Below are 461373 nucleotides of genomic sequence, written 5' to 3'. Positions count from 1 at the left end.
GCAGTCCGCCCGGACCGCTGCCCTCCTGCAATGGAACACCCCCGTAGAGACCACGCTGCCCGAATTCACCCCGTCGCCTCTGCCGCTGGCCTCCTCGGCAGAGTAAACCTTCCTTTTTGGCAGCTGGTGCGGCGTGCTGACGGGGATTGCCGTGCTGAAATGCACCATAGCACAGGATAGCACAGGGCAGTGCCTCCGCCTTGCGGACTCCGTTTTCGGTGTTCGCTTTGCGTTCCTGCAAGGTCTGTCCTGTGCTGTTTTCTGTTGTATACATCCAGCGTGTCGCTCAGATTAGGCCCCAGCGGATCTCCCGTCTCGGAGCGCATCGTAGCCGCGACCGCCTACGACCCGCTCGGGCGCTTTGTGGAGGGGTCCTCTAATGAGCGCCGCTACGACCACACCGACCACTTAGGCTCCACCCGTGCGGTGACCGACCAGAGCGGAACCGTCGTCGAGCGCCGCGACCATTACCCCTTTGGATTACAAATGCCCGGCCGCACCCCAAGAGTACTCATTCACTGCACCCCTACATGTCCACACTCGGGAGGTGGGGTGTTGAACTGGAGATTCGCGATGTTGAGAGTTGTGGGAAGTGAAAATAGGTAAACGTCTCCTTACAACCCAATCCCAAAACATGTAGGGACACGGCGCGCCGTCTCCAGACCCAGGGGTGTGCACCGGACCTCCATGCAGAACGACTTGCCCGGACTGGGGCACCCACAATGATGTCTAAAAACCCGCTTCGTCTCCTCAATTCCGACGGACATGCACAGCTATCAAGCGCGGTTGCAAGAAACTCCGGTTTACGTCACCATATATGGGCCTCAGTGACCGAAAACGAGTAACGCGGCCATCCTACTGCCGAGGGCATGGGCCAACTTCTCGTGCAGGGCGGAAGCGGAGAGTCGCTCGCAGTGTTTTTGGACGTGCCCGGAAGAGTAATGAGTTTGGGCGGTCAAGCAACGGAAGCAATCGGGTATGCCGTGGCTGCGAAATCGGGCGGCACGGCGACAACGCTTGCTGTAGGCCTGCTGTCCTTAGGCGAAGCGCTGGACACAGGCGGTGTAGCGATGCAGCACGCAGGGCATGCGGTCAGGGGAGATTTCGATTGGAAGAACTTCCTTATCGATATGGGCTCATCCAGATTGGGTAAATCGTTGGATAGAGGAATTCGACACGACACTGATACCCAACAGCAGAGAGTAATACTTCGGTCCCTGCACTCTATTTGGTGGTCTGGAATGGAAGCGGCATTCAAAGAAGTGAATAACCGAACGAACAACGATGAGGAGCCGCGATGATCAATCTGCTATATGCTATCGTTGTTCTTATTGTGTCCTTGCAAGCAGTACATGCAAGCTGGAAAGACATGAACACGCCACCAGATAGAAGAGATAGTCACCATGTCGACATAACTCAACATACCGCAAAAGTGTACTTTGTTTTTTTTCGTTATCACCGCGATTGGTTCAGCTTTCTACATCATAGCCTACATTTACAGTCAAATACGAGGTCTATAAATGATTGCGAGACCTATTTTAATCTTGATGCTCTTCGTGGGTAGTGGCAGTCGTTTACTCACATTAAAACGACATAGCCATGGGTGCACTGACCATTCGACTTCCCGATCTCCATATCTTTTTGAGCTACCTAATAAATAAACGGGCACAATATACGGTAGAAACGCCAAATAAGCAGCTCCCGAGTATACCTAAAACGTGGCGGTAAGCTCAACCTGAAACGTGTGGATCACGTCAGCATCGGCGGGGGCGCGTCCGTTGTAGCGGAGCGAGCTCTGCAGCAGATCCGAGAACACGTAGCGCCCGCGCAGCCCCCACAGGAACGAGGTGCCAGCTCCCCGGCCCTCCGTCAGCTCAAAGAGCGCGAGCCCCTGCGCCTCGCCGGTAAGCGCAACATGCGCGGCCTCCACATCACCGGTAAGCTGCGCCCGCCGCGCCTGCCGCCAGGTTACTTCAGCGGGGAGGCGCCACACCACAGCCTCCCGCTCGCCACGGCGGTCGTTCTTGTGGGCCCAGGTCGGCCGCACGCTCACCTGCAGGGCATCGGTGACGTCAAGCTGCGACTCCGGGCGTAGCGTCCACGACCGGATGTCGTAGCTACGCGACCCAAAGGCGCTGCTCGTTGAGCGATCTGTTCCCGTCGACAGGCGCAGGCGGAGCGTCCACGGGCGCACCGGACGCCAGCGGGCCTGTGTGCTCCACGCCTGCCGAAAGCGCGTCTCGCTGCCGGCCGAACGCTCATCCAGCTCGCGCTCCTGCGTCCACGACAGCTCGCCACCCGCCCGGGCCCGCCCAGGAAATAGCTCCAGCGTTTGCCGCCAGTCGATGCGTCCGTTCAGCGTCTGTCCGGGCTGGCGGTACGTACTGGGGTTGAGCAGATAGACCCGCACAAGGTTGGGCGACTCTGTGGTCTCTTGAATGCGCACCTCGCCCCGATGCTGCACCGCCGACAGCGCCCGCTTTAGCACCGACCGACCGTCACCCCACACCCGGCTCGGGTCCAGACGCAGCTGCAGCCGGGCCTCTACGTTGGCAACCGGCACGAGCGAGTCCGACGGCACAAACGAGCGAATGTATTCGCCTTCGCCCGGTGTGGTTTCGGGGATGAACTCATCCACCTGCGCAATGCCATCGTCGTTCGCATCCACCCAGACAAACTGTCCCAGCTCCGGCCCCACACGGATAAACGTTTCCTGCAGCGTGGGGGTGCGCTCGGTGCGTCCCTCGTAGAACGCCTGCACGTCCACCGCCCGCTGCCAGCCGGTGGTCGACGCCTCGGCCTGAGCCAGAATCGTTTCGCTGTCGGCGGCCTGTCGATTCACGCGAAAGAACTCGCGCACGCTGCGCGATCGGTACGCCCCCCGCAGGTTCAGGCGCGTGGTGCCAGGCCCGTCGTAGGTCGCAGCTGTCTCCACCTGCCAGGCTTGCGCTGCCGGATCGATCGTCCCCTCGGCGCCCTCGCGCTCGACCCGCAGCCCGCCGCCCAGGCTGAGCGTCCAATACGTTGGGGCATAGCGGATGCGAGGCGTAATCTCCCATAGCTGGAACGACGCATCGGTGAGGGCCTCCTCGCCAATGGGGCGCTGGGTACGCCGCTCGAAGCGTCCCTCCACTTCGGGCGTCCAGATGCGCGCTGAGGGGCCGGCCAGCCGCACGGTCTGGCGCACCCAGCGTCCGCGCTCGCCTGCGGTGCGGGTGCTGCGGATCCACTCGCCGGTGTACCGGGCCTGCCCCCCGGACTCCCGCTGGTAGCGGGCCGTGCCCTGCCAGCGGGTGCTCTCAAACAGATCGCCGATGGCATAGCGGCCCCACTCGCCCGACAGGCGGGTGGCATCAGAGGGGGCCCAGGTGCCGTTCACCGCATCGATCGACTCGCGTCCGCGGTTGCGCAGATCAGCAGGCAGCTCTGCACCGGTGCGATCCAGATTCCAGCGCCGGTTGAACTCGACCGACCGTCCGCGCTCGAATGGCTCAAACCGGGCAGCTCGTGCCTCGCGCTCGTACGACGCTTGCACCGTGCCCAGCTCCTGCCCGCCGACCGATAGCGCCGTCGGGTCGGTGCGAATCCGCATGCGGTAGGCATCTCCCTGCGTGCGTGCGTCTGGATCGGACGAGAACCGGTTCACATCCACCTGCGACCGCGCCCAGTGGCCCAACACATGCACGCCGGGCAGGGGTTCGGCGCGGGCGCGCAGATCGACGACCTGCCGCTCTTGCGGACGGGGCAGGGGGCGCTCGGGTACGTAGCGTCCCTCGCCCGGCCCCACATATGTGTAGGCAATTCCGTTCTGTTGCGGGCTTCCTCGCACGTAGCTGCCCCGGGCCGGACCCACGCGTGTAAACTGCACCCGAAAGACTAGCTCGCCTTCATCGGGGCGTTCGGTGAGCGCTACAAAGATCGTATCGGAAGAGCCGTCGGGCGTGGCGGCAACGTCTTGCCGGTACTGCACGAACGGTGCTTCGGGGTCGAACTCGACGCGGGTGGCGCCGCTGCGTGTTACGTCGTTGGGGCCCGCCTCGGCGAGGGCGAGCGAGTCAGCGGGAGAGAGGCCCAGTGCAGCCGCAAAGTCGCCGCCGTCGGCCTCTCGCAGTACCGTAGCACCCACTTCAAGACGCGGGGGGCCGTCGGAGCGGTGCCACAGTCCCGCCTCGGCCTCGGCGCCGAGGAGCGAGCGCGTGAACGGCGTAGCGGTGTACTGAAACTCAATCGTGATGCGCCGGTCGGCGGTGATGATCCGGTTCGTGGTGAAGGTGATCTGGCTACGCGCGTAGTCGATGATGTAGTCGTTGGTTGCGCCGCGTTCGAGGCGCTCGCCATCCAGAAAGACCCGCTCCGACCCTGCCGTGATTACGATAAACGGCTCCCCGTCGCGTCCACGCAGGCGGTACGGCCCCTGCACGCCGTCCTCAGCGGGGATGTCCTGCTGCTGAAAGATGCCCCGCGACACCGCGCCGACGGTCTGCCCCTCTACACGCACCGGTCCGGCTGCGACCGGACGGCTGGTGAGCCGGGCGCCCTGCAGGAGGCGCTCGTACGAGGCGAACGGGCTGGCCTGGAACGAGGCTTCGATGTCGCCCAGCTGGGCGGTGCCCGGCGGGGCATCGATCTCGATGAAAACCCGGTCGAAATCGCTCAGGCGCTGCGTGGTGCCATCGGGCTGGATGGGGGTATCCTGATCGGTGAGGGTTGCGCGCACGAACACGTCGTCGGTGAGGGGGCCTTCGAGATCGAGGCGGAGGCCCGATTCGAGGCGGGCATCGCGCTGAGACCCGCCAACGATGCCCCGCGAGATAGAGCCGCTACGACTGAGGCGCACGCCTTCAAACGGGTCGTAGGCTGGTGGAGGGGCATCCGAATTCCGGGGTTCGAGGAGAGCATCCGGGGCCGGCGGGGCGTCTGCATCCTCCTGCTGTAGCGCTGAAGTGGAACTTACGGGCCAGCGGCGGTAGGTGAGCACCAGCTCACTGTCTGGAGAGAGGGGCGGGTCGAAGCGGAGCGTAGCTGCGTCGAGGTCGAGGGTGTAGCGGCTGGATTCGGCCTGCTCGCCGTTGACCCACACGGTTACGGTGCCGGGCTGAATGTAGGGGGGGATTGGGTAGGGGAGGGGCTGAAACGTATCGATGGTGTCGCGCTCCAGCGTTAGGTGCTCGAAGACGAGGGTAGAGTCGCGCTCCTGCGCCTGGGCAGCGTCGGGCATGCCCCATGCTGCTACGATAGCTGCAAGCAGAAGCGCCAGGCATTGAGTGGCAGAAGGGCGTTGCATGAACGAGGGACCATGAAAAGGAGGCGTAGGAGCAGCGGGCTACACATGCGCCATATACGTACCTTGCTGCGCTGGGATGGATTCGCGGGGCAGGCGTCTCTGTCCGAATGTATGCGCGAATGTATGCAGATCGCTGTAACTGTGTATAAAGGAGATGCGACACAGAAACAACCTGTAAGGGGGTACGTTGCTACCTTCCACTGGGACAAAGAACCCGTCGCGCTTGTTAGTGCGGTGCCCTGGGGTGGCTTGTGTAGCCGCCCTTTTTTGTTGTGGGGTTCTGGTTTCAGCGGGGTTGTGACGCCGGGCCTGCGCGGGCATGTCGCTGTTTTGCCCAGGAAGGTGCCCGCGTTGCACGACCAGACACACACGATTACCTAATACCTGATGACGACGAAGCCGTCATAGATCCGGCTTCTCCTACACGGACATGGAAACGAAACCAACATCGCTACAGGGACAAGTGCGCGCAGTGGTGCAGTCGGTGCTACGCCCGACCGAGTACTTCCTGGTTGACCTCAATATACGGGGGCACCGGGGCACGCGTGTCATCGAGATCTTTGTGGATGGCGATGATGGCATTGGGCACGACGATCTGGCTGCAATCAGCCGCGACGTTGGGTTTGAACTGGAAGTGGACGACGTAGTACAGGGCGCATACACGCTCGACGTGTCATCGCCCGGCATCAAGCGGCCGCTTACGGCGCCGCGTCAGTACCGGAAGAACGTTGGCCGCTCGTTACGCATTAAGTATGAAGATCCGGGCGACGGATCTACACAGTATGAGGTCGTTTCGTTAACGGCCGCCGACGATGAACAGATTACCGTAGAGCTGCCCTCGGGCGATTCTATAACTTTGCCATACGACGCGATCGAGCGTGCCAAGATCGAGTTGCCCTGGTAACCCACACCCTCTTCATGCAACCACAGCCTACCGATTATGCGAAGTGCTGATCTCGTTTCTTCATTTGGAGAGATTGCCCGCGTCAAGGACATTGACCGGGCAACGCTGCAGATCATTGTTGAGGATGTGATTAAGGCGATGATCGAAAAGCGGTTCGGCGCTGACGAGGCGTTTGAAATCATCTTTAACCCGAACCAGGGCGACATCCAGGTCCTGCATATTCAGGAGGTGGTTGACGACTGGGATCTGGTCGACCCAGTCACCGAAATCGAGCTGAGCGACGCACAGAAGGTCGACCCAGATGCTGAAGTGGGCGACGACCTGGCCAGCGAGATGGATATCGAAGAGTTCGGGCGACGTGCCGTCATGACGGCACGCCAGACCTTCCAGCAGCGCATTCGCGACCTTGAGAAAGAGCAGATCTATAACGAATACTCCGAGATGATTGGAGAGATCGTTGTAGGTGAGGTGCGCCAGATCCGCCGTCGAGAGACGCTGTTGGTGCACGAGGAAAGTGTTGAGATGTCTCTGCCTGCGCGCGAGCAGATCCCCGATGATAAGTACCGCAAGGGCGATATGCTGCGCGCCGTTGTGAAAGAGGTGCGCCGCGATTCGGGGAGCGACCCCCAGGTTATAGTGAGCCGGGCCGACGAGACGTTCATGGAGCGGCTCTTCGAAATTGAAGTCCCCGAGGTCTACGAAGGAATTGTTGAGATCAAAAAAGTGGCCCGCATTCCTGGCGATCGCGCAAAGGTGGCCGTTACGAGTCACGACGAGCGAGTCGACCCGGTTGGTGCCTGTGTCGGTGTGAAAGGCGTTCGCATCCACGCTGTGGTGCGTGAGCTGGCCGACGAAAATATCGATGTGATGGAATGGTCAGACGATCCGCAGACACTCATTAAGCGCGCCCTTTCGCCGGCAGAGCCTGTGCGGGTAAAGATCAACACCGAGGTCGATCCGCCCCGAGCCCGGGCCGAGGTAGTGGCCGACGAGGTCAGCCAAGCTATTGGTCGCAAAGGCGTTAACATCAAGCTGGCTGTGCAGCTTACGGGGTATGAGATTGACGTCTACCGCGAGATCCCGGCTGATGAGGAAGATATCGAAATCGAAGAGTTTGCCGATGAGCTCGACGGTGAAGTAATTAAGCAGCTTAAGGCAATTGGCTGCGACACCGGGAAGGCGGTGCTCGAACTGTCTTCCGGTGCCATTGCACGCCGTACGCCGCTCGACCGCGACACGGCGCAGCGCGTGCTCGACGTGGTACGGGCGGAGTTTCAGCGTGGACCTACCGTGCCGGACTTCCTGGCTGAGGGGGCCTTCCGGGTCGAAGCCATGGAGGATATGACCCAAGACGATGTGGCCGCCGGCGCGCTTTCGGGCGACGTTGAAGACGACGCGGGCACCGTTGAAACGGAACCGGCAGATGAAGCGTCTGATGCCTCAGTGGATACCGAATCGGGTGACACGCTCGATGAGGACCCGGATGAGGACCACGACGCTACCACGCCCGTTGCACCTACTCAATCATCTTCTGAATCAACCTGACAGACCTGCCTCCCATGCAAACTGCGTAATTACCAGCGTTCGGCCCCGGGCGAAGGGGCATTGAGTAACATAACACCACTTTATGGCGACGACTGAAAAGAAAGCATTCAAAAAGAAGAAACTGTTCCGCGTAGCGCAGGAGCTCAATATCTCGACCGACCGGGTTGAGGAGTTCCTCACGGAAGAGGGATATGAAGATGCTCTGTCGGGATCGGGCCTTACGGCCAAGATCACCGACGAGGAGGCATATCTTGTGCTCCGTGAAAAATACGCCGATGATGCCGAAGCAGCCGAGCGGATCCGTGAACTGCGGGCTCGTGACGCCGACGACGGGGTTGATCGTGACGAGGTAGTTTCTATCGAAGAAGAAAAAGACGCTGAGGCAGCTGCAGTGCCTGAAGAGGCGGAGGCAGATCCTGGAGTAGATACGGAAGAGATGTCTTCTGAGGCTTCCTCTGCGGAAGCCCCCCCTGTGGAGTCAGATACAGCGGAAGCCCCGATGGCAGAAGCGCCAGCGACGGGGGCTGAGGCATCGCCTAAGCCTGAGGAGCCTGTCGCAGAGGAAGAGCCCGACGACGGGGTCATCCGTGCGAAAGATGCTACCAAGGGCAAAGGGCTGCGCGTTGTTTCTGGTGATGCCGACGGTGATGCCGCGAAAGAGTCCGGAAAAGAAGCGGAGGCATCTGACACAGGCATGCCCGAAGCTGAGACTCCGGAAGCTGAGGCACAGGAAGACGTGCCAGTAGCAGAAGCAACCCCGGAAGACACCTCCGAAGACATTTCTGAAGACGTCTCTGAAAGCGAGGCAGTCGCGGAGGCCCCTGAGGCTGATGAAGCGACCGCAGAGCAGGAAGAGCCCGAAGAAACAGCTGGAGACGTGGTGGCTGACGAATCGGACGAAGTTCCTACCGCGTCCGATGCAGTGGCTGATGAAGCAGAGTCTGTCGACGAAGCCACGGCGCAAGATGCGTCTGGCGAAGATGAAGCTGCCAAGGCAGAAACAACAGCCGAAGCGGCGGCCGACACGGAAGAGTCAGAGGAGACAGCAGACGCTGTAGCCGATGCCGAGGCAGCCGCGTCTGGAGAAGATCAAGACGAAGCTGCAGACAAAGAAGAGGGGGATGGGACCCTCAAAGCAAACCGGTACCGCCTTACGGGTACGCAGGTTGTGGGAAAGGTCGACCTCTCGAAAATGCGTCGCCGCAAGCGCAAGCGGAAGCGCAAGAAGAAAGAGAAAAAGGAGAAGAAGCAGCGCGAGAAAAAGAAGAAGCAGCAACAAAAGAAGAAAAAACAGCAACGAAGCAGACGCAAAAAGAGCCGGAAGCCGAAAGAAGAGGACGTCGAGAAGACGATCCAAGAAACGCTTCAGGAGCTCGAACAGGGCGCAAGCCGTGCGCGCCAGCGTCGCCGTCGCCGTCGCCGCCAGCGTCACGAAGAAGAGCGCAAGCGCGAGCGGGAGCGAAAAGCGGAGCAGGAGAGTGTGCTTCGGGTGACGGAGTACGTCTCCACAGGTGAACTCGCAAACCTGATGGGCGAGCCGGTCAAAGAGGTCATCGCGACGCTCTTCGACGCCGGCATGATGGTGTCCATCAACCAGCGCCTGGACCGCGACACCATTGAGTTTATCGCGGCTGAGTACGACATGGAGGTCGAGTTCATCGCCGAGTTCAGTACCGATGCAATCGAGGTCCGCGAAGACGATCCAGAAGATCTGGAGCCGCGCGCGCCGGTTGTGACGGTGATGGGGCACGTCGATCACGGTAAGACATCGCTTCTTGACTATATCCGTAGCGCTAACGTGGTTGCTGGGGAGGAAGGAGGCATCACGCAGCACATCGGCGCCCACCAGGTCGATCTGGCTGATCAGGAAGGGTCGATTACCTTTCTGGATACGCCGGGGCACGAGGCCTTCACGGCGATGCGTGCTCGCGGTGCGAAGGCAACCGACATTGTGATTCTGGTTGTCGCCGCCGATGATGCGGTCATGCCGCAGACGATTGAGGCGATTAACCACTCGCAGGCTGCGAACGTGCCGATTGTGGTGGCCATCAACAAGATGGACAAACCCGAAGCCGACGCGCAACGCGTGAAAGCCGAACTTGCCGAGCACAACGTGCTCGTTGAGGAATATGGCGGAAACGTCCAGTCGGCCGAGGTATCCGCCGAGACCGGGCAGGGCATTGACGACCTGCTTGAGAAGGTTATCTTGCAGTCTGAATTGCTCGAACTGAAAGCGAACGCCGAACGGGAAGCCGACGGTGTGATCATCGAAAGCCGCCTTGAGAAAGGGCGTGGAAACGTAGTCACGGTGCTCGTGCAGAACGGGACGCTCGAAGTGGGCGATCCGTTTGTCGCGGGCATGTACAGCGGACGCGTGCGTGCAATGTTTGACGAACGCGACAACCGTGTTGAAGAAGTAGGTCCGTCGCAGCCGGCCTTGGTGCTGGGCTGTAACGGATCGCCGGAGGTGGGCGACCAGTTTGTGGTGCTCGACGACGAAAGCGAAGCACGCGACATTGCGCAGAACCGCCAGCGGATCCATCGCGAACAGGAGCTGCGCCGCAAGAGTCAGCTGTCGCTCGACGAAATCGGGCGTCGCCTTTCGACTGGAGAGTACAACGAGCTCAATCTCATCGTCAAAGCAGATGTGGGTGGCTCGGTTGAAGCGCTGGCTGATGCGCTCCTCAAACTCAAGACGGACGAAGTGGCTGTGCGTATCATTCACAGCGGCGTGGGCGCGATCAACGAAAGCGACGTTATGCTTGCCCGTGCCTCTGAAGCGGTCATCATTGGCTTCCAGGTGCGTCCTACATCGGGAGCCCGCGAAGCCGCCAAGCGCGAGGAGGTCGACATCCGAACCTACTCGATTATTTATGCAGCCATCGAAGACGTGCACGACGCGCTCGAAGGAATGCTCAGCCCCGAGAAGCGCGAAGAAGTCAAAGGCCGCGCCGACGTCCGGGAGATCTTCAAGGTGCCTGGTGTTGGAACGGTAGCGGGCTCATACGTTACCGACGGCGTTATCAGCCGCGATCACCGCGTGCGCGTACTCCGCGAAGGCGTCGTTGTCTACGAAGGCGAACTCGAGTCACTCAAACGCTTCCAAGATGACGTGAAAGAAGTCAAGACCGGATACGAGTGTGGTATCTCGGTTGAGAACTTCGACGACATCAAGGTCGGCGATGAGTTCGAAACATACGTTGTCGTTGAAGAGCGTCGTACGCTCGAAGTCTAACGGCTCTGTATCCAATACTGCTCTGTAGCATTCTGTGCCTGTCTGTGGCTCCGCTTATGATTTGCGGTACGCAGGCAGGCACAGACCCGTCAGGGCAGCCACGCGGGAGAGCACCCTGCCTTCTTCGCACTCTTGAAGCTTGCTTCTTTTCCTATGAGTATACGAACCGAACGCGTCGCTGAGCTAATCCAGCAAGAGGTGGCGCAGATCTTACAGCAAGACTACGCAGAACGTCTCACGCCGATGGTTACGATCACCGACGCACGCGTCACGAAAGATCTTTCCATCGCTTACGTGTACGCAAGCGTAATGGGCGATACCGAGGCCGAGCGAAAAGCTACGTTCAAGCAGCTTGAGGCGTTGAGCGACGAGGTGCGTAGCACATTGGCTTCTCGTATCCGCCACCAGTTGCGTACCATACCAGAGGTGCGCTTCTTCCTGGACGAGTCGCTCCAGCGGGCCAAGCGCATGGAAAACCTGTTCGACCGCATCCGGGCGGAGCGCGAGCGACGCCTGTCGGATTCCGATGCTGCCGATGCGGCGTAGCATAACGCCAAGCAGCCCACCGCTGCGCATCCCCCACCCATTCAACTCGGTCTTTCTTCCGTTCTACGTTAAGCGCGCTACCAGACGTGTATGGCCACCGCTGCTTCTCAACGTTCTATTCCGCCTGACATCGTCGTGCGCGATGGAACGTGCCCGGATCCTAAAGGAGCAGCAGTGCTTGTGGATAAGCCGAACGGTCCGACCTCGCACGACGTGGTGACACAGATTCGGCGCCACTTTGGTGGGTGCAAGACCGGCCATGCAGGCACGCTCGACCCGCTGGCTACCGGACTGCTTATCATTCTGATGGGCCGCCCGGCTACCCGTCTTCAGGATGCTTTTATGCACCAGGGAAAAACCTACCAGGGTACGTTGCGCCTGGGCGCCACGACGCCGACCTACGACCGCGAGATGGAAGTCGACGCGACACATCCGTGGCAGCATATCTCAGACGCCGACCTTGTAGCAGCTATGGAGGCATTTACGGGTACGATTATACAGCGCCCTCCGCTCTATTCTGCCGTGCGGGTACGAGGTGAGCGCCTATACAAGAAAGCACGCCGCGGTGAAACGGCGGTACGCCCACCCCGCCAGGTAAGCGTGTCGGCGTTTGACCTGATAGCACGCTCGGGGCCCGACGTAACGTTTAAAGTCGACTGTTCAAAGGGGACCTACATCCGCTCGTTGGCCCACGACCTGGGCCAGGCGCTTGAATCCGGGGCCTATCTGACATCGCTGCGTCGCACGCGCATCGGGGCATACACTGTGGACGATGCCTGGGCTGTCGACGAACTGCTTCGTACTTGCTCTGTCTCAATCCCATCACCTTCATGAAACGCGAGATCGGCTGGGAGGCCATTCAGCGCGAGCCCGAATCAGTCGTCACAGTCGGGACGTTCGACGGCGTGCATCGTGGTCATCAAGCGATTCTTTCGTTCCTGTGTGACCGGGCAGACGCCCTGCGGGGTGTACCCACCGTGCTGACATTCGACCCACATCCACGCTCTGTAGTGCGAAGCATCAACGTACCCTTGCTTACCACGATCGACGAGCGTGCTCGTGCGCTCGAATCGTTTGGTATTGAACGGATGGTGGTACTGCCCTTTACGCGAGACCTGGCACAGTATGATCCACGCGCCTACGTTCAGGACATTCTCTGGGACACAATCGGGATGCAGGCCATCGCTGTAGGTTATGATCACCGATTCGGGCGTAATCGAAGTGGCGATGTGGAACTGCTGCGTACCATGGGCGGCGAGTATGGATTTAGCGTCGAAGAAATCCCGCCGCAATCCGATGACGACGAGGTTATATCCTCGTCGCGCATCCGCACGCTGCTGGCCGAAGAAGGAGCAGTACGCAACGCGGCGCAGCTTCTTGGGCGTCCGTACACGCTCAGCGGTACGGTTGTGAAAGGAGAGCAGCGGGGTCGTACCATTGGCTTTCCGACCGCAAATATACGCCTGGCCGATGCGCGGTCGTGTCTGCCCCGCCGAGGCGTGTACGCTACACGGGTATACGGCGCATCTCTTTCAGAACCCGAGGTTGGGATGTGTAATATCGGCGTGCGCCCTACGTTCAACGACGGACCGAACCCTACGATCGAGGTACACTTGCTTGACTTTACCGGCGACCTCTACGGAGAAACGCTATGTGTAGAGTTTGTGCAAAGACTGCGCGACGAACGTAAATTCGACTCGGTGGATGCGCTTCGTGCGCAACTTTCCGAAGACCGATCTCATTGCATACGTGTTATAGAAGCAGCACGTTCGCCCGCCTCATCGAAAGGTTGTGGACGTCTGTAAGTGCCGGGCCTACAGGAAGCGTTACCTGCTTCAAACCCGGTATCTTCTTTAGCATGGTATAATCTAAAGAGGAGCTCATTACCCAAACCCCCTATGATTACAAAGGAACGCAAAAGCGAGCTGGTCGAGAAGTATGGAGACGGGCCCAACGACACGGGTACGGCTGAAGTACAGATCGCCATTTTCAGTGAACGCATCAGTCGCCTTACCGAACATCTGAAAGAGCACCCCAAAGACCACGCCACCCGGCACGGGCTGCTCAAGCTGGTTGGGAAGCGCAGACGGCTGCTCAACTACCTCAAAGATCGAGACATTGAGCGGTACCGCGCACTGATTCAAGACTTGGGGCTTCGCAAATAATGCGACCGGCGGCATCCTGTTCTTTCAGGATGCCGCTTTGCGTTGCAGCACGCCCCACGCAGGCTGCCTACTCGCAACTGCGCTGTGCTGCACCACCGATATTGTTAGGTGTACGTTGTTGCTGCGTCGACATGCGGCGACAGCGCACCCCATCACCAGTTGTTGATTGAACGAGATCCTATACATGCCAGACGCAACCATCCAATCCATTGAATTCGCGCCGGGACGATCGCTCTCGATTGAGACCGGACGCATCGCCCGCCAGGCTAACGGTTCTACCGTTGTACGCCTTGGCGACACCATGGTGCTCTCTACGGCCACGCTATCTGATTCGATACGCGAAGGCACTAACTTCTTCCCGCTGACGGTTGACTACCGCGAAAAGTTTGCCGCCGGCGGCAAGGTGCCCGGAGGATTCATCAAGCGAGAAGGGCGCCCTACCGATAAAGAAACACTCACCGCACGCCTCGTCGACCGCGCGATCCGTCCGCTTTTTCCTGACGGGTTCTACCACAGCGTACACCTCGTTAACTTCGTGATTTCAGCGGGCGACGACTACGACGCCGATATCCTTGCTGGCGTCGGGTCATCCGCTGCGCTCCTGCTGGCCGGCGCTCCCTTTCAGGGACCGATTGCTGAAGTGCGCGTGGGACGCGTAGATGGCGAGTTCGTCATTAATCCTACGATTCAGCAGACCGCTGAAAGCGACATGAACCTCATTGTTGCGGGCAAGCAGGACGCGCTCGTAATGGTGGAAGGGGAGGCCGACGAGATCAGCGAAGACGTAATGATCGATGCGCTCGACGAAGCGCACGTTGCCATCCGCAAGCTGTGCAACGGACAGGAGCAACTGGCTCGCGCCTTCGGTACTGCCGACGACTTTAAGTGGGAGCAGCATGTTACGCCCGAAGCCGCTATCGAGAAGGTCCGCCAACAGTTCGGGCAGCGCGTGGCTGACCATGTGCGTTCGCCTTACCAGAAAGAGACCTTCTATGCAGGTATCGACGCGATCAAAGACGAGGCCGTTGAAGCGCTTGCCTCCGACGATGAGAGCGGATTTGACTCCGGCACTATCCGTGACGCGGTGAGTGCGGTCGAGAAAGATTCGATGCGCGAGATGATCCTTTCTGACGGCAAGCGCGTTGACGGACGCGACCTCACTACGGTGCGTGACCTGTCGATGGAGACAGGGTACCTGCCCCGCGTTCACGGCTCGGCGATCTTTACCCGCGGCGAAACGCAGGTTCTGGGGTCACTCACGCTGGGCACTTCGAAAGACGTGCAGCCGGTCGATGAGGTGTTCGACGACACCGACAAGTCGTTCTACCTGCACTACCGCTTCCCGCCGTTCTCTGTCGGCGAAGCGAGCTTCCTGCGCGGACCGAAACGCCGCGAGATCGGACACGGCATGCTCGCTGAGCGGGCCCTGCGGCCGGTTATCCCCGGGCAAGACGAATTCCCATATGTTATCCGCATTAACGCGGATGTAATGGAGTCGAACGGATCCTCGTCGATGGCGAGCGTCTGCGCGGGCTCCCTCGCGCTGATGGATGCCGGCGTTCCCATCAAGAAGCCGGTATCAGGCATTGCGATGGGCCTCGTAACCGATGGTGAGCGGACGCAGGTGCTTACCGACATCCTCGGGCTTGAAGATCACCTTGGCGACATGGACTTCAAGATCACGGGAACGCGCGACGGCATCACGGCCTGCCAGATGGACATCAAGGTGGCTGGCCTCTCGCGCGATGTGCTTGCAAAGGCACTCAAGCAGTCTAATGCTGCACGCATGGAGATTCTGGACGCGATGGAAGCGTCGCTGCCTGCGCCGCGTACCGAGCTGTCTGAGTACGCACCACGTCTTACCAAGCTGACGATCGACCCCGAGCATATTGGTGCCGTTATCGGCCCGGGAGGCAAGGTCGTGAAGAGCATCCAGAAAGAAACCAATACCGACGTAACCATCGAAGAACAGGATGGAGTCGGCCTGGTGACCATTGCAGCTAAGAACCAGCAAGACGCTGAAGCTGCGATTGAGCGCGTGAAGCAGATCGTAGCTGTGCCCGAAGAGGGCGAAGACTATATCGGTACGGTGAAGACCATCCGTGACTTCGGAGCGTTCATTGAGATTATGCCCGAGAAAACGGGGCTGCTGCACGTCTCCGAAATCGCCCACGACTACGTAGAAAACGTAGAGGATTACATGAAGGTGGGAGACAAGGTAAAAGTGCACCTCCTTGAAGTGCGCGACGATGGCAAGATGCGCCTGACCCGCAAGCCGTTCCTCGACAAGGAGAACGGAGCTGAGAACTAAGCATCGTACGGACGCCCGCTGGTCCGACCGATCAGCGTAAGACCCATACACCATGTAGGGGCAATAGGGGTTGTTATCCCGATTGCCCCTACGTGCGTATTGGGGAGGTATGCACCATAGCTCGACTCTATTATTGCTGTTATTGCAAATGAAACTACTTTGTACTGGAGGAGCTGGGTTTATCGGCTCCCATGTGTCTGAAGCCTTTCTGGAAGACGGACACGACGTTCACATTATCGACGATCTGTCTGCTGGAAAGCGAGCCAACGTACCTGCAGAAGCGACTTTCCATCACCTCGACATTCGCAGCACAGAGGCTGCTGCACTCGTTAAGGCCGAGGAGTATGAGATGATCGTGCACCACGCTGCACAGATGAATGTGCGAGAATCGGTTAAACATCCGCGTGAGGACGCCTCGGTGAACATCGATGGTATGCTCAATCTGATGGAAGCCGGACGCAATCACGGACTGAGGCGCGTGCTCTTCGCATCCACCGGAGGGGCGATCTATGGGGATCCAGCATATACGCCTCAAGACGAAGATCATCCGCTGTGCCCGGTATCTCCGTACGGCGTCAGCAAACTGGCCTGTGAGAAGTATCTCGACTTCTACCGGGAGGAGTATGGCATCCCGTATGTGTCGCTTCGATATGCCAACGTGTACGGGCCTCGGCAGAATCCAGCTGGGGAGGCAGGCGTAATTGCTATCTTCATTGAGAAGATGCTTAACGGCGAAGTGCCTGTTATTTACGGCGATGGTACCCAGACACGAGACTACATCTATATCGACGACGTAGTGGCGATCAATCGGGCTGTTATGGACATTGAGGAGACGCGTATCTTTAATGTCGGAACAGGCAAAGAGACCAGCTTGAACGAACTCTTCCGCCAGATTCAAGCACATACCGCCCCGAGCATCGACAACGAATACGGTCCGGCCCAACCGGGTGAGCAGATGCGCAGCGTACTTGACATCAGCCGGGCAAAGCGTGAGCTCGGATGGAGCCCGAAAACAGAGATGTCCTATGGAATAGGGGAGACGGTGCAATGGTTTGAGAAGTTGCACTCAGGTGCACGCACATAGTAATCCGTTATTGCAAAGTACGCTTTTGTTTTTTAGTGGCTTCGTATGTACCAAGTAGAACTCCAGCAATTTGAAGGACCGTTAGACCTCCTGCTCTTCTTTATCAAACGGGATGAGATTGACGTATATAACATCCCGATTGCAAAAATAACGGATGAGTACCTGGCCTATGTACGCGTCCTTGAAGAGATCGACCTTGATGGCGTAGCAGACTTCATCTACATGGCAGCGCTTCTGATCAACATCAAGGCGCAGATGCTGCTTCCAAGCGCCTCAGAAGACGAGGAAGGGGAAGAGGTCGACCCGCGTCGGGAGCTCGTTGAGCGGCTTCTTGAGTACGTTCGTTTCAAGGAGGGGGCCGACCAGCTTGCGATTCGTAAAGAGGCACGCGAGCGCCATGCTACCCGCGGCGACGCGTCTCCGGTGCGCGAGCAGTACGAGCAGCAGCCGGCGAAAGCGGTTGACCACACCGTTTACGACCTGATGAAGGCACTCGCTCACATGCTGCATGAGCCGCCCGAAACAGATGACCCTATCCACGAAGTGGAGCCGCTGGAGTACTCGGTTGACGAACAACAGGTCTACGTGATGGAACGGCTTCAGCATGCTGAAGAGCTCTCGTTTCGGTCGATCATACGGCGCCGCAGTAAGCCGTTTGTCATTGCTACGTTTCTCGCTGTGTTAGAACTGGCCCGTCAACATCACCTGCGCATCCACGTAAACGAATCCCGCACCAACTTCTCGCTCCGCTGGCAGTCTAACGCTTCCACCAACGGCGTAGACTCAACCCTGAACGGAGACGTGCAATAGCGAAAACAGCACACCTACGCTGTAGACTGACTGAACTCTCAGCTGAACAATATGTCAACATCGTCCCCCTCGCTCGGATTTGGCGTAAGCCCCCGGTTGCTAAAAGCAACAGAGGCACTTCTTTTTGCTGCTGACGACCCGATCGGCGCTGAACGCATCGCCGAGATCGTGAAAGACGTAACGGGCGAGGCCGAAGTGGATGCAGAGCGCGTAGAGACGGTCATTGAGGCGCTTCGTGAAACGTACAAGGCGCACGAGCGCGCATTTGAAATCGTGGCATGGGCCGGAGGGTATCGTCTCGTGACGCGCGAAGAGGTCGCGCCGTTCGTAAAAGCTATGGTCCAAGATGAGCAGCGCTCATCGCTTTCACGCTCCCTGCTCGAAACGATTGCTGTCGTGGCGTACAAACAGCCCGTTACGCGTCCGGAGGTGGACTTCGTTCGAGGCGTGAACTCGGACTACGCACTGCGCAAGCTGATGGAGCTGGAGCTGGTCGATGTGAAGGGACGTAGCGAGTCGCTGGGGCGCCCGCTGCTTTATGGCACGACGCCTGCTTTTCTGGAGCAGTTTGGGCTGAACTCGCTCGATGATCTCCCGACCATCCGCGAGGTTGAGGACCTGCTTGACGATCCCAACTTTGACGATGAACGCGCCCAGCTGCTGCAGCTCAAGACCGAAGAGGCTGCCCGTGCACTGAACGGAGACGATGGCGCCTCAGACCCCTCTGAAATAGCGAAAGAACAGGGGGGCGACTCGGAAGGGGCGGGTGATAGCCCGGACGCACAGAACGCGTCCGAGAGCACAGAGGTGGCGACTGACCATCGAGACCACCCCGATGCGTCCGCATCCAACTAACCACGTTTTCTGATTCTCTCGTAACCTGACTCACTGAGTAATGGCAGCACCGCCGACTGTGCCCGACGACGGGATGCGCATCAACAAGTATTTGAGCCGGGCGGGCGTATGCTCGCGTCGCAATGCCGATACGCTGGTGGAAGCGCGGCGGGTGTCCATCAACGGAGAACCGGTTACGAGCCATGGCACGCGGGTCTACCCAGGCGACAGGGTCGCGGTAGATGGAGATGCGGTGGCGCTTCAAGAGAAGGAATACTTCGTGTTGAACAAGCCTGCTGGGTGCATTACAACGGTCCACGACGATCGCGGACGGCAGACAGTCATGGACGTGATTGGGCGCGGAACGCATAACTCGGCTGGCATTGCGCCGGTAGGGCGTCTGGATCGCAGCACGACCGGAATCCTGCTCCTTACCAACGACGGCGACCTTGCGCACCGGCTGATGCATCCGCGCTACGAGGTCGACAAGGTCTATTTTGTGCAGACTGCGCAGCCCGTAAAACCGCACGAGCTCGACCGGCTGCGTCGGGGCGTTGATATCGGCGATAAGCGTTCGGCACAAGCTGCCGATGCGGCCTACATACAGCCGCCTCAGAAGGACTGGATCGCGCTCAAACTGCATGAGGGCCGCAACAGGCAGATTCGGCGCATGTGCAAGGCGCTCGGACACACCGTGAAAACCCTGGATCGCGTGCAATTCGCAGGGATTACCCTGGAAGGATTGGAACGTGGAGCCGTTCGACCGCTTACCGAACAAGAAATAACTGACCTTCGGAACCGTGTATCTTGACTCTAATGATGAATAACACTGCGACCCAGGTTTCCTCGTTGAATGATGCCCTTGCGCGCAAGATACGGGCCGAAGGGCTGACATACGACGATGTGCTGCTGGTGCCACGCCGCTCAGCCGTGATGCCGCGCACGGTGTCTACAGGTTCGCGTCTCACGCGAGAGATCGACCTGAACGTGCCAATTCTGTCCTCTGCGATGGATACGGTAACCGAAGCCGATATGGCCATTGCGCTGGCCCGCGAAGGTGGCGTCGGCATCCTCCATAAGAACATGTCGATCGAAGATCAGGCTGCAGAGGTACGCCGGGTAAAGCGTTCGGAAAGCGGCATGATTCTCGACCCGATTACGATCTCACCGCACGACACCGTAGGCGATGCGCGCCGCATGATGGCGCACTACTCCATCGGTGGCATTCCAGTGATCGATAGCGACCGTCGGCTGGTGGGTATTGTGACGAACCGCGATGTGCGGTTTGAGCTGGAGAACGAGAAGCCCATCCACGAAATGATGACCTCGGAGAAGCTTGTGACCGCTTCGGTGGGCACGACGCTCGATGAGGCCGTACAGATCTTGCAGACCCATAAGATTGAGAAGCTGCCGGTAGTCGACGATGAGGGCTACCTGAAGGGCCTCATCACGTTCAAAGACATCCGTAAGCGACGTAAGCATCCCGATGCCTGCAAAGATGAGCACGGGCGACTCCGTGTAGGAGCCGCCGTTGGCGTAACGCCTGATGTGCTCGACCGTGTGGGGGCCCTCGTAGACGTGGGAGTCGACCTCGTTACGATAGACACCGCCCACGGGCATTCGGAAGGCGTGCTCGAAACCGTTGCTGAAGTCAACGATGTGTTCGGCGACCAGGTGCAGATCATGGCGGGCAACGTGGCTACTGCCGACGCCACGCACGATCTCATTGAGGCCGGCGCCGACGCGGTGAAGGTTGGTATTGGTCCCGGATCCATCTGTACCACGCGTGTTGTTGCAGGGGTCGGGGTACCACAGCTGACCGCCGTACTTGAGTGTGCCGAAGCTGCCTCTAAGCATGACGTACCGGTCGTGGCTGATGGAGGCATCAAGCAGACCGGCGATATCGCTAAAGCGCTCGCCGCCGGTGCCGGCACTGTCATGATCGGCAGTCTGTTCGCCAGCGTAGAAGAGAGTCCGGGCGAAACCATTATCTTCAACGGACGCAAGTACAAGAGTTATCGCGGCATGGGCTCTGTTGGAGCCATGCAGGCGGGCAGCAAAGACCGCTACTTCCAGGATGCAGAGGACAATCTTAAGAAACTGGTACCCGAAGGCATTGAAGGGCGCGTACCGTACAGCGGCACCCTCGCAGAGGTTATTCATCAGATGGTTGGCGGACTGCGCGCAGCCATGGGCTATTGTGGATGCCAGACGGTTGCGGAGCTGTACGAACATGCTGAGTTTACGCGAATCACCGCAGCCGGAATGCGCGAGAGTCACCCGCACGATGTGGAGATCACGCAGGAGTCGCCGAACTACTACTCGGGGCGCCACACGTCGGCTTGACCCGGCTGACCGCTGCTCTGTTTTCCATTAAACGCATCTTGTCTATGTCTACCCCTGCTGTGGCCCAAAAGCCCGCTATCCACGACCTATTGATTGGCATTGCGGAGAATCACAACGCAGACGCACTGGTGCTCTCTTCGCTGCCCGACATCCGGTGGGCAACCGGGTTCTCCGGGTCCAATGGCCTGCTGATCGTGCATCCCGACCGGCTCATTTTCCTCTCGGACGGGCGCTATACCGAGCAAGCGCAGCGCGAAGTCACCAACGCCGAGATCCATACCCCAGGGTACGCCCTGTGGGAGTATGTGGAAGAGAAGAGCCTGTTCGGTGACGTGAGTTCCGTGCTTGTGCAGGCGGATAAGGTAACCGTTAAAACGCTCCATAGCTGGCGCGAGCGGTTCCCGAAGATTCACTGGAAGGAGGGAAGCGGACTCCTTACCCCGCACCGTGGGGCAAAGTCAGAACGCGAGGTGGAGAAGCTGCGTGCCGCACAGGCAATTACCGACACGGTGTTTAGTGAGCTTTGCGAATGGGTTGAACCGGGCATGACAGAGCGTGAGGTCGGAGCAAAAATCGTCTACCGACACCTACTGCACGGAGCAGATAAGATGTCGTTTGATCCGATCGTTGCGTCGGGACCCAATGGCGCGCTCCCGCATGCACGGCCGTCCGACCGCGTGCTTCGCGAGGGCGAGCTTGTGGTCATCGACATGGGGTGCTTTCTGGAGGGGTACGCCTCAGACATGACGCGCACAATCGCCCTGGGCGAGCCTTCCGATGAGGCGCGGGCCGTGTACAATGTCGTGCTGGAGGCGCAGGAAGCCTCGCTGCAGGCAGCGCGCAGTGGGATTACCGGAACCGACATCGATAGTGTAGCGCGTACCATCATTGAAGAGGCGGGCTACGGCGATTATTTCGGACACGGGCTCGGACACGGCGTAGGGCTCGAAATCCATGAGTGGCCCCGGCTTTCGTACCACGTCAGTCACGACCTTCCGGCCAACGCGGCCGTCACGGTAGAACCTGGGATCTATCTGCCTGACAGGTTTGGCGTTCGCATCGAAGATCTTATCATCCTACACCCAGACGGCCACGAGAACCTCACGCAGAGCCCCAAAGCACTGCAGATCCTGTAGGCAGAAGCCTGATTAGACAAGTCCCCCTGCTTTTCCGCCTGGTTCGACCTCACTTTCATGGCACGTCTGCTCACGTTCTGGGTTGTCCTTAGCCTTCTAACCGTGGGGGGAGGTATGGGAGGATGCGAGGCGCAGGCGCAAGAACGAGAGCAAACAGCGCGTTATGAGCTTATCATTCGCCTGGCGGATGAGGCCCCGCAGGCGTTACGCCAGTCGCTTCAAGAAGCGTCTACAACGGATCAAGCGGCAGCGCTCGGTCCGCTCTACGCAGGCGTTGTGCGTTCGCGTCCCGCTTTTCCAGAAATAGAAAGCACAACTCCTGCCGGCCCGGCTACGTGGCCCGTCTTCGTGCTCGAACTCGAAGACCAGGAAGCGCTCAACGCTGCCAAAGCATCATGGACAGATCAGCCGGGCGTGCTCTACGTTGAGGAGAACGACTTTTTTGAGCTGTACGTGCGAGAGGGCCACGAGACGCTTCCTGAGGGATTTCCCATTTCCACCGATCCGGACAGCATCAATGCGAAGCTCAACCACCTCGACGTGATTCGTGCACGTGAGGCACATCGAATTACCCGAGGTACCCGCGATGTCACCATCGGCGTAATCGACTCGGGCGTGTTCTACCGGCATCCTGACCTTGAAAGCCAGGTATGGGTCAACGAGCCCGAAGACGTTGCGAATGCGGGCACCTTCGTACCCGGTAACCGCCAGGGTACGGACGAGGATGGCAATGGCTGGGTTGACGATGTGATCGGCTATAGCTTCGTAGATCGCCCGCTCATGCCCGAGCCGGGTCGCTACGGACCGCGCGACCCCGACCCGCGTCCCGACGAGCTGGGATCGTTTAGTGGGCATGGTACGGCGGTCAGTGGGGTAGTAGCTGCCCAAGAAGACAACGGCTCCGGAATGAAGGGGGTGGCGCCCGGAGCGCGCATTGCACTGCTGCGTGCGTTTGGGGGCGATGGGCGAGGACGTACGCGCGACATTGCGGCAGCAGTCATCTATGGTGCTGAGATGGGCTTTGACGTGCTGAACATGTCGTTCGGGCGAGACCGCTCATCTCTGTTATTGCATGATGCCATAAAATATGCACAAGACGCCGGTACAATTAGTGTAGCATCCGCCGGCAACGTAGCTGGGGACGACCCGCACTACCCCTCCGATTATCCAGAGGTTATCTCCACGGTATGGCTTGCCGAGGATGGGAGAGGACTCCCCGCATTCAGTACCAGTTCATACGGAATAGGGGCCGACCTTGGAGCCCCCGGCTCGAATGTGTTCACGACCCGGTATCCACGTACCGTTCCCGATGAGGAAATCACCCCCAGTGATCTCTACGGGGCAGCCAGCGGGTCGTCGTTTGCAGCCCCTCAGGTGAGCGGGGCCGTTGCACTGCTCCGCTCGCTCGACGCCTCGCTGAGCCCCGACGACATACGCTCAATCCTGACAAGCTCTACTACCGATGTCGGTATTCCAGGGTGGGACCATCGTACCGGGGCAGGCCTCCTGGACGTGTATGAGGCGTTAAAGCGCGCTCTTCCTGGAAACACGGTTATTGCACACCCCGACCACGATAGCGGGTGGAGTGCTCCGGAAATTCCCGTCATTGGGAGCTCGATCCACCCCAAACGTCAATCCTATCAGGTAAGCTACACGTCAGGTACCCACGACCTGAACGACGCGGACTGGACTCCGCTTCACGAACCCATTGCGCGGCGCGTCTTAGACGATACCCTTGTGGTGTGGCCGGTCGATGGGCTCGACGAAGGGGCCTACACGCTACGCCTCACCACGCAGCTCACCGACGGGCGCACAGTCGAAGACCGACGGCGCGTACGCATCCAGCGCACGCCGCCTACCATAACGGTACATGCGATCGAAGCGGGCATCGTACAGAGCGACTTTGGGCTCATCGCCGACGTTTCCACAGACCAACGCACATCGCTTACGCTTCGGTTGGCTCGTGCAAACGAGACAGAAACCATTGATAGCGAATTCCGCCGTCAGCGACATGGACTCTACTGGTCTGATACAGCCGGGCAGGGGGGGGAGGTCGCTGCTCGGGTCGTTGCTACGAACGATGCTGGACTTTCGGTATCATTCGATACGACCCTGACGCTTCCCGAACGCCGTTTCCGCTCGCAACTGCTGAAGCGTCACGATACATCCGTGCCTCGGGGGTATCTATTGCCTACACTCACCGACTTCGACGGCGACTCGCTTCCCGAACTCATCCTGAACCCGCTCTCCAGTCAGGGTGGGATTAGCGACTCACTGTACCTGTACGAGTGGACCGGGCAGGACTTCGTTCGTGGCGACTCGCTGCAAGCTAATGTCATTCCTCGTGACGTAGGCGATACCAACGCATCCGGCACCTCAGAACTGCTTACGCAGGTAGGGGCGGCCACGCTGCTTCTGGAGCAAGAGGAGAGCGCGTGGCTGCCTAAGTCGCAGGCTTTCATTGATACCACGGGCGTTCGAGGCTCAGAGGCACCGTTTCTCGGATCGGTGCTCGCCGATCTGCTGAACAGCGGTAGCGCTCAGATTCTCGGGCACACGCGCGAGGTGTGGAAGGGACGTGCATGGGATGGATCTCACTACACAGAGGCATTTACCCTTGATCCGCGCGACGTTCTTTCGATCGAAGACACGCTCAGCATTGGCGGTCTCATTGGTCCTGCCCGCGCCGCAACGGGTGACTTCACGGGCAACGGGCGCACCAATCTGCTGGTCGGCGATCGATACGGTCACTCGATCGTCTATGAAACACCAGTCGGTGAAACCGTACCGGTGCCGATCTGGACCCATGCCTCAAACCGCTTCGATGCCGGGCTCCGCTTTGGCGTAGGTGATCTAACCGGCGACGGTACCGATAACTTTGTGACGTTTACCAAGCACTATCCTCTCTCGCTGCCCGATGATACGCGCATGCCCGCGCGCAGCACCTACACGGTCTGGACGCATACGGGCAACGGGTTTGAAGCGGTGTACCGTCTCCCGATCGCGGGCGACGCGGGGCCGTCTGGAGCCGTAACGACCGCAAACCTGACAGGTGATGATCGCGACGAGGTAATCATCGCTCACGCTCCCTACCTGATTGTGCTTCGCAACGACCCTGCACACGGGTGGCAGGTCGCGTACCTTGACGATCGGGCTGGCATTGAGTCTACCTTCAGTCCGGCACTCGTAGTAGGCGATGTTACGGGAAGCGGCCGACCGGATGTGTTTGTGACGACCCGAGACGACCATGTCGTTCGGTTCGCCGTGCAGGAGCAGGCGCTCGCCGTGCCGCCCCCGCAGTGGCGCCGGGCAGAAGCGCGCTCTGATAGCGCGGTGATGCTGCAATGGGAGGCAGCCGGCGCAGATTCTGTTAGCGTCTTCCAACGCACCAATGGGTCTCCCTTCGAGCAGATTGCTGTCCGGGAGGACTCCAGTCTCGCCGTATCCACAACCACAACCCACCACTACGCCTTACGAGCATGGATCGGGGGAGAGGGGTCTCCGCTGAGCGAAACGCGTAAGGTGCGTCCCCGCTCGCCTGCTACGGTGATCGACGTATCGTATCCGGCCTCGAACGAAGTCCGGCTGACATTCAGCGAGGCGATCAGCGATGCAACGCGGGCGGAGCAGTTCGCTTACGAGGGAAATATGGTGCGCCGCCTTGTATCAGGCAGCAACGGACAGGTACTTGTCCTGACGCTTCCCCATGGCGTGCCACGTACGGGCACTCTGACGTGGCGCGACGTGCGCGACCGAGATGGCACACCTGTCGGGCAGAGCCAGCAGACGCTGGCATTGCCGGCTGTACCGGAGGCGCCGTTCTTCGTAGCAGACTGGACCCGCCTCTCTGCACAACGGGTAGCGCTTGAGTTTAACACCGCTGTTGACCGCGACGTGGCCGCTGATCCGGAACGCTACCGGGTAACGCCTCCTGGCACCGTAGCACGGGCTGTCGTTAGCAACGAAACGGACCACCGGATCGTCCTCGACATCGATGGCCTCGTTGTAGGGGCCACCGGGCGCATCATCACGCTCCGGCTTGATGACCTTTTTAGTGCAGATGGACGCGCCCTCGCTTCCGAGAGCCGCGCGATCCAGCTTACAGGCCCTGCTAACAATCTCGATGATGTGTTCGTGTATCCAAATCCGATGCGCGGTGCCGAACATGCTCATTCGGTTACCATTGCCGGCGTGCCTACCGAAGCTACCGTGCGCGTAGTGAGCGTTGACGGGCGCATGGTGCGCACGCTGACCACCGATCAGGCGTTCGAGGGAGGGATCGAGTGGGACCTGGAGGACGAGACCGGGCGTCGCGTGCCTACTGGGGTCTACTACGTACGGGTTGAAGCACCAGGCGAGTCGCCTGTCATGAAAAAAGCGGCAGTGATCTGGTAAATGATCCGTCTATCGGTACGCAGCACCTACGGATACGGGGCCATCGCTCTTCTCGGGGCGGCGGTACTGCCATGGGCAGCAGCCGACCCGGCATACTGGCCCCTTATGGTTGCAAGCTGCATGGTCGTGTCGGCAAGCCTGGTTCTGCTCTGGCGGGCAGATGCAGTGTCGATGCCGCTTGTCCTGGGCGGGGCCCTCGTACTCCGGCTGTTCTACCTGCCCCTTGAGCCGGTGCTTAGCGATGACGTCTATCGCTACCTGTGGGATGCACGCCTGCTCGTCGAGGGCGGAATCAATCCGTACACTCATCCGCCAGAAGCAGACGTGCTACGTAGCTGGCGGGATGAGTGGCTCTATCCAGCTCTTAACTCACAGGCCTATCACAGCGTCTATCCCCCGTTTTCTCAGGCCATCTTTGCGGCATCTTACCTGGTTGGGGGGGAGGGGTGGGCCAGCTACTACATGATGAAGGTCATGTTTGTAGCTGCGGAGCTAAGTGGCGTCTGGGCGCTGGGGCGGTATGTGGAGGCGCGCGACCTCATGCTCTATGCCTGGCACCCGCTGGCTTTACTGGAGATTGCCGGACAGGGACACACCGAAGCACTTGCTGTAGGAGGCGTGGGTATTGCGCTCTGGGCAGTGTGGAGCCAGCGTAAGTACCTGGCTGCCGTTGCGATCGCACTTGCTGGACTGGCTAAGCTGTACCCGTGGGTCGCTTTCGCGTGGCTCTTCCGCCGATATGGATTTCGACCCGTCTTTGCTGGAGGAGCCGTTATTGCTATTTTGTTTGTTCCGTTTTGGTACAGAGCACTGTTTGTAGACCTGGGACAGTCCCTTCGCTTATACGTACAGCTGTTCGAATTTAACGCAGGGCCGTACTATGTCGTTAAAGGGGTACTTGGGGGACTCACCGGACAGGACTGGAGCAAGGTTATCGGACCGGTGTTCGGAGGGCTTACTCTACTGGGGCTGGCAGTGTGGATCCTTCGTGACTGGCTGAAGCCAGTGTCACTCGCTACCTTCATCGTAGGTGCTCTCGGTATCTACCTAGCACTGGCGACAACCGTGCACCCGTGGTACTGGCTTGTGGTCGGGCTCGTAGCCGTTCTACATCCAGTAACACGCTGGGCCTGGATGTGGATTGCTACGTTGAGTATCGGTACGTACCTGTTCTACATTGATGGCCCGTACCTGGTCTGGGTCGTACTCGGGTGGGGGGGAGCTGCGTTGTTACTCGTCGTAGGGTGGATCCAGCAGGGCGGGCTCGCCGGCCCCCGCGCCCGACAAAAGATACGTGCGTTTTCTAATGACCTGACCACCCTTAACAGTACAGAAAACGAGTCACCTACGTTACTCGACATTGGATGTGGAGAGGGAGCAGTGGGTGCGTACATCCATGAGCATTACAGCATGGATGTGACGCTCACTGACTTGCACAACGACATCCAGGCTGATCTTCCGTTTGTACAGTGTACAGCTGACCGGCTTCCTTTCAGCGACCACAGATTTGATGCGGCGTTGCTCAGCTTCGTGCTACACCACGCCGAAAACCCTGAGCAGGTCATGCAAGAGGCGTTGCGTGTAAGTCGCCACGTGCTTGTGCTGGAGTCTGTAGCCTATCACCCGCTTCAGCGTTGCCTTTTAGGATGGACAGATGCTGCTATAAACGCCATACGCTCAGGCGGAACGATGGCGCCTCCGCATCCGGAAACCTACCGCAGTCTTGACAACTGGACGCGCTGGATGGAGAAGCAAGGTGGCCAGGTTGTACGCAAAGAGCTAATCCCCGGACGGCTTCATCCGTGGGCGGTGCTCGTTGTACGCCCTACCCAGCGTGCAAGCGCCTCTTCCGATACCTCGTTGGGATGACGCCATACGTAGTCGTCGTAACGCCGAAACCACGTAAGCTGGCGTTTCGCATATCGCCGCGTATTGCGCTTGACAAGGCGCACCATCTCGTCGTAATCATACGCACCTTGCAGGTGCTGAATCGGCTCGCGATAGCCAATCGTGCTAAGTGGCGGCTCGTCCAGGTTCACCGGCCCGTCCATGACCCGCCGCACCTCATCCAAAAGCCCGGCATTGAGCATCCGGTCAACCCGCTCATTAATGCGATCGTAGAGCCGCTGCCGGTCGCGATGTAATACCACGGTTCGGTAGGTGAACGGCGGCTCCGGCTGGTTTTCGTAGAAGGAGGTGAGCGTATGCCCCGTGCCGTGGTAGACCTCCAGTGCTCGCATGACCCGATGCGTCTTCGTCGGATCTGCCTTAGCAGCCTGTTCCGGGTCCACTTCGAGAAGCTCATTGTAGAGCGCCTGTGCGCCCTCCTCGTCAAGGCGTATCTCTAAGCGCTCCCGAACGGACGAGTCCACATCTGGAATGTCCGCAAGGCCCTCTTGTAGCGCGTGGATGTAGAGCGTTGATCCTCCAACGATGATCGGGACTCGGCCTCGTTGCACGATCTGGCGGATGCGTGCGTTAGCGTCATCGGCAAACGCACCTGCCGAGTAGGGGGGATCGTGCAACGAACGCTCATCGATAAAGTGGTGCGGAATACCTTCACGTTCATCCGGTGCAGGCTTCGCCGTTCCGATTGTGAGCTCGCGGTAGATCTGCCGGCTATCAGCGGATATAATCTCAGCATCCCATTGATGGGCAAGTGATAAGCTGAGTGCGGTCTTTCCAACAGCCGTGGGGCCTACAATACAGAGAAACGGGCCCGGGGGGGACGAGAACATGATAGCATGTCGTTAAAGCGCGGTAACAAACACGCTATGACGACACGCGTGGCTTGTCCGGTTGTTCGTCGGGTCGATGAACTGTGATACCCGGAACGGGACCAACCGGAACAGAATCGCCACCGGGAGGCAATCCACCATCTCCCGAGTCGTCGTCGGATGGATCAATTCCTTTCGGATACTGCTGATGGATGTATATCATGACGACGAGCCCCAGCAGGCATGAAAGGACAAACAGTGCCTCGATAAGCAAGAGCATAGAGCAATGCGATAAGATGCAACGGCGTGTTAGTGTTCACATTACCCTCATATCCGTAGGCGCCGGTTCCGTTTCATGTGTAGCAAAAAAGAAAAGGCCCTCATATGTGCTGGCTGGGTGAGAGCAACTGAGGGCTACTTTCTGCCGTCAAGAAGAAATGTGCGAGCAAGAAGAGAGAAGTCCGCCGGACTTGAATCGGGCATGAAACGGTTCACCCGAGGCGGGTCATCCAGCAGGGCTCTTCTGCGTCGAGGGCTCCGGATTGGAGGCAAGGAGCTCGGGGGCATCATCCAGAAACAACAGAATCCCCTGTACGACCATAATGTTTGTTACCAGAAAGAAAGTTGCCTCCTCAATAGGTAACCCAACCAGTTCGATGCCGATGGTATAGTCGGGAGAGATTGTCCAGATACCGTTATTGATCGCGATCGCATCAGCAATCCAGAGATAAACAGTGGGGATTCCGATTGTCCAGGCCATGGTGCGGCGGTACTGCCAAAGTTGGGGGCCATCATAGAACCACTTGAATGCAATGATAGGCCCGGCCCATCCGACAATGAGGCCCATGTACAGGAACGAGTCGTTTCCGGACAGAATCATCCACCACCCGACAGCCGATATAACCGTCCAGATCCCCCCACCAATCCAGCGAGCTGCGCTTATACGCGGTCGCCTTTCGGTAGTCCGCGCCAGATAGTGATACAGAAAGAGACCAGTCAAGATAGGCTGTAGAATGAAAAACGCATACTCCTCTATGGGTACATAACCAATGGTAAGTAGCACGCGGTCGGGGCCGTACCACCATACTTCGTTAGCAACAAGGTAGTTATCCCAGGGCGTCGTGTACAGGAATGCAATGAGACATAGCAGAGGAATAGCCACGCGCCCACGTCGCCCGCCTACCCCGCCAAGCGGACGGGGCACGGTAGCCAGCATCAGTAAGGTAGGCGGAATCGTAAATATGAGGTGGAAAGCGAGGTAAGAGAGCGTCATAAGACTGGGGGGCAGGCGAAGGAGTGGGTGAGCCGGGGTAAGGACTATACGCGATGGCGGTCGAGATCGCGCAGGAGTACACGGGCAGCGTTACGCCCCGAGGCGCCCATAATGCCACCACCAGGGTGTGTGCTGGCTCCTGTAAGATAGAGGCCAGACAGAGGCGCTTTGTATTGAGACCAACCCATAGCGGGACGGTTGCTGAACATCTGATCAATGCTCATTTCAACGTGCATAACATTGCCTCGGAAGAGTCCAAGGTGCTTCTCAAGCCATGCAGGATGCTGAAATAGATCCCCGACGATATGTTCACGCATGCCCGGAGCGAAAGTCTCGAAGGTGTCGATGAGACGGTTTGCAACATCGTCTGCAATCACATCCCAAGACTGCCCGTCTGCAAGCTCGTATGGGAAATACTGTCCCCATAGCCATAGCACCTCATGTCCCTCGGGTGCAAGGGTCGGATCGGCCGCGCTAAACGTCATCGCAACCAGCGGCGGATCAGAGGAGGGATGTCCTCCCAGGTATTCACCATAAGCCCGGCTGAGCTGCTCAGGCGAGCGGCACAGGAGCTGCAGCCCTGTACGGGCCTTTACGCCAGGGGCTGCTGTGTACTCGACCGGGGCATCGAGCGCCAGACGCAGCATCGCGCCAAACCCGTTTCCCACGCGTATTTTCTTGGCAAAGTTGTCGGGACGGTGCTCGTCGGGTAGGAGCCGTGTCGTCGTCTCCAGAATATGCGCCCCCGATAGTACAGCGCGGGCCGTAGCATCGCCTTGCTCGCTGCGGATGCCGACCGCTTTCCCGTTACGTACCATAATCTCGTTTACCGCTGCGTTGGTATGCACGGCACCACCGTGGGCTTCGATGTGTGCACGCAGGGCCTGGGTGAGCATACCCGACCCGCCTTTTGGACGGGCTACCCCCCCTTCGTGGTAGAGCGGATGCCAGAGCACGAAAGGCCCAGTCATTGGCTCGGTGGGAGGCGGACCCGACTGGGCGGCCATCCACATAAGCATTGCGCGCAGCTCAGGACTGTCAAAGTACTCGCTGACGACATGTCCGTATGGCCGCATAATGGTCCGAAGTTCGTCTTGCCAGTCGAGCTTCGACGACTCGCCCAGTACAAGACTTTTGCCTAACTGAAAAGGACTTGGCGACCGTAAGAACATATCGCGCATGGTCCGTGCAAACCCAGACCAGTCGTCAATAAAGCGACGGTAGTTGTCGCCCTCACCCGGAAAGGTCTGGTTCAACTCGTGGACGGTCCGGTCTATATCACGGTAGATGTATACCGGGGTGTCTCCGAAGGGAGCAAAGAAGAGCGGGTCAAGGTCGATATACTCTAATCCAAATCGTTCGAGCTCAAGCTCGTCAATGATGGGTGTTAGACGGATTAGAATGTGCGCGCTTCCACCAAGATCAAACTGGTAGCCCGGTACAATCTCTTTTGTGGATACAGCGCCGCCTACAATATCACGACGTTCAAACACACCGACTTTGTATCCGGCCTGAGCGAGATAGGCACTACAGATAAGCGAGTTATGCCCAGCTCCAACAACTACAACATCAAAATCCACGATACAGACAGGGCCCATGTATTATAAGGATTGCGGACGACAGAGCGAGGCCGAAAACACATACGACGGCTCTGCCTTTCAAAATATGCAAACCATACACGTGGAATAGAAGCTCAAGATGTTCGTATTTTGACAAACAACGAAACCGGGGCCCGCTAATTTGCGTGGACTCTACATAAGACTGTAAAAGAGTGGTGAACAAGCGAGCCACTTTACGCAACGTGTATCCCAATTCTGCGTGCTGCTATGAACTGGATTTCGCAAGTACTTGGATTCTTTGTCGCGTTCGGTCCGATCTTGATGCTCTTTGCGCTCTGGCATCTGATCTGGAACGATGATTCGGGCTCCGACGGAGGAGGAGGGGGCCGGCCGTCATGGGATCCGGGCCCTCCCCCGCCAACAAACGGACGCGACCGTGTGCCGGTTGAGGAGCGTCCAGTAAGCGAGCCCGTTTCCGATACGTGGAACGTCAATTGAGCGCAAGAAGGCCTCTCTAATCTTACATGCCGTCCTCACGCAACAGCCCTTGTATGAGCAAATGGATTGACATATCGCAGCTATTGGATGCTGACATTGCAGCCTGGCCCGGCGATGTCCCTTTCTCACGTCGCTCCACCTTGCAGATTTCCAACGGGGATAGCGTGAACTGCTCGGCCATAGATCAAAGCGTGCATGCCGGCACGCATGCCGACGCTCCGTACCATGTCGATGCAGGCGGGCCAACCACGGACTCCTGGACGCTGGGCACGTTCATCGGTCCCGCCGAGGTCGTTTCTATTCCAGTAGGTGTCCCCGCCGTTCAGCCTGGCCACCTTATGGGATGCGAGACGCCCCGCATCCTTCTAAAAACTGCATGCAGCCATCGATCCGATACGTTCTGGAATGACGCATTCCCGTCAATCTCATTAGCCGCGGTACAGTGGATGGCCGAGCAAGATATTCAGTTGGTTGGAACCGATGCCCCCTCGGTCGATCCCGCAGATAGCACCGACCTTGATGCACACCATGCATTAAATGGAGCGAATATCGTGAATATCGAGAACCTGCGCCTGGGACATGTCGAGGCCGGTACGTATTCGCTGGTTGCGCTACCAATGCCCGTTGCGGGAAGCGATGCGGCTCCTGTACGTGCTGTTTTGCATGCCGATGCTACGCTCTTCACGGGATAGAAAGTTTTATTCAACGCTCTTGCACCATAGACACTCTTTTAGTTATTTTAGCACTCCCAAGTAAGAGCTGATAACAACCTTGAATGGTAAACACCCGTAACACAAAGAACCACCAAGGTACCGCTGCACGCCTATTGCTGCGTGCGCCCTGTTCGCCGATTTGTAGACTTATCTCCCAAAGCGACTATGGATACATTCGATCGTGCTAATCTTCGCGCACTTGCAGAGCATGAGGGCGAGGTGTGCGTTAGCCTGTATATGGAAACGATGCGCAACGAATCCGACTGGTCGCAGAACACCATTCGGTACAAGAATTTGCTTACCGAGGCACGCGACATTCTCCGTGAGCAGGGGCATCGTGAAAACGAAATTGATACGCTCCTTGAACCGGCACGCGTACTGGCTGATGATACGACCTTCTGGCGCCAGGTTAGCAATGGCGTGGCGTTGTTTCTGACGGCTGATGGATTACAGACGTACCGGCTTCCGCTCCAGTTCGATGAGTTTGTGACGGCGGGCGATCACTTTCACTTGAAGCCACTCTTCCCACTGATCGCGTCGAATAACCGTTTCTTCGTGCTCGCCCTTAGCCAGAACGACGTAAAGCTCTTTCAGGGTACCCATCAATCGATTGGCGAGGTGGATACGCGAGAAATCCCGGGTAGCCTGCAAGAATCATCGCCGGGTGTTGAGGACGATGCCGAGCGCCAGGTGCAGCATCGCACCGCGAATCGTACTCCGAGCGGACGAACCGACCAGGCCTATCATGGCCATCCGCATGACAAAGACGATAACAGTCGTACTGTAAAGCCGGAGATCAAACAGTTCTTTCGGTCGATTGACGAGGGCGTCATGAAGTATCTTGCGGATGAGGACGCCCCGCTTCTTATCGCCGGTGTTTCCGAATACCTTCCGATGTACCGGGAAGTGAACAGCTATGCTCACCTCGTTGAGAACGATGTTGTGGCGGGCAACCCGGAAGACCTGCGTCCAACAGAGTTGCACGAGAAGGCGTGGTCGATTGTAGAGCCAATCTTTGAAGCAACACAACAAGAAGCCCTCGAAGCCTTCGACCAGCATTACCACCAGAACGGCGACCTGGCTTCGGGCAACTTCCACGAGATCGTACCGGCTTGCGCCTACGGGCGGGTGGATACGCTCTTCGTTCCGATTGACGAACACCGATGGGGACGCTTCGACCCATCAAGCAATACGGTTGAGCTGCACGGCAGTCATGAAGCGGGGGACTATGACCTACTCAACTATGCTGCGGTCCACGCGCACCTGAACGGAGCTACGGTATATGCGCTCCGTCCAGAGAATATGCCGAGTGGTCAGTTCGTTGCAGCTGTCTTCCGCTATCCGGCTGACGTATCGGCAACCGAAGAAGGATAGCACGGTCTCGGACAAGTCACAACGCGCCACGAAGCGCAACTGTCCACATATGGGCAGTTGCGCTTTTGCGTTTAAGAGCGAAAGGATAAGGCAAACTGGTGGATTCATGGCAGAAACCTGCAGAGAAGCGCTGCAGGTCACACTTGACATTTTGATTCCTGATAATTAGCATTATCAGGAATCAAGAATTAAGGCACGAAATCCGGATTTCCTTCACGTACACCACATAATGGCATGGACCCCGACAGATCAGATTCTGAAAGCCCCCCGTCAGAGACGCCCGAAGTGTACCAAGGTACGGATGCGGGGCAACAAAACGCGCCTACGAGCACCTCACATGCAGACGAATCTGCGGATGGGTCGTCTGATGATACCGTTCATCCGCCAGATGCCCTCATATCTGTCGGTACTACCGAGTCCGGGCCATCTGCGGACGCCCCTCTTGTACATACCTCGGTTGATGCGTCAACTAATCTCCTTGATGTGTATCTCACGCGCTATGAGCGCGCTGAGACGCGCCGGGCGTATGAAAACGACCTCGTGCAATTTTTCGGGACCGACGATGTGCAGCTTCCGCTCGCCCGAAAAGCAACCTTCATGCACGTAAATCGTCATCTTCGCGAACTTGAGCAGGATGACCGCAAAGCCTCAACGATCCAGCGGCGTGTTTCCGCCATCCGCGGCTTCTTTGACTGGCTGGTGGCTCTGGAGATCATCTCACGCAATCCAGCCGATGCAGCGCTCATTCGCAAAGTCCGCCGTACCAATGCGAAAGATCGCTCCATCACGTTCCTGTCGCGCGATCAAGCTCAGCAGCTCATCCGCGCTGCCGACGATGCCGGCGAAGCAGCAAAGAGAGATCGTGCATTATTAATGGTCTTATTGCACTGTGTATTGCGTCGCTCTGAAGCCGCTGCTATGGATGTTGAGCACGTGCGGCCACTCGGACACTACTGGGTACTTGACCTTCCTGACACTAAGGGCGGCACCGATCAATATGTTAAGATTCCTGCGCATGTTGTAGAAGCAATCGATGACATGAAGGCGCACTATGGAATTGAGAGTGGTGCGCTCTGGCGGTCATGCAGCAACCGGAACCGAGGCGATCGCATCACGGGCGACGCGATCTACCGGATGGTGCGCCGCACATCCAAGCGAGCTGGACTTGAAGAGATCGGGGCACATGCCCTCCGCCATACCGGATGTACACTCGCTCTTGAAGGCGGTGCTTCTATCGAGCAGGTGAAGAACCACGCCCGTCACAAGGATATCGACACCACGATGGCCTATATTCACCAACGGGATAAGCTGCGTGACAGCGCCGCAGACCGCATCAACCTGTAGGCAGCCTTCTAACCCGAGCGCTATGCCGTCTACTGCAAACAAGTCCCTGCTCCCTTTTCCTATCATCGCAGACAGGATTCGGGACGAGATGGACGTTCCTCACTTAGCGATAGGCAAGTATGTCGAACTGGTTTGCCGTGTAGATGAGTCTATTTTCGCGTAGCATCTCATACCGGGCAGACCACCACCTGTCGAGTGCCCCATCAGCTACAACACCACTTTCTTTGGCCTCATCGTACACAAATGCCAGAATAGATTGCAAGGCGTATGCCTCATCGCCTGAGTATACTTGTTTAGAAGGCCCTATCCCCCAGTCGGATGCACGAAACATGACAGATAAACCGAGTTCGTTTGCCCATCTCACAACTTCGTGTGATGGATATTGACCTGTATTTAAATTTGTTTTTTCTTGTATTGACTGATGATAGTTTTTAATTATAGATTTTTCTATTGACTCAATATCTCCGGGAGCTCTCGGGGCAAATCGGGTTGCCATTGCAAAAGTTAGAGGAGCATATATAGTTACCTTTTCTTTTGCTATATTCTTTACCTTTTCAAGCATTTTATCAACTGGCATGAGGTCTATCACAGAACGTGCGAGCACAACATCATATTTGATTAATTCTCTTTCTTGACTCACATTTTTGCAGTGATCAAAAAACTCACTTGGTAATATTTTTACGCTTAAATCAGAGTGCTCTTCTATTTGATATACTTTTTTTTCAATGACGGCTCGATTTGCCGGGTTGGGCTCCAGTGCATCATAATGCAGAGCAATGGGCTGCCTACTGAGTGCCTCAATCAACCACTTCATTTGGTCGCCTCGTCCGGCCCCGATTTCAAGAATGCGAATCGGCCGGTCAAGTCTGGAGGCTCGATCGCGAAGCTTATCCAGAAAGACGCGGCGGAGCGTTGGATGCTGTGCCCGCGCACTCACAGGCTGTAGCGCCTTCAGATAGCGCGGGTACTCGAATGTGTGGTCTTTGCGGCGAAATGTACTCATGCGTCGGCAGAAAGAGTAGTGGTATACTGGGCGGCAGCTTCCTGATCTTCCCAGATGCGCACATGCATAGTATGGCACCGAACAAGCGTCTCCTTATCCAAGGAACCCCGAATACCCTCAGCGGCAATCCGTGCGAAGTGCTCCACACTGGGATTGAGTCCGGCAAAAGCCTCTATCTCGTTTAAGGTCTTATCAGAAAAACGATCTTTAATACTATCTATTGCATTCTTAACATCATCGATATCGCAGACATATCCCCATTTATTCAGGTCTTTTGACTCTAATATAACTTCCATCTCAAAGTGATGAGAGTGCCATTTATTCTCCGGACCACAGTTTGGAACAGTTAGATAGTGCTGTGCAATAAAGTTGTCTTTAACAGTAAGTGTATACATATTTATTTATTATAAGTAAGTATAGTTGGGTTAGCGAATGAAGAAGATTGTAGTTGTGCATAGACAGATGGGGCCTCTCGGAATGAGACGCGATCTACGCTGTCGTTTGATGGAGCAAGCGTTTCGCTCAACTGAATAGCGGTTTGAAGCTGGCGCGGCTTTGACCACCGCGTCCTGCGTCGCGCAGGAATCGTGCTAACTGGCGTAGCAGCTATCGTGAGCCGCTTTCGGTGAAACGTTGCTCCGAGGTCGAGCGTTACGGACTTCGTGCCGTACCATGACCCGAGTACAACCCGGGTCTCTTGGCCGGATGCGTCGAGTGCCCGCTGCAGCATGTCTGGCACACCGCTCAACTCGATGATCACGTCTGGGCCGTTGGTCCATGCGTCTGGAAGCACGTCGCTGCTGAAAGCATCCGATGTGCACCGGCGGACCGTATCCCCCAGATGTGGATGACTATCGAGGGGGGCAGGATGATCTACCGCCAGCAGGTCGAGGGCGGGAATCTGCTGCAGCATGCGAGCAACGAGTGTGCCCACCAGCCCCACACCGATGAGAATGACGCGCGCCCCCGGGCCTATCCGCGCGTCCCACACAATGCTAAGCGCTGTCTCTACATTTGGTATAAACGTAGCATCGTGTGTCTCTGTTGAGTCTGGCAACTCGTACAAGGCATCAGCGCTTACGGTATGGTGCGTAGCGTGGGGCAAAAACCCAAAAACACGTTTGCCGACGGTCGCGGCGGGTACACCTGGCCCGCGGCCGGTTACGCGTCCTACACAGCAATATCCGTATGTACGGGGGTAGGAAAACGACGAGCCGCCGGCGGTCGTGTCAGTAAGCGACGCATCGATGTTGCCGTTCAACACGAGGCGCTCGGTGCCTGCACTAATAAGAGATGCAAGGGTCGTTACCCGTACTTCCCCTTTCTTCGGCTCTTCAAGTGGCTCTTCGGCCAGGCGCGTCGTGCCATCGCCATTAAAAAGAAGAACTGTTCTACGCATCTTCCCACACCGGATCTGCGAACAGCACAATGTCTTCGCCCGCCCATTGGTACGTTACGTTTGTTAGGTTGGCTGCATGCAACGACTGATCCAGTGCCGACGCGCTGCCAGAGTTGCTCGTGCTGCCATTGGTGCGTCTGTCGAACGGACCAATACCTGCCAGATACATCGGTGCGAGCGTCACAATGAGCTTCTGGGCATGCTGTCCTTGAAGCACATGTTGAATTACGGTAGCGCCTCCTTCGACCATAATTGAAGCGATGCCTCGCTCCCAGGCGTTTCGTCGCACCGCTTGCAACGACACCCCTCCCGGCCCGGGAGGAACAGGTTCCACGACTGCGCCAGCATTTTCAAGCGTCTGAATGCGCTCCTCATCAGAGGAAGTCGTATAGATGAGTGGCTTAGGATCGGACTGCAGCAGCTGCGCATCTACAGGGCAACGCAAGTTCGTATCCAATATGATAGGCCTCGGGTCACGGCCGGGCACGCGCCGCACGGTGAGACGTGGATCGTCAGAAAGCACGGTTCCGATGCCCACAAGAATACCGTCGTGGACAGATCGCACCTTGTGGGTCAGGTCCATCGAAGCGGCGTCGCTAATGCGAACGGGCTCACAGGCGGCCCCCGCAATGGCCCCGTTGAGGCTCTGTGCGTAGCTGAGCGTGATAAACGCCTGTTGATGTGCTTCCGCATAGTGACGGGCTTGCTGCCTGAGGCTCTGCAGGTCTGCGCTGTGCGGATTCGCGTAGCCATCGCCGCCTGATGGATGGGTATCCATCTGCAGCATGTGGCGCATCCGCTCCACTTTGGTTTCGAGGTATGAAGAGTTGTGCCGGTTTAGATGCGGTTCAATCGGCACCCGTTCGGTAACGTCCACGTCATACTCACGCAGGCTCTCGATCTTGGCAGGGTTGTTCGTAATGAGGCGGACTGATTCGATGTCAAGATCTTGAATCATGAGTGCACCCACAGTGTAGTCGCGCTCGTCAGGCTCATGACCAAGCATCAGATTCGCCTCGACCGTGTCGTACCCCTCGTCTTGAAGGTTGTATGCGCGCAGCTTGTCATGCAGCCCAATGCCCCGCCCCTCCTGGCGCAGGTAGAGGATAACCCCCTGCCCCGCCTCAGCAATCATGCGCATCGATGTATTGAGCTGCTCGCCACAGTCGCACCGTAGCGACCCGAGCACGTCACCCGTAAAGCACTCAGAGTGGATCCGAACGAGCACATCTTCGGCTCCCTCCACATCTCCATAGACCACCGCAAGGTGGTCCTTGTCATCAAGGTCGTTCTCATAGAGCACCAGAGAGAACGTGCCATCAACCGTGGGGATGCGAGCCGTTGTCAGGCGCTGAACCGAAGCAGCATTCATACAGCGTGTAATACGTGAATCGTTAAGGGTGATACGTGTAACCGTTGTGTGTAAAGCGTGCAGTGGCACTTTAATGAGCATATGAATGAGCATATGCGTATAGCTCAACGTGTGAGAAACACACTGCGCGAACCAAAGCCAAAGCGTATGACTATGAGTATCCGTACGACATAGCAACCCACCTGTGCCCGGGGATGTTACGTGCCGTCTTCGAAGCGCTCCCAACTATGTTGTAACGCGCGACCCTGTTTGCTCATTCTCCATCACTGGTCTCTACTTCTGTTTGTGGACTCTGTAACACGCTCAGACGCCTTCACCCCTCTTCTCATGAATGCCCTGTATACCGGGTACGCACGTGGTCTGAATGCCGACATTCGAGCTGCGCAGGCGGTTGGTGGCACCCCGCTCTCCCTGTGCACGGCTCATATCGTGGCAAGTCACAACACCGTGACCGACGTACTCAACGTACCTTCAGATACGGTGCATGCCCAGTTGGAGCACCTCCTTTCTTCGGACACCCCCGATACGGTGACCCCAAACGCAGCCAAAATTGGTATCGTTGGATCGACACCTTCGGTGCGTGCTGTTGCCCGCTTGCTCGAGAACGACACGTTCAGTGGCCCCACGGTGTTAGACGTAACGCTGAGCGGACCCAGTGGCGAAGACATCGCGGAGCCCAGCACAATCGAGTCGCTCACCAACATCATGAACCGTGTATCGCTCGTGACCGTGCGCTTGCGGGATGCTGAGCTCCTTGCCAGCATGGAAATTCCAACACTCGACGATGCCCAGGTAGCCGTGCAGCGCATTAGTCAGCAGGGGGCTGCTGCCGTGCTGCTTCGGTGTGGGCGTCTACCCACCCACTTCTTTGAACGCGAGGGCGAGCCGCCAAACTTTGCGCTCGACCTCTTGTGGTACGAAGACGAGATGGCGCTCTTTGAAGCTCCTTTCGTAGAGACAAACGCAACGATCAGCGGACGATCGAGTGCCTATCTTGTTGACCTGCTCGCCCGCCTGCATCGAGGCATACCGCTGACAGATGCCATTCAAGCATCGAAGCGCCGTATGGCTGATACCTTGAACGCCATTAAAAGCGTATCTGAAGAGCACGCCTCTGTGAGATTTTTCGACGTGTTTAGTCAGCACGAAAGTGCCTCCGTCTCCTCATGATAGATGGGTCACGAACGGGTTGTGCAAGCGGTTCCGAACGCTTACCTTCCTGATACGTCTTATAACGTGTTTCGATTTCTTATAGAGACTTGCGTTTGCTTTCGATACGCTTGCAAACCAGATCGCTGTATGAGTACTTGTCAAGTACTTATGCCGTAAAATATCGTATTCCATAGAGGCCAGGCTGTTATATGTTGTTTCGAACCTGTACCCTATGGGCACACGGCCAACCTTTTCCTCGGTGATGTCCTAACAGCTTTATGACTCCTCCCTCAGAATCTGACAAAACGACAATCTACGACGTGGCCGACGCCGCCGGCGTAGCTATCTCAACCGTGTCGCGGGTGCTCAACAACTCGCGCGACGTATCGGATGCCACCCGCGAACGAGTACTCCGCGCAATAGAAGAGCTTCAGTTCCGGCCCAACCGTACGGCAAAGTCGCTCGCCCAACGGGCTACACGTACCATTGCCGTGGCCGTGCCTACCTTCACGACGCCGTTTCACAACGAACTCCTCAAGGGGGTTCGCAGTCGTCTCGATATTGGCGAGGTAGACCTTCTGCTGTGCGACCTGGCCTGGTCCGACCCTGAAGCAACGCTCCGTAACTTCTTGGCCCGTGGGGCAATGGACGCCCTTCTTCTTACCGGACTCCGCTACAATCCGCAGGTGGCCAGCGAACTTCGCGCCCTTGGTGCCCCGGTTGTTATGATCGGGAGCAAATGGGAGAAGATGGACTCGTACTACTGGGAAGATGAGGTCGGCGTTGAGCTTGCCATTCGTCACTTGATTGAGCAGGGCCACCGCAAAATCGGAATGATCACAACACCTCATGATACGCATGTGCGAAACGCACGTGTTCGCGGCTATCGTGATGTGCTCGAAGACACCGGTATTGCCTTCGATAAGTCCCGCGTTGCATGGGGAGAAACCGAAAAGCACGACGGGTTCAGTGAGGAGTCGGGCTACGAAGCGATGCAGAAACTGCTCGATAAGCATCCGGACCTGACCGCTGTCTTTGCCAGTAGCGACGTGCAAGCTGTAGGCGCCTGGCAGGCAATTCGCCATGCTGGGCTCTCGGTTCCTGAAGACTTTGCGCTTGTCGGCTACGACGACATCAAGATCAGCCGGTTTATTGGTCTCTCCAGCGTTGCCCAGAACATGCACGATGTGGGCGAAAAAGCCGCGGAAACGCTTCTGCGCCGCCTGAACCGGGAGGACTTCCCAACGGTGAACGAACAGGTACAGCATGAGCTGCACGTACGCAAGTCCAGCGACCACACCATTTCAGCCTGACTCTCACGCATCCACCCTGTTTCGACATGGACCGTTCTCGTATTGCCAAGCAGCTCCCCCACTGCATTACCGAAACTGACTTTTCGGAGTGGGGCACGCGTTACGAAGGTAAAGTGCGCGACACGTATCGCGACGGCGATGTGCTTACCCTGGTTACTACTGACCGGATTTCGGCCTTCGACCATATCCTGCCCCAGGCTATTCCCTTTAAGGGGCAGGTGTTGAATCAGTTGGCTGCGTTCTTCTTTGAAGAGACAGCAGACGTCTTTCCCAACCATGTACAGGCCGTGCCTGACCCCAATGTGACGATTGGTACTGCCTGTACGCCCATCCCCATTGAGTTTGTCGTACGTGGATACCTGGCTGGCCACGCCTGGCGCGTCTACCGTGACGGACAGCGCACGCTCTGCGGACAGTCGCTCCCGGACGGGCTCAATGAGGGACAGCAGCTGCCCGCCCCGATCGTGACGCCGGCTACAAAAGCCAAAACCGGACACGACGAGGACATCACGCCTGACGAAGCAGTGTCGCGTGGTCTCGTTGATGCAAGAACATATGACGCGCTTGAAGAGGCAGCCCTCAACGTGTTTGAGCGGGGAACCGAGATCGCAGCCGAGCGCGGCCTTATTCTTGTCGATACGAAATATGAGTTTGGGAGCGCACCAGACGGTACGCTGCGGCTTATCGACGAGGTGCACACCCCGGATAGCTCCCGCTACTACGAAGCGGATGGCTATGAAGCCCGTCTCGAAAAAGACGAACCACAGAAGCAACTCTCGAAAGAGTTCGTGCGGGAGTGGCTTATGGACCAGGGCTTTCAGGGACGAGATGGCGACACCATGCCAGACTTACCCGACTCATTTCGGATAGATATTGCAGCCCGGTACATCGATCTGTACGAGCGGCTTACAGGCCACACATTTGAGGCTGAGGTGCATCGCGCTCCTGAGCAACGGATTGCCGAGAGTGTGCAGGCCTTCCGCCAAGCGGTGTAGTATTCAAGGCCCAACGATCATACGGCAGCGATGTCCTCAGCCCCGTGTGTAGCCATGCAACTCTGGGGCCCTCCAGCCACACCAGAGTTGCGAAACAGAAATTAGTTACATGATAGATGCGATCCACCCGCATCGAAGAGAGTATGCTGACTTCGCACGTGTTCAGGATACGTGTTCAGGATACGTGTTCAGGATACGTGTTCAGGATACGTGTTCAGGATACGTGTTCAGGATACGTGTTCAGGGGGGCTCTGTCTTACTATGAACGTACAACGTTAAGTAACGGACAGCTTAACCAAACATGCAACCGTTTATAGTAACGAATGCAAAAATATGCGGTCGTGTGGGGCTACCAGTCCATCCCGAGCGCCTTTCCGCTCTCTCCTATCTTCCCTCCCATCCTTAAAGAGACATCAACGTCTCTTTGATTGCATCGAAATCGGGCTGCTTACCTGCATTATCGAGCACCTCGGCGTACCGTATAATGCCGTCAGCATCCACGATAAACGCGGAGCGCTTTGCGATGCGATCCAGCTTCATTGGAGTGAAGTCGTTGTCGTACTTTGCACTGTATGAGGCTGCAATGTCTGCGTCGTGATCGCTGAGCAGGTCGAACTGAAGGTTGTTCACCTTGCGGTACTCATCCAGTACGAAAGGGGAATCGGTTGAAATGCCGACCACCGTTACCCCATCGTCTACGCCATAGGCGCTAAGGTCGTTGTTCACCGCGTTCATCTCGTTGGTGCAGACGCTCGTGAATGCGCCGGGAAAGAACAGCAGTACAACAGGACCGTCCTGGTCCGAAAGCGTAAAGGGCTCGATGTCTTGCGTGAAAGCCGTAAAGTCGGGAGCCGGATCTCCTACTGAGGGTGTTGTCATAATCGTCGGATGCGGGGATTAAAGTCTACGTAAAACGAATAACCCGTACGGGGTCGATGCGCGAGGCGACGCGCGCCGGAATGTAAGCCGCTACGAGGCAAAGAACAAATGCTATTCCTGTTACAAGTAGCACATCGGTCATACTGAGCGCCATAGGAGCTGTGTCCATGTAGTATGCTTCCGCAGGCAACGGAATAACCCCGTACGTCTGCTGTATCCACCCGGTGCCGACGGCAACTGTTGTGCCCAGCACACTGCCTACGAATCCAATAACAGCACCCAGCACCAGGAAAACACGTTGAACACCCCGTGCTGAAAGCCCCATACTCATCAAAACGCCGATCTCACGGGTCTTTTCAAGCATCATCATAAGCAGTGTGCCTACGATGTTAAAGGCCGCAACGATGACAATAATGCTAATGACCAGCGGTACAATATTCTGCTGCAGATTAATCCATGCGAAAAGGCCAGCGTACTGCTGGTAGACAGTCCGCACTGCAGCCGGGAACGACAGCTCTTCGCTTAGGGCGCGAGCAGTGGGCTCGATATCTTCGACGCGGTGTAGCATCACCTCAAACCGCGACACCTGGTTATCCGGGTACTCCAGGAAGCGACGTGCCTCCTCAAGCGGCAGGAAGAGAAACGTATCGTCGATGAAGTCAAGCGAGGTTGCGTACGTGGCTGCGACGGGGTACTGCTGCACGCGGGGCTGCAGGTGCGCTGCTGAGGTACTGTTGCGTTCAAGTGCAAACAGCGTAAGGCGATCCTCCGGGGCCATCTCGAAACGCGACGCGATGGAGCGGCTCACAAGTATCCCATTGCCACTTAGGAAACCGCCTGGGTCGTCGCCACGCTGTCCCACAGCGCTTGCTTGGTGTGCGGTCGTGCGCACCAGTTCGGGCAAAGCATCGGTGCCAATGAGCACCAGGCCTTCGATCGAGCGCGGGCCGGCGCGTGCGATCACAACCTCCTCTATGACGGCACGAACCTCGCGGACGGCCTCCTGAGCGCGAATCTGGCTACGAATGGTTTCTGCGTCTTCGAGGGGCGCATCCATGTAGCTTACAACGCTAAGATGAGCTCCCGTGTCCATCAACTTGCCCTCAATCTCCTGGCTGAAGCCCCGCACAATGCCGAGCGCCAGAATGAGTGCAGCTACGCCCACCGTTACGCCTCCCACGGCTACATACGTGATGAACCGAACAAACGCCCGCCCCTCACGCTGTCCTTCAGCACGGCGGAAGTACCGCAGAGCCAGAAACCATTCCAGTCGCATACAGGCAGCGTTGATAAGTAAAATTAATTAATGCAGTTCTCCGTACCCGCTCCCTCCCACGCTGTTCACAGCATCTGCCGAACTTGCCGTCAAACCAATAGGTTGAGATTTATGCGGAAGTCTATTCTGCAGGTTGTGCCTATGGGAGCGCTTTCATAGCTTACATTGAGGCGTCGAACTCGCCCACCGAGAGGCGCTCGGGCTCCCGCCTGCTTTGCTTGCTACATCACCCTATATCCTGAACAGAACCCGATCCCGTTACATGCAAAACGCCATCAGCACGCCCCCGCAGCCAAGCAATGAACCCACGCTTTCATACGGCCCGGGTACGCCCGAGCGCGCCTCCATTCGCGCCGAACTGGAGCGCCTGCGTAGCCGCACCGTTGAGATCCCCGCGTATATCGGTGGCGAAGCCGTAAAAACGGGACGTACAAGCCGCGTAACCGTCCCCCACGATCATCAGCACGAGCTCGGTGCCGTACACCAGTGCGGGGCCGACGAGGTGAGTCGTGCTATTGCTGCCGCTGCCGAGGCAAAAGCCGAGTGGGCTGCGATGGACTGGAGCGACCGTGCGGCGATCTTTCTTCGCGCTGCCGATCTCATTGCGGGGCCGTGGCGCGACACGCTGAACGCTGCTACCATGCTCGGGCAGGGAAAGAACGTCTACCAGGCCGAGATCGACGCTGCCTGCGAGCTCATCGACTTCCTCCGCTTCAACGTCCACTATGCCGACCAGATCTACCGGGAGCAGCCCGACAACAGCCCCGGCGTGTGGAACCAGATGCAATATCGCCCGCTTGAGGGCTTCGTGCTGGCTATTACGCCATTCAACTTTACCGCTATTCAAGGCAACCTGCCCACGGCCCCGGCGCTGATGGGGAACACCGTGCTCTGGAAGCCGGCCTCCCGCTCTATCTATTCGGCCTACTTCCTCTACCAGATTCTCGAAGAAGCCGGCATGCCTGCAGGTGTAATCAACATGCTGCCGGCTGACGATGGAGCCGATGTTGGCACTCCCGCCATGGCATCGCCCGACTTCGCCGGGCTCCACTTTACCGGGTCGAAGGCAACGTTCGATCATCTGTGGAAAACCGTGGGCCAGAACCTGGATACGTACCGGTCGTACCCGGTCATCGTAGGCGAAACCGGCGGCAAAGACTTTATCGTGGCGCATCCCTCGGCCAACCCGACTCAGACCGCCACAGCAATCGTGCGGGGCAGCTTCGAGTACCAGGGACAGAAATGCTCAGCATCGTCGCGCATCTACCTCCCCACTTCTCTCTGGCCTGCTATTAAGGACGAGCTGGCCGAGCAGATTGAAAGTCTGCAGGTAGGTTCACCCGAGGACCTCACCAACTTCGTGAACGCGGTGATCGACCAGCGCGCCTTTGACGAGATTACCGGCTACATCGACCGTGCCACCGCATCCGACAACGCAGAGATTCTGTTTGGCGGCACCTACGACGACCGCACCGGCTACTTCATTGACCCGACCGTAATCAAGGTAACCGACCCGCACTACGAGTCGATGGAGGAGGAAATCTTCGGCCCCGTCACCACTATCTATGTCTATGACGATAAGGCCTATGAGGAAACCCTCGACCTGATCGACACGACCTCGCCCTACGCCCTTACCGGTGCCGTTTTCGCACGCGACCGCGCCGCTATTCGTCTCACGATGGACCGCCTGGAGCAGTCCGCCGGCAACTTCTACATCAACGACAAACCTACGGGGGCTGTTGTGGGGCAGCAGCCCTTTGGCGGCGCGCGCAAGTCGGGCACGAACGACAAAGCCGGCTCCGCGCTCAACCTGCAGCGCTGGATCTCGCCGCGGGCTATCAAGGAAAACTTCAATCCGCCCGCGCACTATGCCTACCCCTTCCACCAGCCCGATGCATAGATGCATAGTCCGCAAAGAATAGTCTTAAAGTATAAAGGGATGTGTCAGGCAAGCGCCGGGCACATCCTTTTTTGTTTTTGCGTCGCACTTTTTGTGTCGTATCCGTTGCTGCTGCATCTTTTTACGGGATGCCGATGCCTTTCGCTTTGTGACGAAATAATCGCTATGCCCTCAGCACAGGCTACACAGAGTTCGTAACAGACCTCTCTCCGGTTACGCATCGCGAAAACGTAAGATGGTCACGAATCCAACAGCCGTGTTTTTCGTGCAAGGACAGCCCGTTATCCACTAAAACTCGGTCGTTCTCTTATGCCGCGTACTGCTTCGATCGATGCCCTTGTTACTCTGCTTGATGACCCTGACGCTACCGTACAGGCTGCCGTGCGAAAAGAGCTCGCCACGTGTGGCCCCGACGACCTGGCCGCGCTACGCAGGCACATCCGCTCGCTTGGTGAGGCCGAGCAAGAGGCGTTAATGGACCGTATCCAACCGCTGCATTTCGACATGGTACAGCGCGCCTGGCATGCCGTCCTCGACAGCGACACACCCGACCTTGAACGGGGGGCGTTACTCCTTGCCTGGTATCGCTACCCCGACGCCGACCTACATGGATGCCAGGAGCAGTTGGATGCCATGGCCGTGTCCTTTCAGGAGGCACATCCCGACCTTTCCGGGCATCGTGCCGCTATGGAGCTGGCCGACTACATGGCGCACGAGTTGCACTTTACCGGCAACAAAGACGACTACGAAGACCCTGATAACTCATTCTTGAACCGCGTGCTGAAACGACGTACGGGCATCCCGATTAGTCTGTCGGTTGTTTACCTCCTGCTGGCTGAGCGGGCAGGCATCAAAGCCTACGGGGTAAACCTCCCGCGGCACTTTATCGTAAAGTACCAAGATGACCAGCACGAGATTTTCTTAGATCCGTTTAATAATGGGCAGCCCATGGACCGGGGCGATTGCGTGCGCTTTCTGCTGAAAGCCAACGTGCAGCCGCATCCGCAGCACTTTGCCCCCGCTCCCCCGCGCTCTATCCTGCTTCGCATGGCCCGTAACCTTTTGATGTGGGCCAAGCAGCACGACAACACTCAGATGCAAAATGAACTCGTGCAGCTCATGGCTCCGTATGATCCTTCCATAGAAGCCAGTGAATAGCCTACCGTGACGGCTCCAGCTATCTTTCAGAGCGTAGACCATCCTGGTCGTGCTTCCCCTGCTGGTCTCTACAGCCGGGCTGTGGCACGTCCTACAGGATACCTGATGCTTCCAGTCATGGTTGTAGCACTCATGCAGGCCCTACAGAGCGCTCCGCTCTTTCCAGAGCTGTATGCGGCCGCCGGAGCTGTGCTCATCGTTGCCAGTAGCTGGACCCACTTTCAGCTCGGGCGCACCGTAGTTGAGATTCGGATACGGGGGCATCGGATTGCGATGCGCTCAGCGCTCGACGTGGTCCACGAGCATCCAATTACGTGGCATCCGCTCCTGCGAGCAAAGCAGCAGCGCGACGGCCTGCACATTTACGCCGGCGACCACACATTTCGCATCCACCGCGTAGACTGGCCCGACTATCCTCGCATTCAAACTGCCTTACAGCCCGATGACGCGCCCGAGCAAGCCCGATCGTGCCCGTATTGAGTCGGAGTCCGGATCTTCCTCCCTGTCATCAGAGGACTCATCTTCCCCTGGCAACTACTGGGATTATTGTCCCAACTGCGGATCGCAGCTTCATAACGAACGCTGCAAACGGCACTGCCCCAACTGCTTCTACTTTATGTCGTGCTCAGACTTTGACTAAGAGCCTGTTTGGGTTTTGGTTTGCAGTCCAGCGCCGCCGCTCGGAGCCCAAATTAAGAAATCAAAACAGGTTCTAAGACCCTCTGAGGCTCTCGTCGCACTATTTGATTGCGGGACCGTACGCGCACGCCGTCTTTCCAGCTCATTTCGAGGGTGAACAATGACGCTCCCGTCGAGCTCCAGTCCCGCCTTTGCAGCGGCCAGCCGGGCGCTTGCTTTCTGTGCGCATCCGGCTATCGCGGATTGGCGCAGCCAGAGCGCTGAGCAGGGCCAGTGTGTTGCGAGCGGCTACGGCATCGCCTGCCGTCCATCGTGCCCGGTGCAGCGTACCGGCCGTTGGGGCCATCACTATGTAAAGGAAGCTCTCGGGCCGGAAGGCGACCGCGAGGTAGCAGGCGACTGGTGCTGTGCACAGCAAAACCCTGTGTATTTTGCTTGTATGCGGACCTGTGGGGTTTACGCGGCTCCGCGTAGTGCATACATTAGACCTTGTTGTTCTTGTGCTCACGAATCCCTCATCTGCATGAAGCGTTCTGTACGTCTTCCGGGGTTACACCCTGCCCCCGACTTTTCTTTTCGCGATGGCCAACTCTCATTTCTTCGTAAGCTGGCTGCTGCCTACGAACGGGGCGAGCGTCACCATCTGGGCGTGTTTGTGCCGGGCTACGGGAAGACGCTGATTGCGCTGGCTTCTTTCTGTGTGGCCCGTGCCATGGGCGTGTGCGATCAGCTGGTGGTGTTCGTGCCGCGCGGCAACCTGCGCGACCAGTACGCCGACCCGCAGGAGCTGGCGAAGATGCTGCAGTGGATTGGCGGGCCTCGCCTCCCCTTCTCGGTGGCTGACTCGGATGCAGTGTTTCTCAAGAACCGTGACATTCCGATTGTGATTGCCACATACCAGTATGCGTGCGGATCGAGTGGCAATCAGGCCCTGCAGAAGTACTGCAATCGAGGCGATACGCTCTTTGTGCTCGACGAAATCCACCATCTGCCGCAGGAAAGCGCATGGTCGGATGCGGTGGATAACCTGTCGCACGAAGCGCTGATTGGCCTTTCGGGAACGCCCATCCGCAGCGATGGGGAACCGCTCTTTGGCGTGCCGCACGACACCATTTCGCACGACGACGGCACCGAATCGACGTTCTACCGCGCGCTGCACGAAGTTTCGCTGCGCGACGCCCATGCTGAAGGTGAGATTCTGAAGCGGGTGGAGGCGCACGTGGTCGACTATGCTATTACGATGCAAGAAGAGCACTCTGGCGAAACCGTTGAATGCACGCTCGCTGAGCTCAAGAACGATGTTTCGTCTGACACCGCGACGCTTGATCGCTACTTTGCGCGTCGTAACCTGCGCTTTCACGATGTTTACCTCGACACCTTGATTGGCCCGGCCGTGGGACGGTTGCAGTCGAAGCGAGCACAGCATCGGGGCAAACACGGCGCTGCCGTCCGTAACCACCAGATGCTCGTCATCTGTATGAGTAACCGGCATGCTGCTGATGTGCTCGACTTTATGCGGCGGCGCTACGGCTGGCTATCGGTGACACGTATCGGGCAGGACGTGCCGCCACAGGAGCGTGAAGAGCGGCTGGATGCGTACCGCAATGGGGACGTCGACGTGATGGTACAGGTGGACATGATCGGTGAGGGCACTGATATCAAGTCAATCAGCGTGATTGCGAAGCTTGACCTGGTGAGTGCGCGCTCGAAGTGTCTGCAGCAGATCTTTCGAGGGATGCGCTACTTTGCACCCTGGTCGGAGAAAGCGAACGTATGCGATGTATTTACTTCAGGCGACTTGGGGCTGTCGGATACGCTCAACTGGATGACGCGTGAGGTGCAGGAAGGGATACGTACACGCAAGGAAACTGGCAACCGCACTGCCCCTGAGAAGACGACGGAGGACAGCGACCGCAGCGGCTGGTCGATGCAGCGCGTGAGCGAGGGTTCGTTTGAGACGCACCGCGTCGAGATGGAGGGGTCGGGGCGCCTGCGTGTGCGCAGTGAGTCATTCAACGGAAGCCGCTCGGCGCGTCCGAATGGGGCTGGTATGGACATCAAAGCCCGTGAGGAAGAGCTCCGCAAGGAGTGCAGTGAACTGGCCTCCTCTCTCGCTTACCTGCTACAGGATCGGGGCAAATCGATTCATATCCGAGACGTACATCAGAAGGCCAAGGAGCGCTTTCGGGTGAAGCAGGCAGATATGAGCATTCAGCAGCTCGAGAAGAAAAAGAAGTGGCTAAAGCGCTGCACACAGATGAAGCGGCTATTTTAGCTGCCGGGTGTTCGTAGATGGCCCTGAGACCTCACATCCGGTACCAATTTTCTGAATCAGTAACTTCAAAGGTAAGAGATTCTAGTAAGGCGCTTTGTTCTCCCCTTTCATGAGCATCTCCATTGAAGGGACAATGGGAGATTTGTCTGCTTAAGCTATTATATTTGTGATTCAGATTATTGTGACCCTTACTGCTAATTCTGGTTTGTGTATCTTACTCTCTGAAATGTACAAACCAGGATACTATCTTGACTATTTGTTTTTTTGCAATAACGGATTTTTATATTGAAGATAGAGGATACCGGGGTGCGTTATGGTAATAGTTCGCTTCTACCCTGGTGCGGAGTATCTTGACTTTTGCGGTAGCAGACATCTTTTTTAAGAGCCGCATTGCTGATCGGTAGATGTGTCTCCTGTAGCCTGCTCCTTCTCCAAATATGAAAGACCTACAAGGTGCTCTCATGAGCTCTCAGAAGAGTGCACCTCTGATAGACTGATAGCTGATTTGTGTATCTCAATTGTGTGGGTGATGCACGAATCAGCTCTCGGAAAAACATAAATTACATTGCAATAACGGATATCAAGCAGCCGCTGCTTCAACCCACTCAATTGACTCGTCAGGGGCCGTTCCCAGCAGCGTGGACTCAATCTGCTTGCGAGCTGGCCACAAGCACGCTTTCTCCTCTTTCCCCCACCGTATAAAGTGCGCACGGCATTCGCAGTCGGAGCTTCCCAGCCCTTTCTCAGGAACAGACGCACTGTCGGTGGCCAGCAATGCACGCGCCCACTGGCACTCGCGCTTCGTATCCGTATAGCTCACCCATACGCCCTGCAGACAACAGGCTTTGCGTATGTAGTCAATATGCCAGTGAAGCCCATGGTCGGTGCGGGCATGGCGTCGTACCCGGGCTGCCACTCCCCCCGGTCCAAAGGCACTGCCTACATAGAGATAAGACCCTCGGTGAAGCAGCACATCGCCCTTCGCTCCCACCTGAACCCGCTTTTTGTGCTCGATCGTAAGACAGAGAACGTACGTCCCCTGCTCGTCCCGAAGCGATGACGCAGCGTCCCGCGAGGTTACATCGTGTGAATCAGCGTTGTCTCGCAAGCTGGTCTCTGGCATGGAACACAAGGTGGGCTTTCTGCAGGCGGCGCGCTTACTTTTTGGACATTACTTCCAGTTCCTTTTCAGAGATCATCTCACGTGTACGCGCCACACCATCTTTCTGCGCGGCCTCGTACACGGCTGTAGCTACACGGTCAACCACGGTGCTGTCAAACACACTCGGAACGATATAGTCGGCTGTAAGGCTCTCTTCCTTGATCGTGTTCGCTATAGCATAGGCCGCTGCCAACTTCATATTATCGGTGATGTCGGTTGCCCGGCACTCCAGCGCACCCTTAAACATCCCCGGAAAACACAGCACATTGTTGATCTGGTTCGGGTAGTCGCTTCGCCCGGTTGCCATCACCGCCACATGCGGGTAAGCCTTCTCGGGGCGAATCTCCGGCTCCGGGTTTGCCATCGCAAACACAATTGGGTCGTCGGCCATCCGGTGCAGGTCGTCTACGTCGATCACGTTGGGACCAGATAGTCCAATGAAGACATCCGCGTCTTTCATTACCTCTTCCAGCGGCCCTGAAATATTGTGGGGATTCGTCTGGGCAGCGTATGCACGCTTCGCCGGATTCAGGTCGGTACGGTCACGCGTGACCGCGCCCTGGCGATCGACACCGATGATGTTCTCGATGCCCATGTTCTGCAGCATATGCGTGACCGCCGTGCCGGCTGCGCCGGTACCGACAAGCACCACTTTCAGCGACTCAGGCGTTTTGTCGACGATCTTGAGTGCGTTGATCAGTGCAGCCACCGCTACAACCGCTGTTCCATGCTGATCGTCGTGAAATACGGGAATGTCAAGCCGCTCTCGGAGGCGATCTTCAATCTCGAAGCAGCGGGGAGCGCCAATGTCTTCCAAGTTAATCGCCCCGAAGACTGGTGCCATGCGTACCACTGTTTCAACGATCTCGTCGACGTCGATCGTATCGAGGCAGATGGGAAAGCCGTTAACACCTGCGAACTCCTTCAAAAGCTGCGCCTTCCCTTCCATGACGGGGATAGCCGCCTCTGGACCGATATTCCCCAATCCCAACACAGCCGTGCCGTCCGACACAACAGCAACTGTGTTGCTCTTGATCGTAAGGCGGTGCGCATCGTCGGGTTTGTCGTGGATCGCGCTGCATACGCGAGCAACGCCCGGCGTGTATGCCATCGAGAGCTGGTCGCGTGTGCGCAGCGGCACTTTGCTGCTTACTTCAATCTTCCCCCCGAGATGCAAAAGGAAAGTCCGGTCGGATACGTCAACGACACGCACGCCTTTGATCGACTCAAGATGGACGATGATCTGGCGTGCATGGTCGTCGCTTCGCGTGTTGATCGTGATGTCACGCACGAGCACGGTTTCACGGGCGCGCACAATATCGATCGCCCCGATGTTGCCTCCGTTGGCTCCGATTGCTGAGGTCACCTCAGCCAACATACCCGGCTTATTCTCAAGGGCAATCCGTGCCGTAATCGAGTTACTGGCGGTCGGCGTATGTTCTTCTGCGTGCATAAAATAAAAAAGTTATAAGGTGGGATAGCGGATGTACCGCATTATAACAGGACAAGAAGTATCTTCTTCAGCAGGACACAACAGAAAGGGGCAGCTCCCACAGGAAGCTGCCCCCTACTGTTTGGTGTTCTACGTAATGCGCTATGCGTTGTCGATCTCGTCGAGCGCATCTTCGAGGTCTTCGGCGTACGCGGGACCGATGCCATCGATTTCTTCGAAGTCATCGTAGTCACGCAGCTCAGCCAGCGAGTTTACGCCAGACGACTTCAGACGCTCCGCATGCGGGAAGTCAGCCGGAAATCCAGCTTCTTCGTCGAATGCTTCTTCGTCTTCGTGCGCTTCTTCAGGGGCCTCTTCGGGCGCTTCGGCGGCGTCTTCATCTTCCGAAGCAGCCTCCACTTCTTCTGCGATCTCAGCTTCGCGAGCCGCAGCCTGTTCGGCAGCCTGCATCTCGCGCTTCAGATCGCCCAGGCCACTGAGTTCGCCCAACGTAGTCGGTCCGGATGTCGGATCGTCGCTTCCGCCCGACGAGGACGTCTCGGTCTTCTCGGTGTACTGGTCGACAGCTTGACGGCGCTCTTGCTTCTCGCGGCGCTCTTCTTGGCGCTCGCGACGCTTCTCGGCCTGGCGCTCTTGGCGCTCCTTGGCCGTTTCGCTGAGCACGATGTCTTTGCGGCTCTTGTCGAACCGGATGACGCGCAGCTCAAGCTCGTCGCCTTCAAAGTAATGGTTCTGGAAGTCGCGCGGGCCGTTCTTGAGCTCGCTGCCTGGCACGAACGCTTCCACGTCGAGCGGCAGTTCGACCACGAGGCCTTTGTCTTCCACGCGAACGACTTCGCCCTCCGTGTCGGTGCCTTCATCGTAGGCGCTTTCAAACTGATCCCACGGATTCGTCTTCACCTGCTTGTGTCCAAGCGAGATGCGGCGGCGGTCTTCGTCAATGTTTAGGATCTGCACATCCATGTCCTGGCCCTTCTTGACCATATCGCCCGGATGGCGGACCTTCTTCGTCCACGACAGGTCGCTGATGTGGACCAGCCCGTCGATGCCCGGCTCAATTTCGACGAAAACGCCGAAGTTGGTGATGTTGCGTACGGTACCGGTGAGCACCGTTCCGGCCGGGTAGCGATCGCTGATGCCGTCCCATGGGTCGGGCTCCAGCTGCTTCATACCGAGGGAGATTTTCTTATCCTCCTCGTCAATGTTGAGGATCTTAACCTCAACAAGCTGCCCGAGCGAGACCATCTGGCTGGGATGGTTGATGTGGCGTGTCCACGACATTTCGCTAATGTGGACCAGCCCCTCAATGCCTTTCTCCAGCTCTACAAAGGCGCCGTAGTTAGTGATCGAGACGACCTTGCCTTCGACCGTTTCGCCTTCGTCGTACTTCTCGCCAATGTTGTCCCACGGATGTGGCTGAAGCTGCTTCAGACCCAGCGAGATGCGCTGGCGCTCTTCTTCGTAGTCGAGGACAACAACCTGAATTTCCTGATCAAGCTCAACTACCTCACTTGGGTGCGACACGCGCCCCCATGAGAGATCGGTGATGTGGAGGAGTCCGTCAACGCCGCCAAGGTCGATGAAGACCCCGAAGTCGACGATGTTCTTCACGGTACCCTGCAGGACCTGTCCCACTTCGAGCTGCGACAAAATCTGCTGGCGCTGCTCTTCGAGCTCTTCCTGAATCAGTTCGCGGTGCGAGACCACGATGTTCTCGTTCGACGGATTGAGCTTCACAATCTTGAACTCCATCCGCTTCTCCAGATACGCATCGAAGTCGCGTACCGGACGCACATCGATCTGCGAACCAGGAAGGAACGCTTCGAGTCCATCGAAGAGCTCCACGATCATACCGCCCTTAATGCGGCTGATGATCGTACCCTCGATGATCTCTTCGTTCTCATAGATCTCCTCAATGCGCTGCCAGCGGCGTACCTTGTCGGCTTTCTCTTTCGAGAGCACCAGCTGACCTTCGCGGTCTTCTTTGTGGTCGAGGTAGACCTCAACGGTGTCGCCGCGCTGAATCGACTTGCCAAACTCGTCGCGCGACACGATACCGTCGCTCTTGTAGCCGATATCGATCACGACATGATCTTCCGTGACCTTCAGCACACGCCCCTGCACGATGTCTTGCTCACGCACATCAATACTGGTGCGATCAACCAGCTCTCGGAACTGGTCATACACCGGGTCGGCCGTTTGCGAACGCTCGTACTCTTCAAGTTCGTCGAGCGATATCGTGCGCCCAACAACCTGTCCGGTAAAGCCCTGGTTTTCCTCGGTCCGCTCCAACTCGTCGAGCGACATGGTCAGCCCGGGGGCATCGACCTGTGTCGCATCAAAGTCAAAATCGTCGCTGGTCGGCATGCCGATCTCATCTCCGGCTGACTTTACCGCTTCCGCCAACAGGCGGTCAACGTGTTCCGGAGGAGGATCCCGTTCTTCAACTTCTTCGGCAACGGCTTCTTCGTCCGCACCTTCGTCATCATCTTCTGCTTCAGCGGTATCCGCTTCGGCAGAAGATACGGGTTCATCGGCAGCATCGGGAAGGGCGTCAGCCGATGTCGGATCGGCAGCAGCCGTTTCGGCTACCGCTTTTTCCTCTTCGGCTTCAACGGCTTCCTCAACAGCTTCTTGGGACTCGGGGGCTTCTTGGGATGGTGCTTGCTTTTCTTGTTCGGCCATATAGGTTGGGAAACGAGGAGTAATTGCTTTACGATACTGCAGCCCGTACTTATTCGGGGGCACTTCGGCACATAAAGCGGGTGTGAGCTGGGTCAGCGGGCCAACACGGTGAAAAATTACGAATAAGGGTGTGCCGGCCGCAGGCGAATCGCTGACATCTCCCAAACACCCTATAATATCGTCAAAACACATTATAGAGGTGCTTCGCAGGGCATTTCGCCATGTGCGTCCGGAAAACGGTCTAATGGGATGCGGAGACGTCCGTTCCCGCTTTTGTGCGCTCAATCAGCGCTTCAATCGCTTCCACCTGTTCTTCGAATGAAAGTGACGTCGTATCCAGCACGACAGCGTCGTCGGGGCGTCGTAGCGGAGCCAGGTCGCGCGTGCGGTCTTTCTCGTCGCGGGCGCGGATCTCTTCACGCACGTCTTCGAACGAAGCTGACGTCTGCTGTTCCTCATATTCTTGCATCCGGCGCCGCGCTCGTTCTTCGAGACTTGCATGCATGTAGATTTTGAGGTCGGCTCCCGGAAACACCACCGTACCCGTGTCTCGGCCATCCGCCACAACTCCGCCTCGGCTGCGGCTCCACCGCGTCGCGATATCGCGCTGCAGCGGAAGGAGCGCCGCGCGCACCGCCGCAAGCGCCGCCACCTGGCTGGCCATGTCTCCCACGCGCGAGGTGCGGATAGCATCGCTTACGTCGCGGTCGCCAATCAGCACGCGCAGGGTGTCCGACGCACTAAAACGCAGGTCGATAGAGCAGTCGCTCAGCAGCGCGTCCGCGTTCTCGTTGGTAGGAGACGCCCCGGCCTCTACAAAAACAAGCGCAACAGCCCGGTACAACGCCCCGGTATCCAAGTAGCGAAAATCAAGACGCTCGGCAACTTCCTTGGCTGTGCTGCTCTTTCCGGCGCCAGCAGGCCCATCAATAGTGACAATCATATACAGTTTTTTGCAATAACGGATTACAGTGTGCTTATCGGGCCGTGCGTCCCACATCGCTGTGCACGATGGTGATCGGCTCGCCGTAGCGCATCGGTCCCAACGGAGTGCGAATCGTGGGGTCGGCGGTAAACCGCACGTTCGTAGGCGGCCCCTCACCCGCCACCGACAGCGCCAGCCCCACAAGGTCGCTAACGCCCCCATCGAAGAAGTCGATCAGGTTCAGTTCTACCGGAAACCGGATATCGGTTGGCACGCCAGGCTGAAGCACCGTCTCTTCCTGAAACGCCCCGGCGATGGTCTCCCGATCGTTCAGGAAAAGCGTCCAGTCGAGCTCGGTAAGACGCGCACTTACAGAGTTATCATCCGGGTTCGTACCCTCGATCACGACTGCAAAGGAGAGCGGCAGTTCGCCCCGGCGCACCGCGTTCCCCAGGTTTAGCAGCTGCACGGGACCCAGGTCGTCAACGCTCTGCACCCGGTTCAGGTCGATGCCCGCCAGGCGCGCGTCGGTCACGCGGTCGAGCCGAAAGTCAACGTTGCGCAACTGGGCCACCTCGCGCAGGGTCTGGCACGCCGTAAGCGTCGTGGCCATTATTACCAGCAACAGCGCACCCACAAGGGCACGGAGCCGCGTATCCACAAATAACGAACGCATGGTCAAGAACAATCTGAAGAAAAAGAATACGAAACGGACGAATCAGGGCCTGCGTAGGTGGATGTACAGTATGTGCATAACGTATATATGCACAATGGCAATGTGACACTGTGCCCCATGCTGTGCCATATGCTACTTTCACTACACGCTGTTTTGCCACGCTGTTTTACGGAGCCCGCTGGTATAGTCTTGGTGTAGTCGTTGTCACACCACCTATGCTACTGTACCACCTTCTATGCTATACCAGCTATACTATACCGACCATCGGGCGTACAGTGTCCGCCAGCGTACCCACACCGGTCACGGGTTCGTCCTCTCCTGCCTCAATGTGTAAGATTTCGACGATATGCGCAAACTTGCTTGGGATGAAATCGACCGCCCGGCCCCGGGCGAACTCGAATCCCTGCCCCGCCATCCGGTCGTCGTGATCGCACACAACCTGCGCTCTATCTACAACGTCGGCTCTATCTTCCGTACCAGCGATGCCGCTCGCATCGAGCACCTGTACCTGACGGGCTACACGGGCACCCCGGCCCACAAAGACATGCAGAAAACGGCACTCGGCGCGCAGGATCTGGTGCCGTGGTCGCACCACGACGACGGAAACGCCCTCGTCCGGCGCTTGCAGTCCGACGGGTATACCCTCGCTGCGCTGGAGCTGACCGATGCCTCGCAGCCCCCTGCTTCGATGGGCGCACCCGATTTCCCGCTCGCGCTTGTTCTTGGCAACGAAGTGCACGGCGTAGACCCCGACCTGCTCGCCTGCTGCGACCTGGCGCTGGAGCTGCCGCAGTACGGAGCCAAGCAGTCGCTCAACGTGGCGGTCGCCTACGGCATCGCCATCTACGACCTCGTCCGCCGCTACCGCTCACTCGCCTCCCCTACCCCGGCATGACCGACGCTTCCCCACTCACGTTCGACTTCCCGCCTACCCCCGACGCCGCGTGGCTCGACCAGCTGCGTAGCGATCTTGGGAATGACTTTGAGGATCAGCTTACCTGGCAGCCTCTCGAAGGCATCGACCTGCGCGCGTTCTACCGACGCGCTTCCACGGAACCGCTTCCGCACGTGGACCGGTCTGCTCACAGCGACCGGCTTCGCACTGCTTCCAACGACTGGACCATCGCTCAGCGGCTTCCGCTGGATGCGCCCAACCTGCTCGAACGCATCGAGAAGGCGTTGGACGGCGGCGCAGAGCGTATCGTCGCGCACGCTTCGCCGCAGGCTGTTCAGGGGGCGATTCAGGGGGATGCGCACGCCCCCCTCCTGTCGTCCCTTCGCGACGGCCTTGCTGCGGCAGACGCTAACGGTGCCGCGCTGTATCTCGATGGCGGCCCCTCGGCGCTGGCCCTGGCAGCCCAACTCCGCGCCGAAGGCCTTGCGCCCCTTCTCTACGTAGATCCACCCATGCAGAAGGCCTTTGCGAGCTGGTCGCCCGCTGCCGCCTCTGCCTACACCGACTATCACGCACCGGGCCCGGGGCCCGGCCCGCTCGTCGTGGATGCCCGCCTGCCCCACCGGGCCGGCCTTCCCCTCGTCGATGAGCTGGCACTGGCGCTTGCCAGTGCGTCGGAAGCGCTCGCCCAGCGGGGCGCAGCCGCACTCGACCAGACGCCGCGCGTGCTTGTGCAAGTCGACACCTCCTACTTCCTGGAGATCGCCAAGCTGCGGGCGCTCCGCCTGCTCCTCCCTCAGGTTTTCGCCGCCTACGCCGACCTCCACGATGCCGACGCGTCGCTCGCTCCCGCCCAGGTGCAGCTGTACGCCGAAACCTCGTCACGCTCGCACACCCTCTTCGACCCGCATGCGAACCTGCTTCGCGCTGCCACACAGGGCGCTGCAGCCGTCATCGGCGGTGCCAACCAGCTCGTTGTAGCGCCTTTCCGGCGCGACGACCACAACGAGACCGCGAATGCCGATCGGCTGGCGCGCAACACGCAGCTTATCCTGAAGCACGAAGCGCACCTGCACCGTGTCGCCGATCCGGCTGCCGGCGCATACTACCTCGAACACGCCACCGACCGCCTTGCCCACGCTGCCTGGTCTCGCTTCCAGTCGATCGAGGAGCAGGGGGGACTCACCCAGTGGGCCGCCACCGGAGCCCTCGCCGACGCCGCTCGTCAGGCGCGAAACACGCGGCGCGAGCGCATCGCCCACCGCCGCGACGTACTTGTGGGCACAAACCACTACCCGGACCCGGATGCCCCGGTTGCGCCTCCCGAAGACAGCTCCTCTGCCGATGCCAGCCGGGTCTTTGGCATCGACCCGCCCGAGTGGGCCTGCCTGCTGCGCCGCTCCGACCCGTACGACGCACTGCGCCTGCGCATCCAACAGCTCGACGAACGCCCACGCGTGCTGGTCTGCCCCGTTGGAACGCCCTCCATGCGGAGCGCGCGCGCCACCTTCGCCCGCAACATCGTCGGCTGTCTCGGCGTGGCGCTTATCGAGCCGCTTGGCTACGACACGGTCGGCGAGGCCCTCGCAGCGGTCGAGGAGCATGCGCCCGATGCCGTGGTCTGGTGCGCCGACGACGACACCCTCGCCGATCTCTTGCAGCAGGCTCCCACCGGCCGCCTCGACGCCGTTATGCTGGCCGCCGCCCCGCCACACGCACTCCCCGACGACGGAGCCGTTGACCTCCTGCTTCACCGCCGGGCCCCAACGCTGCAGCGTCTCACGTCGCTCACCGATGCGCTGGTGAAACGGGCCCGCTAAGAGCCTGTTTGGGTTTTGGTTTGCAGGCGAGAGCGAGCGCCGCTCGGAGCCCAAATTAAGAAATCAAAACAGGTTCTAAGACCTGCAAGCGAATACCTACACCCTGCCCGTACTCTACGCGGGATTGGCGAAAGATGTAGCGGTAGCAGCTTAATGGAAGGTGGTATTCACGTGAGCACCACCACCGCAGGCGCTCCCGCACAGCACAAGGCACGTTTGGGCCTGCTGTCGGTATAGCCCCCGTCTGGGATGGCGACTATGCCCTTTCATCTTGCTCTTTCATCTTGCCCTTTCATGCTGCTCGGCCTCCTGCTCGACCACGCCCCGCCGCCCAAGCTAACCGGCAGGCGTACCTACCGAGCACTCTGCTTGCACCAATCAACGGCTCAACCGACGGCCTGACCAACTGCCTATGTCTGACTCCGACTCTGCGCTCTCTGAGCACCGGGCATCCGGTCCGGTATCATCGCTCAACCCAAACCTGAAGCGCCAGACGCAGCGCACCAAACGGTTTTCAACCCGCGACTACCTGCAGGGCATTCGCAACGGCGACCGCGTGATGCTGGGACGCGCCATCACGCTCATCGAGAGCACCCGCCCGGCCGACCGCGAACAGGCCCATGCCGTGCTCGACGCCTGTACACCCGCCACCGCCAACACCGTGCGGGTGGGCGTAACCGGCATCCCCGGCGTAGGCAAGAGCACCTTCATCGAAGCGCTCGGACTCCACCTCGTTGACCAGGGCCACCGGCTTGCGGTGCTCACCGTAGACCCGAGCAGCGAGCGCAGCCGCGGAAGCATTCTCGGCGATAAGACGCGCATGCCTAATCTTGCTACGCACGACCAGGCGTTCATCCGCCCCTCGCCTACCGGCGGCTCCCTGGGCGGCGTGGCGCGCACCACCCGCGAAACCATCCTCCTCTGCGAGGCCGCCGGCTACACCCACGTCATCGTAGAAACCGTGGGCGTCGGGCAGTCCGAAACCGCCGTGCGGTCGATGGTCGACGTCTTCCTGCTACTCGCTCTGGCCAACACCGGCGACGAGCTCCAGGGCATCAAGCGCGGCATCATGGAGATGGCCGATGTCATCGTCATCAACAAAGCCGACACCAGTCCCGAGGCCGCCCTCAACGAAACCCGCCGCACCCTGCGTCAGGCGCTGCAGCTGCTTCCCGAACGCGCTACAAACTGGACGCCCCCCGTAGCTACCTGCTCCGCACTCCGCCAGCAGGGCATCGACGCCGTGTGGCAGGCCATCACCGAGTACGTTGACCATCTACGCGACGCCGGCGCCTTCGAAAAGCAGCGCGCCCGGCAGACGCGCCACTGGCTCCGCGAAACCATCGACCACGCCCTTCGGCAGGACTTCTACGCCGACCCAAAGGTGCAGTCGGCCCTCGACAACTTGGAGTCGGATGTGGCTTCCGGCGCACAAAGTGCTTATGCGGCTGCACAGATGCTGATTGATGCCTACCGGTCTACGTCATAACATCGGTCTACGTCATACCATCTCCCCAGCCGGTTCTACTTCTTAAGCAGCGACTTATGCTCGGGGTGCTCGTTGATGTAATGCGCCACATACGAGCAGTACGGCACCACCGTAAGGTCGTTTGAGCGCGCGTGCTGCAGCGCACGCTCTACCATGCGCCCAGCGATACCCTGACGTCGATAGCGCGGCGGCACCCCCGTATGCGTAATGCCCATCTTGCCGTCCATCAAGCGGTAGGTCACCACCGCCTCGCGGCCCTCCTCGTCCAGCACCGACACGAACCGTTGCTGATTCGCGTTGTGCTCTATTGACATCGCACCGAGATCGATCGAGTTCGATGTTGAATCAGCCATGGCAGTCTGTATCTATCGTGCGTATCAAAAAAAGGAAGTACAGTGATGCGAATATGCCCTACTCCGTCTGCAAGAGGGAGGTTCAGCCGTGCCGTGTATTTCTGTCGTTTAGCAGATGGCCGCTTTCCTTCGCATAATGCGCCCGTACAATACCACGCCCAGCCATCTTTTCCCGTTGCCTTCTATGCGTCTCTCACTTACGCGCCTGCTCGCTACGCTCGCTGCCATCCTGCCGCTGCTTTTCGTTGCGCTTCCCCACATGCTTCCTGCCCCGCCGTCTCCCGCGCCCGTCCATGGGCTGCCAGCTGACTCGGCCTATGCCTCGCTCGTTCTGGATCGCGACACCTTTGCCCTTGATATAACGGCTTGCGACCTGTCGGGTGAGGTCGACGACACCACCGCTACGCTGCACGCCACCCAGCAGGCCCCCGGCGCAACGCTCGATGTCGAGGTCACCCGCTCCCGCCTGCGTGGTAGCCTCATTCAGCGGATTCGCGTGGCCCTGCGCGATGGCGATACCGAACGCATGGCCCACGTCGCTGAGCATGTTTACGGACTTGGTGGCTGGAATGCCCTGTACGGTGGCCCTGAGGCGCCGCTGCTTTCCATCCACGGCGATACGCTACGCGCTACCGGGCGCTTCGCCCCCGCCGGTCCCGACGCAGCCTATCCCGACACGCTGAGCGGTGAACTATACGCGATATGCCCGTAGCCTCTCTGTATTTCAGAATTTCAGATGGCGGTTCAGGGGGATGCGTAGATCTGCTTTCAGGCGGTACGTTTCTGCCTTGCGTCTGAGGCCCTATACCTCCGAAAGCAAAAACACCTCTTTTTGCAATAACGGATTTAACCGAGCGTGCCTCTCGCGCTGTTTGTGAGAAGCGCCCCGATGAGCAACCGGGCCATCCCGTAGATGCCTGGCGCCTCGCTGGCACGGGGCCCCGCCACGTTGAGCGTCCGAATGTGGCGTGTCGTGATCCAGCTCGCTACAGCGGCACGCCCGTTCGCATTCCCCAGCTGTACCACCCGACAGGGCTTCCGCTGCTGCTCGGCTACCTGCTGCGTGAGAGCGGTGCCCCCCTCCACCGCCCCTCTGTGCACGATGAGCGTGCCGTCGCTGTCGCGCACGTTCCATGCCGTGCGCTGGGCATACTCGTGCGAGGGCGTTTCGGTGAGTGGATAGCGTGCGGGAATCGGGCCGTCCTCGGCGCGGCGCCCCCGCGGGCACCAGCCCCCTACCGGAACGCCCGCCTCCAGCGCAGCATCCAGCGCCGCCCGGTCTACGCCCGTCTGTCCGCCCGACACGATTTTCTTGATCGTCATGGGTTCACCACCTGCAGATAGAGTGTTGGGCACTGAAACAGAGCCAATCGAGTGCGTGATTCGCTCATGCGTTCTTGCATACGCTCCGCATCCGCGCAATAAACACGTTACACGGCGGATGGTGCCTCAGGGGGAACGCACCTGACGGGTATGACGTGACGTTGTACGGAAGACGCTCCACGAGCGCATGTCCTGTCTCGTGAATGGATTGTATATCTTCGTATATCTACCCGTCAAACACCGCATCCGCCTATGAGGTTGTTTGTTGCCCTCAACGTACCGACCGACCACTGGCGCCTGGATCTGCCCGAGAGCATCCCCGATGTCGACGCGCGCTGGGTCGTCTCCGACCAGTGGCACGTTACGCTACAGTTCATCGGCGCGGTAGACCGGAGCGATCTTTCGCGCTACAAGGACGCCCTCGCCTCGATTGAGGCTCCCCCGGCTGTGCTGCACCCGTACGGACTCGACGTGCTCCCGCGTCGGCATGCGCCCCGTGTGCTCACGATCGGCGTAGACCGTACCGACTCGCTGATGACGTGCCACAGCGCCGTTCGGCGTGCGCTCTCGGCCGTTGGCGTACCGACCGAGCACCAGAAGTTTCGTCCGCACGTCACGCTTGCCCGCCTGCGCGACGCCGACGCCGAGGCCGTCCACCGATACCGCACGAAGCACACGCGCCAGGCCGCCGCGCTACCGTCGCACACCGCCCCCGCAGTGCATCTCTACGAAAGCATCCAGACCGAAGACGGAACCACCTACAACGAACAGCTCACCGTCCCGCTCATGCACTCGTGACCGGGAGCCCAGCCCGACGCCCAATCAAACGACCTGGCCGGTCTCGGCGGCCTGTCAGGTCTACGTCGCTATCTATTGTCGCGGGCTATCACGCCAGTTCAAGCAAGATCTCTGGACGCTGCTCGGCGATCTGGAGGAGTTTCATAGCGGCCCCGTTTGGCTCACGCCGCCCCTGCTCCCAGTTCTGCAGTGTCTTTACGCTCACGCCAAGCACATACGCAAAGTCTTTCTGCGACAGCCCCATCCGGTCGCGAATTACACGCGGATCGGGCTCATCTACAAACGAGACGCGCATCTCGGTGTCGTCGCCTTGCATGTGCGCTTTCATTTCATTCACGCTGGCGAGGAGGTTCTCAAATCGGTCCGTATCCATGATGAATCACTCGGTTAGACGGGTCTTGATGCGTTTCAACTGTTCCGGCGACAAACTCGCTTGGTCACTCTTGGCGTACAGATCAAGCAGATAGATCCGCTCATCGGAAACAGCATGGTAGTAAATGATACGAAACCCTCCACTCTTTCCTGTTCCTGGTCTTGCCAGCCGTATTTTCCGAAGCCCCCCGCTGCCTCGGATCAGCGCTCCCTGACTCGGGCGCTCAAGTATCTGGTTCTGAAGTTCTCTGTATTGTGCATCGGAAAGATGCTTCTTGCGCTGTCGCTGGAATACAGAGGACTCGACAAATACCATAGCGTAAAGTGCGGAGACATCAGCAACAAATCATTGAACCCCTACGCCATTGGCGTACCTCCGTTCCACGTTTACTTCACATGTCTACTGCTTTGCCACAGGTCAATGGTTGGGTAGATCACGCGAATGATTGGCATGGAAGGCCACAAAAGATCCCGGATCAGCGGCGCCAGGGGCGCCTTGTCCGGGATGACTAAAATATGGAGTCCATGCGTTACCCTATGAATCATCTGTGACGCAGCACTACCTTTCTCCTACCAGATCCGGTTGCAGCATGGTGGTATTGCTTCTCTACGAGGCACCTGATGTACGTCGTCAGTCGGCCTTCGGCATCGTGTCGGTGTGGACGGACATTATGGATCGAAGGATGAACGTTGGACTCCTCCAACCGTCCACACGTCTATACCTCCGTACACCAACGAAGCGTTCGGAGTTGGTATCACCCCTCCACCACCGCCCGAATCGGCTCGTAGTCATTGTCGCGGGCGATAACGAACAGGCAGTCGCCGCCGGAGCGTTCGGCCCAGACCTGGCCGACGTTCTCTTTTTCGGTGGTGTCAGGGTGCTCTTTACGATCTTTGCCTTTGTACTCGACAACCAGTGTGCGACCGTCGCGAAGTTCACACACAAAGTCCGGATAGAACTTGTCGGTAGAGGTCTGGAGCCAGAATGAATGACGAGGATTCTGCACGGGGTTGCGAACCCAGTGCTTCATCGCGATATGACTATCTAAAAACGAAGCACATTGTGCCTCCTCGCCGTTCATGTCGCCCACCGTGTCGGGGCCATAGTAATGCTTGTGGAACGTGTACGGCCCGTCGTAGAGCGCGCGATAGACGTATTCGTCCTGGTACTGAAAGACAATCTCTGGCGACACCGTCACTTTGGGCGCACTGCCGTTGCCGTAAAGAAGTGTCTGAAAGGATTGCTTGTGGGCGTCGTTGCGGTGCGTGTGGATCCGACTCTCTACAGCGCGTTTCAAGCGGTATTTGTCGCGGATCAGTGCATTGAGTTCGTAGCCCTGCTCTTCGATAAGGTGACGCTGAATGAGCCGCTCAAGGTACGTCGTAGCGTCTTGGGGCGTGATGTCCTGGTGCGGAATCGAGCGGTCGAGCCAGGCCACGAGGTTCGCTACCGTCCAGTCGCTGTTGTCATCAAGGAGCGCCAACTGTCGCTGGATCGGCCCCATCGAGGCGATACGGATTTTTCCTTCGTCGTCGGTGTCGATGGTGCCGCGCTGGCCTTCGGGACGCGTCGGTTCGTAGTTGGGCAGCTTCGGTGTGAAGTCGGAGAGCGACCACGGACGGTCCAGGATATGCGTTTTCTCGAACACGTCGAGCGTGCCGTTATCCTCAATCGCGAGTTGGGGCACGGTGAAGGGCTCTGCCTCCCGCTCCACGGGCGGCACCGGGCGCTGGCCTTGCTCTTCTTGTACAGCGACATACGCTTTATCCACCTGATCCTGCGCCTCGGCATCGCCCTCAAAGCAGGTGTTCAGCATCTGGCGATCGGTTTCGTTGAGCGGCCCCTGATACGTGAGCGTCTGCGCATCTGCATCCACGTCAACCGCGCCCTCGGGCTCGTCCGGGAGGGCGTTCAGGTCGGGCGCTTTGTTGTAGGTGATGGTGACGTTTGCAGTTGGCGCAGCGCGCCCGGCATCCTGCTGGTCGTCGAAAAGCGGCCCGTAGCCGCGGTCGGGGTCCTGCTGCCGACGTAGACTTTTCCGGACGAGCGTGTCGGCTTCCTGACGCTCAAATCCATTCTGCACAAGCACATCGCGCACGCTGGTCAGCGCCTCTGAAAACTCGTCGTTTGCGCCGAACGCGTATGCTTTGTTGAGCGCCTCGTGCTGTTTGCGCGTTACGTTGGGCATCCGGAGCACGCGGCCCACGATCTGTTCGATAGCCTGATTCGACCGCATGGCCGCCACCGAACAAAGCACATAGGCAAACGGGCAGTCCCACCCCTCGCCCAGCTTCTGCACAGTGATGGCGTATCGGATGGGGCATGAGGGATCCGAAAGGTCGACGCCTTCCAGATCGTTGTGGCTCTTGTACTCGATGGCGATCTGCTCATCGGGAATCTGGAAGTCTTCGCGCAGCGCATTGGCCACCACGTCGGGCGTCAGTGGATCGCTACCTCGGGCCGATTCGGCTTTGATGAGCATGATGGGCCGGATGTACTCGCCGGTGGCGTTGCGTTCTTCCTCGGCGACGGACTCCAGGTGATCGCGCTGCTCAATGGCGATGCCCAGCAGTTCCTTCCACGGCTGCTTCACTGTAAGCTCAATGGGCAGCTTGATCATATCCTCGGCCTTGAGTTCGGCTGCCGACACGCTCGTAAGCACGTTGCTGGGGCGTTCGTCCAGGTCGGGCGTGGCGGTGAACTCGATGATGCACGACGGCGCAAAGCGGCGCAACGTCTCAAATGAAAGCGGTGTGCGCGCATTGTGGGCTTCGTCCACAATCACAATCGGATGCCGCAGCCGAAGCACGTTGGCCAGCGAGCGCTTCGGCGTGCCGTCGTCGAACGCCTCCAGATGATGCGTTTGCTCGGGCGCAAGATCGCTAAAGTGATCCATGAGCGCGCCTGCATCCTCATACACTTTGCGCCCTTCAGTTTCCGTGATCCGAAAGGATTGCATCGTCGCCACGATGACGGTGGTGGCCGTGTCGAGGGTGGCGCGGTTGACTTCCAGCGCATCCGATACGCTCATTACGCGCACCGACGGAGCGTGCTGCTCCAGCGCACGGCGGTACGGATGCCCTGGCGTCTGTAAGGCCTCGATGGTCTGCTCCAGAATCGTGCTCGTAGGGACGAGCCAGAGCACCACCGACCGGTCGGCCCCGAGCAGATCGTTGGTGGCGGTGCCCACAGCGTGCGCGGCCACGTACGTTTTGCCACCGCCTGTTGGAATGCGGATGCACACGTACGGCATCCCCTCAAAACCGGGCACCGGCTGGTACGGCACGCGCTTGTTCAGCGTACGCCCGGTGATCTTGTAGTACGCACCGTCAGCGTCATCGAGATCGTTGACGAGGCGAAAGTAGTCGCGCAGATCGGTAAGGGCTTGCTGCTGGTAGTCTTTAAGCTGAAACATGGGCTGGGGGGATGCGGAGGTGGGGCGGCGAGGTGCAGGCTATGCGGCACGGACGTCATACGGGATCTGCCGAAAGATGACGCCGTGTTGGTTGCAGGCGGTTTCGCTGACCCGACAGGCCACGCCGTACACGATTTTGGGGCCGGATGTGCCGTTTGTGGGCAGGTCGTTCAGCACGCTGCGGGTGAGCACGTTGCCGCCTTCGGGACGCGCATCGCCCAGTACGCCGTTGTACAGCAGGTAGATGGCCATGCCGTCGTGCTGGCTTACAAGCGGTGGATTCATGTCAGCATCAGAAGGAAGCGGGGCACCGGTTTCGGCGTAGTGGATATGCCGCGCCAGATCGTCGTACGCTACGTCGCGGCGGACCGTGCCGTTGGCGTCCATCAGAACCGGACCCAGCGTGGCGTAGCGCATCCCGCTGCCGGGGCCCTCTTTGCGGTCGGTGACGTTCGTTTCGCCGGTAAGCGTGAACACGCCGTCATCCATCGAGCAGCGGATTTTATCGAAGTCGTCGTCATGCTTCTGTTTGATGGCTTCGCTTTCTTCGTAGATCTCGGCCCTTTTTTCAGATCGCGTACGCCAATCGAGCGCTCCATGAGCGTGGTCTTTTCGGTGCCTTCGTAGGCGTAGCCCTCGGTGGCTCGCTTGAGGCGCTGCAGGGTGACGTTCTCGGCGACGTCTTCTTCCAGTTCCACCAGAATGAACCGGCGGTCGTAGCCATCGGCGGCGTTTTTCTTGAGGACGGCGTGCCCGGTCGTGCCGGATCCTGCAAAGCTATCCAGCACCAGATCGCCCGGATCGGTCGCAATTTCCAGAATGCGTTCAATGAGACGGGTGGGCTTGGGTGTGGTATCAAATTCGTCGGGGTTATCGATTATAGCATTCAGCTCTTTCTTCGCTGACTGATTATGCCCCGCTGACTCATGCGGCCACCAAGTCCACGCTGTCATTCCGTCCGCTTCTGAAAGGTATTTTTTAAAGCGAGGGCGGTTACTTCCATCTTCTCCAAACCATACGCGCCCTTCTTCTATCAATTTCTTAAACGTTTCTTCAGCATAAGCCCAACAGCGACCTTCAGGTGGAGCATATACTTCTCCACTAGGAGTCTCGATCTCATAGAACTGATTCTCAGTTGCGTGTCCTGTTTGGCCGGTCATGTCTACCGATGCCCATCTCCCCCTGGGGTCGTTATCAGGATTTGTATATGCACTTGCTCTCTCACCACTAAGGCTAAGACGATTTAAGTTCAAACTCTTAGCATCTTTTGCGTAAACCAATAAATAGTCGTGAGCCGGACCAAGATTCAATCTTGAATCTGGAGATGTTCTCTTTTGCCAGACAACACTAGTGTAGTGTCAGCCGTCAATGTGTGGGTAAAGTCGTCGTAGTTTGATGCGTGCATCTTCGGTCCGGAAGTGCCAGTTTGCCATCGTGCCGTTTTCGTTGCGTCGCTTTGACCAAGCCAATGCTTCTTCCTTCATGGCTTTCTTTTCCGGAATGCGGCGCGAGAGGCACTGTCGGGCCATTGCGCTGTTTTCGATCTCCGCCATGTTCAGCCAACTTCCGTGCTCCGGCGTGTAGTGAATTTCGAGTTGCTAGGCTAACGAGCGAGCCTCTTCTGGAGGAAACGCCTCATAGAAGCTCGATAAGCCATGCGTGTTCAAATTGTCCATGACCAAGACAACTCGGTCGACATCAGGGTAGTGCTGTTCGAGGAGGCGTTTCATGCAGTGGGCCCAGTCTATTTTGGTCCGCCGTTCTCGAATCATCACCGTGCGCCACCCTGCCAGCGGTTCAAAGAACATAAACAGGTTCACCACTCCATTTCGCTCGTAGTGGTAGTCGTGGCGCTTCGGCTTGCCGGATTCCATCGGGAGCGGCTTCCGGACCTCTTTGATCAACTGGCGCGGCATCTCGTCCATGCAGACCACCGGCCTTTCCGGGTCGTAGGGGCGCTTGTAGACGGAAAGCACGTCTTCCATCTTCGCCACGAAGTTTGCGTTTTGCTCCGGTGGGATCACCCATTGCTGGTTCTGGTGAGGCTTGAGCTGGTTTTTTTTAGCGTTTGTCGGACCGTTTCGTGGGACAGGTCTTCCACGACGTTCAGTTCAACCATCCGGTCCGCCAGAAGGCGCAGGCTCCACTGGCTGCGGCCGTCGGGAGCTTCAGAACAGGCCAGACGGATCAGCTCTGCTTCCTGCTCCCCGTCGAGCTTGCGGTCGTATTCGCGGTCTGGGGACTTTCGCTCAACGCAGCCGGTAAGGCCGCGCTCGCTGAAGCGTTGCCGGATCCCCGCAACCGTGCTGGAGGCCAATTCCAGCGCTTCGGCCGTGCGACCGTCTGTCCAAGCCGGCCCGTCTGGACCTTCGTCCACCTTCAGTAGAACACGAACGCGCGCCTGCTCAGCTGCTGGACGCTCCCCGCGCCCGAGGCGTTCGAGGAGATGGGACCGCTGCTCTTCAGTGAGTTCGACTCGGTATTTCTTGGTGGGCATGGCATTGGGCGACAAGCGTTCAAAGAGCGACTCTCAACAATATACTAAACAGAGATCACAGATTCACGCCTGACAGTACACTAGCTTTGAAATTTCTGCTGCCAAAGATCTCATCCAGCAGAGCGCGGGCGTGGTGCACCTCATTGTCGTCGATGCTCATCCAAAACGAGCCGTCGGTGGCCAGCAGTTCATGCAGGAGCATGACGCGTGGATACATCATGCAGAGCCACTTGTCATGGCGCGAGAGGTCTTCGGCCTCCTTGCCCACGGTTTCGCCAAGCCAGCGGCGCATCTGCGGGCTGTTTACGTTGTCGTTGTAGGCCCAGCCCTCGTTGCCCGTGTTGTACGGCGGATCGATGTAGACGCACTTCACCTGTCCGGCATAGTACGGCAGGAGCGCCTTCAGCGCAATCAGGTTATCGCCCTGCACGAGCAGGTTATCGGCATCGGGGTCGCCCACCGCGCGGGCGGGGTCCTCGCGCAGCAGCCGAAACGGCACCTCCTGATGATGACTGCGAACGGCGTCTTTGCCAATCCAATTGAGCGCGGGCATAGCGGGTGGATGTGCGGGGTATTTGTATGTGTGGAGATACGTAACATAGCGAGTGCCTGTGCCTGTATCAACCCCGTTGGGGAGCCCATGCATGATTTTCGAAACGAAAGACCTGACAGGTTTCCAAAACCTGTCAGGTCTAATCTGCGAATTCGGCCTTGCTTGGATCTGAACGCTGCCGGGCGGGGTAATTGTCGTGGCAACACATCACATTACCCAGGATCGCTCTTTCGTCATGTCCACGCAGGTGCCACTACAGCCCGGGCGGTTCTACCATGTCTACAACCGGGGCATTAACGGAGCCAACATCTTTCGAGAAGCGCGCAACTACCGCTACTTTCTGGAGCGGTACGCCCACCATGTTATGCCTGTCGCCAAAACGTACGCCTACTGCCTGATGCCCACCCATTTTCATCTGTTGTTTGCTATGCGATCGGCGAGTCTGCAGGGGGCCCACGCGTCCGAGCCCCTTCCCTCTTATCGCTACTCGCGGGCCTTTGCCAACCTCTTCAATGGATACGCCAAGGCCATCAACAAGGCCTACGGGCGCACCGGCAGCCGCTTCGAACGGGCGTTTCACCGCATCGCCGTTGACAGCGACCGCTATTTCCAGCAGCTTGTCTGCTACATCCATCAAAACCCAGCGCGCCACGGCTTCGTGGCCGACTTTCGCACATGGCCGCACTCCTCGTATGCTGCCCTTCAAAGCGATGCCCCCACGCACCTTGAGCGCGAATTCGTGCTGGAGCACTTCGGTGGACGCAACGCCGTTCGCCAGGTGCATCGTGTAAATCCCGACATGCCCGATGCGCTTACCGACCTTTCGTTCGAGGCGAAGGTGGATAAAGACAGTTTATAACCAAAAAAACCTGACAGGTCTCCGAGACCTGTCAGGTTTAATCCTCGCGGAGCTGGGATAGGGCTCCGTAGATCAGCCTGTAGCTGCGTAACGACGAGCCCATCCTCATTTCTTTGACATCCACGTCCAACAGCTTTGGTTGTCCTCGTCGACAACGACATCGTCCTCAAGTTGGCTGCCTGGGACCTGTGGAGTTGGTATCAGGTCTTGCTAACAAAGAGGAACCATACCAGTGTAAGCACCGTGGTGGCGCACCCGGCACGCACTTCCTTGTCAAGTGGCTGACACAATTATGTCGCGCACTCCGCTCCCTTCAGCCGCAGAACAGGCTACGGCTCCCGATGCCTCCCCGATGGAGACGATCGCGCTCATTCGTGAGGGCGTGCCGACGGCGATTCTCACGCACATCAAGAAGGCGCTTGACCTTACGGATGCCGAGCTTGCGCGCGTGGTGCGGATTCCAAAGCGCACGCTGACGCGCCGCAAGAAGGACGGGGGGCGGCGCCCCGATGAGTCGGAGCGGGCGTTGCGGCTGCTTCGGTTGGTGCGTCATGCCGAGGCGGTGTTTGGCACGACTGAAGATGCCCGCACGTGGATGCACATACCTAATATGGCCCTGGGCGATGAACCGCCGCTTCAGTTTGCGGATACCGAGCCCGGTGCCCGTCGCGTGGATCAGCTGCTGGGCCAGATCGAGCATGGCGTGGCGCTGTAGCCCATTGCTTGCTCTCTTGCGTCTCTCTATTTACTCCGTGCATTCGTTCCACACCCGACCCGGATGTTACTGCTCATTTAGAGCAGATCTCTCCTCTCAGATCCACCCCTCAGTCGCTACGCGACAGCTCTCCTCTCCAGGGGAGCGATTGGGGACGGGGCGCCTCCGCTCGTCTCCCCCTTCCCTGAAGAGAGATTCAGGGGGATGAGTTTGAGTTGCGGTGCCAATGTCGCCAGCCTTCACATCCATCCCTCAGTCGCTGCGCGACAGCGCTCCTCTCCAGGGGAGCGATTGGGCGCAGCGTGCTTTCGTCTTTTCCGCTGTCCTCCTGTATCGTTAGCGGGTGGGCGCGTGGGTGCATGTGCTCGGCCGGCAGATGCGCGGGCTGTACGCGGCGGACGGTCTGGCAGGCGATGGGAGCGGGCGCCTGGGCGATGTCTGCTGGGGCAGGGCGTGGGCAGTTCGGGTAGCGAGCTGCTGCCGCACCGGAACGCCAGCGGTCCGCTTCCCTCCTGCCCTGTATCGCGTACCGGTGTTGTACGCTGATAGTCACGGCATAGCTGCGGAACCGGATTGCGACGAAAGAAACTTGACAGTACAAGACCAATTTCGTAGAATCTTATGTGCGAATCTTCACGATATCGCATAATGAAAGCGGTTCCAGCAAAGAGGTGCACCGGATTCCACTCCATCTCAACCAATGCAAGAGGCAGGCTATGGCCAATACGTACGAGGACGTCTACCGGCAGTCAATCGACGACCCTGAGGGATTCTGGAGCGAGGTCGCAGAGGATGTGCACTGGTACAAAAAGTGGGATCAGGTGCTCGACACCTCCGATGCGCCGTTCTACCGCTGGTTTGTGGGCGGTGAGCTGAACACGTGCTACAACGCACTGGACCTGCACGTAGACCAGGGGCGTGGCGACAAGGTGGCGCTGATCTACGACAGCCCCGTCACCGACACCATCAAAAAGTACACGTATGCGGAGCTGCGCGATGAGGTCGCCCGGTTTGCGGGCGTGCTTGCCGAGCAAGGCGTGGTTAAGGGCGACCGGGTGGTCATCTACATGCCGATGATTCCCGAGGCGGCCATTGCTATGCTGGCCTGTGCACGTATCGGAGCCGTTCACTCGGTGGTGTTTGGCGGATTCGCGGCCAAGGAGCTGGCCACGCGCATCGACGACGCCGATCCGAAGGCCGTTGTGTCTGCGTCATGCGGAATTGAGGGCTCGCGCATCATCAAGTACAAGCCACTCCTCGACAAGGCCATTGAGCTGTCTGAGGCCGATCCGGAGACGTGCGTCATCTTTCAGCGTCCGCAGGAAACGGCCTCGCTCGTTGAGGGACGCGACAGGGAATGGCGTGCACTGATGGCGGAGGCCGCCCCCGTAGACTGCGTCCCGGTAGCGGCAACCGACCCGCTCTACATTCTCTACACCTCGGGCACAACCGGAAAGCCGAAGGGCGTGGTTCGCGACAACGGCGGGCATGCGGTGGCGCTGAAGTGGACCATGAAGGCGATCTACGACATCGACGAGGACGACGTATGGTGGGCCGCCTCGGACGTGGGCTGGGTGGTCGGCCACTCGTATATCGTGTATGCGCCGCTGTTCAAGGGATGCACGACCGTCCTGTTTGAAGGGAAGCCCGTGGGCACTCCCGATGCGGGCGTGTTCTGGCGCGTAATCGCTGAGCACGACGTAAAGTGCATGTTCACCGCCCCCACCGCCTATCGCGCCATCAAACGGGAGGATCCGGAGGCGAAGCTGATCAGCGACTACGACATCTCTAATTTCGAGATTCTCTTTCTGGCGGGCGAGCGCTCCGATCCGGATACCATTCAGTGGTCTGAGAGAAATCTGGACGTGCCCGTTATCGACCACTGGTGGCAGACCGAAACCGGCTGGGCTATTGCTGCCAACTGTATGGGACTGCACCGCTTCCCGGTCAAGTACGGGTCGACGACCAAGGCCGCGCCGGGGTGGGATGTGCAGGTCGTGGGTCCCGACGGCACGCCGCGGGGTCCTGGTGAAATTGGCGACCTCGTGGCCAAGCTTCCACTTCCTCCCGGCACGCTGAGCACGCTGTACAACGCCGACGCACGCTACAAGGAGGCGTACCTGCAGGAGTTTCCGGGCTACTACAAAACGGCCGACGCCGGCTACATCGATACGGATGACTACATCTATGTTATGGCGCGGACGGACGACATCATCAACGTGGCCGGACATCGCCTGTCTACGGGCGCGATGGAAGAGGTGCTGGCCGACCATCCGGACGTAGCTGAGTGTGCGGTGCTGGGTGTTGTGGATAAGCTGAAGGGCGAGGTGCCGGTGGGCTTTCTTGTGCTCAACTCGGGGGTCGACCGCGCCCCGCAGGAGGTAGTCGACGAGGTGATTCAGATGGTCCGCGACCGTATTGGTCCGATTGCCTCGTTTAAGAAGGCGACCGTCGTTAAACGGCTACCGAAGACGCGGTCGGGCAAGACGCTGCGCGGCACCATTCGGAAGATCGCGAACAACCAGCCGTTCAACGTTCCAGCAACCATCGACGACCCGCGCATCCTGGACGAGATGGCCAGCGCGCTCGAAGAGATCGGCCTGGCCGAAGGCCGCGACAAGGAGGCTTCCTGATTTAGGAGCGCCGTTCGCGGAATCATCTGCTGCGAGACCACCGGACGCGGGTGAGGACGAAGTGCCTTCAACGAAGCCGTCGTGCTGAGCGCAGGCTGTACGCGGCGGGATGTTCGGTAGGCGATGGGAGCGGACACCTGGGCGATCTCTGCGATGGCAAGGCGCGGGCCGCGCGGATAGCGAGATGTCTCTTCACCGAAGCCCCTCAGAACCTGTTTGGGTTTTGGTTTGCGGGCGAGAGCGAGGGCCGCTGCGGCGAAAATTGGACCACGATAGAGGTTCGTAGCCGGGGTTACGGGCCGATATCGGGGACAATTTGCACCAGGGGCATGACCTTCGGCCCCAGTCCAGCGGAGCCGCTCGCAGCCCAAATTAAGAAATCAAAACAGGTTCTCAGCGGTCCGCTTCCCTCCTGCCCTGTGCCATCGTGCTGTATCGTCTGTGTCTCAGCGCAGCACGACCGAGAGGGGCAGTCCGCCGGTGCCGTCGAGGCGGGCGCAGTGGGCCAGAAAGAGCTCGGCGGTGGCCACGGCGTCGGTGAGAGCGTCGTGGGCCGGGTACGGCGGCAGGTGGAAGCGGCGGCGCTGCGCTTCGAGTCCGAGGTCGGTGTCGGAGGCCGACCGTGTACCCCGCTCGATGAGGCGACGTCCGAGCGGGACGGTGTCGATAACCGGGACGAGCAAGGGCGCGCCGAAGAGCGATCGGCAGGCGACGTTCAGAAAGCCGGTTTCGACCGGGGCATGGTGCGCAAGAAGAACGCCTCCTGACATGTCTTGCAATAACAGACCTATCGCGTCGCGAAGCGGAACGGCCTCTCGGAGCGAGGCATCGACGATGCCATGCACGGTGGCGCTGTGGTCGACCGAACCGTCGATCTGCACGAAGACACGCTCGGCCCGGGCCAGCCGTACGCGTCCGTTCTCGATCGGCACCCACCCGATCGACACGATCTGGTCGGTGCGCGGATCGAGTCCGGTCAGCTCCAGATCGACGGCGATGATGCGCGTCTTGTGGACGGGCGTACTTCGGCCCGGGTGGGATGCAGCAAGCACGGTGCAGAGCGGCTCCTCCACAGCGCCACGCCGCCACCACCATCGCTGCATGTCAAGCCAGAGCGAAGAAAGCATAGAAGGATGCCGGGTGTCTATCGGATGAAGTGCGTCTGGTAGCGCTGGTCGAGGGCCGACTGCATGCGACGGGCGATCTTGAACGCGTCTTTCAGGTGGCGCTGTTCAAAGTCAGAGAGCGCGTCGGGGGCAACGTAACTGTCGGGAGGCGTGCCTTTGCGAAGCTGCTGGGCCTGGTGCCGCATGCGTACCGAAGCGATGAACGACCAGGCGTCGGTGAGGTCGTTGGCGTCGGACGACGCGAACGACCCGGTTGCGCCGAGGGCTTGCAGGCGCTCCAGCGTGTTTACGGGCGTAAGCCCCCGGTCGAGCGCATGGATGCGGGCCAGGTCGACGATGGGAACGAGTCCGTTCAGCTTCAGGTCAAGTGTTTTGGTTTCGCCGCCGTGGCGCTCCAGCACGAACTGCCGGAAGAAGCCGAGCGGCGGGGTGTGCTCAAGAGCGTTAACAGTGAGGCTGGCGAGGAAGATAGACTGGTCGGGCGTTCGGTTGAGCACGAAACGGTGCAGGTTGTGCCCGAGCTGCACCGCTCCGGCTACGGGGCGCCAGTCGAAGAAGATGCTGGCATGCATCAGCGATTTGGGATGCGGCTCCTCCATCCAGTCACGGAAGTAGCGCCGCCACGTCGACACCGGCTGCCGCCACCGGTCGGTCGTCGCCATCACGTCACCCGGACAGTAGACAAACCCGCAGGCGTTGAGTCCGTCGCAGACGAATGCGGCGAGGCGCTCAAAGTAGAGCCCATGCTGAATGCGGTCGTAGTCATCCGACAGCACGAGGGCGTTGTCCTGGTCGGAGTGAATCGACATTTCGTGACGGGCCTGCGAGCCGAGGGCCATCCACGCAAACGGGATGGGCGGCTGCCCGAGCTCGTCGTACGCCAGCTCGATAAGCCGCTTCGTGATAGCGTCGGCCACGGTTGTGATAGCGCGCCCCACGTCGGCAGGCTGCGCGGAGGCCTCGACCAGGTGCTGCATGAGTTGCGGCAGCCGGTTGGCTACAGACTGCAGGCCCTCGACCGAGGTCTGCTTCCACACGTCGCCCACCAGGTAGACCGGGTGATCAGCCTCCAGGCGCATCAGATCGGTGGTCGTCACCATCCCCACCACCTGCTCGCCGTCGACTACCGGCAGGTGATGCACGTTGTGGCGGCTCATGGCAAGAAGCGCCTCAAAAACGTAGGCGCTGGCCTGAATCGTGATCGGGTCGCGGGTCATGATGGTGTGGCAGGGCGCCCCGGGGTCGTGCCCTTCGGCCACAACGCGGTTGCGCAGATCGCGATCGGTGATGATGCCAAGCGTTTCGCCGTTCACGACGATGATTGAGGAGACGCGGGCCTTGGACATCCGGCGCGCGGCGTCTCGAATGGGTGCATTGGCATCGACGGTGACCGGCTCGCGCGTAATGAGGCGCTGGATGGGCGTCGTGAACGCCTGCTGGGTCTGCTGCTCGCGAATGGCGTCGCGCAGGCGGTCGGCATAAGCGCGGTTGAAGAAGCGGTCGACCACAGGGTGGTCGCTGCGCATCGCGTCGAATACGTCTGCCGGAAACTGGTAGAGCAGCGTGTCTTCGATGGTGGTGGCGCGGCGCTGCGCAGGGGTATCGGTGAGAAGCGCCGGGTAGCCAAAGAAATCGTGCGTATCGAGGCGCGCCACGAGACGGTCGGTGTCGTCGTGCAGCTCCACAGCGCCCGAACGAATGAGGTAGAGGGTCTCGGGGTCGGCCTCCAGCGGCAGTACCACGGTGCCTTCGGGCGCATAGGTGATCTCGATCTGCTGTGCAATGCGGCGCTGGGCCGCGTCGGGCAGCGTGTCGAACGGCGGCGTGTCGCGCACGAAGCGCAGCACCTCGGTAACTTCAACGGGCGGCGTAGACATAGTCGTCAGGAAGTCGTGCAGGAAGTCGTGCAGGGGAACCCTGCGAGCAGGATACCGGACACTGAACGGTGTGTTGTGGAGCGTGGCTGTCGGGTTGCGCTTCGGGGCGGTATGCGCAATGCGTTCAACGATTGCCTCACAAACATACAACGTAAATATATAACGCAAGATACAGCATACCTACGACTATTGCACCCGGATTGACGCGCACGGAGCGCTATGCTATACTGTGAAGCACTTGCAGGAAAAGCGCTTCCGAAACTGCGTATGCTCATGCTCTGGCCGTGCTGGATGCGCGCTTGCTGGATGCGCGATTGCTCTTTGTGCCGGAACCAGACGCCCCACCTCCTTCTGCTATGATTGCACTCCCCACGTTACACAGCGACCTTGCTCATCGGATGTCCGACCTGCGCGATGGGGCTCCCGATGTAGCTGCATCGCGCGCCCGGGTAGACGATGCCCTGCGCGACGATATGCCCCACTACGGCATCAACACCGGATTCGGGGCGCTGGCGCAGAAGCAGATCGCCCCCGACCAGCTCGAACAATTACAGCGCAACCTGTTGCTGAGCCATGCCGTGGGGGTGGGCGACCTGATCCCGAAGTCCATCACCCGGCTGATGCTTCAGCTCAAGGTTCATGCGCTGGGCCTGGGGTACTCTGGCATCTCTCCCACTACGTTTGAACGGCTGCTGGACTTCGTAGAGCTTGACTTAATTCCGGCGGTGCCCAGCCGGGGAAGCGTGGGTGCCTCGGGCGATTTGGCCCCGCTGGCTCACCTTTCACTTCCACTACTTGGCTACGGCGCATTCTGGACCCACGACGGCACCGATACGCGTCCGGCGCGCGACGTGCTCAACGCTCATGATCTTGCTCCGATCTCGCTGCGCCCGAAAGACGGGCTCGCGCTTATTAACGGGACCCAGCAGATGAGCGCGTATGCGTCTCACGTGCTGTATGAGGCGCACCAGTTCGTTAAGCTGAGCGACCTGGTGGCGGCCATGAGCCTTGAGGCGCTGCAGGGAAGCATTAAGCCGTTCGACGCTCGCGTGCAGCACGTACGTCCGCATCCCGGACAGGCAGCCGTTGCTGCAAATGTACGGCGGCTTCTGGAAGAGAGCGAGATTCTGGCGTCGCACCGCACCTGCGGCAAGGTGCAAGACCCCTACTGTCTGCGCTGCGTGCCGCAGGTGCACGGCGCCAGTCGCGACGCGCTCCGCCACGCCACCGAAGTTGTTGAGCGGGAGATCAATAGCGTGACAGACAACCCTCTTGTCTTTGAGAATGGCGATATCGTGAGCGCAGGCAACTTTCATGGCCAGCCGCTTGCTCTTGCACTTGACTACACAGCTATTGCACTGGCTGAGATCGCCAGCATTTCGGAGCGGCGCACCTACCTGCTTCTTGAGGGACACGACGGCCTCCCTGAGCTGCTGATGAATAACACCGGTATCAACTCCGGCTTCATGATTCCGCAGTACACTGCCGCTGCGCTGGTCTCTGAGAACAAAAGCCTGTGCCACCCTGCCGCCGTCGATTCGATTCCCACCAGCCTGGGCCAGGAAGACCATGTAAGCATGGGTAGCGTAGGAGCGGTGCAGGCACTACAGGTGCTTGAGAACGTCGAACAAGTGCTCGCAATCGAGCTGCTCACCGCCGCACAGGCGCTTGACTTCCGCATACCTCTGCGTCCGGGGCGCGGGGTAGAGGCGGCACACCAGCAGATCCGCTCGGCCATTCCTCATCGCACGGAAGACCACATGTTCGAGCCCGACATGAAGCGTGCACGGTCGTTTATCCGATCCTCTACCCTTCTCGACACCGTTGCTTCTACGTGTGCTCCGCTTACCTGATGGCGCACCATGGCGTCTCCGTAACGTTGTATCCCTTACTTCGCCTGATGGCGCTCTTGCGTCTGCTCTGCCTCAGCTCCCCCCTGCCACAGCCTTGACATTGACTTTCCTCTCCGATATACTCCTTTCATCGGTGTAATCTGATATCCTGCAACGAACAGCTGCATGTATTGCAGCACGTTTCTTTTTGAACATCCTGTTGAGACCGGCTGCGTCCCCCCGCTTGCCTGATAGGTCGCTTTAACAGATGCTACGTAGCGTTTCGTTGCGTCGTATAGACCTATCACAACAACATAGCATGACTATGTACTGGCAAACATGGGACCATCCAGAACTTCTTTTCTCTACGCTTGCATTCTTTCTCTTTTCGGGCCTCTTCGGCACAGCGGCAGTTGCCCAAGACAATGCCGTGACCAGCGAGGACCTCACGCAGCTCTTCCCTGAGACACTTGGCACCGCCACCCTGCAATCGGTTACCCCACAGTCTGGCATACTTGCTGCCGGACTGTACACTGACTTAAGCGATCTGCCTACAGAGCTCACAGCCGTAACGGTAGATCGCATGGAGGTTGCACCCGGTGAACCCGTTCTTATCGCAGGCGGAACTGTTGTAGTCAATTCTGACGGCTCCTTTACGCTGACCGACCCCTCTGAGGCCGGACGTTTCACTATTCAATACCCGGTTGACGAAGACAGCCGTACCACTGCGTCTGTTGCAGTAGCCGTGCAGGGCGGCGGTCCCACTGCCGTCGGCGTTGACTTCGAAACGTCTGTCGGCGAATCGCTCTCGGTTGAGGCCCCCGGCTTGCTCGCGCCTGCCCTTCTGGAGGATCACACCACGCAATTCAGGCTCGCCATTGGTCTGGGCGCGGCCGTTGAGTCGGCTGTCCAGGAACTGAGCTCTATGCAGATGATGGGCGCCACCGCAGCCAGCGATTGGGAGACCGAGACTTGGCCAATTCAGGGACAAGCCATGCACTACATGCACCTGCAGGGCAATAGCATCGCCTTTGCCCTGGTTGATCAGTTTATGATCAGTATGATGGCTGAAGATTTTGAGGACGCCGATGCGATGCGCGGTTTGCTTGAAGAGCTCGACTTCCACCAGTTCGAAGAGTGGGAGGCCCCCGGTACATACGCTGCGCATAGCCTGAGCCCTGATATCTGTCTCACCATCGACTGCTTCGCCGACCGCGTTGCCACCTGCGAGTCCGGGCAGATGGGTGGGCAACTGGGGCGTCGCCTTGGGGGGCTCTACACCGTTGAGGAGGCGACCGACGACGGCGCGTGCTTGATGTCGTTCATGTTTACCGCCAACCCAAACGACGATCTCGTCGACGCAAAAGTTTTCTTCGCTGTTGAAAAGGATGCCGATGTGCACGGCAACTTTCAGGAAGACATTATGGGCCCCATGCAAACCTGCATGGAAGACGAAAGCAGCTCCAGCCACTGCGGCGGGCCACTGCTCGACATGATGCAGTAGCATCTCGCCAGACCTGCATTGAACGTCTCCCCTCCCGCTGCCTCAGCAAAACCGGGGCAGTGTCTTCAACCTATCAACGACCTATTCACAACCTGATATAGCTATGCCTTATCGTAGTCCCGTTTCTTTGACGCTCGTTTTCGTTCTCATCTGCAGCCTCCTCAGCACCACGGTAGTTGCACAGGAACAGGCGGTATCGAGTGAAGACCTGACGCCGCTCTTCCCTGAGACATTGGGCGATGCTACATTGCAAGAGGTTAAGCCTGCCCCAGAAGGAGAAGGGCTTGTCGCCGTCGGCGAATATACGGAGGAAAGGACCGGTGCCGACTTCAGCGTGGTGCTCTCCTTTGGCAAGGATGTCAATCAAGCAGCTTTTCTCTCCGAGCCGCAGATCTTCAGACCGGCCCAGGCCGATGACTGGCACGCCGAGCACTGGTCTATGCAAGATCATGCCGTAAGCTACATGCATGCGGACGGAGAAAGTGGCGCCTTTGCTCTCATTGACCAGTTCATGGTTGTTCTGTTAGCGCGTGACGGGGCTGATGTAGATACTGTGCAAGCAATGATGCAAGACGTTGACTTCAATCAGTTGCACGACTGGGATGCCCCCGGTGCATACACCGCGCATGATTTAGGCGCTGACATTTGCCTCACCATCGACTGCTTCGCCGATCGCGTTGCCGCGTGCGAAGCCGGTCAAGTCGGCATTGAAAGTGTGCAAGGATTGTTCACCGTGCAAGGACCTACAGACGATGGTAGCTGCCTACTCTCGTTTGCGTACACGGCACACGCTCAAGCGCCAGAATCGATACTTGGCCAGGAGCTTTTCTTTCCTGTGCGTGCAAGTGCTGATGTGTTTGGCAGCTTCAGGGAAGCCATCTTCATGCCCATGATGGCCTGCATGAGTGGCGAGAGCGACTCCGCACACTGCGGCGGGCCCCTGCTTGAGCTGCGGCCGGAATAACCTCCTTGCAAGAAATTACAGAGCGTCTCCTTACCTCATACCGTCCCAATACGACCGGGGCGGTGTCTTTTTTCGATTTGTCTCACCCGTCATTCCACCCAATCATGCATTGGTACCCCCCTTTCTTATCAACACTCGCTCTTTTTCTCATGGTTAGCCTGAGTGTTCAGGTAGCCGTTGCCCAGGAAAACGAACTCGAAGAGGTTGAAGCGCTTTTTCTGGATGACATCCAGACTGAGTTCACGCAGGTAGCATCGGCTGCAGCCAGCGATATGCTGCAGCACAACCTATATCAGCTTGCTTATACCCCGTTTTCGTCACGTGCCGACGAGAGTGGCCGATCACTTGGCCGTGAGCGGATTCTCTACGCCCATGAAGGAGAACTGTACCCCTTTTGGAGACCAACCACCAACATGAGCATGCCGTTCTTCGATAACCTTATCGACGCGGACTTCCGCCTCGACACGGACTCGGCACGCGCGTTTCGAAATCTGCTGGTCACGCTGTCTGGAGACGACTTCTTCGACCCCGTAGAGACGGACGCAATCCAACAGCACGACGGCGAATGGGTCTTCCTGACTGGCACCTTTTTCAGCGATTACAAAGGCTATGTGGTTCGTGTAAATGAAGCAGGCCATGTTGAGGGCGTATCGTACGACCTGAAGTACATGCCGAGGTAGCCCCTTTCGGTCGTGCGCAAACCATAAAGGTTGACTTGGCGGCGAGAGCGCCCCGTCCGTCGCACGCATTCTCCTCGCGGCGACAAGGAATAAACGGGTAGTGGATAGACGTTAAGTGATGAAGCGATTTGACACCGTAGCTTCATTTTGGTTGCCCCCCCTCTCCCTTATTCCGCTTCGCTCCATCAGTCGCCCTACGGGCTCGTGTCGGGTTTCTCCCTTTTTCCAAGGGGGAGATGTCGGCAGGCAGCAGGGGTTTCAGCGGACTGTGATGAAGTAGCCTACGTGACAATCACTTACCATTGCGCCGCTACCGATAAACGCATTTTCGCCGACCTACTTAACTATTCCCTTTCAGGGTCACCGCGTCGTTGCCGAAGAGCTTCTTCACGCCGCGCATAAAGCCTGAAGTGGGCTCAATCACAAACTTACGGCTCCGCAGGCGCTCCGGACGGCGCAGTTCGGATGCATGCACGTCGAAGTAGAGCGTGCAGTTGCCCCGATGCTCCGTGCACAGGTCGCGCAGCCGGTTCAGTTTCGGCCGGTCCAGCGCGGCCGCGTCAACGTCCAGGACCACTTCGTTAACCATGCGCTCACGTACCTTCCACATGGGCATCACGTCTTGCACGATGACGGATACGGACGTGCCCCGCACCTCGGCGTTGCCCTTCACCAGCACCACGTCGTCTACGTTCAGGTACGGCTGGATGCGGTCGAGCACGCTGGCAAAGCACACCAGTTCGCCCTGCCCCGTGAAGTCTTCGACCTTGGCAAATGCAATGGGCTTGCCGTTTTTGGTGGTGCGCCGGTTTACTTCGGTGATGATGCCGCAGAACGTACGTACCGGACCGCGGTTGCGCCCGTCGCCGCCACTGGCGTTTGCAATCGCCTGCTCCAGCGCCTCGGTATTACCGAAGTGCGCACTTGCGAAGGCCTCGGCTTCTGCCGTGTACTCGTCGAGCGGATGGCCCGACACATAGACGCCGATCACCTCATACTCAGCCTTAAGCCGTTTTCCTTTGGGCCACGGCTCCACGTCGGGCAGCGACGGCTCCATCTCATCGGCCCCGACCCCGCCGTCTCCAAAGAGCGAGTTCTGCCCGGCCGCTCGGTCAGCCTGCACTTTTTGTCCGTAGCGTACGGCCATGTCGACTGCGTCGAGAAGCTGCGCGCGGTGCCCTTCGAGTTCGTCGAGCGTTCCCGCCTTCACAAGAGCCTCCAGCGTCCGCTTGCCTGCGGTGCGCAGATCCAGATGCTTGGTCAGATCCCAGATCGTATTGAAGGGCCCGTGCTCCTTGCGCGTCTCGATAATAGCTTCGACGGCGCCCGTGCCGGCGCCCTTGACCGCCCCCATCCCAAACAGGATGGCGCCGTCGTCGACCGTGAACTGTACGTCGCTGCGGTTGATCGAAGGCGGCAGGATCTCAATCCCCAGGCTGCGCGCCTCCTCCAGCACTACCGTGAGCTTATCGTTGTTGCCGATTTCGTTCGTCATGGCCGCCGCCATGAACTCGGCCGGATAGTGCGCCTTCAGAAAGGCCGTCTGATACGCCACAATCGAGTAGGCCGCCGCATGCGAGCGGTTAAACCCGTATCCCGCAAACTTCGCCATGAGCTCCCACACCTCCTCGATGGTCGCATCATCGACGTCTTGCGCACGAGCCCCCTGCACAAACTCGCCCTTCATCTCGTTCATGATCTTCTCCTTCTTCTTCCCCATCGAATTGTGGATCACCACATCCGAGGCGACGAAGTTAGCGTGCGGAGGCACGGCCAGGTCATAGACCCGGCGCGTTCCTACGGGTTCAATAGATACAATGGGATCCCACAGCACCTCTCCACGGGCAATATGCTGCAATTCCGAGCTATCAAATGCCTCGCCGAGTGCTTGCAAACGATGGCGGCTGAGCTTCCGCGATGGTGACGAGAAGTTAAGTCTCGACGACAAATTACCCCCTGGAAGCCCAACCTGCTCGCCTCCCTCTCGCCAAGAGCGCCCACTGGCATACTTTGCCCGTTTCACCTCATGTGTAACCGCTGCAGGCACATTGTAAATTGAGTGGCTACGCTGTCGCCCTGACGCCTGGTTCGCCAATCGGCGCAGCGCTTCTTTCTTTGCCCCCACAATGTACGACCCTACCGCCGATACAAACTGAAGAACATCGCGTTGGTCGGTTATGAGCAGTTCATAGTTATCTCGGTGCGTCGTTTCGCGCGCACGCCGTACAGTTGGAATTCCAAGACGAAGCAGCAGATGGGCAAGGTCATCGCGCAGCGTAGCGCTGGACGTGCTGTACGAGATTCTGGTCTTCTCAATCGAGCCATCAGTGCTGAACAGACAGCCTACAAAACAGGCCAGCCGTTCAGGTGTGTACCGGAAGACCTCCTCAGGAATACGCTTTGACTCGGCGCGTCCGATGATGCCGGTTTCACGAACCAGAGCCGTGATGGGATTTTTGGCCCCTTCCTTCCCACGGGCTGTCACGGTTTTGACGCCGGTCTTTGCATGCTCATAGGTCTTTGTTTCGGCGCCAAGCTGTGCTACAGCATTTTTGTACGCTGTAAGAACCGCAGGATCGCTGTTGTAGAATCGTGCTGTGGCATAGCCCTGCTGCTGTACCGTCTGTCCATCCCCGATTAGGAAAGCAATTGTCTCCACGCGTGCCCGCTCGGGCGCTTCACGTCCCGCTACCGGTAGCACGGAGGGCACGGCAATGGCATCCCCCTCCGACAGGTCAGATAGGCGTGCCCATCCGCGCACGGTGCGGAGCGGATGGTTTTCAGTGAGTGTGATTTCGCGCCCACTGCGTGTGGTAACGCGATAGACGGGTTTGCGTCCGTTGTCGAAGCGCTCTGTGACGCGGGTATGTGTGAGCTTGTACTCATCATCAAGTGTAAGAATAGACATCCCCGGTTCGACCTCATCGACACGGACCCGGTCTCCGGTGTCTGCATCGACGACAAGTGTATCACCCGTCACACAGCGGCGCAGAATATCCGCTTTGCCCAGCGTAAAGCCCCCCATCTCTTGGGCCATCTGCATCACCTGCTCCTGATAGACCGGGATGCCATACGTGGGCTCCAGAATCTCTTCGAGCATCGGATGCGGATACTCCACCGTCTCCTGGCCGTGCTTCCGGGCGATGTACGTGGGGATGTTCTCCATCGGCCCTGGACGGTAGAGGGAGTTCATCGCGATCAGATCGTTAAGCTCTGTCGGCTCCAGCTTGCGCAGCCATTCGCGCATCCCGGTTGACTCAAACTGGAAGATGGAGACGGTTTCGCCGCGCTGAAAGAGCTTGTAGGTCTCTTCATCATCAAGCGGAATCTCGTCGATGTCGATGTCGACGCCATGTTTCTTTTTGATCAAATCGAGCGTGTCGTTGATGACCGTCAGTGTTTTGAGCCCGAGGAAGTCCATTTTCAGCAGACCGAACTCCTCGACCCAGTCGCCATCGTACTGGGTGGTCATGACTTTTTCGCCCTTGCTCTTCGACACGCTCACGGGCACGTAGTCGCTCACCTTGCCCGGTGCAATGATCACGCCCGCCGCGTGCACCCCGGTATGGCGCGCCGAGCCTTCGAGCACGTCGGCATACTGCATCATCTTGCGAATCTTGGGGTCATCGGCCTGCTTAAGCTGCCGAAACTCGGGCACCTCTGCATAGGCGTCATCGAGATCTACCCCGACGCCGTCAGGAATCATCTTCGCGATGCGATCGGCTTCGCTTAGGGGGATGTCGAGCACGCGTGCCACGTCACGGATGACGGTCTTCGCCCCCATCGTTCCAAACGTGATGATCTGGCACACATTCTCACGCCCGTACTCCTCGACCACATAGTCGATGACCTTTGAGCGACCGCGGTCGTCAAAGTCAATGTCGATATCCGGCATCGACACGCGCTCCGGGTTCAGGAAACGCTCAAACAACAGGTCGTACTTGAGCGGGTCCACGTTTGTGATTCCCAGACAATAACTCACGCAGCTCCCCGCCGCCGACCCGCGTCCGGGCCCCACACGCACGTCAAGGTCGCGCGCGGCCTCGGTGAAGTCCTGCACGATCAAGAAGTAGCCTGCGTATCCCATCTGTTTGATGATACCGAGCTCATGATTGAGCCGGTCGACCACGCGCTGCGACAGCGGTTCGCCATAGCGCTCCTTCGCACGCTGAAACGACACGTGGCGCAGATAGGCGTCCATGTCGTCGTCGAACTGATCGGGAATTGGGTAGTGCGGCATGAGCAGGTCGCCCATGGGCAGCTCAAAGTCGCACTTGGCGGCCACCTCTGCCGTGTTTGTCAGCGCGTTCTGCTGAATCGGATTGGGCAGATCCGAGAGGGCGTCCATCATCTCGTGGGCACCCTTCATGTAGAACTGATCGTTCTCGAAGCGCATCCGGTTCGGGTCGTTGTACTGCTTGCCCGTCTGCAGGCAGAGCATCACATCCTGCGCCTCGGCGTCTTCCTGATCTACGTAGTGAACGTCGTTGGTGCCGACCACCGGCACGTCGTACTCGCGTGCCCAGCGCACCAGCACCTCGTTGCACGTCTTCTGATCGCCGATGCTGTGATCTTGCAGCTCAATGTAGTAGTCATCGCCAAAGATGTCGAGGTACATCTCGAACACCTGCCGGGCCTGCTCCTCCCCTTTCTTCAGAATTGCCTGCGGCACTTCTCCCTGCAGGCAACAGGTGGTCGCGACCAACCCCTTGTGATGCTCGCGCAGCAAGTTATGGTCGATACGCGGCTTGTAGTAGAAGCCATCGGTATACGACTTTGACGAGAGCTTGATCAGGTTCTGATAGCCCTCTTCGTTCTTCGCCAGCAGCACCTGGTGGTAGCGCGTCTTATCGGTCTTATCGTGGATCCCGCTGGGCGTCAGGTAGAACTCGCATCCGATAATCGGCTGCACGCCCTTCTTGCGGGCCGTCGTGTAAAACTCCGGCACGCCGTACAGATTGCCATGGTCGGTAATTGCTACAGCCGGAATCTGCTTTTGCTTGGCCCGGTCGAGCATCGTGTCGATTCCGGCGGCTCCATCAAGCAGTGAGTACTGCGTATGGCAGTGCAGATGGCAAAATTCGTCGTGCATAGCGCGGGGGCGATTCGAGGGTCAGGAATGGTCGGCGCGAGGGGCCTACCAATGAAGCACATAGCAGGCGCAGGGTCAATACACACGGTATGAAATACTGGATACGGCGGCGCGGCTGCGCGCTGGGCCGCCATGCGTGCTTCACGGCCCCCCTCTGGTGCGAACCTGCGCCTTGGTGTTCTCGTTGAGCATGCGCGCTCGCATCCTCAACCACCAGCCCCCTACCTTGCCCCCGTGCTACACATTCTGTACCTCGATACCGAGCACGTCAGCGATCCTCTCTTCTTAGACACGCTTGCGCAGCAGTTCCACAAGCACCCGGTCGGCCACCGACGCACCCTCATCGTGCACGGTAGCAGCGAGAAAGTGGAACGCACGTTTGAATCCGACGGCGTCTTTATTGAACGCGAAGACGGGCTCCTGCCTGTTGAGACCGAGAAGCAGCGCCGCCTGGTTGAACGCGACCTGCGCGAGACGAATCAGTCGATCGTGGCGGCACTTACCGATCAGGTGGTGCCAACGGTGGGTGTGCAGGGCACCGACCGGCAGCTTCTGCATCGCACCGAGAGCGGTGCCATAGAAGCCGCCCCTAACCTGGGCTGGCTAGATGCCCTGCTCAAGCAGCACGTTGTGGCGGTCGTCTCGTCTATGATCGATGCGCCCGACAGCCCCATCGCCGAAGAGGTGCCACTATATGAGGCCGCAGCAGCCCTCGGAAAGTACTTCATGCGCAACGATGTTACCGATGCGCCGGTACAGGTCGTCTTCTTCCACCCGAACGACACGCCCGGCATACGTGGCGAGAACGGCACGATACGCGACCGTCATGCGCCGCCCTCTCGGTCAGACGACGTTCCCCATGCCGCGGCCCTGAGTCACCTTGCCCAGGCGGGTCTACTGGCCTTGCTTACCAATGTGCAGGCATTTTTCAGCGGTTCTCGCCCAGAAGGGACCGCGATCGTGGACCCTGGTTGAACGTTTGGGTAAATTGGCGTCAAAGATGCACGCAAAAGCAATTGGCCCGAAATATGGCTTGAATGCCGTTGAAAGGGGTTTTATGTTTGTGCGCTTGAAATCAACGACCTTTCGTACCTTATCAAACGCTTAGTTCAGTTATGAGCACTTTTGAAGAACGCTACAGCCAGCTCACCGACCTCATCGCCGACGCCGAAGAGGACCTCATGAAGTTCTATGAGAAGGAAAACAAGGCCGCTGGCACCCGTGCTCGCAAGAGCATGATGGAGCTGAAGAAACTGGCCCACGAAATCCGCCAGGAGATTCAGGATATCAAGAACGAAGAGCTGTAGTCGCATCCGGCGGGCCGGTCTTGCGCACGCAACCGTTGCGTGTAGCAGCCCCACGCGCGGCCTATGGGCCCGTGTGCGTACCGCCTGAGTGATAAAGGGCCTGTTTTGATTTCTTAATCTGGGCTCCGTGCGACTCCGCTGGACCGGGGCCAAAAGTCATACCCCTGGTGCAAATTGTCCCCGATGTGGGCCTGTAGTCCCACTACGAACCTCCATCGAGGCCCAATTTTCGCCGCAGCGGCGCTTGCTATCGCCTACAACCTAACCCCTAAACAGGCTCTACGACAAGCGTAATAAGGAGGTACGCCGTTATCACTTGGCGTACCTCCTTATTATTTTGTATTGTACGTGTGCATTGCGTACTGTATGCGCAACTATACGCCTACGTCCTCCCCTACGATATTCTTGCGCAGCATCCTGCGCTACCTGCCTGTGTCGGGCGTTCCTCGTCGGGCGTTCCTCCCTGTACTATCTTCCCCCATCCTATTCGCGCACGCCCTGGATATGCCAAACCGCTGTTCGTTGCCTTTCGGGCCTTCCTCGCTGAGCCCCTTCCTCGTTGCACTCGTCGTGCTTGCAACATGTCTTTCCTTGCCTGCCATTCCGGTGAGTGCCCAGAACATGCCCTCTCCGCCTAGCGAACCCGACCCACCCAGTGAGGAAGAGCCCCATCCGTGGACTTATGAGCTGGGCACGCGCCTCTCCGGATCGCAGGCCGCTTACAGCAACTGGCAAGAAGGCGGCGTGAGCGCAATCTCTGTATCGGCGCTGCTGGATGGCGAAGCCAAACGAACCACCCACTCGCTGACCCAGCTCTACCAGGCACGCTTCCGGGTCGGGTTCATCAATCAAGAAGACGAGCCCTTCCGCAAGTCCGAAGACGTCATCCGCCTGCAGATGGCACTGCGCTACCTGGGCGACGACTTCTTCGAACGCTTCAACCCCACGTTCGCCTCCGTACTGCGCACCCAGTTTGCCAAGGGCTTCAACTTCAGCAGCGATCCGTTTCCCGATAGCGATCGTGAGCCCCCCATCCTCGTTTCTGATTTTCTTGCCCCTGCGTTCTTTACGCAGTCGCTCGGTCTCACCTACGACCCAGCCTCCTGGTACACGCTCCGCTTTGGTGGGGCAACCAAGCAGACCATCGTTCGCAGCGAGGGTCTGCGCGTGCTCTACGACGTCCCCGAAGACAACCTGCTTCGCTTTGAAGCCGGGGCAGAGGTAAACAACATTCTTGACGTGCGCATCATGGAGAACGTGCGCTGGCGCTCCACGCTCAACATTTTTCTCTCGTTTAACGAGGTCGAAACGCCCCCAGACGTAACCTGGGAAAACACCGTGTCGATGCGCATCAATGACTGGCTGAGCACCGAACTCGAGCTTGTAGCGCTCTATAACGAAAACGTGGTCGATGCCATCCAGATCAAAGAGGTGCTGTCGGTAGGCATCACGTTCAACCTGATATAGCATATAGCCCCACGACTGTCCCGTAGCCTATGATCGTGCTGTAAGCCTATGACGCGCCCCTGGCTCGCTGCACTCTATGCTGTCGTCGTTGCGCTGTGCTGGACGGTGCCTCCCCTCGCTACCCTGCACTATCCAGCAGGGGTTGTATGGGCCACGACCGCGTTTTTTGGATCGGGATGGTTCGCCTGCTGCCTGTTCTCACAGCAGCGCACCCCCGATCTGCTTCAGACGCTAAAGGCCCATCTGCCACTGCTCCTGATCCCGCTGGTCGGACTCCTCCTCCCCGGGCTCTGGCGCACGCACTGCGACCTGGTTGCCGGGTTCGGCTATTTCCTGCTGTTCCCGCTCAGCTCGGCGCTCTTTGCGACTGCCCTCGCCTACTGGATAACCAGCCGCACCGACCGGTACGCCGGCTGGCGCCTTACCGGCGTGGGCCTGCTCGTCATCGCCGGCGGCACGCTCTACGACCTGGGCCTGCACCCGCAGTTCTATACCTATAGCCACGTGTTTGGCGGCGTGCTCGCCCCCATCTACGACCGCTTTCTACCGTTTCATCCCGGACTCATCGCGTTCCGGGGCGTTACGCTGCTCTGGGTTGCGCTGCTCTGGGCGCGTGGGCACGCGGTGCGCTACGGCTGGTCGCTGCCCAGCGCCGGGGTCGCAGGGCCGGTTGCGCTCGCCCTCGCTGCCGCCTACCTATTCAGCGGCGAGCTCCGTATCAACACCACCGCGCAGACGCTCCAGCAGTCGCTGCAGGGCCACCACCCCACCGCCCACTTCGACGTCTACTACGACCCGGCTGACCTCGACTCAACCGAGGTAACCACCATCGGCGATGAGCTTGAGTTTGAGCGCGACCGCCTCATCCACGACCTCGGCGCCGGATCGGAAGCGCCCGCCGGCATCCGGGTCTACCTCTACCCCGACGCCGACACCCGGGCGCGCCTCACCGGAGCCCATACCACCAGCGTAGCCCCTGTCTGGCTCGCGCAGCCGCAGATGCACCTGCTCACCGCGCGCTACTCGTCTATGCCCCACGAGCTCGCGCACATCATGACGCGCCCGTACGGCCTGCCGCTCGTTAACGCCTCGTGGTCGGTCGGCCTTGTAGAAGGCTGGGCTGTGGCCCTCGAAGCGCCCACGCGGCGCCCGCATCCACACGACCAGGTGCTCGCCGTAACCCCCTCCGACGCCCTCCCCGATCGCGCCACGCAGGTCAAGCGCCAGTGGTCGCCCTTTGGCTTCTGGACGGCCCGCGGCGGCGCCTCGTATACTGTGTTTGGGTCCTTCATCCAGTCCGTCGCCGATCGGCACGGGCACCCCGCCATCGCCGACGCTTATGCCTCCGGACGCCTCGCCTCTGCGACCGGAGCCCCCTTCGAGGCGCTCACCGGCAACTGGCTCCGCACCCTGCGCACGCAGTCCCATGTGAACGTCGACGCCCGCCCGGTCGCGCAGCGGCGCTTCCGCCTCCCCAGCTTCTTTGAGCTCGACTGCCCTTACGAACCAGTACCCGCCCAGACCCGCTACGACGAGGCCCAGGACGCACTCGCTACCGGCGACACCACCGCGGCCCTTGGCGCCCTGCATGCCGCCCTCGACCAGGCCCCCGGCTTCGCCCGGTCCCGACACCAGCTCGCCCGCATCCATCTCGACCAGCAGCGCCCCGATTCTGCGTATCAGGTACTGGGGGATGCAGACACCCGTGGACCCACCGAATGGATGCTCGCTGCCACGGCGCGCATGCAGCTCAACCGGTGGGCCGCGGCGGCCCGTGCGTACCGCGCCGCTGAAGCAGCACTCCCTCGCGCGTCGGTGGAGGCCCGTACCCGCATCATCGCCCGCGCCCTCGACGCCGATGCCGCCGCCGCTGTCGAAGCCCCCACACCCGACTCCACTTGGCAGCGGCGCCTGCGCACCACCGAACAGACCCTGCACACCGATAGCCTGAACTTACGCGCCGGGCGCGATGCAGCCGTCGCCGAAATCCAGACATCCGACTTGCCCCGAGGCTGGCGCGACATCTGGATGCTGCACCTCCATATAACCGCGGTAGCGTCCGCTCGCGACCGGGGCGACTGGCCGCTCGCACAGCGCGTCGCCTGCGAGGCCCGGGCAGCGGCACAGCGACAGAACGCTCCTGCCCTGGAACGCACGCTCGCCTACGCCGCTCGGCGGGCCCACTGGCACCAGACCGGCACCATCGGGGCTGCCTGCCCGGGCGAACCGGGTAGGTGACACATCGTTCAGCATCATATCGTTCAGCATGGTCCACTACCATCGCATGGAATGGCGCTCACGATCGCGCTACTGATTCCCTCGTTCAATAGCCGCCTTGCATGTTTGGTTGTTCATCGTGTCCCCCACCCGAGCCAGAGAGCTGCTCGTCCTCTTCTGCTGGCACGCTCCTTGGCTCAATTGGCCTCTCTTCATGCAGCCTGATTCACATGCTGGGCCTCGGGTTGCTGCTGCTGGTGCTGCTTGCGGGTTGCGCGTCGACCGATGAGATGCACGACGAACGTACCGGCGAGACCGAAGCCCCATCCCTACGCCCCACGCTCGCCCCGACCGACACCACCGTACACACCATCCAGCTTTACCAGGGTAACGACGAGCGGGCCCTGCCGATTATTTCGGTGAACGCAAGCAACCAGCTCACCCTCGCGTTCGACATCCTGACCGAGGACGGACGCCCCCTGAGCGTCTATTTCTTCCATGCCGATCGGAGTTGGCAGCGCGACCTGAGCCCGTCGCAATACATGGAAGGCTTCATCGACGATGCTGTGCTCGACTATCGCCCTTCGCGGGGCACCGACGTGCCCTATGTGCACTACCGGTACCAATTCCCGAACGACACAATCGGCTTCACCGTGAGCGGCAACTACATCGTGCGCGTCACTGAACAGGGCCGTCGCAACGACGTGCTGTTCGAGCGCGCGTTCTACGTAACCGAGCAACGCGCCTCAGGACAGATCGATATCGAGGGGCTCCGCCGTCCCGGACAGCCCCTGCCTCTGCAACAGCCCTCGCTCCTCTTCACCCCACCAGCCGACCTGCGTGGGAATCCGTTTGGGTACACGGTCTGCTTTGCACGCAACGGACTGCGCGAAGCGCCGCGCTGTAGCGAGCGTCCGCTCTTGAGCGAGCAGCCCGCACTGGCGTTTGAACTCGACCGCGAAGATGCCTATGCTCCTACCACCGCCCCGAACGTGGTCGACCTGAGCAGCCTGCGCACAAGCCGAAGCATCGCGCACGTAGACCGTACCCGTCGTCCGCCTCGCATTGAGATTGAGCCCGACGACGCCCGCTTTCTTGGCGAGGACCGCTTCGAACCGCTCGACGGGCAGACCCTTGTGCGTGCCGCGCTGCGCCAGCTCTCCGACCCCGAAGTCTCTGGACAGTACGTAGACGTGCAGTTTACGCTGCGTCCGCCTGAGCCGGCTGCTTCACGCCGCGATATCTTCTTAACGGGCCCGTTCCTGCACAGCGACGAGGGCCTCCGCATGTCGTGGGATGCCACTACGGCAAGTTATGTCGCCACCGCCCGTATGAAGCAGGGCATGCACGAGTACAGCTACCGCTCTACCGACCCCGGCCTGCAGTCCGTGCTACAGGAACAGCTAATGCGCCGCGAGAACCGGTATATCACGTTTGTCTACTACCGCGATGCCTCGCTCGGTACCGACCGGCTGCTACACGTTCAGACGGCACGCTCCCGGTTTTAACGCGCCCCCCTCTCGGTGTCTTTTTTCTCGCTGGTAGCCTTCCTGCATCATGAGCCTGTACGTTCTCCTTGCCAGCCTGCTGATTATCGCAGCTATTGTGAGCACAGGCGTGGCCCAGCGGGCGGGCGTGCCGGCGCTCGTGCTGTTTGTGGGGATTGGCGTAGTCGCCGGCAGCTCTGGCGTAACGTTTACCAACTACGAGCTGGGCGTCAACATCGGGATGCTCGCGCTGGCCGTCATCCTTCTGAGCGGCGGCCTCGACATGGAGGCGAAGCTCTTTCGCGCCTCCCTCGTGCCTGCCGGTCTTCTTGCCACCGTCGGGGTGCTCCTTAAAACCGGCGTGATGGGCCTGATTGCCTGGTGGCTGACGCCCCTCGACCTGCTGGGCGGACTCCTGCTCGGAGCCATTTTGGCGCCTACCGATGCGGCTGCCGTGTTTAGCGTGCTGAAGGGGTGCGGACTTCCCAAGCGCCTGCAGGGCATCCTCGAAACCGAGTCGGGCACCAACGACCCCATTAGCATCTATCTCACGATCCTCCTGGCCTCGGCGCTCACGACCGGGACGGCCTCTATTGGCACTATGGCCGGAGGCGTCGTGCTGCAGCTGGCCGCTGGTGCCGTGCTGGGCTACGGCATGGGGCGTGGACTCGTGCTGCTGATTAACCACGTGGAGATCGACAGTCCGGGACTCTACCCCGTGTTGGCCCTGGCCGGTGGACTCCTCACGTACGCAGCAACCGATCTTGTAGGCGGCAACGGTTTCCTGGCGATCTATGTGGTGGGCGTGGTACTGGGCAATGCGCCCCTCGTGCATCGCCACAACATCCAGAACTTCATGGATGGCGTAGCCTGGGGCGCTCAGATCTCCATGTTTCTGCTGCTCGGGCTGCTTGTCGTCCCCGCCGACCTGATCCCGCATATTCCCGTAGCCCTGCTCCTGACCGTTGGACTCGTGCTGGTGGCGCGTCCGGTGTCGGTTGTGCTTACGCTGGCTCCACTTCGACTGGTGGGCGAGCGCTTTCGCTTCTCGCTCCGCGAGCAAGCGCTGCTTTCGTGGGCCGGGCTCAAGGGCGCCGTTCCGATTATCCTCGCGATGGTGCCGCTCGTGAACGAACTGCCCGGAAGCACCTTCATCTTCAACGTCACCTTTGTCTGCGTAGTTGTAGGCACAGCCCTGCAGGGCCTCACGATCGTGCCGCTGGGCCGGTGGCTGGGCCTGGCCACGACCGCTCCGCCGCCTCCCTTACGCACCGAGCTGGCCGGCGCCGCCCCACCCGGTAGTGCCGTCCTCGATGTGCTCCTCGAAGCCGAGGCACCCGCTGTTGGCGAATGTCTTGCCGATATCACCATTCCCCCGCACATGGTCGTTGCTGCCCTGGTCCGCGACGGCACCCTCATAGCGCCGCGCGGACACATCCGCTTCCAGCCGGGCGACCATGTCTACGTGCTGACCGAGAACGCCGACACCGAACGTCCGCCCGATGCATTCGTAGCGCCTCCTGAAACGCCCGAAGCCACTCCCTGACCTGACACGCTTAGCTCATGGCTGCTGACAATGACACGCTTACCGCTGCTGCCCGGTGGGGCGACGCCTTCACGGCCCCAATCACTTCCGACACGGTTGCATTCCAGACGCAAGACGCGGCCTACCCCCGCCACCACGAGGCTTGCGCCGGGAGCGATGACGTCACGTTTCATGACCTCGGCGTCAGCGAAGAAGAGCGGCCCATCTATGGCGTTACCGCAGGCGACGGTCCGCTGCACATAAGCTGTATTGCGGGCAACCATGCCGATGAGCCCGTAGGTCCCGAAACGCTGCGCTACCTCGTCGACCAGCTGCTTTCTACGACACCCGACGCCTCCTGGCGCACGGGCATTCGATGGACGATCGTACCGCACACCAATCCTGACGGCGAGGCGCGCAACCAGCCATGGATCGAGAAGTGGCCCAGCGCCGAAGCCTATCTGCGTCACCGCGTGCGCGAACTTCCTGGACGCGACATGGAGTTCGGATTTCCAGATATGCGTAAGGAAAACGAGGTTGTAAGCGACTTTCTGCGCGCACAGGGGCCGTTCGACGCGCACCTGAGTGCGCACGGCATGGGTGTTGCCGCCGGCGCGCTGCTGCTGATCCATCCACACTGGGGCTACCGCACTGAGGCGCTGCAGACGCGCTACCAGACCGTTGTGGCTGAAGCGGGGCTCGGCATGCATGATCATAACCGCCAGGGTGAGAAGGGCTTCTTCTGGCTTGGTCCCGGGTTTGCTACCACGCCAAGTGGCAGCGGAATGCGCGCCTACTTCCATGCCCAGAACGACGACGCGATGGCCAACCGTTTCCTGGACAGCTCCATGGAGTTTGTTGCTTCGCTCGGCGGCACCCCGCTTTCGGTTGTCACCGAGCTGCCGCTGTTTGTGCTTGACTCGGCTACTCCCGTTGGCGGCCCGCCGCCGCGCTACACCGACTTTAAAGAGGCGCTCCCCCGCATCCAACAGGAACTCAAAAAGCACGATACGTCAGACACGCTCGACACGTTTGGCCTGCGCCTGCTCCCGCTGCACACCGCAATGCAGATACAGGGACATGTCATCGGAGGCATAGTGGCTACCTGCCGTGCTGCATAAGCTGCTGCATAAGGAAACGCAATGCAGAGGGCAATGCATAAGAAAATGCACGTAGCGTCCCTTGGGCCGCTATGGCACACGCTATGGTACCCAGGCATTCGGGACTCCTGCAGGCAGCTGTCTGCACTTCCTTATTCGTTAGCCCCATCTTATTCGTTAGCCCCATCCTGAATAGGAGCTACGCTATACTGGCGCTACACTATACTGGAACTGCTCCATACTCCTTAAACGCCATACCCTGTCGCGTATCATGACAATCCCATGAAAGGAAGCGCTTTTCAGCAGCCTCCTGTTTGAACATAGCGGCCCGCGCAGTATAGTAGCGGCATAGCGCTACTATTCCCTTTACTGAAGTACATCACGATGATAAAGAAACGCGAGTACAAGACGGTCGTCCGGGTCACGTTTGAGCTTCCTGGTGACATGGTCGATGACCATGCCGCTGTGGCTGGGAGCTTCAACGACTGGGATCCCAGCGAACTGCCCATGACGTACGTAAAGTCGCGCGACGTGTGGAAAGCTGCGGTTTCCCTGGAGCCCGACACCCAGCACGAGTTTCGCTACCGGGTTGACAGCGAAGCCTGGGTTAACGATCCCGATGCCGACGCTTACGCCTCGAACCCCTTCTTTGAAGAAAATAGCGTAGTGCACACATAGAAGCCTGCGAAAGCCCGCATGTTGGAATACCGCGGGTCTCTCACGGGCCTCTTAGAATGGCCTATACGTATGGCTTACGTGACGTATGGCTTACGTGCGGGCCATTCCGAGCGTGCACAGGAAGACCTGGCTGGCTCCCGCATGAAGCAACGCATGAGCTGCCGCCGCGGCGGTCGACCCCGTTGTGAGTACATCGTCGACTACAACCCATGCCCGCCCGGCGACACGGTCGGGCTGCGAAGCGGCAAACGCACCGGCTACGTTTCGCCATCGTTGGGTTCGGGCCAGCCCGGTCTGTGAGGCCGTGGGCCGTACGCGAGCCAGGATGTCGGGGCACGATGGCACACCGGTCGCCTCCGCGAGTCCCTTGGTAAGGGTTTCGCTCTGGTTGTATCCGCGCTCCAACCAGCGCTGTCGATGCAGCGGCACCGGCACAAACCCATCCGGCGTCCACGCCTCCGTCGGCACTACATCGGCCATCCACCGCCCGAGCGTGTGCCCGATATGTGGCTGGTTCTGGTACTTAAGCGCATGCTGCACCGACTGCAGAGCGCCCTGTGCGTCGAAAACCCACAGGCTCCGGGCATCTGCAATGACGTCGGCAGCCGCAAGACGCTGCAGGCGCTCCCCCACCGCCTGCGGGGTAGCCCGCTCAATACCGGCCGCGCAGCGCGGACACAGCGGCACGTCGGGCGCAGCCGTTCGCACTCCGCACTCCACGCACTGTGGCGGGTAGAGCACACCCAGTGCCCCATGCAGGCATGCGCGAAGCCATCCCGTTCGCACGGGCGCGGTTTCGTCGAACTGATTTTCTTGAGCACGCATCACAGTTCCCTCTTGATCCTCTGTAGTCCGCTGCAAACGCCCTCAGCTCAATTACGCAATTATTCGTCGTTTGCATGTGCATTGGGCGTTCCTGTATGATATACTATAGATCCGTAAAAGTCTACGGATCTACCTCGTATCCTCCCTTGAAACGCTTGCCTTCATCCTTATGGCTGATCGTGACCGCCGTGGTATGCTCATTAAGAACACCGGATCTGTCAATGAACAGGTTGCTATGGCATCGCGCGTAATCAAGCTCGGGCCGGGTGAAGAGGAGTTCATTACCCCTGAGGAAGTGCGCGACCCTAAACTTCGCGAAGCGCTACAGGTGCGGGCCATTGCTATCGTCCGCCCGGCAACAAAGGAAGAAGACGAAGCGCTCGCCAACCGGCTCGCAACGTCTTAGCTCCCTTCAGTACGTCTCTTTCTATCTCTCTTCTGGGCTCTCTTACCGGTCTGCATCCATGCATATCCTCGTCGTGGAACCGTGGTACGGAGGGTCGCACCGCCGCTTCCTGGACGGGCTCCGTGCGCACTCGGCCCACGAGTACACGTTCTGCACCCTACCCGGACGCCACTGGCGCTGGCGCATGGATGCCGCCGCGGTGTCTCTCGCAGAGCACGCCCGGCACGTCGTGTCTGAACGAGGCACCCCCGACCTGGTGTTCGCCTCTGACATGCTCGACCTGCCTTCTTTTCTCGCACTCATGCGGCCAGACTTCGCCAACGTACCGGTCGTGCTCTACTTCCACGAAAACCAGCTCACTTACCCGCGCCCGCCCGGGGCTGCAGCGCCGCGCACCTACGCGCTGATGAACTACCGATCGGCGCTCGCAGCCGACGCCTGCTGGTTTAACTCAGACTTCCACCGCACAGACTTTCTGGAGGCGCTGCCGGACTTCCTGAACCGCTTCCCGGATCCCCCCTCTGCCGCACTGGTCGACACCATCGAAGCGCGTAGTCAGGTGATGCATCTCGGCATGGACCTGGAACGCCTTGGCCCGCCCCATCCTCGTCCGCAGAACGCCCCGCCCGTTTTGCTCTGGAATCAGCGCTGGGCCTTCGACAAAAACCCGGAGGGGCTGCTCCACCTCGTCGAAGGGCTCAACGACGACGCAGTGCCCTTCCATCTCATTATTACCGGACGCGCGGTGGGCCAGACGCCCGAACCCCTCGACGCACTACGCACCCGCTTTGCCGACCGTCTGCTGCACATGGGCTTCGTGGAAGACCCCGATGTCTACACCGAGCTCCTGCACCGCGCCGATGTCGTTGTGTCGACGGCTCACCATGAGTTCTTCGGCCTCTCGGTCATGGAGGCCATTCGCTGTGGGTGCCACCCGGTCTTGCCCCATCGGCTCAGCTATCCCGAGCTTGTGCCCGACCGCCTGCACGATCCGCTCCTTCATGCCCCTACCCTCTACGACACGCCAGAAGACGCCCTTGCTCTACTCAAAGGCCTGCTGTCGGATACCCTTCGTCCGCTTCCCAAACGCACGCTGTACGACATCCCAGCCCAATTCGACTGGCCGCGCCGCGCTTCCGCCTTCGACCGCGCCTTCACTGCTCTGGAATAGCTGACCCACGATAACTGATCCGTGATAACTAATACGCAGTATCGGCCCGTGGTAGCCGGCGTTCACCTCTAACCATCCATCCTCAGAACCCTCCCCCCCCAACATGCGCTTCCTTCACACCGCCGACTGGCATCTCGGACGACTCCTGCACAGCCAGCATCTGACCGAAGACCAGGCTGCCGTCCTCAACCAGTTTGTCGACGCCGCACAGACTTATGAGCCCGACGCTATCATCGTAGCGGGTGACATTTACGACCGCGCAGTGCCTCCTTCAAAGGCCGTAGAGGTGCTCGACCAGGTCCTCTCTCGCCTCGTGGTCGATGCCGGGTTGCCCGTCTTTATGATTGCAGGCAACCACGACAGTCCCGACCGCCTCGACTTTGGCTCTACCATCCTCGAGCGCCAGGGCCTGCACGTGCTATGCCACCCCCGCACCGATCCTGTTGTGTTACGGGATGCGCACGGACCGGTCTACATCGCGGGGCTTCCCTATGCCCAACCGGCCTATGCGCGCCAGGCGTTTGACTCAGACACGTCTATTCGATCGCATGAAGACGTCGTATCTGCTCAGCTCAGCCACCTGCGCCCGCAGATTCCCGACAACGCGCGCTCCATAGCGGTTGCCCATATCTTCGCGCATCGCGGCACGATTGGCGACTCTGAGCGCACGCTTGTGGGCGGGGCTGAACAGGTGCCCACCGAACTGTTCGATGGGTTCAACTACGTGGCGCTCGGTCACCTGCATCAGCGGCAGCGCGTAAGCGAGAATCATATTCGCTATGCCGGCTCGCCGATGAAGTACTCCTTTAGCGAACACACGCATACCAAGTCGTTCTATGTAGTCGACATGAATGCCGAAGGCGCCTGTACGGTCGAACCGGTCCCGTTTACGCCGCCCCATGATCTGCGCTGCATCGAAGGCGACTTTCATGAGATACTTGACCAGGGCACCCGCGACCCCGACGCCGACGACTACCTGAAGATCACGCTCACCAACCGGGGGCCGGTTACCGATGCAATGGCGCGCCTGCGCGAGGTCTACCCGAACTGTCTCCAGATCGCGTTTCCGCGTGTAGAGATCGACGCCGACGACGATCTCGTGCCACCCGCCGACGACGACAGCCCAACCGAGATCTTTCGCGAGTTCTACCGCTACGCTACCGGAACGCACCTCAACGACGAAGACCACCCGATTCTCGACTCCGCCCTCGAACGCATCGATGCCAATCGCCGCAACGCGTAGGAGTCCGTTGCAGTGCGTTGCATCTCTCCCCCCGCTTCCCAACTTCTTGCCCTGCTATGACGCTCGAACGCCTCCGCTTCAAACAGTTTGGTCCATACGCCAAACCTCAGGACGTCGACTTCTCCAACTTTGCCGGCCACCAGCTTTTTCTGATTCATGGCGCGACCGGTGCCGGGAAGTCGTTTGTGCTGGATGCGATCTGCTACGCCCTCTACAGCGAATCGTCGGGAGCGGAGCGCGACGCCACGGACCTGCGCAGCCACTACGCCACGCCCGACGACCCCACCGAGGTCACGCTCGACTTCCGCCTTGGCGACAAACGCTACCGCGTGTGGCGGCGTCCGCGTATGGAGCTGGCGAAGAAGCGTGGGGAAGGCACCACCACCCGCGGCCCCGATGCCGAGCTCTACGACCGCACCGACGCCGAACGTGATGCCTCCGGTACGCTCATCGCCGAGGGCAAGCGCGACGTCACCAACCGCATCGAGTCGCTGCTGGGTCTGCAGGTCGACCAGTTTCGGCAGGTGGTGGTGCTGCCTCAGGGCCAGTTTCGTGCGTTCCTTGCTGCCGACTCCAGTAAGCGCGAAGACATCCTGAAGGTGCTGTTTGATACGGAGCAGTTTGCCGACCTGGAAGACGAGCTCAAAGCGATGCATGCCGAGGCCAAGCAGGATACAAAGGCGCTGTTGGACCAGCGTAGCGCTCTGCTGACGCAACACGACGTGGAAACGCCCGCTGCGCTGCGGTCGAAGCAGGAAGCGTGCGCCGAAACCCTCAGCGATGCCCGCGACACCCATGCAGACGTAGCTGCCCGGCTGAGCGATGCGGAAGAGGCGCTGCAGACGGCCCGCGATCAGCAGCAGCTGTTGGATGCGGTCGAGAAGGCGCAGGAACGCGTTGAGGCGCTTCGCGACGAACAGGAGGCGCAGCACGCGCGGAAGGCGCGGGCCCGAGCAGCCGAACGTGCGCAGCGAATCGAGAGCGCAGCGGTGCGCATGCGCGACCAGAAGGCGGCCCGCGATCGTGCGAAAGCAGCACTGAATGAGGCACAAGAGGCATACGAGAAAGCCGAGAAGGCACGCGACAAAGCCCAATCCGAGCTGGAGCGCGAGCAGGCGAAAAGCGAGGAACGGGACGCCTTAGAGACCCAGATTAACGCGCTCGACTCCATCCGTTCGGATGTGGCGACGCTGTCCGACGCCAGAGAAGCGCGCGCATCCGCCCAAACGACTTACAACAAAGCCGTCGCAGAAAAAGAGGCGCTTCTGGATGATATCGAAGCGCTGGAGAAAGAGATCAGCGAAGCAGCGTCGGTTATTGAAGCGCACAAAAAAGAGGCCGAGGCGGTGCCTGAGCGCATGTCGGCGGTGAACACGTGGAAGCAGCGGCTGGAAAATGCGCGTCAGCTGGCCCAAACGACCCAGGCGCTGCAGGAGGCCGAAGAGACGCTTTCAGCCGCGCAGGAGCGGGTTGCGCAGCACGCAAGCGTGCGCGATGCGAAGAAAGAGCAGGTCCGCGAGCTGGAGCGGGCCCGCGACGAGGGCTTTGCCAGCGTGCTCGCCGCGCAGCTGGAGTCCGGCGCTCCGTGTCCGGTCTGCGGGTCGACCGCCCACCCGGCCCCTGCTGATGCAACGCGCGACGTGCCCGATGCGAAGACGCTCAAACGGGCCCGAGCGGCACTCGACGACGCAGCGTCTACGCTGCAGGAGGCCCGCAAAAAGGAGACAACGGCCCAGCGAGCCGTGGATAAGCACACCAGCAGGATTGAGGCACTTCAGGATACGGATGCTGTCCTCACCGAGCACACGGTAGCTGAAATTGAGGCGAAGCACCGGGAAACCCAAGAGGCCCTCGCGTCTGCAGAACAGGCCCAGTCAACGGTGGAGGACGCGACGGAACACCGCGATGCCATTAGCGAAGCGCTAAAGACCAAGCGCGAGGCGCTGGATGCGAAGAAGGATGCGGTGCGCGAGGCCAAGAGCAAGCACGAAAAGGCAGCCAGCGACGTCGAACGCCTGGCGGATAGCGTGCCTGAGGGGATCGAATCCACGAAGGACCTGGAGGAGCGTATCGCTGCGCTACAGGACGAACTCGCCGCCTACACCGAAGCGCTGGAGGCGGCTGAGGCGCAGGTAGCATCAGCCAAGACCGAGCACACCCGGACCGAGGCGAATCTGGAAAATGCACGCGCGCAGTCTGCGTCTGCCCACGCGGCATACCAGGAGGCTGAGACGGCGTTTCGGGAGGCGTTGCATGAGCAGGGATTTGAAGACCGTACGGCGTACGAGGATGCCCAGATGGAAGCCGGCGCGCTGGAGGCCCTGCGCGACGAGATTCAGGCGGTGGATAAGCAGTGGTCTACCGCGCAGTCGGAGCTACAGACGGCCAAGGCGCGCGCTGAGGGCATCGAGCCGCCGGATGTGGAGGAAGCCCAGGAGCACGTAAGTAAACTCAAAGCCCGGCTCAGCGATCTCGACCAGCAGATCGGGGGGCTGGAGAGCACAAACAACAGCCTGTTGCGGGCGCTAAAGCGTCTCAAGAAGATTGAAAACCAGGCAGCCGAAGCCGAGCGCCGAGTCGAGCGTATCGGTCACTTGAGTCAGGTAGCAAGAGGCAAAGGGCTCAACGAACGCAACATCAGCCTGCAGCGCTACGTATTGGCCGCGCGGCTAAAAGACGTGCTGAAGGTCGCGAATACGCACCTGCAGCGGATGTCGCAGAACCAGTATCATCTAAAGCGTGCTACGACGCTCAACGATGCCCGCCGCAGTGGCGGGCTCGACCTACGCGTGCACGATGCCTACACCAACGAGGAGCGTCCGGTGAGTACGCTTTCGGGCGGCGAGGGCTTCAACGCCGCGCTCTCGCTGGCCCTCGGGCTGAGCGACGTGGTCCAGCGCCGCACGGGCGGTCGTCGCCTAAACACGCTCTTCATCGACGAAGGCTTTGGAACACTCGATCAAGACACGCTCGAACGCGCACTCGATGTGCTAAGCGATGTGCAGAAACGCCAGCAGGGCCGCCTCTTGGGTATTATCTCGCACGTAACCGAGCTAAAGCGTCGCCTGCCGGCCCGTCTTACCGTACGGGATGCGCAGGACGGCAGCCAACTGCGGGTAGAGGTATAGCTGAGAACGAATTGGGCCGCCCGCCCGCTCTGCCAGTCTACGTAAACCCTCAGTTCAACGTGGCGGCTCAGCTTCTCAGTTCAGCTGGGCGCGTGCCTGATGCAGAGCGTTGGGCGGGGAGGGCTGGGCGCTTACCGCATAGGCACGGATCACGTCTTCGCTCTCCACAAAAAGTGCCAGCACCGATTCATTCGGATCGTACGACTGCAGCTGGGTATCCATCCATTCAGTGGGCAGATGGGCGGCCCGGTTCTTGATCCACATGCCATCGGCCTGCGCATAGCCGATGGTATGCGCCTCCATCTGAACCGCTTCGTCGACTGAAGGACGTTCCTGCACGACAACCAGCCCAATACCCAGGCGCTGAAACCCCATGTACGACGCGGCAGCCAGGTCAACCCAGTGATCGGCGATAAAGTCATGATGACTGGATTCGATAGCGGCTTCGGGGATGTGCGCAGGGGCGCGTACCGTGAACATCTGCGCTTCGTCGTCAATGAACGTGGTAGTACGAGAAGCCATAAGCGACAAGAAAAGTTAACTCAAGTAGAGGGATCGCGGCGTGCACCGTAATCTGCACCGTAGGTGGCACCGAAGTCGGCTCCGCAAACAGCGAGGGGTGTCCGTAAGCAGTAGCTTGCACGGATGAGCCTCCACGGGCCGGCTGTAGACGGCTCATGCTGACTGGCAGAATGTTTACTTCTGCGTGCAGAAGCATACAAAAAGGCGGACGAATCGGTACTTCGCCCGCCTTCCTGCCGTTGCTATACGCACGAAACCCGTCGACATGTTCGCCTACGGGCTCCGGACCGATCGTATTTATGCCATGTTTTCTACGACGGCCTCGCCGAACTCGCTGCACTTCAGGAGCGTGGCGTTCTCCATGTTACGCTCAAAGTCGTACGTCACGCGTTTCTGCTTGATCGTAGTTTCGAGGCCCTCGATAATCAGATCTGCGGCTTCGTCCCAACCCATGTAGCGGAACATCATCTCTCCCGAAAGGATGACCGAGCTTGGGTTTACTTTGTCCATGCCCGCATACTTGGGTGCGGTGCCGTGGGTCGCCTCAAAGAGCGCAAGGCCCGTGTTGTAATTGATGTTCGCTCCCGGTGCAATGCCGATTCCGCCCACCTGTGCTGCCAGCGCGTCGGAGATGTAGTCGCCGTTCAGGTTCATCGTGGCGATGATATCGTACTCGTCCGGACGCGTGAGAATCTGCTGGAGCATCGCGTCGGCGATGACATCCTTTACGATGATTTCGCGGCCGTCGTTGAGCGTGATGACCTGCCAGGGCCCCCCGTCGAGGTCTTCGGCGCCGTAGTCTTCTTTCGCAACCTCGTACCCCCAGTCGCGGAAGGCGCCCTCGGTGAACTTCATGATGTTGCCCTTGTGCACGAGCGTCACGTTGTCGTGCCCGCGCTCAATAGCGTAATCGATGGCCGAGCGCACCAGGCGCTTCGTGCCTTCTTCTGAAATCGGCTTCACGCCAATCGCAGTAGAATCAGGGAAGCGGATGGTATCCGCGCCCATCTCATCAATCAGGAACCGCTTGATCTTCTCGTTTTCGGGCGATCCCTCGCGGTACTCAATGCCCGCGTAGATGTCTTCCGAGTTCTCGCGGAAGATCGTCATATCAACCAGCTCGGGCTCCCGAACCGGCGAGGGCACGCCTTCGAAGTGACGAACCGGACGCACACAGGCAAACAGGTCGAGCTGCTGGCGCAGGGCAACGTTCAGCGATCGAATGCCTCCCCCCACGGGTGTGGTGAGCGGGCCTTTGATCGCAACGAGGTATTCTTCAATCGCCTTGAGCGTGTCTTCAGGCAGCCACTCGTTGTACTCGTCTTGCGCCTTGCCACCGGCAAATACCTCCATCCAGACGATCTCGCGATCGTCACCATAGGCGTGCTGCACGGCGCTATCGAATACGTTCTTGGCAGCCGTCCAGATATCCGGGCCGATGCCATCACCCTCGATGAACGGTATGATCGGACGATCGGGCACGTGGAGCGCGTCACCGTCTTTGCGGATGACGTTGCCATCTGTCGGTGGTGTAAGCTGGTCGAACGAGGGTGTCGTAGGCATAAGCGTCTCTATACAATCAGTCGGTATAAGCGAGTTTGCCAGGGCGCCACATCGCGCGCTGGCCAGGCATCGGTGTGTATTTCTTTGCGATGCATTATTACAGTGTAGGAAAGCAACCTGACCAATATGATTAGGATTCCAAAAATCTTAGATCAAAAGGCCGTCCTCTTCCCCCACGTGTCATCTTCGACGATAGGCATCCATCGACGTTCGTCTGTCGTGCCGCTTACCATGCTGCTTTCATACTGGCTCTGTCGCAGTCCTCTATCGTCATACCGGTTTTCATGGTCATACTGGTTTATAAAGTGATCATTCGCCTCCTATACAGGAAATGTTGGGTAGTGGATAAACGCTAAATGATAAAGCGATTGAGTGCCACAGCTCTTTCTTTTTCGCCCCTCTCTCCCTTATTCCGCTTCGCTCCATCAGTCGCCCTATGGGCTCGTGTCGGGGTTCTCCCCCTTGGCCAAGGGGGAAATGTCCACAGGATCACGGCCTGCAGCGAAGCTCGGCAGACAGAGGGGGGTTGAGCAGGTTGCGATGATGTAAACCACAGGCAACCATTAAATATTGAACCGCTACCAAATGTTGTTTTATGATCAATGCGCGGAAACCCTGCCTCCCTGTTATCTTTTGGAGACTGTACAACGCATCTATTTAAGACAGCATCTGCTAACAGTATCTACTACTCGTATGGCGTTCGTCGGCATTGACCTTGGCACCACCACCTCCGAAATCGCCATCTTTGACGCAAAAGAGGGTCCCCGACTTCTTAAAGATGCGCGGGGCCATGCGATTGTTGACTCCTACTTCGGGTTTGACCGCAAGACCAACAAGCCCGTCGTCGGCGAAAGCGTAAAGTCGATTGCTCAGTCAGACCCCGATCTTGTCGTTGAACAGGTGAAGCGCTACATGCGCGAAGACGTTGAGTTTACGCTGGGCGAGCACCGTTTCACGCCTGCTGAGATTTCGGCGCAGATCCTGACGCACTTGAAGGAAAGCGCTGAACAGCAGCTCGGAGAGCCGGTCACCCGATGCGTCATCACTGTGCCCGCCAACTTTCCAGATCCGGCGCGCCGGGCTACCCAACAGGCCGGTGAGATTGCGGGCATGACGGTCGAGCGGATCATCAACGAACCGACCGCCGCTGCCCTTGCATACGGATACAACGAAGATCTCGACGGCGAAACGATCCTGGTCTATGACTTTGGCGGAGGCACCTTCGACGTATCCATCGTCGAATATAGAGGCACAATGGTCGACGTGAAGGCCTCATCGGGCGACACGGATCTTGGCGGAAAAGACTTTGACCGGGCTCTGGTGCAGCACGTCACGGAGAAGTTCGAAGCCGAGCATGGCGTTCAGGTTATCAGAGACTCGGGCAACTACTACCGGCTGCTCTTCGCATGCGAGGCGGTGAAGAAAGACCTGAGCGTGAGCACACACGCAACCGTCAATATACCTTACTTTATGGTGCGCGATGGCACGCCAATTAACCTACAGGTGGATGTGCGGCGTAACACGTTCGAGTCGCTGATCCACCCTCTGGTTGAGCAGACGGAGGCCGCAATCGAAAAGGCCCTTGCCGATGCCAACCTCAACCGCTCGGATATTGACCGGGTGCTTATGGTGGGCGGTACCAGCCGCATCCCATATGTTCAGCAGTTCGTGGAGCGCCTTATGGGCGTCGCCCCGCACAAGCAGATCGACCCCGACAAGGTCATCGCAATGGGGGCCGCCGTACAGACCGCCATCATCGATGGCCTTACCGACCGTACCATCCAGGACGTGTGCCCCCTGTCGCTTGGCACCGTCGTAGTACGCAACCACTACGGACAGATGGTAGACGGGCAGTATTCAGAGATCATTCCGACCAACAGCAAGGTCTCGAAGGAGCACACACGCGAGTACACCACGGCAGCGCAGGGGCAGTCTTCCGTCACGTTGCACGTGTACCAGCGCGACTCCCAATCGGAGTCTGTACAGGCCGAGATCAATGAAGAACCGAACACCAAAGAAGGATTCACGCAGCTGGCTGAGCGCACCATCGACATTCCCGAGGCGGCTGATGCCAACGATATTGAAGTCACCTATGTCTACAATCCCAACGGCATGCTCGATATCTCCGTGACCTTTCCGGGAACCGATACCGAGCACACCTTTCAAGCGCATGCCGGACTGGATGACGAGGCCATTGCCCGCTCGCGCCGCAAGGTGCAAGCCAGTCGCGGGGCTGCACCGCCGTCAGAGTCCAGCGAGGCCTCTTCGAGCGAGGACTCGTTCAGTTGGCCTGTCCCCGACAGCGCGGCATCCGCGCAGGCCAGTGAGGGGGCCAACGCTGCCCGTTCCAGCACAAACAGCTCTCCTACGGCCCGGTCGCAGACAGAACGCTCCGAACCAGATTCGCAGCGTGCGCCCTCCCGTGATGGGGGCCCCACAACCAAGAGCTTTTCTACCTCTTCCAGCGACATGACGTGGGATAACGTCGACTGGCTGGAAGATGTCGATGAACCGTCCTCAGGCAACGCCCAGGAGGCTTCCAGACCGGCTTCCCCTTCTTCCCAGCAAGGCGCACCGCCCGAGGCATCGTGGAAGAACGCCCCGCACTTCTCGGACGTAAAATCGCTTATCGGTATTGCCGAGTCCGCTTTAGATCAGGGCCGGATGTCTCCGCAAGAAAGCAGCCAACTCCGCGAACGCCTGAATCAGCTTAAGCACGCTCTGGCCGACAACGATTCGGAACGGGTCTACCAGCTGGAAGCAGAGATTATGGATATCGTGCTGGATGTATAACAGCGGCGCACAGCAACGATATATGGGATATATGGGCTGCGCATCTGTACTCACCGTTTCCTATACTGATGGTGCCAGTGCTAAGAACCTGTTTGGGTTTTGGTTTGCAGGCGAGAGCGAGCGCCGCTGCAGCGAAAATTGGACCTCGATGGAGGTTCGTGGTGAGACTACGGGCCAACATCGGGAACAATTTGCACCAGGGGCATGACCTTCGGCCCCAGCCCAGCGGAGCCGATCGCAGCCCAAAGTAAGAAATCAAAACAGGTTCTTAAGCCGGATCGTACTCATGCTGCGTCTAACCCACTTCACCTATACCTCCCTTGCTTATGGCCACTACACGTTATTCCTCACTCTCAACACTTTTTGCCGCCGCGGTACTGGCGTTCATGCTTGCAGGAGGATGCGAAGCCCCCGACGCTCCACCGCCGTCTGAGGCTTCTACTACCATTTCCCCTGCTGCTTCCGATGTCAGCGATGCCGTCATCTATGAAATGTTCATCCCTGACTTCTCTCCTGAAGGTACATTCCAGGGTGCTATCGAGCGTTTCGACCACCTTGAGCAGCTTGGCGTGAACACCATCTGGCTGATGCCTATCCACCCCATTGGCGGGGAGCGCGCCAAGACCGATATCGGAGAACTGGGGTCGCCGTACTCGATTCGTGACTTCTACGGGGTGAACCCAGATTACGGCACCAAAGACGATCTGCAGGACTTCGTATCGGCCGCCCACGAGCGCGACATGCGCGTGATTCTGGATCTGGTTGCCAACCACACAGCCTGGGATCATCCGTGGACAGAGGAGCACCCCGAGTGGTATGCCGACGGCCCCGAAGACGGCTTCTCAATCCCCGTTATGGATGGCGACACAACTGACTGGACCGATGTCGTACAGCTCAACCATGACAGTGAAGCGCTCCACGACGAGATGATCGCGGTGATGCAGTACTGGGTCCGCGAGCACGACATCGACGGCTATCGTGCCGACGTAGCCGGACTCGTCCCGTTTGACTTCTGGGAGCGTGCGATCGATTCGCTACGCACAGTCAAAGATCCGGTCTTTATGCTTGCTGAGGATGCCCAACCGGAAATGCACGATGTTGGCTTCGACCTCACTTACGCGTGGCCCTTCTACGGCAGCCTCGTCGATACATGGGCCGGCGAGCAGTCGCTCCCCGAACTGATTGATGTCATCGCGTCCGTTGAGAGCGAACTACCCGCGGGGGCGCTTCGCATGCGCTTCACCACCAACCACGACGAAACCGCCTGGGATGCCCCCCCACCTGCTCTCTTCGGTGGACACGAGGGCTCCAAAGCGGCATTCGTTTTTGCAACCACACTGCCCGGCGTACCGCTCATCTACAACGGACAGGAGCTCGGCGTAGAAGAGCCCGTGCCGTTCTTTGATGCTACGCCTTACGACTGGAACCGCAATGACACACTGATCCCTTTTTACACCGAGTACATGCGCATCTATACCAGCAGTTCTGCACTGCGCAGTGGCACACTCGACATCCTTACCCCTGATTCTGAAGATGCGGTGCTCTATCGCCGCGTGCACGACAACGAGGAGCTCTTGGTTGCCGTGAACATCCGCGACACGAGTACAACCGTTTCTCTTCCTGCAGTGCACCAGGGGCGCACCTGGGAAGACGTCTTCTCAGGCGATACGACAACGGTCAACGCATCGCTCGAACTGGATGCCTACGAATACCAGATCATGCGAGCCGTCGAGTAATGGTCTGTCACACGTCGATCTTTGAGTAACAACGCCCCTCTCAGCCGCTGTCATCTTGAGCGAGGCGTAGCCGAGTCGAAAGATCTGCTTCACGAGCGGCATGAGTCAAAGCGACATGGTAGATCGCGAAATCCGTAACCTGACAGATCCGTGGTTTCGTTTCTTTGTGCGGCACGACCCGGCCTCCGACCTGCAGCAGCTTACGCAGCCGGTGCTTGCGCTCTTTGGCGAGCGCGACCAGCAGGTGCGTCCCAACTTGAATGCCGAGCCGCTCGAAGCAGCCCTTCGCACGGCCCCTACCTCTACCTCCGACGTGGTAGTGCTCAGCGAACTGAATCACCTCTTCCAAACCGCTGAGACGGGCGCGCCCAGTGAATATACGCAGATTGAGGAGACCATCGCGCCCGAGGTGCTCGACCGCACGGCCACGTGGATTCTGGAGCGTTCTTCTGACGAGTAGCACGGCCTCCCATGTCTACCATTCATCTGAACGCCTCGGCTGACACCTGGTGGAGGCAGGCGCAGTGCGACTTGCGGGCGGCCGAGCATCTGCTTCAGGGCGGCTTCGCGCGGCATGCGGCGGTACTGGCGCACCTCGCCGTTGAGAAAGCACTCAAAGCAGTGTATCGCCATCAGCACGAAGCGCCGCCGCCCGCCAGCCACGACGTAGCCTATCTGGCGGGGCAGATCGACTGGCCCGAGGAGAACGCCTCACACGACCGCGCCCGAGGTGCTCGACGCGCTGGGTGACCATGGGGTGGTGGCGCTGTACACTGACCAGGCGTTCGAGCCGGGCGTCACCAATGACGCCACCGCCCGCGCCCGCCTGGCGGATGCCCACGTGCTCATACAAGAACTGGCCCCCGCGCTCGCATAGCGTCCCGCCGATCCTGAGACGTGCTCTGCACACGCTGTGTAAACTTTCGGTGGATGCGGGGCGTATTCGTATTCCGCAATGCATGCAAAAAGCCCGTGCTGCCATGACGATCTCAAAGCGCATTGTAACCGACGAAAACATGAATCCGGTGGCCGTCCAGATCGATTACGACGACTGGCTTGCTATCGAGGAGCAGTTGAAGGTGGAGGATACTACGCCGAGTCCGCGTTGTGCTGAGCTCAAACGTCTTCTAAAAGATTCCCGTGGCATTTGGAAAGAGGGCGACGGACTCGAATATCAGCGGCGTGTTCGCGCCGAGTGGCGTGATCCGTGGGAGGAGTGGGGGGCAGATGAAGGGGAAGACACATGAGCGTGCTACTTGACTCGGTAATCCTGATAGATCATTTCAACGACCAAGGCGATGCCACAGCGTACCTCCAATCTGTACACGGAGACGCGTTCATATCGGTGGTTACGCGTGCAGAGGTTCTGGTGGGATTTGTAGATAGTGGAAGATGGGAGCGCGCTCAGGCCCTGATAGATGCATTTCAAGCCGCGCTGGCTATGCAACACGACTTACACCTGGCCACACGCAACACCCGTGACTTCAACCCCGGTGTGCACCCGTTTGTGATTGTGCCGTACCGACTGTAAAGGAGGAGCTACGCACTTGATCTGGACCTTCGCTATTTCTTGCGGGGACTCGGGGCAGAGGGGCCCGAAGGGTCATGCCGGTTGTGCCCCTAAACGACTGCGTCACGAGACAGAGCTTCGCGACGAGATACCCATGTGAGCGTTGCAACTGCGTAGGTCCTCAAGGAGCAGGTCTAACTTTTTTGCTTTACCCAAGCGCAAGCGTCTCGGTATAGGTACGCCCAAAGCGGTCGGTGGCCTCTACGGTGACTTCGGAGGCTGTGGGCGAGGGCGTGGCGGCGTAGAGATGCGCCGTAGGCACCGGCGACACCCACGGATGGCGCTCGGGCCGATCGTCGCCGCGGTACAGCGCCTCCGCCTGCGGATCGGTGCCCACGTACGCCTCCATCGGGCCTTGCTCGACGCCGTCCTCGTACCAGATGATGCGCCATGCGTCGTCGGCATCCCACACGTTGGCGATGAGCGCGTTGGGACGCTCGGGATCGGTACCCGGTGCGTACAGATGCATCTGATGGTCGGCGTCGTAGCCAGTCGACTGGTAGCGCCACGAAAGGGCGGCGCCTTCGACCTCGTAGACACCAAAGCCGGGCGGGGTGCCATCGCGGCCAATGGGACCGGTCTATCACGCGCCCGAGGCCGCGCCCATCACATGTTCGTGCACATTTGCGGGATAGCGATGCTCGGTTTCGTGGGTATGCCCGGTGATGATGTGGGCTTCTGCAAACGGTTCCAGCATCCGATGGAGCGCCGCCCGGTTCACGGTCATGTTGCGCGGGGACGGGCGGTCGGTGCCGCGCCGTTCGTAGAGCGTGCTCAGCATCGGGATGTGAGTGAACACCACAACGGGCTGGTCGGGTGAGACGGTGGCCAGGTCGTTCGCGAGCCAGAATAGCTGCCGGTCGGGCACATGGCCCAGATACGAATCGGTATCGCGCCCGAATCCGTCTTGACCGGGCCAGTAGACGTTGTTGAGCACCACGTAATGCACATCCCCACGGTCGAAGGCGTAGTAGCCGGGGCCAAAGTGGTCACGAAAGGTCCGGTACGAATTCCGGTGGGCCGGACTGTCAAAGTCAAGGTCGTGGTTGCCCACCACCTGGAAGAAGGGCACTTCCATGCGCTCTACGGCGCGCTCATATTCGGGAAAGAGCGCGAGGTCGTCGAACATGAGGTCGCCGTTGCCTACGCCGAAAACCGGGGTATCCCCCAGCGCTGCTACGGTGGATTGCACAGCCGGTACGGTTTCGTCGTGGAAGCGCCCCATCTCGTACGCGTTTTCCGTTTGCGGATCGGCCAGCACCACAAAGGCATGGCGCGTGTCGTTGGCGGGGAGCGGCTCCAGCTCAAACGCGGCTGTCTGCTCGGGAGCGTCGGTGAGCGGCTGGAAGAAGCGCGCCGTGCCGGTGTCGTGCTGGGGGATGCGGTATCCGGCAGGCACCGCCATGTACACGAACGGCTGCCGCGCATCCGCAGGAAGGGTGAACGCGCCGTCGGCATCGGTCTGCACCACCGAGAGGCCGTCGGTGATGCGCACGTTGGGCACACCGCCGTCGGGACCGGTAACGCGCCCGGTGACGGTGCGCGCTCCAGCGGGCGGGGCGCTTGCGTTGGCACACCCTGGCGTGAAGGCAGCCCACCCGGCGGCTCCACCGAGCAGCCCAGCACGCTTCAGAAACGAACGGCGGTTGAGATCGGATGGGGGCATGGCACAGCGTACGTATCCAACAGAAACAGGACCGGTGGCGGGCCTATGCCGACAGCCGCTCGATGATCGCTTCGGAGACGGTGCGCGGTTTATACTGGTGGCCGCTGGTGATGACCACGGTGCCGTCGACGTTGGCGCCGATCTCTTCGGGGATGGACCCAAAGAGCGCCTGCGTAACGGCGGTGCTGCGCGTGGACCCGATGCAGATGGTGTCGTACTCGGATGCCAGGTCGAGGAGCGCGTTGCGCACGTCGTCGGAGGTGACGACTTTGGCGTCGTACTCTTCGATGCCTGCATTCGTGGCAACCCGGTCGATGATGGCCGCGCCGGTGGCTTCGGCATCGTCATCGGGCGGCTGTACGTTAGCGAGGGTGAGCGACGTGCCATCGGCGTACTGCACGAACTCGTAGGCGCGCCGGGCCCCAAGCGAGGCGTTGGGCCCCTCGCCAACAAGGGCGACCGCATTGCCAACCTCGTTGGGACCGGTTTTGATGAGGGTGACCTCGCACTCCGCGTTGCGCACAATCTGGTCGATGTTCGAGCCCAAGACCGCCCCGAGGCGCTTACGCTCGCCCGTCCATCCGAGAATGACCTCCTGCGCATGCTCTTCTTCGGTGACGTTGAGTACCACGCGCCACACGTCGCGCCCCACGATGGCGCGGGTGCGCACGCCCACGCCCAGTTCGTTGGCATAGTCGCGCACATTTGCCAGAAGCTCTTGCTGACGGTTCAGGCGCTCCTCTTCGTACTGTACGCCTTGGGTGAGCGCCGTCTGCTGCGGCACCTCGATCACATTTACCACGACGAGTTCAGCGTCGTCATGGCTGGCAGCGGTGGCGGCGGCCAGGCGGAGCAGGTGGCGCTGCGTTTTTGGGTTAGCCACGGGTACCACCACGCGGTAGCGTCCGTCAGAGGCCACGGTTTTGGGAGCGCCTGCAATGGCCTCGCCCACCAGATTCTTGTCGGGCGCATGGGAGCGCGCGTAGACCAGGTACCACAGAATGCCCACGCCAATGACGCCGGTACCGATGAGGAGCACCAGCGGACGCATAAACGTGACCACGGCCAGGCACGACACCGCTCCAATAAGCGGTACAGCGGGATACGCCCAGTTCGGCAGCTTGAAGTCGGGGTCGTACTCTTCGGGCCCGGCGCGGCGCATCACGATAACGGCCACGTGCACCAGCGCGTAGGTAATCAGGTACGAGAAGCTGGCAACATCGGCCAGCGTTTCGATGCCCACGCCCACGGCAATCAGGACCAGAATCACTGCACCGGTAACAACGATAGCGCGGCCCGGCGTGCGAAACGAGGGATGGATCACGTTCAGCCAGTCCGACAGAATCTTGTCGCGGCCCATCGCGAAGTTTACGCGCGCGGCAGACAGGATCGACGCGTTGGCACTCGACACCGTGGCCAGCACAGCGCCCAGCACCATCATAATGGCGCCAATGGTGCCCAGGTACTCGCGGGCGACATCGGCCACGGGCACGAACGAGTTGGTCAGCTCATCGACAGGCAGTACGCCGGTGCTTACGAGCATCACCAGCACGTAAAACAGCATGGGCGTGAGCACCGAGGCGATCATGGCCAGGGGCAGGTTGCGTCCTGGATTTTTGATCTCCTCGGCGCTGGTGGCAATCACTTCGAATCCAATATACGTGACGTACACTGTGGCGGCGGTGCTGGCCACAGCGCCCCAGCCTTGGGGATTGAAAGGCCGCAGCACATCCCAGTCTACGTTAAACACGCCGAACGTGACAAACACCAGAATGAACCCGATGAGCACGATTACAATGATGTTCTGGAAGCTGCCGGTTTCTTTGGTGCCCCGGTAGTTGAGCGCGACCAGTAGCGCCGCCATAACGAGCGCGGTTCCTGATACAAAGAGCCTCCCGCCCTCGCCGTAGAAAAACGTGAGGTACTGCCCAAAGCCCAGCATGTAGAAGGCGGTGGCAAACATAAGCCCCGACCACATGGCCCAGCCCACAATAGAGCCAAAGAACGTGCCCATGGCGCGGTTCACGTAGTAGTAGCTGCCGCCGGCCTTGGGCATCCCCGTGGCCAGCTCAGAGAGCGAGAGCGCGGTAAGTAGCGATACCACCCCCGCGATCGCAAACGAAACCATGCTGGCCGGACCGGCGGCCCCGGCTACAATGCCGGGAAGCACAAAAATACCGGCCCCAATCATGGTGCCGACGCCAATGGTGTACGCCTCTAAGAATCCGAGGTCGCGCGCCAGTTCTTGGGAAGAGTTAGCCATAAATCGGGTCGTGCACAGAGTAAATAGGTGAAAACATATCAGACACAGCACACGCTATGCCTGCGTGGAAGGCAAGTTCAGGGGGGGGGTGTAACAAACAGGATGATCGGTTGCCGCCTATTTGCTCTCTTTTGCGGTGGCACTTGCCATATCTGCAACGCTCTTAATCGCCTCGTCGGTGCCTGCTACGATAAGCGTATCGGTATGCTCAAGCCTGTCATTGGGGTCGGGAGGCACGATCATTTCGTCGACCGTCGTGTCGTGAATGGCTACGACGGACAGGTTATGCTCCGACCGCACCGATAGCTCGCGGAGCGTGTGGCCCTGCCACTGCTCGGGCACAACCAGCTCCTGTACGCTCAGGTCATGTCCCATGCGCACGTAGTTGACAACGCCTTTTTCCGAGATCCGGCTGGCCAAGTTGAATCCAGACTCTCGTTCTGGAAAGATCACTTCGGTCGCACCGAGCTGTTTCATGATACGGGCGTGGTTGTCCGAAATAATCTTGACGTAGACATCTGCAACGCCCACATCGTGTAGGGCCATCGTAGCCAAGATGCTTGCCGTTAGGTCGTCGCCCGTGCTCACGACGGCGGCATCGGCCTCGTCGGCCCCCAGTTCCTTGAGCACGGCCACCTCGCGCCCGTCGCCGTGGGCAGCGCGCGAGCAATGCGGCGCAATATCGTCTACGGCAGCGGCATCGGTATCCACAGCAATGACCTCGTGGCCGTGCTGGTAGAGCGTCCGCGTCACGCTCGATCCAAAATTACCAAGACCCACGACAACAAAACGGTCCATAAATGGGGGGAAGGCTACATTGAGAAAAAAGAGCGCGTGCAGTCTGCAAGGGTACGCTACCCGATGGACACATCCTCATATGCGTATCGAAAGCCGCCCTTAATGTGTTTGGGGGAGCGCGCCATGGCCGCGACAAAGGTGAGGGTGCCCACGCGTCCGATAAACATAAGCACGACGGTGATGAGACGCCCTGGGTCAGACAATTCACCGGTAGCGCCCATTGAAAGGCCCACCGTGTTAAAGGCGCTCACCACCTCGAACATGTACGTGAGGAATGCTGCATTGGCTCCGTTGCCGGGGACCTCCAGCACGCTGAACAGGAAAATGCCAGCGGTAAGGATGCCAAGGGTAACAACGAGCAAGCTGGTCGACTTCTGGAGAGTCGCTTCGGGGATGGTGCGGGCCGCAATGCTCATGGTAGGGCGTCCCTGCAGCCGCGACCAGGCCAGCAGGCCAAGCAGGGCAAACGTGGTCGTTTTGATGCCGCCTGCCGTAGACCCGGGCGATCCGCCAATCACCATAAAGATGATCGTGAGAAAGTTGGTGCCCGAAGTGGTTTCGGCGTAGTCGATGGTGTTGAATCCCGCTGTGCGCGGGGTGATGCTCGCAAAGAGCCCATTCACGAGCCGCTCGCTGAGCGACATGCCTGCCAGTGTGTTGTGCCACTCAAACGCAGTAAAGGCCACCCAGCCGCCCACGATCAGTACAGCGGTTGTGCCGAGCACAATCTGCGAGTGAACCGACAGCCGAAAGCGTCCCCTCTTCTGGCGCCTGTTCCGCCACAGGTTAAGCTCCTCCAACGTCAGGAAGCCCAGTCCACCCAGCACAATCAGCATCATAACGACGCCCAAGAGCGGAAGGTTGGTCTGGAAGCCCATCAGCGACGTGGTGAACGTCGAGAAGCCCGCGTTGCAGAAGGCGCTTATGGTGTGGAAAATGGAGGGCCAGACGGCTCCTGTCCATCCAAATTCGGGCACCCAAAATACATAGAGCAGAACAGCGCCTATGAGTTCAGCACCAAATGTAAACCGCACCACCGCCCAGGTGAGGGCGTGGTAGTCGATTTCATCCACCATGTTGGCGCCGCGGCTCGTCAGGATCTCCTGGCGCAGCGACAGACGACGCCCCAGCGCCGCAATGATCACCGAGGTGAAAGAGACGATGCCGAGTCCGCCCAGTTGAATGAGCAGCAGCACGTACGCCTGCCCCCACGTGGTAAAGTACGTAGCCGTGTCGACCACGATGAGCCCCGTAACGCACACCGCACTTGTCGCCGTAAACAGCGCGTCAACCCACGTTAGCGACGGTCCGGTGTACAGGCCCGGCAGCACCATAAAGCCAACCGTACCCACCAGAATGAGCGCCAAGAAGGATCCGACAAAGAGTTGCGGCGGAGTGATCGATCGCCACCATGACCAGACGGAGTGTTGAGCATGTACGAACAGGCTGGCCACAGAAAATTGAGGCATCAGATGAAGGCGAGCGGTAAAAGAGGTAGCGTTCTACGATAAGAAAGAACGAGGCCGTTTTCAACTACGCGCTTGGGCCGGGGGCTGCGCTCCCAGCCTGCGGAAGGGTGAACGTAAACGTACTGCCCTCTCCGGGCGTCGAATCGACCCAGATACGTCCGCCATGGGCGTGAATGATCTCCTGTGCGATGGCTAACCCCAGTCCAGAGCCGCCTGGCGCCTGGTTGCTGTCAACCTGAACGAACTTGTCAAAAATCTTCGATTGGTACTCGTAGGGGATGCCGGCACCGTGGTCTTCGACCGAAATATGCACCGACCCGCCAATCGGACGCGCCTCTATCTGAATAGGGCTTCCGGGTTCGGAATAGCGGAGTGCATTGGAAAGCAGATTGGTGAGCACCCAGGTTACCTTGTTGAGATCGGCTTTAACATCGGGAAGCTCGTCGGGCACATCCACATCGAAAGAGATGTCCTTTTCGGCAGCTTGCGTCTTGAGGAGCCCAACGGCCTTCTTGGAGATCAGCGGGACAGGAACCGCCGCCCGCTCCATTTCCATCCGTCCCGACTCGATCTTCGAGAGGTCGAGCAGGTCGTTCACAAGGTCGCGAAGCCGATCGACATCTTCGACGGCGGCTTCAAGCAGTTCGCGGTCGCGGCTGTCGAAGTCCTCTTCGTGGCGTTCGCGGAGCAGGCGCACGCTCATGCCAATACTTGTGAGCGGCGTTTTGAGCTCATGAGACGCCGTTGCGACGAAGTCGGACTTCAGGCGGTTCAGCTCTTGGAGCTCCGTGACGTCGCGTAGTAGCAGAATCGTGGCCAGCATCTCTCCCGACGGGCTACACACCGGGTTGACGATGAACTGGAAGTGCCGTGTATCTTCGTTTCGCTCTACCGTGAATATGTCTGTGGGCTGGTTGGGCGTGGCGGGCTCTCCCGACTCAATTGTTTGCTGAATCTGATCGAAGATGCGCTCGTTGCGAAGGGCTTCGAGCACATGTTGGCCTGCTACGTTCTGACGGTTTACGCCAAGTGCCCACTCGGCGGTCGGGTTCAGGTTGATGATGGAGTAGTCGCCGTCGACCACCAGCAGCCCGTCGTCGATGCTCTGCAGAATCGCTTCGTTCTTCTGCTGCTCGGCAAGGATCTTCTCCACGTTGAGATCCCGATAGTGCCGGAGTTCGGCGGCCATCTCGTTAAACTGATCGGCGAGGCTGCCAAGCTCGTCGTTCGCATCCGTATCCACAGACACGTCATAGTCGCCTGCTGCAATCTTCTGCGTTGCAGTCTGTACCTTGCGGATGGGCCGCACGATGCGACCAGCCAGAATCACGCTGATGACAAGCCCGAGCACCGTGGCGCCCACCCCAATGCCTCCAACTGACCAGATGGCCCACGTCGCCACGCTCTCGGCCCGGTCCGATGCCTCGACCATGGTCTGCTGATTCAGGTCGCGCAGATCGCCTGCCGCACTTCGCACCTGCTGAAAAGCGGGGAGCATAGCATCGTCGTAGGGACGGTCGCCGTACACGCCGGGCCGCTGGAGCAGTGAATCGAACTGGGCCGTGTAGCGGTCGAACGTCGAGTCGATTCGGGCAAGCACGCGGTCCTCACCCGCGATTGTGATGTTGTCCTGGGCACGCGCCAGCCACTGGGAGACCTGATTCTGGTTCGTGCGAAACTGACGCAGACCCTGCTCCCGGTCTTGCAGATGCAGGAGCACAGCGCTATCCATCCGCTCCAGGCTGTTGATCATGTTCTCGGCGGCAATGATGCTGCGATAGTTCTCGCTCAGGATCGCCTCGGACGCGCTTCCGAGGTTCTGAATGTTCACGAGTGCCCATCCCAAGACAAGGCCCAGCAGGAGCAGCACGGTGCCATTTGCCAGAAGAATTTTCGCGCGGACTGTCCGCATCATGAGGAGAAAGACATTGGGGGAAGACAGAAGCACATGCCGGCGTGACCAAAGGTCTGCTTTCGGCGCCAATCATCCAATGAGGCGATTCCGAAGGGCCTCCAAGAACGAGGGTGCGGAGGAAGAATGAGCGCCCCGGACAAGAGCAATGGGCACTTCGGTCGATGCGGCCAGGCGTCCGGCGAATGAGTCTGCAGCAGGCTTGGCCCACGACGCCTCCTGTCCGGCCCCGATGCAGATGCGGTCGCAGGCGGAAGCACACCGATGGGCGGTCGCCTGCACATCCTTCGACACAAGGACGCGCCCTTTGTACTGCTCATCAGATAGGCCCGCCCGGTCGGCCACGTCCCACAAGAGACGATGGCCGCGGTGCTCCAGGTCGTCCCGGCTTGTGGTGCCGTCGTCGTGCTGGATGGTGAGCAGCGTCAGGCCCGCAACGCCCTGGCTTTGTGCCCACTCTCGGGCGCGGCGCGCTACAAACGGGGCGTCGGGGCTGTCGGTGATGAAGGCCGTCACGTTTGTTACGTCACCGGATTTGGGGGGCGTTGTGCCGGGACGAAGAAGCGTAGCCTCGCACGACACCGTGCGTAACGCATCGGTCCATTCGGCGTCAGCGTCCGACGTGGATCCATTCGCACCAGGCCATAGGCCTACGAGGTGCTGCACCGATCGCTTGGTGACGGTGTTTTCGACGACGGCAGCCGCTTGGTGGGCAACAACCACAACGGGCCGCACGTGCAGGCGGCTCTCTTCCAGCGTTTCGGCCAATGCCTCCAGTTGCCACGTGGCCTCTTGAATGCGCTTCTGGTGGACCTCCTCGGCTTGTGAAAGAGCAAGTTGCCAGGGGACTTCAACCGTGGTCAGGAGCAGTAACTCGCTACTTGCGTGGGACCGCGCCGAGTCCGCAGCAAGCGTTGCCAGCGCACGATGGGCCGCCGTTACGCCGTCGGCTACAGATTCATCCAGCACAGCACACACGCGGTGAGGCATGTCGTCTTCGCTCTCAGCGCGCGACGGGGCGGCGCGCACGGTCAGAGACGAATCATCGTCCGAAGGTGAATCTGGTGAAGCCAGCAGAGATTCAGGGTGGTTGATCGGAAACGGGGCATCCTCCTGAAGGCGGTCGAGCAGAAGCTGGGCCATTGTGGGGTCTCCATCGCGTGCTACGGCTGCTTCCAGATGCTGGCGAGCAGCTTCGGTGTTGCCTTCCGCTCCCTCCAGCATGCCCAGCAAAGTATGGGCAGCCGGACGGGTCTCGTCTTGGTTGAGCGCCTCGTTCAGGCAGTGGCGGGCGGCTTCGGTGCGCTGATACCGGAGGTGCCAAGTTGCCAGTTGCATCCACTCCTCGTATGGCGTTGCATTGGGCGATGTAGACGGCTCGCGAATCACCTGGTCGACGAGCGTGCGAAGGGCATCGAGGCTGATGGGTTTGAGGAGCACATCCACCGCCCCGCGCCGCATGGCCTGCACGGCGTTTTTGACGGTGCCGTGAGCCGTTACGATAACGACCGGCAGGTCGGGGTGCTGGCGGCGCACATGCTCCAGCGTCTCCATCCCGCTCAGGCCCGGCATGCGAAGGTCGAGCAGCATGAGATCGTAATCGTTTTCACCGAGGTGCTCAAGCGCTTCGTTTCCGTCTATAGCGGTTTCAACAGTTAGGCCGAGGTCCTCCAGAGCCTGGCGCAGAGTAAGGCGAACGTTCTTCTCATCGTCGACGACGAGAACGCGTGCGGAAATGGTGTCCATGGTAAAAAGGGCATGTTAAGGAGAAGGATTCAGCGGTCTTGCTTCGCGCAAGGTGGGGAATCGGGCTATTCGAGGCGAACGTCAGCGGGGTTACGCACAGAAGGCGACCGACTCACATTATCCCGGTTATACACGGCTGGTTGATACCCAGGTTGCAGCGCTAACGCCGATTGGTAGTAGCGCAATGCTTCCTGATATCGGTGATGCAGTTGCATAAGCACCCCCAAGAGGTTGAATGCCTCGGGCCGTGTGGCGTCAACCGAGAACGCCTTCTGAATGTGCTGTCGGGCGCGCTCAAAATCTTTTTCCCTGATCCCTGCGCGCGCATCCTCAATGTGCTGTGCATAGGTGCCGTCTTCGGTTGCGTCCTGAGCAAGCGTCTGGGCGACTGTCATCCGAATCCGATCGGGAGTGAATGGCTTGTGGATAAAGTTCTCGGCCCCCTTACGGATCATCTCCACGGCCTGGTCGACCGTACCGTGAGCAGTGACGATAATGACCGGGAGTTCCGGGCGGCGCTCCTTAATGGCGTTGAGCACCTCCTGGCCATCCATTTCTGGCATGCGAAGGTCGAGTAAGACCAAATCACATGGGTTTGTTTCGAGGTGGTCAAGTGCTACGGGGCCGCTCTCTGCCGTTGCAATACGGTAGCCAGCATCCTCAAGGACTTGCTTTAGCGATAGACGGAGGCTACGCTCGTCGTCTACAATCAGGATACGGCGTACGCTCATAGAAAGACACTGGTATAGGATGGTAGCTGTTTAAGTCGGGCGCGCACTTACGCTCGGATGCGGTCGGGCGCGAAAATAAGGTTCAAATCCAATGCCAGTCTGGCCGAGGACAGGTGCAGACGCGTCAGGGGCCTGATATGCTCGCCCGGGTATCACCTAATCGTGCACTTTGCATGATGGAAGCGTCTCGGCATCGTGCAAAATGCACGACGAGAGAGACGGGGATGTATTGGGCTACAACCTGCAATTGTATCAATTTTGGTTGGTGAGAAGCGCTTATATTCGTCAGAGCCCGGTTGAGGAAGGTGAGTGCTCTGGATTCGGTGTTGAAGGACTATGTGGCAAACCCGTGGTCTGGTATTTGTTATCATCCTTTATGAATCCCAGCGTGCTGTGCTCAGAAGCGCGGTCACTCTGTGGGTGATCCCGTTGCCTTTTTCTATTCATGACGCCCCTTTCTGCATTGCATCAGTCTCGCTTATCCACGATTACAGTTGTTGGGCGCGACGTGAGCGCCCTCCTTCTTATTTTGTCGGCGCTCTTCGTGCTTCCCCTGATAGTCGCCTTGCTGTACGGGGAAACGTACACCGCATTGAGCTTTCTTGGGGCGGCTGGCGTCAGCGCATTTCTTGGGGGCGGGGGGTACCTGGCGTGTCGAGATGCGCCCGAGCCGTCGAGGTGGCAAGGCATGCTAATCGCGGCTGTGGGATGGCTAATGGTAGCAGCGGTAGGGGCCGTGCCTCTGGTCGTTGCGGCCTACGTAACCCCGGCCTCCGTAGCTCAGTCGTTTGTGCCAGCGGGAGAGACGTACACATCCAGCCTCTACAACTTTAAAAATCCGCTGCATGCCTTCTTTGAAAGCATGAGCGCATTCACAACTACGGGGCTTACCATGAGCGTCCATGAGCCGTCGGTAGGCCACGGCGTTCTCTTCTATCGGTCGTTCGCGCAGTGGGTTGGGGGAGCAGGAATGATTGTGCTCGTACTGGCGATTCTGCGCACGCCAAGTGGAACCGCCGGATTCTCGCTGTATGAGGCCGAGGGCCGGAGCACAAAACTGCGTCCCAATATTTTGGAGACTGCCCGCGTGCTGTGGCGCCTGTATCTCGGGATAACGGCAGCCGTGGCCGTCTACTTGGCTATGGGCACCTTCATCATTCTCCCCGATTACGGACTCGAGCCCACCCTATTCGACGCGGTCAACCACGCAATGACGGGGCAATCAACTGGAGGCTTCAGTACGCTCGACGACAGCATTGCCGGGTACAACTCCTACGCGATGGACATGCTGCACATTCCGGTGATGATCCTTGGGGCTGTTGCGCTTCCGGTCTACTACGGCATGCTTAAAAAGCGCTCCTTGCAGCCGTTGTGGAGAGATACGCAGGTCCGCACCCTGGGCGTGCTTCTCTTGGTTGGCACGCCGCTGCTGATTGCGTTCTTGTGGACGCTCCCGGCGGTTGCTGATCCGGTGCGCGAGGGGCTCTTTCAGTTTGCCACGGCTCTTTCAACAACGGGGTGGCAAACCTCGGCAATTGGAGACTGGAGCGATGGCGCTATCCTGTTCATCGTGTTTAGCGCGATGATTGTTGGCGGGTCGGCAGGAGCCACGGTGGGCGGCATCAAGCTCATTCGTATCTACGTGCTGGCACGCGGCATCCGCTGGAACGCGATTCGCTTTTTTCTTCCTCGTCATGCAGCGGTTCGATTTCGAATGGGAGCGTCTAAGCATCTCACCCGCAATGAGATGCACGACGAATTGAGCCAGGCCGCTGTACTCTCGGGGGTGTACCTTGCCTTTATGATGGCGAGTGCTGTTGCCCTCAGTCTGCTCGTAGATCCGTCTTACAGCCTGGCAGACATCATCTTCGAGTCGGCCACAGCACAGGGCACGGTCGGGCTGTCGACCGGTGTGACACGACCGGATATGAACGTCTGGGCCGAGAGCATTCTCATCTTTCAGATGTGGATTGGCCGCCTCGAAATTTTCCCTGTGATCCTCTTCCTGCGCTGGATACTGGTGGGGAGCGTGCCAGCCCGCCCGTAGCCGCCCGTGTCGGCACGCGCAGATTCTTGCGCACACTGAACATTCAGTTTTTTACCCACAACCTGTTGAACGTCTATGTATATCGTTGTTGTAGGAGCCGGTCGCACCGGCCGTCGCATTGTGGAACTGGCCACGGCCAACCAGCACGAAGTGGTCGTTATCGAAGAGCACGAGGAACGGGCTGGACGCCTGAGTGCTGAGTACGACTGTCTTGTTCTTCATGGGAATGCAGCCTCCCGAGAGCTCCTTGAGGAAGCAGGGATCACAGAAGCCGATGCGCTCGTCGCCACGACTGACGACGACGCCACGAATCTGATCGTGATGATGATGGGCCGCGAAATGAACGTAGGCCAACTCATCAGTTCGGTGAGCAATCCCGACCATATGTCGCTGTTTAGCGACCTTGGAGTGCACCGCGTTGAGAGTCCGCACCGGTTGAGCGGAGAGAAGTTTTACCGAGCCGTGGCGCGTCCCCACGTTCGAGACTTTATGCCGCTGGGCAATGGCGCTGAGATTGCAGAAATCGTTTTGGAGGCCGGGGCCCCACTCGCGGGTAAGTCGCTGTCGGAGACCGGGCAGCACCTGCTGCCTGAAGAGGTCATCCTGGTCGCTATCGAGCGCGGTCCCGATCTCCTTGTACCTAAAGGCGAGACCATGCTTCAAGGCGGAGACGTAGTGACGGTCTTCTCTCTTTTAGGGGTTACAGATGACCTCATGAAAAGCTTTAAAGCGGGTTGAGCGTAACACCCGTTGATCATTGGGTAGCGGTTCAACGCTAAGTGATGGAGGAAATATGCCAGTAGCCGGAGACTGGGAGCGCCGCCCGGCGCGGACGTCTCCGGCGGGACTGGCGTAGGCGAACGGGGGACCGTTCGCCTCAGGAAAGATTTTTATCAGGAGAGCTATCACTTAACGTCTATCCACTACCGATCATTGATCATATGTCCTGTGCGCTTGACGTGACCCGTAATGCTGTGCGAGTAACACCGTAATGGATGCGACGTACCAGACCAAAACGAGGAGAGCCGTATCTCTCCAGTGACAATTTCCGGTACAACACGCTGTCTTCTGTTACCCATCGCTTTCGGTGTATGCCTGCTGCTCCCCACGCCCTTGACACTGCGCTCCGCATCCTGGTGGTGGACGATGAGCCGCGCATCCGCACGGCCCTAAAGCACTGCCTGGAGCGCGACGGCCACGCGCTGACGTCTGTGGCCAGCGCCGAGGCTGCACGCAAGGCGATGCACGAAGGGGCCTACCATGTCGTTTTTCTGGATCTGCGGCTGGGTGCGGAATCGGGGTTGGATCTGATCCCGGAACTGCTCGACATGCATGCTGACGTGAGCATTATTGTGATCACAGCGCACGCCTCCATTGGCACCGCTGTAGAGGCCATGCGGCGCGGAGCCTCCGACTATCTGCCCAAGCCGTTTACGCCCGAGCAGGTGCGTCTGGCGCTGCGTAAAGCGGTGGATCTGCAGGCGCTGCATCACCGTGTAGCGCTGCTGGAATCGGACCTGGAGCGCTCGGCCCCGGCACGCCTTACCAGCAGTGAGAGTCCGGCCATGCAGGCTGTGCTCGATGAGGCGCGCCAGATCGCAGACAGCGAGGCTACGGTGCTCATTCAGGGCGAAAGCGGGACTGGCAAAGGTGTGCTGGCCCGCGCAATTCATGCGTGGAGTCCGCGCGCCGACGAGCCGTTTGGCGTGATACACAGCCCCTCGCTCTCGCGGGAGCTGTTTGAGAGCGAACTGTTCGGTCACGTCAAGGGCGCCTTCACCGGAGCCACGCAGTCCAAGCCGGGCCGGATTACGCAATCGGATGGTGGCACGCTGTTTCTTGACGAGATCGCCGAACTCCCGCTGAGCCTGCAGCCGAAGCTGCTCAGGTTTGTGCAGCACCAGGCCTATGAGCGCGTGGGGGATCCAGAGACCCTGCACGCCGACGTACGGCTGGTTACAGCGACCAATGCCAACTTAAAGGCGGAGGTCGAAGCCGGCACCTTCCGCCAGGATCTGTATTACCGCCTCAATGTGGTGCCGCTTACGGTGCCCCCGCTGCGCGAGCGCCCTGCCGACATCATCCCGTTGGCCCAGCGCTTTCTCCGCTTCTACGCAAACAAATACAACCAGTCTATCGAGGCCCTGTCGGAGCCAGTGGAGCACGCTCTGCAGGCGCATGCGTGGCCGGGAAACGTGCGCGAGCTTGAGAATGCCATTGAGCGCGCCGTTATTCTCTGCCGGGGTCACACGCTCAGCATCGCCCACCTTCCATTTGCTGATGAGGAGCCCGCAAGCACCTCCAAGCCGACCGGGCTACGCACGCTTGCCGAGGTCGAGGCCCACCACATTCAGCACGCCATTCAGCACACCGACACGCTGCAAGAAGCCGCGCGTGTGCTCGATATCGACCCCGCGACCCTCTACCGCAAGCGCAAAGCGTATGGGCTGGATGCGTAGCAGCGCCGCACGAAACGTGATACTCAATTCGAAAAAAGAACCTGTACTGTGTCCGACGGTCCCCGTCGGGCGTTGCAAAGGGGATGTTGCGGGGTCTCCACAAAAAGAAGTCCCCATGCATCTCCACAGGGAAGCGCATGAGGGCCGCAGATTAGTTTTGCTGGGAAGCGAAGAGGAATGCCCGTCCGGTTACGCTTCGCAGGCGCGGCATTCGAGCAGTTCGCGCGAGAAGCTCTGCGCAGCGTTTACGCCGTTCTGGTAGTAGAGCGACTTAACGCCCTTGCGCCATGCCTCAATGTACAGCGCGTTGATGTCTTTCACCGCGGTAGATCCCGGATCAATCGCCAGGTTCAGCGACTGCGACTGGTCGATATGCTGCTGCCGACTGGCCGCCTGGTTGATGATCGTCATCTGTCCGATCTCGCTGAACGTCTTGAACACGTCTTTCTCGTGCTCCGACAGGATGTCGAGGTGCTGCACCGAGCCATCGCGCAGGGCAATCTTCTCCCACATATCGTCGGTATCAGCGCCCTTTTTGGCCAGTAACTCCTTCAGGTGCGGATTCTTGTATGTCACCTTCATCTTAGCCCGATCCTGCACAAAGTAGTTGCTCTTGATGGGCTCGATTGAGGGACTGACCTGCCCCAGAATGAAGCTGCTCGATTTCGTGGGCGCCACCGCCATGGTTGTGGTGTTGCGGCGTCCGTAGCCTTCGAGCACCTCCGGCTCGCCAAAGCGGTCGGCCAGCTCGCCCGAGGCGGCATACGAGCGTTCCTTGATGGTCTTGGCCACCTCGGCCCCGGTCATGTTGGCCTCGGTAGATTCGAAGGGAATCATGTTGTCTTGCAGGTACGAGTGCCAGCCCAGCATACCAATGCCAATGGCCCGGTGGCGCTCGGCAAACCGCACGGCGCGCTCCATGTGCTTAATACCGGAAGCGCGGTCGATAAACTCCTGCATCACCGCATCCAGAAAGAAGGTGAGCGTCTCCACCGCATCGGTCTCCTTCCACTCATCGTAGTGCAGCACATTCATCGACGAAAGGCAGCAGACGAAGCTCTCCTTGGCGTTGGAGGGCAACGCGATCTCGCTGCAGAGGTTACTCGCCTTTATCTCATAGCCCTTGTCTTTGTAGACCTGCGGCTTGCCGTTATTTACATTGTCCCGAAACAGGATGTACGGAATGCCCAGGTTCATGCGGGCCTCGATGACCTTGGCCCAGAGCGCGCGTTTCTCGGCATCGCCGTCGATCATCTGCTGCATCCAGTCGTCGCCCACGACCACGCCGTAGTACATGGTCTGGATGGTGTCGCCCTCGGTCTGGATGTTGAGCCACTCTTCAACGTCGGGGTGCTCAATATCGACATAGCCCGCAAAGTGGCCTCGGCGCGTTTCGCCCTGGCTTACCACGTTGATGATCTTGTCGAAGAGCTGTGCAAACGGATACGTACCGTTTGAGGTACCGTTGTTAGTGATTTCAGAGCCACGCGGGCGTACGTCGCCGAAGTAGCCGCTGGTACCACCCCCTACCTTGGTCATCATGCCAACCTCGGCATGCGTGTCAAGAATGGCTTCCATCGAGTCGCCGATGTAGGAGCCGAAGCAGCTGATAGGAAGGCCGCGGTCGAGCCCGAAATTGGCCCACACCGGTGACGCAAGCGAGTAGTACCCGCGGCTCATGTAATCAAAGAAGCGATCGCCAAACCCGTCAATACCAAGGATCTCCTCGGCCCGGTCGGCAATGTCGCGGACGCGCTCTTCAGGACTGGTGCCTTCAAGCAAGTACCCGCGCCGCAAGAACGTGCGCGAGTGATCGTTTAACCAGTCGAAGGAAGCGCGCTTGCGACGAACTTTTGTAGTTGGCATAGGCGGTTGTGATTTATCGGAATGGACAGATGGAAGATACGTAGAGGGATACGCGGCCATTGTGCTTGCTCAGAGCACATCATGCGCATCCTTCTGCCCCTACACGCTGAGGCAATGAAGCCGTAGGGGAGCGGTTCTGGGATGGGCCGCGTCCTAAAACAGATCGTCGCCGCTGACGCTCTGGGTCATTTTGGAATAGGTGGTACCGCGCTTCGAGAAGAAGTCGTTGCCTTTTGTGAGCAAGATTTCTTCGTAGAACCAGCGGGTTTCGGCGAGCAGGTCGCTGTCAACTTCAAACAGCGGGTCGACATCGACATGGTCGAGCGAGGCGTTGAACTTGTCGCGCAGAAAAGCATCGACCACGTTGCGCGGAAGGAAGTCAAGCTCACCCTCTTCAAAAATCCAGTCGAGCACCTTTTGCTCGGCCTGATAGGCGCGGCGGCAGGCCTCGGTGACCTGCGCGTCGAACTCGTTACCAAACCAGGTCGGATACTCTTCACGCATCACGTTGATAAGCTCTACGCCGAAAAGCCCGTGGATCTGCTCCTCTTTCGAGGTAGCTTCGACCGCATTGGCGACGCCTTTGAAGCGTTTCTCGTACTTGTCGAACGAGAGCATGATGAGGAACTGGCTGAACAGGCTCACATGCTCGATAAAGATGCTGAAGAGCAAGATAGAGAGCGCAAAATCGCGCTTGTCGGCGCTGTCGGCCGCCTCCAAGGTATCTTCGAGGTACGCGATGCGGTCGCGAAGGGCCGGAATGGTTTCGACGTCTTCGAAAGCCTCGTTCAGGCCAAGCAGCTCCAGCAGGTGTGAATACGCGTCGAGGTGGCGCACCTCCGACTCAGCGAACGTCATGCCTACCGCTCCCACCTCGGGCACCGGAAGACGCTTGTAGATATCGGCCCAGAAGGTTTTGACAGATACCTCAATCTGCGCGATGGCGAGCATGGTTTTGGTGATAACACTACGCTCCACATCGGTGCAGTTAACGTGGAAGTCTTGAATGTCACCCTCAAAGTTAAATTCGTCGTGCACCCAGTACGACTGACGAATGGCCGTTTTAAACTTGAGCAGGTGCGGGTACTGGTAGGGCTTGAGGTTGACGCGCTTCTGGAAAAGGGGCATATAGGCTCGGGGCAGGCAAGCTTATGAAAGGAACCGTTCAAGCAAGACCCTGCGCGCCAAAGCGTTGCGTAGGCAGCTACGCCCCCCGTGTGTCGCGCAGGCGATCCGCTTTGAGCAGGGTCAATCGGGGCTGAAGCAGTCTGAACTGGAAACCTGACTGACGGAGCGGTTTGCGCGGCATGTAGGATGGTTAGCGTGACCACGAACCCCAGGACGCGTGGGGAGTCGGGTGTTTTGCAGCGTTGGATAACGGCACTACGTGTAAACAGCCGACGTGTTGTTTGGTCGCTCGTGCACGCGGGCATTCGGACTGTAACCGCTGCGCGACAGTGCCGGAGTTGCACCGGCTTCCCCCGTAGGTGCTTTTGCCGAGCATGCAGCGTATCGGCAAATTCCTTCCGCGCCACGACAGCGCGGCCGTGCAGAGCACATATGTGTTTGAGCGTGGCATACTATGTACGAGATGCGCGGGAGAGTGTCAAGCAACAATCTCGTAGGAACGACGCCGGAAGCGCTCCCAATTCAGCCCCACCTACGGCAGGGGCCGTGTAAGCCTACCCGCCCCTCTTTTCTCTTTCAAGCTTGTCACGTTTGCACGAGAATGCACCGGGTACGGGCCGCATGCCGCGCCGTTTGCACGCGTCTCGGTGGACAGGCCGCTACGGGATGAGCTGTATCTGTTCGCTGATGCGGTTTGGCTCAATCTCATCGGGGTCTTGTGGACGGGCCTGCACGTAGTAGGCTTCTTCGAGGTAGGGCTCCACAAAAAGATCGAAGTGCACCGGATCAAAGGGATGCGCGCGCTGCCCGCCGGGATAGACGACATGTGCCTCCGGGCGATCGCCCGAAAAGTCGACGACAGCCCGCTGGCTCGCGGTGTGCGACACGCGCAGTCCGGGCGCCTGCAACAGCGTCGACGCAAAGCCCGGGAACGGATGTGGCCCGCGTCCGAGCGAGGCAAACGGCCCTGCTGGCAAGAGATGGGCAATCTCAAGCTGATGATGGTCGCCCCATCGCCACGCCTCGGGGTCCCACGTGTATCGCGCAGCCAGCGTATCGGCAGTCGCATCGAGGGCCAGGCCCATCAGCTCCAGACCGGTTTCGGTGGTATCGGTGTCAACACGGTTGAACCATGGCGCTTCCGGATCGTGCTCAAGCAGGTCGAGGAGCACTGCGTCTTGCGGACGCCGCGCTTCGCTGAAGACGGGCTCGTCCCACATCATGTCGCGCAGCACCCGTAGGAACGTATGCATCACAAGCGGCTCGTGGCGGTCGGTCGTGGCGTGGCCTTCCCACCTAAGCAGCCAACGGCGCACTGCGGTGCCTCGCTTGGTGAGCCGAGCGGGTTCCACCGCCTCGATAAACGGCGCAAAGGCCTCACGCTCTTGCACGTAGACATCCACCTGGTACGCCTTCATGTCGTTCAGACTGTGTTGCTCGCGTGCATCGAGCAGCGTCTTCAGACGCATAGAGCGGTAGCCGTCGCGCCAGTCGTGTCCTGCGTAGTGCGGGTACGACGGGCCAACCGGCACCTGATTAGCGGATCCCAGTACCCCCCGCTCTGGATTGTGCACATGCGGCATCTCATCGTGCGGCACCCACCCGGTCCACGCGTGGGCATCGGTGCTTCCGTCCAGGATGCTCTTACCGGTGCCGGAGGCTCGCATGGGGAGTGCACCGGACATCCGCATCCCGATATTTCCCTCCGTATCTGCCATCGCAATGTTCTGCATGGGCGCATGCCAGTCCGCAAGCGCGCTGTCGAGCACAGCCACTGACGTGGCGCGGTTCATCTGCCAGAGCGCATGCAGCGTCCGATTGGGATGATGCGCCACCCACTGCAGCGCAACTGCCTGCGTATCGGCCACCGACTGCGGCGTGTCCGGCAGCAGCGGTCCCCACCGGCTGATGCGTAGCGTATCCAGCACAGGCGTGGTGCCCTGCATGTAGAGGGTATCGACCTGCAGCTCAAGGTCGTGCCACGTCCCATCGTAGCGGTACTGCGTGCGGTCGTCGTTCACCGTAAGCGCGTAGTGATCGACGACGTCGGCCCCTGCGTTCGTGAGCGCCCAGCCCACATGATCGTTTACGCCCTGCACGATGACCGGCGCCCCCGGTATCGTAAGTCCCGACACGTCTGTCGTGGGCGTATGCAGATGCACCTCGTACCAGATCGACGGCACCGACACGCCCAGGTGCATGTCATTCGCCAGCAGCGCCCCGCCTGTGCTGCTACGCGCAGGCGCCACGGCCCAATTGTTCGACCCCTTCCCGAAGCGATAGCCTTCCAGCGCCGTGTCTTGCAATTGGTGATGCGCGGCGTAATGGGCCTCCAGAATAGCCTGCACCGGACCCGGTGGCGCTACGCTCGCCGGTTGTAAGGGTTCGTGTTGCAAGGTTTCATGATGCGAGGCCTCGGCAGCGCCCTCCGGAAACATGGATGCGTACAGTCTGGATGGGTGGTCAGGGTAGAGCGTCGCGTAGTCTTCCGGGGAAAGCGCTTGCTGCAGCGCATGATAGACCGGTGCGTCGCTGCGGTACGTGAGGTCGTAGGTCATGAACTGAAGCAGGCGCGGACCGTCAATTGGAGCTCGCAGCGCGGGCTCGGCGTTGAGCAGGCGGTACTCCAGCGGCCACTCGCGCGCAGGCAGTGCCTCGATGTAAGCATTAGCTCCTTCTGTGTACCAGCGCAGCGCATCCCACTCGGTGCCCCCCTCCTCTTCGATCCGCCTGATGTTGGCCTGTGCCCCCCACTCCATCCCGGTAGCTCGCAGAAATCGGTCGCTGTTAGCCATCGACGGGCCAAGCAGTTCGGAAAGGCGCCCCTGCGCCACACGCGAGGTGAAGTCCATCTGGAAGAGGCGATCACGCGCAACGACATACCCCATTGCGATGGTGGCATCGCGGTCGCTCTGCGCGTAGAGATGCGGCACACCGCGTTCGTCGCGCACCATCGTAACGGGCTCGTTGAGCGCATCGAGCTGCAGCGTCTGCGACGTAGCATTCAGTTCAGCCGTTCGGGCCGCATGCCAGAGCCCGTCAGCCGGATCCACGAAACGCTCCAGCGGTGGCAGTCCGCCCCAGCTAAACGTGAGCGCGATGTATAGTCCGGCAAGAGCGGCGAGGGCGCCGCCAGCTCGCAGCGCAGTACGAATCGATCGGCTCATGAAAGCGAGGGGGTCTCCGGGGGCGTCGTTGAAGATACCGAGGCCCCGTTTTGCGGGATCACCTCCGTGTCCTCGTCCTCGTGGGCGCGCACGCGCTGCATCAGATTATCGGTGGCGTTGGCGTAGTCGCGTGCGCCACGCGAGTGGGGATCGGTGTCGAAGACCGTTTCGCCGTCGTCGTACGCCTCGGTGAGTGAGGTGCTTGTTCGTATAACCGTGTCGAGTACCCGGCGAGCATACTTCTTGCGCATATAGCTCCGGTACGCACCGTGTAAGCGCTTGCGGCCGTCGACCTGTGTAAATAGAAACATGGGGGCGTGCAGGTTCGGATTGAGCCGCTTACGCACCATCGACACGGTCTGGAACGTTTGCTCGGCGCCTACGACCGACTGGTACTCCGGAAGCACAGGAATCACCGCATACTGGCTGGCCACAAGGGCATTCAGGCTGTATACGGTAACTGCCGCAGCCGTATCGAAGAGCACCGCATCGTAGGGCGCGCTGTCGACATTGCGTTCAATGGCCTCGCGAATCCACAGCACATCGGTTGGCTTGTTAAGCTCGCGCATCTCACGCGTAAGCCGGTTCGACGACGGTAGCAGGTCGAATCCGCTCATCGAAACGGTTTCGCATTCCCACAGGTTGGCATCAGGATCAAACAGCGAAAGCGCTGTTTCGGGGCTTTCATCGGGATCCGCCCCCATCGTGCGGGTCAGAAATCCCTGAGGGTCCAGGTCAACCACCAGGGTACGCACCCCCGATAGCCCGAGTGCAGCCGCCACGTGGATCGTCGTGGTGGTTTTTCCAGTGCCGCCTTTGTGATTACAAATTGTAAATACGCGCATGAGCGTCGTTTTCTCTCCAAAAGACTGCTCTTAAAGTAGGTGGACGCTCTTCGCCTGTCAAATGATTTTGCGTTTTTGTTGATACAATCTGTCGAAAGCCACATCATTTTCGCTTCGTGATGCCCTCACGTACGCTGTTTTCCACACGCCCTTGCCGGCGCACGCCATCAGCCATTAATCGCCTACCCCCTTTCTGGTTTTCCTTGCCTCTATGCCGTATTCTCCGGTCTCGCCTCTTTCTTCCCCCCGCGCAGAGGCCTCTCCCGGTCAATCCCGCGCAGCACGCTATGGCGCGGCACTGCTTACGGGCGGGCTATGGGCCGTAGCGCTGGGGTATGGGGCCTGGCCGGTCGCGTGGGTTGCGTTTCTGCCGCTGTGGCTGACGTACTTCGTGATGCCTGTGCCTGTGCCGACTGTACTGAGAGACACCGCAGGTCCTGCACTCGTTGCTCACGCTGTCGCCTATTTGATAGCTTACCCGTGGCTCGCTGCGCACGCAACCCCTGCAGGCACGCAGGCAGGCGTTGCGGCCTGGGTGCTGCTGAGCTTGCTGTATAGCCTGCCGCTCGTCGGTGGCGGACTGCACGCGCAGCGCCACCGCTGCTGGCGCGGACTGCTGCTGTGGGGAGGCGGATGGATCCTCGTGGATCTTCTCATGCAGTATGGGCCGTGGGCGTTTCCGTGGGTACTCGGTGCACACGCGCTTGTCGACAGCCCCGGAACGGCATTTCTCATCCGGCTCGGAGGCCCTGTTTTCCTTACTTTTCTTCTTGCAGGTATGCACGTTCTGCTGGCTGCCGTTTTTGTGCATGTCATGCGTTTTCCTCATTTAAGCGCTCGCCTGAGCCATGACGTAGAAGGGCGTAACGACGTGTGGGTTCGTATAGCAGGTGCGGTGACGGGCGGAGCTGCGCTGCTCATTGTTGCGATTATCGCGACGCTTTCGGCTGCTTCTGATACGTCCTCGCCAGTCTCCGCCCCCCGAAGCGCCCCTACCGCGTGGGTGGTACAGCCCGCTATGCCACCAACCACCTGGAGCGATGCACGTGCCTCTTCGCGCCGGGAAGCACTGATGCACCAGACCACGACCGCTCTGGACACTGCGTCGACACGTCCGGACCTGGTCGTGTGGCCCGAAACGGCACTCCACGCCGCCGACACCCTTGGCTTACAACAGAACGTAACGGCCTGGCAAGTGCCCTTGCTTGCCGGTGCCGTGCTGTCTGCAGGTGAGCGCGGACTGCACACCAACGCGGCGCTGCTCCTACGCCCCGAAGGTCCCGCGCAGCGCTATGACAAACGACACCTCGTTCCGCTGGTCGAGTTTGTACCGGGCTCTACCGTGTGGCGCGGGTTGCAACGTTTTCAGCTTGCCGAAGACATGTCGCGCGCCTACCGCCCAGGGACTGGCTTGCACCCCGTAACAGCTGATACCGACACGTTTATACCGCTCATCTGCTTTGAGAGCCTGTTTAGCAACTACGTTGCCACTGCGGGGCCCACTTTGCACGAGGCTACTGGAATGATCACGCTAGCACAGACAGATTGGTGGAGCCGTGCACAGCCCGCCCGGCAGCATGTGCACTACTCACGGCTCCGTGCTATCGAGACCGGCCGTCCCCTGCTTATCGCATCGGTGGGGGGCCCTTCGACCCTGGTGTACCCGTCCGGAGAAGCCGAGGAGCTGATTGCCTACGGCACGTCGGGCGTCGCTACAGTGCAGTGGCCCCACGCGCAGCCCTCCGGGGCGCACATGCGCATGGCACCGTACACCGACATTGCATGGACCGTCGTAGGCATTCTTCTCGTATACGCTATTACACGCCGTATTCCATAGCTTTTGCCCCGTCCTTGTTTGCTCATGCCGCCCCTGTTCACACTGCGCACGCCTCTGATCCTTGCCTCGCAGTCTCCACGCCGGCGTGCGCTCTTGAAGCAGGTTGAACTCCCCTTTGAAGCCACGGTGAGTCCTGCCGAAGAGCAGATCCCCGACGGGACTACCCCGCAGCAGGCTGTGCGCGCCATAGCCCACCAGAAGGCAACGCCCGTAGCCGAGGCCCACCCAGAGGCGCTTACACTCGCTGCCGATACGGTGGTCGTGTTTGAGAGCGAGATTCTCGGCAAGCCCGGCAGTCCCGAAGACGCTCACGCTATGCTGCGCCGCCTGCAGGGGCGCCGCCACCACGTGCTCACGGGCATGGCACTCCACCACCCTCCCACCACACGCCGTGTAGCCACCGTAACACAGACCACGGTGCATATGGCTGCGCTATCTGACGATGAGATCGACGCGTACGTGCGCTCCGGTTCGCCGATGGACAAAGCCGGAAGCTACGGCATCCAGGATGCTATTGCGCCGTTTTTTGTGCACCGCCTGCAGGGCGACTATTACAACGTGATGGGCTTGCCGCTGCGGACGCTGTATGCCACGCTTCGCTCCACTTTTGCTGACCTAATAGACAACGCATGAAAACGACAACCGCTGCCCTCGATTCTGTCCAGGTTCTGCTCTTGCAAGCCCGCACCTCTGCTCAAATGGAGCTGCAGGAGCGCCAGTGCTTCATGGAGCGCACCACGCTACGCCCTGACCAGATGACCTCGGTGAGCGTACTGCGCGATCCGCTTGCGCCCCGATACCTCAACGAGGTCGATGTTGTATTTATCGGCGGAGCCGGGGAGTATTCGGCCAAGGACGATCATCCCTGGATGGAAGACCTGCTGCGCCTGATTCACCAGATGGCGGAGCGTCAGATTCCGCTGTTCGGGTCGTGTTGGGGCCACCAGGTCATTGCCCGCGCGCTGGGCGGACGCGTGGTCCACGATTCGGACCGCTCCGAGCTGGGGTCCGGTATGGTTTCGCTTACCGATCACGGCGCAAACGACCCGCTCTTTGGCACGCTACCCGATACGTTTACGGCAAACATGGGCCATCACGACCGGGTCGCTGAGCTGCCTGAAGATGCCGTAGAGCTTGCACGCAACGACCAGCCGAACCAGGCCTTCCGCATGAAAGACTGGCCCTGCTACGGCACGCAGTTTCACAGCGAGCTTGACGCGCAGCGCGAGCGCGAGCGTCTCATTGAGTACCGCGACTACTACCGCGAGGACCTCCCCAACGAGAAAGATTTTGAGGCGGTGCTTAATAACCTCGTCGAAACGTCTGAAGTAGACGATCTGCTGCATCGGTTCCTGCTTGCGTACGCCGTGTAGTGATATGCCGTGTAATGTACGCCGTATAGCGCTACCCTGCACGACGCACTGAGCGCCCCCCCGTTGCGCATATCGTTTTGGGGATGAGTCGTCATAGCATCCGAAACAGCATCTATTTCTGGGTGCACGCGGCAGCGGTGCGCCTGCACGACCGGGTGCTCCTTGGCGGCCAGCGCTTCTGATGCATGGCTATGGCGCGCCGTGCCAGCATATGCATACGCTTCCCTCTGCCCCGCGCTGCGGCTACGTAACACCCCGATGCGCGTTGCGTACAGTCTACCCGCTAATGCACTTCCAATCCACGTAATTTGCGCAGAGCTGTGGAAACGACGGCTCGCCTCGCGTGTGGATGTCATTACAACCATACTATCTCCAATAGGTACGCGCTCATGATGCTTCGTGTATCACAAGGACTTGCGCTGCTGCTTGCAGCTACACTTCTCGCGACCGGACTCACCGGGTGCAGCGGTGAGGATAACCGCATTGATGACCTATCAGACGCCTCGTTTGAACTGGTTGATCATAACGGCGACACAGTCGTCTTTCCCGATGACTTCGCCGGAAAGGCTATGATGGTGGGCTATGTGTATACGCAATGCCCCGACATCTGCCCGCTCGTTACCGTAAACATGAAGCAGGTGCACGACAAGTTGGATGCGCCTGACGATGTGGCGTTCGTGACGATCACGTTCGACCCGCAGCGCGATACGCCAGAGCGCCTGCGCGACTATCGCGACGCCTACGGGCTCGACACCACCGACTGGTCATTCCTGACTGGCGACCGCGATACCATTCTTGCTCTGATGGATCGCGTAGGAGTGCGCGTAGAGCTTTCGCGCGGCACCTACGACGATGACGACTACCTGATCGACCACACTGACCAGATCTCACTCATCGACGCGGAGGGGCGCGTGCTCTTCCACTACGGTGGCAGCATGACCCCGGTTGAGATCTTCGCAGAAGATCTGGAGACGATTCGTCCCACTTCGTAAATCCACCACCACATATGCTTGCTTACACACGCTTTCTGGGAGCCGCTGTGCTCTGTATTGCGCTGATGCTTGGCGGATGCGGGGCCGAGGCGCCCAACGACACCGCTTCGCCTGCCGAGGACGACGCATCCTCAGCCCCCTTGACCGTGTCGGATGCGTGGGTGCGTCCGGTTGCTGAGGGGGGCGTCACGGCCCTGTATGCTACGCTGCACCACCGCGAGGCGACGCCCGACACGCTCCTGCGCATTGAAGCGCCGTTTTCGGACCGCGCCGAGATCCACGAAACCGTAGAGCGCGACGACGGCACCATGGGCATGGATGAGCTTGAGCAGGGACTTCCCATCTCTCCTTCGTCTGAGACGCAGCTACAGCCTGGGGGACTACACGGTATGCTCTACGCCGCAAACCGCACGCTGTCGGTTGGCGATACGGTTGAGGTGACGCTCCACTTTGCCGAAGGTGCCTCTCAGACCGTGCAGGCCTCGGTGCGCAACACGCCCCCACCCCACCAGGCTCCGTAGTGTTGCGGGGACCCTGTCTCCTCTTTGGTAGTGGATAGACGCTAAATGATAAAGCGATTGAATGCAGCAGCTCTTTCTTCTTTGAACCCCCTCTCCCTACGGGTTTCTCCCCCTTGGCCAAGGGGGAGATGTCGGTAGACAGAGGGGGTTTGAGCAGGTTGCGATGATGTAAACCACAGGCAATCATTTAACATTGAACCGCTACCTCCTCTTTTTGCTCACGCCGTCGTTCTTGTTCACATGGAGTGGCTCGTTACTGGATTGGTCTTTGGCGCGCTGGGGAGCCTGCACTGCGTAGGCATGTGTGGACCGCTTGTGCTGGCCGTGCCCGGTGCGCGTGCGCCCTGGCGCTTCTGGATGGGGCGTGGTATCTACCACACCGGGCGCACCCTTTCGTACATGACTATGGGCGGCCTCATCGGGGCGCTTGGCTGGGCCGTAGCCCTACAGGGCTATCAGGGCTGGCTCTCGCTTATCATTGGCGTGCTGATGCTCAGCGCTGTGTTGATTCGTCCGATACGCGCCCGCCTGAAAGCGTTAGAAGCTACGCCTGCCCGCCTGATGAGCAAGCTTCGGGGTCCGCTGCAGTCGCTCCTGCGCAGTCCCGGCTCGGGCAACATGTTCGCGCTCGGCGTGCTAAACGGACTGCTACCGTGCGGATTCTCGTATGCGGCTATTGCGACGGCGCTGGCGGCTGGTTCGATGATCGATAGCATGCTGTTTATGGCCGCCTTCGGACTGGCTACGTTTCCTGCGCTGCTCGCAGTGCAGTGGATGGGGCGCCGCGCTCCTTCATCGTGGCGGGCTACCCTGCTGAAATTGGCCCCCTACGGCATCGCGATCGTGGGCATCCTCCTCATCCTGCGCGGACTCTCGCTTGGCACGTTCATGAGCCCTGAGCTGCGTGAGGCTGTCTTCTCACCGGAGATGTGCCGTTTCATACCGCTGGTTGAGCCGCCCGAAGTGCAGCCGTAGCGGATTGACGTACAGCAATCTTCTCTCTTTCCTCCTACGCCCTCAACCTGACATGCCCCTCATGAACCATTCGATGCATTCTTTTGGCATCGCATACAGCATTGTGCTTCTGGTTGCGCTCCTGCTTTTTGGCGGAGTTCTCCTTACCGGATGCAGCGGCTCGTCGGACGATGCGCTTCCGGCTCCCGAGGGCGCAGAGGTCTACAGCGACGTGCGCGGCGAATTTCAGGCACCGGCCACCGGCGGGCGCGACATGATCGTGCATCACGACACGATCCCCGACTTCATGGATCCGATGCTCATGACGCTTCCGATTGACCGTCCGGGGTCGCTCGATACGCTCGACACCGGTACGCCCATTGTGTTCGATCTGCACGTAAGCGGGAGCAACTTACAGGCCCGCAACATCCGCGTGCTGCCCGACACCGCAACGCTCGACCTGCCGAATCCGCGCCCGAACGGAGCCAACGAGGCCCCGTGACTTCGCTCTGGTCGTCCTCTGTCGGTTCTTGCGTCGGTTCTTGCACCGGGATTGGATTACAAGATTAAACGTGGATGCTGCCTGTGCTATCAGATCGCCGGGCTGTAAAAATACCATCCGAGGCCAACGGTGAACGCGAGCATCCCCCAGAGCACGTGCTCGATGGTCACAGCCAGCGTCGACTCCGAGTGCGCGTACGTACGCGCAAACCAGAGACCGATGAGTCCTGTTAGCAGCGGCGCTGCCCAGTTAGCAAACACAATGTGGGCAACGCCAAACGCGGTGCCGCTTGCCGCGATCTTTGTACGCACGTTCCGGAAAAGCGGGTCGTACCGGTGAAAGAGAAAGGTACGAAAGATCAGCTCTTGCGGGTACACCGAGAGCAACGGATACGTAAGCATCAAGAGCAGCCAGGTACGGGTGTGCTCGCGCGGAAAGGACCAGAGCAGCTCCGGGTACCACCATGCGAACACGGCGATCATGCCCACTGTGCCCAGCGCAAAAACGGCAAGCATCGACCGCAGATGCTTTGAAAGCGACGATGCGTTCCACATCCGCCTCCGCTCGAACGCCGGGTCGACCCAGAGGGCTACGACACAGCCGGCAGCGAGCACAGCCAGGACCAGCACGATGCGCCCGCTTAGCGCGTAGCGCTGCGTGTAGAGCAACAACGGGAGTCCGGCAAAGAGTACCAGAAACTCGATAGCAAGATAGAGACGGTATGGCCACGAAGCCGACTCAGAAGACGGCTGCCCTCCTGAAGACGCCGTATGTACGTCTGTTGACGTGTGCGTTGGTTGCATTGCTTCATCTCGTTCGGTTGGTGCATGAGAGAGTGATCGGCTCGCACCTTCTACGACGTAGCAAGCATCGCCGAGCAGACTGATTTAGCCTGTGGATTCGTACTCACTACTGTGGTTATGTTACTGCGGTTGTTGCTATTGATGCTGCAGCAGCAATAGACGCAACATTCCTTTCATAGACCCTCAACTTCTGGAGTATTTCTCCCCCAAACACCGGAGCGCTCTACACTTCATGGACTTAACGCAGGCTTAGAACCTGTTTTGATTTCTTAATTTGGGCTCCGAGCGGCGGCGCTGGACTGGGGCCGAAAGTCATGCCCCTGGTGCAAATTGCCCCCGATGTCGGCCCGTAGCCCCGGCTACGAATCTCCATCGTGGTCCAATTTTCGCCTCAGCGGCGCTCGCTCTCGCCTGCAAACCAAAACCCAAACAGGCTCTTACGGGCGTATCGTTGAGGATGTCATTGCGAGGAGCCGAGGAGCGCATCCCCGCAGCGCCTTGCAACCGTTTGTCCGCACACAACGCGAAGCGGCTCCCTGTGCGCAGAAGACACAGGGAGCCGCTTCGGCAGTCTTCATAACGTGGAGCGACGGCGTCTGGCAATGCTCGGAGACGGGTCGCTCAGGCCGTGTTGGGTTTGTGGGTTAAGCCGTGACCGACTCGGGGATGTCAACGAACGTAAGCCAGTCGTGGGGGTCATTTCCTCCCTCCACAATATCAAAGAACGCATCTTGCAGCTCCTTTGTAATCGGACCGCGCGACCCTGAGCCAACAGTGTAGTGATCGACGCTACGAATCGGCGTAACTTCTGCGGCAGTGCCGGTGAAGAAGAGTTCGTCGGCGATGTATAGCGCTTCGCGCGGAATGGTCTTCTCCTCAACCGAGTAGCCCCGCTCGCGTGCCAGTTGGATGATAGCATCGCGGGTAATACCCGGCAGAATCGATAGCCCTACAGGCGCCGTGTAGAGTTTGCCATCCTTAACAATAAACAGGTTCTCGCCGCTGCCTTCGGCAAGATACCCATTCGTACTCAGCATGATGCCTTCCGTCATGCCGTTTTTAACTGCATCCATCTTTACCAGGGAGGCATTCAGGTAGTTGCCCCCCGCCTTGGCCATCGCAGGCAGCGTGTTCGGCGCCATGCGGTTCCAGCTTGCCACTTCTACGTCGACGCCCTTTTCCAGTGCTTCTTCGCCGAGGTACTTGCCCCACTCCCACACAGCGACAATCGTCTCTACGCTGTTCTCAAGCGGGTTGACCCCCATCGGTCCCATGCCCCGAAAGACCACCGGGCGGATGTAGCATTCCGGCAACCCGCTCCGCTCCACCGTATCTATGACCGCCTGGTTCAGCGCATCAAGGTCGTACGGGACCTCCATACGGTGGATCTTCGCCGAGTTCTCCAGCCGTTTCATATGCTCGTCCAGCCGAAATATGGCCGACCCTTGCTCGGTCTCGTAGCAGCGGATGCCTTCAAATACGGACGAACCGTAGTGGACGACGTGCGAAAGCACATGGATTTGTGCCTCTTCGTAAGGCACAAACGATCCATTGAACCAGATATCGTAACTCATGGAAGCAGGGGTATGTAAAGCATGCAAAAGATGATAGGTCTCAGGTTGCAAAACGCTACCTTTTGTCTAACAGCCATCGTTTAACAGCCGTTATTTAACAACAGCGCATCTCTTGAAAGGGCTAGCTGTATGGGCAACTAAGAATAGCGAGCCGAACGCACAGAGCTCAGAGGCACAGAGCCTCCTCATTGCCATGTAGCGGTATGGTCTCGTAGCAGCATGCCCTCAAGGCGCTATACCCTCAAAACAAAACGCCTCTGATTCGGACAGGAGCGTTTGGGACTGTCGGGGGTAGCACCGAAAGAAGCAACTTAAGACAACATAGAAACGGCATAAAGCGCCCGAAAGTTCAGGGAGCTTCAGCGTATTCAGTTTGAATACTGGAAGCGCTTTCGTGCACGTGGGGCACCATGTGGGGCGACCGGACGGCATACCGGGCGATCGTCCACAGAATCTTGGCACTCGCCCGTACCGTCCCCGACACGGTGCCGGTGATTTTCGACACCCCGACGCGGCGCCGGTACGACACCGGCACCTCACGGATACGAAGCCCCGCTTCGGCTGCCTTGATCTGCATCTCGATGGTCCACCCGAACGTACGATCGCGCATGTTCAGGCGCTGCAGCGCGTCGTAGCGAATCGCCCGAAAGGGACCAAGGTCGGTGTAGCGCACGCCCCAGATCCATCGCATAAGCGTACACGCAAGTCGATTCCCAATCTGTGCCTGCGGGAGCAAAGCACCCGGCTCGGACTCGCCCCGCATGCGCGAACCGATCACAAAGTCGGTCTCTCCGCTACAAATGGGATCGACCAGTCGCGGGAGCTCGTCGGGATGATCGCTGTAGTCGCCATCCAGAAATACAACTATGTCCGGGTCCTGGTGGGATGCGTATGCCAGTCCACGCAGGCAGGCGGCACCGTATCCTTGCTCCGACTCGCGCACAACCGTAGCCCCTGCCGCCCGGGCATTGCGCTCGGTTGCATCGGTCGAGGCGTTGTTAACCACTACAACCTCATCTACGCGATGCGCAGGCAGGTCATCAATGACCTGCCCGATCGCTTTCGCCTCGTTGAATGCAGGGATGATGACAAGCGTTTTCATGTACGACACAATAGAATCCTACCAGTGGAAGCGGAAAGCGCAACAGGCACCCACAGGAGTACACCGGTCGCGAAACGCGGGTACGCGCACTCCGAGACGAGGTCTGCAAGCCTACGGGGCAGATCTACGTGTCAGCAAGGCAGTGTGCCGTTACGGTTCATTCGGCAGCGCGTAAAACCACGCCCTCCGAGACCCAACCCCTGTGCTACTGAAAATCGTCCATGTCAAAGTCATCATCGTCGAAGTCGTCCTCATCGAATCCGCCGTTGCCGAACGACGAGAGCATCGACCCCATAATATCGCTGTATGCTTGTCCATCATCGCTCATCTCTTTGCCAATGAGCGAGTTCTGATGCAGCGCCTCAAGCACCATCTCCATCATGACCATGCGCTGCGCTTCAGAGCCGGGCGACGTTTCGTCGTCGACCACCTCCTGCAAGCCCTCAACGGCCTTGAGACGTGACCGATACTCGTTATCCGACAGGTCCTGGTTGAGGCGTACGCTGTTGTTTTTTGTGAACCAGGCCAGCACATCGGCATAGCGCTCACGCTCCCCACCTTTGTCGGCCGGATCCGGGAAGTACTGCGTAAACACAGTGCGGATGGCGCGCCCGATAAGCGTATAGGCAACGTTCTCTGCCCCCTCTTGCTCACCCTCGTAGACAAGCTCAACCTTGCCGGTGATGGCGGGTGCCAGGTGGAGCAGATCGCTCACCCGCACGCTCGTTGTGTCTTCACCGTTGATCAGCGAGCGGCGTTCAGCAGCGGAGATCAACAGCTCCATAGCGGCGCGCGTCACCCGCACAGAGACCCCGGACTTCTGGTCGATGTATTCGCTGTTGCGCGCCTCAAAAGCAATTTGCTCCACGATCTCGCGAAAGACATACGGAATGGAGACGTCGACCGGCATCGCTCGATCGCCGTCGGATCGGTCTTGCCAGGCCTCCTGGTCGGTGATCGCCATGCCCACGTCCACCGTCTTCGGGTAGTGGGTGATAATCTGACTGTCGATGCGGTCTTTAAGCGGCGTAATCAGATTCCCGCGGCTGGTGTAGTCTTCGGGGTTGGCCGAAAACACCAGCATCACGTCGAGCGGGAAGCGTACGTTGAACCCCCGAATCTGAATGTCCTGCTCTTCCATAATGTTGAGCAGTCCCACCTGGATGCGCGGCTGTAGGTCGGGCAGTTCGTTGATCGCGAAGATGCCCCGGTTCGTGCGCGGGATGATGCCAAAGTGAATGATCTCTTCATCCGCATAGGTGAGGCGCAGGTTGGCTGCCTTAATCGGGTCGATATCGCCAATGAGATCAGCGATCGTGGTATCGGGCGTCGCCAGCTTCTCACCGTAGCGCGCCGAGCGCGGCAGCCAGTCGATGGGAGCCTCGTCGCCGTATTCCTCTACCAGTTCTCGCCCCTGCTTCGTGAGCGGATCGTACGGATGCTCGTTCAGCGGCGTGTCTTTCAGGACAGGGGTCCACTCGTTCAGCAGACGGGGCAGCATGCGCACAATACGACTCTTCGCCTGCCCACGCAGTCCGAGCAATATGATGTCGTGCTTGCTCAGAATTGCGTTCTGAAGCTGCGGGATGACGGTGCGGTCGTATCCGATCACACCGGGAAAGATCTTTTCGCCGGTCTGGAGCTTGCGCATCAGGTTCGCACGCATCTCTTCTTTGACGGTGCGCTGCGTGTATCCAGACGCACGAAGTCCGCCAAGTGTACTGATGTCAGGATGAGCCGTGTCAGGGTGTATCATAAAGCGAGAACAAGACAGATAAGCGTGCAGGAGTATGCTGCACACTGGCACGCCCGGTGTTTTGGGCTGTTCCTCTTACGGCAGCCCCCTGGCCTCCCGTGTCGCCGTATATACAGGCCAGCACGCAACTTCGCGATTATGTTACGCAACGTGCGCATCCCCATGCGGTATGTTGATGCTGCAATGCGCCATTCCTCCTTCATCCACTTACAGAATGTTTATGCATACTTCTCCTTTCTACCAGCACCTGTATACGTTCGGGGCTATGCTGCTGCTGAGCGCGCTCGTAGCTGTTGGATCGGCAGACGCCCAGCGCGCCTCCGGCAGTATTGGACTGGGCGGGCAGATCGGGTCGCCCAGTGGGGTCACCGTCAAGCTCTATAATGCAGGCGGCCCTTCGTATGACTTTCTTGCGGCCTGGGACCTGAATGAGTTCTTCTTCCTGAATGCGCATGCTCAGTTCAACCAGGCGATTCAGGCCCAGAATGTATCCGGCCTCGAGTGGTTCTTTGGGCCCGGCGCTTACATCGGGGTCCGCGATGAAGACGCTGTTCTTGGCATGAGCGGTCGCATCGGACTGAACTGGATGGCGAACAATCACGTCGAGTTCTTCGGGCATCTTACGCCGCGCATTGATCTGATTCCAAGCACCAGCGGCGATATCGGGGGCGGGCTTGGACTTCGATACTACTTTTAGAGCCTCTCTTTTTAGCGCTCCTTTTCAGCACTGCCCCGGCACTACGACACACGTCCTAACGTTTGTCCGTCTCGGTAGTCGGCTCAAAGACGGTGTTCAGGCGGATGCGTCACGCATCCGCCTGAACGATGTAATGGCGCGACCGCGAGCGCCTCTTTCTGTTCATTTCCCTCCTGGGCGCCGCTCTGCTCTGGCGCGTTCCCTGTGGCGCGTTGCGAGTTATGCTGGACACCCTGCCTTGTATCCATTACTATAGGGGGTGCATTCTTTTTTGCTGTTGATGCTCCCTCCCCTATGGAATCATCGCCTACGACTTCTGCAGAAAGCGCTTCCGAATCTGCGACGCCGCATGGCAGTCCCCGCTGGATCTTTATCGGAGTGGCGCTACTGCTCATCGCCGGTGCGGTGGGGCTCAGCGGACGGGCACCAGAGGTGAACGGCCACTTTGGCATCTGGTCACTGCTTCCGCCCCTGGTCGCCATTGTACTGGCGTTCTACACGCGCGAGGTGGTGAGTGCCCTCTTTCTGGGCGTTGCCGTAGGCGGCGTTGTAGCAGGCGAGCTTAACATCGTACAGGAGTTTCTCATCCCGGCGATCGGCACGCAGGACTTCGCGCTGATTCTGCTTGTCTACCTGTGGGCGCTGGGCGGACTTATCGGACTCTGGACCCGCACCGGCGGCGCTCTGCGCTTTGCACGCTGGGCGAGCGGACTCATCGTGCGCGGCCCTCGCTCGGCGAAGTTCTTTACCTGGATCATGGGACTGGTCTTCCACCAGGGCGGCACGGTAAGCACTGTACTCACCGGCGCTACGGTGCGCCCGATCAGCGACGAGCACAACGTATCTCACGAAGAGCTCTCGTATATGGTGGATTCGACCGCCTCGCCCGCGGCTACGCTCATCCCGTTTAACGTGTGGCCCATCTACGTGGGCGGACTCGTAGCAGGCACGATCCCCCTGCTTGAGACCTCGCAGCAGGGCATCGCGTTTTTCTTCTCGTCGCTCCCCTACAACTTCTACGCGATCTTCGCGGTGATCATCACGCTGCTCTTTGCGTGGGAGAAGCTGCCGTTCGTACCGGGCAAGCAGATGCGCGCCGCGATGGACCGGGCCCGCAGCACGGGCAAACTCGACCGCGAGGGCGCCAATCCCCTCGCCGCCAAAGACCTTACCGAGATGAAAGTACCCGAGACCTATCGTCCGGGACTCACGGACTTCTTCGGTCCCATCGGGGTGCTGCTGAGCGTCGCGATTATTCCGTACATGGTCACCTACTTCTACCTGGGCCGCACCGACGACCCGACGCTGCTCATCGCCGAAGCCTTTGTGCTGGCGGCGCTGGTCGGCATGATCGTCGCGCTCGCGAAGGGCATGGAACTGCAGGACGCGATCGACGGCTTTGTGGATGGCTGCCGGGGCGTTACCATCGGCGCGATTATTCTCGCACTGGCGGTCACACTTAAAGAGGTCGCTGATGCGGTGGGCACCGCCGACTACGTGGTGGCTGCGCTGGGCGATGTGCTCTTACCGGCCACCTTACCCGCGCTGCTGATGGGCCTCTGCCTGCTGATCGCGTTCTCGACGGGCACTTCGTGGGGCACGTACGCGGTGGTTTTCCCGGTTGCAATGCCCTTGGCGTGGGCTGTGGCCCCCGAGCCGTTCTTCATCACGCTCTGCTTCGGTGCCGTGGTCGGCGGAAGCGTCTTTGGCGATCAGTGCTCCCCGATTTCGGATACGACGATCCTCTCCTCGCTTGCCACCGGCACCGACCTGATGGATCACGTCTACACCCAGTTTCCGCTGGCTATCATGGCGGGACTCCTGGCTGCGGCGGCCTACACGGGGCTGGCCTTCTTTGCGGTGTGAGGTGGAAGTGGAGACGTGTTGTCTGCATCGAAAACAGACCACCATCTGCTCGATCTGCAATATGTGGTGGTTTCGGTCTGATGCGTTCAAAAAGTCGCTCCCCGTTAGGTAGGGACACGGCGCGCCGTGTCCCTACTCCGGTTGCAATGAAAAGAGGCGCACAAGGGGTTGCGCCTTGTATCCAGTGAATCTGCATGACGCACAAAAAGAAAAGCCGCCTCCCTGAAGTAGGAGGCGGCTTTTCAAGGATAGCAACACCTGCATTGGCAGGCATCAGTTTGGCTATCTTGTTTACTCTACGATGAGATCAGACTCCAGCGCGAGGTGCAGCTGATACGTGCCTTGGAACTGCGTGACAGCACCTTGAAAGGTAACTTCGCCTCCAGGAATAGGCTCTCCTTCATACTCGGAGCTATTATTTCCTTCAAGACGCAACACACTGGTTGCCGTGCCGTCATCGATGTCGTAGTTTCCAGCAGCACCACCAGCCTGAAACTCGGCATCTCCATCAGGATCAATGGTGAAGTTTTCAACCCGCACCAGCTGATGAATGTAGTCTTCTGGGTTGCTGTTGAGCTCATTTAGCGTGATAGTAGGCACATTAGGCAATTCGTTGCCTGAAGATACCACCTCAATACCGAACGCGTCATCATCAATACGAATCTGACGTTGCTCATTGAAGGTGTCCATACGACCATCTATACGGATTTCGTCACCAATCGCAAGGTCCCCTGCATCAAGCTGGTCGTTGAATCCGTCGAAGTCAAAAAGCAGAAGACCCGCTGTATCATCTTGAATGAACAGGTATCGGCCCTTCGCACGGGTCAGAGTGCCTCCAATGGTAACCTCTGCATCGTCGTCAAGGGCACGCGCCTCCGCGATCGAGATAAGGCCAGCATTGATGCCAATGTTACCCTGCGAAACGACCGCGCTCAGGTTCGCTAGGCTTTCGTGGATGTTGATGTAGCCGTTGAAATCGGTGAGCGTATCGTATGATTCAGGCACGATTTTGCTGCTACGCGAGGCTGGATCAGTCCCGTCAATCGGGCCCAGGTAGAACGCAATGTCGCCGCTCTCTGAAGCGGTGTTGTTGTGAATGTGCGCTGGGTGCGACACGTTGGCTCCTGTTTCACCATCAGTGTCCATGTCGAGCGTAACGAGCGTGAGATCGCTGGTCAGCTCAAGGAACGTGGCAGTAGCTGGAATACCGTCGGGGGCTACGCTTCCGTCGTTGGCATTGGCCGCCAAGTCGTAGTCAGTCGTACGCGGCGACTCGATAAAGTCAAGTCCTTCCCGCGCGGTGCCGAATGCATTCGCACCGATATTACCTTGTGAAACAACGTTACCCAGCTCAGCTACACTCTCGTGGATGTTGATATACCCATCAAAGTTAACCAGCTCGTCGAACGGCACGTCGATCACGCGAGCGCTGGAAGCGCCTTCATCCGAGCCGTCGATCGGCGTCAGGTAGAATGCAATGTCGCCACCATCTTCAGCGCTATTGTTGTGGATGTGCGCAGGATGCGATACGCTCGCACCAGTGGCGCCGTCGGTCAGCTCCAGCGTGACGATCGTCTGCGTGTCGCCATAACGCCAGAACGTAGCGGTACCGTTCACACCGTCAGAGATTGCACCGTTGTTTGACTGGGCAGCGAGGTCGTACGAAATGGCATCCGCGTTATCTCGTACGATGCTCGGCGGCAGCAGTACGCCGTCGATTACGTGAAAAACGTTTGCGAAGTTATCGGTGAACTTGTCGAGTGCATCTTGATCGAGGATGGCTTGACCACCGTTGAAGACGATGTCATCACCATCTCGCACAATCGTCAGGTCTTCTCCCTGTTCTGTCGAGACTGTGATTTCTCCATCACCATCTTCCAGAAGGCTACCGAGCTGATCCGAGTCAATCAGACCGTTTTCTTCGTCGAAGATCACATGGTATTGAAGCGCACTGGCAAGCTCCTCATCGGTCAGATCCAGCTCGGCGTCAGCAATCGCATCCTGAATGTTGCGCGGCGCGAAGAGCGTTGCATTCTCCAACCCACCAATATCTTCGCCAGCTCCGACGGACAGTGCTGCAGCAGCCAGCTGGTTCGTTGCACGAGTCAGTCCAAGCCGTTCAGGCAGCGAACGATTCTCAAGCAACAGCCCGTCAATAATGTGAATCACGCCGTTATCAGCTGTAAGGTCTGTCGTACTGACGGGTGCACCGTTTATACGCACCGACCCGTCGTCATCAATTGAGACGTTAAGCTGGGCATCTGGGTCTGCCGCGGCGCGAAGAGGCGTTATTGTCTGTCCATCGGAAAGATCACCAGCCAGCACCTCGCCATCTGTGACGTGATATGCAACAATGCCTCCGAAGAAATCCTCAACATCATCGACTAAGGGACTATCCCCGACGTCGCTGAGGTCGATGATTTCTTGGAAGGCTGTGTTGCTCGGCGCGAACACAGTGATCGTTACCTCAGGATCGGCTACCTGATTGGTGAGGCCGAAGTCCGCCAGCGCTGCACTGAGACCTGACAGGTCTTCCTCGCTGTCAATGATATCTATCAGCAGCGTAGGCTCCGTCCCCGTTGTCGTCATCGCCATTTCCTGGTGGTTCCGGAGAAACCGGATCGTCGCTGTCGCAAGCGGCAAGCGATAGCACAAGCGCCATCGCAAGCAGGTAAACGGCCATACGTGAGCCGCGTAACATCGTGTTCAACATGGGTCGTTGGTTGATTTATGAAACGGTTGTTCAGAGGTTGTATTGATCTTCCTGCGCATGCGCTCTATCGCGCTGAACGGACACGTAGATGTTTCAAGTTGTCTGTTTATGCGCTACATTGTAGAACATAGGGCATTCGATCCGAGGATGCAATGGAAGCGCTTCAAAACACTTCACGATGATGGAAAGAATGAACCAGGGGTAACGCACTCAAGACTGTAAAATAGACACGCATCCTGCAAAAAAACAGCCTTGCATAACATGAAATGATTATCATTACGAAGGCATCACCATAAAAAGGCATTGCCATAAAGATGCCCACGCAGCCAGAATCTCGTCCGGCACGCAGGCATGCTTGCAGCGGCTCTATCGTTTACTCTCACACGTCAAGGTGAGAAAGGGCAGTGGATAGACGCTACGTGATCAAGCAATTGGCCATCGGAGTCTCCTATCAGTCGAACGAACCCCCTCTCCCTTATTCCGCTTCGCTCCATCAGTCGCCCTGCGGGCTTGTGTCGGGTTTCTCCCCTTGTCCAAGGGGGAGATGTCCACAGGATCACGCCTGCGGCGAAGCTCGGCAGACAGAGGGGGGCAGCGAACTGTGATGAAGTGACCTACATGGCAACCACTTAGAGCCTGTTTTGGATTCACACTTAGCTAACAAAGAGGGGCCCAACGAACCGGGAGCCTGCCTCGTTTTCGGAATGAATCACTACACTCATTCTCCAAACGAACGGCCGGTTGCCCATGCGCCAGAAGCACTACGACTCCGACCTGACAGACTCCCAATGGAAGGCTATTCGGTTCTACTTTCCCCAACGTAAGCGTCGCCACGACCTGCGCCGCGACATCATTGACGCGATGCTCTACGTCCTCAAAACGGGGTGCCAGTGGCGAATGTTGCCTGGGGACTTTGCCCCATGGCAGACGGTGTACTACTACCTCCGCACGTGGCGCGAGAACGGGCGCTTGCAAGCGGTGCTCAGTGCCGTTCGGCGCACCGCGCGGCGGCAGGCCGGTCGGCCTGGGGAGCCAAGCGTGCTCTTGGTGGATTGCCAGTCGGTCTCGACCTCGCGGGCCGGAGGTATTGCCGGGTTTGACGCCTACAAACGGGTCTATGGGCGAAAACGGCACGTTGCCGTAGACACCGAAGGTCTGCTCTGGTCGGTGATCGTGCATGCGGCCAATGACCATGAAACGCAGTGGCTGATGCATGTGCTTCGCCCGGTGGCCTGGCACACCAATCGCGTGGAGACCGTCTACGCCGATAGCGCCTATCAGGGCGATATCCAACAGACGGTGCACGAGCAAACGGGATGGACCCTTGAGGTCGTTGAACCGCCTGAGGACCGGCGCGGCTTTGCGGTCGAACCGAAGCGGTGGATTGTAGAGCGGACGTTCGGTTGGTTCGGCGGATGGCGCCGACTGACGCGGGACTACGAGCACCACACCCAGACCAGCAAAATGATGATTCGGCTTGCGATGCTGAAAATCGCCCTCAATCGGCTCTGCTAAAAATCAAAACAGGCTCTTACCATTGAACCGCTATACGTCCCACGTCAAAATGTCTTCTTCCGACTTCTCTTTCGTCTCCCACTCCTCTGCATCTTCGGGCGGGTCTTTCTTTTCAGTGATGTTGTAGCCCATCTCTCGCCACTGGTTGGCGAGGTACTCATTCCATTGGATATAGTGCACGTACTCCTCGGGAAGCTCGTCGTCGGGGTAGATGGCTTCGGTCGGGCACACGGGCACGCAAGCGTTGCAGTCGATGCACTCCTCCGGCTGAATGGCCAAAAAGTTCGGGCCTTCGTAGAAGCAGTCGACCGGACAGACCTCGACGCAATCGGTGTACTTGCAGTTGATGCAGGGCTCGGTAACGACGTACGGCATGAAACGCGAGATAAAGGGAGATTCGACGGTTGATTCGGATGCGTGTTAGTCAGTATCTTCTATGCAGTTCCAGCCGCCCACCACCCGTTGCGGGTCCATTACGGTTTTGGAGCTCGTGCTTATATTTTTACCCCTACCTGCACCCACCTGGCCCCTCCCAGCTATGTCTACCTCCACACGTACCCTCGCTCTCATTGCGCACGACGGCAAAAAAGCCGATATGATCTCGTTCGCGCATCATCACGCCGAACAGCTCCGTCAGTTTAACATCATTGCCACCGGGACCACGGGCGGCCTTCTTCAAGACGAGCTCGACCTCACCGTCGATCGCAAAGAGTCCGGCCCGCTCGGAGGCGATGTGCAGATTGCAGCCGACGTGGTCGATGGACTGGTCGATGCGGTTATTTTCTTCATCGATCCGCAGGGCAAGCACCCGCACGAGCCCGACATCCAGACGCTGCTGCGAACCTGCGTGGTCAAAAACACGCCGCTGGCCACCAACGAGCCGACCGCTCGTATGCTGCTGACAACGGAGTTCGTGGCTCCCACCACCGAAGCGACGTAGACGCTACGCCTCCCCCTGCCCGGCTCTTCTCCTTCTACTGATCCTTCGCCAACACAAACGCGCTCATATGCCTCCATTCCTCCTCGCGGCACGACGACGCATGCCGCTGTTCATCATGGGCATGCTGCTGGGCATGGGCATTCTGGGGTGCGACCCGCCCGACACGCCCGAGCCCCCCACCGCGTTTGCCGCTACCTTTACGACCTGGAGCGAGCTGCCCGGCTGGAGCGAGGCGAACGCCGCCCCGGCGGCCGAGGCCATGCTCCGTTCCTGCAGCACTTGGGGCAGCCGCGCTCCCGACGAGGCCATGCACCCCGATCGCGCCTGGTATGGCACCGTCGGGGCCTGGCAGCACGCCTGCATGCGCCTGGCCGAACGCCCCGACTCGGTATCGATCGAACAGCGCTTCTGGCAGCTCTTCCAGCCGATCCAGCTGCACGTACGGAACGCCGAACCGCTCCTCACCGGCTACTACGAGCCGATCCTGAACGGGTCGCGCACACCCATCGGACCCTACACCGAACCGCTACGCGCTCCGCCGCCCGACCTGGTGCGCATTGATCTCAGCGCGTTTCGAGACCGGTTCGAGGATGAAACGCTGCTGGGGCGCGTCGATGGCAACCAGGTGCGTCCGTATTACGACCGCGCGGCCATCGAGGCCGGCGCCCTGCGCGAGCACGACCTTGGCTTCCTCTGGGTCGACAGCCGCGTCGACAAGTTTTTCCTTCAGATTCAAGGCTCAGGACGCATCGAGCTGCGCGACGGGTCGCTCACGCGCGTCGGCTATGCCGGACAGAACGGACAGCCCTACCGGGCCATCGGCCGCGATCTGATCGAGATGGGCGAGGTGCCCCGCGAAGAGATGTCCATGCAGCGCATCCGCGACTGGCTTGCCGCACACCCCGAGCAGGCCGATGACCTCATGAATCGCAACGCCTCGTACATCTTCTTTCAGGAGCGAACCGACCTCGACCCCGAAGACGGGCCCATCGGTTCCCAGGGCGTACCACTCATCCCCGAGCACTCCCTCGCCGTAGACCCCGCCTTCGTTCCCCTCGGCACCCCCGTGTGGATCGACGGCACGGCCCCAACGGCCGCTCCCAACGACACCACCGCTGTACCCTTTCAGCGCCTCATGGTAGCTCAGGACACCGGCGGCGCCATCCGCGGACCGCTCCGCGGCGACGTCTTCTGGGGCAACGGCCCCAACGCCGAAACCCGCGCCGGACGCATGCAGCACCCGGCCCGCTGGTACGTGCTTGTGCCCCGTGCCGTGTTTCTGGGGTCGTAGTACCCTGCCTTATCCGCAAGGTGGGTTCGGGGGGATGCGTGCCGCTCTTCTTTTGAACAGGGTTTCTTTCGCGTACAGGGTACGCCGTCTTCCCTGTAAACCCGCGTCCGGATAAGCGGCCTACATCTTTTCTTGCAATAACAGATGCATCCAGTACAAGGCACTCCAACCGCCCCAACGCAACGCGCCCGCTCATCCCAATCAAGGACAAGCGGGCACATGCAGCATGTTAGGTCTGGAGGGGGTGACCTACGATTCAGGGATCACCTGAATGTCGAGGGTCGCGTCTACTTCAGAATGTAGATTGATGTTTGCCTTATATGTACCGATCACGCGAATGTCTTCGTGCAGCTCGATATCGCGCCGGTCGATTTCGAAGCCCCGGTTGGCGAGCTCCACCGCGATCTGCTGCGTAGTAATGGTACCGAAGATGCGGTTCTCTTCCCCGACTTTCGCCGTGAACACCACCTGCATATCTTCGAGCTCCTCGGCCACGCGCTCGGCCTCTTCTTTCTTAGCGGCCACCTTGCGCGCCGCCTGACGCTGTTCTTCTTTTAGCTGGCGCACGGCCCCTTCTGTAGCGAGGCGCGCCATGCCCTGTGGAATCAGGTAGTTGCGTCCGTATCCGTTGGCCACTTCGTGGACTTCGCCTTTCGAGCCCAGGTGGTCAACGTCTTGAAGTAGAATAACGTCCATAGTGTCGTCTGATAGATAGTAAGTTCAACAACAGAGAGCGGAAAAAGCTATCGCACGTTGTCGGATACGTACGGCAGCAATGCGAGCTGGCGGGCGCGCTTGATGGCGCGCGTGAGCTGGCGCTGCACACGGGCAGGCACGTCGCCTACGCGGCGCGGCAGAATCTTGCCCTGGTTGTTGATGAACTGCTCCAAGAACTCGGTGTCCTTGTAGTCAACGTACTCAACGTGTTCGAAGTCTTGGTCGTTACGAGCCATAATAATGTAGAATCAGATTGTATGGGTACAGCAGAGTCGAGGGAAGGAGACGCTTACGCCTCATCTTCAGCAACTTCGGCGGCTACGTCGGCCGCTGCCTGGGTCTGGCGCTTGTAGTGGCGGATCATCTTCGCATCCATGCGCAGCGTCATGTAGCGGAGGATCTGGTCGTTGAGCTGCAGCTGGCGCTCCAGCTTCGGCACCACGGAACCGGGTGCTTTGAAGTAGAGATTCACGTAGTAGCCGCTGCGCTTCTTGTCGATCTCGTACGCAAGGCGCTGGTTGCCCCACTCGTCGACATACTCAAGCGTACCGTTCTCACGGATGAAGCTGTTTACGGAGTTGACAATGTCGTCAACCTGGTTCTGCTGAGCCACCCCACTGATGATGTAGGTAAGCTCGTACATGTTTTCGGAAGCCATAAGAGAAAATATCCCTGTGGAATGAAACGGATAGTTCATGCCCCGGTCTGTGGCTGCAGGCACCGGTAGGCGCCCGAGAAGCCAGTTGGAGCAGGGATCACAAACGCCGCGTCGATCTGCGCCGCATCGTGACAGCATAGGCATACACACTCACGTACTGAATGTGGCCTTGCTGCGTTGAAATAGTCACGAATTGAATGCACATGTACGCCTCACGTGCTTCACGCTGCACGGGCATCCCCCCTCGGCACACGTTCTGCCCGCGAAACAGGGGAACGAGCCACTTCGAACCGGCGCCTACAACTGAGCCAGCCGCTCGGCATGCTCTTCGGCTTTCAGCGCGTCAAGCACCGGATCCAGGTCGCCCTCGATGATATCGCCCAGCGCGTAGTTCTTGTTGTCGCCTTCCATCCGATGGTCGGTAACCCGGTCTTGCGGAAAGTTGTAGGTGCGGATCTTTGCCGAGCGGTCGCCCGAGCCAATCTGTGAGCGGCGCTCCTCGGCCCGCTCTTCACGCTGCTTCTCCAGCTTCATTTCATAGAGACGCGAACGCAATACCCGCATAGCTTTGTCGCGGTTCTTGTGCTGGCTCTTCTCATCCTGACACGTAACAACCAGTTTCGTAGGAAGGTGCGTGATGCGGATGGCTGAGTCGGTCGTGTTCACCGACTGCCCCCCTGGACCGCTGGCACGGTACGTATCTACGTTGAGCTCGTGAGGTTTGATGTCGATGTCGACCTCCTCCGCTTCAGGCAAGACGGCAACTGTGGCCGCCGACGTGTGGATGCGCCCGCTCGACTCGGTTTCAGGCACGCGCTGCACGCGGTGCACACCGCTCTCATACTTCATCGTACCGAACACCTCGGGGCCGCCCAGGCTAAACGTGATCTCCTTGAAGCCGCCATGCGAGCCATACGACGCGTCAATCACCTCGTGCGTCCACCCCTTTTTCTCCGCATACTTGACGTACATGCGGTAGAGGTCGCCCGCAAAGATAGCAGCCTCGTCGCCGCCGGTGCCTGCACGAATTTCGATGATCGCGTTCTTGCGATCCTCCGGGTCTTTCGGAATAAGCTTGTCCTTCAGGTCAGCCTCTACCTCGGGCAGACGGTCGTTCAGCTTTCTGAGTTCGTCCTGTGCCAGATCGGCCATCTCACCCGACTCATCCGACACCATCTCTTTCAGATCGCTACGCTCGCTGAGCAAGTTCTCGTACGTGTTGATCGCTTCAATGACCTCACGCAGCTGGCCATGCTCTTGTCCGAGCTCCGACATCTTCTGCGGGTCCGTAGCAATCTCCGGATCGGCCATCATCTGCTCGATCTCGTCGAATCGGTTTTTAATCTTGTCCAGCTTCTCCAGCTCGATCATACACAGCGCAAAGACTCGTGGCAAAATAACGGGGCAATCCAACGAGAAGCCCCGCACACGGGTTCGTCGCCGTGGCGAGGCTTCGCTTCTTTTACGAATGAAGGGGGGCTTATGGGGCATGCCCAGAGCGAAGGGCATCCGCAGCGGCACCGCGTGAGGTAGCTTTACTCCACCGTCACGCTCTTAGCCAGATTGCGCGGCTGGTCTACGTCACACCCCCGCATCACAGCGATGTGATACGACAGCAGCTGCAGCGGCACCACCGCAAGCAGCGGCGAGAGAAACTCTTGTGTTTTAGGGATGCGAAGCACATACTCACAGAGCTCATCCAGGTCGCCGTTGCCCTCATCGGTAATCGCGATGACGGACCCGTCGCGTGCCGCTACTTCCTCAATGTTTGAGACAACCTTGTCGTAGGTGCTGTCTTTCAGTGCAATGAAGACCACCGGCATGAACCGATCGATCAGCGCGATCGGCCCGTGCTTCATCTCGGCAGCCGGGTAGCCCTCGGCATGGATGTATGAGATCTCTTTCAACTTGAGGGCCCCCTCCAGCGCAACGGGGAAGTTAAACCCGCGCCCGAGGTACAGGAAGTTCGAGGAGTAGCGATAGATGTTCGCCATCTTCTCGATCTGCCCGTCCATTTCAAGCGTGGTACGCACTTTATCCGGGATTGAGGCGAGCGCGTGGACAGCGTCGGCAAACTCGGCGTTGCTAAGCGTACGTCCTTCAGCCATCTTGAGCGCGATCATGGCCAGCACCAGCACCTGAGCGGTAAATGCTTTCGTTGACGCCACACCAATTTCAGGACCGGCATGCAGATACACACCCGCGTCTGTCTCGCGGGCAATCGTGGAGCCAACGACGTTGCAGACGCCGAGACAGAGAATACCCTGCCGTTTGGCTTCGCGTACGGCTGCCAGCGTATCGGCGGTTTCGCCGCTCTGCGAAATAACAAGGACGACATCGCCGTCTCGCAAGATCGGATTCCGATAGCGGAACTCGCTGGCATATTCGACCTCGACGGGCGTACGTGCGAAATGCTCGATGAGATATTCTCCGACGAGAGCCGAGTGCCATGACGTACCGCAGGCGGCAATAATGACGCGGTCGGCATCGCGCAGCTTATCCATCACATCGTGTAGCCCGCCCAGAACAATTTTGTTTTCCTCAGGCAACACGCGTCCACGCATGGCATCTTCGAGCGCGGTCGGCTGCTCCATGATCTCTTTCTGCATGAAGTGTTCGTATCCCCCCTTCTCGATCTCCCCGAGCGTCCACTCCAGTTCATGCACCTCCTTCTCAAGCGGTACGTTTTCAATAGTACGCACCTGGTAGCCCCCCCGACGGATCGTCACGATCTCTCCGTCGCTCAGGTACACGACCTGACGCGTGTGCTCAACGAGCGGAGCAGCATCAGACCCCAGGAAGTACTCCCCATCGCCAATGCCAATAAGTAGCGGACTTCCTTTGCGGGCTGCGATCAGCAGGTCGGGGTCCGACGCAGAAACCACCGCGATGCCGTACGTACCAATGACCTGCGTGAGAGCCTGCCGTACCGCTTCGGGAAGGTCAAGCCCTGTTTCGTCCTGCACCTCTTCAATGAGGTAGACGAGCACTTCAGTGTCGGTGTCGCTCTGGAAGGTGTACCCTTTCTCTTTGAGGCGCCTGCGCAGCACGGTGTAGTTCTCGATGATGCCGTTGTGCACCAAAGCAAAGGTGCCATCGGAGCTTACATGAGGATGTGCATTACGATCGCTGGGGGGGCCGTGGGTCGCCCAACGCGTATGTCCAATACCGAGCGAACCGGTGATTGGCGCGCTTTCAAGTGCTGAGGCAAGCTCATTCACCTTGCCCTCACGCTTTGTGGTGTGGAGCGTGTCTCCATCCACGATAGCTACGCCTGCCGAGTCGTACCCGCGGTACTCAAGACGCTGCAGGCCTGTCATCAAAATTTTTTCGGCCTGCTTTTCACCGATGTATCCAACAATTCCGCACATAGTCGTCGTTTAGTTGTGTAAAAGAAGGAGGGGCGTCCTCATGAGATAGTGTACAACAAGATATAGGCCACATACACCAACCGAGGGAAGTTAGTGCGTACACAGTAACGTAACACAAGACTGCGAATGCAACTGTGGATGCATCCTTATTGGCTCTTTAATAACGGTCGAGAGAGAATTTTTCGCCGAGGTAGCGCTTCCGGACCTCAGGATCTGCAGCAAGTTCTTCTGCCGTACCCTGCTTTAATATGCGGCCTTCATACAAAAGGTAGGCACGGTCGGTGATCGCGAGCGTTTCGTGAACGTTGTGATCGGTAATCAACACGCCAATGCCCCGCTCCTTAAGTCCACCAACGATCTCCTGGATGTCTTCTACGGCAATGGGGTCTACGCCCGCAAACGGTTCGTCGAGTAGGAAGAAGTTTGGTTCTGTGGCCAGTGCCCGAGCGATTTCCGTGCGGCGGCGCTCACCGCCGGAGAGCGAATATCCCTTTGAGTTGCGTACGCGATCAAGCCCAAACTCGTCGAGCAGCGACGCCACTCGGTGGTGCCGCTCCTCTTTACTGATCGACTGAAATTCGAGTACAGCGTGCAGGTTGTTCTCAACAGTGAGCTCCCGAAATACGGAGGTCTCCTGCGCCAAGTAGCCGATGCCGCGCCGTGCCCGTTTGTACATGGGCAGTCGGGTAATATCTTCATCGTTGAGAGAGACTCGCCCCTTGTTCGGGCGAACCAGTCCGACCACCATGTGAAACGTTGTGGTCTTGCCTGCGCCATTCGGCCCGAGGAGCCCAACGACCTCCCCTTGGCGGACCTTCAGATCAACTGATTTTACAACGGTGCGCTTCCCGTATCGTTTGGTGAGCCCTTCAGCATGCAACGTGTACGGGTTTTCAATCGACGCCATAAAGGTAGAAGATTTATTTGACACAGCGTTGGTCAGTCCGGCTTCGTTTGGCACATTCGGGGCGGACTGGCTTCAGAGCCTGTTTGGGTTTTGGTTTGCAGGCGAGAGCGAGCGGCAATGCAGCGAAAATTGAACCACGATGGCGGTTCGTAGCCGGGGCTACGGGCCGACACGAAGGCACAGCTCGACTGACGCAAGTATATTGGGGGCAATTTGCACCAGGGGTATAACCTTCGGCCCCACCCTATTGAAGCCGCTCATAGCCCAAATTAATAAATCAAAACAGGCTCTCAGTCCAGAGCAGTTGAACGCCGCATTGTGCCGTTGGCCCCTTGTCTCGGCCTGGAGTCATCAGGTGGACGGCGCACGATCTGTGTGCGTGGCACGTCGAACGACCACCCCTGTTCGACTCGTGCACGAAACCGCTCATCGCTTAGCAGCACGGGCTTGAGTGGCCGTGCATTGGGCGTCCACCGGAAGCCTTCAAGCTGAAACGGGTCGGGGATGAGATGCGGCTCGTAGAGCATGCCCTGTATCCCCGCAAGCACACGCACTCGCTCAAGTGTCTGTTGGTCATCAAATTCGATAACGATCTCATCCCCTGAGGCTTCAGCGCCACGTGCGAGCCGTCCGTCCTCTTCAATAAATCGGATGGTTTCTGCATTGGGGAAGGCGCGGATGGTGCGCAGGTCCCCCTCTCGAAAGGCCGCTGTCATGTTGCGCCCACGCAGCTGCTGGATGCGTTGAAGCACCGTGTCTTCTTCGGCTGCAAACGCATTGCTAAATACGTACAACGAGTCAATAGTCCGGTTACGCACGACCGTGCGCAGCGTGTCGCCATGCACCTGTGCGTTTTCAAACCACGCGTTTGGATCCCCAAAGAGCCGTGACTCCTCAAACGGGGGCGCGGTAGACGTATCGGGACGTACAGTACGATCGTAGACAAGCGAGTCGGCATCTGCAGCGATTTCACGCTGCCATACGCGCACGTCCTCGATTGCTGTGAGGCGGTTTAGCGTATCGCTGCGCTGGGCCAGCAGGCGGTCGGCATCTACGATAACGGTATCGCTGGGCGCTCCCATGGAGTCGGCACGCACCTGCACCATGAGTGCGTTGCCGCGCACGTCGCTGCGGCGCTCATCCTCGTCGTTGATCGCGGTGTCTCCAAAGAGCCAGGTGCGGGTATCCTCCTCATCATCGTCGACTGGAGCGCCTTCGGGATCGATAGCAGCTGCTCCCGGGTCGCGGTCAATAAATACGCGCCCAAAAGCCTCGGAGCGGCGACGGTCGCGGTAGTACGAGAGGGAGTCTGCTTCGAGCCACGAGGCCGGATCATCGAGCGTAACGTTTCCAGCGAAATCGGCCCGGCGCTCAGGAGACAGGTAGGTGCCCCGGTCGCTGCGTAGCACGGCTGTGCTATCTTCAAGCTCGACGGCCTGCTCGAACACAGCGCGGCGCTCATCGAAGAAGTAGATGGCTTCGCTTGAGCGCACCTCGACGTCGCCGTCGGTGAGTTCTACGTTCCCGAAAGCGAATCCGAGATCGTTGCGCCGTTCGTATCGCACGGTATCGGCCCGCAGGGTATCGGGGCCTTCCACAATCTCTACAGCGCGCAGAAAGAGAAACTCGTCGCGATCCAGATAGCGAAATGCCTTTTCCGAACGCAGTTCGGTGGAGTCCTGCTTCACAAATACATCTCCGATCAGCTCTTGCACACGTTCATCATCGATAACCTGCGCACTGAGCGAATCAGCTTCTACGTAAGCGCGCGAACGGGTTGTGTCGGAGGCTGCAGGGTCTGTCTGCTGAGCGCGTGCTTCACCGAGAAGGAAACTTCCTGTAAGCACCATGATCGCCATACCCAGTACCACGATGCGCATCCCCCATGCCCTACAGCAGACCTGGAGGCATCGCGCGATGCGCGCAATAACAACAATGCGCGCAATGTAAGCAGGGAGGCGAAGTAGCTTCATGAAGCAAGGGCGACTGTTCGTGATTTCATGACAGAAGCCTCAAACAGGCTCTAAAGCTTTTTAACGCAGGGGCAAGCGCTATTCTTCATCATCCAGGTCGACTTCAGCAGCGAAGCGCCCGATCTGGTACGAAGACAGATCCTCGTCGGCAACGATACCACGTCCGTTGAGCGTTTCGTTGGGCGTTACGATACGCACGTAGCGAGACGAGCGCACCCGGCGGTCGCTCTGCCGCCACACCACATGCTCGCTGTACAGCTCGCGATCGGCGGTGCGAATCACGACGTTGCCGTATGCGTCGGCGCGCCCCTCGCGGGCGAAGTAGAGCAAGCTATCGGCCGCGATGGTAGCGGAGGAATCGCCCTCCGGCGAAAAAAGCTGAACGTGAATGCGTGTTGTCATGTCTCCTTCGGGACCGCGCAGTACGGAGTAGGTGCTGTCCGACGTTTCGTATTGAAACATGCGAGGCCCCGAGAGGATCGCGCGCTCGCGACGCCCTTCGTGCAACACAATATGCGGATCGTATGTAATCTGCACAGGTCGTAGCTCGCGGTCGGCTTCCAACGCCTCGGGAGGCATTCCGCTACGGCGCTCGCATCCGGTAAGTCCTGCAATAACGATCGCACCGATACAAATTTTCACAATAACGGCAGCGAAACGGTCAATCAATATGAGATCTTTACTTCTGTGCACTGTTTAAAATAGCTTCAATTTGTATTCTACATGTGTACAGTGGGTTGCATGAAGTTTGCTTCTGACTTATTTCTACTGAACGGCTCTTTGTAACACGCTGCCTGCAGGTCTGCACCCCTTCGCTACTCACCCTCTAATCAAATACGCTAAAATGAGCTTTCACACCCGACCGGTGTCAGACGACACCCTTGTTGTTACTGTGGGCGACACGCTTGATTTTCGCAATGCAGAGGCTTTCAAAGACGCTGTTCATCCTCCGATCGACGATGGCAAGCGCAACTTCATTCTCGACTTTTCGGATACCGACGTCCTCGACTCTTCGGGGCTTGGTGCAGTGTTCTCGTTATATCGTCGCGTAGCCACGCACAACGGTACGGTCGTTTTTGCAGGCAGCTCAGAGCCTGTGCGTGTTGTGGTTGAACTTACACGCACCTACAAGGTGTTTCCTCAGTATGATTCGGTTGCCGATGCGCAGGCCGACCTGACTTAACGATTGCTTCTATGAGCCTGCTTTTCCAACGGACGTATACCGACCCGGACGGAGCGCTTGATGATGTGCGCGCTGTCCTGCGCCAGTCGTGGCCGACCTCTGAATCGGCTTCGGGGAGCCATGTGCCCCCTTCACGTACGCGTCATTACCTGCAGCTTGTTCTGCACGAATGGCTGGCCAACCTCATGCGTCATGCTACATTTTCAGGTGTTCCGCGCATCTCTGTGCGCGTGTCGCTCTCAGAAACGTTGGCTCGCTGCGAGGTTGCCGACAACTCTACGGGGTTCGACCTGGAAGCGTCGCTTTTTGAGATGCAATCCAACACCCTTCCCTTACCTGAATCCCAGATGGGACTTCGCATCATTGACGCATGCGCAACTGATGTATCGTATCGGTCACGTCCTCCTGCGGAATACCAGTTCACGGCTTCAATTCCCTATGATCATGACCCATGGATGAACGTACTATTTTAATCGTTGAAGATGATGCCACGTTACGCGAACTGCTCTCCTACCGTCTTGAGAGTCACTGTGCTGTCGTTACCGCTGTCGACGGCGTTGACGCGCTCGACAAAATTTCGGACCGGCGCCCTGACCTCATCATCTCTGACGTAATGATGCCGCGCATGGATGGGTTTACCCTGCTCGAGGAGCTGCAGACGCAGCCCGACACACGCGCAATCCCGTTCATTTTTCTGACAGCCCGAACCGACGAGGACGCTCACATGACGGGCATGCGTCTGGGTGTAGATGACTTTATTACGAAGCCCTTCGACATGAAACAGCTTGTGTCGCGTGCGAAGCGGCTTCTTGAACGCGTTGAGGTCTTCAGCAACCGGCTGGATACCCAGCTGGGGCACGATTTCTCGCAGCGCCTTATGCCTGATGCGCTCCCTGAGATGCGCGGCCACGAGCTCGTTGTACGATACGAGCCGAGTGAGCAGGGCGGTGGTGACTTGCTCGACTGGAGCCAGTTGGATGACGGGCGGTACTTTTTTGCAATCGGTGATGTGATGGGAAAAGGCCTGCAGGCCAAGTTCTATGCCTACAGTTTCCTGAGCTACGTGCGGGCCAGCCTGCGTGCTCGGTTAGATGACGTTCCAGCCCCAGCCGATATGATGGCCCACATAAACACGCTCCTGCTTGAGGATCAGGTCCTCACCGACACATTCGCGTCCTTTCTTCTCTTTGTGTGGGATCCTAACGCGCACACAGTCACTTTCTCGAATGCCGGGCACTGCCGGCCTCTTCTTGTTGATGAGAATGCAAGCACGCTTGTCGAGGATAGCGACATTCTCCTGGGGCTTACACCTGACACCTCATTTTCGCAACACACCCTCACCCTCGATCCCGGCACGGCGTTCGTCGCATACACCGATGGATTGCTGGAACAGCCGACGCGTGAAGGGTCGACCCTGGGCGAGGAGGGCATTCGGGCGCTCACCCAAGAGGCTTATCGGTCAGATCATCCCGTTGATGCAATCTGGGACGGAGCGCTTAAACGGTCGCCGTGGTCTCACTATAAGGATGATACACTGATTTTCTGGCTCAAGCGCACCGCCGACACCTCCACGTCGGTGGCTCGTGTTTCCGGGTCGATCAACTCATAACGTTGAGCGGAAGCGCACCCGCTCAACGCCGCAAAAAAAACAGCCCGTAAAGAACACCGGTAACTCGGGCTTACTCTTCATGCCTGCTCATGCGTGCACTCATGCACACAACTCCATGTACACACCTGTGCCACTCTGTGTGCATGGCTACATGACTTCCGCAATCTCTTCTTTTTCAGGAGGCTGTACGGGGACCGGCTCAAGCGGCTCGTAGTCTCTTTTCAGGAGTGCGTAGTGATCTTTGTCCCAGAACTGCTCATCTCTGAACAGATACTCACGTGCAGTCCCCTCATGCTTAAACCCTGAGCCGCGCACCAGGCGTGTCCAGGCATCGTTGAACTCAAATGTTTCAGCGCTCACGCGATGCAGCCCCACCTTGTCAAAGCAGAGGCTGAGCAACAAGCTCATGGCCCCTCGTCCATATCCGCTCCCCCAGTATGAGCGGTTTCCAATCGTAATGCTGATGCGGCCATGCGCGTTAGAGGGGCTGATACCGTAGAGCGACGCAACGCCAATCAGTTCCTCTTCTGCAATGCTGTGAATCTCAAACGCGTAGTGCGTCTCTTCCGGGCTGTCGCAGAGCTGCTCAAACCGGCGCTTGAACGTACCGAACGACTCTTTTTGGAAAGGTACTTCGCTGTCGAGCCGGTTAAGTTCAGGGTCGTTGTTCCACCGAAAGTGCGTGTGTATGTGGTCGCGGTGCAGTGCGGTAAGCCGTACATCGGGACCTGCCTGTGGTACCAGGGCTTGCATCTCTGGAAAGTCAATCATGATGGAAGCGCTTCCAAATGAACTAAAAAAAAACGACGAGCGTCTATCTTCTTAAGGTATGACGCTCGTTACACAGTGTACATAGCATGTGGGGCACCTGCAAGCATATTCTTCCTTACCCTATGCAAGGTATGGCGCAGCTCCCCCCTACTTATTGTCTTACTATGCAGGGGATACAGGCTACTTAATTCAATGTATGACAGCTATTGTGCCAGATGAATATGGCAGTCAGATGCAGACATCATGTACACCTATAATAGGAAGGCGCCGCCCCAGCAACTGGATCGGCGCCTTTTGTTCTATATCACAATATTTGCTTTCCTACCGTACGTACTTGGCGGTCCGGACGGGACTCGAACCCGCGACCTCTGCCGTGACAGGGCAGCATTCTAACCAACTGAACTACCGGACCGTCTGTTTTTGTACTATCTGTTTTTGTACAGAAATCGCTTTCCGCGGTGCTCTGTGGTCAGGGGCGGATTCGAACCGCCGACACACGGCTTTTCAGGCCGTTGCTCTACCACCTGAGCTACCTGACCAAATCGGATTCACATGTAAAGAACTACGCTTGTAGCAATCAAGTGCAAACGCATAGTTTCATGTCGAGTTCAACGACCTTCGCTTTTCGTGTCTTACGCGCTGCTCTCGGCTTTCTTCGCGTGGCCGGAGCCGGACGATCGTGCGCCCCACATAAGTTTACGGCGCAGCGTGTCGAACACGTGCGTGCCATCCAGCTTGACAAGGTTGACTGAATGAGCGGCCCGTCGTACCGTAAATACTATATTGGGTTCCTTGAACTCTGTGCTGACTCCATCGACGGCAAACACATAAGGGCGATCCGGATTGCATACCTCTGCGGTAATTGTTGCTGTAGCTGGCAGCACAATGGGCCGCACCGAAAGCGTATGCGGCGCAATCGGTGTGATGATTACGACGCCTGTTTCGGGCATTAAAATAGGCCCCCCGGCAGAGAGCGAGTATGCCGTTGACCCTGTGGGCGTGGAAAAGATAATCCCATCGGCCCAGTAGGTGTTCAGGCACTCACCGTTTACCGTCACGCCTATGCGCAAAAGCCCTGCTGCCCCGCTGCGATTGATCACACACTCATTTAGCGCCCAGTTACGACCGAGCACTTTCTCGCCCGCGTCCACTTCCATTACCATACGGGGACTGATACGGTAGTCCCCGCGCTCCAGTGCGTCAATCGCACGCGCCACCTGGTCGTGCTCCACATCGGCCAGGAAGCCCAGGCGCCCGATGTTAATTCCCACAAGCGGAGTATCTGACGGGCTCACCGCATGGGCGGTACGCAGAAGCGTGCCGTCGCCTCCGAAAGAAAACACGATGTTAGCCTGGCGTCCTACGTCCTTCACGCTCGGGGCCACGCATCCCTCTTTTACCGGTGCTCCCCGTTCGGCGCGGCCCTTCGCAAGATCCGGCGCCAACCGGTACGACAGCTCGCGTTCTTTCAGCAGCCCGAGTACATGGTCGAGGAGCGGCCACACGTCAGGCTTGTTCGGATTGCCGGTAATGCCGTAAATCATAGGGGGTGCGAGGACACGTAGTTGAACGTATGGTTCATTGCAAGCACGGATGTAACGCTTCCTTGCCTGTCGCGTACACATAGCGTGTGCGATCGGTCCCCTTTACCAACGTGTCTGCTCATGCTCTCGCTTCTCCGCCGCTACGCCGACTGGCTGCACATGCAGTGGCCCGACGGCGACGTATCTCGCCTGCCCCGTGTCGACGAACACTACCAGACCAATGTAGACGGGGTGTACGTCGTGGGCGACCTGGCCGGCGTTCCTCTGCTCAAGTTTTCGCTCGACAGCGGCACGAAGGCCGTGCGTCACATCGCCGACGACTCTTCGTTTACCCCCGGCGCTCAAGAGGATGCCTACGACGTTGTTATTCTTGGAGCGGGGGCCTCAGGCATGGCCGCAGCACGTGAAGCAGAAAGTCAGGGCCTTTCGTACGTGGTACTGGAGGCGACCAAGCGGTTTGCCACGATCAAAGACTTCCAGCAGGGCAAGCCCATCTACACGTATCCCAAAAACATGACACCGGAGGGCGCCATTCAGGTGTCGGCTCCCGTCAAAGAAGAACTGGTCGAGGAGCTGGAAGCGCAGACCAGCGATGTCGACGTGCAAACAGGCGAGGCGCATCGCATTGACCGGCGGGGCGGGCGCCTGGAGGTGGTGTGCACCGATGACGCGCGTATCGCGGCGCAGCGCGTGGTCGTGGCTATTGGACGCGGCGGCGCGTTTCGTGAACTGGGGGCCCCCGGCGAAGAGCGCGACCACGTGCAGCATCGCCTGAACGACCCGACGAAGTATGCGGACTATCCTGTTACCGTGGTCGGCGGAGGCGACTCGGCCCTGGAGGCAGCTATTGCCCTCACCGAAGCGGGGGCTGATGTCACCCTCTCCTATCGCCGCGAGTCCTTCTTTCGCCCGAAAGAGGAGAACATCAACCGCGTCTATGAACTCGCCTCGTATAGCCGCACCGGCTCGCTTACGCTCAAGATGAACACGGAGGTGGAGCGCATCGACGAGGAGGCGGTGGTGCTACGCCACAACGAAGACCCCACCGAGCGCGTCTCGGCTCAGCAGGTCTTTGCCATGATCGGACGCGAGGCTCCGCTCGACTTCTTTCGACGCTCCGGTATCACCATTCGTAATGACTGGGGCACGTTTCCTGACTCGCTCTCCGATGCCGTGCGCGACCTGAGCTGGCTTGGCACGCTCCGGTGGAAGCGCATCGGTGCCATGAGTGCCTTTCTCGCGCTGATGGTGGTCGTGTTTAGCTGGAAAGACGGCGGGTGGCTCGGACAGCTGGCCGAATCGGCCAACGCGTTTCCCTTCTGGCTCGATGATGTTTTTGCTGCCACTGAGCCCACAAGCCTCATCGGAGTGCTCTCGATCTCGCTGCAATCGCCTTCGTTCTACTACACGTTCGTGTACTCGGCAGTGGTGGTAATCTATGGATACCGGCGCATTAGGCGGCGAAAAACGCCGTACATCACCGTGCAGACAATCACGCTGGCTGCTATTCAGGTGATGCCGCTGTTTCTGCTGCCGGAGCTGATTCTCCCGTATCTGGGAGCCAACGGACTCCTCCCCGCCGGTTTTTTGGATGCCCTGTTCCCTACCACGGAGTGGTCGGCACACGGACGCGAATACTGGCGCGCCTACGGCTTTATCCTTGCCTGGCCGCTTCTGGTCTACAACGTGTTCACGCAAGACCCGCTCTTCTGGTGGCTTCTCATCTGCTTCGTGCAGACGTTCGTGCTCATTCCCGGTATGATCTACTACTGGGGGAAGGGGGCCTACTGCGGCTGGATCTGCTCCTGTGGCGCCCTTGCTGAGACGGTTGGCGACGAGCACCGCGACAAGATGCCCCACGGCGAGTGGACCAACAAGCTCAACTTTGCCGGGCAGATCATCATGGTTGTTGCGTTTGTGATGCTGTTCTGGCGCATCGGCGGGTGGATCTGGCCCGGTGGGTGGATGGAGGCTACCTTCAACGCGATGCTCTCGGGCGGCCTGTTCGGATTCGGCATCTTGAGCTATGCCTGGTTTGTGGATGTACTGCTCGCAGGCATGCTGGCGCTGGGCGTCTACTTCTGGCTGAGCGGACGCGTATGGTGCCGCTTTTTCTGTCCGCTGGCGGCGCTGATGCATATCTACCACCGCTTCAGCCGCTTTCGCATCCTCGCCGACAAAGACAAGTGCATCTCCTGCAACGTGTGTACGAGCGTGTGCCACCAGGGCATCGACGTAATGAGCTTCGCACAGCAGGGCAAACCGATGGAGGATCCGCAGTGCGTGCGCTGCTCCGCGTGCGTGCAGAGTTGCCCCACCGGCGTGCTCTCATTTGGCCAGGTGGATACGTCCACAGGCCAAGTCATCAGCCGCGATTCGCTGGAAGCGTCGCTTGCGCGCATTCAGGAAGAGGCCGCACAAGAGCAGGCGCAGCAGCAAGAAGCGCAGGGCGTGTAGCGCTGCCGGAGGCTGAACCGACCGGTCTTGCTCCTTTTGCTGGTTGCTCTTGTCCGGTTGCCCCATGCATCTGCGCGTACCCTGATAGGATAATTGCGCTTCCACCAAAAAGCTGATCGCCCATGCATTTCATAGTAGCGGTATTTCTTTCCGTTCTTACGCTCGGGGTGGTTGTCCCAGAGCCCCATTTCCCTGAATCGTTGTCAGAGACTGCGTGCGACGACTTTGAGGTGAAGGCAGTGTCAGAGGTAGCGGCAATCGGTGCGCTTAGCGTAGAGCGGGGGCCGTTCGACGTTAGAGCGACGCGGCTGGTTGGGTGCATCGAAAACCGGGGCAACGATCGGCTGCACCGTCCTCAGTTGATCTATACCGTTACGCCCGAGCCCGAAAGAACAGGCAACCCACTTACCATGATTACAGAGGGAATCGCCCCTGGCGAAACGGGGCGGTTTTACGCTCTTGTGTTTCCGCTGCGGGACCAAACACATAATGGTACAGGCGAAGCATCCATTACAATTCAGAGACTGTATATGAACCAGCCCGTTTACGAAGGTGGGGAAGAGCGGAAGCAGATGTTTGACCTTGCTCCTCCTATCGAAATGGCATATCCGGACCTTCCGCTTCCCAACAATGGGTAGCGGTTCAATATTAAGTGATTGACATGTGGTTTACATCATCGCAACCTGCTCAAACCCCCTCTGTCTGCCGACATCTCCCCCTTGGGAAAGGGGGAGAAACCCGTAGGGAGAGGGGGTTCAAAAAAGACAAAGCCGTGATGGCCAATCGCCTTATCATTTAGCGTCTATCCACTACCCAACAATGAAATGCACGCTACCTGTAGCACGTATCCTACCGATTACGGTAGTGGTGCTGTGGGCCTCCGTGATATGCAACTCGTTGAAGTGTATGACCAAACGCAGATTGCCGGGTGTCTTGTCAACGGGCTTGATGAGTACATTGCAGATGGCCCCAGACCACATGTGAGCGTCAGCTACGGCGGGACGCCTGCCGATCCTGGTCGCCCCCCACGGCGTACTTGGGGAGGCATGAGCCACCTTACGCTTCCTGAAGCGCTTGCTCCCGGACATGCTTCGGTGTTTGTCTCGCAGTTCGATGTACCCGATGACATGGCGCGTATTGAAGTAAGGCTTACCAAGTGGACTGCAAGCGGCGAAATGAATGTGTCGGTCGATGAACTCAGCGACACCGTGGTAATCGAGCGATAACAGTCTCCTTTCTATCGGTCCATTGGTACAAGTTCGGTAACACGGGAAGCAGGTATGCCACTTGATTAAAAAACACTTTGCTTCGTGCTTAGCAGATGCCGTAACCGTAATAGGCACGCCAAAAGAGCAACAGGGTAAGCTCACGCTTACAACTCAGATTACAATAACGGCTCCATATATCCCTGGTGCGATGGGACTGTTCGCCTGCGCGATCCTGGACTTGAATGGGTGCATAATGCCCTGGATCGGTACGTGCCCTCGCTTATAAACGAACGCCCCGCATTTCACCTACATCTAATTTCCTGAACGGACGGTTGCGTGTTACTCCAGGTCGCCGCGGCCGCGGGTGGGCAGAGCGGTGCTGCCGGTGAGGTAGCAGTCGACGGTGCGGGCGCACTCGCGTCCGTCGGCGATGGCCCAGACCACGAGCGAGGCCCCGCGCGTGGCATCGCCCGCCGAGAAGATACCGGGCGTGTTGGTGGTGTAGTCGGCATCGGTGGCAACACGGCCCCGGTCGTCGAGCGCCACATCAAGCGGATCGAGCAGGGCCTCGCGCTCGGGCCCCTCGTAGCCGATGGCAAGCAGCACCAGATCCGCCGGGCGCGTGCGCTCGGTATCGGCGATCCGCTCCTTGCGGCGCTGCCCGTTGTCGCGGTGCCAGCGGACATCGGCGCAGCGGATGCGCTCGACGTGGCTGTCGCCTTCAAACGCGATCACGTCGGTATTCCAGACGCGCTCCACGCCTTCCTCATGCGAGATGCTGACGGTGAGCGTGCCGGGTGCAAACGGCCAGGGATTTTCGTTGGGACGCTCGGTGGGCGGCTGCGGCCCGTGGGTGATATTGGTGATAGACGCGGCGCCCTGCCGGTGTGCGGTGCCGATGCAGTCGCTGGCGGTGTCGCCGCCCCCCAGCACAACGACATGCTTGCCGGTAGCATCGATCTCGGGAAGGTAGTCCAGGTCGGGCGCGTCGCCGTCGGTGGCTACGTGGCTGTGGCGGTGCAGATACGGCCAGGCGAAGTGAATGCCGTCGAGGTCGCGGCCCGGCACCGGCAGGTCGCGCGGACGCAGCGATCCGATGCAGAGCACCACGGCATCGGCGTTGGCGTGTAGCGTGTCGACGGAGCGGTCGACGCCCACCTCCACCCCGCACTCAAACCGGATGCCTTCGGCGCGCAGCAGGTCGATGCGACGGTCGATGATGTGCTGTGGCAGCTTGAAGTTGGGCACGCCCGAGTGCAGAAGTCCACCGGGTCGGTCGTCGCGCTCGTAGACGGTGACAGTGTGACCGGCGCGGTTCAGTTGCTGCGCGCAGGCGAGTCCGGCAGGACCGGATCCCACAACCGCGACCTTGTAGTCCGTGCGCGTGTCGGGCGGATTCGGCTGCACCCATCCTTCGCGGAAGGCGTGCTCAACGATCGCCTGCTCGATCTGCTCTATCGCAACCGGATCCGACACGAGCCCAGCCACACAGGCCGATTCGCACGGGGCCGGACAGATGCGTCCGGTAAACTCCGGGAAGTTATTCGTCGCGGCAAGCTGCTCGTAAGCGGCTTTCCAGTCGCCCTCGCTAACCAGCATGTTCCAATCGGGGATGCGATTGCCCAGCGGACAGCCGGACTGGCAGAACGGCACGCCGCAGTCCATGCAGCGATGCGACTGTGTGCGGGCTTGCTCATCAACGACCGGCAGGTAGACCGGGTCGTTATCCTGCACCCGCTCTTCGACCGAGCGCTTGTGCAGGTCCTCGCGAGGCTGGTGGATGAAGGCTTTGGGATCGGGCATGGGGTAGGGTTGTTGGTTGTGTCCTGGCGAGAGTAAGCCTATTTGAACCGGGGTGTCAACACGTATCCAGTAGAGGGCTGTATCTGGATGCAGACGAGCGCAGCGACTCAGGACCGTAGGGAGCTAAAATCGAACCAGGCGACGCACTCATGTATCAATCTTGGACATCCAGAGGTACCGATGAAAGATCGCAAACTGGTCATTGGGCGTCCGTAGTACTGTGTTGCATGTGATTGTTTGGGCAGTTTGGAAGCACGGAATCCCCCCTCCCCCCTAAATCCCCCTCCTCCGAGGCTACGGTTTATACAGATCTTTTCTTGGTCGTGGTTAAAACGGTTCAAGCATTGTGGTGTCGGGTAGGGGTTGGATGGTACGTGATCGTCTCCGGTCTTGGACACGGGTCCACACGTCATCCTGACGCCGATCGGCGTCAGGATTGCAACGGGGGCTACTCATGCCCTGCATGGTCCTGCGCGTCGTGGCGTTCCCTGTGTGCCTGCAACGCAGCCCCTCCGTAGGCTCGTGTTGAGATGCTTCACTGCGTTCAGCATGACATGGGTGGGAAGGCAGCGCATTCGTCCAGGCGCATCCTCACACCCCGGAGTCATCCTGACGCCTTTAGGCGGAAGGATCTCAACGCCGACTGTCAAGCGTGCATGTTTGCTTCGGTACGTAAACCAGCCACAGTGGGACCTGAAGGCGTTGTGTATAAACCGTAGCTCCTCCGAGGGGGGACTTCATGAGGACGCCCTCTGGTTCTTTCCTCGCCGGGGAGGAAGGGTAGGATGGAGGGGACTCGCGCCGAAGTATCCCCGTCCACATGATCTATCAGGTTGTGCGCCCAGCGCCGCGTCGGTCGCAGGCTCCCTCCTCGCGATGACAGTTTTGGACCATAACTTTTAGGTGTAACACACCACTACGGCATCACAACCGCCTCATCTTCTACGGGCGTGGCGTCGAGATCGTCGAATGGAGTCCCGTTCTTCAGTGCATCCTTAAACGCCTTCGGAAAGACCTTGACGAAGGCTGTTAACGCCTCTGGCCAGTTAGCGAGCGCCTCAGCGGCAATTGGGCTCTCGGTAGCAGCGTGATGAGCCTCAAGCAATGTGCGGATGCGCTCAGCATCATCTGTGTTGGGCGCTACGTCGTGCAGATCCACCATTTTAGTGTTGCAGCGGTGCGGGAAGGTGCCCGCACGGTCCCACACATAGGCAAGGCCCCCACTCATCCCCGCCGCAAAATTGCGTCCGGTGGAGCCAAGCACGACCACGCATCCGCCGGTCATGTATTCGCAGCCGTGATCGCCCACGCCCTCGACCACGGCTTCGGCGCCACTATTGCGCACCGCAAAGCGCTCGCCCGCCTGTCCGCGACAGAGCAGCCGCCCACTCGTGGCCCCGTAAAGCGCCACGTTGCCGGTGACGGTAGCGTCCTCGGGCTGGTAGCCTGCATCTTCAGGCGGACGCAGCACGATGCGGGCCCCGGAGAGCCCCTTGCCCAGGTAGTCGTTGGCAATGCCCCGCACATCGAACGTGATGCCCCGCATCCCAAACGCCGCAAAGCTCTGTCCGGCGGTGCCGGTGCAGCGCAGTGTGATGGAGTCGTCGGGCAGGCCGTCGTCGCCGTGGGACTGCACCACTGCACGGCTTAGCAGCGTGCCCACGGTGCGGTCGCGGTTGGAGATGGTGACATCGAGCGTGACGGGGGTACCGCCATCCAGTGCGGGCGCGGCCTGCTCGATGAGCGCATGGTCGAGGGCCTCCTCCAGCCCGTGGTCTTGCGAGGTGGCGGCGGCATCCTCACGCAAGGCTGCAGGCACATGCACCTGCGTGAGCAGCGACCCCAGCTCCAGGCCGCGCTTGTGCGCCTCTGGGTGAGGAAGCAGCCGGTCGGTGCGTCCCACAAGCTCATCGAAGGTGCGCACTCCGAGCCGCGCCATGTGCGAACGCACTTCCTCAGCAATCAGGTAAAAGTAGTTGATGACCTGCTCAGGGGTGCCGTTAAACTTCTCGCGCAGTTCGGGGTCTTGCGTGGCGATGCCGACCGGGCACGTGTTCAGGTGGCACTTGCGCATCATGATGCAGCCCAGCGAGATGAGCGGCGCGGTGGAGAACCCGAACTCCTCTGCGCCGAGTAGTGCTCCAACGACCACATCGCGACCGGTGCGCAGACCGCCGTCGGTTTCGAGGCTCACGCGGTTGCGCAGCCCCTGCTTCGTGAGCATCTGATGCGCATCCGCTAGCCCCATCTCCCACGGTAGCCCCGCGTGCATGATGGAGGTCTGCGGCGAGGCCCCCGTACCGCCGCTGTGTCCGCTAATGAGAATGTGGTCGGCTTTAGCCTTGGCGACGCCCGCCGCCACGGTGCCCACCCCGGCCTCGCTCACCAGCTTCACGCTGATGCGCGCCTCGGGATTCGCATTCTTGAGGTCGTAGATCAGCTGGGCCAGATCTTCAATCGAATAGATGTCGTGGTGCGGCGGCGGCGAAATCAGCGGCACGCCCGGCGTCGAAAAGCGCACCTCCGCAATCCACGGATAGACCTTCTCGCCCGGCAGCTGGCCGCCCTCGCCCGGCTTGGCCCCCTGCGCCATCTTGATCTGGATCTCGTCGGCGCTCGTCAGATACGGCAGCGTCACGCCGAACCGCCCCGAGGCGACCTGCTTGATGGCACTGCGCGCCGGGTGGTCGTCGGGATACCGCTCGGGGTGCTCGCCCCCCTCACCCGTGTTGCTGCGTCCGTTGATGCGATTCATCGCTTCGGCAAGGGTGCGGTGCGTCTCATCCCCAATCGCTCCATATGACATCGCCCCGGTCTTAAAGCGCTGCACGATGTCCGTCCACGGCTCCACCTCGTCGATGGGACACGCGCTGCCGTTGGCGTCTACGATCTGAAGCAGCCCCCGCAGGTCGCGGGCGTCGCGGCCGGTCTGGTTTACAGAAGCGGCAAATGTCTCGTAGCGCGCTTTGTCGGCATCGCTGCTGCGGGTGGCGTGCTGCAATGCGGCAATGGCCGACGGCGCAAGTGCGTGCTCCTCGCCCGTGCGGCGCCAGCGGTAGCGCCCGCCCACGTCTAAGTCAGAGGCGCTCGCAGGGGCCGATGAACGGGCCGCCGGATAGCCCATGGCATGCCGCTCACGGACGGCGGCTTCGATGGCCTCGAGCCGGGCGCCCCCAATGCGGCTTGGGGTGTTGGTGAAGTAGGCGTCGATCACCTCGTTGTGCAGTCCGAGCGCCTCAAAGATCTGCGCGCCCTGATAGCTCTGCAAGGTCGAAATGCCCATCTTCGACATCACCTTGAGGATGCCCTTGTTGAGCGCCTTCCGGTAGCGGGTGGCCGCCTCGTTGGGCGTGCCCTGCAGGTCCGTGGTGGCCGCCAGGTGCCGCACAGTAGCCAGCGCGCCTCGCGGACACATCGCCTCGGCACCGTATCCCAGCAGGCAGCACACGTGGTGCACCTCGCGCGGCTCCAGACCGTCCACAATGATGCTGGCCTGCGTGCGGGTACCGGCACGTATGAGATGGTGATGCAGCCCGGCCACGGCCAGCAGCATCGGCATCGGGATGCGGTCTTCGGTTACGGACCGATCCGACACGATGAGCAGTTCAGCGCCGTTCTGCAGCGCCCCGTCCGCATCCGCAAAGAGCCGGTTGAGGGCGGCCTGCAGTGTGCTGGTGCGTGCCACGGTGGCATCGAGCGTAGCAGTGTTGAATTGGTCGGATACGTGGCGAAGCCGGGCAGGTGTAAGAATTGGATCGTCCAGGCGCAGCGCCTGTGCGTGCTCAGGGGTCTCTTCGAGCAGGCTTTTTTCGGGACCCAGGTATGTGTACAGGCTGGTTACGAGCTCCTCGCGAATGGCGTCGAGCGGCGGGTTGGTGACCTGCGCAAAGAGCTGCCGAAAGGAGTCATAGAGCAGACGTGGACGCTCGCTGAGCGCGGCGATCGGGGTGTCGTCGCCCATGGAGCCGATCGGGCTGCTGCCCGTTTCGCCCATCGGGCCGATCAGCATGTCGAGGTCTTCTTGCGTGTATCCAAACGTGCGCAGCATGCGGTGCAGCGCGCCGGAATCGCTGTCGCGGCGCGTGGCTTGCCCATTGGACGCGTGGCCGTTGCGTGCGCCTGGGTTGGGTTCAGGGGGATGCGCAGCGTCGTCGAGGGTCTGCAGGTGTGTCTCGACCCAGGTATGATACGGCTTTTTCGCGGCAAGGCGCTCGATGAGCTGGGTATTCGTAATAAGCGCGCCCGCCTCCAGGTCGACCACCGTCATATCGCCTGGACCCAGGCGCTGCTGCTGCACAATCTGCGATTCAGGCACATCGAATGCTCCGGCCTCTGAGGCCATCACCACACGGTCGTCATCGGTGACGAGGTAGCGCGCCGGGCGCAGTCCGCTGCGGTCGAGCACCGTGCCGATGTGCGTACCGTCGGCAAACGAGATGGCAGCAGGGCCGTCCCACGGTTCGGTAAGGCAGGCGTGATACTGGAAGAAGGCGCGCTCCTGGGGCGAAAGCTCGTCGTTGTGCTCCCACGCAGGCGGAATGAGCATGCGCAGAGCGTGGGGCAGCGAGCGTCCGCTGTGCAGGAGCACCTCTGCGGCGCTATCGACGATGCACGAGTCGCTGGCGTTCAGGTCGAGCACCGGGCGGATGCGGTCGAGGTCGTCGCCAAAAGGGTGCGCGCCGAACTGCGCTTCGCGGGCACGCATCCGGTTCACGTTGCCGCGCAGGGTGTTGATCTCGCCGTTGTGACAGATGCGACGAAACGGCTGCGCAAGCGACCAGCGCGGCAGCGTGTTGGTGCTGAAGCGGGCGTGCACCAGCGCAAACGCACTCATCAGCGCCGGAGCCGACAGGTCCGGGAAGTAATCGCGGAGTTGCCCGGCCGTTAGCATCCCCTTGTACACAATGGTCTGCGCCGAGAGGCTGGCCACATGGATGGTGTCAGCAGCCTCGGGCAGACGCGTCCGGATCTGCTGCTCGATACTGCGGCGCGCCACGTACAGCTGGCGCTCGAAGGCACGCTTCGGCGGATGCTCGCCGGGGGGCGCAACCATGCACTGCATGATGGTGGGTTCGTTTTCAGTAGCCACGTTGCCCAGGACATGCGATTCGATGGGCACGGTGCGCCAGCCGAGCACCGACAGGCCATCGGATTGAAAGGTAGACTCGGCGAGTTGGATGCAGGCGGTGCGCAGCGGAGGGTCGTTCGGAAGAAAAAGCGTACCCACGCCGTATGCCCCTGGCTCGGGTAGCTCGATAGCTTCATTCTGCGCCCATTGTCGGAAGAACGCATCCGGAATCTGGATCAGCACCCCTGCCCCATCGCCGGTGGTGCCATCGCATCCACAGGCTCCGCGGTGCTCCAACTGCTCCAGCACCGAAAGCCCTTCATCGATGGCTGCGTGTGATGGATCGGCGTTCATATGGGCGACAAAGCCAAGTCCACAGGCATCCCGTTCACGATCGACAGACAGCGCATCGGTGTAGGTAGACATACGGAGCAGGCGGTGGGTCCGCTGGAAGCGAGGTATAGATGAAGACAAAGGGAAGTGAAGCTACCGTGCAGAGAAGGGGAAGTTTGGGCTTGCACATACCCATAGGCTGATGAAAGCGCTACCAGCGTGATGAAAGCGCTTTTCTTCACAAACAGGCAGTGGGGGCGGGAGTGTGTAGCGCCCTGTGAGACGTGAGAACGGCCTTTACTCACTGCGTTCACCGGTCCCGGACGTGGTTTGGGATCTTGCTTTAAGCACAGCGCCCGACCGTACGATTATTACGTATTCCCTTGAATAGATAAACCTGACAGGTCTCGGAGACCTGTCAGGTTTATCTATATTACCTACTGCAGCGATAGGGCTTGTGCCTCTCAGAACGGGTTTACGCCCATGGCATGCCAGGCAAAGGCATAGCGGTCGGCCCACTCGGCGATGCGCGACTCGGTGGAGCGTCCGGCGCCGTGGCCGGCCCGGGTCTCCACGCGAATCAGAACCGGATTCATCCCCATATGCTTATCCTGCAGCTCCGCTGCAAACTTGAACGAGTGGGCGGGCACGACCCGGTCGTCGTGGTCGGCCGTAGTGATGAGCGTCGACGGGTAGCGCGTGCCGGCCTCTACGTTATGCAGCGGCGAATAGCCAAGCAGATACTCGAACATCTCCTCACTCTCTTCGGCGGTACCGTAATCATAAGCCCATCCGGCTCCGGCGGTAAACGTGTGGTAGCGAAGCATGTCGAGCACACCCACAGCTGGAAAGGCCACCTCAGCCAGATCCGGACGCTGCGTCATGACAGCGCCCACGAGGAGCCCGCCGTTCGACCCGCCGGCAAGAGCCAGGCGCTCGCTCGACGTGTAGCCGTTATCGATCAGGTACTCCCCGGCTGCGATGAAGTCGTCGAACACGTTCTGCTTGTTGGTGCGGATGCCTGCCTCGTGCCACGACTCGCCGTACTCGCCGCCTCCCCGAATGTTGGGCTGTGCGTAGATGCCGCCGTTATCGAGCCACAGCATGCGCTGGATGCCGAAAGACGGACGCAGGCTTACGTTAAAGCCTCCGTATCCATACAGATACGTGGGGTTCGTGCCGTCGAGTTCGGTGCCCTCCTTGTACGTGATGAACATCGGGATCTCGGTGCCATCCTTGCTTTCGTAGAAGACCTGCTCGGTGACATAGGCGTCGGGATCCATCTCGATATCGGGCATCCAGAACTGCTCCGACGTGCCCTGCTCGATGTCGTACGCAAAGATGGTGGAGGGGTACGTAAACGAAGTGAATGTGTAGTAGAGTGTGCCGGCGTCGCGATCGGCAGAGAACCCGCCTGCAGTGCCAATGCCGGGCAGTTCCACGTCGCGAATGAGCGTGCCGTCGTAGTTGTATTGCTGCACCTCAGTCTGCACATCGACCAGATAGCTGGCAAAGAGGGATCCGCCCGCGCTGCTTACACTGAGCACATGCTCCGTTTCGGGGATGACGTCGGTCCACTGCTCGGGAGCCGGATCGTTGACATTAGCTGCCACGAGGCGATAGTTGGGGGCGTTCAAGTTGGTGCGGATGAGCAGCCGATCGCCGTCGGTATCGATGACGCTGTGATCGTTGTCGAAGTTGTCGACGACTGGTTCGAGCGCGCCATTGGGATCCTCCAAATCTTGCACATAGAGCTCGTTTCCGGTGGTGCTCTCCGCAGCACTCACGATCAGAGAGCGTCCGTCTTCGGAGACGCGCCCCGATACGTAGCGTCGAGGGGTCTCTTCGCCGCCAAACACCAGCATGTCCTCGGACTGCGGCGTGCCGATCTCGTGGAAGTAGAGCTTATGCTGGTCGGTCATGGCCGAGAGCTCACTGCCTTCGGGCGCCTCGTAGCTGCTGTAGTAGAACCCGTCGTTGCCGCGCCACGAGAGGCCCGAGAACTTTACGTTGACGAGCGTATCGCCCACCTGCTCCAGCGACTCCGTATCTCGCACGATCACCTTGCGCCAGTCGGAGCCGCCTTCAGAGATCGCATAGGCTGCCAGGCTCCCGTCGTCGGTAAAGCTGGTGGTGGCGAGTGATGTGGTACCGTCTTCAGAGAACGTATTCGGATCCAGAAACACCTCGGCCTCCTCGCGCAGGTCATCGCCGCTCATTCCCTCAATGTTGGCTGTGCGGTAGAGCACGGACTGATCTTGCAGTCCGTCGTTCATCGAGAAGTAGTGGTAGCTGCCCTCAGCACGCGGCGCCGTTACGCGCTCGTAGTTCCAGGCCTCGGTGAGCTCCTCGCGGATCTGATCGCGAAACGGGATTTCTTCGAGCACGCCAAACGTGACTTCGTTCTGTGCCTCCACCCAGGCCGCAGTTTCATTGGAGGTGTCGTCTTCGAGCCAGCGGTACGGGTCGGCGACCTCGGTGCCGAAGTAGGTATCGACGACCTCTCCCTGGCGCGTGTCAGGATATGCGAGTACCTCGATAGCTTCCCATGGGGGATTGGACACTTCGCTGAACGACGCACCGTCCGTGTTAGCGACATTTTCGGGGTGATCATCTGGCGCACCGCATCCCATAAAAAACACAAGGAAGAAAACACTGCAGAGGCTACGTACAAGATTTTGCATGGCGTACGGGCTTGGCCGATTGAGAGCGTGACACATAGGCTTATGACGAACAAATGTATGGTAGGCATCATCGTGGTGAAATGCACATCAAGGTGCGTGCCCGGCCTGCCTTCCGTTATGAGTCTGCTGGCAGCGTGCATAGACTGCATCGCTGCCCATTCTCGGCTAAAGCGTTATTATTGGATGCCGGTTGGCTGTGCGCAAAACATCTGTCCCTGCTACTCGTTGGGGTGACGGTTATTTAATGTTCTCAACTACGCATAACCGTCTTTCTATATGTCTTCAACCGATACGTCATCTGCTGTAGAGGTTCGTAATTTATACAAGGTGTTTGGCTCGTCGACCGAAGAGGCGCTTTCGCTCCTTGACGAAGGCCACTCCAACGAAGAGATCTTGGAGCGAACCGGATGCACTGTGGCGGTTAACGACGCTTCGTTCACTGTACGTCAGGGCGAGATCTTCGTGATCATGGGTCTGTCGGGCAGCGGCAAGTCGACGCTGCTACGCTGCCTGAACCGACTGGTCGAGCCCACCAGCGGTTCGGTGTATGTCGACGGGGATGACATTACGGAGATGAGCGATGCCGAGGTGACTGCCCTGTGCCAGAAAGTGTCGATGGTCTTTCAGCACTTTGGGCTGCTGCCACACCGGACGACCCAGTCGAATGTTGAGTTCGGACTGGAAGTTCGTGGCGTCGATAAAGAGACGCGTCGCAAGCGCGCTCAGGAGGCCATCGAGCTGGTGGGACTCAAGGGCTACGAGGATCACAAGCCTGCAGCCCTCTCTGGAGGGATGCAGCAGCGCGTTGGGCTGGCGCGTGCGCTCGCAAACGACCCCGATATTCTGCTCATGGACGAGCCCTTCAGCGCGCTCGACCCGCTCATACGGAGCGAGATGCAGAACGAGCTGATCGGCCTGCAGCAGGATGTGCAGGGCACAATTCTGTTTGTGACGCATGACCTTGACGAAGCGCTCAAGATCGGCGACCGCGTCGCCATTATGAAGTCGGGCCGCGTGGTGCAGGTTGGCACGCCCGAAGAGATCCTGACGAAGCCTGCCGACGACTACGTGCGCTCGTTCGTCCAGGACGTAGACCGAACGCGTGTCATCCAGGCGTCGACCCTGATGCGCTCGTATCCTACGGTGCACCTGACTGAAGACAAGCCCCACGGCCCGGCCGTCGCAATCCGAAAGATGCGCAAGGACGGCACCTCAATCGTTTACGCCGTAGACGCCGATGGAAAGCTGTTGGGCATTGTGCGTCTCGACGATGCCGTGTCGCTACGCACACAAGATGCCGATGATCTCAGCGAAGTACTTGTACACGAGGTGCCCACGGCCCACCAGAATACCCCCGTGGCGGCGCTGCTTCCCGTTGTCTTCGAAGCCGACCTGCCCGTCGCTATCCTTGACGACAACGATGTGCTTGTTGGTGTCGTTGATCGGGCGTCTATCCTATCGGAGATGACTACCAACATTGAGAACCTGATGGAGTCGGGTGCGCTTGGCAAGGATGCCACGCCCGAAAAGGCCCAGCTTAAGCACGTCGGGTCGACCGAGCTGCGCGAGAAGGTGAACGGCGTGCCCTCTGCAGATGCCAAAAGCGCGACCTAAGAGCTCTCAAGCGTTCTCTGTAAGCAGCATCTGTAGCACCTGCATCTACCTCCTCCCCTTTGTTCTCAAGAAAGAGATCTTCTACCCCCTGTGATCGAGTTTGATATTGGCGCCGAGTTCGAACGACTTATTAACTGGCTAACGACCAACTTCTCGGCGGCCTTTGACGCCATTACCGACTTCATTGCCCTGCTCATCGGCGGACTGGAAGCGATCCTTGTGTATCCTCCCAGCCTGGTCATGATCGCCCTTCTGACCACACTTGCGTGGTGGATATGCTCACGCGGCATGGCCCTCTTCAGCTTTATTGGTCTGCTGCTCATCGACCAGGTTACGATCCCACTTCCATTCACTGAAGCGAGCTTTGTGTTTGGAATGGGATTCTGGACGCTTCTCATGGAAACCGTGGCCCTGACCCTGATTGCAACGCTTCTATGCCTGGTCGTTGGCATTCCTGTGGGCGTCTGGGCCTCCAAAAATGAGGCCGTACACCGCGGCGTGCGTCCCGTGCTCGACTTCATGCAGACGATGCCTGCCTTCGTCTATCTCATTCCGGCTGTGCTTTTGTTCGGACTGGGCGAGGTGCCGGGTGTCATTGCAACCTTTATCTTTGCAACCCCCCCTGTCGTACGCCTCACCAACCTGGGCATCCGCGAGGTGCCTGAGGAGGTGGTTGAAGCGGCGCACTCGTTTGGAGCAACCACCCGTCAGACGCTGCTCAAGGTGGAGCTTCCTGTAGCGCTTCCCACCATTATGGCCGGTGTAAACCAGACCATCATGCTCGCGCTGTCTATGGTCGTCATTGCAGCGCTGATTGGCGCCGAAGGCCTCGGACAGCCGGTCGTTCGTGGGGTAACTCAGCTTCAGATCGCTGATGGATTCAACGGAGGACTCGCAATCGTTATCCTGGCGATCTATCTCGACCGCATCACGCAAGCCATCGGTGAGCGCGCAGCTACGCAACAGTCGCAGACGACCGTGGCGTAACGTTGCTGTGTAGCGTTGCTGTGTAGCGTTGCTGTGTAGCGTTGCTGTGTAGCGTTGCTGTGTAGCGTTGCTGTGTAGCGTTGCTGTGTAGCGTTGCTGTGTAGCGTTGCTGTGTAGCGTTGCTGTGTAGCGTTGCTGTGTAGCGTTGCTGTGTAGCGTTGCTGTGTAGCGTTGCTGTGTAGCACACTGCTGCATGGCACCGCAATACGCGTAGTACCGATAACGTAACATCTAATCACGCAGACTTTACGCGTACTTATAAACTATTGAGCGTGGTGGCGATTGCGTGGCTACTGTAGCGTTGTGTGTGCACATCTGCAGTCGCCCGGTTGCCTCGTGCTGCCTGTCGGCTTGTGGATTCTGCTGCATCGCCCCACGCTGCACTACCCTGCAGAGATGACTCGTTGTTCATTGCATAGTTTTATTTACCTTCTATGGCGCAATCTCAACCGACATCCACTCCACTTTCGAATCCAACCCGATGGCTTTCGGGGGCACTTGCTGCTCTCCTGATCGGCGTGTTTACCCTTACAGGCTGCGGTGGCGATGCCGACCCCGCTGATGAACGCGACGATATCAGCCTGGTCTACGTGAACTGGGTTGAAGGTGTAGCCATGGCCCATGTGATGCATGAGCTACTCGAAGACAGCCTCAACATGAACGTCGACCGCATGAGTGAGGTCACGGGCGGCGGTACGGCCTTCTCGTCCGTTGCTTCAGGCGCTGCCGACGTGTTCGTCGAAGCCTGGCTTCCCATTACACACAGCAGCGCCATGGAAGAACACGAGGGCGAGCTGAAGAAAGTCAGCCAATGGTACGATCGTACAACCGTGGGACTGGCTGTACCTACGTACACCGACATCCAATCGGTAGATGATATCGCCGATCACCGCGACGCCCTCAATGGACGCATCCACGGCATTGAGTCCGGCGCCGCTGTCAACCAGCAGGCACGCGATATCCTTGCCAACAACAACATCGAAGGATTCGAAGTGCTTGCATCGAGCGGGCCCGCTACCTGGTCGCAGCTGCAGCGCTCTGTTGAGAATGAAGACCCCATTATCGTAACCGGCTGGCAGCCGCACTGGAAGTGGGGACGCTACGACCTGCGTTACATTGAAGGGGCCCAGACTGGCCAGACCGATGTGTTTGGCGAGCCCGAGGACATCTTCGCTGTCGCTCGGACCGACTTTGACGAGCAATTCCCCGAGCGCGTAGTTCAGTTCTTCGACAATGTGAAGGTTAACAACGAAGAGCTGAATGCGCTCATGCAGCCCTACCGCCCCGACGCCGACACCGACGATCCGTATGAAGCCGCCCAGCAGTGGATTCAAGACCACCGCGAAACGGTTTCCAACTGGATCCCTGACGGTACAGAGACTGCCGGCGAAGTCACCGCATCTCGCTAACCCTGCATTGCATGGTCCACCACACCGGAGCCTGCCAGGCTCCGGTGTGTGATTGGACATCCACCCGATGCATCGTCGCACAGCATTATCTCTGTGCGGATTCCAACCGCTTTTACTTTCGTTCTTCTGTGAAGAACCTACCCCCCTATGGCTAAACTGACTACAACACTCTGTCTCATCCTTGCGCTTGTCGGAATGCCTTCCGCGTTTGCGCAGTCCGATAGCGTTGAGGGCGCGGATGCCGACGCATCCAACAGCGCAACAGCTACGCAGCAAGACGATGAGCCTACGCTCGACGTGAACGTGGGCGGCTCCATCAGCTTCAACACGCTGTTTCGCAACTACGGCGCCGATACGCCCTTCGAAGAAGGGGCCGACCGTGTGCTTAGCGACGGCGCGTTTACGTTCGATACCTTCCGCATCAACGCCAACGGAAGCTACGGCGACCTCACCTTCTCAACCGAATACGCCATCTATCCCGATGCCTTCGGCGGGCTCTTTATCCACCACGGATGGGTCGGATACAACTTCAGCGATGCCGCTGAGGTACAGGTTGGCGTAAGCCAGTCGCCGTTTGGCATCCAGCCCTTTGCATCGAGCAGCTGGTTCTTCAACAACACCTACTATGTGGGGCTTGAAGACCAATACAACTCAGGCGTGAAAGCTCTCTTCTCGCCGGGCAACTGGGACATCCAGACCGCCTACTACCTGAACCCCGCAGGTACCGACTTCTTCGGCACCACCACAGCCGATCGCTACTCGTACGACGTGGTACCCGACCCCAATGATGCCGCTCGCAACACCGTGCAAGAGCATCAGGGCAACCTGAAGATCGCCCACACATTTGCACATGGCGACGACGCCTCCACGAAAGTGGGCGCATCCGGACAGGTCGGGCAGCTTCTCAATCAGGGCACTGGAGCCACCGACTGGCACGGCGCCTATGCGGTGCATGTACAGCAGCAGTTGGGCGGATTTGAAGCGAAGCTTCAGTTTGCGCAGCAGAACATGAACCCACCCGTTGCCGATGGCGAGAGCACCGACTTCGTAACGATGGGCGCCTACGGTGGTACCTACCGCGTAGCCAGCGACATCGACGTCTACTCGACGAGCCTGTCGTACACCATCCCGGTAGACATCGGACCGATCTCGGCGATCGCGCCGCACTACGACTATAGCCAGGTCGTGAAAGACGTCGACGGATGGAACGACAACGTGTCGCATATTCTCGGCTTCACGACCGCAGCCGGGCCGCTCTTCGCGTACACCGATCTCATCATCAGCAAAGGGCATCCCTTCAACCAGCCCTTCGATGATACGTTTGGCGGCGTTATGGCCCAGCAAGCCGATAATGAGTGGCGCACGGCCTTCAACATCAACATTGGGCTCTACTTCTGACACAGCCCGTGTTGCACGTTACAATGGCGCTGCCTTGCTACATGCAGGGTAGCGCCATCGTTTTGTGCACGTATCTTTACAGCGCTACAGGGTTAAGAGGGATGCGCACGTGGATCTTCTACCGCGTATTCCTTTTCACCGTTGTCCGTCTATCTATTGTACTCGATCTTATTCTATGTCTGATACGCCCTCGCTCACGTCCAAACAACGCGCCTTCTTGCGCGGCGCTTCGCACGACCTTGACCCGGTTGTCCGCATTGGCGACAGCGGACTCACCCCTGGCGTCGTTGCTGCGGTTGAGGAAGCCTTCAACACCCGGGAGTTGCTCAAAGTGAAGACCCTGGGGGGCTCACCCGATGACGTGCGTGCTCTGAGCAACGACCTGCTCGACCGCATCGACACCGGCGAATCGCCCGTTCATGTGGTACAGATCATTGGTAGCATCATGATTCTGTATCGCCCCTTTTCTGAGGAGCCTGAACTGGAGTTGCCATGATGGAAAGATTGGTGTTTAAAGGGATGGACGTGTGAGAGGTCTGAGTAAAGTCTCTATCCTCCCCCCACCTCCATACCCACACTCACACGTTCGTCTCATCCGGGACTTCAGCCCAGCCGTCCTGGTTGATCTCGGCCATGATGGGAAAGAGCTGGTCGAGCCCTTCGTCGACCTTGGTCTTTGCAACGTGGTTAATGTAGTTACTCAGTGTTTTAAGACTGATCAGCGCGTTGATCTCGTAGAGATGCATGCGCGTGATGCCCCGCTTTTCCAGCTGAGTCAGGTCATCGTCGTCCAGCCAGCCTTCTTTATCGAGCATAAGGCGTGTGGCCTGCACGACGGCCTTGAGCCGCTCATCAGCTGGCAAGCGTCCCTGATTAATTGCTTCGATGCTCTCCTTAGACAAACCGGCAGCATAGCCCAGCGCGGCGTGCGTGCGGGCACAGTAATGGCAGTCGTTATAGCGTGAAACGGTTAAAATAACGGCCTCCCGCTCGTCATCCGGAAGCTCCCCCTCTTCCATCAGCTCCATCGCTGCAATGTAGATCTGCGCGACGGCAGGGTTGTGTTTGTTTACGACCTTAATGATCTCAGGCACGAGTCCGTAGTATGCCTGAGCCATCTTAACGGAGCGGTCGAACTGAGTCTTGCTGGGCGTAGCCATTGAAGCGTTAGAACGTTAGGAGCGGGTATCGACACAGGGTGGTGCGGCAAGGGCATGCAGATGGTGCTCGGTCGAGCGCCTTTTGTGATTTGTACCTACTTGTCCGTGCTACCTGCAGGCCGCTACCCCACAAGCTACCCTACAAACAGACGCTGGCGCCGGGTCGTCTTTGGTTTCTGGAAACGATTTCCCAGCTGATCGTCGATTGGTTTAAGCGGGGCCTCGACGGCAAAGTCGCTGATATGGTGCGTAAATGCGGTCATCTTCTTCATCCCCGTAAGCGCAAAGATCTCGTAGAGGTCACCGCGCGTCACCCCCTGGTTTCGGAGCTGTTTTAGATCGTCTGGCGTAAGCCATGCACGCTTCTCACACGAGCGACGCGTAGCTTCAACGAGCGCCTGGAGACGCGTATCGTCAACGGCTTTCCCGTCGAGGAGCTGTCCGACAAGCTTTGGGGAAAGGCCCGCATCCAACGCCATGCGTGCATGCACCGCCGCGTCGTACCGGCTGTCGTGGATGCGTGCAAGCTCAAGCAAAACCGCCTGCTGCTCACGACGCGAGAGGACCCCGTTCATCAGCGCCTCGTCAGCTATCAGATATACCGCAGCGGGCGCCGCTGTATATGCTCCCGTTTCCTTGAAAAAGTTGGGCACAACGCCGTACAGACGGCGCGCCTCCTCATGCATCTGTGCTGCCGACGGCTTATCCATATCCTCGACTCAATTACATAAACGATTACATAAAGCGTATTAGCGACATATACTTGCCAAATGATAGAAGTTATATGCCACGATGTCAATAAAACCTGCCATACAGTCTACAGTACGAAGCAAATCGCAGATCGGATGGTCTTTAGACGCTAATTGAGAGGGAGATATGGTGGACCTTCGCCAGCACCACAAGAAGTTATGGAGCTCTGAGAGCCTGTTTGGGGTTTGGTTTGCAGGCGTGAGCGAGCGCCGCTGAGGCGAAAATTGGACCCCGATGGAGATTCGTAGCCGGGGCTACGGGGCGACATCGGGGGCAATTTGCACCAGGGGCATGCCCTTCGGCCCCAGTCCAGCGCCGCCGCTCGGAGCCCAAATTAAGAAATCAAAACAGGTTCTGAGAGCGCGTCAGCAGATCTGCGCCGTTACCTGTAGCTTGCAATAGACTTTCAAGTGCTGCCCCGAATAGGCAATTAATAGGCATAAGCAATGGCGCTGCTCAATGCTCAATATGAGAGCGTAAAGAAGTCTTCCTCACGATCGGCATGGAGTTCCAGCAGGTCGGCCTGAGTAAGCTGCACAAGGATGGCTGATGCATCATCGGCAGATAGGTCGGCCATGCGCGCAAACTCAGCGACCGTCACGCGGCCGTAGTCCTTGAGATAGCGCAGCAGCAGCGACTCTGCATCGCCAAACGACACGGAGAGACCATTCGAACGCATATCATCTTCCATGAGTCGAACCGACTCTGGACTTGCCTCTACGCTCATATCGTCGACGCGGATGTATGCCACCTCGTTGTTGTTCGCCTTGCGTACCACATGCGGCTTTGCCGGACTCTCTGGTACCTGTACCACGAGCACGTCGCGGCGTGGTGCAATAACGACACGGTTCGTATGGTACGGTACGGGAGGCTCGCACCAGTCGTTGATTGCTTGGCGTAGGATGAAAGCCTCTTCTGCCGCATCGTCGACGCCAACCAGTGTGCCATCGTCGTCGACGCCCAGCAAGATACGTCCGCCTTGCGTGTTGGCCAGTGCAACCACCTCCTTTGCAATACGCTCCGGACGTGGCACACGGTGTTTGAACTCTAACGTTCGGCCTTCTCCAAGCGAAACCAGTTGTTTGAGTTCTTGAAGCGTCATAGACGGTGCAATGCAATCGTACAAACAAACCCCGATGTGACGGGATTCCAAAAGAGCAGTAACGACCAGGAACGAGGAAGTTGTACTCGCGCAGTTGGTCTTTTGCGTTTCGTTGCACTTCAGGATGCACGTTGAGGTATGCTTTCGGTAGCATCTGAAGCGACCATTCCACCGCTATGGCACTGGCACGCAGCAACGGCGAACGTCTATCTGGAAGGGAGACATCTTGCCCAGATGGACGTTTGCATACGCGGCTTACCCCCGTGCTCCTTCAGCGACCGGTCGTACTTCAGGCTTTGGATCGCGCGCCATTAGCCGCTCCATCAGCGCGTGTGGGTCGGCGTCTTCATGCAGAATCGCGTATACAGCAGACGTAATAGGCATATCGACCTCATTTTGATGGGCCAGCCGGTAAATGGCTTTGGTGGTGTAAACGCCCTCTGCAACCATATGCATTGCGTCGAGCGCTTCGCCGAGTGTCTGTCCGCGTCCCAGTTGCTCACCCAGATGACGATTGCGACTGTGCCCGCTCACGCACGTAACTACCAGATCACCAATGCCTGCAAGCCCGGCAAACGTTTCGGGGGCGGCTCCGAGCGCTGTTCCCAGTCGCCGCAGCTCGGCCAGGCCCCGGGTAATGAGTGCGGCTTTTGCATTATCGCCGTAGCCTACACCGTCGCAGATGCCTGCTGCCAGCGCCAGCACGTTCTTCGCCGCACCGGCCATCTCCACACCGAGCCGGTCGGTATTGGTGTACACGCGAAACCGATCTGTCATGAACAGGTCGCGGACTGCCTCAGCCCACTCTTCTGTGGGATGCGCCGCTACGACCGTTGTAGGGGCGTCCAGCGCGACCTCTTCAGCATGGCTTGGCCCCGAAAGCGCCACACAGGGCGGCAGGTCCTGGTGATCGGCCCACACCGTTTCCATCACTTGCGTCATGGTCTCGCCCGTTTCGCTATCGATTCCCTTGGCAAGTGAAACCGCGCATGTTACCTGGCCGATATGCCCCTGCAACATCGTGGCTACGCTGCGCACCGCGTGCGAGGGTACGGCGAGGGCCCACATCGGCGCCGCCTGCGCCGCAACGCGCACATCCGACGTAATATGCACGTCTCGGGGAAGCACCGTGTCTGGCAGATACGTTTCGTTACGGTGCGTGCTACGCATCTCGTTGACCTGCTCGTCTGAGCGGCTCCACAGGCATACGGTTCGGCCGTGCTTGGCCAGGTGCACAGCCAGCGCCGTGCCCCAGCTACCACTTCCCCATATCGTCAGGTCTGCGTTTTTCATGCCTAAGTGTGCGTTGCAAGTAGAAAAGATCGAAGGGTAGATGTCGGCGACAAGCACAATATGCAGGAAACGCGGAACGAGGGGCGCATCTGCAGCAGCCTATATCTCATCACACCCCGTTATATCTCGTCACGCCCAATCATGCCTTTTGCCGGACGGAACGAGGAGAATTGATTTTCCTCTCCGGCGATGAGTCTCCGTATGTTGGAGCGGTGCGCAATAATGATACCCAGCGCCAGCACAATACCGACCACCAGTATGCTTATGTTCAGTCCCGTACCAAAAACAAAGATCTGCACAGCAACGGAAACGGGGAACGCGACCGCGCTAATCATTGAGGCCAACGATACATATCCAGACGGAAGCAGCACCGCGACGAAGATCGCCATAACGACCAGCATCGTGAGCGGCGTAATTGCCAGCAAAGCTCCTGCGGTTGTTGCAACTCCCTTTCCGCCATCAAAACCAAGGTAGAGCGGAAACATGTGGCCTACAATCGCGGCAAGGCCTGCCAGGAGCGCAACGACTGTTGCTACCGTATCTGCTTCCCAGCTTCCCATAGACGGGAGTGCTCCCAATCGCAGCTGCGAAATGACGCCAGCAGCAAACGCTCCTTTGCCCATATCGAATAGCAGCGCACTGGAACCAACTTTCCACCCAAGCACCCGAAATGCATTTGTTGCTCCGGCGTTGCCGCTTCCGTAGTCCCGTACGTCAATCCCATGCACCATCTTTCCCAGCCACACGCTGGACGGCACGGAGCCAATAAGGTAGCTGAAAACAAGAATTACGGCAAGGGTTAACATAACTGCAGCGCTCGAAAGCGCGAATGACCAAAAGAACCAGGCGAAAGAATGTGGGGATGTCGTAACGCGCTTGGTAGCGCTTTTTGTTCCTCTCTGCCCCTTGGTCGCACCGGCGCTGCACTACCTGTTGGCCGCTTTATGCCGCCGGCGGTGCTCCCGAAATCGTTCCGATGTGCACGGGTGGATTGCCTTCCGCCATAAGGGCTTCGGTTGTTGTTTTTACCTGGTGCTCAGGAACAGCAAGTACGAGCCCGATTCCCAGATTGAACGTGCGGCGCATATCCGACTCCGGCACATTCCCGGTCTCCTGAATAAGATCAAAGATTGCAGGACGCGTCCATGCACCGTAGTCCACCTGTGCATCGAGCCCGTCAGGAACGATCCGTGCAAGGTTGCCCGGCAGGCCTCCGCCTGTCACGTGTGCAATACCGTGTACCGGGCCTGCTGCACGCGCTGCGCGGATGGCGCCGAGGTAAGAGCGGTGCACGGATAGCAGCGTCTCGCCTACTGTATCACCGCCGAGCGCATCGACCGGCTCGTCGACCGCGAACGCCTCGAAGAGCACGTGTCGTGCCAGGGAGAATCCGTTGGTATGGAGGCCTGTCGAGGGCAGCCCGAGCAGCACATCGCCGGCCTGCACCTCTGCCCCGTCGATGATCGCTGATTTGTCGACCATGCCCACAATCGTTCCGGCCAGGTCGAAGTCGTCCGCCGCATACACGTCCGGCATTTCTGCAATCTCGCCGCCAATGAGCGCGCAGCCATTCTCCTTGCATGCTGTAGCGAACCCTCCAATCAGCGCCTCAGCCCGATCCGGATGCAGCTCGCCGGTAGCATAATAGTCCAGGAAGAAGAGCGGCTCAGCCCCGCAGGAGGCGATATCGTTGACACAGTGGTTTACGAGATCCTGCCCGACCGTATCAAAACGCCCTGCGCGCCTGGCAACAAGCACTTTCGTGCCCACGCCGTCGATCGAGGAAACGAACACAGGCCGGTCGTACCCAGAAAGGTCGGGCTCAAAGAATGCCCCGAAAGCGCCAATGTCAGCGAGTACGCCGGGGGTGAAGGTCTCGCGCACAGCAGACTTGATGCGATCGACGCTTTCGTCTGCCGCATCGATATCGACGCCGGCGTCTTTGTAGGTAGCCATAGTTCAGCAAGCGGATAAGTTAGGAAATACCCGAAAAGAAACCAGGGGGAGCAATGAGACAGCTATCCGAGTTCGTCGATCACCGCGTCAATACGGCGCAGGGCTGTTTCGCGTCCCATAAGCGCCACCAGGTCAAAGATACCAGGTCCATACGTGCGGCCCGTAATGGCCAGGCGCACCGGGTGAATGACCTTCCCGAGACCTACGTCATGAGCATCGGCCACAGTACGCATGCCCTGTTCTACGGCATCGCGGTCGAACGCTGGGGCCTGCTCGTACGCTTCCGCCAGGTCGCGCAGAAGGGTCGCAGAGTTCTCTGACCACCGTTTCTCTACACATGCTTCGTTGTATGAACCCGGATCTTCAAAGAAGTAGCGATGCTCGGTCATCACCTCGCCGATCTTTGAAACACGATCTTGCACAAGCGCAGCAATGGCGACGATGCGCTCACGCGTAATGGGGAGGCGCTCCTCGGCGATGTGCTCACGCAAGCGATCGGCGAACACCTCAATGTCCATGTCGCGCAGGTACTGCTCGTTGTACCAGTTGAGCTTATCCAGATCGAACTGCACCCCGCTCACTCCCACGCGGTCGAGCGAGAACGCCTCGATGAGCTCTTCCATCGGGAAGATCTCCTGCTCGGTGCCCGGATTCCACCCCAGGAGCGCCAGGAAGTTAAGCAGTGCTTCGGGCTCGTAGCCGACTTCGCGGTAGTCGGTCACGAAAACGGGGATGCCAAGCTCGTTGCTGTCGCGCTTCGAGAGCTTACCGCCCTCAGGGCTCATGATGAGCGGCAGATGCGCAAACGTGGGTGGCGTCCAGCCAAATGCGTTATAGAGCAGCACGTGCTTGGGCGTCGACGGGAGCCACTCTTCGCCCCGAATCACGTGCGAGATGCGCATGTGGTGGTCATCCACCACGTTTGCAAGATGGTACGTCGGGAGTCCGTCGGACTTCAGCAGCACCTGATCGTCGAGTCCGCCTGTCTCAAAGGTAACCGTGCCCCGCACCTCGTCCTCAAAACGCACGGTTTCATTGCCCGGAATCTTCAGCCGCACGACGTGAGGGGCGCCTTCATCAAGCAGCTGCTGCACCTCGTCCTCACTCAGCGAAAGCGAGTTGCGCATCTCCATGCGTGTGCTGGCATTATAGGCCGGCGAGGGATTCTCATCGGAGGCGTGGCGCTCGCGCATCGCTTCGATCTCCTCTTCTGTGTCGAAAGCGTAATACGCGTCACCGCTGTCAATCAGCTTTTGCGCGAAGCGCTGGTAGAGGCCCGAACGCTGCGACTGGTAGTAGGGCTGATGCGGACCGCCCGTACCCGGACCCTCATCGTACTTCAGCCCTGACCATGCCAGCGCACGCATCAGGTCTTGCTCGGCCTCCTCCACGTAGCGCGACTGGTCGGTATCCTCAATACGCAGAATGAAATCGCCGTCGTGTTTGCGAGCGAACAGGTAGTTGTACAACGCTGTGCGCAGCCCGCCGATGTGCAGACGTCCGGTAGGACTTGGAGCGAACCGTACGCGAACCGGGGCAGAAGCAGAATCAGCCATAAAGAAGGAGGAGCTATCTTGAATGGAACAGAAAACGAGGAACAGTCGATAAAGCAAACGCTTCGTTCGAGAGCATCGGTGGTGGTAGGCCTCGGCCAACCGGGCAGTTCCGTATCTCCTGTGCAATTGCCGGGCAATGCAACGGAGCCTCACAAACAGAGCCCGCAGCCCGCCTGTGCAGGCCCCCTGTACCGAACTCCTGCCCGTCCCACCCCGCACGCTGCAGAAGCACGACCTGAAGGTCTTCAGCGTGAGCTGCACGAACACGTCAGCTGCATAAACACAGGTGGCATACTGTTTCTTTCATTCCGTACTCGTTCTATCGCCTCTGATGCGTATTCCCCCGCTTCTACTCGCCGTCCTCCTAACGGGTACGGCCTTGCTCGGCGCATGCCAAACGCTTGCTCCTGCGCCGTCGTCCACCGATCGCCCGGTTGCCACCTATGACGAGGGCACGATCACCTACGACGCCCTACACGCCGCCTGGAATCGCCAGCATACCGGCACAGCCGTCGCCGACACGACGCAGGAGCTGCTTACGTTTCTGGACCAGTATCTTAACTACCGGCTGAAGGTTCATGAAGCGCGTCAGGTGGGATACGATACCCAGCCCGCCGTACAGCAGGAGATTCGCAACTACGTGCAGGAACGGGCTCGCCCGGCGTTTCTGGAGACGCACGTTACCGCTCCGCTACTCGACACGCTCTATCAGCGCCAGCAACAGGAAGTTCGCACGCGCCACATTCTCGTCCGGGTCGACGAGAACGCTCCGCCCGAAGACACCCTGGCGGCGTACAACCAGATCCATGCGCTCCGCGACTCCGTGCAGGCGGGCTACGATTTTGCAGAGCTTGCTCGCACCGTCTCCGATGACCCCTCCGCTCAGCAGCGCGGCCAGCGCGGCTTTGAGGGCGACCTGGGCTACCTGAGCGCTGGCCAGCTAGTAGACTCGTACGAAGACGCCATGTACCGCCATCCGGTCGCTGCACCTCCTGCAGTGGTACGCTCTCCATTCGGATACCACCTTATCGATGTGCTCGATCGGCAGCCCCGCATGCCACGCACGCGCATCGCTCATCTGCACATCCGCCCCGACGATGACACGCCCGCGTCTCGCGAGGCCGCCCGGGCCCGCATCGACTCGCTTGCAGCGGCCCTTCCTCCCGACAGCACGGCCTTTGCTGAGGCCGCCCGCCTCTACTCTGACGATGCCCGCACGGCCGAAAATGGCGGCGAGCTGGGCTGGCTGTCTATTCAGCAGTACGTGCCGGCTCCGTTCCGCAACGCTGTTCGCGCTCTCGAAACCGACGGGGCCATCTCAGATGTCGTTGTACTGGGCCCCGGCTTCTACCTGATTCAGCGCCGGGCCGTCGAGCCGCTTCCGTCGTTTGAAGAGGCTGAGCCCGAACTCCGTACTCAGCTCGACAATATGCCCCGCACCGAGGAGCGCCGCCAGACCCTGGTGGATACGCTGCGCGACGCCCGCTCGGTTATGGTAGACTCTGCGGCGGTGCGTACTGCGCTTGGCGCCGAATGGACCGACCGCGCTTCTGCGATGCTTCAGACCACACCCGACACGACGGTGCTGGCCACCGTGCGGCCCCCTACCTCACCAGGTGCTGACATGCAGGGCCGTGGCTCCCAGAGCCCAGGCATGCAGAGCCCAGATACCCTGCGGCATGAGGGACTACACCGCTACCTGCGTAGCCGCACGGACCTGCGCACAGCCTCCGTGGGCGACGCGATAGATCACTGGATCGATGGTACTGTGCTCAACCAGGCCGCCATCGCCTGGGCCGCCTCGCAGCCCGACTTGCGTCAGGAGATCGAACTGTTTACCGACGGACTGCTTGTGTTTGAACTCATGCAAGACTCGGTCTGGGCTGCACAGGGCGACGTTGCATCGGAGGCGACACCGGCAGGGCTTGCCCCCGACCGATACGAACAGGCGTACGTCCAACGTTTACGCGACCGACATGCGGCTGAATTGTATCCGCAGCGCCTACGCGAGCAACGCGCTTCCACCCCGTAACTCCCGTTTCTGTTAGCTCAACGCGTACCCTATGTTGTACTTGCTGCGCATCTCCCTGACCCTGCTGTGTGCCAGTTTGCTGCTTACCGCATGCGGAAGCGAGCCCTCTGAGAATTCTTATGCGGCTCGCGTGGGCGACGCGTACCTGACCGAGCAGGAGCTCTCGGATGCGCTGCAGTCAGTGGCTGTGGATGGCGACACCGTGGAGGCGCGCCGTCAGATTATCGAGCAGTGGGTCACGCGTACGCTGCTGCTGAACGAGGCCGAGCGGCTCAACCTGGAAAATGAACCGGACGTTCAGGCCCAGCTTGAGGAGCAGCGACGATCGGTACTCATCAACGCGCTTACAAACCGCATCTACGAGAACGCGGAGATGGACCCCAACCGCGACGATATTGCGCGCTACTTCGAGCGCAACCGCGAGCAGATGCGCCTGCGCGAGCCCTATGTACAGCTGCGACACCTGCGACTGGATGATGACGAAACGGCCTCCGAAGCCGTGGCAACACTCCGCGAAACTCCCGACGCCTGGGGAGCTGTCTGTGAGCGCGATGTTCGCAATGCAGAGCAGGCCTGCCGGGTGGGCAACCTGTTCTTTCCGGTACGGCAGCGCATGGCCGAAGCGCCTTTCCTTCGCGAGCGTGTGGCTGCCATGGATGCTGGCGACGTGGATGTAACGCGCAGCGAAGGCACGTACCACGTGTTGCACTTGGTTGATCGTGTAGAGGCCGACCAGGAGCCTGAGTTGGAGTGGGTGGCTCCCGAGATTGAGCGGCGCCTACGCACGCAGTCGCGGAAACAGATGTATGAACGTGAGGTTCAACGCCTGCGCAACGAAGCCGAGGCACGCGACGCACTCGACATACGCTCACGTCCGTCTGATGCGTCTGTCCTCAACGAACGCTCCTTTTCTATCGAAGAATCTGACGAGTCCTCCCCCAACGAGGCTGCTCCTGGTGCAGATCCCCCTGGTGCAACTTCCCCTGGCGCAGATTCTCGTTCGGAGGCTCCCGATGGCAACGCAGTACCCAACGAATAGACCTGTCCGGCACGCGCCGAACGCCTGACACAGATGTTCGTACAGCTTCATCCGTACGTTTTCGATACAGCGCTTTAGCTTGCCCCTTTGGCGCCGCGCTTCGTTCAGCGCTCTCGGCCTGTCGGTGCCTCAATCCTCGTGGCACCGGCTCGGTACACCTTCTGTATTCTTTCTTTCTGGTTTTGACGCCTGCTCATGATGATCCGTTCGCTTTCTGCTTTTTTCCTTCTTGCGTGCGTCACCGCCGCAGGCCTTGTGCATGGATCGCACGCCCAAGCCCCGTCTGACAACCGCGAGATCGTTGATCGCGTGGTCGCTGTTGTCGAGTCAGACGTTATCCTGAAGTCAGACGTCGACCAGATGGTCACGAGCATGATGCAGCAGCAGCGCCAGCAGCGCGGCGAGGCCTCTCCTGAGATGTGGAGCGAGGGGCTGAACCAGCTCATCAACCAGCGCGTGATGGCGGAGATTGCACGGCGGGATACGAATATTACGATTCCCGATGAGCAGGTGGATGCACAGCTTGAGCGCCAGATCCAGCAGATGGCCGCTCAGGCCGGCGGCGAGGATGCGCTTGCCGAGATGTACGGACAGACGCCTGCCGAAATGCGCGAGAGCTTTCGCGACGAGTTTCGCGACCAGATGCTTGCCGACCAGGTGCGCCGTCAGCGCGTAGACCGGGTACGCATCACGCCTTCGGAGATCGAGGAGTGGTTCAGCCAGATTCCTGAAGAGGAGCTTCCCATTTTGCCCGCGTCGGTCCGCATTTCTCACATCGTGCGCTACCCGGAGCCAACTGAAGAAGCACGCCAGGAGGCAGAAGAGATTATAACGGCGATTCGTGACTCTGTTGTTGCGAGCGGGGCCACGTTCGAAGAAATGGCCGAGCAGTTCTCAGAAGACCCCGGTTCTGCCCAGCGGGGCGGGCGGATCGATAACATCAGCTTAGACGGATTTGTGCCTGAGTTTGCGGCGGTCGCGGCACGCATTCCTGAGGGTGAAGTCTCGGAGCCGTTTTACAACCCAACGCACACCGGTTACCATATTTTACGCGTGAATGAACGCCGCGGCAATACCGTCGACCTTAACCATATTCTGATTCGCGTAGACCGCCGCTCGGCCGACGAGTCGCAGACCATCGAGTTTCTGAACACGGTGCGCGACTCGATCTTGCACCACGACCAGCCGTTTGAGCGCATGGCCAGCCGGCACTCCCAAGAAACCCGGAGCGCCGACATGGGCGGACGCGTGGTTGATCCGCGTAGCGGCACGCGCGACCTGGCTATCGAGCAGTTGGGTCCCTCCTGGCAGCGCAGCCTGCGCGGACTTGAAGAGGGTGAGATTAGCGAACCCAATCGCGTGCGCTTGCTCGATGGCGACCGGGCATTCCACATTGTGAAGCTACAGCGCCGCGTGCCCGAGCACCGCGTGAATCTGGAGATGGACTACGAACGCATCCGCCAGTTTGCGCTGCAGGAGAAGCAGGCACGGGTGCTTGAGGAATGGCTGCAGGAGAAACGGGAGGAGTTTTACATCAACATTCTGGTAGACGACCCTGAAGCGCTTATGGCCTCGCAGTAACGGTTTCGGAACAGACATCTGGCTGCTGCTTGCTCACGGTCCGCTTGCTCACAAGCGGGAAGAGGCCGCAGCCAGGTCGGTGTCTTTTTCCTGTCTGCCCCGTGTCCTGTTTGCCTACCTCCAACCCGCCGTATGCCTTCTCCCGAATCCTCCTCGGCCCCCTCAACGCCCTCGTCTTCCAATGTAGATGGCGCTGCCGTTGCTGCTGTAAGCGACGCCTATGACACGTTGCACAGCGAAATCAGCCGTGTTATTGTTGGCCAGGATCGCATCATCACGCAGGTATGCGTCTGCCTCTTTGCACGCGGCCACACCCTGCTCGTCGGTGTACCGGGGCTCGCAAAGACCCTACTTGTGCGCACGCTGTCTCGCGCGCTAAACCTGTCGTTTAGCCGCATCCAGTTCACCCCCGACCTGATGCCGAGCGACATTACCGGCACGGATATCATTCAGGAGACGGCCGACGGGCAGCGCCATTTCGAGTTTGTGGAGGGGCCCATCTTCGCCAATATTGTGCTCGCCGACGAGATCAACCGCACCCCGCCTAAAACGCAAGCTGCGTTGCTCGAAGCGATGCAAGAACGTCACGTAACGGCCGGCGGAAAAACCCGTCCGCTCGAAGCGCCGTTCTTCGTGCTCGCCACCCAGAACCCCATCGAGCAAGAAGGGACCTACCCCCTGCCCGAAGCCCAGCTTGATCGTTTTATGTTCAACCTGTGGCTCGACTACCCTTCGTTCGCTGAAGAGGTGGACGTGGTGCGTGCTACTACAGCGGATGCTCTTCCCGAAGCCCGCGCCGTACTCAGTGCCGAGGAGGTCCTTCGCCATCAGCAAGTCGTGCGGCAACTCCCCGTGACGGACCACCTTATTGAGTACGCTGTCGATCTGGTGGCTCGCACTCGGCCAGACAGCGATCGCGCGCCTTCGTATGTGAGCGACTATCTGCAGTATGGCGCTGGGCCGCGTGCCTCGCAGTACCTGATCCTCGGGGCGAAAACGCTTGCTGCCTTTGACGGACGCGCCACCCCGCTCGAAGAAGACGTGCGCCGCATCGCACTTCCTGTACTCCGGCATCGCATTGTGACAAACTTCAATGCTGAGGCTGATGGCGTATCGACCCAGGACGTCATTCGGCGCTTGCTGGAGGCGTAAAGACGTTGCCCATTTAATCCTCTATGTTATTCAATGTCCACTCTTCCCGACCCCGACCGCTACCTACAGCTCACACTCACCCGCCGCGAGTCCTTCACTGAAGACATCGCGGTACTGCATGTGGAGGCTCCCGAGCCTGTGGAATTCACGCCCGGACAGTACGCAACGGTTGGTCTCACCGTCGACGACCTGCCGCGTCCGCTTCTACGCCCTTACTCGGTAATCGGTACCCCCAACGACACGCACCTTGAGTTCTACCTCGAACGCGTCGACGACGGACGCCTTACCCCTCTCCTCTGGGATCTTGAGCCAGGCGCTTCGCTATGGATGCGTCGCAAGGTAGTAGGCCGGTTCGTTTTGGATACCGACGTCACCCACCATGTGATGGCTGCTACCGTAACGGGGGTTGGTCCCTACATTAGCATCTTGCGCACCTGGCTCAGCAGGCCTGAATCCGAGCGACGCAGCGATCGCTTTCTGGTGATACATGGCGGCAGCTATGCCCGTGAATTAGGACGCTACCAGGAGGAACTCACGGAGTACGCCGCCACCCATCACGCCATTGACTACGTTCCCACCGTGAGCCGTCCGCACGAAAACCCGGACTGGGTTGGCGAGCGGGGGCGGGTTGAAGACGTGCTGCGCAAGCACTGGGACGCCGCCGGGTTTCCGCTCGACGACACCGCGCTGTACACCTGCGGACACCCGCAGATGATCGACAAGGCCCAGGCTATCGGCCAGCGAGCCGCCCTTCCTGACGAGCGCATCCACGAAGAGAAGTATTTTGTAGAGCGCCGCACTACGGCGTAGGTGGTTGTCTTCTTTCTGCATGTGCGGCGAAATACGACCAAACAAATTCAATGCTGCTGCTCCAAGGCAGGAGCGTTCTCCGCCCCATGAGGTCGTCAAGAGCCCATCGGTGCCAGATCCTATGATTAGTTGATTCTCTCCCTTCACACTGCACACACGTTTGCACCTACGCGTCCCCGGCGCTTCGCTCTGCAGCACGCCGGTAGGCAGGCTGTTGCTCTATGTGTGACCGCATCTCAAGATAGAGTGGTGCAGCCACACGGTTTGGAAGCAACGACCACAGGTAACGCGCAACAGCAGCAGTCCATATTCGGGTTGCTGCTTTGTACCGTCCTTTCTCCCACTCACATGCAGCTGCATGAAGCCGAATAGACGTGGGCTTCCGGCACTCTGCAAAGAGCAACGCCTCCTTTAGACGCCTGTTATTCATACGTTTGTTTCGCGCGATTCTCCGCCATCGCCAGAGCAGTTTCTCGTACTGCCGATCCATCTGCCGGATGTCTGAGGTCACCTGGCTCTCGTGCACCCGGTACTGCGATAACGTTTCCTGCAACCGATGAATCGGAGCCTCGAGCGCCATCTGGATGTAGAGGTCGACATCCTTCAGGCCATCTGACAGAAGTGCGGTATCGTTAAATCCATCTGTTCGTGCAAACACCGACCGTCGTATCAGCATGCACGACGGGATCATACCGCAGTGCGTAACAACTGCGTCGAGCGGAGTCTCAGCTGTGTCGTCAGGCAGAACACGCATTCCGAAACGAGTGGGCACGTAGCGACGGTGCCACCCATTTTTGAAATGATCAGGCAGCGGCTGTCCGTTTTTGTCAACGACTTCGAAGCGCCAATGCACCACGCCGACCTGTGGATGGGCATCGAGGTACGCCACCGCGCGTTCGACTGCCTGCGGCATGAGCGTGTCGTCAGCATCCAAAAAGAGCAGGTAGTCAAATGCATCAGCGATCTGTGCCGCGGCGCGGTTGTTTGCTACGGCCTGCCCCTTGTTGGTCTGGTGCACCACATGCCGGCGTGGGTCGCCGCCGGCGCAGGCGTCAAGGATGGCTGCCGTTCGATCGGTGCTTCCGTCGTTTACGAGCACGTGCTGCCAATCTGCGTACGTCTGATCATCGATCGACGCGATGGTCTCCTCGACAAACGCTTCGGCATTGTAGCAAGGCGTTATGATGCCCACAGAAGCAGGACTTATATCTTCCTCAATATTGTTACTCGACGAAACGTTATATTCAGCAGAAGCAGACATCTCATCTTTTTAGATTTGACCTCCAGCAATACTTGCTTACGTGACTTGTTTTAACACCGTCTCACCCTTTTTCATCAAGCACGCCGCGACTGCTTCGTGAGCGCACGCATCCACATGCGGGTTTCGTGTGCCGTTGCACGCAGGTAGCCCGTTGCTTTACGAGCCACTCGCTTTATCCGACCACTGAATAGACCGGTATGATAGTCGTGTGGCGCTGCATCAACAGACTGAAAGGGATGTGTGCCTGGCACGAGCATCTCCATGGTCTCAACGCAAAACACAGGCTTTCCACTCCATTTCGCAATCTGGCGTGCTTGGTGCAGACTGCTTTCTATGAACAACTGGTACCGGTTCTTTGACCGATACACTTCTGCTTTATATGCTCCGTGGCGCCGATCAACGTCGCGTTCGGCTGCATCAGAGTATTGCATCATTGTAAGCTGCTCGTACTCTACGCCGTGATCTGCGAGCCACTGCTCGGTCTCTGCCCGGTATTTCTCCAGTCTACATGTTACAATACGGGCCACCCTTTTTGTGGGCAGCAGGTACGGAGCGGCCTCCTTGAGAAACTGGCGGTACGCCGGTCCGTCATCATCCTGATGCGGGTCGGGATCGCGGCAGAGCACGCCATCCATGTCCAGGCAACCATGCTCTACGCCCCAGGAGTGCATGATATTCCACTCGAAGAGATAAGGCATGTGGAGCTCAGTGCACTGCACGTCGAGCTCAATATCAGCCTTTGGGTCACTGTAGATCGCCCCGACGAGTATATTATGCCGGTCTTGAAGTGGTGCAATTTGTTTGTATACCTCGCGCATTGCACGTCCCGTCGACACGCAATCGTCGAGAACAAGGATTTTACACCTCCCCTGCCGCAACTCTTTTTCAGTGAGGCCCTGTCCTCCACGTGGTCCGGAGGACAGCAACCGTCCTTCCAAGAGCCCCTGCAGATCAGTAAGTGGCAGATTGCGATACAGCGCCACCATATTCGCAGGAAGCATTCCACTTCGGGGCACCCCCACGATTAGATCAAGGTCGCGCGGTAGGGTGGCACTCCATGAGCGCACGTCATTAGAAAGATGAGCAATGCTTCGGTAGTTCATAAATAGCTATGCAATAAGGTGACGTGGGAGAGAAACCGCAGTTTAGTAGTGAGAAACAGTCACAGGCACATTGCTCCTTCATTCTCATCTGTCGGATGTAGTCGGTAGACTTCTATCACGACGAAGCAAACACCGAGCGGACAAGGTGCCCTCCCATTTTTCGCAACTCAAAAAGACTCGGGCGGCTGGTCGCAACGTTTAGTCCGCGCCGGAGCGGAAGGGGTAAGCGTTGCGCCCATGTGCGAGAGGCGGCGATCTGCGGAACGTGTGTAAAGAGCACTTCGCCCCATCGTTTGGCAATGTGCGCTGGCGTAAACGCCTGGGCGCGGCGCTGCCCGTGTTCAACCATTGCACGATAGCGCTCTGGATCTGCACGAAGAGCATCGACAGCCTCCATGGCCTCGGAGAGCGTCCGGACTTCAATGTAGTCAAGCGGGCTCTCATAAAGCTCTTGGAAAGCATATTCCGGTCCGACAATCGCCGGCACGCCGGCATGCCAGGCATTTATAAGCTTAGAGGCCGGCTTTTCGCATCGCTGTCCGCCATCGCCATGAAGCGGCCGGACCGCAAGCATGAGGTCGGCCTGGGCGTAGTCGTGCCAGCGCGGTACAGCGCCCTGCGTGTGCTTGGAGGCAATCTCGAACGTGAGCCCGCGATCTTCCAGAAACGCATGCCACGCATCCGACCGGAATCGTTTGTCGAGACTTCCGAACCCTCCTTTAAAGGTGATATGTTTGATCGTGGCGCCGCGCGCTGCATCGCGCGGAATGATACCCGGCTGTGGCCAGTGGGGAACGAAGAAGCTGCGCTTGTCGTCGGCGAAGCGCCCGTTCTGCACGATTTCAGCATCGGCCCACGACGACCGGAACTCGATAACATCGGCTCGAACCGTCACGAAGGTGAGGGAACGACATGCTTCGTCGTACTGCTCATTCAACGTCCGAAGGCTCTCCTCTTCAGGAATAAAAACTACGATGCCCGTGTCGGGGAGATCTGCGTCAATGCGCACATCGTAACCATGCGCCTGCATATGCAGGTAGGTCTGCAGGATCCAGGCGCGGCGCCGCTCTTGTCCCTCAACGCTCCACGGCTCCGGATCGGTGAGCGACCAGGTGTGGCATCGCGCCAGTTCATCGGGGTAGGGATAGAAAAAAGTGACCGGGGGGTGTGTCATCTGTAAACCACAAAGAGGTATTCAAGGAAACCGCCCCTGCTGTAACAGGCGTGTTCGTAGCAGCGTCATCACGATAGCGACGCATTAACCGCTTCTATGATAGCCTGTCATCTTTTATGCAGCGAATGGCGTCTGGAACATCCCGGTGTCTCTTCTGGCGCATATGAATGAAGCACACTTGGCTCTATACATATGTACCGTTCATCTTCCGGACGAACATGCCAAACAGACATGTCGCAGTCTCTCATCCTCCGTTGGTAGGCGAAGCTTCGGTGCGCGCCTGCGCAAGTGCCTATCCCTCGTCAACCTCCTCATTCCAGATGCGTAGACGATGCACTCACCCTCGTTTGCGCCCAAACAGAACAGCATGGCACTCCCCCCCACATCACACAGCTGGCTCCCGTGGTGGGCAAGCGTCGGCACGCGTCCGGTGCGCCCTTTCTGGCCGCATACTCGGTGGTGTCTTGACGATCCCCCCGCGCATCCTCCTACGCTCTATCTTACCTTCGACGACGGCCCCACCGCTGTTGCTACCGATCCCATTCTCGATCTGCTTGACCGCTACGATGCCCGTGCCACGTTTTTCGTGATCGGACACCACGTAGAGGCCTTTCCCGATCGCATGCGCCGCATCGTAGCATCCGGCCACGCCGTAGGCAACCACACGTTTACCCATGTGGATGCGTGGCGCGCCGCACCGTCAACGCTCATCGGCGAGATTGAGCGCACCGCGCAGGCGATCGAAGCGCACACGGGCTGCGCCGCGCCGCTCATACGCCCGCCCTACGGACATCTGACCCCCACGCTCTGCCGCTGGGCCAAACGCGAAGACGCACACGTTGTGATGTGGGACGTGATGCCGGCTGATTTCCAACGTAGTGCCTCGCCTACGTCAGTTGCTCGCTTTACGGCAGCGCATGCCCGTCCTGGAAGCATTGTCGTCTTGCACGACAACCCGATGACCGAGCCTGTTACGCTTGGTGCGCTCGATGCCATTCTACGCTGGGGGCATGCCCATGGCTGGCGCTTTGCAGCGCTGCCTTCTTCCTTTGTGTAAGCACCGGTGGGGCCAGGGGAGCTCACAGGCAACTTGTTTGGCGTGTTGTTTGGCGTGCTCTCGCTTTCTCTGTGTGTCTTCTACACCTCCCCCAAGAGCAGCATTCGCGAGGCAATATCCAACCTTGCAGCGATCAAATATTCCAGTTCAAGCATTTCTCCACGAAAAGCGCGCAAACCCCGCCTGCGTGCAGAAACTAAACGTTACAGGGACGTTATCAAACTACCGATTACTCATCCGATCCGTTACAATATCAGCTATGCGTCATGCCTGACCCTCGTGCGCTAACCAATGACCCCTTCGACGCCCGTGATACGTTTGACACGGGGTCGGGAGAGGCTTATCTATACCGGCTCAGTGCCCTCGAAGATGAAGGGTACGAGCTCGACCATCTTCCCGTCTCGATCCGTGTCTTGCTGGAGTCGATGCTCCGTGAATGCGACGGCACACTCATCACTCAAGATGACGTGCGCCGCTTTGCCCAGTACGATCCGAGCGCGCCCGCCGAAGAAGAGATTCCGTTCGTTCCCTCACGCGTGCTCTTACAGGACTTTACCGGCGTGCCTGCTGTAGTCGACCTGGCAGCGCTTCGCTCTGCTATGGAACGTCTGGGCGGCGATCCGAACGAAATCAACCCCCAGGTGCCCGTGCACCTGATCATCGACCACTCGGTGCAGGTCGACCACTTCGGCACCACCGAGGCGATTCAGCTAAACTCCGAGATCGAGTTTAAGCGCAACCGCGAGCGCTACGAGTTTCTGCGCTGGGGCAGCGAAGCGTTTGAAAACTTCTCGGTGGTTCCGCCTGCCAGCGGCATCTGTCACCAGGTCAACCTCGAATACGTGGCCCGCGGTGTGTGGACGCGCCCGACCAATACGGGCATCGACCTGGCGTATCCCGACTCGCTCGTAGGTACCGACAGCCACACCACCATGATCAACGGTCTCGGCGTGCTCGGCTGGGGCGTGGGTGGCATTGAAGCCGAGGCGGCCATGCTGGGACAGCCCATCTACATGCTGATGCCCGAGGTGATCGGCGTGAACCTGACCGGCGAGCTGGCCGAAGGCGCTACCGCGACCGACCTCGTGCTCACCGCCACTGAAATGCTGCGCGAATACGGCGTTGTTGGCCGTTTCGTGGAGTTCTTTGGGCCGGGCATGCAGACGCTCACCATCCCCGACCGTGCTACCATCGCCAACATGGCGCCGGAGTACGGAGCAACCATGGGCTTCTTCCCCATAGACGATGCCGCACTCGACTACATGCGCCGCACCAACCGTTCGGAAGAACAGGTGCAGCTGGTCGAGCGCTACACGAAGGAACAGGGCCTCTTCCACACGTCCGACACTCCAGCTCCCGAATGCCTCGACGTCTTGGAGCTTGACCTGAGCACCATCACGCCCAGCGTAGCCGGGCCCAAGCGTCCACAAGACCGTATTACGGTGCCGGAGCTGCCTGAGGAGTTCAACGAGTCGCTCACTCGCGATGCCGGCCCCATCGGGTTTGGTCTTGACGATGACGCGCTCGACAACACCGGCGCGTATAACGACGGCACGTACGAGCTTGACCTCAAGCACGGCGATACCGTTATCGCGGCCATTACCAGCTGCACGAATACCAGTAATCCCTCGGTGATGCTCGGGGCCGGACTCATCGCCAAGAAGGCCGTTGAGAAAGGGCTTACCGTGCCGCCGTACGTGAAAACCAGTCTGGCGCCCGGATCCAAGGTCGTCACCGACTACCTGGTTGAGGGCAACCTGATGCCGTATCTCGACCAGCTCGGGTTTAACACGGTGGGATACGGATGCACCACCTGCATCGGCAACTCGGGGCCGCTCCCCGAACCGGTCGAGAACGCGATTAAAGACGGCGACCTGATTGTAAGCGGTGTGCTCTCTGGCAACCGCAACTTCGAGGGTCGCATCCACTCGCTCGTGCAGGCGAACTACCTCGCCTCGCCGCCACTTGTCGTTGCGTACGCACTGGCTGGCACGGTCGACATCGACCTGACCAGCGATCCGATTGGCACCGACAACGCAGGCGACCCGGTCTACCTCGAAGACATCTGGCCCTCCAGTGACGAGATCAAGGCCATGATCGATGAGGTTGTGAAGCCTGAGTTCTATAAGAACGAGTACGAAGGCATCGAAGAGTCGAACGAAACGTGGAATAACATCTCGATTCCGGAAGGCTCGGTGTACACGTGGGATGACGAGTCCACTTACATCCAGGAGCCGCCGTTCTTCATGGACATCACCCCCGAGGTACCGCCGATTGAGTCGGTCAAGAGCGCACGCGTGCTTGTGAAGGCCGGCGATTCGACCACTACCGACCACATCTCGCCTGCAGGGGCCATCCCTGAAGACTACCCCGCCGGTAAGTACCTGAAGGAGCGGGGCGTAAAACCGTATGCGTTTAACTCGTACGGCGCGCGGCGCGGCAACCACGAGGTTATGATGCGCGGTACGTTTGCTAACATCCGTATCAAGAACGAACTGGTACGCGATGAAGACGGCAACGTGGTCGAGGGCGGCTTTACCCGCAACTTCCTGAAAGATGGTGAGATCACCACGGTGTTCGACGCGGCCATGGACTACATCGATAACGATGTACCACTCGTTGTGCTCGGTGGAAAAGACTACGGTATGGGCTCCAGCCGCGACTGGGCCGCAAAAGGCACCATCTTGCTCGGCGTAGATGCAGTAATCGTGGAAAGCTACGAGCGCATCCATCGCTCGAACCTGATCGGCATGGGCGTGCTGCCGCTGCAGTACAAAGACGGCGACACTGCCGAATCGCTCGGTCTCGATGGCACCGAAACGTTTGACATTCCGCTCGATGACGATCTCGAAGCGGGCCAGGACGTGGAGGTAATCGCCACAAAGGAAGATGGCACAGAAGTCCGCTTCACAGCGGTGAACCGCTGCGATACACCCGTTGAGGTAGAATACTACCGCCACGGCGGTATCCTGCACTACGTGCTGCGCGACTACCTGAGCAATGCGCCCGTCTCTGCGTAATGATCGACGCGACACGTCGCGCGTAGTGCGTCTGTGTGTGCACTTGTATGTATGCACTTGCGTATTCGCGGCCACGTAGACGTAACCACAGAAGCGCCCCGATTCCCGCATAAGGGAACCGGGGCGTTTTTTGTTTGCACCGCACGTTCAAGTTGTTATCTTGTCATATGCGTAGCATGCCGCCTCAGCACGATGCTCATTGACACGATGCTCATTCATTGTAGAACATTATAGGGCATGTTTGCTGCATGACGCGTTGTACCAGGTTCTTACACCAGGCCCGGTCACTGTATTGCACTGTATCGCCTCTATCGCAGTGCATCGCAGTCCTGCCCCGCTCAAAATGGGCTCTTAATTTTAGGTCGTACCCATTGTTATGTAGGATTTGCATGAAGCCTCTCGCACGTTGTTACTTCTGATGGCAACAAAGCGGCTATTTCTGCACATTACCGTCAGGGGTGCTTGATTCGCAGCCCACACGGGGCCCCATCCACTGTTAACGTCCCCCAATTATGGACACTCTCTTCGAAGCTATCCTTTTTTACGACGACCTGTCCGAGGAGAAGCGTGCCGCTGTGCGCGACCAGCTCAACGAGCATCCCGACATGCGGCAAAGCCTCGTCCGGTGGATGCAGGTGCGCACGGCTGTGCGCCAGCAGCTGGAGGCCGACCTCCCCGATCGTCACCTTCTGGTGCTCTACGCCCTCGACCAGGCCGGACTCGGCCATACCCTCGAACCGGACGAGCGCGAAGCGCTCAAGGAAGCTACCCCCCGCATAGAGTCAGCACAGGATGCGCATCCAGCCCTCCAGGATGTCATCCAGCGCATCCAAGATGAACAGGTTGCCTTTGAGGAAACGTGGGCGGAGCACGTAACCGAAGTGCAAGACGCGCAACCGGTGCGTGCCGACCGCAGCGCACGCGCTCCCTCCGGGCGGCACACGGAAGACCGCTCCTGGGCCTGGCGCCTTGCCGCCGGCTTTGCGATGCTCTTCATCGCCGTGTCTGTGATCTTCTTTCTGCCCAGCGCCCCCACGACAACCACCGTCGACGTCGCAGAAGGCGAGATTCGCACCCTCACACTTGCCGACGGCTCTTCGGTGCGTCTGAGTGGCACCACACGATTTACCTACCCGGATGAAGTCCCCGAAGGCGACACTCCCGCATACGTTGTATCCATCCAGACCGGCAAGGCCTTCTTTGAGGTGCCGGAGCACATCGACCGCTCGTTCATCGTTGAAACCCCCACTGCACGTGCCGAGGTAATCGGTACCCAGTTTGGCGTCGACACAGCGCCTCACCATACCGATATCACCCTCGCTGAAGGAGCACTTCAGATCGGCGCTCCCACAACCTCTACCTCCGACATGGTACAGCTCGCCCCCGGCCAGATGTCGCGGGTTGAGCGCGACGAGGCTCCCTCTTCGCCACAATCTATCGAGCTAAATGAGTCGCTGGCATGGACCGGCCTCTTTCTCTTCCGCCAGACCTCAGTCGAAGTTCTTGCAGACCAGCTCAGCCGTGCATACGGTGTGTCGGTCACTACCGATGCAGACCTTGCCTCAGAGCGCGTTACCGGTACGTTTGAGCGCGATCAGCCTATTGGCGACATCCTAAGCGCAGTGGCCGCTACCCTCGGGGGCGCTGTTGAACAGCCGGCGTCCGACACATACCGTCTCACTCAGGGCTCATGACCTCTCATCTCCTGAAAACAGTGCCTTATAACACTTCTATCATCCGGTCGGGTTAGAGGGATGCGGGCCCGCCCCCATGCAGTGCGGGTTGCTTCTCTACCAAGAACAGCAGGTCGCCCAATGGGTACGAGACTACTCGTATGCGTACCGTATCCATTCTATTGGCTGTTTGACTTTGACTCGCTGGCTTGTTTTCTGGGTTCTGGCTGTGCTGGTTGTACTGTGCAGCACTGTAGCACTTCCTGCTCACGGACAGGCTACCCTTACCTTCGACGAAGGAACCCCCCTCTCCGAGGCGCTGAGCACGCTACGCACGCAAACGTCGCTCGACGTTGTCTATGCCGACCGGCTCGTGCAAGACCGCACTACGTCCTGTCGCTATCGAGGAGCGGAGCCGCTTGACGCGCTGCAATGCGTTCTTGACGGAACCGGACTGCAAGCCGAGCGCATCCGCCGCAACCAGTACGTACTCGTTGTGGCTCCCTCTTCCCCGCCTGAAGCGGACGCCTATGACAATCGGCGTGTCTCGCTGAGCGGGCGTGTACGCGACGCAGACACCGGTGAAGCGCTACCAGGCGCTAACGTCGTGATGCGCGACATGCAAGCCGGCACGATAAGCGACCGAAGTGGCTACTTCGTGCTCTCCTCTCTTCCGCCCGGCCCCTACCGCGTGCGGATCTCTTATCTTGGCTATCAGCCGGCCGACACAACGCTCACTGCTGGCGGTGGAACGGCACGCATTGCGCTCGCCCCCCGCTCTATCGAGTCAGAAGGCATTACGGTGCGTGATCGCACAGCCGGTGTGGCCGCGCAAGAACCCATGGCTGGGCATGTGGCTCTCGCACTCGACCAGATCGATGCCCTGCCCTCTCTTGGCGAGTCAGATCTACTTACCTCGCTGCAATGGACCCCCGGCGTGCAGCGGTCTGGCGTTATAAGCGGCGGACTAAGCGTTCGCGGAGCGCCAACCGATCAGAATCTATACCTGCTCGAAGGCGCGCCGATCTATCACCCCTGGCATGCCTTCAGCCTCATCTCGACCTTCCAGACAGAAACGCTAAAGCGGACAACCCTGTATCGGGGCGCTTTTCCCATCGAACACGGAGGGCGCCTGTCTGCGATTGTGGATGCGCAGCTAAAGGACGGAAACCGGACCGAACCCCGAGCACGCGCTGCAATCAGCGCCTTGAGCGGACGCTTTCAGATTGAAAGTCCGCTTTCGTCGAGCACCTCGTTTATGGTAGCTGGGCGGCAGTCCTATATCGACCGTATTGTCGGACGTGAGCATCCCGTTGAGCAAGGCGGCCGACGCGATACCATGCGCACTGGGTACGTGTTCTACGACACCAGTGCCAAACTCACCACGCACTTCAACGACCGGCACCGCCTCTCCGTTAGCTACTACCACGGGCGCGACGACCTGGACCTGCGCCTCCCGTTTGACCTTTCGCTTGACTTTTCCTCGTGGCTGCGTCCAACAAACCTTTTTTTCGAGGTTGATCAGAACTGGTCTAATCGGATGGTCAGTGCCCAGTATCAGGCGATTCCCGATGACGCCGTTGTTGTAAACGTTACCGGCTACTACTCCGGCTACCGTGCGAACGAGGCCTCCTTCGTGCAGCCCACAACGACGGCCTCTTTGCGCTCTGACTATGCTGTGTCGGTTGATGAACTGGGCCTGCGGGGCGCTGTCGACCTGTACTCGTCGATGGCACACCAGTGGAAAGCAGGGGCGCACGTGTCGCATCTTGCTTTTTCGAGTAGCCTGAACAGCGAAGTGCAGCGCACGACCACCTCCTCTGAAGTAGAACTGCAGGAAACCAACCGACGCGCCGTAAAACTGGCCAGTTACGCTCAGCATGCCTGGATGCCGACCCCACGCTGGGAGGTGCAGACGGGGGCGCGCCTCAGCTACTTTTCAATCGGCCAGCACCTGCACCTGCGTCCCCGCATCAACGCCCAGTACATCGCACACCCCGACTGGCTTACGGTGCAAGCCGGATTCAGCGGGCATGTGCAGCCGCTGCACCGCCTGCGCGACCGGTTCTCGCTCGCCTACGACCTTGTGTCTACGCGCTGGGTGCCCTCCGACCGGAACGTGCGCCCGGCGGAAGGCTGGCAGGCAACGCTGGGCGCACGCAGCCGCCCGACGACCAGTCTGCGTCTTGAGGTCAATACATACGCCCGGTGGACCCGCCACACCCTGATTCCTCGCGATGCAAGCCGGACCAAAGACGGCCTCGAAGGGCCGGGCATTGAACTCGGCGCGCTACTGGGTCAGTACACGACCGCTCGCGAGCGTGCCGCCGGCATCGAGGGCGAACTGCACTGGACGTCTGGCCCCTGGCGTCTGCAGCAAAGCCTCTCGCTGAGCCGTACACTTACCCGCGCCCTTTCTTCTTCATCCCCCGGCTACCGCCCTGCCGACCTCGACATTCCGTGGGCCATGCGTAGTGCACTCACCTGGGAGCCCGGGCGCTTCGAAGCTACGTTGGCAGGCACGCTACGCAGCGGATATCCCCTATCGACGCCTGTAGCCAGCTACCGCATAGGCGACGTCGATGGATCTGAGCCCATTCGCTTTCTGCACCGTCCCTATACCAATAACGACCGCCTCCCCGCGTACGGTCGCTTGGACGCCTCGGTCGGGTACCAGTTTGATGCGCTGGGCGGCGCCTGGCAGGCGCGCATCCACATATACAATCTGCTTAACTATCGCAACGTAGTCGGCCGCACGTACGAATCGTCGGACGGCGACGTTTTTGCCAATAACCAACGGGGCGTTCCCCTGCTTCCGCTCTTTGAGCTTCAACTCGCGCTATAGCCAGCCTCCGACCTATGCCTCTTTCACCGCTTCAAAACGCAGATGCCTCCACTGGCCTCTCTTCTGTTCGCCGGTCTGGAGGTGCTACGGTGCTCTTTTTGCCTGTCGTTGGACTGCTCATCGTTGGAATGCTCCTCTCTGGATGCGATATGACCGACCTCGACGGGCCCGCGCCCGTCGTCGTGGAGGCCTTTGTGGAGACCGGCCAGCCCCCGCCTCCCATTCGTGTGCGCGCTGTGCAATCGCTGCGTAGCAATGCGCCCGACGGCATCTCAGATGCGGAGGTACGCCTCACCATTGGCGACCGTGCTGTGGCCTACCGGCCCGACGCGAACGAGGCGGGACGCTACGTGCCTGCCGGTTCTGCAGATACCGTGCGAACCGGCACCCGCTTCAACCTGGAGGTATCTCATGCCGATGGCATTGCGCGTGGACAGGGGCGTACCCCCTCCCGCATCCGTCTCGACAGCGTAGTCACCACCGTTCCCGACACGCCTGTCGAGGCCGTATCGGTAGACTCCCTGCGGCGCGACTCGCTCGATATTCCGGCGACCACCAACTTTATCTATCCCATTGAGGTTGCGGTGTACTGGACCGCCCCCCCTGCAGACTCGCACTGGGTGCGCACAGCACTCCGCCCCGAAAACCAGCCGTTTAGCCCGCGCATCGTTGACTTCTTCATTCAGCCCGAGGCCGTCTTTTTGGAGTCAAGTCGTGCTGTAGGCGATTCCAATGCCGTCGTGCGGCGATGGAGCGGCGTCTACGCCATCCCCGTTGAAACGTCCACCGATGCACTTCCCGCCCATCGCCTGCTCGTACTTGCGGTGCGGAGCAATGCCGACTACGCGTCGTTCATCGCCGAACGCGACGACCCCGACCGTCGCGAGCCCCCTTCGAACGTAACCGGTGCACTGGGTATCGTGACGGGCGTTGCTGTGGACTCGATTACGGTTGCTATCCCTTGAGGCATGCTTTACCTGACACATAACCTTAGAACAGCTACCTTACCTTAGAACAGCTACCTTACCTTAGAACAGCTACCTTACCTTAGAACAGCTACCTTCGCAAACCGGAACGTCTGCCGGGCGGTTTGGAGTACGTACATGCCACAGATCTATATATTTCTGTTGAGCTGTCCTGAATCACCCACATTCCCCTCTCTCTGATGCCCACAAACGCCACGGTTACCGCACTGAGTGTACAGAAGAACAACCCAAACCGGGTCTCTGTTTTTCTCGATGGTGACTTTGCGCTGGGGATCCACCAGGACCTGGTTGTCAAGTATGACTTGCATACCGGGCGCACCCTTACTCCCGATGAGCAGGCGCAGCTCGAAGCCGATCAGCGCTTTATCGACGCCAAGCAGACAGCGCTGGAGTATCTTGCACATAAGCCGCGTACCGAGGGCGAGGTGCGCACACGCCTGCAACGCGACGACTACGCTCCTGCGCTCATCGACGACACCATCGACCGCCTGCACGAACTCGACTACCTCGACGATGAGGCGTATGCCCGCGAGTATGCAACGAACCGCTTTGCCAATAAATCGTACGGCCCCCACCGGATACGGCGTGAGCTCCGAGACCGAGGGGTGGCTGCCCCCTTCATCAATCGCGCGCTGAACCAGCTGGAGGCGAAGGTTGACTTTCACGGTGCAGCCCGGTCGCTCGCCGAGAAGTACTGGCACCGCGTAGCCGACGAAACGCATCCCCTAAAACAGGCCCAGAAACTGCAGGGCTACCTGGTGCGGCGCGGCTATGCCACCTCAACCGCACGCGCTGCCGTCGACGCCGTTCAGGAAGCCCACAGTACACCGTAAGCCGGTTCTTTAGTAGGCAGCCCCCTCTTACGGATCGTGCTCTTGCCGTGCACGTGCTCTTTCGCCCTGACCGACTTTCGGTCGCATCTGCCTTCCCCTACCTATGGAGATCTCGTCGACGTCGAAACGGCCCGCTCCCATGTCTACCCCGGGTGATGGCGCGCCAGAACGCACCAGTGCGTCTCCTCGGGGCGGGCCCCCTCCGGAAGGAGACTCGCGTCTCCCCACCAGCGATCGCGCCTTGCGATGGGCTCTCGGCACGCTCTTTGTCACCGCCGCTGCCGCGACCGTGTGGTACTTTCTGGGGCTTTTTATCTACCTGGCTGTGGGCGGGATTATTGCCTACTTCCTGCATCCGCTCGTTGACCGATTTCAAGGGTTCGGGATGCGGCGCGTACCCAGCATCCTGACTGTGTTTGTCGTGGTGCTGGGTGTGCTTGGCCTGCTGCTTACCTTTATCGTCCCCTTCATTGCTCAGCAGGTGCGCGATCTCTCACAGCTTGTTTCGGTCGAAGCCGCATCGGAGGCTGCGCGCTACCTGGAGATCTGGATCGGCCAGTTCGCTGCCATCGAGCCCGGTAGCATCGAGCAGACCGTGCGTGAAACGCTGCAATCCCTGGCCGAGGGCGACCTGGTTGAGGGCGACCGCGTTGCCGAAACGATCGGTTCGATCGTCTCCGTATTTACCAACATTGTCTACGCGGTTGTTATCATCCCGTTTATCACGTTCTTTCTGCTGAAAGACGGCGTAGAGCTCAAGCGCAGCATGCTGAAGTGGGTGCCCAACCGCTACTTCGAGATCACCCTTGCCGTAATTGCCAAAGCCGAGGCCAGTCTTGGCCGCTATGCCCGCGCACTGCTCGTGCAGTGTACCAGCGTGGCGGTCGTAGCCTCAACCCTGCTTTGGGTCGTAGGCCTGGAAAATGCGCTCGCGATAGGCATCTTCGTCGGCGTTGCCAACACCATCCCGTACTTCGGACCGTTCTTCGGATTTCTGGTGGGCACCGTTGTGGGCATCGCACAAACGGGCGACCTCTCGCTCGTGCCCGGCGTGGCCGTTGCAATGGCACTCACTCAGCTCTCCGATAGCGTCTTCTTTCAGCCGCTGATCTTCTCACGCGCAGCCCAGACGCATCCGCTGGTTATTCTGTTTGTGGTGCTGATCGGCGCTCAGCTGGCCGGACTCATCGGCATGCTCGTGGCCATCCCGCTTACCACCATCGTGCGGGTCATCGGAGCACAGATCTTGTGGAGCATCCGAAACTACCATATTTTTCGCACGACTACGTAGCGCGCATCGGATCGCTCATTCGCTCGTAGCTTACACGCTTAAGCGTCTTCTTGTCTGTGTTTGTTATGCAGCTGCGGGATGCATGCGCCCCGCCCCCTTGTATACTTTTACTCATCCAACTTCACCTGGCCTATGGCATCGTCTGCCCTGCAACGCGAACAAACGACGGCACTAACCGAGGCAGTTGGGGTCGTGCGCGCACGCACCGACCTCGCCCCCGAGATGGTGCTGATTCTTGGCTCGGGGCTCGGCGACCTGGCGAACGAGGCCGACACAGACGCTATTGTACCCGCTGCAGACATCCCGAACTACCCTCAGTCAACCGTAGCCGGACATGACGGACAGCTCGTGTTTGGCACGCTTGAGGGCACACGCGTGGTCTTCGTGCAGGGCCGCGTGCACGCCTACGAAGGATACCCTACGCCCCGACTCACATTTCCGCTGCGGCTCTGCCACGCTCTTGGCGCGCAGCGCCTCCTTGTAACGAACTCAGCCGGGGGCATCAACCGTACATTTGGTCCAGGGCAGCTTATGTTCATCACGGATCATATCAACATGGCGTTTGCCGACCCCGGCCAGGCACAGATGCCCGACCCCCGCCACGCCGCGGCCCGTCCCAAACCCGATGCGGCGGCGCAGCCCATGATGCACACCAGCTACTACGACCTCGCGTGGACCGATGCTGCCCAGAGCGTGGGCATCGAAGCCGGCGTGGGCACCGTGCGTGGCGCGTATGCCTGGACGCGTGGCCCCTCGTACGAGACACGCGCGGAAGTACGTATGTTGAGCCGCCTCGGCGCCGATGCTGTGGGCATGAGCACCGTACCCGAGGTACTCCAGGCCCATGCGCTTGGCATGAACGTCTTGGGCATCTCTACCATTACAAACTTCGCTGCCGGACTCGGCCATGAGGTCCTCGAACACGAAGATGTGCTGGAGGTCGGCAAGCAAGTGCGCGGCGACTTGCGTATGCTGGTACGCGCTATCGTAGAAAAGACGTGAGAATACCGTCACCCGATACTCGCAGACGAACCTTCGCTTCGTATCGAGAATAGAGTACTTCGCACCACACGCGTCCTGCCTCGCTTCACCCTCTCGCCCCCACCATGATTCCTTTGATCGACTACGCCGACCGGGCCGACCGCCTGCAGGCCGTGCTCAGCCGAAGTGCCTCTTTCAGCGACGATGTCGATGCCTCCGTTCGCGACATCCTGCATGCGGTGCGTATTGAGGGGGATGACGCGCTCTATCGCTTTACAGCCCGGTTCGACAACGTAGAACTCGACGCGCTGCGCGTCCCCGAATCGACTCTGCACGAAGCGCTCAATGCACTCGACGATGACCTCCGGCGGGTGATGCACGACGCCACCGAAAACATTCGCCGCTTTCATGCACGCCAGGGGCCCAACTCCTGGTTTGAGGACGATGGCGACGGGGTTATGCTCGGACAGCGCGTGCAGCCGCTGGAACGCGCGGGACTCTACGTGCCGGGGGGTACAGCCGCATATCCCTCAAGCGTGCTCATGAACGCGATCCCTGCTCAGGTTGCTGGCGTGCCGCACATTGCAATGGTATCGCCTCCTCAGGACGACGGCCTGCCGCATCCTCACATTATGGCTGCCGCTGCCCTGTTGGGCCTTGACCAGGTGTATGCTCTTGGCGGTGCGCAGGCGGTTGGAGCTCTCGCGTTCGGCACCGATACGGTGCAAGCCGTCGATAAGATCGTTGGCCCCGGTAATGCGTACGTCGCCGCGGCAAAGAAACAGGTATTTGGGCGTGTCGATATCGATTCGGTGGCCGGGCCCAGCGAAATCGGTGTGCTCGCTGATGCAAGCGCCGATCCGGGGTTCGTAGCCGCCGACCTGCTGTCGCAAGCCGAACACGACCCGCGCGCCTCAGCACTGCTCGTAACGCCGCATCGTCCGCTTGCCGAGGCGGTGCAACACGAAATTGAAAATCGCGTGACCGACCTGCCGCGCGCCGAGATCATCGAGGCGTCGCTCACCGATTACAGCGCCTGCATCGTGACCGACACGATGCCGCAGGCTGTCGACATGATGAACGAACTGGCCGTTGAGCACCTTGAGATTATTGTCGACGAGCCCTGGACCGTGCTCTCTGACATTAAGCATGCCGGCGCAATCTTTCTGGGGCCGTACTCGTCGGAGCCTGTCGGCGACTATTTTGCAGGCCCCAACCACGTACTGCCGACCGGAGGCACCGCTCGCTACGCCTCCGCCCTGCGCGTCTCCGACTTTGTGCGTACGCAGTCTATCATCCAGTACTCGGCGCGCCGCCTGGCTCAGACCGGGCCCGACATTGTGAAGTTTGCCGAAGCCGAATCGCTCCAGGCTCATGCCGACGCGATCCGCGAGCGCCTCGACCACATTAACGCCGCTGCTTAACTCCCCCGCCCTACTATGGATACTGCCTCTGCTCCCTCTGTCGAAACTGTGCTGAACCGGATTCGCTCGGGCGTGCGCAATGAACACCCGTACCTGGTTGGAGCGCCGCCTCAGGCAGACGTCAAGCTCAACCAGAACGAAAGTCCGTACGACCTCCCGGCCGAGCTCAAAGCCGAGCTCGTCGATACGCTGCATGACACCGCGTTCAACCGCTACCCGGCCGAACAGCCGGCTGCCCTCGCGGAAGCGCTTGCCAAGCACAACGATGTTGCACCGGAGCAGGTGCTCGTGGGCAACGGGTCGAACGAACTTACATACCTGTTCGGACTCGCCTTCATCGAGCCGGGCACTCCGGTCGTACTGCCCGCTCCCATGTTCTCACTTTATGAGAAGGTGGCGCGCCTCTACCACGCCGACCTTACAACCATCGAACCCCGTGCCGACCTGCACTTCGATATCGATGCCCTCGTCGAAGCCGTGACCCAGAAGAACGCGGCGATGACGGTCATCACGACCCCGAACAATCCAACCGGACTCGCCGTGCCCCCGGCCGATCTGGAGCGCGTGCTTCAGGCCACTCCAGGCGTGGTCGTGATCGACGAAGCCTATGTCGAATTCAATGACTACCCGCCGGCTACCGAGCTGCTCGATGCATATCCCAACCTCATCATTCTACGCACGCTCTCAAAAGCTTTTGGGCTGGCCGGACTGCGCCTCGGCTACCTGATGGCGCACGAAGACATGGTTACCGAACTGATGAAGGCGCGCCTTCCGTTTATGGTTGATCGCTTCTCCGAAGCCGTCGGGCGTGCCGTGCTCAACCACCCCAACCTGCTCACGCAGCGCGTGCAGCAGATGCAGGAAAGCTGCGCATCGCTCACCCGGGCCCTGCAAGAGCGGGACGCCCTCACCGTCGTGCCCTCACGCGCCAACTTCGTCCTCTTCACCCCCCATACAACCAGCTCCGATGCATTGCAAGATGCCCTCATGGAGCAGGGTGTTCTCATCCGCAACATGGGCGGATATCCATCGCTCCAGGGCTACCTGCGCGTATGTGCAGGCACACCTGGTGAGAACAAGGCATTTCTGGATGCGTTGGATGCGGTGCTGTAACTACAACAGCTCCCTGTCTTGCTCAGCCTCTGTAGTTTCTTCCTTTTTGCACTGACACTCCACGCTATATAATGGATTTCATTCGGGTACGAATTATTGGTTTGTCCACCAGCCCCTCCAGCGGCGGCGCCTATGCCCTTGTGCTCGGAGAGGAAGATGGCAACCGGCGCTTGCCCATCATTATCGGGGCATTTGAAGCACAAGCCATCGCGCTTGAACTGGAGCAGATACAACCCCCTCGCCCCATGACGCACGATCTCCTGCGCGACGCCTTCGACTCGATGCAGGTCGACGTCACGCAGATCGTGATCGACGAACTGCGTGAGGGCACCTTCTTTGCCAAAATTCGCTACGACCACAATGGCAGCGAAGATCAGCTCGATGCTCGCCCAAGCGATGCCGTTGCCCTTGCAGTCCGTGTAGATGCCCCCATCTTCGTAGCACCCAGCGTGCTCGACGAAGCTGGCATTGTTGCTGATGATGAGTCGGGCAGCATGTCGGCTATCGCTTCTGAACAGAGCAGCGAGGAAGAAGATCTGAGCAGCGCAACCCCGCTCGAACGCATGGAGAAGCAGCTCGACAAGGCCATCGAAGAAGAAGACTACGAGCGGGCCGCCGAGCTCCGCGATAAGATTGAACAGCTTAAAAGCGAGCAAAGCCAGAATTAAAGGCTTTCCTTGCACGATATCCCCCTTCTAAGAAGCTTCGCGGAACGCTCTGCGAGGCTTCTTTTTTTGTGGATGCGCTGCGTCTGCTGCATGCTTGCCCCTCACCCCCGAGCCTGCTACGCATCCGCCTGCCCCCGACCACCCTCTTTCTTCGACAGCCCTTACCCCCTATCGCATGCCCGAATCGCCCGACGCCACCGCCGACTGTTTACCCTGGACGGCTCTGCACAGCCTGCCCACCCTCGCCGCGGACTATGCTACTGGCAGCGGCACTGCTGCATCGTACTTCACCTACGACCGCCACAGCACCAGCGACCTGCGGAACGCTGCCGCGGTTGCCGCCGATCGGCCGCGCGACCGCGACGTCCTCGCCGATGTTCTCGCCGAACAGAACCGATCCTGGGGCGCCGATGACGCGGCCAACCAGGCCAACATCGAGGCCCTGCGCGACCCTGACACAATCGCTGTCGTTACCGGTCAGCAGGTCGGGCTCTTTGGCGGACCGCTGTATACGCTCTACAAAACGCTGACTGCGCTTGTGTGGGCCGATCACCTGGCAGAGCAGACCGGGCGTACCGTCGTGCCCGTGTTCTGGATTGAAGGGGAAGACCACGACTTTGAGGAGATCGCCCGTACTCATGTGCTTACGCACAACGAGGTCGTCTCTCTCGACTACGCTCCCACCCCCCCACCCACGGGTCCGGTTGGGCCGTATTTGCTCGGCGAAGCCATTGAACCGCCCCTGCAGCAACTCAACGATGCACTGCCGCCATCAGACTTTAAGCCGGAGGTGTACGGCGCCCTCGCATCGGCCTACGCGCCTGAGCACACTCTCGAAGATGCATTTGCGCGGCTCATTGCCTCTTGGTTTGCCGGCACCGGACTCGTACTTCTCAACCCCGACGACCATCGCCTCAAGCAGCTCGTGCGTCCGCTCATCGAGCACGATATGGACCACAGCCCCGAAGCCGTCGACGCCGTACACCAGGCCGGAAGCGCGCTCGTTGAAGATGGCTACCACATGCAGGTCCAGGCACGTCCGACCAACTTCTTCTGGATGGAGGAAGACGGCCGCTATGCCATTGATGCCAACGACGACGGCACCTTCACGCTCCGGCACGACGGACGCACGTGGAGCCGCGCTGACCTTCAGAAGCGTATTGAGGAGCAGCCCGAGCGGTTCAGTCCAAACGTCGTTACGCGGCCGCTGGTGCAGGACCAGATGCTTCCGACCGCCGCTTACGTCGCAGGCCCCGGCGAAATATCGTACTTTGCGCAGTATCGCGCGGTCTATGAGTGGGCCGGTACCACTATGCCTGTTATCGTGCCCCGAGCCAGCATGACGCTTGTTGAGGGCAAGGTCGAGAAGGTGCTCGACAAGTACGGGCTATCGTTTGCAGATCTGGAGCAGCAGAACGCGGACCAGCTCTTCCAGTCGGTGATTGTTGACACGATGGATGCCGACATCGACGCTGCGTTTGGACAGACTTCGAGCCGCATCCACCAGGCCCTGAATGACATAAAACCGGTCGCCGAGTCGGTAGATCGTACGCTCGGGCGCTCGGTCGAGGCCACCCGTGCCGCGCTTGCAAACGAGCTCAACGACCTGAAGCAGCGCATCGTGCGTGCCGAAAAGCGGCAGCATGAGGAAGTGCAGGCTCAGATCGAAAAGGCCTGTGTGAATCTGATGCCTGAACGCAGCTTGCAAGAACGGACCCTCAACCCGGCTTACTTCTTCAATAAGTATAGCATGGAGCTTCTGGACACGCTCCGTGCCCGCATCGACGTATCTGATGCCTCTCATCAGCTCGTTTCTTTGTAAGACACCCCCCCCCCTCAATAGCATGAATACACCCGCCTCTCCACTTTTCAGTCCGGTTATTGAACACACCATCGAACTGGCTTCAGAGTGGCACAACGAGTGCTACCGCAAAGGCCGGTGGCGCGATGAGCCCTTCAGCCGCCCCGACACCTCGGTTCGCGTGCCCGTAATATCGCACCTTTCCGCGGTAGCCATGGCTGTGGCGCGGGCGGGCTGGCCTGCGAACGTCGTAGCCGCTGCCTATCTGCACGATATCGTTGAGGATCCAAATGCCCACGGCGAGCGCATGACGTTCTCAACCCTGCACGACCTGATTGGCCCCGCTGTAACCAACCTGGTGCGCAACGTTACCGAGCCCAAGCTCGACGAGAGCGGTGAGAAGCTGCCCTGGCAAGTTCGCAAAGAGGCGTACATCGATCATCTGAGCGATGCCCCCGACGAAGCGCTCGCCATCAGCCTCGCGGATAAGCACCACAACGTGTGGACGATGAACCAGAGCCTGGAAGCAGACATCAACATTTTTGAGGATGCCCCCGGGCGTACCGCACTCAGCGCCGGTCCCGAACAGCAACGGTGGTTCCTTGCGTCGGTGCTTCGGCTTTCAGATGAGCGCGACGACGCCCGCCTCGATCCGCTGCACACCGGACTCAAGCGTGAGTACCAGCGCCTGACAGACCTGACTGCTTCTTGAGAGCCTATTTTGATTTCTTAATTGGACTCTACGCTTCCAGTGCATACGCAGCGCTTGTATGTCGCTACTCGCCCTCATTGACCAGCGGTACGAACCGAAAGGCATCAAGCGATTCGCGCTCATACGTGTCCGGACCGGTGCGTACGATCCGCTTCATGGTGTGCGAACCTGCTGCGCCGACAGGGATCACGAGGCGTCCGCCCTCTTCGTGAAGCTGATTCAGCAGCGGCTCGGGCACCTCTTCAGCTCCTGCTGTCACGATAATCCCATGAAAGGGACTCATGCCGCGCCATCCTTCGGTACCATCACCATGGCGGGTGCGCACGTTGTAGTCGAGTGCTCGTAGCTTGCGTTTCGCGCGCTCAAGCAGCGCCTTATGGCGCTCAATTGAGAACACCTGTGCTCCCATCTCGCAGAGCACCGCTGCCTGGTAACCGCTGCCTGTTCCCACTTCCAGGATGCGCTCGCCCGGCTGCGGGTCGAGTAAGCTGGTCTGATAGGCCACCGTAAACGGCTGCGAGATCGTCTGGCTCTGCCCTATAGGCAGGGCCTCGTCTTCATACGCCCGCTCCTTGAATGCCGGCTCCACGAACGCATGCCGGGGCACCTGCTCTATCGCACGAAGCACCCGCTCATTGTCAATGCCTCGCTCGCGCAGATGCGCAACGAGTGCCCTGCGACGTGATCGGTTCAGCCGGTCGTCGTACGTAGATGCCATAACGATATCAGTTGCGATGGGCCTCAAAAGAGGATTAAGAAGCTTGTTTTGCCGTGCGCGTGTTCCCTTTCGAAGCCGGGCTAAGCGCGTTGCCAAGATAGGTCGTCAGTTCGTCCGGGGTAATGTTTGAGATGAGTGCGCCGTCTCGCGAAATTGAGATATTGCCCGTCTCTTCCGAGACAATCACGACAAACGCATCGGTCTGTTCGGTAAGCCCCACACCTGCACGGTGGCGCAGCCCGAGTTGCGGACTTAGCTTCATGCTTGTGGACACCGGCAAGATGCACCGTGCAGCCTCGATACGGCGATCAGCAATGATGACAGCTCCGTCGTGCAGCGGCACATCTTTATTGAAGATAGACAGCAGCAGGTCGCGCTTCACCTCGGCCTGAATGACCTCGCCTGTTTCGATGTAGCTGCGCAGCCCCGTTGTTCGCTGAAACGCAATCAGCGCCCCCGTCTGCGTATCGCTCATATGATCGACAGCCGATACGGTGGCTTTGATGACGGCCTCCTGGCTATCGCTTGCCACAAACTGCCGGATAAGTGGGTTACGCCCCAGCAGCAGGAGCAGACGTCGAATCTCAGGCTGAAAGATGATGATGACCGCAAGCACAAACACCTGATTGAAGTAGCTGAACACCATGTTCAGCACCTTCATGTTCAGTACCCAGACCACTAACTGAATGGCGAAGAGTGCCCCCAGTCCGAGTGAAATCTGAACAGCAATGGTGCCCCGCATCAGCCGGTAAAGCTGATACAGCAGAAAAGCCACCAGCGCAATCTCAAAGATGTCGCCGGGACCGATACGTAGAATTTCGAAAAGCGTCACCAGCAGCGGGAGGACAGGTCGACAGAGAGCGACAGGGAAGAACGAGAACATGACACGGTGGTGTGCCAGATGCGCCTACGGTCCAGGGCGCGATGATCAAGACGCATGACAAGACGCATGATCAGGGCGCGTGATCAGGGCGCGTGAATAGCGTCAACGACGCGCAGGGCCTGTGCGGTTTCGGCCACATCGTGGGTACGCACCAGTCGGGCTCCGTGCTCCATCGCGACGACCGTTGCGGCAATAGAGCCGTGCAGCCGTTCTTCGATCGGAACAGGCGCCTCGGCCGTGCCCAGCGCTGCCCCGATGCTACTTTTGCGCGACACACCCACCAGAATTGGGCGTTTCAGATCAGCAAGGCAGTCCAGTTTGCCAAGCATGCGCAGGTTGTCGGCATGCGACTTCGCGAACCCAAACCCGGGATCGATGACCACGTCACGAACCCCGGCAGAAACCGCCTGGTTGATGGCGCCTTCGAGCGCTTCGCGGAGCGCTTGCATCAGGTTCTCGTAGCTGTGTCCGTGTGGCATCGCTCCGGGACGTCCCAGCGAATGCATCACGATGAGCGGTGCGTTGTACGCCGCCGCAACATCGGCCATCTCCGGGTAGATGCGCAGGCCGGTTATGTCGTTCACGATGTGCGCACCAGCTTCCAGCGCCGCCTCCGCAACACGCGGCTTGTACGTATCTATCGAAAGCAGCAGCGATGGATCGCGCGCATGCAGCGCTTTAACGACCGGCACCACCCGGTCGATTTCCTGTTGCTCCGCTACCTTAGCCGCTCCTTCGCCGTACTCCCGCCCTGAGGGCCGTGTCGACTCGCCGCCGATATCGATCACATCGGCGCCTGCGTCGCGCATGGAGAGCGCGTGCGCAACGGCAGCATCGGTATCCATGTACTGCCCACCGTCAGAGAACGAGTCGGGGGTTACGTTCAGCACCCCCAGTATGCGCGTCGTGCGGCGGCAGTCTAACGTGTGCGACCGGCAATGCAGCACATGGGAAGACGACGAAGCAGCTTCAGACATAAAAACGAGCGCGTGGCAGTTGAAATATTGGCGGTGCGGCGAACCTTTCGAACATGAAAGGATACCAACGAGCGAACAAAAACGCGCCCTGCATGCCGGGTTTGGCAGAAAATTGTTGCGCCTACCCGTAAACGCGTCATACGGCTTTGCCCTGCACCGCTTCAAGATACGGCTTTGCCCTGCACCGCTTCAAGCAGATGCTTCCTGTCGAGTCGCTCTCCCAACTTAGCGAGGCTCCTTCCCACTGGCCCCCTCTTTTATGATTGCTCCTCTTCGCGCTCTGCTGCACCGTGTTGGCCCCCTGAGTCGCGTAAAGATGTTTCGCGACGCGCCGATGCAGACCCAGCGGCACATGCTGCGTACCATGCTAAACCACGCGGCCTCCACCGAATGGGGGCACCGGTACGACTTTGCCGACATTGCACGGCAAGACGATGTAGTTGCTGCCTATCAGGAGCGCGTTCCACTGCATACCTACGACGATATTGCAGAAGACGCACACCGCATCCGAAGGGGCGCCTCTGACGTGCTTTGGCCGGGCACAGCAACGCACTTTGCCGTGTCGAGCGGCACGGTTTCAGATGGAAAAGTGCTCCCCGTATCCACCGAAACCATTGATGCCAACCGGGCCTTCAGCGTTGGCGTTGGGCTCAACTATCTTGTGGAAACAGGCAAGTGGCGCTTTCTGCTGGGGCGCCACCTCACCCTTCCGGGGCGCGTAGCAGAAGACCCCGACCATCCGGGCACATACGCGGGAGAGGTAAGTGGTATTCTGGCCAAGCATGCACCGGGCTTCTTCAAGGCGCTTTACCAGGCGGTCCCGAACGAGGTCTCCTTCATCGAGAACTGGGAGACCAAGCTCAAAACCATTGCAGAGCGTACGCTTGACCAGGATATCCGGCTCGTGGTGATGGTGCCCTCGTGGGCAGTCGTGTTCTTCCAGGATGTTATCGACGCTTACAACCGGCGCTACAATGCCCGGGCAACCACCGTTCATGAGGTATGGCCCAACCTGCAGGTATTCATTTCAGGCGGCGTGGCGCTCCGCTCCTATCGCGAACAGTTGCAAGACATTATCGGCGGACCGATGGACTTCATCGAAACGTATGGGGCTTCAGAGGGCTTCTTTGCGTTTCAAGATGAACCGGACGACCCGTCGTTGCTCCTTCATCTCAACAATGGCGTGTTCTACGAGTTCGTGCCAGTCAGTGAGCATGGCTCCGCCAACCCGACTCGGCACACCATCGATACGGTTGAAACGGGCGTGCGGTACGCACTGCATGCCACGTCGTACAGCGGCCTCTGGTCGTACGATGTCGGCGATGTCGTACGGTTCACCTCGCTCGACCCGTACAAGATAGAGGTAGCCGGACGCACCAGCGAGATGATTGATAAGTTTGGTGAAGCCATCTATGCTGATGAAGTTCGCTCGGCCCTCCGAGAAGCCTGCACAGCTACCGGCGCTGAGTTCGATCACTACCACGTAGCCCCTGCCCCAGTGCGCTCTGGAGAGCCCCCACACCACGAGTGGATCATCGAGTTTGCCACGCACCCCGACGATCTTGATGCCTTTCGCGATGTGATTGACGAGCATCTAAATGAAATTAACCGCCACTACCACATTCGTCGCCAGTCACGCGGTATGGGAGCTCCTGTTATACAAGACGTTCCAGAAGGTACCTTCTATGCATGGCTTAAAGCCAGTAATGACTACATCAGTGGACAGACCAAAGTACCGCGCATGAGCGCGGAGCGCACGGTGGCCGACGCCATCCTGAACGCGCGCCCCTCCGCCGGTACAGCGGTTCGTTCCGGCCAATCGTAGGGCTTCGAAGCGCGCTATGCATCCATCGCGGACTGCGCTCTATTCCCTCGCGTCGCCTCATACAGGCAGAACCTGCATACTTTGGAACAAGCCGTTACGTGGTACGTGGTGAAATGGCACCGTGTAGCCCGTCTCCTTCTGACAGCAACCAACCCGACGCAGTGGTAATTCCCTTGGCCTCTCAGACGGGTCGCACGACGTCTAATCCGCACGTTTCCGTTCGCGTCCGCTCGAACGTCCTCGCTCCACGTAGTCGGAAGAGCATGCTGCCGCCCGATCGTTCAACTACCGATTTGTCTGCGAATGCCTTTTTAGCACGAGCACGCAGCCTACGTAACGATCGTTCTCGTAGACGACATCCGTTTACGCCTTGCCGTATTGCCGTAGCCCGCATGGTAGCTTGTATACCCGAGCCGGGTTGCGTCTTTTTGAAACCTCACCTTAGATCTCTCCCACACTCGACCTTGCATTCGGCGCCCGCCTTGAGCAGCGTCGCGCCCTCATCGTAATCCCCGCACCCACAAACCCATAGGAGCTATATGTACGTTCCGCGCGAGCAACGCATGTTGGACCAGTATCTTCAGGAAATTGGCAAGATTGACTTGCTTGAGCCCGAAGAGGAAGTCAACCTGGCCCGACGCATCAAAGAGGGCGACGAAGAAGCCCTGCACGAGCTCACCCGCGCCAACCTCCGGTTTGTCGTATCTGTTGCCAAGAAGTATCAAGGCCAGGGCCTCTCGCTCTCCGACCTGATCAACGAAGGCAACTACGGACTCATCAAGGCCGCGCAGCGCTTCGATGAAACCCGTGGCTTCAAGTTCATCTCGTATGCGGTCTGGTGGATCCGACAGGCGATCTTGCAAGCCCTCGCCGAGCAGAGCCGCGTGGTGCGTCTCCCGCTGAACCGCATTGGCGTCATCTCGAAGATTCGCAAAGCAAGTGCGCGCTTGCAGCAGGAATACGAGCGCAAACCCAACATCGAAGAGCTGGCCAACGAGCTCGAAATCGAGCCCAAGAAGGTGCGCGAGGCGCTGCAGCATACCAGCCGCCACCTTTCCGTCGATGCGCCCTTTAACGAGGAAGACGAGAACAGCCTGCTCGACGTGCTGCCCGACGAAGAGTCGGATTCTCCAGACGACGAGATGCTCGACGAATCCGTTAAGATCGATATCGAGCGGGCGCTCAACATGCTCCACGACCGCGAAGCGGAGATCACTCGCCTCTATTTTGGCATCGGACGTGAGCATCCGCTGACGCTTGAAGAGATTGGCAAACGCTTTGGACTCACCCGCGAGCGCGTCCGCCAGATCAAGGAGAAGGCCCTACGCAAGCTTCGCAAGCGCCACCGTCGCGAAGATCTCCAGGCTCACGTACGATAAAACCCGCCGTCTCATTTGATAGACCGCTACGACTCCCTAACGTCATTCTGGCGCCACTCCATCGGGCCCGGGCACGTCGTGCTGCTGCACACCCTGCAGCCCCACAACGCCGTAGCCCCTTCCATCGACTGTCGATAGGCCCTGCGCTGCTCTGTAATACGCCTCACAGCTTTCGTGCTGTGAGGCGTGTTGCATTTAGAGCCTGTTTGGGGGTTGGTTTGCAGGCGAGAGCGAGCGCCGCTGAGGCGAAAATTGGACCACGATGGCGATTCGTAGCCGGGGCTACGGGCCGACATCGGGGGCAATTTGCACCAGGGGCATGACCTTCGGCCCCAGTCCAGCGCCGCCGCTCGGAGCCCAAATTAAGAAATCAAAACAGGTTCTTAGTTGCATTTACACGCTGCTCGTGTAAGCCTGCGTGCAGACTACGTAGACCCACAAAAACATCTTCGAGACATTATACATTATTGCGAGGAGCGCTAACGACATAGTGCCCCGACCGCCGGCTCTCTCCTCGTGATGATCGTGATGATAAGGCGTAGAGCGCTGCGCTGAATCGTACCCAGACTGATTTGCAGACTGTTTCAAAGACGCGGGCTTTCTTTCTGGTGGAACTGCCCATTTTGCCCACCGTAGCGTATCGCGTCCGCCTGTCGTGGCGCAGCCTTTTTCTTGCTCCCCATTCACGCATCCCCACCGTACTATGCCCATCACACCCGACGATGTCGATCATGTGGCCAAACTGGCGTATCTTTCGTTTGCCGACCACGAGAAGGAGCAGCTGGCCGATGACATGAGCCGCATCCTCGACCATATCGACACGCTCAACGAGCTCGACACCGCAGGCGTGCCGCCTATGGCCCACGGGCTCGACCACCAGAACATGACGCGTAGCGATGAGCCTACCGAGCGCATCAGTCGCGACGATGCGCTCAAGAACGCCCCCGACACCGACGGCAGCTACGTGCGCGTGCCGCGCGTCATCGACGCCAACGGGTAAACCCGCCGCTCGCATCCCCTGACTTAAACGCCTGGTTTCGTCTGCATGGCCAACTCGTCTGCTGACCTCGGCTCGCCTCGCTGGAAGCAATCTGCGTTACGCCACGGCCTGCCCCTCGTCGGGTTCTTCGTCTTGTCGCTTCTCTACTTTGCACCGGTACACTTCGGCGGTCAAGGACTGCACGGTAACGATATCGTGCAGTGGCGGGGCATGGCCGAGGCCATGATCGAGCACGAAGAGCAGACCGGCGAGGCTGCCCTCTGGGCTCCAAACGTGTTCTCAGGGATGCCCGGCTATCATATCCGCTACGCCCCGGCGGCCCCGCAGCTCGATACAATCATCGATGCCGCCCGCCCCTACCTTTGGCCCACCACCCACTTCTTTCTGCTGCTCGCTGGGCTCTACGCCCTCGTGTTCTACCTGGTGCGCGACCGCTGGGCTGCCCTCCTTGCTGCACTCGCTTTCGGGTTCACATCCTATCTGTTTATCATCTTGGGCGCCGGGCACCAGACCAAGTTCGTAGCGATTGCCTATGCCCCGTACCTGCTCATGGCATTTGCCTACGGGATGCGAAGGCCCGGACTGCTGAGCAGCCTGCTCTTTGCCGTTGCCCTTAGCCTGCACCTGCGCGCAGACCACCCGCAGATCACGTACTACGTGCTGATGCTCGCGCTCATCTGGTGGATCGTGGAGACGGTGCGGGCCGGCCGCTCCGCCGCATGGATGCCCCACCTGAAGACCACCGGCTGGCTCGCCCTGGGCACGGCCATTGGTCTTCTCATGGTCATACACCCCTACTGGGCAACCTTCGAGTACAAAGACTACTCCATTCGCGGCGCTGCCCCCGGCGGAGAGGCCGGTGAGGGGGCGCTTGACTGGGATTATGCCATGCGCTGGAGCCAAGGCCCCAGCGAGTTCCTCACGCTTCTCATCGCCGATGCGCTGGGCGGGGGCGGGCAGACGTACTGGGGGCCGAAGCCCTTTACCGAGGGGCCGCACTACGTGGGTGGCATCGTCGTGGCACTGGCTGGACTTGCGCTCTGGAAGGTACGCACCCGCCTTGTGCTTACGCTCGGACTCGGCGCGCTCTTTACGGGGCTCTTTGCGATGGGCCGCCATGCCGCCTGGCTCAACCGGCCTATGTTCGAGTACTTTCCTTACTTCTCGGCCTTCCGCACCCCCGAAACATGGATGAGCGTTACGGTGCTCTGTGTCGTGCTTCTGGCTGCATTCGGACTCCGAGTCCTTCTGAAGCGCCCCGCATCCCCCAGAGGAAAGCACCAAAAGCGCCGCCACGCCCCTGATGGGCTCTCTACACGCGACAGCCTTATTCCGTTTGGCGCCGTAGCCGGCCTCACGCTCCTTCTCTGGGTCGGGGGCGACGCGTTCCTCTCGTTCGAAAACCCCGACGAGCGCACACGCCTCGAACAGGCTATCCAGCAGCAGCGCCCCGACCTGTCGCTCAACGACCCCCAGGTGCAGCAGTTTATCCGCGGACAGCTCGCCGACCAGCGCGCCGAGCGCCAGGAGATTTTTCAGGCGGATGCGCAGCGTACGCTTCTGTTCGTACTGCTGGCTGCCGGACTCGTATGGGCCTACCGCACGGAGCGGGTCGAGGCACGCTGGGCGGTTGGGATCGGGCTCGCTGCGCTCGTGCTGGTCGATCTCTGGGGTGTAGGTAAGCGCCATCTAAGTAGCGACGACTTCTCGCCCACCCGCAGCGTGGAGCAGCAGATCTCAACCTACGACTTTGACCGTTTCCTCATTGAGCGCCGCGAAGAGGCCGGAGGCGCGGGGCACTTCCGTGTCTATCCCATGGCGCTTAACCCGATGAACAATGCCGAACCCTCGTTCCATCACGAATCCATCGGCGGCTACCACGGCGCCAAACTGCGACGCTACCAGGACTATATCGACTTTATCTTGCAATCGGGGCAGCGCCAAGGTCCAAACAAAGGAGCGCTCGACCTGATGGGCGGGCGCTACATCATCGGGCAGCGCGCGTTGCCCGGCACCGAACCCGTCTACCGCAGCGAGCGCACCGGACTGCAGGTGTTTGAGAATCCTGATGCGCTGCCCCGCGCGTTCTTTGTGGACCGCGTGGAGGTCGAATCGGATGTTGAGGCGATGTGGAGCCGCCTGCGCGATGCGTCGACGAACCTGCGCGCACAGGCGTTCAAGCACCAGCCACTGGAATCCGACCTCGACCCGATCGACGCTGGCGCCCCGCCGTCTGTCACGCTCGAAACGTTTACCCCTCCCGAAATTGAGTGGACCGTCGAAACCAGCGGCCAGCATCTTCTGGTCGTAAACGAGGTCTACTATCCCGCCGGGTGGAACGCCTACCTCAACGGCGAGCCCGTGCCGATTCACCGCGTAAACTACCTGCAGCGCGGCGTTGTTATCCCTGAAGGCGAGCACACGCTCACTATGCGCTTCGAGCCCCGTTCCGACCAAGTGGGTGGCGTCATCGCCCAGATAGCCACAGCCAGCGTCTACGTGAGCATCATTGCGCTGCTCGCACTGCCCTGGTGGCGTCGCCGCAAGAACGGTACCTCGGATCCACAACCTGACGACACAGCCTCTTCTGGCAAGAGTTCTGCTTCAGCGAAGTCTGCTTCAGCGGATGCATAGCGCCTCGCCCTCCTCATCCCCGCAACGCGACGCCTGCATGCCTGCTAAACGCCGTGTTTTACTTGTTGCATATTACATGCCTCCAGCTGGTGGGCCGGCCGTGCAGCGCATTCTGCAGTTCGTAGAGGGCCTGCCCGCTCACAACTGGCAGGTCGACGTGCTCACCGTGCAGGCTGGCTCGTACCCCACGACCGACCCGGAGCTGCAGGCAGCTGTGCCGCCGTCGGTGCGCATTCACCGCACGCCCGCGCTCGATCCGTATGCGCTCTATGCTCGTTTGCAGGGAACCCCCCGCACGCAAGATGCCATTCCCGCCGGATCCTTCGACCCGCGGGCGGCTTCGTGGACCGAGCATCTGGCCCGCTGGATCCGCGCCAACATCTTTCTTCCAGATGCACGCATTGGGTGGTGGCCCTTTGGCGTATGGCGCGGCCTGCAGCTTTTGAGGCAGCACCGCTACGACGCCCTGCTCACCAGTGGCGCCCCGCACTCGGTGCACTGCATCGGGCACACGCTACACCGCATCACCAATACGCCGTGGGTCGCCGACCTGCACGACCCGTGGACGGATATCGGGTTCTACGACGAGCTGCCTCACACGCGGTGGGCGCGCCGCCTGGATGCTGCTCTCGAACGCGCTGTGCTGCAGACGGCCACCCGCGTGACCACCGTGAGTCCGACCTGGCGGGCGCTGTTTCAGGCAAAAGGCGCTACGATGGGTCCGGTCGTCGAAAATGGGTTTGCAGCGAGCGACATGGATGCGCTCGACGTGCCCGTGCGTCGCGACCGGTTTGCGCTCTCGCATGTCGGATCGCTCTACGCCAATCGCAACCCGGTAGCCCTCTGGGATGCGCTCGCTGGCCTCCGCGATCAGGACCTGCTTCCACATCTGGAGCTGCAGCTTGTCGGACGCGTGGCACCGGTTGTTGAGGACGCGCTCCGTGCTCGCGAGCTTCTCGACTGCACCACCGTGGTCTCGTTCGTTCCACACGAGAAGGCCCTGCGGTATATGGCTGAAAGTGCTTTGCTTGTGCTCTGCATCGAGCCGTTTGGCGTGGATACGGGCATGATTACCAGCAAGCTCTATGAGTACCTGGCTACCGGGCGTCCGGTGCTGGGCATTGGGCCGCCCGATGGCGATGCTGCCGGGCTGCTCCGCAAGTACGATGCCGGTGCGATGGCTGCCCGCGACGACATCGCGCTCGTTAAAGAAATGCTTATGTCGCACTATGAGGCCTGGTCCGCCGGGGCTCCGTTGTCGGGGGCGGTGCGCTCTGACCTTGCGCCTCACACCCGTACCGCTCAGGCACGCCGCATGGCGCACGCGCTTACTGACGCGCATCAGTCTGCCTAATTGCGCATCCTTCTTGCACCCTGGTGGCGGCTCCTCGTGCATGGAACGGGCGGTCGGGGTTCGCTTTCGTATGTCTGATGTATTTCCTAACGCTCCGTATCCTCCTATGCCTATTGGTGCCCATGTCTCTGTTGCCGGCGGTGTCGAGCATGCCGTAGACCGCCAGTGTGCTATCGGCGGCACGTGCGGACAGATCTTTACGCACGCCCCGCAGATCTGGGCGCACACGCCGATTAGCGACGAACAGGTCGAGGCCTTTCAGCAGGGCACGCAGGAACGCCTTGCTGGGCCGTGGATGATTCATGCGTCGTATCTGGTGAATCTGAGTACGCCCAAGCCCGACCTGCGCCGCAAGTCCGTTCATTCGCTGCAACAGGAGCTCGACACCGCTGCGGTGCTCGGCATTCCGTATGTGAACGTGCACGCAGGGGCGCACACCGGATCTGGAGCCGACACCGGGTTGCAGAACGCTGCCTCGGCCCTGGACGCGCTTGAGGTGCCAGACGGGGTTACGCTACTCATTGAGACCGATGCCGGTAGCGGTACGAAGCTGGGCGCTCGGTTCGAGGAGCTTGCATTCCTTCTCGATGCCTCTGCTCATGCGCTTGGCATCTGCCTCGACACCGCGCACGTGCTCGTAGCCGGGTACGACCTGACCACGCCTGCAGCGGTGGATGCTACGGTAGACGCCTTCGACGACGTGGTGGGCCTGGACTACCTGAAGGCGATTCACTTGAACGACTCCAAGCACGCCTGTGGCACGCATCGCGACGAGCATGCGCATATTGGCGAGGGATACATTGGCACGGACGGCATGCAGCGCATCGTTACGCATCCGGCACTGCGCGATCTGCCGTTTATCCTGGAGACGCCCAACACGGACGCCCGAGGCCATGCCGACAACATTGAGCGTGTGCGCTCGCTTCGCAGTGAGGCGGGCATCTCATCGTAGGACTCTGTACCCGGTCTTGGGCAGCGACCGGCTCTACCGCTACCACCGGTCGTTGTGGTGGTCGGGGCGGAGGTGGCGGAAGGTTGGGATGAAGCGGAGGCGTACGCCCGTTATGCCGTCAGGGCCCAGCCCCAGAGCAAGGTCGAAGAACGTGGTGTCGCGAAAGAACGGAGCGACTCGCATGCCCACGTGGCCACTCACGCGCAGGGGCACGCCGGGCGTGGGGGGGGGCGTGCGCTCTATCGTTGCGTCGAAAGCAAACTGCTCAAATACGTCGTTGTAGACGGCCCCGGCATGCCCCCCCACGTACGGCTCCAGCACAAGCAGATTTCCGATGTTGCGGGCTACGACGCGATAGCGCGCCCCGAACAGCACCCGGTCGCGCGCCAGGAAACGTCCGCGGGCCCCCCCTGGCATGCGAAAGGCATCGAGGTCCGACAGGTACGAGGGTGGCACGGGGCGATCGTCTATGCCGCGCGCCACGCGAGCGTTTGCCGTCAGGTCGAGCGTTTGGCGCTCTGTAAGCGGGACGTGCCCGGCCAGATCGGCCTCGTAGCTCCAGAAGTTGACCCCTCCCGACAGATCCAGGTAGCGGCCCACCTGCAGATGCGCAAGCACGCCGTGGTTGGGCCCGTGCTCACGGTCGCGCGTGTCGAGGGCCAGTCCCAACTGTGGACGCACACCCGTCATCGTTCTCGTGTTGATTGAGCCGTCGCGGCTGCGTCCAAACGAGAGCAGGTATGCCTGCGAAGCTACGTCCAGGCGGTTGAATGCGTTGTCGTCGTCATCGCGCTGGTCGTAGATGCGGTCGTGCACGACATGCAGCTGCGCATGCACCCGCAGCGCAGACGTCCCGAACGGCAGGTAGCGGCCCCGCATCCCGCCGCGCAGCTGCGTGCGGTGCAGCGAAAGGCGGGTGTCATCTTGCGGGAACGGTCCTACGCCGTAGAACCAGCCGCGGCGCGTATGAAAGACCCGCCCCTCGACCACCGTAAAGCCCAGAATGCGATGACGCCACTGCGGCGACCACGCCACTGTGCCCACCTGCTGATGCTGCCCAACCAGCGCCGTAACGAGTCCGCGGCTTCCGCGCCCGCCCAGGTTGTGCACCGAGAGCCCGGCGCCTATCCCGAAGCCCGTACGCGGCCCCCAGATGTTGGCCAGATACGGGCGCGGATTCACCCAGACAGAGGCTTCCGGCTCCGAATCGTCCTGCGCAGAGTTGTCCTGTACAGCCACAGACTGCCCGAAGGCCGCCGGCCCCCACAGCCCAGCACACAAAACGAGAACGAATGCGACGGCTCGGATACGCACAGATTGGATACGCACAGGATTTCGGGTACATATTCGGAGAAGTTCGGACGCACCCGGGCAGCCGTTCCTGCACAAGTGCATGAGCTCTTCTATATTACGGGATAGAAGACACCCGATTGTGTTACTTTCCATCAAAAGCCCCCTCCCATGCGCGTTCTTGTCATCGGAAGCGGCGGGCGCGAACACGCGCTCTGCCGGGCCCTCGCCGACAGTCCTTCGTGCACCCACGTCTTTGCCGCACCCGGCAACCCCGGCACCGCAGCGGTAGGCACCAACCTTTCGCTCAATCCCGCCGATCACAGCGCTGTGATCCGTTCTGTGCGAGAGCACGACATCGATTATACGATCATCGGTCCTGAGAAGCCACTCGTTGACGGACTTGCCGACCACCTGCGGGCTCATGACCATCCGGTTGTGGGGCCGAGCGCCGACGCTGCCCGGCTGGAAGGCAGCAAGGCCTTTGCAAAATCATTCATGCAGGAGCACGGCATTCCCACTGCCTCGTTCCGCACCTTCGAAGCCGACGAGGCCGAGGCCGCCCACGACTACCTCCGCACGCAGCCGGTACCTGTTGTGGTAAAGGCGAGCGGACTGGCCGGCGGCAAGGGCGCGCTCGTCTGCACCACCCGCGAGGAGGCCCACGAAGCGCTCGACCGCATCGTCGATGGGCGCGACTTCGGCGCAGCAGGCGACCGGGTCGTCATCGAGGCCTTCATGGAGGGCGACGAAGCCAGCGTGTTCGTCCTTACCGACGGTGATCGCTACGTAGTGTGTCCGCCGTCGCAAGACCACAAAGCCATCGGCGAAGGCGGAACCGGTCCCAACACCGGCGGCATGGGCGCCTATGCTCCCACCCCGCTGGTTGACGGTGCAACCCTTACCGCTGTCTGCCGCACCGTCGTGGAGCCTACGCTCAAGGGGCTCTCCGATGCCGGCACGCCCTACCGGGGCATCCTGTACGTCGGGCTCATGCTCACCGACGATGGCCCCAAGGTCGTTGAGTACAACTGCCGATGGGGCGATCCCGAAGCACAGGTGGTGCTCCCCCTCCTCGAAAACGACCATGCTGCTCTCTTCGACGCCGTCGCCCGCAACGCCCTGACCGGCGTGCAGGTGCGCGCCAGTGCCGAAGCGTGCGTGGGCGTTGTTCTCGCCTCACAGGGCTACCCGCACGCCTACGACACCGGCGTTCCCATCGAAGGCGTCGACCTTGCCGAGCAGATGCGTGGCGTACACGTTATCCATGCCGGCACCCGCCTCACCGAAAACGGCGCCCTCGTCACCGACGGCGGGCGCGTGCTCTGCGTTGTGGCTACCGCACCCGACCTCAAAACCGCTATCGAACGCGCGTACAAGGGCGCCGACGCCATTCAGTTCGACGGCAAAACCCTTCGACGCGACATCGCCCGTAGCGGCCTGATGGCGACATAATGGCGGCCTGATAGCATCCTAATTTCCCACAGCACATGTTCTACCTGGGTGGCATCTGGTGTAATTGGTATAGAGGGATGCGCACGCAGCGACCTGTCGGACATGGCATCGCGGTTTACGTCGCCCTGGTGCTCATCGGGACGTTCGGTCTCGCAGGCGCACCGTCTGCCGCCCCCTCGGAGGCCGATCGCGTTTCCCTGGCTCCCGCCGGTACCCATGCCGGTGCCCGTGGTGATGCCGGTGTCGACACCGTGCGCATAAACGCCGTGCAGGTCGATACCCTGGCCACCTTCGACGCTGCGACCGCCCTGCACCGCGATCCACGAGGGCGCCTGTACGTGCTCGAACCCGAGCGCCACCGCTTGCACGTGCTCAACGCCGCAGGCACCCGGCAGCGCACCATAGGCGGAAGCGGGTCGCGCGCCGGACAGTTTAGCCGGCCTGCGGGGATCGACCCGACAAACGGACAGACCCTTCTCATCGCCGACACCGGCAACGGGCGGGTTCAGCGCCTCGACGCCGATGGGCGTCCGCTGGAGCTGCTGCCGGTGTCGCATCGTGAGGAAGCTCTCGACCCGGTTTACCGCCCGGCTCGCGACGAGCGGGCCCCGACCGGTACCGGACGCCCCATTGCGGTGCACAGCACTGCCGGCGACGGCCTGGCGCTCATTGAGTCTGATGCCCGGGCCGTGTGGTACCTCGACCGGCAGCGCACCCTCGCGCGGCGCCTCACGCCGCCCGACGTGCCACTTGCCCGCTGGCAGCCTCACGCACTTGCCCGCAGCACACCCGGCGACCTCTGGATCGTCGATGCCGAACGGGCCCAGGTCCTCATCACCGATAGCTTCGGGAGCATCGTGTCCACCCATATTGGCCCTACGGATGCAGATCCGTTTGTGAGCGTGTTTGCAACCGGGAGCGCAGTCGGACTTGTGCGCGCCGATGGCATCACGCTGCATGATGCCAGCACGTACCTGGCGCGCCAGCATGTCGAGTGGCCTGCCAATGCCGCGCCCCTGCGAAGCGTGGCGGCCAGCCGTGATACGCTCTACCTGCTTGCCGGCACTCACCTCCTTTCGGTGCACCGGTAGTCCCGACCGCTCGCTCCAGGCCGAATGACGCCGGGAGCGCAGAAACCTGCAGCTCCCTCTTTTTGTACTGTTTTCCTACCCGACAGTACTGTATTCCCTGTTAGATCGAAACAGTCATGCAGATAGATATCACTGAGCGCGCTCAGCATCAGCTTCGCACCGTTGCCAGAGAAGAATCGGTTGTTGTAGATGACACGTACTTGCGTATTGCCGTAGTCCCTGGCGGCTGCTCGGGACTCACGTACGACCTTGGCTGGGACACCACCCTGCAAGACGCTGACGAAGCCCACCAAGTCAATGACATCACTGTCATTGCCGACCAGCGCAGTGCGCTCTACCTTGACGGGTCTGAGCTTGACTTTACCGACGGCCTCGATGGCGAAGGCTTTCACTTTGCCAATCCCCAGGCCGCGCGCACCTGTGCCTGTGGCGAATCGTTTGGCGTGTAGCGCGATCATAATGATCACAATGCAGGTCTTGCGATTCTACAGCGGAATGTCCCGTAAAAAGCAGCGTACGGTAGTGGGTAGACGCTAAGTGATGAGGCTATTGGACCCTGTAGTTTCGTCTTGTTCGAACCCCCTCTCCCTTTATTCCGCTTCGCCCCATGAGTCGTCCTACGGACTCGTTTGGGTTTCTCCGCCTCGTCCAAGGGAGAGATGTCCACAGGATCACGCCTCCGGCGAAGCTCGGTAGACAGAGGGGATTGAAGGGGGGATGTGATGATGTCATCCAAGTGACAATCACTCACACGTGACAATCACTTAACAGTAAACCGCTACCCAGCGTACAAAGCTATACTGCCACGCTCTATTACGGTGTCCCCTACCGAGCGTCGACAGCGCTAACGGGGGTGTATAGCATCAGATAGGGCGGGGGAGGTATACCTGTGCTTCGATGCGCCCTGCTCCCCTGTGGGGTCTGATCGCCCTCCGCTGCACACATCTTTTGTGGTGCCGGCTACGCTTCGCCTCCCCCTGCAGCTCCTATCGCTTGCCCGGGAAACGACGGAGCGGCTTGCATCGCCCATGCACCCTCTTACCTAACGTTGGACGCCGATGAACGGCATTGCTGTTAACACCCTCCTGACATCGCTTGGGCTGGTTGCGGCTGGATTCACAGGCGCTTTTCTACTGTACCGGCTCTTTCGGTGGCTCGCTACGCTGGCCGATCGCAGCCGCTTTCAGATCGACGGCCTTGTGCTCCGCATCATTGGGCGTCCAATTAGCGTGCTGGTGGCGCTGGGGTCGGTAAACTACGCGCTCTTCCGGATTCCTGAGGTGCAGGCCCAGTTTGGAGCATGGAGCGGCGCCCAGAACGCGCTGCTGGTCATTACGGGGACGTGGATTCTTGCCAGCCTGGTGAAAGCCATTGTGCGCGAGTACGGCCTGCCGATGGCTCAGCGCACCGACACCGATGTAGACGAGCGCGTGATTCGCCTGCTCGACCTTACGGCCGTCTACCTGATCTGGACCGGTGGTATTCTTATCGCGTTTCGCGAGATTGGCATTGAGATCACGGCGTTCATCGCCTCGCTCGGTATCGTGGGGCTGGCCGTGGCGCTGGCGGCTCGCACGGTGCTCTCAAACGTGCTAGCGGGCGTTACGCTCACCGCCGACCGCAACTTTCGCGTGGGCGATCGCATCCAGGTGGGCGACTACATTGGGGATGTGCTGGAGATTAACCTGCACAAGACGGTCATCCGCACGCGCGACAACGAGATTGTGCTGATCCCGAATGATGTGCTCGGCAAGGAGGTGATCATCAACCATATGCTGCCCGAGCAGACAACGCGTATTGAGATGACGATCGGCATTGCCTACGATGCCGACCTGGACCAGGCTACTGCTATTCTACAGGAGATTCTTCACGACTCCGATCGCATTCACGACGATCCACCGCCCGAGGTGAACGTGGCTGCACTGGGTGACAACGCGATCGTGCTGCAGATTCTGGTTTGGATCGACCGTCCGCGCGGCAAGCGCTCGGTGCGCAACGCGGTCTACCGCAAGGCGCTGGCGCGGTTTGCAGAGGCCGGCATCACCATTCCATTTCCTCAGCGCACACTTCATCTTGCCCCTTCTGCGCAGAATGTGTCTCTTCTTTCTGACGGATCTGCAGTATCACAGCCATAGGCGCTGTGACCGGCATAGCTCAGAGCAGGGGCTGCTGGCATGAAGCACACAAAGATAACAACTGCTCTTCTTTGGCCGCTTGTCTTTGAGGAATATTGTCCTGTATCATACGTATATGTGCAGATACATAGCAGTCCCTTGCTCCCACTCTACCTGCGGATCAACTGTAGGTCAACTGTGCGTTAACACTCCTGCACGTATCTCCCACCCTGAACTTCTACGCTGGACTTTTACTTGCCTGATAGTACTATGCTTATCAACTTGCCCGCTAAGCTTCGTGATTTTGGTCTGCTCTTGCTTCGGCTGGGCGCCGGGCTCTTCATGTTTATCGGCCATGGCTGGGGCAAGATCGTAGCGGGTCCAGAGCAGTGGGAAGGGCTTGGAGGCACTATGGAGCTCATCGGCATCACCTTTCTTCCGGTGGTCTGGGGCTTTATGGCCGCTCTCGCCGAGTCAGTCGCTGCGGTGCTGCTTGCTGTCGGGTTCCTAACTCGTACTGCTGCGCTCCTCTTGATCGGCACGATGGGCATGGCTGCTTTTATGCACCTATCTCGCGGCGACGGGCTGTTTGGGCAGGGAAGCGCCGAGATGGCCCTGCTGTACGGATTTATCTTCCTGACGTTCTTTATCACCGGCCCTGGCAAATACAGCGTCGATGCGCTCATGCGTAACGAGCGCCGGTAGTGCTCTTAACAACCCGCCAGCGCGATTGCGCTGCATGGCGCATGCACACCACGTAGCATCCCCCCCTCGCATCTACTCCTCATCGTCATTCGCCTCATGGCGCGTCCACACCAGACGCTGTCCTTCGATGATTCCCACCCGGTCGGCGTAGCCTGCGGGCACCTCCAGTACGTGCTGTGCCGGCACGCCAGACTGCACCTGCTCTTGCGAGTACGGACGCGTGTACTTGGTCATGGATACGATCTCGCCTTCACGGTCGGCAAAGATAATGTCGAGTGCCAGCGGCGTGTTTGCCATCCAGAAGCTCTGGGGCTGTTCCTGCTCAAAAATGAACAGCATGCCGCCATCTTCCGGTAGCGACGTGCGCTCCATCAGTCCCCGTGCGCGTGCCGAATCGGTGTCGGCAATCTCGATGTTGAGCGTGCGCAGCGTATCGTTATCCTGTAAGATATGCAGGGTGCCATCCGATCGAAAGGGAATTGGGTCCTCAATCTCTTCTTGCGGATCGGCAGGGGCTCCAGCCTCTTCTTCGGCACATCCCACCAGCACAGCGCCGCACAGCGCAAGCAGGCAGATTGGTATGATGCGAGCAGACCAGTACAAAAACGACATAAACGGAGTAAAATTAGCGAAGTAGTATAAGAAAGATCGTGTGCGATGATCGTGTCGGGGAGAGCACGTTACTCATCGATGCGAGTCCACCGAATTCGCGCATCGGTCCCGATGTTGTGGCGATCCACGAATCCAGCCCGCACCTCGACCACGTACCGGCGAGGCGCCTCCGGCGACACCTCTGCATCCGAGAAGGGACGCGTACGCTCCACAATATTTATGACCTCCTCGTCATCGTCTACGAAAATCATATCGAGTGGGAGCGGCGTGTTGCGCATCCACATGGAGCCCGTACCGACTTCGTCAAACACGAAGAGCATGCCCTTGTCATAGCCCATCGAGCGGCGATGCATGAGTCCCTGGGCGCGTGCTTGATCGGTATCGGCAATCTCGATGTCGATGACGGCCAGCGTGTCGCCCTCTGCTGACTCAAACGCGAGCGTGCCATCATGCCGGAACGTAGCGGGGTCTGTGGCCGTGCCGCGGCGCTCCTCCTCGGCACATCCGGTGGAAAGGAGAACGGTGCTCAGAAGCAAAGCGGCCACGAGGAGCAATGACCCAGTATGATACCCGGCAGACAACTTCATGATGGTGTTGATGATGAGGAAGATAGCGTTTTCTGCATGTAGATGACGTTTGGCAGCGGGTTCTCGTAGTAGGCGTCAATCTCTTTAAAGCCAAAGCGTCTGTATAGGCGAAGCGCTGCGCGAAGCGTATCGAGCGTGTCAAGACGCATTGTGGAATAGCCACGGCGGCGGGCCGCGTTAAGGATCGCGTCTACAAGGGCGTTCCCCCACCCTGCGTCTCGCGCTTCGGGGCGTACGTATAGCCGCTTCATCTCGCACACGTCGGGCCGATCAAGCGGCTTCAGGGCTACGCATCCAACTGCCTGTATGGGCAATGTTTCAGGGGGATGCGCAAGCAAGATCACTCCTTGCGGCGCAGCATACGGCCCCGGAAGCGCCTGCAGTTCCTGCTCGAAGTCCTGAAAGCAGAGGTCTACGTCCAGTTCGCGCGCGTACTCGCGGAAGAGCTGCCTTGCCGTGTCGAGTTCGGCAGATGTTTGCACTGGACGAATTGGCATGGGAGTATCGTGAGGTTGTTATGCAGTTGTTATGCGGCGGGTGAGGACCTGTTTGGTTTTTTCTGGACGGTACGCTGCTGGACGGCACGCTCCCGGCTGGCGTACCTACCACGTATCACTACGTACCCGCTTAGAACCTGTTTTCAGGCGTCGCTTAGTTTGAAGGGCTTATTTTGCAAGCAAGCGCTGCACGATAGAGTTGTAAACGAGCCATCCGGCGTTTGTCAGGCGCAGCGTGTCGTCGGTGATTGGGTAGATAAGCGCGTTTTCTTGTAGCCGGTCGAGCAGCGAGGCGCGTTGCGCACGCAGGTCAACGCCGTAGACGTCGCGGTAGCGAGCCAGGTTGAGCCCGTCGCGGGTGCGCAGCCGCAGGGTGAGGTACTCGCCAGCCAGCGCCTCAGGATCGACTTCCTCGCGCGTAGCAACCGGTGCACGTCCATCGTTCAAGCGCTGCATGTATACAGCAAGGTCGGATACATTGACCCAGCGGTGCGGCTTCTCGTTACGGCCGGGCCACCAGAAGCTGTGCGCAGCTGGCCCGGTCCCGAGGAAACTGCCGTGTGCCCAGTAGTTCTCGTTGTGTTGCGACCGGTGCCCCGGCCGGGACAGGTGCGAAATCTCGTACGCTTCAAAGCCCTCTTCCTCTAAGTCAAGCAGTGCATGGCGGTATTGCTTAGCGCGCGTCATTTCGGTTTCGTTGTCGCGCGGCACAGTTGGCCACTCGATGAGCGTAATGTGCGGTACCTCAAGCGCGACGGCTTCGCGCAACGTCTCTTGCCACATTTCAAGGGTCGACTCAGCCCACCCAAAAGCAACGTCTACCGATATATTGTCGATGCCGGCTGCACGGATATGCGCCACTGCCGGCTCGATATGGTGGGCTCGATGCGGCGCACCGATCGTGCTCAGTTCCTCATCAAAGAACGAAAGCGCAGCAAGGCTAACCCGGTTGAATCCCATTGCTGCTACCTTTTGCATGTACGCGTCAGAGGCATCCCGGGGATTCACTTCGATGGTGACCTCTGCTGCCCCCTCCACATCGAATACGCGCACTTTTTCGGCTACCGTCTTCAGATTGGAGATCGGAACCAAGGAGGGGCGTCCACCGCCCACGTAGATCGACGATATTTCGGCCGTACTGTGCGCTGCCTCGTACTGATCCAGTTCGTTGACCAGTGCACGCGCAAACGCGTCGTAATCGGGCTGATGCGATGCCACTACAACGGAGTCGTCATAAGCGCGATCGCTCTCCCGGAATGGGACGTGTATATATAGACCAGCCATAGCAAAGATTGGTTGTGTTACGGAATAAAGAATTGGCGTTGTCTGTTCATCTTGAATGTAGATCCCACGCTCCACGTTGCAGATATGCTCGCCTTGTGTCTACGACGGATTGGAGGCTGGTTTTTCAGCAACGAAAGGCGGTCTTTCCTCGATATGTCTTTGTTCGGAGGCTGCCCGTGGGTCCCATTCATACACCTCGATCTGATCCTTAACGACCTCCAGCGCATCAATGAGCAACGACCGCACCATCGTATTCAGCTCTTGCTCATAGTTAGAGGAAAACGCCGCATCTGCCGATATTGACGTGATCTCTGCGATGACACGGTTATTCTCTTGCGAGCCGATATCGTCCATAATTTGGTTCAGAACATTGTATACGATATCGCTGATCGCCTCTTTCAGCAGATGCGCGATTGTTGACCCTACCCCCGGAATCATCCCGATGGTACTAATCTCTCTGTTATTGTTGACAGCCTGCGTGATGACCGCATCAATATACCTCTGAAACGCGGGGCGATACGAGCTATAGGCATCTGCGGTCGCAGCCTGTAAGCGGTGCGTCAGTGCATTCACCAGGTCGTCGCGGCGTGGGCCGATAACCTCTTTCGTAATGCGGTCTACGACGACGTCGTTCGTCGACACCTCGTGTTGAATGCCCGATACGATGCGCACTACGACCCGGTCGGTAATCTCTTGCACGAACCGGTCGCGGTAGTACACGAACGCCTCATAGATGGCTGTCTGCGTCAGGTCGATGAGTCCGAGGCGCTGCATCTTGCGAATCATAACGACCAGCCGCAGTACGCGAAGCGACCGGAACGTGCCAACGGGGATGCATCCGAGAACGTCGTACCAGTGAACCAACGGGTAGAAGTACCAGCGGCGGTAGGTGCCACGGTAGATCGCCAGGCCCCACCGCACCAAAATCTCCGCCACAAAAACAGCGACGAAGATAAGATCGTAGAACAGAAAGTTCGGGTGGACTTCCGTCGCATAGAAGTCGTGAAAGGCCGGAACCGTTACTTCCAAAAGCTCCTGGAAGTGGCGATACGTAAACGTCCAGTCGAAGACGATGAACACAAGATTCGCCGCGATCAGCACGAGCATGATCACGTCTACGACCAGCTCTCGGAGCGTCCGTTTTCCGTTATCAGGATCTGCGGGGGCAGTAGCATCAGACATGGGCAAAGCCAGGTGGTAGCAAGGGCATGCGTATCCCGCAGAGCCTAATTTTTTCGTGCGGGGCGTTCATGAGATACAATACAGCCGCCCTATATGCAATCTCGCCCTTTACCGCTCCCCTTGAAGAACCCACTCACTATTTGCCTGCCTGCTACCAGGCCATCAGCTTCATGCAGAACACCGAGCCCCCTGCTTTCAGAAACTCGCTGGTATCGAGCGGCACCGGGGTGAACCCGGCGTCACGCAGGCGCGATTCGGTGACGGTGCAGCCCTCCTGGATGAGCACGTGTTCGGCATCGGGGCAGTGTGCGTTGCATGCAAAGAGCGATCGCGCCTCATCTTCGGGGGCTTCAACCAGCGTATCAAAACCCGCATTCAGCAGCGCGAGGCCGTCTCCGTCGAATGCACCCGGATAGTAGAGCGCAGTGTCGGCATCCAGCACGCTGAGACAGGTATCGAGGTGGTAGAAGTCGGGATCGTCAAGATGGAGTGCATAGATGGGTACGTCGAGCAGGCTATGGATGGCCTCGTAGACGCCAAGGTCGGTGCGAAAGCCGTATCCGCCCCAGAGCGCCGCGTGGCCGGGATGCCAGATGGCATCGCCCATGCCCTCAAAGGAGCCCTGCACGTCGTCGGGCAGGGTGTGCACCGCGTACCCCTGCTTCTCGAAGAAGTCCCGATAATGCGGGACCTCGTCGAGACGTTCGGGCGCATGCATGCGGCTGAGCACAACCCCGGTTTCATGGGTTTTGGGATCGCGGTACGGAAGCGTCTGGTTGGCACAGAACACCATATCGGGCAGATCTGGTGCTCCGTCTACGATGTGGACATCGCAGCTGAGCGCCGTGTACGCGGCTCGTAGCGCTTTCCATTGCTGCCAGGCTACCTCGGTGTTGACCGTGCCCACATTGTCGGCCATATGCGGATTGATGACGTATGTAACGTCGAAGTGCGCAGGCGTTGTGAGCACCGCTTTCTGGGGGCGCGACAGGGCTGGCGTGCTGGTGGGATGCGGAAGCGCTTCGCTTGGCGTGGTGTAGACCATGAAGTACGTCTTTTCTATCGTGAGGAAAGTATCATTTCGGCCAGGGCGCGCTGGGTGGTGTTTATGTCGATATGGACAAATCGTCCCTGGTCGTCGATAGCTATATCCTCGAAGATGGCTCGCTGATCCGCTGACAGTCCGTCGTAGGACTGCGCGCCCGAAGCGACCCCCTGCAGCAGGCGGCGCACGTCGCGTGCGTTATCATCGGCGACGAGCGTTATGCGCGATTGCACCGTTTCTTCGCTAAGCGTAACGCCCATGCCCGCCTGACGCGTTACTGTCGCAACGCGGGCTAAGCGGCGCTGCCACTCCTGCGCATTGTTCTGCTCCTGCACGGTTTCAAGAGTATTGTCCATTTCTTCGGGCAAGGTAAGCAGCACCGACCAGGCTGATCCGGACTGCGAGGCATACCCGATGAGTTCGCGGTCGTCGGCAGACGGCACGAACCCGGGTGCATCCCTGTCTATGCGTTCAAGGAGCGCCTCAATATCGCGGGCGTCTCCAACGGCGACTCGGTGGTTATCGAGCAGGGCCAGGCGGCGATCGGAGGCGCCGTCTTCGCCATTGCGTGGCGCAAAAGCGAACACGGGGATGTCGTGCACTTCGTCAACCGGCACGATCAGATCGCTGGCTTCGCGGAGCGAGGACGCAAGACGTGCGCGCGTGAAGTCGGCACGCAGTACAAGCAGGGGCGCCTGCAACACGCCTTCGTCCCCAACCGGAGCTGCGCCTACGTACGCGGCGTGCAGATCGGTATCCGGGTTGAAGCCGGATGCTTCAATAAAGGCGTTGAGGTCGTTGCGCTGCTCACGGGTGAGCGGGTCAAAGACTACATCGCTGTCGAGCAGTGTGAGTCGAATCCCGCGCTCGCTAAAAAACGAGATTCCTGCTTCGTCCTTGAGATGCTGCAGGTTGACCATGGAGAGGCTCTGCGTACCCTCGGGGAAGACCGCAATGGCGTCGAGCGTATCATCAGCTACGGGCGGCGGGTCGGGCTGGCACCCTGTGAGCGTAAGGAGAGCGATCGCGAACGCCGCGATGGGTGTCCAGAGAGATCGGCGCTGGAGTGAAGCAAGCGAGCATGCCATATCGAAATGGGGATGCATGTATGTGCAGTGTAGAACGCAGCGTCTACAAGACGCAGACTGGCGAGGGGTTGTTACAGGAACGGAGCTGCCCGGGTTGTGCTGCAGGGGCAGATGCGTTCGTATCCCTCTTGCCTTACCCGCCTATGTACAGACCGTACGGGCCGACTTTTCTGTGCCAGCAGGGGTGTTAAAAGTCGCGGCGGTTGAAGATCCAGAGCGCAAGCCCGTAGGCTACGGCCCCAAAAGCCACCGCCGAAAACAGCGGATACCAGTCCGTGGCGGATTCGGCCTGGGCCAGGCTGGCAGCCAGGCCCGACACCTCGGCGAAGTTGGGCATGATGTGGTAAAGCGCGATAAATGCGGTTGAGCCGACCATTCCGAGCGTATCGAGTATAGCGTCGGAGGCTGCTAAAACGATCGATGCGAAGATGAGTCCGTAGCTCACGATAAGCGCGAGAGCGGTGCTTTCGGTCCACACGCCCATGAGCGCGACCACGCCGTACATAACGCCGAACATGAGCACGACGAGTCCGATGCTGAGCAGAAAAGGCAGGTGCCATACGCCGGTTTTGATGGAGAGGATGAGCCAGACCCCGCCCATGAGGTAGAGCGCGAGGACGGAGACGGCGATCCACACGCCGGCGATGTGGCTAAGCAGGAGTGGGGTGCGCCCTATGGGTTTGGAGAGGAGCAAATCGATGTGTCCGCGTTCGAGGAGCGAGACGGAGAGCGGCGCGGTAGCGAAGAGGGCAAGCAGAATGCCAATCCAGTACGTGGCGCCAGCTACGGCTGATTCGATGCCAAAGACCAGCTGTTCGAGCGAGAGGCCATCGACAGACCCATTGGGCGTTTGCCCGAAGAGGCGGAGTCCGGCAAGTGAACCGTCGACCACATCAAGGTTGAGCGCGAAGGCCACCATCATCAGAATGAGCGAACTGATGACAAACAGGCCCAGCACAATCTTCTTGGTCCAGAGCTCGCGAAACGTAAGGTAGATAAGGCCGAGCGTAGGCTGCATGTAGGCGCAGGGGGTTAGGCAAGAGCGATGTGCGGTAAGGCGGCCTCAGGCCGACGGGGGCGCCACCACGTCGATGAAGTAGTCTTCCAGGGAGCGCCGCACGGGCTCGACGGCTTCGAGCTCCACGTTGTGGCTGCGCAGCGTGTCGAGCAGTGCGTTCAGGTCGGAGCGGGTTTCGGCGGCTACGCGCCACTGCTCCAGTTCAGGCGCAGACGCCTCTTCAATCCGCATCATCTGGCTGACGGCTGCGCCGGGCAGGCTGTCGGGAAGCGGGGTGCAGGTGATCCGGTATTCGCGATCAACGCTTGTAAGCTGGCTAATTCCCCCCTGCCGCACCAGCTCGCCCTCGTTCATGATGGCCACTTCGCCACATACTTTTTCGACCTCAGAGAGCAAGTGCGAGTTGATGAAGATGGTCGTGCCTTCATCGCGCAGCCATACGAGCAGGTCGCGGATATCGCGTCGGCCCACTGGATCTACCCCATCGGTAGGTTCGTCGAGGAACAGAAGATCGGGATTGTTGAGCAGAGCCTGTGCGATACCGACCCGCTGAAGCATTCCTTTTGAGAAGGTGTTGATCTTGCGATCGGCCTGAGCAGAGAGGCCCACTTTTTCGAGCAGTTCGGGGATGCGTGTCGCACGCTCTGCAGTGGACACCCGCCCCATCCGCCCGTACAGATCGAGCATCTGTGTGGCGGTGAGGAGCCCGGGAAAGGTATGTTTCTCGGGCAGGTAGCCCACACGCGTTCGCGCTTCGGCCCGCGTGGCGGGCACGTCAAAGAGGCGTGCATCGCCTGCTGTGGGGTGCACAATACCAAGAAGTATTTTGACGAGGGTTGTTTTGCCCGCGCCGTTTGGCCCCAACAGCCCAAATACGTGGCCGCGCCCTACCGTAAGGTCAATGCCTTGGAGCGCCTCCACGGTCTTGTTGCGAAAGAGTCCACTGCGGTAGGTTTTGCAGAGTCCGTCAACAGCAATAGCAGCAGACATAGCAGGCAAAAGCGGGCGTGTAAGGATAGAGCAGGGGTATCAGGAAGGTTTTGCGGGGCTCCCCAAAACCTTCTCTGCCCCACAAGACGAATGTAAGAAGGACATTGTTACGTACAGCGTCGCGCACAGTGTGGCGCACAGCGTTGCGTGTAGCACCAGCTACAGTGTCAGCTTTCAGCGTGGCTACACGTCGGCATCGGTGAGCGCTTCGAGGCCTGGGAGCGGCTTCCCTTCAAGCAGTTGCAGCATGGCTCCGCCGCCGGTAGACACATGGCTGATGCGATCGGTTTTGCCGGCTACATTCAGTGCAGATACGGAGTCGCCCCCACCAACGACGGAAAAGGCGCCGTTATCGGTGGCTTCGGCAACGGCTTCGGCAATTGCGATTGTGCCCTGTGCAAACGCCTCTGTTTCGAAGACCCCCATGGGACCGTTCCAGATGATGGTTTTGGCTTCACCGATATAATCGATATAGGCTTTTACGGTAGCCGGGCCAATGTCGAGTCCCATTTTTCCGTCAGGGATGCCGCCCTCGGAGACCCCTGCAGGCGCTTCGTCCTCAATCGAGTTGGCATAGACATGATCTTGTGGCAGATGCAACACATCGCCGGCTTCATCGGCGAGTGATTCAGCTTGCTCCAGCCGGTCTTCCTCGACCAGCGAGTTTCCGACCTCTTCGCCCTGTGCTTTCAGAAAGGTGTACGTCATGGCTCCGCCCACGAGCAGGTGTGCCGCATTTTGAGAAAGGCGCCGCACAGTGCCCATTTTGTCGGACACCTTGGCTCCGCCAAGAATCGCGACCATGGGCGGCTCTGGTTCGTCGCGCACCTTGGTGAGCACCTCCACCTCTTTTTCCATAAGGCGTCCCATGACAGCAGGCTGCACACGTTCGGCCACACCTGCTGTGGAGGCATGGGCGCGGTGTGCCGCCCCAAAGGCATCGTTTACGTAGATGTCGGCGAGTGCGGCGAGTCCATCGGCAAAGTCATCGCTATTGGCTTTTTCCCCTGGATCGAAGCGTGTATTTTCAAGAAGAATGACGCATCCGTTCCCCATGCCGTCGATTGCTTCCTGCACGGCATCGCCAATGGTGTTGCTGGAGAAGCGAACGCGCTCTTCCAGCAGCGTGTCGAGATGATCGGCGACCGCTGCGAGGCTCAGGTCCGGGTCGGGAGCTCCGTTGGGGCGCCCCAGGTGGCTAATGAGAATTGCCTTTCCACCTTTGTCGAGCACGTGTCGTATGGTAGGCAGTGCAGACCGAATCCGTGTATCGTCGGCGACGGTAGGGCGGTTGTCATCTTTGTTCTGCTTGAGCGGCACGTTGAAGTCGACCCGGATGAGTACGCGCTTGCCTTTTACATTTACCGCGTCGAGGGTGAGTTTTTTCATGGCAGGCTGTGTAGAGCATCTATTAAGGAGAGAAAATGCAGGACCGGAACGAGAGCATATCTCTCGCCCCGGTCTGCGGCGACTGTGTCCTTGTACGTTTAGGACATCGACGAAATTTTCTGAGCCAGATCAACGATGCGGCTGGCATAGCCCCATTCGTTGTCGTACCAGCCCGTAACCTTAATCATCTCGCCCGTTACCATGGTCGACGGCGCGTCGTAGATGCAGGAGTGCGGGTTGTGAATGATATCGGCCGAAACGATCGGAGCCTCGTTGTACTCAAGCACCCCCTTCATAGGCCCTTCAGCAGCGGCCTTAAAAGCGGCGTCTACGGCTTCAACGGAGGCCTCTTTCTCGACGTGTACCGTCAGGTCGGTGATTGATCCGTTTGGAATGGGCACACGCATGGCCATGCCGTCGAGCTTACCATCAAGCTCGGGCAGCACCAGTCCGACCGCTTTTGCTGCACCGGTCGAAGTTGGAATGATGGAAGCAGCGGCGGTGCGTGCACGGCGCAGGTCGCTGTGCGGACCGTCTACGATGTTCTGCGACGACGTGTAGGCATGGATGGTTGTCATAAGACCATGCTTGAGCCCGAAGGTCTCGTCGAGCACTTTGACGAGCGGCGCCAGGCAGTTTGTTGTGCAACTGGCGTTGGATACGATCTTCTCGTCGCCTGTCAGGATCTCATCGTTTACACCGAGCACGACCGTAGCGTCGACCTCGCTTTTCGCAGGCGCACTAATCACGACCTGCTTGGCCCCGGCTTCGAGGTGTTTGCCTGCGGCTTCGCGTGTACGGAAGAGTCCAGTCGACTCCACCACGATGTCGCATCCCACATCGCCCCACGGAAGGTTGGCAGGATCTTTTTCGTTGAATACGGGAAACGTGATGTCACCTACGGTGATGGAATCGTCGGTATGCGAGACCTCCGCATCCAACGTGCCGTGTACCGAGTCGTACTTGAGCAGATGAGCCAGCGTAGCAGCGGGCGTAAGATCGTTAATACCGGCAATCTCAAAATCGGTATCGCCACGCTCGACGATGGAGCGCAGTACCAGGCGGCCGATGCGGCCGAATCCATTGATACCAAGTGTAGTAGCCATGGGTGAAATGGTCTTGAGTGAGAAATCATCGAATACAAAAACGCCGCGAGCCGGCCTGATCGTTGCTATTCAACCGGCCTCAGGCTTCTCGTGGCAGATGCAGTACATCCGCCACAACATGCACCCGCACCGGTACGCAATGTTCAGCACACCTTCCCGGTTGTGGGCCGTTGCCTCCCTTTTCATTTCCTATACCAATAAACGCTGGTTAAATAGCGTATTGGCGGACAAAAAACATATCCAAATGTTGTTTGATGGTGGATGCAGGGATACGCTGCTGTATTTCTTTGTCATGGTCTAAGGTGCAAATTATTCAGGAGGGGTGCAACTGTTTTATGGATTTGTAGCGCGCTTCTCCCCCTGAACGCCTGGATCATGACGCAAACCGTCTCTCTCGAACTCCTTTTGTCACCCGGTACCCGGTTTACCTCTTGGAAACTGCCCCTTGGGGCGCTATCTGAGACGGCGCTAATCGAATCGTGCGTGAAGCTTTGGAACGGATGGTCGTAAGCTGGCCCATGAAGCCGGCCCATGTGTGCGGGCCTCCCTAAAAACAGCTTCTTTCGCCTGTATACGCTCAGGGCGAATCGTATGGGCAGGGTAGTGGCCATCCCCCACAACTTCATCCGCGTAGAAACATTCTTTCGTGCTATGTCTTGCTTATAAGGTACCCATTACGTTATATCTCGCGTGTTGTACGCGAGCCTGAGTCTCCTTTTGTCGAACTGTTTTTACCGTATGTCTTCGCTTAAAACGCCTGAAAAGTCGTCGCGCCGTAAAGAGCTGCGCTCCAACTCTATCGTTGACCTGTATGCACGGAGCGTGCTGTTCTTTGAAGAGAACAAAAACGCCATTTATGCTGCAGGCGTTGGACTTGTTGTACTGATTGCTGCTGTCGGTGTCTATTTCTGGAACGTGCAGCAGACCGAAGCGGAAGCGCAACGGCATCTCGGACAGATCGAACGCCTGTACGCCATGGGCGATTACGAACGCGCTCTGCAGGGCACCGGTGACCTTATGGGACTGCTTGAGATTGCGGATACGTACAGTGGTACAAACGCTGGTAACCTGGCGGTCTTCTATGTTGCCAATGGGTATCTACGTAACGACCTGCCCGATGAAGCGATGACCTACCTGGAACGCTTCAACAAAGATCGTGACTTGATCGGAGCGAGCGCGCTGGCTGCTGAGGCATCTATTTTCGAAGATCGGGGCGACTACGATACTGCAGGAGCCCGCTATGAGCGCGCCGCCGAATTCGCTTCGAGTGCTCACGTATCGCCTCAGTACCTCATGAATGCTGGACGCGCTTACGAGGCTGCTGGCAATCTGGAGCAAGCACGCCGGGTCTATAGCCAAATCCAAACCGAGTACGCAGACTCGCCCGAAGCAGAGCGCGTTCAGCGCTTCCTGGCCCGAGTAGAAGCGCGCCAGGCACGAACGGCCTCGTAAAAAAAGCGAAGCGTTTCGCCCTCTGCCCGCTCTGCCTTCTGCTTCCCCCTGCTGCCTATGGCTACGATCCTTGTTGTTGACGACGAGGCAAGCATTCGACGTACCCTCGAAGAAATTCTAGAGTACGAAGAATACAGCGTAGAGTGTGCCTCTGATGGCGAAGAAGCCCTCGACATGGCCCGGTCAGACACCTACGACCTGGTCTTGCTCGACGTGAAAATGCCCAAACGTGATGGCATGGATGTGCTGGAGGTACTCAGCGAGGAGCTTCCCGAGCTTCCCGTAGTCATGATCAGTGGACACGGTACGGTCGAAACAGCAGTTGAAGCGACAAAGCTGGGTGCTTACGACTTCATCGAGAAGCCACCGGATCTGAACCGCCTGCTTCTCACTGTACGTAATGCGCTGGACCGTGGCGAACTGAAGACGGAGAACCGCCGCATGCGGCAGACGATCACGGAGAAGCACTCCGATGACCTCACGCCCATCATTGGTGAGAGCACGGCGATTGCCGAGATCAAGGACACGATAGAGCGCGTGGCGCCTACCGAAGCGCGCGTACTCGTAACAGGCGAAAACGGCACCGGCAAAGAACTTGTCGCACGCTGGCTGCACCGCAAGTCAGGACGCAGCGATGCCCCTATGGTTGAGGTCAACTGTGCCGCCATTCCCAGCGAACTGATTGAGAGCGAGCTTTTTGGTCACGAGAAAGGAGCTTTCACAGGTGCTACGCAGCAGCGCATCGGCAAATTCGAACAGGCGCACGGCGGCACGCTTTTTCTCGATGAGATTGGCGATATGAGCTTGTCGGCTCAAGCGAAAGTGCTACGCGTGCTTCAAGAGCACAAGGTCCAGCGCGTCGGGGGCGACCGCACGGTAGAAGTCGACGTGCGCGTCATCGCCGCTACCAATAAGAATTTACAGGAGGAGATCGAGGAGAATCAGTTCCGAGAAGACCTCTACCATCGTATTGGGGTTATTCTTATCGATGTGCCGCCGCTTCGCGAGCGTCGTGGCGATATCCCGCTTATCACCAAACATATGGCCGGCCGCCTGGCGCAGCGCAACGGCATTTCCCCTAAGACTTTTTCGGATGCAGCCCTCAACGCCTTACAGCGCTATGAGTGGCGCGGCAACGTGCGTGAGCTTCACAACGTGCTGGAACGCATTCTCATTCTGACCGATGGAGAAACGGTCGATGACGACGATGTGCAACGCTGCATGGGACCTCAAACGTCAAGCAGTGGCCCTGCCTATGACCTAATCCACTCCTATGATACGTTCAGCGATGCCCGCGACCAGTTTGAGAAGCTGTTCATTGAGCACAAGCTCGATGAGCACGATTGGAACGTAAGTCAAACCGCCGAAACAATCGGGATTCAGCGCTCGCATCTGTACAACAAGCTCAACAAGTATAACATAGAGCGCGACGAGTAAGCCGCTCGGCTCCTGTTTAAAGCTTCTGCTTGCTTACCCCTTATCCTTGTGCCCCGTACCGATGGCTGAATCGCCAATTGTTGACGTTTCGGGACTTACCAAAACGTTTGAGGAAGACACGCCTCAGGCGCTTACCGTGCTTCGGGATCTCAACCTTCAGGTACAGCCAGGCGAAATTGTCGCTGTAATGGGTGAAAGTGGGTCTGGGAAAAGCACTCTCCTGCACATCCTTGGTGGACTGGACCACCCGACCAGCGGTCAGGTACGTGTTACTGGACGCGACATCTTTGCACTGGATGACGAAGCGCTTGCCTCGTTTCGAAACCAGTGCATCGGCTTTGTCTTCCAGTTTCACCATCTACTCCCCGAGTTTTCGGCCCTCGAAAACGTAGCCATGCCCGCTCGCATCAACGGACAAGGAGCCGACGCTGCCGAACGCCGCGCTCGCAGCTTGCTTGACCTGATGGGACTTGCCGATCGCGCCGACCAGCGACCGGCTACGCTTTCGGGGGGAGAAAAGCAGCGCGTTGCCGTAGCGCGTGCGCTGATGAATGAGCCTGCGCTTGTACTGCTCGACGAGCCCACTGGCAACCTGGACGCCGATACGGCTGAACCGCTGCACCGGGAGATTGAAACGCTGCGCCATGAAACCGGACAGACATTCGTGCTTGTAACGCATACCCCGGCACTTGCCTCAATTGCCGACCGCGTGCTTCACCTTGAGCACGGGCAACTGCATGACGCTTCTCCAACGGATCGCTCGGTGCCCTTGTCGTAGGTGCATGCAAGCACGTTCGCGTTTCCCTCAGTACCTTCGTTTAGCTTCTTCCCTACCATGTCTACTGCCACCCTCGACCGCAGTCTCGGATTTGTGGATGCGCCTGTCGATGCCAGCCTCGACCTGTATGCTGAAATTGAGCGCCTGAAAACTGAGAAAAATGCTATTTTGCTGGCTCACTATTATCAGGAAGCTGCCATTCAGGAGCTGGCCGACTTCGTTGGCGACTCGCTCGGCCTGGCCCGTGAGGCGGCCAGTACCGACGCGGAGATCATCGTGTTTGCCGGTGTACACTTTATGGCAGAGACCGCCAAGATCCTGAATCCCGAAAAAACGGTCCTGCTCCCGGACTTGAATGCCGGATGCTCACTTGCGGACACGTGTCCGCCCGATGCCTTTGAGGCGTTCTGCAATCAATACCCTGATCATACAGTCATTACGTATGTGAACAGTTCGGCTGCCCTGAAAGCGCTTAGCGACATCATCTGTACCTCGTCGAGCGCTGCACACATTATCAACCAGCTTCCGGAAGACGAGAAGATTCTGTTTGCTCCTGACCGCAACCTCGGGGCCTACCTGATCCGCGAAACAGGGCGCGACATGGTGCTGTGGGATGGCGTCTGTATCGTGCACGAGACCTTCAGCGAACGCAAACTGCTGCGCCTGGCAGCCGAGCACCCTGACGCCGAAGTACTGGCGCATCCCGAATGCCGCGATGCAGTCCTTCAGCATGCGGACTTTATCGGTTCCACAAGCCAGATCCGGCGCTACGCCCGCGATAACGGTCCAGCCAAGTTTATCGTGGCAACCGAAGAGGGCATCTTGCACCAGATGGAGAAGGACAATCCCGCCAATACACTTATTCCGGCACTGCCGGAAAGCGGGTGCAACTGCAGCCAGTGTCCTCATATGCGGCTCAATACCATCGAGAAGCTCTACCTGTGCCTGGAGCACGAAAGCCCGGAGATCACAATGGAAGAGTCGCTCCGTAAAGACGCTCTACGCCCGATTGAGCGCATGATGGATATGAGTGCGGGCATCAAATAGCGGCTGTCTGGCTGCTTCCACGCCCTGCATAACACTTGCCTACGTTCATCCTGAACGATAACTACTTGCGAGCGTTAGAAAGCATACGCATCATATACAACGCATTGTCTCGCGCCCTTTCGCACGTTACAATGCACCTCAAACCCAACGTTGTTCACCTGTTTCTTCGACGCCTATGAACGTTGATCTGTTGGAAACCGTCCGGCGCACTATCGTCTACCGCCCCGAGCGCTGCTGTCTGGCGCAATGGGCCTTTGCCCGCAATGAACAGGAGGTAATCTCTAAAGCGGCCGTCCCACGTGGCTTCAAATGCTGCATTGCCGGGCACGTGCTTCTCGAATCAGAGACCTACACCGAGCGTGAGCTGCTCCTGCACGGGGGGTTTCACACCGGGGGCGAACTCTGGCATGAGGCTGGTGCGGTGCTTGGGCTTACAAAGCCCCAGTATCGCACGCTCTTCTTTCCCAGTCAGTGGGAGAAGCCCTACAAACAAGAGTACTACCTTTGCACAGCGGATGAGGAAGCCGAGGTCGCTGCAGCGTATATCGACCACTACGTGACGAAGCACGCTCGGCCCGAATATGCACGCTCTCGCGAAGGCGAGCCGTCAGAACGCGCACAGGCAATCATGGCGACTGTGTAGCAGGAAAACGCCTCAGGGAGCACCTGAAGAGGAATTTCCTCTGAGGGTGCACTTCGGGCGTTGTGTACCTGTGTGGCCCAGACACTGCTTAGAACCTGTTTTGATTTCTTAATTTGGGCTCCGAGCGGCGGCGCTGGACTGGGGCCGAAGGGCATGCCCCTGGTGCAAATTGCCCTCAATGTCGGCCCGTAGCCCCGGCTACGAACCGCCATCGGGGTCCAATTTTCGCTGCAGCGGCGCTCGCTCTCGCCTACAAACCAAAACCCAAACAGGCTCTTAGAAGATCACGCCAAATCGGAGCGAGAACAGTCCGCTCGCAGAGTCCTCTCCGATCACAAGTGAGGGGTTGAACTCAGCGTAGAGCGATGTGTCTTGCAGCAGCCACACGCGTCCGGCTCCCAGGTGAATCGTAGGGGCGGAAGTGCTTTCTTCTGTCTGGATAGGCAGGTACGCTCCGAATCCCCCCATGAAATATGTGCCTTGCGTGGGCGTGTCGGTACGGGTCACGATGAGCGAGATCTGTGGATCGAGCGCGTAGGAGGCTTCGTCGCGACCGCCCAGTATGTATCCGGTGAAGGCCGATCCAAGCGCGATAGAAAGATCGCGGTTGATGGGCGATGACACGCGAAAGCGCACGCCTGGCCCAAACCCGTCTTCGGTGCTGATAAGCGTGTTAAACCCCACCCCAAGCCGCGGCTGGTTCTGCGCTGTCGCGTCGGTTGGCGCTGTGCTGAACATCAGCACGATAGCCAGCAGAATGCCTGTGTACGTCCATCTTTTTGTATACATAGTAGCGGTCGCAAACTTCGTGATGCAGTGAGGGTTGAGCATAAGAAACGTAGGTGTTATCCTGTCAAGGGTCAACTACCGCCGCGTATATGCCGATCTGTACCCGGTGATTCACCAGCGCTTTCCAGTATTGTTCACTAACCGTCTATTTTATGTCTGCTTCTGCATCGACCCTCTCCCCGCCCCCGTCTCCCGACGTAACCTCCAGCAGCACATACGCCGCCGCAGATTTTGCTCCAGTCGACTTTTTCGATGTCGATGGGTTACTGTCTGATGAAGAGCGTGCCCAGCGCGATGCGGTGCGGGCGTTTATCACGGAAGAGGTAGAGCCGATCATCGAGTCGCACGCCCACAAGCGTACTTTCCCCGACCACCTGATTTCGGAGTTTGCTCGGCTTGGCCTCATTGGCCCGCACCTGCCTACCGAGTACGGTGGAGGTGGGCACAACAACATTGTGTATGGTTTGATGATGCAGGAGGTGGAACGGTGCGACTCAGGACTGCGCTCGTTCTGCTCCGTGATGGGCTCTCTCGTTATGTATCCTATCTGGCGATACGGAAGCGAGGAGCAGAAGCGCACATGGCTCCCGGCTCTGGCCGAAGCCGAAAAGATTGGATGCTTCGGACTCACCGAGCCCAATCATGGCTCCAATCCTGGCGGTATGGAAACACGTGCAGTGAAGCAAGGCGATGAGTATGTGCTTAACGGACACAAACGCTGGTCTACAAACGCCTCAATTGGCGATGTAGCGGTGATCTGGGCGAAAGACGAAGATGACGTTGTGCGCGGCTTTCTGGTGGAATTGGACCGCCCCGGCGTAGAAACCCCTCCGATTGAGGACACCTGGTCGCTGCGGGCCGCGGTAACGTCTGAGGTGATCCTGAACGATGTACACATCCCGGCAAGCAACCGCCTGCCTGAAGCGAAGGGCTTACGGGCTCCGCTATCGTGCCTTACCCAGGCGCGCTTCGGAATTGCGTGGGGCGTTGTCGGAGCCGCGCAAGCGTGCTACGATGCTGCGCGGCAGCACGCTATCAACCGCGAACAGTTTGACCGGCCGATCGGGCAGTTCCAACTGGTACAGGAACGCCTCGTCGAAATGGCACAGTCCATCACGGCGGCCCAACTCATGAACTGGCGCCTCGCCACGCTCAAAGACGCAGGTACGATGCGTCCGCAGCAAGTATCGATGGCAAAGCGCCACAACTGCGAGATGGCGCTGGAGGTAGCCCGCTCTGCCCGACAGGTGCTGGGTGGAGACGGCGTTACCAGCCGTTACCCGGTGATGCGCCACATGGCCAATCTCGAATCGGTCATCACGTACGAAGGAACCCATGAGGTACATACGCTGGTGGTCGGGCAAGACCTCACAGGGCTGAATGCCTTTGTGTAGCGTACATCTTGTGTAAGGCATGCTTGTGTAAGGCATGCTTGTGTAAGGCATGCTTGTGTAAGGCATGTAGGCCCCGCCGTAACGTCATCGACCGGGCCGGCTGGGGCTGTCTTTGGACTTCCCCCTTGTCTCTACAAGCACTTAAAAAGCCAGGATGCTTTTTCAGAAGCATCCTGGCTTTATTGCTGTCCAGGGAAGGACCACCAGAGGTAATAGGTATGTTCTGAGTGACTGCTTTCCTGTTAAAGCTTTCCCGATAGAGACGTTTTCTGAAGCAGACGGCTTCGAGCTCGTGTCGACCCGTAGCCCGCGACAAACCTTGATTGGGGTCCAATTTTCGCCGCGGCGGCGCTCGTGCTCACCTTCAAACCAAAACCCAAACAGATTCTTAAAATGCCCCCTCCTTCAGGACATGCTATGCCTTTTTCTCGACGGGCGACTCTTCAACAGCATTCTCTTCATCGCCTTCCGCTATCAGCTCATCAGAGACGGCCTCGGCAGGTGCGGGCATCGCTTTTGGGGCGGAGGATGGAGCCAGAATTCGATACGTTGTTGCCCCGCTTACAGCGGCAGCAGCACCTATCAGGGCCATCCCTTCAGGCATTGATCCGCCTACCGACTTTCCGAGCGTGGACAGGGCTTTCGTGTAACCGGGCGCACCAGTCGTTGAGCCCCGGGCTACATCTGTGAGGTAGTACGCTGTGGCAGCGCCTGCAGCACCCGCGGCGCTAAGAGCAAGTGTTGACTGAACCAGACGAAATAGCATATGTGGCGTGTTAAGATAATCCAACAGAATAGCAGATGATAGGTCGAATGTACGACACAACTGGTCGAATTGCGACTTCAGATCGCTGCACAACGCGTATTTATGCAGATCTCTGCGTATCGCGTTGGATGCGTGTTACGATATAGCAAAGCGGTATTACGATCCTCTAACCCAAGGGTCCTAACACCCTGTTTGATCATACATACAGAGCATGAAGTCAGGTATACACTCTCTGCAGCGTAACACATGTTTACGTTTCGCGAGATGACTTCTGCTGGTGTCCTGTTCGTTTTACAATTTGGAAGTGTGCGCACAGCCCTCTAAGGGTCTGCCCCCTCCGCAGGTTTGCACTAAAGCGAACTCTCTTGAACAAACACACCGTTAATGCTATGACTGGATCTACACCTGTAACGCCTGAAGATCGCCAAAACGAGTACGGCGAGCCGTGGCGTCCGCAACAGATGATCGAAGAAAACCCTGTCGACATCTCAGATGAAGCGGTAGAAGCACTGCTTCCTAAGCTTGATGAGATTCTGGGAACGATGTGGACCATGTACCACCAGTACCACAAGCATCACTGGCTGGTCGAAGGCCCGCAGTTTCGTGACCTGCATCTCTTCTTTGAAGAGCACTACACAGAGCTTCACAAGTACATCGATCGCATCGCGGAGCGGATTACGGCCCTGGGCGGCATCCCGACATGCGCCCCGACCAATCAGTCCGCGCTGTCGCATGTGACACACGAGCCCGAAGGCACGTACCGGCTACGTGATATGCTGAAGCATGACTTGAAGGCCGAAAGCACGCTTGCCTCGCTCGTGCGTGGGAGCATTGACATCGCTCTTGAGCATGGCGACCACGGCACCAAGCGCCAGCTTGAGAAGGTGCTCACGAAGGCCGAAGACCGCGCCCATCACATCGACCACTTCCTCGGTGAAGACTCGCTTGAACTGAGCATCGCCGATGCAGAAGTCGCTGCCGAAGGGCAAGATGAGGTGCATGCTTAATTCACAATGTGAGCAGTTAGATTCCTCCGAGGTCTGACTACGCGTAGCGTATCCCCTGTTCACGCCTGTCGTGAGCAGGGGATTTTTATGCCCGGCTCGCTCACCAAACAAGAGGTTAACGTATGTATTCGGAACGCTCGAAGTTGGATTGGCGTGTTTAGGAAGCCAAATAATCTGTGCCTATCTTGTACGCATCCGCCGCTGCCCCATGAAGCGATTAGTTGTTGTAGAGTCGCCCACCAAAGCTCGTACCATCCGCAAGTTCTTGCCCAAGCAGGGCTATCAGATCGAAGCCAGCATGGGCCACATCCGAGATCTGCCCGCCTCGGCGTCTGAGATCCCGGCGAAGTATAAAGACGAGGAGTGGTCGCGGCTTGGCGTACGCATCGACAACGGGTTTGAACCGCTCTATGTCGTCTCGCGCAAAAAGCGTGATGTCGTCAAACAGCTTCAGAGCGCGCTGCAGGATGCAGACGAGCTCTACATTGCAACAGACGAAGACCGCGAGGGCGAGTCAATCGGCTGGCACCTTCTGGAGGTCCTCAACCCGGACGTGCCGGTGCGGCGCATGGTCTTTCACGAGATCACGCAAGAAGCCATCGAGGCGGCCCTCGAAAACACGCGCAGCATCGACGAGAACCTCGTTGAGGCGCAACAGACGCGTCGCATCCTCGACCGCCTCGTGGGCTACACCATCTCGCCCCTCCTCTGGCGCAAGATCAAGCCGAAGCTCTCGGCCGGACGCGTGCAGAGCGTGGCGGTGCGTATTCTGGTGATGCGGGAGCGCGAGCGCATCACGTTTGTACCCGCCACCTACTGGGACCTGAAGGCAGAGCTTGCTAAAGCCAGGATTCCGTTCGGTGCCGATATGACGCATCTGAACGATGTACGACTGGCTCAGGGCCGCGACTTCGATCAGGATACGGGCCGCCTGAAAGACGATCTCGAAGAGGGCAAAGACGTGCTCCTGCTTTCGGAAGAACAGGCCACCACACTGGCCGAAACGCTTCCTACCGAGCCATGGCGCGTGGCAGACGTCAAGACCCGCACTCGCACGAAAACCCCCCCCCCTCCGTTTATCACGTCGACCCTGCAGCAAGAGGCCAGCCGCAAGCTCGGGTTCACGGCCAACCGCACCATGCGCGTGGCTCAGAAGCTGTACGAGAACGGGCACATTACGTACATGCGTACCGACTCGAAAAACCTCTCGAAAGAAGCCATTGCTGCCAGCCGCACGTCTATTGAGGAACGGTACGGCTCCGACTACCTGAGCGACAGCGTTCGCACGTACACCTCCTCAGACAGCGCTCAGGAGGCGCACGAAGCCATTCGCCCGGCTGGCACGGCCATGAAGACAAGCGCAGAAATCGGGCTCTCGGGCCAACAGAAGAAGCTCTACGACCTGATCTGGGAGCGCACTGTGTCCACACAGATGGCAAACGCCCAGATTCAGTACACGAATGTGTACATCGACGCAGGCACAGACGACGTGGCACGCTTTCGCGCATCCGGCAAGACGATCCTCTTTCCCGGCTTCCTGCGCGCCTACGTCGAAGGCAGCGACGACCCCGAAGCCGATCTCGAAGATCGCGAACGCCCACTCCCCGATCTTTCCGTTGGCGACGAGTCAATTCCTGAAGAGGCTGGCACCGACGGACTCAATGTCCGCTCGCTTGAGCCGGTGGGTCATGAAACCAAGCCGCCTTCTCGCTACACCGAGGCCTCTCTCGTGAAGATGCTCGAAGAAGAGGGCATCGGGCGACCGTCGACGTACGCATCCATTATAAGCACCATTCAGCGGCGCGGCTATGTACGCAAGGAAGGCAGCGCGCTCGTACCCACATTTACCGCCTTTGCCACCAATAACCTGATGGAGGCCCAGTTTAACCCGCTGGTCGATGTGCACTTCACCGCTGAGATGGAAGAGATTCTCGATCACATCGCGACGGGGAAGAAAGACCCCGAGCCCTATCTGCGCGACTTCTTCCTCGGTGAGGGCGGCGTGCAGCCGCGCGTGGAGGATGGTCAGGAAGAGCTTGACCCGCGAGCGATCTCAACCATCGACTTTGCCGACCAGTGGGCTCCCTACGTCGTACGTGTGGGCAAGTACGGTCCTTACGTCGAAGGGCCGCTCGAAGACAGCGACGACCCCGAAGAGACCGTAACCGCCTCACTGCCCGATGACCTTGCTCCCGGCGATACCACCCGTCAGAAATTGAAAGACATTCTCGAAGAAGCCAATAAAGGCGACCAGGTACTCGGCATTCATCCTGAAGCCGATATGCCGCTGCTGCTCAAGTCCGGTCCATACGGGCCCTACATGCAGCTCGGTGAGGACGACCAGCCGGGCAAACCCAAACGTGTGTCGCTCCCTCCAGGCGTGGATCCAGCAGAGGTTGACTTTGATCTCGGGCTGAAGATCATCAATCTGCCGCGCGAGCTCGGGGAGCACCCGGAGACCAGCAATCCGGTTGAGGCCGGCATCGGACGATATGGCCCGTTTGTGCGCCACCGCAAGAGCGGCGCCAAAGACACCTACGCCTCACTCAAGAAAGCCGACGATGTGCTCACGGTCGACCTGGACCGTGCCATGGAGCTCATCCTCAAGAAAGAGGCAAAAAATAAACCACAGCGGGTGCTCGGCGAACACCCCGAAACCGGCAAGACGATTGAGCTCTGGGATGGGCGATACGGTCCGTACATCAAGCACGGCGGCAAAAACATCTCGCTGGGCGATGACCAGACCATCGAAGACCTCACCATGCAGGAAGCCGTGGAGCTTATCGCCAGCAAGTCGAAGAAGAAGTAGGCCAGTAGGCCAGTAGGCCACGGCATTGCATGCGGCCCCTCCGAACACAGGCGCGTGCTCTGCCCCCTCGTGCGATCCCCCCTTGTACCCACCACACCGCAAAGCGGGCAGCCCCGACACATTCGGAGCTGCCCGCTTTCGTGTTGCTGTAAGATCAGTGCCCGTGCAGCTATTTAGTGCTGTTTCAACCCTGAATGTTACCGTCCGAAATTGTCATCGCAAGAAGGAAGCGCAAGCGACGGACGTGGCGACCTTGTGCGTTCCCACCACAGCAGCTCCGTTCTTTAACAACAACGCATGCGATTGCATCGCTGCGCCCGAAATGACAAGGTTGGGGGCTTTGATGGCTTAGATCAGTTGGTTGTTTAGATCAACCGGGTACGCCCCCTAAGAGCCTGTTTGGGTTTTGGTTTGTAGGCGAGAGCGAGCGCCGCTGCAGCGAAAATTGGACCCCGATGGCGGTTCGTAGCCGGGGCTACGGGCCGACATTGGGGGCAATTTGCACCAGGGGCATGCCCTTCGGCCCCAGTCCAGCGCCGCCGATCGCAGCCCAAATTAAGAAATCAAAACAGGTTCTAAGATTAACCTGGAACAGAGCACTTAAGTACGTTCAATAACGCTTTTGTGTTGGGAATGTCGGCAGGTTTTAGCCCCCTCTGCTATTGGGCTTGCGAGTTTCTGTCTTTATGAGGACCCGGTTCGCATGCTCGTCATGCATGGGCAGCCGATCGGGACGGGGATGGCGTTCGAGAGGTGCACGTGAACGATCGAAGGCATTTGGACGGGCTTACGGAACCCACTTTGGCTGTTTCGAGGCGTACACAAAGACCACCTATCCGGGTATGTCGCAATGTTTGAGTTCGCCTTCCCCCAGACCACGTGCGTCCCGATATGCTACAGCGCATGTGTGGACTATGGCTTCCCTATAGACACCTACCATGAGCCAATCACGTTTATCTCTTCACAGCCCCGATCTCCCAAAACCAAGTCACCCCGGCAACGTCCCGCCGCAGGCCTCATGACTCCCATATAGCTTCGCAACGTGTCCACAAGCGATTGGTGGCGTGGTATTCTTTTTGACAAGCTACGTAATCGAGGAGGGGAGCCATATGGCAGGGTGAAACCGTGGGCACGCCGTACCCCGACTGCCAGCGGAAGGCATGCTGCTCCATTGCCTAACGCACGCGGTCACAACTTCCGTTCTTCCCCTTCGCCTGCGAAACAGGTTTTCAGTGAGAGACGAGAGGTACACCTGCGCGACACTGTGCTCGGAGGCCATGTCAGGCAGCGCTAAAAGCAACGGATTATCCAAGGATGCACCGCGCCCCGTATTCCCCTAAACATCACGTTTTGAGCAGCCTTTTTTGAACAGGCTCTAAAACTGATCGACGATGCACGCGGCGAGTGTTGCGAGGGGAGCCGTCATCCAGGGCGTCCATATCGGCGGTACGGGCATGGTAACGCGCTGCATACGCCGTGAATCAGGCGCCTCGAAGCCGAGTCCGTAGTGATGCAGAGCGATGCCGGGCTTACGCACCCGCACCGACGCACCGTAGCGTCCGTCGTGCACGACCGGGTGGCCACGCTGCGCGCACTGCAGACGAATCTGGTGGGAGCGTCCGGTATCGAGCTGCAGGTGGACGAGCGTACGATCGTTGTCGGTGCGAAGGGCCTGGTAGGTGAGGCGAGCCGCCTTGGCGTCGGGGTGGTCGGGAGAAACGATCTGCGGCCCTGTGGCGGTGTTGGCGATAGCATCTTGCATAGTGCCGGCGCCGCTCATCGCCCCCTCGACGAGCGCCAGGTAGTGCTTATCCATCGTGCGCGCCTGCACCTGATCGGAGAGCTGCCGGGCGGCATCGGAGGTTTTCGCCACGAGCAAGATTCCCGATGTGGGACGGTCGAGGCGATGCACCAGCCCTACAAACGGATCGGGATCTGCATCGGTTGCCCACTGCGTTTTGAGGATGTCGAATACGTTGGGCTTGCCGGTGGCGTCGGGCTGTGAAAGCATACCGGCGGGCTTTTCGATAGCGGCCCATCGGTCGGTTTCGGCAGCGCTGCGCAGCGACGGGGTCGACTCGGTCGAGGACATGCGGGGGCGGGTGGTTGCAGAAGAAAGCGAATCGGTTAGACGAGCGGGGGGTCCGGTTTGTTTGGGCGAGTCTGCTGTGCACAGCGGTTTGCCTCAGTTTGCCCCGGTGCGCCATTAACGTACAGCGGCTTGCGCCTGTTTACCTGGGTGATTGCGGCGTGAACGCTTGCGGGAGTGTCTGCTGTCTGTGATTATGGAGATACTGTTTGCCGTGCCCCGCTGCACCTAAACCCCACGTGTATCTCTGTGCGTATCTTCTTGCGTTCCCGATACGGACTCTTAGCCGTCCTTCTTCTGGCGCTTCCCACCTGGGCCAGCTCTGCGCAGTCGCCGGTGGAGACATCGCCCTTTGCGTCGTGCGTGGAAGCCACCGGCGGAAACGCCACCATCATCATTCCCGAAACAGCCGAGCTTTCCGTAGACGGTGAAGCGTTCTCTGAAGGCGACGAGCTTGCCGTTATTGACGCAGCGGGGCAGTGCGTTGGGCATCTGACCTGGTCGGGCACCGGAAGCGACGCCCTGGTAGTGTGGGAGGCCGGCCTCTTCAGCGAATCGACCGCCGGGCTGCGTCCGGGCGACCCGCTTACGCTGCGCGTCTGGCAACGCCGTACCGATCGCGTGTTCACGCCTGCAAACAGCAGCGTGGAGGTAGTGCTCGACACCTCCACGTCGCACCTGAACGAAACGTTTCACTACCAGCGCGACGGCATCTACGTGGTACGGCAGCTCACGGTGCATTCGTCTTCGGACTCGTGATCTCCGTCTTCGTATCCTTTTCCTGCTATCCTACGTCATCGTGCCTTCCCGCGCAGGCGTTACGCAGGCTCGTGGTATACGGGAAGCTGATCGTCAGCGCGTGCGTCGAGCGGTGGCGCATCGCGGTCGGAGGGCGACAGCAAGGGGTTATCTACGGGCCAAGGGATGCGAAGCGAAGGGTCGTTCCACCGGATGGTGTGTTCGCATGCGGGAGCGTATTCGCGGGTGCATTTATAGGACACCAGCGCCTCGGCTGTACCCAACACCGCAAACCCGTGCGCAAATCCGGGGGGGATGTAGAGCTGCTGGGCTGCGTCGGCATTGAGCGTCGCCTCCACGTACTGCCCGAAGGTGGGACTGCCGCGCCGTATATCGACGGCCACGTCATAGATGCACCCGGCCCACACGTCGATCAGCTTCCCCTGCGCTTCTGGATGCTGGTAGTGAAGTCCTCGTACGACGCCGGGGCGGGACCGCGACACGTTGTCTTGCACGAACGGCCCCGTGATACCTGCTTCCCGATAGCGCGATCCACGCCACACCTCACGAAAAAATCCTCGTTCGTCGGGATAGCGGGTTGTTTCGATGAGACGAACGGCCGGGATCGGCAGCGGCGTTACGGTCATGTGCAGCGGTACGGGCAGACGAAAAGTAAAGACGAAAAGTAAAGACGAAAAGTAAAGACGAAAAGTAAAGACGAAAAGTGCAGCGGGCGCGATGCCTAACTCGTGTGCATGCGCATCGTGTTCCGCACCGGCGTACTGCACCGGCGTACTGCACCGGCCCACGCCTCAGCAACCGCATTGCGGCGGCACTCCTCCAAATACCCAGGGACGGTCATCCAAAAGCGCAACATAGATACGCATAGTCTCCCCGTTGAATCTGCAGAAAGACCCACTCTTCTCCCCGCCCTCCGTCCTATTGTTGGAGGCGCATAGCCGTAGTACTTGATTCGATCAAGTGACCCGGTTTACGGCTGATCCCCCCTTACATTCTTTTAACGGTACTCATGCCCTCTTCCTTTACAGAAGCTGCGGATGCTACGAAAGCTTCCTCTGAGAGCGACATACGCATTCTGTCCACAAGCTTTCGACGGTATGCCGGGCTCATTGCGCTCACCTGTATGGCAGCAATGCTTGCCTCCATTTTTGAAGGCATAAGCATCGGCCTGCTGATTCCATTTCTGCAGACGCTCGACAACCCGGAGACCGCAGGCATTGGCATTGCCTGGGTCGACACCTACCTGCTGGGCGCTACCGACAACGTTGTGCAGCAGCTCTATCTAATCTGCGGGTTTATCCTGCTCGCCACGCTGCTGCGCAGTGCGTTTGGATATGCCGCTGCTGTGCTGGCCACGATGAGCCGTGTACGCATCGTGGAAGATCTACGCATGCGTATCGTGGATCAACTGCAGTCGGTATCTCTCTCGTTCTTCAGCCGCCACCGCAGCGGCGACCTGCTGAACAGCCTCATGAACGAGATTGCCCGTTCAGCGACCACGCTGGGGGCCCTTTTTACGCTCATCAACGAGGGCACGATGCTGATGGTCTATCTCGGGCTCATGTTCTGGATCTCGTGGGAGATGTCGCTCATCGTGCTGATCTTCTTTAGCGTCCTCTCTTACAGCCTCACGTTCCTAATTCGCCGCGTACGCAAGCACGGCGAGAAGATCACCGACACAAGTGCTACATTCACAGGCGCGCTGACCGAATTCATTCAGGGCATTCGCACCGTGGTGGCCTTCAATCGCCAGCAGGATGAGCGCGACCACCTGGAGCGTGCTACCCGTAGCTTTGCAGATGCGGTTGTTACCACCGCTATGCGACGGGCACTCATTAAGCCGCTCACTCAGGGTGTTGTGAGCATGGGCCTTATTGCTCTGATCGTGGTGGCCGTGCAGTTCTTTGTTCTGGAGGGCGCACTGGACCTGGCGTTCCTGCTTGCATTCCTGTTTGCACTGCTCCGCATGATGCCCACGGTGCTCAACCTGAACGGCATTCGGGGCGAGTGGGCCGAGAGCCGGGCCGGGCTTGCCAATATCGCCCAATTGCTGCGTACCGAAGACAAGCCCTACCTGTCGGACGGGTCGCGCCAGGCCCCTGCACTGCAAGAAGAAATCCGCCTTGAGCATGTTGACTTCAAGTACCACACCGGTCCTATGGTGCTGGAAGACATCTCTCTTACCATCAAGCGCGGCGCTACAACCGCGTTTGTCGGCGGAAGCGGTGCTGGCAAGTCCACACTGGCTGACCTTATCCCTCGCTTCCACGACCCGACCGAGGGCCGTGTGCTCTATGATGGCGTGGACCTGCGCGAGTTCGACGTTAAATCGCTACGCGACCGCATTGCCATTGTGAGCCAGAACACGTTCATCTTCAACGACAGCGTACGGGCCAACATCGCTTACGGGCGTCCCGATGCTACGATGGAGGAGATTGTAACCGCCGCCGAGCAGGCCAACGCGCTCCCGTTCATTGAGGAGATGGCAGAGGGATTTGAGACGTCGCTGGGCGACCAGGGCATTCGTCTCTCGGGCGGACAGCGCCAGCGGCTTGCCATCGCACGGGCACTGCTGAAGGATCCGGAAATACTGATTCTGGATGAGGCGACCAGCTCTCTCGACAGCATCTCAGAGCAGGCCGTGCAGCAGTCGCTGCAGCGTCTCATGAAGGGACGTACCGTCATCGCGATTGCCCACCGGCTATCTACAATTGAGCATGCCGACTGGGTCGTGGTCCTCGAAGAAGGACGCATCGTTGAGCAGGGGCCGTATCACGAGCTGATTGCTCAAGAGGGAGCACTCTGGTCGTACCACAAAATTCAGTACGCCTCAGCTGCCTCCATGTAGCGTGTACAGCACGCACAGGTTGTTCTGCTGCTCCTACGGCGCCTGCGTCGAGAGCACCTTACGCCGAGAACAGCATGCAACCGCCTGGCTAACAGCCCTGGAGTGCAGCCATACCTGCGCTATCCTGAATATTCTTGGCCCTGCTGCCGCTTTCTACTGTGTATCTGCATTATGGACAACCTTCTTGCCGTATCGTACCGCTTTCCGCCGCAAACGTATCCCCTCGCCATTCGGGTGGATTACTTTCTCACACATCTCGCCCGCAGCCACCGCGTCCGAGCCATTACGTCGGCACCAGGGGCTGCCCTCGATGGCGTTGAGGTAATTCCAGTGCGCGAACGCGATGCGTCGCGCTTCAAGCACGTTATGCAGCGTCTGCGCTTGCGCAAGATAAGCGACCTGCTCATCTGGCCCGACCTCTTCGTTCCGTGGATTCTTCCTGCGCTTTACGCAGGCTATCGGGCCGTACAGCAAGAACGGCCCGACGCACTGCTCTCCTTTGCGATGCCGTACTCCGGAAGCGTTGTAGCTGCCCTGCTGAAAAAGCTGACCGGCCTTCCCTTGATTCTTAACCTGAACGACTCTCCGACCTGCCCCGATGTCGAATCGAGCTTTCCGACACGTGCGCATGCATGGGCCTCGCAAGCGCTTGAAGACTGGCTGGTGCAGACGGCTGATGCTGTGGTGTATGTGTCTAAGCGCAACATGGAGCGCGTACGAGCGCGACAGCCCGAGGCCCACCAGTCCAAGTTTCACCTGATCCGGCGCGGCGTGCGCATAACCGACATTCCGCAGCGCACTGCTGCACCGGAGCGGCCCGCCGATGCACCTGTTCGCATCGTCTACACGGGCGGACTATCCGGGTGGCACATGCACACGCGCAGCTTGGCCGACACGGCTTCTCGGCCAATGCAGTGGGCCAAACGTGCCTGGAACGCCTGGAACCGTTGGGGACGCTATGTGGCCTCACCGCTTGATCCGCGTAGCCACACCCCCGTGTATGTAGGGCAGGCCGTGCAGCAGCTCATAGAGGCGCACCCGGAGTGGGAGGGACGGGTAGAGGTACACGTCTACGGCAATACCTTTCCTGACTCCGTGGTGCAGGAAGTACTCTCGCGATATAACCTGCAGTCCATTGTACATGTGCACGGCCCCCGTCCCCACGAGGAGGCCCTGGAGCTGATGCACGCGGCCGACATCCTGTTTCTGACGCTGCCCGACCGCCCCGATGGTACACCTGGCGGACGCATTTCGGCAAAGACATATGAGTACCTTACCACCGACCGTCCGATCCTCGCCGCCGTACCGCCTGGCGAGAACCACGACTACTTGAGCGACAAGCCCGGCGTGTTTCTGAGCCGTCCCTGCGATGTCGACCACCTGTGTAGCCACCTGGAGCCGCTTATTGCGAGTACACTGCACGGAGACATCCCTTTCTTTGACCGGACGTTCCTCATCAAGACGCTCGACAGCACTCGCCGTGCTGAAGCTTTCGCAGAACTGGTTGACCGTCTGCCGTCTTCCATGTCGGCCGCACCTGCTCCTGCTGCCACAGCTTAGCTGCTTCTGATTGACGACTTTACCACAACGACGTGCTTACCTGATGAACAGATCGAATGCTCCTATTTTTGTCGTTGGCGCGAACCGGTCCGGCACAACGCTGGTGCGGCTCATGCTGAACGCTCATCCGCGCATTGCCATCCCCGAAGAGCTGAACTACTTCAAGCGCGTCAGGACAAGCACGCCATGGCACCGTCCCGGATGGACAGACGACGCCTATGCGCGATTTGCAGAAGACACGCTCAACCACCTTGCACCGCTGCTTCCGAACCTGCCTGTTGATGCAGCTCGCGAGCGGTTGCTCGGCGCAGCGTCTCCTACGTACCGCACGCCGTACGCGACGCTACTGGAAATGTGGGCTGCACAGGAGGGCAAAGTGCGCTGGGGCGAAAAAACGCCGGGCAATCTCTTTTTTGTGGACCAGCTCATTGAGATGTTTCCGGACGCTCAGTTCATCTACGTAGCACGCGACCCCCGGGCCGGCGTGGCCTCCATGCAACGCGTCTCGTTCTTTCCGGACGATGTCATCTTCAACGCACTGAATCGTCGCAAAAGCTGGAATGTAGGATACCGGCTCCTTGAACGGATCGTCCCCGAAGCCCAGCGCATCACCATCCGATACGAAGATCTGGTCCGTGCCCCCCACGACATGGCAGAAACCCTCTGCACGTTCCTCAACGAATCCTACGCTTCAGCCATGCTCCGCTTCCATACCGATGCCGAGCACTACATGAAGGCAGAAGCCGCTAACTCATTCAACGAGGCGGCCACACGGCCCATCTCAACCGCCCGCATTGATACATGGAAGGACAAGCTAACACCCACTGAGATTGGATGGATTGAGTCGCTCTGTGCCGACGAAATGCAGGCATTTGGATACCAACCCACGCATCCACAACGCTCGTTGCGTGCTCGCATTACGCAGCAGATCAAATCGGCATACTGGCACTACGACGTGTGGCGGCACCGCTACTACCGTCCCTATACCGTACGCCACGTGCCCGGACAGTCGCTTCGAAACAGACTACGTGACTGGTCGAGATGGCTACAGAGCCGGTGTGCGCCGCTACGTGACATTGCCTCAGGTGAAGGCGTGCGCTAAAAGCGACACGGGTTGTCTCCAAAAGCATCGGTGCCCAGCTTATCTCGGGCACTACCTTAGCATCAGAGCATGTGTTTTGTCTTACCCCCCTTCGATCCGATGCCTTCTGTTACTGCCCACGCTGAGCGCCAGGCGCCGCCGGCTACTGCGCCCGCTACCGACACCATGCCCCTCACTGCCTTTTACGGACACCATAAGTGTGCCACGGGATGGATCACTCGCATATTTCGTGAGATGAGCTTTTACCTTGGCCGGCGCCATACCATCGTGCATCTGCCTCGCCACTTTGCTCCGTACGCGTCTATCGCCGACAAAGTAGCGGCCGAGCATATCGACGTGCTCATCTACACCAATGCCGATATCAATGAGGTACGCAAACTGCCGGCCTCGCGTGGCTTTCACGTAGTACGTGACCCGCGCGATGTGCTGGTATCGGCCTACTTCTCCCATAAGCACTCGCATCCCTCTGATAAATGGCCCGAGCTTGAGCCCCATCGCGACCTGCTTCAGACCCTCTCGCTCGAAGACGGCCTCGCCGCTGAGATGGTGTTTAGCCAGTCTGTATTTGAGGATATGGAAGCCTGGGACTATGACCAGCCGAACGTGCTTGAGCTGCATATGGAAACCCTGACAGCGCATCCCGATGCGGAGTTTGCACGCATTGCCTCGTTTCTCGGCTGGCTGGATTCGGAGGCGCAGTACTCAACCGGCTACCGCGCTCTTCTGCGCATGAACCGGTTGCACTACCGTGGCGCTGCACGCGTGCCCGGCCACTGGCCCCTGCTTCCCGTGCCGCGCCGACGGCTCTCCACACTGCCGGCGTCGCTCTTTCAGCGCATTCTCGAAGATCACCGGTTCAACCGGCTGGCTGGCGGACGCAGCCGGGGCGAGGAGAACGTCCATAGTCACTACCGCAAGGGAGTGCCTGGAGACTGGCGCAACCACTTCACCCCTGCCCTGGCTGCCCACTTTAAAGAAGAGTGGGGCCCTCTGCTTGTCAAACTCGGATATGAGTCAACCCTTGATTGGACTGTAAACTGATGCGCATTGCTCATTATGCCCCCGACCTGTGGGCACCTGGCGGGATTGCCACCTATGTAGATCGTCTTACAACCGCCCAACGCAGTGCGGGCCACGACGTGCTGTGGCTCTGCCATACGCCCCAAGGCGACACGCCGTTGCCTCCAGACGCGCACGTAGTTACGGCCAGCACGCTCTACGCCGAGGCCCGTGCGCACGGGGTCGATATGCTGCATGCCCATCGCGACCTCCCCACCCCGATCCCGTCTGACCGCCCGCTGATACGTACCATGCATGGCCATCAGGGCGGATGCCCCTCGGGAACGCGGTATCTACGGCGCTCCGGCATGCCCTGCGATCGCACCTACCATCCCATCGGATGCCTGCGCATGCACCTGCAGGAGCGCTGCGGTAGCTGCCGTCCTCACAAGATGTGGCGCAATATTCGGCGCCTTCAGCAAGAGCGCGCTCAGACGCAGACCGTGCTGACCGCAGCTGTTAGCATGTACGTACAGCAAATGATGGTGCGGGCCGGCTGCTATGTAGACAATATCGTTGTGTGCCCTTCACCCGCCCCCATTGTAAAGCCCTTCACCATGCCGCCCCGAAACAGCCCCAGCGTGCTGTATGCCGGACGCATTGCCCCCGAAAAGGGGCTGCTCTGGCTGCTCCGTGCCATGGCAAATGTCGACACGGCGGCTGTACTTCACATTGCCGGCACCGGCACCGATGCCCACATGCAAGCGGTTCACGACGAGATCGAAGCCTTGGCACTTACCAACCGCGTCCACTTCCATGGATGGTGCGACGACGAGGCGCTCACCGGCCTCATGAACATGGCCTGGCTCGTAGTCGTGCCGTCAGTCTGGAACGAACCCGCAGGCCTCGTTCCCCTCGACGCTGCTGCTCACGGACGCTTTGTGATTTCCAGCAGTGCAGGCGGGCTCCCCGAGTACGTGGCGCCCGGCGCCTCAACGCTCGTTCCCCCGAACGATACCGGTGCGCTAACGCGTGCCCTGCGCGACGCCCTTAGCGATTATGATCGCCTTGCCACATGCGGCGCAGAGGCGCAGCACCATGCCGAAGTTACGTTCTCAGCAACGCATACGGCAAACGCATACGAGCGCCTGTATACTCAGGCGATGAGCCCGGCAGCCTCTTCCCTCGCTTCCTAACAGATCTGTTTCTTCTTATGGCCCAGGTACACCTACTCTCCAGCGCAGATAGCGAGCGTCCCGGACGCCCCCATCCCTTTGACGAACGTGACCGGATGCGCGACGCCGCCCGCCACGACCGTTTTGGCACGCACACGCTGACCGAATCGCCCGATACGGCAGATCTGATTCTATTCGTGGAAAACTGCCACACCGTGCAGCACTATCGCGAAGTACAGTCGCATCCGATCTATCGGCATCATGCCGACCGCTGCGCTCTGCACAGCCGCCACGACCAGCCGCTCCCTTTACTGCCCGGCGTGTATGCTTCACTGAGCCAGTCCGACTACAACCCGAAGCGCACGCGCACCGGTGGCTACCTGAAGGCGTTTGCGCATACCCATATTGGGTACAACCCAAACGTCACTCCGAGACAGTACCTGTACTCTTTTATCGGCAAAGCCAGCACCCATCCGGTTCGATCGCGTATTCTAAGCCTGCAAGACGACGAGGCATTTCTGCTGAATACCGACCCGTTCTGGCCGTACGGCGACCTGCCCGCTGCCAAGCGCGAGATGCTGGAAGCGCAGTACCGCACGGTCGGCCAGGAAAGCACGTTCATTCTATGCCCACGGGGCATCGGCACGTCGAGCATGCGGCTCTTCGAAACGCTGCGTATGGGACGCGTCCCGGTCATCATCGCCGACGATTGGGTACCGCCGGTTGGTCCCGACTGGGACGCATGCAGCGTCCGTATCGCAGAAGCTGACGTTCCTCATCTCCCCAACCTGCTGCGGGACCGCCGCGCCGAGGCCCCTGAGATGGCTACTGCGGCTCGCCAGGCATGGTGCGACTGGTTTGCACGCGACGTTTTTTTCCACCGCACTGTCGAATGGTGCCTGCAGGTAATGCCTGCCTCACATGGATGGTCATGGGATACCCTGCCTCACCTTCTGTCCCCAATGCATATAAAGTCGGTGTGGCGCTATACCGCTTCCCGGTAGGGCCTTGCGTGATTGGCGCACCGCGCATGCGCCAATAGTGCATTCGCACACCCCAGCCTGTTGCGATATTGGTTGTGCGTTGCCCCCGTTGCTTTCCCCTTGCTCTGTTATGCGTGTCGATCTCTTTTTCCCCGCGTTCCCACCAGCCTTTGATGGTATTGGCGATTACACCGCCCATCTGGCAAACACGCTTTCCGGACGTCATGACGTGCGGGTGTGGACCAGCAGGTCAGCAGACGCACCCGAGCCGGAGTCGCCGCCCTCTGAGACGGAAGTCCGTGCCATCCCGGCGCTTACCGATACGGCCGGACTGGCCAACTGGGTAAGCCAGTGCAGTGCTGCTCCACCAGACTGGCTCGTGATCCAGTACAACCCGTTTTCATACGGTACGCGTGGCTATGCGCCCGCTCTGGCACCTGCCATCAAAGAGGCAAAGCGACGGTCGCCCTCAATGAAAGTGGCTGTAACGGTGCACGAACCCTTCATGCCCCCCGACTCGCTTCGCTTCATGATCATGTCGATCTGGCAGCGGCGGCAGTTTAAGCAGATCGGGGAGCTGGCCGACCAGCTTATCTTTACGATCCCGCCGTGGGTCGAACGCTTTGCCTCGTGGTTTCCGAACACGCCCTGTACTCACGTCCCGGTCGGCTCCAACATGCCGCGAGTTGCCGCTACAAAACAGGAGGCACGGATGCATATCGGACTCTCCGACGAACGCTGCGTGCTTGGACTGTTCGGGCGCGCGCGCTCTTCGCGGCTGTTTGGCCATATTCGGGCTGGCCTCCGAACGCTCGAACGTGCCGGGCATCGCCCGCTTCTGGTGTACATCGGCGGCGGTACCGAGGTCATTCGCACTGCTTTTGCGGACCATCGCGTGCATTGCACAGGCACTCTTCCTGGCGACCAGGTGTCACGGCACCTTAGCGCGCTCGACGTCTACCTCGCCCCCTATCACAAGGGCGTGTCGACGCGGCGTGGTGCGTTTCTGGCTGGCATGCAGCACGCGCTTCCGGTGCTTACCACCCATGGTCCGCAGACAGATGACCTGCTTGCGCATGCAGCCGGACGAGCATTCTGTGCCGTTCCCGTTGACGATTCAGATGCGTTTGCCGAAACGCTGCGCTCCATGGTGGAGTCTCCCGCCCTGCAACATCAGCTGGGCCGAAACGCGCGCAGCTTCTATCTGAGCCACTTTACATGGCCTGTGATTGCTGCCCAATACAACGATGTGCTCCGGATGCATACGCCGGTGCCTGCCCCGGTACCTTCCCTCTCGTCTAACCTGCACCCCTGGTCGATCGCATGATCCGCACCCTTGCCGACATTGCCCGCGACCCAAAGCGTGCACCGCTCTTAGCCGGAGGTATTATTCTTATTGCCTTCGGGATGTACGGGATGCTTTTCCTGAGCTCCCATCCCTCAGCACTGCGGCTGCTTAACCTTGCCTACATGGGCGTAAGCGCTGCAGTAGCTGCCTGGCTCTACATATCCAGCCCCGCGCTGTACCTGGGGTTTGTATGGTGGCTCTGGTTTCTCTCACCGTTTGTGCGACGCGTCATTGACTATCACCTTGGCACGTTCACCCCGCCCAACGCCGCGTTCTCTATGCTGGCGCCCTATGCCGCCACGCTCGTCATACTGGTTGACCTGCCCCGGTTCGGACGCCTCCTGACGCGGCGCATTGGCATTCCTATACTCATCTGCTTTCTGGCTGTCATATACGGCTACATCGTAGGCCTCACCAAGGTCGACAGCTTCCGTGCAACCATGATATTGCTCGACTGGATCTGTCCGCTCCTCATGGCGCTTTTTGTTCTGGCACGCTGGCGCGACTATCCACGGCTGCGCTCCGTCTTTCGTACGGCGTTCGTGTGGGGCGTACTTGTAATGGGATGCTACGGCATCTACCAGTTCTTCGTGGCTCCTCCATGGGACGTGCTCTGGATGGAAGGGTCGCGCATGCTCTCAGCAGGAAAACCCGAACCGCTTGGCATTCGGGTGTTCAGCATGCTGAACTCCCCCGGCCCCTTCGCAATGATCCTGATGGCTGGTCTCATCCTGCTCTTCGATAGCAAAGGCCCTATCGGACGCATCGCGGCCGTACCGGGCTACCTGGCGTTCCTCTTGTCGCTGGTTCGCGGTGCATGGGGCGGATGGGTGCTTGCGCTCTCCTACAGCCTACTGCGCCTGCAAAACGCAAGTCGCGGACGCGTGCTCGCTATTCTGGCTCTCGTAGCCTGCCTCACTATTCCTCTCGCACTGTCCGGTGACATCGGCGACCGCACCGGCGCTCGCATGGAAACCTTCAGCGATATCGAGCAAGACAATAGCCTGCAAGAGCGCCAGCTCATGTACAGTTACATGGTCACCGAACTCCTCTTCAATCCCATTGGCCAGGGAATGGGCGCACGCACGTTCGACAGCGACTTTGTAACCATCGTCTACCAGCTCGGCTGGGTCGGCGGGTTTGCCTATCTGGGCGCGCTCATCGCGATGATGATCACCGTATTGCGCGATACCCCCAAACACGACCGGTTTGCCATCCTTGTCTCTGGCATCGCACTTTCTTACTTCGCCCTGATGCTCATGGGCCCTCAGGTCGTTGGCGTTAAAGGCTGCCTGTTCTGGGGATGCATGGCGTTCGCCGTAGCCTCACGGCGCTACCACAGCGAGAAAGCTTCCGCTGAGGAGTCCGGCGAGGCCTCCGGCGACGCCTCCGACACAACCCTGTCCGTTCCCTCTCAGACCGCTTCGTCCCGATGAACATTGCCCTCTATCATACCACACTTCCTGAGCCCAACCGCAAGGTCGGCGGGGTTGAAGCGGTCGTGCACCGGCTCGCTACTGCACTCACAGAACACACCGCCCTGAACGTAACTGTGCTGAGCCTCACGCCAGCCCCAGAGGGTGCCTCCTACCGCCACCGTCACCTGTTTGCCGGCCAGCGCTGGCTCGCCGACCGCTCCTGGGCGCGCTGGTTCGTACTGCCGGCCCTCCTAAATCGGGTGGATTTGGCGGAATACGACGTGGTGCATCTGCATGGCGACGACTGGTTCTGGATGCGGCGCGGCATTCCCTCGGTGCGAACCATGCACGGCTCCGCCCGCGACGAGGCGCGTACCGCCACCAGCCTGAAACGCCGCATCGCTCAGTGGGCCGTCTATCCGCTGGAGCACATAGCAGCGCGGCGAGCCAGTCAAACGTGGGCGATCAGTCCGCCCTGTGCCGACCTCTACAACACCCATGCCTGCATGCCCAACGGCGTCGACCTCGACCGCTTCTACCCAGGCGCCAAAGCCTCCCGCCCCACCGTGCTCTTTGTGGGCACGTGGGAGGGGCGCAAGCGGGGCGGATGGCTGACCGAGCAGTTCTGCACACGCGTTCTACCCCGCTCGCCCAACGCCACGCTCGTTATGGTATCCGACTATGTGCCTGAGCCCTACGCCGCGCATCCCAACATTCATGTGCTGCACCGGCCCGACGACAACACGCTCGCCGAATGGTATCGCAAGAGCTGGGCTTTCGCGTATCCAAGTATCTATGAAGGCTTTGGGCTTCCGTACGTGGAGGCGCTCGCCAGCGGTACGGCCATTGTCGCCTCGCCCAATCCGGGTGCTAACTATGTGCTCGATGACGGACGCTACGGCACACTCGTCGACGATACCTCTTTTGCGGATACCCTCGTTCAGGTGCTGCACGACCCCGACCGCCGCCGAACCATGGCCCAGCGCGGCCTGCAGCGCGCAGCCCGCTTTTCATGGGCCAACGTGGCTCGCCAGCACGCCGATGCATACGCTGCACTTGTGCATGGCGCCTCCTCCACCGTCTCTGTCTCTTCTCCCCTACCTTCATAGCTTACCATGCCGACCGACCGTATCAAACTTATCTACGTAGCCAGTATCGGGCGTAGCGGCACTACGCTCTTTGAGTCGATGCTGGGCGCCCACCCGCACCTTGCCACCTGTGGCGAAGTGCATCTGTGGCCGCACGAGATTACCATGGGAGGCGTGCGCCCGTGCGGTTCCGGACATTACGTGCAGACCTGTCCGTTCTGGCAAGAGATGGAGACCCGCGTCGACCCGCTCAACCAGCCAGGGCCGCGCATTCATCACTTCCGCGAGCATCACGACGGCGGACGCACGCTACGCTGGAATCGCTGGGCCGACTTCAATCCGGCCCCGCTTTCGCCTGACGTGCAGGCTCAGGTCGATCAATATGCCGCCAACAACGAAGCGCTCTTTCGCCACTTCCGCACGCTCGTAACCGAGCGCACCGGCACAAAACCCGAGTGGATTGTAGACGCATCCAAAGATCCGTACCGCCTCCTGTGGCTACTGCGCTCAGGCCGGTTTACCATCAAAGTGGTGCATATGGTCAAGCATCCATGCGGATTCGCTTACTCCGTTACCAAACCGTGGGTACAGTCGCCCCACTGGCATAGCGCTGTGCCCCGGCTCTACTACACGGCCCGGCAGTCCACCGCCTGGGTCATTCAGAACCACCTGTTCGGACAGATCGCCCGGCACCACCTCGACCCGGGCAACTACATGCTGATGCAGTACGAAACGCTCGCATCTGCTCCGCACGACACCTTCGAATCCGCATGCGATATGATCGGCGTCCCCTATGTGCCCGAGGCCGTCACCGATTTTCGTGAGGGAAGTCAGTTCACCATTGCGGGCAACCCGATGCGCTACGAGCAGCGCGGCATCGAGCTCGACGAACGCTGGAAACACGACCTGCCTCCTTCCAGCCGCTCGGTAGCACGCACCATCACAACTGTAAACCGCCGCTCTTTCGGATACGTTTAACCGCTGATTCCATGCCTACGCGTGTACCCCACCCGGTCTCCTCTTCCTCTCCGCCCAAAGCGGTTGCTCCACTGCACGTGTGCACCGTGGGCATGGACTGGTTTCCCGAATCTCCCGGCAACGGCCTCGACCGTATGGTGCACGGGCTTGCCACGCATTTTGCGGATGCGAACGTTACACATCGCACCTGGGTCACCGGCGCCCCCGAGCATACACATCGCCCCACAGCGGTGCAGGCCTTTGCCCAGGGTACCGATTCCCTTCCCGCACGGCTCTGGGCGGCGCGCACACGTATCAGCGCCGACCTGAGGCAGACCCGCTACGACATCCTCGCCTGCCACTTCGCGCTGTATGGGCTGCCCCTGCCTACCACCGACATTCCTTTTATTATGCACTTTCATGGGCCCTGGGCCCTGGAGTCCGACACCGAAGGCGATCGCGCCTGGACCGTACGTCTGAAGCATGCTCTGGAACGCCGCGTGTACAAACGCGCCGACCGGTTCATCGTGCTCTCAGAAGCGTTTCGCAACGTACTGGTGCGTCGCTACGGTGTCGATATCGACCGGATCCACGTCGTTCCTGGCGGCGTGGACACCGGTCGCTTTCATGCCAACACCCCGGCCAGCGACGCGCGTGCTGCGCTTGGATGGCCGACCGATCGCCCGGTTGTACTCACGGTACGACGCCTGGCTCGCCGCATGGGCCTGTTCTCGCTGATCGAGGCTGCCGATGCGCTGCGCCGCAACCATCCGGATCTCCTCGTCTGCATCGCCGGTACCGGTCCGCTCCAGCAGGACCTGCAGCGGGCTATCACCGAGCGCGGCCTGCACGACCATGTGCGCCTCCTCGGGTTTGTGCCCGACGAGGACCTTCCCCGTGCGTATCGCGCAGCTACCCTGAGCGTGGTGCCCACAAAGGCCTGGGAGGGGTTCGGGCTCACTACCGTCGAGTCGCTGGCCTGCGGCACCCCGGTTCTCGTTACGCCCGTAGGAGGCCTTCCCGAGGTGGTGCGCGACCTTTCGCCCCACCTCGTCTTGCCCGACACATCAGCTGAAGCGCTGCGCGATGCGATAGGCCGTGCCTTGCACGGACGCCTCTCGATGCCCGGTGCGTCGGCATGCATGCGCTATGCCCACGAGCGGTTTTCCTGGTCTCACATTGCTACCTCTACCCGTCGTGTCTACGCCAATGCCTGCTCCCTTTAGTCGATTGCTTATTGACCGGGCTCCTGTAAGCCGTGCCCCCGTAAGTCGTGCTCCTGCCGGTTATGCCCCCGAGTCTATGCCTGGCCTCCGTATCCTTTTTGTAGATCATAGCGGCGCGCTTGGAGGGGCCGAGCTTTTTCTGCTCGACCTGGCAGAGCCGTATGCCAGCCAGAGCACCGTAGCCACATTTGAAACCGGACGCTTCACCGAACAGCTTCAGGCAACCGGGATTTCTCACCTCGTCGTGGGCGAGGGCGGCCCGCTGCAGCAGGTGCGCAAGAGCGGCACGTGGATGCGAGCGCTGCAGACGCTCCCCGCGCTGCGTCGTACCGGCCAGGCCCTTGCCCGTATTGCGCAGCGCCACGACATCATCGTCGCAAACTCCCAGAAGGCGCTGCTGCCTGCAGCGTGGGCAGCCCATCAGACCGGACGGCCCCTGCTCTGGATGATCCATGACCTGCTCACACCCGACCACTTTGGGCTGCTGCAGCGCCAGGTGGTTACCCGCGTCGCCAATGCGGCCGTTACACTTGTAGGCACCAACTCACGCGCCACTGCCGACGCCTTCTCGCGCACCGGTGGGCGCGTCGATATGATCGAGATACCCAATGGACTCGACCCCGCCGCCTTTGATACCGCTCGCAGCCTCGACACGCCTGCCCTGCGAGAGACCCTCGGATTGCCGCTACGAGCTCCTCTCATCGGCGTGTTCAGCCGCCTGGCTGCGTGGAAAGGTCAGCATGTCTTGCTGGATGCGCTACATATGCTGCCCGATGCACACGCGCTCATCGTAGGCGAAGCCGCATTCCCCGGCGATGCCCCCTACGCCGATCGGCTCCGCGCCAAAGCTCAGTCGGCCGGACTGCAAGGCCGTGTCCATTTTATGGGCCACCGGCCTGACATCCCCCGCCTGATGGCAGCCTGCGACATCGTTGCCCACACTTCGACAGCAGCCGAGCCGTTTGGGCGGGTTGTTGTGGAGGGACTGCTGGCCCAGCGGCCCGTCGTTGCGACCGATGCTGGCGGCGTACCCGAAATTATTCGTCCGCAGCACAGCGGCCTCCTCGTTCCACCAGGCGACGCTGCTGCTCTTGCCGAGGCATGCCGGGCGTACTTGAACAACCCCGACTGGGCCGCTAAAATGGCTCGCACCGGTGCAGAGGACGTGCGTGTCCGTTACGGGAAGCCCCGCATGCATGCTCAGTTCGAGAACGCCTTGCGCCAGATGACCGCTGCCGACACATCTCTTTAACGCTTACCGTTTTCCCTACCGTTATGTATCCTGACTCACTGAAGACCTTAGCACTGCAAGCCAAGTTTGAGGTCCGTACGCGCGCTGCGGCCACCCCCTGGCTGGCCCCGGTCCACCAGGCCACCGTGTGGTGGACACAGTGGAAGATGCGCGGGCATATCGATGTTCGTGAGTGCCAGGTGCTCGCCGACACCGAGCTTGTCATTGACGGATTCCAGGGCTCGGGCAACAGCTTTGCAACGGTTGCTTTCAAATCGTGCCAGAAACGGCCTGTGCGGTTGGCCCACCACCTGCACGCACCCGCACAGATCATAAAGGCGGTAAAGCAGGACCTCCCTGTCTTGGTTACCCTCCGTGCTCCCTCAGACGCAGTTGTTTCACTGGTAAGCCGGTGGCCCTACGTTTCCCTTCGTCAAGGGCTGCACGCATATATCCGCTTTTACGAGGCGCTCACGCCTTATCTTGGCGCCATGGTTGTGAGCCCCTTCCCAATGACGACTGGTCCTATCGACCAGGTATTCGACGCAGTAAATGAGACATTTGGGTGCTCATTTGCTGTTTTCCGCCCGACCCATGAGAACGTAGCTCGCATCCGCTCAAAAACAACGCTCGACTCAGAAGCAGAGGCAACCCGCCGTCAGAGGAAATCGGAACTCCGCACGGCGATCTCCCACCCGGACTACCGCTTGCTCCGTGAACGTGCCGAGGCGCTTCACGATCGCTGGTCTCAGCACGGCGTAACGCCAACTACTGCTTCATCGAGCGCATAGACGCCCCCTGATCGTTGGCATGTACACATCGTTAGCATGTACACATCGTTAGCATGTACACATCGTTAGCATGTACACATCGTTGGCATGTACACATCGTTGGCATGTACACATCGTTGGCATGTACACATCGTTGGCATGTACACATCGTTGGCATGTACACAAAGTGGTCTGCTCCACCGACTCACACACAGCCACCTGTATACAGCAGGCAGCCGCAGCGTATTGTCTCCCATGCGTGCGCATGCTTTTAACGGCGCCACTACGCGGTTCTCCCACCTATAGACTGCGATCTTTATGATTAACGTAGGCACACGCCACATACACAACTGGATTTTCGTTACCGGCAGCATTCGGAGCGGAACCACTTTTCTTTCAGACATCCTCGCCACGCCGCTTTCGGTCGACTACATCCATGAGCCATTCAATATACGGTGTGGAATGCCAGGCATGGAACAGCGATATCAGTACATTGCTGAGACGCTGGAGACCGACGCAATGCGTGCGCTGGATCGGGAGTTCGAGAAGTTGAAGCAGTACGACTTTGACCTCCAGACCTCGCGCTACGCCAACGATCCATCTTACATCAAGATGATCAAGCGGGTCGTGGGCAGTCGAGGTCCGTTTTTCTTACGGCTCGCGAAGGCCAACTACCTGCATCGGCACTGCGTTGTTAAAGATCCAACGGCGCCGCTCGTCGCACGGCGTCTGCATACTGCGCACCAGTTCAAACCCGTCGTAATCATACGGCATCCGGCTTCGCTGGTCGCCAGCTTTGCCCGTGTGTCATGGTGGCCTGAGACGCGCAAGCTGCTCAGCCAGCCTCTCTTCGTTCGCGACTGCCTCTCAGAAGAGGATCTGGATTGGTACCGCAGCTACAACCACTCCTCGTTGAGCGATGCCTGCTTCCACTGGCTCTTCACGTATCGCACACTCTTAGAATGGGCCGATGCATTTGGATGGCCCGTCGTTACCCATGAGGAGCTATGTGCCCATCCGGTTGAAACGTTTGGCTCCCTCTTCGACGCTCTGCAGCTTCCGTGGTCGTCGTACGTGGAGCACAAGATACAACGGAAGACCAGCGACGGGAATTCGCCTGAAGCCAAACAGGGACGCGTGCAGGATTTTAGCCGTGATAGCGCGCAGATCTTTGAAATGCGTCGAGACTCGCTTGCTCCGTCCGACCGCCAGACTGTCTTTGATATCACCCAGGAGGTCGCGCTCAAACTCTACTCCCGCGAAAGCTTCAACCTACCTTCCTCCCTCAATACTACGTAAGCACATAGTGCGAACAATAGCCGTGCGCACACAGATGCTGAATGCATCCGATGATGGCCTCTTATTTTTTCGATCCTGCGTTTTCGTTTCATCGAAACGTGGGCTCGTTTGCTTTGTGCTCCTCCCAACTCCGGTAAAAAAGTGGCACTGCTGTCTCACAATAACACGTTTTTCCTGGCCACCTGCGCCCTACGCGCTGCGGAGGTGTGAACGTTTTGTTTTCCGCCGGTCCTCACACCGCTTTCTGAAAAGCCGGTAGAAATGCCAGCCTTCTACTAATTACGAAACAGAAACGCTGCGTGCCGTCAGAATCACTCAGCACAGCCACTTCCATATGTTCTCTTTCTCTTTTTGATACGCTACGTATTCTCTACTTCTCGTCTGAGATATGCACGTATCTACCCATTTTTCTTGTGCTCATACATTACCTCACCCCCGCTACAGGACTCGGCTACAGAAGACAATTGGAGCGCGCACCCTGCAGATTGGAATAAGCGCAGCCCTGTATGGACTTCTGGCGCATTGTGGTATACCCCTTGAGTAGACAGTACGTGTGTTCAGCAGGTGCCTATGGCATCGCATCCACTGTCTTACACTTATAAGTACTCATGACTGGGATCCCCTACCTATACCGCGTACGCTCTGTGTTCGCTTCCCTCGCCGCCCCTTTGCGCCGCCATCCGGCTGTGTCTACCGCGGGCATACTGGCCTGCCTCCTTGCCGTAGCGCTTACGGCTGCGTTTCAGCTTCCTGGTGTTTCCTCAAACCAGAGTGAAACGATCACGCTTCCCATTGAAGTGATGGGACCTGACGGATACACACGCACGGTCTCTATGCAGGTGTCGGATGCGAACGCAGCTTCCTCTGTATACATGCAGGCCCACTCGATTGGGTATCCGTCTCATCATATCGATGCGCTCAACTACAATGTTGACAAGGCATCGGTGCGGCTCAATGGCGGCGCCTGGGTCGGTGTTAACAATGCTACCGTCGAATGCTTCGAGCCAGAAGCCAGCCAGGACTGCGTAACCGGACCGGTGCACACGATTCGATTTCGCATCCCCCTTGACCGGCTCGGCAATCTGCAAGAAGGCGAAAACGTAATACAGTTTCGCATCAACTATGCAATCGGGTCAAACGGCATGGGCGATCCTTCTATGGGGTTTCGCATTCTGGACCTGCAGGTGCAGGATGCGGGCGGTATGGACCTGATGACTACCCAGATGGAGTGGGACAACCCAGGCTCCTGGACAGCGCCCTCTGGATATGGCGATGCCACGTCGGTTGAGGCCGGGCGCCAGCTCTGGCACGAGCGTAACATACTTATTGAAGGTTGGAACGGCCCCGAGATCATTGCCTCGTGCAACGACTGCCACGTAGAAGGCGGCTACGACCTGGAGTACTTCGCCTATTCGAACTATTCTATAGAGCAGCGGAGCCAGTTCCACGGCCTGAGCGAGGCAGAGGGCAAACAGATTGCTGCCTATATTCGCTCGATCGACATTGAAACCTCAGACGGCCAGCGGATCGATCCGCCCGGGCGCCCCTGGAATCCCCCGTACCAGCCTGGACTCACGGCGGCGGCTTCGCGCGGGGCAAGCGATGCCCGCACTGTCGGCCAGTCGATGGATGATATGGACCAGGTGTTCTGGGCCGCCGGGGCTGGCCTGGAGTGGGTGCTTGACTACGATGCAGAGATCAAAGACTACCTGTTCCCGCAGGGCGTTCACGCCGATGCTTATCGGATCGACGGCACCCTCAACATGCGCGAGCTCCCTGTAAACCTGCAGATGCCCGACTGGAACGAGTGGCTCCCCGAGTTTCATCCGCTTGATGTGTGGGGGAGCGATTTTGAACAAAGTGGCGCCTGGGACTGGTACGTCAACGAGATGCCTGATCTCATCGATGAGGACCGTCCATGGCGCGTCGAAGCTTCTGCAGAGCGCGCTGTGCAGCGCCTGTGGCGCGAGATCAAAGACCGCTGGGCGCCTCCGGGAAGTTCGCCTGCTCCGTTCGAGCATGAAATCACCCGCCAGGTACCCATGAAGTGGGCTCTCACCAAAACGTTCGAAGCGATGCAGATGAACCATAACGAGGAACATGCGCAGACGCTCTACAATGAACAGGCAGAGCCGCGGCAGTGGACGAGCCAGTCGCGTGTCGTGTTTGACATGGCGCCCCACATTATCGGAGGCAAAGGCCCCGGAAGTGGCATCATGGATCGCTACCACGACACGGCCTGGTATCAGCATCAGCTTACGGTCAACCCCGGGTCGGGGCTCACCACCAGCATGCGCCCGATGGACTGGAAGTACCACTTTCAGCATACCTCCGCAATAAGCGCCCCCGACGCGCACTACTGGCGCCACCTGGCTTCCTACATGAAGCTGGTGCAGGTTGCTCACACCGTCCCCGATGATGCGTCGACTACCGAACCCCGTGGCTGGTATATGCGCCACCTCTCACCGGCATGGATCGACCGCACGCATCCACAGGGCGCGCCGTTACGCAGTATGCCCGACAACGAGTACCGCGAGGCGCTCAACGTGATCATGCGTGCGTATGCTGATGGCATTACACAGCACAGTCCGGATGCCTGGGAACGTCTTGCCGACGACCAGTATGGGCTCGATCCGGCCTCGCATACGCCCCGGTACGAAGCCCGGTACGACCGTACCACGTATCCGAACCACTTCTGGACTGCCTTGCGGAACTTCGGTAACTACGGCGTGGCTTACGACGTGCTGTACGACCTGGCTGTGTGGGCCCAGGAGGCGTGGCCTCGAGGCGACTGGATGGCTCATATCGAGCCGTTTCAGGACAATCCCCCGCTCAACGACGCCCCGCAGGTATCGGCACAGACGCTCTCGCTGTCTCAAGGGTGGAATATCATCTCGTCTCGGATGATCAGTGACCCGCGTCCGATGGAGGAGGTGCTGGCTCCCATCCTCGACGATGTGCTGCTGGTGAAGGACTCTCGCGGGCGGCCCTTCAGTCCGGCATACGACCTTGATGTGCTCGATACCTGGAAGCCTGATGAGGCCTACCAGATCTATGTGACCGCCTCTCATGACCTCGTGGTTGAGGGAACGGCTCGCCCAGGCGACGATCCGATTGCTGTAACGGAGGGCTGGAACTTCCTCCCTTATCTGCCAACTACGCCGATGAACATCGAAGATGCGCTTAGCGGATTAGGGAACGACCTCATCTTCGTGAAGGACATGCGCGGCGACATCTATCTTCCTGATCCCGATGCCCCGATCAACACGATCGGCAATATGGAGCCGGGTAAAGGCTACATGGCTTACATCACAGCCGATCGCACGCTCCAGTATCCTTCGAACAACAGCAGTATGCTGGCACGCAGTGTTCTTGCTGATGCGTCCCCCCCATCGGCTCGTGCCTCAGCAGCGTCGGCTACTCTCATCGCAAACGGCGTAACGTGGCCGTCTGCGACCCGGGTGTGGGTTGAAACCGAGTACGGCGAGCGCGTAGGTACCGGGCGCATCGTAGATGGCGCACTCGTTGCCACAGTGCACGAGGCTGATGCCCTCTCGGGCACCCCCGGTGCGGAAGTAGGCACCTCCCTCGTTCTGTATGCGCAGCGTCCGACCTCTTCTGAACCCGAACCTGTAGAGACCGGTGCAGTACGCAATCTCTTCAGCGGTGCTGAACAGCCTGGCTTTGCGTTTCAGCCGAACGCTGTGTATGTCACGGAATTGACGGATGCGCTACCCAGCGCACTTACCGTAAATGGGCATGCGCCCAACCCGGTGCGCGACCAGGCCACGCTCTCTATCGCTATTCCAGAAGAGACGCACGTGCGCATTGAGGTCTACAACACACTCGGACAGCGTGTAGCTACCTGGGCCGACCGGTCTATGCCAGCTGGGGCGCACGACCTGCCCATCGAGGTAAACGGTCTCGCCAGCGGTACTTACTTCTATCGCGTACAGACCGACCAGGGCACGGAGTCGAAACGGCTTGTGGTGATCCGGTAAGTCGCTCGTTTACCCGACGAACGCAGCGACGCGTTGCTGCTATCCCGCGCCCCGTCTGCCATTGTACGCAGACGGGGCGCTCTATTTGAGACCTCCTGTTTGCGCTTTAAGAGCCTGTTTTGATTTCTTAATCTGGGCTCCGAGCGGCGGCGCTGGACTGGGGCCGAAGGGCATGCCCCTGGTGCAAATTGCCCCCGATGTCGGCCCGTAGCCCCGGCTACGAACCGCCATCGTGGTCCAATTTTCGCCTCAGCGGCGCTCGCTCTCGCCTACAAACCAAAACCCAAACAGGCTCTAACGATTTGTGATGGGGCGCACTCCACACAGCGCGTAGTCCGTGAAGCGTTCTCCGACGCTGTTTAGCCAGGATGTTTGCCCAAACATGGCGCATCGCGCCTGTAGCTTTCTCTGGATAATCGGGGTGTACCGGTATCTTTTAAGGAGCTTTAAACACCATTCATGGTACAGGCTTTCGTACAGGTATTTGCCTGAACTGCTTCGCTGGAGATCTTCTGGAATCTCGCTAAAACAGCCCGTTCTCCTGAACCGCTACGGTCGAACCGCTACGGTTTCTGTAGCAGCACCCGTATGCTGTTTACACTGTGTGCCCCATCCGCTCGTACGCCTTCTTAGCACGTGCTTACCCATGAATACCGCTACATCTTCTGCCATCCTGTGGTGGATGCGCACGCTCGGCTCGTTCGTCGCAGCCTGTTTGCTTGCCTGGACGCTCCCTGTTCAGCCCACCTATGCCCAAGCATTCTTTGATACCTGTCCCGATAACCCCAATGCAAATAATGCAACAGGCATCGTCGTCGAGAATGTGCAGATCGAGTTTCCCAATGGGAACGCCCTTGTAACAGGCGACGAAATCGCCTTCTTCACGTCCGATGACGTCTGTACGGGTGGGGCCGTGTGGGATGCAAGTGCCGGTGACATCACCATTCCCATTTCTGGACCCAGCGTCGTTCCCAGCGAGGTCGAAGGCTATGAGGTAGGCGATATGCTCATGATGCGCGTATGGCAGCAGTCAACCAATCGTCTTTTCGATGTGGATGCAGACCTGGCTTATGAAACGTGCGATCCTGCAGACACGCTGTGTAATGACGACGGCATTTATGAGAACAACGCCATTTACACGATTACCGAGATCGGGAGCGGTGTGCTTCCGGTAGAGCTGGCTTCGTTCACCCTCCAGCTTAGCGACAACACGGTCGAAGCCCGGTGGCGTACGCTCAGCGAAACCGACAACAGCGGCTTTACTCTTGAGCATCGGCTGCAGCGCCATGCGGCCTGGAATGTCCTCGGATTTATACCGGGAGCAGGCACAACAAGTGATTCGCAGGACTACAGCTTCAACACCGAACCACTTCCGTTCGGGATGCACTACTTTCGCCTCTTGCAGCACGACCACGATGGCACAACGAGCGTCATCGCGGATCAGCGCATCGAGCACCGCCTCACCGAAACCCCCATCATAGCAACGCTGGCTCCACAGCCCGTACGCTCCCAGGCGACACTGACGGTCACAACAGCTGCTCAGCATGTAACCCGCATCGAACTGTTCGATGTGCTGGGGCGTCGCCTGCGTACGCTCTACAGCGGCACACTCACGCCGTCTGATCCACACACCATTACCCTTTCTGCCGACGACCTCTCGCCAGGTCAGTACATCATCCGGATTCAGAGCGGCCCATCGCTTACCACGCGCCGCATGGTTGTGGTGCGGTAGCATCCTTCTACAATGCTCCCCTAACCGCTCAGACTACATACGCTCCTGTTCGCTCCTCTTTTTTTCGCGCTACCAGCCGCCCCTGTATCTATCATTGCAGGGACATAGCCTGCTTGAATCGAAACAGCCTCCCATAGAGCTCCTGCAGAGACGACCCGACCCGGCAATCCGTACCTCATACCGCGTTTTCAGGGACGCCCCCTGACCTATCTTAGACTGGCACTTGACATAGTACTACTCTCTTAGTACTATTGTTATGAGTAGTAATAGTACTCATTCCGTACCGTCCGCCCAGTAGCCTTCCCATACCATGCGTCACTCGTGTGCTGCCTTCTTTCTTTTTGTCGCCGGACTAATATGTGGGCCGGACGCGGTTGCCCAGCAACCCAAAGCACTTCCGTTCGAAGAAGCTTCCACCCACGGCGTTGATCGCGAAGCGCTCGAAGCAGAACACGGCGATGCCGTTCATGCTGACTCCACCGTGTCGGTATTCCCTGACCGTCCCGACGATGTAATCGACGCATGGCGGGGCATGTTTGGGGCACTCCTCACTCATCTGCAAGCGGCAGATGTCGACTGGCAGCAGCCTACACGGGGCTACTTCCGTGTCTATGTACAACCCGACGGCTCGATACGGCACCTTCTCTATAAGATACACGACGGAGATCTGCATCAGGCAGACGGGTTTCGGGTAGCGCTAAACAACTTCACGGCCACATATAACTTCGGACTGCAGGCTGACGAACCCTATGCCCAGTGCGGTACAATCACGCTTCAAGCTCCCTGACGCCTTCAGAACCTGTCGCAATCGATATCATTCCTTTGCTCTCTACTGCGAACTAACGTACCTGTCTCCATGCGCAAACGCTCGTTAACGCCTCTTGGCGAAACTGAAATGGAGGTGCTGCACCACGTGTGGGATCTCGGTGAGGCCACCGTCGCCGAGGTCCGCGAACGCATCCAGCACGATCGATCGATCGCCTACACCACGGTTATGACCGTCCTGAAAAACCTCACTGAGAAAGGCTTTCTGAAGTACCGAAAGGAGGGTCGCTCCTACGTCTACTCATCTGCCCGCCCTCCCGAAGAAGTTCGCCATAGCCTCGTCGGCGAGCTGGTCCGCAAGGTCTTCAAAGGATCGCCCCTCTCGCTGATGCAGACGCTGGTCGAGCGCGAAAATCTCTCCGACACCGACCTCGCCGAGCTCCGTACCCTCATCGATCAGATGAACGACGATGCTTGATCTACTTCATACCATCGGCCATGCTACCGCTGCTTCTCTTTGGGCGCCAGCGCTGCTCTGGACGCTCGTTGCAGCACTCGCCTGGGGGGCGCTCTGCCTCTTTAAGACCCACCTTTCGGCGCTCACGCACTACTGGATGCGTGCCGGACTGCTCGCAAGTCTGCCGGTAAGCATACTCGGCAGTCTCTCAATCCGCTGGTTGCTCCCCCTCGCACAGCCTACCGCTCCGCTCTTTCCAGATGTATTTCCAGTCAGTTCACTCAGGCGCATCACTGTCGACGCCTCAGCCTCCGTACCAACGGCCGCATCGGTGCTATTCGTAGCGCTCGGAGTCCTCACCCTGAGTGCTGCAGGAGCCGCGCTCGTCGCACTGTGGCGGCTACTACGCGACACGTATGCGCTCTATCGTCTGCGCCGCCGCCTCTTCCCAAACGCTTCGCCCAATGTGCAGAACACTGTCGATGCACTTACGCGCTCGCTCGGACTACAGCAGCGCGTCCGTGTGCACGTCTCCGACGATGTACCGGTGCCTATGACGTGCGGCCTGCGGCGTCCGCTGCTCCTCCTGCCCCCCGACATTGCCGCCGATGCCCATGCCTGCCGGCTCGCTGCCACCCATGAGCTGGTGCATGTGCAACGCCGCGACTACCTGCTGGAGCTGGTTCTTCGCTCTGTACGCGCCCTTGCAGTCGTTCATCCGCTCGTGCACCGCCTCTACCACGACGCCCAATATTACCGTGAAGTAGCGTGCGACGCTACGTCCTGCGCGCAGCCCCACGTGGAACGCGCAGCGTACGCCCGGCTGCTTCTTCGCTGTGCCCAACGCCCGGCGGCTCCGCTTCCTGCGCTGCTGCCGTTCGCCCGATCGAATACTACCCTCAAACCCCGCTTACATGCTATGTCTGATATGCCTACGCCAACCCATCCACGACGCAGCATTCTTGCAAGTGCTCTCCTGCTCGTGTTCACACTCGGATTCGTAGCCTGTGCAGACGCTCCTTCGGGAGAAACACCGACTGCGCTCGACGATGCGTCCATCATGAATGAAGCCGGGGATGCCTACATTGAAGTCGATACGCCGCCTCAGCTCGACGGCGGTACAGCCGCTCTCTATGAGAACATCACGTATCCTGACGCAGCCCGTGAACACAGCGTAGAAGGACGTGTCGTCGTCCAGTTCGTCGTAAGCACAAACGGCACGGCAGAGCGCCCATCCATCCTGAGCAGCCCCGATGCCGGAGCCGACACGCCTACGGAAGCGGTCGAAGCACTTGAAGACGAAGTGCGATCTGCCCTCAATATGGTATCTTTCACCCCCGGCACGCTGAATGGTACGCCGGTCGACGTGCAGCTGACCCTCCCCGTTGTGTTTCAGCTTTCGGAGTAATGCCTTTCTCTCATTCTTTTCGTACCGCTCTGCCTCGTGGCCGAACCGCGGGGCAGGGCAGTTTTCATATTCCCTTGCAAGGCGTGTGTAGCTTCTTTACGTTAAGATTAAACATCTGACTTTAGGGATGCCCCTATCCGGTTCTCTGCATATTCTTACCGTTGCATGTTCAACTGCTCTCAACCCCAGCATATTCCTTCTCCCTCCTCCCTATCTTCTTTTGTAGCCGGGCTGCTTGTAAGTGGGTTTTTACTCCTCACGGCCTGCACCAGCGCTGCTCCACATGCCCCCACAGGGGAGCAGCCTACAGATGCCCCCACGCCACCAACCATAGCCGTTCCTGCGGAGGCCGAAGTACTCGACCGCGACGAGGTAGACCAAGCTCCACTTCCTGTTGGGGGCATGATGACGCTGTACGAGGAGGTGCGCTACCCCTATAAGGCACGCCAGAACAAGGAGCAGGGGCGTGTGCTCATCCAGTTTGTCGTGGGCCCCGATGGCACCGTCTATGCACCCGAGATCCTTGAGTCGGCCACCCGACGGCTGGATAACGAGGTGATGCGCGTCGTTACTACACTCGACTGGAAACCCGGCACCCACAATGGAGAACCAGTCTACGTACGCGTTACCCTCCCTGCAAGCTTTGATGTGTAGCGTCCAACTTACGCTCTCTACCATAACGCACACGCCCTGCTTTCAGCGCATCCAACTAAAAAGCGCGGGTCCCACTTTGGGGACCCGCGCTTTTTTTCTGTAACGACGCGCTGCATGAGGGGGCAACTCGTGTTGCTCCTCTCGTTTCCTAATATAACCATGCTACATGGCCTGCTCACGCGGCATCACAAGCACCTCTTCCACGTTCACGCGATTGGGCGCTGAAATTGCGTACAGAATCGACTCCGCAATGTCGATCGAAGCCAGCGGCTCCATCTCCATCCCTTCGAAGCTCTCCAGGATGTCTTCGTCCGTAATTGTGTGCGTGAGCTCCGTTGCCACCGCGCCGGGCTCGATGCTCGTCACGCGGATGTTGTGCTGCTTCGAGAGCTCGTTTCGCATCCCCTCAGAGAGCGCTGTCACGAAAAACTTCGTCCCGCAGTAGACCGCCCCACCCGGAAACACGCGGCGCCCGGCGACCGACGAGATGTTCACCACATGGCCGTGTCCCTGCTCTTTCATGATTGGGAGTACCGCCCCGATACCGTGCAGCACGCCCTTGATGTTCACGTCTACCATCTGCTCCCACTCCTCTTCGTGGGTTTTTGCCATCATCGACAGCGGCATAATGCCGGCATTGTTGACCAGCACATCGACCTGCCCGTAGGTGTCGTATGCCGTATCAACCAGATGCCCCACCGCCGCGCGGTCGGTTACGTCGGTGGGCACGACCAGCGCCGTACCGCCGTCCGCCTCGATCTCGTCACGCAGCTCATTCAGACGCTCCTCGCGGCGCGCAGCCAGCACCACACGCGCGCCCTCTTCCGCCAGCAGCTGCGCCGTCGCCTCGCCAATACCGCTGGATGCACCCGTAATAATGATTACCTGATCGGTCAGGTCTGCCATAATCTACAAAAGTTATTGGTATAGGGATTCGTACGAATGTGCTCTAAACGTAGCCACATCAGCGCCCCCCGACCGTAACAATATCGCACAAGACGTATGGCCTCGCAGGTGAACGTCTCTGCTTATCTGATAGCCGGTTCACCGAAACGCGATTCCGTATCTTTCGTGCAAGCACCGGTTATGCTTCTTTCGCCAAACTGCCTCACTTCCATGACTGCTTCCGCCCCGGATCCGTCTGAACCCGAAGCCACAGACTGGCGTGCCCGCATCGCGTCTACCCTTGCTACCTCGGTGCGCGACACGAACGAAGCTCTGTCGCGCGCCCCGGCCATTCAGAAGTGGATGCGCACGACCGCTGCCGAAATCGCAGCGGAGCAGCAGCCCACGGCCATGGAGGGAGACATGCACGCCATGCAGGGCTACAGCGCGGCGCGTCGTGCACTGCACGACGCATTTCCCGAACTGCAAGGCATCGTCCGCGAGCTCACCGACGGGCACGGCACGCTCGACCTGGAGTGGCGTCCGTTTTCGCCTCACCTGAGCCAGGTGCGCCTCTCGTTCGACCGCGACTACGATGTAGACGTGTTCGTAAGGATCGATGCGCCCCAACGGTCGCTCTTCAACGAGCATCTCGACGCCCTGCGCAGTCAGCTGCCTGAAAGCGAGCCGTTCCCGCGGCGCCCCCACACCCGCACGGCCCTGTGGTCATACGACGGCGACGGCGTGGGCGTGCGTATCCACCAACACCACCCAAACGACGATGTGCACCAGCATACGTTTACGCTGCTCCCCCCTGAGGGAAAGGCCACACCTGACCTGACGCGCGAGGCGCTCGCTACCGGACTGCTGAACCGGTGGTCATAAACCTGCTTGTCCCCCGGGTACGCCTCGCTGCACACCTGCACACTCGCATGCCGTGCTACGCGTTGGCGCGATAGCTACGCAGCGCGTGCTCGTCGAGGGCGGTAAGATCGTCGACTCCGTCGATACGCCATCCGTAGGGCGCTTCGTTTTCAGGTTCGACCCCACACACCGCACCGGGCGCAACAAACTCGCTCAGCACACGCGCAAACACGTCCGGATGCTCAAGCGGCAGCGGACGTGCCACTTGCTCGACGACACCATCTTTGATTGTGCAGTGGCCAATTCCAAACGGAATGGGTCCGTCCATCTTCGTGCTGAGCGTCTTAAAGACAGCGCTTCGAGCGCGCATCTGCTGGATAAACTCAGCGACCATCCACATCTGCTGCTGTCCGCTACCTGCTGTGCGAAGGTGCCGGCGTGCAAAGAGCGATCGAATGAGCGCGTCGAGATCGTCTGCCCGTTCGTCGCGAACGTGCGCATCCACCAGAAAACCAGGAACCGATTCCATGTACGAAGCGAGGCCTATGAGAAAACGTTAATGACTCGTCACAGCATACCCGCTTACGGACGGGTCCGTTTCTCTACGTATTCGTAGGGAAACCTGACAATCAACCTATTTTTTCTGTGGAGCAACATACGTAACGCGTGGATTCTCTAACACAACTGGCGCTGGGTGCTGCGGTTGGCGAGGCGACGCTTGGGCGGCGCGTGGGCGACAAGGCGATATACTGGGGAGCCGCGTTGGGCACGGTCCCCGACCTCGACATTGTCTTGAACCCGTTCATCTCGAACGTAACTGCGCTCGGCATACACAGGGGATTTACCCACTCCATCACGTTCTGGGTAGTGGGCGCCCTGCTTTTTGGAACCCTGATGCATCGCTTGCACCGGAAAGACGCCGTACCCTGGGCGCAGTGGACCTTGATGGCGGGACTGGTGCTCTCAACGCATGCTGTGCTGGACGCCTTCACGACGTACGGCACGCAGCTCTTCTACACGTTCAGCAACTACCCGGTCGTCTTCGGGACGATCTTCATTATCGACCCGCTCTACACGGTGCCGCTACTTGCGGGCCTCTTCGTGGCGTGGCGGCGCGCCCCAACCGACCGCCTGCGCTACTGGGCTAACGTCGCCGGACTCGCGCTCAGCACGCTCTACCTGATGCTCACGATTCCAAGCAAACTCCTTGCAGAACAGAACTTACGTGAGGGGTTTGAGAATGCAGGGATTGAAGTAGAACGCACGTTCACGCGTCCCACCGCCTTCAACAATATACTCTGGCAGGCTATTGGCGAGACCGACGACGCGTTCTACGTGGGCTCCTACTCGCACTTCGACACTACGCCCCCTGTCTCGTTTGAGCGCATTCCCAAACGGCATGATCTGCTCAGCGACCTGCCCGACTCGCGCGCACTGGAACGGCTACGCTGGTTTTCGCGCGGATACTACAGCGTGTCGGAGGGAAGCGATGGCACCCTCTACGTGCACGACCTGCGATTTGGACGGTCTGACATGGGCATTGGCCCCGACGGGGAGCCGATCTTTACGTTTCGCCTGGAGCACGATCCGGATACCGGTCGGGTTGTGGGCTTCGAGCAAGAACGTCCCGATATGCAGACAGATACCGAGCTGCTGGCGCGATTCTGGGAACGCATTCTCGGCCGTTCTAACGTCTGACACCGCCCCCGTTGCTGGCGTTGTTTCTTTAAATATACGTTTCAACACCAAACGGACAGATATCTGGGTTGATAATGACCCAGGTTCTGTTAACTTTGGTGTATTGACGTTTGTTTTTGCCTAACTGCCCCGTGTCCCATGGAAGGACTGCTCGATCAGATTACACTTGAGACGATCATTGACTACAGTGGTCGCCTCGTTGGCGGTATCCTCATCTTTCTTATTGCGAAATGGATCGCCGGACGCCTACGCGATGGCATTCGCGCAACGCTTGATAAGCCAAAGTACGACAAGACGCTGGCTCGCTTTGCCGGTAACCTGGTCTACTACGTGATTATTGTACTGGCTGTGCTGGCAGCGCTGAGCACGATAGGCGTTCAAATGGCCAGCTTCATCGCCATCCTGGCTGCTGCCGGATTTGCGGTCGGTCTCGCCCTGCAGGGCACACTCGCCAACTTCTCGGCCGGCGTAATGCTTCTCATTTTCCGTCCGTTTGATGTCGATGACGTTGTTGAGATCTCGGGCGAGCGCGGGCGCGTGCGCGACATCCAGCTTTTCTACACGCGTTTGAACACCATGGACAATCAGCTCGTCATTATCCCAAACAGTGACGTGTTTGGCTCCAGCATTCGTAACGTGCTCTACAACGACGAGCTGCGGGTGGCCTGCGCCGTAGGCACCGACTACCCTGCCGACATCGACGAGGCCCGCACCGTGCTGAAGCGCGCTGCTGAACGCATCGACGAACGCATCGAAGAGCGCGGCACGCAGGTGCTGCTTACCGGACTTGGCGACTCCTCGATCGACTGGGAGGTGCGCGTGTGGATCCGTCCGAGCGGATTTGGCGACCTGCCCCGTGTACGCGACGAGATGGCACGCGTCATCAAGTACGAGCTTGATGCAGCCGATATCGGCATTCCGTTCCCGCAGATGGATATTCACATGGACCGGGTGGATGCAAACGGCAAGGTCATATCATCGTAGCGATTGCCGTAGGATACCGTTGTGGCACTGCAGGCCATAACGGACTACCACAGCTACGCAGCATCGGTCTGTTCGCGCTGATATAACGATCCCGTTTCGGGCTCGACGGAACGGTTTCTGCAAACGACCGGTGCTTCTGCGTAGTCATCGTTACCTACTTTCTAACAAGACTTTATCTACCATGCCTGTACATTCCGCAGAAGCAACCTGGAACGGCAACCTTCAAGAGGGAGCCGGCACCTTTAAAGGAAAAACCGGCGCCATTGGTGGTGGCTATTCATTCAAGTCGCGTTTTGAAGGCAACAACGAAACCAGTCCGGAAGAACTCATCGGGGCCGCCCACGCCGGCTGCTATTCGATGGCGCTTTCAAACATGCTTGCCGAAGCCGGGCATACGCCCGAAGATGTGACCACAACAGCCGACGTGTCGCTGGAGATGATCGATGGCGCCCCGACCATTACAACGATTAAACTGACCTGCAAAGGGCAGGTACCCGGTCTTGATGCGGATACCTTTACCGAGCATGCTCAGGCTGCCAAGGAGGGATGCCCGGTCTCAAAAGCCCTTGCCGGCGTATCCATCGAACTCGATGCAGAGCTTGTAAGCTAAGCTGCTCGGCGTAGAGTCGGCACCACAATGTGGCGTAACAGGGGGACCCGTTTCGGGCGCCCCTGTTTTTGTTTGTGTCTGTCTCAGGGCTCGTGGTTTAGGCTTCGAGGATCCAGGCTGCAAGGGCTTGCGGGCACGTAGCCATGCGCCGACGGGCCTGGCCGGTTAACGCGAGAGTTCGTGGAGCGGATCACTTGGCTCGGTATGGTCGGGCGGGTGGGCGTCGCGGTGCCTGCGCGGCTCCAGATGCGCTGTCACGCGCACCTGGTCATCTGGAAACTCTTCGTGCAGGGCGGCTTCCACATCGTGCGAGCGGGCATGCGCCTCGCGCACCGACATTTCTCCAGGAAACATAAGATGGTACTCGACCCACAGCTGGTCGTCGCTGCGGCGGTGACGCACCTGATGGTAGTTCACCACAGTCTCGTCTTCAACCGCCGCGTTGAGCACCTCCAGCACCCGATAGGTGGTATGCGCATCGGCCCGGTCCATGAGTCCGCCAAGTGAGCGGCGCAGCAGCGTGCCGGCGGTCCACAGAATGTTAGTCGCCACCACAAGGGCTGCCACCGGATCGAGCCACAGAACGCCTGTGAGCCGCACCAGCCCCACTCCTACGAGCACACCCAGGCTCGTCCACATGTCCGTGAGCACGTGCTGACCGTTCGACATCAGCACCAGACTATTGTGCGTTCGCCCTATGCGGATCAGGTACCACCCCAGTCCGCCATTGACAAGCGTCAGCGTCGCAATGATGGCCAGGCCGGCATCGAGCTGCTGCAGCTCTGGACCGCGGATCAGGTCTTCGATAGCGACCCAGGCAATGACGATGGCCGCGGCTGCAATCAGCAGTCCCTCAAATGCAGCCGCAAAGTAGGCGATCTTGCCATGTCCGTATGGATGCCCCTGATCGGGCGGAGTGGAGGCGTACCAGAGGCTAAATCCTGCAAACCCGGTTGCCACAAGATGAATGGCCGACTCGATCGCATCCGAGAAGATCGCTGCGCTGCCCGTGAGCCAGGCCGCGAGCGACTTTCCGGCCAGCATAAGCACGGCCACCGAGAGGCTCCACATCATGGCACGGCGGCGCGCGCGTTCAGCAACCTGAGACATGGCTGGGTAGGCTATTGTGCATTCGAGCAGGAGTACGCTTGACGCATACCGCCACGCATTGTTCATCGCGCTTTGCACGCATCACGCTGCGCCAGCCCGATCTAAGCAAGCGGCCTGCAGGGCAGCGCCGCAGGCTATTCAAAGCGAATGAGAACCTCGCGGCTTGTCTCTGCAGAAAAACCAGGTATGCTGTTCAGTTGCTCTGCCGAGAGCGAGCCGCCCTCATCGTTCATCGCGCGATTCACAAACGAGATCGCCTCCTCGCTATCCTCTTCCAGAAGCCGTTCGAAGTCAAGGTCGAAGAGCACGATGCGATTGCCGTCGCGCAGGCTCGCATTGGTGTCGAGGATTGTGCCTTCAACTTCGATGGAGACCACAATCCGTACGCCTTGCATCATCTGCTGCATCATGAATGCCATCTCCTCATTCTCTGCTGGCGTCGCTTCGGGCATCGCGTGCAGTTTCTCTTCAGCTTGTTTGTCTTCAGGCGGCATGCGTAACAGCAGTTCGGCCGGGGAGCCAGGCGTAAAGGTGAGGTCCATATCCGAAAGAAGCGACCCGCTTCCTTCTTCTGCAGGTAGGTTCGATGCCATCTCATCGGGCGCAGCCTGGTCAAGATTGATCCCGGCCGTAATCTGATTGATGTCGTCGAAGCCATACACGGCCTCGTAGCCTGACGTGCCGCCCCCTGCATCCTCCAGAAGCGTTACCGAGATGAGAGACAGACCGGGCTGCATGTCGGCACGCTCCTGGGCGTCTGCCTCTGAGAAGAGAGGCGGATGTTCCTCGTCACTTTCACTTGACGCCATGCCCTGTGCCATACCTTGCATCATCTCAGTGGCGACTGGATTGAGCTCAAAGCGTTCGGTTACGGTGCCGCTTCCGTCCGCATGGAGCGAGATGTGGTGCTCCATGCTCATGCACCCGCTCATCACAAGGGCGAGGCCAATGACGAAACTGGCTGCAACGCGAGACATGGTTGCATAGAATACAGCAGATGTATCTTTCATATTGAGCCCTTGTATTGCTTATGGAATGCGCACTTTAACACCCTTCAATAAACAATACTTTTGCAACATCTGCAATCCCCCTGTCGCACCAAACGCGGTTGCTTCCTCAGACGCGCTTGAAGGCCAGTAAAAGGTCCTTTCTCTGGCTCCAAGCTCCTCTATCTTATTTTTGAATGCATTTCTTGCAATAACGGATTTAAGAGGCTCGACGGCAGGATACAGGGATTTATGCAAACAGAGAAACTGAGGCAGGCTATCAACCTGCGCTTACCATTACTGCGAGCGGCTGTCGGCCGTGCAGGTGGTGTTGATACCTCCTCGCACGTTGTACACGGTCTCAACAACGAGATACTCCGGATTGGCAAGCTCTGCCATAACGTCCTCAAAGACAATAGCAGTAATATCCTCCTGGGCTGCGCCGATATCGCGCCATGACACGAAGTAATACTTTAAGCTCTTCAGCTCCAGAATCCAGTCGCCAGGTACATACTCAACGCGCACCGTTCCAAAATCGGGCAGCCCCGAAAACGGGCAGCGGGCCGAAAACTCGCCGGGCTCGGTCTCATAGACTACCTGCTGCTTCACGTCGTGCGTGTAGGGGATACGATTGATCGACGCCTGGCGGGTATCGGGCGGCAGAAACGGACGAATGTGCCCTTCGGGCTCGACCCCGAACTGTTTCATGTATGCAATTGCTTCTTCCGTGTGCTCAGCGGCGCGCTCAACCCACTCAGACGCGCTCTGTGGCGCTGCACCCTGCTGCGATACGTCTTGCTGAGAGGTGCCTTTTTGGGATGCATTGAGGTCGTTCATAGCAGATAGAGACGAGTCAGTTAACAAGAGCCGGGGGAGTGCGTGCTATACTTTTTTCTGTCGGATACGGAACAAATGTCGTAACAAAGTAGAATCTACGCGCACTAATGTGAACGGACGGTTTCATTTAACGTAGACGCTCTGCAACAATGATCTCATTCCCCTGCAAACGGCGGTACAACCCATGACTTTCTTCGCCTTTGTTGTGATTCCAACGCTTGTCTTTGCGTGCATCCTTGCGCCTGTGCTGCTGGGCATGGGCGAAAGTGGCACGGGCCGCTCCGACTCGGGCGATGGACCCCCGCCCGGAAACGGCGACGACCCGAAAACGCCGCCCCCAACACGGGGCGACTCGGCCGCAATTCCGCTTTCTTCAATCACCGTCGACACTCCCCACGTACGATCCGGTTCGCCTGAAACCCGGTCATAGCCTGGTCATAATTCCGGGGGAACAGGGGCTACCGGGCAAGGCCTGCACGCGCTGTGCAGCCTGAGCTACTCTAACGTGTAGACCGTTAGGCCTGAACTATGCAGCTTGCTTGTCTTCCATGATCAGGTCAAGCAGTGCGATAACGCGTCGCTGCAACTGACGCCGATCAACGACCATATCTATAAATCCGTGCTCAAGCAGAAACTCAGAGCGCTGAAATCCCTCAGGGAGATCCGACCCAATGGTTTCGCGGATGACCCGAGGCCCGGCAAACCCGATCAAGGCCTCAGGCTCTGCAATGTGAAAGTCGCCGAGCATCGCAAACGAGGCCGTTACGCCGCCGGTGGTGGGATGCGTTAGAATCGAGATGAACGGCAGACCAGCCTCTTCCAGACGCGTGAGGTGGGCACTCGTTTTTGCCATCTGCATCAGACTCAACGCGCCCTCCATCATGCGAGCCCCCCCGCTCTGCGTAATGGTGATGAGCGGGTACCCGTTGGTGTACGCCCGCTTAATGGCTCGCGCAATGATCTCACCGACGACCGATCCCATCGACCCCCCGATAAACGAGAAGTCCATTGCAGCGATTGAGGTCTCGTACCCGCCTACCGGACCGGTAGCCGACTGCACGGCTTCGTTCTGACCGGTTTTCTTCTGGGCTTTTTCCAGGCGTTGCGTATATGGTTTCCGGTCCTCAAAGTCCAGGACGTCGGTCGAATACAGATCCGTGTCGTGCCGGGTGTACGTGTCGTTGTCAAAGAGCAGGTCAAAGTAGCGATGGCTGCTCATCCCGAAATGATAGCCCGACCCAGGAAACACGTAGAGATTGTCCTCCACTTCACGGCGGTTCACGATCTCACCCGTTTTTGGACATTTCACCCATTGCCCTTCAGGGACTTCATTCTGGTCGTCGCGCTTTGTGAGGATGCCCGCTTTCTTGCGGTGAAACCAAGCCATGCCAAGAGTATGTCAGTGAGAGTGAATGCGTAGGCAGTATACAACCTAATCAGCACGGTGTCTACCGCCTGCTACAGGATTTATACCGATTTAGAACCTGCTTGGGTTTTGGTTTGACAGCGAGAGCGCGCACTGGTGGAGCAAAACGAAGACCACAATAGGGGTTCACACCCGGGGCTGCGGGCTGACATGCGGGCACAGCCCGACTGACGTCAGTATATCGGGGGGCGTTGCACCCAGGGGCATGCCCCTCGGCCCCAACCCAATGGAGCCGCTCGCAGCGCCCCGACCGCAGGGAGGAAGTAGTCCTGAGGTGCCCAAAATAAGAAATCAAATCAGATTCTTAGCGGGTGGTGTGCCATGAAAGGCTTTCAGGTACGCCGGTTCCACATCGCAGGGATCTTGCAGGGCGCCTTGTTGGGCCCGTGCGATGCCACGCCGGGCAACGTCGCGCGCAGATAGACGTCTGTGCGCAGGGGGGACGACGCGCACGCTGCGGAGCTGCCCGGCTTCATCATCAGGTACGGCGTCATGGCCTTCTATCTCAAGGTCCCTCGTCTCTTCGACACGCCTCTGCATAGATGTTGCTGCCTTTGCCGCGCCGGGCCCCGTGTACCACAGGGTGCTGCTATCGTGCAGCTGCTGCTCGACCGCATCCGCCAGATCGTCCACGTCGTATGGCCCCGCCGCCACGGCCTCTGACCATACCCCGTCCGTGGCGATATCGGTTGCAATGTACGCTGCTGCAAACACGTCGTTACGGCGCGCATCAAGCGCAGCCACAACCATGTCGCCCGGAAGTACCCAGGGAGCAAGCGCATGCGCTGCCGCCTCAAGGGTAGACACCGTTACAAGCGGACAACCCACCGCCATTGCGAACCCTTTCGCGCTACTCATGCCGATGCGGAGCCCCGTGTACGACCCCGGTCCGGCAGATACGGCAACCGCCTCTACCTGAGAGGCCGCCACGTCGGCGTGGGCGAGGGTCTCTTCAATGAGCGGGGTGAGCCGTGCGGCGTGCACACGCGGGCGATGGATATGTGCTTCGGCCTGGCATCCTCCGTCGTGCCACACAGCCACACCACAGGTCGTATCGGCGGTTTCGAGAGCGAGAAGGGTATTCATGCAGTAAAAAAGCAAGGAAAGCAAACGCAGCTACGTGGCGCCCCGGTGTCCGGCAGGCCACTGCCCCGATTCGACGACCGGCACGCTGTCTACAGAACCGTTGTACCAGTAAACCCATGCTCGTATGTCCATGGGCTTCGCGATGACGGGACGTCGTACAAACAGCGACGTGGACTCGCGGTTCGGATCGAACCCTTCGTACTGGTCGATGCGCGTGAGCACGTTTGTGCTGCGCAAGCGATACAGTTCCCCCTGCACTGTGGCGTCTTCGTTCTCGTCTGCCTCTTCTTCCACTGGTACTGCCCCCGGAAAGGCGCCCAGATCGTACAGGCGACCATGCACGCAGCACGGTCCCTCAAATGCAAGCTGCGGCGCCACCCCCAGCTTCTGCTGCATGCCGGCTGCACGCATCAGCGATCCGTACGTCATGAGGTGATTCGGAGCGTTAGTCATGCTACGCGTGTTACACGTCCATTGTGCGCATTACGTACTCTCGTCTTCGTCCGGCCTGCACGGTTGCTCTTCTTTTTGAATCCAATTCGGAACTTATGTCAGGAGGATGCGGGTGCGTTTACATCCAACCAGCGGTCGGATGCATCCAGAAGATCGAACTGCGCTGCAGGAGGCGCCTCAAACTCGGCATGCACCCAGTCGCCGCTGCCATCGCCTACTGGCCGGTAGCGCTCGCGGTACCAGTCCGGACGCGACGTCAGGTCTTGAAGAGCTTCTACGGCCGCGTCGACATCGGACTCGGTGTTGTAGAGTCCGAACGAGATGCGTACCATGCCGGGCTGTGCGCGGGTGCTGCATGCATCGGTGCAGTCGGATGGCGCGATGCCCTTCGCATCCGCAATACCCAGAAGCTGCCGCACGAACGGCTGTGCGCAGAAGCACTCGTTGCGCACTGCGATGCCGAAATAATCGTTCAGCGCGGCCGTCACGAGTCCATGCGGAAGGTCGTGCAGGTTGAACGTGATGACCCCGATGCGTTCTGCGACCTCCAAGCGATGCGAGCCGTAGATCGTAAGACCGGGCAAGGCGTTAAGGGCGCTCATCGCATACTGCGTAAGCGCCTGCTCGTCGGCTTCGACCACGTCCATGCCCACTCGCTGCAGGATGCGAAGCGTAGCGCCCAGAAGCAGCGACCCCGGCAAGTTAGGCGTGCCCGCCTCTTCGCGCTCCGGCAGGCTCGGGGTTACGTCGTAGCGTTTCGCATCCACAAACTCGACAATGCCCCCGCCAACGACCTCCGGCTCGTGCTGTTCGAAGAGGTCCTTACGCGCCACGATCACGCCCGGACTGCCCGGCGCGTAGATCTTATGTCCGCTCAGGCACACGACGTCGAGCGCCTCGTTTGGAGTCTCTCCGGCGACAGAAATAGGCAAGTGCGCGGCGGACTGAGCGGCATCGACCACGCAAAGCGCCCCAACCTCATGAGCCAGCGCCGCGATTTCGTGGACCGGGTTCACCACGCCGGTCACGTTGGATGCGGCAGTCACGGCCACGTAATTGAGCCGGTCGCCGTGTTCTTGAATAGCAGCGCGCAGCGCGTGCATGTCTACGCGCCCGGCGTTGCCATCGGGATCCATCTCCAGCGGCACGTGCACCACCTCGCGCATATGCTTGCGATGCGGGAGATCGTTAGCGTGGTGCTCCATGAGCGTCGTAATAGCCACGTCGCGCTCCGGACGCTGCGCCGCGAGCACGCGCGCCATGCGGTTGAGTCCGCCCGTTACGCCAGTGCCACAGAAGATCGCTGTATGGGTCTCAGGGGCTCCGACAAACTGGCGCACGGTTTCATGGGCCTGCTTGTAGGCTTCAGTCATGATGCGTGCCCCGTGGTGCAGATGCGAGTGCGTATTGGCATAGTGCTGCATCGCCTCATCGACGACAGCCTCGGCGCCCTGAAAACGCAGATTCGACGCCGCACTGTCGAGATAGACACGGGGTCTGGTGGTGCCGTCGGCGCGGGGGTACGACGTGTCGAGTCCTGTAAACTGGTCGCGCAGCGCTTCGATCTGTTGCCTGCGTGCCGCAAAGGGAGCGGAAGCGAGCGGAGCAGCATTCTGCGTATGGAGCATGGGCCGTATGCCGATTTGTGAACAGATGCGTTACATGACAATGTTGTATACCGACTGCCCATGTGGAGTTCTAACGACTTCTGCGCGGGAGGCGCTGCGCGGGTTGCATCCGCCCAAACGCTGCGTTCTATTACATCTCTACAGATATAACCGACAGATACTGCCGTTTCGACCTCGATAGCGACCATGAACTGGCTCCTCTCTTCTTTGCGCTCCTGGATGCTTCCTGTGCTGGGCATGCTCTTTATAGGCAGCCTGCTCTTGCCCCGCACTGCCGAGGCACAGCACCTGTGGCTCCCCCCCTACCAGCCCATGCAGCTTGGCGTTGAGGCCGTGCAGCCAGACGTACAGGACATCGACGGGCTGTCCGGAGCATATTTCTTTACAGGGACCGTATCGCTGACCCGTGGCACCGAGCTGGTAACCGAGCTTCCGGTGGCCTACCTCAACACCAGTACGCCTGAGGACATCTCAGACACGCAGATCGGAAATCCGTACATCGGGCTGGCGCTTACTCCGCGCTTCTCCCCGATCATGATCGAGGTTGGCGGGCGCGTTCCGCTATCTGACAACACGACGACAGCCGTACTGGGACAGCACGCCGAGGTGGGGCGTCCGGGTGCATTTCTGCCTGAGGGCGGCATGATTGCTCTGGCGGGCAATGCGCGTCTGGCGTTTACGCGCACGCTCAGTCTGCGGGTGCGTGCCGGGGCCTTCTATGCCCACTCGACCGAACGGGCACGTGAGCCCAGCATGCCCCGCGTGGACCGGGATGTCTTCAACCAGTACAGCTCGCAGCTCTGGTATGAGGGCGACACGATCCTTCTGGGGCTTGGCTTTACCGGATACGCGAATCTGACGGCGCGGGGCTCATACGGCGCCAACAGCCGCCACGACCTCTCGGCTACCGTACATATTGCGGGCGTGCCGGTGGTGCAGCCTGGTTTTTTCACGGCCTGGAACGTAGGCGGCGCCTTCCGCAACGCCGAGCCGTGGGAACGTGCCCAGGACCCCAGCCGCAGCGTCGCCTCGTGGCGCTTCGGGCTGATCCTGTCGACCTCGCTGTACTGAGCGCGCTGTGTTGGATGTACTGAATGTGAGCTTCGATGAGAAAGGACGCACTTCTGCCTACGTCTCTGGAGCAGGCATCCCTCCTGCACATCCGGCCCATCCGCGTCCGTCGCTTTTGGTCTCTTCAGTGATCGCGTGGATGCGATAGAGCGGGGGTGCAACGTGGACGTAGCCGCCCCAATTAGCAACGTCAGGTAACAGAAAAAGTCGACAGCAGCGTGTGCAAGGCTTCTCGAGCACGCCGTAGGGCAACATCTCTACCAGGCGCGGGCTAACCCAGGCCGTGCCGAATCGATCTTGCGCGGTATGCACGACAGCGGGCTTGCGCTGTCGGATGATCAAATCAAGCAAAAGCGAAGTCCTAACTTCACAGCAGGACGCTCCTGCCTCCTGCACCAGCAGGCAGTCTCGGAAGACTTAGGCGAGCGGCGCGCTGTAGCCGTGCATCCAGAGACACCGGTCAATCTCCTAAGCAAACTGGCTCAGGATGACACGCCAGGCGTGCGGAAAGCCGTCGCCTTCAGCCCCAACATACTACTGGAACTGTTGTGGAAGGTGGCGGAGGAGTTTCCAGAGACAGTACACGACAAAAGTCAGATGCCCCTTCCAGACACTCCTTTATAGTGGCGTGAAAGTCCCGAACGGCTAAGAGCCTGTTTGGGTTTTGGTTTGTAGGCGAGAGCGAGCGCCGCTGAAGCGAAAATTGGACCACGATGGCGGTTCGTAGCCGGGCTACGGGCCGACATCGGGGGCAATTTGCACCAGGGGCATGACCTTCGGCCCCAGTCCAGCGCCGCCGCTCGGAGCCCAAATTAAGAAATCAAAACAGGTTCTAAGAGTAAATGGATGTTTTCTCTCGCTACTCCGGCACTGCATAGCACCAGCCGACCAGCACAGGCGGATGTGCATTGAGCCTGCGATGGGTGTCCACAGCGGCGTAGCGGTGTCCCATATCCACAGCTTCTGCTTCCGTCATTAGCTCGCCATGATGCGGGGGGCGGTCTTCGAGTCGTTCTTTTTCTTGACCGGCGCGTGCCCGTCGTGCCGATGCGAGTTGCGCTTCAATCATCGGCACCTGCTCGTGAAGAGCCGCGGCGGCACGCGTCTGTAGCACTGTGCGTTGCGCCCGCAACGTGCCAATCGCCGGGTGGTCGCTGGAGGCCTCTGTACCGGCCTGCAACACGCGCTCGCCACGCGCTGAACGGATTGCTCTGCCATCCGCAGGCACGTGCAGTGAATACAGCGTCTCGTGGACGACCCGGCCGTTGCCGTCCTCAAACACCAGACGATACACAAACGTGATGCCGGGCGCACTTAAAAACGCCGCCTGCTTTTGGCCCACTGGCGCGCTGAGTACCTCGCTCTTCAGAACACGCTCTGCCGCCGTCTCCATGAGCGGATGGCCCGGCCCCAAATACTCCACCTCTTCGGTGCGTGCTGTGTCGGGATCAAAAGCATACCGCGTTGCCTCCCCCTCTGCATACAGTGCAATCGCGTACGTGCCGTCGCCATGAGACGTCCATGTCCCGCCGTTGCGACCAATACATGCCGCGACCAGCGCCGCCCGCTCATCAAACGCCCCATACGTCCGCTCAGCGGTGGCCACCATCAACTTCACCTGACGCATGTCTTTTGCATCAAAGGAGGCACATGTAAAGAAATCAGCGTCTTGCCACATCTGTAGCTGCTCAATGCGGGCATCCAGATCGGCCTGTAGCCCCTGCGACGCCTGATCTGCAGGCACATCGTTGCGAACAGCATCCATAACCGTCCTCTTTGCGTCCAGGCTATCGAAGACGCCATCGACCGTAGAATCTGCCGTGGCGACTTCATACAGCGGATGCACGTGCTCACACATTGTAGCAACGAGCTGCCCCTCGCGGGTGCCGGGTAGGTGCAGGTCGTGCCAGGTGAGGTCACTGCGGCTCGTCATCTGCTGCATCGTGCACATCCGGTGCCGTGTAGAGGCTGGATGCCATGCAAGATCAAAATTGATGACATGCGTCGTTGCGGCCTGTATGTGGTCCAATCCCATAGCTCCCCCCCAGGAGGTGATGAGCACAGAGGCCTCTCGGGCGTCCAGGGCCGACTGCACCTCGGCACGGGCCTCCTCATCGTAAAACGTGCCGTGCACCACAACCCGCTCATGCCACGACGCATCCGTGGATGCAGCCTGCATCGCGCGCATGGTGCTGGGCTGGCGGGCCAGGACGATGATCGACGCATCCGGCCTTTCCGCAAGAATCTCGTCGATCACGGTGCGCGTGGCTCTGGTCTTGGCGTGGGGATTGAGCGCCTGCGCCTGCTCCACAAGCGCTACGATCCGGTTCAACTCATCATCGAGCATGACATCGGAGTGCACATCAGCGACCGTGCGTAGCTCGTCCCGTGCCTGCGTGCGCTTTTCCGCAGAAAGCCCTTCTGACCGCCCTGGGCCAGCAAGCAGCGCCTCAGCCTCTTCCGAAAAGGCAACGTCCCGCACCGCCCTAATCACGTCAACGCGTTCCTGTAGCGCCTCAGCAAAAGCCATTGGATGCTCCAGCAGCGCGCCCGTCATGCCCTCTGTGAAAGTTCGTGCTGTGTAGTCGATATCGTTCTCCAGCACAGGATATACATCGGAGATGTACGTAGTGGCCGCCCTATGAAACGCCTGCGCTGCCTCTGACAGCTCAACGGCATGCCGGACCATCGCAGGCTGCGCCGATTCCACGCCTGCTACGGTAGCGGGGCTGCGCCGCACGATCCGATGCAGCACACCACGTGAGCCGGACTTGCGGTCTCCCGATACGCTGAGCGGATCCAACAGCTCAATCAGGTCCCAGAATGCCTCGGGCCCTTCGCGATGCGGCTGCTCACAGCAGAAGATTCGGGCCCGGGCGTTGCGGACAGCCTCAGCGGCATACGCTGCTCGACTTGCTTCCTCCTCGCGGCCTTCCAGCCGGTCCGGCGCATCCTCCACGATCACCACATCCCACGGCTCACACGCCAGATTGCGCCCCTGACTTCCGTATGTTAGCATCTCCGGAGGGATGACGACCCGCTGCTCAGATTGATTCCACAGGTTCACATCCAGTTCCTTTCCACGTCGATGTTCGTCGACCCAGTTGTGATCGGAGACCTCCATATCCAGCCCAAAGTCGTGATGCATGCTGCGCACCCATGTGGCCTCCTCATTGTGTCCTCTGGTTGGAATAACCAGCACCCGGTCGGCCTGTCCACGCAATGCCAGCTCCTTCAACAGCGCCATCGCCTGGGTGCGCCGCCCCAGATCGCCGTCATCGGCCAGCAGCACACGGGGCGGGATCCCCTGAAGCGCCTGCCGCACCGCTCCCCACTGATGCGGCTCCACCTTGGCGCGGACGTGCGCTGCACTCAGCAGCGTCTGGTCGTTCCGCCGGATGCGCAGCCGTTCAGCCAGCAGATGGCGGTCAAACGAGGAAAGCGAGGGGAGAGACGAAGCAGAATCTGGCATGGGTCCAAACAGGTCAGTGAAGCAGAACACGCGGTAGTTGCCCGTTCCTACATGCCCACGCTTTCGTCCCGGACAGGAGGTGTCCGATCATGCCAAGTAGTGATTTAGGGGAAAACGAGGTCCGTTCGCTTCGTGTTAATTGCCTCCATCGATGCAGGGACATTCACCTCCCGATACCTGTGCAGCCCGCGCGAAAGGAGCATTCCGGGATCGGCAGTCTCACGCACGCAGGAGCAGGCTCCAGCGCTGTTTTGTCTTCAGCGCGGATTCGGTTGCATAGAACAAGATACTTCCTCCCTCCCTGTAGGTCGGACACACGAATAACGTCTCCAGTCCATGTGAAGCCGTCCTACGGCACGCAGGTGCGAGTGTGCTTCGAAATGATGCTGGGTCGCCGGGACCGTCACCTCACGGAGAGCAGGTGGACGCTTCACCACCGTCGTTGATGGTCCAGCCGTATGCCTCGACCAAGTGCTCTCGCGATGATTTGCCAGTACAATACTGGATACCGCCGGCCTCGAACGTAAGACCCGTATTCAGATCCAACTCCGCCCACCCGATCAACAGACGGTCGTAGTTCGCCGTAGATAAACCGGAGCCGTTGAACATGAAAGCCATGTCCGTCACATTGGAAATGTCCCATGTACCAATGTCTTGATTGAAAGACGTGGCTCCATGGAACATGCTCGGCATGGCCGTCACACTGGAGACATCCCATCCCCCAATATCCTGATTGAAGGAATCGGCATAGCTGAACATGAACCGCATACCCGTCACATTGGAAACGTTCCATGCCCCGATGTCCTGATTGAAGGAGCTGGCTCCTCTGAACATGCCGCTCATATTCGTCACGTTGGAGACGTCCCATGCGCCAACGTCTTGATTGAAGGAGTAGGCTTCTCCGAACATGCTGCTCATATCCGTCACGTTGGAAACATCCCACGCCCCGATATCCTGGTTGAAGGACGCGGCTCCCGAGAACATGTGCCCCATGTCCGTCACGTTGGAAACGTCCCACGATTCAATGTCTTGGTCGAAGGACTCGGCTCCTGCGAACAGGCCTCTCATGTCTGTAATGCTGCTGGTACAGGTGACGGGGGCATTCTCCGGGGTAATTTGATTACGGGTCCGCTTGGTGTACGGGGTGCCATTGATCACACCCGTGTCACCGATCTCGGCATCATCGCAAATCAGGGTGACCCCGTTGGGAGCCAATGTGAAGTGCGGATTGGCCGACACCCCCTGGATAGCGGTCCGGGCCAACTCCGCCCACTTGGTGCGTATGCGGTCGTAGTTGGCAGCCGAGAGGCCAGAATTTCCGAACATCGCGCCCATCCGACTCTCAATGTCAGCGCTCCCCTCTAATACAGTACCGCTCACATTCCACGCCCCGATGTCCTGATTGAAGGACCTGGCGTATTGAAACATGCCGCTCATGTCCGTGACGTTGGATACATCCCACACTCCGATATCCTGGTTAAAGGATCTGGCTCCGTTGAACATGTGCCCCATATCCGTCACACTGGAGACGTCCCATGCCCCAATGTCCTGGTTGAAGGACCTGGCGCCCGCTCTTCTCTCATCCTCACCTCCGAACATACCCCTCATGTCTGTCACGTTAGAGACATCCCAGGCACCGATATCCTGATTGAAGGACTCGGCTCCTGCAAACATCCACCCCATATCCGTGACGTTGGATACATCCCACGCCCCAACGTCCTGGTTGAAGGAAACGGCGTAACTGAACATTCCTCGCATATTCGTGACGTTGGATACATTCCAGGCCCCGATATCCTGGTCGAATGACCAGGCTCCTGCGAACATCTGCCCCATATCCGTCACGCTGGAGACGTCCCACGCCCCAATGTCCTGGTTGAAGGAATGCACTTGCATGAACATCTCGCGCATGTCTGTAATGCCGCTGGTGCAGGTGGCGGCGGCATTCTCTGGGGTAATTTCGTTGCGGGTCCGCTTAGTGTACGAGGTGCCATTGACCACATCCGTGTCTCCGATCTCAGCATCATCGCAAATCACAGTCACCCCATTCGGGGCCAATGTAAAGCCCGGATTGTCGTGTGCCTGTTCATCACTGGGTCCCATGAGCATCCATAATAGCAGCGCGCTCATCAATCCAATGGAAGTCAGATATAGCCAAGAAGAACGGGATAGACCCGTTAATGGGAGTATAGCCGTAAGGTATGGCATTGTAGTGTTGTACTGGTATTAGTAAGCACCAATAGGAGTACATCTGCGAGACACAACAACCGGGTCAACTCACAACAGTAGAATGCAAGTTACATAAGATCGTACGGATCTCTCTGGATGACGCGCAGCGGACATGCTGGGCATGAGCGACCTGCGTTGCAATCCGTCCGTCTACCGGGGTCAGGATAACCTGAGGACTTATACCATCTGCGTTGAATCATCATACAGGTGTTTTCAGTCGGCGGACGACGAAACGTGCCTCCGTGTCGCCGGGGATGCAAGCGATCCCCGGCTATGGGCTGTGAACCCGTAGCCCGGGATCAGGAGCGAAGCGGATATCCCGGGTGGTCTCCAATCAAACGTGTACATCAAAGTCTCGCATCTGGTATTATCTTCAAGAACGGAAACGATCACTTCTCATTCAAGCAGCCCCAAAAATATTATGAGCTCATCGAGATGTGGTGATGGTATTCTTTTCTGTATCGATACCAGGCCTCGGCATAGAAGACCGCTTTCTTCGTGTGCCCTGCTTGTTGTCGGCCTTGCGCAACGTTTGGAACTTCTTAGCGAGGCAGATTCCGCATCCTACTGTTCTTTATTGTGTTCGGTCACCTTAACGACGGCCTACCCCTGATCCCTCCCCCTAAATCCCCCTCCTCTGAGGGGGACTTTGAGAGCATCTCCCCACAATCCCTTCCTCCTTGGGGAGGAAGGGTAGGATGGAGGGGATCCTATCGGCGAAGCACGTTACATCCTTTCCCGAAGAAGCGAAAAAACAGGCCACCGTCCATCGATCCAATATCACGACGTCTGCCTAAACGGGCTGGGTCCAAACGGCCAATTATCATCTTCTCCTGAATCCGACGACTCCGGCTGATCGGGGGCGGGCGAATCGGGCTCGGCATCCCATCCGCTTAGGTCCTGATCGAACGACATAGCATCAACGAACATCCGATCTACATTCACCGATTCTGGGATGGCCCAGTCGCCTATGGGCTGATTAAATGACCGGGCGCCTTTGAACATCTTCTCCATCGTGTAGAGATCCTCGTAGAAGGTCCAATCCCCGATGGGCTGATTGAAGGCCCGGGCCCCCCGAAACATGTGCGACACGTCCTGCGCGCACATCAAGTCCCACCCGGACATCGAGCCGTTGAACGACCGGGCATCTGCGAGAAACCAGCTAAAATACTGCACCAGCCGCACATTCCACCGATCCAGGTCCTGATTAAACGCTGTTGCTTTTCTAAACACCCCCTCCATGTGCTGGACTTGCGATACATCCCAGTCGTTCACTGGCTGGTTGAAGGAGGAGGCCCGGTTGAACATCCCATCCATCCTGTGGACACGCGACATATCCCACGAATGCACCGCCCCATTAAACGCCTCTGCCCCCGAAAACATCGACGTCATATCGCGAACGTCGTGGGTGTCCCATTCGTCCAGGTCCTGGTTGAACGAGCGGGCATCCTTGAACATCGACTCCATGGTCCGGATGCTACTCACATCCCAGTGGTTGAGCGATGCATTGAAGGCATGCGCCCCCTGAAACATCGCTGCGGTATCGACGGCCAACGAGAGGTCGGGCGCATCCGTCGCAGATAGCTGCATGTTGTGCGCCCCCTGAAACGCACACAGCATACTCCGCCACTTCGTGTGGCCCCACTGCTCGATCTCCAGCAGCTTATCGGCATCGGCATAGTTGTCGAGACAGATCTGCTTAATGCCGCCCGTGATCGCCAGGCGGTACACCCCCGGCTCCGGCACATCAAGGATAAACGGCCCGTCGGCCTCCTCCTGCCCGCGCTGCGCAGGGTCGTCACACCGCATCCAGTGTACGGTGTAGGAACTGCCATACACGGGGAGCGCAACCTGATCGGGGTCGGTAGAGGACTCCAGCATGTTTCTGAGGTACGGCCGCGTTTTGTGAGATTCGCGGATGTTGCGCGTATCCCACACGGTGATGAACGGATCGGGATGGGTAAACGGGTGCGGCATAACAACTAAAAGCGTGTAGGAAAAGTCAGTGATATGGAGAAAACGGTTGGAGCGCGTGCTCGGAGCACGTGATGCGCAGTTCCGTCCGATTCCGTGCACAGGCGCCGCAAGTCGATGACCGGGCATTCGTGATCGAGCGCGGGGTCGCCAAGGAAGACAAGATGTATACGTTGGCTGGACGTATAATCAAAAAAAGACGGATTCAGTACCCTATACAATGTTGCCGACACTGGCGGACACCCCGTGTCCACCTGCTCCCATCAGCTTGTACACCACATCCGCCGTTTGCTTTTGGATACGCCCCGGGTACCGACATGCTGCTTCACACGCCCTCGTTTGCCATGCACGAACAGCTTCAGATGGCGCGCGAGCTGGACTACACCGGCATCGTCTTCTGGTGGGGCATGGGCATTCACCCCGTTCCTGCGTTCTACAAACACTACGTTTACCTCTTTACGGAAGACGCGACTGCTGAGGCGGAGGCCTTTCTGGCAACGGCCCGTCGGCACTGCGCTCACGAGGCGTTTCAGCGACACAAGGCGCTCAAGGCCGCCGGCGAGGTGGCGATTGGCCTGACCGAGCGCCTGCCCCGCCGCGGCCCCGATACGCCGTTCGACCCGGAGCACCCCCGCTGGGCCGATGCCGAGTGGGCACCGCCTCTGGACGAAGATCCCGACCCGGAGGTGCCTGGTGGATTTCGGTAGATCCATAGTGGAGGGGTGAACGGAGACCTCTACACCTCCAGACCCCATGTTCACCCTCACTCCAGCTCCTTAAACTCCTGCACCCGCTTCCCCAGATCGCCGTTGTCCCACACGAGCACCTGGCTCCCGTGCCCCCCTTTCTCGGGCGAGGGCATGATCGCGAAGCGCTTGCCATTGGGGCGTTCAATATTGACAACCACATGCAGGAGCCAGTCCGAGTCGTATATGATGCTATAGACGTCGGCTTTCACCGCCTCGCCCGGCTTCACGTCGCGGTAGACCCAGTCGTCGCTTTCTTGATTGATGACATCGTCATCTGCTGTCAGGAAGCCGCCGGAATTTAGCCTAACGACTGGCAGTGTCTCATCCGACTCATTCACAAACCAGAGTATGCGCTCCGCCGGATCCGAGGAACGCGCACGCACAAAGCGGTAGCGCGGGCGGCGGGTCTCGGGGTCGCGCACCTCAAGCCCCGGTGCAAATTTGCTGGTCGTAGAGGGCGGCGTCCATGAAAAGGCATCCTGCAGGCGTTCGGTATTAGGCTCACTGTTCGACATATCATTCGGGAGATTGATATCTGTAAAAACGCATTATCACATACCACTCCCACGCACGCCACGGACATCCCCCGTCCCCCCTCCATCCTTCCACCCCTTCACACCCGTTCTCTCGAACCTTCTTTACATGACACCCGTGTGAAGAGAAAACGCATCAACATCCCCTCCAACGGCGCATGTCGCCTTGCGCTTCTACCGGACGCCAAGTGTCCGTCTGATCTGGCGTGTGTCGTTGGCCTCTTGTATCTATTCGCACCCTCGCTTCCACGTATCGCCCTGTTCTGTATGGATTCTTCTAATGTATCTGGGCCGCTTCTCCGCCAACTTCAGTCTCTGTTGGATACGACGGCTCCGGATCCGACCGTCGTGTTTGTGCCTCGGATGCAAGTGGGAAAAGCGCTCGAAACAGCGCTGGCACGAACGCAGCCCACCGCCGGACTCACCTGCACAACCGTCCGTAACTACGCCGCGCTTCTCGCCCGCTCCGTACAGCGCGAAACCGATATGCGTCCGCTCGAAGATCCGGCGCAATGGGCGACCGCCGCCTGCTACATGCTCTCCGAGGAGCAGCGGAAGGAGCTGACCCAGGGCGCCCCCGTTCCGCGGGTAGCTCGTATGCTGGCTCAGATGTTTGCTACGCTCCGGATGCACGGCATCTCTCCCGATCTCTATCAGTCCCATATCGAAGAGACACCGGCCCAACAGGCCAAGGCCGCGGCCTATCGCATCTACACCGACCTGCTTCATGAGAACCGCCGCGCCGACGCGGCCACCACGCTGGAGCATGCTACACGCATTGTGTCGGCTGGGCAGGTTGCTTCCTGTGCGTACACGGCGGTGGGCCTGCTTGACGTGACAGATCTTCCACTACAAGCTGAGCGCTTCGTGAATGCGCTCGTTGATGCAAGTGTGCATCCATGCTATCGACTGGGCGCAGCCGCTCCGCATCCCGCTAACGCTTCGCCTGCATCTGCAGCCCACTCCGATCTTCACGCCACGGCCCAGCCGGTGCAGGCATTTGTGCCAGGTCCCACCGGGCGCGCCGTGCACGATGATGTGCGTCCTGATGATGCAGAGCATCTCCGGTTTGCGCGAACCGTCGGGGCCGATGAGGAGGTGCGCACCGTGCTGCGAGACATGCAGGTTCGCGGCTATGCGCACGACACCGTCGAAATCGCCTACACCGCTCCCGATCCATATCTTGGACTTATCGAGCAACAGTTGCAGCGCCACGACATTGCGGCTACGTTGAGCTCTGGGCAGCGCCTTCGGGATACGCCCTCCGGACGTGCACTGCGGACCTACCTCGACTGGCTGACGGGGGCGCAGGATATGGCCGGGCTCGTACACCTGCTGCGCGCCGGGCACCTCACGCTCCACCGCGCACGCCCCGACGATGCGTTTCAGCACGATCAGTTCGTAGCCACCTGGCTGGCCGAGCAGACGTGTCCCGATGGCGCTGCCTCCATTCTGCGTGCAGTGAAGCGCCGTGCTGAAGATCGGACGGATGACAAGGCTGATCGCTACCACGCTACATACGAGACGCTGCGCACGCTGCTTCACGACGCCCCGCATCCGGACGCCCCTGAACATCACGTAGCGCCCGCCAATCTGGCCGATCACCTGTACCGGTTTGCCGACACTTTTGGGCCCAAGCCATCGAAGGATCTGGGAGAGGCGCAGGCCGTGGAGAGCGAACTGGCTCGTAAGCCGTATGAGCGTCTCCTCGCTCACCTGAAACGCATGCGCACCGACGAGCATGGGGCCGACGAGCAGGAAGCCACCGCGCAACCGCTCTCACTGGCCGCCGATGCCGTACGTGCTGTAATGGACCACGAGTTCGGCGGCGCCCGTGCCCCGCGTCCCGGACGCGTACATGTGGTGCCGCTGGAGTCGGCGGGCTACACTGGGCGCGATCACCTCTATGTGGTGGGTATGGATAGCGAGGCGATGGCCGTCTCCTTGCAAGAAGATCCGCTGTTTACGGATACCGAGCGGAATCGACTGGGAGCTATTGGCGAGCGCATCCCACGCAACGCACAGCGAGTGGCTCCTCGGCGGTGGATGCACGCGCAGGCCCTGAACCGCCACGCGGGCGATGCCCTTTTTGTGATGCAGCATCTCGATCCGGCCAAGAGCGAAGAGCGCTTCCCGTCGACCCTCTACCAGCGGTTGCATGCCGCAACGTATCCAGACAAGGCTAATTCTAATGGTGCCGATGCGACGCATCCCAACGAAACTACGCATACACTCCGCATCCCCGAGCCTGAAGACGCGCTCGACACCCTTGACTTGCTACACTGCGATCCTGATGGGGTTGAATCCACGGCGGCTACCGAATGGATCAAAGCGCAGTATCCGCACATCAACGCCGGACGCGAGGCCACACAGGCGCGCCGCTCAAAGAAGGTGACGGTGTACGACGGCCTGCTGCCCGACTCGGACTATCCCGAGCTTGACTTCCTGTCGGAGGACCACGACGCCCCGATGTCGCCGTCACGCCTGGAGATGTTCGCCCAGACCCCGTATCTGTACTTCGTCAAGTACGTGCTGAGGGTGCGCAAACTCGATGAGCCGGTCCTCGAAGAGCGCGGCTGGCTTGATGCTCTGACCCGCGGCACCATTCTGCACGAGGCCTATGAGCGGTTCGTACAGGGACTCGGGCGGATGCCACGAGCAAACGACAAGAAGGCGCTTCGTCAGTCTCTAAAAGAGGCCCTGCACGCCCAATACGAAAAGCGAGGCCGTCCGCCCTCTGAGCACATCGAAGCGATCATCGAACATCAGCTCTGGGAGGATGCGCAGATTCTCATTCAGGCTGAAGTGGAGCGCGCCGCCCCCGGCATGGCGCCCACACACTTCGAGTGGAGCTTTGGGTTCGATGGCAGCGACGTGCCTCCGGCGGTGCTTCCCATCGGCGACGGCACGCTGCACCTCCGTGGCTCGGCAGATCGCATCGACACGGTCAATGGCGCACTGGAGATCTGGGACTACAAAACCGGAAAATCCGATAAGTTTGATCCCCAAGACGGTCTTTCTGACGACCGATGGTCGCTGCAATGGCTGCTGTACGCCTGGGCCGCTGAGACGCTGCTGAACAAGACCGTGAGGCGCTCAGGCTACTACTTTGCTACCCGCCGCGAAATGGGCCGCCGCATCGAATACGAACTAAACGACGCTTATTCCGCCAGGGGCCACCGCATCCTCAAGACGCTATCCGCGATGGCAAGAAGCGGCGTGTTTGTGCCCTCGAAAGGATCTATGGAGAAAGACGGGTGGAGGTATCAATTCAACACACTCGTGGAAGATCGCAAGGCGCATGAAAAACGCGATAAGGCAAGCGCCTTGCCCGACGACCGTCTGCATCTACACAACAGCATACGCAATCCTGATTGACCGGTGCGCCGGGTGCCACCCTGCTCACAGCACGCTACTTCGTTTCCTATCAAAGCCCAACTCCATTCATGCCTGACCGCTCCTCCGAATCTGACAAGACGACCCGTGACCGCATCGGTCCGTTCAGCGAGAACCAGTTGCCTGACTGCTCTAACTTCGAGTCCGATAAAAACTTTCTGGTGCGCGCTTCGGCAGGTGCCGGGAAGACCACCGCACTGATTGCTCGCATCGAGGCGCTGGTACGCGAGGGCGCCTCCATCGGCGACGTCGCTGCGATTACGTTCACGCGCAAAGCCGCCGGCGAAATGAAAGCGCGCCTCTTTGAGCGCTTTGAAGCGGTGCAGGAGCACGCGACTGGGGAAGAGGCCAACCGGCTCCAGACCGCACGCGATGAACTCGACCAGTGCTTTGTGGGCACCATCCACAGCTTCTGCGTGCAGATCCTGCGGGCCTTTCCGCTGCGTGCAGGGCTGCCGCCTGACTTCACGATGGAGACCGACGCCTTGCCCCTCCAACGGCTGCGCGATGAAGCCTGGCAGGCTCATCTCGAATCCGCTTACGAAGAGCATCCCGAGGACTTCCAGGCGCTTCTAAACACCGGCACCGACCCCGCCGACCTGCGCCCGATGTACAACGAACTCGCCAAGTACCCGGACCTCGACGCCCACATCAGCGCAAACGCTCCCAGGCCGGACCTGACTGAGGCCGTTGAGCAGACGATTGCGTTTGTGGAGACGTGGGCATCTTATCTCCCCGACGAAATCAACCCAAATTATAAATTCACTGTTGCCGTTGAGAAGGCGCACCGCATTCTAAAGGTCAAAAAGCCAACGACAGTTCGCGAAAAAGGGGAGTTTCTGGAACTGTTCTACAAGCTGGATGAGGCAAGCCAAGTGCTACGCGTTGGCAGTTGGAAAGACTGGGAGGGCACGATTATGGGGCAAGCCACGACAAACGACCTGCGGGATGAAGGGGCCCCAGAGTTTACACGCACGGTCGTGAACCCTGCCGTGAAGCGCTGGCACGCTTACGTCCACCGCCTCTGCACCCAACTGGCTGTGGGCGGACGCGAGCGACTCATCGCCTTGCGCAAGGAGCGCGGCGTGCTCTCGTCGAGCGACGTGCTGTATCATACACGCAACCTGCTCCGCGACAACCCGGACGTGCGTGCCCAGTGGCAGGCGCAGTATGACGACCGCCCCCGTCTCCTGGTCGATGAGTTTCAGGACACCGATCCGCTGCAGGCCGAAATCCTCTTCTACCTCACCGGCACGCGCCACCACGAAACCGACTGGCGCGCCACCCATCCGAAAAAAGGCTCCCTCTTCGTGGTGGGCGACGACAAGCAGTCCATCTACCGCTTCCGCCGGGCCGACATGGCCATCTTCAACGAGGTGGCCGATCTCATCGACAGCCAGCCCCATGGCGAATCGGTTCGACTCACGAAGAACTTCCGATCGCTCCGGGCGCTCTGTGAGCGCTTCAACGACGCATTCGAGGGCCCATTCGAGGATGATCGCGGTCAGACTCCCGCTAACCTGCCCGCTGAAACGGTTCAGGCCGAGTACACATCGTTCGTTCCGCACCGCACTGCCGATGCCCTCCATCCAGTGCTCTACCAGTCCGCCATTGAGTACAAGAAGTACGACAGCCGGTCCAGCATCACCGGAGACGACGCGTCTTTCATCGCACGGTACATCCGCCGGGCGCACGACTCCGCCGATCCTATCATGCACGATGAAAACGGCGAGACCCTTGTCGACGGCGTACCTGGCGACTTTATGATCCTGACGCGCAATACCGGTCAGCTTCAAACCTACGCCGAAGCGCTCTCGGAGCAGGGCGTCCCGTACACCATCGTAGGCAGCAAAGACGCCGACGAATCGCCCGCGCTGCGCGGACTGCTTCAGCTCCTTACCTGCGTCTTCCGCACCAACGACGCGCTGGCTCACCTGGCCTACTTGCGGGGCCCCCTTGTGGGCATGAGCGACGCCGATCTCTACACGCTCCGCCAAGCCGAGTACCGGTTTGGGTTGTGGTGGAAGGATGCAGAGGCTCTGTTGGATACGGACATTCCGCCCGCGCTCCGCAAGCGACTTACCCACGCCCACACCATGCTTTCAGATGCGCAGACCCATCTCCAGACCCAACGTCCGGCAGCAGCGCTGGAGCAGATCCTGGACGAGACCGGACTCTACGCCCACGCTGCCACCGATACTGAACAAGCTTCGCTGCAGGCTGGACGCACGCATCAACTGCTACACACCGCACGCGTGCTCGACGCGAAGGGCGAGTCGGCCTACGATATCTGGCAGCATCTACAGCGCATTGCCGACGGCGAGGTAGACGTTGACGGCCTCACCCTCGAAACCGGCATGGGGGCAAAACCCAACACCACTGACTCCGGTCGCGACGGCGCGGTGCGGCTGCTGAATGTGCACAAAGCCAAGGGGCTGCAAGCCAACGTCGTCTTCCTCGCCGACCCGTACGGTTCAAACGACCACGACCCCACCGCACATGTCCGCCGCGACAAGAATGAAGTGGTGGTGCCAGTGTTTGAGAAGGGGTATTATCGAACCAGTATCGAAGCCACTCCCAAGAGATGGGACGACTTCACCGCGCACGAGAAAACCTTGGAAAACGCCGAAGAGCACCGTCTTCAGTACGTTGCTGCTACCCGCGCGAAGCAGATGCTTGTCGTATCTCGCTACATCGATAAAAGCGGGAATTACAAACCAGACTTCTGGGATGCTGTCGATACGTATTGCGATACGGCCGATGTACCCGAGCTTGAACTGCCTCCACCCAGCGACCCGTCCGACACACCGATGCACGGCCCGCAGGTGATTTCGGGGATCGAGGCGCGTGTGGACAAACAGCGTCAGCAGCGCGCGTCACAGGCCGCGCCATCATACACCCGTGCCAAACCATCGAATGACCACAGCACAGTAGCCCTGAGTCTGCCCGATGACGTCAATGGCCACGGCTCCCTGTTCGGAAATGCCTTGCATGACGTGCTTGAACAGATCGTGCTGCACCGCCAGTCCATTCTGCCTCTCACCGATGCCGACCTGCAAGCGGTCCTGCACGAACACATCGACGACGTGGCGGAGCACCACGCATCCCACCTGCGCCGCATGATTACGCGCTTTTTGGACAGCCGCATCTGGAGCGACGTGATTGCTGCCGACCGCGTGTACACCGAGCTTCCCGTAGGACGCCCCGTTGCCCACGAAGAAGATCCTGCTGTGCAGCAGGGACTTATTGACCTGCTCTACCGGCACGAAGGCATCTGGCATCTGGTCGATTATAAAAGCAATCGTATCGACACAGGCAACCCAACGGAGGATGCCAAACGCTTACGCGAGTGGGTGACCTACTACGAATCGCCCCTACGGACATACGCCGCTGCCTGGACCGAAGCAACCGGCGCCCCCATCGGCACCTGCGCCCTCTGGTTCGCCGACGTGCCCGATACCGCCCCCTACGACGCGTGGCAGCTGATAGCCGTTTGATCGGTGCTACAGCACCCATATTTGCACCTCGTCTCTTTTCTATGACCGACTTCTACTGCCCCCATGCCCAAACCCAACCTGAGCACCTACGAGAAAATTCGTCGCTACCTGGCCGAGGGCCACGAGCCAACGTCCGCCGAACTGGCCGAATTCACCGGCACAACCAAGCGCACTGTCCGGCGCAACATCCGCAAGATTCAGGAGAACGAAGGGATTGAGGTCCGCGGATACCAGGATGAGAATACCGGCGAAAAGCGGTTCTGCTTCCCTGAAGAGCATCATCTGGTAGACCCCGACAGCGATCTGAACCTGGATGCCGAGGAGCTGCGGGCGCTTCAGATCTCAGCCATGGCCGCAAAAACGATGCTGGCTCCGACACCCTTTTCCGATGCACTGGAAGAAGCCGTTCAGAAGCTTACCGAGCACCTCAGCGACGTGGAGGCAATCACGTCGTTCGACTTCGAGCGACAGGATGAACAGTGGTACTTTGACTCAGGGCGTCGGAGCGCATTTACCCGAGACGTATTCGACGCCATTCTGGAAGCCCTCCGCGACGACCGAAAGATAAAGATTGATTACTACAGCGCCTATCGCGACACCCGCACGCCCAACCGGATTGTGGACCCGCACACTATTGCCGTTCGAGACGGGTCGTGGCTGTTGATTGCATACTGCGAGATGCGAGAAGATGACCGCACGTTTGCCCTTGGCGGCATCGAATCCGCCCAACCCGTTGGACACCCCCAGCCCAGGAAACGGTCGTTCGATGCCGAAACGTATTTCAAGAACGCATTTGGCGCAATGCGAGACTCAGATGAGTACACGGTAGACCTGCATGTCCATCCCGATAAGATCGAAAGCTTTCGGCGCAAAGAGTATCACCCCGAGCAGTTCGTTCCTGAAGAGCCGCTCGATGACGGCTGGTATCGGGTGACGTTCAAGGTCGCCGGGCTTGCGGGTATTGCCTCGTTCGTGCGCGCCTGGGGACCGCACGTCCGCGTCGAAAGCCCGCCCGAGCTGCGCGAGCAGATCAAAGCGGATGCGGAGGCGATGGCTGCTTTGTATGGAGAGGGGGATGCGTAGACGTAAACACGGTCTTACCAACGACCCTCCAAACACGTTGCTACTGCTGTGTCACACGTGAATGTTAGGGTCCAACATTGTCATCGCGAGGAGGGAGCCTGCGACCGACGCGGCGATCTCATGCCGTTGATTGAGCAACTGTATCCGGCCTGAAAGCATGAGATTGCGTCGCTGCGCTCGCAATGACAAGGGTGTAGGTTTCTTCTCAGCATGTTTGTAGAAATTGAGCATCACCCCAAGATTGCCCTGTGACACGGCACTACAGTCAGTCTGGCCCGAAACTAACATCCAAGCTATTACATACCACCGTATAACACAAGACATCATGCCCGTATGATTCGCTCATTTGCTGACGCTGAAACAGAAAAGGTGTATCACCGGCAGTACTCCAAGAAACTGCCTGAGGATATCCAGCAACGGGCTCGCCGCAAGTTACTTATGATCAAACGCTCCCAGGACGTAAACGACTTACGCGTGCCGCCGGGCAATCGGCTCAAGAAGATGAGCGCAGGCCCGTGTACTGCACGCTGGAGCATACGCATCAATCAGCAGTGGCGCATCTGCTTTGAGTGGCATGACGGTGATGCCTACAACGTCGAAATTATTGATTATCACGACTGATACCCATGGCACAGAAGATCCCTCCAACCCATCCTGGTGAGGTGCTCAGCGAAGAGTTTCTCAAGCCCATGAGCGTGAGTCAGAGCAGACTGGCGCGCCAGATTCGCGTCGCCCCGCGCCGCATCAACGAAATTGTAAACGCAAAACGCGGGATCAGTGCTGATACCGCGCTCCGACTGTCTGCCTTCTTTGGTAACAGCGCCGAGTTCTGGCTCGGACTCCAGTCCGACTACGACCTCGAACAGGCGCTGGATACACACGGCGACGAGATCCAACGGGATGTGCAGCCGTTCGACGCCTGAGCTGTTGGATCTCTAATGACACCGTGAAGCGGCTCCCACAGTCCCTTCCTCCTCGGGGAGGAAGGTTAGGATGGAGGGGTCTTCTCACGGATGAGAATCTGAATCTACTCGTCCAGCAATCCACCCTGCAATAGCTTCAACCACACGGTCTGTATCTTGCAGGACGTCTTTCGACGTGAAGCGGAGCACGGTGATGCCGAGCGCTTCCAGATCCGCCTGACGAACCCGGTCGTGTTGGGCTACATCAGGGTATTCGTGCGTAAGGCCGTCTACCTCTATTGCGAGGCGCAGCGGGCGGCAATAGAAGTCGACGATGTAGCGCTGAACAATGTACTGCCGCCGAAACGTGACCCCGTGTATCTGTTTCCGCCGGATCCGATGCCACAGCCGCCGTTCGCTCTTCGTCATGTTCCTACGAAGCCTGCGCGCTACCGGACGCAGGCTTTTATCTTGAGGCATCTTCCGCATCCTATTGATTTTTATAATGTTTGGGGCTCCCTAACGACGGCTTATCCTAATCCCTTCCCCTAAATCCCCCTCCTCCGAGGGGGACTTCGGAAGTGGCACCCACAGTCCCTTCCTCCTCGGGGAGGAAGGTCAGGATGGAGGGGAAACCACCTTGTCATCTACAAAAAGTAAATAAGGGCAATTACGCGCGAAGTCCAGCGCTAGTATCGGTTTGCCCGAGAAGATCTTCAAGAGGCACGGCGACAAATCCGAGTTGACAGTCAAAAAGCACCTCAAAAGCCCCCATTCCCTGAATTGCCTCGGAACGTCCGATACAAGTCATCCCGGACAAGGCGCCCCAGCGCCGCAGATCCGGGATCTTCCCGCTGTTCAGGGCGGCTCTGCCATCAAAGCGTCTCGCAACCGCCATCACTCTTTCCATCTCATTCTACCCCGGACGCCCACTGTCCGCCCTCAAATCCATCGCTATATAAGGCAGCGGTAATCAAGGAAGGGCGATCCGCTTGCATAGATCGCCACACCACTCGCATCCACACACCAACCGCTACCCCATTATGCCTACCGTTACCCTGAAGTCCGACACCTACCACCGCCTGGAAACGCTCGTCACCTCATTCGAGGACACCCCCGAGACTGTCATTCAACGGCTGCTGGATGCGTGCGCCCCCGGCACCATCGACGAGGCCGACACCGCCCGCATCCTCACGCTCGACCCGGACGATCCCGACGATCTGCACCACACCAAGATCGCCCACGGCCACTTTGCCGGACACGCGATCGACGGACGCAACTGGTCGGATCTCGCGAAGCTCGCCCACCGCGTGCTGGCCGCGCGGTGCAACACGATCGAGGAGATCGCCGAAGCGTCCCCCTTCAACGTGCGCGCTGAACGCTACGAGCAGGACGGCTACCGCTATCTGCCCGGCGTGGGCATCTCCATCCAGTACCAGAGTGCGATGCACATGTGGGCCCACAGCCACACGCTGGCCCAGCACCTGGGCGTCCCGGTCGTTGTCCACTGCATCTGGCACGACAAGCCCCAAGCCGCTCACCCTGGCGCCACCGCCCGCCTGGCCTGGACGCCGCCGGTGGTGTAGAGATGTATTTGCACAACCAAGGTACCTCACCCGTTGGGAATGCGTTGCGATTCCCAACGGGTTGGTGGTTGAATGTGAGAACACGGAACGGTACCTTGTAAAATGTACCTATCGGAACGCAATTGCACCGCGTGCTCCGGTGCCAGAACCTTTTCTTTCCCTATCCTGACACAGACAATTTCCTATGGCTGACGACCAACAAGCAACTCCTTCTGCGGCTTCTGAAACTGTAGCCTCCAACGAGGAAAATATAGAGGATCAAAGGGAGGAAGAGAAGAAAGAAGCCTTGCAGATTATTTTTAGTGAGCTGAAAAATGATTTTGAGGCAAGGGTGCGAGAAGGAGCTTCTTTTTCCATTAACTTTGACTACGACTCTGATCTAAGCACTTCAAAAAACGGAAGATATGTGAATATTGAAGGCTGGAAGGTAACTTTCGATTTTACTAAAAGTGAATCAGATAATGCGAACGAGTTTAAAATCAACTTTGAAGTTAAATCGACCCCGATTGGAAAGAATTCAGAAACCCGCCGAGTAAGCAAAACGGATAGAGGATACGTTGAATTCATCGCCGCAGGTAATTCTATATCCACAAACTTTTATTACAAGAAAAACTTATTTAAACTACTAGAGATAAATAATGAAATCGAAATACCTCAAAAGGAGCTTTCTTTAGAACCCCATAAACAGGTCAACCCCGAAATATTGGAGGTGTGGTTTCCTCCCAAATCCGAAAGTATGTCACTTCAGTGCCCAATTAAGTTGAGTGATGAAAACGATGATTGGATAGGGGCAGAATCACAAAACTGGCTTGAGATTGATGAAGGACTTGTGGTTGAGAGTCCGACAATGAGAATAGAGAATGGTGAGGTCGATAGTGATTTTGATAAATGGTGGAGTGTAGTCCGATCAGTAGTTAGTTATTGGACCGTTGCCGCTGTATACTCGGAAAAACGAATTGGATCGTTTCTGGCAGATGATAAAGGTGGCGAAAGCAATACAGATAAGGAAAAAAAATCAGAAGATCACTGGGGGTTGCCTCCCAAGCATTTGTTTGAACCTGTACGTCCGGTGAATCTAAATCCGAGTGATGTTCTCTTAGATCTTGAAAAAGATGGATTGCACTTCCCCTGGCACGTTATAGAATCTGCCTGTGCTGCACTAAACGCAGGAAAGAATGTGATTTTTACCGGTCCTCCTGGGTGTGGAAAGTCAAAGTTGGCTTCTTTTTTAGCGCAAAAGGCCACACGGCAACGGCCTCTGATGGTTACAGCATCACCAGCTTGGACTTCAGGCGATCTTATCGGACGGTATATGCCTGCTCGAAATGGAAAAGGGCTGGTTTTTCGAGAAGGGTTTCTTTTACGTGCCGTACCACAGAGTGGTGTATCGAAATGGCTAATCATTGATGAGTTCAATCGGGCCGACATTGATAGCTGCTTTGGAGAACTCTTTTCCGTCTTGGCTGGTGATGCCGTGCAACTTCCATTCGAGAAATTGACAGAAGGGGATGGGGAACTGGTTGAGGAGGAGGAAAAGACAAAGTCTACTTCATTTGTTCGCATTATCCCAGCAACTGCAGATCACGTCGAAGCACAACCAGGAGATTACAGAGTACCTCGGCGCTTCCGTCTGATTGGCACCATGAATGATGCGGATCGCTCAGGACTAAATAATCTCTCATTTGCATTGATGCGTCGATTTGCTTTTATCCCTGTAGAAGCACCAAGTAATGAGGTCATCAGCCAAATAATAAACGGCAAAAGTGACGAAAAGGGTGAAATAGAGAGAACAACGGACGATCTCAACTTAGAGAAATATTCTTGGCATATTGCTGGAAAAAATAGTGTCACAAATAGCGGAGAATCTAAAATAGAAAGCATAAGAAAAGAGCTCAATAGTCTCTTTTGTATATCCAGGTCCGATCATGAGTTTGATAATCTGATCTCAAGCAAATCAGTCGGAATAGCAATAATCAAAGATGTTATTCGCTTTGTTGGTGAGGGAATGCGCTCACCGGGTTCAGGTAAAGAGCGCTCCATTGATTTTAGAGCGATAGAAGAGAAAAAGTTGCCTGGAAAACAAAGTGTAGAGGCTCATGTTAGCTCGCGGCTGAACAATTTTGGCTTAGATTTTTGCAAGGCTATAGCCAACGTGTTTTCATCGATGTGTTTTCATCGATGTGTTTTCATCGATGTGTTTTCATCGATGTGTTTCCATCGATGTGTTTCCAAGAACAAGCGCTTTGCCCGCTGCAATGATTGGCTTCCCGATTGATGAGCTTCTGAGCGAGGACGAGTGTTATCAGTATCTGAAGCGGTCGCTTCACCCGGAGGGCCTGTCCTGTCCGAACGGACATGCCCTGCCTGACGACCAGGCTCCCCACGATCGCCGTCGGGCCCCGGTGTTGGACTACCGGTGCCGAGAATGTGGGTCGGTGTTCAACATTTTCACCGGTACGGTCTGGTCAAAGACCCAGTACGACTGCGCTACCATTGTGATGCTTCTTCGAGGATTTGCAAAGGGCATTCCGACCAAATGGTTGACCGATGAGATGGATTTGGCCTACCCGTCCGTGCTGAAGCGACGTCACCGGATTCAAGAGGCGGTTCAGAACGGAGAACGCGTCGGGCTTCCTGAAAGACGTCCTCAAGGGCTTCCTGAAAATCGTCCAGAAGGGCCAGAAGAGGATTCAGAAGAGGGGGCTGAACCCTCGGATCAGGAAGTTGAAGTCGATGAGATGTATCAACATGCGGGGGAAAAAAGGAGATCCGCATCGCGATCCCAATGATCCCCCGCGACAGCGAGCGAACAAGCAGCGCGGACGAGGAACGTATGCCAATGACTGCGTACCGATTGTCGGGCTGGTCGGTCGTGAGACTGGATCGGCCCGCTTCCAAGTTTGCCCCGACACAACAACCGCAACGCTCCAGGAGGTCGTTACTGAAGAAACTGGTGAAGAGGCGCTCATTTACACCGATGAAAATCGTTCGTACCTATGGCTTGAAGATGAGGAGGAACCGCGAGAACGGATGGCGATCAACCACTCCACCGGTTGGGCGGCCGACCGGGATGGAGATGGAATTCGGGAGGTGCACGTGAATACGATCGAAGGCATCTGGACCGGCTTACGGAACCGACTGCGGCTGTTTCGAGGCGTACACAAAGACTACCTATCCGGGTATGTCGCGATGTTTGAGTTAGCCTTCAACCACGACCATGTGAGTCCTGATATCCTACAGCGGATGTGTGGACTGTAAGCTTCATCACAGACTTAACATGAGCCAGTGTAGATAGAGACAAAGTAGCAGAGATGCTTGTGCTCTCTTACCTCGCCTTGGCCTTGGTGCTCCAGGTCTTCCCACAACTGGAATCACTAGAGCAGTCCGGAACAGGCGGCGACAACAAGTTGCGAGATGCTATCAAACACATTTTCTGGTCCATGCATGTTGAAGTCGGTTCAAGTAGCGACCTTCGCATGCTTCGAATTGCTAAGAGTGATGAAGGTAGTAAATACGAGAGAGTCCTAAAATCCGACCAAACTATCGCAGAGTTCCTCTTTGAAAACCTAAAAACACGACTCCCAAACCTTGATGCAAATCGGTTGCGCAAGGAGCTGATAGAGGAAGGTTGGCTTTCTGAGGAGGCATAGTGTATCTGCTTCTCCTCTGCAGTGAAGTGAACCGCTGTAGAGGGGAAGTTTGCCTTTTCGGATGCTTTCTTTTCTCACCTCAACATTTTCTATGAGCACGCACAACCGTGTTTCCACTGAAGCAGACCTAAATCTATTTACCTCACAGATCGCCTGGGCCGGCAAGCGGCTGCATGATAACAGTCTTGTAGAGCTGGTGCGCTGGGTGTCGTTGCAGGTGCATGGACGTATTACAGGGGAGAAGAAGGAGCGGGAAGATTCACCGCTGGTTAATGCGCTCCTCAAAATGTTGCAAATGGAGTCACAGCTCCAGAAAGACGCCGAGCGGAAGTTGATTGCCCTCATGCAGCACACGCTCAAAACGTCTGTGCCCCGCTGGAAGGAAACGGATACACCAACCCGGCACGTAGACTGGCCCCGCACCTATCAGCGAGCGCTGGTACAGCCACCTACCCGCTATCAGAATCGCGTAACCGAACGTGTGCCTGATGCACAACTCATGGGCGCACTCGTCTATCAGGCGCGGCAGTGGCGCGATCTGCTTTCACGTGCCTCACAGAGCTACCAGCAGCGCTGTGAGGCCCTGAACAACGCTGTAGATGCTCTCACAGACCGCCACGCCGTGCGTCCAGGTCCGCTAACCCTTCCGCTCATTCACCGACTGGAGCAACACGGCCCAACAGCACAAGATGCAGCCCGCGCCATTCGGCGTGTCTTTGCTCAGCAGCATCGCATTCCCGAGCCTGGACATATCCGCAAGCATCTGCACAGTGTCCTTGAACAGCAGGATGATCTGTACGAGGACGCGATCGATGCAAAGAACAAAGCTTTCAACGACATTCTGGAGGTGAGTGTGATAACGGCGGTCATGCGTGTCGTTGACAAGACAAAGGAGTGGGAGCCCTCTAACATCAGTCTTGATGGAAGCAAATTCAGAGCCGTATATCAGCATACGATCCATCCGATTACGGTCACGATTGGCAAGTCGCCTCCCAGTCCGGATGCTTACGTACAAATACGTAAATCGGCGGGGATGGCAAAGAATGTAGACCCGAGCGATAGTGAACCAGACCTCTGCCTCACGTTCACTAACACCAGATCTGACAAGTCTATTTCTGTGATGGGGGATGCAAAGCGTAATGGTAGTACGAAAGATGAAAAAGAGGGCGCAGGCTACTTTCGTGATGGGCTTCGCACGGCGACTTATTACATGTCGGCATATGCCAAAGCGATGGACGTGACCATTTCCAACACCGAAGAATGGGAGCTCAGTAATCCTGATGAGGCTTCGTTACGCGCTCCTACTGGTAAAATCCGCCCCACCGTCACGCTCTTTTGCAGGCAGGGCACCGATACAACCCTTTTCACTAAGGCGGATGATGCGCCCAGCAACGATAAATGTCCGCCTATCTTAGCTTGTGACATGGATACACATTTCGGGATGAACTCCAATTCGGAAAAATGGAGTTCGCCTTTCATGGTGAAGTGGTTTGACCACATTGCAAAGCAGGCGGTGGATATCCTTAGCTGACTTGTGCACGATCATTGAGAGAATGCACGTATTATCGTATGTTGGTTCACAACGCACATTAACTACCTGCTTCCGTCTGCCCGTTTAACCAAGCTGGTGCAAAGCCATACACGGCGATATGTAGCAGGTACATGTTTTCAACAATAAGACTGCATGCCACGGCCCTTGGGTTCTCAAACCTTGATGCTGGTTTCGCGCTGGCGGGCTTGCAAGTGCTGACGCACCTTTGGTTGTACTTTCTATTCGCATTGTCTCTTCTCGCACGCCTCTAACACAGCCTTTCTTTCACTTTTATGTCTACACGCTTTACGGAAGTCTTCCCCATCCAGCCTGGTGCATTGCCACCGATCTACGCCTATCGCATCAAGGTTTCCTCGTCGGACGTACTTCATGCAGTGGGAGGTGGGATCCCATGGGCCATCCGTCGCAATACCGATTACGATGCTTCCTGGGTATGGTCAAAGGCATGTCGCCGCCTGCTAACTCCGTTTCAGGCTGATTCCTCAGACTTGGAGACTATTGCACGGGCCTGTCGCCGATCAGGCGATGACCGCTACCGAGACCTTCGTTCCATTACCGCTGATCCTGACTTCCAAGTTAGTGCTCGTGCTCAAGCCGATTTTATGGCATGGGGACAGTGGCACCAGATTAAGGGGAAGGTGCGATCGCGGCTCAATGACTCTGCCAGTAGGGTTGATCCGGTCCACATCCGGCGCTATTGCACCCGCACCCCGCATGTTGTTGATGGGCAGCCTGCGCTCCAGCTTTCTGTTCACAGCGAGGTGACCCACCAGGACCCGCTTATCACAATCTATGAGACGCAGCCTGACCTCGTACTTGAAGGGCTTGCAGTCAAGGATCGCACCAAATCGTATCGCCCGCTCAAAGGAACCATCGAGCACCAGCCAGGCTCACTGGGCGAGTACCGAGAAGACCTGCTGGACTATGGCCCCCCTGCGGCTATGCAGAAGGTCATTACAAATGCTTCTGACAAAACCCCCGTCGTTTCTGTTGTCCCATTTGGGACCGGGCAGCGCTCCTACAAATATGTGCTCGACGCACTGGATGTCATTGTACAGCCGCGCCATTACGATCAGCTCAACATCCCAACATCTGTCCAGAACAAACTGACCCTCTCCCCCGAAGAACGTGTTGCTCTCATCCAAAAGGCGGCCGCTCCCCTGCAGAACCGGGGCTGGCTTGACCAAGCTTACCGCGACCGTACTGCTGCCGATGTATTTGGAACTGCATCTGACTTGAGCTATCCACCCAAATTGCAGTTTGGAAGTGGATCATCCTCACGTGATAGCGAAGAGGTAAGCATATATGCGATTCGCAAACGGGGCGTCGTTACGCCGCCTTCTTCTGCTGATGATCGAGGAGCGTATATTCATGTCGTTGAAACGACTGACTCGCGTATTGGTGACGCACGCTCATCCTTCGGCAAAGAGTTCATCAAGGCCCTTGGGCACTTAGGTCTTCGGCTTAAAGTCGTCCCCCACACCATACCTGCGACAGAAGACGCGGTGCGGAAGACTGCTACTTCTATTGCACAGTCGGTGCCGACAAATAAGAATGGCTCTGAGAGTGAGTCTGGAGCAGATCAGGCCGTGGCAGATGGTGCCCTCTTCGTGATGCCGGACCGTCGGAGTGATCTCTATCGATGCTGGAAGCAAGCCACGGTGCAACGTGGTTTACCCAATCAAGTCGTTCAACACAACACACTCAATAACGAATGGGCAATTGACAACATCGCTTTGGGACTCGCAGCCAAAATGGGTGGCGTGCCGTACGTATTAAAAGAGCCGCTTCCATACACTGACCGCGTGGTAGGCCTTGATATTGGGCGACGCAAAAAGCAGCGCGCTGGGGGTACGATAAGTGTTGCGGCCTCAGCTCATCTGTATGCAGCAGATGGCCGCCTTTTGCAGTACTGTATTGAGGACGCAAGTGTAGAAGGGGAAACCGTTCCCCCACATATACTACGGCGCATTTTTCCTGAGGAGTTGTACGGCAAACGCCGTGTACTCATCCATCGCGATGGCCCATTTCGCGGACAAGAAGTTGAGACGCTTCAGGATTTGGCTAATGAGATGGATTCGACATTTCATCTTGTAGAGGTACGGAAACAGGGTGCAGCGCGGCTATACCAGCACAGCTCAGGCAATACCATTCAGGCCGCTAAAGGCGACTACTTCAAGTTGGACGACCACACGGCTTTCCTGGCATCCAGTCCGCCTCCCTCAAAGCGCTCCACGGCACGCCCGCTGCACATTAAAGTGCGTAGCGACGGGCTTTCGCTTGAAGAGGCCCTTCACTCTGTGCTTTCCTTGACACTGGTGCATCACGGCTCGGTGCGGCCCCCTCGGCTCCCGGTAACTCTTCACTATGCCGACCGCATTGCCGAACGACTCCAGAACGGTGTTCGACCACCCGACCGAACCGGGAATCGGCCATATTGGCTGTAAGGAGTGCTGAACGCCGACAGACCCATGTACCAGATAATCCTACCTACCTTGCTTTTCTCCCACGTCCGAGGTGCACCCGAAAAGCTGGACTGATGGCGACGGATTGCATCTCCCAGATTAGATTCCCCCAGCTTTTGGGGAGGCCTGCCGCTCATTCTACGTCTATCCCTCTGGACTCAAGGCGGCGCTTAAAGTGCTGTTTCGCGAACTCGTGCAACCCAAGCTTGAACGCGTCGAGTCCATCAGATGCCTGGGCAATTCGGGCGGCGTCCTTGATGCCAATGCATGCGGTAAATCCTGTGTGCCAATCACCCTCTCCTCTGTCAGGACGTCCTCGAAGCTCACACAGCCCATTGTCCCGGTCGAATTTAAATTTCAACTCGTCGGCGCTTAAGTCCACCTGAGTATCCCGCTGCATAATGAACTCGTACAATGCAACTTTGAACTCATCGCCGTTTTCGGTATGCTTGTGCAGTGTTCGGGCATCTCCATCACTTACGAATCCGATGTTCGGTCCGTAATTTGTGCGTCCGTGTGGGCCTAAAGGCGGGTCGTAGCGGTGCAATAGTTGGTAGACGCCGTCTCTTTTCTCATGGATGTATCGTAAGTTCTTAGCGATTGGTTTTTGCATCCGCTACCTGGGATTCAAGAATAGGAATAGCGAAAATGAACGGCGCCTGATCCGAACTCCAAGGGCGTGTATGCCGGTTAGGCATGATCCCGATTCGCCTTTTTGTAGAGCACATCGGTATCGGACGGCTATTCGGTAGCTTCAAGAGCCTCTTGAAGCGCAGCGCCCAGCGACGAGACCGACGGCGCCGCATCACCGTACGTGGCGATTTCCGTCTCGGGCACGTCCGGAGCTGCTGGCTTCACATGCTCAGGCCACTTGCTCTTGGGCACACCCTTTTGCTTGAGCGCGCGACGCTGCCGGCGTCGCTCGATCGTCGCCCTCGCTTCCTCTTGCGCCGCTTCCAACAGACCGACTGGTGCTTTCAGGGCTCCGGTGTCTTGGCCCCACTGCCACAGCGCCTCCGCATCGAGGTACGTGTTGATGCGTTGATCGGGCGTGGCCTCCTCCGGGATCAGCAGCCCTGCATCCAGCGGCGTGATGGGCACGGGAAGGTTCATCTGCTCGGGGAGCACTGCAACCAGCACAGCGTGGCGGTAGATGCCGCGCCACCGGCACCGGAGCGGTCGGATGGCTTTCATGAGTTGGCTTCCTGCCGCACGAAGCGACGTGGCATTGGTAGAACACTTCATCTCAAACAGCCGCACCGGACGGGCACTATCAGGGCCTGCTACCTCAACCGCGTCGATTTCTTTGAAGCAAGTGCGGTACTGTCCCGAACGCTTCAGGTACTCGTATCGGAGGATGCGGCGGGCTGACAGCGAGACGTGCCGATCCAGCCAGGCCCGAAACACCGCCTCCATCGCTCTGGACAACTTCTGCAGCGGAGAGGGGTCTAACGTATCGCGTAGGGAGCGATTCGTTTGTGCATAATAGGCACAGTGCGATCGGTAGTTGGCATCGTTGGGGCGGACAAAAGTGACGTTTCGCGTTTTCATGGCACAGAAGGGGTCGAGTCGGACAAGCAGCATTATGTTGCGCTGTATGTACTCGCGAGCACGCTGGGCCGGACATTGTGTGTCCACTGCGTTGCTCCTTGCTGTGTAAGGGAGTGCTCAACCACGCATGCACTGCGAATCCGATGCCACAGCCGTCGTTCGCTCTTCGTCATGTTCCTGCGAAGCTCCCGCGCCACCGGACGCAGGCTTTTATCTTGAGATAGCTTCCGCATCCTGCTGATCTTTATTGTGTCCGGAGCAGCCTAACGACGGCCTACCCTGATCCCTCCCCCTAAACCCCCCTCCTCTGAGGGGGGACCTAAGGAGTGCCCTCCCAATCCCTTCCTCCTCGGGGAGGAAGGTTAGGATGGAGGGGTCTTCTCACGGATGGGAATCTGAATCTACTCGTCCAGCAACCCATCCCGCAATAGCTTCAACGACGCGGTCTGTATCTTGAAGGACATCTTTCGACGTGAAGCGCAGCACCGTAATGCCCAGCGCTTCCAGATCCGCCTGACGAACCCGGTCGTGTCGGGTCACATCGGGGTATTCGTGTGTAAGGCCGTCTACCTCGATTGCAAGGCGCAGCGGGCGGCAGTAGAAGTCGACGATATACCGCTGAATAATGTACTGCCGTCGAAACGTAACGCCGTGTATCTGCTTCCCGCGAATCCGATGCCACAGCCGTCGTTCGCTCTTCGTCATGTTCCTGCGAAGCTCCCGCGCCACCGGACGCAGGCTTTTATCTTGAGGGAGTTTTCGCATCGTGCTTTTGGTCTTGTCGTTCGGCATGCGCGAGACGTTACCCAGAAGCCTACGCACTTCCCTCCCCCTAAATCCTCCTCTGAGGGGGACTTTGAGAACGCCTCCCCAAAGTCCCTTCCTCCTCGGGGAGGAAGGTTAGGATGGAGGGGATGCCGTTGAGTGCGAGTCTGGACCGACATGCATAGTCTCGACGCTTCAGTACCCGAGGCACACCCGGACACCCCCTGTCCGCCCACCCACCCCGCCCAGTACAACCACGCAGATCCCCCAAGGCATCCCGACATCTTCTTTTCCGTTAACAAATCCACAGCTGACCATGACCCAACGCGAACGCATCAGCCAGATCCTGAGCAGCCTGGAGCGTACCAACGAAAACCTGCTCGATCTATCCGACGACATCTGGCTCAGCATCGACCACAACGATCCGGATGAATTGGAAGCCGGTGTGGCCTTCAAGCAGGAGTACAATGCGGCGATGACCGAGTTTGCGCAGGCTGCCGAGCAGATCCAGCAGTTGATCACCGACTACACCAGCGTGGCTGCCGATGACGAGGCCACAGACCCCGATGTGGATGCCGAAGAGCACGACCGCATCATTCAGGAGCTTGATCGCTCACAGCGACACACGCTCGATGAGGACTTCCGCTACAAGCGTCCGTACGGGTTTGTGTTTGAAGGACGTGCCGCGAAGGACTTGCGGACCTGGCGGGCCGTGTACGAGCGCGTCATTCGGTTGCTGGCCCGCCTTGAAGGCGATGCCTTTGCGCGTATCGCTACGGATGAGGCGTTCGAGACCAACCGGGGCAACCGCATGTTCGCATCGTCGGGCGAAGGCATGCGGAAAGCACGCGAGGTGGTGCCCGGACTGTGGGTCGAACTGAACCTGTCGGCCAACAACATCCGCGACCGCATTGCACACCTGCTGGAGCACTTCGACTACGACCCGTCTACGTTCGTGGTGTACCTCCGCGAAGATCGTGATGCGGAGGGGTGATGGGGGCTTCAGCAATCAGGGCAGAAGAAACGCGTGCGCTTAGATACTCCCCCCAATCTTTTTCTCTGAGGGGGGACTTTGGAAATATGCCCCCACAGCTCCTTCCTTCCTCGGAGAGGCAGGTCAGGATGGAGGAGATCCTGACGGGCGCGAGTCCGCATTCGCTCGTTCAGTGCAGAGCCCGCAGGGACGTCAACCGCCGTCTGTATCCGGCAGAACATCGCTTGAGGGGCGACTAGCCGCAAACTTGGAGTGCGCGCTCGCATCCTCCTAACACACAACAGCCCGATCCATCGGGGATGGACCGGGCTGCTCCCGTCGAGGAAACCGTGCACGAACGCACATGCACGATGGATGGCCGTTACGCCGTTTCTGGATCGCTTGGCGTGGCCGCTGGAGCGCCGTCGCCTGCAGTCTGTGGAGCCGGGGCTCCATCGCCGCGGGGTGCGCCCGGCAGGGTAATGCTGGACCGATACTCGTCGAGCGTAAACGAGTCGACCTTCACGTACTGGGCCTTCGCGGCCTCGGCACGCTGCACCAGGTCGTAGTCGTCCTGGCTGATGATGCCCTTCTCAAGCGCTTCGTCAAGCAGCGCAAGCGGACGCTTCTTCGGCAGGTCGCCACTGCGCACCGCGTCTTTGATGGTCTGACCCACGTGGTAGGCCTCGCGGCTCAGCTCAAACGCATGCTCCAGCTGTCCGATCGGGTCGCTTGGGTCGGTGTTGGTGTACACGCCCTTCGTGAGCCACTCGCGGGCGCCGTCCTTCTGCTGGATGGCTCGCGCGATAGTGTGGCCAAGATCGTCAGACGGATCCGAACCGATCGTGTTGAAACGCGACCACGGCGCAATGATGCCGCGCAACGCCCACGTCAGTCCAGGCACTTTCAGGTTCGTATAGAGCCCTTCGAAGGCCTCCTCAATACGCGCGAACGCGAACTGCAGCGACCAGTGCAGGAACGGCTCCTGCTCTTTCGGACGCCCTTCTTTCTCGAAGCGTGCCAGCGTGGCCGTCGCCATGTACATCCACGAGAGCACATCCGCGAAGCGTCCGGTAATCTTCTCCTTCCGCTTCAGACCACCGCCGAGGGTCCCCATCGCCACGTCTGCCCAGAAGGCAAAGCTGGCCGAGGCCCATGCGAGCTTGCGGTAGTACTTCGCCGAGGGCCCGCTCACGGGCGACGGGGCCAGGCGGCCGCGGGTCAGGCTCAGCCCGAATGCCCGGAATCCGTTTCGGACCACGTGTCCGATATGGGGCCAAAAGGCTTTGTCGAATGCGTTTACATCGCCTTCCATGAGCGCTTCGATCTCTTTGAGCGCATACGGATGGCAGCGAATCGCGCCCTGTCCGAAGATCATCATGGTGCGGGTCAGGATGTTTGCGCCCTCTACCGTGATGCTGATCGGCACGCCGGTGTAGGCATTCGCCATCAGGTTTTTCGGGCCGCGCGAGATGCCGTTTCCGGCGAGCACGTCCATCGCGTCGTTGACCGCATCGCGCTGCAGCTCCGTAAACTGGTACTTCGCGATCGCGGAGACAACCGACGGCTTCTCGCCGTTGTCGACCGCGCCGTTGGTGTACTTGCGTGCAGCTTCGAGCATGTACGCGTAGCCCGACATGCGTGCCAGCGGCTCCTCGATGCCTTCAAACTTGCCGATTGGCAGTCCGAACTGCTCGCGCACCGCAGCATGTCCACCCGCCACACGGGTGCAGTACTTCACGCCACCGGTCGCCTGCGCCGGCAGCATGATGCCACGTCCGGCCGAGAGCGCATCCATGAGCATACCCCAGCCTTTGCCCGCACCGTCTTTGCCGCCAATAATCGCATCGATCGGCACGACTACGTCCTCGCCCTCGGTCGGGCAGTTGTAGAACGCAATGCCGAGCGGATCGTGGCGGCGTCCGAGCTTCACGCCGTCGAGGTCGGTCGGAACGAGGGCGCAGGTGATGCCGAGGTCTTCGCCCTTGCCGAGCAGGTTCTCTGGGTCATGCAGCTTAAAGGCAAGCCCGAGCACGCCCGCGATAGCGGCAAGCGAGATGTAGCGTTTCTTCCAGTTCAGGCGAATCTTCAGCTCGCCGTCCTCGTCGCGGAAGACCTCTCCGCTTGAGGTCATGGCGCCCGCATCCGACCCCGCATTGGGCTCGGTGAGCGCAAACGCCGGCAGCAGCTCACCGCTGGCCAGCTTGGGCAGGTAGTGGTCGCGCTGCGCCTCGGTGCCGTAGTGCAGGAGCAGCTCAGCCGGACCCAGCGAGTTCGGTACCATCACCGAAATCGACAGTGGCAGCGACCGCGTCCCCAGCTTCTCCACGACCGCGCTACGCGCCTCCGCCGAAAAGTCGAGTCCGCCATACGACTCCGGGATCAGCATCCCGAAAAAGCCCTTCTCCTTCAGATAAGCCCATGCCTCCTCTGGCAGGTCGCCACGCTGGTGGATCTCCCAGTCGTCGATCATCTCGCAGAGTTCATCGACCGGACCGTCGAGGAACGCCTGCTCCTTATCGGTCAGCTCTGAGAATGGCTGATCGAGCGTGTTCTTCAGATCCGGCTTGCCCGAGAACAGCTCAGCATCCATCCACACCGTACCGGCGTCGATGGCCGTCTGCTCGGTCTCTGAGATCGCCGGCAGGAATTGAAGCGCTTCCATCGTACGCATTACGGCTCCAGACAGAAGTCGGCGCAGCGGCGGTACGTTAAAAAGCGCTACCAGCGCCAGGTACGGAATCCAGACCGCCAGGCCTACGTCGGCGCCAAGCAGTCCAACAGCACCCGCGATCGCCCACGTCCAGAGCGGTGCTCCGGTAAACCCGAGCACAAAAGCAACGAGCACAACGCCCGCGCCGATGCCCCAGAGCGGGGCGGTGGCAAAAAATTCTACAAGTGGTTCCATAAGATCACCTCATTCGTAATCAGACAAGACAGCGACTCCCCTTTGCGCCCGGTTTTGAGCGCTTTGGCGTGCAGTTAACACCGTTAAGTTACAACACTAACATAGTTAACAGTGTTATGTTTTGCAAGAACTCCATTTTTGCATGCGCCAGGTCTTCTTTTTTATTGTAATGCACCGCGCCATCGAGCCGCGCTGTGCCCCTCTCGCCCGCCCCGGCTCGTAGGCGCTCCCTTCCCGCCCTGCTGCCAGCTCTCCGCGCGTCGGATGGGAGGCTTGTCTTCCCTGCCCCACCTCACGTTCTCCCTCCCCCATACGCCCGATCCTCCGGCGATTTTCACGGTGTGGGGTAGGGGCCTCGTTGCAGTTCGGCACGTCATCCAATAGGTTTTGTATCTTAACACGCGTGCCCGTATCGCCACGGGCCGCTTCGTCATTCTGTTTGGGCTGATCCGCTGCGCATCCCCCTATGGCAACCTCCACTAAGAAAGGCCGCACGCCGCTGATGCGGCAGTACTACAGCATCAAAGAGCGCCATCCGAAAGCCGTACTCCTCTTTCGCATGGGCGATTTCTACGAGACGTTCGACGAGGATGCGAAAACGGTGAGCCGCATTCTGGGGATTACGCTGACGACCCGCAACAACGGCGAGGCCGACGACGTGCCGATGGCAGGCTTTCCGCATCATTCCGTGGATAGCCACCTGCCCAAGCTGATCCGCTCGGGACTGCGCGTGGCGATCTGCGAGCAGATCGAGGATGCCAGCAGCTCAAGTGGCAAGGTCGTAGACCGCGACGTGGTGGAGGTCGTAACACCCGGCGTGTCGTTCCGCGACCAGCTGCTGAATCCGAAGCAGTCCACCTACGTGGCTGCCGTGCACTGGAACGGCGATACCGCCGGCGTATCCTTTCTGGATGCGACGACCGGCGAGTTTGCGGTGACGGAGATCGCCGCCCCGGATGTACTCCCGCTCTTGCAGTCCATTGCCCCCTCGGAGATCCTCGTCGACAAGCGCCAGAAGGGGCGCGTGCCCGATCGCATGGCGAAGGAGGTGGCCGTTACGCCGCAAGAGGACTGGGTTTTTGGCTATGACTTTGCCTATGAAACCCTCACGCAGCACTTCGACACGCACTCGCTAAAGGGATTCGGCGTGGAGCACATGGACACGGGGCTCGTGGCGGCGGGGGCAGTGCTGCACTACTTGCAGGAAACGCAGAAAGGCGCGGTGCCGCATATCCGGCGGATTCAGAGGTACGAGCAGGACGAGCACATCGCCCTCGATGCCGAAACCAAGCGCAACCTGGAGCTGGTGCGTCCCATGCAGGAGGATGCGGAGGGCGCGCTCATCGACATGCTGGATACGACGCAGACCCCCATGGGCGCGCGGCTCCTGCGCTCGTGGTTGGTGCGTCCGCTGCGCGACGTGGAAGCCATCCAGACACGACAAGACGCCGTAGCGCACTGGGTGGATGCGCAGACGGGCCGCGCCGATCTGCGTGAGGAGCTGGCACAGGTGGGCGACCTGGAGCGTCTCGCCAGCAAAGTAGCCACCGGACGCGCACGGCCCCGCGATCTCATTGCGATTAAGCTCACGCTCAAGCAGCTGCCGCGCCTCAAGCCGTTTGTCACGGATACCGGATGCGAAGCGCTGGCATCCCTGAACGACGCCCTGACGCTCTGCCCGGACGTGGTCGACCGCATCCAGGAAGCCCTCGTCGACGACCCGCCTGCGAAAATAAGCGAGGGCGGGCTCATCCGCGACGGCTACAGCGATGAGCTTGACGAACTCCGCGAGGTGGCCTCGTCGGGCAAGCAGTGGGTGGCCGATATGGAGCAGGAGGAGTCCGAGCGCACGGGCATTCCGTCGCTCAAAGTCGGGTTCAACAAGGTGTTCGGCTACTACATTGAGGTCACAAACACCCACACCGAGAAGGTGCCCGACCGCTACATCCGCAAGCAGACGCTGGTGAACTCCGAGCGCTACATCACGCCGGAGCTGAAGGAGTACGAGGAGAAGATCCTGACCGCCGAGGAGAAGATCGAGCAGCTGGAGCATGAGCTGTTCAACGAACTGCGCATGGTGATTGCCGAGTACACGCCGCGTCTCCAGGATAATGCGCATCAGCTGGCCCGTTTGGATGTGTTTGCGGCGCTGGCCCACGGCGCCGAGACGCACAACTACGTGCAGCCAACCGTGGACGACAGCCTCGTGATCGACATCGAGGCGGGGCGGCATCCGGTGGTGGAGCGCTCGCTGCAGGCCGGTGAGGCGTTCATCCCCAACGACGTCCGCGTGGATCCAGACACGCAGCAGGTGCTCATCATCACCGGACCCAATATGGCCGGGAAGAGCGTGGCGCTGCGTCAGACGGGGCTGATTGTGCTGCTGGCCCAGATCGGCGCGTTTGTCCCGGCGGATGCGGCACATATTGGCGTGGTCGATCGCATCTTTACGCGGGTGGGCGCCTCCGACAATCTGGCGGCGGGCGAGAGCACGTTTCTGGTCGAGATGAACGAGACGGCCAACATCCTGAACAACGCCACGTCGCGCTCGCTCATCCTGCTCGACGAGGTGGGCCGCGGTACGAGCACGTTCGACGGGCTGTCGATTGCCTGGGCGCTGGTCGAGTATCTGCACGAGCAGCCCGAGGTAGCTGCCCGCACGCTGTTTGCGACGCACTACCACGAACTGAACGCGCTGGCCGAGCGCCTGGATCGGGTGCGCAACTATCGCATCCAGGTGCAGGAGCACGACGGCGAGATCATCTTTCTGCGCAAGCTCGTAGCGGGCGGGGCCGACCACTCGTATGGCATCGAGGTGGCGCGTATGGCGGGGCTCCCCGACTTGGTCATCCACCGTGCCCGCGAGATTCTGGCGCACCTGGAGCAGCAGGACCTGGCGGTGGATACCGAGGGCACGGCGAATCCGGATGCTGCTGCCCCCGATGCCGACGAGGTGCCGGACATGGAAGACGGCGTGATGGGCCAGATGTCGCTTTTCCAGCAGGCGGACCCCAAAGCCGAAGCGCTCAAAGAAGCCGTACAATCCATCGACCCCAACCGCATGACGCCCATCGAGGCGCTCATGAAGATTGCAGAGCTGAAGGAGATGGTGGAGTAGGATTGGACACTTGGACGTGTGGAGGGACGAGCAGGCCGTCCGCTCTTGCGATGCTCAGCGTATCCCTTCTGGGCGGGGATCCAATAGAAAAATGCACGTCGTACCCAGAAACCGTTCAATTCGCTCAAAGACCGCTGGCATACGTCCCCATTTTTTGGTTATCTTACACTGATAGGACTTACGCAGTTGCCTAATAATTTTTGTAGTTTCAAGTTATCCACGCTTTACAATGCCGATTTAAGGTCTCCCGATGAATCCTCCCAAAGTCGACGACCTCGACTACATCCACTTTCTGATTGCCGCGCAGAAGGAGTTTACCTGCACCGAAGCGTCCCGCTCGTATCCCAAAGGGAAGAATGCTCCGGCGCACGACGCCTTCACCCGCCTGTTGCAGAGACGGCCTCCAGATACGGAGGCGTTGTGGCAGGAAGCGGAGCCGGTCGTGGAAAAAGACGAGGGACTGTTGATCTTCGACGATACGACGTTGGATAAGCCCTACGCCAACAAGATTGAGCATGTTACCTGGCACTGGAGCGGCAAGCACAAGGATGTGGTCAAAGGCATCAATTTACTGACGCTTCTGTGGCGGGGCTCCTCGAATCCGTCGTTGCCTGAGCAGTTGGAAGAGGAGCAGTTGGAAGAAGGGCAGTTGGAGGAAGAAAAGCAGGAGCCCCACGTGCCTTGTGACTTTCGTCTCTACGAGAAAGACGGGAAGACGAAGAACGAGCACTTTCGTGAGATGGCCGCCACCGCCGCTGAACGAGGGTTTGAGCCCAAACACGTCCTGTTCGACAGCTGGTACAGTGGGTTGGACAACCTAAAAACGGTTCGAGATCTGGGATGGACATTTCTCACGCGGCTGAAGAAAAACCGGAAAGTCAATCCCGACGACACCTTCAACCGACAGATTCAGGAGATTACCATTCCCGAAGCGGGACGGACGGTGCACTTGAAGGGATTCGGCTTTGTCAAGGTCTTCCGGACCGTCTCCACAGACGAAGACGCGGAAGATGCCAACGCGGAAGATGCCAACGCGGAAGATGCCAACGCGGAAGATGCCAACGCGGAAGATGGGGGCACGCAAAAACTGCAATACTGGGCGACCAACGACTTGGAGATGCCCGAAGCGAAGCGCAAGCAGCTTGCACGCCGCGCCTGGGGCGTAGAGACCTATCACCGCAGGCTCAAGCAATATTGTGGGGCCGAGCGCTCGCAATGCCAGAGCATCCAGGCGCAGCACAATCACATTCAGATGTCGATCCGCGCTTTTTTGCGGCTGGAACTACACCGCGTGGAGACAGCGATCAGCTTCTACGAGTCAAAAACGGCCATCATTCGGGAGGCCATCCGGGCCTATTTGACGGATCCAACTTACATCCTACCCTCAAGTGCGTAACTCCTAACTGATACATCAGCCACTCCTCATACGCTCTCTTACACGCTCTACTGTGCCTATGTCCAAATCAAGTGCCTCCCTTCCCGATACCTGGTCGCGCATTATGATTCCGTGGGTTGAGCCCGTCATCGACAGGGGACGCTGGCCCATCAAGCGCATCCAGAATGAATCTGTAACGGTGCGCACTGGCATCATTGTGGACGGCCACGACGAGATCGCAGCTGAGCTGGCCTATCGCCACGTAAGCAGCGACACGGTCCACACCGTGCGGCTTGAGCCGGTAGGCAACGACACTTACACCGCCTCCTTTACTCCGACGCAGCTGGGCGACTACACGTACCAGGTGCGTGCTTGGCTCGACCGTTTTGGCACCTGGCAAGACCAGTTTGAGCGGCGCGTCACCGGCGGCTCGCCCCAGGAAGAGATCGATAGCGAACTGCACGATGGAGCGGCCTTGCTGCGGCGCACGGCCAATGCAACAGCAGACGACCACGTGGCTGAGCGCCTCCGCACTGCTGCTGCGGCGTTTGAGGCGGGCGACATCGACCGGGCGCTGAACCCGGACCTGCTTGCGGTGGTGCGCGCGCATGCCCCTCGCGACATGGAAGCGCGCAGCCCGGCCCACGAACTGGTTGTAGACCCGCGCCTGGCACGCGAGGCCGCATGGTACGAATTCTTTCCGCGCTCGGCCAGTCCGACGGAGGCACATGCCACGTTCGATGACGCCGCCAAGCTGCTTCCGCGCATCCGTGAAATGGGGTTCGATATCGTCTACCTCCCTCCCATCCATCCCATCGGCGAGACCAACCGCAAAGGCAAAGACAACGCCCCTACTGCCGAACCCGGCGATGTAGGGAGTCCCTGGGCGATCGGCGGATTTCTGGAGGACGGGTCGCGTGGGGGACATAAGAGCGTACACCCCGAACTGGGTGGCATGGCGGCGTTTGAGCGCTTTGTGGATGCCGCCAACGCGGTCGACCTCGAGGTCGCGCTCGACGTTGCGTTTCAGTGCTCGCCCGACCACCCGTACATCGAGGAGCACCCCGAGTGGTTCTATCAGCGCCCCGACGGCTCGATCCGGTATGCCGAGAACCCGCCCAAGAAGTACGAAGATGTGCACCCGCTCAACTTTGAGTGCGACGACTGGCAGGCGCTCTGGATGGAGCTAAAAAGCGTGTTTGAGTTCTGGATCGAGCGGGGCGTCACGATCTTCCGCGTCGACAATCCGCACACGAAGGTCATGCCGTTCTGGACCTGGTGCCTGCGCGAGCTTCGCAAAGAAACTCCGGAGCTCATCGTGCTGGCGGAAGCGTTTGCCCGGCCCAATACCATGTATAGCTTAGCCAAGCTCGGCTACAGCAACTCGTACACGTACTTTACCTGGCGCAACACCAAGCACGAGCTGGAGAACTACGCCCGTGAGCTCTTCCATACCGAGAAGACCGAATACTACCGCCCGAATTTCTGGCCCAACACGCCCGACATCCTCCATGACGAGCTCGCCCATGGCGGACGCCCCAAGCACAAGAGCCGGTTCGTGCTGGCGGCTACCCTCTCGCCCGTCTATGGCGTGTACGGACCGCCCTACGAGCATGTCGATAATCGCCAGCATCCCGACCGCGAGGAGTACGCGTACAACGAAAAGTACGAGATCCGGACGTGGAACTGGAACGACCCGACCTCGCTGCAGCCATTCATGAAGCGCGTGAACCGTGCCCGTCAGCATAATCCGGCGCTCCGACAGATGCGCAATATCACGTTCCTGGAAACACGAAACGACCGGCTCATCGCCTATGTGAAATGGACCGATGACAATGCCATCTTGGTCGTGGTTAGCCTCGATCCCTACCACGAACAGTACGGCGAACTGGTCGCTTCGCCCGAACAGCTACACATTGCGCCCACCCACCGGTTTACCGTGCACGACGTGCTGAACGAGGCGGCTTATGAGTGGAGCGGACATGAGCACTTTCTGCACCTTACCCCCGAACAACCCGCACACATCTTCCGCATTGAATCGTCGTCGCACCCCTGATGGGTTTACCGGTAGCTGGTTTGCTACTGGTCTGCGATAGCGTTGCTTTGGTGAGCATGCCCTGATAACGTGCCCTGATAACGTGCCCTGATAACGTGCCCCATTAGCGCGCTACCGACAGCCACGCTTCAGGCGTGCTCTGGCTACATCAGCCTGCGCGCCCGCAATGCAGAGGCATGCCTTTCGCATCCCTCTTTACCTGCTGTATTCATTCGTATACCTACGTGCTTCTATGCCCGACTCCTTTCTCTCCGATCCGCTGTGGTACAAAGACGCCGTAATCTACGAGCTGCACGTGCGGTCATTTTATGACTCGGATAACGACGGCTTCGGCGACTTTGAAGGATTGCGCGAGAAGCTCCCCTACCTGGATGCCCTGGGCGTAAACACGCTCTGGCTGCTGCCTTTTCTGGAGAGTCCGCTCAAGGACGACGGCTACGACACCGCCGACTATTTCAAGGTGCTCCCGATTCATGGCGACCTTGACGACTTCAAGGCGTTTATGGAAGAGGCGCACGACCGCGGCATGCGTGTCATCACCGAACTGGTGCTGAACCACACCTCCGACCAGCACCCGTGGTTTCAGGAAGCGCGCAACCCCGCGTCCGATAAGCACGACTGGTACGTCTGGAGCGAGACGGACGACAAGTACGAGGACGTCCGCATCATCTTCACCGATACCGAAGACTCAAACTGGACGTGGGACGCAAAGGCGCAGAAATACTACTGGCACCGCTTCTTTAGCCATCAACCCGACCTGAACTTCGACAACCCCGAGGTGCGGGCCAAGATGAAGGAAGTCATGTTCTTCTGGCTCGACATGGGCGTTGACGGGCTCCGGTTGGATGCGGTGCCGTATCTCTATCAGCGGGAGGGCACGAGCAGCGAGAATCTGCCCGAGACCATCGCGTACGTGAAGGAACTGCGCGCGGCGATCGAAGAGCGCTACGGACCCGGCAAAGTCATGCTGGCCGAGGCCAATCAGTGGCCTGAAGATACGCTGCCTTATTTTGGCGAAGACGACGACGGCACCAGTACGGGGGTGCAGATGGCGTTCAACTTCCCCATCATGCCACGCCTGTTTATGGCACTGCGCCGCGAAAACCGGCGTCCCTTCGTGGAAATGCTCGAACGCACCCGCGGCATCCCCAACGACGCACAGTGGGCCATCTTCCTGCGTAACCATGACGAGCTCACCCTCGAAATGGTGACGGATGAGGAGCGCGATTACATGTACAACGAGTACGCCGCCGACGACCGCTTCCGCATCAACGTAGGCATCCGGCGCCGCCTTACGCCGCTGCTTGAAGGCGAACGCAAACGCATCGAGCTGATGAACGCCATCCTGTTCTCGCTCAAAGGCAGCCCTGTCATCTACTACGGCGACGAAATCGGGATGGGCGACGATCCGTTCCTGGGCGACCGCAACGGCGTGCGCACCCCTATGCAGTGGAGCCCCGACAAGAACGGCGGCTTCTCGCGCGCACCGCATCATAAGCTGTTCATGCCGCCAATCAACCGGGGCGAGTATGCGTTCGATGTGGTCAACGTGGAAGATGCCAACAACGACCCGCACTCGCTCTTGCACTTCATGCGCCGCCTCATCGCGCTGCGCCAACAGCACAAGGAGGTATTCGGACGCGGCTCGTTCGAGCTGCTCCCGGTCGACAACCCAAGCATCCTGGCGTTTGTGCGCGAGCACGAAGGTACGTCGATTCTCGTATGCGCCAACCTGTCGCGCTACGCCCAGCCGGTCGAGCTCCCGCCTCATTCGGCCTTTGCGGATACGGTGCCCGTGGAGCTCTTCGGACAGTCCGCGTTCCCCGCCTTTGAAGACGGATCGCCTTACCCGGTGATGCTGAGCCCGCATAGCTTCTACTGGTTCAAGCTCGTCTCGCAAGAGGAACTCGATCGTCGCGACCTGTCAGAGCCCGAGCCCTCCGAGACGTCTCATATGAACTCGAACCTGCCGGTCTTCTCGGTGAGCGAAGGTCTGCAGAACGTGCTGATTCCGACCATGGCGCGGGGGCAACATCCCGAACGCTTTGCGGAAGAGCTCCCCGAGTTCTTGCAGGCCCAGCGCTGGTTCGGATCCAAAAGCAAGCGCATCGACCGTGTTGAGGTCGAAGATGCGCTCCGGCTCGATACCGACCCGGTCGTCTACCTCTCTATCCTGCGTGTGCATCGCGGCGACAGCTCCGAGCTGTTTACCCTCCCGCTCACGACGCTTCCCGGCAAAGAGGGCGATGCACTCCTCGAAGAGCATCCCGATGCCGGCATTATCTGGCTGAATACCGACGCCCAAGACGAGCACCTGCTCGTGTACGACGCCAGCGTCACCAGCGACTTCTGGACGACGCTCTACCGCTGGTGGAGCGATGACGGGCGCGGGCGCTCGCTGCAGGGCGTGTACGAGGCCGAACGCACCAGCACGCTAAAGACGGCCAAGCCGGAAACGATTCACCTTTTCTCGGGCGAGCAGAGCAATTCGTCTGCTGTCGTGGGCGGACGCCATTTTGTGAAGCTCTATCGCCGCCTCGAAGAAGGTATACACCCGGAGAAAGAGCTCCTCGATCACCTGACCAAGCACGACTTCAGCTTCACCCCGGAGCTGCATGGCACGATCGACTTCCGCCATGGTAACGACACGTACACGCTGGGCGTGGTGCAGGAGGCCCTGCCCGCGGAAGTAGACGGCTGGACGTACGCGCTGCAGTCCTCGCGCCGGTTCTTAGAGCGGGTAGCGCAGACCCCGCTGCCAGAAGATGCCACGCGTCCCCCGTTCTTTGGCCCCACGCACGACCTCCACCCGCCGGTCTGGATGGAGAACGTGGCCCCCGAGCTGCTCTCTCTCGCCGAAATGCTCGGGGTACGTACCGCCGAGATGCACCAGACGCTGGCCGAAGGCACCTCCAACGCGCTCAAGCCGGTGCCTGCCCCCGACGATATCGGGCAGCAGCTTTACACGCGTGTCTGGGACGAAGCCGAAGAGACGCGCTCCCTTCTCGAAGGCGCCAACGCGCCGGATGTCGACATCGACTGGGATGCGCTCCAGAAGCAGCTCAAGTCGGTTGAAGACCTGCCCACCAACTGCGCACACATTCGCCTGCACGGCGACTATCATCTCGGGCAGATCTTGCGGGCAGATGGGGAGTTTTACATCCTCGACTTTGAAGGCGAGCCCGCCCGCTCGCTTGAAGAGCGGCGCCAGCGCTACAACGCGCTGCGCGACGTGGCTGGCATGCTCCGCTCCCTCGAATACGCGGTGCTCTCCTCCTGGAAACGCTACGACGGCGACGACCCGCACGCTACCGACTGGGTCAACGCCCTGCTCCGGTGGCTCAACGTCACCTTCCTGGATGCCTATGCCGATACCGCCGACCACGACGACTTCCTGATGCCACGCGAGTCGCGCTATCTGTACCTGTGGGCCTACCTCCTTGAGAAAGCCCTCTACGAAGTCCGCTACGAGCTCAACAACCGCCCGTCGTGGGCCTGGCTGCCGCTACGCGGACTGCAGCGCCTGCTCAGCACCGCTAACGAAGCCGCCGAGGCGTTCACGAACGGCGCAACCGCCGACGAACGCGAGGCATCGTCGTTTTCCGATGCGTCGTCGCCCCGGTCGTAAGGGCTTTCTGCTCTTCAGACTCCGTCCCCGCTGCTGAACGCTACGTCTGCCGGAGGGCCCGCGCCTGCAGGGCGCTCCGGTCGACTTTCATCGAGCGGGGCAGGTCGTCGGGCCAGAGCAGGTAGCGGTCGGGATGCTTAAACCGGGCCAGGCGCCCCTGCAGTCCGCTCCGGTAGCAGCCCGGCGCGAACGCCGTTCCAGGCGCCGGCTCCACAAACGCCACCGGACGCTGCCCGAACTCATCATCAGGCACGGGCACGACCGCTGCACGTGCTACCTGCGGCAGTGCCTCCAGCGCACGCTCTACTGTTTCCGGCTGGATGTTCTCCCCGCCCGAGATAAACTGATGATCTACCCGCCCGGTAACGTGCAGAAAGCCAGACTCGTCTACATGCCCTACGTCGCCGGTCGGCAGCCACCCGTCCGCATCGAATGGACAGTAGCGGCCCTCGGGCGTCAGGTACGCCTGGCAGCGCGTAGCCCCACGCACCAGGATCTCACCCGTCGGCCCCACGCGCACCTCGCGATAGGGCAACACACGTCCCGCCGTCGCCAGCACCTCGCGGGGGGCGTTCGGCGGCGTGGTGGTAATCTGTGAGGCCATCTCGGTGGATCCGTACGTGGTGTGCACGGGCCATCCGCGGGCGTGTGCCTCGTCGAGCAGCGCCTCGGGCACCGGTCCGCCCCCGATGAGCAGCCCGCGCAGCACCCGGGGCGGACCGCCATCGGTGGCGCTGAGCACGCGCTTCAGCTGCGTAGCCACGAGCGAGCCATGCGTGATGCGTCGCACCGCCCAGTCGCGCACCGGGTCATCCAGGATCGCAACCGATGCCCCGGCAAGTGCTGCCCGTATCGCAATCGCCAGCCCGCCAATGTGGTAGAGCGGCAGCGACAGTGCCCAGCAGTCCGTAGCGCGCAGCGGCAGCATCCGGGCGGCCCCGCGTGCGCTGTACAGATGTGCCCGCCACGCATGCACCACCCCTTTGGGCCGCCCCGTGCTACCCGACGTAAAGATCACGGTCGCATCCCCTTGCATGCTAATGGTCTGCGAGCACGAAGCCTGTACCGGTATGGTTCTGGAGGATGCGGAGCGTCGTGCCCTGCTGGCATTCGGTCGCGGTTCAAGCCCAATCGGATGCACGGTGCAGGAGGCCGTCTCGGGAAGCGCGTCGCTCGTCTCCGCCAGGCAGACCCTCGCGCCCACCATGTCCAATGCATCGGCGCGTTCCTCCGGAGTCCAGCGCTGGCTCACAGGCACCACACACCGCCCCGCGCGCCAGCATGCCCAGAGCCACGCCACCGTCGACACCGTGCGGCGCGGCAGCATCCCGATGTAGCGCCCCGCCAGCTCCGGATCGGTCTGCAGCACATGCTGGGCCCTGCGGATGCGCCGCTCCAGATCCGCGTATGTCCACGTCTGGTCGGTGCTCGTTACAGCAGGCGCTGCGGGACGGTAACGTGCGTTCAGCGCAACAGGGCACGGAAGGGCAACCATGGTCGGTTGAGGCATTGGGGGTACAGGTAAGCGGGCATACACGCACGCAGAAACAGCCGCTACGCTCCATCAGTCGCGATAACCTCACAAAACGCTGCGGCTCGGAGCGTCGGTTCGCTCTTCTGTGTGCCCCACCATGGCAGCCCGCCCACCATGGCAACCCGCCCCGAACAGCAACGCGTGAGATTGCGTCGTCCTGCGCCCTCGCAACGACAAGGCGAGGGATTCTTCCGAGGTTGTCATCGCGAGGAGGAAGCGCGAGCGACGGACCTGGCGATCTTCGCGTCCCACTATGGCAACCCGCTCCGCGCTGTGCCTGCAGGTGTGTGCCAGACGGGTACGGGGACGCTGAGATCCTTCTGCCTGCGGTGTCAGGAGGACTTGTGGTGGAAGCAGATGGGTAAACTTGATGGGCTTCCCTGACTCCATGCATGACCTATTCGCTACAGATTCCCCTCTTACCGGCGCAGCCGGAAAGGAGGGGCCGAAGGGCGGGGTGGTCCTTCGCCCCATAAAGATCCCGGATCTTCGCTCACGGCAACAATAGCCGGTTCGGAGACTCGGACTTCCTACCTTCATGAGTGGGGAGCTTGCACTTAATCACTTCTTGATTGTACGTTAATCTACGTAGTGCCAGGTCCGCATACTTGCTTCGCTGACCGCGCATTCCCTACGCTCTGCCTGCCACCCTCTTTCTGTGCCCTATGGCTTTCCGCTACGCTTCACTGGCTGCGTGTTGCAGCCTTCTCGTTCTACTGGCCCCCCTCCTTTCCCCTGCCCCCGCCCTTGCGCAGGACCTGCAGATTGATGCCCAGAAGAACGTACTTGACAACGGCGTCACCGTGCTGGTCTGGGAGCGCGAGGCCGCCGACCGCGTCGGGGCACGCACGTTCTACCAGGTTGACATCGCCGCGGAGCGTCCCGGCACGGTTGGCCTGACCCACATGTTGGAGCATTTCCTGTTCATGGGCTCCGACCGTACAGGCACCGACGACTGGGAAACGGAAGATGCCCTCGCACGCGAGGTAGAGCATCTGAACCGGGCAGTGAACGACGAAAAGAACCGTCTGAAGGATTGCATGCGCCAGCGAAGTGTCTTTGCAGAGATCGAGCGCGACTGCCGCACCCCGCGGCTCGACTCGCTGCAGCAGCGCCACAACGCACTTGCCGCACAGCAAAACGCGATGGCCAGCGCCATTGACTTCGACATCGTCTACCACAGTGCGGGCGGCACCGGACTCACTGCTTCGACCGGACGCGACTGGATGAAGTTCGACATCGACCTGCCTGCCGATAATCTGGAAACGTTCATGTGGATGGAACGCAGCCGCATCGAGCATCCGGTCTTTCGGTTTTTTGAGGAGGAACGCGAGGTCGTGGTTGACCAGATTCGCCGCCAGGACAACCGGCCCGATGGCCCGTTTGAACGCGTGCTGCGCTCCATGACATACGACGCGCATCCGTACGGGTGGGCTCACTGGTTCAGCGATCTGGAGAAGGCCACCCGCGAAGACCACTGGGAGATCTTCCACGAGCACTTTATCCCGCAGAACCTGATCATCACCATCGTCGGCGACGTGGAGGCCACCACGGTGTTCGACCTGGCCGAGCGGTACTGGGGCGGCTGGCAGCCCGGGCGCCCCTCTCCGCGCCTGCGTACCGTTGAGCCGGTGCCTGTAGGCGAAAAACGGCTCACCGTGGAGGCCAATGCCGGTCCGGCACTCGTTGTACACGTACCCATGCCTGCAGTCGGTCATGACGACAGTCCGGCGTTCGACGTGCTCGCGGAGCTGCTTCGGGGCGAGGCGGGGCTACTGCATGAGCAGTTGGTCGAAAGCAGCGGGGTCGCAGTTTCGGCGGAGGCGTCAACCTGGCGCTCGAAGTACCCATCGCACTTTACGATCCGCGTCGAAGCCACCAACAACGAGGCACTCGCGGATGTGGAACGTGAGGTTTTTGCGGTCTTGGATCGCCTCGCCGCAGGCTCTGTAGACGACGCTCGCCTGCGCGGCGCAGCGCAGCGCCTTCGCCTCGACATGGCGCGCAGCTTCGAGGCCATCGGGCCAAGTGCCGTGCACTTAGGGAGCATGGAGGCAATCCACACCTGGGACTACTACAACGACCTGCCCCATCTGTGGAACGCCGTCACAGCGGCAGAGCTTGCCGCCGTCGTGGGGCGGTACTTTGCCCCTGACATGCGCACAATCGGGGTGCTTCGCCGGGCGACAGATGAGCAGGCGGCAGAATCGGCCCACGCTCTCGATGCGCACGATGCCGCCCCCTCCACCGCAGCGGCACAGACCACCTACGACCGAGAGCGTCCGGGACTGCGCCCTGGCGGAGACCGTCCTGACACCGCGTATCGCGTTGAAGCTGGTAGCGAGGCTCCAGAAGGCGACCGCCACCTGCGTAGGAACGAGGTGCATCGTCAGGCCGCATCGAAACGGGCGGTGGACACAACCGACGTGTCGCATCCCTCTGCATTTCCTGTGGACGTGCGGGCGGTGGCCGAGCAGCCCTGGTACAGCCCGCCGTGGATGGCCGCCACACGTCCGGCGCGCTTTGCCGATGCGCTGCCGGTGGCGCATCACTCGGAGCTCGACGTGTCTGTTGCGCCGTTTACGTACCCGGACCCCGAAGCGTACCGGGTCGCCCTGCCTCTTGAATCGGAGGCGTATGTGGTTGAGAACGCCCTGCTCCCCATGGTGCAGGCCACCGCGTATGTGGATGCCTCGACGCGACACGACCCGGCCGGTCAGGGCGGACTCGCAGCGCTGACGGCCCAGGCGGTGCGTCATGGTGGCACGCCCGCGATGCCTGCAGAGGCGATCAACGAGCAACTGACCGCGCTGGGCGCGTCGATCACGGTGGAGGTCGACGAGAACCAGACCCAGTTTCATCTGGTCGCGCCCGCAGCAGAAGCGCCTGAACTGATCGGACTGCTGGGCTCGATGCTGGTGGAGCCGGCTTTTCCTGATGCTGCGGTTGCCGAGCAGCGCAGCCGGCTGGCTGATGCCACCGACCGCGCCCGTGGGGCAGCCTCGGTGCAGGTGCGCCAGCGCTTTCTGGAGACGCTGTATGGCGACGATCATCCGCTAACCCGGTTTGCGACCTCCGCGACGGTTGAATCGATTGATCGGGAGGCGGTGCGGGTCTTCCACAACCGGCATTACGCTCCGTCGTCGCTCCGATGGGCGGTGTCGGGAGCGATTGATGCGGAAGAGGTGGCACGTGCGCTGCAGATCACGTCCCGCTCAGAAGCCGACCCGGAAGCTGAACCGACGGTGGATGCTCCGGAGGCGTTGCCTGCAGCAGGACGCATGGTGGTTACCGACGAGCTGGAGACGCGCCAGGCGCACGTCATGATCGGGTTTCCCGGAATCGAGGGCCTGCCTGAGGACCATGCCGCGCTGGAGCTGATGCATTACAATCTGGCAGGCGGTGGCTTTCTTTCGCGGATGATGCAGCTGTTGCGCGTTGAGACGGGCATTACGTCGGCGCTCTACGGCGAGGTGGAGCCGGGACAGGGCGTGGCCAATCCGTATCTATTCCGGTTTAGCGGAAATCCCGAGACGATTGCGCGGGGCGTGCGCCTGGCGCTTGAAGAAATCGAGGCAATGTACGAGGACGGCGTGACCGAGGAGGAGTTGGAGCGAGCGCGCACGGCCTACCTCGCCGGTAATATCGCTGCCTCGTACGACACGCCGCACAAGACGGCCTCGCGCATGGCGCATAAGGCGCTCTTTGGGCGCTTCGCGTATCAGTCGCCACAATACATGCACTTCTATGCGGGGGATGCGGCGTTTCGTGATGCGTTGGAGACGGTCACTGTTGAGGAGGCCAACGCGGCCGCGCGGCGCTACCTGGATCCCGAAAACATCACGATTACCGTACTCGGCCCGCTCGACACAATCCGCACGCACGCTTCAGATGAGGAACGGATGCTTTTGGAGCTGGACTGATCCAGGACTGGGCGGGCTGGCCCTGGGTCGGGGAAAGACCCCAGGGCTCCGCTTCGCCCGGGATGACTTGTGATGACTTGTGTTGTGAGCGTAGCGATCGGGTACTTCCGGGGTACGACCTCGTGCATTTCACGAAGGTCCCCCCTCGAACAGCAACGCATGAGATTGTGTCGTCCTGCGTCCTCGCAATGACCGAGGTGGGGAGATCTCACGGAGTTATCATCGCGCGGAAGGAGCATAAGCGGCCGGCGAAGCCGCAGGCCACCCGCTGAATAGCATTCAACGGAACCATCTACTACTCGGTTGGCAGCGCCTTTCATGCAGGTAGCCCCCTACATGTTGCGGCGATAGCGTCCGCCGACCTCAAAGAAGGCATGCGTGATCTCGCCGAGGGAGCAGACCTTCACCGCCTCCATCAACTCAGCGAATGTGTTACCCCCCGAGCGAGCGGCTTCTTTCAGGCTGGACAGCGCCTCGTCGGCCCGGTCGGCGTTGCGCTCTTGGAAGCCATTCAGGCTGCGTAGCTGATGCTCCTTCTCTTCTGTTGATGAACGCATCAGCTCAACCTCGTCGTTATCGATGGCCCCCGCGTCGTCTTCATCCTTCAAGAACGTGTTCACCCCGATGATGGGCTGCTCGCCGGAGTGCTTCTTCTCTTCGTAGAGCATCGACTCCTGCTGGATCTTGCCGCGCTGGTACATCGACTCCATCGCGCCCAAGACGCCGCCGCGGTCGTTGATGCGCTGAAACTCGTGCAGCACCGCTTCTTCGACCAGATCGGTCAGCTCTTCGATGAAGTGGCTGCCCTGAATCGGGTTCTCGTTCTTGGCGGTGCCCAGCTCTTTGTTGATAATCATCTGAATGGCAATCGCCCGGCGCACGCTCTCTTCGGTCGGCGTTGTAATTGCCTCGTCGTAGGCGTTGGTGTGCAGCGAGTTGCAATTGTCGTAAATCGCCATCAGCGCCTGCAACGTAGTGCGGATGTCGTTGAACTGGATCTCCTGCGCGTGCAGGCTGCGCCCGGAGGTCTGGATGTGATACTTCAACTTCTGACTCCGCTCGTTCGCATCATACAGCTCCCGGAGGGCCACGCTCCAGATGCGCCGCGCCACACGCCCAATGACGCTGTACTCCGGATCCATCCCGTTCGAGAAGAAGAACGACAGGTTATGGGCAAACTCGTCGATGTCCATGCCCCGGCTCAGGTAGTACTCCACGTACGTGAAGCCGTTGGCCAGCGTGAAGGCGAGCTGCGTAATCGGGTTGGCCCCGGCCTCCGCAATGTGGTAGCCCGAAATCGACACCGAGTAGAAGTTGCGGACCTTCTCATCGATAAAGTACTGCTGGATGTCGCCCATCAGCCGCAGGGCAAAGTCGGTCGAGAAGATGCAGGTGTTCTGCGCCTGATCTTCCTTCAGGATGTCGGCCTGCACCGTGCCGCGCACCACGTTCAGCGTATCGGCTTTAATGGATGCGTACGTCTCCGCGTCCAGCGCCCCCCATTCTACGAGATCGGAGCCCGTGCATCCCAGGAGGCCCAGTCCGCTCCCATCGTGGGTTTCGGGCAGATCGTCTTCGCGTCCGTCGGGCCCGTACGGCACGTACTCCGGACGTTTATCGCCCAGCTTTTCGTCGATGAGCGCATCGATCTCGTCCCAGCGCCCTTCCTCGCGCAGATGCTTTTCGACCTGCTGATCAATCGCCGTGTTCAAGAACATGGCCATGAGCATCGGCGCGGGGCCGTTGATCGTCATGGAGACCGAGGTCTTACGGTCGGCCAGGCCGAAGCCCGAATAGAGCTTCTTCATGTCGTCGAGCGTGCAGATAGAGACACCCGCGTTGCCGACTTTGCCGTAGATGTCGGGCCGCTTGGCCGGGTCGAAGCCGTAGAGGGTGACGCTGTCGAACGCCGTAGAGAGGCGGTTTGCCGGGGCATCCGACGATACCAGATGGAAGCGCCGGTTCGTGCGCTCCGGACTGCCTTCACCGGCGAACATGCGCGTGGGGTCTTCGCCTTCCCGTTTGAACGGGTACACGCCTGCGGTGAACGGAAAGTAGCCCGGCAGATTTTCGAGGAGGGCAAAGCGGAGCTGCTCGCCCGGCGCATCGGTTTTGGGGAGGGCGACGCGGGGAATCTTCGTACCTGAGAGACTTTCGCGGTAGAGCGGCACTGTGATGTCGCGCCCGCGCACCGTGTACGTAAACTCCTCTTGCTGATACGCTTCTTTCAGGTCATCCCACTGGTCGAGGATGTCCTTGCAGTGCGCGTCGAGCTTGGCCCACCAGTGATCGACCATCGCATCCAGTCGACCGGCGAGTTGCTCCTGATCCTCGGGGGCCCAGTCGTCGACCTGAGCGCGTGCGCCTTTCGCTTCGCCCCACTTACGGGCGTAGGTGACCTGCTGCTCGGCCCAGCTACGGTAGTCTTCGCACGTCTCGGCGATCTCGCCCAGATAGCGCTGACGGTTCGGAGGAATGATGGCGACATCGGCAGGCTCCGGCTCAGGGGTATCCTCCCAGCTGTAGAGTGCAGAGCGGCGGTCGAAATCGAACGCTTCGTTGAGGCGATCGACCAGCGCAAGATAGAGTCGCGTGACGCCCGGATCTCCAAAGTGGGAGGCCATGGTCGGGTAGACCGGCATCTCATCAGGCGATTCATCGAAGCGCATGCGGTTGCGCTGCACCTGCTTGCGCACGTCGCGAAGGGCATCGCGGCTGCCCCGCTTTTCGTACTTGTTGAGCGCTACCATATCCGCCAGATCGAGCATCCCGATCTTTTCGAGCTGCGTGGGCGCACCAAAATCGTGGGTCATTACGTAGAGCGAGAGGTCCGTGAGGTCGACGATCTCCGTATCGCTCTGGCCGATACCGGCGGTTTCGAGGATGATGAGATCGTATCCTGCCGCTCGGCAGACATCCATCGCATCCTGCAGCGCTTTGCTCGTGGAGCGGTTGGCTTGCCGCGTGGCAAAGGAGCGCATGTAGACCCGGTCGGCGGCACTTTCCCCGTAAATGGCGTTCATACGAATGCGATCCCCCAGCAGCGCGCCGCCGGTGCGTCGGCGGGTCGGGTCGACCGAAAGTACGGCAATCGACACGTCGTCGAAGTCGTTCAGGAAGCGACGGATCAGCTCATCGGTGAGCGTGGACTTTCCGGCGCCGCCGGTGCCGGTGATGCCGAGCACGGGAGCCTCTGTCGTTCGGTCTGCAACGGATTCGTCGAGCGCCGCTGCGGGACCGGCATGGCCATCGCCCCGCGACGGAGTTCCTTCTGCCTCGCCGCCTGCAGCTACTTTAGCGGGCGCTGGGGCATACTCGGGATGCGACTCGCGCATCTCCACGCTGGAGAGCATCCGCGCGATGCGTTGTGCGTCGCGGACCGGCGCATCGGCAACGTCAATATCGGCCTCCAGAATGGGGTAATCGCACGCCTCCACCATCTGATTGATCATGCCCTGCAGCCCGAGGCGCATGCCGTCTTCGGGCGAGAAGATTTTGGCAATGCCATAGGCCTCCAGCTCCGCAATCTCTTCTTCGACGATGACCCCCCCGCCTCCGCCGTAGATCTTGATGTGTCCGGCCCCGCGTTCTTCGAGCAGGTCGTGCATGTACTTGAAGTACTCCATATGTCCGCCCTGGTAGCTGGAGACAGCAATGCCCTGCGCATCCTCTTGAATGGCGGTATCCACAATCTCCTGCACCGAGCGGTTGTGTCCGAGGTGGATCACCTCTACGCCGGTGGCCTGCAGGATGCGACGCATGATGTTGATGGCTGCATCGTGGCCATCGAACAGACTGGTAGCCGTGACAAAGCGAACGGGATGTTCAGGCGAATAGCGCTCGTCGGACATGGGGAAAACGGGCCGTGTGGGGGATCACGTGAAAGATGGAAGCGCTTCTAAAAACGTGAACCCGTCCGTTTTGTTTGTTGGGTTTTTGGTGGAGGCTGCATGCGAGCGCGGATGTTACTTCTGCTCATGTTTCTGAGGGCGCCTCTTTCCGGTTTGCCTGCTCCCACTGTGGCTACTATTATATTCGAAAGCGCGGTCAATCCAGGCCAGTTGCTCTCGAAGGTCTCTATGCCCGAGGCGATGCAACGTCTCTTCTGCAGCATCCACTCCTGATGCTTTAAAGAAGGCGTCGATGGATGTGTTTGAGGCCACCGACAAGGATTGGCTATCGACAGGCACCGTAAAAAACGGAAGATCTGCGCGGCGTAGTGCCTGCTGTTCTGCCTTAATGAGGGGCCAGATCCATTTCTTCTGACTGCGCGTAGCAAGCGCCCGGCTCAGCACGTCCAGTTCAATATCACGGTCAACGCCGCTGAGCAGGGCTGTAGGCTCCAGGCTCCGCATCAATACATTGGTGTATACCTCCGTTGACCGTGGCAGGTAGCGGGTGTGCTGCGACTGAAATCCGGACCAGCATGGATCGTTGGGAAGCGATGGCATAGCTTCCATCAGCACCCGATACATTTCGACAAACCCCTCTCGCAGATCATCCTGATAGGAATTGGGGTCGGCCTGTTCTGTTTTCGTACGTGGGGCGTTTTTCTGTTGATGCGAAGTCATCGTGCCACTGGTGAGAGCCATCGCGTCGGTATTTGGAGCGTCCCATACCGGCACATCGTCAAGCTCAACAGGCTGAACTCCGCCGGAGAATCCACTGATATCAGCGGCGTGCCCTGCTTTTTCCCACGGAAGAACGTCCGTCCAAACAACGGAGCGCGTACTGCCGGGAGTCTTTTTTCTGCTTTCCCCTTCCACATTGCGCGGCTCGGGATAGAACAACGTCTCGGCATCGACCAGCACCGGATGTTCATCCTCAGCAACCAGGTTTTCCATATGGCAGTCAATGCCATTCAGGCTGTAGATAACGGCCATGAGCATGCCCATACGGCGATAGTACCGCGCAAGCCCCGCTTCGTCCTCGCAAGGGTGGTCTTCAACGAACGACATCCAGCCGTACGCCCCCCGATCGATCACTGCGGGCGTGCGCATGTCGAGCAGCGAGTCATGCTCGGTAAGCCGCTGCAATAGGGCGTACAGGTGAGCCTCCATGCCCAGGCTACGCGGCTTGTACACAACCCGTCGCCTCGTAGCCCCGGTCAACAACAGCACGGTACGTCCACGATTATGGCGATCTCCCGTGAGTGGGCGAACTGCGACCAGCCGTCCGAATGGTCCTACGGCTGACTCAATATCGTCGTGGTCCTGTGCAAACCGCGCCAGGAACTCAGCAGAGCGTTCTACCCAATCGATCATGGCCGTACCCATCAGACGCGCCAGCGCGCTGTACTCCTGAAACATAGGACGCCAGTCTCCAGCACACAGGCATTGAACAAACGCCTGATAGAGCGCATCACTCTCACGCCCCTGCTTGCCCGACCGTTCATAGGGCGACTGGCGCTGCATGCGGAAGAGCCCAAACTCATGCACAAGGACCTGAGCGGCGAGGGTACAAAGCCATGTGAGGAGCTCACGCTCCAGATCGGCGCGTGCGGATGGCGCGACCCCTGTTGTTTCGTCAGGCTGATCAGCCTGCAGCATAGCGCCGGCATGTCGCACAAATGGAGCCAACGCTTCCTGGAACGGTAGGCGAGCCCGCTCGGCGATGAATCGGTCGGCATCGCTGCCGGGTTCAGCGCACTCTTCTATGGACGCAGCCAGCCATGAAGCCCAGGGCGGAAGCGACGTCTGCACATCCTTCTGGACAGGGGTTACGGCATTCCTCGCCTCTTCCAAGGTGAACGCGTCCAAGTGCAGTCGTTCACGAAACAGCTCTGGATCGTTCGGGGCTACGACCTCCTGCCACCGTTCGATTCGCTCTTGGGCCAGCTTCTTTGCCCCGTCTGTAGCGATGGGTTGTAACTCCGTACGTTCGGTAATCGATCGGGCCTGTGCAACAATTTGTGCCCACTGCGCGCGCCGCTGCAAATCCTTTATTTGTGTTGAGTACATGAATGTAATGCAATATATATCATTTCTATTGTGTGTCGCCGCAATCCTGATGCCTGCTTATTGATACATGACATGGTGCCCGTCCATCAAGCACATAGATCGACTATTAGCGGCAACCGTCCATGCCGTAGGTCAAGCATCGGCAGTCGATAAAACGTTGCGAGGCAGGTTCCACATCATGAAACCTGCCTCGCGCGCTAAGAGTCTGTTTGGGCGCCGCATAGGAACACCTTACAGAGTGTTTTCGCCTTATCGCAGTGGATCTATATCGCGGCTTCGCGGCTCGTATCCTAACTCCACGAACCATGCTGGCTGCGTTGAGGCGACGCTGTCACAAGGCGTGTCAAACCGGATTCCTGCTGCTAAGAATACGGCCTCGTCGGCGCTCATCTCTTTCTCGCTGTAATCATTAGGGTTGCGCGGCAGGACAAAGAACAATGTGTTCTCTTCCTCTTCAAGCACGCGGATATTAACCTCACGCGGAATCTCGGTGCCGATCTCTCGGCTAATTACTTCACGCGGATTCGACATCAGTTGGCGCTTATATCGACGATCACGCCAGGCCTTCGCAATAATGCGTGCCTCAAAATCGGAGCGACGCGGCTTACTCTGGACCGATGAGGCCTCACTTTGGTCTCCCCCCGGCCCCGACGATGCAAAGGCAGTGGTTGCACCTCCAAGTGTTGCCGCCCCCACGACAGATGCTGAGCGCCGCAAGAAGCGCCGGCGTGAGGAGGTTATTTCTGCGCGTTCGGCGTCTGAATCGCTTTGTTTTCCACTTGATGATGTAGACATAGGTACGCTATCTGATTCTGTAAGAAGAAATTAAAGACCGACCTTCAGAGCCTGTCAAAACAAGGATGACGATATCATGAAGGTGACTCTATCTAACAGAGCGATAATCTAATCGATAACCGGACAGGGCGTGCTTTGGATGTGAACACGTGTCTTTACTTTCTTACGGATGAGACCTTACTGGATGCCGGGGTGGAACCTCACATTCCCGGCTTCACGACCAAGGCGGTGCCGTCGCCTCGCGCTTGGCGGCCCCACTCTCTATCCAAGCCCCAATCAGTCGCTCAGGCGGTCCAGGATTAAGAATACGGAGAGAACCGATGCGGCGGTACCGGCCACCTGGTTGATTTCGCGCCATGACAGTCGGCGTCGTGTCCGTGTATCAACGACAAGCACGTCGCGCTCGCGCAGTTCGGGCAACTCAACGTTACGGGAGAAAACATCTTCGATGCGAGCTTCAAACTCAGGCTCGCCGCTCCGATTTCCATCTCGGAATACGCGGAGCGTCCGAATCTGACGACGGTCGGGATTTTGCTCACCGAGCCGCACGCGTGAGGTCGCCGTGAGCACCTCAAGCATAGAGGCTCCTTCTTCTACTGTCCACACGCCGGTCTGCGCATCTCCCCAGACATAGATCGTAATGCGTGGCACACCTGGCCGACCGTAATCCTGGACGCCTGGATTGTCAGATATATTTTGGGCGTTAACAGAGGGGGGAAGAAAAACCAGACTACTTAGTGCAGCCAAGCAGATGAACGCCAATAGTTTGCGAGAGCAAGAAGCGGTAAGAGTATTCATAGTTGAAGGGTATAAGTATGGGGGGTGTAGCGGTGTTTAACTGAGGAACGACTTCGCCTCTCCCGTGCGCTGCATCACCGCATCGGTTCAGCGCACGGGCTACGTTAGACAGGAAAGGGTTCAGAGCCTGTTTGGGTTTTGGTTTGCAGCCCATTGAAGCCGCTCGCAGCCCAAATTAAGAAATCAAAACAGGCTCTCAGTGAGAAGCACCCAATCAGGTTTCTGTGGGGGCGTAGCTATAGACGTCATCATAGCCATATCCGTAGGCGTATGAGCCGTTGGACGTTGATGCGTCGAAGCGGTTAAAGATAACACCAGCAAGCGGCACATTGACTGCTTTGAAGGTCTCCTCTACAGAGCGCAGGGCGCGCAGGTCCGTCTTATTGGCTGAGGCCACAACCATAACCGCGTCACACAGCGCGCTCACAACGAGCGCATCCGTAGCTCCAAGTACTGGCGGGGTATCGATGATCACGACATCGCACCGCGAACGCCCCAGATCAACCAGCTGCCGCATCCGATCGGAGTCGAGCAGTTCGGTTGGTGGCACCTTTGCCTTGCCAGCCGACACGTAGTACAGGTTTTCGATGAAGGTCCGCCGTACAACGTCACGCTCGGTATCGTTGACGAGCATATCAGCGAGCCCCGGTTTGCGATCGAGTCCCAACAAGCGGTGTGTACTGGGGCGTCGCAAGTCCGCATCGATGAGTAGCACTTTGCGTCCGCTCAGCGCAATTGTGATGGCCAGGTTCACAGAGGTCGTGCTCTTTCCGTCGCCCGGTTCTGGGCTGGTGATCATGAGCACCTCTGGCTGTGCTTCGCCATTATTTTGCGCGAACTGCAGATTGGTGCGAATGAGCCGATAGTTCTCTGTAACAGGAGACCACGGGTTGAGAAGCGGCATGAGCGACGTGCTCAGGGACTGTCCGTCTACATCTACAGACTCTGCTCCAGCGAACGACGACTTAATTTCGCGTTTCATGTCGGGGATCACCCCCACCAGGCTAAACCCGTTTTCACGGATGTCTTCTGGATCATAAATCTCCCAGTTCATCGCCTGTCGGACGAATGCTCCTCCGATTCCAAAGGCCAAGCCCAGCAGCAGACCAAGAATGAGATTCTGCTCTAAGTTAGGGCTCACGGGAAGGGCAGGGATCGTCGCGCTACGGATCACCTGCACGTATCCGAGCTCCGACTCTTCTGTCACGATTGTACGCTGCAATTCCATCGCGATGTCGGCGTAGAAGCGTTCGGCCTGATCAAGACGGCGTGCCAATTGCTCGCGCTGCACCGTCTGGGTTGGAATGCGCTCAATGCGTCCCTCATAGCCTGCAATGCGGCTATTGAGCCGTTCAATGCGTCCTTCGAGTTGGCGCACGGTGGCTTCTTGCTCTTCAATTCGGGTACGCAGCGTGGCAAGGCGCCCGATGGCTGCCCCATCTCCGACTTGCAGGTTCGGGTCTGAAGCCATTTCGACCAACTGATTTGTGAGATCTTCCTTACGGCGCTCCAGCCCTTCAATTTGCGTCTTAATCTGATTAAGCTCACGAACGGTTGACTCGCGTCCGCGCAGGTCTGGATTATTGATGTAGTAGGGCTCGGCCTGTGCTTCGAGATCAGCGATCTGGCCATCAAGGGCGGCGATACGATTCTGGAGCGACTGCACCGACTGCTCGCCTTCTACGGTTGACTGAAGCCCTTCTTCTGCTTCAGCAAGGCGGCTTCTGAGCGTTTCAAGTGCACGGCGCTCTTCCTGAACCTGGAACTCCAGCTGGTCGCGCTGTCCCATCATCTCGACATAGTCAGCAGCCACCCGATTGCCGTCTTGTCCTTCAATAGCAACGGAGTTAGAGCGCGCAAATTGCTGCCACTCTCCTTCTACGTCCTGGATGTCGTCTTGGCGTCGGTCTAATTGGTCTTCCAGAAAGGAACGCGCTGCGCCAATTCCGGCCCGAGCAGCTTCTTGACTGTATGAACGGTAGGCCTCGGCGTACACGTTTGCAATTGCTGCGGCTTCGTCCGGGTACTGGCTCTTGGCCCGAACCTGGATGAGGCTCTGTTCGGGCACGGCTGTAAAGACAACCATTGAAGCAAGGCGTACCATTGCTTCGTGATTGGTTGCCGGACCTTCTTCCGTGTCTTCAAAGAGTAAGAACGGACTCTCAGACGAGGCTGCAACCGTGCGAAGCGAGTCTACAACACGGATAGCCAGCGAGCCCGAATGCTCCAGGATACCAATCTCATTGGCCAATTCAGGCTGCGTGTTTAACCGAACGGTAGGAGCCTGGTTGGGCTTTTCAACCTGAACGATCGAAGACGCTTCGTACTCGGGAGCCACGGTAAATGTGTATGCAGCAAAAGCCGCAACCATCGCAAGGCAGGTACCAACAATGATCCACTTGCCTCGCTTAATCGTATTCCATACGGCATTCAGATCAACTGATGCGGTTTCTTCTGTGGCCGCATGGCTTGCCATGCCAACCTGTTCTACTTTCTTTCTCGGACGATCGAGAGCGTTTTGGTTCTTGTCTTTCATGGTTGGGGGGTAGAAGGCTGAGGTGATCGGGTTATCGTGCGTTCGTATCGCTTTTTAGTGGGCACCTTTGCCTAATAGGACGACGGGAAGGGTGCGAGCAAGGAGATACAGATCAAGCCAAGGGGACCAGTTATGCACGTAGTGGACATCCAGGTCAACACGCCCGCTAAAGCTGACATTGTTGCGTCCTGATACTTGCCATAGCCCGGTGATGCCGGGAGGCGTTTGCAGCACAACGCGGCCCAACCCACGCATCTCGAAAAGTTCTTTGGGCATGTAGGCACGGGGGCCAACGAGGCTCATATCGCCCCGGATCACGTTTAGCAGTTGCGGAAGTTCATCAAGGCTGTACCGGCGCAGCCATTTTCCTACGTCAGTTACGCGCGGATCATGCTGCAGCTTGTGGTAGCACTCGTATTCTGTGCGGGCCTGGGGGTCGCGTTCGAGAAGCTCCTCAAGACGCATATCAGCATCGGCATACATGGTGCGAAACTTGATAAGCGTAAAGGTCTCGCCTTTATACCCCATGCGGGTTTGCCGGTAGAACACGGGCCCGGCTGATGTCCACTTGATGGCGGCGGCAATCACCACAAACACAGGTATTAGCATAAAAAGCAGTATCGCAGCCCCAGCTATATCGAGAGCACGCTTAATGGTGCGCGCTCCAGGTTGATGTTGAAAGTGGCGTACCCCGAATCCATGCAGCCCTTTGCATGTCGGCGTAGTGGCCCACACTGCTGCTCTGCCTTGCGTAGCAGGCACACAGAATACATGCTCGAAGAACTGACTGTAGTGAGCTAATCGGCGGGTCTGTTGCTCAGACTCCATTCCGTTTTCGACAAGCACCGCGTACGGAACAGCGTACTTGTTTGCCCAGCGTAGCGCTTCAGATGAGGCGCCCGGGCTGCCATTGAACGACCCAGCAGCCGTGCACACCGATACGGGGCGCAGCCCTATCTCCGGCCAGCGGCGCAGCGTGTCAACGACCTGACGCGTTTCTTCAGATTCTCCGACTACAACTGCTGGTATGCCCCACCAGGGCAGGTGAGCCCCCATGATTCGCGTGATAATGCGTGCGAACGGTAGAGCCGCCATGGCGACTACTGCACCTGCTGCAGTTATGATAGTAGCTGCTACCTGACCGGTAGCAAGGTAGACCAGCAGTGGGCTGGCGATTGCCACGCCTGCGAGTACCGTTGCGAGCGAACGCAACTCCTCTACGGGGTGCATGACCGCCATGCGATAGAATCCAGTCGCTGTATAGAGCGCCAGGATGCTTCCGACAATGAGGGGAGCAGCTACCAACACGTTCGGGGCAAAACTCGGAGACACCCACAGGCTCATTACGTGCACTATGTAAAGAACCAATGCAACCGCAAGCGTGTCGCCCGCAACCAGCCACGCCGTTGTGCGCCAGCGTGCGGGTTTGACATAGGTGGAGCGGGCTGTTTTCGTATCGGAGGCTTCGTTAACCCGAACCGATATGTCTTGAACAGCCGGCTGAAAGAGCAGCGATTTCTGTAATGATTTTGTGTCCATACGTGTAGGTCGTGATTGACTCAGTAGTTAAGTACCCGGAAGCGCGTCGGCTTCCCAAGGCATGTCTACCTGAAACGCGTGATATGATTTTTCAACCAGTTGTTTGAACTCGTCACGGAAGCGTGTAGGCCCAAATCGCTCGGCATGGGCCCGGATACCATCAGGGTCAAAACGATGTGCTTCTGTTTCAAAGGTTGCCACAGCTTCAGCAATGTCTTTGGCCGTCTGGTGGGAGAAGAAGAGTCCTGTTTTGCCGTGAATGACGGATTCGCGAACGCCTCCTTTGCCATATGCAATAACGGGTGTACCGCATGCCTGCGCCTCAACCGGTGCAATACCAAAGTCTTCTTCTGCAGCGTACACGAATGCGCGTGCATGTTGCATGTAGTACTGCACAGCTTCGTCAGGCTGGCGCCCCAACAGCGTTACATTCGGACCCGCTTTCCGCTTCAGATCCTCTAATTCGGGACCATCCCCGATGACAATCAGCTCTTTGTCAGGCATGGCGGAAAAGGCGTCGACGATAAGGTCGACTCGTTTGTAGGGCACCAGTCGTGCCATGGTTAGGTAGTAGTCTTCCTTCTTGCGCTGCAACGAGAACGCGTCGACATCGACAGGCGGATAGACTACTTTTGCACGGCGGCGGTACGTCTTCCAAATGCGACGCGCTACGTATCGTGAGTTCGCGACATACACGTCAACACGAGGTGAAGAAGCCGCATCGTAGAGACGCATGTAGTGCATAATGACACGGGCCATGGCTCCACGCACCCCGGTGCTCATGTTGGACTGTTCGAGATAGTCATGGTACAGGTCCCATGCATACCGCATCGGACTGTGCACATAGCTGACGTGAAGCTGATCAGAGCGCGTGAGGATTCCTTTTGCGACTGCGTAGCTTGAAGATACGACAACCTCATGCTCGCGGAGGTCGAACTGCTCAATTGCAAAGGGTGCAATGGGCAGGTAGTACCGGTACCATCGCTTCGAGAACGGAAGCGACTGAATGAGGGAGGTCTGTACTGGCTTATCCTGGAGGAAACCACGCTGATCTTCAGGAACGTAGTCGATGAGGCTATAGAGCGACGACTGCGGGAACGTGTGTATCATCTGCTCGAGCACGCGCTCAGCCCCTGCATATACGGGAAGCCAGTCGTGCACCAGCGCTATATCTGAGACGGCACGCACCGCTTCGGATTCGCTTGACACCGGCACGATCTCGGGGGCTCTACTCGCTCCGTCGCCATGTTCGTCCACTACATTAGTGCACGCTGCTGCCCGGTCGAGGCGCTCTGACCAACTAAGAGGGCTGTTTGACGTATCCATCGCGAACGTATGTCTTGTATGTAAACGGTACAGGCCGGTAGATACCAGCCAGGCTTAAGTCATCTTGTTGTTTAAGTCATCTTGCACGATAAGAGTACGACATAGCCCATCGCCTGACTGTATCATCGTAGCGCACCCTCTATCTAATGTGTGGCACAGCCGACATGCGCTTTATGCACTGCCTTTCCCGAGAACGATGCGCCGAAGAGCCTCGAAATACTCTCGAAAGGAGCCCCTCGTATGCTCCAAACATCCCCCCCAGCATCGCTCTGGATGGCCCGTTCCTCACTTTAAAGTCTGAGGACTAAGAGAGTGACGCTACACGGACTTGCTTGACGTTTGCGACGACGAGGCACCTTCACTCTCCCGCCCGTACGTCCACTGTACAGCATACTGGAGCAACTCAGACACTGTGTCGAAGCCAAGCTTTTCCTTGGCACGGCGTCGATATGTCTCAATCGTCTTTCGACTCAGGTCGAGCTGTTCGGCAATATCACGTACAGTATGGCCTTCACCGAGCAGCTGAAATACGGTGAGTTCTCGATCGGTAAGCTTTTCGGTAGTTGCTCCCACCTCGTAATCTTGCTGGCGGATCACTTTTCCTAAGATACGTGATGACATCCGCCGGCTCAGGTAGACATTGCCACCGTGTACGCTTTCAATCGCCTTAATCACGTCGGCTGTTGGCTTGCTCTTCATAACGTACGCTGATGCTCCGGCACGAAGCGCACGCTCAGCATATACTGACTCATCGTACATGGAGTAGACCACGATGCGAATGTCGGGCATCTCAGACCGTATGCGCTCAATCAGGTCGAGCCCATGCATATCTTTGAGTGATATGTCAACGATTGCCACGTCGGGGGGACGTCTTTGTAGCTGTTCAAGCGCCTGTTTGCCAGAATGGGCTTCCCCACTAACGCGCATATTTACACGCTGCGATATAGCAGCACTGATTGCTTCTCGAATGGCCGGATGGTCATCCACAATGAATACGTGGGTACGGCTGTGTCCTTCGGAGGCCGGTAGCGGCATGTCATGTTCAAGATTCATAAGAAGACAGGGGGATCTCCAAAACAGAAAAAAGGAGCATCCGCCGTTGATCTTCCTGGCCCGCACTCGACTCTGATCAAGGCGGGAGATCGACCGGATGCATATTACAAAACGGATACAGACTGAATATACAGCCCTGTCGAATGGACGTATGGCTTGTTGCGCGTCACCGTGGCGGTACTTTGAGCGCAGAAGTTACCCGACATAGAAGTGTGTTCATATTCAACTTTTGGCGCGTCAACCTATGCGCCTTGTCTCATCCATGCCCTGAGAAGCGCCTAACCCGGCTATGTTTTGAAATAACCGCGTTGTGCGTTTCATATAGACCATCAAACTAAAAGCAACGATGGTTATTCTGAAACCAGAAATGTAATCCAGATCTATCGTCGATATGCCCTCCCGTAATCTTCCCGTAGGCGCTTAGATCTTGACCAGTTCCCCTTTCGGTATCTGGGAGTGGTTCAAATCTAAGTGATAGAAGAGAAAGACACCACTGCTGGGCACGACACTACTCGGCACGGATGCCGTCGGAAAAGCGGATGGAGCCGCGTCCTAACTTCTTGGGCTACGTAACGCTGTTCTGATAGATGACCAGACCGCCTGCCAAGACGCCCTAATAAAATAGAAAAGGGTCCTGCAGCCAGCCGGCTAACAGGACCCTCTTTCTTGAGAGATGAAATGTATGTTCTCTGAACTTCGTCGCCTGCCCCTACAAGGAGCCTATAATGAACGCGCCCCCGTGAAGCCCAGCCAGGTCGTGCTTACTTAACTGAGATACGTTAATCGTCCTCCACAAGCGGCTTTGACGGACTCGTTCCCTGACCATACGTCCATTGCACCGCATATTGGAGCAGTTCCGACACGGTGTCGAAGCCGAGCTTTTCCTTTGCCCGCCGTCGGTACGTCTCAATGGTTTTCCGCGTCAGGTTGAGGCGGTCCTGGATCTCCTGAATGCTATAGCCTTCGCCGAGCATCTGAAAGACCGCCATCTCACGGTCGGTGAGTTCATCAATCGCGAAGCTGGGCGATGAAGCCCGTCCCATTGCCACCTTGTTCAGGATTCGCGATGCCATGTGGCGGCTCAGGTAAACTTCTCCATCATGAACGCGACGGATCGCCTTGAGCAGGCTCTGCGTCGGTTCACTCTTCATCAGGTAGCCCGATGCACCGGCGCGAATAGCACGCTCCGCATACACGTTCTCGTCGTACATGGAGAACACGATCATTCGCACGTCCGGGTGTTGTGCACGTACATTCTGCACAAGATCAAGGCCGTGCGCATCATCAAGCGAGATGTCGATGATGGCAACGTCGGGCTGTTTCTTCTCAATGAGACGGAATGCTTCATCTGACGAACCGGTCTCGCCGCAGATGTCCATGTCCATTGTCTGCTCAATGGTATCGGCAACAGCTTCCCGTATAGCAGGATGGTCGTCGACAAGGAAAACTTGTATATGGTTGGTGCGGGTTGGCGCTTTCTTGGTCATAGCACGGTAATAGACTATGCGTGTAGGTTGTGGCGGAGCCGAAAGCACCTCGCGGTGCCCTTTGTAGCCTGACTGCTTATGGCTTTGTTACTTATGGCCTTACATCATTCACTGGTAGCACTTGTGCACTGGTGAATCAGTATACAGCATCTTACCCACAGCGCACATGCTCTTTTGGAGCATATTTTACGCTCATTTAGGAGTATGCGCTTCTGCAAGCGGCTAACACTTCTTTCATTAAGATTACGTGCCTGTGACGAGCAAGGTTCTTCTTTTCATTACATATCGCTACCTGCTTATACCGTTCATCCATCAATAGATTCATTATAGGCACCTATCTCCTGCACTTCTGCGGGCTTCTGTAAGCTCATGGGCGCAGAAGAAGCTTTTCTGTGTTCATTATCGCTCCGTTATCTGGTCGTATAGCGCGACTAAGCGGTCTCCCATTCTTTCCCACTGAAACTGCGGCGCGGCACGGCGAGCGGCGTGGGCGTATCTTTCGTAGCTATGTGGATTGCGTTGCCACCGTCGAAGCACTTTCGCTGCGGCCTGTGCATCGCCAGCTGGCACAACCGCCCCACACTTGTGCTTCTCGACAAACTTTCTCCACAGCGGGAAGTCTGAGCACAAAATGGGTAGCCCGTAGGCCAGGTACTCGTAGAACTTAGTAGGGATGCTTTTCATGTAGTTAGCATGAGGCTCCATCAGGCATAAACCAACATCACTGTTCTCATACGAAGAGGCCATCCTCCGAATCGCCAGATATTCCTTCCATCCATTGAAGCGCACAGCGTCTTCCAGGTTATAGTTGATTACGAACGCCCCTGCATAACGGCGATCTTCTCGGATATTACAGATACCCGATATCTGAAGATGAGCTTTAATATTTTCGTTCCTGAGGATTCGGATGGTCTCAAGCATGGTGTCAAGTCCACGCGTTCGAGACGCGACCCCTGTGTAAAGTAGCCGCAACTCTCTACTCACTTCTGTTTTTTGGATTTCTGCTAATGAGACCTTACAGGAACGTGTCGCAGGGGCAAATCGAGTGTAATTTAAGACATATGTGTGAGGCACTTCTTCCGGGATGCAGTCATCGTATCCATCCTCAGCCACGACCACATGATCGACCCACCTGAAGCACCATTTCTCCAGGCCACGCAGTACCGCCCCCTCTATTCCTCCGCGTGCACTATAATCTTCATGCATATCATAGATAACGGCCGCCCCTGTCGTATGCTTCAGTAGCCACAGCAGGGGGATAAGCTCCGGGTCGTGGATATGGTACACATCGGCACGGAGAGCATACGCATGTTTGAAAAGAGAGACTTGCAGTCCGGCACGTGCGTATCGTTGATGCACCTGCGGAAGCGCATCAACAGCAATGCCGTCAATGATCGCCGAGGTATGCCGCTGCGCAACAAGGTGCACCCTGTATCCGGCATCACGAAGCGTCTTACACTGTTTATAGAAGATCCGTGGGTCCTGCGGATGGTGCACTGTAGTAAGGTGTGCCACACGTGCTCCTGACACATGACCCCGCGCTGGGTATGACATATATCCGTTTGGCGCTCTTGAACTGTGGGTATACTCTCAGAGCCTGTTTGGGTTTTGGTTTGCAGGCGAGAGCGAGCGCCGCTGAAGCGAAAATTGGACCACGATGGAGGTTCGTAGCCGGGGCTACGGGCCGACATCGGGGGCAATTTGCACCAGGGGCATGACCTTCGGCCCCAGTCCAGCGCCGCCGCTCGGAGCCCAAATTAAGAAATCAAAACAGGTTCTCAAGTATGGAGGCCGCACGCTCGTTCCTGTAAAGCAGTCTTTCTTTGTGATGCGCGAAGCAGTCATCATCTGCACGAGGAACCGTCCAGAGAGTCTTGAACGCACGCTGCGCAGTGTACAAAGACAGCACGGTGCCGACAGCCGATCCGTTTTTGTCGTTGATGCCAGCAGTGCAGTTGCGGCCACACGCATCCAGCGAATACTCATGGGTGCCCCACGTCTACGGTACCTGCGCTATCCTGGAACGCCTTCAGCAGCTTGCCAGCGCAATTACGGCATAGAACATCTCCCTGCTTCTGTGGAGTTTGTGCATTTCCTGGATGACGATGTAACCGTTCATTCTGGATACTTTACTGCACTTGTCCGCTTCCTCAATCATCATCAGTCAGCTGCCGGAGCCGGAGCCCGTATAGACGAACCCCAACCTTCAACAAACGCCCCGTCTGCAAGTCAACAGTTCTTTTTGCACAATGCTCGTGCGCGCGGGATCGTTCTTCCTTCTGGTCACACGACCTCTGCTCAGCAGATCGCACTTTCCCGTCCGGTTCAAACTGACTGGCTCAGCGGATGTGCTTCCACATATCGACGTGTATGGGTTGAACAACATCGCTTTGATAACCGGCTTATCGGGTACGCGCCTGGTGAGGACTTAGATCTTTCGTACCGGATTGGTCAAGAAGCGCCGCTGTATGTAGTACCCGATGCGTCGCTTACCCATCATCGTTCACCGGTAGAGCGCCTCTCTGCCACAGCATATCACCGCCTTGCGTTAATTCATCGCTACTGGTTCGTGCAAAAAAACATAGACCACCCGCTACGCTATCCGGCATTCTGGTGGGCAACATTTGGGCAACTGCTTGCTCAGGCCACGTCTAAAAAGGCGGTGAAGCACGACGCTTTGAGGGGGCTTGTGCAGGGTGTTTGGGCAATTCTTACCAGGGATCACCCCATCTTGCAGTAGCCGTAGCATTCATGGAGAGGCAGGGTTCAGAGACGTTAAAGGGATTTAGACAAAATAAAAAACGCGACTCGGCGTGAGAGCCAGGTCGCGTTGTTCTACCTTTAAACTTGTATGAGCGGGTGAAGGGATTCGAACCCTCGACCTTCTGCATGGCAAGCAGATGCTCTAGCCACTGAGCTACACCCGCTGGTCGCGTTGCTTCTTTTCAAAAGCACACTTTCAAATACAGCGCAGCACAATCAGTTCCAATCAAAACCGATCTTTGCGGATCCTTCGTTGAGGTCTGGCGAGTCGGCTACAGAAGCCTCTTCTTCCGGTACCGGCATCGTCCAGATCGTGGCGAGCGGGCTGGCCCCATATGCGTTCCAGAAAGCTTCTGCACCATCGCTGGCAGCAACGGTCGACAGACGAATCCGCTCCGCATCTACAGATGTCCCCCACGCTACCACTGTATCAACGAGCGCTGTAGCAATGCCCTTGCGCCGATGCGCGTCCGCCACGAACACCTCATCGATGTAAACCTCAGCACAGTCTTCGTACACAGGCGGCGGGCCCGTACGGTGGGCCCGCGCAAATCCCGCCAGTTCGTCTCCTGGCGACGTTACAACCCAAAGCTGTACCGTCGCATCGTCTATCCACACCGGCAGGTCGTTATTCCACCGCTCGGCGGCATCGTCGGCAACCGTTAACCGATTGTCGTGCCCAGCCTGCTCTTCCATGAACGCCGTCCACAGTTCGGTCAGCCGGTTTTGGTCGGCTAGCGTGGCACGGCGAATCGTGTAGTCAGCGTTCATAATAACATAGGGGCGACGAAGGAAGGAGACGAGGTGCTGTAGTTGGGCTACGCCGCTACCGGCTGGATACGCCCTTCATGCACAAGCTGCTCTGCGTTGAGAATTGCGCCGCCCGCCGCACCGCGAATGGTATTATGCGAAAGCGCTACAAATTTAACGTGGTTGACCGTGCACGCCTGAATGCGGCCTACCGTAACGGTCATGCCGTTTCCTGCGTACACGTGCTTACGCGGCTGCGGAGCGTCGGGCGCCGAATCAACAGTAACCAGCCGGTCGGGCGCCGACGGCAATGCGCTTACATCGACCGGACTGGTGTAGGTACGCAGTGCTTCTTTGACTGCCTCCGGACTGATCTTCTCACTGAAACGCACTGAAGCACATGCGAGGTGGCCATTTCGCACGGGCACACGGTTACACTGCGCGCTTACAGCGAGCTTGGCCTCTTGAATTGCGCCGTTCTCGTAAGTGCCCAGGATCTTACGCGGCTCCTCGTCAAGCTTATCTTCTTCGCCACCGATGTACGGAATCACGTTACCCAGCGCGTCGAGCGACGCCACCCCCGGATAGCCAGCGCCCGACAGCGCCTGCAGCATCGTAACCTGCACCGCTTCTACGGTAAAGGCTTCCACAAGCGGACGCAGAGCGCAGACGAGTCCTACCGTGGAGCAGTTTGGGTTGGTCACGATGAAGCCGCCGTTCTCCCACGACTGCTCATCGATCAACGCCGCATGCCCTGGGTTGATTTCCGGAATGAGCAAGGGCACCGTAGGGTCCATGCGGTAGTTCTTCGCATTAGAGATAACCGGAAAACCTGCATGTGCAAAGTCTGCCTCAATCTCACCGGCTACCGCCGAATCCAGTCCAGAAAACACAAGGTCGGCCTCTACCGCGTCGGGGGTGCAAGGCACAACCTCCATGTCAGCAACGGCATCCGGCATCGGACGGCTGCTAAGCCAGTTGGCCGCTTCACGATATGGCTTGCCAGCCGATCGTTCCGACGCGGCCAGCGTGTGAATAGAAAACCATGGATGATCGGCCAGGCGACGAACAAACGTCTGTCCAACGGCACCGGTAGCACCTAAGATACCTACACGTAACGTGGGCTCTGACATAAAGCGTAATAAAAGGGTTGGTGGGTGTAAAATCAGTTGAGTACAGGGGCGTGAAAGGGCTCTATCGTGCTTATACGCTGGCGCTTTGCCACACACTGAGGAAACGTACACTCCCAAAGCATACGTTTCCCTTGTATGCCCGATAGTTGCATGTCGTTGTTGAACGCATGTATCGGCTCGCACTTTACGCAACGGGTGGCCAGAATGCAATGTCAGGAGCGCCTTCAGGGACAATCTGCGTACCCGGAGCTTCAGGCCGGTCGATGCTTCGCACCTGCATGGGCACTGCACGGTGAGCCAGCGGACGGAGCGTCTTGGGATGCATGCCCAGCCGCCCCGACTCGGTCCACGCAAACGCCTGCTCCATCGTCAGGCGGTCCAGGCGTTGTGCCGCAGCGTCGGTACGTGGGTCGGCTGTGTAGATCCCATCAACGTCCGTAAAGCGCGTAAGAGAAGCCGCATTCAGGAAAGACGCAATCAGCGCGGCCGTGTAGTCGCTCCCCTCGAACCCCAGCGTAGTGGTTGCTCCATGCGTGCTCGAGCCGATGAAACCAGCTACTACCGGCACCGACTCAGGAGGCAACGTGCCAAACCATTCAGTAACCCCCGCTTCGGTCGCGGTCATATTAACGTTGGCTTCGCCGTGCGTATCATCGGTGTGAATGAGCGTCGTAGCTTCGCCCGCATGCGCCGCGATCCCACAGTCACGCAAGGTGGCTGTAACCATAGGCACCGAAAGCTGCTCACCTGTTGCCAGTACGGCATCACGCAGGGTGGGTGTGAAACCCGTATTGGCAACGTCTATCATCCGGGTACGTAGGGCATCTATGTGGTCGGCCAGATCAGACGCATAACGCTCTGCAGATTCCGATGAAAGCACCTCACGGGCCTGCGTGCGATGGCGCGTCGTCAGGTCATCGAGGAAAACGTCGAGTGCCGTTTCAACCGCGGCATCAGACGACTCGCGCGCTGCGACCACAGCCTGCAGCCCGCGGTCGAGCTGGCGCGTTACGCCCGCAAGGGCCGACACAACCAGTACAGGGCGAACGTCGTTGTGTGCCTCCTTCACCAGAGCTCCTATCGCACGCATCCGTTCAACCGAACCGGTGGCGGTTCCCCCAAACTTCATTACAACAATAGGGCGTGCATGCCGGTCAGATGGATGCATAGAGCATTGCGTTGATACGTGGTAAAACACACAGAATCAACCTTGTCGTTTTTTGGTGTGTTCCTCTGTCAACGCGACGAGGCTGTGCCCTTTGCCAATAATTCCGGCGGACGCGTTTGGTATTCGGGGAGACACGGTGGTATACTTTACAGTGCGGTGCTGTTTGCGGATTTAAGTATGTCAGCGAGAATACATTTACACCTTGTCCTCGCGAGGAAGGAGCCTGCGACCGACGCGGCGATCTCATGCGCCAGTTGGACGCGATTTGTCCTGCTTACAGGGCATAAGACTGCTGCGTCGCTGGCGCTCCTCGCAGTGACAGACTCGAAGGCTCTTTTGTGGACCTACTTAAGAGGCTGTGCCCGACAGACCGTTCGCTCTTGTATCATCGATCTTTTCTGATTCTGTGGACTCTCGCCTCGACGGACGTGCTATTGCTAAATCGGTACGTACAGCTACTCGTAATGCGGTTGAATCCTTCTCTGCGCATGCTGACCCACCCGCGCTCGCTGTGGTGCTGGTCGGCGACCATCCCGCTTCGGCCTCGTATGTGCGTGGCAAGAAGCGGGCGGCTTCCGAGGTAGGCATTCAGTCAACCGTGCACCGGCGCGACGATAGCATCTCGCAGCACGAGCTGCTGGACTTGATTCGCACGCTCAATGCCGACGACACGGTCGACGGGATTCTCGTGCAGTTGCCCTTGCCCGACCATATCGACCAGTACGCGGTGATTGAGACGATCGACCCGGCCAAGGATGTGGACGGCTTCCACCCCCAGAACCTGGGTCGGCTTCTCATAGGCACGCCTCAGTTTGTGCCCGCCACCCCCGCTGGCATTATGGTGCTCCTTGAGCGCGCTCTCGACGACCTGACCGGCGCTCGTGCTGTTGTTGTGGGGCGCTCGAACATCGTAGGTAAGCCCCTCGCCGCCCTGCTCATGCAGCGTGATGCCAATGCAACCGTGACTGTCTGTCACAGCCGCACGCGCAACCTGACTGCTCATACGAAGGCTGCCGATATCGTCATTGCCGCTGCGGGCCGCCCCAACCTCATCACAGCCGACATGGTCTCCAACGGGGTTACCGTCATTGATGTAGGCATCAACCGAGTCGACGACGACTCGCGTGAGCGGGGCTACCGGCTGGTTGGTGACGTCGACTACGACGCAGTCGCGCCGAAAGCACACGCCATTACGCCGGTACCCGGCGGCGTTGGCCCCATGACTATTGCAATGCTTCTACGCAACACGCTGCAGGCAGCCCAGCACCGGCGTGCATAGCATGCATGACCATGGGCATCGCTCTCTCTCATATGGTGTGTCTGTTATGCCCTCCGTTCAGCACAATCCGTACGTACAAGCCGCCGACACCACCGACGCTCAGGCGACCGTGGATGAGATCACGCCTGAAGATGCAGCGGATAGTCTCGAAGAGTTCAACCAGACGTTTCGCGAGGCGGTCCGGCTCTTTCTGGAAGGCGATCTTGAATCCATGTGGACGCAGCTGCGCATCAGTGCACTTGACCTGGCTGCTGTCTTCTTGCCCCGCCTGCTGGTTGCGACCCTTGCGTTCTTGTTCTTCTACACGGCGTACCGGCTCATCGATGCCACGTTGTTCCAAATTCTCGACCGCAGCGACCGGGTAGATGCAGGACTGCAGAACCTGCTCCTGAAGACGTATCGGGTGATTGCCGTCACATTTATCGCCATCATTGTGCTTGGACAGTTAGGGGTCGACGTTACCGCACTCGTTGCCGGGCTCAGCATCGCGGGTATTGCCATCGGTTTCGCGGCCCGCGATTCGCTGGAGAACTTCATCTCAGGCGTTACCATCCTCGTTGACGAACCATTTCTGGTGGGCGACTATATCGAGGTCGAGAACCAGTACGGGCAGGTCGACGAGATCACTCTTCGCTCTACGCGCATTCGCACGGTGCGAAACGAAATTATGGTGCTGCCGAATTCGTTCATGATCAGCAACCGGCTCATCAACCACACCAAGCGCAACACGGTGCGCGTAGATATCGACTTCGGGATTGCGTACAAAGAGTATCCCGATGAGGCTCGCCAGGTCGTACTCGGACTCTTTGAGGATGACGACCGCGTAATCTCGACCCCTGGCCCTACCGTCGTTGTGGTCGAGATGGCAGACTCCAGCGTGAATATGAAGCTCCGGTTTTACCTGAAAGATCCGTCTCAGGAGGTGCCTATTCGATGGGAGTACACCGAGAAGGTGCGGGAGGCCCTGCGAGAAGCCGACATTGAAATTCCTTTTCCCCATCTGCAGATGTTCTTAGACGAGGCCCAGGCCTTAAACGACTCGGTGCTCTTCGACAAGCCTCCGACGCAAAACGGCAATCAGAGCAATACCTCCAACGGAAACGGCGACCGCCCGCGCCCCTAACCCGGTGCGCCTAACCCGGCAGCATGTTAGCTGGCGTTCCTGCTCATTCCTTTTTCGAAATCACTCATTGGGGCCTTTTCCTTCCCGTCGTGCAGCAATATGAGCCCGAGCGTCGGCTCGTGCATCACGATCGAGTTTCTCATCCCAGTTCACCGACCGGAGTCCTTCAAGCTGCTCGTGTGCCGTCAGATCCAGCTGCATGGGCGTTACGGCAACGTAGTCATCGTCAATGGCCGCAAGGTCATTATCGGCACCACTGTCCAGGTTCACGAAGGTGCCCGATAGCCAGTAGTACGGCCGGTCAAGCGGGTCGGTGCGTGCCACAAAGCTCTCTTCCCAGCGCGCCTTGGCTTGCCGGGTGATACGCACGCCTTCGATCTCGTCAAACGGAAGCGCCGGAATATTGACGTTCAACAGCGACCCTGCCGGCAGCCCTTCGTTGAGGACGTGCCGGCTCAGCATGCGAGCGTAATATCCGGCCGCTTCAAACTCATTTGACGACCACGAGCAAAGCGAGAAGGCGATAGCCGGATAGCCCATGATTGCTGCTTCGGTAGCAGCGCTAACCGTTCCGGAGTACAACACGTTTACCGCTGTATTCGGGCCATGATTGATGCCACTCACCACCAGATCCGGCGGGCGATCCAGCAGCTCTTGCCCGGCCAGCTTAATGCAGTCCGCGGGTGTTCCGGCGATTGACCAGGCCTTTGTTGGCCCCGAGGGCACTTCGAACCCATACGACTGTGCACGCACCGGATCGCGCACAGTGATGGCGTGTCCTACTGCACTCTGTTCGCTTTCAGGAGCGGCAATAATAAGATCCCCCAGTCCGTCGAGAGCCGAAGCCAGTGCTTGAATACCCGGCGCATCGATCCCGTCGTCGTTGCAGATCAGGATGCGCGGGCGGTCACTATTATGAGACTGATTTGTGTCTGCCATACGTATGCATCTATCTATTGGATGAAGGCTTTTCTGGGTGCTTTTTGAGCAGGCCCGTTGTAGGGCTACGACAGGGCTACGAGCTGCCGTCCCTATTCGTAACTCTCTTCTTCGTTAGGAAAAGAGCGTGTGCGCACGCTGTTTACGTATGCTTGTACCGCCTCAGTAATTGTCTTGTCAAGGCGCGCGAAGCGTCGCACAAAGCGGGGGTTAAAGTCGGTGGTTAGCCCAAGTGCATCATGCGAAACCAGCACCTGACCGTCGCAGTCTGCCCCGGCTCCAATCCCAATTGTTGGAATATCGAGTGCCTCGGAGACCCTTTTGCCAAGAGCTGATGGAATTTTTTCAAGAACGAGCGCGAAGCACCCGGCCTCTTCGAGAGCCTGTGCTTCCTCAATCAGACGCGCTGCTTCGTCCTCATCGCGCGCACGTACCTTGTACGTACCGTAGTTGTGTATGCTCTGGGGCAAGAGCCCCAAGTGCCCCATCACTGGAATGCCGGCCGAGATGATGCGATTCACAGTTGGGAGCACGTCGTGCCCGCCTTCCAGCTTAACAGCGTGGGCCTCTGCTTCTTTCATCACCCGGATAGCCGACGCCAGCGCCTCTTTAGAATTGCCCTGGTACGACCCAAACGGCAGGTCAACCACAACGAGCGCACGCTGGATGGCGCGGATAACGCACTGAGCGTGGTAGATCATCTGATCAAGCGTGATGGGCAGTGTGGTCTCATGCCCCGCCATTACGTTTGAGGCCGAGTCGCCCACCAGCAGTACGTCGACCCCCGCCTGGTCAAAAAGACGCGCCGAGGTGTAGTCGTATGCTGTAAACATTGCTATAGGCACTCCTTCTGCTTTCATGTTTTGAAGGGTTTGCGTAGTAACGCGCGGCACGTCGGCAGGCGCCGGGCGAATCGTTTCTGTGCTCATAGGAATGTGGGACAAAGAGAAAGCAAAAGTGGGTAGATGGCGCGCTGTTGAATGCTTGCTGCCCACCAGCGCATGGGCATACGTATGGTAGTTCTAAGAGCCTGTTTGGGTTTTGGTTTGCAGGCAAGAGCAAGCGCCGCTGAGGCGAAAATTGGATCACGATGGAGGTTCGTAGCCGGGGCTACAAGCCAATATCGGGGGCAATTTGCACCAGGGGCATGACCTTCAGCCCCAGCCCAATGGAGCCGCTCGGAGCCCAAATGAAGAAATCAAAACAGGCTCTAATGGTGCGACACATGCGAAGTAGTGCATATGCAGCATTATGCAGTACAGCCGGGTCTCCGCTGGTGGGAGACCCGGCTGCATAGGCTCGTTCCGAAACGAAAAGAGAGGCTTAGTTGGTTCCGCCACCCATTGGATCTGTTTCGAGAGAGGGCCCTGGCTCAACCTGCGACTCGTCAATGTCGATACCCAGGCGGGTGGCAACATCGAGCGTGATGTTCACCACGTCGTTGGTTGTGCCGCTTACGTACAGCAGCGCCTGCTCGCGGAGCACCAGGTCGAGATTCTGCTCAGCAGCTACCTCGTTGATCGCGTCCTGTAGCTCTTCAAGCAGCGGGCGCATCAGCTCCATTTCACGCTGAGCGAGCTCCTGCTCGGCTTCTTGCTGAGAGCGCTGCAGCTCGACTTGCATCTGGCGTAGTTCGTCTTCACGCTCCTGGCGGCGCTCATCCGAGAGCAGCCCTTGCTGCTGCTCGTAGCGCTGAACCTGCTCCTGAAACTCCTGCTGCATCTCCTGCAGGTTGCCCTGCAGACGAACAGTTTCTTGCTGCAGGTTTTCCTGCACATCTTGGATGCCCGGCATGTTTGCAAGCACCGCTTCCTGATTTGTGAATCCGATGCGCTGCTGAGCCTGCACATCGGCAGTTCCCCAGGCAGCAGCAAGGATGAGCGCGAGAGCGATAACAGAATATCGGTTGAACATAGTGGGTTGGTTTGTTTGAGGAGTATTCGGTGCAGTGCCTAACAGGCCTGCAGAGTAAACGTGTAACAGCGGTCCACTTATATGAGACGCGCTGTGCCGTGTGGTTTAGTTGGGTTGCTCGAAGTCAATCCCAAGCTCAAAGATCACGTCTTCGGTGAGGTTGTGCTGAGGGCGTGCAAACATAAACAGATGGCTGTCTGCCTTATCAAATACATAGTCATATCCGCCTCCTTCAGCTACCGTCTCGACAGCTTCAAGTATGCGCTCCTGAAGCGGGCGCATAAGCTCTTGCTGACGCTGGAAGAGCAGTCCGTCGGGGCCAAAATACCGGCTGCGGAGTTGCTCCACCTCTCGGCGGGCCTCACGAATGCGATCTTGTTGGCGCTCGCGCTCTTCCGGCGTGTATAGCAGCTCGCGAGCTTGAAAATCTTCGATAAGGTCTCGCACCTCATCTTGTTGAGCCTCAATCTCGGAGCGCCAGTCCCGTTCGAGCTGGTCAAGCTCCTGCTGAATAGACCCGTACTCAGGCAGCTGGTCGAGCACCTGATCAGAGTCGATATATCCGATCCGTTGCTGGGCAGCAACAGAAGACGTTCCAACAAGCAGGAAAAGAACAAATAGTAATGTAGTAACGAGCCATGCTGTCTGGTATTGCCTTTCCGCATCCGCAAACGCCAAATTCATAGCCGGTAGCGCCTCCCGACGACCTGAACGGCTTGCGGAGCATTCACGGTAAGACATATGCAAATCATTTTGAGAAACGAGAGCAAGATACAAACGCCTGCGAAGGCGCGGCTGCCCGGCAGGTACAGCCGGGGCGCACTACGTAACCATAGCAGCACGGCGCGATGCATGAAAGCATGAAACGCTATGGCGCAGCAGCCCTCCGCCAACTCTTCAATGCTTTGTAACACGTTGGCCGGGCGCGCTCAGCATCTTACTGAGTCCATTTTACTAAGTCGATCAAGCTACCCAAGCTACTGCTGCGGCCCTCCCTGTCCAAGCGAGAACTGGAAGCGCCAGCCGGGCGTGCCATTTTCGCCGCGCTGAAAGGGCACGAAGGTATCGAAGTTGTACCCGTAGTTAAACTCGATCATTCCTACGATGGGCAGGAAGAGCTTCACGCCCACCCCTGCCGAGCGGAAAAGCTCCGACGGGTTGTACGTGTCGAAGCTATTCCATGTGTTAGCAGCATCCAAGAACAGATACGGGGCTGCCTGCAGCTGTTGTGATTCGACCGCCTTAAACCGGAACTCTGATGTATACTTGTTCAAGATGCGTCCACCAACAGGGGTTACCTGGTTGCGAACCGTCTCGCGAGGACCAATCACCCGTGCCGGGTACCCGCGCATTGGGATCGGTTCGGTACCGAACTGGAATCCGCTGAAGTCAAAGAGCGTACCGCCCACCTCGAAGCGTTCGAAGGCGACATCATCGCCTGTAATCGAGCCGATGTATCCGAACTGCGTTCCGAATCCGAACGAGAATCGATCGCCCACCGGAATATTCCAATTTGTGTTGAAGCGCCACTTGTGGTACTGTACCAGGTCGCCGATCGGGGGCGCAATCTCTGCAGACAGGCGGATGCGCGACCCACTGCGTGGAAACATCGGGTTGTCGAGCGAATTGCGCGTGAGCGCCTGCCGATAGGTAACGGTCTGGTTCACGCCCTCAGGAAGGCTCGACAGCAGTCCGCGGTCGTTACGCCAGTACTGATAGCCAACCCCAAACGACAGGTTAAAGTTATCATCAGGCCAGCTCAGGCGGCGTTCGAAAAACAGATTGGAGCTAATCTGGGTGAATGTACCCTCGCTTGAGCGACGTGCGCCAATCGAAATAGGCTCCTGTGAGAACTGGGTAAATGAAACCGACCCCCCTACAGGGTTGGGGCGCCCGCGGAACCAGGGTTCTGTAAAGGAAAGCGAGTAGCTCTGAAAGAACGTCCCGTTCGTGCGAACATTGATGCCGAGGCGCTGGCCATCGCCTGATGGTAGCGGACGCCAGGCGCTACCGTCAAACATCCGTTGCGTCGAGAAATTGTTAAACTGAAAGCCCAGCTGCAGCACAAGTCCGAAGCGTCCCCACGTGCCAGAAAGCTCAAGCTGGTCGCTTCCTACCTCTTCGAGGTTATAGGTCAGGTTAACAAGGCGTTCGCTGTCGTCGACATCGAGTGCGGGCCCTTGCCCGAGCGACTCCTGGCTAAAGTAATTCAACTGCATCAGGCGCCGGATCGACTCCTGTATCGCGCTGCGGCTGAACGTTTCCCCGGGCACCGTGAACAACTCGCGCCGCACCACATGGTCTCTTGTTTTCGTGTTGCCTGCCACTGTAATGTTTCCAAAGTCGTACGTGTCACCCTCGCGGATGTCAATGCTGATATCGAGCGAGTCACGCCCTACGACACGGATTGACGGATCTGCGTTGAACTGCAGGTAGCCACGATCAAGGTAGAGTCCTGCTACATCGGTACCGCGCTCGTTCCCCTGAAGGTTCTGTTGCAGGCGCCGCCCGTTGTATACATCGCCAGGAGCTAATCCAAGGCGCTCACCGAGCAGTTCATCCGGATAGACGGTGTTGCCCTCCCAGTCAATATCGCGGATGTAATACCGGTGCCCTTCTTCAACCGTCACCTCAAGCACGATATCGCCATCGGGCTGCTGTACTGTCTCGTGGCTAACGATGCGCGCGTCGAAGTACCCGTTCTCATCGTAGTAATCGATAACCCGGTCAAGGTCATCACTCAGCATGTCAGGGTCGAACGTGGCACTGCGCCAGAAGCGCCACCAGCTGCGTTGCTTGTTCTCGTCGAACTGGCTGCGGAGCCGCCCGTCCGAGAACACTTCATTCCCTACGAACCGGATGTTATCGATTTTGACTTTATCGCCCCGGTCGACCCGAAAAACGAGGCGCACCTGGTTGTCTGCAATGTTGTTACGCACCACATTCACTTCAGCATTGAGGTAGCCGTCTTCGGCATAGTGGCGCTTAATCATCTGCACTGAACGCTCAATGTCGCCCTGTCGTACCGGACGGCCAAGCAGAAGCGGAAGGCGGTTCTCAATATCGCGCCGATCGCTTCGACTCATACCCTGCAATCGAAACTCACCCAAGCGTGGTTCGGGCGTTACCTCAATCACGATGCCCACGGTATCTTCAGTCCGTTCCTCTTGGTAGATGCGGACATCGGAGAAGTGACGGATATCATAGACCGAGCGAATGGCTTCCGCAATCGCCTCGCTCTGCGGAAGCTGTATTTGCTGCCCCTCTTGCAATCCGCTCGTCTGGATCACAAAATCTTGCATCCGGTCTTCAGCCCCTACAACCCGAATCGTTGATATAGTTACCTCTGTTTGTGCCGCAAGGTCTGCTGCCCCCGGAGGAGGAGCTTCTTCAGGAAGAGGGGTTTCTTCCGGACTGGGAGTAGGGGTCGGAGTGGGCTCAGGCTCTACCTGTGCCTGAACGGCCCAGGGAGTACCTACAAAGAGCACCAGTGTGAGCAGAGCCACAGGCCCCACGAGTCGGACACGGTCCATCATACAGGTCGAAATTGCAGTCACGAAATTAGGAATCCAGTCGAGAGAATGCAGTCGACGCCAGCACGCTACATAAACGGGCTAAGCGACTCTATTCGTATCGCCATGTGCGAACACGGGCGGTGTGGCTGTCGGGGGTGGCTCTCATCCATAATGCCTCCCACATGCTTGCGCGTCCGTGTGTGCCTTCTGAATGGCATGGTGGATGCGTGGCAGAAGACCGCCCAGGTCAAAGCTGGCATCACGAGTCCGAAGAACAGGTTTCGTATCCGTTTCCGTTGACCGGCACGCGGCCAAAGCGACGATCGCGGTCTTGGTAGCTGCGAATCGCTTTGTACAGTTCTTCTCGGCGGAAGTCGGGCCAGTAGCAATCAGTGATGTACAGTTCGGAGTATGCGCTCTGCCACAGCATGAAGTTCGAGAGCCTGTACTCCCCTCCTGTTCGGATAAGCAGATCGGGATCGGGGATATTTCCGGTGTCCAGCAGCCCGCCAACGATGTCTTCGTCGACATCTTCCGGATCGATAACGCCGTTAGCAACCATCTGGGCGAGCTGCCGCGCTGCCTCGGTCATGTCCCAGCGGCCGCTGTAAGATAAGGCCAGCACGAGTGTGAGGCCGGTGTTTGAAGCTGTTTTGCGCACTGTCTTCTGAATCTCGAGCTGGCAGCGGCGGGGTAGCTGCGAGAGATCACCGATCGTCTTAAGACACACGTTGTTGTCTACCAGGTTGGCACGCTCTTTCTTTACCGTGTGCGCAAGCAGCCGCATGAGCGCCTTCACCTCCAGCGTGGGGCGGTTCCAGTTTTCGGTGCTAAACGTGTAAAGCGTAAGGTACTCAATCCCAAGGTCGATGCATGCATCAATGGTTTCGCGCACCGACTCAACGCCCTCATAGTGGCCAGCATACCGCACCTGGCTACGCTGGCGCGCCCATCGCCCGTTACCGTCCATGATGGCGGCCACATGGCGTGGCACTTCTCCTCGCTTGTGCAACAGCTCTTGCAATTGCGCGTCGTCCACGTTAGCAGGCAGATAATGGATGGAGGAAGTAAGGTATGATTGGTGCTGAGGATGCAAGCCACGAGCACAACGCACCGCAGACGGGGGTGTACCTTCCGACATTGCTGCGTTACAGGTCTTTCCAATACACCTGCACGAACAGCACGAATCAACGTTTCATGTACTGCAGGCGTATCCGTGTGCAGAATTGGACAAGCTAAGTGATATCAGGCGGACTTACAACGTATCTTATGGCTATGCTCTCGGCAAAACGTTTCGCTCAACACACGGTGAACAGATGGACCATCGCAGAGGAACCTGCATGTGCACCGCCCGTGCTTCGCGCTACGTTGGCACTGACTACAAGCGCAATATGTCATTGAAGATCAAGAAGATCATGAACCCGAGCAAGAGCAACATGCCTACCTGTTGAGCTACAAGCCGCACACGAGTAGATGGCGGACGGCGTGTGATACCTTCGTAGATTAAGAACATGAGCTGCCCGCCGTCCAAGGCCGGGATCGGCAGAATGTTCATGATAGCCAGAGTGATCGACAAGATCGCCACAATGCGCCAGAAGTCGACCGCTCCAGCTGAGGCCGCCTGGCTCGTTACCTGTGCAATGCGTACCGGCCCTCCGAGGTTATCGCGCACGTTATCGCGCCCCACGATGATGCGCTGCAAGCTCACAACGATGTTTTCCGCATACTCCCAGGTTTCTACAGTCCCTGCCAGTAACGCCTCGCCCGCCCCGTACGTGCGGGTGCGCTGTCCAAACTCGGCCGCGAGCATGTCGGGGCTTGGAGTCGCGATGCCAATGACGTAACGGTTGTCGCCTTCTTCGTGATCAGGCGTGATGACTGCTTCGTAGAGCGCTCCTCGCTCGGTTTCAGCAACCAGCTGCGCACGTTCCGACGCCCTGTTCAGCGAATCGGGACGCAGCCATCGAATGGTCGTGGGCGCCCCGCCTGTCTCTTGCAGACGCTCTGCCATCTCTTGCCAGAACCGTATTGTATCACCCGCCACGTGCACGATACGGTCGCCCTGCTGTATGCCAGCCTGCGCTGCCGGACGACCTTCAGGCGCCATTCCCACAATAGGCGGAATAAACGATATACCCAGCGGCGATCCGACGCCCTGACTGGCTCGGCTAATCTGGGTCATAATGTCGCGCGGCCCCACCAGCGTTTGTGACCCGGTGCTTCGGTCAACCGTAATGGTCAACGTGTCAGCAAGCAACGCTCCTGGACTGAGCTGCTGAAACGTCTCAAATGATTCGTTATTGACAGCCAGGATGCGATCGCCGGTGCGCATGCCCATCTCGTAGGCAACCGATCCCTCTTCCACATAGATCGCCTCTACATTTTCAGCAGGGATGTACGCGTCTCCACTACTCCACTTGATCCCGGCAAAGATGACAGCCGCCAGAATCACGTTAAAGATAACGCCCGCCGTAATCACGACAATGCGCTGCCACACCGGCTTCGATCGAAACTCGTGATCTTCCGGCTCTTGCTCTACATGCTCTGTATCGAGATTCTCGTCGATCATACCGCTGATCTTTACGTATCCCCCCAGCGGGGTAGCCCCAACTACGTATTCGGTGTCGCCCATGCGACGCCCAAAGATCGTAGGCGGGAATCCGATCGAGAACCGCTCGACCCGCATCCCAAAGTACTTTGCTGTAAGGAAGTGGCCCAACTCGTGAATAAAAACAAGGATTGTAAGGGCGAGCAGCACCCAGATCGTAGATGTAAGAATGCTCAGCAGCAACTCCATGCGTGCGCCGTACGATGGGATCTATGAAGGAAAAGCGTGGACGTACCGTGTCATCATGAACGGCATCCGTTCAATTAACGCCTGTTACGGGTAGTTCCTTTACAGGATGCGGGGGCTACGCATAAACGGACTCTGTCGGTTTGCTGATACACTGTTTTGCACGCAGGAAACGCCTGTTCGCGGCGAAGGTAGCATACGACCTACATGGTTCTTCTTGAGACCTTCCTACTGCTCAGCCTTATGTCTTTCTCTGGGGCGCTCGCCTTTCTACGCATGCTTGCCACCCGTGCACTGCACAGGTCTCCTTTTGCCAGACTCCGTGATACCCCTCGGCGCAATAGTGACCGGGGGACGTCCTCTTGGAACGAAACCTGTGCTGAACGGCAGAACCTGGCATGCCCCCACTACGCCTTGGAAATGCCAGTTGGTGCACCGCTCATGATGCCCCTTACGATGCTGCTTGGGCTCTTTGTTGGAGTCGCACTGCTCCTAACCGCAGCACCGGGGCACGCGCAAAACCGCCCCACGCCTCCCGCCCCGCCAACGCCTACTGCCGAGGCCGACTCGTTCCAGCACGCGCAGCAGCTTCTGCAGCGCGGCAATCATGACCGGGCTATTGCGCTCCTCAGTGGGCTTGTAGACGACTACCCCAATCGCCTAACATATCAATATGAACTGATTGATGCCTACGAGGAAACCAAGGCATACGATCAGGCGATCGCGCTGCTGGAGCAGCGTGCAGGCGACGCCCCTTCGGTGAGCGACCTTGCGGACCTCGGACGCCTACAGTATCTGGCCGGGCGGGAAGCCGCCGCGCATGATACCTGGAACGCCGCGCTCGACCAGCGCCCCGATCGTGCCAGCACCTATCGCAGTGTCTACCATACTCTGTCGACCCTGCGGCGCTTCGACCAGGCCGTATCTGTCATGGAGCGGGGCCGCGATGCCCTTGACGACCCGGAAGCATTTCGCACCGAACTCGCCCACATGTATAGCCTGGCCGGACAGCACGCCGATGCGATGCGCGAGTATGTAGCTCTGCTCAGCACCGACGAACGGCGCCTTCGCTTCGTTCGCAACCGCCTGCAGCCCTTCATCGACCAGTCTGGCGACGTTGGCGATGCCCTTGCTGTACTGGAAGCAGCCGTAGCAGATCATCCCGACAACGAGGCGTACCTCGACTTGCTTGCCTGGCTGTATGCCGAACAGGAGGATTACGACCAAGCGCTCTCGGCATACACCCGGCTCGACAAGATGCAGAATACAGCAGGCGACCGGCTTCTCGACTTTGCTGACCAAGCGGCCAATGCCAACGCATTCACGGTAGCCGAAAACGCGTGGCAGACCATCCAGACCACCTTTCCCGAAACGGATGCGGCCGGACTTGCACAGAAGAAAGCAGGCGACCTCGCTTACCGGCGTTGGACGCAGGCGCGCCCCTTTACCGATGAAGCCATGCGCTTCGCCAACGAAGCCTGGGATACCTACCATGCAGCTGTTGAGGATACAACGCCACGCGAAGCTCTCGAAGACTACGGCGAAATGTGGATGCGTATTGCTGAACTCGCTCTTGACACCAAACAAGATCTCGACGCTGCACGTCGCGCCCATGCTGCTCTATCCGAAATCGACTCTTATCGTCAGGAGCGTACGCTCCTTTCCGGACGCATTGCACTGCGCGCACAGGACCTTTCAGCGGCGCGCGAGGCGTTTGCATCCCTCAGTACTGGCGAGCCCACAACAGCAATGGAGCGTACGGCCCAGCATCGCCTGGCTCTTTTGGATACGTACGATGGCGACATTGAGAACGCCAAGAGCCGACTCGAAGCGCTGCTTGGCGATCTTTCCGCTGAGGTTGCCAACGATGCCATCGCTCTTCACGCAGCATTGCGTCACTTTGCTGGTCCCGACTCTACGCATGCGGCGCTCCAGTACTATGCGAGCGGTATGCTGTACGAGTTGCAACACCGCTGGTCCGCCGCCGATGCAGCCTACGAGGCGCTTATCACGGAAATCCCCCGCCATCCCCTGACCGAGCGAGCCCGCTACCACCGGGCTGCCCTTGCCGTGCATCTCGAAGGCGTTGACACCTCCGCACAGGCCCTGCAAACCTTTGCCACACAGTTTCACCGCCACCCCTGGGCCGACCGCGCGCTCTTTGAAGCGGCTTCGCTCCTTGAACACGCCGCCAATGAGCCCGCCGAAGCCCGGCGCCTGTACATGCGTCTTATTGAGCAGCATCCGCGTTCCGTGTTTGCAAGCGATGCCCGTACGCGCATCCGTCAGCTTCCGGCTTCGTAACGCTGTCTCACAGCGCAGCTGCGCCGTCTATCATCTTTTTTCGCTTTGCCTTCTACTCTCCTATGCGCCGATTCGCTTCTACCTGTATCGTCCTGCTGTTCTGCCTGTCTGTCGGGTTTTCTGGGCCAGTACAGGGCCAAGACGTTCTTGTGCCGATGGACGACGCCCAGACCAACCACCTGAAAGCCTATGGCGCTGCGTTCTGGATCCTTACCCAGAATCAGGAGGCTGACTGGCTGCTGAACTACCGCGGCGGCTCTTTTCTGATGAACGCCTCCGATGCGCTCGAAGAGGAACTCCGTGTGCGAGACGTGTACTACGAACGCCTCTCAGCCTCCGAGTCTGCCGAGCTTGTGAATCGTGTCGAGTCCGACGGTAACAACCAGGCCGCGGTGCGCCTGGAAACGGCTCCCGAAATTGCGGTGTATGCTCCGGATCAGACCGTGCCGTGGGACGATGCCGTGCTTCTTGCACTCACTTACGCCGAAGTGCCCTACGACATGATCTATGACCGGGAGGTGATCAGTGGCGAGCTGAGCAACTACGACTGGCTCCACCTGCACCATGAAGACTTCACCGGACAGCTCGGCAAGTTCCTGCGCTTCCGTAACACGTCATGGTACATGGAAAAGCAGCAAGAAGCCGAAGCCGTTGCGTCCGAGTTTGGCTTCCGTAAGATCAGTGAGCTCAAACTGGAGGTCGCGCAGACGATTCGATCGTACGTCGAGCAGGGCGGCTTCCTGTTCTCGATGTGCCTTGGCACCGAAACCCTCGACCTTGCACTGGCAGCCCACAGCACCGATATCGTCCCGGAAGAGTACGACGGCGACCCCGTCGACCCAGATGCCCGCGAGCGTCTTGACTACAGTCAAACCTTCGCGTTCAGAGACTTCCAGCCCGACCTCAATCCGCACAGCACCGACCACTCCGACATCGATAGCGGGCTGCCGCCTCCTTCCATGCGCGACCCGTCGCTCGACTACTTCACGTTGTTTGACTTCAGCGCTCAGTGGGATCCGGTGCCGACCATGCTTACGCAGAACCATGTTTCTACCGTGCCTGGGTTTGTCGGGCAGACCACAGCGTTCAACGCCAATATGGTTAAGGATCACGTTGTCAACTTGGCTGAGATGCCCGCTCGTAACGAGGTGAAATATCTACACGGCGGCCTTGGCGAAGGCACGTTCACCTTTTTTGCGGGGCATGACCCCGAAGACTACCAGCACTTCGTCGGCGACCCGCCCACTGACCTCAACCTGCATCCCAACTCGCCCGGCTACCGGCTTATTCTGAATAACATCCTCTTTCCAGCTGCGACGCCCGAGCGACAGCAGACGTAGAGCTGTGGCTTAGTAATGCATACTTTGTAGCTTAATACTGCATTTAATCGCGGCACCAACTACCCGCTTTGGGCCTGCACCTCGTTTTGGGCCTGCACCTCGCTATCTTCCTTTATAAAGGCTCTTGACCGCACGTTCACGGGCTCCTAACATAACGCAAATGAGGTTCAGCAGCGTGCGCTCAACACGCCCGTTAGACTCTCCCTCCCCTATCGACGGGCTTTGATCGGGCTTCTCAACTTTGGCACGCCTCTGTCGATCAGCTCGTATCGGACCCGCTACATCCATCGAGTTATCCAATCGAACCCTCGACCGGAGTCGATTCGAACCAGATTTATAGCCCGACCTGATGATAAGTTTGGCGTGTCACCGATTTGACAGTTAAAGGCACACTCATTACATTAACGGGCATTCATAGCGGATGCGAGCGTTTGGCTATAACGCTACCGGGTGTTACAGCTTTTCCCATCCTGATTCGCACACTTGCACGCTGGTATGCTTTTTCTCCTCCGGTCTGATTCCTCCTTGAATGGACACCGTATTTGCCTGCGCGCTCTTTCTCACAGACCAGTTTTCAGCGGCAGATAGAGATCTGCTACGTGTTATTTCCACGTACACGAACGACATGTCCCGTCCTGAAGGCTCTTTGCTCTACAAAAGCCTCTTTGGACTTGCAGCCTTCGGGTGCCTTGTTAGTGCCTGGCGTGCACGCAGCCTGAATCAGCCTGAAGCGCGCCGTGGACTGGTTGCTCTTCTCCTTTCAAGCGGACTATGGGCAGCCAGCCAGTTTGGGGTTTTCTTCGTGCACTCGACCAGCATCGCGAAGGTAGGGTATACGATCAGCCTCACGGTAGGCTTTTCTACGGTCTGGGCCTGGCTCTACTTTTGCTCTGCCTATACCCGGCGCTCTTTGCACCGCTCCGCGCTGGCAGTTGGTAGCGCTGCGCTACTGTTTGTTATCATTGCCCTTCTCAAGATAACCAACCCCTGGCACGAACTCTACTTCGGCATTGTAGAGCGTTCAACGCCTTTCGCCAATTTTGCCATTGAACGCTACACGCTTTACTGGATAACAACGGGCATCTCTTACGTGCTCGTATCTCTCGGCTTCTTTATGCTGGTCAGTCTGTGGCGCCAGACGCGTGGCGGAGTCGCCCCGATGGTCGCGCTGTTTGGACTCATGGTGTTGCCCGTTGCCATAAATATTATGGGGGTCTTTCTTCCAGAAATAGCTGGGCTGTATCATGAGCCTCTGGGTGTTGCTCTCTTTGCAATAGGTGTCCTCTTTGTGTATCAAGACCGTCTTATGGCGGCCCCTGAAGTAGGGGGGCGCGAAGAGCCAACACTTCTCCTGCGTCCGAATGGCACAATTTACAGCTACAACGCCCCTGCAGAAGAAATCTTTGACGGCCTCAACCGGTCCGCACTGGGGAAGCCGCTTGCCGATGTACTGCCCTCTATAGCCAGGTATCGTGCAACACCGAGCGCGCTCATTGAAATCAAGAACCAGCAAGACCCTCGGTACTACCAGATTGCGGAGAGCCGCATACGCCTGGACCACTTTCATGCTGAGCTGCACCTTACGGTACTTGCTGATGTGACCGAACAGCAGCGCCAGATCCAGGAGAAAGATCAGTTTGTGGAGTCGATCGCGGAGAGCGTCTCCGACGGAATTTTTCAAGTCACACTGGATGGATACATTCGTTACGCCAATCGGGCAATGGCTCGCATGTTTGGCTATGAGACTCCAGATGCGCTGTACGCTACGCATCACAAAGATCTGTTTGCCACGGGGTCACAACTCGGCCATGTGTTGAATGCGCTCAGATCAGACGGCGCTTTCACGGGCAAGATCGTTTATCAACGAGCCGATGGATCTACGTTTACCGGACGTGTGAACGCGACCTTGGTCCTCGACGCAGACGGCGAACCGGCTTACTGCAACGGGGTCTGTGCCGACCTCACCGTGCAGAAAGAACGCGAGCAGGCACTCCGCACGGCCAAAGAGGAAGCCGAAACGGCCGCGCAGCTTAAAGAAAGTATGTTGGCGAACATGAGCCACGAGATTCGTACGCCTCTTACGGCTGTGATTGGATTTGCTGAACTTCTCCAGAACCAAACGTCTGGCTCCCAGAAACGCTTTGCCGACCACATATACGAGAGCGGACGGCGCCTGGAGTCTACGCTCGACTCAATGCTTAACCTCTCTAAGCTGGAAAGTGGGGCGTGGACGCTCAACCGAAGTCCCGTCTCCCTGGTGAGTTTTGTGGAAGAGGCCCTCTCTCTCTTTACCCCACAGGCCAATACTCAAGGGGTTGCTCTGCATGCAAATTTCCCTTCACATAAAGATGGGGACCAAGGCACCGAGCTGGTGCTTTTAGACGCAGAGGCATGCCGCCGGGTGCTATATAACTTGATCGATAATGCCATCAAGTTCACACCTGCGGATGGATGCGTAACGGTGCGGACAATCCAGGAGGCTGACTGGGTCTGCTTTGAGGTTGAGGATACGGGTATTGGGATCTCCAGATCTGCTCAAGACACGATTTTTGATTCATTCGTGCAAGAGTCGCAGGGCACCTCACGTGCATATAAAGGATCGGGGCTTGGCCTTTCTATCGTCCGTCAGTTTGTGGACATGATGGATGGGAGCATCACGCTGCAGAGCCAAAAGGGGAAAGGGAGCCAGTTTACTGTACGCATACCGCTTCCGCCTCAGCATTGAGACACCGGCCGATGTCCACCTGCTGCCATGCGAACCTACGCGCCGGCACATGTCGACGCTACCGCACCACAGCGAGCCGCTTCGTAGCTGTGAAGTCCGCTCCCTGGATCCGTACAAAGTAAGTGCCTGAGGCCAGACGACCAACCGGAAGCGAGATGCGCTGCGCTTCAAACGCAGGCACCTCCACCTCAACTACGGTGCCGACTGCACGCCCGAGCGTGTCGTAGAGGCGGATGCGCAGCGTCTGTGCTTCATTGACAGTCACCCGCACATCCGACTGTGCCCGTGCTGGGTTGGGCATGGGCCCTACAACCTGCCGGGGCTCGTCGATCAGCGTTGCGTTGCGCTCGGTGCGCGCAACAGGCGATCGGTTATCGGCGTTGTCGATGGCAACCAACCCAAAGTAGAGCGGCGTGTCGCGAGGTAGATCATGCAGGTGGATGCGCTCGGGCGTACCCGCGCTGTCGGGTGCGGGCACATTGTGCACCGGCGTAGCCTGCGCAAAATCGGCATCTGTGTCGATGGGCTGCTCGGCGTACCGCAGGTCATAGGTGGAGGCGCGGCCTCGTGTCTCGTCGTCGCCGGTGGCGGTCCAGGATAGCTCAACGCCCCTCCCCGACACCTCCGCGACCCGAAAATCCCCAATTGCTGCTGGCGCAATCAGGTCGGGCAGCTCAACCGGCTCGTCGACCGCCGTAATCGAAGAACGTCCGGCTGCGTTCTCGCTCTGAATGGCGATGTAGTAGGGCGTTTCTGGCCACAACGCATTGGCCTCGGCCGCTTGCTCGGTACCGGGCGCCTGTGGTAGGGGTGCGGGCAGCGGGCGCGCACTCTCAAAGTCGGCCGGCGTCGCAATCGGTGCTGTGTCTATGCGGAGCCGATACCGCTGCACCAGGTTACCGGTGCTATACGCCGGGGCCGACCAGCGTAACAAGGCATGACGGGTGCCTGTATCCGTCGCCGTGAGCGCTTCGACGGGCGGCGGCACATTGAGATGAGCCCCCTGCGCAGCACCGTCGAGTGCTTCTGCACCGGTGCCTGCCGGGTCGAGCCAGTCGCGCAGCCGTGTGTCAGGGGAGTTGCCCTCCCAGGCCACTGCCAGGCGCCCATACCAGTCGGGCTCGTTTACACCGCAGGCCGCAATGCCGCCCGAAAGCACACCCGCTACGCGCTGCGCCTCGTCGTACAGCGGCGCCCCGGAAGAGCCGGGCTCGGTCGTCCCCACATCCCAATCCGAGATGCGGAGGTGGGTGCCGTCGCCTGTAGTGTTCTCGGCATATTCGGTGATTGCAGCAGCGTCGAAGTCAAACGAAATGCGCTTGGCAAACCCACCCGGATGATGAATCGTCGCGGATGCCGATGGCGCCGCATCGGCTCGCGTCCAGCCGCTGTAGAAGAGGTCATAGGCCGGTGAAAGCGGCTCGGCCACCTCCAGCAGCGTAATGTCGGGGCCTCCGCTGATGCTTCCGCTTCCGACTGTGGCCCGCAGCACGGCCCCGGTACTCGTTTCTTCGAACGGATCTGCGTCAGACGTGGTACCGCTGTCGCTACTCCCGGGAGGACGGCAGGTCGCGTGTTCGTAGTTCCAGTAGAACACGGCGGTGTCGGCCTGCTCCTGCGCATCCATGCAATGCTGGGCCGTGAGAACGTACGGCGCAATGGGCCCCTCGGTAGTATTCAGAAGCGAGCCACTGCACGAGAATTGGAGTCCGCCACGCACGTAGGTGATGCGCGTCACCGAAGCGACCTCGTCGCGCCAGTCGTCGGCTTCGGAGCATGCCGTATCGACATTGCACCACCCAGAGGCATGAGGCTGTAGCGGATTGAACGGCGTGTCTGGCGGGGCCCAGCCGTGTCCCACATGCACCAGGCGGGTCGGCAACGCGTCAACAGCAGCATCGGCAGGTACTGTTACCGTGATGAGGGCGGTTTCTCCGGAAATAACGGGGGTGTAAAGCACGCTGCCTGCCTCTTCGGCGGTGTACGGGCCGCGCTGCTGCGTACTATCGGGGCGCGACACCATCAGCTGTGCTCCCGCGGGCAGGTCGAACGGACGAAAGCCCAGGTTGAGCGTCTCCGCGCCGGGGCTCGTAACAAGCCCCTGACCGACGCGGGAGCCGGTGCCGGAGTCGCGCCAGGCCACCAGGTCGGTGAGGCGGCGTTCGGTAGTGCGGGCCGAGGCGAACGGCTGAGGCCCTGACGGCGCGTCGTGCCGCAGCGCAGGACGATCTGCCTCCGAAAGCGCATCGAGCCTGTAGTGCGGGCGGTCGCGGTTCTCCTGCGCGACGCTCTGCACGGGGGCAGACGCGAGGCTCAATAGCAAACCAGCCAGCATGAAGAGAAGGGCGCTACGCATCCGCCTGTATATCTGATGCTTGTATGTTTATGCCTGTGGAGCTGTTAGTTGGCCCCTTCTTGGTTGGCCTCTTCGGTCGGGTCGAAAGCGCGCACGCGGGCGTCCATTCCTTCGACGGTATCGACGAGGTCTGACTTATACGCCTTCATAGCGGCCTGTAGATCCGCGTCGTGCGCCCCCAGAATCTGGATAGCGAGCAGCGCCGCGTTCTTGGCGCCGTTAATCGCGAGGGTTCCGACGGGCACGCCACCCGGCATCTGAACGACCGAGAGCAGCGAGTCGAGTCCGTTCAGGGTGCTGGTTTTAACGGGCACGCCGAGCACCGGCAGCGGGGTGCTGGCAGCGATCATGCCGGGCAGGTGCGCCGCGCCCCCGGCTCCGGCGATAATCACCTTTAGGCCGCGTTCGGCGGCGGTTTCAGCATATTCATGCATTACGGCAGGCGTGCGATGGGCCGACAGCACCCGCATTTTGTAGGGCACGTCGAACTCATGCAGGATAGCTGCTGCGTCGCGCATGACCGGCAGATCCGATTCGCTCCCCATAGCGATACCAACGAGCGGGGTGTCTTCTGTAGAAGGCATGGTCAGGTGTAAACTGGTACGTAGAACAGAGTAAATGCGCATGCTGCATTTTTACAGCACGATGCGCTGCGCCGCCTCTTCGGCCTGAGCACGTGCCTCTTGGGCGGAGTCGGCGAGCGCGGTAACGTGGCCCATCTTGCGGTTCGGGCGCACCTCGGGCTTGCCGTAGATGTGGACGTGCGTGCCGGGTACATCGAGCGCAGCGCGCCAGCCGTCGGCGTGGGGCGGCGTGCCCTGACGGCTACCGAGCACGTTGACCATAACAACATGCGGAGCTACCAGGTCGGGGGCACCCAGCGGCAGGTCGAGCACCGCCCGCACGTGGTTCTCAAACTGGCTGGTCGTGCAGCCTTCGATGGTGTAGTGCCCTGTGTTGTGCGGGCGCGGGGCAATCTCGTTTACGAGCACCTCGCCGTCTTGCGTCTCAAACAGCTCTACCGCCAGGAGTCCGACGCCTTCGACGGCATCAACGGCATCGCGCGCCACGGCCTGTGACTCTTCGACGAGGGCTTTCTCGACGGGGGCAGGCGCTACAACGGCATGGCAGCGGTGGTCGCGCTGCTCGGTGTATACGACCGGATACGCGACCGAGGTGCCATCGGGGCGGCGGGCAATCTGCACGGCAAGCTCACGCACAAAGTCGATGCACTGCTCGACAAGCACGCCATCGTCGGCGGCCAGGTCATCCCAGGCATCGTCGACCTCCGCAGGGCGCTTCACCAAGCGATTGCCATAGCCGTCGTAGGAGCCCTCGTACTGCTTGAGCATGAGCGGCCAGCCCAGCTCGTCGGCAGCGTCATGCACAGCCGCCCGCGTTGCACAGCGCCGATAGGCAGGCAGCGGAATGTCGTGCATCGCCAGGCGGTCGTTCTGGACGCCCTTGTGCCGGATCCACGTGAGCGTCTGCGGACTCGGCCATATGGCGGTGCCTTCGGGGCAGACGGGCGCGAGCGTGTCGGCCGGGGCCCACTCGCTCTCGACCGTAACCGCAGTGCAGCCGGTGGCAAAGTCGCGAAGCACCTCTGGGTCGGTCCAGTCCGCTACCGTTGCGTTGGCGTAAGCCTGCATCGGACCTGCGTCTTTCGGGGACAGCAGCCGCACATTGATGCCAAGACGCACCGCCTCAGCCGCCATCATCTTGCCAAGCTGTCCGCCGCCTAAGATACCGAGTGTCGGAAAAGAAGTCACAGAAGTAGGGAGATTGGTTTGCGGGTTTAGCATTCAGTTGGTGCAGGCTGTTCGGGGCAGGCTGTTGGTTGCCAGCGTGGACTGCCCGGCCAACCATATTTGATCGAGCTACGCCTCCTCAAACAGACGGCGTAGCTCTTCTTCGCTGTCGACCAGCACGTCGCGGGCTTTGGTGCCAGCGAAGGGGCCTACGATACCGGCTTCCTCAAGCTGGTCTACAATGCGTGCAGCTCGGGTATAGCCGATCGCCAGCTTGCGCTGCAGCAGCGACACCGAGCCCTGCTGGCGGCGTACGATGATGTAGGCCGCCTCCTCAAACAACTCGTCGGTGTCTTCCACCCCGAGCAGCACGTCGGGGCCGTGCCCCGACTCCTGTAGCGAGGGCAGCGTGTACGGCGCCATCGGCGGCTGGTCGCCAATGAACCCGTTGATACGCTCCACCTCCTCAACCGACACGAACGGTCCCTGCAGGCGCTGAAGCGAGCTGCCACGTAAGAAGAGCAGGTCGCCGTTGCCGACGAGCCGCTCGGCCCCAATCTGATCCAGAATAGTGCGCGAGTCGACCCGCGAAGCCACCTCAAAGGCCAACCGCGACGGGAAGTTGGCCTTGATCAACCCGGTAATGACGTCGACCGACGGACGCTGCGTTGCCAGGATCAGGTGGATGCCCACCGCACGGGCTTTCTGCGCCAGCCGCGCGATCGGCCCCTCAATATCGTCGCCCGCCGTCATCATCAGATCGGCCAGCTCGTCTACGATCACCACCACATACGGCAGCTTCTGATGGCCCGCATCCGCATCCAGGTCGCCAGCTGCCCACTTGCGGTTGTAAGCACGAATGTTACGCACTCGCGCGTCTTGCAGCAAGTCGTAGCGCTTCTCCATCTCCTCCTCGCAGCTTTTCAGCACGCCGCACGCCTCGTCGACATTCGTGATCACCGTATCCTCGATGTCGTCCGGGCGCGCCATGAAGTGGTCTTCCAGCAGCGCATACTGTTGCAGCTCGATCTTCTTCGGGTCGATGATAACGAACTTCACGTCGGAGGGGTGGCATGCGTAGATCATGCCCATGATCAGCGCGTTAAGGCCGACCGACTTCCCGCTTCCGGTGGCTCCGGCAATAAGCAGGTGGGGCATCTTGGTGAGGTCGGCCAGAAAGACCGTACCTTCAATCGACACCCCCAGCGGCAGCGGTAGCTCCATCTCGGCGTCACGGAAGGTCTTGGTAGCGATCACGTCGCGCAGGCGCACCAGCTGGCGGCTGCGGTTCGGGATCTCCACGCCGACCGCCGATTTGCCAGGAATCGGAGCCAGAATGCGGATGCTCCGCGCAGCCATCGCCATCGCCAGGTCGTCTTCGAGCGACTTGATGCGGCTCAGCTTAATGCCCGGCGCCGGGGTCATCTCGTAGCGGGTTATCGTCGGCCCCACCACCGCCGTGATGTCTTGAATCTCGATGTTGTGCGTGGCCAGCGTGTCGAGCAGGATCTGCTTGTTCGTCTCCAGCTCCTCGTAGTCGACAGCCGGATCTTCCTCGCTCGACGCGTCGAGCAGGTCGAGCGGCGGCGGCTCGTAGGGCACCGGCTCCGACGGCTCGGTCTCCGGCTCTACCGGCACGTCGTCGGCCGCCTCCTCTCGCTCGGCGGGCTGCACCTGCATATCCATGTCGTTCGGCGCATCCGGGTCCGCCTGCAGCGTAACCGGCTCAGAGGTCGACTCCGACGTGTCAGATGATGCGTTAGAGGAATGCGAAGCCGCAGACGCCCGGTCAGAAGGTTCCGACGCGCTGTGGTCTGCGTCTGCCCCGGTGGATGCCCGATTCGTGCGTGCGGAAGGAGCCGCTCCTGAAGAGGGATTATCACGCGCAGCCGGTTCCTCCCCCGACAGTTCCTCCCCCGACAGTTCCTCCCCCGACAGTTCCTCCCCCGACAGTTCCTCGCCCGACAGTTCCTCGCCAGATTCTTTGTTTCTCGACTTGTCTCTCGACGGCTCATAGTGAGCGCCGGGGTTTTCCGGGCGGTCTTGCGAGGATGGCGCGGGGTCGCCCGCCGGTGTTTGCTCTGTTTCAGCGCGCTCGGCGTCGGAGTCTGATTCGCGTTTGCGGCGGGCCCTCCGGCGTGCCTGCTCATCCCCGACCCGCTCGGCAATCGCCCGGATACGGTCGCTCACATCGTCGAAGCGAATCACACCTGGATTTTTTTCGGGCAGTGCCTCTTCCTGCGAAGCCTGGTCTGCGTCTGGCCCAGCCGGGGCGTCTGATCGGGGAGCGTCTTCTTCGCGCTGTGCCGCGCCGGTTGAGTGCGTAGACGACGGAGAGCCAGGCGTTTCGGAGATAGGCGTTTCAGGGGCAGGCGTTTCTTCCGGCGAAGCTTCTTCGGGCGAAGCCTCCGCGGTAGCGGGGGTATGCTGTGCAGGAGCTGACGGTTCGCCTGCGGCATCGGGCGGCGGGGCGGGCGCCTCTGGGTCGGGGGGCGCCTCGTCGGCCTCATCTTCGGACGAAGGCTCCGCATCCGACCGCACCAATCGGAATCCGGGGGCATTGGGCTCGGTGGGGTCTTTGATGCGTGGCGTGTCGGACGCGGCGTCCTCTTCTTCGGGCGGTGTGCCGTACTGCGGGCGCGGGCGGTTTTGCCACTCGACATAACGGGCCTGAATCCACTGCCAGGCATGCTGTGCGCCCGTGGCGATGGCGGCGCCCACTGCTTTTCCGATAACGATGAGCCGATCCGTAGCGCTCTGCACATCGCCCTCGGTCGCGAGCAGTCCGCCAACCACAGCAACGACTGTTAGCACAAGCAGGGTACCAACGATGCCCAGGAGCTGCGTGAACGTTGCGGCCACGGTTACGCCCAGCGCGCCGCCCCAGCGCACCATAGGAATGCCAAAGGCCTGCCCGATCCATCCGAGCAGTACGCAGATGAAGACAGCTACGCCCAGCGCGTTGAGTGCCGGGCCGAGCATAGGAACCAGCGACTGGTGCCGAAAGACCCGAAAGCCAAGCCAGGCGAGGAGTCCGCACAGCACGAGCGCCGGGTAGCCCATGAAGTTTGGGACGAAGATCCATGCGAGCACCGCCCCCATGTATCCAAGCCAGTTGAGGGTACCGGTACCTTCCTCGGGCATCCCAAACATGGCGTCGAAGAACGACACCTGCTGCAGGTAGCGGTCGTCGGCGGGGTGGTACGAAACGAAGGCCAGTGCCAGCAGCGCTGCGAACGTCATACACAGCACGCCGAGGATTTCTTCTTTGCGCGCTGTGCTAAGCAGCGGCTCGCTGCTGGTGGAGGGCGATGATGAAGCCATACGGACAGGCAACGAGGCGTTTATGAACAAACACGAGGGCGCTGAGCATAGCAGAGACGAGCGCTATCCGTCAGCTCATTCAGGCAGGTGCTCGTCCGCTGACGTAATTTTTCTTTGCTACGAGGAGCGCATTTCTGCTGCGCTGCGTCCGGATGCTATGGATCCATTCTGACGCTACCCGCGGTAGGCCATTTTTGAAAGGCAATCGAAGTAAGAGTCTGTTGTGGTTTTCCGCTTCGGGATGCAAGGCGCTACCGAAGCCCGTTTACAGGCCTGGCCCGGTCAGCTGGCAGCAGGCACGTCGGCATATGCTACAAGCCGGTTGTCCGTATAGTACGGAAGGATGGGCAGCTGGTCAATTCGAAAGCAGTAATCAATATCTTCAGCGTGGCCGTTGCGGGCCAAGCGGCGCGCATGGGTCGCATTGCGCAGGGTGTCGCCGAGGCTTGAGCGGTTATATAGAAAGAGCGAGTGGGCTGTATGTGCCGCATCGGAGACGTGGTTGGGCTCGCTCCCCTTCCAGAGCCGGTGCAGGATGGCTCCGGCGCAGAGCGTATCTTCGAGCGCTACGCGGTTTTCGTGGCCAGCACACACAAGAACCACATTGATATCTTGCTCACGCAGGAAGTCGGCTACGCGGGTTACGTTCAGGAAGGAGCCTGCGACCAGGTGCTTCGCGGTTTTAGCTCGGTCGAAGGCCTTGGTGCCATTGGTCGTATTCAGGATCACATCGCGCCCGTGCACTTCTTCTTCGGTATACTCCAGGGGCGAGTTGCCGAGGTGGTAACCGTCAATCTTTTCTGCGTTGCGCTCGCCCCCGAGCCGGAAGACATCGGGGTCGAGGTTGGCGGCAATCTTGCCGGCCTGTGCCATGTCGGGGACAGGCATCACTGCACGGGCCCCGTTGTAGAGCGCCGTATTAATGGTGGAGCAGGCCCGAAGCACATCGATGACGACAACGGCCCGGCCGCGCACGTCGTCTTCAGCAACGGTTGTGTGAGTAAGGAAAACCTCTACGCTCGTGGCACTCATAAACTGTACGTGGTTGGTGTGAGCAGTGCGTGGGAACGCCGTTCAGTGCGCACAGAAAAGACGTTGAGGCAATCGTTTTCCGTTAGCCGCAGGATTCCCTTCTGCAGCGGGTTGCTTTTTTGCTTATTGCCTCTTCTTAATAGTGTATCACAGCGTACTATTGCGCTCCTGCAGACGTGCACAGGATACGCAACGTGCATGGGTGTGCGTGTGCGTCTGGCCCCTACTTGTACAGTGGGGGTTTGGCGACCTCTACGGCCACGGTGCGGCGCCCTTGCACCGATAGTGACGTGCCAGGATCGGTATATGTGGATTTGTTGGGCACGTAGCCCAGCCCGATGCCGCTGCTGAGCGTGGGGGACTGCGTGCCGCTGGTTACGGGACCGAGCACGGTACCGTCGGCATCGATGAGCTCGTCGCCAGCACGCGGGATGCCGCGTTCCTGCGCTACAAACGCAACGAGCTTGCGGTGAGGCCCCTCTTCCTTAACAGCACGCAGCGCCTCGCGCCCGATGAAGTCACCTGCTTCGAGCTTTACGATCCATCCCAGTCCGGCTTCATACGGATTGGTTTCTTTGCTGATGTCGTTGCCATGCAAGCAGAACCCTGCCTCCATGCGCAGCGTGTCGCGCGCCCCCAGTCCAGCAGGCAGGAGCCCGTCATCGGCGCCGGCCTCAAGCAATGTATTCCATACGAGCGCGGCGTCTTCTGGGGGCACGTACAGCTCGAGTCCCGGCTCGCCGGTGTAGCCGGTACGCGAGATGATGGCCCGGTCGCAGTCGATGAACGAGCCGTCGTTGATCTCGATGAAGTGATAGAACTTGAGCTCGTCAAGGGCCGGATCAACAAACGGGCGTGCAATGTCGAGCGCTTTCGGGCCTTGCAGGGCCAGCAGTGCATACGCGTCAGAGCGATTCGTCAGCGTGGCCCCCATCGGGTTGTTCTCTTGCATCCAGCGCCAGTCTTCCGCGCGGTTGCCCGCATTGATGACGAGCAGGAAGTGATTGGCGGCACGCCGGTAGACCAGCAGGTCGTCGATGATACCTCCCTCGGGTGTGCACATAGCGGTGTAGAGTGCCTTGCCGTCGTAGAGCGCCGATACGTCGTTGGTCACCAGGTGCTGCACAAACGCCTCTGCCTCCGGCCCCGTTACGTCGACCTCTCCCATATGACTGACATCGAAGAGTCCGGCGTTGTTGCGCACAGCTTCGTGTTCGGCAATGATACCGCTATATTGCACCGGCATGTCGAATCCGCCAAAGGGCATCATGCGGGCGCCGAGTGCTTCGTGCACGTCGTAGAGCGGAGTGGTGGCAAGCGTGTCGGCCATGGTACAGGTAAGAGGTAGATCGTGGAGGCAATTGCGATGCGTAGGGCGCCTGTGTTATTGATTTAGTATAGGGGCTTCCCAGAGAGGATTCCACTGCCCACCCCCGATTTCATGCACATTTGTGGCACGTAGGGGCATTGACCTTACGGTGCAGGCCTGTCTTTCGTCTAACGTGCGCCGGTCTAATTCGGATCTAATTGGCATGTGCCTCAAAGCCTTCTGCATTGAGTGCATCGAGCGCTGCGCGGAGGGCTTCAGCGGTTTCGAAAGCCAGGCGGAACGTTCCGCCTGTCCCGTCGCGCACGCGCAGCAGCTCGATATCGCGGACCGACACGCCCACCCGTGCCAACGGTTTGGTCATTTCGTGCAGGGCTCCGGCCATGTCGGGCACCCGTACGGTGCAGTCGTACGCCGGACGCATGAGTCCGGATGCACGCTCGGGGAGCTGAGCGCGGGCCTCCTGCGCTTCATCGAAGAGCGCTTCGAGCGCCTCCATATCGCCCATAGCGACCTGGCGCTGCACTGTCTGCAGCCGACGCGTGAAGTCGGCCAGCGCGTCGAGGATGCGCCCCTGGTTGCCAGCCAGGATCTCACGCCACAGGCCGAACGGCGAGTCGGCGATGCGTGTGAGGTCGCGAAATCCGCCGGCGGCCAGCGCAAGGGTGTCGTCGTCGGCCGCTCCGGCGTGCTGCATGAGCGCAACGGCCAGCAACTGCGGCAGGTGGCTCACGCGTGCCACGATGCGGTCGTGGGCATCGGGCGACAGAATAATGGGGGTTGCGCCGACGGCCTCAACAACGGCATGCATGGCATTGAGCGCAGGCTGAGGGGTCGAATCGGTTGGGGTTAGTACGTAGGCGGCATTCTCGAAAAGGATCGGGTCGGCTGCATCTACGCCCGACGTTTCGGCACCAGACATCGGGTGTCCGCCGATGAACGTCACGTGCTCGGGAAGCACCTCGTTGGCGTGGTCGACAACAGCCTGTTTCACCGACGCGACGTCGGTGACGACTGTCTCTTCGCTCAGGTGCGGCGCAAGCTGCTCCATCGCGGCGAGGATCTTCCCGGGAGGGAACGCGAGCACAACGAGGTCGGCCCCGTCTACCGCTGCCCCCATCGATGCCGCCTTGGCGTCGATAATCCCCCGCTCCTCGGCTCGCTCAAGTACCTGGGGGCGATCGAAGCCGACGATCGTGCAGTCGCTGTTGTGCTGGCGCAGCGCCCATGCCAGGGAGCCGCCAATGAGTCCGGTGCCAAGTACCGCGCACCGTTCAAAGGGGAAATCAGTCATGCAGCAGGGATATCGTTCAGAGTAGACACATGCGAAGCGGGCAAACAGACGGGCTGATTTGCTCAGGGCTCGGGGACTACGCCTTCGCCTCATTCATGAACGAGTCTGCAGGGCGGCTGTTCACAGAAGGGCCTTCATCGTATTGTTGACCATACTGCTGGCCACCCTCTGCCACGGTACGCCCCCTGATCCGTGGCCGCTGTAGCCCCTTTTTCCACCTGCCGATGATCTTTTATGCCTGAACCTGTAGCGCTCTTTTGGAGCGGAGGCAAAGATGCAGCGCTTGCCTGTCACGCGCTGCTGCACGATCCTTCGTACCGGGTCGACGCACTCATCACAACGCTGAGCGCCTGTGGCGAGTGGGTGCCGATGCATGGCATCCACCGCGCGGTGATTGCTGCTCAGGCGGAATCACTTGGCGTGCGGTGGGTTCCCGTTCCACTTCCTGAACAGCCCTCCAATGCCGCATACGAGGCTGCACTCGAACGCGCCTTCGCTTCGCATCTCCCTGATACCCTAACTACCATTGCCGCGGGCGACGTTTTTCTGAGCGACGTGCGCGACTACCGGGCCGGGTTGATCGAAGCGTGCGGATACGAGGCGCTGTTTCCACTCTGGGGATGCGACGTTTCAACCTGGTCTCGGCGGTGGGCGGATGCGAGGGGCATGGCCTATGTGAATAGCGTAGATCCTGGCCAACTGGCCCCTGCGTTTATTGGGCGGCACTACAACGCCGCGCTGGTTGCGTCGCTTCCTGAGGCGGTTGACCCCGCCGGCGAGCAGGGCGCGTTTCATACGGTGGTGACCGATCTCGATGCGTTTGCCGCTGCGCTGCACATCACCCTTGGTCCGCACGACGCAAGCGGACCGACCACGTATGCGCCAGCGCGCTTAGCTCCTTACACATAGATGCGTCACCGTCACAGAAACTTAAAAGTACTGGCATATGTCAAAGATCGCGCAATAAAATTGGCTGTTTTTACAGCTATACCAAAACAAAAATTGCATTTAGCCTCATGCACCTAATCGACGTTGTGTCGTCATCCCCCCATGGCTATCTTTCCTGTACGTCTTACAGGAGCAACGATCGGTGGCCTGTTGGCCCTGACCCTCCTGCTCCTTGCGGTGCTGCCTGCCACAGCGCAGTCGCCCGCCCTACCAGCCGACGCGTCTCCTACTGAGGCGCTTTTTCGTTCACAGATTAGCCAGCAGCATGTTGCGCTGCTACAGTCTCCTGACCCACGCATCCGCGAGCAAGCGATGCGCAACATCATCACTCTCACCCACCGGGACCGGTCTGCCTACGACTGGAGCGCTGCGGGTCCGGCCCTTGTTCAGATCTATGCGAACGACGCCAACGACCAGCTACGCATCATGGCGGTATCAGCGCTCTACACCATCCAAGACCAGCGCTTTATGGATGCGATCAATCGCCGCAATGCTGTAAACCGAGTAGCTCATACCACGCGCAGCGGCTCACTCACGTATGTGCCTTTGTATGTGGAATACATCGGTGACCGCGCCGTACGCACGTACTACCATGAACGGGCACTGGCAAAAAGGATGGCACGCGATCAGCGCCGCATAGATCGGCACCTGGCCAAAGCCACTCGCCACACCCAGCGAGCAGAGCACTACCAGAGACAGATGCGTTTTGCCGTTCGCCCGCTCCCATGATGGGAGCCTGCTGAACGATAGCTATCCACTTTCTCATTGTTTGCGCCCGGTTCTGTCCTTGAGCCGGGCGTTTTTGGTATGCTATTTTGTGGTATGCCGTTTTGCAGTATGCTGTGCCTGAAAACGTGTCGCGGACTGCCCATCAGCTGTTGGAGGCGCCCATTCGACAGACCCGTCGCCGGCCTCATGTCTCTGCAGGCTCTATGGTCGCCGACATCGAGCCTTTGCACCGTGGGATGCGCCAGTCGGGACCGTAGGCCTCGACCTGCTTTTTGCGGAGTCCTGCCCGCTCTTTATTCGTGGTTTCGACGATAACGCGCCCGTTGTTGTCGACGTTCACTGCCATCCGGTAGGCTTTCGACGGACTGTGCCCAAACACATCGCCCAGCATTTCGATGACATACTCATACGAATGATCGTCGTCGTCGAGCAGAATTACGTGATACTGCGGGATGTGGATCGTAGCGGTATCTTCGTCTTTCTGCTCGTCTTCTTTCGGAGGCGCCTCTACAGGCGCTGCCGTGGCGGCGCGACACACGCGTGCTGCTATCATCGATCAGTTGGAACGTTTATTTATGGGGGATCTACGCTATGTACCGTACGTGCTCACATGTCGCGGGGGGAGCTTTGGTGGTAGATCAATTAGTGGTTTAGATCAAGCGGGTACGGCTCCTAAGATTGACCTGTGACAGAGCCCTACATCATACGGCGCCCATCCCACCCCGCATGATCAGGCGGCGCTTCACAGTAGCCGAAGGTACCTGTAAACTCGCTACGGTCGGGGTCGTCGAACTCCAGGCGTACGTTGCCCCAATAGGCCGAGCCATGGCGTTTGGTAGCGCATCGGTGTTCTGCAGTCTCCTGCGTCCATACGCCTTCAAACACCGTATCGGCAGTGAACTGCCCGCGCAGCGTGCCTCCACGCACCGTATACGTGCCGTCGACATCCTGACTGTTCAGGTCTTGCTGCAGTTCGAGAAGGCCATGGTTGGGCGTATCCCAGATGCCGAGTACCCGGCGTGAAACCGGCGTGCCTTGCTCACCATGTGCCTGCCGCGACCGAACGATAAGCTCCACGCGGCGGTTTTGGCTGCGCCCTTCAGCTGTCTCGTTAGACGCTACCGGGCGCGACGCACCATAGGCCTTTGTAGTTACGGCATCTGCTGCCAGCCCACCCTGCTCAATCAGATATGTTGCTACGGCATCGGCGCGGCGTTGAGCAAGGCGCTTGTTGTACGCTGCAGACCCGACGTTGTCGGTGTGGCCCGCAACCTCTACCTGAACGGCATTGGAGTTGGGGATGGACAACATTTCTGCGTCGATTGCTCTGGAGGCCTCGGGCCTGAGGATGTATTCGTCGGTCGCAAACAAAACCGCGCTATCGATGCGTACGCGTGTTGCGGTTCCGATTGCGCCAACGGCATCTACGTCGGCCCCAGGCGTGCGTCCGTCGCAGACCTCCTCAAGATCGACAAGCTTCACGTAGTCGTATTGTGCACCGGCGGATGTGAACGGCGCGATATCGACTTCGGCATTGCCCCCAGCCACCATCCCGACGCGTATCCACGTCTCACCGTCTTCTGAAACAGCGACACCGATGGCCTCAATGTCGCGCCCCACCTCGAACACGTGTAGGTCAGCTCCCGGTACATCGATGAGGGTGTTTTCGGTAAAGGCAAGCACGATGTGGCCACCGCACCCCAGCGTGAACACGCTACTCGCACCGGCAGTCTCAAACTCGGGCGGCCCCAGCAGCGCTTCGGGGCGCTCCGAGAACGAGCCCCCATCGGGTGTGCCAACGGTGTAGCCAACCACTTCGTCGGCAAAGGATACATCGCCCATCGGAAAGAAGACCGTTCCGCCGTGTCCATCGGGGTAGGCCTTCCCTTCTGCGTCGACGGCCTGGGCGTGCACCCTCCCAGCACCCAGGATACACAGCAAGCCTGTCAGTGCTATAAGCGTATTTCGAAGCGTCCTTTGCATAATAGCATAGTATTAGGTGCCTCTTGATCTGCTAAAGCGCCATGTTTCAGGATTCCACTTCTAACCCCAACGGTGTTTGAGCGATATCCATCTACTGGCTAATATGATAACCAATATACGCATCAAAGCAAAGAATGCCCGGCACCGCGCCCCGCAGATCGCCTAAACCCAGACAAGCCCGGCCGTTTGGGGGGCCGGGCTTGCAAGAAGTTGCGAGGGTCTGTATCCGCATATGCACAGCCTTGCATGCTGTTATTACATTATCAGGCCGCGCCTGGCAAAGGATACGGCCGGTAATGGGCCGGGGGAGACTATGCTGCAGCACCACTTACGGCACCACCTGCTCGCCCTCATCATCGTACACAAGCAGCGCATCGACCGGGCACACGGCACAGGCCTCAATAAGCTGACCGGGATCGATGTCTTCGTTGACCTCGTCCTCGAAGTCTACAAGGGCATCCTGGCGAATGGTAAACACATCAGGCGCCAGATTGACGCAGTTGCCTGAGCCAATGCACAGCGAACGGTCGATGTGCACTTCCAGTCCGTTAATCGTTTGTTTCTTGATATCAGCCATATTGTAGTAGGATGATTCATCGATAGGGTGAAGGGCTGCACTGTCCGGGTATTGTCTCACCGCGGTACATTACAACCCACCGCATGACACCAAGGCCCGAACGGGGGCGTTCCACGCGAACGGATGCGTAACAATGCAGCAGGTCAGGTAGTGCATCAAACGCCGCCCGCGGCGCCCTCTCGGAGCCTCTTTGCCCTGCTATTCCTCGCCCATCTCTTCACGCACGAGCGATGGATTCTCATCGCCCTCGTCAGAGTCGTCGAGCAGGTTGTGGGCAACGTCCATAAACTCGCGTTCGGTAATGATCCCTACGAGTTGCCCCTCACGCACGACCGGCAGAGCACCGATCTGCTTTTTACGCATCAGGCGTACCGCCTCCAGCGTAGGCATATCGGGCGTTACCGACACCGGGTTCTCCTTCATGATTGTCCCGATAGGAGTATCATCTTCTTCGGTGCCGTCGCGCTCGGCCATGTGGCGCAGCAGGCGGCGGTGGCTGATGATGCCAACAAGACGATGCGACTCGTCTTCAATAAGCACGTGGCGCAGGCGCTGCCAATCCATCATACAGGCTACAAACTCGACGGACTCTTGCTCATGCACCGTCATCAGGTCGGTGTTCATATAGTCCTCTACGCGTGTTTCGCGGATATGCCCCGGCGTGTAGGCTTCGCCCAATGAGGCGAGGGTCCACGTATGCACCGGCTCTCCTTCGATCTGTCGGCGCACCATGCCGCGCGTCACTCCGCTCAGGCGCTCGGCCCGCGTACCGCCATTCATCGACGCAAGCGAGTCAAGCTGCCACTGCGATCCGGTCTGTCCCGAAGCCACGCGTGCTTCGATGATACCGAGATAGCGGTCGATGTCGTCAGTGTCGATGCCGGAGGCGTCGAGTCCATCGCGGGCAATGGGCAGCATTGTTTCGAGGATGAGCGAGCGAGCCGGACGCTTCGATCCGTCGATCCAGCTAAACTGGGAAGCCAGCCCGTGTCGCGCCGCTGCGATGAAGTTATGATGGGCATCGTCGAAGTCCATGACTTCTGAGATGTCATGGTACCGATCGGCCATGCCGGTGACCATGCCGTACCAGAAGACCGCGTTCGCCATCTCGTCGGCGACGGTGGGCCCTGAGGGAAGGATCCGATTTTCGATGCGCAGATGCGGCTTGCCATCGGTGATGCCATAGCAGGCTCGGTTCCAGCGATACACTGTGCCGTTGTGCAGCTGCAGCGCACTCAGGTTGGGGATGCGCCCCTCATCCAACTGCTGGAGCGGGTTGTCTTCAAAATCGGTTGACAGGAGCACCCGGAAGCGCGAGATATCTTCCTTAAAGATCTCCGTTACCGACGACTCCACCCAGCCCGTTCCGAAGTGCACGCGCGGACTCATTTCGCGCAGGTACAGGTTGCTTGAGCGCGTGTCGACGGCCTGCTGAAAGAGCGCGATACGCGTTTCGCGCCACAGGCGCTTACCAAACAGCAGGGGCGAGTTGGTAGCTCCCGCCAGGCACGGGGCGGCTACCACCTGGGCAATGTTATAGAAACGAGGAAACTCATCGGGCGTCACCTGAAAGTGGGTCTGGAAGCTGGTATTGCAGCCTTCCAGCATAATTGAATCGTGCTTTACAAAGAGCTCGTCAAGCCCTCGAATCTGATATCGCCCCGCTCCTCCACGAAGCCGGGTAATGGCATCGTTGAGCGCATAGTAGCGCGGCTTCGGCGTCATGAAGTCCATCGAGAAGTTTGCCAGGTACGCGGTGGGCAAGATACCCACAAGAACGGGCTCCGCTCCCTCGTGTGCTGCCAGGTCGCGCACGCTTCCCAGCAGTTCGTGGGTAGCCGCCTCCATCGTGCTGAAGCAATCGCCGCCATAGACCAGCGGGTCCATGTTAAACTCGGCGTTGAACTTCGTGAGTTCAGTTACGATGCGGTCGTCAGTGTTACGCTCCATCATCCGTTCGATGACAGGCGCTGCCTCCCCCCGGTGGTCGACCAGAAAAAGCTCCTGCTCGGCACCGATGCGCCGCGTATCCGTTTCAAACATTTCCTCATCCAGCATGCGCTCCAAAGCACGCATGTCGTGGATGAGCCGGCGCGCAAAGGCACGTAACCGGCGAGGGTCGCGCTCCTGCTTTACATTTTGTTCGCCCATAACTGTATACACTGTTGCAAGAATGAGTACAGACGTGAAGATTCAGTATACGAAAAGAGGGTGGCGTGCGCAACCGTTGTTTGAAAACAGCTTTGTATGCAGGTGAAGGCTACTGCACTCGCCCGATCGCCACACAGATCACCCGTACAAAATCATCCGTACAAATGCATAGGTGCAGGTACGGATGCGTACCGTCTGTGCGTTATGCTACCTGCGGCTCTCTTGTACAGACCGCCACATGTAGATCGCTGCATATTTGCATCCTCTTATTCCATTTGCGTTTACGTTGCTTGTCGCCATGCGTATTTCTTTTCAGTGTTCCGGCTCATGCCATTCATACTGTACTGCTCTCTTTCAGGGGGGCGTAGCTTTTCTGTTGGGGACCCTGCTCGTGGTACTCAGCGCCTGTGGTACCAGCCGTCCCGCGTTGGAAGCCCCCCCCCAGCCCGAGGCGTTTCCAGCCCATAGCATGACAATGATTGTGGATGCGGTGCGTGGCACCACCGATACGCTGCGTGCATTCGAAGGGGAAGTGCACATGGATATCAACAGTCCGATGCAGAGCGGACGCTTTCGCGCTACGCTGCGCCAGCAGCGTGCCGACTCGCTCTGGATGAACGTGCGTGGCCCACTCGGCATCAACGCCGCACGCATGCTCATCACCGCCGATAGCTTCTACGTGCACAATCGCATCGAAGAGGAGCTCGCCGTTGGCTCCGTCGAATCTGCCCAGCAGGTGCTTCCCGTACCGCCCAATGGCGACGCGCTCTTCCAGAACCTGCTCGGCCTCATCGTGCCGCCCGCCACTTCTGAATGGACGCTGCGCCACGACAACGAGCTCTACCACCTCGACGACCCTGCAGGGCACCGTACCTACTCGGTGGATCCCTCGATCTGGCGCGTCGTTCGGTTTGTGGAGCGGGATGCAAACGGTTCAATTATTGACGAACGTGTGTTCACCGACCACGTACGCGTAGATGGCGTTGTCGTACCAAACCGCATTCTGCTGCGCCGCCCCGGCGACAACGTACGTGCCACCATGACGTACCGGTCGCTCACTCTGACTCCCGACTCGCTCTCTTTCTCTCTGGATGTGCCTTCTGATATCCGACGTGTTGCACTTCCGTAGCGGTCGTGATGCCTGCAGCACACGATGTCCTACACAATGCCCTGCGCGGTGCCCTCTTGTTGCGCCTCGCGTCGTGCGTGCACTCGGCCTGCTGTTGCTCTGCAGCCTCATGCTGCCTGCCCTGGCTCTTGGGCAGTCGCCCGAGGAAGAGCGCGCGGAGACCGAGGAGCGGCTGGAGTCGCTACGTGCGCAGATTGAACGCGATCAGGAGCGCCTGCGCACTACAGAGCGCCGTGCCAGCGACACGCGCGATCGCCTCGACGAGCTCAACCGTGAGATTGCGCTGCGCCAAGAGCTTGTGGAGACGTACGAGCGGCGCCTGCGCCAGCTTCAGCAGCAGCAACGCGCGGCACGCGACACCCTGCAGACGCTCGACAGTGCCCGCGCTACGCTGGTTAGCGAATACAAGGCCCGGGCTAACCACGCCTATCGCTACGGACGTCTGCACGACCTGGCGCTCATTCTCTCGTCGAAGTCGATCAACCAGATGATCGTGCGCGTACGCTACTTGCGTCAGTTCTCTGCCCAGCGCCGCTCGCGCCGCAATGCCATTCAAGAGGCGCAGTCGACCATCGAGGCCCAGCAGGCGGAGCTGCGCGCCTCTCAGCAGCGCACCCAAGAGCTTCTTACCGACGCCCGTGCCGAGCGAAACCAACTGCAGGGGCTGCGGCGCGACCGCCGCCAGGTAATTGCAGAGCTTCAGACTGAGCAGTCGGAACTGCGCGATGAGATTGAGGCGAAGCGGGCCTCCGTCGAAGAGCTTCAGCAGCGGATCCAGGATCTTATCGCCGCTGCCGAGGAAGAAGCTCGCGGCGAAGGCTCAACTGCTGCGTTAAGCGATGCAGCCTACGAGCGCCTGTCCGCTTCCTTTGCCGAAAACCGCGGCCAGTTGCCCTGGCCGGCTCAGGGGGCTATCACCGAAAGCTACGGCGACCAGGTAGACCCTGTGCATGGAACCACCACCAACAACCCGGGGATCACCATCGCAACCAACCCTCGTGCCCCCGTGCGGTCTGTCTTCTATGGCAGCGTGACCGGAATCGACTTTGTGCCCGGATTTGGCATCTACCTCGTTATCCGCCACGGCGACTTCCTGTCGGTCTACAGCAACCTCTCTGACCTCGACGTGTCGATGGGCGACACCGTCTCGGCAGGCGACCGAATTGCCTGGGCCGGTACCGAAAACGAACCACGCGGCGCCGGCGTCTTCTTCGCCATATTCGATATGAACGCCAGCGACTCCGACGACCCGACCCGATGGCTACGTCGACGGTAGACCTCCCCGTCCGTACTGCTCAACACTTCAACGGCAGCCTGCTGCCCCCCAATTCACACAAGATTGCGCCCTGCATCCCCTCTCTGAGTGGGAACGGTACCCGCCGTCTTGTATGTTAAGAGTCCAGGCGTGTGCAGCAGGGCTACCACGCCCTCTTCTGGCCTCTCACACCAACATCCAGTACGTTTTCCGAATGCTTACGCCGACCCATACAGACGTATGACCACACGTATGACAATGCACACAACGTAGCGCCGCAACGCACCCAACCGGCTGTCACGCACCATATCGTTGTCAGCTTATGCGTGTGCAGGCCTCGGCGTTACACCTGACCAGAAGCCGCTGCCGCCGCCTCCCCCTTGACGTTTCGCATACCCCTTCGCACGAATCTTCTGCTGTGCCCATGGCTACCCATTATGACTGCATCATTATCGGAACGGGCCCTGGTGGCTACGAAGCTGCCATCCGTGCCTCCCAGCTCGACCTCAAAACAGCTGTTATCGAAAAAGATAAGCTTGGCGGCGTATGCCTGAACGTCGGCTGCATTCCTACCAAAGCCCTGCTGAAGAGCGCTGAGGTTATGGCACAGGCTGAGCATCTCAGCGACTACGGACTCTCGCTCGAAGGCACCGTCACCCCCGACTTCCCGAAGGTCATCGAGCGTAGCCGCCAGACGGCCAGCCGCATGAACAAGGGGGTGCAGTACCTCATGAACAAGAACAACATCGACGTGATTGAGGGGCACGGCCGCCTCACCGACCCCAACACGGTGCACGTTACCCCCTCCGTGAATATGGACGGCGACGAGATCGGCGAGGAAACCACCATTACCGGCGATGCAATCGTCATCGCCACCGGCGCCCGCGCTCGCGAAATCCCGCCGCTTCCTATCGATGGCGAGAAGATCATCTCGTACAAAGAGGCTATGATGCAGAAAGAGCAGCCCGACCGTCTGCTCATCGTAGGGGCCGGCGCCATCGGCGTTGAGTTTGGGTACTTCTACCACCACATGGGCACCGAAGTCACGATCGTAGAGGTGCAAGACCACCTTGTGCCAGTCGAAGACGAAGAGGTCTCGCGCGTACTCGAACGCTCGTACAAGAAGAAAGGTATTAACGTACTCACCGGCGCCATGCTTCAAGGCGTTGAAGAGCACAACGGGGCTCTGCGCGCCGAAATTCAGGTTGGCGACGATACCAAATACGTCGAATGCGACCAGGTACTCTCAGCCGTTGGCGTCACCGGCAACATCGAAGATATCGGACTTGAAGAGCTGGGCATCAAAACCGAAAACAGTTACATCACAATCGATGAGTACGGGGCAACCAACGTGGACGGCGTCTACGCCATCGGCGACGTAGCCGGCGGCCCCTGGCTTGCCCACAAGGCCAGCCATGAAGGCACCATCTGCATCGAGCACATTGCCGGGCACGACGTGCAGCCCCTCGACTTCGATAACATTCCAGGCTGCACTTACTGTCAGCCACAGATTGCCTCGATTGGATATACCGAAGACGAGGCAAAAGAGGCCGGATACGACATCCGCGTCGGCAAATTCCCCTTCACCGCGTCCGGTAAGGCAGCCGCTCTCGGCGAGACCGAAGGCTTTGCAAAGGTCATCTTCGACAAGAAGTACGGTGAGTTCCTCGGTTGCCATATCGTAGGCTACGATGCCACCGAACTGATCGCCGAAGCGGTCGTGGCACGCAAGCTCGAAACCACCGGGCACGAAATCATGGAGGCGGTGCACCCCCACCCCACCATGTCAGAAGCCATCATGGAGGCAACCCATGTGGCCTATGATCAGCCCATGAACCTGTAGATACCGCCTCTGCACATACCCGGCTGGTCATGGTGCATACCGCCGGTGCATAGCTGACCCTTAGAACCTGTTTGGGGTTTGGTTTGCAGCCCAGCAGAGCCGATCGCAGCCCAAATTAAGAAATCAAAACAGGTTCTTAGACAGTTGCTACGCCCGTCTTGCCTGGCTCACGCCCTTGCGCATTCTGCGCCGGGGCACGCTATGGCACGGCGGGCGTTGTGGTCTACAGCCCCCGCCCTGTTGCTTACAGCAGCAAGGCACTGTTGGATGCGCAGGGGCGGTGCCCTCCTGCACCCATCGTGCCATCTGAGCCGCACGCCGCTGCTGGCATGTATCGCGGCATCTCCATTTGTATATCGTCTCTTTCTGCTGCCTGCGCTTGCACAATATGCTCGAAATAGACCGCTCGGCCCCCAATTCGGTACACGACCAGCTGGTAGAACAGCTTCGCTACCAGATTGCTCGGGGCGAATACGCCGTCGATGAGTCGCTTCCCTCAACCCGGCGCCTCGCCGAACAGCTCGACATATCGTTCCATACCGTCCGCAAAGCGTATAAGACCCTCAAGAACGACGGGCTCCTCGACTCACGCGTGGGCAGCGGCTACACCGTGAAGGAGCGACGCCCTTTCGAGAAGGCTGAACGCATGGAGCGAGGCGCCGCGGTAATGCATGGCGCGCTGCAACGCCTGATCGGCCTGGGCTGCACTGAGCCCGAAATCGAAGCGCTCATGCAAGAACAAGCGGCCCAGCTCGACTATGTGGGGTTCGACCGCAAGCTGCTCGTTGCAGGCCCCAACCCGGAGTTGAACACGCTCTGGGCCGAGCAGATTGGCGAACGCCTGCAGCAGCCTGTGCGCGCCTGCACGCTGGCGGCCCTGCAACGCCACGGGGATGCTGACTATGTGTTCACGCCCTACGACCACCTGCACGACGCGCAGCAGCAGGTGCCTCGTGCCGATGTACTCGGGTTTGTAACGCATCTGCCCAGCCGCGTGCTCGACCGCCTCACCCGCTTGCCCTCGCATAGCACCGTCGGCCTCGTTACGCGCCGCCGTGGCAGCATCGCGCCGCTGTCGAGTCTGCTGCGCCAGCACGCTGCCTTCAACGGACAGGTTATCGCTGCATCGGTCGATGAAGGGGCCGACCATCTCAGCAGCTTTATCGGACAGGTCGCCTGTGTGCTCTACACGCCCGAGAGCAAACGCCGCGTGCGCGCCCATCTCGGCCCCGACCAAACCCATAGCCTGTTTCAGGTGCTCATCAGCGCCGACTCGCTCGATGCGCTCGCCGCTGCCGTGCCGGCTTGACTTCTCCTTGGCCATCGAAACGTTGCCGGCCGCCCTCTGCTTGCGTGTGCCCCTTTTCTAATGCGGGTTGCTTTTCTCCGAGCCGGCATCGTCAGACGGCGTAGGCTTTTCGTCTTCTCCCTTCTGGTCTTCATTTCTCTGATCCGAAGCTGCACCCTCAGCTCCCTCCTCCCCCGGCCCCTTACCACGTGGCGCGTTGCCGTCTGGTGCCTCATTATCTGGCGCGTTGCCCGAGCGTGCTATATCACTTGCTGGGTGCGAGAGCATGGGGGCTTGTCCATGAGCGCCATTGCCGCTGCCATGGATGGATGTCTCAGCCACCTCAGGACGCACAGCACGCGGAATATGCACCCCGGGAAGTTTTTCTAACTCGTCGGAAGAGACCCTCTCGGCACCAGCATGCCAGGAATCTTTTTTCCAGACCACCGAAACATCCTCTTCTTCATCGAACGACGTGGGCGCGATCCAAGACTCTTCTTCGACAGGCTCTTCTTCCTCCTGCCCCGGATACTTCACCCGGCTGTGGTAGACGCCCGTCAGCATCTGCATGAACTGTGCTTTGATCGTACTGATCTCTTTGAATGTAAGATCGGTATCGTCGAGCTGTCCGGTTTCGATGTGACGCTGAAAGATGCTCTCTACCAGCTTGCGAAGGTTACTTTCACTCGGGTCGTCGAGGCTTCGGCAGGCCGCCTCTACCGAGTCTGCCAGAAGCAGTATTCCGGTTTCTTTGGAGAACGGACGCGGTCCGGGATAGCGGAAATCCGATGCGTTCACCTGCGACTCGTTTTCTGCTTCTTGAATCGCTTTCTGGTAGAAGTATTCAACGCGGGCGGTGCCATGGTGCGTTGCGATGAACTGAAGCACCTGGTCGGGCAGATTATCCTTTCGGCCCATCTTCAGTCCTTCTTTCACGTGCCGCGTGATTACCATCGCGCTGATGCGCGGCTTCTCATCGTCGTGCGGATTTTTGCCACCACGCTGGTTTTCAACAAAATAGTTGGGCTTAATCATCTTGCCAATGTCGTGATAGAGCGCCCCTACACGTATCAGCAAGCCATTAGCACCAATCCGGTCGGCGGCCGCTTCAGCAAGATTGGCCACCTGCATTGAGTGGTTAAACGTACCGGGGGCTTTGATGCTAAGCTGTTTTAGGAGAGGGCGGTTCGTATCCGACAGCTCAAGCAGTGTAAGATCGGTTGTGATGCCGAATGCGCGCTCGATCAGCCACAGGATCGGCTGTGCCACGATTGTGAATGAGGCCCCGATCGCCGCAAAGGTGAGTTCATTCCCCAGACGGGCTGCCGGAGTACCCAGGAAGAGCCAGGTGCCTATTATGACCAGTGCGTACCCCACGAACACCAGAAGCGCACTCAGCAGAAACTGTCCACGGTTCTTAATGTCTCGTACGCTAAACACCCCCAGAGCCCCTCCGATAAATGCAGCGAGCGTGTACTGCAGGTTCATACCAAGCATCTGCCCCCCCAGAAACGCCAGTACCAGCGTGCCAAACAGCGCAATACGCACGTTGAGTACGATGGCCATTGTAACGGATATCAACGCCACCGGCACCACGTACAGATCGATGTCGGCAAGGCGGATGACGATGCCAGAGAGGGCCACCCCCAGCCCAAATAGCAAGGCGACCAGCATCAGCGTGCCGTTGTCTTTCCATATGGTGGGCTGCACCAGGTAGAGGTAGCCGAAGAAGAACAGAAACGTAATCATTACCAGGACCAGTTCTCCCGATAGCTGCCGCCACACAATGGTCGTAGCGGCCCGCTGGTTTTTCTCACGCTCCAGCGACGTGAGCTTCTGCTTTGCCTCAGCTGTCACGCGCTCGCCTTGCTGCACAATCACTTCGCCACGCTCTACGCCCCCTGATATGGGCGACACGTTTTGAGCCCGCTGGTCGCGCCGCTCTTGCGTGGCAACCTCCTGATAGCGATAGACCGGTTCAAATGTATCGCGAAAGAACGCGACAGCGATCTGGGCTGCATCCGGACGGTCGTCAAACTGTTCGCTCAGCTGCTCCTCGCCCCGACGAAAGGCTTCTTCGATACCAACGAGGCGGTCTACAGAGATCCGCCGCTGGATGCGCTCTTCCTCATTGCGAACGATGACGTGGTCGGTGTACACCGAGTCGAGCGGTATATCGATCACGCCGCGCCGCTGCAGGTTACCCGATACCTCGCCCACCGCCTGCATGAGCTGCCGGTCCATTCGCGGTTCGCCCGGAGGCGCCCGCATCGCGTCGTTAGGCTGCTCTGGCATGTGCCGCAAGGCGTTGCGCGTAAGCACTTCCCACTGCTCCGGACTAAGCGTAACGCGTGCGTTGCGCCGCAGCTGTACGTATCGGGTTGAGTCGTTCTCGGCCTGCTCGCGGTTATCACGCAAGCGCTGCATACGTGAATCGGTGTAGGCATCAAGTGCCTCGTTGACCTGCTGCTGCAGGGTGTCGCGATGCGCCTGGCTGACTTGCTCCGGGTTCAGGACCTCCGCGAAGTATGGCGGAGTGGTACGGCGGGCACGCTCTCGCTCGCTGCGCACCTGGTCGCTGTCTTTGTAGATGGGAAAGTTGAATGGGGCCACCAGGGTGGGCTGCCGCCAGGTGTCGCCCACCTGTACGGTATACTCGAAGACCTCTCCACGCGGAAAGGCAGCCAGGGTGCCCAGTACCAACACGGCCAGAAGCGCGGTGCGCACGATAAGGTCACGGCGGCGCGTATCTTCAACGTCACTGCCTCCGTGTTCAAGCTGCGTGCCTACCGGCGTCGACTTCTTAGGACGCAGGCCAAGGCGTTCCAGCCACTTTTTCATAGTATTGGATACGACCAATCAGGGTAGTTCGCCACGGCATGAGCTGCATCGTGCAGCTCTGCGCTCTGGCAAGCGAAGCATCTATATGTTCAATCGCACAGTGCTCCTTTCATCTCGTTTGGCACTGTGCTGCTCATCCAGGTGCTGCTTACCCAGAGGGCATTAGCGTGGGGAAAAGGTATTGGAGAATATCAACGAGCCGCACCGTCTAACAGATCCAGCAGCATCTCTTCGCTCAGAATTGGGATGCCACGCTCTTCCGCATCATCATACTTTGAGCCGGGATTTTCTCCGGCCACCAGGTAGTCGGTGTTGCCACTTACGCTCGACGTGACGCGCCCGCCGGCCTGCTCAATGCGTTCGGTGGCCTCTCGCCGTGTAAACGATGGGAGGGACCCGGTAAGCACAAAGGTTTCTCCGTCAAGCACCTGTCTCCCTTCGTCAGGGGTCTCTTCAGGCAAGCGCTCCGTATTTACCCCCACGTCGCGCAGCGCGTTGACCAGTGCCCGGTTGTCCTCAACAGCGAACCAGTCGTGGATGCTCTCGGCGATCACCGGGCCGATCCCGTCGATGGCCTCCAGTTCGCCGATGGGCGCTTCGGCAAGGGCCTGCATGGACGGCACCTCGGCAACAACCTGTTCGGCCACCGTGCGCCCCACATGCCGAATGCCGAGCGCAAACAGCAAGCGGCTGAGCGGCCGCTCTTTCGACGCGGCGATGGCTTCTGTCAGGTTCTGCGCGCTCTTTTCAGCGAACCCTTCCAGCGTCGTCAGGTCCTTGACTCTAAGCCGGTAGAGATCGTCGAGCTGCTCAACACGCCCCGTATCCACCAGTTGGGCCGCCACGCGCTCTCCCAGGCCCTCGATGTCCATTGCGTTGCGGCTTACGAAGTGCTCAACGAGCCGCTTGAACTGGGCGGGACATTCCGTATTCAGGCAGTAGTAGTCGGCTTCGTCAGGTAAGCGTACCAGTGCTGAGTCGCATACCGGGCAGCGGGTGGGGAATGACCAGGGGGGGGTGCTGTCGGTCCGGGCCTCTACGACCGGACGCACGACTTGTGGGATAACATCGCCGGCCCGCTTCACCACCACGGTGTCGCCGATGCGGATGTCGCGCTCTGCAATGTAGTCTTCGTTGTGCAGCGTAGCCTGCGATACCGTCACGCCGCCAATGCCGACAGGCTCAAGGACCGCCTCAGGCTTTACAACTCCGGTGCGACCGACGTTCACTTCAATGTCGCGCAGCGTAGTGGTCGCCTCGCGCGCAGGAAACTTAAACGCAACCGCCCAGCGCGGTGCGTTTGCAATGGCACCGAGTTCATCCTGGTAATCATGCCGGTCAATCTTTAGAACCACACCGTCGATCTCATAGTCAAGGTCTTCGCGGCGGTCTACCCAGTCCTCACAAAACGCGATCGCGTCTTCAATCACCTCAAACCGCTCCCAATGCGGATTCAGCGGCAGGCCGTAAGTCCCCAGTTGCTCCAGAACGGCGGCGTGGGTATCGGGTACGAGGCCTTCAGTTGGACCTTGGGCATAGGTGAAGAAGCTGAGCGGACGCCGGGCCGTAACGCGAGGGTCGAGCTGACGCAGACTCCCGGCAGCGGCGTTGCGCGGGTTGGCGAACGGCTGTTTCTCTTCGCGCCGCAGACGGTTGTTGAGCGCTTCAAACTCACTTTTGCGCATAAAGACCTCGCCGCGCACCTCCATCGACTCGGGGATCTCATGCCTGTCGGTTTCCAACGCAAGGGGGATGCGGCGGATCGTGCGCACGTTGCGGGTGATGTTCTCCCCCTGCACTCCGTTGCCCCGCGTTGCAGCGAGCGAGAGCTGCCCGTCGGTGTAGGTAAGCGCCACGGCCAGCCCATCAATCTTCAGTTCGGCAACGACCGCCGGAGTGGTTGACCCGTGCGCCTCCGCGAGGCCCCGCTGACAGCGCTCGTACCACTCGCGCACCTCGGCTGCATCGAAGGCATTTGACAGCGACAGGAGTGGCTCAGGATGGGTGTGCTTCTCGAATGCATCGAGCGGGTCGAACCCCACGCGCTGGGTGGGCGAGTCGTCGCGCTGCAGCTCTGGAAAATCAGCCTCAATGCGCTGAAGTGCCTGAAAGAGGCGATCGTATTCAGGATCAGGGATGAGCGGATCGTCGTGGCGGTAGTACCGCTCGTCGTGCGCCCGTACTACAGAAACGAGCGTCTCGTAGAGCATCTGGACTTTGTCGGGCGAGAGGGTATCCCAGGTAATTTGGTCGAGCCGCTCTTGAAGCGCGCGCGTTTTCGGGAGGAGTTCGTTGGGCATGGTGGATACGTAGCGATCGAGGGATGCGAAGCAACACGGGCACTACAGGACACAATCTCTGCAGTAGCGCCGTGCAGAAGGGGGCTACACGCGAGGCGGGCAGTACGGTAAGGGGATTAGCACACGCAACTACGGGATGCGGAGCGTGTCGGCTGGCACAGGCAGTTCGCTGGCTGGGGAGGTGCGGGTCGTGTCGGCCCATGCTTCCAGGTCGGCACGCGAAAGCACGCGGCGCCCCTGTGTATCCAGCGGCTCTAAGGGCATAGGACGCTCTTCAATGAAGAGCGTAAACTGGTCGAACTGGCCTTCTATAGCGATGCGGTCCTGAAACGGGAGCACTACCGCATCGCCTTCTTCGACCCAGTATGGACGTCGCAGGTCGTTGTCGCGCTGCACACGTATACCGTTGACATTTCCCCCATCAGCCCAGATCGTTGCGTGGATAGTGGCCCCTAACTGTACGGGAGGCACGTCGGGGCCCTCGTCGAGCGGTTCAGGGGCGTCATCGGGTTCTGTTGTAGGTGCAACCGCCTCGGCAGCGGTCTCTTCACTCACAGCAGGTTCATCCGGAGCGGCCTCGCCGTTGCCTGAAAGCATCACCAATCCGAAAATGCCGCCGCCTACAATCAGCAGTATAACGAGCCCAATAACGACCGGCTGCCACACCACGTTGAGCGCCCCGGCTGACGCCGAATTAGCTTTGTTGCCATCCTCTGCGGCGGCATCCGGGGACGGCGTCCATCGGCGTGCTGATTTCGGATTGTCTGCCTCCGTAAGGGAAGACGCAGTGCCCGCCCCGCCCGTCTCTGCTGCGGTACGTTCTTCTTCCGCTGTCTTTTCTTTTTCTTCTGGCCATTCAAGAGAAAGGGGCTCCTCGTCAAGCTCTTCAACAGCAAGTTCGTTCGCGTAGCGGTTGTTGAGTGCAGCCTGCAAGTGATCGAGCACACGCTCGGGAGGCGTAACGCCGATGAGGCGTGCATACGACTTCGCAAGCGAACGAAGGTAGACCTGATTGAAAGACGTGCGTTCGAAAAGCGATCCGGACTCAAAATCTTCAAGCACGTCATCGGAGACGCGCGTGGCTTCCTGAATATCGGCACGCGACACGTCGCGGGCGTCCCGGATGCGTGTCAGGTCGTGTACGAATCGCTGAATGGAGGCTTCGGGGGCTGTATCGGGCATGCGGTAGCAGTTCCAGCGTCTGTGTCAGGGGGGTGGGGGACCATAAAAAACGTCGCTTCCAGCACAATTGCCAGAAACGACGCAGACCAGACGGCTAAGATGCACATGGTGGAATGTACTGAGGCAGTACCACACCGTGGGATCCGCCTCGTTCTGCTTCGTGCACCCAGCCCTTGCTTGTGTAGAACGGTGTGCAATGTGTGTGTCGGGACACCCGGATTTGAACCGGGGACCTCCGCTCCCCCAGAGCGGCGCGCTAACCGGGCTGCGCCATGTCCCGAATGGTATGCTCTCATAACAAAAGCCACCGCCAAGGTTTCCGCAAGTGGTTCACGGAAAACGGACGGAGAACCGCATAGGCGTTCTCTGCGAGGGGGGCCACGCTTTAGACGTTGCATCTGCACAGTTTTCACAGCGCTTCGTCCAATCCCTCATGCCTCACAGCTGATCAGACAGCTCTTGTAACAGACCGCGCAGGTTGTGCAGGTTACGCACCACATGCTGGCGGTTGCTTTCTCGCTTCAACGCCCGGCGGGCTCCCTCAATCGTGTACTTCTCTTCTTTTAGCAGATACTGGATACGCCGCGCCACCTTGAGATCGGCATGTGTATACACGCGCTGCCCAGATGCATCTTTGTCGGGTTGAAGCGCATCAAACTCCGTTTCCCAATACCGCAGTACGTGAGGCTCAAGCCCCAACTTCATACTGACTTCTCGGATCGAGTACATCGATTCGCTTTGAGTATCTTTCATAACACATGCGTATCTCGTCTACTCTCGTCCATTTCACTGGGCCTCTCATGCAGAGCCATTACCTGACGGCAACCACGGCTGCGTGACAATTTCTACTCGTTCCCTTTTGCTCGCTCCTGCACCTGTACATGCTTTTTAGCTACATGCTTTTCAGCATATGACTCAGTATGCAATCTTCTGGTGTGCGATGCATAAAATGCATAAGGAGCACTACTATTTTACGGTTTCTCAACGATTGTTCAAGCCTATGCACCAACGCATAGCAAGTTGCGAGGTACTACGATGTGTTCTCTGCTTACAGCCCTGACATGCATGGCCTCCTCTACCGCTTCGCGCTCTTGGCGCTCCGACCTCTCTCTAATCGCTGTGGTGTTTATATGGGGGGCCAACTTCCCTATCTTGAAAGCCGCGCTGGAGGCTATGCATCCGTTTGTGCTCAACATCTTTCGTTTTAGCATCTCGGTCGGGCTCCTGGGCATTATCTACGCATGGACGCGCCAGAATGCGTCGTTCTTTGCGCCGATTCGCAAGCGCGGAAAAGCCGTGATCGGACTCGGTCTGATGGGGTATTTCGTGTATCAGATTCTCTTTATCGTCGGTGTAAACAATACGACAGCCGGAAGCGCAGCGCTCATCATGGCAGGCGCTCCGCTCTGGACTGCACTCATTGGGCGCCTTACCGGGCTCGAAACGCTGCGCGGGGTTGCCTGGGTTGCTCTGCTCGTGTCGCTCGTAGGTACAGTGCTTGTCGTGATAGACAGCGCCAACAGCTCAGTTTCTCCATTGCAGTCCGGCATGCTGTTCGGAAACCTGGTCATGCTTGTAGGGGCTGTAGTCTGGGGTGCATTTACGACCTTCAACAAGGCCGTTGTACACAACGTATCGCCGCTTGGTGTTACGTTTTTCGGCCTCCTTGTCGCCTGGCCGCTTCTTGTTGCAACCGGTATTCCCTACTGGTCAACCGTCGACTGGCCGGCTGTAGACGCGTGGGTATGGTGGGCTATTATCTACTCTGGCGCCCTGTCGACAGGTATCGCATTCGTAATCTGGAATACCGCTGTCAAAGAAGTGGGGCCGTCTAACACCGCCGTATACAACAACCTGGTTCCTTTCGTCGCTGTACTCGGAGGCGCCTGGTTCCTCGGGGAGTCCGTAACGCTTCTGCAGATCATCGGCGGCAGCCTCATCATTGGGGGCGTTGTGTGGATGCGCCGCATCCGCCGCGGAGCGTAGAATCAGCTTTTCACGTGGTGATCTCTCTTCACGAGAAAACGCTTCATCTGCGTAGATCTTTCATCACCCCATAACATCTCTCCCTCAAAGCCCAGCCCACCGAACCAGACAGCCGCGAACGTCAACCTACTTTTCCCTTCTCTTCTCTCTTGCGCAGCCGGGGTTATTGTCGTATTCTGGAGCGTACTGTCTCCTCTCTTCTTTCCTTGTCCTTGCTGCTCCTATGCCTGACCTACTTACAACGACCCGCAAACGCCTCAACCTGGACAGCCGTCCCATGCAGCTCTGGCGCAAGGCTAAATCGCTCGGCACCTGGGACCCTGCAGCAATCGACTTCTCTCAGGACGCTAAAGACTGGTCCAGCTGCTCCAATCGTGAGCAAGACCTGCTGCTGCGCCTAACTGCACAGTTTGAGGCCGGCGAGGAATCCGTCACACGTGACCTGCTTCCACTCTTGCAGTACATGAGCCGGAACGGACGTATCGAGGATGAGATGTTCTTGACCGCCTACCTCTGGGAGGAGGCCAAGCACGTAGAGGGCTTTCACCGCTTTCTCGATGAGGTGATTGGTACCGAGGACGATCTCGACAGCTACCTCACCCCGGCTTATCGCACGCTCTTCACCGAGCGGCTTCCAGATGCCATGGACGCGCTGCATACCAACAACGACCCGGCGACCCTGGCCCGCGCCTGTACCACCTATCAGATTATCGTAGAAGGCACACTCGCCGAAACAGGATATGGCGCGTATCGCGCGGTGCTCAAGGAGCGTGACCTGTGTCCTGGCATTCGCGAACTGGTGACCTACGTACAGCGCGATGAGGCTCGGCACGTTGCCTATGGCATCCACCTGCTCACTTCGCTTATCGAAGAGCACGACAGCATCGTATGGCCTGTCATTGAGGAGGCTCTCAGCGACGGACTCGCGCTTGTCACCGAGCATATTCACGAGACGCTCAGTCCATACACGGCCCCCTATCCATTCGACATTACTCCGGATCTGTTTGTGTCGATGGGGATGAGCCAGTTTGAGAAGCGACTTTCTGCTCTCGAAAGTGCGCGCCCGTAGCAGGCGTGTGACTGCTCTCAGCAGGCCCGCTCATGGCAACACCTCGGAAGTTTTTTTCATGGCGCAAGTTCTGAATGGCCCAGGTGCTACCATCCGGCCCGTTCAGCTTCTTTATTTGAGGGCGCTGCCGTATCCTCAAAGAGGCCCGGCGTATCGTCGGGGTCGGGCACGGCGATCGGGAAGATCTGGGTCGACGACTCAAACCTGGAGGTGGCATCGCCACCGCTTAGAGCACCTGGGAAGAACTCGTGCAGCTCCTCTGTCTCGCCGATGTAAGCGGCCGTATGGTCCCACGCTGTGGGCAAAGCCTCGCGCACAGGCTCGTAGAACGCTGATGCCTCTCGCGTTTCCGGCGCAGGCCACCCTGCATGTGCGAGCAGCAAGAACACGCCGCTGACGACCAGAATCACTTTTCCTCCGGCAACGACGCTGCCCAACACGCGGTCTAACAGCCCGAGCCGTAGCGCCTTTACTGCCCGCTCGAACATGCGCACAACAAACGCCACTCCACCATATACGCCCAGGAAGATTCCGGTGAACGCCAGGAGCTCGCTAAACATAGGCGACACCTCCCACGCCTCAACCATGTAGGCTCCAAACGGGCGCATGAACTGCACCGCGCAGATGAATGCGATGATCATGCCAACCAGACTGGTGATCTGGCGCAGTCCACCGGCGGTATAGCCCCGTACCAGAGCCAGGGCAAGTATGGCAAGAATGCCGATATCGAGAAGAGACATGGTCGTATTCAGGGCTTCCTGGAATATGCGGTCATCCGGCGAGCTTTTGCTTTACCACCTGCTGCACGCGCCCGCCATCTACTTTGCCGCGCAGCTTACTCATAGCTGTTCCCATCACCTGCCCCATATCAGCCATCGACGAAGCGCCTGTGTCTGCAATGATTTCGTCAATCACTGCCTCCAGCTCATCATCTGTCAGCGGATCAGGTAGGTAGGTCTTTAGCACGTCCAGCTCCGCTTGCTCTTTCTGAACAAGGTCGTCGCGCCCGGCTTCTTCAAACTGTTCGATCGACTCTTTGCGCTGTTTGGCCTCTTTGCGAACAACTGTCAACATTTCTTGCTCCGAAAGCACCGCTTCATCACCCGATCCATCGCGAGCAGCGATCTGCTTTTTCTTCAGTGCTGCAAGCAGCGAACGGAGCGTACGGAGACGCACCTTGTCCTTGGCTCGCATGGCGTCTTTAATGTTGTCGGTTAGTTGGTCTAACATATTGACTTAAGAAAATATACAAAAGGATCGCGTATTCTTGAACATGTGCGCGTGCCTGCGCTCAGTGCGCTACCAGGCGGTACGCAGATCGGCGTATGTTGGATGCGCAACGCTGTCTGATGTTCATTTGTACAGGCGCTTTCACCATTGCTCTACCACCCCGGGTTCTCTTATCGCAGACTCGTATCTCAGGCTTTCCATCTCAGGCGTCCTGATTGCTACCCGGCTGCCTACGATCCGGCTGCCTACTGCATGATGCCTTGTGCATGCTGCCACTCCGTACAGAGAGTGCGCACGCTCTCTGCATCGCGCGAAGCACACGCTGCCTTGGCGAGCGTCTCAGCTTCCGCACAGTCGATCTGTGCTACGACCGATCGTATCCTGTCAATGAAAGGAGGCGCCATGCTTAGCGTGCGAATCCCAAGTCCGAGCAGCACCGGCACAGCCACCGGGTCAGATGCGATCTCTCCGCATATGCTTACGGGAATATCGGCATGCTGTGCAGCGCGTACGGTTTGCCGCATGAGCGTAAGAACCGCCGGATGCAGCGCGTCGGCGTAGTGTGCCACGTCTGCATCGTTTCGAGCCGCGGCCAGGGTATACTGCGTCAAGTCGTTCGTGCCAAGCGCGAAGAAGTCGACTTCCTCAGCGAACTGCTCGGCCTGCAGCGCCACCGCTGGCACCTCAACCATAATGCCGACTTTCAGGTTTGAGGGCCGTTCTGAAAGCCCTACCTCATTGACAATCTCGTCGATGCGGTCGCGAATTGCCAAGACCTCGGCACGTGTCGTTACCATGGGGAGCAGCATGCGCACTGCGCGCTGCTCCGCCATACGCACGATAGCACGCAACTGGGGCTCGACCAGGTCGGGCCGGTCCAGGAGCACCCGGATGCCCCGCAGCCCCAGAAACGACCCCATCTCCGGACCCGACGCGGGCTCTGTCTTATCGCCCCCGATGTCGAGTAGCCGGATCGTCAGGGGCTGGTCGTCGGCAAGTACGTCCATAGCTGCTGCGTACTGCTCGTACTGCACCTCTTCGTTCAAGTGCTTGCGCGACTGCATCATGAACAGCATTTCGGTGCGCAGCAGCCCGATCCCCTCAGCGCCCTGCGCCGCAAGCACCCGGTACTGGTCTGCAAACTCGACATTAGCCAGCATCTGGATGCGCGTGCCGTCGGCTGTGTAGAGCGGCCCTGCTGACTTGGCGGCGCGGTTATTGTCTGCCTGTAAGGCTTCGTGGTCCTGAAAGGCAATGCGCGTCTCCTTGCTCGGACGCACCACGACCTCACCGGTGGAGCCGTCAAGCAGCAGCCAGTCCCGGTCGTTTACATGGTCAGGCAGGTTGGTCACTCCCATCACTGTTGGAAGCTCCAGCGCGCGGGCAATGAGCGCCGCATGCGAAGTGGGTCCGCCCGTTGCCGACACGCACCCGAGCACGTTGCCCTGGCTAAACCGGATGATATCGGCTGCCGAGAGCGTCTCGGCGACCACAATGCCGTGCCGCCGCTTGGTGTCGGGCATCTCCCGGTGCTGCAACGCACGCAAGAGCCGGTGCTCCGTATCCCGAAGGTCTGCAGCGCGCTCTTGCAGGTACTGGCTATCGCTCTCTTCGAGGCGTGTGCGGTGGCGCTTAAGCACAGCATGGACGGCGGCGCTCGCGTGCTCTTCATGCGTGTGGATGCGATCGCGTACCGCCTGAAGCAGCGTTTCGTCGCGCAAGATCATAGCCTGTGCCTCAAAGATCGCCGCGCTCTCACGTCCCAAACGGTTCTGCGCCAGATTAATAACCGCTTTCAACTCGCTGAGCGCACGGTCTACCGCTTGCCTGAAGCGGGCCTCTTCGTCGGAAGCGGCATCAGACGGAAGCGGCGTTGTGTCAATGTCAACAGAACTGGGGGGTTGGTACCAGGCTGGCCCTAAGACTGTACCGGATGCGACTGCGTACCCTGAAAGGCGCGCTTCTGACGTTACCCGCTCCGAGCCGGGCGCTCGTTCGCCTGCTTCTTCTCCATCAGATTCGTCATCGTCAGATATACTGTCTGTTGATTCGCTCATTCTGGTTTAGCCGGTTCTTTTTCCCCAAAGCCACGATCGAACAGGTCTTTAAGTGCCTGAAGCGCTTCTTCTTCATCGGGGCCGTCTGCTTTAAGCGTGAGTTCAGTACCCTGCTGCGCAGCCAGTGTCATTACGCCAATCACGCTCTTGCCGTTGATCTCGTGCACGCCCCGCTTGATGAAGATCTCTGATTCGAACTTGGAGGCCATACGCACAATAATAGACGCCGGACGCGTATGTATGCCGGCTTTGTTTGATACGACGACAGTCTGTTCAGTCATGCAATACGCAGCAGCAAATGCAAAGGGAGAGAAGACTTGGAGCGCTCTTAGAGCCTGTTTTGATTTCTTGATTCGGGCGTTTAGTAGGCGCGCTCTTGCAGCTGGTGGAGCAGGTCGAGCAGCGCCGTACGGGCTGGCCCCTCCGGAAGAATGTCAAGGGCGCTGTGAGCCGCCTCGGTGTAGCGTGCTACCGCGTTACGCGCTGCTTCAAACACGCCCAGATCTTGCATCGTCTTCTGAACGGTCTCGATCTGGTTGGGCGGGCAGCCCCCCTCTTCAAAGAGCGTACGCTTTAGCATGCGATGCGTTGCTCCCGACGCCCGTTCGAGCGCCATAAGCGTTACGAATGTCTTCTTGCCGGCCTGCAGGTCGCCCCCGACAGCTTTGCCCCAGTCGTCGTGGTCGGCAATCACGTCAAGCAGGTCGTCTTGAATCTGGAAGGCGCGCCCGATAGCCATACCGGCATCGTGCAGCTGCTCACGGGTTTCGGGGGATGCGCGCCCTATGACGCCGCCCCATGCCATACATGCAGCCAGAAGCGCTCCGGTCTTCCCATCGATCATGCGCATGTACGCGTCGACAGGTACCTCGGAGCGGGTTTCGAAGTCCGTGTCGAGGGCCTGCCCTTCGCAGAGCGCGTTGACCATAGGGTGGTACACGTCGAGCAGGTCTTCGGTTGGGGCTTCAGCATCGCGCAGCAGACGGGTGGCGCAGCCCATGAGCCAGTCGCCCGCCAGAATGGCGGTGCTCTCGTCCCACTTCGTATGCACAGTGGGCCGTCCGCGACGCTCAGGGGCCGCGTCCATGATGTCGTCGTGCACAAGCGTAAAGTTGTGGAAGACCTCGGCAGCCAGGGCGACCGGTTCGGAGACGTTGGGAGCAATCCCGTAGGCCTGTCCCGTAAGCTGAACCAGCACCGGACGGACCCGCTTTCCACCTCCGTTGAGTACGTACCGAATCGGGGCGTATAGCACGTCAGGCTTGCGACCGGCGACGAGTGTCGAGAGGGCGGCATCGCATCGCCTGCGAAGCGTGTCTACGGGCACGAAGTCGGACATATCAAGGCTGCTGTGGACGGATCTTAACGAGCCCCTCGCTACGCATCCCTCTGAAACGCGCGCTTTGACATTGCGGGCACGCTTCCTGAAGTGCGGAAGGGGAAATGCGGAAGGGTCATGTGTGGGCTTCGACGACTTCCGCGATGCGTGCGTGCACGTCGCTGGGCGTGCCGGTGCCATCGACGGAGACGAGCAGATCGCGCTCTTTGTAGTAGGTTTTCAGCGGTTCGGTCTGGTCGCGGTAGACCTGCAGGCGATTACGTACCGTTTCAGGCTTGTCGTCGGGGCGCTGGATGATGAGATCGTCGTCGACCTCGTCCGGCGGCGGGTTCACGTCGAGGTGGTAGTTCTCACCGGTTTCGGCGTGCACGCGGCGCTTGGAGAGGCGGTCCACGATCTCTTCGTCGGGGACTTCGAGGCTAAGCACGGCATTTAGCGGTGCGTCGTGCTCGGTCAGAAACGTGGTCAGCCACGTAGCCTGCTGCAGCGTACGCGGATAGCCGTCAAGGATGAAATCGTCATAGTCTTCGTCGGCGATGGCGCCTTCGGCCAGCTTGCGCACTACGGCGTCGGGGACGAGCTCGCCCTTTTCGACGTACGACTTGGCTTCGAGTCCGACCGGTGTTTCATTTTTCATAGCGGCCCGGATAATATTTCCGGTGGCGATCTGCGTGAGGTCGTACCGGTCAACGAGCTTGCGGGCCTGGGTGCCTTTGCCCGCGCCGGGCGGGCCAAACAGAAGTAAGCGCATAGGGAATGCGAGGGGTTGAATGGAAAACGGAAGGTTGGTTACGCGTTATCGGAGCTGTTGGACTGCTCGTCGAATACGCGGTCGGCGAGGCGGCGCGACACTTCGATGAGCACAACCTGAATCACGATCTGCAGCGCTCCACCGACGGCCCGTTGCAGGAGCCCGGGCGCCTCTGGAGATGGCGCTGCCTCGACGAGTACGGGCACCCGGTCGCGCAGAACGTCGTCGACGATGGTGTCGGCGTCGGCACCCGACTCGATGGCGGCACGCAGGTCTTCTTCTACCGCAGTAGCGTAACGCGTGGCCCACTGGCTGCGGGTACGGGGGCGGCTGAGTAGACGGCCTACGACCCACCCGGCTGCGAGGGCGCCGGCCGCGCTAACCAGTGGGTACGCACGCAGCTTCTGACGTACAGCAGTTTTGATGTCGTCGGCTTCGTCGCGCAGCGCATCGAAGCGCGAAAAGAGTGATTCTTGCGCCTCTTTAAGCTGCGACGATACGTCTTCACGCGACGAGGATGAGGAGGTCGGCATAGAGAAATATGGTCAAGATGAAGCAGTCGACGACGGGGAGCCGTTTTCGCTGGTGGGTGCACCACTGGGTGGTGTGGCCTTCGCAGCCTTTGTGGACTTCTCAGATGACCCAGAGGGGGTGGAAGCGCCATTGGACGCTGCCGCCTCTTCGCGGGCCTGCTTTTTTGCTTTCTGCCACTCTTGGTAGAGCTTTGTGCGCACCAGCTTAGGCTGGCGGGCTCGCACGATGGCAGCAGTGGCACCGAGTCCGATCGTCACGATCAAGAACCCCCAGAATGGATGCCCGAGCAGCCAGCCCAGCCCCAGTGCTACGGTTACCAGCGTAAAGAACGCGGCAAGGCCCCCGAACACGGCGAGGATGACGCCAATCACGACTGCGTTGAGGCGCTCGTCGAGTTTGGCTTCGAGATCCATGACCGCCAGGTCTACGCGCAGGTCTACCCAGCGGCGCAGGTCGGCCACCACGCCCTGAGCATGCCCCGCAATGCGTTCCATGCGGGTCTTCGATCCGTTCGGCGAAGCAGATGGGTCAGACGCAGGGGAAGTCGGCTCCATAAGATGCGGCGTGATACAAGATTATAGGTGATCGTTAATATAGCGGTTCAGCATCATATCGCAAGTGAATACCTGGTTCACTCTGCGGGAGGAACTGTTCAGGTGCAGGCACTTTCGTCTGCATCGTCAATATACCCCACATCGGTCTCCAGTTGTTCGCTGCGGCCTCTATTGGTGTGTGAATCCGTGCGCATCTGCGTAGCCACAGCGAAGACCTACAGCGAGGACCCACACCGCACTATCTGTATTGCGTTCACCTGATATTTCATGACGATCGAAACCGCCCCAACGCCTAACCCCAACAGTGTAAAGCTCACCCCGAGCAGTGGTCCCGTTACCGGGGCTTCGATGCTCGCGATCAAGACCGCATCTGATGCAGAGGGCGACGCACTCGGAGAAGCCCTCATTGGCATCGACGGCGTTGTCGATGTATTTATGACTCCTGCTTTCGTGACGCTCACGAAGGCGGATGGCACATCGTGGGGGACTATCTTACCCAGAGCTCGCGCCCTCATCACCGAGCACCTAAGTGGATAACGAGAAGGCATGAAGTAGGCACGCAACCTGGGCGTGCGCCGAATCGAAGCCGCATTGCCCCCCGAGCGGATCGGCAGAACGCGCCGCGCCTCCGCTACGGATTCAGACTTGGGGATCCGGTGCTATGAAGGCTCTTTTCATGGGCAAATGCCTGAAGTGCCTGCACGCAGGGCGGCCACCAGTCGGCGCGGTGGAGCGTGCCGAGCCGGGCTACGCGCTTGTCTTCTGGCATGACGCGCTGCACCCGGTCGTGCCCCCCCTGGCGGCAGAGCACCGGGCCTACCGCGTTGGCATTGCCAGCCACCCAGGTCCCGGCCTCGTCCCGGCCAGTGTACTCAGCCCATCGCACGTGCAGCCCCGACTGCATCTCGGGAGCGCCTCTGCTAAACAGGAAGGTCAGGTCGTCGGCATAGGCGTGGGGCGCGCCTTGCGCTTCAAGGAAGGCCTGTTGCATCTGCAGGGTGCCCGGAACGCTCTCATGTGCCGGAATCGCTCCTCGCATGTGCGCAAGCGACTCAAGGTACGCGTCCGGCGCGAGTCCCTCAGGCGCCCATATAAGCCCAACATGCTGCGGCGCACGGCCATCGTAGACCAGAATGTCCTCGGCCAGCGCCTCGCGCTCATCGGCCGACTCATTTCCGTCGAGCACGACCACCGCAGGACGCTCGGCGTACGCCCATACGATATCGTCGTCATTCAAGCTGCTGTCGTCGCGCCCCAGCATCAGTATGGGCGCCTCCTCTGGGGCAGCCTTGCCCCACTGCACGGGAGCCACCTCTGGTACCAGGTCCTGTTCTTTAGTGGCCCGTGCAAGAGCTGCCTGCAGCAGATCTTGAAGCAACGGCTGCACGTGCGTGGTGCTCACATGCACGGTGGCTCCTCGAAGCGTCAGGTAAGCGATTAGCGGCAATCCGTACAGCGGGCGCTGGCCCTGCAGGTGAAGGCGCGCCGCAGTCACATCCAGCTTCGGGGCTGTGGCTGCAGACTGCAAGGAAGCTCGCAGGCACGCATCCATCTGCTGATTGACCGCGAAGGTGACGTGGTCTTTCGTGAAGGGATAGTCCTCTGTTTCGCAGGCCTTCGAAATCAGATCAATGCGAGGCTCATAGTCGGGATCGGTCCATGCTTCTGCAGTTTGATGCAGGGCGTCTGCCCAGATGATGCGATCAAATGAAGCCATTTCCGGAGAACGGGGATCAGGGATAGAGGCAAAATGGAGGCAATGCAGGTTCTTATCCTTCGATGGTCCAGGTATCGCCCTGGTGGAGCAGTGTCTGCAGATCGCCATCGCCCCGTTTTTCACGCACTGCACTGATCTGTTCATGCAGCTGCTGCTCATACGTCGGACGGTCCGTCTGGTAGAGCACGCCAAACGGGCGCGGCAGATCGGGCTGGTCGAACATGCGGCCGAGGAGATGCGCCATCTCGCGGTTACCGTTATCGTAAACGAGACAGTCGCTAACCGACCAGTGTCCGTTCGTCAGGTCGACCGCTTCAAGCGTGAGTCCGTCGAGTCGGAGCCCGCGGTCGCCATCGGCAAACGTAAGCGGCGCGCCGTCTTCCACAAAGAGCGCACGGTTGGCCTTTGTGTTGCGGTCGGTAAATTCGAAGAAGGCCCCGTCGTTGAATATATTGCAGTTCTGGTAGATCTCCAGAAAGGCCGTGCCGGCGTGGTTGTGTGCGGCTTTCATCATTGCCTTCATGTGCTTTGGATCGCGATCCATGGTGCGCGCCACGAACGAAGCGTCGGCTCCAAGCGCAACGGCCACCGGATTGAATGGGCGGTCGAGGGATCCGTGGGGAGTGCTCTTTGTCACTTTGCCCACTTCCGAGGTCGGACTGTACTGGCCTTTGGTGAGGCCATAGATCTCGTTGTTAAAGAGCAGCACCTGCGTATCCAGGTTACGGCGGCACAGGTGGATGAGGTGGTTCCCTCCAATCGAGAGCGCATCGCCATCACCCGTTACGATCCAGACATCGAGCTCAGGATTGGCACACTTCAGCCCGGTTGCAAAGGTGGGAGCACGGCCATGGATGGTGTGCATCCCGTATGTGTCCATATAGTACGGGAAGCGTCCGGCGCAGCCGATACCGCTGATAAACACCACATTCTCTTTTGCAACGTCAAGTTCGGGCAAGAGGCGCTGCACGGTAGCCAGGATGGCATAGTCGCCACACCCCGGACACCAGCGCACGTCCTGGTCGCTCGAAAAGTCTTTACGGGTCAGGGCGTCACCGCCGCCATCTCCGCCGTAGCCGGGCGGCAGCGTCGGCTTCTTAGGCGACGTGCCGCGAGGCGGCCCGGCTGGCTTCTTGGCACCAGGGGGCCCGCTCGGTTTTTTGGTATTGTCGGAAGCCGTTCCGTTGGAGGAGGTTGGGTCAGCCATGATTCTATGTTGGGCTTATAATTGGGCAGAGCAGCAGAGTCGAATGACGTAGCAGGTGGACCGGCGGGGTTAGGACGCCACAGCGGGCGTGTCTGTCGCCTCGTTGATCGCTGCGCAGATTTCTTCGGCGCGAAAGGGCCGTCCCTGAATCTTGTTTAGCGGCACGAAGTCGGCTTTGTACGCATCGCGGAGGAGCCGGATGAGCTGTCCGTTATTGAGTTCGGGGACGAGCACACGGTCGAATCCGTCAATGATCGCCTCAAGATCTGCGGGCAGCGGCCATACGTAACGCAGGTGCGCTGCACTGACAGCCGTGTCTTGCTCGCGGCACCGCCCGACCGCCTCGTCGATTGCGCCTTTGGTAGAGCCCCACCCCAGTACCAAGAGCGATCCGGCACGCGGTCCCGTTACGGGCGTAGGCGGAATGGTTTGCGTGACGCGCTGCACTTTCTCCGCGCGCAGCTTTACCATGCGCTCGTGGTTGGCCGGGTCGTACGACACGTTACCGGTCTTGTGCTCTTTCTCCAGTCCGCCGAGGCGGTGCTCCAGCTCGGGTGTACCCGGCACGGCCCACGGACGCGCCAGCGTGTCGCTGTTACGCACGTATGGAAGAAACTGCGGGTTACCGTCGCCATCGGTCGTCATGTTGGCGTCGGTTGGCGTGGTGGTCTGCTCGACCTCAAACGCGGGCAGGGTGTCGACATCGGGAATGCGCCACGCTTCCGACCCATTGCCGAGGTAGCCATCGGCGAGGAGCATCACGGGTGTCATGTAGGTAGTTGCGATGCGGCAGGCTTCGTAGGCCATGTAGAAACAGTCGGCGGGCGAGGCCGGCGCCAGCACCGGAAGCGGAGCTTCGCCGTTGCGCCCATACACGGCCTGCAGCAGATCGCTCTGCTCCGGCTTGGTAGGCAGTCCGGTAGAGGGGCCGCCGCGCTGCATGTTCACCACCACGAGCGGAAGCTCCGTCATTACGCCCAGCCCAATCGCCTCGGTTTTCAGGGCAACGCCCGGACCGCTTGTGCCACAGACCCCGAGGGCTCCACCAAAGCTGGCTCCGATCGCCGAACCGACCGCTGCAATCTCATCTTCAGCCTGAAACGTAGCCACCCCGAAGTTCTTGTGTTTGCTGATCTCGTGCAGGATATCGGAGGCTGGCGTTATCGGGTACGATCCGTAAAAGACCGAGAGGCCGCTCTGGGCGGCAGCGGCTACGAGTCCGAGCGCTACGGCTTCGGCGCCGCGCACCGTGCGGTAGGTGCCTGGTTTCATCGAGGCCGGGTCGACCTCATACCGCACGCCGATTGCCTCTATCGTTTCAGCATAGTGGGCCCCCTTTTCGAGCACCGTGAGGTTGGCCTCACGGATCGCCGGGCGGTCGCCGAACTTCTCGCGGATCCACGACCGTGCGGGTTCAAGCGGACGCGAGTACATCCAGAGCGTCATACCCAACGCAAACATGTTCTTAGAGCGATCGATCTGCTTTTTGGACAGATCCGTATCGCTGAGCGCCTCGCGGGTGAGCGTAGTAAGCGCTACGTCGATAACGTGATAGCCCTCAAGCGTATCGTCGTTCAACGGATCGGCGTCTTCCCAGTCGGCAAGCTCCAGATCGCGCGGGGTAAAGGCGTCGGTGTTGAGCAGCACCGTACCTCCGCGCCGCACGCGAGGAAGATGCACTTTCAGCGCCGCTGCATTCATCGCCACGAGCAGATCGACCTTGTCGCCAGGCGTGTTGATGTCAACCGTACCGAAGTGCAGTTGAAATCCGCTTACGCCATATGTCGTACCTGCGGGGGCTCGTATCTCGGCGGGGTAGTCAGGCAGCGTGGCCAGATCGTTGCGCGCATGCGCCGAGGCGAGCGTAAACTGCGAGCCGGTAAGCTGCATGCCGTCGCCCGAGTCGCCCGCAAAAAGCACGGTGGCGTCGGGGATCGAGCGGAGCGCAGTATCAGATGAGTGGGCTGAATCGGAGGGCGTAGTCATGGATGCCTCTCAGGTTGAACGACAAAAGCGAATATCCGTGTGCTATGCTGTGTATTGCTCCCGACAGTATGCGACACCGCCGGTCGGTAACGCTACGATCGGTGCTGTTGGTGCTGTTGGTGCTGTTAGTGCTATGCTACGCGGTTACATGTCCTGCTACGTATGCTGTGTTAGGTACTGTGATGTCAGATACGCGGATGGAAGATACGTAAAGTACAGTTTCCGATTTGGCACATTTGGCCAACCGAACCAGAAGGTCCGTACCGGGATACCCTGTCTTGTTGCTACATGGAATCCCCCACGCGAAGCGCCAGGTGTGAACAATACGTTACACTTGCGTAACAGACAGTGTGCAGACAGGCATTGTATCTGCTCTGCATTGTACCTGCTTCTCCATTAACTCCTTAATGCGTCTTCACATGATTGTTTACACCGCGACCACGTACGGCGTTACTGCTCGGGTGTGGCCTGTTTACCTGGATGATCCTTCAAGCCTCATGGATATGGAGTTTGCTTTCAGCTACGCGATCCATCTCTACAACCGCGGCCATGAAGACCTGGAGCTGATCCGCAAGCAGTTTACAATCAAGGAGGCGACTGGGCGGCTGCAGGCCACGGAGGGCGACGATCTGGGTAAGCGCCCCATCATCCCCGCAGGCCGCAAGCACGTGCTTGATGAGCGCTGTACGGTGAGCAGCTTCGATGCGGTCGTGGAGGGCAACTACCTGGCGCAACGTCCCAACGGCGAACGTGTGCGCATCGCCCTACCATCGTTTCCGCTGCATGCCGCAGCAAACTAAGCACATCAAGGCATTGATCGGTATGGACTCCTGATAAGCCGGCAGGGTAGCACGCATCGGCAAGATAACACGCATCGGGGTGGTCTGGAGTTACCTTGTCCGGGCTTACCGAGTTTACGCGGCGACCATCTCAACACGGATGTCGTAATCGGGCGTCGTAAGCGTAATCACTTCGTTGCGGTCGGCGAGGCCGTAGTCTTCGATTTGCTCGGGCAGGGCCTCCTCGGGGGTATCCAGCTTGAAGAGCGCATCAGCCACCACGTGCCAGTCTTGTGTGGTCAGATGAACCGTTGCGTCGCGGCCTTCAGCCACCATCGGCGCATAGTTGAGCACCTTCTCCAAATGGTTAACAGCCTGCTTGATGTGCTTGTTTATCGGGATGTCTGGGTCCACAGCCATGGCGGAAACGTGTTGGGTTGAGGTAGCGTGTCTATTGTCGTGGTGATGCCGAACGGCATGCCAAAAATGGACGTTCCCTCTTCCCCCGTATGTATCGGCCTGTATGGACAGCTATCTTTCGTATTTGTCGCGTATTTTGCAGCAGGGCACTCCCATGCCCGACCGCACCAGCACCGGCACCCTGAGCCTGTTTGGCGAGCACCTCCGCATCGACCTGAACGAGGGATTCCCGCTCCTCACCACTAAGCGCGTATGGATGCGCGGCGTCATCGTTGAACTGCTGTGGTTTCTGCGCGGCGAAACGAACATCCGTCCGCTTGTAAAACAGGGCGTGTCGATCTGGACGGATTGGCCCCTGCAGCGCTACCAGGAGGCAACCGGTGACCAGCTCTCGCAGGAGACGTTCGAGGCGCGGATCTGCACCGATGCGGCGTTTGCCCGTAAGTGGGGCGAACTCGGCCCGGTGTACGGACGCCAGTGGCGCAACTTTGACGGCGTCGATCAGATTGCGCGGCTGGTCGAGGCGCTCCGTACGAATCCCTACTCACGACGGCACCTGGTCAGCGCCTGGCACCCAGCCGACGTTGACGAGATGGCTCTCCCGCCCTGTCACTATGCATTTCAGTGCCACGTAGAGCCCGTCTCCGACGGCCCCGACCGGCTCTCGCTGATGTGGCAGCAGCGCTCGGTCGACTCGTTTCTCGGCCTTCCGTTCAATATAGCCAGCTACGCGCTACTCACCCACCTGCTGGCCCAGCAAACCGGGTACGAGCCAGGTACCCTACACTTCAGCGGCGGCAACTGCCATATCTACCAGAATCATCTCGACCAGGTGCGCACCCAGCTGGAACGCATGCCGTATCCGCTTCCGCGTATCACCATCCAACCTGCCAATTCGATCTTTGACTATCACGTCGAAGACATCACTCTGCATGACTACCAGCACCATCCGGCGTTGCCAGCCCCTATCGCGGTGTAACCTCATTGCAGCGCGCAAGATATCCTGTGGCATGCCTTGTAGTGTACAGACGTAACGCGGACGGTACCCCTACGACAAAAATGTATAACGAGCGGGCAAACTTTAACGATAGATGCTACGTTACGTGAATCCGACCTTTCAATGATTACTGAAAACTGCGATGATAGACGCCTCGGTGTTCACGTCGAACCGCTCGTCGGAGCCTTCGTCTCGCGAGCGGTCGTTTCCGACTACGCTGGATGCCATTCGCGCCCCCGTGGCGGATGAGTTGGATGCGTTTCGCCCGTACTTTCGCGAGGCGATGGAATCGGACCATTTTCTGCTTGACAAGATCACGCAGTACGTGCTCAGGCAGAAAGGCAAGCGCATCCGGCCGCTGCTCGTGCTCCTGTCGGCCAAGGTCTGTGGCGAGGTTAACGAGATGAGCTACCGGGCCGCTGCGCTCGTAGAGCTCTTGCATACTGCTACGCTGGTGCACGACGATGTGGTCGACGACGCCGACACGCGCCGTGGCATGTTTTCGATCAATGCCCTCTGGAAGAATAAGATCGCTGTGCTAATGGGCGACTTTCTTCTGAGCCGGGGTCTGCTGCTCTCGCTCGACCACAACGACTACACCGTGCTGCATGCACTTTCAGACGCGGTGCGCCGCATGAGTGAAGGCGAGCTGCTGCAGATCGAAAAAGCCCGCTTTCTGAACATCGACGAGAAGACGTACTTCCGTATCATCTCCGACAAAACCGCCTCGCTTATCTCCGCCTGCACCACGAGCGGCGCGCTCAGCGTAACCAACGACGAGGAGATTATCGAGCGGATGCGCGCCTACGGCGAAAAGCTCGGACTCGCGTTCCAGATCCGTGACGACCTGTTCGACTTCGGAGCGGTCGATGCCGGCAAGCCAGTTGGCATCGACATGCAGGAGAAGAAGATGACGCTGCCCCTGATTCACGCGCTGGAGCAATCCTCTAAGTCCGAGCGCAAGGCCGTCATGAAGCACGTGCGTACCGACGACAAGTCGGCCGAAGACATGCAGGCGATTGCCTCCTTTGCGAAAAAGCATGGGGGCATTGCGTATGCCCGTGAGCGCATGGAAGCGCTTGCTACCGAAGCGTATGAGTTGGCCGACGCATTTCCTCCCTCAGAGGCGTGCGATGCACTGCTTGGACTGACTCAGTTCACAATTCAGCGTAAACGGTAATTCGGTAGGGCCTGCCGCACTGCTTCTGCATTGCCATTCCGCTCTCTATCTCACTGATCTTTCCTGGACTGCTTTGTTACTATGAGCGTATTCTGTCACCTACTGGGCACGGGCGCAGCCATCAGCGATCCCCATCGCACTACGACGATGCTGGCCTTCTCAGACGACGCACACCCCGATCAGTCGCTCCTGGTCGACTGTGGCGGCGACGCCCTACAGCGCTGGCAGGCCGTAGGCGGCGAGATCCGCGACATGGCGGCGCTCATCCTTACGCATGTGCATCCTGACCATATTAGCGGACTGCCCCTGCTTATGGAGAAGACGTGGCTCTCTGATCGCGAGGGGGATCTGCCGATATGCGGCTACCAGGAGACGATCGACCAGGCCAACCGGTGCATGGATGCGTTTGCGTCGGTCACGGCCGGATGGGACGGCATGCCCGAGATAGTTCCGCATGTGGTAGCCCACAAAGCCGATGCCCGTGTATGGGCCCAGAAGCCCTGGCGCGTTACCAGCGCTCCTGTCGACCATGGCCCTCCGACGTTTGGCCTGCGGGTGGAGCATATACCCTCGGGTACAGTGATAGCTTATTCGTGCGATACGGCGCCCTGCGATGCCGTGGTTGAACTGGCTCACGAAGCCGACCTGCTCGTCCATGAGTCTAACGGCGCGGGGCCGGGGCACAGCAGCATGGTCGAAGCCGCCGATGTTGCGCGCGCCGCAAAGGCCAAACAGCTCGTGCTGGTGCACCTCCCGCCAGGCAATAAGCAGGAATCGCTGGCTGCGGCTCGCAACACCTTTCCAGAAACCACACTCGGCGTTGAGGGAAAGAGCTACCCCGTAGCACGCAGCTAAGCGCACAAACGGCATAAGCACACTGTGACCTTTTAACGCCCAGAACCCTGTTTCGGTTTGCAGGTGAGAGCGGGCACCAATGAAGCTAAAGGGGAGCTATTCGCCACGCAGAATGCGTGCGTCAACCTCAGGAAGCGACGGGTTGATAAGCATGTCGGTGCCCAACTCAAACCCTGCTCGCACCGACATCCGCGGCGTAAAGCGCAGGCTCCACACCAGGTGCGGCGCCGCAGCATCTGCATCGAGAGCCGTATGCACGGTCATGTTATGGTCCGGGTCGCTGGCATACTCTACGTAACGCCGCGTAATCGTGCGCGCCAGTTCGGCACAAGACCGGCGCTCCGCATCCGTCATGGCCCCGAAGTGCGCCGTGTTGCGACGGGGAACGACCCATACGCTAAACGGGGCTGGCGCCGCATACGGCACAAACGCGACCATGTGCTCATTTTCAGCAACCATACGCCTGCCCCCTTCTTCACGTGTTCGAACCGCTTGCATTAACGGCTCGCCGTGCTTCTCGTAATGGGTGCGGCAGCGCTGCTCCTCTGCAACCATCTGCGTGGGCGGAAGCGGCGGTGCGATAAGCTGACTGTGGGGGTGCTCCAGCGAAGCGCCTGCGCGCCCCCCATGATTACGGAAGAGCACCGGGTACAGGTCTGGATGCTCCGCACGCACTGCCGCGTGGCGCCGCTGGTAGAGCCTCAACACGGCCGTTAGCTGCTCTACATCCAGAAACGCCCAGTGCCGATGATGGTGGGGGGTGTCAATCAGCACCTCTTGATATCCATATGCCGACCGCCCCTCATAGATCTGGTTTGTGGCTGCTTCAGATCGAACCTCATTCTGAAACGCCGGATACTTGTTTGGCACGGCTCGCACGCGCCAGGCCCCTTCTCCAGTCGCAATCTCGTCCAAGATGCCCGGAAGCATCTTCTCGTTACTTGGACAGAACGGGCACCCGTCTACAGGGCCAGACGCTTCATCGGGGGCTTCAACCTGGGTACGCTTTGGGCGTCCCCCACGGTCTGGCGCGCACGCCACCCACTGATCGGTGAGACGGTCGCGGCGCATGTAGTACGAAGATAGATCCATGAAGCAATATAGGAATAGAGGGATGCGAAGCGCTGCGTGTCCTGCGGGGAGCGTATTGCCGGGGAGACACATTCGGTTTGCGACAGACCAGCCCGTTAGCGCAGGGCATCTTCCAGCGCTGTAGCCGCGTCGGTCTTGCCGTCGCGGTACTTGATGATGACAGGCGTGTAGAGCGAGAGCCCATGCTCGGCGCCAAAATCGCTACTGAGCGGACGCGTACCAGACACGACGACGGCGTTTTCAGGCACCTCAAGCGTGCCGTCTTCCGCCGTAATAACCTGCTCTTGCACCACGTCGTAAAGACGCGTGGAGCTGGTTAGTTGCACGCCTGCAGCGATTACGGCCCCTTCGCGCACAACGCATCCTTCGTAGACCCCGGCCTGTCCGCCAATAAATACGTCGTCTTCAATGATGACCGGTGTAGCGTTTACCGGCTCCAGCACGCCGCCAATCTGTGCAGCTGCAGACAGGTGAACGCGTTTGCCGATCTGCGCACAGCTGCCAACGAGCGCGTGCGAGTCGACCATCGTGCCTTCGTCGACATAGGCGCCCACATTCACATACATTGGCGGCATGCACACCACGCCCGGCGCCAGGTAGCTCCCCGTACGCACCGATGATCCCCCCGGCACCAAACGAACGCCGTCGGACTTCTGTACAGGCTTTACCGGATACGTGTGCTTATCAAAGAACGGGAAGCCCTTCGTTGAATAGTCCACGATGCGGCCGATACGAAACCCGAGCAGAATGCCCTGCTTCACCCAGGCGTGGGCCGCCCATGTGCCGTCGTCGCGGCGCGAGGCCGAGCGTACCGTACCGGTGTTCAGCGCGCGTATCAGATCAGCGACGGCGTCACCGGCAACCCCCGCCTTGGGGTCGTCTTCGGATGCTAATGTTTCGATTCGATTACGGAGGGCCTCTACGTCAACCATCTATTTTTTTTTCTGGCATTAAAGTCATTAAAGCGAACAAACCAGTTTTCAACATGCAATGCATATGGGGTATTGTAAAGACCCAGGCTGTGAAAACATCGTCGGGGCCTTAGGTTCATCGTCCCTCCATTCAGCGCTGTGGATCTCTGTGCCAGCAGCGCCGGTACATTTTTGCGGCATATGTTTGTGCTGCATGCCCACATCTTCTATACTTCTGGATGGCGCCATGTAGCACGCACAACCAACGATTCTACTCACAATTTATCGATCCTGCTTATGCTCCGTCGTACCCTTACCCTCCTCGCCCTCTGCGCCCCGCTTTATATTGGCGGGTGCCAGTGCTCTGAGAAGCCTGACATTGGACCGGTTGAAGACGAAGAAGCACAGCTCCAGGCGCCCGAGGCCCCCGGATCCATCTCTATGCCGTTGTACGGGTAACGCGTGTACGGGTAACGCGTTGGCCATTCGGCCTCCACGTGTTCGCTTTTCTCCCCCTCCCCACTTGACTGCTGTCTCTGCATGGCCATCCCAGACGAGAAGGTTGACGAGATCCGCTCGACCGTCGACATCGTCGATGTGGTGGGCGACTACGTACGCCTGAAGCGTTCGGGGCAGAGTTACAAGGGGCTGTGCCCGTTTCACGATGAAAACACCCCCTCTTTTCACGTCAACCCCGACGACAACCTCTATTACTGCTTTGGTTGCCAGAAGGGGGGCGATGTGTTTTCTTTTGTGCAAGAGATGGAGGGCATCGGCTTTCTGGAGAGCGCTCGCTGGCTGGCTGAACGCACAGGCATCACGCTCCCCCAGTCGGATGCCGACGCCGAGGCCGCCTCGCAGCGCGAAGCCATCTACCAGGCGCTCCGCATAGCCGGACGCTTCTTCTACCGGCAGCGTACGCAGTCAGAACGTGGCGCGCCAGCGCAGGCCTACCTGAGCGCGCGTGACTTTACCGATGAAACACTCAAGACGTTTGGCGTCGGCTATGCGCCCGACGAATGGGATGCCTTGCTCAAGCACGCGAAAAAGGAGCACGTTAAGCCGGAGGTGCTGCACGAAGCCGGGCTCATCATCGAACGCAACAGCGGCGACGGCTACTACGATCGCTATCGCGGACGGGTCATCTTCCCGATCTTCTCGCACGTTGGCAAGGTCGTCGGATTTGCCGGGCGCATTCTGGATGCTGATGCCGATCAGCCCAAGTACATCAACTCGCCTGAAACAGACGTCTACCACAAGAGCAACGTCTTATACGGGCTCTACCAGGGTAAGTCGGCGATTCGGCACGAGAAGGAAGCCTGGGTCGTCGAGGGGTATACCGACGTGATGGCGCTGCAGCAAGCAGGTATCGAGCACGTGGTGGCAACGTGTGGCACTTCGCTTACGCCCAAGCACGTGCAGATGCTCGATCGGTATGCGCAGCGCGTGGTGCTGCTCTTCGACGGCGATGAAGCCGGCGGACGGGCGGCCCAAAGCGGCCTCAAGACAGTTATGGCTGAGGGGCTGGGTGCATATGCCGTTACCCTTCCTGCCGGCCACGATCCCGATAGCTACGTACGCGAACACGGCGCCGATGCCCTACACGCCCACGTTGCAAACACGCGTAGCGACCTGCCGCAGTTCATGGTCGACCAGGCGCACGCGGCCGGACGCATGAGCACCCCGGAAGGCCGCGTTGAGGTGCAGCGCGATGTGGTAGCCGCTATCGCCGAAATCCCCGACCCGAACCTGCGCCGCGAATACGTTCGCCAGGCCGCGGACGTGCTTGACGTTCCCCCCGGCGATCTGCTTGTGCAGCTTGAGAAGCAGCGCGACAAACTACAGGCCAAAAAGCAACGCCGCCAGCAGCGTAAGCAGCGAAACCAACAGCGAAACCGGCAACAAGACGGGCAGCGCTATCAGCAACAGACGCACCGTTCCCAGCGCCCATCGGCTCCGCGCCCACAGCCGCCCCCGCCCAACGACGACGTTCCTGCTAACAACCGCGACCGCCACGCCTCCCCCGAACCTAACGGAGCGGAGCGCCCGCCGCAGGTACTTCCTGAAGAGCGGTTGCTCTTGCGCCTCATGCTAGAAAAAGGCGCGCGCATGATCCGCTACGTGCTCCAGCACATGGCGCTCGACGAGTTCAGCGAAGGCCCCGTGCGCGACCTGGTCAACTGCCTGATGCACATGTACAAAAACGGCGACGTGCGCACCGAACGCATTGAACAAGGCAAAGAAGGAAAAACGCTCCAACAACTTGCGGCATCGGTACGGGTGGATGCGTACAGTCCATCAGAGAACTGGGAGCGCCGCCGCAACATACGGGTACCCCGCATGAACGAGCGTCCGTACGAAGCCGCAGCAAGTGCAATGACCTACTTGAAACTGGATCGCGTTGACGAAGCGCTCGACGCTGTGCGCACGCAGCTGCACAGCGCCGACCGCTCAGGAAACGACGACGCGGTCACCTCCCTGCAGAACCGCCTGATGAAGCTGCATAAGCTCCGAAAACACGTTAAGTCGCAAGCGTACCTCAACGCACCACCCACCGGATAATCTCCTTCACTGCCCTACGTGCCATGGCCGCCTCCGCTCCGTCTCCTTCCGTGTCGTCTCTGCCCATCCACCATGCCTTGAGTCCGCAGCCGGTGCCGGAGTCGCCCTCGCTCGACCATCCCAGCCTCTACCTGAACCGCGAGCTAAGCTGGCTCGACTTCAACTGGCGCGTGCTCGATCTCGCCTATGACGACCGCACGCCGCTCATGGAACGCCTTCGGTTTATCGGACTGGCAGCATCGAACCTTGATGGCTTCGTGCGCAAACGGGTGGGCGGACTCAAACGCCGGGTGACCAACGGCGACGTGCGCATCGGAGCCGACGGGCGCACGCCCGAAGAGCAACTCGCGCTCATTACCAGCGCGGTGCATAACCAGCACGACACCATCCACGATACCTGGACCCACGTGGTGGCGCCCGCTGCCGAAGAAGCCATTGGGCTTACCATTCGCTCGTGGGACGACGTTCCTCCTGAGGACCAGTCGCGCCTCACGGCCTACGTCGAAGATCATATCGTGCCGATCCTGACGCCCCTCGCTGTAGATCCAGGGCGTCCGTTTCCATTTATCTCGAACATGAGCCTCTCGCTTGCAGTCATCCTCTCCAGTCCGTCAACCGGAACCGAGCATTTTGCACGTGTCAAGGTCCCAAAAGCCCGCAAGCGCTGGGTCCCGCTCAATGCCCCCATGGAGTTCATCGCGATCGAGGCGCTTGTCGCAGCCCATGTCGACCGGCTCTTTCCGGGAATGCAGGTAGCCGGCGTCTATCCGTTTCGGGTGACGCGCAACGCAGAAGTGCCGCGCGACGATGACGATCCCGATGACCTGCTGGAGTCGATCTCTGAACGCCTGCGTGAGCGCCGCTTTGCGCCCGTCGTACGCCTGGAAGTCGGCACCGACATGCCCCGGGGCGTGCAGTCGTTCTTACAGGAGAAGCTTGATGTGCCCGATGAAGATGTGTACACCACCGACGACCCGCTCGACCTGACCGACGTGGATGCACTTGCAGACCTTCATGTGCCCGATGCGCGCTTCGACCGCTCGCTTCGCTTTCCGAGCTGGACCCCCACCTCACACCCCGGTCTCCCGCGTCCCACCGGCGCCCCCGACAGCTCCCTCTTCGACGCCGTGCGCGATACCGACGTGCTGCTGCACCACCCGTATCACTCGTTCGAAGACAGCGTACAGCGCTTTATCGAAGAAGCCGCCCACGACCCAGAGGTGCTTGCGATCAAGATGACGCTCTACCGCACCTCTGAAGACTCTCCCATCGTTCGCGCGCTGATCGATGCGGCCGAACAGGGTACACAGGTGGCCGTCCTGGTTGAGGTGAAGGCGCGCTTCGACGAGGAAAAGAACATCGCCTGGGGACGCAAGCTGGAGGATGCAGGCGTGCACGTGGCCTACGGAGTGGTCGGGCTCAAAACCCACGCGCAGGCCGCCCTCGTGGTACGGCGTGAATCGGAAGGCCCCCGCACATATGCCCACATCAGCACAGGCAACTACAATACACGAACGGCCCGGCAGTACACCGACTACGGACTGCTCACAGCCAAACCCACGATCAGCCGCGATCTGACGCAGCTCTTCCATTTTCTTACCGGATTCGCACCGGATCAGACCTACGACGAACTGGTCACTGCCCCGCAGTCGATGCGCTCAACGTGGCAGTCTCACATCGCCGATGAGATAGCCGCTGCCGAGCGGGGCGATGAGGCCCGCATCCTCCTGAAAATGAATGAGCTAACAGACGTAGATCTCATTCAGGAGCTGTACCGCGCCTCACAGGCGGGCGTGGAGATTGACCTGATTGTGCGTGGACAATGCCGCGTGCGTCCGGGCGTGCCTGGCGTAAGCAGCACCATTCGCGTGCACAGCATCGTAGACCGTTTTCTGGAGCACGACCGCGTGTTCTGCTTCTGGGCCAACGGCTCGCCGCGGGTGTACATCAGCAGCGCTGACTGGCAGAGCAGCCGACTCGACGAACGCGTTGAGGCCGCTGTACCTGTCCTCGATCAACGGCTGCGCGACCGCCTCGTCGATCACCTGAAAGCTGCGCTTGAACCACGCCCCCGCACCTGGGCACTGGGTCCTGACGGACGCTACGTACGCGCCGACGACGGCACGAATGCGCACAGCGTTCAGGAAATGTTGATGCAACGCTATGCTTCAGATGCCAGTTAAGCGCCGTACTACCGCTTGCTTCCACGATCATCCCCTGCTTTCATGCTTCTCCGCTACTGCCTGCCTGCCCTGCTTTTTTCCGGGCTGTTGCTTGCAAGCCTCGCCGGATGTGCCGGTGACGAAGGCGACCGCGTACGCACCGCCGCCGACCCGTACGAGTACGGACAACGCATCTACACCCTGCGCTGTCAGACATGCCACCAGCCCGACGGCGCGGGCGTTGCTGGTGCCTTCCCTCCACTCACCCCGCCCAACCCATGGGTTAACGACGACAAGGGCCGCCTCATTCGATTGGTGCTCCACGGCGTCCGTGGCGAGATGGAGGTGCACGGCGAAATCTACCGGGGCGTGATGCCCGGATTTGGCTACCTGAACGACGATGAGGTGGCTGCCGTACTTACTTACACACGCCAGAGCTTCGGCAACGATACCACCGCGGTGTCGCCCAAACAGGTGGCCGCAGTGCGCGCTGCCAACGACGCCCCCCGCCGTGGCTGGAACGCCGATGACCTGTGGGAGGCGACCGGCATCCCCGATGTCGAAAACGTGGAGGTCGACTCGCTCTCGTTTGCTCCGTAGCCACGCGCCTGGCTCCTACAGACAGTGCGCTTGTGCCTGCCGGCCTGTCCACCGCTATTCCCTGTTTCTACTTATTTCTGCTGCTTACTTCTGCCCTGCCCATGCACATCGACCCTGACGCGTTTGCCGAAAAGAAGCAGCTCGTTGACGCAGCCGTTGCCGTTTACAACGACGATCCCGGCAAGCTCACAACCGGAACGATCTGCCAGGTCGCCCGCACCGATCGCATCACGTTTGCTTCCTACTTCGACGCCCCCGAAGACGCCCTCGCTGCGTTCTACACGCTCGCGTTTGAGCAGTACCATCTGATTCGCCTCTCCACCGAGGGCTACGCGCAGTTCTCGTTTGAGGAGCGGCTCGCCACGTTTCTCTACATCCTGACCGATGTGCTCGAAGAGCAGCGCACTTTTGTGCAGGCGACCTTCGACACACAGATTCGCTGCAAAGCTTCGTTTCGCGAACACGTGCAGGCCGAGCTCCAGCGCCTGCTCCAGGAAGACACCGTTCCGAAGACCAACCGCGTCGTGACCCGCCAGTGGCCGGTGTACGGACTCTTTACGGAGGCTGTGCTGCGTATCATCCGTTTCTGGATGCACGACACCAGTGCCAACCGCGAAGCCACCACCGCCCTCATCGACAAGCTTGTCAGCTTCACCGCCGAAGTCGTCACATTTCGCGGTGTACAGCGCGGCGCCGACCTTGCCTGGTACGCCACCAAGGTCGACGTGCTTGGCCTCAGCCGCCTTCCGGTCGTCCGCTGGTTTTTCGGATCTTGAGTCAGCCCGCCCTGGAAAGCAGATCGAAACGGGGCAAGGCCCGCCGAAACCCGTCGGGGCAAGAGGGATGCGCGCGCCGCGCTGCATCGACTGCATCCGCCCACAAACCATAGGGTATCGCCAACAGTCGGCGCGCAGATCCATCGACAATCTTACATCCCATCTGGAACGGCTTCCTCGCTGCAGACGTGCCGCATATGCCCAGCGGGCCGTCCATCTGTACCCACGACTTTCCGTATCACCCATGTCTGATTCCGACTCCAGCACCGATTTCCCAGCCTCCAAATTCGACCGCGGAAAGATCTTTGCCAAAACGGGCTTGAAGGTTGGCGCCAATTACGCCCGCTACCTGAAAGACCGCGTCACAAACCGCAAGGGCGACAAGACCGCGCAGAAGGCGGCCCTGAATACCCAGAACGCCAAAGACATCTACGCCGAACTCACCAAACTGCGTGGCACCGCCCTGAAGCTCGCGCAGTCCATGAGCATGGACACCGGCGTGTTGCCCGACGAGTTCATGGATGTGATGGCCCAGGCACAGTACAAGGTGCCGCCTATGAACCAGGCCCTTGTGCGCAAACGCATCCGCGACGGACTCGGGCGCTACCCGGAACTGCTCTTTGACTCGTTTCAGGGGGATGCGATCGCTGCTGCCTCAATCGGACAGGTGCACCGTGCCACCCTCAGCGACGGCCGCGACGTGGCGGTGAAGGTGCAATATCCAAACATCCGTAACACCATCGAATCGGACCTGACGGTAGCCCGCCAGCTGTTTGGTCGTCTTGTAAACGGCCCCTACCTCGACGAGTACTTCGAGGAGGTACGCTCGATGCTTATGCTCGAAACCGACTACGAGAACGAAGCCGCGAACATCGACTTCTTCGCTGACCAGTACGACTACGAAAGCGTCGTTACGCCCGAAGCTGTACACGAGTACACCTCGAAGACGGTGCTTACCATGACGTTTGTCGAGGGCCAGCACATGGAGGAGTTTCTTGCCGCACAGCCCGGCCAGGAGCGGCGCAATCACTTTGGGCAGCTCCTGTGGGACTTCGTCCACGATCAGATTGCCAGCAACTACTGTACGCTGCACGCCGATGCCCATCCCGGCAATTTCCTCTTTCGGGACGACGGACGCCTCGGCGTGATCGACTTTGGGTGCGTAAAGCGCTTCCCCCAGAACTTTCGCGATGATATGCTGCGCCTGTGGAACGCTCGCATCCACGACGACCAGGATGCCATCGACGCCATGCTCCACAAGCTCGACATTCTGCACGACGAGATGAACGCGTCCACGCGTGAGCGAGTTACGTCGTTTTTTGAGCGCTTTGGCCGCCTTATCGTGCGTCCCTATCGCAGCGACACGTTCGACTTTGGCGATGACGCCTTTTATGACGAGCTGAAAGCGTGCTTCAAGGAGGGCTCGCAGCTCCGCGAAACCTCAGGGTCGCATCACTTCATCTTTATTAACAAAGTGCTGGTCGGGCTCTTCAGCCTGATGGCCCAGCTCAGGCCAACCATCGATACGCGCCACAGCCAGGATCTCCTGCATCAGAGCGTAGACGCACTGGCATAGCCCTGGAAGGGTTGGCCTGCTCTATCGCTTTGCGTTCCGGGTCTCTGCCGTATCTTTGCGCCCCCCTCGCTACTTATCTCCTCTGAACCCAGGACGACAGATACGCATTTGGTCTGGTCCGCTGTGCTTCTGTAGCTGTTGCCGCAGTGCGCTTCCATTAGCGGTGTGTTTCATTTATTGCTCTGACGTGCTATGCCTATTTCTGACGACAAGACGGCTCATTTCCGCAAGCTCCTCAATGAGCGCATTGAAAAGCTCGAGGCGAGCCTGGCCGTGGCGAATGCGGGGGACGACACCGTCGCCCCCGACAACGCCATCGGGCGCCTCTCACGCATGGAGGCCATTCAGGCACAGTCTATGAACGCGGCGACCCGCGCAAAACAAGAAAAGCGCCTGCGACGGGCCAACACCGCTCTTAATCGCCTCGACGAAGGCACCTACGGCGACTGTGCTAAGTGCGGCGACCCTATTCCCGAAGGTCGCCTCGAAATTATGCCTGAGTCTCCTTTCTGTGTGAAGTGCGCTCGATAGCCCCATCGGCGGACTTCAGCGACCGGGCTTCCATTTACTGTACCAGGGGCCCGGCAGATCAGCAGATACATTCACCAAGAACGTGCAGCGGCTTCAACAAAGCTGCGATATATGACGAAGCCCCGGTTTTTTCCTTTCACTTCCTGTGCCTGCTCCGTATTCTGCATGTCTACCCGGTACCTTTCTGCACGGTATCCCGGCCCTGCGGAAGCTCGCTACACGCTCATCTGTCTTACACCCACTATGAACTTGCATTCTACGGACTTGCACGCTACCACCTGGTCGCTCGTTTTGGGAGCGCTATCGCTCCTGCTTGTTGTGAGCGCCGCCTGGCCGGCCCATGTACACGCCCAGATCGACCGTTCCAACGATCATTTTGTGACCCGCTCTGAGGTCGTCGGCGCTAACGGCATGGTTGCCACCAGCCAGCCGCTGGCTACGCAGGTTGGGCTCGACATCTTGAAGCAAGGCGGCAACGCCATGGACGCTGCCATCGCTGCCAATGCCGCTATCGGGCTTATGGAGCCAACCGGAAACGGGATCGGGGGCGACCTCTTCGCGATCATCTGGGATGCAGACACTGAGTCGCTCTACGCGCTCAATGCCAGTGGACGCTCGCCTGAGGGACTTTCATATGAGCAGCTCTTGCAGGAGCTGGATGCGCGCGATGCCGACAGCATTCCACCGTACGACCTGATGTCGATCTCGGTGCCGGGCGCGGTGAGCGGCTGGTTCTCAATCCACGACCGCTTTGGTACGCTCGACATGGATGCGATCCTCTCCCCCACGATCCGCTATGCCGAAGAAGGGTTTCCGGTAAGTGAGCAGATCGCGCAGTCATGGCAACGTAGCGTGCCGTTCCTGCTTAACCGCGTGGGCGACGTCGGCGCGTTTGAGGAAACGTTCACGATCGACGGGCGCGGCCCCGCGACCGGAGAAATCTTTCGCAATCCCGACCTTGGCGCTACCCTGCGCCTTCTGGCGGAGGACGGGCGCAGCGCGTTCTATGAGGGCGCCATCGCCGAGCGCATCGACGCGTTCATGCGCGAGCACGGCGGCTTTCTGCGCAAGTCTGACTTCGAGAACCACACCGACGACTGGGTCGATCCGGTATCGGTGAACTACCGCGGCTACGACGTACACCAGATCGGTGGCAATAACCAGGGGACGGCCGTCTTGCAGATGCTTCAGATTCTGGAGGGCTATGATCTGGCGTCGAAAGGGTTCGGCACGGAAGAAACGCTGCACCTTATGATCGAAGCCAAAAAGCTGAGCTACGAAGACCGCGCCAAGCACTACGCTGATGCCGACTTCTACGACGCGCCCTTAGAGCGCCTGCTCTCTGACGCGTATGCCGATGAGCGCCGCGCACTTATTGACGACACGGCCTCCGATCGCGTTACCACTGGCGTGGAGCTGATGGAAGATGGCGACACCATCTACCTAACAACAGCCGACAGCGAAGGCAATATGGTATCGCTCATTCAGAGCAACTTTCGTGGCATGGGCACGGGGTTTGTCGTACCCGGTACGGGGTTCAGCTTCCAGAACCGCGGCGAGCTGTTCTCACTCGATCCGGACCATCCGAACGTATACGAGCCCGGGAAACGGCCCTTTCATACCATCATTCCGGGCTTTGTCACGAAAGATGGCGAACCCTGGTTTAGCTTCGGCAACATGGGCGGAGCCTATCAGCCGATTGGACATCTCTCGATCTTGACCAACATCATCGACTTCGGGATGAACACGCAAGAAGCTGGGGATGCGTTTCGCTGGCGCCACTACGACTCTACAGCGCCCACAACCTCGGTTGAGGAGGCCCTCGAAGACGGCGGGCGTGTCTTTATTGAGTCGGGCGTCGACTACGATGTAGTGCGCGGGCTGCGACAGCGCGGACATAACGTGACGATCGGCGGCGGCTTCTACGGTCGCTATCAGGGCATTCGGTATGATGCGGAGCAGGGCGTCTTCTACGGCGCTTCTGAGTCGCGCGTAGACGGACAGGCTGCTGGGTACTGATCAGCCTTGTACATAGCGGCTTTTATCATACACCAGTGTGATCCACCAGAGGGACGCCGCGTGCTGCGGCGTCCCTCTTTTTGTGAATCGCGCACCGTACAGGATAAATGGCTCTTCGCATCTGGCTGCCCACTACACTCATGACCACGGGACACGCCGTTGTAGCCTGTACGCATCCTCACTTCGCCGTGAGGTGAGAGGGTGCGCCTGCGCGATGGCTTTATCCCACAAACGGGCGCCCCCGGAGCAGGTCCGGAGGCGCCCGTTGGGTGCGGAGCTTTGCAGCGCTCGCATTTTCCTACTGCATGCTCTTATTGCATGTCTTAGGACGGTTGGGCGGTGTGAGCCTGTTAATCTGCATTAGTACGCAACCGAGACGCCCAGATAGACCATGCGGCCCATGGGGGCCGATCCGTAGGCCGTGATGTTGTTGGCATCGGTGAGGTTGGTACCGCCCAAGTTAACGGTGGTGCGTAGCTCGGGGAAGTTGTATCCGATCTGCGCGTTGACGACCGCCGTGCTCTCGATAGTGCCTTCGGCGAAGGGCATCTGGTAGACGTAGTCGTTGTGCCAGCGTACGTTCGCGTTATAGGTGAGCCGTTCGAAGAGCTCGCCGCGGGCGCCAAGGTTGAACTTGTGCTCGGGCGTGTTGAAGCCGAGGTTGATTGCGCCGCGAAGCTCTTCATCGTCGCTGATTGAGGACCATGTGTAGTTCCCGCTTAGCGTAAGCTCGCGGTTGAACCGGTACTCCAGCCCAAGCTGCAGCCCCTGCGTGGTAACGTCCTGATCGGCGTTAAGCCACACCTGCATGAGGCGCGCCCGGCGCGGATCGTCTTCGTCGCGTGCAAAGTCAGCCAGGGTGATGTTGGTGCCATCTTCCTTTCCGATGAAGCGCCGCGTGCCGATGAAGTCGGTGTAATTGCTTCGGTAGTAGCTAACGTCGGCAAAAAACCCGCCGACGGCCCCTTTGTATCCGACCTCGATGCTATTCATCTTCTCGACGTCGAGCGGGTCGATCTGGAAGAGATTTCCATTTTCTACCTGGTCCCTGACGGGCGTTTCGCTGAACGGATCAGCAGCTACGTATCCGTTTTCGGAGTTGCCGCGGAGGAGAATCGGACCGATGTCGAGGTAGATATACTGGTCGAGCTGAGCCGGAGCGCGGAACGCCTGGGCGTAGCTGGCCCGGACGTTATGCCGGCGCTGTTCATCGAGAGAGAAGACCCCAGAGACCCGTGGCGAGAACTGCGTATCGAAGTTCTTGAACTCGTCGACGCGTCCGACAGCCGAGAGGCTCAGGCGGTCGTTGATGAGCCGGCGCTGCAGGCGCAGGAACCCGCCGTACTCGTAGTTATCGATGCCATCGCGCACGGCGCGGGTATCCCCTTCGTCGCCTTGCAGCGGCGAGGCGTTGGGGCCGTCGGTAAAGAGCGTGCCACTTGAGGTAAGCCGGAACTGCCGGTAGTTTGCTCCTACGGTAACGTCGACGATATCAGACTGGAGGGTGTACTGCCCTTCGGTGTGGTACACCTGCGAGTCGATATCGAAAACCGGGCTGGCACCGCTGGGGGGTAGCCCGAGCGTAGCGCCGCGTGCTTCTGCAAACCGGTCTTGCCCAGACTGCGGGAGCACACCACTGGCTTCGCGCTGCGCCACTTCAAACGGGTTGGCGGCCCCGTTTGCTACGGCGTCCTGATACGCCTGCCCGTAGACAATTGCGTAGGCTGCCGCGTACGGAATGGCCAGGTTCTGCAGGAAGTTAGCCCGGTCGCGCTCCGTGTCGCTGAGCTCGCTAAGGTCGCGGTCGCCGATGCGGTAGGCACGCTGGTTCATGAGCGCGCCGAGCAGGTTCAGGTCGAAGGTATCGCCGGGCTTGTCGCCCGTGCGGTACGCACGCAACGTCCAGTCATTGCTCTCCAGCGACAGCGAGTGGGTGTTGATGCTGATGTCGTCGAAGAGAAAGCGGTTCGAGCTCTGGTAGATGCCCCGCCCCTCGGCATAGCGATACCAATAGGTGGCTTTGATATCGTCGCTCAGGAGCACGCTCACGGTGGGACTGATCTGCCACATGCCGGCGCGGAAGTCGTTTGGCACCAGCGATGCTTCGTCGAAGCCCGGCGTAAAGATGTTGTTGGTGTTGGTGTCAATCCCGAATCCCTGCAGAATCGGCGCAATGTCGGCGTTTGTGCTCAGGTTGATGGCACCATACCGGTTCACCGCATCGAATCCGCGCGGGTCTCCCGTTTCATTATTGCCGGGGACGACGCTGTTCCTTTGCGCATCAAAGTTATTGCTGATGAACTCGTCGGCGCGCATGAAGCGCCCAACCAGCTTCACGGCAAACCGGTCGCCGAACGTTTCGGCATATCGGCCCGATATGTCGTACATATCGCGCGTGCCGCCACGCACGTCAAGCTCAATACCCTGGTCTTCGAACGGGTCGCGGGTATTCATAATGACCACGCCGTTAAACGCGTTGGCGCCATAGAGCGCCGAGTTAGCACCATGGATCACATCAACGCTGGCGAGGTCGATCTGCGGTGGGCCTGAGATGTTGCCGGGGTAGATCGACAGCGACGGAGAGAGGTAATCGGTGTAGTCAACCAGCTGGATGAGGCGCTCTGACTTTGCGCTGTTAAACCCGCGCGTAGAGAGGCTGCTGATGAGCATGCTGGATCGGCTCACGTCAATGCCCTTGAGCGACTCCAGGCTTGCCATCAGTTCGGTAGAAGGGCGTGACGCAAGGTCGCGCCCGGTAAGCCGGTCGACCGTGACGGGTGTCTCAAGGATGCGCTCATCGACGCGCGAGGCAGATACGATGATTTCATCGCCCCGAAAGACGCTCTCTCGCATGGTAATCTGCAGGTCCGACGTGGGCCCTTCAAGCACACGCTCGGTCGGCTCAAACCCGATAAACGTAAACCGGAGACTGACGGGCTCGCCATCGAACGGTACATTGATAGCAAAGCGACCTTGTCCATCGGTCGTTGTGCCTCGATACGTACCTACAATGGACACGTTAACTCCTGGAAGCGCTTCGCCCTCAACGTCAACGACCGTACCCTGTACGTTCTGTGCCTGTGCGGATGTCCCCCATCCCGCAAGGAGCGCAAGTAGGATTACGCACCATGTTGTAACAACATATTTCATATTGACCACTATTTGATGACAATTACGTATATGTTTCCGGTTATAGCTTTACAGTGTTTACACATCAGTTCATATTATAATGAGAAAAGCGCTTTCAGTCAATAGCCATTGGCGTGCATACAGCACGTTTGATGCTTCGGTAACCTATTGTAGTTGTGGATATGTGGCCTTGCCTCTTTTCGTATCGGCATCAAGGTTGGGCCCAGAAGCGGTTGGGGGCTTCCATTTCACCGTCTGCATTTGTACCGTGTATGTATAGTGCACAAAAGCTGTATTCAGAAGCCATGTGCAGAAACTACGGCCCAGAAGCCATGTGCAGGTGCACACGCGACAACAGATCCAGACACGACAAGGAGTATAGCTTCTGAAACAGCAAACTGACGTGGTTACAATCCCGCTAATCCCACTACAGCCTTCAACCTTCCTCCACCTTCTTTCTCTTCGTTATGCCTGAGCACACTGATCTGGTTACCGTCTCTGTAGATGATGCTGTAGCTGCAGTACAACTGAACCGGCCTGATCGCCGCAACGCACTCAGCCCCGAACTGGACGAGGCGTTGCGCACCACACTGAAGTCTGTGGCCCGTCGC

At 59.1% G+C, this 461373-nt stretch carries 355 protein-coding genes, 4 tRNA genes, 3 pseudogenes and 1 riboswitch (2 of these 363 cut by a window edge); of the genes and pseudogenes, 197 read left to right on the top strand and 165 right to left on the bottom strand.

Going from position 1 to position 461373, the window contains the following annotated elements:
- Positions 1–106: the 3' end of a hypothetical protein gene (locus ACZ48V_RS09555; protein WP_464538561.1), read on the top strand. It extends 281 nt beyond the left edge of the window; only the last 106 of its 387 coding nucleotides appear in the window; its start codon lies beyond the left edge, outside the window; its stop codon occupies positions 104–106.
- Between the two features lie 763 nt (positions 107–869).
- Positions 870–1301, top strand: coding sequence for a hypothetical protein (locus ACZ48V_RS09550; protein WP_464538559.1), 432 nt, complete (start codon positions 870–872; stop codon positions 1299–1301).
- A 410-nt stretch (positions 1302–1711) separates the two neighbouring features.
- Here the strand turns inward: ACZ48V_RS09550 and ACZ48V_RS09545 are convergent, their stop codons facing one another.
- On the bottom strand, positions 1712–5284 hold the full coding sequence (locus ACZ48V_RS09545; protein WP_464538557.1) for a hypothetical protein: 3573 nt from the start codon (positions 5282–5284) through the stop codon (positions 1712–1714).
- Positions 5285–5714: 430 nt separating this feature from the next.
- On the opposite strand from ACZ48V_RS09545, the gene ACZ48V_RS09540 reads away from it, so the two are divergent.
- From ACZ48V_RS09540 to ACZ48V_RS09465, 16 genes are all read left to right on the top strand, one after another.
- Positions 5715–6188 carry a ribosome maturation factor RimP gene (locus ACZ48V_RS09540; protein WP_464538555.1) on the top strand — a complete coding sequence of 158 codons (474 nt, stop codon included), beginning with the start codon at positions 5715–5717 and terminating at the stop codon, positions 6186–6188.
- A gap of 36 nt (positions 6189–6224) precedes the next feature.
- Positions 6225–7733, top strand: coding sequence for a transcription termination factor NusA (gene nusA, locus ACZ48V_RS09535; RefSeq protein WP_464538553.1), 1509 nt, complete (start codon positions 6225–6227; stop codon positions 7731–7733).
- Between the two features lie 82 nt (positions 7734–7815).
- On the top strand, positions 7816–10968 hold the full coding sequence (infB, locus tag ACZ48V_RS09530; protein WP_464538551.1) for a translation initiation factor IF-2: 3153 nt from the start codon (positions 7816–7818) through the stop codon (positions 10966–10968).
- A 153-nt stretch (positions 10969–11121) separates the two neighbouring features.
- Positions 11122–11514: a 30S ribosome-binding factor RbfA gene (gene rbfA / locus ACZ48V_RS09525; protein ID WP_464538549.1), complete on the top strand. Its 393-nt coding sequence runs from the start codon at positions 11122–11124 to the stop codon at positions 11512–11514.
- A gap of 90 nt (positions 11515–11604) precedes the next feature.
- On the top strand, positions 11605–12348 hold the full coding sequence (truB, locus tag ACZ48V_RS09520; RefSeq protein WP_464538547.1) for a tRNA pseudouridine(55) synthase TruB: 744 nt from the start codon (positions 11605–11607) through the stop codon (positions 12346–12348).
- The gene (locus ACZ48V_RS09515; protein ID WP_464538545.1) at positions 12345–13319 is read left to right on the top strand and encodes a bifunctional riboflavin kinase/FAD synthetase; all 975 of its coding nucleotides are present in this window, start codon (positions 12345–12347) and stop codon (positions 13317–13319) included. The genes truB and ACZ48V_RS09515 overlap by 4 nt, the downstream gene beginning before the upstream one ends.
- A 93-nt stretch (positions 13320–13412) precedes the next feature.
- The gene (gene rpsO, locus ACZ48V_RS09510; protein ID WP_464538543.1) at positions 13413–13679 is read left to right on the top strand and encodes a 30S ribosomal protein S15; all 267 of its coding nucleotides are present in this window, start codon (positions 13413–13415) and stop codon (positions 13677–13679) included.
- Between the two features lie 184 nt (positions 13680–13863).
- Complete coding sequence (gene pnp, locus ACZ48V_RS09505; RefSeq protein ID WP_464538541.1) at positions 13864–15990, top strand: polyribonucleotide nucleotidyltransferase; 2127 nt, start codon at positions 13864–13866, stop codon at positions 15988–15990.
- A gap of 148 nt (positions 15991–16138) precedes the next feature.
- On the top strand, positions 16139–17074 hold the full coding sequence (locus tag ACZ48V_RS09500; RefSeq protein WP_464538539.1) for an NAD-dependent epimerase/dehydratase family protein: 936 nt from the start codon (positions 16139–16141) through the stop codon (positions 17072–17074).
- Between the two features lie 45 nt (positions 17075–17119).
- Positions 17120–17884, top strand: coding sequence for a segregation and condensation protein A (locus ACZ48V_RS09495; protein WP_464538537.1), 765 nt, complete (start codon positions 17120–17122; stop codon positions 17882–17884).
- 51 nt (positions 17885–17935) lie between these two features.
- Positions 17936–18739: an SMC-Scp complex subunit ScpB gene (scpB, locus tag ACZ48V_RS09490; protein ID WP_464538535.1), complete on the top strand. Its 804-nt coding sequence runs from the start codon at positions 17936–17938 to the stop codon at positions 18737–18739.
- Between the two features lie 40 nt (positions 18740–18779).
- Positions 18780–19529, top strand: a complete 750-nt coding sequence (locus ACZ48V_RS09485; protein WP_464538533.1) for a pseudouridine synthase — start codon at positions 18780–18782, stop codon at positions 19527–19529.
- 5 nt (positions 19530–19534) lie between these two features.
- A complete protein-coding gene (gene guaB / locus ACZ48V_RS09480) occupies positions 19535–21064 on the top strand; it encodes an IMP dehydrogenase (protein ID WP_464538531.1) in 1530 nt (509 codons plus the stop codon).
- A gap of 44 nt (positions 21065–21108) precedes the next feature.
- The gene (locus tag ACZ48V_RS09475) at positions 21109–22200 is read left to right on the top strand and encodes a M24 family metallopeptidase (protein ID WP_464538529.1); all 1092 of its coding nucleotides are present in this window, start codon (positions 21109–21111) and stop codon (positions 22198–22200) included.
- Between the two features lie 57 nt (positions 22201–22257).
- The gene (locus ACZ48V_RS09470) at positions 22258–26595 is read left to right on the top strand and encodes a S8 family serine peptidase (RefSeq protein WP_464538527.1); all 4338 of its coding nucleotides are present in this window, start codon (positions 22258–22260) and stop codon (positions 26593–26595) included.
- Positions 26596–28464: a class I SAM-dependent methyltransferase gene (locus ACZ48V_RS09465; protein ID WP_464538525.1), complete on the top strand. Its 1869-nt coding sequence runs from the start codon at positions 26596–26598 to the stop codon at positions 28462–28464. It abuts the gene before it with no gap.
- On the opposite strand, the gene miaA is transcribed toward ACZ48V_RS09465, so the two are convergent.
- The 3 genes from miaA to ACZ48V_RS09450 all read right to left on the bottom strand — a co-directional run bounded on the left by miaA (position 28392) and on the right by ACZ48V_RS09450 (position 32183).
- Positions 28392–29333, bottom strand: a complete 942-nt coding sequence (gene miaA / locus ACZ48V_RS09460) for a tRNA (adenosine(37)-N6)-dimethylallyltransferase MiaA (RefSeq protein ID WP_464538523.1) — start codon at positions 29331–29333, stop codon at positions 28392–28394. The two genes, ACZ48V_RS09465 and miaA, sit on opposite strands and share 73 nt — an antisense overlap.
- A 484-nt stretch (positions 29334–29817) precedes the next feature.
- Entirely contained in the window at positions 29818–30585 is a 768-nt protein-coding gene (locus ACZ48V_RS09455) for a lycopene cyclase domain-containing protein (RefSeq protein WP_464538521.1), read from the bottom strand.
- A 44-nt stretch (positions 30586–30629) separates the two neighbouring features.
- Positions 30630–32183 (bottom strand): phytoene desaturase family protein, encoded by a 1554-nt coding sequence (locus tag ACZ48V_RS09450; protein ID WP_464538519.1) that lies wholly within the window; start codon positions 32181–32183, stop codon positions 30630–30632.
- A 228-nt stretch (positions 32184–32411) separates the two neighbouring features.
- Here ACZ48V_RS09450 and ACZ48V_RS09445 point away from each other — a divergent pair, with 228 nt between their 5' ends.
- The 4 genes from ACZ48V_RS09445 to ACZ48V_RS09430 all read left to right on the top strand — a co-directional run bounded on the left by ACZ48V_RS09445 (position 32412) and on the right by ACZ48V_RS09430 (position 36073).
- Entirely contained in the window at positions 32412–32642 is a 231-nt protein-coding gene (locus ACZ48V_RS09445; RefSeq protein ID WP_464538517.1) for a hypothetical protein, read from the top strand.
- 53 nt (positions 32643–32695) lie between these two features.
- Positions 32696–33334 carry a cyclase family protein gene (locus tag ACZ48V_RS09440; protein ID WP_464538515.1) on the top strand — a complete coding sequence of 213 codons (639 nt, stop codon included), beginning with the start codon at positions 32696–32698 and terminating at the stop codon, positions 33332–33334.
- 186 nt (positions 33335–33520) lie between these two features.
- A complete protein-coding gene (locus tag ACZ48V_RS09435) occupies positions 33521–34729 on the top strand; it encodes a baeRF7 domain-containing protein (protein WP_464538513.1) in 1209 nt (402 codons plus the stop codon).
- Positions 34730–35212: 483 nt separating this feature from the next.
- Positions 35213–36073, top strand: a complete 861-nt coding sequence (locus ACZ48V_RS09430; RefSeq protein WP_464538511.1) for a tyrosine-type recombinase/integrase — start codon at positions 35213–35215, stop codon at positions 36071–36073.
- A 103-nt stretch (positions 36074–36176) separates the two neighbouring features.
- Here the strand turns inward: ACZ48V_RS09430 and ACZ48V_RS09425 are convergent, their stop codons facing one another.
- From ACZ48V_RS09425 to ribA, 4 genes are read right to left on the bottom strand one after another with little or no spacing between them, the layout of a single operon-like run.
- On the bottom strand, positions 36177–37076 hold the full coding sequence (locus ACZ48V_RS09425; protein WP_464538509.1) for a class I SAM-dependent methyltransferase: 900 nt from the start codon (positions 37074–37076) through the stop codon (positions 36177–36179).
- On the bottom strand, positions 37073–37471 hold the full coding sequence (locus tag ACZ48V_RS09420) for a 6-pyruvoyl trahydropterin synthase family protein (RefSeq protein ID WP_464538507.1): 399 nt from the start codon (positions 37469–37471) through the stop codon (positions 37073–37075). The genes ACZ48V_RS09425 and ACZ48V_RS09420 overlap by 4 nt, the downstream gene beginning before the upstream one ends.
- Positions 37472–37473: 2 nt before the next feature.
- Positions 37474–38475: a zinc-dependent alcohol dehydrogenase gene (locus tag ACZ48V_RS09415; RefSeq protein ID WP_464538505.1), complete on the bottom strand. Its 1002-nt coding sequence runs from the start codon at positions 38473–38475 to the stop codon at positions 37474–37476.
- Positions 38468–39847 (bottom strand): GTP cyclohydrolase II, encoded by a 1380-nt coding sequence (ribA, locus tag ACZ48V_RS09410; RefSeq protein ID WP_464538503.1) that lies wholly within the window; start codon positions 39845–39847, stop codon positions 38468–38470. The genes ACZ48V_RS09415 and ribA overlap by 8 nt, the downstream gene beginning before the upstream one ends.
- 327 nt (positions 39848–40174) lie before the next feature.
- On the opposite strand from ribA, the gene ACZ48V_RS09405 reads away from it, so the two are divergent.
- From ACZ48V_RS09405 to ACZ48V_RS09395, 3 genes are all read left to right on the top strand, one after another.
- Positions 40175–41017, top strand: a complete 843-nt coding sequence (locus ACZ48V_RS09405; RefSeq protein ID WP_464538501.1) for a bifunctional hydroxymethylpyrimidine kinase/phosphomethylpyrimidine kinase — start codon at positions 40175–40177, stop codon at positions 41015–41017.
- 260 nt (positions 41018–41277) lie between these two features.
- Entirely contained in the window at positions 41278–42312 is a 1035-nt protein-coding gene (locus tag ACZ48V_RS09400) for a LacI family DNA-binding transcriptional regulator (RefSeq protein WP_464538499.1), read from the top strand.
- Between the two features lie 26 nt (positions 42313–42338).
- Positions 42339–43307, top strand: coding sequence for a phosphoribosylaminoimidazolesuccinocarboxamide synthase (locus tag ACZ48V_RS09395; protein ID WP_464538497.1), 969 nt, complete (start codon positions 42339–42341; stop codon positions 43305–43307).
- Positions 43308–43709: 402 nt separating this feature from the next.
- On the opposite strand, the gene ACZ48V_RS09390 is transcribed toward ACZ48V_RS09395, so the two are convergent.
- Together ACZ48V_RS09390 and ACZ48V_RS09385 are read right to left on the bottom strand one after the other, a co-directional pair.
- Positions 43710–44186 (bottom strand): redoxin domain-containing protein, encoded by a 477-nt coding sequence (locus ACZ48V_RS09390; RefSeq protein ID WP_464538495.1) that lies wholly within the window; start codon positions 44184–44186, stop codon positions 43710–43712.
- Between the two features lie 25 nt (positions 44187–44211).
- Complete coding sequence (locus tag ACZ48V_RS09385) at positions 44212–45462, bottom strand: ABC transporter permease (RefSeq protein ID WP_464538493.1); 1251 nt, start codon at positions 45460–45462, stop codon at positions 44212–44214.
- Positions 45463–45724: 262 nt separating this feature from the next.
- On the opposite strand from ACZ48V_RS09385, the gene pruA reads away from it, so the two are divergent.
- The 4 genes from pruA to ACZ48V_RS09365 all read left to right on the top strand — a co-directional run bounded on the left by pruA (position 45725) and on the right by ACZ48V_RS09365 (position 51434).
- The gene (pruA, locus tag ACZ48V_RS09380) at positions 45725–47362 is read left to right on the top strand and encodes an L-glutamate gamma-semialdehyde dehydrogenase (protein ID WP_464538492.1); all 1638 of its coding nucleotides are present in this window, start codon (positions 45725–45727) and stop codon (positions 47360–47362) included.
- Positions 47363–47671: 309 nt separating this feature from the next.
- A complete protein-coding gene (locus ACZ48V_RS09375; protein WP_464538491.1) occupies positions 47672–48520 on the top strand; it encodes a SirB1 family protein in 849 nt (282 codons plus the stop codon).
- An 81-nt stretch (positions 48521–48601) separates the two neighbouring features.
- Entirely contained in the window at positions 48602–49000 is a 399-nt protein-coding gene (locus ACZ48V_RS09370; RefSeq protein ID WP_464538490.1) for a hypothetical protein, read from the top strand.
- 682 nt (positions 49001–49682) lie between these two features.
- Positions 49683–51434 carry a DEAD/DEAH box helicase gene (locus tag ACZ48V_RS09365; protein ID WP_464538489.1) on the top strand — a complete coding sequence of 584 codons (1752 nt, stop codon included), beginning with the start codon at positions 49683–49685 and terminating at the stop codon, positions 51432–51434.
- A 580-nt stretch (positions 51435–52014) separates the two neighbouring features.
- Here ACZ48V_RS09365 and ACZ48V_RS09360 read toward each other — a convergent pair.
- From ACZ48V_RS09360 to ACZ48V_RS09340, 5 genes are all read right to left on the bottom strand, one after another.
- A complete protein-coding gene (locus ACZ48V_RS09360; protein WP_464538488.1) occupies positions 52015–52557 on the bottom strand; it encodes a GIY-YIG nuclease family protein in 543 nt (180 codons plus the stop codon).
- Between the two features lie 34 nt (positions 52558–52591).
- Entirely contained in the window at positions 52592–54049 is a 1458-nt protein-coding gene (locus ACZ48V_RS09355) for an NAD-dependent malic enzyme (RefSeq protein ID WP_464538487.1), read from the bottom strand.
- Between the two features lie 141 nt (positions 54050–54190).
- Positions 54191–56734: a 30S ribosomal protein S1 gene (rpsA, locus tag ACZ48V_RS09350; protein ID WP_464538486.1), complete on the bottom strand. Its 2544-nt coding sequence runs from the start codon at positions 56732–56734 to the stop codon at positions 54191–54193.
- A gap of 241 nt (positions 56735–56975) precedes the next feature.
- Complete coding sequence (gene cmk / locus ACZ48V_RS09345) at positions 56976–57677, bottom strand: (d)CMP kinase (RefSeq protein ID WP_464538485.1); 702 nt, start codon at positions 57675–57677, stop codon at positions 56976–56978.
- Between the two features lie 34 nt (positions 57678–57711).
- A complete protein-coding gene (locus ACZ48V_RS09340) occupies positions 57712–58335 on the bottom strand; it encodes an LEA type 2 family protein (protein WP_464538484.1) in 624 nt (207 codons plus the stop codon).
- A 346-nt stretch (positions 58336–58681) separates the two neighbouring features.
- On the opposite strand from ACZ48V_RS09340, the gene ACZ48V_RS09335 reads away from it, so the two are divergent.
- The 3 genes from ACZ48V_RS09335 (at position 58682) to meaB (ending at position 62539) form a co-directional block, all read left to right on the top strand.
- Entirely contained in the window at positions 58682–59230 is a 549-nt protein-coding gene (locus ACZ48V_RS09335) for an RNA methyltransferase (protein ID WP_464538483.1), read from the top strand.
- Complete coding sequence (locus ACZ48V_RS09330; RefSeq protein WP_464538482.1) at positions 59227–61050, top strand: methylmalonyl-CoA mutase family protein; 1824 nt, start codon at positions 59227–59229, stop codon at positions 61048–61050. The genes ACZ48V_RS09335 and ACZ48V_RS09330 overlap by 4 nt, the downstream gene beginning before the upstream one ends.
- Before the next feature lie 412 nt (positions 61051–61462).
- Entirely contained in the window at positions 61463–62539 is a 1077-nt protein-coding gene (meaB, locus tag ACZ48V_RS09325; RefSeq protein ID WP_464538481.1) for a methylmalonyl Co-A mutase-associated GTPase MeaB, read from the top strand.
- 35 nt (positions 62540–62574) lie between these two features.
- Here meaB and ACZ48V_RS09320 read toward each other — a convergent pair whose 3' ends face one another.
- Positions 62575–62892, bottom strand: a complete 318-nt coding sequence (locus ACZ48V_RS09320; RefSeq protein WP_464538480.1) for a GNAT family N-acetyltransferase — start codon at positions 62890–62892, stop codon at positions 62575–62577.
- Positions 62893–63076: 184 nt separating this feature from the next.
- Between ACZ48V_RS09320 and ACZ48V_RS09315 the strand changes: the two genes are divergently transcribed.
- The gene (locus ACZ48V_RS09315) at positions 63077–63604 is read left to right on the top strand and encodes a hypothetical protein (RefSeq protein ID WP_464538479.1); all 528 of its coding nucleotides are present in this window, start codon (positions 63077–63079) and stop codon (positions 63602–63604) included.
- A 134-nt stretch (positions 63605–63738) separates the two neighbouring features.
- Here ACZ48V_RS09315 and ACZ48V_RS09310 read toward each other — a convergent pair whose 3' ends face one another.
- Complete coding sequence (locus ACZ48V_RS09310; protein WP_464538478.1) at positions 63739–64215, bottom strand: putative molybdenum carrier protein; 477 nt, start codon at positions 64213–64215, stop codon at positions 63739–63741.
- Between the two features lie 252 nt (positions 64216–64467).
- Here ACZ48V_RS09310 and thpR point away from each other — a divergent pair, with 252 nt between their 5' ends.
- Positions 64468–65013, top strand: a complete 546-nt coding sequence (thpR, locus tag ACZ48V_RS09305; protein ID WP_464538477.1) for an RNA 2',3'-cyclic phosphodiesterase — start codon at positions 64468–64470, stop codon at positions 65011–65013.
- A gap of 88 nt (positions 65014–65101) precedes the next feature.
- On the opposite strand, the gene ACZ48V_RS09300 is transcribed toward thpR, so the two are convergent.
- From ACZ48V_RS09300 to ACZ48V_RS09270, 7 genes and pseudogenes are all read right to left on the bottom strand, one after another.
- Positions 65102–65386 carry a helix-turn-helix domain-containing protein gene (locus ACZ48V_RS09300; protein WP_464538476.1) on the bottom strand — a complete coding sequence of 95 codons (285 nt, stop codon included), beginning with the start codon at positions 65384–65386 and terminating at the stop codon, positions 65102–65104.
- Between the two features lie 6 nt (positions 65387–65392).
- Positions 65393–65701: a type II toxin-antitoxin system RelE/ParE family toxin gene (locus tag ACZ48V_RS09295; protein ID WP_464538475.1), complete on the bottom strand. Its 309-nt coding sequence runs from the start codon at positions 65699–65701 to the stop codon at positions 65393–65395.
- Between the two features lie 439 nt (positions 65702–66140).
- Positions 66141–68801: a DEAD/DEAH box helicase gene (locus ACZ48V_RS09290; RefSeq protein WP_464538474.1), complete on the bottom strand. Its 2661-nt coding sequence runs from the start codon at positions 68799–68801 to the stop codon at positions 66141–66143.
- 39 nt (positions 68802–68840) lie between these two features.
- Positions 68841–69218 carry a hypothetical protein gene (locus ACZ48V_RS09285; protein ID WP_464538473.1) on the bottom strand — a complete coding sequence of 126 codons (378 nt, stop codon included), beginning with the start codon at positions 69216–69218 and terminating at the stop codon, positions 68841–68843.
- A pseudogene (locus ACZ48V_RS09280) lies at positions 69188–70135 on the bottom strand (site-specific DNA-methyltransferase); the annotation flags it as partial. The pseudogene ACZ48V_RS09280 and the gene ACZ48V_RS09285, both read right to left, overlap by 31 nt.
- 24 nt (positions 70136–70159) lie before the next feature.
- Positions 70160–71298: pseudogene (locus tag ACZ48V_RS09275) on the bottom strand (IS630 family transposase).
- Positions 71299–71371: 73 nt separating this feature from the next.
- Positions 71372–71851: pseudogene (locus ACZ48V_RS09270) on the bottom strand (site-specific DNA-methyltransferase); the annotation flags it as partial.
- A gap of 235 nt (positions 71852–72086) precedes the next feature.
- Between ACZ48V_RS09270 and ACZ48V_RS09265 the strand changes: the two are divergent.
- The 3 genes from ACZ48V_RS09265 to ACZ48V_RS09255 all read left to right on the top strand — a co-directional run bounded on the left by ACZ48V_RS09265 (position 72087) and on the right by ACZ48V_RS09255 (position 76058).
- Positions 72087–72710, top strand: a complete 624-nt coding sequence (locus tag ACZ48V_RS09265) for a transposase (RefSeq protein ID WP_464538472.1) — start codon at positions 72087–72089, stop codon at positions 72708–72710.
- A gap of 292 nt (positions 72711–73002) precedes the next feature.
- Positions 73003–73425: a type II RES/Xre toxin-antitoxin system antitoxin gene (gene parS, locus ACZ48V_RS09260; protein WP_464538471.1), complete on the top strand. Its 423-nt coding sequence runs from the start codon at positions 73003–73005 to the stop codon at positions 73423–73425.
- 716 nt (positions 73426–74141) lie between these two features.
- Complete coding sequence (locus ACZ48V_RS09255) at positions 74142–76058, top strand: propionyl-CoA synthetase (RefSeq protein ID WP_464538470.1); 1917 nt, start codon at positions 74142–74144, stop codon at positions 76056–76058.
- Positions 76059–76504: 446 nt separating this feature from the next.
- Here ACZ48V_RS09255 and ACZ48V_RS09250 read toward each other — a convergent pair whose 3' ends face one another.
- Together ACZ48V_RS09250 and ACZ48V_RS09245 are read right to left on the bottom strand one after the other, a co-directional pair.
- The gene (locus ACZ48V_RS09250; protein ID WP_464538469.1) at positions 76505–77185 is read right to left on the bottom strand and encodes an exonuclease domain-containing protein; all 681 of its coding nucleotides are present in this window, start codon (positions 77183–77185) and stop codon (positions 76505–76507) included.
- Between the two features lie 17 nt (positions 77186–77202).
- Positions 77203–79062 carry a putative nucleotidyltransferase substrate binding domain-containing protein gene (locus tag ACZ48V_RS09245; RefSeq protein WP_464538468.1) on the bottom strand — a complete coding sequence of 620 codons (1860 nt, stop codon included), beginning with the start codon at positions 79060–79062 and terminating at the stop codon, positions 77203–77205.
- 356 nt (positions 79063–79418) lie between these two features.
- Between ACZ48V_RS09245 and hutH the strand changes: the two genes are divergently transcribed.
- From hutH to ACZ48V_RS09225, 4 genes are all read left to right on the top strand, one after another.
- Positions 79419–80915, top strand: coding sequence for a histidine ammonia-lyase (gene hutH, locus ACZ48V_RS09240; protein ID WP_464538467.1), 1497 nt, complete (start codon positions 79419–79421; stop codon positions 80913–80915).
- Between the two features lie 304 nt (positions 80916–81219).
- On the top strand, positions 81220–82398 hold the full coding sequence (locus ACZ48V_RS09235) for a hypothetical protein (protein WP_464538466.1): 1179 nt from the start codon (positions 81220–81222) through the stop codon (positions 82396–82398).
- 103 nt (positions 82399–82501) lie between these two features.
- On the top strand, positions 82502–83362 hold the full coding sequence (locus tag ACZ48V_RS09230; RefSeq protein ID WP_464538465.1) for a hypothetical protein: 861 nt from the start codon (positions 82502–82504) through the stop codon (positions 83360–83362).
- A 149-nt stretch (positions 83363–83511) separates the two neighbouring features.
- Entirely contained in the window at positions 83512–84042 is a 531-nt protein-coding gene (locus tag ACZ48V_RS09225) for a hypothetical protein (protein WP_464538464.1), read from the top strand.
- A gap of 340 nt (positions 84043–84382) precedes the next feature.
- Here ACZ48V_RS09225 and dnaE read toward each other — a convergent pair whose 3' ends face one another.
- Complete coding sequence (dnaE, locus tag ACZ48V_RS09220; RefSeq protein WP_464538463.1) at positions 84383–89134, bottom strand: DNA polymerase III subunit alpha; 4752 nt, start codon at positions 89132–89134, stop codon at positions 84383–84385.
- 132 nt (positions 89135–89266) lie between these two features.
- On the opposite strand from dnaE, the gene ACZ48V_RS09215 reads away from it, so the two are divergent.
- The 8 genes from ACZ48V_RS09215 (at position 89267) to ACZ48V_RS09180 (ending at position 98915) form a co-directional block, all read left to right on the top strand.
- On the top strand, positions 89267–90109 hold the full coding sequence (locus ACZ48V_RS09215; RefSeq protein WP_464538462.1) for an acetylglutamate kinase: 843 nt from the start codon (positions 89267–89269) through the stop codon (positions 90107–90109).
- Between the two features lie 140 nt (positions 90110–90249).
- Entirely contained in the window at positions 90250–90441 is a 192-nt protein-coding gene (locus tag ACZ48V_RS09210; protein WP_464538461.1) for a histone H1, read from the top strand.
- Between the two features lie 621 nt (positions 90442–91062).
- The gene (locus ACZ48V_RS09205; RefSeq protein WP_464538460.1) at positions 91063–91908 is read left to right on the top strand and encodes a DUF3078 domain-containing protein; all 846 of its coding nucleotides are present in this window, start codon (positions 91063–91065) and stop codon (positions 91906–91908) included.
- A 48-nt stretch (positions 91909–91956) separates the two neighbouring features.
- Positions 91957–94146 carry a tetratricopeptide repeat protein gene (locus ACZ48V_RS09200; protein ID WP_464538459.1) on the top strand — a complete coding sequence of 730 codons (2190 nt, stop codon included), beginning with the start codon at positions 91957–91959 and terminating at the stop codon, positions 94144–94146.
- Between the two features lie 209 nt (positions 94147–94355).
- A complete protein-coding gene (locus tag ACZ48V_RS09195; RefSeq protein WP_464538458.1) occupies positions 94356–95633 on the top strand; it encodes a type IX secretion system plug protein in 1278 nt (425 codons plus the stop codon).
- A 49-nt stretch (positions 95634–95682) separates the two neighbouring features.
- A complete protein-coding gene (locus ACZ48V_RS09190; RefSeq protein ID WP_464538457.1) occupies positions 95683–97158 on the top strand; it encodes a potassium/proton antiporter in 1476 nt (491 codons plus the stop codon).
- 17 nt (positions 97159–97175) lie between these two features.
- Positions 97176–98258: a M14 family zinc carboxypeptidase gene (locus ACZ48V_RS09185; protein ID WP_464538456.1), complete on the top strand. Its 1083-nt coding sequence runs from the start codon at positions 97176–97178 to the stop codon at positions 98256–98258.
- 363 nt (positions 98259–98621) lie between these two features.
- The gene (locus ACZ48V_RS09180; protein WP_353562311.1) at positions 98622–98915 is read left to right on the top strand and encodes an isoamylase early set domain-containing protein; all 294 of its coding nucleotides are present in this window, start codon (positions 98622–98624) and stop codon (positions 98913–98915) included.
- Positions 98916–99005: 90 nt separating this feature from the next.
- Here ACZ48V_RS09180 and ACZ48V_RS09175 read toward each other — a convergent pair whose 3' ends face one another.
- The gene (locus ACZ48V_RS09175; RefSeq protein WP_464538455.1) at positions 99006–99740 is read right to left on the bottom strand and encodes a ComF family protein; all 735 of its coding nucleotides are present in this window, start codon (positions 99738–99740) and stop codon (positions 99006–99008) included.
- A 169-nt stretch (positions 99741–99909) separates the two neighbouring features.
- Here ACZ48V_RS09175 and ACZ48V_RS09170 point away from each other — a divergent pair, with 169 nt between their 5' ends.
- The 4 genes from ACZ48V_RS09170 to ACZ48V_RS09155 all read left to right on the top strand — a co-directional run bounded on the left by ACZ48V_RS09170 (position 99910) and on the right by ACZ48V_RS09155 (position 105688).
- Positions 99910–100146 (top strand): hypothetical protein, encoded by a 237-nt coding sequence (locus ACZ48V_RS09170; protein ID WP_464538454.1) that lies wholly within the window; start codon positions 99910–99912, stop codon positions 100144–100146.
- A gap of 58 nt (positions 100147–100204) precedes the next feature.
- Positions 100205–101317, top strand: a complete 1113-nt coding sequence (locus tag ACZ48V_RS09165) for a tRNA-queuosine alpha-mannosyltransferase domain-containing protein (protein WP_464538453.1) — start codon at positions 100205–100207, stop codon at positions 101315–101317.
- Positions 101318–101420: 103 nt separating this feature from the next.
- Entirely contained in the window at positions 101421–102560 is a 1140-nt protein-coding gene (locus ACZ48V_RS09160) for an exonuclease SbcCD subunit D (RefSeq protein WP_464538452.1), read from the top strand.
- Between the two features lie 56 nt (positions 102561–102616).
- Entirely contained in the window at positions 102617–105688 is a 3072-nt protein-coding gene (locus ACZ48V_RS09155) for an AAA family ATPase (RefSeq protein WP_464538451.1), read from the top strand.
- A gap of 75 nt (positions 105689–105763) precedes the next feature.
- On the opposite strand, the gene ACZ48V_RS09150 is transcribed toward ACZ48V_RS09155, so the two are convergent.
- Positions 105764–106210 carry a hypothetical protein gene (locus tag ACZ48V_RS09150; protein ID WP_353562324.1) on the bottom strand — a complete coding sequence of 149 codons (447 nt, stop codon included), beginning with the start codon at positions 106208–106210 and terminating at the stop codon, positions 105764–105766.
- 297 nt (positions 106211–106507) lie between these two features.
- Complete coding sequence (gene icd / locus ACZ48V_RS09145; RefSeq protein WP_464538450.1) at positions 106508–107773, bottom strand: NADP-dependent isocitrate dehydrogenase; 1266 nt, start codon at positions 107771–107773, stop codon at positions 106508–106510.
- Positions 107774–108466: 693 nt separating this feature from the next.
- Between icd and ACZ48V_RS09140 the strand changes: the two genes are divergently transcribed.
- The 6 genes from ACZ48V_RS09140 to ACZ48V_RS09115 all read left to right on the top strand — a co-directional run bounded on the left by ACZ48V_RS09140 (position 108467) and on the right by ACZ48V_RS09115 (position 113833).
- On the top strand, positions 108467–110566 hold the full coding sequence (locus ACZ48V_RS09140) for an Hsp70 family protein (protein WP_464538449.1): 2100 nt from the start codon (positions 108467–108469) through the stop codon (positions 110564–110566).
- 326 nt (positions 110567–110892) lie between these two features.
- On the top strand, positions 110893–112302 hold the full coding sequence (locus ACZ48V_RS09135; protein WP_464538448.1) for an alpha-amylase family glycosyl hydrolase: 1410 nt from the start codon (positions 110893–110895) through the stop codon (positions 112300–112302).
- Between the two features lie 100 nt (positions 112303–112402).
- Positions 112403–112762: an alpha/beta fold hydrolase gene (locus ACZ48V_RS09130; RefSeq protein WP_464538447.1), complete on the top strand. Its 360-nt coding sequence runs from the start codon at positions 112403–112405 to the stop codon at positions 112760–112762.
- Positions 112763–112773: 11 nt separating this feature from the next.
- Positions 112774–113052 carry a HEPN domain-containing protein gene (locus ACZ48V_RS09125; protein ID WP_464538446.1) on the top strand — a complete coding sequence of 93 codons (279 nt, stop codon included), beginning with the start codon at positions 112774–112776 and terminating at the stop codon, positions 113050–113052.
- 230 nt (positions 113053–113282) lie between these two features.
- Positions 113283–113549 (top strand): hypothetical protein, encoded by a 267-nt coding sequence (locus ACZ48V_RS09120; protein WP_464538445.1) that lies wholly within the window; start codon positions 113283–113285, stop codon positions 113547–113549.
- A complete protein-coding gene (locus ACZ48V_RS09115) occupies positions 113546–113833 on the top strand; it encodes a PIN domain-containing protein (RefSeq protein ID WP_464538444.1) in 288 nt (95 codons plus the stop codon). Before ACZ48V_RS09120 ends, ACZ48V_RS09115 begins: the two co-directional genes overlap by 4 nt.
- 187 nt (positions 113834–114020) lie before the next feature.
- Here the strand turns inward: ACZ48V_RS09115 and ACZ48V_RS09110 are convergent, their stop codons facing one another.
- The 8 genes from ACZ48V_RS09110 to ACZ48V_RS09075 all read right to left on the bottom strand — a co-directional run bounded on the left by ACZ48V_RS09110 (position 114021) and on the right by ACZ48V_RS09075 (position 124457).
- Entirely contained in the window at positions 114021–114443 is a 423-nt protein-coding gene (locus tag ACZ48V_RS09110) for a calcineurin-like phosphoesterase C-terminal domain-containing protein (RefSeq protein ID WP_464543115.1), read from the bottom strand.
- Between the two features lie 12 nt (positions 114444–114455).
- Positions 114456–115538 carry a metallophosphoesterase N-terminal domain-containing protein gene (locus ACZ48V_RS09105; protein ID WP_464538443.1) on the bottom strand — a complete coding sequence of 361 codons (1083 nt, stop codon included), beginning with the start codon at positions 115536–115538 and terminating at the stop codon, positions 114456–114458.
- A 43-nt stretch (positions 115539–115581) separates the two neighbouring features.
- A complete protein-coding gene (locus ACZ48V_RS09100) occupies positions 115582–117801 on the bottom strand; it encodes an amino acid permease (protein ID WP_464538442.1) in 2220 nt (739 codons plus the stop codon).
- Between the two features lie 117 nt (positions 117802–117918).
- Positions 117919–118599 (bottom strand): potassium channel family protein, encoded by a 681-nt coding sequence (locus tag ACZ48V_RS09095; protein WP_464538441.1) that lies wholly within the window; start codon positions 118597–118599, stop codon positions 117919–117921.
- A 56-nt stretch (positions 118600–118655) separates the two neighbouring features.
- Complete coding sequence (locus tag ACZ48V_RS09090) at positions 118656–120068, bottom strand: TrkH family potassium uptake protein (RefSeq protein ID WP_464538440.1); 1413 nt, start codon at positions 120066–120068, stop codon at positions 118656–118658.
- Positions 120069–120132: 64 nt separating this feature from the next.
- Positions 120133–121983, bottom strand: coding sequence for a HAMP domain-containing sensor histidine kinase (locus ACZ48V_RS09085; RefSeq protein WP_464538439.1), 1851 nt, complete (start codon positions 121981–121983; stop codon positions 120133–120135).
- Between the two features lie 69 nt (positions 121984–122052).
- Positions 122053–123726, bottom strand: coding sequence for a response regulator (locus tag ACZ48V_RS09080; protein ID WP_464538438.1), 1674 nt, complete (start codon positions 123724–123726; stop codon positions 122053–122055).
- Positions 123727–123791: 65 nt separating this feature from the next.
- Positions 123792–124457 (bottom strand): sigma-54-dependent transcriptional regulator, encoded by a 666-nt coding sequence (locus ACZ48V_RS09075; protein WP_464538437.1) that lies wholly within the window; start codon positions 124455–124457, stop codon positions 123792–123794.
- Positions 124458–124902: 445 nt separating this feature from the next.
- Here ACZ48V_RS09075 and ACZ48V_RS09070 point away from each other — a divergent pair, with 445 nt between their 5' ends.
- The 3 genes from ACZ48V_RS09070 (at position 124903) to ACZ48V_RS09060 (ending at position 128963) form a co-directional block, all read left to right on the top strand.
- Positions 124903–126504, top strand: coding sequence for a TrkH family potassium uptake protein (locus ACZ48V_RS09070; protein ID WP_464538436.1), 1602 nt, complete (start codon positions 124903–124905; stop codon positions 126502–126504).
- Between the two features lie 75 nt (positions 126505–126579).
- The gene (locus ACZ48V_RS09065; protein ID WP_464538435.1) at positions 126580–127242 is read left to right on the top strand and encodes a potassium channel family protein; all 663 of its coding nucleotides are present in this window, start codon (positions 126580–126582) and stop codon (positions 127240–127242) included.
- 353 nt (positions 127243–127595) lie between these two features.
- Positions 127596–128963 carry a sigma-54-dependent transcriptional regulator gene (locus tag ACZ48V_RS09060; protein WP_464538434.1) on the top strand — a complete coding sequence of 456 codons (1368 nt, stop codon included), beginning with the start codon at positions 127596–127598 and terminating at the stop codon, positions 128961–128963.
- A 189-nt stretch (positions 128964–129152) separates the two neighbouring features.
- Here ACZ48V_RS09060 and ACZ48V_RS09055 read toward each other — a convergent pair whose 3' ends face one another.
- The 4 genes from ACZ48V_RS09055 to ACZ48V_RS09040 form a co-directional block, all read right to left on the bottom strand.
- Positions 129153–130829 carry a ribonucleoside-diphosphate reductase subunit alpha gene (locus ACZ48V_RS09055; RefSeq protein ID WP_464538433.1) on the bottom strand — a complete coding sequence of 559 codons (1677 nt, stop codon included), beginning with the start codon at positions 130827–130829 and terminating at the stop codon, positions 129153–129155.
- 153 nt (positions 130830–130982) lie between these two features.
- Positions 130983–131957: a ribonucleotide-diphosphate reductase subunit beta gene (locus ACZ48V_RS09050; RefSeq protein WP_464538432.1), complete on the bottom strand. Its 975-nt coding sequence runs from the start codon at positions 131955–131957 to the stop codon at positions 130983–130985.
- Positions 131958–132248: 291 nt separating this feature from the next.
- Positions 132249–132328: riboswitch (adenosylcobalamin-variant (AdoCbl-variant) riboswitch) on the bottom strand.
- A gap of 288 nt (positions 132329–132616) precedes the next feature.
- On the bottom strand, positions 132617–135124 hold the full coding sequence (locus tag ACZ48V_RS09045) for a penicillin acylase family protein (protein ID WP_464538431.1): 2508 nt from the start codon (positions 135122–135124) through the stop codon (positions 132617–132619).
- Complete coding sequence (locus tag ACZ48V_RS09040; protein WP_464538430.1) at positions 135121–135969, bottom strand: ParA family protein; 849 nt, start codon at positions 135967–135969, stop codon at positions 135121–135123. The genes ACZ48V_RS09045 and ACZ48V_RS09040 overlap by 4 nt, the downstream gene beginning before the upstream one ends.
- A 211-nt stretch (positions 135970–136180) precedes the next feature.
- Between ACZ48V_RS09040 and lnt the strand changes: the two genes are divergently transcribed.
- The 7 genes from lnt to ACZ48V_RS09005 all read left to right on the top strand — a co-directional run bounded on the left by lnt (position 136181) and on the right by ACZ48V_RS09005 (position 142148).
- On the top strand, positions 136181–137806 hold the full coding sequence (gene lnt / locus ACZ48V_RS09035; protein ID WP_464538429.1) for an apolipoprotein N-acyltransferase: 1626 nt from the start codon (positions 136181–136183) through the stop codon (positions 137804–137806).
- Between the two features lie 24 nt (positions 137807–137830).
- Positions 137831–138439: a Maf family protein gene (locus ACZ48V_RS09030; RefSeq protein ID WP_464538428.1), complete on the top strand. Its 609-nt coding sequence runs from the start codon at positions 137831–137833 to the stop codon at positions 138437–138439.
- Positions 138436–139179 carry a type 1 glutamine amidotransferase gene (locus tag ACZ48V_RS09025; RefSeq protein WP_464538427.1) on the top strand — a complete coding sequence of 248 codons (744 nt, stop codon included), beginning with the start codon at positions 138436–138438 and terminating at the stop codon, positions 139177–139179. Before ACZ48V_RS09030 ends, ACZ48V_RS09025 begins: the two co-directional genes overlap by 4 nt.
- A 389-nt stretch (positions 139180–139568) precedes the next feature.
- A complete protein-coding gene (locus ACZ48V_RS09020; protein WP_464538426.1) occupies positions 139569–140171 on the top strand; it encodes an SCO family protein in 603 nt (200 codons plus the stop codon).
- Between the two features lie 14 nt (positions 140172–140185).
- Positions 140186–140692, top strand: coding sequence for a copper chaperone PCu(A)C (locus ACZ48V_RS09015; RefSeq protein WP_464538425.1), 507 nt, complete (start codon positions 140186–140188; stop codon positions 140690–140692).
- A gap of 240 nt (positions 140693–140932) precedes the next feature.
- On the top strand, positions 140933–141667 hold the full coding sequence (locus ACZ48V_RS09010; RefSeq protein ID WP_464538424.1) for a sulfite exporter TauE/SafE family protein: 735 nt from the start codon (positions 140933–140935) through the stop codon (positions 141665–141667).
- A gap of 61 nt (positions 141668–141728) precedes the next feature.
- Positions 141729–142148: a hypothetical protein gene (locus ACZ48V_RS09005; protein ID WP_464538423.1), complete on the top strand. Its 420-nt coding sequence runs from the start codon at positions 141729–141731 to the stop codon at positions 142146–142148.
- Positions 142149–142237: 89 nt separating this feature from the next.
- Here the strand turns inward: ACZ48V_RS09005 and ACZ48V_RS09000 are convergent, their stop codons facing one another.
- From ACZ48V_RS09000 to ACZ48V_RS08985, 4 genes are all read right to left on the bottom strand, one after another.
- Positions 142238–142951 carry a CPBP family intramembrane glutamic endopeptidase gene (locus ACZ48V_RS09000; RefSeq protein ID WP_464538422.1) on the bottom strand — a complete coding sequence of 238 codons (714 nt, stop codon included), beginning with the start codon at positions 142949–142951 and terminating at the stop codon, positions 142238–142240.
- A gap of 644 nt (positions 142952–143595) precedes the next feature.
- Complete coding sequence (locus ACZ48V_RS08995) at positions 143596–144525, bottom strand: branched-chain amino acid transaminase (protein WP_464538421.1); 930 nt, start codon at positions 144523–144525, stop codon at positions 143596–143598.
- Between the two features lie 349 nt (positions 144526–144874).
- Positions 144875–145627: a glycosyltransferase family 2 protein gene (locus ACZ48V_RS08990; RefSeq protein ID WP_464538420.1), complete on the bottom strand. Its 753-nt coding sequence runs from the start codon at positions 145625–145627 to the stop codon at positions 144875–144877.
- 205 nt (positions 145628–145832) lie between these two features.
- Positions 145833–147383 (bottom strand): magnesium chelatase, encoded by a 1551-nt coding sequence (locus ACZ48V_RS08985; RefSeq protein ID WP_464538419.1) that lies wholly within the window; start codon positions 147381–147383, stop codon positions 145833–145835.
- Between the two features lie 220 nt (positions 147384–147603).
- On the opposite strand from ACZ48V_RS08985, the gene ACZ48V_RS08980 reads away from it, so the two are divergent.
- Positions 147604–148080: a hypothetical protein gene (locus ACZ48V_RS08980; RefSeq protein ID WP_464538418.1), complete on the top strand. Its 477-nt coding sequence runs from the start codon at positions 147604–147606 to the stop codon at positions 148078–148080.
- Between the two features lie 294 nt (positions 148081–148374).
- The gene (locus ACZ48V_RS08975) at positions 148375–149946 is read left to right on the top strand and encodes a Na+/H+ antiporter NhaC family protein (protein WP_464538417.1); all 1572 of its coding nucleotides are present in this window, start codon (positions 148375–148377) and stop codon (positions 149944–149946) included.
- Positions 149947–150237: 291 nt separating this feature from the next.
- On the opposite strand, the gene ACZ48V_RS08970 is transcribed toward ACZ48V_RS08975, so the two are convergent.
- Positions 150238–152535, bottom strand: coding sequence for a fasciclin domain-containing protein (locus ACZ48V_RS08970; protein ID WP_464538416.1), 2298 nt, complete (start codon positions 152533–152535; stop codon positions 150238–150240).
- An 871-nt stretch (positions 152536–153406) separates the two neighbouring features.
- On the opposite strand from ACZ48V_RS08970, the gene ACZ48V_RS08965 reads away from it, so the two are divergent.
- A complete protein-coding gene (locus ACZ48V_RS08965; protein ID WP_464538415.1) occupies positions 153407–154174 on the top strand; it encodes an IS5 family transposase in 768 nt (255 codons plus the stop codon).
- A gap of 30 nt (positions 154175–154204) precedes the next feature.
- Here ACZ48V_RS08965 and fdxA read toward each other — a convergent pair whose 3' ends face one another.
- The gene (fdxA, locus tag ACZ48V_RS08960; protein ID WP_353563840.1) at positions 154205–154549 is read right to left on the bottom strand and encodes a ferredoxin FdxA; all 345 of its coding nucleotides are present in this window, start codon (positions 154547–154549) and stop codon (positions 154205–154207) included.
- 163 nt (positions 154550–154712) lie between these two features.
- Between fdxA and ACZ48V_RS08955 the strand changes: the two genes are divergently transcribed.
- Both ACZ48V_RS08955 and mltA read left to right on the top strand, forming a co-directional pair.
- Positions 154713–155114, top strand: a complete 402-nt coding sequence (locus ACZ48V_RS08955) for a methylglyoxal synthase (RefSeq protein WP_464538414.1) — start codon at positions 154713–154715, stop codon at positions 155112–155114.
- Positions 155115–155181: 67 nt separating this feature from the next.
- On the top strand, positions 155182–156405 hold the full coding sequence (mltA, locus tag ACZ48V_RS08950; RefSeq protein ID WP_464538413.1) for a murein transglycosylase A: 1224 nt from the start codon (positions 155182–155184) through the stop codon (positions 156403–156405).
- 249 nt (positions 156406–156654) lie between these two features.
- On the opposite strand, the gene rplI is transcribed toward mltA, so the two are convergent.
- From rplI to ACZ48V_RS08910, 8 genes are all read right to left on the bottom strand, one after another.
- Positions 156655–157101 carry a 50S ribosomal protein L9 gene (gene rplI / locus ACZ48V_RS08945; RefSeq protein ID WP_464538412.1) on the bottom strand — a complete coding sequence of 149 codons (447 nt, stop codon included), beginning with the start codon at positions 157099–157101 and terminating at the stop codon, positions 156655–156657.
- 47 nt (positions 157102–157148) lie between these two features.
- Complete coding sequence (gene rpsR / locus ACZ48V_RS08940; protein ID WP_464538411.1) at positions 157149–157358, bottom strand: 30S ribosomal protein S18; 210 nt, start codon at positions 157356–157358, stop codon at positions 157149–157151.
- Between the two features lie 53 nt (positions 157359–157411).
- Positions 157412–157780 carry a 30S ribosomal protein S6 gene (gene rpsF / locus ACZ48V_RS08935; RefSeq protein ID WP_464538410.1) on the bottom strand — a complete coding sequence of 123 codons (369 nt, stop codon included), beginning with the start codon at positions 157778–157780 and terminating at the stop codon, positions 157412–157414.
- Between the two features lie 297 nt (positions 157781–158077).
- The gene (gene prfA / locus ACZ48V_RS08930; protein WP_464538409.1) at positions 158078–159151 is read right to left on the bottom strand and encodes a peptide chain release factor 1; all 1074 of its coding nucleotides are present in this window, start codon (positions 159149–159151) and stop codon (positions 158078–158080) included.
- Between the two features lie 164 nt (positions 159152–159315).
- Entirely contained in the window at positions 159316–161151 is a 1836-nt protein-coding gene (gene glmS, locus ACZ48V_RS08925) for a glutamine--fructose-6-phosphate transaminase (isomerizing) (protein ID WP_464538408.1), read from the bottom strand.
- A 157-nt stretch (positions 161152–161308) separates the two neighbouring features.
- Positions 161309–162058 (bottom strand): LPS export ABC transporter ATP-binding protein, encoded by a 750-nt coding sequence (lptB, locus tag ACZ48V_RS08920; RefSeq protein WP_464538407.1) that lies wholly within the window; start codon positions 162056–162058, stop codon positions 161309–161311.
- A 290-nt stretch (positions 162059–162348) separates the two neighbouring features.
- Positions 162349–164031 carry an OstA-like protein gene (locus ACZ48V_RS08915; RefSeq protein ID WP_464538406.1) on the bottom strand — a complete coding sequence of 561 codons (1683 nt, stop codon included), beginning with the start codon at positions 164029–164031 and terminating at the stop codon, positions 162349–162351.
- A gap of 78 nt (positions 164032–164109) precedes the next feature.
- A complete protein-coding gene (locus ACZ48V_RS08910) occupies positions 164110–164673 on the bottom strand; it encodes an LptA/OstA family protein (protein WP_464538405.1) in 564 nt (187 codons plus the stop codon).
- A 202-nt stretch (positions 164674–164875) separates the two neighbouring features.
- Here ACZ48V_RS08910 and ACZ48V_RS08905 point away from each other — a divergent pair, with 202 nt between their 5' ends.
- The 3 genes from ACZ48V_RS08905 to ACZ48V_RS08895 are packed head-to-tail and all read left to right on the top strand — an operon-like array spanning position 164876 to position 166823.
- Positions 164876–165214, top strand: a complete 339-nt coding sequence (locus ACZ48V_RS08905) for an STAS domain-containing protein (RefSeq protein WP_464538404.1) — start codon at positions 164876–164878, stop codon at positions 165212–165214.
- Between the two features lie 11 nt (positions 165215–165225).
- Entirely contained in the window at positions 165226–165687 is a 462-nt protein-coding gene (locus tag ACZ48V_RS08900) for an ATP-binding protein (protein ID WP_464538403.1), read from the top strand.
- Positions 165666–166823, top strand: coding sequence for a PP2C family protein-serine/threonine phosphatase (locus tag ACZ48V_RS08895; protein ID WP_464538402.1), 1158 nt, complete (start codon positions 165666–165668; stop codon positions 166821–166823). The genes ACZ48V_RS08900 and ACZ48V_RS08895 overlap by 22 nt, the downstream gene beginning before the upstream one ends.
- Before the next feature lie 147 nt (positions 166824–166970).
- Here the strand turns inward: ACZ48V_RS08895 and ACZ48V_RS08890 are convergent, their stop codons facing one another.
- The 4 genes from ACZ48V_RS08890 to ACZ48V_RS08875 form a co-directional block, all read right to left on the bottom strand.
- On the bottom strand, positions 166971–167594 hold the full coding sequence (locus tag ACZ48V_RS08890) for a GNAT family N-acetyltransferase (RefSeq protein WP_464538401.1): 624 nt from the start codon (positions 167592–167594) through the stop codon (positions 166971–166973).
- A 335-nt stretch (positions 167595–167929) separates the two neighbouring features.
- A tRNA-Asp gene (locus tag ACZ48V_RS08885) sits at positions 167930–168006 on the bottom strand.
- Positions 168007–168060: 54 nt separating this feature from the next.
- A tRNA-Phe gene (locus ACZ48V_RS08880) sits at positions 168061–168133 on the bottom strand.
- A 93-nt stretch (positions 168134–168226) separates the two neighbouring features.
- Positions 168227–169138 (bottom strand): NAD(+)/NADH kinase, encoded by a 912-nt coding sequence (locus tag ACZ48V_RS08875; RefSeq protein WP_464538400.1) that lies wholly within the window; start codon positions 169136–169138, stop codon positions 168227–168229.
- A gap of 120 nt (positions 169139–169258) precedes the next feature.
- Between ACZ48V_RS08875 and ACZ48V_RS08870 the strand changes: the two genes are divergently transcribed.
- From ACZ48V_RS08870 to ACZ48V_RS08860, 3 genes are all read left to right on the top strand, one after another.
- Positions 169259–171595: an FAD-dependent oxidoreductase gene (locus ACZ48V_RS08870; RefSeq protein WP_464538399.1), complete on the top strand. Its 2337-nt coding sequence runs from the start codon at positions 169259–169261 to the stop codon at positions 171593–171595.
- Positions 171596–171717: 122 nt separating this feature from the next.
- Complete coding sequence (locus tag ACZ48V_RS08865; protein WP_464538398.1) at positions 171718–172233, top strand: hypothetical protein; 516 nt, start codon at positions 171718–171720, stop codon at positions 172231–172233.
- A 186-nt stretch (positions 172234–172419) separates the two neighbouring features.
- Positions 172420–172821, top strand: a complete 402-nt coding sequence (locus tag ACZ48V_RS08860) for a hypothetical protein (protein ID WP_464538397.1) — start codon at positions 172420–172422, stop codon at positions 172819–172821.
- 321 nt (positions 172822–173142) lie between these two features.
- Here ACZ48V_RS08860 and ACZ48V_RS08855 read toward each other — a convergent pair whose 3' ends face one another.
- The 3 genes from ACZ48V_RS08855 to ACZ48V_RS08845 all read right to left on the bottom strand — a co-directional run bounded on the left by ACZ48V_RS08855 (position 173143) and on the right by ACZ48V_RS08845 (position 182640).
- Positions 173143–174606: a glutamate synthase subunit beta gene (locus tag ACZ48V_RS08855; protein WP_464538396.1), complete on the bottom strand. Its 1464-nt coding sequence runs from the start codon at positions 174604–174606 to the stop codon at positions 173143–173145.
- A 916-nt stretch (positions 174607–175522) separates the two neighbouring features.
- Positions 175523–180100 (bottom strand): glutamate synthase large subunit, encoded by a 4578-nt coding sequence (gltB, locus tag ACZ48V_RS08850; RefSeq protein ID WP_464538395.1) that lies wholly within the window; start codon positions 180098–180100, stop codon positions 175523–175525.
- A gap of 371 nt (positions 180101–180471) precedes the next feature.
- Positions 180472–182640, bottom strand: a complete 2169-nt coding sequence (locus tag ACZ48V_RS08845; protein WP_464538394.1) for a prolyl oligopeptidase family serine peptidase — start codon at positions 182638–182640, stop codon at positions 180472–180474.
- A 327-nt stretch (positions 182641–182967) separates the two neighbouring features.
- On the opposite strand from ACZ48V_RS08845, the gene ACZ48V_RS08840 reads away from it, so the two are divergent.
- The 5 genes from ACZ48V_RS08840 to ACZ48V_RS08820 all read left to right on the top strand — a co-directional run bounded on the left by ACZ48V_RS08840 (position 182968) and on the right by ACZ48V_RS08820 (position 188595).
- Positions 182968–184305: a quaternary amine ABC transporter ATP-binding protein gene (locus tag ACZ48V_RS08840; protein ID WP_464538393.1), complete on the top strand. Its 1338-nt coding sequence runs from the start codon at positions 182968–182970 to the stop codon at positions 184303–184305.
- 90 nt (positions 184306–184395) lie between these two features.
- The gene (locus ACZ48V_RS08835) at positions 184396–185292 is read left to right on the top strand and encodes an ABC transporter permease (protein ID WP_464538392.1); all 897 of its coding nucleotides are present in this window, start codon (positions 184396–184398) and stop codon (positions 185290–185292) included.
- A 434-nt stretch (positions 185293–185726) separates the two neighbouring features.
- Positions 185727–186701 (top strand): glycine betaine ABC transporter substrate-binding protein, encoded by a 975-nt coding sequence (locus tag ACZ48V_RS08830; protein ID WP_464538391.1) that lies wholly within the window; start codon positions 185727–185729, stop codon positions 186699–186701.
- A gap of 147 nt (positions 186702–186848) precedes the next feature.
- Positions 186849–188099 carry a hypothetical protein gene (locus ACZ48V_RS08825; protein ID WP_464538390.1) on the top strand — a complete coding sequence of 417 codons (1251 nt, stop codon included), beginning with the start codon at positions 186849–186851 and terminating at the stop codon, positions 188097–188099.
- A 175-nt stretch (positions 188100–188274) separates the two neighbouring features.
- Entirely contained in the window at positions 188275–188595 is a 321-nt protein-coding gene (locus tag ACZ48V_RS08820) for a YhbY family RNA-binding protein (RefSeq protein ID WP_464538389.1), read from the top strand.
- Positions 188596–188677: 82 nt separating this feature from the next.
- Here the strand turns inward: ACZ48V_RS08820 and ACZ48V_RS08815 are convergent, their stop codons facing one another.
- From ACZ48V_RS08815 to gltX, 7 genes are all read right to left on the bottom strand, one after another.
- Entirely contained in the window at positions 188678–189259 is a 582-nt protein-coding gene (locus tag ACZ48V_RS08815; protein ID WP_464538388.1) for a carboxymuconolactone decarboxylase family protein, read from the bottom strand.
- Positions 189260–189393: 134 nt separating this feature from the next.
- Complete coding sequence (locus ACZ48V_RS08810; RefSeq protein ID WP_464538387.1) at positions 189394–189969, bottom strand: carboxymuconolactone decarboxylase family protein; 576 nt, start codon at positions 189967–189969, stop codon at positions 189394–189396.
- A 503-nt stretch (positions 189970–190472) separates the two neighbouring features.
- Complete coding sequence (locus ACZ48V_RS08805) at positions 190473–191111, bottom strand: RNA-binding domain-containing protein (protein ID WP_464538386.1); 639 nt, start codon at positions 191109–191111, stop codon at positions 190473–190475.
- 255 nt (positions 191112–191366) lie between these two features.
- Complete coding sequence (locus ACZ48V_RS08800; RefSeq protein WP_464538385.1) at positions 191367–192404, bottom strand: NAD(P)H-dependent glycerol-3-phosphate dehydrogenase; 1038 nt, start codon at positions 192402–192404, stop codon at positions 191367–191369.
- 119 nt (positions 192405–192523) lie between these two features.
- A complete protein-coding gene (gene plsY / locus ACZ48V_RS08795) occupies positions 192524–193210 on the bottom strand; it encodes a glycerol-3-phosphate 1-O-acyltransferase PlsY (protein ID WP_464538384.1) in 687 nt (228 codons plus the stop codon).
- 136 nt (positions 193211–193346) lie between these two features.
- Entirely contained in the window at positions 193347–194360 is a 1014-nt protein-coding gene (gene purM / locus ACZ48V_RS08790; RefSeq protein ID WP_464538383.1) for a phosphoribosylformylglycinamidine cyclo-ligase, read from the bottom strand.
- 62 nt (positions 194361–194422) lie between these two features.
- Positions 194423–195916 (bottom strand): glutamate--tRNA ligase, encoded by a 1494-nt coding sequence (gene gltX / locus ACZ48V_RS08785; RefSeq protein WP_464538382.1) that lies wholly within the window; start codon positions 195914–195916, stop codon positions 194423–194425.
- 331 nt (positions 195917–196247) lie between these two features.
- Between gltX and ACZ48V_RS08780 the strand changes: the two genes are divergently transcribed.
- The 5 genes from ACZ48V_RS08780 to ACZ48V_RS08760 all read left to right on the top strand — a co-directional run bounded on the left by ACZ48V_RS08780 (position 196248) and on the right by ACZ48V_RS08760 (position 202530).
- A complete protein-coding gene (locus tag ACZ48V_RS08780) occupies positions 196248–197948 on the top strand; it encodes a foldase protein PrsA (RefSeq protein WP_464538381.1) in 1701 nt (566 codons plus the stop codon).
- 31 nt (positions 197949–197979) lie between these two features.
- On the top strand, positions 197980–198987 hold the full coding sequence (locus ACZ48V_RS08775; protein ID WP_464538380.1) for a peptidylprolyl isomerase: 1008 nt from the start codon (positions 197980–197982) through the stop codon (positions 198985–198987).
- Positions 198988–199182: 195 nt separating this feature from the next.
- Positions 199183–200568, top strand: coding sequence for a peptidylprolyl isomerase (locus tag ACZ48V_RS08770; protein WP_464538379.1), 1386 nt, complete (start codon positions 199183–199185; stop codon positions 200566–200568).
- Between the two features lie 132 nt (positions 200569–200700).
- Positions 200701–201720 carry an AAA family ATPase gene (locus ACZ48V_RS08765; protein ID WP_464538378.1) on the top strand — a complete coding sequence of 340 codons (1020 nt, stop codon included), beginning with the start codon at positions 200701–200703 and terminating at the stop codon, positions 201718–201720.
- 33 nt (positions 201721–201753) lie between these two features.
- On the top strand, positions 201754–202530 hold the full coding sequence (locus ACZ48V_RS08760; protein ID WP_464538377.1) for a ferredoxin reductase domain-containing protein: 777 nt from the start codon (positions 201754–201756) through the stop codon (positions 202528–202530).
- Positions 202531–202696: 166 nt separating this feature from the next.
- Here the strand turns inward: ACZ48V_RS08760 and ACZ48V_RS08755 are convergent, their stop codons facing one another.
- The 3 genes from ACZ48V_RS08755 to ACZ48V_RS08745 all read right to left on the bottom strand — a co-directional run bounded on the left by ACZ48V_RS08755 (position 202697) and on the right by ACZ48V_RS08745 (position 206068).
- Positions 202697–203791, bottom strand: coding sequence for a glycosyltransferase (locus ACZ48V_RS08755; protein WP_464538376.1), 1095 nt, complete (start codon positions 203789–203791; stop codon positions 202697–202699).
- 74 nt (positions 203792–203865) lie between these two features.
- The gene (locus tag ACZ48V_RS08750; RefSeq protein ID WP_464538375.1) at positions 203866–204894 is read right to left on the bottom strand and encodes an orotate phosphoribosyltransferase; all 1029 of its coding nucleotides are present in this window, start codon (positions 204892–204894) and stop codon (positions 203866–203868) included.
- A 115-nt stretch (positions 204895–205009) separates the two neighbouring features.
- Complete coding sequence (locus ACZ48V_RS08745; protein ID WP_464538374.1) at positions 205010–206068, bottom strand: glycosyltransferase; 1059 nt, start codon at positions 206066–206068, stop codon at positions 205010–205012.
- Between the two features lie 367 nt (positions 206069–206435).
- Between ACZ48V_RS08745 and ACZ48V_RS08740 the strand changes: the two genes are divergently transcribed.
- The 13 genes from ACZ48V_RS08740 (at position 206436) to ACZ48V_RS08680 (ending at position 224472) form a co-directional block, all read left to right on the top strand.
- The gene (locus tag ACZ48V_RS08740; RefSeq protein ID WP_464538373.1) at positions 206436–207125 is read left to right on the top strand and encodes a polysaccharide deacetylase family protein; all 690 of its coding nucleotides are present in this window, start codon (positions 206436–206438) and stop codon (positions 207123–207125) included.
- A 266-nt stretch (positions 207126–207391) separates the two neighbouring features.
- Positions 207392–210145 (top strand): aconitate hydratase AcnA, encoded by a 2754-nt coding sequence (gene acnA / locus ACZ48V_RS08735; protein ID WP_464538372.1) that lies wholly within the window; start codon positions 207392–207394, stop codon positions 210143–210145.
- 512 nt (positions 210146–210657) lie between these two features.
- Positions 210658–211839, top strand: coding sequence for a FecR family protein (locus tag ACZ48V_RS08730; RefSeq protein WP_464538371.1), 1182 nt, complete (start codon positions 210658–210660; stop codon positions 211837–211839).
- 175 nt (positions 211840–212014) lie between these two features.
- On the top strand, positions 212015–214663 hold the full coding sequence (locus ACZ48V_RS08725) for a TonB-dependent receptor domain-containing protein (protein WP_464538370.1): 2649 nt from the start codon (positions 212015–212017) through the stop codon (positions 214661–214663).
- A gap of 14 nt (positions 214664–214677) precedes the next feature.
- Complete coding sequence (locus tag ACZ48V_RS08720) at positions 214678–215628, top strand: DUF4249 family protein (RefSeq protein ID WP_464538369.1); 951 nt, start codon at positions 214678–214680, stop codon at positions 215626–215628.
- Between the two features lie 200 nt (positions 215629–215828).
- Positions 215829–216482 carry a RecX family transcriptional regulator gene (locus ACZ48V_RS08715; protein WP_464538368.1) on the top strand — a complete coding sequence of 218 codons (654 nt, stop codon included), beginning with the start codon at positions 215829–215831 and terminating at the stop codon, positions 216480–216482.
- Between the two features lie 139 nt (positions 216483–216621).
- Positions 216622–217773 carry an AI-2E family transporter gene (locus tag ACZ48V_RS08710; RefSeq protein WP_464538367.1) on the top strand — a complete coding sequence of 384 codons (1152 nt, stop codon included), beginning with the start codon at positions 216622–216624 and terminating at the stop codon, positions 217771–217773.
- Between the two features lie 132 nt (positions 217774–217905).
- The gene (locus ACZ48V_RS08705) at positions 217906–218775 is read left to right on the top strand and encodes a purine-nucleoside phosphorylase (RefSeq protein ID WP_464538366.1); all 870 of its coding nucleotides are present in this window, start codon (positions 217906–217908) and stop codon (positions 218773–218775) included.
- A gap of 104 nt (positions 218776–218879) precedes the next feature.
- A complete protein-coding gene (gene hisD, locus ACZ48V_RS08700) occupies positions 218880–220178 on the top strand; it encodes a histidinol dehydrogenase (RefSeq protein ID WP_464538365.1) in 1299 nt (432 codons plus the stop codon).
- A gap of 15 nt (positions 220179–220193) precedes the next feature.
- Complete coding sequence (gene hisC, locus ACZ48V_RS08695; RefSeq protein ID WP_464538364.1) at positions 220194–221291, top strand: histidinol-phosphate transaminase; 1098 nt, start codon at positions 220194–220196, stop codon at positions 221289–221291.
- 71 nt (positions 221292–221362) lie between these two features.
- The gene (locus tag ACZ48V_RS08690) at positions 221363–221959 is read left to right on the top strand and encodes a bifunctional nuclease family protein (RefSeq protein ID WP_464538363.1); all 597 of its coding nucleotides are present in this window, start codon (positions 221363–221365) and stop codon (positions 221957–221959) included.
- Positions 221960–222053: 94 nt separating this feature from the next.
- Entirely contained in the window at positions 222054–223781 is a 1728-nt protein-coding gene (gene bshC / locus ACZ48V_RS08685) for a bacillithiol biosynthesis cysteine-adding enzyme BshC (RefSeq protein WP_464538362.1), read from the top strand.
- 22 nt (positions 223782–223803) lie between these two features.
- On the top strand, positions 223804–224472 hold the full coding sequence (locus ACZ48V_RS08680) for an HD domain-containing protein (protein WP_464538361.1): 669 nt from the start codon (positions 223804–223806) through the stop codon (positions 224470–224472).
- Between the two features lie 64 nt (positions 224473–224536).
- Here ACZ48V_RS08680 and ACZ48V_RS08675 read toward each other — a convergent pair whose 3' ends face one another.
- The 3 genes from ACZ48V_RS08675 to folP form a co-directional block, all read right to left on the bottom strand.
- A complete protein-coding gene (locus ACZ48V_RS08675) occupies positions 224537–225190 on the bottom strand; it encodes a protein-L-isoaspartate(D-aspartate) O-methyltransferase (protein ID WP_464538360.1) in 654 nt (217 codons plus the stop codon).
- A 34-nt stretch (positions 225191–225224) separates the two neighbouring features.
- On the bottom strand, positions 225225–226022 hold the full coding sequence (cdaA, locus tag ACZ48V_RS08670; protein ID WP_464538359.1) for a diadenylate cyclase CdaA: 798 nt from the start codon (positions 226020–226022) through the stop codon (positions 225225–225227).
- A 134-nt stretch (positions 226023–226156) separates the two neighbouring features.
- Entirely contained in the window at positions 226157–227050 is an 894-nt protein-coding gene (gene folP, locus ACZ48V_RS08665) for a dihydropteroate synthase (protein WP_464538358.1), read from the bottom strand.
- Between the two features lie 259 nt (positions 227051–227309).
- On the opposite strand from folP, the gene ACZ48V_RS08660 reads away from it, so the two are divergent.
- The 6 genes from ACZ48V_RS08660 (at position 227310) to ACZ48V_RS08635 (ending at position 236194) form a co-directional block, all read left to right on the top strand.
- Positions 227310–228875, top strand: coding sequence for a GH3 auxin-responsive promoter family protein (locus ACZ48V_RS08660; RefSeq protein WP_464538357.1), 1566 nt, complete (start codon positions 227310–227312; stop codon positions 228873–228875).
- A gap of 539 nt (positions 228876–229414) precedes the next feature.
- On the top strand, positions 229415–230254 hold the full coding sequence (locus ACZ48V_RS08655; RefSeq protein WP_464538356.1) for a sigma-70 family RNA polymerase sigma factor: 840 nt from the start codon (positions 229415–229417) through the stop codon (positions 230252–230254).
- 703 nt (positions 230255–230957) lie between these two features.
- Entirely contained in the window at positions 230958–231254 is a 297-nt protein-coding gene (gene gatC, locus ACZ48V_RS08650) for an Asp-tRNA(Asn)/Glu-tRNA(Gln) amidotransferase subunit GatC (protein WP_464538355.1), read from the top strand.
- A gap of 45 nt (positions 231255–231299) precedes the next feature.
- Positions 231300–233888 carry a hypothetical protein gene (locus ACZ48V_RS08645; RefSeq protein WP_464538354.1) on the top strand — a complete coding sequence of 863 codons (2589 nt, stop codon included), beginning with the start codon at positions 231300–231302 and terminating at the stop codon, positions 233886–233888.
- A 37-nt stretch (positions 233889–233925) separates the two neighbouring features.
- Complete coding sequence (locus ACZ48V_RS08640; RefSeq protein ID WP_464538353.1) at positions 233926–235242, top strand: glycosyltransferase; 1317 nt, start codon at positions 233926–233928, stop codon at positions 235240–235242.
- A gap of 106 nt (positions 235243–235348) precedes the next feature.
- A complete protein-coding gene (locus tag ACZ48V_RS08635; protein ID WP_464538352.1) occupies positions 235349–236194 on the top strand; it encodes a deoxyribonuclease IV in 846 nt (281 codons plus the stop codon).
- Between the two features lie 39 nt (positions 236195–236233).
- Here ACZ48V_RS08635 and ACZ48V_RS08630 read toward each other — a convergent pair whose 3' ends face one another.
- The gene (locus ACZ48V_RS08630) at positions 236234–237523 is read right to left on the bottom strand and encodes a BamA/TamA family outer membrane protein (RefSeq protein WP_464538351.1); all 1290 of its coding nucleotides are present in this window, start codon (positions 237521–237523) and stop codon (positions 236234–236236) included.
- A 132-nt stretch (positions 237524–237655) separates the two neighbouring features.
- Here ACZ48V_RS08630 and purD point away from each other — a divergent pair, with 132 nt between their 5' ends.
- The 5 genes from purD (at position 237656) to ACZ48V_RS08605 (ending at position 242849) form a co-directional block, all read left to right on the top strand.
- Positions 237656–238939 carry a phosphoribosylamine--glycine ligase gene (purD, locus tag ACZ48V_RS08625; RefSeq protein ID WP_464538350.1) on the top strand — a complete coding sequence of 428 codons (1284 nt, stop codon included), beginning with the start codon at positions 237656–237658 and terminating at the stop codon, positions 238937–238939.
- 77 nt (positions 238940–239016) lie between these two features.
- Positions 239017–240030 (top strand): NHL repeat-containing protein, encoded by a 1014-nt coding sequence (locus ACZ48V_RS08620; RefSeq protein WP_464538349.1) that lies wholly within the window; start codon positions 239017–239019, stop codon positions 240028–240030.
- Positions 240031–240146: 116 nt separating this feature from the next.
- The gene (locus ACZ48V_RS08615; protein WP_464538348.1) at positions 240147–240479 is read left to right on the top strand and encodes a HesB/IscA family protein; all 333 of its coding nucleotides are present in this window, start codon (positions 240147–240149) and stop codon (positions 240477–240479) included.
- Positions 240480–241088: 609 nt separating this feature from the next.
- Positions 241089–242165: a mechanosensitive ion channel family protein gene (locus tag ACZ48V_RS08610; RefSeq protein ID WP_464538347.1), complete on the top strand. Its 1077-nt coding sequence runs from the start codon at positions 241089–241091 to the stop codon at positions 242163–242165.
- 249 nt (positions 242166–242414) lie between these two features.
- Complete coding sequence (locus ACZ48V_RS08605) at positions 242415–242849, top strand: DoxX family protein (protein ID WP_464538346.1); 435 nt, start codon at positions 242415–242417, stop codon at positions 242847–242849.
- Between the two features lie 72 nt (positions 242850–242921).
- On the opposite strand, the gene ACZ48V_RS08600 is transcribed toward ACZ48V_RS08605, so the two are convergent.
- The 11 genes from ACZ48V_RS08600 to gap form a co-directional block, all read right to left on the bottom strand.
- Complete coding sequence (locus ACZ48V_RS08600) at positions 242922–243461, bottom strand: DUF192 domain-containing protein (RefSeq protein ID WP_464538345.1); 540 nt, start codon at positions 243459–243461, stop codon at positions 242922–242924.
- Between the two features lie 68 nt (positions 243462–243529).
- A complete protein-coding gene (locus tag ACZ48V_RS08595) occupies positions 243530–244048 on the bottom strand; it encodes a DUF192 domain-containing protein (protein WP_464538344.1) in 519 nt (172 codons plus the stop codon).
- A complete protein-coding gene (locus ACZ48V_RS08590; protein ID WP_464538343.1) occupies positions 244045–244545 on the bottom strand; it encodes a GNAT family N-acetyltransferase in 501 nt (166 codons plus the stop codon). Before ACZ48V_RS08590 ends, ACZ48V_RS08595 begins: the two co-directional genes overlap by 4 nt.
- A 168-nt stretch (positions 244546–244713) precedes the next feature.
- Positions 244714–245829 (bottom strand): coproporphyrinogen-III oxidase family protein, encoded by a 1116-nt coding sequence (locus tag ACZ48V_RS08585; RefSeq protein ID WP_464538342.1) that lies wholly within the window; start codon positions 245827–245829, stop codon positions 244714–244716.
- Positions 245830–245928: 99 nt separating this feature from the next.
- Entirely contained in the window at positions 245929–247011 is a 1083-nt protein-coding gene (locus ACZ48V_RS08580; protein WP_464538341.1) for a hypothetical protein, read from the bottom strand.
- Between the two features lie 151 nt (positions 247012–247162).
- Positions 247163–248056 (bottom strand): dimethylarginine dimethylaminohydrolase family protein, encoded by an 894-nt coding sequence (locus ACZ48V_RS08575; RefSeq protein ID WP_464538340.1) that lies wholly within the window; start codon positions 248054–248056, stop codon positions 247163–247165.
- 14 nt (positions 248057–248070) lie between these two features.
- Entirely contained in the window at positions 248071–249144 is a 1074-nt protein-coding gene (locus tag ACZ48V_RS08570) for a hypothetical protein (RefSeq protein WP_464538339.1), read from the bottom strand.
- 187 nt (positions 249145–249331) lie between these two features.
- Positions 249332–250162, bottom strand: a complete 831-nt coding sequence (locus ACZ48V_RS08565; protein ID WP_464538338.1) for an ABC transporter permease — start codon at positions 250160–250162, stop codon at positions 249332–249334.
- Positions 250163–250207: 45 nt separating this feature from the next.
- Positions 250208–251152, bottom strand: a complete 945-nt coding sequence (locus ACZ48V_RS08560) for an ABC transporter ATP-binding protein (RefSeq protein WP_464538337.1) — start codon at positions 251150–251152, stop codon at positions 250208–250210.
- A 183-nt stretch (positions 251153–251335) separates the two neighbouring features.
- Positions 251336–252541, bottom strand: a complete 1206-nt coding sequence (locus ACZ48V_RS08555; RefSeq protein ID WP_464538336.1) for a phosphoglycerate kinase — start codon at positions 252539–252541, stop codon at positions 251336–251338.
- Positions 252542–252639: 98 nt separating this feature from the next.
- Positions 252640–253647, bottom strand: a complete 1008-nt coding sequence (gene gap, locus ACZ48V_RS08550; protein ID WP_464538335.1) for a type I glyceraldehyde-3-phosphate dehydrogenase — start codon at positions 253645–253647, stop codon at positions 252640–252642.
- On the opposite strand from gap, the gene ACZ48V_RS08545 reads away from it, so the two are divergent.
- From ACZ48V_RS08545 to ACZ48V_RS08520, 6 genes are all read left to right on the top strand, one after another.
- On the top strand, positions 253646–253948 hold the full coding sequence (locus ACZ48V_RS08545) for a hypothetical protein (RefSeq protein WP_464538334.1): 303 nt from the start codon (positions 253646–253648) through the stop codon (positions 253946–253948). The two genes, gap and ACZ48V_RS08545, sit on opposite strands and share 2 nt — an antisense overlap.
- Before the next feature lie 437 nt (positions 253949–254385).
- Entirely contained in the window at positions 254386–255099 is a 714-nt protein-coding gene (locus tag ACZ48V_RS08540) for a tetratricopeptide repeat protein (RefSeq protein WP_464538333.1), read from the top strand.
- Between the two features lie 57 nt (positions 255100–255156).
- Complete coding sequence (locus ACZ48V_RS08535; protein ID WP_464538332.1) at positions 255157–256536, top strand: sigma-54-dependent transcriptional regulator; 1380 nt, start codon at positions 255157–255159, stop codon at positions 256534–256536.
- A 61-nt stretch (positions 256537–256597) separates the two neighbouring features.
- Positions 256598–257314 carry an ABC transporter ATP-binding protein gene (locus ACZ48V_RS08530; RefSeq protein WP_464538331.1) on the top strand — a complete coding sequence of 239 codons (717 nt, stop codon included), beginning with the start codon at positions 256598–256600 and terminating at the stop codon, positions 257312–257314.
- 57 nt (positions 257315–257371) lie between these two features.
- Positions 257372–258361, top strand: a complete 990-nt coding sequence (nadA, locus tag ACZ48V_RS08525; RefSeq protein WP_464538330.1) for a quinolinate synthase NadA — start codon at positions 257372–257374, stop codon at positions 258359–258361.
- A 175-nt stretch (positions 258362–258536) separates the two neighbouring features.
- Complete coding sequence (locus ACZ48V_RS08520) at positions 258537–259004, top strand: hypothetical protein (RefSeq protein WP_464538329.1); 468 nt, start codon at positions 258537–258539, stop codon at positions 259002–259004.
- Positions 259005–259280: 276 nt separating this feature from the next.
- Here the strand turns inward: ACZ48V_RS08520 and ACZ48V_RS08515 are convergent, their stop codons facing one another.
- Entirely contained in the window at positions 259281–259793 is a 513-nt protein-coding gene (locus ACZ48V_RS08515) for a hypothetical protein (RefSeq protein ID WP_464538328.1), read from the bottom strand.
- A 152-nt stretch (positions 259794–259945) separates the two neighbouring features.
- Here ACZ48V_RS08515 and ACZ48V_RS08510 point away from each other — a divergent pair, with 152 nt between their 5' ends.
- Positions 259946–261187 carry an acyl-CoA dehydrogenase family protein gene (locus ACZ48V_RS08510; RefSeq protein WP_464538327.1) on the top strand — a complete coding sequence of 414 codons (1242 nt, stop codon included), beginning with the start codon at positions 259946–259948 and terminating at the stop codon, positions 261185–261187.
- A 415-nt stretch (positions 261188–261602) separates the two neighbouring features.
- On the opposite strand, the gene ACZ48V_RS08505 is transcribed toward ACZ48V_RS08510, so the two are convergent.
- Positions 261603–261953 carry a hypothetical protein gene (locus tag ACZ48V_RS08505; protein ID WP_464538326.1) on the bottom strand — a complete coding sequence of 117 codons (351 nt, stop codon included), beginning with the start codon at positions 261951–261953 and terminating at the stop codon, positions 261603–261605.
- Positions 261954–262342: 389 nt separating this feature from the next.
- Here ACZ48V_RS08505 and ACZ48V_RS08500 point away from each other — a divergent pair, with 389 nt between their 5' ends.
- On the top strand, positions 262343–262960 hold the full coding sequence (locus ACZ48V_RS08500) for a ferritin-like domain-containing protein (RefSeq protein ID WP_464538325.1): 618 nt from the start codon (positions 262343–262345) through the stop codon (positions 262958–262960).
- Between the two features lie 208 nt (positions 262961–263168).
- Entirely contained in the window at positions 263169–265769 is a 2601-nt protein-coding gene (gene topA / locus ACZ48V_RS08495; RefSeq protein WP_464538324.1) for a type I DNA topoisomerase, read from the top strand.
- Between the two features lie 1375 nt (positions 265770–267144).
- Here topA and ACZ48V_RS08490 read toward each other — a convergent pair.
- On the bottom strand, positions 267145–267861 hold the full coding sequence (locus ACZ48V_RS08490; RefSeq protein WP_464538323.1) for an RluA family pseudouridine synthase: 717 nt from the start codon (positions 267859–267861) through the stop codon (positions 267145–267147).
- Positions 267862–268107: 246 nt separating this feature from the next.
- On the opposite strand from ACZ48V_RS08490, the gene ACZ48V_RS08485 reads away from it, so the two are divergent.
- Entirely contained in the window at positions 268108–268617 is a 510-nt protein-coding gene (locus tag ACZ48V_RS08485) for a hypothetical protein (protein WP_464538322.1), read from the top strand.
- Positions 268618–268676: 59 nt separating this feature from the next.
- On the opposite strand, the gene rfbC is transcribed toward ACZ48V_RS08485, so the two are convergent.
- Positions 268677–269243 carry a dTDP-4-dehydrorhamnose 3,5-epimerase gene (rfbC, locus tag ACZ48V_RS08480; protein ID WP_464538321.1) on the bottom strand — a complete coding sequence of 189 codons (567 nt, stop codon included), beginning with the start codon at positions 269241–269243 and terminating at the stop codon, positions 268677–268679.
- Between the two features lie 383 nt (positions 269244–269626).
- On the opposite strand from rfbC, the gene hepA reads away from it, so the two are divergent.
- The 20 genes from hepA (at position 269627) to ACZ48V_RS08380 (ending at position 295638) form a co-directional block, all read left to right on the top strand.
- Entirely contained in the window at positions 269627–271465 is a 1839-nt protein-coding gene (hepA, locus tag ACZ48V_RS08475) for a heterocyst formation ABC transporter subunit HepA (RefSeq protein ID WP_464538320.1), read from the top strand.
- A gap of 171 nt (positions 271466–271636) precedes the next feature.
- A complete protein-coding gene (locus ACZ48V_RS08470; RefSeq protein WP_464538319.1) occupies positions 271637–273025 on the top strand; it encodes a glycosyltransferase in 1389 nt (462 codons plus the stop codon).
- A gap of 43 nt (positions 273026–273068) precedes the next feature.
- Positions 273069–274127, top strand: a complete 1059-nt coding sequence (locus ACZ48V_RS08465; RefSeq protein WP_464538318.1) for a sulfotransferase family protein — start codon at positions 273069–273071, stop codon at positions 274125–274127.
- Between the two features lie 99 nt (positions 274128–274226).
- The gene (locus tag ACZ48V_RS08460; RefSeq protein WP_464538317.1) at positions 274227–275168 is read left to right on the top strand and encodes a sulfotransferase domain-containing protein; all 942 of its coding nucleotides are present in this window, start codon (positions 274227–274229) and stop codon (positions 275166–275168) included.
- On the top strand, positions 275168–276322 hold the full coding sequence (locus tag ACZ48V_RS08455; protein WP_464538316.1) for a glycosyltransferase family 4 protein: 1155 nt from the start codon (positions 275168–275170) through the stop codon (positions 276320–276322). Before ACZ48V_RS08460 ends, ACZ48V_RS08455 begins: the two co-directional genes overlap by 1 nt.
- Before the next feature lie 17 nt (positions 276323–276339).
- Positions 276340–277305 carry an exostosin domain-containing protein gene (locus tag ACZ48V_RS08450; protein WP_464538315.1) on the top strand — a complete coding sequence of 322 codons (966 nt, stop codon included), beginning with the start codon at positions 276340–276342 and terminating at the stop codon, positions 277303–277305.
- A 109-nt stretch (positions 277306–277414) separates the two neighbouring features.
- Positions 277415–278611 carry a glycosyltransferase family 4 protein gene (locus ACZ48V_RS08445; protein WP_464538314.1) on the top strand — a complete coding sequence of 399 codons (1197 nt, stop codon included), beginning with the start codon at positions 277415–277417 and terminating at the stop codon, positions 278609–278611.
- Complete coding sequence (locus ACZ48V_RS08440) at positions 278608–280068, top strand: hypothetical protein (RefSeq protein WP_464538313.1); 1461 nt, start codon at positions 278608–278610, stop codon at positions 280066–280068. Before ACZ48V_RS08445 ends, ACZ48V_RS08440 begins: the two co-directional genes overlap by 4 nt.
- Positions 280065–281159 (top strand): glycosyltransferase family 4 protein, encoded by a 1095-nt coding sequence (locus tag ACZ48V_RS08435; protein ID WP_464538312.1) that lies wholly within the window; start codon positions 280065–280067, stop codon positions 281157–281159. Before ACZ48V_RS08440 ends, ACZ48V_RS08435 begins: the two co-directional genes overlap by 4 nt.
- A gap of 6 nt (positions 281160–281165) precedes the next feature.
- Complete coding sequence (locus tag ACZ48V_RS08430) at positions 281166–282116, top strand: hypothetical protein (protein ID WP_464538311.1); 951 nt, start codon at positions 281166–281168, stop codon at positions 282114–282116.
- Between the two features lie 11 nt (positions 282117–282127).
- Positions 282128–283321 (top strand): glycosyltransferase family 4 protein, encoded by a 1194-nt coding sequence (locus ACZ48V_RS08425; protein WP_464538310.1) that lies wholly within the window; start codon positions 282128–282130, stop codon positions 283319–283321.
- Entirely contained in the window at positions 283305–284573 is a 1269-nt protein-coding gene (locus tag ACZ48V_RS08420) for a glycosyltransferase family 4 protein (RefSeq protein ID WP_464538309.1), read from the top strand. Before ACZ48V_RS08425 ends, ACZ48V_RS08420 begins: the two co-directional genes overlap by 17 nt.
- Before the next feature lie 23 nt (positions 284574–284596).
- Positions 284597–285343 carry a hypothetical protein gene (locus ACZ48V_RS08415; protein ID WP_464538308.1) on the top strand — a complete coding sequence of 249 codons (747 nt, stop codon included), beginning with the start codon at positions 284597–284599 and terminating at the stop codon, positions 285341–285343.
- Between the two features lie 297 nt (positions 285344–285640).
- A complete protein-coding gene (locus ACZ48V_RS08410) occupies positions 285641–286621 on the top strand; it encodes a sulfotransferase (protein WP_464538307.1) in 981 nt (326 codons plus the stop codon).
- A gap of 644 nt (positions 286622–287265) precedes the next feature.
- On the top strand, positions 287266–290622 hold the full coding sequence (locus ACZ48V_RS08405) for a T9SS type A sorting domain-containing protein (RefSeq protein WP_464538306.1): 3357 nt from the start codon (positions 287266–287268) through the stop codon (positions 290620–290622).
- Positions 290623–291268: 646 nt separating this feature from the next.
- Positions 291269–292354, top strand: coding sequence for a T9SS type A sorting domain-containing protein (locus tag ACZ48V_RS08400; protein WP_464538305.1), 1086 nt, complete (start codon positions 291269–291271; stop codon positions 292352–292354).
- A gap of 310 nt (positions 292355–292664) precedes the next feature.
- Positions 292665–293141, top strand: a complete 477-nt coding sequence (locus tag ACZ48V_RS08395) for a hypothetical protein (RefSeq protein WP_464538304.1) — start codon at positions 292665–292667, stop codon at positions 293139–293141.
- A 69-nt stretch (positions 293142–293210) separates the two neighbouring features.
- Entirely contained in the window at positions 293211–293597 is a 387-nt protein-coding gene (locus ACZ48V_RS08390; RefSeq protein ID WP_464538303.1) for a BlaI/MecI/CopY family transcriptional regulator, read from the top strand.
- Positions 293590–294984: a M56 family metallopeptidase gene (locus ACZ48V_RS08385; protein ID WP_464538302.1), complete on the top strand. Its 1395-nt coding sequence runs from the start codon at positions 293590–293592 to the stop codon at positions 294982–294984. The genes ACZ48V_RS08390 and ACZ48V_RS08385 overlap by 8 nt, the downstream gene beginning before the upstream one ends.
- Before the next feature lie 165 nt (positions 294985–295149).
- Positions 295150–295638, top strand: coding sequence for an energy transducer TonB (locus tag ACZ48V_RS08380; RefSeq protein ID WP_464538301.1), 489 nt, complete (start codon positions 295150–295152; stop codon positions 295636–295638).
- Positions 295639–295800: 162 nt separating this feature from the next.
- On the opposite strand, the gene ACZ48V_RS08375 is transcribed toward ACZ48V_RS08380, so the two are convergent.
- Positions 295801–296544: an SDR family oxidoreductase gene (locus ACZ48V_RS08375; protein WP_464538300.1), complete on the bottom strand. Its 744-nt coding sequence runs from the start codon at positions 296542–296544 to the stop codon at positions 295801–295803.
- A gap of 210 nt (positions 296545–296754) precedes the next feature.
- Here ACZ48V_RS08375 and ACZ48V_RS08370 point away from each other — a divergent pair, with 210 nt between their 5' ends.
- Positions 296755–297408, top strand: a complete 654-nt coding sequence (locus tag ACZ48V_RS08370) for a hypothetical protein (RefSeq protein ID WP_464538299.1) — start codon at positions 296755–296757, stop codon at positions 297406–297408.
- Between the two features lie 55 nt (positions 297409–297463).
- Here the strand turns inward: ACZ48V_RS08370 and ACZ48V_RS08365 are convergent, their stop codons facing one another.
- Positions 297464–297916, bottom strand: a complete 453-nt coding sequence (locus ACZ48V_RS08365) for a hypothetical protein (protein WP_464538298.1) — start codon at positions 297914–297916, stop codon at positions 297464–297466.
- A gap of 137 nt (positions 297917–298053) precedes the next feature.
- On the opposite strand from ACZ48V_RS08365, the gene ACZ48V_RS08360 reads away from it, so the two are divergent.
- The 3 genes from ACZ48V_RS08360 to ACZ48V_RS08350 all read left to right on the top strand — a co-directional run bounded on the left by ACZ48V_RS08360 (position 298054) and on the right by ACZ48V_RS08350 (position 300679).
- On the top strand, positions 298054–299085 hold the full coding sequence (locus tag ACZ48V_RS08360) for a metal-dependent hydrolase (protein ID WP_464538297.1): 1032 nt from the start codon (positions 298054–298056) through the stop codon (positions 299083–299085).
- 138 nt (positions 299086–299223) lie between these two features.
- Positions 299224–300069 (top strand): mechanosensitive ion channel family protein, encoded by an 846-nt coding sequence (locus ACZ48V_RS08355; protein ID WP_464538296.1) that lies wholly within the window; start codon positions 299224–299226, stop codon positions 300067–300069.
- Between the two features lie 181 nt (positions 300070–300250).
- The gene (locus tag ACZ48V_RS08350) at positions 300251–300679 is read left to right on the top strand and encodes an OsmC family protein (protein ID WP_464538295.1); all 429 of its coding nucleotides are present in this window, start codon (positions 300251–300253) and stop codon (positions 300677–300679) included.
- A gap of 165 nt (positions 300680–300844) precedes the next feature.
- On the opposite strand, the gene ACZ48V_RS08345 is transcribed toward ACZ48V_RS08350, so the two are convergent.
- The 3 genes from ACZ48V_RS08345 to queF form a co-directional block, all read right to left on the bottom strand.
- Positions 300845–301789, bottom strand: a complete 945-nt coding sequence (locus ACZ48V_RS08345) for a cation diffusion facilitator family transporter (RefSeq protein WP_464538294.1) — start codon at positions 301787–301789, stop codon at positions 300845–300847.
- Positions 301790–301923: 134 nt separating this feature from the next.
- Positions 301924–302766 carry a hypothetical protein gene (locus ACZ48V_RS08340; protein WP_464538293.1) on the bottom strand — a complete coding sequence of 281 codons (843 nt, stop codon included), beginning with the start codon at positions 302764–302766 and terminating at the stop codon, positions 301924–301926.
- A gap of 306 nt (positions 302767–303072) precedes the next feature.
- Entirely contained in the window at positions 303073–303612 is a 540-nt protein-coding gene (gene queF, locus ACZ48V_RS08335; RefSeq protein WP_464538292.1) for a preQ(1) synthase, read from the bottom strand.
- 184 nt (positions 303613–303796) lie between these two features.
- Here queF and ACZ48V_RS08330 point away from each other — a divergent pair, with 184 nt between their 5' ends.
- The gene (locus tag ACZ48V_RS08330; protein ID WP_464538291.1) at positions 303797–304042 is read left to right on the top strand and encodes a hypothetical protein; all 246 of its coding nucleotides are present in this window, start codon (positions 303797–303799) and stop codon (positions 304040–304042) included.
- 96 nt (positions 304043–304138) lie between these two features.
- Here the strand turns inward: ACZ48V_RS08330 and accD are convergent, their stop codons facing one another.
- The 4 genes from accD to ACZ48V_RS08310 form a co-directional block, all read right to left on the bottom strand.
- Positions 304139–304999, bottom strand: a complete 861-nt coding sequence (gene accD / locus ACZ48V_RS08325) for an acetyl-CoA carboxylase, carboxyltransferase subunit beta (protein ID WP_464538290.1) — start codon at positions 304997–304999, stop codon at positions 304139–304141.
- A 330-nt stretch (positions 305000–305329) separates the two neighbouring features.
- Positions 305330–306124 carry a tRNA (adenosine(37)-N6)-threonylcarbamoyltransferase complex dimerization subunit type 1 TsaB gene (tsaB, locus tag ACZ48V_RS08320; RefSeq protein WP_464538289.1) on the bottom strand — a complete coding sequence of 265 codons (795 nt, stop codon included), beginning with the start codon at positions 306122–306124 and terminating at the stop codon, positions 305330–305332.
- Positions 306125–306154: 30 nt separating this feature from the next.
- On the bottom strand, positions 306155–306577 hold the full coding sequence (locus ACZ48V_RS08315; protein ID WP_464538288.1) for a gamma-glutamylcyclotransferase family protein: 423 nt from the start codon (positions 306575–306577) through the stop codon (positions 306155–306157).
- Between the two features lie 98 nt (positions 306578–306675).
- Complete coding sequence (locus ACZ48V_RS08310; protein WP_464538287.1) at positions 306676–308205, bottom strand: aminotransferase class V-fold PLP-dependent enzyme; 1530 nt, start codon at positions 308203–308205, stop codon at positions 306676–306678.
- Between the two features lie 186 nt (positions 308206–308391).
- On the opposite strand from ACZ48V_RS08310, the gene ACZ48V_RS08305 reads away from it, so the two are divergent.
- Positions 308392–309276, top strand: a complete 885-nt coding sequence (locus ACZ48V_RS08305) for a hypothetical protein (RefSeq protein ID WP_464538286.1) — start codon at positions 308392–308394, stop codon at positions 309274–309276.
- A gap of 57 nt (positions 309277–309333) precedes the next feature.
- Here ACZ48V_RS08305 and ACZ48V_RS08300 read toward each other — a convergent pair whose 3' ends face one another.
- The 4 genes from ACZ48V_RS08300 to ACZ48V_RS08285 all read right to left on the bottom strand — a co-directional run bounded on the left by ACZ48V_RS08300 (position 309334) and on the right by ACZ48V_RS08285 (position 316951).
- Positions 309334–309627, bottom strand: coding sequence for a hypothetical protein (locus ACZ48V_RS08300; RefSeq protein WP_464538285.1), 294 nt, complete (start codon positions 309625–309627; stop codon positions 309334–309336).
- A 508-nt stretch (positions 309628–310135) separates the two neighbouring features.
- The gene (locus tag ACZ48V_RS08295; protein ID WP_464538284.1) at positions 310136–312748 is read right to left on the bottom strand and encodes a hypothetical protein; all 2613 of its coding nucleotides are present in this window, start codon (positions 312746–312748) and stop codon (positions 310136–310138) included.
- Between the two features lie 408 nt (positions 312749–313156).
- Positions 313157–314875: a BspA family leucine-rich repeat surface protein gene (locus tag ACZ48V_RS08290; RefSeq protein ID WP_464538283.1), complete on the bottom strand. Its 1719-nt coding sequence runs from the start codon at positions 314873–314875 to the stop codon at positions 313157–313159.
- Between the two features lie 879 nt (positions 314876–315754).
- Positions 315755–316951, bottom strand: a complete 1197-nt coding sequence (locus tag ACZ48V_RS08285) for a BspA family leucine-rich repeat surface protein (protein ID WP_464538282.1) — start codon at positions 316949–316951, stop codon at positions 315755–315757.
- Positions 316952–317265: 314 nt separating this feature from the next.
- On the opposite strand from ACZ48V_RS08285, the gene ACZ48V_RS08280 reads away from it, so the two are divergent.
- Positions 317266–317655: a hypothetical protein gene (locus ACZ48V_RS08280; protein ID WP_464538281.1), complete on the top strand. Its 390-nt coding sequence runs from the start codon at positions 317266–317268 to the stop codon at positions 317653–317655.
- Between the two features lie 56 nt (positions 317656–317711).
- Here the strand turns inward: ACZ48V_RS08280 and ACZ48V_RS08275 are convergent, their stop codons facing one another.
- Positions 317712–318212 (bottom strand): hypothetical protein, encoded by a 501-nt coding sequence (locus tag ACZ48V_RS08275; protein WP_464538280.1) that lies wholly within the window; start codon positions 318210–318212, stop codon positions 317712–317714.
- Positions 318213–318497: 285 nt separating this feature from the next.
- Here ACZ48V_RS08275 and ACZ48V_RS08270 point away from each other — a divergent pair, with 285 nt between their 5' ends.
- The 5 genes from ACZ48V_RS08270 to ACZ48V_RS08250 all read left to right on the top strand — a co-directional run bounded on the left by ACZ48V_RS08270 (position 318498) and on the right by ACZ48V_RS08250 (position 327129).
- Positions 318498–321608, top strand: coding sequence for a PD-(D/E)XK nuclease family protein (locus tag ACZ48V_RS08270; protein ID WP_464538279.1), 3111 nt, complete (start codon positions 318498–318500; stop codon positions 321606–321608).
- Between the two features lie 68 nt (positions 321609–321676).
- Positions 321677–325123, top strand: a complete 3447-nt coding sequence (locus ACZ48V_RS08265) for a UvrD-helicase domain-containing protein (RefSeq protein WP_464538278.1) — start codon at positions 321677–321679, stop codon at positions 325121–325123.
- A gap of 63 nt (positions 325124–325186) precedes the next feature.
- The gene (locus ACZ48V_RS08260) at positions 325187–326206 is read left to right on the top strand and encodes a helix-turn-helix transcriptional regulator (RefSeq protein WP_464538277.1); all 1020 of its coding nucleotides are present in this window, start codon (positions 325187–325189) and stop codon (positions 326204–326206) included.
- 333 nt (positions 326207–326539) lie between these two features.
- Positions 326540–326827, top strand: a complete 288-nt coding sequence (locus ACZ48V_RS08255; RefSeq protein WP_464538276.1) for a type II toxin-antitoxin system RelE/ParE family toxin — start codon at positions 326540–326542, stop codon at positions 326825–326827.
- Positions 326828–326832: 5 nt separating this feature from the next.
- Positions 326833–327129 carry a HigA family addiction module antitoxin gene (locus tag ACZ48V_RS08250; protein ID WP_464538275.1) on the top strand — a complete coding sequence of 99 codons (297 nt, stop codon included), beginning with the start codon at positions 326833–326835 and terminating at the stop codon, positions 327127–327129.
- 84 nt (positions 327130–327213) lie between these two features.
- On the opposite strand, the gene ACZ48V_RS08245 is transcribed toward ACZ48V_RS08250, so the two are convergent.
- Positions 327214–327588, bottom strand: a complete 375-nt coding sequence (locus ACZ48V_RS08245) for an endonuclease domain-containing protein (protein ID WP_464538274.1) — start codon at positions 327586–327588, stop codon at positions 327214–327216.
- Positions 327589–328100: 512 nt separating this feature from the next.
- On the opposite strand from ACZ48V_RS08245, the gene ACZ48V_RS08240 reads away from it, so the two are divergent.
- From ACZ48V_RS08240 to ACZ48V_RS08210, 7 genes are all read left to right on the top strand, one after another.
- Complete coding sequence (locus ACZ48V_RS08240; protein WP_464538273.1) at positions 328101–328694, top strand: T4SS efffector SepA family protein; 594 nt, start codon at positions 328101–328103, stop codon at positions 328692–328694.
- 184 nt (positions 328695–328878) lie between these two features.
- Positions 328879–330969 carry an AAA family ATPase gene (locus ACZ48V_RS08235; protein ID WP_464538272.1) on the top strand — a complete coding sequence of 697 codons (2091 nt, stop codon included), beginning with the start codon at positions 328879–328881 and terminating at the stop codon, positions 330967–330969.
- Complete coding sequence (locus tag ACZ48V_RS08230; RefSeq protein WP_464538271.1) at positions 330950–331483, top strand: transposase; 534 nt, start codon at positions 330950–330952, stop codon at positions 331481–331483. The genes ACZ48V_RS08235 and ACZ48V_RS08230 overlap by 20 nt, the downstream gene beginning before the upstream one ends.
- On the top strand, positions 331443–331952 hold the full coding sequence (locus tag ACZ48V_RS08225; RefSeq protein WP_464538270.1) for a transposase: 510 nt from the start codon (positions 331443–331445) through the stop codon (positions 331950–331952). The genes ACZ48V_RS08230 and ACZ48V_RS08225 overlap by 41 nt, the downstream gene beginning before the upstream one ends.
- A gap of 53 nt (positions 331953–332005) precedes the next feature.
- Positions 332006–332344 (top strand): hypothetical protein, encoded by a 339-nt coding sequence (locus ACZ48V_RS08220; RefSeq protein WP_464538269.1) that lies wholly within the window; start codon positions 332006–332008, stop codon positions 332342–332344.
- A gap of 91 nt (positions 332345–332435) precedes the next feature.
- Positions 332436–333875 carry a hypothetical protein gene (locus tag ACZ48V_RS08215; RefSeq protein WP_464538268.1) on the top strand — a complete coding sequence of 480 codons (1440 nt, stop codon included), beginning with the start codon at positions 332436–332438 and terminating at the stop codon, positions 333873–333875.
- Between the two features lie 293 nt (positions 333876–334168).
- Positions 334169–336343, top strand: a complete 2175-nt coding sequence (locus ACZ48V_RS08210) for a Piwi domain-containing protein (RefSeq protein WP_464538267.1) — start codon at positions 334169–334171, stop codon at positions 336341–336343.
- Between the two features lie 151 nt (positions 336344–336494).
- On the opposite strand, the gene ACZ48V_RS08205 is transcribed toward ACZ48V_RS08210, so the two are convergent.
- The 4 genes from ACZ48V_RS08205 to ACZ48V_RS08190 all read right to left on the bottom strand — a co-directional run bounded on the left by ACZ48V_RS08205 (position 336495) and on the right by ACZ48V_RS08190 (position 338677).
- Positions 336495–336974 (bottom strand): hypothetical protein, encoded by a 480-nt coding sequence (locus ACZ48V_RS08205; RefSeq protein ID WP_464538266.1) that lies wholly within the window; start codon positions 336972–336974, stop codon positions 336495–336497.
- A 128-nt stretch (positions 336975–337102) separates the two neighbouring features.
- Complete coding sequence (locus ACZ48V_RS08200; protein WP_464538265.1) at positions 337103–337912, bottom strand: hypothetical protein; 810 nt, start codon at positions 337910–337912, stop codon at positions 337103–337105.
- Positions 337913–337944: 32 nt separating this feature from the next.
- Positions 337945–338145 (bottom strand): DUF559 domain-containing protein, encoded by a 201-nt coding sequence (locus ACZ48V_RS08195; RefSeq protein ID WP_464538264.1) that lies wholly within the window; start codon positions 338143–338145, stop codon positions 337945–337947.
- 148 nt (positions 338146–338293) lie between these two features.
- A complete protein-coding gene (locus ACZ48V_RS08190; protein ID WP_464538263.1) occupies positions 338294–338677 on the bottom strand; it encodes an endonuclease domain-containing protein in 384 nt (127 codons plus the stop codon).
- Positions 338678–338993: 316 nt separating this feature from the next.
- On the opposite strand from ACZ48V_RS08190, the gene ACZ48V_RS08185 reads away from it, so the two are divergent.
- On the top strand, positions 338994–339671 hold the full coding sequence (locus ACZ48V_RS08185) for a hypothetical protein (RefSeq protein WP_464538262.1): 678 nt from the start codon (positions 338994–338996) through the stop codon (positions 339669–339671).
- Positions 339672–340032: 361 nt separating this feature from the next.
- Here the strand turns inward: ACZ48V_RS08185 and ACZ48V_RS08180 are convergent, their stop codons facing one another.
- Positions 340033–342558, bottom strand: coding sequence for an acyl-CoA dehydrogenase (locus tag ACZ48V_RS08180; RefSeq protein ID WP_464538261.1), 2526 nt, complete (start codon positions 342556–342558; stop codon positions 340033–340035).
- Between the two features lie 466 nt (positions 342559–343024).
- On the opposite strand from ACZ48V_RS08180, the gene mutS reads away from it, so the two are divergent.
- From mutS to treS, 4 genes are all read left to right on the top strand, one after another.
- Positions 343025–345676 carry a DNA mismatch repair protein MutS gene (mutS, locus tag ACZ48V_RS08175; protein WP_464538260.1) on the top strand — a complete coding sequence of 884 codons (2652 nt, stop codon included), beginning with the start codon at positions 343025–343027 and terminating at the stop codon, positions 345674–345676.
- A 250-nt stretch (positions 345677–345926) separates the two neighbouring features.
- Positions 345927–347072 carry a transposase gene (locus ACZ48V_RS08170; protein WP_464538259.1) on the top strand — a complete coding sequence of 382 codons (1146 nt, stop codon included), beginning with the start codon at positions 345927–345929 and terminating at the stop codon, positions 347070–347072.
- Between the two features lie 58 nt (positions 347073–347130).
- Complete coding sequence (locus ACZ48V_RS08165) at positions 347131–349107, top strand: alpha-1,4-glucan--maltose-1-phosphate maltosyltransferase (protein ID WP_464538258.1); 1977 nt, start codon at positions 347131–347133, stop codon at positions 349105–349107.
- Between the two features lie 232 nt (positions 349108–349339).
- Positions 349340–352735 (top strand): maltose alpha-D-glucosyltransferase, encoded by a 3396-nt coding sequence (gene treS, locus ACZ48V_RS08160; protein WP_464538257.1) that lies wholly within the window; start codon positions 349340–349342, stop codon positions 352733–352735.
- Between the two features lie 40 nt (positions 352736–352775).
- Here treS and menE read toward each other — a convergent pair whose 3' ends face one another.
- Positions 352776–354245 (bottom strand): o-succinylbenzoate--CoA ligase, encoded by a 1470-nt coding sequence (menE, locus tag ACZ48V_RS08155; RefSeq protein WP_464538256.1) that lies wholly within the window; start codon positions 354243–354245, stop codon positions 352776–352778.
- 689 nt (positions 354246–354934) lie between these two features.
- On the opposite strand from menE, the gene ACZ48V_RS08150 reads away from it, so the two are divergent.
- Positions 354935–358192 carry a M16 family metallopeptidase gene (locus ACZ48V_RS08150; RefSeq protein ID WP_464538255.1) on the top strand — a complete coding sequence of 1086 codons (3258 nt, stop codon included), beginning with the start codon at positions 354935–354937 and terminating at the stop codon, positions 358190–358192.
- A gap of 332 nt (positions 358193–358524) precedes the next feature.
- On the opposite strand, the gene ACZ48V_RS08145 is transcribed toward ACZ48V_RS08150, so the two are convergent.
- The 10 genes from ACZ48V_RS08145 to ACZ48V_RS08100 all read right to left on the bottom strand — a co-directional run bounded on the left by ACZ48V_RS08145 (position 358525) and on the right by ACZ48V_RS08100 (position 375201).
- Positions 358525–362043 carry a methylmalonyl-CoA mutase family protein gene (locus ACZ48V_RS08145; protein ID WP_464538254.1) on the bottom strand — a complete coding sequence of 1173 codons (3519 nt, stop codon included), beginning with the start codon at positions 362041–362043 and terminating at the stop codon, positions 358525–358527.
- A gap of 114 nt (positions 362044–362157) precedes the next feature.
- Complete coding sequence (gene lanM, locus ACZ48V_RS08140) at positions 362158–364152, bottom strand: type 2 lanthipeptide synthetase LanM (RefSeq protein ID WP_464538253.1); 1995 nt, start codon at positions 364150–364152, stop codon at positions 362158–362160.
- Positions 364153–364401: 249 nt separating this feature from the next.
- Positions 364402–364947 carry an NHLP leader peptide family RiPP precursor gene (locus ACZ48V_RS08135; RefSeq protein ID WP_464538252.1) on the bottom strand — a complete coding sequence of 182 codons (546 nt, stop codon included), beginning with the start codon at positions 364945–364947 and terminating at the stop codon, positions 364402–364404.
- A gap of 276 nt (positions 364948–365223) precedes the next feature.
- Positions 365224–365598 (bottom strand): hypothetical protein, encoded by a 375-nt coding sequence (locus ACZ48V_RS08130; protein ID WP_464538251.1) that lies wholly within the window; start codon positions 365596–365598, stop codon positions 365224–365226.
- 361 nt (positions 365599–365959) lie between these two features.
- The gene (locus ACZ48V_RS08125) at positions 365960–368281 is read right to left on the bottom strand and encodes a polysaccharide biosynthesis tyrosine autokinase (protein WP_464538250.1); all 2322 of its coding nucleotides are present in this window, start codon (positions 368279–368281) and stop codon (positions 365960–365962) included.
- 54 nt (positions 368282–368335) lie between these two features.
- On the bottom strand, positions 368336–369820 hold the full coding sequence (gene wbaP, locus ACZ48V_RS08120; protein ID WP_464538249.1) for an undecaprenyl-phosphate galactose phosphotransferase WbaP: 1485 nt from the start codon (positions 369818–369820) through the stop codon (positions 368336–368338).
- Positions 369821–369847: 27 nt separating this feature from the next.
- A complete protein-coding gene (locus ACZ48V_RS08115) occupies positions 369848–371146 on the bottom strand; it encodes a glycosyltransferase (RefSeq protein ID WP_464538248.1) in 1299 nt (432 codons plus the stop codon).
- 318 nt (positions 371147–371464) lie between these two features.
- Entirely contained in the window at positions 371465–372199 is a 735-nt protein-coding gene (locus tag ACZ48V_RS08110; RefSeq protein WP_464538247.1) for a response regulator transcription factor, read from the bottom strand.
- A 779-nt stretch (positions 372200–372978) separates the two neighbouring features.
- Positions 372979–373686 (bottom strand): response regulator transcription factor, encoded by a 708-nt coding sequence (locus tag ACZ48V_RS08105; RefSeq protein WP_464538246.1) that lies wholly within the window; start codon positions 373684–373686, stop codon positions 372979–372981.
- Between the two features lie 399 nt (positions 373687–374085).
- Positions 374086–375201 (bottom strand): glycosyltransferase, encoded by a 1116-nt coding sequence (locus ACZ48V_RS08100; protein ID WP_464538245.1) that lies wholly within the window; start codon positions 375199–375201, stop codon positions 374086–374088.
- Positions 375202–375400: 199 nt separating this feature from the next.
- Here ACZ48V_RS08100 and ACZ48V_RS08095 point away from each other — a divergent pair, with 199 nt between their 5' ends.
- Positions 375401–376426 (top strand): glycosyltransferase family 2 protein, encoded by a 1026-nt coding sequence (locus ACZ48V_RS08095; RefSeq protein ID WP_464538244.1) that lies wholly within the window; start codon positions 375401–375403, stop codon positions 376424–376426.
- A 114-nt stretch (positions 376427–376540) separates the two neighbouring features.
- Here the strand turns inward: ACZ48V_RS08095 and ACZ48V_RS08090 are convergent.
- From ACZ48V_RS08090 to ACZ48V_RS08075, 4 genes are all read right to left on the bottom strand, one after another.
- A tRNA-Gly gene (locus tag ACZ48V_RS08090) sits at positions 376541–376613 on the bottom strand.
- A gap of 52 nt (positions 376614–376665) precedes the next feature.
- Complete coding sequence (locus ACZ48V_RS08085) at positions 376666–377220, bottom strand: GNAT family N-acetyltransferase (protein WP_464538243.1); 555 nt, start codon at positions 377218–377220, stop codon at positions 376666–376668.
- 47 nt (positions 377221–377267) lie between these two features.
- A complete protein-coding gene (gene asd / locus ACZ48V_RS08080; protein ID WP_464538242.1) occupies positions 377268–378332 on the bottom strand; it encodes an aspartate-semialdehyde dehydrogenase in 1065 nt (354 codons plus the stop codon).
- A gap of 184 nt (positions 378333–378516) precedes the next feature.
- The gene (locus ACZ48V_RS08075; RefSeq protein ID WP_464538241.1) at positions 378517–379500 is read right to left on the bottom strand and encodes an aspartate kinase; all 984 of its coding nucleotides are present in this window, start codon (positions 379498–379500) and stop codon (positions 378517–378519) included.
- A 406-nt stretch (positions 379501–379906) separates the two neighbouring features.
- On the opposite strand from ACZ48V_RS08075, the gene folD reads away from it, so the two are divergent.
- Positions 379907–380779 carry a bifunctional methylenetetrahydrofolate dehydrogenase/methenyltetrahydrofolate cyclohydrolase FolD gene (folD, locus tag ACZ48V_RS08070; protein WP_464538240.1) on the top strand — a complete coding sequence of 291 codons (873 nt, stop codon included), beginning with the start codon at positions 379907–379909 and terminating at the stop codon, positions 380777–380779.
- A 46-nt stretch (positions 380780–380825) separates the two neighbouring features.
- On the top strand, positions 380826–381902 hold the full coding sequence (locus tag ACZ48V_RS08065; RefSeq protein ID WP_464538239.1) for a mechanosensitive ion channel family protein: 1077 nt from the start codon (positions 380826–380828) through the stop codon (positions 381900–381902).
- A 60-nt stretch (positions 381903–381962) separates the two neighbouring features.
- Here the strand turns inward: ACZ48V_RS08065 and surE are convergent, their stop codons facing one another.
- The 7 genes from surE to rseP all read right to left on the bottom strand — a co-directional run bounded on the left by surE (position 381963) and on the right by rseP (position 391067).
- Positions 381963–382841 carry a 5'/3'-nucleotidase SurE gene (surE, locus tag ACZ48V_RS08060; protein WP_464538238.1) on the bottom strand — a complete coding sequence of 293 codons (879 nt, stop codon included), beginning with the start codon at positions 382839–382841 and terminating at the stop codon, positions 381963–381965.
- A 92-nt stretch (positions 382842–382933) separates the two neighbouring features.
- Complete coding sequence (gene panB / locus ACZ48V_RS08055) at positions 382934–383755, bottom strand: 3-methyl-2-oxobutanoate hydroxymethyltransferase (RefSeq protein WP_464543113.1); 822 nt, start codon at positions 383753–383755, stop codon at positions 382934–382936.
- A 409-nt stretch (positions 383756–384164) separates the two neighbouring features.
- Positions 384165–384755, bottom strand: a complete 591-nt coding sequence (locus tag ACZ48V_RS08050) for an OmpH/Skp family outer membrane protein (protein ID WP_464538237.1) — start codon at positions 384753–384755, stop codon at positions 384165–384167.
- Positions 384756–384860: 105 nt separating this feature from the next.
- Positions 384861–385439 carry an OmpH/Skp family outer membrane protein gene (locus ACZ48V_RS08045; RefSeq protein ID WP_464538236.1) on the bottom strand — a complete coding sequence of 193 codons (579 nt, stop codon included), beginning with the start codon at positions 385437–385439 and terminating at the stop codon, positions 384861–384863.
- Positions 385440–385732: 293 nt separating this feature from the next.
- Positions 385733–388291 carry an outer membrane protein assembly factor BamA gene (gene bamA / locus ACZ48V_RS08040; protein WP_464538235.1) on the bottom strand — a complete coding sequence of 853 codons (2559 nt, stop codon included), beginning with the start codon at positions 388289–388291 and terminating at the stop codon, positions 385733–385735.
- A gap of 238 nt (positions 388292–388529) precedes the next feature.
- The gene (locus tag ACZ48V_RS08035; protein ID WP_464538234.1) at positions 388530–389309 is read right to left on the bottom strand and encodes an isoprenyl transferase; all 780 of its coding nucleotides are present in this window, start codon (positions 389307–389309) and stop codon (positions 388530–388532) included.
- Positions 389310–389648: 339 nt separating this feature from the next.
- The gene (gene rseP / locus ACZ48V_RS08030; RefSeq protein WP_464538233.1) at positions 389649–391067 is read right to left on the bottom strand and encodes an RIP metalloprotease RseP; all 1419 of its coding nucleotides are present in this window, start codon (positions 391065–391067) and stop codon (positions 389649–389651) included.
- A 438-nt stretch (positions 391068–391505) separates the two neighbouring features.
- Between rseP and ACZ48V_RS08025 the strand changes: the two genes are divergently transcribed.
- The 3 genes from ACZ48V_RS08025 to ACZ48V_RS08015 all read left to right on the top strand — a co-directional run bounded on the left by ACZ48V_RS08025 (position 391506) and on the right by ACZ48V_RS08015 (position 397433).
- Complete coding sequence (locus ACZ48V_RS08025; RefSeq protein WP_464538232.1) at positions 391506–393368, top strand: tetratricopeptide repeat protein; 1863 nt, start codon at positions 391506–391508, stop codon at positions 393366–393368.
- 62 nt (positions 393369–393430) lie between these two features.
- Entirely contained in the window at positions 393431–394708 is a 1278-nt protein-coding gene (locus ACZ48V_RS08020; protein ID WP_464538231.1) for an asparagine synthetase B, read from the top strand.
- 625 nt (positions 394709–395333) lie between these two features.
- Positions 395334–397433 carry a sensor histidine kinase gene (locus tag ACZ48V_RS08015; RefSeq protein ID WP_464538230.1) on the top strand — a complete coding sequence of 700 codons (2100 nt, stop codon included), beginning with the start codon at positions 395334–395336 and terminating at the stop codon, positions 397431–397433.
- A 58-nt stretch (positions 397434–397491) separates the two neighbouring features.
- Here ACZ48V_RS08015 and ACZ48V_RS08010 read toward each other — a convergent pair whose 3' ends face one another.
- From ACZ48V_RS08010 to ACZ48V_RS07980, 7 genes are all read right to left on the bottom strand, one after another.
- Positions 397492–399789, bottom strand: coding sequence for a T9SS type A sorting domain-containing protein (locus ACZ48V_RS08010; protein ID WP_464538229.1), 2298 nt, complete (start codon positions 399787–399789; stop codon positions 397492–397494).
- Positions 399790–399833: 44 nt separating this feature from the next.
- On the bottom strand, positions 399834–400373 hold the full coding sequence (purE, locus tag ACZ48V_RS08005; protein ID WP_464538228.1) for a 5-(carboxyamino)imidazole ribonucleotide mutase: 540 nt from the start codon (positions 400371–400373) through the stop codon (positions 399834–399836).
- 51 nt (positions 400374–400424) lie between these two features.
- Complete coding sequence (gene purK / locus ACZ48V_RS08000) at positions 400425–401561, bottom strand: 5-(carboxyamino)imidazole ribonucleotide synthase (protein ID WP_464538227.1); 1137 nt, start codon at positions 401559–401561, stop codon at positions 400425–400427.
- Positions 401562–401669: 108 nt separating this feature from the next.
- The gene (locus tag ACZ48V_RS07995; RefSeq protein WP_464538226.1) at positions 401670–404864 is read right to left on the bottom strand and encodes a DNA translocase FtsK; all 3195 of its coding nucleotides are present in this window, start codon (positions 404862–404864) and stop codon (positions 401670–401672) included.
- 282 nt (positions 404865–405146) lie between these two features.
- Complete coding sequence (locus tag ACZ48V_RS07990) at positions 405147–405896, bottom strand: 2-phosphosulfolactate phosphatase (RefSeq protein WP_464538225.1); 750 nt, start codon at positions 405894–405896, stop codon at positions 405147–405149.
- Positions 405897–406119: 223 nt separating this feature from the next.
- On the bottom strand, positions 406120–407226 hold the full coding sequence (gene gcvT, locus ACZ48V_RS07985; protein ID WP_464538224.1) for a glycine cleavage system aminomethyltransferase GcvT: 1107 nt from the start codon (positions 407224–407226) through the stop codon (positions 406120–406122).
- 193 nt (positions 407227–407419) lie between these two features.
- Positions 407420–408517, bottom strand: coding sequence for a prephenate dehydrogenase/arogenate dehydrogenase family protein (locus tag ACZ48V_RS07980; protein WP_464538223.1), 1098 nt, complete (start codon positions 408515–408517; stop codon positions 407420–407422).
- 234 nt (positions 408518–408751) lie between these two features.
- Between ACZ48V_RS07980 and ACZ48V_RS07975 the strand changes: the two genes are divergently transcribed.
- Together ACZ48V_RS07975 and ACZ48V_RS07970 are read left to right on the top strand one after the other, a co-directional pair.
- A complete protein-coding gene (locus tag ACZ48V_RS07975) occupies positions 408752–409426 on the top strand; it encodes a Dph6-related ATP pyrophosphatase (RefSeq protein ID WP_464538222.1) in 675 nt (224 codons plus the stop codon).
- Positions 409427–409567: 141 nt separating this feature from the next.
- Positions 409568–410194 carry a hypothetical protein gene (locus ACZ48V_RS07970; protein WP_464538221.1) on the top strand — a complete coding sequence of 209 codons (627 nt, stop codon included), beginning with the start codon at positions 409568–409570 and terminating at the stop codon, positions 410192–410194.
- Between the two features lie 184 nt (positions 410195–410378).
- Here the strand turns inward: ACZ48V_RS07970 and ACZ48V_RS07965 are convergent, their stop codons facing one another.
- The 4 genes from ACZ48V_RS07965 to ACZ48V_RS07950 all read right to left on the bottom strand — a co-directional run bounded on the left by ACZ48V_RS07965 (position 410379) and on the right by ACZ48V_RS07950 (position 414905).
- Positions 410379–410747 (bottom strand): ATP-dependent Clp protease adaptor ClpS, encoded by a 369-nt coding sequence (locus tag ACZ48V_RS07965; RefSeq protein WP_464538220.1) that lies wholly within the window; start codon positions 410745–410747, stop codon positions 410379–410381.
- Positions 410748–410890: 143 nt separating this feature from the next.
- Positions 410891–412177, bottom strand: a complete 1287-nt coding sequence (locus tag ACZ48V_RS07960) for an OmpA family protein (RefSeq protein WP_464538219.1) — start codon at positions 412175–412177, stop codon at positions 410891–410893.
- A gap of 328 nt (positions 412178–412505) precedes the next feature.
- Positions 412506–412754 carry a ferredoxin gene (locus ACZ48V_RS07955; RefSeq protein WP_353562065.1) on the bottom strand — a complete coding sequence of 83 codons (249 nt, stop codon included), beginning with the start codon at positions 412752–412754 and terminating at the stop codon, positions 412506–412508.
- Positions 412755–412952: 198 nt separating this feature from the next.
- Entirely contained in the window at positions 412953–414905 is a 1953-nt protein-coding gene (locus ACZ48V_RS07950) for a CBS domain-containing protein (RefSeq protein ID WP_464538218.1), read from the bottom strand.
- Positions 414906–415203: 298 nt separating this feature from the next.
- Here ACZ48V_RS07950 and lolB1 point away from each other — a divergent pair, with 298 nt between their 5' ends.
- From lolB1 to ACZ48V_RS07930, 4 genes are all read left to right on the top strand, one after another.
- On the top strand, positions 415204–416034 hold the full coding sequence (gene lolB1, locus ACZ48V_RS07945; protein WP_464538217.1) for a lipoprotein insertase outer membrane protein LolB1: 831 nt from the start codon (positions 415204–415206) through the stop codon (positions 416032–416034).
- A gap of 109 nt (positions 416035–416143) precedes the next feature.
- Entirely contained in the window at positions 416144–417310 is a 1167-nt protein-coding gene (locus ACZ48V_RS07940; protein ID WP_464538216.1) for a murein hydrolase activator EnvC family protein, read from the top strand.
- Between the two features lie 403 nt (positions 417311–417713).
- Positions 417714–419132, top strand: coding sequence for a dihydrolipoyl dehydrogenase (gene lpdA / locus ACZ48V_RS07935; protein WP_464538215.1), 1419 nt, complete (start codon positions 417714–417716; stop codon positions 419130–419132).
- A 388-nt stretch (positions 419133–419520) separates the two neighbouring features.
- Positions 419521–420441 carry a GntR family transcriptional regulator gene (locus ACZ48V_RS07930; RefSeq protein ID WP_464538214.1) on the top strand — a complete coding sequence of 307 codons (921 nt, stop codon included), beginning with the start codon at positions 419521–419523 and terminating at the stop codon, positions 420439–420441.
- A 57-nt stretch (positions 420442–420498) separates the two neighbouring features.
- On the opposite strand, the gene ACZ48V_RS07925 is transcribed toward ACZ48V_RS07930, so the two are convergent.
- The 5 genes from ACZ48V_RS07925 to ACZ48V_RS07905 all read right to left on the bottom strand — a co-directional run bounded on the left by ACZ48V_RS07925 (position 420499) and on the right by ACZ48V_RS07905 (position 427496).
- On the bottom strand, positions 420499–423261 hold the full coding sequence (locus ACZ48V_RS07925) for an HD family phosphohydrolase (protein ID WP_464538213.1): 2763 nt from the start codon (positions 423259–423261) through the stop codon (positions 420499–420501).
- Positions 423262–423452: 191 nt separating this feature from the next.
- Positions 423453–425561, bottom strand: a complete 2109-nt coding sequence (gene ligA, locus ACZ48V_RS07920) for an NAD-dependent DNA ligase LigA (protein WP_464538212.1) — start codon at positions 425559–425561, stop codon at positions 423453–423455.
- Positions 425562–425690: 129 nt separating this feature from the next.
- Complete coding sequence (locus ACZ48V_RS07915; RefSeq protein WP_464538211.1) at positions 425691–426743, bottom strand: helix-turn-helix domain-containing protein; 1053 nt, start codon at positions 426741–426743, stop codon at positions 425691–425693.
- A gap of 205 nt (positions 426744–426948) precedes the next feature.
- A tRNA-Pro gene (locus ACZ48V_RS07910) sits at positions 426949–427023 on the bottom strand.
- A 158-nt stretch (positions 427024–427181) separates the two neighbouring features.
- On the bottom strand, positions 427182–427496 hold the full coding sequence (locus tag ACZ48V_RS07905; RefSeq protein WP_464538210.1) for a MerR family transcriptional regulator: 315 nt from the start codon (positions 427494–427496) through the stop codon (positions 427182–427184).
- Positions 427497–427808: 312 nt separating this feature from the next.
- Between ACZ48V_RS07905 and ACZ48V_RS07900 the strand changes: the two genes are divergently transcribed.
- Both ACZ48V_RS07900 and ACZ48V_RS07895 read left to right on the top strand, forming a co-directional pair.
- The gene (locus ACZ48V_RS07900; RefSeq protein ID WP_464538209.1) at positions 427809–428729 is read left to right on the top strand and encodes a DMT family transporter; all 921 of its coding nucleotides are present in this window, start codon (positions 427809–427811) and stop codon (positions 428727–428729) included.
- Positions 428730–428952: 223 nt separating this feature from the next.
- Complete coding sequence (locus ACZ48V_RS07895) at positions 428953–429798, top strand: R2-like ligand-binding oxidase (RefSeq protein WP_464538208.1); 846 nt, start codon at positions 428953–428955, stop codon at positions 429796–429798.
- Between the two features lie 86 nt (positions 429799–429884).
- On the opposite strand, the gene ACZ48V_RS07890 is transcribed toward ACZ48V_RS07895, so the two are convergent.
- From ACZ48V_RS07890 to ACZ48V_RS07855, 8 genes are all read right to left on the bottom strand, one after another.
- Complete coding sequence (locus ACZ48V_RS07890) at positions 429885–430538, bottom strand: CvpA family protein (RefSeq protein WP_464538207.1); 654 nt, start codon at positions 430536–430538, stop codon at positions 429885–429887.
- Between the two features lie 31 nt (positions 430539–430569).
- Complete coding sequence (locus ACZ48V_RS07885) at positions 430570–431028, bottom strand: GatB/YqeY domain-containing protein (protein ID WP_464538206.1); 459 nt, start codon at positions 431026–431028, stop codon at positions 430570–430572.
- 245 nt (positions 431029–431273) lie between these two features.
- The gene (ptsP, locus tag ACZ48V_RS07880; protein WP_464538205.1) at positions 431274–433085 is read right to left on the bottom strand and encodes a phosphoenolpyruvate--protein phosphotransferase; all 1812 of its coding nucleotides are present in this window, start codon (positions 433083–433085) and stop codon (positions 431274–431276) included.
- Entirely contained in the window at positions 433082–433366 is a 285-nt protein-coding gene (locus ACZ48V_RS07875; RefSeq protein ID WP_464538204.1) for an HPr family phosphocarrier protein, read from the bottom strand. Before ACZ48V_RS07875 ends, ptsP begins: the two co-directional genes overlap by 4 nt.
- Positions 433367–433446: 80 nt before the next feature.
- Positions 433447–434424: a polyprenyl synthetase family protein gene (locus ACZ48V_RS07870; protein ID WP_464538203.1), complete on the bottom strand. Its 978-nt coding sequence runs from the start codon at positions 434422–434424 to the stop codon at positions 433447–433449.
- Between the two features lie 115 nt (positions 434425–434539).
- Positions 434540–435175, bottom strand: coding sequence for an adenylate kinase (locus tag ACZ48V_RS07865; protein ID WP_464538202.1), 636 nt, complete (start codon positions 435173–435175; stop codon positions 434540–434542).
- A gap of 38 nt (positions 435176–435213) precedes the next feature.
- The gene (locus ACZ48V_RS07860; RefSeq protein ID WP_464538201.1) at positions 435214–435708 is read right to left on the bottom strand and encodes a hypothetical protein; all 495 of its coding nucleotides are present in this window, start codon (positions 435706–435708) and stop codon (positions 435214–435216) included.
- A 12-nt stretch (positions 435709–435720) separates the two neighbouring features.
- On the bottom strand, positions 435721–436263 hold the full coding sequence (locus ACZ48V_RS07855) for a phage holin family protein (RefSeq protein WP_464538200.1): 543 nt from the start codon (positions 436261–436263) through the stop codon (positions 435721–435723).
- Positions 436264–436530: 267 nt separating this feature from the next.
- Between ACZ48V_RS07855 and ACZ48V_RS07850 the strand changes: the two genes are divergently transcribed.
- Positions 436531–436800 (top strand): NifU N-terminal domain-containing protein, encoded by a 270-nt coding sequence (locus ACZ48V_RS07850; RefSeq protein ID WP_464538199.1) that lies wholly within the window; start codon positions 436531–436533, stop codon positions 436798–436800.
- Between the two features lie 94 nt (positions 436801–436894).
- On the opposite strand, the gene ACZ48V_RS07845 is transcribed toward ACZ48V_RS07850, so the two are convergent.
- The 3 genes from ACZ48V_RS07845 to ACZ48V_RS07835 all read right to left on the bottom strand — a co-directional run bounded on the left by ACZ48V_RS07845 (position 436895) and on the right by ACZ48V_RS07835 (position 441173).
- The gene (locus ACZ48V_RS07845) at positions 436895–437980 is read right to left on the bottom strand and encodes a hypothetical protein (RefSeq protein ID WP_464538198.1); all 1086 of its coding nucleotides are present in this window, start codon (positions 437978–437980) and stop codon (positions 436895–436897) included.
- Positions 437981–438032: 52 nt separating this feature from the next.
- The gene (locus ACZ48V_RS07840; protein WP_464538197.1) at positions 438033–439187 is read right to left on the bottom strand and encodes a 2-oxoacid:ferredoxin oxidoreductase subunit beta; all 1155 of its coding nucleotides are present in this window, start codon (positions 439185–439187) and stop codon (positions 438033–438035) included.
- A 69-nt stretch (positions 439188–439256) separates the two neighbouring features.
- On the bottom strand, positions 439257–441173 hold the full coding sequence (locus ACZ48V_RS07835) for a 2-oxoacid:acceptor oxidoreductase subunit alpha (protein ID WP_464538196.1): 1917 nt from the start codon (positions 441171–441173) through the stop codon (positions 439257–439259).
- Positions 441174–441592: 419 nt separating this feature from the next.
- Here ACZ48V_RS07835 and ACZ48V_RS07830 point away from each other — a divergent pair, with 419 nt between their 5' ends.
- A complete protein-coding gene (locus ACZ48V_RS07830) occupies positions 441593–441973 on the top strand; it encodes an ApaG domain-containing protein (protein ID WP_464538195.1) in 381 nt (126 codons plus the stop codon).
- A 114-nt stretch (positions 441974–442087) separates the two neighbouring features.
- On the opposite strand, the gene ACZ48V_RS07825 is transcribed toward ACZ48V_RS07830, so the two are convergent.
- A complete protein-coding gene (locus tag ACZ48V_RS07825; protein WP_464538194.1) occupies positions 442088–442372 on the bottom strand; it encodes a hypothetical protein in 285 nt (94 codons plus the stop codon).
- A gap of 103 nt (positions 442373–442475) precedes the next feature.
- On the opposite strand from ACZ48V_RS07825, the gene thyA reads away from it, so the two are divergent.
- The 3 genes from thyA to ACZ48V_RS07810 all read left to right on the top strand — a co-directional run bounded on the left by thyA (position 442476) and on the right by ACZ48V_RS07810 (position 445404).
- Positions 442476–443351: a thymidylate synthase gene (thyA, locus tag ACZ48V_RS07820; protein WP_464538193.1), complete on the top strand. Its 876-nt coding sequence runs from the start codon at positions 442476–442478 to the stop codon at positions 443349–443351.
- A 160-nt stretch (positions 443352–443511) separates the two neighbouring features.
- Positions 443512–444549, top strand: coding sequence for a polyprenyl synthetase family protein (locus ACZ48V_RS07815; protein ID WP_464538192.1), 1038 nt, complete (start codon positions 443512–443514; stop codon positions 444547–444549).
- An 81-nt stretch (positions 444550–444630) separates the two neighbouring features.
- Positions 444631–445404 (top strand): MBL fold metallo-hydrolase, encoded by a 774-nt coding sequence (locus ACZ48V_RS07810; RefSeq protein WP_464538191.1) that lies wholly within the window; start codon positions 444631–444633, stop codon positions 445402–445404.
- Between the two features lie 96 nt (positions 445405–445500).
- Here the strand turns inward: ACZ48V_RS07810 and ACZ48V_RS07805 are convergent, their stop codons facing one another.
- The gene (locus ACZ48V_RS07805) at positions 445501–446496 is read right to left on the bottom strand and encodes a galactose-1-phosphate uridylyltransferase (protein WP_464538190.1); all 996 of its coding nucleotides are present in this window, start codon (positions 446494–446496) and stop codon (positions 445501–445503) included.
- 95 nt (positions 446497–446591) lie between these two features.
- Positions 446592–447428 (bottom strand): 2,3,4,5-tetrahydropyridine-2,6-dicarboxylate N-succinyltransferase, encoded by an 837-nt coding sequence (locus ACZ48V_RS07800; protein WP_464538189.1) that lies wholly within the window; start codon positions 447426–447428, stop codon positions 446592–446594.
- A 276-nt stretch (positions 447429–447704) separates the two neighbouring features.
- Between ACZ48V_RS07800 and ACZ48V_RS07795 the strand changes: the two genes are divergently transcribed.
- The 8 genes from ACZ48V_RS07795 to ggt all read left to right on the top strand — a co-directional run bounded on the left by ACZ48V_RS07795 (position 447705) and on the right by ggt (position 457633).
- A complete protein-coding gene (locus ACZ48V_RS07795) occupies positions 447705–447866 on the top strand; it encodes a hypothetical protein (RefSeq protein WP_464538188.1) in 162 nt (53 codons plus the stop codon).
- Between the two features lie 81 nt (positions 447867–447947).
- A complete protein-coding gene (dnaG, locus tag ACZ48V_RS07790) occupies positions 447948–449969 on the top strand; it encodes a DNA primase (protein WP_464538187.1) in 2022 nt (673 codons plus the stop codon).
- A gap of 23 nt (positions 449970–449992) precedes the next feature.
- The gene (gene ppk1 / locus ACZ48V_RS07785; protein ID WP_464538186.1) at positions 449993–452152 is read left to right on the top strand and encodes a polyphosphate kinase 1; all 2160 of its coding nucleotides are present in this window, start codon (positions 449993–449995) and stop codon (positions 452150–452152) included.
- A 42-nt stretch (positions 452153–452194) separates the two neighbouring features.
- Complete coding sequence (locus ACZ48V_RS07780) at positions 452195–452731, top strand: c-type cytochrome (protein ID WP_464538185.1); 537 nt, start codon at positions 452195–452197, stop codon at positions 452729–452731.
- Positions 452732–452832: 101 nt separating this feature from the next.
- On the top strand, positions 452833–453507 hold the full coding sequence (locus ACZ48V_RS07775) for a hypothetical protein (protein ID WP_464538184.1): 675 nt from the start codon (positions 452833–452835) through the stop codon (positions 453505–453507).
- A 244-nt stretch (positions 453508–453751) separates the two neighbouring features.
- Complete coding sequence (locus tag ACZ48V_RS07770) at positions 453752–455083, top strand: ABC1 kinase family protein (RefSeq protein WP_464538183.1); 1332 nt, start codon at positions 453752–453754, stop codon at positions 455081–455083.
- A gap of 192 nt (positions 455084–455275) precedes the next feature.
- On the top strand, positions 455276–455614 hold the full coding sequence (locus ACZ48V_RS07765) for a TraR/DksA family transcriptional regulator (RefSeq protein WP_464538182.1): 339 nt from the start codon (positions 455276–455278) through the stop codon (positions 455612–455614).
- 243 nt (positions 455615–455857) lie between these two features.
- The gene (gene ggt, locus ACZ48V_RS07760) at positions 455858–457633 is read left to right on the top strand and encodes a gamma-glutamyltransferase (protein ID WP_464538181.1); all 1776 of its coding nucleotides are present in this window, start codon (positions 455858–455860) and stop codon (positions 457631–457633) included.
- 360 nt (positions 457634–457993) lie between these two features.
- Here the strand turns inward: ggt and ACZ48V_RS07755 are convergent, their stop codons facing one another.
- Positions 457994–460783, bottom strand: coding sequence for a TonB-dependent receptor (locus ACZ48V_RS07755; protein ID WP_464538180.1), 2790 nt, complete (start codon positions 460781–460783; stop codon positions 457994–457996).
- Positions 460784–461229: 446 nt separating this feature from the next.
- Between ACZ48V_RS07755 and ACZ48V_RS07750 the strand changes: the two genes are divergently transcribed.
- Positions 461230–461373 carry the start of an enoyl-CoA hydratase/isomerase family protein gene (locus ACZ48V_RS07750; protein WP_464538179.1) on the top strand. 648 nt of this gene lie beyond the right edge of the window, so the window shows 144 of its 792 coding nt (coding positions 1–144); the start codon lies at positions 461230–461232; the stop codon falls past the right edge of the window.

Source organism: Longimonas haloalkaliphila, from assembly GCF_055379825.1.
This window is presented reverse-complemented; position numbering and strand designations above follow the sequence as displayed.

Excerpts from the sequence above, each read along its gene's own strand:
- ACZ48V_RS09550 (WP_464538559.1), top strand. The coding sequence starts at position 870 with ATGGGCCAACTTCTCGTGCAGGGCGGAAGCGGAGAGTCGCTCGCAGTG.
- ACZ48V_RS09545 (WP_464538557.1), bottom strand. The coding sequence starts at position 5,284 with ATGCAACGCCCTTCTGCCACTCAATGCCTGGCGCTTCTGCTTGCAGCT.
- ACZ48V_RS09540 (WP_464538555.1), top strand. The coding sequence starts at position 5,715 with ATGGAAACGAAACCAACATCGCTACAGGGACAAGTGCGCGCAGTGGTG.
- nusA (WP_464538553.1), top strand. The coding sequence starts at position 6,225 with ATGCGAAGTGCTGATCTCGTTTCTTCATTTGGAGAGATTGCCCGCGTC.
- infB (WP_464538551.1), top strand. The coding sequence starts at position 7,816 with ATGGCGACGACTGAAAAGAAAGCATTCAAAAAGAAGAAACTGTTCCGC.
- rbfA (WP_464538549.1), top strand. The coding sequence starts at position 11,122 with ATGAGTATACGAACCGAACGCGTCGCTGAGCTAATCCAGCAAGAGGTG.
- truB (WP_464538547.1), top strand. The coding sequence starts at position 11,605 with ATGGCCACCGCTGCTTCTCAACGTTCTATTCCGCCTGACATCGTCGTG.
- ACZ48V_RS09515 (WP_464538545.1), top strand. The coding sequence starts at position 12,345 with ATGAAACGCGAGATCGGCTGGGAGGCCATTCAGCGCGAGCCCGAATCA.
- rpsO (WP_464538543.1), top strand. The coding sequence starts at position 13,413 with ATGATTACAAAGGAACGCAAAAGCGAGCTGGTCGAGAAGTATGGAGAC.
- pnp (WP_464538541.1), top strand. The coding sequence starts at position 13,864 with ATGCCAGACGCAACCATCCAATCCATTGAATTCGCGCCGGGACGATCG.
- ACZ48V_RS09500 (WP_464538539.1), top strand. The coding sequence starts at position 16,139 with ATGAAACTACTTTGTACTGGAGGAGCTGGGTTTATCGGCTCCCATGTG.
- ACZ48V_RS09495 (WP_464538537.1), top strand. The coding sequence starts at position 17,120 with ATGTACCAAGTAGAACTCCAGCAATTTGAAGGACCGTTAGACCTCCTG.
- scpB (WP_464538535.1), top strand. The coding sequence starts at position 17,936 with ATGTCAACATCGTCCCCCTCGCTCGGATTTGGCGTAAGCCCCCGGTTG.
- ACZ48V_RS09485 (WP_464538533.1), top strand. The coding sequence starts at position 18,780 with ATGGCAGCACCGCCGACTGTGCCCGACGACGGGATGCGCATCAACAAG.
- guaB (WP_464538531.1), top strand. The coding sequence starts at position 19,535 with ATGATGAATAACACTGCGACCCAGGTTTCCTCGTTGAATGATGCCCTT.
- ACZ48V_RS09475 (WP_464538529.1), top strand. The coding sequence starts at position 21,109 with ATGTCTACCCCTGCTGTGGCCCAAAAGCCCGCTATCCACGACCTATTG.
- ACZ48V_RS09470 (WP_464538527.1), top strand. The coding sequence starts at position 22,258 with ATGGCACGTCTGCTCACGTTCTGGGTTGTCCTTAGCCTTCTAACCGTG.
- ACZ48V_RS09465 (WP_464538525.1), top strand. The coding sequence starts at position 26,596 with ATGATCCGTCTATCGGTACGCAGCACCTACGGATACGGGGCCATCGCT.
- miaA (WP_464538523.1), bottom strand. The coding sequence starts at position 29,333 with ATGTTCTCGTCCCCCCCGGGCCCGTTTCTCTGTATTGTAGGCCCCACG.
- ACZ48V_RS09455 (WP_464538521.1), bottom strand. The coding sequence starts at position 30,585 with ATGACGCTCTCTTACCTCGCTTTCCACCTCATATTTACGATTCCGCCT.
- ACZ48V_RS09450 (WP_464538519.1), bottom strand. The coding sequence starts at position 32,183 with ATGGGCCCTGTCTGTATCGTGGATTTTGATGTTGTAGTTGTTGGAGCT.
- ACZ48V_RS09445 (WP_464538517.1), top strand. The coding sequence starts at position 32,412 with ATGAACTGGATTTCGCAAGTACTTGGATTCTTTGTCGCGTTCGGTCCG.
- ACZ48V_RS09440 (WP_464538515.1), top strand. The coding sequence starts at position 32,696 with ATGAGCAAATGGATTGACATATCGCAGCTATTGGATGCTGACATTGCA.
- ACZ48V_RS09435 (WP_464538513.1), top strand. The coding sequence starts at position 33,521 with ATGGATACATTCGATCGTGCTAATCTTCGCGCACTTGCAGAGCATGAG.
- ACZ48V_RS09425 (WP_464538509.1), bottom strand. The coding sequence starts at position 37,076 with ATGAGTACATTTCGCCGCAAAGACCACACATTCGAGTACCCGCGCTAT.
- ACZ48V_RS09420 (WP_464538507.1), bottom strand. The coding sequence starts at position 37,471 with ATGTATACACTTACTGTTAAAGACAACTTTATTGCACAGCACTATCTA.
- ACZ48V_RS09415 (WP_464538505.1), bottom strand. The coding sequence starts at position 38,475 with ATGCGTAGAACAGTTCTTCTTTTTAATGGCGATGGCACGACGCGCCTG.
- ribA (WP_464538503.1), bottom strand. The coding sequence starts at position 39,847 with ATGAATGCTGCTTCGGTTCAGCGCCTGACAACGGCTCGCATCCCCACG.
- ACZ48V_RS09405 (WP_464538501.1), top strand. The coding sequence starts at position 40,175 with ATGAATGCCCTGTATACCGGGTACGCACGTGGTCTGAATGCCGACATT.
- ACZ48V_RS09400 (WP_464538499.1), top strand. The coding sequence starts at position 41,278 with ATGACTCCTCCCTCAGAATCTGACAAAACGACAATCTACGACGTGGCC.
- ACZ48V_RS09395 (WP_464538497.1), top strand. The coding sequence starts at position 42,339 with ATGGACCGTTCTCGTATTGCCAAGCAGCTCCCCCACTGCATTACCGAA.
- ACZ48V_RS09390 (WP_464538495.1), bottom strand. The coding sequence starts at position 44,186 with ATGACAACACCCTCAGTAGGAGATCCGGCTCCCGACTTTACGGCTTTC.
- ACZ48V_RS09385 (WP_464538493.1), bottom strand. The coding sequence starts at position 45,462 with ATGCGACTGGAATGGTTTCTGGCTCTGCGGTACTTCCGCCGTGCTGAA.
- pruA (WP_464538492.1), top strand. The coding sequence starts at position 45,725 with ATGCAAAACGCCATCAGCACGCCCCCGCAGCCAAGCAATGAACCCACG.
- ACZ48V_RS09375 (WP_464538491.1), top strand. The coding sequence starts at position 47,672 with ATGCCGCGTACTGCTTCGATCGATGCCCTTGTTACTCTGCTTGATGAC.
- ACZ48V_RS09365 (WP_464538489.1), top strand. The coding sequence starts at position 49,683 with ATGAAGCGTTCTGTACGTCTTCCGGGGTTACACCCTGCCCCCGACTTT.
- ACZ48V_RS09360 (WP_464538488.1), bottom strand. The coding sequence starts at position 52,557 with ATGCCAGAGACCAGCTTGCGAGACAACGCTGATTCACACGATGTAACC.
- ACZ48V_RS09355 (WP_464538487.1), bottom strand. The coding sequence starts at position 54,049 with ATGCACGCAGAAGAACATACGCCGACCGCCAGTAACTCGATTACGGCA.
- rpsA (WP_464538486.1), bottom strand. The coding sequence starts at position 56,734 with ATGGCCGAACAAGAAAAGCAAGCACCATCCCAAGAAGCCCCCGAGTCC.
- cmk (WP_464538485.1), bottom strand. The coding sequence starts at position 57,677 with ATGATTGTCACTATTGATGGGCCTGCTGGCGCCGGAAAGAGCAGCACA.
- ACZ48V_RS09340 (WP_464538484.1), bottom strand. The coding sequence starts at position 58,335 with ATGCGTTCGTTATTTGTGGATACGCGGCTCCGTGCCCTTGTGGGTGCG.
- ACZ48V_RS09335 (WP_464538483.1), top strand. The coding sequence starts at position 58,682 with ATGCGCAAACTTGCTTGGGATGAAATCGACCGCCCGGCCCCGGGCGAA.
- ACZ48V_RS09330 (WP_464538482.1), top strand. The coding sequence starts at position 59,227 with ATGACCGACGCTTCCCCACTCACGTTCGACTTCCCGCCTACCCCCGAC.
- meaB (WP_464538481.1), top strand. The coding sequence starts at position 61,463 with ATGTCTGACTCCGACTCTGCGCTCTCTGAGCACCGGGCATCCGGTCCG.
- ACZ48V_RS09320 (WP_464538480.1), bottom strand. The coding sequence starts at position 62,892 with ATGGCTGATTCAACATCGAACTCGATCGATCTCGGTGCGATGTCAATA.
- ACZ48V_RS09315 (WP_464538479.1), top strand. The coding sequence starts at position 63,077 with ATGCGTCTCTCACTTACGCGCCTGCTCGCTACGCTCGCTGCCATCCTG.
- ACZ48V_RS09310 (WP_464538478.1), bottom strand. The coding sequence starts at position 64,215 with ATGACGATCAAGAAAATCGTGTCGGGCGGACAGACGGGCGTAGACCGG.
- thpR (WP_464538477.1), top strand. The coding sequence starts at position 64,468 with ATGAGGTTGTTTGTTGCCCTCAACGTACCGACCGACCACTGGCGCCTG.
- ACZ48V_RS09300 (WP_464538476.1), bottom strand. The coding sequence starts at position 65,386 with ATGGATACGGACCGATTTGAGAACCTCCTCGCCAGCGTGAATGAAATG.
- ACZ48V_RS09295 (WP_464538475.1), bottom strand. The coding sequence starts at position 65,701 with ATGGTATTTGTCGAGTCCTCTGTATTCCAGCGACAGCGCAAGAAGCAT.
- ACZ48V_RS09290 (WP_464538474.1), bottom strand. The coding sequence starts at position 68,801 with ATGTTTCAGCTTAAAGACTACCAGCAGCAAGCCCTTACCGATCTGCGC.
- ACZ48V_RS09285 (WP_464538473.1), bottom strand. The coding sequence starts at position 69,218 with ATGCGCTACGCCACGCTGGGTCCGGTTCTGATGGACGCCAACGGCACG.
- ACZ48V_RS09265 (WP_464538472.1), top strand. The coding sequence starts at position 72,087 with ATGTCCACGCAGGTGCCACTACAGCCCGGGCGGTTCTACCATGTCTAC.
- parS (WP_464538471.1), top strand. The coding sequence starts at position 73,003 with ATGTCGCGCACTCCGCTCCCTTCAGCCGCAGAACAGGCTACGGCTCCC.
- ACZ48V_RS09255 (WP_464538470.1), top strand. The coding sequence starts at position 74,142 with ATGGCCAATACGTACGAGGACGTCTACCGGCAGTCAATCGACGACCCT.
- ACZ48V_RS09250 (WP_464538469.1), bottom strand. The coding sequence starts at position 77,185 with ATGCTTTCTTCGCTCTGGCTTGACATGCAGCGATGGTGGTGGCGGCGT.
- ACZ48V_RS09245 (WP_464538468.1), bottom strand. The coding sequence starts at position 79,062 with ATGTCTACGCCGCCCGTTGAAGTTACCGAGGTGCTGCGCTTCGTGCGC.
- hutH (WP_464538467.1), top strand. The coding sequence starts at position 79,419 with ATGATTGCACTCCCCACGTTACACAGCGACCTTGCTCATCGGATGTCC.
- ACZ48V_RS09235 (WP_464538466.1), top strand. The coding sequence starts at position 81,220 with ATGTACTGGCAAACATGGGACCATCCAGAACTTCTTTTCTCTACGCTT.
- ACZ48V_RS09230 (WP_464538465.1), top strand. The coding sequence starts at position 82,502 with ATGCCTTATCGTAGTCCCGTTTCTTTGACGCTCGTTTTCGTTCTCATC.
- ACZ48V_RS09225 (WP_464538464.1), top strand. The coding sequence starts at position 83,512 with ATGGTTAGCCTGAGTGTTCAGGTAGCCGTTGCCCAGGAAAACGAACTC.
- dnaE (WP_464538463.1), bottom strand. The coding sequence starts at position 89,134 with ATGCACGACGAATTTTGCCATCTGCACTGCCATACGCAGTACTCACTG.
- ACZ48V_RS09215 (WP_464538462.1), top strand. The coding sequence starts at position 89,267 with ATGCGTGCTTCACGGCCCCCCTCTGGTGCGAACCTGCGCCTTGGTGTT.
- ACZ48V_RS09210 (WP_464538461.1), top strand. The coding sequence starts at position 90,250 with ATGAGCACTTTTGAAGAACGCTACAGCCAGCTCACCGACCTCATCGCC.
- ACZ48V_RS09205 (WP_464538460.1), top strand. The coding sequence starts at position 91,063 with ATGCCCTCTCCGCCTAGCGAACCCGACCCACCCAGTGAGGAAGAGCCC.
- ACZ48V_RS09200 (WP_464538459.1), top strand. The coding sequence starts at position 91,957 with ATGACGCGCCCCTGGCTCGCTGCACTCTATGCTGTCGTCGTTGCGCTG.
- ACZ48V_RS09195 (WP_464538458.1), top strand. The coding sequence starts at position 94,356 with ATGCTGGGCCTCGGGTTGCTGCTGCTGGTGCTGCTTGCGGGTTGCGCG.
- ACZ48V_RS09190 (WP_464538457.1), top strand. The coding sequence starts at position 95,683 with ATGAGCCTGTACGTTCTCCTTGCCAGCCTGCTGATTATCGCAGCTATT.
- ACZ48V_RS09185 (WP_464538456.1), top strand. The coding sequence starts at position 97,176 with ATGGCTGCTGACAATGACACGCTTACCGCTGCTGCCCGGTGGGGCGAC.
- ACZ48V_RS09180 (WP_353562311.1), top strand. The coding sequence starts at position 98,622 with ATGATAAAGAAACGCGAGTACAAGACGGTCGTCCGGGTCACGTTTGAG.
- ACZ48V_RS09175 (WP_464538455.1), bottom strand. The coding sequence starts at position 99,740 with ATGCGTGCTCAAGAAAATCAGTTCGACGAAACCGCGCCCGTGCGAACG.
- ACZ48V_RS09170 (WP_464538454.1), top strand. The coding sequence starts at position 99,910 with ATGGCTGATCGTGACCGCCGTGGTATGCTCATTAAGAACACCGGATCT.
- ACZ48V_RS09165 (WP_464538453.1), top strand. The coding sequence starts at position 100,205 with ATGCATATCCTCGTCGTGGAACCGTGGTACGGAGGGTCGCACCGCCGC.
- ACZ48V_RS09160 (WP_464538452.1), top strand. The coding sequence starts at position 101,421 with ATGCGCTTCCTTCACACCGCCGACTGGCATCTCGGACGACTCCTGCAC.
- ACZ48V_RS09155 (WP_464538451.1), top strand. The coding sequence starts at position 102,617 with ATGACGCTCGAACGCCTCCGCTTCAAACAGTTTGGTCCATACGCCAAA.
- ACZ48V_RS09150 (WP_353562324.1), bottom strand. The coding sequence starts at position 106,210 with ATGGCTTCTCGTACTACCACGTTCATTGACGACGAAGCGCAGATGTTC.
- icd (WP_464538450.1), bottom strand. The coding sequence starts at position 107,773 with ATGCCTACGACACCCTCGTTCGACCAGCTTACACCACCGACAGATGGC.
- ACZ48V_RS09140 (WP_464538449.1), top strand. The coding sequence starts at position 108,467 with ATGGCGTTCGTCGGCATTGACCTTGGCACCACCACCTCCGAAATCGCC.
- ACZ48V_RS09135 (WP_464538448.1), top strand. The coding sequence starts at position 110,893 with ATGGCCACTACACGTTATTCCTCACTCTCAACACTTTTTGCCGCCGCG.
- ACZ48V_RS09130 (WP_464538447.1), top strand. The coding sequence starts at position 112,403 with ATGAGTCAAAGCGACATGGTAGATCGCGAAATCCGTAACCTGACAGAT.
- ACZ48V_RS09125 (WP_464538446.1), top strand. The coding sequence starts at position 112,774 with ATGTCTACCATTCATCTGAACGCCTCGGCTGACACCTGGTGGAGGCAG.
- ACZ48V_RS09120 (WP_464538445.1), top strand. The coding sequence starts at position 113,283 with ATGACGATCTCAAAGCGCATTGTAACCGACGAAAACATGAATCCGGTG.
- ACZ48V_RS09115 (WP_464538444.1), top strand. The coding sequence starts at position 113,546 with ATGAGCGTGCTACTTGACTCGGTAATCCTGATAGATCATTTCAACGAC.
- ACZ48V_RS09105 (WP_464538443.1), bottom strand. The coding sequence starts at position 115,538 with ATGCCCCCATCCGATCTCAACCGCCGTTCGTTTCTGAAGCGTGCTGGG.
- ACZ48V_RS09100 (WP_464538442.1), bottom strand. The coding sequence starts at position 117,801 with ATGGCTAACTCTTCCCAAGAACTGGCGCGCGACCTCGGATTCTTAGAG.
- ACZ48V_RS09095 (WP_464538441.1), bottom strand. The coding sequence starts at position 118,599 with ATGGACCGTTTTGTTGTCGTGGGTCTTGGTAATTTTGGATCGAGCGTG.
- ACZ48V_RS09090 (WP_464538440.1), bottom strand. The coding sequence starts at position 120,068 with ATGCCTCAATTTTCTGTGGCCAGCCTGTTCGTACATGCTCAACACTCC.
- ACZ48V_RS09085 (WP_464538439.1), bottom strand. The coding sequence starts at position 121,983 with ATGATGCGGACAGTCCGCGCGAAAATTCTTCTGGCAAATGGCACCGTG.
- ACZ48V_RS09080 (WP_464538438.1), bottom strand. The coding sequence starts at position 123,726 with ATGGACACCATTTCCGCACGCGTTCTCGTCGTCGACGATGAGAAGAAC.
- ACZ48V_RS09075 (WP_464538437.1), bottom strand. The coding sequence starts at position 124,457 with ATGAGCGTACGCCGTATCCTGATTGTAGACGACGAGCGTAGCCTCCGT.
- ACZ48V_RS09070 (WP_464538436.1), top strand. The coding sequence starts at position 124,903 with ATGACGCCCCTTTCTGCATTGCATCAGTCTCGCTTATCCACGATTACA.
- ACZ48V_RS09065 (WP_464538435.1), top strand. The coding sequence starts at position 126,580 with ATGTATATCGTTGTTGTAGGAGCCGGTCGCACCGGCCGTCGCATTGTG.
- ACZ48V_RS09060 (WP_464538434.1), top strand. The coding sequence starts at position 127,596 with ATGCCTGCTGCTCCCCACGCCCTTGACACTGCGCTCCGCATCCTGGTG.
- ACZ48V_RS09055 (WP_464538433.1), bottom strand. The coding sequence starts at position 130,829 with ATGCCAACTACAAAAGTTCGTCGCAAGCGCGCTTCCTTCGACTGGTTA.
- ACZ48V_RS09050 (WP_464538432.1), bottom strand. The coding sequence starts at position 131,957 with ATGCCCCTTTTCCAGAAGCGCGTCAACCTCAAGCCCTACCAGTACCCG.
- ACZ48V_RS09045 (WP_464538431.1), bottom strand. The coding sequence starts at position 135,124 with ATGAGCCGATCGATTCGTACTGCGCTGCGAGCTGGCGGCGCCCTCGCC.
- ACZ48V_RS09040 (WP_464538430.1), bottom strand. The coding sequence starts at position 135,969 with ATGCGCGTATTTACAATTTGTAATCACAAAGGCGGCACTGGAAAAACC.
- lnt (WP_464538429.1), top strand. The coding sequence starts at position 136,181 with ATGCCGTATTCTCCGGTCTCGCCTCTTTCTTCCCCCCGCGCAGAGGCC.
- ACZ48V_RS09030 (WP_464538428.1), top strand. The coding sequence starts at position 137,831 with ATGCCGCCCCTGTTCACACTGCGCACGCCTCTGATCCTTGCCTCGCAG.
- ACZ48V_RS09025 (WP_464538427.1), top strand. The coding sequence starts at position 138,436 with ATGAAAACGACAACCGCTGCCCTCGATTCTGTCCAGGTTCTGCTCTTG.
- ACZ48V_RS09020 (WP_464538426.1), top strand. The coding sequence starts at position 139,569 with ATGATGCTTCGTGTATCACAAGGACTTGCGCTGCTGCTTGCAGCTACA.
- ACZ48V_RS09015 (WP_464538425.1), top strand. The coding sequence starts at position 140,186 with ATGCTTGCTTACACACGCTTTCTGGGAGCCGCTGTGCTCTGTATTGCG.
- ACZ48V_RS09010 (WP_464538424.1), top strand. The coding sequence starts at position 140,933 with ATGGAGTGGCTCGTTACTGGATTGGTCTTTGGCGCGCTGGGGAGCCTG.
- ACZ48V_RS09005 (WP_464538423.1), top strand. The coding sequence starts at position 141,729 with ATGAACCATTCGATGCATTCTTTTGGCATCGCATACAGCATTGTGCTT.
- ACZ48V_RS09000 (WP_464538422.1), bottom strand. The coding sequence starts at position 142,951 with ATGCAACCAACGCACACGTCAACAGACGTACATACGGCGTCTTCAGGA.
- ACZ48V_RS08995 (WP_464538421.1), bottom strand. The coding sequence starts at position 144,525 with ATGAGTTACGATATCTGGTTCAATGGATCGTTTGTGCCTTACGAAGAG.
- ACZ48V_RS08990 (WP_464538420.1), bottom strand. The coding sequence starts at position 145,627 with ATGAAAACGCTTGTCATCATCCCTGCATTCAACGAGGCGAAAGCGATC.
- ACZ48V_RS08985 (WP_464538419.1), bottom strand. The coding sequence starts at position 147,383 with ATGATACACCCTGACACGGCTCATCCTGACATCAGTACACTTGGCGGA.
- ACZ48V_RS08980 (WP_464538418.1), top strand. The coding sequence starts at position 147,604 with ATGCATACTTCTCCTTTCTACCAGCACCTGTATACGTTCGGGGCTATG.
- ACZ48V_RS08975 (WP_464538417.1), top strand. The coding sequence starts at position 148,375 with ATGGAATCATCGCCTACGACTTCTGCAGAAAGCGCTTCCGAATCTGCG.
- ACZ48V_RS08970 (WP_464538416.1), bottom strand. The coding sequence starts at position 152,535 with ATGACGACAACGGGGACGGAGCCTACGCTGCTGATAGATATCATTGAC.
- ACZ48V_RS08965 (WP_464538415.1), top strand. The coding sequence starts at position 153,407 with ATGCGCCAGAAGCACTACGACTCCGACCTGACAGACTCCCAATGGAAG.
- fdxA (WP_353563840.1), bottom strand. The coding sequence starts at position 154,549 with ATGCCGTACGTCGTTACCGAGCCCTGCATCAACTGCAAGTACACCGAT.
- ACZ48V_RS08955 (WP_464538414.1), top strand. The coding sequence starts at position 154,713 with ATGTCTACCTCCACACGTACCCTCGCTCTCATTGCGCACGACGGCAAA.
- mltA (WP_464538413.1), top strand. The coding sequence starts at position 155,182 with ATGCCTCCATTCCTCCTCGCGGCACGACGACGCATGCCGCTGTTCATC.
- rplI (WP_464538412.1), bottom strand. The coding sequence starts at position 157,101 with ATGGACGTTATTCTACTTCAAGACGTTGACCACCTGGGCTCGAAAGGC.
- rpsR (WP_464538411.1), bottom strand. The coding sequence starts at position 157,358 with ATGGCTCGTAACGACCAAGACTTCGAACACGTTGAGTACGTTGACTAC.
- rpsF (WP_464538410.1), bottom strand. The coding sequence starts at position 157,780 with ATGGCTTCCGAAAACATGTACGAGCTTACCTACATCATCAGTGGGGTG.
- prfA (WP_464538409.1), bottom strand. The coding sequence starts at position 159,151 with ATGATCGAGCTGGAGAAGCTGGACAAGATTAAAAACCGATTCGACGAG.
- glmS (WP_464538408.1), bottom strand. The coding sequence starts at position 161,151 with ATGTGCGGAATTGTTGGATACATCGGTGAAAAGCAGGCCGAAAAAATT.
- lptB (WP_464538407.1), bottom strand. The coding sequence starts at position 162,058 with ATGGCGTCGATTGAAAACCCGTACACGTTGCATGCTGAAGGGCTCACC.
- ACZ48V_RS08915 (WP_464538406.1), bottom strand. The coding sequence starts at position 164,031 with ATGAAGCTACTTCGCCTCCCTGCTTACATTGCGCGCATTGTTGTTATT.
- ACZ48V_RS08905 (WP_464538404.1), top strand. The coding sequence starts at position 164,876 with ATGAGCTTTCACACCCGACCGGTGTCAGACGACACCCTTGTTGTTACT.
- ACZ48V_RS08900 (WP_464538403.1), top strand. The coding sequence starts at position 165,226 with ATGAGCCTGCTTTTCCAACGGACGTATACCGACCCGGACGGAGCGCTT.
- ACZ48V_RS08895 (WP_464538402.1), top strand. The coding sequence starts at position 165,666 with ATGGATGAACGTACTATTTTAATCGTTGAAGATGATGCCACGTTACGC.
- ACZ48V_RS08890 (WP_464538401.1), bottom strand. The coding sequence starts at position 167,594 with ATGATTGACTTTCCAGAGATGCAAGCCCTGGTACCACAGGCAGGTCCC.
- ACZ48V_RS08875 (WP_464538400.1), bottom strand. The coding sequence starts at position 169,138 with ATGATTTACGGCATTACCGGCAATCCGAACAAGCCTGACGTGTGGCCG.
- ACZ48V_RS08870 (WP_464538399.1), top strand. The coding sequence starts at position 169,259 with ATGCTCTCGCTTCTCCGCCGCTACGCCGACTGGCTGCACATGCAGTGG.
- ACZ48V_RS08865 (WP_464538398.1), top strand. The coding sequence starts at position 171,718 with ATGCATTTCATAGTAGCGGTATTTCTTTCCGTTCTTACGCTCGGGGTG.
- ACZ48V_RS08860 (WP_464538397.1), top strand. The coding sequence starts at position 172,420 with ATGCACGCTACCTGTAGCACGTATCCTACCGATTACGGTAGTGGTGCT.
- ACZ48V_RS08855 (WP_464538396.1), bottom strand. The coding sequence starts at position 174,606 with ATGCCCGATCCCAAAGCCTTCATCCACCAGCCTCGCGAGGACCTGCAC.
- gltB (WP_464538395.1), bottom strand. The coding sequence starts at position 180,100 with ATGTCTACCTACACCGATGCGCTGTCTGTCGATCGTGAACGGGATGCC.
- ACZ48V_RS08845 (WP_464538394.1), bottom strand. The coding sequence starts at position 182,640 with ATGGGATGCGGTGCGCCAGATGATCACCCCGAAAATGTCGCTAACACG.
- ACZ48V_RS08840 (WP_464538393.1), top strand. The coding sequence starts at position 182,968 with ATGTCTTCAACCGATACGTCATCTGCTGTAGAGGTTCGTAATTTATAC.
- ACZ48V_RS08830 (WP_464538391.1), top strand. The coding sequence starts at position 185,727 with ATGGCGCAATCTCAACCGACATCCACTCCACTTTCGAATCCAACCCGA.
- ACZ48V_RS08825 (WP_464538390.1), top strand. The coding sequence starts at position 186,849 with ATGGCTAAACTGACTACAACACTCTGTCTCATCCTTGCGCTTGTCGGA.
- ACZ48V_RS08820 (WP_464538389.1), top strand. The coding sequence starts at position 188,275 with ATGTCTGATACGCCCTCGCTCACGTCCAAACAACGCGCCTTCTTGCGC.
- ACZ48V_RS08815 (WP_464538388.1), bottom strand. The coding sequence starts at position 189,259 with ATGGCTACGCCCAGCAAGACTCAGTTCGACCGCTCCGTTAAGATGGCT.
- ACZ48V_RS08810 (WP_464538387.1), bottom strand. The coding sequence starts at position 189,969 with ATGGATAAGCCGTCGGCAGCACAGATGCATGAGGAGGCGCGCCGTCTG.
- ACZ48V_RS08805 (WP_464538386.1), bottom strand. The coding sequence starts at position 191,111 with ATGACGCTTCAAGAACTCAAACAACTGGTTTCGCTTGGAGAAGGCCGA.
- ACZ48V_RS08800 (WP_464538385.1), bottom strand. The coding sequence starts at position 192,404 with ATGAAAAACGCAGACCTGACGATATGGGGAAGTGGTAGCTGGGGCACG.
- plsY (WP_464538384.1), bottom strand. The coding sequence starts at position 193,210 with ATGTTAACCCTTGCCGTAATTCTTGTTTTCAGCTACCTTATTGGCTCC.
- purM (WP_464538383.1), bottom strand. The coding sequence starts at position 194,360 with ATGGCTACCTACAAAGACGCCGGCGTCGATATCGATGCGGCAGACGAA.
- gltX (WP_464538382.1), bottom strand. The coding sequence starts at position 195,916 with ATGGCTGATTCTGCTTCTGCCCCGGTTCGCGTACGGTTCGCTCCAAGT.
- ACZ48V_RS08780 (WP_464538381.1), top strand. The coding sequence starts at position 196,248 with ATGCGTATTCCCCCGCTTCTACTCGCCGTCCTCCTAACGGGTACGGCC.
- ACZ48V_RS08775 (WP_464538380.1), top strand. The coding sequence starts at position 197,980 with ATGTTGTACTTGCTGCGCATCTCCCTGACCCTGCTGTGTGCCAGTTTG.
- ACZ48V_RS08770 (WP_464538379.1), top strand. The coding sequence starts at position 199,183 with ATGATGATCCGTTCGCTTTCTGCTTTTTTCCTTCTTGCGTGCGTCACC.
- ACZ48V_RS08765 (WP_464538378.1), top strand. The coding sequence starts at position 200,701 with ATGCCTTCTCCCGAATCCTCCTCGGCCCCCTCAACGCCCTCGTCTTCC.
- ACZ48V_RS08760 (WP_464538377.1), top strand. The coding sequence starts at position 201,754 with ATGTCCACTCTTCCCGACCCCGACCGCTACCTACAGCTCACACTCACC.
- ACZ48V_RS08755 (WP_464538376.1), bottom strand. The coding sequence starts at position 203,791 with ATGTCTGCTTCTGCTGAATATAACGTTTCGTCGAGTAACAATATTGAG.
- ACZ48V_RS08750 (WP_464538375.1), bottom strand. The coding sequence starts at position 204,894 with ATGAACTACCGAAGCATTGCTCATCTTTCTAATGACGTGCGCTCATGG.
- ACZ48V_RS08745 (WP_464538374.1), bottom strand. The coding sequence starts at position 206,068 with ATGACACACCCCCCGGTCACTTTTTTCTATCCCTACCCCGATGAACTG.
- ACZ48V_RS08740 (WP_464538373.1), top strand. The coding sequence starts at position 206,436 with ATGGCACTCCCCCCCACATCACACAGCTGGCTCCCGTGGTGGGCAAGC.
- acnA (WP_464538372.1), top strand. The coding sequence starts at position 207,392 with ATGCCTGACCCTCGTGCGCTAACCAATGACCCCTTCGACGCCCGTGAT.
- ACZ48V_RS08730 (WP_464538371.1), top strand. The coding sequence starts at position 210,658 with ATGGACACTCTCTTCGAAGCTATCCTTTTTTACGACGACCTGTCCGAG.
- ACZ48V_RS08720 (WP_464538369.1), top strand. The coding sequence starts at position 214,678 with ATGCCTCTTTCACCGCTTCAAAACGCAGATGCCTCCACTGGCCTCTCT.
- ACZ48V_RS08715 (WP_464538368.1), top strand. The coding sequence starts at position 215,829 with ATGCCCACAAACGCCACGGTTACCGCACTGAGTGTACAGAAGAACAAC.
- ACZ48V_RS08710 (WP_464538367.1), top strand. The coding sequence starts at position 216,622 with ATGTCTACCCCGGGTGATGGCGCGCCAGAACGCACCAGTGCGTCTCCT.
- ACZ48V_RS08705 (WP_464538366.1), top strand. The coding sequence starts at position 217,906 with ATGGCATCGTCTGCCCTGCAACGCGAACAAACGACGGCACTAACCGAG.
- hisD (WP_464538365.1), top strand. The coding sequence starts at position 218,880 with ATGATTCCTTTGATCGACTACGCCGACCGGGCCGACCGCCTGCAGGCC.
- hisC (WP_464538364.1), top strand. The coding sequence starts at position 220,194 with ATGGATACTGCCTCTGCTCCCTCTGTCGAAACTGTGCTGAACCGGATT.
- ACZ48V_RS08690 (WP_464538363.1), top strand. The coding sequence starts at position 221,363 with ATGGATTTCATTCGGGTACGAATTATTGGTTTGTCCACCAGCCCCTCC.
- ACZ48V_RS08680 (WP_464538361.1), top strand. The coding sequence starts at position 223,804 with ATGAATACACCCGCCTCTCCACTTTTCAGTCCGGTTATTGAACACACC.
- ACZ48V_RS08675 (WP_464538360.1), bottom strand. The coding sequence starts at position 225,190 with ATGGCATCTACGTACGACGACCGGCTGAACCGATCACGTCGCAGGGCA.
- folP (WP_464538358.1), bottom strand. The coding sequence starts at position 227,050 with ATGTCTGAAGCTGCTTCGTCGTCTTCCCATGTGCTGCATTGCCGGTCG.
- ACZ48V_RS08660 (WP_464538357.1), top strand. The coding sequence starts at position 227,310 with ATGATTGCTCCTCTTCGCGCTCTGCTGCACCGTGTTGGCCCCCTGAGT.
- ACZ48V_RS08655 (WP_464538356.1), top strand. The coding sequence starts at position 229,415 with ATGTACGTTCCGCGCGAGCAACGCATGTTGGACCAGTATCTTCAGGAA.
- gatC (WP_464538355.1), top strand. The coding sequence starts at position 230,958 with ATGCCCATCACACCCGACGATGTCGATCATGTGGCCAAACTGGCGTAT.
- ACZ48V_RS08645 (WP_464538354.1), top strand. The coding sequence starts at position 231,300 with ATGGCCAACTCGTCTGCTGACCTCGGCTCGCCTCGCTGGAAGCAATCT.
- ACZ48V_RS08640 (WP_464538353.1), top strand. The coding sequence starts at position 233,926 with ATGCCTGCTAAACGCCGTGTTTTACTTGTTGCATATTACATGCCTCCA.
- ACZ48V_RS08635 (WP_464538352.1), top strand. The coding sequence starts at position 235,349 with ATGCCTATTGGTGCCCATGTCTCTGTTGCCGGCGGTGTCGAGCATGCC.
- purD (WP_464538350.1), top strand. The coding sequence starts at position 237,656 with ATGCGCGTTCTTGTCATCGGAAGCGGCGGGCGCGAACACGCGCTCTGC.
- ACZ48V_RS08620 (WP_464538349.1), top strand. The coding sequence starts at position 239,017 with ATGCGCACGCAGCGACCTGTCGGACATGGCATCGCGGTTTACGTCGCC.
- ACZ48V_RS08615 (WP_464538348.1), top strand. The coding sequence starts at position 240,147 with ATGCAGATAGATATCACTGAGCGCGCTCAGCATCAGCTTCGCACCGTT.
- ACZ48V_RS08610 (WP_464538347.1), top strand. The coding sequence starts at position 241,089 with ATGAACGGCATTGCTGTTAACACCCTCCTGACATCGCTTGGGCTGGTT.
- ACZ48V_RS08605 (WP_464538346.1), top strand. The coding sequence starts at position 242,415 with ATGCTTATCAACTTGCCCGCTAAGCTTCGTGATTTTGGTCTGCTCTTG.
- ACZ48V_RS08600 (WP_464538345.1), bottom strand. The coding sequence starts at position 243,461 with ATGTCGTTTTTGTACTGGTCTGCTCGCATCATACCAATCTGCCTGCTT.
- ACZ48V_RS08595 (WP_464538344.1), bottom strand. The coding sequence starts at position 244,048 with ATGAAGTTGTCTGCCGGGTATCATACTGGGTCATTGCTCCTCGTGGCC.
- ACZ48V_RS08590 (WP_464538343.1), bottom strand. The coding sequence starts at position 244,545 with ATGCCAATTCGTCCAGTGCAAACATCTGCCGAACTCGACACGGCAAGG.
- ACZ48V_RS08585 (WP_464538342.1), bottom strand. The coding sequence starts at position 245,829 with ATGGCTGGTCTATATATACACGTCCCATTCCGGGAGAGCGATCGCGCT.
- ACZ48V_RS08580 (WP_464538341.1), bottom strand. The coding sequence starts at position 247,011 with ATGTCTGATGCTACTGCCCCCGCAGATCCTGATAACGGAAAACGGACG.
- ACZ48V_RS08575 (WP_464538340.1), bottom strand. The coding sequence starts at position 248,056 with ATGGTCTACACCACGCCAAGCGAAGCGCTTCCGCATCCCACCAGCACG.
- ACZ48V_RS08570 (WP_464538339.1), bottom strand. The coding sequence starts at position 249,144 with ATGGCATGCTCGCTTGCTTCACTCCAGCGCCGATCTCTCTGGACACCC.
- ACZ48V_RS08565 (WP_464538338.1), bottom strand. The coding sequence starts at position 250,162 with ATGCAGCCTACGCTCGGCCTTATCTACCTTACGTTTCGCGAGCTCTGG.
- ACZ48V_RS08560 (WP_464538337.1), bottom strand. The coding sequence starts at position 251,152 with ATGTCTGCTGCTATTGCTGTTGACGGACTCTGCAAAACCTACCGCAGT.
- ACZ48V_RS08555 (WP_464538336.1), bottom strand. The coding sequence starts at position 252,541 with ATGAAAAAACTCACCCTCGACGCGGTAAATGTAAAAGGCAAGCGCGTA.
- ACZ48V_RS08545 (WP_464538334.1), top strand. The coding sequence starts at position 253,646 with ATGGGTGAAATGGTCTTGAGTGAGAAATCATCGAATACAAAAACGCCG.
- gap (WP_464538335.1), bottom strand. The coding sequence starts at position 253,647 with ATGGCTACTACACTTGGTATCAATGGATTCGGCCGCATCGGCCGCCTG.
- ACZ48V_RS08540 (WP_464538333.1), top strand. The coding sequence starts at position 254,386 with ATGTCTTCGCTTAAAACGCCTGAAAAGTCGTCGCGCCGTAAAGAGCTG.
- ACZ48V_RS08535 (WP_464538332.1), top strand. The coding sequence starts at position 255,157 with ATGGCTACGATCCTTGTTGTTGACGACGAGGCAAGCATTCGACGTACC.
- ACZ48V_RS08530 (WP_464538331.1), top strand. The coding sequence starts at position 256,598 with ATGGCTGAATCGCCAATTGTTGACGTTTCGGGACTTACCAAAACGTTT.
- nadA (WP_464538330.1), top strand. The coding sequence starts at position 257,372 with ATGTCTACTGCCACCCTCGACCGCAGTCTCGGATTTGTGGATGCGCCT.
- ACZ48V_RS08520 (WP_464538329.1), top strand. The coding sequence starts at position 258,537 with ATGAACGTTGATCTGTTGGAAACCGTCCGGCGCACTATCGTCTACCGC.
- ACZ48V_RS08515 (WP_464538328.1), bottom strand. The coding sequence starts at position 259,793 with ATGTATACAAAAAGATGGACGTACACAGGCATTCTGCTGGCTATCGTG.
- ACZ48V_RS08510 (WP_464538327.1), top strand. The coding sequence starts at position 259,946 with ATGTCTGCTTCTGCATCGACCCTCTCCCCGCCCCCGTCTCCCGACGTA.
- ACZ48V_RS08505 (WP_464538326.1), bottom strand. The coding sequence starts at position 261,953 with ATGCTATTTCGTCTGGTTCAGTCAACACTTGCTCTTAGCGCCGCGGGT.
- ACZ48V_RS08500 (WP_464538325.1), top strand. The coding sequence starts at position 262,343 with ATGACTGGATCTACACCTGTAACGCCTGAAGATCGCCAAAACGAGTAC.
- topA (WP_464538324.1), top strand. The coding sequence starts at position 263,169 with ATGAAGCGATTAGTTGTTGTAGAGTCGCCCACCAAAGCTCGTACCATC.
- ACZ48V_RS08490 (WP_464538323.1), bottom strand. The coding sequence starts at position 267,861 with ATGTCCTCGACCGAGTCGACCCCGTCGCTGCGCAGCGCTGCCGAAACC.
- rfbC (WP_464538321.1), bottom strand. The coding sequence starts at position 269,243 with ATGACCGTAACGCCGCTGCCGATCCCGGCCGTTCGTCTCATCGAAACA.
- hepA (WP_464538320.1), top strand. The coding sequence starts at position 269,627 with ATGCCCTCTTCCTTTACAGAAGCTGCGGATGCTACGAAAGCTTCCTCT.
- ACZ48V_RS08470 (WP_464538319.1), top strand. The coding sequence starts at position 271,637 with ATGGACAACCTTCTTGCCGTATCGTACCGCTTTCCGCCGCAAACGTAT.
- ACZ48V_RS08465 (WP_464538318.1), top strand. The coding sequence starts at position 273,069 with ATGAACAGATCGAATGCTCCTATTTTTGTCGTTGGCGCGAACCGGTCC.
- ACZ48V_RS08460 (WP_464538317.1), top strand. The coding sequence starts at position 274,227 with ATGCCTTCTGTTACTGCCCACGCTGAGCGCCAGGCGCCGCCGGCTACT.
- ACZ48V_RS08455 (WP_464538316.1), top strand. The coding sequence starts at position 275,168 with ATGCGCATTGCTCATTATGCCCCCGACCTGTGGGCACCTGGCGGGATT.
- ACZ48V_RS08450 (WP_464538315.1), top strand. The coding sequence starts at position 276,340 with ATGGCCCAGGTACACCTACTCTCCAGCGCAGATAGCGAGCGTCCCGGA.
- ACZ48V_RS08445 (WP_464538314.1), top strand. The coding sequence starts at position 277,415 with ATGCGTGTCGATCTCTTTTTCCCCGCGTTCCCACCAGCCTTTGATGGT.
- ACZ48V_RS08440 (WP_464538313.1), top strand. The coding sequence starts at position 278,608 with ATGATCCGCACCCTTGCCGACATTGCCCGCGACCCAAAGCGTGCACCG.
- ACZ48V_RS08435 (WP_464538312.1), top strand. The coding sequence starts at position 280,065 with ATGAACATTGCCCTCTATCATACCACACTTCCTGAGCCCAACCGCAAG.
- ACZ48V_RS08430 (WP_464538311.1), top strand. The coding sequence starts at position 281,166 with ATGCCGACCGACCGTATCAAACTTATCTACGTAGCCAGTATCGGGCGT.
- ACZ48V_RS08425 (WP_464538310.1), top strand. The coding sequence starts at position 282,128 with ATGCCTACGCGTGTACCCCACCCGGTCTCCTCTTCCTCTCCGCCCAAA.
- ACZ48V_RS08420 (WP_464538309.1), top strand. The coding sequence starts at position 283,305 with ATGCCTGCTCCCTTTAGTCGATTGCTTATTGACCGGGCTCCTGTAAGC.
- ACZ48V_RS08415 (WP_464538308.1), top strand. The coding sequence starts at position 284,597 with ATGTATCCTGACTCACTGAAGACCTTAGCACTGCAAGCCAAGTTTGAG.
- ACZ48V_RS08410 (WP_464538307.1), top strand. The coding sequence starts at position 285,641 with ATGATTAACGTAGGCACACGCCACATACACAACTGGATTTTCGTTACC.
- ACZ48V_RS08400 (WP_464538305.1), top strand. The coding sequence starts at position 291,269 with ATGAATACCGCTACATCTTCTGCCATCCTGTGGTGGATGCGCACGCTC.
- ACZ48V_RS08395 (WP_464538304.1), top strand. The coding sequence starts at position 292,665 with ATGCGTCACTCGTGTGCTGCCTTCTTTCTTTTTGTCGCCGGACTAATA.
- ACZ48V_RS08390 (WP_464538303.1), top strand. The coding sequence starts at position 293,211 with ATGCGCAAACGCTCGTTAACGCCTCTTGGCGAAACTGAAATGGAGGTG.
- ACZ48V_RS08385 (WP_464538302.1), top strand. The coding sequence starts at position 293,590 with ATGCTTGATCTACTTCATACCATCGGCCATGCTACCGCTGCTTCTCTT.
- ACZ48V_RS08380 (WP_464538301.1), top strand. The coding sequence starts at position 295,150 with ATGTTCAACTGCTCTCAACCCCAGCATATTCCTTCTCCCTCCTCCCTA.
- ACZ48V_RS08375 (WP_464538300.1), bottom strand. The coding sequence starts at position 296,544 with ATGGCAGACCTGACCGATCAGGTAATCATTATTACGGGTGCATCCAGC.
- ACZ48V_RS08370 (WP_464538299.1), top strand. The coding sequence starts at position 296,755 with ATGACTGCTTCCGCCCCGGATCCGTCTGAACCCGAAGCCACAGACTGG.
- ACZ48V_RS08365 (WP_464538298.1), bottom strand. The coding sequence starts at position 297,916 with ATGGAATCGGTTCCTGGTTTTCTGGTGGATGCGCACGTTCGCGACGAA.
- ACZ48V_RS08355 (WP_464538296.1), top strand. The coding sequence starts at position 299,224 with ATGGAAGGACTGCTCGATCAGATTACACTTGAGACGATCATTGACTAC.
- ACZ48V_RS08350 (WP_464538295.1), top strand. The coding sequence starts at position 300,251 with ATGCCTGTACATTCCGCAGAAGCAACCTGGAACGGCAACCTTCAAGAG.
- ACZ48V_RS08345 (WP_464538294.1), bottom strand. The coding sequence starts at position 301,789 with ATGTCTCAGGTTGCTGAACGCGCGCGCCGCCGTGCCATGATGTGGAGC.
- ACZ48V_RS08340 (WP_464538293.1), bottom strand. The coding sequence starts at position 302,766 with ATGTCTCGCGTTGCAGCCAGTTTCGTCATTGGCCTCGCCCTTGTGATG.
- queF (WP_464538292.1), bottom strand. The coding sequence starts at position 303,612 with ATGAACGACCTCAATGCATCCCAAAAAGGCACCTCTCAGCAAGACGTA.
- ACZ48V_RS08330 (WP_464538291.1), top strand. The coding sequence starts at position 303,797 with ATGACTTTCTTCGCCTTTGTTGTGATTCCAACGCTTGTCTTTGCGTGC.
- accD (WP_464538290.1), bottom strand. The coding sequence starts at position 304,999 with ATGGCTTGGTTTCACCGCAAGAAAGCGGGCATCCTCACAAAGCGCGAC.
- tsaB (WP_464538289.1), bottom strand. The coding sequence starts at position 306,124 with ATGAATACCCTTCTCGCTCTCGAAACCGCCGATACGACCTGTGGTGTG.
- ACZ48V_RS08315 (WP_464538288.1), bottom strand. The coding sequence starts at position 306,577 with ATGACTAACGCTCCGAATCACCTCATGACGTACGGATCGCTGATGCGT.
- ACZ48V_RS08310 (WP_464538287.1), bottom strand. The coding sequence starts at position 308,205 with ATGCTCCATACGCAGAATGCTGCTCCGCTCGCTTCCGCTCCCTTTGCG.
- ACZ48V_RS08305 (WP_464538286.1), top strand. The coding sequence starts at position 308,392 with ATGAACTGGCTCCTCTCTTCTTTGCGCTCCTGGATGCTTCCTGTGCTG.
- ACZ48V_RS08295 (WP_464538284.1), bottom strand. The coding sequence starts at position 312,748 with ATGCCAGATTCTGCTTCGTCTCTCCCCTCGCTTTCCTCGTTTGACCGC.
- ACZ48V_RS08290 (WP_464538283.1), bottom strand. The coding sequence starts at position 314,875 with ATGAGCGCGCTGCTATTATGGATGCTCATGGGACCCAGTGATGAACAG.
- ACZ48V_RS08285 (WP_464538282.1), bottom strand. The coding sequence starts at position 316,951 with ATGCCGCACCCGTTTACCCATCCCGATCCGTTCATCACCGTGTGGGAT.
- ACZ48V_RS08280 (WP_464538281.1), top strand. The coding sequence starts at position 317,266 with ATGCTGCTTCACACGCCCTCGTTTGCCATGCACGAACAGCTTCAGATG.
- ACZ48V_RS08275 (WP_464538280.1), bottom strand. The coding sequence starts at position 318,212 with ATGTCGAACAGTGAGCCTAATACCGAACGCCTGCAGGATGCCTTTTCA.
- ACZ48V_RS08270 (WP_464538279.1), top strand. The coding sequence starts at position 318,498 with ATGGATTCTTCTAATGTATCTGGGCCGCTTCTCCGCCAACTTCAGTCT.
- ACZ48V_RS08265 (WP_464538278.1), top strand. The coding sequence starts at position 321,677 with ATGCCTGACCGCTCCTCCGAATCTGACAAGACGACCCGTGACCGCATC.
- ACZ48V_RS08260 (WP_464538277.1), top strand. The coding sequence starts at position 325,187 with ATGCCCAAACCCAACCTGAGCACCTACGAGAAAATTCGTCGCTACCTG.
- ACZ48V_RS08255 (WP_464538276.1), top strand. The coding sequence starts at position 326,540 with ATGATTCGCTCATTTGCTGACGCTGAAACAGAAAAGGTGTATCACCGG.
- ACZ48V_RS08250 (WP_464538275.1), top strand. The coding sequence starts at position 326,833 with ATGGCACAGAAGATCCCTCCAACCCATCCTGGTGAGGTGCTCAGCGAA.
- ACZ48V_RS08245 (WP_464538274.1), bottom strand. The coding sequence starts at position 327,588 with ATGCCTCAAGATAAAAGCCTGCGTCCGGTAGCGCGCAGGCTTCGTAGG.
- ACZ48V_RS08235 (WP_464538272.1), top strand. The coding sequence starts at position 328,879 with ATGGCTGACGACCAACAAGCAACTCCTTCTGCGGCTTCTGAAACTGTA.
- ACZ48V_RS08230 (WP_464538271.1), top strand. The coding sequence starts at position 330,950 with ATGATTGGCTTCCCGATTGATGAGCTTCTGAGCGAGGACGAGTGTTAT.
- ACZ48V_RS08225 (WP_464538270.1), top strand. The coding sequence starts at position 331,443 with ATGCGGGGGAAAAAAGGAGATCCGCATCGCGATCCCAATGATCCCCCG.
- ACZ48V_RS08220 (WP_464538269.1), top strand. The coding sequence starts at position 332,006 with ATGCTTGTGCTCTCTTACCTCGCCTTGGCCTTGGTGCTCCAGGTCTTC.
- ACZ48V_RS08215 (WP_464538268.1), top strand. The coding sequence starts at position 332,436 with ATGAGCACGCACAACCGTGTTTCCACTGAAGCAGACCTAAATCTATTT.
- ACZ48V_RS08210 (WP_464538267.1), top strand. The coding sequence starts at position 334,169 with ATGTCTACACGCTTTACGGAAGTCTTCCCCATCCAGCCTGGTGCATTG.
- ACZ48V_RS08205 (WP_464538266.1), bottom strand. The coding sequence starts at position 336,974 with ATGCAAAAACCAATCGCTAAGAACTTACGATACATCCATGAGAAAAGA.
- ACZ48V_RS08200 (WP_464538265.1), bottom strand. The coding sequence starts at position 337,912 with ATGAAAACGCGAAACGTCACTTTTGTCCGCCCCAACGATGCCAACTAC.
- ACZ48V_RS08195 (WP_464538264.1), bottom strand. The coding sequence starts at position 338,145 with ATGCGGAAGCTATCTCAAGATAAAAGCCTGCGTCCGGTGGCGCGGGAG.
- ACZ48V_RS08190 (WP_464538263.1), bottom strand. The coding sequence starts at position 338,677 with ATGCGAAAACTCCCTCAAGATAAAAGCCTGCGTCCGGTGGCGCGGGAG.
- ACZ48V_RS08185 (WP_464538262.1), top strand. The coding sequence starts at position 338,994 with ATGACCCAACGCGAACGCATCAGCCAGATCCTGAGCAGCCTGGAGCGT.
- ACZ48V_RS08180 (WP_464538261.1), bottom strand. The coding sequence starts at position 342,558 with ATGGAACCACTTGTAGAATTTTTTGCCACCGCCCCGCTCTGGGGCATC.
- mutS (WP_464538260.1), top strand. The coding sequence starts at position 343,025 with ATGGCAACCTCCACTAAGAAAGGCCGCACGCCGCTGATGCGGCAGTAC.
- ACZ48V_RS08170 (WP_464538259.1), top strand. The coding sequence starts at position 345,927 with ATGAATCCTCCCAAAGTCGACGACCTCGACTACATCCACTTTCTGATT.
- ACZ48V_RS08165 (WP_464538258.1), top strand. The coding sequence starts at position 347,131 with ATGTCCAAATCAAGTGCCTCCCTTCCCGATACCTGGTCGCGCATTATG.
- treS (WP_464538257.1), top strand. The coding sequence starts at position 349,340 with ATGCCCGACTCCTTTCTCTCCGATCCGCTGTGGTACAAAGACGCCGTA.
- menE (WP_464538256.1), bottom strand. The coding sequence starts at position 354,245 with ATGCCTCAACCGACCATGGTTGCCCTTCCGTGCCCTGTTGCGCTGAAC.
- ACZ48V_RS08150 (WP_464538255.1), top strand. The coding sequence starts at position 354,935 with ATGGCTTTCCGCTACGCTTCACTGGCTGCGTGTTGCAGCCTTCTCGTT.
- ACZ48V_RS08145 (WP_464538254.1), bottom strand. The coding sequence starts at position 362,043 with ATGTCCGACGAGCGCTATTCGCCTGAACATCCCGTTCGCTTTGTCACG.
- lanM (WP_464538253.1), bottom strand. The coding sequence starts at position 364,152 with ATGTACTCAACACAAATAAAGGATTTGCAGCGGCGCGCGCAGTGGGCA.
- ACZ48V_RS08135 (WP_464538252.1), bottom strand. The coding sequence starts at position 364,947 with ATGTCTACATCATCAAGTGGAAAACAAAGCGATTCAGACGCCGAACGC.
- ACZ48V_RS08125 (WP_464538250.1), bottom strand. The coding sequence starts at position 368,281 with ATGAAAGACAAGAACCAAAACGCTCTCGATCGTCCGAGAAAGAAAGTA.
- wbaP (WP_464538249.1), bottom strand. The coding sequence starts at position 369,820 with ATGGACACAAAATCATTACAGAAATCGCTGCTCTTTCAGCCGGCTGTT.
- ACZ48V_RS08115 (WP_464538248.1), bottom strand. The coding sequence starts at position 371,146 with ATGGATACGTCAAACAGCCCTCTTAGTTGGTCAGAGCGCCTCGACCGG.
- ACZ48V_RS08110 (WP_464538247.1), bottom strand. The coding sequence starts at position 372,199 with ATGAATCTTGAACATGACATGCCGCTACCGGCCTCCGAAGGACACAGC.
- ACZ48V_RS08105 (WP_464538246.1), bottom strand. The coding sequence starts at position 373,686 with ATGACCAAGAAAGCGCCAACCCGCACCAACCATATACAAGTTTTCCTT.
- ACZ48V_RS08095 (WP_464538244.1), top strand. The coding sequence starts at position 375,401 with ATGACCTTCGGCCCCAGTCCAGCGCCGCCGCTCGGAGCCCAAATTAAG.
- ACZ48V_RS08085 (WP_464538243.1), bottom strand. The coding sequence starts at position 377,220 with ATGAACGCTGACTACACGATTCGCCGTGCCACGCTAGCCGACCAAAAC.
- asd (WP_464538242.1), bottom strand. The coding sequence starts at position 378,332 with ATGTCAGAGCCCACGTTACGTGTAGGTATCTTAGGTGCTACCGGTGCC.
- ACZ48V_RS08075 (WP_464538241.1), bottom strand. The coding sequence starts at position 379,500 with ATGCATCCATCTGACCGGCATGCACGCCCTATTGTTGTAATGAAGTTT.
- ACZ48V_RS08065 (WP_464538239.1), top strand. The coding sequence starts at position 380,826 with ATGCCCTCCGTTCAGCACAATCCGTACGTACAAGCCGCCGACACCACC.
- surE (WP_464538238.1), bottom strand. The coding sequence starts at position 382,841 with ATGGCAGACACAAATCAGTCTCATAATAGTGACCGCCCGCGCATCCTG.
- ACZ48V_RS08050 (WP_464538237.1), bottom strand. The coding sequence starts at position 384,755 with ATGTTCAACCGATATTCTGTTATCGCTCTCGCGCTCATCCTTGCTGCT.
- ACZ48V_RS08045 (WP_464538236.1), bottom strand. The coding sequence starts at position 385,439 with ATGAATTTGGCGTTTGCGGATGCGGAAAGGCAATACCAGACAGCATGG.
- bamA (WP_464538235.1), bottom strand. The coding sequence starts at position 388,291 with ATGATGGACCGTGTCCGACTCGTGGGGCCTGTGGCTCTGCTCACACTG.
- rseP (WP_464538233.1), bottom strand. The coding sequence starts at position 391,067 with ATGGAGTTGCTGCTGAGCATTCTTACATCTACGATCTGGGTGCTGCTC.
- ACZ48V_RS08025 (WP_464538232.1), top strand. The coding sequence starts at position 391,506 with ATGATGCCCCTTACGATGCTGCTTGGGCTCTTTGTTGGAGTCGCACTG.
- ACZ48V_RS08020 (WP_464538231.1), top strand. The coding sequence starts at position 393,431 with ATGCGCCGATTCGCTTCTACCTGTATCGTCCTGCTGTTCTGCCTGTCT.
- ACZ48V_RS08015 (WP_464538230.1), top strand. The coding sequence starts at position 395,334 with ATGTCCCGTCCTGAAGGCTCTTTGCTCTACAAAAGCCTCTTTGGACTT.
- ACZ48V_RS08010 (WP_464538229.1), bottom strand. The coding sequence starts at position 399,789 with ATGCGTAGCGCCCTTCTCTTCATGCTGGCTGGTTTGCTATTGAGCCTC.
- purE (WP_464538228.1), bottom strand. The coding sequence starts at position 400,373 with ATGCCTTCTACAGAAGACACCCCGCTCGTTGGTATCGCTATGGGGAGC.
- ACZ48V_RS07995 (WP_464538226.1), bottom strand. The coding sequence starts at position 404,864 with ATGGCTTCATCATCGCCCTCCACCAGCAGCGAGCCGCTGCTTAGCACA.
- ACZ48V_RS07990 (WP_464538225.1), bottom strand. The coding sequence starts at position 405,896 with ATGAGTGCCACGAGCGTAGAGGTTTTCCTTACTCACACAACCGTTGCT.
- gcvT (WP_464538224.1), bottom strand. The coding sequence starts at position 407,226 with ATGGCCGACACGCTTGCCACCACTCCGCTCTACGACGTGCACGAAGCA.
- ACZ48V_RS07980 (WP_464538223.1), bottom strand. The coding sequence starts at position 408,517 with ATGACTGATTTCCCCTTTGAACGGTGCGCGGTACTTGGCACCGGACTC.
- ACZ48V_RS07975 (WP_464538222.1), top strand. The coding sequence starts at position 408,752 with ATGCCTGAACCTGTAGCGCTCTTTTGGAGCGGAGGCAAAGATGCAGCG.
- ACZ48V_RS07970 (WP_464538221.1), top strand. The coding sequence starts at position 409,568 with ATGGCTATCTTTCCTGTACGTCTTACAGGAGCAACGATCGGTGGCCTG.
- ACZ48V_RS07965 (WP_464538220.1), bottom strand. The coding sequence starts at position 410,747 with ATGATAGCAGCACGCGTGTGTCGCGCCGCCACGGCAGCGCCTGTAGAG.
- ACZ48V_RS07960 (WP_464538219.1), bottom strand. The coding sequence starts at position 412,177 with ATGCAAAGGACGCTTCGAAATACGCTTATAGCACTGACAGGCTTGCTG.
- ACZ48V_RS07955 (WP_353562065.1), bottom strand. The coding sequence starts at position 412,754 with ATGGCTGATATCAAGAAACAAACGATTAACGGACTGGAAGTGCACATC.
- ACZ48V_RS07950 (WP_464538218.1), bottom strand. The coding sequence starts at position 414,905 with ATGGGCGAACAAAATGTAAAGCAGGAGCGCGACCCTCGCCGGTTACGT.
- lolB1 (WP_464538217.1), top strand. The coding sequence starts at position 415,204 with ATGCGTATTTCTTTTCAGTGTTCCGGCTCATGCCATTCATACTGTACT.
- ACZ48V_RS07940 (WP_464538216.1), top strand. The coding sequence starts at position 416,144 with ATGCTGCCTGCCCTGGCTCTTGGGCAGTCGCCCGAGGAAGAGCGCGCG.
- lpdA (WP_464538215.1), top strand. The coding sequence starts at position 417,714 with ATGGCTACCCATTATGACTGCATCATTATCGGAACGGGCCCTGGTGGC.
- ACZ48V_RS07930 (WP_464538214.1), top strand. The coding sequence starts at position 419,521 with ATGCTCGAAATAGACCGCTCGGCCCCCAATTCGGTACACGACCAGCTG.
- ACZ48V_RS07925 (WP_464538213.1), bottom strand. The coding sequence starts at position 423,261 with ATGAAAAAGTGGCTGGAACGCCTTGGCCTGCGTCCTAAGAAGTCGACG.
- ligA (WP_464538212.1), bottom strand. The coding sequence starts at position 425,561 with ATGCCCAACGAACTCCTCCCGAAAACGCGCGCGCTTCAAGAGCGGCTC.
- ACZ48V_RS07915 (WP_464538211.1), bottom strand. The coding sequence starts at position 426,743 with ATGCCCGATACAGCCCCCGAAGCCTCCATTCAGCGATTCGTACACGAC.
- ACZ48V_RS07905 (WP_464538210.1), bottom strand. The coding sequence starts at position 427,496 with ATGAAAGATACTCAAAGCGAATCGATGTACTCGATCCGAGAAGTCAGT.
- ACZ48V_RS07900 (WP_464538209.1), top strand. The coding sequence starts at position 427,809 with ATGGCCTCCTCTACCGCTTCGCGCTCTTGGCGCTCCGACCTCTCTCTA.
- ACZ48V_RS07895 (WP_464538208.1), top strand. The coding sequence starts at position 428,953 with ATGCCTGACCTACTTACAACGACCCGCAAACGCCTCAACCTGGACAGC.
- ACZ48V_RS07890 (WP_464538207.1), bottom strand. The coding sequence starts at position 430,538 with ATGTCTCTTCTCGATATCGGCATTCTTGCCATACTTGCCCTGGCTCTG.
- ACZ48V_RS07885 (WP_464538206.1), bottom strand. The coding sequence starts at position 431,028 with ATGTTAGACCAACTAACCGACAACATTAAAGACGCCATGCGAGCCAAG.
- ptsP (WP_464538205.1), bottom strand. The coding sequence starts at position 433,085 with ATGAGCGAATCAACAGACAGTATATCTGACGATGACGAATCTGATGGA.
- ACZ48V_RS07875 (WP_464538204.1), bottom strand. The coding sequence starts at position 433,366 with ATGACTGAACAGACTGTCGTCGTATCAAACAAAGCCGGCATACATACG.
- ACZ48V_RS07870 (WP_464538203.1), bottom strand. The coding sequence starts at position 434,424 with ATGTCCGACTTCGTGCCCGTAGACACGCTTCGCAGGCGATGCGATGCC.
- ACZ48V_RS07865 (WP_464538202.1), bottom strand. The coding sequence starts at position 435,175 with ATGCGCTTACTTCTGTTTGGCCCGCCCGGCGCGGGCAAAGGCACCCAG.
- ACZ48V_RS07860 (WP_464538201.1), bottom strand. The coding sequence starts at position 435,708 with ATGCCGACCTCCTCATCCTCGTCGCGTGAAGACGTATCGTCGCAGCTT.
- ACZ48V_RS07855 (WP_464538200.1), bottom strand. The coding sequence starts at position 436,263 with ATGGAGCCGACTTCCCCTGCGTCTGACCCATCTGCTTCGCCGAACGGA.
- ACZ48V_RS07850 (WP_464538199.1), top strand. The coding sequence starts at position 436,531 with ATGACGATCGAAACCGCCCCAACGCCTAACCCCAACAGTGTAAAGCTC.
- ACZ48V_RS07845 (WP_464538198.1), bottom strand. The coding sequence starts at position 437,980 with ATGGCTTCATTTGATCGCATCATCTGGGCAGACGCCCTGCATCAAACT.
- ACZ48V_RS07840 (WP_464538197.1), bottom strand. The coding sequence starts at position 439,187 with ATGGCTGACCCAACCTCCTCCAACGGAACGGCTTCCGACAATACCAAA.
- ACZ48V_RS07835 (WP_464538196.1), bottom strand. The coding sequence starts at position 441,173 with ATGACTACGCCCTCCGATTCAGCCCACTCATCTGATACTGCGCTCCGC.
- ACZ48V_RS07830 (WP_464538195.1), top strand. The coding sequence starts at position 441,593 with ATGATTGTTTACACCGCGACCACGTACGGCGTTACTGCTCGGGTGTGG.
- ACZ48V_RS07825 (WP_464538194.1), bottom strand. The coding sequence starts at position 442,372 with ATGGCTGTGGACCCAGACATCCCGATAAACAAGCACATCAAGCAGGCT.
- thyA (WP_464538193.1), top strand. The coding sequence starts at position 442,476 with ATGGACAGCTATCTTTCGTATTTGTCGCGTATTTTGCAGCAGGGCACT.
- ACZ48V_RS07815 (WP_464538192.1), top strand. The coding sequence starts at position 443,512 with ATGATAGACGCCTCGGTGTTCACGTCGAACCGCTCGTCGGAGCCTTCG.
- ACZ48V_RS07810 (WP_464538191.1), top strand. The coding sequence starts at position 444,631 with ATGAGCGTATTCTGTCACCTACTGGGCACGGGCGCAGCCATCAGCGAT.
- ACZ48V_RS07805 (WP_464538190.1), bottom strand. The coding sequence starts at position 446,496 with ATGGATCTATCTTCGTACTACATGCGCCGCGACCGTCTCACCGATCAG.
- ACZ48V_RS07800 (WP_464538189.1), bottom strand. The coding sequence starts at position 447,428 with ATGGTTGACGTAGAGGCCCTCCGTAATCGAATCGAAACATTAGCATCC.
- ACZ48V_RS07795 (WP_464538188.1), top strand. The coding sequence starts at position 447,705 with ATGCTCCGTCGTACCCTTACCCTCCTCGCCCTCTGCGCCCCGCTTTAT.
- dnaG (WP_464538187.1), top strand. The coding sequence starts at position 447,948 with ATGGCCATCCCAGACGAGAAGGTTGACGAGATCCGCTCGACCGTCGAC.
- ppk1 (WP_464538186.1), top strand. The coding sequence starts at position 449,993 with ATGGCCGCCTCCGCTCCGTCTCCTTCCGTGTCGTCTCTGCCCATCCAC.
- ACZ48V_RS07780 (WP_464538185.1), top strand. The coding sequence starts at position 452,195 with ATGCTTCTCCGCTACTGCCTGCCTGCCCTGCTTTTTTCCGGGCTGTTG.
- ACZ48V_RS07775 (WP_464538184.1), top strand. The coding sequence starts at position 452,833 with ATGCACATCGACCCTGACGCGTTTGCCGAAAAGAAGCAGCTCGTTGAC.
- ACZ48V_RS07770 (WP_464538183.1), top strand. The coding sequence starts at position 453,752 with ATGTCTGATTCCGACTCCAGCACCGATTTCCCAGCCTCCAAATTCGAC.
- ACZ48V_RS07765 (WP_464538182.1), top strand. The coding sequence starts at position 455,276 with ATGCCTATTTCTGACGACAAGACGGCTCATTTCCGCAAGCTCCTCAAT.
- ggt (WP_464538181.1), top strand. The coding sequence starts at position 455,858 with ATGAACTTGCATTCTACGGACTTGCACGCTACCACCTGGTCGCTCGTT.
- ACZ48V_RS07755 (WP_464538180.1), bottom strand. The coding sequence starts at position 460,783 with ATGAAATATGTTGTTACAACATGGTGCGTAATCCTACTTGCGCTCCTT.